At 69.6% G+C, this 402,214-nt stretch carries 379 protein-coding genes, 5 tRNA genes and 3 pseudogenes; 155 read left to right on the forward strand and 232 right to left on the reverse strand.

The features are described 5' to 3' along the window. The first annotated feature begins 289 nt into the window (after window positions 1–289). Both ACLBWX_RS02025 and ACLBWX_RS02030 read left to right on the forward strand, forming a co-directional pair. Window positions 290–565: a hypothetical protein gene (locus ACLBWX_RS02025; protein ID WP_447675439.1), complete on the forward strand. Its 276-nt coding sequence runs from the start codon at window positions 290–292 to the stop codon at window positions 563–565. A 54-nt stretch (window positions 566–619) separates the two neighbouring features. Continuing rightward, window positions 620–1,387 (forward strand): hypothetical protein, encoded by a 768-nt coding sequence (locus tag ACLBWX_RS02030; protein ID WP_447675440.1) that lies wholly within the window; start codon window positions 620–622, stop codon window positions 1,385–1,387. A gap of 58 nt (window positions 1,388–1,445) precedes the next feature. Here the strand turns inward: ACLBWX_RS02030 and ACLBWX_RS02035 are convergent, their stop codons facing one another. Beyond that, window positions 1,446–2,351, reverse strand: coding sequence for a ketopantoate reductase family protein (locus ACLBWX_RS02035; RefSeq protein ID WP_447675441.1), 906 nt, complete (start codon window positions 2,349–2,351; stop codon window positions 1,446–1,448). Window positions 2,352–2,748: 397 nt separating this feature from the next. Between ACLBWX_RS02035 and ACLBWX_RS02040 the strand changes: the two are divergent. After that, window positions 2,749–3,162: pseudogene (locus ACLBWX_RS02040) on the forward strand (hypothetical protein). A gap of 74 nt (window positions 3,163–3,236) precedes the next feature. Here the strand turns inward: ACLBWX_RS02040 and ACLBWX_RS02045 are convergent. Beyond that, complete coding sequence (locus ACLBWX_RS02045) at window positions 3,237–3,611, reverse strand: hypothetical protein (RefSeq protein WP_447675442.1); 375 nt, start codon at window positions 3,609–3,611, stop codon at window positions 3,237–3,239. Window positions 3,612–3,731: 120 nt separating this feature from the next. Then, entirely contained in the window at window positions 3,732–4,157 is a 426-nt protein-coding gene (locus ACLBWX_RS02050; RefSeq protein ID WP_447675443.1) for a DUF1236 domain-containing protein, read from the reverse strand. 255 nt (window positions 4,158–4,412) lie between these two features. Between ACLBWX_RS02050 and ACLBWX_RS02055 the strand changes: the two genes are divergently transcribed. Next, complete coding sequence (locus ACLBWX_RS02055) at window positions 4,413–5,033, forward strand: pyridoxamine 5'-phosphate oxidase family protein (protein WP_447675444.1); 621 nt, start codon at window positions 4,413–4,415, stop codon at window positions 5,031–5,033. A 204-nt stretch (window positions 5,034–5,237) separates the two neighbouring features. Next, on the forward strand, window positions 5,238–7,916 hold the full coding sequence (locus ACLBWX_RS02060; protein WP_447675445.1) for an MGH1-like glycoside hydrolase domain-containing protein: 2,679 nt from the start codon (window positions 5,238–5,240) through the stop codon (window positions 7,914–7,916). Here the strand turns inward: ACLBWX_RS02060 and ACLBWX_RS02065 are convergent. From ACLBWX_RS02065 to ACLBWX_RS02085, 5 genes are all read right to left on the reverse strand, one after another. Beyond that, the gene (locus ACLBWX_RS02065) at window positions 7,913–8,695 is read right to left on the reverse strand and encodes an ABC transporter ATP-binding protein (RefSeq protein WP_447675446.1); all 783 of its coding nucleotides are present in this window, start codon (window positions 8,693–8,695) and stop codon (window positions 7,913–7,915) included. The genes ACLBWX_RS02060 and ACLBWX_RS02065 overlap by 4 nt on opposite strands. Beyond that, a complete protein-coding gene (locus tag ACLBWX_RS02070; protein WP_447675447.1) occupies window positions 8,689–9,759 on the reverse strand; it encodes an ABC transporter permease in 1,071 nt (356 codons plus the stop codon). The genes ACLBWX_RS02065 and ACLBWX_RS02070 overlap by 7 nt, the downstream gene beginning before the upstream one ends. Window positions 9,760–9,770: 11 nt before the next feature. Then, the gene (locus ACLBWX_RS02075; protein WP_447675448.1) at window positions 9,771–10,844 is read right to left on the reverse strand and encodes an ABC transporter substrate-binding protein; all 1,074 of its coding nucleotides are present in this window, start codon (window positions 10,842–10,844) and stop codon (window positions 9,771–9,773) included. A gap of 84 nt (window positions 10,845–10,928) precedes the next feature. Beyond that, entirely contained in the window at window positions 10,929–11,198 is a 270-nt protein-coding gene (locus ACLBWX_RS02080) for a hypothetical protein (RefSeq protein WP_447675449.1), read from the reverse strand. Between the two features lie 237 nt (window positions 11,199–11,435). Beyond that, entirely contained in the window at window positions 11,436–12,821 is a 1,386-nt protein-coding gene (locus ACLBWX_RS02085; protein WP_447675450.1) for an FAD/NAD(P)-binding protein, read from the reverse strand. Window positions 12,822–13,151: 330 nt separating this feature from the next. Between ACLBWX_RS02085 and ACLBWX_RS02090 the strand changes: the two genes are divergently transcribed. Genes ACLBWX_RS02090 through ACLBWX_RS02110 form a run of 5 tightly spaced genes read left to right on the forward strand, consistent with a single transcriptional unit; the run spans window position 13,152 to window position 17,914 of the window. Then, the gene (locus ACLBWX_RS02090; protein WP_447675451.1) at window positions 13,152–14,294 is read left to right on the forward strand and encodes an acyl-CoA dehydrogenase family protein; all 1,143 of its coding nucleotides are present in this window, start codon (window positions 13,152–13,154) and stop codon (window positions 14,292–14,294) included. A 34-nt stretch (window positions 14,295–14,328) separates the two neighbouring features. After that, a complete protein-coding gene (locus ACLBWX_RS02095) occupies window positions 14,329–15,432 on the forward strand; it encodes an LLM class flavin-dependent oxidoreductase (protein ID WP_447675452.1) in 1,104 nt (367 codons plus the stop codon). Continuing rightward, complete coding sequence (locus ACLBWX_RS02100) at window positions 15,432–16,373, forward strand: ABC transporter substrate-binding protein (protein ID WP_447675453.1); 942 nt, start codon at window positions 15,432–15,434, stop codon at window positions 16,371–16,373. The genes ACLBWX_RS02095 and ACLBWX_RS02100 overlap by 1 nt, the downstream gene beginning before the upstream one ends. A gap of 29 nt (window positions 16,374–16,402) precedes the next feature. Then, window positions 16,403–16,942, forward strand: a complete 540-nt coding sequence (locus ACLBWX_RS02105; RefSeq protein WP_447675454.1) for a cupin domain-containing protein — start codon at window positions 16,403–16,405, stop codon at window positions 16,940–16,942. A gap of 9 nt (window positions 16,943–16,951) precedes the next feature. Then, window positions 16,952–17,914, forward strand: coding sequence for an aliphatic sulfonate ABC transporter substrate-binding protein (locus tag ACLBWX_RS02110; RefSeq protein ID WP_447675455.1), 963 nt, complete (start codon window positions 16,952–16,954; stop codon window positions 17,912–17,914). A 34-nt stretch (window positions 17,915–17,948) separates the two neighbouring features. Here ACLBWX_RS02110 and ACLBWX_RS02115 read toward each other — a convergent pair whose 3' ends face one another. Then, complete coding sequence (locus tag ACLBWX_RS02115; protein ID WP_447675456.1) at window positions 17,949–18,695, reverse strand: glucose 1-dehydrogenase; 747 nt, start codon at window positions 18,693–18,695, stop codon at window positions 17,949–17,951. A 106-nt stretch (window positions 18,696–18,801) separates the two neighbouring features. Here ACLBWX_RS02115 and ACLBWX_RS02120 point away from each other — a divergent pair, with 106 nt between their 5' ends. Further along, on the forward strand, window positions 18,802–19,203 hold the full coding sequence (locus ACLBWX_RS02120) for an ArsR/SmtB family transcription factor (protein WP_447675457.1): 402 nt from the start codon (window positions 18,802–18,804) through the stop codon (window positions 19,201–19,203). 212 nt (window positions 19,204–19,415) lie between these two features. Here the strand turns inward: ACLBWX_RS02120 and ACLBWX_RS02125 are convergent, their stop codons facing one another. Further along, window positions 19,416–20,678, reverse strand: a complete 1,263-nt coding sequence (locus tag ACLBWX_RS02125; protein WP_447675458.1) for a D-serine ammonia-lyase — start codon at window positions 20,676–20,678, stop codon at window positions 19,416–19,418. A 227-nt stretch (window positions 20,679–20,905) separates the two neighbouring features. Next, window positions 20,906–21,370, reverse strand: coding sequence for an Lrp/AsnC family transcriptional regulator (locus ACLBWX_RS02130; protein WP_447675459.1), 465 nt, complete (start codon window positions 21,368–21,370; stop codon window positions 20,906–20,908). A gap of 154 nt (window positions 21,371–21,524) precedes the next feature. Between ACLBWX_RS02130 and ACLBWX_RS02135 the strand changes: the two genes are divergently transcribed. Both ACLBWX_RS02135 and ACLBWX_RS02140 read left to right on the forward strand, forming a co-directional pair. Beyond that, complete coding sequence (locus ACLBWX_RS02135; protein WP_447675460.1) at window positions 21,525–22,535, forward strand: 1-aminocyclopropane-1-carboxylate deaminase; 1,011 nt, start codon at window positions 21,525–21,527, stop codon at window positions 22,533–22,535. Between the two features lie 143 nt (window positions 22,536–22,678). After that, on the forward strand, window positions 22,679–24,103 hold the full coding sequence (locus tag ACLBWX_RS02140; protein ID WP_447675461.1) for an FAD-binding oxidoreductase: 1,425 nt from the start codon (window positions 22,679–22,681) through the stop codon (window positions 24,101–24,103). A gap of 7 nt (window positions 24,104–24,110) precedes the next feature. Here the strand turns inward: ACLBWX_RS02140 and ACLBWX_RS02145 are convergent, their stop codons facing one another. The 3 genes from ACLBWX_RS02145 to ACLBWX_RS02155 are packed head-to-tail and all read right to left on the reverse strand — an operon-like array spanning window position 24,111 to window position 27,497. Further along, a complete protein-coding gene (locus ACLBWX_RS02145) occupies window positions 24,111–25,160 on the reverse strand; it encodes a sensor histidine kinase (protein ID WP_447675462.1) in 1,050 nt (349 codons plus the stop codon). Between the two features lie 13 nt (window positions 25,161–25,173). Continuing rightward, window positions 25,174–25,587: a response regulator gene (locus ACLBWX_RS02150; protein ID WP_447675762.1), complete on the reverse strand. Its 414-nt coding sequence runs from the start codon at window positions 25,585–25,587 to the stop codon at window positions 25,174–25,176. 35 nt (window positions 25,588–25,622) lie between these two features. Continuing rightward, on the reverse strand, window positions 25,623–27,497 hold the full coding sequence (locus ACLBWX_RS02155; protein ID WP_447675763.1) for an MHYT domain-containing protein: 1,875 nt from the start codon (window positions 27,495–27,497) through the stop codon (window positions 25,623–25,625). Between the two features lie 172 nt (window positions 27,498–27,669). On the opposite strand from ACLBWX_RS02155, the gene ACLBWX_RS02160 reads away from it, so the two are divergent. Together ACLBWX_RS02160 and ACLBWX_RS02165 are read left to right on the forward strand one after the other, a co-directional pair. Beyond that, window positions 27,670–29,292 carry an ABC-F family ATP-binding cassette domain-containing protein gene (locus ACLBWX_RS02160; RefSeq protein ID WP_447675463.1) on the forward strand — a complete coding sequence of 541 codons (1,623 nt, stop codon included), beginning with the start codon at window positions 27,670–27,672 and terminating at the stop codon, window positions 29,290–29,292. A gap of 274 nt (window positions 29,293–29,566) precedes the next feature. Then, window positions 29,567–29,899: a hypothetical protein gene (locus ACLBWX_RS02165; RefSeq protein WP_447675464.1), complete on the forward strand. Its 333-nt coding sequence runs from the start codon at window positions 29,567–29,569 to the stop codon at window positions 29,897–29,899. Window positions 29,900–30,151: 252 nt separating this feature from the next. Here ACLBWX_RS02165 and ACLBWX_RS02170 read toward each other — a convergent pair whose 3' ends face one another. The 4 genes from ACLBWX_RS02170 to ACLBWX_RS02185 all read right to left on the reverse strand — a co-directional run bounded on the left by ACLBWX_RS02170 (window position 30,152) and on the right by ACLBWX_RS02185 (window position 38,369). Then, window positions 30,152–33,328 carry an efflux RND transporter permease subunit gene (locus ACLBWX_RS02170; protein WP_447675465.1) on the reverse strand — a complete coding sequence of 1,059 codons (3,177 nt, stop codon included), beginning with the start codon at window positions 33,326–33,328 and terminating at the stop codon, window positions 30,152–30,154. A gap of 32 nt (window positions 33,329–33,360) precedes the next feature. After that, window positions 33,361–34,812 carry an efflux RND transporter periplasmic adaptor subunit gene (locus ACLBWX_RS02175; RefSeq protein ID WP_447675466.1) on the reverse strand — a complete coding sequence of 484 codons (1,452 nt, stop codon included), beginning with the start codon at window positions 34,810–34,812 and terminating at the stop codon, window positions 33,361–33,363. Window positions 34,813–35,045: 233 nt separating this feature from the next. Next, window positions 35,046–36,602 carry a glutamine-hydrolyzing GMP synthase gene (gene guaA, locus ACLBWX_RS02180; RefSeq protein WP_447675467.1) on the reverse strand — a complete coding sequence of 519 codons (1,557 nt, stop codon included), beginning with the start codon at window positions 36,600–36,602 and terminating at the stop codon, window positions 35,046–35,048. A 465-nt stretch (window positions 36,603–37,067) separates the two neighbouring features. Then, entirely contained in the window at window positions 37,068–38,369 is a 1,302-nt protein-coding gene (locus ACLBWX_RS02185; RefSeq protein ID WP_447675764.1) for an RsmB/NOP family class I SAM-dependent RNA methyltransferase, read from the reverse strand. Between the two features lie 152 nt (window positions 38,370–38,521). On the opposite strand from ACLBWX_RS02185, the gene ACLBWX_RS02190 reads away from it, so the two are divergent. Next, a complete protein-coding gene (locus ACLBWX_RS02190) occupies window positions 38,522–38,695 on the forward strand; it encodes a hypothetical protein (protein WP_447675468.1) in 174 nt (57 codons plus the stop codon). Here ACLBWX_RS02190 and panE read toward each other — a convergent pair. From panE to ACLBWX_RS02210, 4 genes are all read right to left on the reverse strand, one after another. After that, window positions 38,689–39,645, reverse strand: coding sequence for a 2-dehydropantoate 2-reductase (gene panE, locus ACLBWX_RS02195; RefSeq protein ID WP_447675469.1), 957 nt, complete (start codon window positions 39,643–39,645; stop codon window positions 38,689–38,691). The genes ACLBWX_RS02190 and panE overlap by 7 nt on opposite strands. A gap of 78 nt (window positions 39,646–39,723) precedes the next feature. Then, complete coding sequence (locus tag ACLBWX_RS02200; protein ID WP_447675470.1) at window positions 39,724–40,155, reverse strand: MAPEG family protein; 432 nt, start codon at window positions 40,153–40,155, stop codon at window positions 39,724–39,726. A 59-nt stretch (window positions 40,156–40,214) separates the two neighbouring features. Further along, window positions 40,215–41,708: an IMP dehydrogenase gene (gene guaB, locus ACLBWX_RS02205; protein WP_447675471.1), complete on the reverse strand. Its 1,494-nt coding sequence runs from the start codon at window positions 41,706–41,708 to the stop codon at window positions 40,215–40,217. 163 nt (window positions 41,709–41,871) lie between these two features. Next, window positions 41,872–42,774 carry a DUF3313 domain-containing protein gene (locus ACLBWX_RS02210; protein WP_056470443.1) on the reverse strand — a complete coding sequence of 301 codons (903 nt, stop codon included), beginning with the start codon at window positions 42,772–42,774 and terminating at the stop codon, window positions 41,872–41,874. A gap of 285 nt (window positions 42,775–43,059) precedes the next feature. Between ACLBWX_RS02210 and ACLBWX_RS02215 the strand changes: the two are divergent. Beyond that, a pseudogene (locus ACLBWX_RS02215) lies at window positions 43,060–44,559 on the forward strand (MDR family MFS transporter); the annotation flags it as partial. Here the strand turns inward: ACLBWX_RS02215 and ACLBWX_RS02220 are convergent. Both ACLBWX_RS02220 and ACLBWX_RS02225 read right to left on the reverse strand, forming a co-directional pair. Then, on the reverse strand, window positions 44,519–45,040 hold the full coding sequence (locus ACLBWX_RS02220; protein ID WP_447675472.1) for a DoxX family protein: 522 nt from the start codon (window positions 45,038–45,040) through the stop codon (window positions 44,519–44,521). The pseudogene ACLBWX_RS02215 and the gene ACLBWX_RS02220 overlap by 41 nt on opposite strands. A 79-nt stretch (window positions 45,041–45,119) precedes the next feature. Next, a complete protein-coding gene (locus tag ACLBWX_RS02225) occupies window positions 45,120–46,289 on the reverse strand; it encodes a multidrug effflux MFS transporter (protein WP_447675765.1) in 1,170 nt (389 codons plus the stop codon). A gap of 324 nt (window positions 46,290–46,613) precedes the next feature. Here ACLBWX_RS02225 and ACLBWX_RS02230 point away from each other — a divergent pair, with 324 nt between their 5' ends. The 3 genes from ACLBWX_RS02230 (at window position 46,614) to ACLBWX_RS02240 (ending at window position 50,286) form a co-directional block, all read left to right on the forward strand. After that, entirely contained in the window at window positions 46,614–48,044 is a 1,431-nt protein-coding gene (locus tag ACLBWX_RS02230; protein ID WP_447675473.1) for a serine hydrolase, read from the forward strand. A 185-nt stretch (window positions 48,045–48,229) separates the two neighbouring features. After that, window positions 48,230–49,750, forward strand: coding sequence for an aldehyde dehydrogenase (gene adh / locus ACLBWX_RS02235; protein ID WP_055953430.1), 1,521 nt, complete (start codon window positions 48,230–48,232; stop codon window positions 49,748–49,750). A gap of 113 nt (window positions 49,751–49,863) precedes the next feature. Then, on the forward strand, window positions 49,864–50,286 hold the full coding sequence (locus tag ACLBWX_RS02240) for a DUF779 domain-containing protein (RefSeq protein WP_447675474.1): 423 nt from the start codon (window positions 49,864–49,866) through the stop codon (window positions 50,284–50,286). A gap of 4 nt (window positions 50,287–50,290) precedes the next feature. Here the strand turns inward: ACLBWX_RS02240 and ACLBWX_RS02245 are convergent, their stop codons facing one another. From ACLBWX_RS02245 to ACLBWX_RS02270, 6 genes are all read right to left on the reverse strand, one after another. Further along, window positions 50,291–50,830 (reverse strand): hypothetical protein, encoded by a 540-nt coding sequence (locus ACLBWX_RS02245; protein ID WP_447675475.1) that lies wholly within the window; start codon window positions 50,828–50,830, stop codon window positions 50,291–50,293. A gap of 37 nt (window positions 50,831–50,867) precedes the next feature. Then, window positions 50,868–52,052 carry a hypothetical protein gene (locus tag ACLBWX_RS02250; protein WP_447675476.1) on the reverse strand — a complete coding sequence of 395 codons (1,185 nt, stop codon included), beginning with the start codon at window positions 52,050–52,052 and terminating at the stop codon, window positions 50,868–50,870. 434 nt (window positions 52,053–52,486) lie between these two features. After that, window positions 52,487–53,737 (reverse strand): alpha-hydroxy acid oxidase, encoded by a 1,251-nt coding sequence (locus ACLBWX_RS02255; protein ID WP_447675477.1) that lies wholly within the window; start codon window positions 53,735–53,737, stop codon window positions 52,487–52,489. A 310-nt stretch (window positions 53,738–54,047) separates the two neighbouring features. Beyond that, a complete protein-coding gene (locus tag ACLBWX_RS02260) occupies window positions 54,048–54,764 on the reverse strand; it encodes an RlmE family RNA methyltransferase (protein WP_447675478.1) in 717 nt (238 codons plus the stop codon). Further along, window positions 54,761–55,861 carry a Ppx/GppA phosphatase family protein gene (locus ACLBWX_RS02265; RefSeq protein ID WP_447675479.1) on the reverse strand — a complete coding sequence of 367 codons (1,101 nt, stop codon included), beginning with the start codon at window positions 55,859–55,861 and terminating at the stop codon, window positions 54,761–54,763. The genes ACLBWX_RS02260 and ACLBWX_RS02265 overlap by 4 nt, the downstream gene beginning before the upstream one ends. Before the next feature lie 157 nt (window positions 55,862–56,018). Beyond that, the gene (locus ACLBWX_RS02270) at window positions 56,019–56,489 is read right to left on the reverse strand and encodes a response regulator (RefSeq protein WP_056189093.1); all 471 of its coding nucleotides are present in this window, start codon (window positions 56,487–56,489) and stop codon (window positions 56,019–56,021) included. Between the two features lie 380 nt (window positions 56,490–56,869). Between ACLBWX_RS02270 and ACLBWX_RS02275 the strand changes: the two genes are divergently transcribed. Both ACLBWX_RS02275 and ACLBWX_RS02280 read left to right on the forward strand, forming a co-directional pair. Further along, window positions 56,870–57,634 carry a cold-shock protein gene (locus tag ACLBWX_RS02275; protein WP_447675480.1) on the forward strand — a complete coding sequence of 255 codons (765 nt, stop codon included), beginning with the start codon at window positions 56,870–56,872 and terminating at the stop codon, window positions 57,632–57,634. 112 nt (window positions 57,635–57,746) lie between these two features. After that, window positions 57,747–58,019: a hypothetical protein gene (locus ACLBWX_RS02280; RefSeq protein ID WP_447675481.1), complete on the forward strand. Its 273-nt coding sequence runs from the start codon at window positions 57,747–57,749 to the stop codon at window positions 58,017–58,019. A 117-nt stretch (window positions 58,020–58,136) separates the two neighbouring features. Here the strand turns inward: ACLBWX_RS02280 and rpsD are convergent, their stop codons facing one another. The 3 genes from rpsD to murI form a co-directional block, all read right to left on the reverse strand. Next, on the reverse strand, window positions 58,137–58,754 hold the full coding sequence (rpsD, locus tag ACLBWX_RS02285; RefSeq protein WP_055953400.1) for a 30S ribosomal protein S4: 618 nt from the start codon (window positions 58,752–58,754) through the stop codon (window positions 58,137–58,139). Window positions 58,755–58,957: 203 nt separating this feature from the next. Beyond that, window positions 58,958–59,395 carry a DUF3291 domain-containing protein gene (locus tag ACLBWX_RS02290; protein WP_447675482.1) on the reverse strand — a complete coding sequence of 146 codons (438 nt, stop codon included), beginning with the start codon at window positions 59,393–59,395 and terminating at the stop codon, window positions 58,958–58,960. An 89-nt stretch (window positions 59,396–59,484) separates the two neighbouring features. Further along, entirely contained in the window at window positions 59,485–60,360 is an 876-nt protein-coding gene (murI, locus tag ACLBWX_RS02295; protein WP_447675483.1) for a glutamate racemase, read from the reverse strand. A 212-nt stretch (window positions 60,361–60,572) separates the two neighbouring features. On the opposite strand from murI, the gene egtB reads away from it, so the two are divergent. Continuing rightward, window positions 60,573–61,844, forward strand: coding sequence for an ergothioneine biosynthesis protein EgtB (egtB, locus tag ACLBWX_RS02300; RefSeq protein ID WP_447675484.1), 1,272 nt, complete (start codon window positions 60,573–60,575; stop codon window positions 61,842–61,844). Between the two features lie 32 nt (window positions 61,845–61,876). Continuing rightward, a complete protein-coding gene (gene egtD / locus ACLBWX_RS02305; RefSeq protein WP_447675485.1) occupies window positions 61,877–62,851 on the forward strand; it encodes an L-histidine N(alpha)-methyltransferase in 975 nt (324 codons plus the stop codon). Between the two features lie 4 nt (window positions 62,852–62,855). Here egtD and ACLBWX_RS02310 read toward each other — a convergent pair whose 3' ends face one another. The 4 genes from ACLBWX_RS02310 to ACLBWX_RS02325 all read right to left on the reverse strand — a co-directional run bounded on the left by ACLBWX_RS02310 (window position 62,856) and on the right by ACLBWX_RS02325 (window position 67,011). Continuing rightward, window positions 62,856–63,119: a hypothetical protein gene (locus tag ACLBWX_RS02310; RefSeq protein ID WP_447675486.1), complete on the reverse strand. Its 264-nt coding sequence runs from the start codon at window positions 63,117–63,119 to the stop codon at window positions 62,856–62,858. Between the two features lie 196 nt (window positions 63,120–63,315). Further along, window positions 63,316–65,790 carry an ATP-dependent Clp protease ATP-binding subunit ClpA gene (gene clpA / locus ACLBWX_RS02315; protein WP_447675487.1) on the reverse strand — a complete coding sequence of 825 codons (2,475 nt, stop codon included), beginning with the start codon at window positions 65,788–65,790 and terminating at the stop codon, window positions 63,316–63,318. 23 nt (window positions 65,791–65,813) lie between these two features. Continuing rightward, the gene (gene clpS, locus ACLBWX_RS02320) at window positions 65,814–66,242 is read right to left on the reverse strand and encodes an ATP-dependent Clp protease adapter ClpS (RefSeq protein WP_447675488.1); all 429 of its coding nucleotides are present in this window, start codon (window positions 66,240–66,242) and stop codon (window positions 65,814–65,816) included. A gap of 301 nt (window positions 66,243–66,543) precedes the next feature. Then, entirely contained in the window at window positions 66,544–67,011 is a 468-nt protein-coding gene (locus ACLBWX_RS02325; protein WP_447675489.1) for a phasin family protein, read from the reverse strand. Window positions 67,012–67,312: 301 nt separating this feature from the next. Here ACLBWX_RS02325 and ACLBWX_RS02330 point away from each other — a divergent pair, with 301 nt between their 5' ends. Then, window positions 67,313–68,803: a serine hydrolase gene (locus tag ACLBWX_RS02330; protein ID WP_447675490.1), complete on the forward strand. Its 1,491-nt coding sequence runs from the start codon at window positions 67,313–67,315 to the stop codon at window positions 68,801–68,803. Window positions 68,804–68,933: 130 nt separating this feature from the next. Here the strand turns inward: ACLBWX_RS02330 and ACLBWX_RS02335 are convergent, their stop codons facing one another. The 3 genes from ACLBWX_RS02335 to ACLBWX_RS02345 all read right to left on the reverse strand — a co-directional run bounded on the left by ACLBWX_RS02335 (window position 68,934) and on the right by ACLBWX_RS02345 (window position 71,084). Beyond that, window positions 68,934–69,611: a J domain-containing protein gene (locus tag ACLBWX_RS02335; RefSeq protein ID WP_447675491.1), complete on the reverse strand. Its 678-nt coding sequence runs from the start codon at window positions 69,609–69,611 to the stop codon at window positions 68,934–68,936. After that, complete coding sequence (locus ACLBWX_RS02340) at window positions 69,608–69,862, reverse strand: hypothetical protein (RefSeq protein ID WP_447675492.1); 255 nt, start codon at window positions 69,860–69,862, stop codon at window positions 69,608–69,610. Before ACLBWX_RS02340 ends, ACLBWX_RS02335 begins: the two co-directional genes overlap by 4 nt. A 64-nt stretch (window positions 69,863–69,926) precedes the next feature. Further along, a complete protein-coding gene (locus ACLBWX_RS02345) occupies window positions 69,927–71,084 on the reverse strand; it encodes a S1C family serine protease (protein ID WP_447675493.1) in 1,158 nt (385 codons plus the stop codon). A 439-nt stretch (window positions 71,085–71,523) separates the two neighbouring features. On the opposite strand from ACLBWX_RS02345, the gene ACLBWX_RS02350 reads away from it, so the two are divergent. Continuing rightward, window positions 71,524–71,739 carry a hypothetical protein gene (locus tag ACLBWX_RS02350; protein WP_055953370.1) on the forward strand — a complete coding sequence of 72 codons (216 nt, stop codon included), beginning with the start codon at window positions 71,524–71,526 and terminating at the stop codon, window positions 71,737–71,739. Window positions 71,740–72,186: 447 nt separating this feature from the next. On the opposite strand, the gene galU is transcribed toward ACLBWX_RS02350, so the two are convergent. Next, complete coding sequence (galU, locus tag ACLBWX_RS02355; protein ID WP_447675494.1) at window positions 72,187–73,053, reverse strand: UTP--glucose-1-phosphate uridylyltransferase GalU; 867 nt, start codon at window positions 73,051–73,053, stop codon at window positions 72,187–72,189. Between the two features lie 168 nt (window positions 73,054–73,221). Between galU and galE the strand changes: the two genes are divergently transcribed. From galE to ACLBWX_RS02370, 3 genes are all read left to right on the forward strand, one after another. Then, window positions 73,222–74,211, forward strand: a complete 990-nt coding sequence (gene galE / locus ACLBWX_RS02360) for a UDP-glucose 4-epimerase GalE (RefSeq protein WP_447675495.1) — start codon at window positions 73,222–73,224, stop codon at window positions 74,209–74,211. Between the two features lie 89 nt (window positions 74,212–74,300). Next, window positions 74,301–75,425, forward strand: a complete 1,125-nt coding sequence (locus ACLBWX_RS02365; RefSeq protein WP_447675766.1) for a lytic murein transglycosylase — start codon at window positions 74,301–74,303, stop codon at window positions 75,423–75,425. 71 nt (window positions 75,426–75,496) lie between these two features. Beyond that, the gene (locus tag ACLBWX_RS02370) at window positions 75,497–76,903 is read left to right on the forward strand and encodes an SGNH/GDSL hydrolase family protein (protein WP_447675496.1); all 1,407 of its coding nucleotides are present in this window, start codon (window positions 75,497–75,499) and stop codon (window positions 76,901–76,903) included. 7 nt (window positions 76,904–76,910) lie between these two features. Here the strand turns inward: ACLBWX_RS02370 and ACLBWX_RS02375 are convergent, their stop codons facing one another. From ACLBWX_RS02375 to ACLBWX_RS02430, 12 genes are all read right to left on the reverse strand, one after another. Beyond that, window positions 76,911–77,234, reverse strand: coding sequence for a hypothetical protein (locus tag ACLBWX_RS02375; RefSeq protein WP_447675497.1), 324 nt, complete (start codon window positions 77,232–77,234; stop codon window positions 76,911–76,913). Window positions 77,235–77,241: 7 nt separating this feature from the next. Beyond that, window positions 77,242–78,639 (reverse strand): glutathione-disulfide reductase, encoded by a 1,398-nt coding sequence (gene gor, locus ACLBWX_RS02380; RefSeq protein WP_447675498.1) that lies wholly within the window; start codon window positions 78,637–78,639, stop codon window positions 77,242–77,244. Window positions 78,640–78,792: 153 nt separating this feature from the next. After that, complete coding sequence (gene rpmG / locus ACLBWX_RS02385) at window positions 78,793–78,960, reverse strand: 50S ribosomal protein L33 (protein WP_018044575.1); 168 nt, start codon at window positions 78,958–78,960, stop codon at window positions 78,793–78,795. 107 nt (window positions 78,961–79,067) lie between these two features. Beyond that, window positions 79,068–80,249: an MFS transporter gene (locus ACLBWX_RS02390; protein ID WP_447675499.1), complete on the reverse strand. Its 1,182-nt coding sequence runs from the start codon at window positions 80,247–80,249 to the stop codon at window positions 79,068–79,070. A 155-nt stretch (window positions 80,250–80,404) separates the two neighbouring features. Further along, window positions 80,405–81,133, reverse strand: a complete 729-nt coding sequence (locus tag ACLBWX_RS02395; protein ID WP_447675500.1) for a hypothetical protein — start codon at window positions 81,131–81,133, stop codon at window positions 80,405–80,407. Window positions 81,134–81,979: 846 nt separating this feature from the next. After that, window positions 81,980–83,254 (reverse strand): efflux RND transporter periplasmic adaptor subunit, encoded by a 1,275-nt coding sequence (locus ACLBWX_RS02400; RefSeq protein WP_447675501.1) that lies wholly within the window; start codon window positions 83,252–83,254, stop codon window positions 81,980–81,982. Between the two features lie 64 nt (window positions 83,255–83,318). Further along, window positions 83,319–86,543: an efflux RND transporter permease subunit gene (locus ACLBWX_RS02405; RefSeq protein ID WP_447675502.1), complete on the reverse strand. Its 3,225-nt coding sequence runs from the start codon at window positions 86,541–86,543 to the stop codon at window positions 83,319–83,321. 440 nt (window positions 86,544–86,983) lie between these two features. Beyond that, window positions 86,984–87,208, reverse strand: a complete 225-nt coding sequence (locus tag ACLBWX_RS02410) for a YbdD/YjiX family protein (RefSeq protein ID WP_447675503.1) — start codon at window positions 87,206–87,208, stop codon at window positions 86,984–86,986. Window positions 87,209–87,213: 5 nt separating this feature from the next. Next, the gene (locus tag ACLBWX_RS02415; protein ID WP_447675504.1) at window positions 87,214–89,280 is read right to left on the reverse strand and encodes a carbon starvation CstA family protein; all 2,067 of its coding nucleotides are present in this window, start codon (window positions 89,278–89,280) and stop codon (window positions 87,214–87,216) included. Between the two features lie 156 nt (window positions 89,281–89,436). Then, window positions 89,437–90,069: a TPM domain-containing protein gene (locus tag ACLBWX_RS02420; RefSeq protein WP_447675505.1), complete on the reverse strand. Its 633-nt coding sequence runs from the start codon at window positions 90,067–90,069 to the stop codon at window positions 89,437–89,439. Further along, window positions 90,059–90,874 (reverse strand): TPM domain-containing protein, encoded by an 816-nt coding sequence (locus tag ACLBWX_RS02425; RefSeq protein WP_447675506.1) that lies wholly within the window; start codon window positions 90,872–90,874, stop codon window positions 90,059–90,061. Before ACLBWX_RS02425 ends, ACLBWX_RS02420 begins: the two co-directional genes overlap by 11 nt. 6 nt (window positions 90,875–90,880) lie before the next feature. Further along, window positions 90,881–91,516, reverse strand: coding sequence for a LemA family protein (locus ACLBWX_RS02430; RefSeq protein ID WP_447675507.1), 636 nt, complete (start codon window positions 91,514–91,516; stop codon window positions 90,881–90,883). A gap of 247 nt (window positions 91,517–91,763) precedes the next feature. Between ACLBWX_RS02430 and ACLBWX_RS02435 the strand changes: the two genes are divergently transcribed. From ACLBWX_RS02435 to ACLBWX_RS02470, 8 genes are all read left to right on the forward strand, one after another. Beyond that, on the forward strand, window positions 91,764–92,081 hold the full coding sequence (locus tag ACLBWX_RS02435) for a SelT/SelW/SelH family protein (protein WP_447675508.1): 318 nt from the start codon (window positions 91,764–91,766) through the stop codon (window positions 92,079–92,081). Further along, window positions 92,078–94,303 carry an HWE histidine kinase domain-containing protein gene (locus ACLBWX_RS02440; RefSeq protein WP_447675509.1) on the forward strand — a complete coding sequence of 742 codons (2,226 nt, stop codon included), beginning with the start codon at window positions 92,078–92,080 and terminating at the stop codon, window positions 94,301–94,303. Before ACLBWX_RS02435 ends, ACLBWX_RS02440 begins: the two co-directional genes overlap by 4 nt. A 519-nt stretch (window positions 94,304–94,822) precedes the next feature. Then, window positions 94,823–96,196: a methyl-accepting chemotaxis protein gene (locus ACLBWX_RS02445; RefSeq protein WP_447675510.1), complete on the forward strand. Its 1,374-nt coding sequence runs from the start codon at window positions 94,823–94,825 to the stop codon at window positions 96,194–96,196. Between the two features lie 103 nt (window positions 96,197–96,299). Beyond that, on the forward strand, window positions 96,300–97,865 hold the full coding sequence (locus ACLBWX_RS02450) for an acyl-CoA synthetase (protein ID WP_447675511.1): 1,566 nt from the start codon (window positions 96,300–96,302) through the stop codon (window positions 97,863–97,865). Window positions 97,866–97,995: 130 nt separating this feature from the next. Beyond that, a tRNA-Ser gene (locus ACLBWX_RS02455) sits at window positions 97,996–98,087 on the forward strand. Window positions 98,088–98,938: 851 nt separating this feature from the next. After that, window positions 98,939–99,214 (forward strand): hypothetical protein, encoded by a 276-nt coding sequence (locus tag ACLBWX_RS02460; protein WP_447675512.1) that lies wholly within the window; start codon window positions 98,939–98,941, stop codon window positions 99,212–99,214. Window positions 99,215–99,421: 207 nt separating this feature from the next. Beyond that, window positions 99,422–99,709 carry a hypothetical protein gene (locus ACLBWX_RS02465; RefSeq protein WP_447675513.1) on the forward strand — a complete coding sequence of 96 codons (288 nt, stop codon included), beginning with the start codon at window positions 99,422–99,424 and terminating at the stop codon, window positions 99,707–99,709. A 236-nt stretch (window positions 99,710–99,945) separates the two neighbouring features. Next, a complete protein-coding gene (locus ACLBWX_RS02470; protein WP_447675514.1) occupies window positions 99,946–101,379 on the forward strand; it encodes a mannose-1-phosphate guanylyltransferase/mannose-6-phosphate isomerase in 1,434 nt (477 codons plus the stop codon). 333 nt (window positions 101,380–101,712) lie between these two features. Here the strand turns inward: ACLBWX_RS02470 and ACLBWX_RS02475 are convergent, their stop codons facing one another. After that, window positions 101,713–101,979 carry a DUF6894 family protein gene (locus ACLBWX_RS02475; RefSeq protein WP_447675515.1) on the reverse strand — a complete coding sequence of 89 codons (267 nt, stop codon included), beginning with the start codon at window positions 101,977–101,979 and terminating at the stop codon, window positions 101,713–101,715. Window positions 101,980–102,239: 260 nt separating this feature from the next. Here ACLBWX_RS02475 and ACLBWX_RS02480 point away from each other — a divergent pair, with 260 nt between their 5' ends. Further along, window positions 102,240–103,073 (forward strand): YdcF family protein, encoded by an 834-nt coding sequence (locus ACLBWX_RS02480; RefSeq protein WP_447675516.1) that lies wholly within the window; start codon window positions 102,240–102,242, stop codon window positions 103,071–103,073. Here ACLBWX_RS02480 and ACLBWX_RS02485 read toward each other — a convergent pair. The 8 genes from ACLBWX_RS02485 to ACLBWX_RS02520 form a co-directional block, all read right to left on the reverse strand. Next, entirely contained in the window at window positions 103,031–103,297 is a 267-nt protein-coding gene (locus ACLBWX_RS02485) for a DUF3253 domain-containing protein (RefSeq protein ID WP_447675517.1), read from the reverse strand. The genes ACLBWX_RS02480 and ACLBWX_RS02485 overlap by 43 nt on opposite strands. Window positions 103,298–103,446: 149 nt before the next feature. Continuing rightward, on the reverse strand, window positions 103,447–104,169 hold the full coding sequence (locus tag ACLBWX_RS02490) for a DUF599 domain-containing protein (protein WP_447675518.1): 723 nt from the start codon (window positions 104,167–104,169) through the stop codon (window positions 103,447–103,449). Between the two features lie 113 nt (window positions 104,170–104,282). After that, complete coding sequence (locus tag ACLBWX_RS02495) at window positions 104,283–104,564, reverse strand: acylphosphatase (RefSeq protein ID WP_447675519.1); 282 nt, start codon at window positions 104,562–104,564, stop codon at window positions 104,283–104,285. A 163-nt stretch (window positions 104,565–104,727) separates the two neighbouring features. Continuing rightward, window positions 104,728–105,159, reverse strand: coding sequence for a gamma-glutamylcyclotransferase family protein (locus ACLBWX_RS02500; protein ID WP_447675520.1), 432 nt, complete (start codon window positions 105,157–105,159; stop codon window positions 104,728–104,730). A gap of 70 nt (window positions 105,160–105,229) precedes the next feature. Further along, complete coding sequence (locus ACLBWX_RS02505; protein WP_447675521.1) at window positions 105,230–107,233, reverse strand: acetyl-CoA carboxylase biotin carboxylase subunit; 2,004 nt, start codon at window positions 107,231–107,233, stop codon at window positions 105,230–105,232. A gap of 197 nt (window positions 107,234–107,430) precedes the next feature. Next, window positions 107,431–107,865, reverse strand: a complete 435-nt coding sequence (locus tag ACLBWX_RS02510; protein ID WP_447675522.1) for a hypothetical protein — start codon at window positions 107,863–107,865, stop codon at window positions 107,431–107,433. Between the two features lie 176 nt (window positions 107,866–108,041). Next, window positions 108,042–108,464: an aspartate 1-decarboxylase gene (locus ACLBWX_RS02515; protein ID WP_447675523.1), complete on the reverse strand. Its 423-nt coding sequence runs from the start codon at window positions 108,462–108,464 to the stop codon at window positions 108,042–108,044. A gap of 348 nt (window positions 108,465–108,812) precedes the next feature. Continuing rightward, window positions 108,813–109,469 carry a L,D-transpeptidase gene (locus tag ACLBWX_RS02520; protein ID WP_447675524.1) on the reverse strand — a complete coding sequence of 219 codons (657 nt, stop codon included), beginning with the start codon at window positions 109,467–109,469 and terminating at the stop codon, window positions 108,813–108,815. Window positions 109,470–109,648: 179 nt separating this feature from the next. Between ACLBWX_RS02520 and ACLBWX_RS02525 the strand changes: the two genes are divergently transcribed. Beyond that, the gene (locus tag ACLBWX_RS02525) at window positions 109,649–110,578 is read left to right on the forward strand and encodes a histone deacetylase family protein (RefSeq protein ID WP_447675525.1); all 930 of its coding nucleotides are present in this window, start codon (window positions 109,649–109,651) and stop codon (window positions 110,576–110,578) included. 13 nt (window positions 110,579–110,591) lie between these two features. Here ACLBWX_RS02525 and ACLBWX_RS02530 read toward each other — a convergent pair whose 3' ends face one another. The 4 genes from ACLBWX_RS02530 to ACLBWX_RS02545 form a co-directional block, all read right to left on the reverse strand. Next, entirely contained in the window at window positions 110,592–110,789 is a 198-nt protein-coding gene (locus ACLBWX_RS02530) for a hypothetical protein (protein ID WP_447675526.1), read from the reverse strand. 27 nt (window positions 110,790–110,816) lie between these two features. Next, window positions 110,817–111,440 carry an acyl-homoserine-lactone synthase gene (locus ACLBWX_RS02535; RefSeq protein ID WP_447675527.1) on the reverse strand — a complete coding sequence of 208 codons (624 nt, stop codon included), beginning with the start codon at window positions 111,438–111,440 and terminating at the stop codon, window positions 110,817–110,819. Between the two features lie 127 nt (window positions 111,441–111,567). Then, window positions 111,568–112,302, reverse strand: a complete 735-nt coding sequence (locus ACLBWX_RS02540; protein WP_447675528.1) for an autoinducer binding domain-containing protein — start codon at window positions 112,300–112,302, stop codon at window positions 111,568–111,570. 105 nt (window positions 112,303–112,407) lie between these two features. After that, the gene (locus ACLBWX_RS02545) at window positions 112,408–112,839 is read right to left on the reverse strand and encodes a DUF488 domain-containing protein (protein ID WP_447675767.1); all 432 of its coding nucleotides are present in this window, start codon (window positions 112,837–112,839) and stop codon (window positions 112,408–112,410) included. A 215-nt stretch (window positions 112,840–113,054) separates the two neighbouring features. Here ACLBWX_RS02545 and ACLBWX_RS02550 point away from each other — a divergent pair, with 215 nt between their 5' ends. Next, window positions 113,055–113,924, forward strand: a complete 870-nt coding sequence (locus ACLBWX_RS02550; protein ID WP_447675529.1) for a glycoside hydrolase family 25 protein — start codon at window positions 113,055–113,057, stop codon at window positions 113,922–113,924. Window positions 113,925–114,042: 118 nt separating this feature from the next. On the opposite strand, the gene trhA is transcribed toward ACLBWX_RS02550, so the two are convergent. From trhA to ACLBWX_RS02580, 6 genes are all read right to left on the reverse strand, one after another. Beyond that, complete coding sequence (gene trhA / locus ACLBWX_RS02555) at window positions 114,043–114,723, reverse strand: PAQR family membrane homeostasis protein TrhA (protein WP_447675530.1); 681 nt, start codon at window positions 114,721–114,723, stop codon at window positions 114,043–114,045. 107 nt (window positions 114,724–114,830) lie between these two features. After that, window positions 114,831–115,037, reverse strand: coding sequence for a hypothetical protein (locus tag ACLBWX_RS02560; protein WP_447675531.1), 207 nt, complete (start codon window positions 115,035–115,037; stop codon window positions 114,831–114,833). A gap of 160 nt (window positions 115,038–115,197) precedes the next feature. Continuing rightward, the gene (locus ACLBWX_RS02565; RefSeq protein ID WP_447675532.1) at window positions 115,198–116,322 is read right to left on the reverse strand and encodes a COX15/CtaA family protein; all 1,125 of its coding nucleotides are present in this window, start codon (window positions 116,320–116,322) and stop codon (window positions 115,198–115,200) included. 58 nt (window positions 116,323–116,380) lie between these two features. Next, a complete protein-coding gene (locus tag ACLBWX_RS02570) occupies window positions 116,381–116,530 on the reverse strand; it encodes a hypothetical protein (protein WP_447675533.1) in 150 nt (49 codons plus the stop codon). 357 nt (window positions 116,531–116,887) lie between these two features. Next, window positions 116,888–117,073: a hypothetical protein gene (locus tag ACLBWX_RS02575; RefSeq protein WP_447675534.1), complete on the reverse strand. Its 186-nt coding sequence runs from the start codon at window positions 117,071–117,073 to the stop codon at window positions 116,888–116,890. 214 nt (window positions 117,074–117,287) lie between these two features. Continuing rightward, window positions 117,288–119,096, reverse strand: coding sequence for an adenine deaminase C-terminal domain-containing protein (locus ACLBWX_RS02580; protein ID WP_447675535.1), 1,809 nt, complete (start codon window positions 119,094–119,096; stop codon window positions 117,288–117,290). A gap of 291 nt (window positions 119,097–119,387) precedes the next feature. On the opposite strand from ACLBWX_RS02580, the gene ACLBWX_RS02585 reads away from it, so the two are divergent. Next, window positions 119,388–119,642: a hypothetical protein gene (locus tag ACLBWX_RS02585; RefSeq protein WP_056211374.1), complete on the forward strand. Its 255-nt coding sequence runs from the start codon at window positions 119,388–119,390 to the stop codon at window positions 119,640–119,642. A 51-nt stretch (window positions 119,643–119,693) separates the two neighbouring features. Here ACLBWX_RS02585 and ACLBWX_RS02590 read toward each other — a convergent pair whose 3' ends face one another. The 8 genes from ACLBWX_RS02590 to ACLBWX_RS02625 form a co-directional block, all read right to left on the reverse strand. After that, on the reverse strand, window positions 119,694–119,909 hold the full coding sequence (locus ACLBWX_RS02590) for an alkylphosphonate utilization protein (protein WP_447675536.1): 216 nt from the start codon (window positions 119,907–119,909) through the stop codon (window positions 119,694–119,696). A gap of 10 nt (window positions 119,910–119,919) precedes the next feature. Continuing rightward, window positions 119,920–120,123 (reverse strand): hypothetical protein, encoded by a 204-nt coding sequence (locus tag ACLBWX_RS02595; RefSeq protein WP_056474615.1) that lies wholly within the window; start codon window positions 120,121–120,123, stop codon window positions 119,920–119,922. 97 nt (window positions 120,124–120,220) lie between these two features. After that, window positions 120,221–120,985: an SOS response-associated peptidase gene (locus ACLBWX_RS02600; RefSeq protein ID WP_447675537.1), complete on the reverse strand. Its 765-nt coding sequence runs from the start codon at window positions 120,983–120,985 to the stop codon at window positions 120,221–120,223. Between the two features lie 154 nt (window positions 120,986–121,139). Next, entirely contained in the window at window positions 121,140–122,144 is a 1,005-nt protein-coding gene (locus ACLBWX_RS02605) for a magnesium transporter CorA family protein (RefSeq protein ID WP_447675538.1), read from the reverse strand. Between the two features lie 10 nt (window positions 122,145–122,154). Continuing rightward, window positions 122,155–123,015, reverse strand: a complete 861-nt coding sequence (locus tag ACLBWX_RS02610) for an SDR family oxidoreductase (protein WP_447675539.1) — start codon at window positions 123,013–123,015, stop codon at window positions 122,155–122,157. A gap of 3 nt (window positions 123,016–123,018) precedes the next feature. Further along, window positions 123,019–123,894, reverse strand: coding sequence for an SDR family NAD(P)-dependent oxidoreductase (locus ACLBWX_RS02615; protein WP_447675540.1), 876 nt, complete (start codon window positions 123,892–123,894; stop codon window positions 123,019–123,021). Beyond that, a complete protein-coding gene (locus ACLBWX_RS02620; protein WP_447675541.1) occupies window positions 123,891–124,649 on the reverse strand; it encodes an enoyl-CoA hydratase-related protein in 759 nt (252 codons plus the stop codon). The genes ACLBWX_RS02615 and ACLBWX_RS02620 overlap by 4 nt, the downstream gene beginning before the upstream one ends. A gap of 60 nt (window positions 124,650–124,709) precedes the next feature. Further along, window positions 124,710–126,473, reverse strand: coding sequence for an acyl-CoA dehydrogenase (locus ACLBWX_RS02625; protein ID WP_447675542.1), 1,764 nt, complete (start codon window positions 126,471–126,473; stop codon window positions 124,710–124,712). Between the two features lie 122 nt (window positions 126,474–126,595). Between ACLBWX_RS02625 and ACLBWX_RS02630 the strand changes: the two genes are divergently transcribed. Next, window positions 126,596–127,609: an L-threonylcarbamoyladenylate synthase gene (locus ACLBWX_RS02630; protein ID WP_447675543.1), complete on the forward strand. Its 1,014-nt coding sequence runs from the start codon at window positions 126,596–126,598 to the stop codon at window positions 127,607–127,609. 170 nt (window positions 127,610–127,779) lie between these two features. On the opposite strand, the gene greA is transcribed toward ACLBWX_RS02630, so the two are convergent. The 8 genes from greA to ACLBWX_RS02670 form a co-directional block, all read right to left on the reverse strand. Next, complete coding sequence (greA, locus tag ACLBWX_RS02635) at window positions 127,780–128,241, reverse strand: transcription elongation factor GreA (RefSeq protein ID WP_447675544.1); 462 nt, start codon at window positions 128,239–128,241, stop codon at window positions 127,780–127,782. A gap of 42 nt (window positions 128,242–128,283) precedes the next feature. Then, window positions 128,284–129,270: an acrylyl-CoA reductase (NADPH) gene (acuI, locus tag ACLBWX_RS02640; RefSeq protein ID WP_447675545.1), complete on the reverse strand. Its 987-nt coding sequence runs from the start codon at window positions 129,268–129,270 to the stop codon at window positions 128,284–128,286. Between the two features lie 105 nt (window positions 129,271–129,375). Then, window positions 129,376–129,978 (reverse strand): hypothetical protein, encoded by a 603-nt coding sequence (locus ACLBWX_RS02645; RefSeq protein WP_447675546.1) that lies wholly within the window; start codon window positions 129,976–129,978, stop codon window positions 129,376–129,378. A 193-nt stretch (window positions 129,979–130,171) separates the two neighbouring features. Further along, on the reverse strand, window positions 130,172–131,233 hold the full coding sequence (locus ACLBWX_RS02650; protein WP_447675547.1) for a cell wall hydrolase: 1,062 nt from the start codon (window positions 131,231–131,233) through the stop codon (window positions 130,172–130,174). Between the two features lie 117 nt (window positions 131,234–131,350). After that, entirely contained in the window at window positions 131,351–131,614 is a 264-nt protein-coding gene (locus ACLBWX_RS02655) for a hypothetical protein (RefSeq protein ID WP_447675548.1), read from the reverse strand. A gap of 197 nt (window positions 131,615–131,811) precedes the next feature. After that, the gene (ppdK, locus tag ACLBWX_RS02660; protein WP_447675549.1) at window positions 131,812–134,484 is read right to left on the reverse strand and encodes a pyruvate, phosphate dikinase; all 2,673 of its coding nucleotides are present in this window, start codon (window positions 134,482–134,484) and stop codon (window positions 131,812–131,814) included. Between the two features lie 147 nt (window positions 134,485–134,631). Next, window positions 134,632–134,784, reverse strand: coding sequence for a DUF3096 domain-containing protein (locus ACLBWX_RS02665; RefSeq protein ID WP_082487738.1), 153 nt, complete (start codon window positions 134,782–134,784; stop codon window positions 134,632–134,634). Between the two features lie 50 nt (window positions 134,785–134,834). Next, the gene (locus tag ACLBWX_RS02670) at window positions 134,835–135,476 is read right to left on the reverse strand and encodes a L,D-transpeptidase (RefSeq protein WP_447675550.1); all 642 of its coding nucleotides are present in this window, start codon (window positions 135,474–135,476) and stop codon (window positions 134,835–134,837) included. A gap of 245 nt (window positions 135,477–135,721) precedes the next feature. On the opposite strand from ACLBWX_RS02670, the gene ACLBWX_RS02675 reads away from it, so the two are divergent. Beyond that, window positions 135,722–136,165: a VOC family protein gene (locus ACLBWX_RS02675; protein ID WP_447675551.1), complete on the forward strand. Its 444-nt coding sequence runs from the start codon at window positions 135,722–135,724 to the stop codon at window positions 136,163–136,165. 26 nt (window positions 136,166–136,191) lie between these two features. On the opposite strand, the gene ACLBWX_RS02680 is transcribed toward ACLBWX_RS02675, so the two are convergent. After that, the gene (locus tag ACLBWX_RS02680) at window positions 136,192–136,635 is read right to left on the reverse strand and encodes a cyclic nucleotide-binding domain-containing protein (RefSeq protein ID WP_447675552.1); all 444 of its coding nucleotides are present in this window, start codon (window positions 136,633–136,635) and stop codon (window positions 136,192–136,194) included. A 291-nt stretch (window positions 136,636–136,926) separates the two neighbouring features. Here ACLBWX_RS02680 and ACLBWX_RS02685 point away from each other — a divergent pair, with 291 nt between their 5' ends. After that, complete coding sequence (locus ACLBWX_RS02685; RefSeq protein ID WP_313899297.1) at window positions 136,927–137,121, forward strand: con-10 family general stress protein; 195 nt, start codon at window positions 136,927–136,929, stop codon at window positions 137,119–137,121. Between the two features lie 964 nt (window positions 137,122–138,085). On the opposite strand, the gene ACLBWX_RS02690 is transcribed toward ACLBWX_RS02685, so the two are convergent. Continuing rightward, window positions 138,086–138,889, reverse strand: a complete 804-nt coding sequence (locus tag ACLBWX_RS02690; RefSeq protein WP_055953119.1) for a response regulator — start codon at window positions 138,887–138,889, stop codon at window positions 138,086–138,088. Window positions 138,890–139,069: 180 nt separating this feature from the next. Here ACLBWX_RS02690 and ACLBWX_RS02695 point away from each other — a divergent pair, with 180 nt between their 5' ends. After that, a complete protein-coding gene (locus ACLBWX_RS02695) occupies window positions 139,070–139,294 on the forward strand; it encodes a NepR family anti-sigma factor (protein ID WP_447675553.1) in 225 nt (74 codons plus the stop codon). Window positions 139,295–139,436: 142 nt separating this feature from the next. On the opposite strand, the gene ACLBWX_RS02700 is transcribed toward ACLBWX_RS02695, so the two are convergent. The 9 genes from ACLBWX_RS02700 to ACLBWX_RS02740 all read right to left on the reverse strand — a co-directional run bounded on the left by ACLBWX_RS02700 (window position 139,437) and on the right by ACLBWX_RS02740 (window position 145,050). After that, on the reverse strand, window positions 139,437–139,613 hold the full coding sequence (locus tag ACLBWX_RS02700) for a DUF1328 domain-containing protein (protein WP_003599466.1): 177 nt from the start codon (window positions 139,611–139,613) through the stop codon (window positions 139,437–139,439). Between the two features lie 169 nt (window positions 139,614–139,782). Then, complete coding sequence (locus ACLBWX_RS02705; RefSeq protein WP_447675554.1) at window positions 139,783–139,983, reverse strand: hypothetical protein; 201 nt, start codon at window positions 139,981–139,983, stop codon at window positions 139,783–139,785. A gap of 118 nt (window positions 139,984–140,101) precedes the next feature. Further along, window positions 140,102–141,295: an alpha/beta hydrolase gene (locus ACLBWX_RS02710; protein ID WP_447675555.1), complete on the reverse strand. Its 1,194-nt coding sequence runs from the start codon at window positions 141,293–141,295 to the stop codon at window positions 140,102–140,104. A gap of 138 nt (window positions 141,296–141,433) precedes the next feature. Further along, a complete protein-coding gene (locus tag ACLBWX_RS02715) occupies window positions 141,434–141,559 on the reverse strand; it encodes a hypothetical protein (RefSeq protein ID WP_447675556.1) in 126 nt (41 codons plus the stop codon). A 168-nt stretch (window positions 141,560–141,727) separates the two neighbouring features. After that, on the reverse strand, window positions 141,728–142,168 hold the full coding sequence (locus ACLBWX_RS02720; protein ID WP_447675557.1) for a response regulator: 441 nt from the start codon (window positions 142,166–142,168) through the stop codon (window positions 141,728–141,730). Between the two features lie 154 nt (window positions 142,169–142,322). Then, window positions 142,323–143,219 carry a dienelactone hydrolase family protein gene (locus ACLBWX_RS02725; protein WP_447675558.1) on the reverse strand — a complete coding sequence of 299 codons (897 nt, stop codon included), beginning with the start codon at window positions 143,217–143,219 and terminating at the stop codon, window positions 142,323–142,325. A gap of 79 nt (window positions 143,220–143,298) precedes the next feature. Beyond that, window positions 143,299–143,784: a hypothetical protein gene (locus tag ACLBWX_RS02730; RefSeq protein ID WP_447675559.1), complete on the reverse strand. Its 486-nt coding sequence runs from the start codon at window positions 143,782–143,784 to the stop codon at window positions 143,299–143,301. Between the two features lie 139 nt (window positions 143,785–143,923). Continuing rightward, the gene (locus tag ACLBWX_RS02735) at window positions 143,924–144,421 is read right to left on the reverse strand and encodes a DUF192 domain-containing protein (protein WP_447675560.1); all 498 of its coding nucleotides are present in this window, start codon (window positions 144,419–144,421) and stop codon (window positions 143,924–143,926) included. Between the two features lie 11 nt (window positions 144,422–144,432). Further along, window positions 144,433–145,050 carry a cold-shock protein gene (locus tag ACLBWX_RS02740; protein WP_447675561.1) on the reverse strand — a complete coding sequence of 206 codons (618 nt, stop codon included), beginning with the start codon at window positions 145,048–145,050 and terminating at the stop codon, window positions 144,433–144,435. A 305-nt stretch (window positions 145,051–145,355) separates the two neighbouring features. On the opposite strand from ACLBWX_RS02740, the gene ACLBWX_RS02745 reads away from it, so the two are divergent. Continuing rightward, complete coding sequence (locus tag ACLBWX_RS02745) at window positions 145,356–146,342, forward strand: DUF1624 domain-containing protein (RefSeq protein WP_447675768.1); 987 nt, start codon at window positions 145,356–145,358, stop codon at window positions 146,340–146,342. A gap of 131 nt (window positions 146,343–146,473) precedes the next feature. Here ACLBWX_RS02745 and efp read toward each other — a convergent pair whose 3' ends face one another. After that, window positions 146,474–147,040 carry an elongation factor P gene (gene efp, locus ACLBWX_RS02750; RefSeq protein WP_055953091.1) on the reverse strand — a complete coding sequence of 189 codons (567 nt, stop codon included), beginning with the start codon at window positions 147,038–147,040 and terminating at the stop codon, window positions 146,474–146,476. A gap of 184 nt (window positions 147,041–147,224) precedes the next feature. On the opposite strand from efp, the gene epmA reads away from it, so the two are divergent. The 3 genes from epmA (at window position 147,225) to ACLBWX_RS02765 (ending at window position 149,906) form a co-directional block, all read left to right on the forward strand. After that, the gene (epmA, locus tag ACLBWX_RS02755) at window positions 147,225–148,277 is read left to right on the forward strand and encodes an EF-P lysine aminoacylase EpmA (protein WP_447675562.1); all 1,053 of its coding nucleotides are present in this window, start codon (window positions 147,225–147,227) and stop codon (window positions 148,275–148,277) included. Next, complete coding sequence (locus ACLBWX_RS02760) at window positions 148,274–149,341, forward strand: lysine-2,3-aminomutase-like protein (RefSeq protein ID WP_447675563.1); 1,068 nt, start codon at window positions 148,274–148,276, stop codon at window positions 149,339–149,341. The genes epmA and ACLBWX_RS02760 overlap by 4 nt, the downstream gene beginning before the upstream one ends. 115 nt (window positions 149,342–149,456) lie before the next feature. Then, entirely contained in the window at window positions 149,457–149,906 is a 450-nt protein-coding gene (locus ACLBWX_RS02765) for a Tellurite resistance protein TerB (protein WP_447675564.1), read from the forward strand. Window positions 149,907–149,909: 3 nt separating this feature from the next. Here the strand turns inward: ACLBWX_RS02765 and ACLBWX_RS02770 are convergent, their stop codons facing one another. Continuing rightward, window positions 149,910–150,302 carry a phage holin family protein gene (locus ACLBWX_RS02770; RefSeq protein WP_447675565.1) on the reverse strand — a complete coding sequence of 131 codons (393 nt, stop codon included), beginning with the start codon at window positions 150,300–150,302 and terminating at the stop codon, window positions 149,910–149,912. 132 nt (window positions 150,303–150,434) lie between these two features. Continuing rightward, window positions 150,435–151,859, reverse strand: a complete 1,425-nt coding sequence (locus tag ACLBWX_RS02775; protein WP_447675566.1) for a DEAD/DEAH box helicase family protein — start codon at window positions 151,857–151,859, stop codon at window positions 150,435–150,437. Between the two features lie 182 nt (window positions 151,860–152,041). On the opposite strand from ACLBWX_RS02775, the gene ACLBWX_RS02780 reads away from it, so the two are divergent. Further along, window positions 152,042–152,680, forward strand: a complete 639-nt coding sequence (locus ACLBWX_RS02780; RefSeq protein ID WP_447675567.1) for a hypothetical protein — start codon at window positions 152,042–152,044, stop codon at window positions 152,678–152,680. 6 nt (window positions 152,681–152,686) lie between these two features. Here the strand turns inward: ACLBWX_RS02780 and ACLBWX_RS02785 are convergent, their stop codons facing one another. Continuing rightward, on the reverse strand, window positions 152,687–154,741 hold the full coding sequence (locus tag ACLBWX_RS02785; protein WP_447675568.1) for a methyl-accepting chemotaxis protein: 2,055 nt from the start codon (window positions 154,739–154,741) through the stop codon (window positions 152,687–152,689). Between the two features lie 484 nt (window positions 154,742–155,225). Here ACLBWX_RS02785 and uvrA point away from each other — a divergent pair, with 484 nt between their 5' ends. From uvrA to ACLBWX_RS02800, 3 genes are all read left to right on the forward strand, one after another. Then, the gene (gene uvrA / locus ACLBWX_RS02790; RefSeq protein ID WP_447675569.1) at window positions 155,226–158,201 is read left to right on the forward strand and encodes an excinuclease ABC subunit UvrA; all 2,976 of its coding nucleotides are present in this window, start codon (window positions 155,226–155,228) and stop codon (window positions 158,199–158,201) included. 500 nt (window positions 158,202–158,701) lie between these two features. Further along, window positions 158,702–159,703, forward strand: coding sequence for a hypothetical protein (locus ACLBWX_RS02795; RefSeq protein WP_056474713.1), 1,002 nt, complete (start codon window positions 158,702–158,704; stop codon window positions 159,701–159,703). Between the two features lie 258 nt (window positions 159,704–159,961). Further along, window positions 159,962–160,540 (forward strand): fasciclin domain-containing protein, encoded by a 579-nt coding sequence (locus ACLBWX_RS02800; protein ID WP_447675570.1) that lies wholly within the window; start codon window positions 159,962–159,964, stop codon window positions 160,538–160,540. A gap of 94 nt (window positions 160,541–160,634) precedes the next feature. Here ACLBWX_RS02800 and hflX read toward each other — a convergent pair whose 3' ends face one another. From hflX to ACLBWX_RS02820, 4 genes are all read right to left on the reverse strand, one after another. Next, complete coding sequence (gene hflX, locus ACLBWX_RS02805; protein ID WP_447675571.1) at window positions 160,635–162,050, reverse strand: GTPase HflX; 1,416 nt, start codon at window positions 162,048–162,050, stop codon at window positions 160,635–160,637. A 113-nt stretch (window positions 162,051–162,163) separates the two neighbouring features. Beyond that, on the reverse strand, window positions 162,164–162,418 hold the full coding sequence (hfq, locus tag ACLBWX_RS02810) for an RNA chaperone Hfq (protein ID WP_003600267.1): 255 nt from the start codon (window positions 162,416–162,418) through the stop codon (window positions 162,164–162,166). A gap of 154 nt (window positions 162,419–162,572) precedes the next feature. Continuing rightward, the gene (gene ntrX, locus ACLBWX_RS02815) at window positions 162,573–163,943 is read right to left on the reverse strand and encodes a nitrogen assimilation response regulator NtrX (protein WP_056474719.1); all 1,371 of its coding nucleotides are present in this window, start codon (window positions 163,941–163,943) and stop codon (window positions 162,573–162,575) included. Then, entirely contained in the window at window positions 163,940–166,309 is a 2,370-nt protein-coding gene (locus tag ACLBWX_RS02820; protein WP_447675572.1) for an ATP-binding protein, read from the reverse strand. The genes ntrX and ACLBWX_RS02820 overlap by 4 nt, the downstream gene beginning before the upstream one ends. A gap of 193 nt (window positions 166,310–166,502) precedes the next feature. Between ACLBWX_RS02820 and ACLBWX_RS02825 the strand changes: the two genes are divergently transcribed. Continuing rightward, window positions 166,503–168,101: a gamma-glutamyltransferase family protein gene (locus ACLBWX_RS02825; protein WP_447675573.1), complete on the forward strand. Its 1,599-nt coding sequence runs from the start codon at window positions 166,503–166,505 to the stop codon at window positions 168,099–168,101. 115 nt (window positions 168,102–168,216) lie between these two features. Next, the gene (oxlT, locus tag ACLBWX_RS02830; RefSeq protein WP_447675574.1) at window positions 168,217–169,491 is read left to right on the forward strand and encodes an oxalate/formate MFS antiporter; all 1,275 of its coding nucleotides are present in this window, start codon (window positions 168,217–168,219) and stop codon (window positions 169,489–169,491) included. A 75-nt stretch (window positions 169,492–169,566) separates the two neighbouring features. Here the strand turns inward: oxlT and ACLBWX_RS02835 are convergent, their stop codons facing one another. From ACLBWX_RS02835 to dusB, 4 genes are read right to left on the reverse strand one after another with little or no spacing between them, the layout of a single operon-like run. Further along, window positions 169,567–170,172 (reverse strand): DUF6886 family protein, encoded by a 606-nt coding sequence (locus ACLBWX_RS02835; RefSeq protein WP_447675575.1) that lies wholly within the window; start codon window positions 170,170–170,172, stop codon window positions 169,567–169,569. After that, window positions 170,169–171,632: a nitrogen regulation protein NR(I) gene (ntrC, locus tag ACLBWX_RS02840; RefSeq protein ID WP_447675576.1), complete on the reverse strand. Its 1,464-nt coding sequence runs from the start codon at window positions 171,630–171,632 to the stop codon at window positions 170,169–170,171. Before ntrC ends, ACLBWX_RS02835 begins: the two co-directional genes overlap by 4 nt. Window positions 171,633–171,641: 9 nt before the next feature. Further along, window positions 171,642–172,796 carry a two-component system sensor histidine kinase NtrB gene (locus tag ACLBWX_RS02845; RefSeq protein ID WP_447675577.1) on the reverse strand — a complete coding sequence of 385 codons (1,155 nt, stop codon included), beginning with the start codon at window positions 172,794–172,796 and terminating at the stop codon, window positions 171,642–171,644. After that, on the reverse strand, window positions 172,793–173,845 hold the full coding sequence (dusB, locus tag ACLBWX_RS02850; protein ID WP_447675578.1) for a tRNA dihydrouridine synthase DusB: 1,053 nt from the start codon (window positions 173,843–173,845) through the stop codon (window positions 172,793–172,795). Before dusB ends, ACLBWX_RS02845 begins: the two co-directional genes overlap by 4 nt. A 183-nt stretch (window positions 173,846–174,028) precedes the next feature. Between dusB and ACLBWX_RS02855 the strand changes: the two genes are divergently transcribed. The 3 genes from ACLBWX_RS02855 to ACLBWX_RS02865 all read left to right on the forward strand — a co-directional run bounded on the left by ACLBWX_RS02855 (window position 174,029) and on the right by ACLBWX_RS02865 (window position 177,876). Next, complete coding sequence (locus ACLBWX_RS02855) at window positions 174,029–175,324, forward strand: bifunctional 2-C-methyl-D-erythritol 4-phosphate cytidylyltransferase/2-C-methyl-D-erythritol 2,4-cyclodiphosphate synthase (RefSeq protein ID WP_447675579.1); 1,296 nt, start codon at window positions 174,029–174,031, stop codon at window positions 175,322–175,324. Beyond that, window positions 175,321–175,824, forward strand: coding sequence for a CinA family protein (locus ACLBWX_RS02860; protein ID WP_447675580.1), 504 nt, complete (start codon window positions 175,321–175,323; stop codon window positions 175,822–175,824). The genes ACLBWX_RS02855 and ACLBWX_RS02860 overlap by 4 nt, the downstream gene beginning before the upstream one ends. Window positions 175,825–176,088: 264 nt before the next feature. Then, window positions 176,089–177,876: an ABC transporter ATP-binding protein gene (locus ACLBWX_RS02865; protein WP_447675581.1), complete on the forward strand. Its 1,788-nt coding sequence runs from the start codon at window positions 176,089–176,091 to the stop codon at window positions 177,874–177,876. Window positions 177,877–178,105: 229 nt separating this feature from the next. Here the strand turns inward: ACLBWX_RS02865 and ACLBWX_RS02870 are convergent, their stop codons facing one another. The 9 genes from ACLBWX_RS02870 to ACLBWX_RS02910 form a co-directional block, all read right to left on the reverse strand. Continuing rightward, a complete protein-coding gene (locus ACLBWX_RS02870) occupies window positions 178,106–178,561 on the reverse strand; it encodes a type II toxin-antitoxin system RatA family toxin (RefSeq protein ID WP_447675582.1) in 456 nt (151 codons plus the stop codon). Window positions 178,562–178,568: 7 nt separating this feature from the next. After that, window positions 178,569–179,531: a lipoyl synthase gene (gene lipA, locus ACLBWX_RS02875; protein ID WP_447675583.1), complete on the reverse strand. Its 963-nt coding sequence runs from the start codon at window positions 179,529–179,531 to the stop codon at window positions 178,569–178,571. Between the two features lie 128 nt (window positions 179,532–179,659). Next, on the reverse strand, window positions 179,660–179,944 hold the full coding sequence (locus ACLBWX_RS02880) for a GlsB/YeaQ/YmgE family stress response membrane protein (RefSeq protein WP_447675584.1): 285 nt from the start codon (window positions 179,942–179,944) through the stop codon (window positions 179,660–179,662). Window positions 179,945–180,056: 112 nt separating this feature from the next. Then, the gene (lpdA, locus tag ACLBWX_RS02885) at window positions 180,057–181,496 is read right to left on the reverse strand and encodes a dihydrolipoyl dehydrogenase (protein WP_447675585.1); all 1,440 of its coding nucleotides are present in this window, start codon (window positions 181,494–181,496) and stop codon (window positions 180,057–180,059) included. Between the two features lie 84 nt (window positions 181,497–181,580). Next, complete coding sequence (locus ACLBWX_RS02890; RefSeq protein ID WP_447675586.1) at window positions 181,581–182,981, reverse strand: pyruvate dehydrogenase complex dihydrolipoamide acetyltransferase; 1,401 nt, start codon at window positions 182,979–182,981, stop codon at window positions 181,581–181,583. A gap of 45 nt (window positions 182,982–183,026) precedes the next feature. After that, entirely contained in the window at window positions 183,027–183,308 is a 282-nt protein-coding gene (locus ACLBWX_RS02895; RefSeq protein WP_447675769.1) for a DUF5076 domain-containing protein, read from the reverse strand. A gap of 59 nt (window positions 183,309–183,367) precedes the next feature. Further along, window positions 183,368–184,810: a pyruvate dehydrogenase complex E1 component subunit beta gene (locus ACLBWX_RS02900; RefSeq protein ID WP_447675587.1), complete on the reverse strand. Its 1,443-nt coding sequence runs from the start codon at window positions 184,808–184,810 to the stop codon at window positions 183,368–183,370. Between the two features lie 99 nt (window positions 184,811–184,909). Next, window positions 184,910–186,004 carry a pyruvate dehydrogenase (acetyl-transferring) E1 component subunit alpha gene (pdhA, locus tag ACLBWX_RS02905; protein WP_447675588.1) on the reverse strand — a complete coding sequence of 365 codons (1,095 nt, stop codon included), beginning with the start codon at window positions 186,002–186,004 and terminating at the stop codon, window positions 184,910–184,912. Between the two features lie 142 nt (window positions 186,005–186,146). Beyond that, window positions 186,147–186,458 carry an FtsB family cell division protein gene (locus tag ACLBWX_RS02910; RefSeq protein WP_056474790.1) on the reverse strand — a complete coding sequence of 104 codons (312 nt, stop codon included), beginning with the start codon at window positions 186,456–186,458 and terminating at the stop codon, window positions 186,147–186,149. A gap of 78 nt (window positions 186,459–186,536) precedes the next feature. Here ACLBWX_RS02910 and ACLBWX_RS02915 point away from each other — a divergent pair, with 78 nt between their 5' ends. Together ACLBWX_RS02915 and mntR are read left to right on the forward strand one after the other, a co-directional pair. Further along, window positions 186,537–187,424: a LysR substrate-binding domain-containing protein gene (locus tag ACLBWX_RS02915; RefSeq protein WP_447675589.1), complete on the forward strand. Its 888-nt coding sequence runs from the start codon at window positions 186,537–186,539 to the stop codon at window positions 187,422–187,424. Window positions 187,425–187,529: 105 nt separating this feature from the next. Continuing rightward, window positions 187,530–187,982, forward strand: coding sequence for a manganese-binding transcriptional regulator MntR (gene mntR / locus ACLBWX_RS02920; protein ID WP_447675590.1), 453 nt, complete (start codon window positions 187,530–187,532; stop codon window positions 187,980–187,982). Between the two features lie 27 nt (window positions 187,983–188,009). On the opposite strand, the gene ACLBWX_RS02925 is transcribed toward mntR, so the two are convergent. From ACLBWX_RS02925 to ACLBWX_RS02935, 3 genes are read right to left on the reverse strand one after another with little or no spacing between them, the layout of a single operon-like run. Beyond that, window positions 188,010–188,927 carry a transglutaminase family protein gene (locus ACLBWX_RS02925; protein ID WP_447675591.1) on the reverse strand — a complete coding sequence of 306 codons (918 nt, stop codon included), beginning with the start codon at window positions 188,925–188,927 and terminating at the stop codon, window positions 188,010–188,012. Beyond that, on the reverse strand, window positions 188,924–191,443 hold the full coding sequence (locus ACLBWX_RS02930) for a circularly permuted type 2 ATP-grasp protein (RefSeq protein ID WP_447675592.1): 2,520 nt from the start codon (window positions 191,441–191,443) through the stop codon (window positions 188,924–188,926). The genes ACLBWX_RS02925 and ACLBWX_RS02930 overlap by 4 nt, the downstream gene beginning before the upstream one ends. Further along, window positions 191,440–194,724 carry a transglutaminase family protein gene (locus tag ACLBWX_RS02935; protein ID WP_447675593.1) on the reverse strand — a complete coding sequence of 1,095 codons (3,285 nt, stop codon included), beginning with the start codon at window positions 194,722–194,724 and terminating at the stop codon, window positions 191,440–191,442. The genes ACLBWX_RS02930 and ACLBWX_RS02935 overlap by 4 nt, the downstream gene beginning before the upstream one ends. Window positions 194,725–195,166: 442 nt before the next feature. Between ACLBWX_RS02935 and ACLBWX_RS02940 the strand changes: the two genes are divergently transcribed. Continuing rightward, complete coding sequence (locus ACLBWX_RS02940) at window positions 195,167–196,315, forward strand: zinc-binding metallopeptidase family protein (protein ID WP_447675594.1); 1,149 nt, start codon at window positions 195,167–195,169, stop codon at window positions 196,313–196,315. A gap of 31 nt (window positions 196,316–196,346) precedes the next feature. On the opposite strand, the gene ACLBWX_RS02945 is transcribed toward ACLBWX_RS02940, so the two are convergent. The 5 genes from ACLBWX_RS02945 to ACLBWX_RS02965 form a co-directional block, all read right to left on the reverse strand. Continuing rightward, the gene (locus ACLBWX_RS02945; RefSeq protein ID WP_447675595.1) at window positions 196,347–196,742 is read right to left on the reverse strand and encodes an acyl-CoA thioesterase; all 396 of its coding nucleotides are present in this window, start codon (window positions 196,740–196,742) and stop codon (window positions 196,347–196,349) included. A gap of 78 nt (window positions 196,743–196,820) precedes the next feature. Next, window positions 196,821–196,949 carry a hypothetical protein gene (locus tag ACLBWX_RS02950; protein WP_447675596.1) on the reverse strand — a complete coding sequence of 43 codons (129 nt, stop codon included), beginning with the start codon at window positions 196,947–196,949 and terminating at the stop codon, window positions 196,821–196,823. A gap of 188 nt (window positions 196,950–197,137) precedes the next feature. Then, window positions 197,138–197,431, reverse strand: coding sequence for a hypothetical protein (locus ACLBWX_RS02955; RefSeq protein WP_447675597.1), 294 nt, complete (start codon window positions 197,429–197,431; stop codon window positions 197,138–197,140). 149 nt (window positions 197,432–197,580) lie between these two features. After that, window positions 197,581–197,766, reverse strand: coding sequence for a YegP family protein (locus tag ACLBWX_RS02960; RefSeq protein ID WP_447675598.1), 186 nt, complete (start codon window positions 197,764–197,766; stop codon window positions 197,581–197,583). Window positions 197,767–197,926: 160 nt separating this feature from the next. Continuing rightward, window positions 197,927–199,417, reverse strand: a complete 1,491-nt coding sequence (locus tag ACLBWX_RS02965) for a DEAD/DEAH box helicase (protein WP_447675599.1) — start codon at window positions 199,415–199,417, stop codon at window positions 197,927–197,929. A 424-nt stretch (window positions 199,418–199,841) separates the two neighbouring features. Between ACLBWX_RS02965 and ACLBWX_RS02970 the strand changes: the two genes are divergently transcribed. Both ACLBWX_RS02970 and ACLBWX_RS02975 read left to right on the forward strand, forming a co-directional pair. After that, on the forward strand, window positions 199,842–201,260 hold the full coding sequence (locus tag ACLBWX_RS02970; RefSeq protein WP_447675600.1) for a lipopolysaccharide biosynthesis protein: 1,419 nt from the start codon (window positions 199,842–199,844) through the stop codon (window positions 201,258–201,260). Further along, on the forward strand, window positions 201,257–202,480 hold the full coding sequence (locus ACLBWX_RS02975; protein WP_447675601.1) for a GNAT family N-acetyltransferase: 1,224 nt from the start codon (window positions 201,257–201,259) through the stop codon (window positions 202,478–202,480). The genes ACLBWX_RS02970 and ACLBWX_RS02975 overlap by 4 nt, the downstream gene beginning before the upstream one ends. A 232-nt stretch (window positions 202,481–202,712) precedes the next feature. Here ACLBWX_RS02975 and ACLBWX_RS02980 read toward each other — a convergent pair. The 5 genes and pseudogenes from ACLBWX_RS02980 to ACLBWX_RS03000 form a co-directional block, all read right to left on the reverse strand. Then, window positions 202,713–203,456: pseudogene (locus ACLBWX_RS02980) on the reverse strand (prephenate dehydrogenase/arogenate dehydrogenase family protein); the annotation flags it as partial. A gap of 199 nt (window positions 203,457–203,655) precedes the next feature. Next, the gene (locus ACLBWX_RS02985; protein WP_447675602.1) at window positions 203,656–204,045 is read right to left on the reverse strand and encodes a tautomerase family protein; all 390 of its coding nucleotides are present in this window, start codon (window positions 204,043–204,045) and stop codon (window positions 203,656–203,658) included. A gap of 38 nt (window positions 204,046–204,083) precedes the next feature. After that, entirely contained in the window at window positions 204,084–204,437 is a 354-nt protein-coding gene (locus ACLBWX_RS02990) for a hypothetical protein (RefSeq protein WP_447675603.1), read from the reverse strand. A gap of 15 nt (window positions 204,438–204,452) precedes the next feature. Then, on the reverse strand, window positions 204,453–204,707 hold the full coding sequence (locus ACLBWX_RS02995) for a hypothetical protein (protein ID WP_447675604.1): 255 nt from the start codon (window positions 204,705–204,707) through the stop codon (window positions 204,453–204,455). A gap of 134 nt (window positions 204,708–204,841) precedes the next feature. Next, window positions 204,842–205,126 (reverse strand): hypothetical protein, encoded by a 285-nt coding sequence (locus ACLBWX_RS03000; protein ID WP_447675605.1) that lies wholly within the window; start codon window positions 205,124–205,126, stop codon window positions 204,842–204,844. Window positions 205,127–205,323: 197 nt separating this feature from the next. Here ACLBWX_RS03000 and sseA point away from each other — a divergent pair, with 197 nt between their 5' ends. The 9 genes from sseA to ACLBWX_RS03045 all read left to right on the forward strand — a co-directional run bounded on the left by sseA (window position 205,324) and on the right by ACLBWX_RS03045 (window position 216,536). Further along, window positions 205,324–206,172, forward strand: coding sequence for a 3-mercaptopyruvate sulfurtransferase (gene sseA, locus ACLBWX_RS03005; RefSeq protein ID WP_447675606.1), 849 nt, complete (start codon window positions 205,324–205,326; stop codon window positions 206,170–206,172). A 9-nt stretch (window positions 206,173–206,181) separates the two neighbouring features. After that, window positions 206,182–207,036, forward strand: a complete 855-nt coding sequence (locus ACLBWX_RS03010) for an urease accessory protein UreD (RefSeq protein WP_447675607.1) — start codon at window positions 206,182–206,184, stop codon at window positions 207,034–207,036. Between the two features lie 221 nt (window positions 207,037–207,257). Beyond that, window positions 207,258–209,063, forward strand: coding sequence for an allophanate hydrolase (atzF, locus tag ACLBWX_RS03015; RefSeq protein ID WP_447675608.1), 1,806 nt, complete (start codon window positions 207,258–207,260; stop codon window positions 209,061–209,063). Between the two features lie 116 nt (window positions 209,064–209,179). Further along, window positions 209,180–211,405: a glycosyltransferase family 2 protein gene (locus tag ACLBWX_RS03020; RefSeq protein WP_447675609.1), complete on the forward strand. Its 2,226-nt coding sequence runs from the start codon at window positions 209,180–209,182 to the stop codon at window positions 211,403–211,405. A gap of 100 nt (window positions 211,406–211,505) precedes the next feature. Beyond that, window positions 211,506–212,828, forward strand: coding sequence for an SLC13 family permease (locus ACLBWX_RS03025; protein WP_447675610.1), 1,323 nt, complete (start codon window positions 211,506–211,508; stop codon window positions 212,826–212,828). A 164-nt stretch (window positions 212,829–212,992) separates the two neighbouring features. Continuing rightward, a complete protein-coding gene (gene sdhC / locus ACLBWX_RS03030; protein ID WP_447675611.1) occupies window positions 212,993–213,394 on the forward strand; it encodes a succinate dehydrogenase, cytochrome b556 subunit in 402 nt (133 codons plus the stop codon). Window positions 213,395–213,406: 12 nt separating this feature from the next. Beyond that, window positions 213,407–213,820 (forward strand): succinate dehydrogenase, hydrophobic membrane anchor protein, encoded by a 414-nt coding sequence (sdhD, locus tag ACLBWX_RS03035; protein WP_447675612.1) that lies wholly within the window; start codon window positions 213,407–213,409, stop codon window positions 213,818–213,820. 29 nt (window positions 213,821–213,849) lie between these two features. Beyond that, window positions 213,850–215,670, forward strand: a complete 1,821-nt coding sequence (gene sdhA, locus ACLBWX_RS03040) for a succinate dehydrogenase flavoprotein subunit (RefSeq protein WP_447675613.1) — start codon at window positions 213,850–213,852, stop codon at window positions 215,668–215,670. 62 nt (window positions 215,671–215,732) lie between these two features. After that, a complete protein-coding gene (locus ACLBWX_RS03045) occupies window positions 215,733–216,536 on the forward strand; it encodes a succinate dehydrogenase iron-sulfur subunit (protein ID WP_447675614.1) in 804 nt (267 codons plus the stop codon). A gap of 86 nt (window positions 216,537–216,622) precedes the next feature. On the opposite strand, the gene ACLBWX_RS03050 is transcribed toward ACLBWX_RS03045, so the two are convergent. The 5 genes from ACLBWX_RS03050 to ACLBWX_RS03070 all read right to left on the reverse strand — a co-directional run bounded on the left by ACLBWX_RS03050 (window position 216,623) and on the right by ACLBWX_RS03070 (window position 223,585). After that, window positions 216,623–217,597 (reverse strand): alpha/beta fold hydrolase, encoded by a 975-nt coding sequence (locus tag ACLBWX_RS03050; protein WP_447675615.1) that lies wholly within the window; start codon window positions 217,595–217,597, stop codon window positions 216,623–216,625. Between the two features lie 34 nt (window positions 217,598–217,631). Then, window positions 217,632–218,192, reverse strand: coding sequence for a hypothetical protein (locus tag ACLBWX_RS03055; RefSeq protein WP_447675616.1), 561 nt, complete (start codon window positions 218,190–218,192; stop codon window positions 217,632–217,634). Window positions 218,193–218,318: 126 nt separating this feature from the next. Beyond that, window positions 218,319–221,489, reverse strand: a complete 3,171-nt coding sequence (locus ACLBWX_RS03060; protein ID WP_447675617.1) for a multidrug efflux RND transporter permease subunit — start codon at window positions 221,487–221,489, stop codon at window positions 218,319–218,321. 3 nt (window positions 221,490–221,492) lie between these two features. Further along, a complete protein-coding gene (locus ACLBWX_RS03065) occupies window positions 221,493–222,803 on the reverse strand; it encodes an efflux RND transporter periplasmic adaptor subunit (protein WP_447675770.1) in 1,311 nt (436 codons plus the stop codon). 350 nt (window positions 222,804–223,153) lie between these two features. Then, window positions 223,154–223,585: a hypothetical protein gene (locus ACLBWX_RS03070; RefSeq protein ID WP_447675618.1), complete on the reverse strand. Its 432-nt coding sequence runs from the start codon at window positions 223,583–223,585 to the stop codon at window positions 223,154–223,156. Between the two features lie 247 nt (window positions 223,586–223,832). Between ACLBWX_RS03070 and ACLBWX_RS03075 the strand changes: the two genes are divergently transcribed. Then, window positions 223,833–224,405, forward strand: a complete 573-nt coding sequence (locus ACLBWX_RS03075) for a L,D-transpeptidase (protein ID WP_447675619.1) — start codon at window positions 223,833–223,835, stop codon at window positions 224,403–224,405. Between the two features lie 73 nt (window positions 224,406–224,478). Next, window positions 224,479–225,279: a TSUP family transporter gene (locus ACLBWX_RS03080; protein WP_447675620.1), complete on the forward strand. Its 801-nt coding sequence runs from the start codon at window positions 224,479–224,481 to the stop codon at window positions 225,277–225,279. Between the two features lie 159 nt (window positions 225,280–225,438). Here ACLBWX_RS03080 and ACLBWX_RS03085 read toward each other — a convergent pair whose 3' ends face one another. Next, window positions 225,439–226,485 carry a MaoC family dehydratase gene (locus ACLBWX_RS03085; RefSeq protein ID WP_447675621.1) on the reverse strand — a complete coding sequence of 349 codons (1,047 nt, stop codon included), beginning with the start codon at window positions 226,483–226,485 and terminating at the stop codon, window positions 225,439–225,441. 94 nt (window positions 226,486–226,579) lie between these two features. Beyond that, window positions 226,580–226,882 (reverse strand): YggT family protein, encoded by a 303-nt coding sequence (locus tag ACLBWX_RS03090; protein ID WP_447675622.1) that lies wholly within the window; start codon window positions 226,880–226,882, stop codon window positions 226,580–226,582. Between the two features lie 121 nt (window positions 226,883–227,003). Between ACLBWX_RS03090 and ACLBWX_RS03095 the strand changes: the two genes are divergently transcribed. Further along, a tRNA-Ala gene (locus tag ACLBWX_RS03095) sits at window positions 227,004–227,079 on the forward strand. A gap of 76 nt (window positions 227,080–227,155) precedes the next feature. Here ACLBWX_RS03095 and ACLBWX_RS03100 read toward each other — a convergent pair. Then, on the reverse strand, window positions 227,156–227,509 hold the full coding sequence (locus tag ACLBWX_RS03100) for a DUF3140 domain-containing protein (protein WP_447675623.1): 354 nt from the start codon (window positions 227,507–227,509) through the stop codon (window positions 227,156–227,158). 329 nt (window positions 227,510–227,838) lie between these two features. After that, on the reverse strand, window positions 227,839–228,252 hold the full coding sequence (locus ACLBWX_RS03105) for a hypothetical protein (RefSeq protein ID WP_447675624.1): 414 nt from the start codon (window positions 228,250–228,252) through the stop codon (window positions 227,839–227,841). A gap of 228 nt (window positions 228,253–228,480) precedes the next feature. On the opposite strand from ACLBWX_RS03105, the gene ACLBWX_RS03110 reads away from it, so the two are divergent. Next, a complete protein-coding gene (locus ACLBWX_RS03110) occupies window positions 228,481–228,975 on the forward strand; it encodes an HD domain-containing protein (RefSeq protein ID WP_447675625.1) in 495 nt (164 codons plus the stop codon). Between the two features lie 131 nt (window positions 228,976–229,106). On the opposite strand, the gene ACLBWX_RS03115 is transcribed toward ACLBWX_RS03110, so the two are convergent. The 4 genes from ACLBWX_RS03115 to ACLBWX_RS03130 all read right to left on the reverse strand — a co-directional run bounded on the left by ACLBWX_RS03115 (window position 229,107) and on the right by ACLBWX_RS03130 (window position 231,327). After that, entirely contained in the window at window positions 229,107–229,403 is a 297-nt protein-coding gene (locus ACLBWX_RS03115) for a hypothetical protein (protein WP_447675626.1), read from the reverse strand. 181 nt (window positions 229,404–229,584) lie between these two features. After that, window positions 229,585–229,758, reverse strand: coding sequence for a hypothetical protein (locus ACLBWX_RS03120; RefSeq protein WP_447675627.1), 174 nt, complete (start codon window positions 229,756–229,758; stop codon window positions 229,585–229,587). Window positions 229,759–229,915: 157 nt separating this feature from the next. After that, on the reverse strand, window positions 229,916–230,575 hold the full coding sequence (locus tag ACLBWX_RS03125) for a 3-oxoacid CoA-transferase subunit B (protein WP_447675628.1): 660 nt from the start codon (window positions 230,573–230,575) through the stop codon (window positions 229,916–229,918). Window positions 230,576–230,598: 23 nt separating this feature from the next. After that, the gene (locus ACLBWX_RS03130) at window positions 230,599–231,327 is read right to left on the reverse strand and encodes a CoA transferase subunit A (protein ID WP_447675629.1); all 729 of its coding nucleotides are present in this window, start codon (window positions 231,325–231,327) and stop codon (window positions 230,599–230,601) included. Between the two features lie 348 nt (window positions 231,328–231,675). Here ACLBWX_RS03130 and ACLBWX_RS03135 point away from each other — a divergent pair, with 348 nt between their 5' ends. Then, complete coding sequence (locus tag ACLBWX_RS03135) at window positions 231,676–233,550, forward strand: AsmA family protein (protein ID WP_447675630.1); 1,875 nt, start codon at window positions 231,676–231,678, stop codon at window positions 233,548–233,550. 9 nt (window positions 233,551–233,559) lie between these two features. Here ACLBWX_RS03135 and ACLBWX_RS03140 read toward each other — a convergent pair whose 3' ends face one another. The 4 genes from ACLBWX_RS03140 to ACLBWX_RS03155 are packed head-to-tail and all read right to left on the reverse strand — an operon-like array spanning window position 233,560 to window position 237,005. Beyond that, a complete protein-coding gene (locus tag ACLBWX_RS03140) occupies window positions 233,560–234,333 on the reverse strand; it encodes an ABC transporter permease subunit (protein WP_447675631.1) in 774 nt (257 codons plus the stop codon). Beyond that, entirely contained in the window at window positions 234,330–235,217 is an 888-nt protein-coding gene (locus ACLBWX_RS03145) for an ABC transporter permease (protein WP_447675632.1), read from the reverse strand. Before ACLBWX_RS03145 ends, ACLBWX_RS03140 begins: the two co-directional genes overlap by 4 nt. Further along, window positions 235,214–236,296 (reverse strand): ABC transporter ATP-binding protein, encoded by a 1,083-nt coding sequence (locus ACLBWX_RS03150; protein ID WP_447675633.1) that lies wholly within the window; start codon window positions 236,294–236,296, stop codon window positions 235,214–235,216. The genes ACLBWX_RS03145 and ACLBWX_RS03150 overlap by 4 nt, the downstream gene beginning before the upstream one ends. A 16-nt stretch (window positions 236,297–236,312) precedes the next feature. Next, on the reverse strand, window positions 236,313–237,005 hold the full coding sequence (locus tag ACLBWX_RS03155) for a Crp/Fnr family transcriptional regulator (protein WP_055952878.1): 693 nt from the start codon (window positions 237,003–237,005) through the stop codon (window positions 236,313–236,315). 183 nt (window positions 237,006–237,188) lie between these two features. Here ACLBWX_RS03155 and abc-f point away from each other — a divergent pair, with 183 nt between their 5' ends. The 6 genes from abc-f to ACLBWX_RS03185 all read left to right on the forward strand — a co-directional run bounded on the left by abc-f (window position 237,189) and on the right by ACLBWX_RS03185 (window position 244,528). Continuing rightward, on the forward strand, window positions 237,189–239,063 hold the full coding sequence (gene abc-f / locus ACLBWX_RS03160; protein WP_447675634.1) for a ribosomal protection-like ABC-F family protein: 1,875 nt from the start codon (window positions 237,189–237,191) through the stop codon (window positions 239,061–239,063). A 374-nt stretch (window positions 239,064–239,437) separates the two neighbouring features. After that, window positions 239,438–240,418 (forward strand): alpha/beta fold hydrolase, encoded by a 981-nt coding sequence (locus tag ACLBWX_RS03165; protein ID WP_447675635.1) that lies wholly within the window; start codon window positions 239,438–239,440, stop codon window positions 240,416–240,418. 70 nt (window positions 240,419–240,488) lie between these two features. Then, window positions 240,489–240,923 carry a GlcG/HbpS family heme-binding protein gene (locus tag ACLBWX_RS03170; RefSeq protein WP_447675636.1) on the forward strand — a complete coding sequence of 145 codons (435 nt, stop codon included), beginning with the start codon at window positions 240,489–240,491 and terminating at the stop codon, window positions 240,921–240,923. Between the two features lie 4 nt (window positions 240,924–240,927). Continuing rightward, window positions 240,928–242,529: a peptide ABC transporter substrate-binding protein gene (locus tag ACLBWX_RS03175; protein ID WP_447675637.1), complete on the forward strand. Its 1,602-nt coding sequence runs from the start codon at window positions 240,928–240,930 to the stop codon at window positions 242,527–242,529. Continuing rightward, a complete protein-coding gene (locus ACLBWX_RS03180; RefSeq protein WP_447675638.1) occupies window positions 242,526–243,449 on the forward strand; it encodes an ABC transporter permease in 924 nt (307 codons plus the stop codon). The genes ACLBWX_RS03175 and ACLBWX_RS03180 overlap by 4 nt, the downstream gene beginning before the upstream one ends. Before the next feature lie 38 nt (window positions 243,450–243,487). Then, window positions 243,488–244,528, forward strand: a complete 1,041-nt coding sequence (locus tag ACLBWX_RS03185) for an ABC transporter permease (protein ID WP_447675771.1) — start codon at window positions 243,488–243,490, stop codon at window positions 244,526–244,528. Here the strand turns inward: ACLBWX_RS03185 and ACLBWX_RS03190 are convergent. Continuing rightward, window positions 244,512–244,769: a hypothetical protein gene (locus ACLBWX_RS03190; RefSeq protein WP_447675639.1), complete on the reverse strand. Its 258-nt coding sequence runs from the start codon at window positions 244,767–244,769 to the stop codon at window positions 244,512–244,514. The genes ACLBWX_RS03185 and ACLBWX_RS03190 overlap by 17 nt on opposite strands. Window positions 244,770–244,899: 130 nt before the next feature. Here ACLBWX_RS03190 and ACLBWX_RS03195 point away from each other — a divergent pair, with 130 nt between their 5' ends. Beyond that, window positions 244,900–246,390 carry an MFS transporter gene (locus tag ACLBWX_RS03195; RefSeq protein WP_447675640.1) on the forward strand — a complete coding sequence of 497 codons (1,491 nt, stop codon included), beginning with the start codon at window positions 244,900–244,902 and terminating at the stop codon, window positions 246,388–246,390. A 160-nt stretch (window positions 246,391–246,550) separates the two neighbouring features. Here the strand turns inward: ACLBWX_RS03195 and ACLBWX_RS03200 are convergent, their stop codons facing one another. After that, window positions 246,551–246,985 (reverse strand): nucleoside deaminase, encoded by a 435-nt coding sequence (locus ACLBWX_RS03200; protein WP_447675772.1) that lies wholly within the window; start codon window positions 246,983–246,985, stop codon window positions 246,551–246,553. 421 nt (window positions 246,986–247,406) lie between these two features. On the opposite strand from ACLBWX_RS03200, the gene ACLBWX_RS03205 reads away from it, so the two are divergent. From ACLBWX_RS03205 to ACLBWX_RS03220, 4 genes are all read left to right on the forward strand, one after another. Then, entirely contained in the window at window positions 247,407–247,610 is a 204-nt protein-coding gene (locus ACLBWX_RS03205) for a CsbD family protein (protein ID WP_056211453.1), read from the forward strand. 1,039 nt (window positions 247,611–248,649) lie between these two features. Beyond that, complete coding sequence (locus ACLBWX_RS03210) at window positions 248,650–250,587, forward strand: pseudouridine synthase (RefSeq protein ID WP_447675773.1); 1,938 nt, start codon at window positions 248,650–248,652, stop codon at window positions 250,585–250,587. Further along, entirely contained in the window at window positions 250,584–251,141 is a 558-nt protein-coding gene (gene rsmD / locus ACLBWX_RS03215; protein ID WP_447675641.1) for a 16S rRNA (guanine(966)-N(2))-methyltransferase RsmD, read from the forward strand. The genes ACLBWX_RS03210 and rsmD overlap by 4 nt, the downstream gene beginning before the upstream one ends. Before the next feature lie 90 nt (window positions 251,142–251,231). Continuing rightward, entirely contained in the window at window positions 251,232–252,344 is a 1,113-nt protein-coding gene (locus tag ACLBWX_RS03220; protein ID WP_447675774.1) for a spore photoproduct lyase family protein, read from the forward strand. On the opposite strand, the gene ACLBWX_RS03225 is transcribed toward ACLBWX_RS03220, so the two are convergent. Beyond that, window positions 252,312–252,755, reverse strand: a complete 444-nt coding sequence (locus tag ACLBWX_RS03225; RefSeq protein WP_447675642.1) for a winged helix-turn-helix transcriptional regulator — start codon at window positions 252,753–252,755, stop codon at window positions 252,312–252,314. The two genes, ACLBWX_RS03220 and ACLBWX_RS03225, sit on opposite strands and share 33 nt — an antisense overlap. Window positions 252,756–252,831: 76 nt before the next feature. Between ACLBWX_RS03225 and ACLBWX_RS03230 the strand changes: the two genes are divergently transcribed. Next, window positions 252,832–253,443 (forward strand): FMN-dependent NADH-azoreductase, encoded by a 612-nt coding sequence (locus ACLBWX_RS03230; protein ID WP_447675643.1) that lies wholly within the window; start codon window positions 252,832–252,834, stop codon window positions 253,441–253,443. Here ACLBWX_RS03230 and mutL read toward each other — a convergent pair. After that, entirely contained in the window at window positions 253,440–255,341 is a 1,902-nt protein-coding gene (mutL, locus tag ACLBWX_RS03235; RefSeq protein ID WP_447675644.1) for a DNA mismatch repair endonuclease MutL, read from the reverse strand. The two genes, ACLBWX_RS03230 and mutL, sit on opposite strands and share 4 nt — an antisense overlap. A gap of 173 nt (window positions 255,342–255,514) precedes the next feature. Between mutL and ACLBWX_RS03240 the strand changes: the two genes are divergently transcribed. After that, on the forward strand, window positions 255,515–256,603 hold the full coding sequence (locus ACLBWX_RS03240) for a glycosyltransferase family 61 protein (RefSeq protein ID WP_447675645.1): 1,089 nt from the start codon (window positions 255,515–255,517) through the stop codon (window positions 256,601–256,603). A 4-nt stretch (window positions 256,604–256,607) separates the two neighbouring features. On the opposite strand, the gene ACLBWX_RS03245 is transcribed toward ACLBWX_RS03240, so the two are convergent. Beyond that, complete coding sequence (locus ACLBWX_RS03245) at window positions 256,608–257,636, reverse strand: KpsF/GutQ family sugar-phosphate isomerase (protein WP_447675646.1); 1,029 nt, start codon at window positions 257,634–257,636, stop codon at window positions 256,608–256,610. Between the two features lie 282 nt (window positions 257,637–257,918). On the opposite strand from ACLBWX_RS03245, the gene ACLBWX_RS03250 reads away from it, so the two are divergent. Next, window positions 257,919–259,628 (forward strand): outer membrane beta-barrel protein, encoded by a 1,710-nt coding sequence (locus ACLBWX_RS03250; RefSeq protein ID WP_447675647.1) that lies wholly within the window; start codon window positions 257,919–257,921, stop codon window positions 259,626–259,628. Window positions 259,629–259,689: 61 nt separating this feature from the next. Here the strand turns inward: ACLBWX_RS03250 and ACLBWX_RS03255 are convergent, their stop codons facing one another. The 4 genes from ACLBWX_RS03255 to ACLBWX_RS03270 all read right to left on the reverse strand — a co-directional run bounded on the left by ACLBWX_RS03255 (window position 259,690) and on the right by ACLBWX_RS03270 (window position 263,332). Further along, the gene (locus tag ACLBWX_RS03255; protein WP_447675648.1) at window positions 259,690–260,286 is read right to left on the reverse strand and encodes an AprI/Inh family metalloprotease inhibitor; all 597 of its coding nucleotides are present in this window, start codon (window positions 260,284–260,286) and stop codon (window positions 259,690–259,692) included. Window positions 260,287–260,535: 249 nt separating this feature from the next. Beyond that, complete coding sequence (locus ACLBWX_RS03260) at window positions 260,536–261,780, reverse strand: cytochrome P450 (protein WP_447675649.1); 1,245 nt, start codon at window positions 261,778–261,780, stop codon at window positions 260,536–260,538. After that, window positions 261,777–263,069, reverse strand: coding sequence for an NAD(P)/FAD-dependent oxidoreductase (locus ACLBWX_RS03265; protein WP_447675650.1), 1,293 nt, complete (start codon window positions 263,067–263,069; stop codon window positions 261,777–261,779). The genes ACLBWX_RS03260 and ACLBWX_RS03265 overlap by 4 nt, the downstream gene beginning before the upstream one ends. Beyond that, window positions 263,066–263,332: a ferredoxin gene (locus ACLBWX_RS03270; protein ID WP_447675651.1), complete on the reverse strand. Its 267-nt coding sequence runs from the start codon at window positions 263,330–263,332 to the stop codon at window positions 263,066–263,068. Before ACLBWX_RS03270 ends, ACLBWX_RS03265 begins: the two co-directional genes overlap by 4 nt. Before the next feature lie 292 nt (window positions 263,333–263,624). On the opposite strand from ACLBWX_RS03270, the gene ACLBWX_RS03275 reads away from it, so the two are divergent. Together ACLBWX_RS03275 and ACLBWX_RS03280 are read left to right on the forward strand one after the other, a co-directional pair. After that, window positions 263,625–265,742 (forward strand): TonB-dependent receptor, encoded by a 2,118-nt coding sequence (locus ACLBWX_RS03275; protein WP_447675652.1) that lies wholly within the window; start codon window positions 263,625–263,627, stop codon window positions 265,740–265,742. Window positions 265,743–265,870: 128 nt separating this feature from the next. Next, window positions 265,871–266,149: a hypothetical protein gene (locus tag ACLBWX_RS03280; RefSeq protein WP_447675653.1), complete on the forward strand. Its 279-nt coding sequence runs from the start codon at window positions 265,871–265,873 to the stop codon at window positions 266,147–266,149. 161 nt (window positions 266,150–266,310) lie between these two features. Here ACLBWX_RS03280 and ACLBWX_RS03285 read toward each other — a convergent pair whose 3' ends face one another. Together ACLBWX_RS03285 and ACLBWX_RS03290 are read right to left on the reverse strand one after the other, a co-directional pair. Next, window positions 266,311–266,685, reverse strand: a complete 375-nt coding sequence (locus ACLBWX_RS03285; RefSeq protein ID WP_447675654.1) for a DUF6481 family protein — start codon at window positions 266,683–266,685, stop codon at window positions 266,311–266,313. Between the two features lie 221 nt (window positions 266,686–266,906). Beyond that, window positions 266,907–267,116 carry a cold-shock protein gene (locus ACLBWX_RS03290; RefSeq protein WP_056180426.1) on the reverse strand — a complete coding sequence of 70 codons (210 nt, stop codon included), beginning with the start codon at window positions 267,114–267,116 and terminating at the stop codon, window positions 266,907–266,909. Window positions 267,117–267,723: 607 nt separating this feature from the next. Between ACLBWX_RS03290 and ACLBWX_RS03295 the strand changes: the two genes are divergently transcribed. Beyond that, entirely contained in the window at window positions 267,724–269,643 is a 1,920-nt protein-coding gene (locus ACLBWX_RS03295; protein WP_447675775.1) for an autotransporter assembly complex protein TamA, read from the forward strand. A gap of 248 nt (window positions 269,644–269,891) precedes the next feature. Further along, window positions 269,892–274,229, forward strand: coding sequence for a translocation/assembly module TamB domain-containing protein (locus ACLBWX_RS03300; protein ID WP_447675776.1), 4,338 nt, complete (start codon window positions 269,892–269,894; stop codon window positions 274,227–274,229). Window positions 274,230–274,232: 3 nt separating this feature from the next. Here ACLBWX_RS03300 and ACLBWX_RS03305 read toward each other — a convergent pair whose 3' ends face one another. After that, the gene (locus tag ACLBWX_RS03305) at window positions 274,233–274,421 is read right to left on the reverse strand and encodes a hypothetical protein (protein WP_447675655.1); all 189 of its coding nucleotides are present in this window, start codon (window positions 274,419–274,421) and stop codon (window positions 274,233–274,235) included. A 118-nt stretch (window positions 274,422–274,539) separates the two neighbouring features. Between ACLBWX_RS03305 and ACLBWX_RS03310 the strand changes: the two genes are divergently transcribed. The 3 genes from ACLBWX_RS03310 (at window position 274,540) to ACLBWX_RS03320 (ending at window position 275,861) form a co-directional block, all read left to right on the forward strand. Beyond that, the gene (locus tag ACLBWX_RS03310; RefSeq protein ID WP_447675656.1) at window positions 274,540–275,043 is read left to right on the forward strand and encodes a peptide deformylase; all 504 of its coding nucleotides are present in this window, start codon (window positions 274,540–274,542) and stop codon (window positions 275,041–275,043) included. Between the two features lie 93 nt (window positions 275,044–275,136). Further along, window positions 275,137–275,559: a hypothetical protein gene (locus ACLBWX_RS03315; protein WP_447675657.1), complete on the forward strand. Its 423-nt coding sequence runs from the start codon at window positions 275,137–275,139 to the stop codon at window positions 275,557–275,559. Then, complete coding sequence (locus tag ACLBWX_RS03320) at window positions 275,556–275,861, forward strand: hypothetical protein (RefSeq protein WP_447675658.1); 306 nt, start codon at window positions 275,556–275,558, stop codon at window positions 275,859–275,861. Before ACLBWX_RS03315 ends, ACLBWX_RS03320 begins: the two co-directional genes overlap by 4 nt. A 254-nt stretch (window positions 275,862–276,115) precedes the next feature. Here the strand turns inward: ACLBWX_RS03320 and ACLBWX_RS03325 are convergent, their stop codons facing one another. From ACLBWX_RS03325 to ACLBWX_RS03370, 10 genes are all read right to left on the reverse strand, one after another. Then, window positions 276,116–276,325 carry a hypothetical protein gene (locus tag ACLBWX_RS03325; RefSeq protein ID WP_447675659.1) on the reverse strand — a complete coding sequence of 70 codons (210 nt, stop codon included), beginning with the start codon at window positions 276,323–276,325 and terminating at the stop codon, window positions 276,116–276,118. A gap of 216 nt (window positions 276,326–276,541) precedes the next feature. After that, complete coding sequence (locus ACLBWX_RS03330) at window positions 276,542–277,216, reverse strand: HAD family hydrolase (protein ID WP_447675660.1); 675 nt, start codon at window positions 277,214–277,216, stop codon at window positions 276,542–276,544. Window positions 277,217–277,323: 107 nt separating this feature from the next. Continuing rightward, entirely contained in the window at window positions 277,324–277,611 is a 288-nt protein-coding gene (locus tag ACLBWX_RS03335; protein ID WP_447675661.1) for a hypothetical protein, read from the reverse strand. Between the two features lie 204 nt (window positions 277,612–277,815). Beyond that, entirely contained in the window at window positions 277,816–278,313 is a 498-nt protein-coding gene (locus ACLBWX_RS03340) for a DUF2934 domain-containing protein (protein WP_447675662.1), read from the reverse strand. Between the two features lie 79 nt (window positions 278,314–278,392). After that, window positions 278,393–278,653, reverse strand: coding sequence for a hypothetical protein (locus tag ACLBWX_RS03345; protein ID WP_056475034.1), 261 nt, complete (start codon window positions 278,651–278,653; stop codon window positions 278,393–278,395). A 100-nt stretch (window positions 278,654–278,753) separates the two neighbouring features. After that, window positions 278,754–279,155, reverse strand: coding sequence for a hypothetical protein (locus ACLBWX_RS03350; RefSeq protein ID WP_447675663.1), 402 nt, complete (start codon window positions 279,153–279,155; stop codon window positions 278,754–278,756). Then, window positions 279,152–279,610 (reverse strand): hypothetical protein, encoded by a 459-nt coding sequence (locus ACLBWX_RS03355; protein WP_447675664.1) that lies wholly within the window; start codon window positions 279,608–279,610, stop codon window positions 279,152–279,154. The genes ACLBWX_RS03350 and ACLBWX_RS03355 overlap by 4 nt, the downstream gene beginning before the upstream one ends. 332 nt (window positions 279,611–279,942) lie before the next feature. Next, window positions 279,943–280,398, reverse strand: a complete 456-nt coding sequence (locus tag ACLBWX_RS03360; protein ID WP_447675665.1) for a hypothetical protein — start codon at window positions 280,396–280,398, stop codon at window positions 279,943–279,945. 42 nt (window positions 280,399–280,440) lie between these two features. Then, window positions 280,441–281,703, reverse strand: a complete 1,263-nt coding sequence (locus ACLBWX_RS03365) for a class I SAM-dependent RNA methyltransferase (RefSeq protein WP_447675666.1) — start codon at window positions 281,701–281,703, stop codon at window positions 280,441–280,443. Then, window positions 281,700–282,446, reverse strand: a complete 747-nt coding sequence (locus ACLBWX_RS03370; protein WP_447675777.1) for a TlyA family RNA methyltransferase — start codon at window positions 282,444–282,446, stop codon at window positions 281,700–281,702. Before ACLBWX_RS03370 ends, ACLBWX_RS03365 begins: the two co-directional genes overlap by 4 nt. Before the next feature lie 252 nt (window positions 282,447–282,698). On the opposite strand from ACLBWX_RS03370, the gene ACLBWX_RS03375 reads away from it, so the two are divergent. After that, the gene (locus tag ACLBWX_RS03375; RefSeq protein WP_447675667.1) at window positions 282,699–284,246 is read left to right on the forward strand and encodes a CYTH and CHAD domain-containing protein; all 1,548 of its coding nucleotides are present in this window, start codon (window positions 282,699–282,701) and stop codon (window positions 284,244–284,246) included. Between the two features lie 18 nt (window positions 284,247–284,264). Here ACLBWX_RS03375 and rlmB read toward each other — a convergent pair whose 3' ends face one another. Beyond that, window positions 284,265–285,092, reverse strand: a complete 828-nt coding sequence (gene rlmB / locus ACLBWX_RS03380) for a 23S rRNA (guanosine(2251)-2'-O)-methyltransferase RlmB (protein ID WP_447675668.1) — start codon at window positions 285,090–285,092, stop codon at window positions 284,265–284,267. A 155-nt stretch (window positions 285,093–285,247) separates the two neighbouring features. Between rlmB and ACLBWX_RS03385 the strand changes: the two genes are divergently transcribed. Further along, window positions 285,248–285,323 (forward strand) — tRNA-Glu (locus ACLBWX_RS03385). A 113-nt stretch (window positions 285,324–285,436) separates the two neighbouring features. Here the strand turns inward: ACLBWX_RS03385 and ACLBWX_RS03390 are convergent. Then, window positions 285,437–285,676: a hypothetical protein gene (locus ACLBWX_RS03390; RefSeq protein ID WP_447675669.1), complete on the reverse strand. Its 240-nt coding sequence runs from the start codon at window positions 285,674–285,676 to the stop codon at window positions 285,437–285,439. 437 nt (window positions 285,677–286,113) lie between these two features. Between ACLBWX_RS03390 and ACLBWX_RS03395 the strand changes: the two genes are divergently transcribed. From ACLBWX_RS03395 to ACLBWX_RS03405, 3 genes are all read left to right on the forward strand, one after another. After that, entirely contained in the window at window positions 286,114–286,386 is a 273-nt protein-coding gene (locus ACLBWX_RS03395) for a hypothetical protein (RefSeq protein ID WP_447675670.1), read from the forward strand. A gap of 759 nt (window positions 286,387–287,145) precedes the next feature. After that, window positions 287,146–287,364: a DUF6894 family protein gene (locus ACLBWX_RS03400; protein ID WP_447675671.1), complete on the forward strand. Its 219-nt coding sequence runs from the start codon at window positions 287,146–287,148 to the stop codon at window positions 287,362–287,364. Window positions 287,365–287,720: 356 nt separating this feature from the next. Then, a complete protein-coding gene (locus ACLBWX_RS03405; protein ID WP_447675672.1) occupies window positions 287,721–287,987 on the forward strand; it encodes a hypothetical protein in 267 nt (88 codons plus the stop codon). 122 nt (window positions 287,988–288,109) lie between these two features. On the opposite strand, the gene ACLBWX_RS03410 is transcribed toward ACLBWX_RS03405, so the two are convergent. The 3 genes from ACLBWX_RS03410 to queA all read right to left on the reverse strand — a co-directional run bounded on the left by ACLBWX_RS03410 (window position 288,110) and on the right by queA (window position 290,635). Next, window positions 288,110–288,185, reverse strand: a tRNA-Lys gene (locus ACLBWX_RS03410). A gap of 118 nt (window positions 288,186–288,303) precedes the next feature. Then, window positions 288,304–289,458 (reverse strand): tRNA guanosine(34) transglycosylase Tgt, encoded by a 1,155-nt coding sequence (gene tgt, locus ACLBWX_RS03415; RefSeq protein WP_447675778.1) that lies wholly within the window; start codon window positions 289,456–289,458, stop codon window positions 288,304–288,306. 91 nt (window positions 289,459–289,549) lie between these two features. Then, the gene (gene queA, locus ACLBWX_RS03420; RefSeq protein ID WP_447675673.1) at window positions 289,550–290,635 is read right to left on the reverse strand and encodes a tRNA preQ1(34) S-adenosylmethionine ribosyltransferase-isomerase QueA; all 1,086 of its coding nucleotides are present in this window, start codon (window positions 290,633–290,635) and stop codon (window positions 289,550–289,552) included. 169 nt (window positions 290,636–290,804) lie between these two features. Here queA and ACLBWX_RS03425 point away from each other — a divergent pair, with 169 nt between their 5' ends. The 5 genes from ACLBWX_RS03425 to ACLBWX_RS03445 all read left to right on the forward strand — a co-directional run bounded on the left by ACLBWX_RS03425 (window position 290,805) and on the right by ACLBWX_RS03445 (window position 293,922). Then, on the forward strand, window positions 290,805–291,071 hold the full coding sequence (locus tag ACLBWX_RS03425) for a hypothetical protein (protein ID WP_447675674.1): 267 nt from the start codon (window positions 290,805–290,807) through the stop codon (window positions 291,069–291,071). Between the two features lie 119 nt (window positions 291,072–291,190). Continuing rightward, the gene (locus ACLBWX_RS03430; RefSeq protein ID WP_447675675.1) at window positions 291,191–292,078 is read left to right on the forward strand and encodes a cation diffusion facilitator family transporter; all 888 of its coding nucleotides are present in this window, start codon (window positions 291,191–291,193) and stop codon (window positions 292,076–292,078) included. A 141-nt stretch (window positions 292,079–292,219) separates the two neighbouring features. Continuing rightward, window positions 292,220–292,822: a TetR/AcrR family transcriptional regulator gene (locus tag ACLBWX_RS03435; RefSeq protein ID WP_447675676.1), complete on the forward strand. Its 603-nt coding sequence runs from the start codon at window positions 292,220–292,222 to the stop codon at window positions 292,820–292,822. 89 nt (window positions 292,823–292,911) lie between these two features. Next, complete coding sequence (locus tag ACLBWX_RS03440) at window positions 292,912–293,181, forward strand: hypothetical protein (protein ID WP_447675677.1); 270 nt, start codon at window positions 292,912–292,914, stop codon at window positions 293,179–293,181. A 57-nt stretch (window positions 293,182–293,238) separates the two neighbouring features. Continuing rightward, window positions 293,239–293,922 (forward strand): type 1 glutamine amidotransferase domain-containing protein, encoded by a 684-nt coding sequence (locus ACLBWX_RS03445; RefSeq protein ID WP_447675678.1) that lies wholly within the window; start codon window positions 293,239–293,241, stop codon window positions 293,920–293,922. 53 nt (window positions 293,923–293,975) lie between these two features. Here the strand turns inward: ACLBWX_RS03445 and lipB are convergent, their stop codons facing one another. Continuing rightward, entirely contained in the window at window positions 293,976–294,701 is a 726-nt protein-coding gene (gene lipB, locus ACLBWX_RS03450) for a lipoyl(octanoyl) transferase LipB (protein WP_447675679.1), read from the reverse strand. A gap of 80 nt (window positions 294,702–294,781) precedes the next feature. Between lipB and ACLBWX_RS03455 the strand changes: the two genes are divergently transcribed. Further along, complete coding sequence (locus ACLBWX_RS03455; RefSeq protein ID WP_056475087.1) at window positions 294,782–295,087, forward strand: FliM/FliN family flagellar motor switch protein; 306 nt, start codon at window positions 294,782–294,784, stop codon at window positions 295,085–295,087. Window positions 295,088–295,222: 135 nt separating this feature from the next. Beyond that, window positions 295,223–295,307, forward strand: a tRNA-Leu gene (locus ACLBWX_RS03460). Window positions 295,308–295,431: 124 nt separating this feature from the next. On the opposite strand, the gene ACLBWX_RS03465 is transcribed toward ACLBWX_RS03460, so the two are convergent. Then, window positions 295,432–296,565 carry an FAD-dependent monooxygenase gene (locus ACLBWX_RS03465; RefSeq protein ID WP_447675680.1) on the reverse strand — a complete coding sequence of 378 codons (1,134 nt, stop codon included), beginning with the start codon at window positions 296,563–296,565 and terminating at the stop codon, window positions 295,432–295,434. A gap of 293 nt (window positions 296,566–296,858) precedes the next feature. On the opposite strand from ACLBWX_RS03465, the gene ACLBWX_RS03470 reads away from it, so the two are divergent. Continuing rightward, complete coding sequence (locus ACLBWX_RS03470; RefSeq protein WP_447675681.1) at window positions 296,859–297,038, forward strand: hypothetical protein; 180 nt, start codon at window positions 296,859–296,861, stop codon at window positions 297,036–297,038. Between the two features lie 145 nt (window positions 297,039–297,183). Here ACLBWX_RS03470 and ribB read toward each other — a convergent pair whose 3' ends face one another. The 3 genes from ribB to ACLBWX_RS03485 form a co-directional block, all read right to left on the reverse strand. Continuing rightward, a complete protein-coding gene (gene ribB / locus ACLBWX_RS03475; protein ID WP_447675682.1) occupies window positions 297,184–298,260 on the reverse strand; it encodes a 3,4-dihydroxy-2-butanone-4-phosphate synthase in 1,077 nt (358 codons plus the stop codon). Window positions 298,261–298,311: 51 nt separating this feature from the next. Continuing rightward, window positions 298,312–299,415, reverse strand: coding sequence for a chorismate synthase (aroC, locus tag ACLBWX_RS03480; RefSeq protein ID WP_447675683.1), 1,104 nt, complete (start codon window positions 299,413–299,415; stop codon window positions 298,312–298,314). A 94-nt stretch (window positions 299,416–299,509) separates the two neighbouring features. Next, window positions 299,510–300,649, reverse strand: coding sequence for an anhydro-N-acetylmuramic acid kinase (locus ACLBWX_RS03485; protein WP_447675684.1), 1,140 nt, complete (start codon window positions 300,647–300,649; stop codon window positions 299,510–299,512). A 135-nt stretch (window positions 300,650–300,784) separates the two neighbouring features. Between ACLBWX_RS03485 and tyrS the strand changes: the two genes are divergently transcribed. After that, on the forward strand, window positions 300,785–302,089 hold the full coding sequence (gene tyrS, locus ACLBWX_RS03490; protein WP_447675685.1) for a tyrosine--tRNA ligase: 1,305 nt from the start codon (window positions 300,785–300,787) through the stop codon (window positions 302,087–302,089). A gap of 24 nt (window positions 302,090–302,113) precedes the next feature. On the opposite strand, the gene ACLBWX_RS03495 is transcribed toward tyrS, so the two are convergent. Next, entirely contained in the window at window positions 302,114–303,022 is a 909-nt protein-coding gene (locus ACLBWX_RS03495) for a LysR family transcriptional regulator (protein WP_447675686.1), read from the reverse strand. A gap of 94 nt (window positions 303,023–303,116) precedes the next feature. On the opposite strand from ACLBWX_RS03495, the gene ACLBWX_RS03500 reads away from it, so the two are divergent. Continuing rightward, on the forward strand, window positions 303,117–303,989 hold the full coding sequence (locus ACLBWX_RS03500) for an aldo/keto reductase family oxidoreductase (protein ID WP_447675687.1): 873 nt from the start codon (window positions 303,117–303,119) through the stop codon (window positions 303,987–303,989). Between the two features lie 169 nt (window positions 303,990–304,158). On the opposite strand, the gene ACLBWX_RS03505 is transcribed toward ACLBWX_RS03500, so the two are convergent. Next, window positions 304,159–304,491, reverse strand: a complete 333-nt coding sequence (locus ACLBWX_RS03505; protein ID WP_447675688.1) for a hypothetical protein — start codon at window positions 304,489–304,491, stop codon at window positions 304,159–304,161. Between the two features lie 205 nt (window positions 304,492–304,696). Then, window positions 304,697–308,143: a YhdP family protein gene (locus tag ACLBWX_RS03510; protein ID WP_447675689.1), complete on the reverse strand. Its 3,447-nt coding sequence runs from the start codon at window positions 308,141–308,143 to the stop codon at window positions 304,697–304,699. A 171-nt stretch (window positions 308,144–308,314) separates the two neighbouring features. Here ACLBWX_RS03510 and ACLBWX_RS03515 point away from each other — a divergent pair, with 171 nt between their 5' ends. After that, window positions 308,315–308,782 carry a peroxiredoxin gene (locus ACLBWX_RS03515; protein WP_447675779.1) on the forward strand — a complete coding sequence of 156 codons (468 nt, stop codon included), beginning with the start codon at window positions 308,315–308,317 and terminating at the stop codon, window positions 308,780–308,782. Between the two features lie 115 nt (window positions 308,783–308,897). Then, a complete protein-coding gene (locus ACLBWX_RS03520) occupies window positions 308,898–310,091 on the forward strand; it encodes a M23 family metallopeptidase (RefSeq protein WP_447675690.1) in 1,194 nt (397 codons plus the stop codon). 102 nt (window positions 310,092–310,193) lie between these two features. On the opposite strand, the gene prfB is transcribed toward ACLBWX_RS03520, so the two are convergent. After that, window positions 310,194–311,322, reverse strand: a protein-coding gene (gene prfB / locus ACLBWX_RS03525) for a peptide chain release factor 2 (RefSeq protein ID WP_447675691.1) whose coding sequence is annotated in 2 segments (ribosomal slippage) — window positions 310,194–311,252 and window positions 311,254–311,322 — 1,128 coding nt in all. Because the reading frame shifts where the segments join, the coding sequence is not laid out codon by codon here. Between the two features lie 105 nt (window positions 311,323–311,427). Between prfB and ACLBWX_RS03530 the strand changes: the two genes are divergently transcribed. After that, on the forward strand, window positions 311,428–311,802 hold the full coding sequence (locus ACLBWX_RS03530; protein ID WP_447675692.1) for a ribosomal maturation YjgA family protein: 375 nt from the start codon (window positions 311,428–311,430) through the stop codon (window positions 311,800–311,802). Here the strand turns inward: ACLBWX_RS03530 and ACLBWX_RS03535 are convergent. The 4 genes from ACLBWX_RS03535 to ACLBWX_RS03550 all read right to left on the reverse strand — a co-directional run bounded on the left by ACLBWX_RS03535 (window position 311,799) and on the right by ACLBWX_RS03550 (window position 314,524). Then, a complete protein-coding gene (locus ACLBWX_RS03535) occupies window positions 311,799–312,119 on the reverse strand; it encodes a hypothetical protein (protein WP_447675780.1) in 321 nt (106 codons plus the stop codon). The two genes, ACLBWX_RS03530 and ACLBWX_RS03535, sit on opposite strands and share 4 nt — an antisense overlap. Window positions 312,120–312,338: 219 nt before the next feature. Next, window positions 312,339–312,551, reverse strand: a complete 213-nt coding sequence (locus ACLBWX_RS03540) for a hypothetical protein (RefSeq protein WP_447675693.1) — start codon at window positions 312,549–312,551, stop codon at window positions 312,339–312,341. 163 nt (window positions 312,552–312,714) lie between these two features. Beyond that, the gene (locus ACLBWX_RS03545; RefSeq protein ID WP_056475575.1) at window positions 312,715–313,947 is read right to left on the reverse strand and encodes an LL-diaminopimelate aminotransferase; all 1,233 of its coding nucleotides are present in this window, start codon (window positions 313,945–313,947) and stop codon (window positions 312,715–312,717) included. A 250-nt stretch (window positions 313,948–314,197) separates the two neighbouring features. Beyond that, on the reverse strand, window positions 314,198–314,524 hold the full coding sequence (locus ACLBWX_RS03550) for a hypothetical protein (RefSeq protein WP_447675694.1): 327 nt from the start codon (window positions 314,522–314,524) through the stop codon (window positions 314,198–314,200). Window positions 314,525–314,667: 143 nt separating this feature from the next. On the opposite strand from ACLBWX_RS03550, the gene phaC reads away from it, so the two are divergent. Both phaC and ACLBWX_RS03560 read left to right on the forward strand, forming a co-directional pair. Then, window positions 314,668–316,473 carry a class I poly(R)-hydroxyalkanoic acid synthase gene (gene phaC, locus ACLBWX_RS03555; RefSeq protein WP_447675695.1) on the forward strand — a complete coding sequence of 602 codons (1,806 nt, stop codon included), beginning with the start codon at window positions 314,668–314,670 and terminating at the stop codon, window positions 316,471–316,473. Window positions 316,474–316,578: 105 nt separating this feature from the next. Further along, window positions 316,579–316,938 (forward strand): GNAT family N-acetyltransferase, encoded by a 360-nt coding sequence (locus ACLBWX_RS03560; protein WP_447675696.1) that lies wholly within the window; start codon window positions 316,579–316,581, stop codon window positions 316,936–316,938. 13 nt (window positions 316,939–316,951) lie between these two features. On the opposite strand, the gene ACLBWX_RS03565 is transcribed toward ACLBWX_RS03560, so the two are convergent. Next, entirely contained in the window at window positions 316,952–318,277 is a 1,326-nt protein-coding gene (locus ACLBWX_RS03565; protein WP_447675781.1) for an OmpP1/FadL family transporter, read from the reverse strand. A gap of 446 nt (window positions 318,278–318,723) precedes the next feature. Between ACLBWX_RS03565 and ACLBWX_RS03570 the strand changes: the two genes are divergently transcribed. Then, a complete protein-coding gene (locus ACLBWX_RS03570; protein WP_447675697.1) occupies window positions 318,724–319,608 on the forward strand; it encodes a fumarylacetoacetate hydrolase family protein in 885 nt (294 codons plus the stop codon). Window positions 319,609–319,657: 49 nt separating this feature from the next. Then, window positions 319,658–320,677 (forward strand): biotin synthase BioB, encoded by a 1,020-nt coding sequence (gene bioB, locus ACLBWX_RS03575; RefSeq protein WP_447675782.1) that lies wholly within the window; start codon window positions 319,658–319,660, stop codon window positions 320,675–320,677. A gap of 27 nt (window positions 320,678–320,704) precedes the next feature. Here the strand turns inward: bioB and ACLBWX_RS03580 are convergent, their stop codons facing one another. The 4 genes from ACLBWX_RS03580 to mnmA all read right to left on the reverse strand — a co-directional run bounded on the left by ACLBWX_RS03580 (window position 320,705) and on the right by mnmA (window position 325,081). After that, window positions 320,705–322,189 carry a sensor histidine kinase gene (locus tag ACLBWX_RS03580; protein ID WP_447675698.1) on the reverse strand — a complete coding sequence of 495 codons (1,485 nt, stop codon included), beginning with the start codon at window positions 322,187–322,189 and terminating at the stop codon, window positions 320,705–320,707. Window positions 322,190–322,381: 192 nt separating this feature from the next. Next, on the reverse strand, window positions 322,382–323,185 hold the full coding sequence (locus tag ACLBWX_RS03585; protein ID WP_447675699.1) for a TVP38/TMEM64 family protein: 804 nt from the start codon (window positions 323,183–323,185) through the stop codon (window positions 322,382–322,384). Further along, the gene (locus tag ACLBWX_RS03590) at window positions 323,182–323,835 is read right to left on the reverse strand and encodes a methyltransferase domain-containing protein (RefSeq protein ID WP_447675700.1); all 654 of its coding nucleotides are present in this window, start codon (window positions 323,833–323,835) and stop codon (window positions 323,182–323,184) included. Before ACLBWX_RS03590 ends, ACLBWX_RS03585 begins: the two co-directional genes overlap by 4 nt. A gap of 94 nt (window positions 323,836–323,929) precedes the next feature. After that, a complete protein-coding gene (mnmA, locus tag ACLBWX_RS03595) occupies window positions 323,930–325,081 on the reverse strand; it encodes a tRNA 2-thiouridine(34) synthase MnmA (protein WP_447675701.1) in 1,152 nt (383 codons plus the stop codon). Window positions 325,082–325,355: 274 nt separating this feature from the next. Here mnmA and ACLBWX_RS03600 point away from each other — a divergent pair, with 274 nt between their 5' ends. The 8 genes from ACLBWX_RS03600 (at window position 325,356) to flbD (ending at window position 333,175) form a co-directional block, all read left to right on the forward strand. Further along, a complete protein-coding gene (locus tag ACLBWX_RS03600) occupies window positions 325,356–326,741 on the forward strand; it encodes a flagellar hook-length control protein FliK (RefSeq protein ID WP_447675702.1) in 1,386 nt (461 codons plus the stop codon). An 11-nt stretch (window positions 326,742–326,752) separates the two neighbouring features. Then, window positions 326,753–327,427, forward strand: coding sequence for a flagellar hook assembly protein FlgD (locus tag ACLBWX_RS03605; protein WP_447675703.1), 675 nt, complete (start codon window positions 326,753–326,755; stop codon window positions 327,425–327,427). 101 nt (window positions 327,428–327,528) lie between these two features. Next, complete coding sequence (gene sciP / locus ACLBWX_RS03610; RefSeq protein ID WP_163641852.1) at window positions 327,529–327,804, forward strand: CtrA inhibitor SciP; 276 nt, start codon at window positions 327,529–327,531, stop codon at window positions 327,802–327,804. Window positions 327,805–328,028: 224 nt separating this feature from the next. Further along, window positions 328,029–329,642 (forward strand): flagellar basal-body MS-ring/collar protein FliF, encoded by a 1,614-nt coding sequence (gene fliF / locus ACLBWX_RS03615; protein WP_447675704.1) that lies wholly within the window; start codon window positions 328,029–328,031, stop codon window positions 329,640–329,642. A 42-nt stretch (window positions 329,643–329,684) separates the two neighbouring features. Continuing rightward, window positions 329,685–330,737: a flagellar motor switch protein FliG gene (gene fliG / locus ACLBWX_RS03620; protein WP_447675705.1), complete on the forward strand. Its 1,053-nt coding sequence runs from the start codon at window positions 329,685–329,687 to the stop codon at window positions 330,735–330,737. After that, on the forward strand, window positions 330,734–331,333 hold the full coding sequence (locus ACLBWX_RS03625) for a FliH/SctL family protein (RefSeq protein ID WP_447675706.1): 600 nt from the start codon (window positions 330,734–330,736) through the stop codon (window positions 331,331–331,333). Before fliG ends, ACLBWX_RS03625 begins: the two co-directional genes overlap by 4 nt. Window positions 331,334–331,397: 64 nt before the next feature. Further along, window positions 331,398–331,742: a flagellar motor switch protein FliN gene (gene fliN, locus ACLBWX_RS03630; protein WP_055958008.1), complete on the forward strand. Its 345-nt coding sequence runs from the start codon at window positions 331,398–331,400 to the stop codon at window positions 331,740–331,742. 65 nt (window positions 331,743–331,807) lie between these two features. Next, window positions 331,808–333,175 carry a sigma-54-dependent transcriptional regulator FlbD gene (gene flbD / locus ACLBWX_RS03635; protein ID WP_447675707.1) on the forward strand — a complete coding sequence of 456 codons (1,368 nt, stop codon included), beginning with the start codon at window positions 331,808–331,810 and terminating at the stop codon, window positions 333,173–333,175. Window positions 333,176–333,209: 34 nt separating this feature from the next. On the opposite strand, the gene ACLBWX_RS03640 is transcribed toward flbD, so the two are convergent. Both ACLBWX_RS03640 and ACLBWX_RS03645 read right to left on the reverse strand, forming a co-directional pair. Continuing rightward, complete coding sequence (locus ACLBWX_RS03640) at window positions 333,210–333,488, reverse strand: hypothetical protein (protein ID WP_447675708.1); 279 nt, start codon at window positions 333,486–333,488, stop codon at window positions 333,210–333,212. A gap of 35 nt (window positions 333,489–333,523) precedes the next feature. Then, on the reverse strand, window positions 333,524–334,837 hold the full coding sequence (locus ACLBWX_RS03645; RefSeq protein WP_447675709.1) for a capsule biosynthesis protein: 1,314 nt from the start codon (window positions 334,835–334,837) through the stop codon (window positions 333,524–333,526). 224 nt (window positions 334,838–335,061) lie between these two features. Between ACLBWX_RS03645 and ACLBWX_RS03650 the strand changes: the two genes are divergently transcribed. From ACLBWX_RS03650 to ACLBWX_RS03660, 3 genes are all read left to right on the forward strand, one after another. After that, window positions 335,062–335,445 (forward strand): (2Fe-2S) ferredoxin domain-containing protein, encoded by a 384-nt coding sequence (locus ACLBWX_RS03650; protein ID WP_447675710.1) that lies wholly within the window; start codon window positions 335,062–335,064, stop codon window positions 335,443–335,445. Window positions 335,446–335,566: 121 nt separating this feature from the next. Then, window positions 335,567–336,673: a lysylphosphatidylglycerol synthase domain-containing protein gene (locus ACLBWX_RS03655; RefSeq protein WP_447675711.1), complete on the forward strand. Its 1,107-nt coding sequence runs from the start codon at window positions 335,567–335,569 to the stop codon at window positions 336,671–336,673. 10 nt (window positions 336,674–336,683) lie between these two features. Further along, on the forward strand, window positions 336,684–337,604 hold the full coding sequence (locus tag ACLBWX_RS03660) for an EamA family transporter (protein ID WP_447675712.1): 921 nt from the start codon (window positions 336,684–336,686) through the stop codon (window positions 337,602–337,604). Between the two features lie 60 nt (window positions 337,605–337,664). Here the strand turns inward: ACLBWX_RS03660 and ACLBWX_RS03665 are convergent, their stop codons facing one another. The 10 genes from ACLBWX_RS03665 to fabD all read right to left on the reverse strand — a co-directional run bounded on the left by ACLBWX_RS03665 (window position 337,665) and on the right by fabD (window position 349,563). Next, window positions 337,665–339,350, reverse strand: coding sequence for a methyl-accepting chemotaxis protein (locus ACLBWX_RS03665; protein ID WP_447675713.1), 1,686 nt, complete (start codon window positions 339,348–339,350; stop codon window positions 337,665–337,667). A gap of 457 nt (window positions 339,351–339,807) precedes the next feature. Beyond that, a complete protein-coding gene (locus tag ACLBWX_RS03670; protein ID WP_447675714.1) occupies window positions 339,808–341,211 on the reverse strand; it encodes a dihydrolipoyl dehydrogenase in 1,404 nt (467 codons plus the stop codon). 100 nt (window positions 341,212–341,311) lie between these two features. Beyond that, on the reverse strand, window positions 341,312–341,974 hold the full coding sequence (gene gmk / locus ACLBWX_RS03675; protein WP_447675715.1) for a guanylate kinase: 663 nt from the start codon (window positions 341,972–341,974) through the stop codon (window positions 341,312–341,314). 12 nt (window positions 341,975–341,986) lie between these two features. Continuing rightward, window positions 341,987–342,865: a YicC/YloC family endoribonuclease gene (locus tag ACLBWX_RS03680; protein ID WP_447675716.1), complete on the reverse strand. Its 879-nt coding sequence runs from the start codon at window positions 342,863–342,865 to the stop codon at window positions 341,987–341,989. Window positions 342,866–343,182: 317 nt separating this feature from the next. Next, window positions 343,183–344,547 carry an endolytic transglycosylase MltG gene (gene mltG / locus ACLBWX_RS03685; protein WP_447675783.1) on the reverse strand — a complete coding sequence of 455 codons (1,365 nt, stop codon included), beginning with the start codon at window positions 344,545–344,547 and terminating at the stop codon, window positions 343,183–343,185. Window positions 344,548–344,724: 177 nt separating this feature from the next. Next, window positions 344,725–345,879, reverse strand: coding sequence for a hypothetical protein (locus ACLBWX_RS03690; protein WP_447675717.1), 1,155 nt, complete (start codon window positions 345,877–345,879; stop codon window positions 344,725–344,727). 26 nt (window positions 345,880–345,905) lie between these two features. Continuing rightward, window positions 345,906–347,168 carry a beta-ketoacyl-ACP synthase II gene (fabF, locus tag ACLBWX_RS03695; protein WP_447675718.1) on the reverse strand — a complete coding sequence of 421 codons (1,263 nt, stop codon included), beginning with the start codon at window positions 347,166–347,168 and terminating at the stop codon, window positions 345,906–345,908. 85 nt (window positions 347,169–347,253) lie between these two features. Continuing rightward, entirely contained in the window at window positions 347,254–347,490 is a 237-nt protein-coding gene (locus ACLBWX_RS03700; RefSeq protein WP_018044468.1) for an acyl carrier protein, read from the reverse strand. A 374-nt stretch (window positions 347,491–347,864) separates the two neighbouring features. Beyond that, the gene (fabG, locus tag ACLBWX_RS03705) at window positions 347,865–348,605 is read right to left on the reverse strand and encodes a 3-oxoacyl-[acyl-carrier-protein] reductase (RefSeq protein ID WP_447675719.1); all 741 of its coding nucleotides are present in this window, start codon (window positions 348,603–348,605) and stop codon (window positions 347,865–347,867) included. 16 nt (window positions 348,606–348,621) lie between these two features. Continuing rightward, window positions 348,622–349,563, reverse strand: coding sequence for an ACP S-malonyltransferase (fabD, locus tag ACLBWX_RS03710; protein WP_447675720.1), 942 nt, complete (start codon window positions 349,561–349,563; stop codon window positions 348,622–348,624). Between the two features lie 581 nt (window positions 349,564–350,144). Between fabD and rpoZ the strand changes: the two genes are divergently transcribed. The 3 genes from rpoZ (at window position 350,145) to ACLBWX_RS03725 (ending at window position 354,073) form a co-directional block, all read left to right on the forward strand. Next, entirely contained in the window at window positions 350,145–350,555 is a 411-nt protein-coding gene (rpoZ, locus tag ACLBWX_RS03715) for a DNA-directed RNA polymerase subunit omega (RefSeq protein WP_055957968.1), read from the forward strand. A gap of 183 nt (window positions 350,556–350,738) precedes the next feature. After that, on the forward strand, window positions 350,739–352,982 hold the full coding sequence (locus ACLBWX_RS03720) for a RelA/SpoT family protein (RefSeq protein WP_447675721.1): 2,244 nt from the start codon (window positions 350,739–350,741) through the stop codon (window positions 352,980–352,982). A 416-nt stretch (window positions 352,983–353,398) separates the two neighbouring features. Continuing rightward, window positions 353,399–354,073 carry a LabA-like NYN domain-containing protein gene (locus tag ACLBWX_RS03725; RefSeq protein ID WP_447675722.1) on the forward strand — a complete coding sequence of 225 codons (675 nt, stop codon included), beginning with the start codon at window positions 353,399–353,401 and terminating at the stop codon, window positions 354,071–354,073. A gap of 18 nt (window positions 354,074–354,091) precedes the next feature. Here the strand turns inward: ACLBWX_RS03725 and smpB are convergent, their stop codons facing one another. Next, window positions 354,092–354,565 carry an SsrA-binding protein SmpB gene (gene smpB, locus ACLBWX_RS03730; RefSeq protein WP_055957959.1) on the reverse strand — a complete coding sequence of 158 codons (474 nt, stop codon included), beginning with the start codon at window positions 354,563–354,565 and terminating at the stop codon, window positions 354,092–354,094. Between the two features lie 82 nt (window positions 354,566–354,647). After that, on the reverse strand, window positions 354,648–355,547 hold the full coding sequence (dapA, locus tag ACLBWX_RS03735; protein WP_447675723.1) for a 4-hydroxy-tetrahydrodipicolinate synthase: 900 nt from the start codon (window positions 355,545–355,547) through the stop codon (window positions 354,648–354,650). 187 nt (window positions 355,548–355,734) lie between these two features. Between dapA and ACLBWX_RS03740 the strand changes: the two genes are divergently transcribed. The 3 genes from ACLBWX_RS03740 to ACLBWX_RS03750 all read left to right on the forward strand — a co-directional run bounded on the left by ACLBWX_RS03740 (window position 355,735) and on the right by ACLBWX_RS03750 (window position 359,749). Then, window positions 355,735–358,005 carry a transglycosylase SLT domain-containing protein gene (locus ACLBWX_RS03740; RefSeq protein WP_447675724.1) on the forward strand — a complete coding sequence of 757 codons (2,271 nt, stop codon included), beginning with the start codon at window positions 355,735–355,737 and terminating at the stop codon, window positions 358,003–358,005. Window positions 358,006–358,073: 68 nt separating this feature from the next. After that, complete coding sequence (locus ACLBWX_RS03745) at window positions 358,074–358,832, forward strand: competence/damage-inducible protein A (protein ID WP_447675725.1); 759 nt, start codon at window positions 358,074–358,076, stop codon at window positions 358,830–358,832. Window positions 358,833–358,903: 71 nt separating this feature from the next. Continuing rightward, window positions 358,904–359,749: a formate/nitrite transporter family protein gene (locus ACLBWX_RS03750; RefSeq protein WP_447675726.1), complete on the forward strand. Its 846-nt coding sequence runs from the start codon at window positions 358,904–358,906 to the stop codon at window positions 359,747–359,749. 7 nt (window positions 359,750–359,756) lie between these two features. On the opposite strand, the gene ACLBWX_RS03755 is transcribed toward ACLBWX_RS03750, so the two are convergent. Together ACLBWX_RS03755 and ACLBWX_RS03760 are read right to left on the reverse strand one after the other, a co-directional pair. After that, on the reverse strand, window positions 359,757–359,975 hold the full coding sequence (locus ACLBWX_RS03755) for a hypothetical protein (RefSeq protein ID WP_447675727.1): 219 nt from the start codon (window positions 359,973–359,975) through the stop codon (window positions 359,757–359,759). A gap of 131 nt (window positions 359,976–360,106) precedes the next feature. Further along, window positions 360,107–360,286 carry a hypothetical protein gene (locus ACLBWX_RS03760; protein WP_056189372.1) on the reverse strand — a complete coding sequence of 60 codons (180 nt, stop codon included), beginning with the start codon at window positions 360,284–360,286 and terminating at the stop codon, window positions 360,107–360,109. Between the two features lie 231 nt (window positions 360,287–360,517). On the opposite strand from ACLBWX_RS03760, the gene ACLBWX_RS03765 reads away from it, so the two are divergent. Beyond that, a complete protein-coding gene (locus ACLBWX_RS03765) occupies window positions 360,518–361,402 on the forward strand; it encodes an outer membrane protein (protein ID WP_447675728.1) in 885 nt (294 codons plus the stop codon). Window positions 361,403–361,512: 110 nt separating this feature from the next. On the opposite strand, the gene ACLBWX_RS03770 is transcribed toward ACLBWX_RS03765, so the two are convergent. From ACLBWX_RS03770 to ACLBWX_RS03810, 9 genes are all read right to left on the reverse strand, one after another. Beyond that, on the reverse strand, window positions 361,513–361,947 hold the full coding sequence (locus ACLBWX_RS03770) for a GlcG/HbpS family heme-binding protein (protein WP_056189378.1): 435 nt from the start codon (window positions 361,945–361,947) through the stop codon (window positions 361,513–361,515). A 212-nt stretch (window positions 361,948–362,159) separates the two neighbouring features. Then, a complete protein-coding gene (locus ACLBWX_RS03775; protein WP_238279725.1) occupies window positions 362,160–363,134 on the reverse strand; it encodes an HpcH/HpaI aldolase/citrate lyase family protein in 975 nt (324 codons plus the stop codon). Window positions 363,135–363,264: 130 nt separating this feature from the next. After that, the gene (locus ACLBWX_RS03780; RefSeq protein ID WP_447675729.1) at window positions 363,265–366,024 is read right to left on the reverse strand and encodes a phosphoenolpyruvate carboxylase; all 2,760 of its coding nucleotides are present in this window, start codon (window positions 366,022–366,024) and stop codon (window positions 363,265–363,267) included. Window positions 366,025–366,259: 235 nt separating this feature from the next. After that, window positions 366,260–367,153, reverse strand: a complete 894-nt coding sequence (sucD, locus tag ACLBWX_RS03785; RefSeq protein ID WP_447675730.1) for a succinate--CoA ligase subunit alpha — start codon at window positions 367,151–367,153, stop codon at window positions 366,260–366,262. A 20-nt stretch (window positions 367,154–367,173) separates the two neighbouring features. Further along, window positions 367,174–368,352, reverse strand: a complete 1,179-nt coding sequence (locus tag ACLBWX_RS03790) for a malate--CoA ligase subunit beta (protein ID WP_447675731.1) — start codon at window positions 368,350–368,352, stop codon at window positions 367,174–367,176. A 230-nt stretch (window positions 368,353–368,582) separates the two neighbouring features. Then, window positions 368,583–369,224 (reverse strand): methenyltetrahydrofolate cyclohydrolase, encoded by a 642-nt coding sequence (fchA, locus tag ACLBWX_RS03795; RefSeq protein ID WP_447675732.1) that lies wholly within the window; start codon window positions 369,222–369,224, stop codon window positions 368,583–368,585. Window positions 369,225–369,229: 5 nt separating this feature from the next. Beyond that, window positions 369,230–370,090: an NADP-dependent methylenetetrahydromethanopterin/methylenetetrahydrofolate dehydrogenase gene (locus ACLBWX_RS03800; protein ID WP_447675733.1), complete on the reverse strand. Its 861-nt coding sequence runs from the start codon at window positions 370,088–370,090 to the stop codon at window positions 369,230–369,232. A gap of 115 nt (window positions 370,091–370,205) precedes the next feature. After that, window positions 370,206–371,144: a D-2-hydroxyacid dehydrogenase gene (locus ACLBWX_RS03805; RefSeq protein ID WP_447675734.1), complete on the reverse strand. Its 939-nt coding sequence runs from the start codon at window positions 371,142–371,144 to the stop codon at window positions 370,206–370,208. Window positions 371,145–371,243: 99 nt separating this feature from the next. After that, window positions 371,244–372,452, reverse strand: a complete 1,209-nt coding sequence (locus ACLBWX_RS03810) for an aminotransferase class V-fold PLP-dependent enzyme (RefSeq protein ID WP_447675735.1) — start codon at window positions 372,450–372,452, stop codon at window positions 371,244–371,246. A gap of 587 nt (window positions 372,453–373,039) precedes the next feature. Here ACLBWX_RS03810 and ACLBWX_RS03815 point away from each other — a divergent pair. The 3 genes from ACLBWX_RS03815 to ACLBWX_RS03825 all read left to right on the forward strand — a co-directional run bounded on the left by ACLBWX_RS03815 (window position 373,040) and on the right by ACLBWX_RS03825 (window position 375,647). After that, window positions 373,040–373,861: a UDP-2,3-diacylglucosamine diphosphatase gene (locus tag ACLBWX_RS03815; protein ID WP_447675736.1), complete on the forward strand. Its 822-nt coding sequence runs from the start codon at window positions 373,040–373,042 to the stop codon at window positions 373,859–373,861. Continuing rightward, a complete protein-coding gene (locus tag ACLBWX_RS03820) occupies window positions 373,858–374,937 on the forward strand; it encodes a glycosyltransferase family 4 protein (RefSeq protein WP_447675737.1) in 1,080 nt (359 codons plus the stop codon). The genes ACLBWX_RS03815 and ACLBWX_RS03820 overlap by 4 nt, the downstream gene beginning before the upstream one ends. A gap of 80 nt (window positions 374,938–375,017) precedes the next feature. Next, complete coding sequence (locus ACLBWX_RS03825; RefSeq protein WP_447675738.1) at window positions 375,018–375,647, forward strand: ribonuclease HII; 630 nt, start codon at window positions 375,018–375,020, stop codon at window positions 375,645–375,647. Here the strand turns inward: ACLBWX_RS03825 and ACLBWX_RS03830 are convergent. Continuing rightward, window positions 375,613–376,737 (reverse strand): PA0069 family radical SAM protein, encoded by a 1,125-nt coding sequence (locus ACLBWX_RS03830; protein WP_447675739.1) that lies wholly within the window; start codon window positions 376,735–376,737, stop codon window positions 375,613–375,615. The two genes, ACLBWX_RS03825 and ACLBWX_RS03830, sit on opposite strands and share 35 nt — an antisense overlap. A 168-nt stretch (window positions 376,738–376,905) precedes the next feature. On the opposite strand from ACLBWX_RS03830, the gene ACLBWX_RS03835 reads away from it, so the two are divergent. After that, window positions 376,906–377,427 carry a hypothetical protein gene (locus ACLBWX_RS03835; protein WP_447675740.1) on the forward strand — a complete coding sequence of 174 codons (522 nt, stop codon included), beginning with the start codon at window positions 376,906–376,908 and terminating at the stop codon, window positions 377,425–377,427. Window positions 377,428–377,494: 67 nt separating this feature from the next. Here the strand turns inward: ACLBWX_RS03835 and ACLBWX_RS03840 are convergent, their stop codons facing one another. From ACLBWX_RS03840 to ACLBWX_RS03855, 4 genes are all read right to left on the reverse strand, one after another. Further along, window positions 377,495–378,535 carry a phosphatase PAP2 family protein gene (locus tag ACLBWX_RS03840; protein ID WP_447675741.1) on the reverse strand — a complete coding sequence of 347 codons (1,041 nt, stop codon included), beginning with the start codon at window positions 378,533–378,535 and terminating at the stop codon, window positions 377,495–377,497. Window positions 378,536–378,879: 344 nt separating this feature from the next. Continuing rightward, window positions 378,880–379,437, reverse strand: coding sequence for a molybdenum cofactor biosynthesis protein B (moaB, locus tag ACLBWX_RS03845; RefSeq protein WP_447675784.1), 558 nt, complete (start codon window positions 379,435–379,437; stop codon window positions 378,880–378,882). A gap of 85 nt (window positions 379,438–379,522) precedes the next feature. Continuing rightward, entirely contained in the window at window positions 379,523–380,434 is a 912-nt protein-coding gene (gene ypfJ / locus ACLBWX_RS03850) for a KPN_02809 family neutral zinc metallopeptidase (RefSeq protein ID WP_447675742.1), read from the reverse strand. 103 nt (window positions 380,435–380,537) lie between these two features. Further along, on the reverse strand, window positions 380,538–381,425 hold the full coding sequence (locus ACLBWX_RS03855; protein WP_447675743.1) for a uracil-DNA glycosylase: 888 nt from the start codon (window positions 381,423–381,425) through the stop codon (window positions 380,538–380,540). Window positions 381,426–381,639: 214 nt separating this feature from the next. On the opposite strand from ACLBWX_RS03855, the gene ACLBWX_RS03860 reads away from it, so the two are divergent. From ACLBWX_RS03860 to ACLBWX_RS03870, 3 genes are all read left to right on the forward strand, one after another. Then, a complete protein-coding gene (locus ACLBWX_RS03860) occupies window positions 381,640–383,301 on the forward strand; it encodes an electron transfer flavoprotein-ubiquinone oxidoreductase (protein WP_447675744.1) in 1,662 nt (553 codons plus the stop codon). Window positions 383,302–383,466: 165 nt separating this feature from the next. Further along, entirely contained in the window at window positions 383,467–385,320 is a 1,854-nt protein-coding gene (locus ACLBWX_RS03865; RefSeq protein ID WP_447675785.1) for a tetratricopeptide repeat protein, read from the forward strand. Window positions 385,321–385,401: 81 nt separating this feature from the next. Continuing rightward, on the forward strand, window positions 385,402–386,277 hold the full coding sequence (locus ACLBWX_RS03870) for a 4-(cytidine 5'-diphospho)-2-C-methyl-D-erythritol kinase (protein WP_447675745.1): 876 nt from the start codon (window positions 385,402–385,404) through the stop codon (window positions 386,275–386,277). A gap of 359 nt (window positions 386,278–386,636) precedes the next feature. On the opposite strand, the gene ACLBWX_RS03875 is transcribed toward ACLBWX_RS03870, so the two are convergent. Next, window positions 386,637–387,656, reverse strand: coding sequence for a polyprenyl synthetase family protein (locus ACLBWX_RS03875; RefSeq protein ID WP_447675746.1), 1,020 nt, complete (start codon window positions 387,654–387,656; stop codon window positions 386,637–386,639). A gap of 157 nt (window positions 387,657–387,813) precedes the next feature. On the opposite strand from ACLBWX_RS03875, the gene ACLBWX_RS03880 reads away from it, so the two are divergent. Continuing rightward, entirely contained in the window at window positions 387,814–388,038 is a 225-nt protein-coding gene (locus tag ACLBWX_RS03880) for a putative signal transducing protein (protein ID WP_447675747.1), read from the forward strand. Further along, window positions 388,031–388,801: a tRNA1(Val) (adenine(37)-N6)-methyltransferase gene (locus ACLBWX_RS03885; protein WP_447675748.1), complete on the forward strand. Its 771-nt coding sequence runs from the start codon at window positions 388,031–388,033 to the stop codon at window positions 388,799–388,801. The genes ACLBWX_RS03880 and ACLBWX_RS03885 overlap by 8 nt, the downstream gene beginning before the upstream one ends. A gap of 10 nt (window positions 388,802–388,811) precedes the next feature. Here ACLBWX_RS03885 and ACLBWX_RS03890 read toward each other — a convergent pair whose 3' ends face one another. Further along, the gene (locus ACLBWX_RS03890; RefSeq protein ID WP_447675749.1) at window positions 388,812–389,102 is read right to left on the reverse strand and encodes a hypothetical protein; all 291 of its coding nucleotides are present in this window, start codon (window positions 389,100–389,102) and stop codon (window positions 388,812–388,814) included. Window positions 389,103–389,294: 192 nt separating this feature from the next. Here ACLBWX_RS03890 and ACLBWX_RS03895 point away from each other — a divergent pair, with 192 nt between their 5' ends. Beyond that, the gene (locus ACLBWX_RS03895) at window positions 389,295–390,149 is read left to right on the forward strand and encodes a S49 family peptidase (RefSeq protein ID WP_447675750.1); all 855 of its coding nucleotides are present in this window, start codon (window positions 389,295–389,297) and stop codon (window positions 390,147–390,149) included. A gap of 4 nt (window positions 390,150–390,153) precedes the next feature. Here the strand turns inward: ACLBWX_RS03895 and ACLBWX_RS03900 are convergent, their stop codons facing one another. Next, complete coding sequence (locus ACLBWX_RS03900) at window positions 390,154–390,393, reverse strand: hypothetical protein (RefSeq protein WP_447675751.1); 240 nt, start codon at window positions 390,391–390,393, stop codon at window positions 390,154–390,156. A gap of 212 nt (window positions 390,394–390,605) precedes the next feature. On the opposite strand from ACLBWX_RS03900, the gene ACLBWX_RS03905 reads away from it, so the two are divergent. Beyond that, window positions 390,606–391,535 carry a glycine--tRNA ligase subunit alpha gene (locus ACLBWX_RS03905; RefSeq protein WP_447675752.1) on the forward strand — a complete coding sequence of 310 codons (930 nt, stop codon included), beginning with the start codon at window positions 390,606–390,608 and terminating at the stop codon, window positions 391,533–391,535. A gap of 61 nt (window positions 391,536–391,596) precedes the next feature. Next, a complete protein-coding gene (glyS, locus tag ACLBWX_RS03910; protein ID WP_447675753.1) occupies window positions 391,597–393,729 on the forward strand; it encodes a glycine--tRNA ligase subunit beta in 2,133 nt (710 codons plus the stop codon). 18 nt (window positions 393,730–393,747) lie between these two features. On the opposite strand, the gene ACLBWX_RS03915 is transcribed toward glyS, so the two are convergent. After that, window positions 393,748–394,179, reverse strand: a complete 432-nt coding sequence (locus tag ACLBWX_RS03915; protein WP_447675754.1) for a winged helix-turn-helix transcriptional regulator — start codon at window positions 394,177–394,179, stop codon at window positions 393,748–393,750. A gap of 107 nt (window positions 394,180–394,286) precedes the next feature. On the opposite strand from ACLBWX_RS03915, the gene ACLBWX_RS03920 reads away from it, so the two are divergent. Beyond that, complete coding sequence (locus ACLBWX_RS03920; protein ID WP_447675755.1) at window positions 394,287–395,165, forward strand: SDR family oxidoreductase; 879 nt, start codon at window positions 394,287–394,289, stop codon at window positions 395,163–395,165. 141 nt (window positions 395,166–395,306) lie between these two features. Further along, window positions 395,307–395,546: a hypothetical protein gene (locus tag ACLBWX_RS03925; RefSeq protein WP_056475593.1), complete on the forward strand. Its 240-nt coding sequence runs from the start codon at window positions 395,307–395,309 to the stop codon at window positions 395,544–395,546. A 67-nt stretch (window positions 395,547–395,613) separates the two neighbouring features. Here ACLBWX_RS03925 and ACLBWX_RS03930 read toward each other — a convergent pair whose 3' ends face one another. Both ACLBWX_RS03930 and ACLBWX_RS03935 read right to left on the reverse strand, forming a co-directional pair. Then, a complete protein-coding gene (locus ACLBWX_RS03930) occupies window positions 395,614–396,108 on the reverse strand; it encodes an N-acetyltransferase family protein (protein WP_447675756.1) in 495 nt (164 codons plus the stop codon). Next, window positions 396,105–397,679, reverse strand: coding sequence for a glucan biosynthesis protein G (locus ACLBWX_RS03935; protein WP_447675757.1), 1,575 nt, complete (start codon window positions 397,677–397,679; stop codon window positions 396,105–396,107). Before ACLBWX_RS03935 ends, ACLBWX_RS03930 begins: the two co-directional genes overlap by 4 nt. A 674-nt stretch (window positions 397,680–398,353) precedes the next feature. On the opposite strand from ACLBWX_RS03935, the gene ACLBWX_RS03940 reads away from it, so the two are divergent. Together ACLBWX_RS03940 and ACLBWX_RS03945 are read left to right on the forward strand one after the other, a co-directional pair. Continuing rightward, window positions 398,354–399,520 (forward strand): type III PLP-dependent enzyme, encoded by a 1,167-nt coding sequence (locus ACLBWX_RS03940; RefSeq protein ID WP_447675758.1) that lies wholly within the window; start codon window positions 398,354–398,356, stop codon window positions 399,518–399,520. A 150-nt stretch (window positions 399,521–399,670) separates the two neighbouring features. Then, entirely contained in the window at window positions 399,671–400,243 is a 573-nt protein-coding gene (locus ACLBWX_RS03945) for a GNAT family N-acetyltransferase (protein ID WP_447675759.1), read from the forward strand. 24 nt (window positions 400,244–400,267) lie between these two features. Here the strand turns inward: ACLBWX_RS03945 and ACLBWX_RS03950 are convergent, their stop codons facing one another. Continuing rightward, entirely contained in the window at window positions 400,268–400,444 is a 177-nt protein-coding gene (locus ACLBWX_RS03950) for a hypothetical protein (RefSeq protein WP_447675760.1), read from the reverse strand. A 332-nt stretch (window positions 400,445–400,776) separates the two neighbouring features. Between ACLBWX_RS03950 and ACLBWX_RS03955 the strand changes: the two genes are divergently transcribed. Beyond that, the coding region (locus tag ACLBWX_RS03955; protein WP_447675761.1) for a homospermidine synthase at window positions 400,777–402,214 on the forward strand (1,438 nt) is incomplete at its 3' end.

Consider the following 402,214-nt stretch of genomic DNA (forward strand, 5'->3'; position numbering starts at 1 on the left):
TGGCGCTTCCATGAAGAATTTGGCCCATAGCGCTTCCCTCGCAACATGGTGCTCGACCGTATCACCACACCGCGGGATCAAACAGCTAGGCGAGATTCGCGCCCGGTGTCGGGTTCCCGCTAGGCGGCCGACACCATGAGGTTGTTGTCTCGGTTGCTTCTGTCCTGGCGATCGTCGCGGGTCTTCGGTATTCCGACCCGTGTCGGGGTGCGATGGGCTTTCGGAGATCGGCTCCCTGGACCGGGCGGTTCGGTTTCGTGGTCGTCGCCTCTCAGTTCATGGACGTCGAATGAAAGCAATCTACACGGCGCGCGGCGATGGCCTCGGCACCCGGATGCTCTCGGCGCTGTATGCCCGCATCCTGGCGCAACATCTCCGCCTACCCGTGAAGGTGATCTGGTCGCCGCTGGGCGGCGCGAGCCTCTATACCGTTTACGAGCTGATGCACCCTCGTTTTCTGCACGAGATCTTTGCCGATCGGTCGATGTTCACAGGCCCCGATCCCGGTCTTCGCGGAGCAATCCTCACGGGTGAAGAGGCCACGCAAGTCAGGCTTCGAAGCTAGTATCATTCCATGAACGAGCTCTCCGGGCTGAGCCGCGATGAGCTACGCAGTGCCTTGGATGAGTCCGAAGACCTGCTCTACGATTTCCCTGGGCCACTGCTCGGCTTCATGGCTACGGAGATCGACATGGGCAGCGCTCTCGCCGCTGCATGGTCGACGGTGAACTGGAGCGTGCCCGTCCGCGACGCCATCGCAAACGTCGGCAGGCGCATCGACCTCCCGACCTGCACCGCGGTTCATGTCCGGCGGGGCGACATTCTAGATGTCGTCAATCGCGGCGACTTGGAGCATCTCGTCAACGACGGGATGACGCAGATCCTGCAGCGCTACACCCCCCTGAGTGCGTTCTTCCGACAGATCGACACGTCGATGCAGGGAGGCGACATCCTGGTCTGCACGGAGGACGAGGAGGTGGTACGTCGATTCAGTGATCGGTATGGACGGGCGCGCGTCGCCTCGAGCGTCGGGCTCGATCTGACTGAGAATCAGCGGGCGGCCACCGTTCTGCTGCTGCTCTCGAAGGCTCGGCAGATCTTCGCGCCGGCCGTCACCTACTTCTCGCATTGCGCCGCCGCCGTCAGCGGAGCCAGCCTCACGAACACGGCCTGGGAGCTTGGGGCCAGCATCGACGAGATCCTGGCCTTCGTCGATCGCGGCGACGCCACGCGGGTGCGGCAGATCTCCGCCATCGCCTATGCCGCCGCGAGCCGCCTGGTCGCCGCGCAGGACCCGAGCCTCGCGGGACGCTTCCGGGTCCAGGCTCTGAGCTTCGACGAGGGACTGTCCCGCCGCGTGCTGGGCGAGCACTACCCGGCGGCTTGAGCCGGTCCGCCCTGCCCTCGTCCGCGCCGGCGACCGGTCCGATGGGTTCGGGTGCGGCTCACGGTCCTCCGGGCGCGCCCCGCGCCTCGGCCGCCTGAACCAGCGCGGTCAGCGCCTGATTGACCGGCGTGGCGAGGCCGGCCGCGTGGCCTCTTCGCAGGATGAACCCGTTGAGATAGGCGATCTCGCTGGGCCTGCCCCGTGCCAGATCCTGGGCGGTGGAGGAGATCTGGTCCGGCATGGTCGCCGCGAGGGCGAGGACCTGGGCCAGGATGTCCGGCGCGACCGCGATGCCCGAGGCTTGTGCGACGGCGACGCATTCGGCCACGAGATCGGACATCACGGCATCGATGCCGGGTACGGCGAGCAGGCGGCCGTAGGGAAGTTGCGTGATCGCCGAGAGGGCGTTGTAGGCGCATTTGACGATCAGCTTGCCCCAGAGGGCGTCGAGCGCGCGATCGGAGACCTCCGTCGGGATGCCGGCGGCGGCGAACAGGGCGGCCACCGCCTCGCTGCGTGGGAACGGCCCCATCACCACGTCGCCGCGGCCATAATGCCGGACGTGGCCGGGTCCCAGCATCCCGGTGGCGACGTAGACGGCCACCGGGACCACCGGCCGGCCCAGCACCGCCTGCAGCCGCTCCGGGTTGTCGACCCCGTTCTGGAAGCTCAGAACCGTCGCGTCCGGCGCCAGGAACGGGGCGATCGCCCGCCCGACCGTCTCGGTGTCGCCGGACTTGACGCAGAACAGGACCAGATCGGCGCCGGCCACCCCCGCTGCCTCGGTGGTGGCTCGCAGGGACACGGTTTGCCGACCGGTCGCGGTCTCCAGGAGAAGGCCGCGCGCTTGGATCGCGTCCACATGGACCGCCCGTCCAATAAGGGTGACGGTCGCCCCGGCGCGCGCCAGCAGCCCGCCGTAATAGCACCCGACCGACCCCGCCCCCATCACGGCGACCTTCATTCCGTCGTCTCCCTGCATCCGATCCGGCCGCGAAGGCTTAAGGGAGAGCGACGCCCGCAGCCAGTTCCCCCCTGCCCCGTCTCACGCGTGCCGGCGCCAGGGGGGCGTGGCGGCGCGACGCTCGGCCATGGTGGCGATGCGGATGCTGCCGGCTGGCGTCGACGATCTCCAGCGGCGTGCCGCTCCGGCCGGAGACCGGTCGATCCTGGGTTCGGGATGTTCGCGCGACGTCTTCGTTCCGCGGCGGCGCGGCGGCTGGTCCCGCGGCAAATCGAATGCGCTGAACGATCCCGCCGGGTCGGATGGTGCCCGGACCCCTCTGGTGCCGGGCGCTAAACACGGACCCATCCCGGTGCCCTGCCGCAGGGAGTGGGCTGATCAGGACGGCGGGTCGAAGATGGGGCGGAGCGACGAGGCGGCGTTCGGCATCCGGTTCGTCGCCGGAATGCGCAGCTTGACAGCCTGCGCCGCCCTGAGTTGGGCCGCTGCGGCGGAGCGGCCATTCCGTCAAGGGCGGACCCTGGCAAATGCCGCAGCGCTGGCCGGGATGGCCGGGGACAAGATGCCTTTGCCCCCGGCCACCGGATTCCGCCCTTCTTCGCGGCTCGGCTCGCGATCGACGCCGTGGGCGGGGGGCGCTCTCCGGCCGGAAGGCGGCGCCGTGGCCAGTACCCTCCTTGGCCGCGCCGCCCGCGGACCGGACGCGCGTAGGCCGGACGGCCTCATGCGCGGGATCGCCGAGGATGCGGTCGCGGTCGGTCTCGCCGTGCTGATCGTCCGCACGGCCGAGCGCCAGCCCCGCGAGACCTGAACCCAGTGCCGGATCCGTGTTCGGCAGAGGTTCCAGCATCCTGTCCGCCGGAGCGAGGCCGGCGGCGCGGCGGGTCAGTCGTAAGGATCGTAGGCCGGTCCGTAGCCGTAGCCGACCGGGCGCGGGCCGAAGCGGCGGGGGCCGTAGACGCCCTCGCGCTCCACCACCACGTCGCGGACCACGGGCCGAGGCCGATAGACCACCGGCGGCTCCTCGATCACCTCGCGCACGATGCGGCGCGGCGCCGGCCGCTCCACGACGACCTCCCGGACGATCTCGCGGGGCGGGAGGAGGACGTGCCGTTCCACCACCGTGCGGCGGGTCACCACCGTCTCGGGCGCATCGTCGGCGTCATAGCCATAATCGGCGGCCCGGGCGGCCGCGGAGCCCAGGAGCGCTCCGGAGAGGAGTCCGGCGGCGGTGAGCCCAGCCAGTGCGATCTGTCTCATGCTCTCGCATCCTTGTCGTCATCGAACAGGGCCGCGCGGGGGGGGCGGCCATGCCCGATAACGCGAAGGGGCGGCGTTTGGCCGACTCCCGGCTCGAACCTGGCTTCGAATCCGGCGCGATCAGTCGATGACCTCGACCACGCGGCGGGTTCCCGGCTCGACCAGCACCGGATGGTCGTTGACGATGGTGTAGTTGTAGCCCTTGAGCGCGAATTCCGCGGGGACGTCGTAGTAGACCACCCCGTCCTCCGGCAGCACCGCGCCGACCCGGACGGTGCCCGGATAGGCGTAGGATGGGCGCCGCTCGGCGCTGGCATAGATCCGGAAGCGCTCGCGCCGGTCGATACCGAGAATGCCGTTGGCCGTGCCGACGGCGGCGCCGATCGCGCCGCCCACCACCGCCCCGAGAGGCCCGGCCGCTATCTCGCCACGGGCGGCGCCCTCCTGCGCGCCCTGGACGAGACCCTGCGCCTGGGCCGTGGAGAGACTGGCCGAGAAACCGGCCACGACGAGAGCCGAGGCGGCGGCGAGAATCTTGAGGGTCATGGGAACGGCTCTCCGGTCGAAGGTTCGCGCAGGTCGGTTTTGGTTCAGGCAGTGTTTGGGTGCAGGCAGGGATTGCGCATGCCTGCGAGCGGGCAACGCGGGGCACCGCCTCCGGTGCCGGCGCCGAGGCCGACAAAGGCGGCCCGTGGCGCGGCGGACACAGGGGCGTCACGGGCTTCCGTCATGGCTGAATCCAAACGGGTTCGGCAGCGGCGTCCGCATCTGCCGAGCACCCGATCGACAGGGAGAAGGACCATGGCGGCCGTCGCGACGATCGAAGAGCTGGAGCGCCTCTACGGAGCCTTCGGCGCCGTCGGCGAGGCCTCGACGGCCAAGGTCGCCGATCACATCACCCCCGATTACCGGCGCTTCATCGCAGTCGCCCCCTTCGTCGCCCTGGCGACCGTCGGCCCGGAGGGGCTGGACTGCTCGCCGCGCGGCGATGTCCCGGGGTTCGTCCGCGTCGCCGACCCCCGCACCCTCGTCCTGCCGGACCGGCGCGGCAACAACCGGATCGACAGCCTACGCAACGTGGTGCGCGATCCGCGGGTCGGCCTGATGTTCCTCATCCCCGGCATCGGCAATGCGCTGCGCGTCAACGGCTGGGCCGTGATCGAGGACGATCCGGCCCTGCTCGAATCGTTCGCGGTCGACGGCAAGGCGCCGCGCACCGCGATGGTGATCTCGGTGGGCGAGGTCTATTTCCAATGCGCCCGCGCGCTGATCCGCTCGGGCCTGTGGCGCCCGGACAGCCAGGTCGATCCCAGATCCCTGCCGAGCCCCGGCCGGATTCTCGCCGGGCTCAGCGACGGGCGCCTCGGCGGCGAGGCCTACGACGCGGCCTGGGCCGAGCGGGCGCGGCAGACGCTGTGGTGACGGCCGCGGCGTGATCCGCGCGGCGCGAGAATGCGAATTCGCGCCGCGCCTGGTCGGCTTGGCGCTGATGATGCATCACAGGCGTCTCCCAGCCCGAAGTTGCCCGGACCCGATGATCGCCCTCCTCTCACGTTCCCCCGCCGATCCGGTCGACCGCCCTGCCCTGCCCGCGACCGGGACGGCGCGCGGGGCGGGGCGACCGGCATGAGCGAGCTCGACGGCTGGGCCGAGCGCCGCCGCATCGCCGAGCAGGGGCGCGGCGAGCGGCCCTGGTCCCTCTGGGGGCCGTATCTCAGCGAGCGCCAATGGGGCACGGTGCGGGAGGATTACAGCCGGGACGGCAATGCCTGGCGCTCGCTGCCGCACGACGAGGCGCGCTCGCGGGCCTATCGCTGGGGGGAGGACGGGCTCGCCGGCCTCTGCGACGAGCGCGGGCAGATGTGCCTCGCCCTCGCCCTGTGGAACGGGCGCGACCACATCCTCAAGGAGCGCCTGTTCGGCCTCGCCAACGAGGAGGGCAACCACGGCGAGGACGTGAAGGAGGTCTACCACTACCTCGACGCGACCCCGAGCCACGCCTACCTCAAGTTCCTCTACCGCTATCCTCAGGGGGCCTACCCCTACGACGAGCTCGTGCGCGAGGGCCTGCGGCGCGGCCGCGACCAGCCGGAATACGAGATCGAGGAGACCGGGCTCTTCGCCGAGAACCGCTTCTTCGACGTCACCGTGGAATACGCCAAGGAGGATGTCGACGACATCCACGTGGTCATCACGGCGGTGAACCGCGGCCCCGACACGGCGGACCTGCACATCGTCCCGCAGCTCTGGTTCCGCAACACCTGGTCCTGGTCCGAGGAGGCTGCGCATCGCCGGCCCGCCCTCACCCTGCGCGCCGACGGCGGCATCGCCTGCGACCATCCCCGCCTCGGGCTCTACCGCCTCAGCTTCGACGGCTATCCCGACCCGCTGTTCTGCGAGAACGACACCAACCTGCGCCTGCACGGCTGGGAGCCCGAGGCCCCCGGCCCGTTCAAGGACGGCCTGCACGCCGCGATCGTGGACGGCGACGACGGCGCCGTGCGGCGCGACGGCGGGACCAAGCTCGGCCTGCACTACTTCCGCCAGCTGGAGCCGGGCGAGACCACCCGGGTCTCCCTGCGTCTCGCAGCCGGTCCGCGCCTGCGCCCTGTGGATCGCGAGGGCACCATCGTCCATCGCCGCATCGCGGAGGCCGACGCCTTCTACGAGTCGCTGCAGGACGGCATCGGGGATGCCGATTCCCGCGCCATCTACCGGCAGGCCGCCGCCGGCCTGATCTGGTCCAAGCAGCTCTATGCCTACGACGTGCGCCAGTGGCTCAAGGGCGACCCGCTCCAGCCGGTGCCGCCCAAGGAGCGCGACGGCGGCCGCAACGTGCATTGGCGCCACTTCGCGGCGGCCGACGTGCTCTCGATGCCGGACAAGTGGGAATATCCCTGGTTCGCTGCCTGGGACCTCGCCTTCCACTGCCTGCCGCTGGCACTGCTCGACCCGGACTTCGCCAAGAAGCAGCTCCTGCTCCTCACCCGCGAATGGTACATGCACCCGAACGGCCAGCTCCCGGCCTACGAATGGGAATTCGGCGACGCCAACCCGCCGGTGCATGCCTGGGCGACCTACCGGGTCTTCGAGATCGACCGCGACCGGCGCGGCGGGCGCGGCGACCTCGCCTTCCTGGAGGGCGTGTTCCACAAGCTCCTCATCAACTTCACCTGGTGGGTGAACCGCAAGGACGCGGACGGCCGCAACGTCTTCCAGGGCGGCTTCCTCGGCCTCGACAATGTCGGGGTGTTCGACCGCTCGCGCCCGCCGCCGGGCTTCGGCCGCATCCACCAGGCCGACGGCACCGCCTGGATGGCGATGTACGCCCTCAACATGATGCGCATCGCCCTGGAGCTGGCGCTCCACAACGACGTCTACGAGAGCACCGCCTCGAAGTTCTTCGAGCACTTCCTCCTCATCGCCGAGGCGATGACCGACATGGGCGGCGAGGGCTTCGGCCTCTGGGACGAGGAGGACGAGTTCTACTACGACGAGGTCGACATTCCCGGCGGCGGCATGCTGCCCCTGCGGGTCCGCTCGGTGGTCGGCCTGGTGCCGCTCTTCGCCGTCGAGGTGATCGAGCCCTGGGTGCTCCAGCGCCTGCCAGATTTCGCCCGGCGCCTGAACTGGATCCTGGAGAACCGCCCCCACCTCGCCCGCCTGGTCTCGCGCTGGGACGAGGGCGGCGTGCAGGACCGCAAGCTGCTGTCGCTGCTGCGCGGCCACCGGATGAAGGCGCTGCTGCGCCGGATGCTCGACGAGGCCGAGTTTCTCTCGGCCCACGGCATCCGCTCCCTCTCGAAGGCGCACCGGGACCAGCCCTATGCGCTGAACGAGTTCGGGGCCTCCTTCACCGTGCGCTACGACCCGGCCGATTCCACCTCGAACATGTTCGGCGGCAACTCGAACTGGCGCGGACCGGTCTGGATGCCGATGAACTACCTCATCATCGAGGCCCTGCGCCGCTTCCACACCTATTACGGCGACGACTTCCTGGTGGAATATCCCACCGGCTCCGGCGAGCACCTGACGCTGTCCGCCATCGCGGACGCCCTGGAGGACCGGCTGATTGCCCTCTTCGCCAAGGACGCGGAAGGCCGCCGGCCGATCTTCGGCGACCGCCCGCCGATCCCGCCGGCGCCCGGCGCCGAGGAGGCGTTGCTCTTCCACGAGTTCTTCGACGGCGACACCGGCCGCGGCCTCGGCGCCTCGCACCAGACGGGCTGGACGGCGCTGATCCTGAACCTGCTGCACACCCGTGCCCGCAGGCCCGCCCCGCCTGAGCCCGGCGACCCGTCCTAGGCGTCGTGCCCGAGGATCGCCAGGATCTCCCGGCGTCGGCGGATCAGGTCCGGGTCGTCCCGGTGGCGCGGATAGGGGGCGTCGTTGGCGATGTCGGCGCGGATGCGCGCCGGGCGGTCGCTGAGGACGATGACCCGCTCGGCGAGCACCAGCGCCTCCTCCACGTCGTGGGTGACGAGGATGGCGGTCAGGCCCGTCTCCTGCCAGAGCCGGACGAGTTCGCCCTGCAGGGTCAGGCGGGTCAGGGCGTCGAGCTTGCCCAGGGGCTCGTCGAGGAGGAGCAGGCGCGGATCGTTGACGAGCGCCCGGGCCAGCGCGGTGCGCTGGGCCATCCCGCCGGAGAGCTGGTGCGGATAGGCTTCGGCGAAGCCCGAGAGGCCGACGCGGTCCAGCGCGGCGTCGACCCGGTGGCGGTTGTGGCGCAGGAGGCCGCGCGCCTCGAGGCCGAGCGACACGTTCCCGCGCACCGTCCGCCAGGGATAGAGCGTCGGGTCCTGGAACACGAGGAGCCGGCTCGGATCGGGGCCGGCGATGGCCGCGCCGTCGAGGTCGAGGCGCCCGGCATCGGGCGGTTCGAGGCCGGCCGCGAGGCGCAGCAGGGTCGACTTCCCGCAGCCCGAGGGTCCCAGCAGCGCGACGAACGCGCCGGGTTCGATCGTGAGGTCGATCCGGTCGAGGACGGGCAGCGGCGCGCCCTTGATCCGGAAGGCGTGGGAGACGGTGCGGATGTCGAGCGCCGCGCCGCGGGGCGTGGCGGGCGCGAGTGGGGCGGCTACCATTGGACGAGGCCTTTCTGCCAGGACAGCACCCGGTCGCGCAGGCGGAACAGCAGGGTGATCAGGCTGGAGCACATCAGCGCCATGGCGATGAGCGCGGCGTACATGTTGGCGTAGGCCGCCCAGCCCTGCGCCCATTGCAGGTACCAGCCGAGGCCGGACTTCACGCCGAGCATCTCGGCCACCACCAGCACGGCGAAGGAGGCGCCGAGCCCCATGAACAGCCCGACGAAGACGTGCGGCAGGGCCGCCGGGATCGCCACCTTGCGGATGAGGAAGCTCTGCGAGGCCCCGAGGGTGCGGGCGACGTCGTAGTAGGATCTGTTGGCCGCCGCGATCCCCGACCAGGTCAGCACCGTGACGGGAAAGCCCGTGGCGAGCGCCACCAGGAAGGTCGAGGCCGACCAGGACGAGGAAAACACGAAGAAGGCCAGGGGCAGCCAGGCGGTGGCCGGCAGAGGGCCGACGAAGCGCAGGACGGGATGCACCCAGTAGCCGGCCTTGCGCGACCATCCCACGGCGACGCCGAGGCCGAAGCCCGCCAGCGCCCCGAGCACGTAGCCCCCCGCCAGGAGCTTCAGGGAAGCCAGGATGCTCCCGCCGAGCTTCGGCCAATCCTCAAGGAAGACTTCGAGGATGGCCTGGGGCGGCGGGAAGAACGGCATCGGCAGGAGGGCGTATTTCGCGGTGACGAGTTCCCAGGCGATCAAGCCGAGGCCGAGCACGAGGAGCCAGGGCCCCCAATGCCCGAGGCGTGCGCCGGGGCGCCCGAGCCGGGTCCGGGCGAGACCGGCCAGGAGCAGGACGCCGCCGAAGGCCGCGGCGCCCTGGGCGAAGACCGCCGTGTAGGGGAAATCCCCGTCCTCGGGCAGCCCGACGCTGACCGCCGCGACGCTCAGCCAGGCGGCTCCCGCGGCGACCAGGCTCCAGCCGATCGCGCCGGTGCGGCGCAGGCCCGCGGCCGCATCGCCGATGCGCGGCCGGGGCGGATTCGTCGCGGCGGCCCGGCCGGCGGCCGGCCCGGCGCGGTCGCGTCGCGGCAGGGCGTTCGAGAGGGCGCTCGTCATGGTCGCGCCCCTCAGCTCAGCACGTCGGCATAGACGCGATCGGCGAACTTCGCCGTGTCCGTGCTGCGGCGCAGGACGTTCACGCGCTTCAGCTCGTCGCCGTAGAGGGCGATCTCCTGCTTCAGCGTGGCGCCCACCGGGGCATGGCCGTGGGTGTGGCTGCGCAGCATCGCCGCCAGGTCGTCCACGGAGCCCTTGCCGCCGTAGTTCGAGAAGACGCGGGCGGCCTCCTCCGGATCGCCGTGGACCCGATGGCCGCCGGCCAGCACCGCGCGGGTGAGCGCAGTGGCGACGGCCCGGTCGTTGCGGATCAGGCTGCCGCGCAGGGCGACGACGCAGCAGGAGCGGTTGGCGTAGATCCCGGTCAGGTTGGTCGCGACCTCCGTCAGGCGGGAATCCTTGAGCCAGATCCAGGTGCGCGGGTCGGAATCGGCCAGCGCCTGGGCCTCGCCCTTCTCCACCGCGAGGTTGAGGAGATCGGAGGGGTAGGGCCGCCACTCGACCTCGCGCTCCGGGTCGATCCCGGCATCGGCCAGCAGCAGCGCGAAGAAGTTCTTGGCCGGGCTCGCGTGATCGCTGATCGCGATGGTCTTGCCCTTCAGGGAGGCGATGTCGCTGATGCCGGCGGATTTGGCGCCGAGCAGGCGCAGGCAGCCGCCATGCAGGCCGGCGGTGATCTTCACGTCGAAGCCCTGCTCCAGGGGCTTGAGCCAGCGCAGGGCCATGCCGATGCCGGCATCGGCCTTCCCCGTGGCGATGGCCTCCAGCAGCGCCTCGGTCGAGCCGCCGAAATTGATGAATTCCACGTCGAGGCCGTGCGCGGCGAAGATCCCGCTCTCCTTGGCGACCGGCGCGGAGGCCGTGCAGATCGCGTTGGCGTTCCAGGCCAGCTTGACCGGCCGCAGCGGCCCGGTCGCGGCGCCGGTCTCGGCCGCGGCCCGGCAGAGCGGCCCCGCATCGAAGGGCAGGCCGGGGCCGGGTCCCCAGGCGCGCCCCGCGCCGGAGGCGAGGCCCAAGGGAAGGGCCGCCGCGACCGAAGCGCCGGCGCGCAGGAGGCGGCGCCGGGACAGGAGGGCATACGTCATCGTCGTCTCCGAGGCTCGCGGGAGCCCGATCCGTCAGGTTGGTCGGCAGGTCGGTCGGTCAGGTCGGTCCGGGGGTGGGAGGCGTCAGCCGATGGGCTGGCTCAGGTAGGCCACCATCATCTCGGCGACGGCCCGCTCGGCGTAGTCCGATTCGCTCTCGCGCCAGGCGACCGGAAAGGCCTCGACGACCCGGCGCCCGGCCAGGAGCTCGGAGAGTTCGTCCGGCAGGAGCCCGTTCTCGATCGCCGCGGCGACGGCGGCCCGGCCGTAGCTGCGCCGGGCTTCGCGCGATCCGAGCAGGAGCGCGGGGCTTACCGGCCCGGCCGGCTCAAAGGTTGTGGTGTGAAAGCTCATGGTGATCGTCCCTGCCGAGATGTCTGTCTCTCCCCGTCGCGTCGGCGTCTTTGCAGCGGCAACAGAGGGCGGGGCGGCGGGACTGGTGAATCGGCTGGGTCATCGGATCGTCTCTGGTCGGCGGCGTGTTTGGAGCGCCGATCGTCTTGAGAATAGCCGCGCGAAACGGGAATGTGCTTCCAAAGATCTGCCGGAACGGAGAGCCGCATCGCGCCGTCGGGCGATTCGACGAAAGGCTCAGGCGGCCAGGCGTTCGCCGAGGCGCTCGGCCACCGCCCGGGCGAGGGGGCGGGCCGCATCGCGGATGTCCGGCACGGCGATGCATTCCCAGACCACGCCGCGCAGCATCGGCCCGAAGGCCCAGACCGGGGCGTCGACCGGCTGGCCGGCGACCTTGCCGTCGGGGCCGGCCGCGATCCCGAGGCCGAACGGACCGGGCCGGACGAGGCCGCGGGCCAGCAGGTTGCGGATCAGTGGGTCGTCGGTCTCGGCGAGCCGGCTGAAGCCGGTGGCGTCGAGGATGCCCTGGACCTCGATCCGCTCGCGGCCGTCGGTGCCGCGCGGGCGGATCGTCACCAGCGCCCGGTCCGGCGCGTCGTCGACGGCGAGGATGCGCGCCGCCCGGACGACGAGGCTTCCGCGCCGGATCTCGGCCGCGATGGCCTCCGCCGCCGGGGGCGCCGTGCGGTGGCGGTGCACGTCCCAGTAGGGGCGGACGTGGCGCAGGATCCGGGCCTGCTCGGCCGGCGGCAGCCCGGCCCAGAGAGAGTCGGTGATCGGGCGCAGGGCGTCGATGACCCCGCGCCAGTCGGCGCCGGCCTCCCGGGCCGCCGCGACCTCGCGCCGGACGGCGGCGAAGAGCTGTCGCGCCGAGGCGCGGATCTCGGGGGTAAGGTCGGCGCGCCGGCCCACCGGGACGGCGGCGTGGGGCTTCGGCAGCAGCCCCCGGCGGGACACCGCCACGACCCGGCCGGCGAAGCCCTCGCGACGCAGGGCCGCCACCGAATCCATCATGGTCAGGCCGGTGCCGGCCACCAGCACGTCGCGCCCCGGATCCAGGGCGCCGAACGCCTCCGGGCGCCACGGATCGAGCCGGTGCCGGCTCGGTGCGATCGCGGGCCCGGGCAGGTTGCCCATGGCCAGGACCAGGCCGGCGACCCGCCGGGGCGGAACGCCCTCCCCGTGCAGGACGAAGCCCTCCGGCACCGGCTCCACGTCGACGATCGCGGTCCTGTCCGCGACGAGCCGGTCGCCGGCCGCGTCCGCCAGCCGCGCCCAGCGCTCGGAGAGATAGCGGCCGTACAGGCCCCGCGACGCGAAGGTGCCGGCCTCGGTCTCGCGCAGGCCTCTCCGCTCGGTGGGATCGAGTTCGGCCCGCATGAGCCAGTCCGAGAAGGCCCCGGGATGCTCGGGGTCGGCGCTCATCTGCGTCGCCCGCAGGTTGAGGAGATGGTCCGGGTTGAGGGTCGAATAGGCCAGCCCGAGCCCGAAGGCATGGCCCCGCTCGCAGAGCACCACGGCGCGGTCGGGCGGCAGGGTGCGCAGCAGCTGCTCCGCCGCCATCATGCCGCTGAAGCCGCCGCCGATGACCGCGACGGGCAGCGTCCGGGAGGTCGAAATCATGGTCATGGCTCCCGCAGCGTCGCGTCCCTGCCCGGCTCATACGAACGTTCTTTTTAGAGAACAAGCGGCGAAATCGGCACGGGGCTGCGCAAGCTGTCGCGGCGCTAGACGGACTATTCATCGGCGAAACAGCCTCGATGAATGCGATCTTCTCGCTCATTCCGGTTTCTTGAATAGCTCTCCTCCGAATGCGTGTTCTGAAAAACGAACGTTCTCGTTGACTCACGGCGGCGGGACCGGGACGATGGCGCGGTCGCACGGCCCGTCGAACGGGTCGCCGAGATCCCGCTGCCGGCGGCCCCCGAAACGTCGAGAGCACAAGCCCGCCCGATGCCGTCCGTTTCCACTCCGCCCGCGTTCGTCGCCGGCCTCGCCGCGCGCTTCGCCGCGCGGGCCGGAGACTTCGACCGCACCGGGCGTTTCGCGCACGGGAACATCGCCGACCTGCGGACGGCCGGGCTCCTCGGCCTGACCGTGCCGGAGCGGCTGGGCGGCGCCGGGGCCGGCCTCGAACGGGCCGCGGCGACGATCGGTGCCCTCGCGCAGGGCGATCCGTCGACGGCCCTGGTGCTGGCGATGCACCTCATCCAGCAGGCGCTGATCGCCCGCGCCCGATCGTGGCCCACCGGCCTCGCGGACCGGGTCGGGCGGGCCGCCGTCGCGGAAGGCGCCCTGATCAACGCCCTGCGGGTCGAGCCGGATCTCGGAACGCCGGCGCGCGGCGGCATCCCCGCGACGGTGGCGCGGGCGACCGCCGACGGCTGGCGGGTGACGGGCCGCAAGATCTACTCCACCGGCAGCCCCGCCCTCGCCTACGGGCTCGTCTTCGCCCGCACCGAGGACGCCGCCCCGCGCATCGGCAACATCCTGGTGCCCATGGACGCGCCGGGCGTCCGCGTGGTCGAGAGCTGGGACCATCTCGGCCTGCGCGCCAGCGGCAGCCACGACGTGATCCTCGAGGATGTCCGGGTGCCGCACGACCACGCGGTGGACCTGCGTGCGCCGGAGGGCTGGCGGGCGCCCGATCCGGATCAGCAGGCCTGGAACGCGGTCCTGATCGCCGCCCTCTACGATGGCGTCGCGCGGGCGGCGCAGGACTGGCTCGTCGCCTTCGCCACCGCGCGCCGTCCGGCGAGCCTCGGCGACAGCCTCGCCGCCCTCCCCCGCTTCCAGGAGGCGGTCGGCGAGAACGCGCGGCTCCTGGCGGTCAACGCCCGCCTGATCTGCGCGGTCGCGCAAGAGGCGGATCGCGGTCCCACGCCCGCGCCGCAGGAATCCGGCTTCCTCAAGCTCACCGTGACCGAGAACGCCATCGCGGTGGTGCAGCGGGCGGTGGAACTCTCCGGCAATCCCGGCCTGTCTCGCGCCAACCCGCTGGAGCGCCACCTGCGCGACGTCCTGTGCGGGCGCATCCACTGGCCCCAGGGCGATGCCGTGCGCACGGCCGCCGGCCGGGCCGCGCTCTCTGTCTGACCCTCGCCTCCGCTCAACGCCGCAAGGAGATTCCATGAGCTTCCTCGATCCTGACGCCGTCGAGTTCATCGGCTTCGCCGCCCCGCGCCACCAATCCGAGATCCACGCGCCCGATGGCCCGGCCATCGACCGGGACTACCTGCGTCTCCTCGCCCAGGCGCATGAATGGGGCGGGTTCGACCGCATCCTGGTGGCGTTCTACGCCACCGCGCCCGACGCGATCCTGCTTTCGGCGCAGATCGCGGCGGTGACCGAGCGCATCGGCCTGATGATCGCCCACCGCACGGGCTTCACCGCCCCGACCGTGGCCGCGCGCCAGTTCGCGACCCTCGACCAGCTCACCGGCGGGCGCGTCGCCATCCACGCGATCAGCGGCGGCGACGACCGCGAACTGGCCCAGGACGGCGACCACCTGACCAAGGACCAGCGCTACGCCCGCACCGACGAGTTCCTCACCATCGCCCGCCAGGCCTGGACCGCCGCGAGACCCTTCGACTTCGCGGGCGCGCATTACCGGGTCGAGCGCGGCTTCTCCGAGGTGAAGCCGGTCGATCCGCGCGGCATCCCGGTCTATTTCGGCGGCGCCTCACCGGCCGCCATCGCGGTGGCGGGCCGCCATGCCGACACCTACGCCCTCTGGGGCGAGAGCCTGGACCAGGTGCGCGAGGCCGTCGCGAAGGTCCGCGCCGCCGCCGCTCCGCACGGGCGCTCTCCGCGCTTCAGCCTGTCGTTCCGACCGATCCTGGCGGCGACCGAGGAAGCCGCCTGGGCGCGGGCGGAGGACATCCTGGCCCGGACCCGCGCCACCCGCGCCGCGCAGGGGCTCGGCCCGGCGGCAGCCCCGCAGAACGAGGGCTCGCGCCGGCTGCTGGCGGCGGCGGCGCAGGGCAACCGCCTCGACACCCGGCTCTACACCGCCATCGCGCGGGAGACCGGCGCGTCGGGCAATTCCACCGCCCTCGTGGGCACGCCCGAGCAGGTCGCCGAGGCGCTGCTCGCCTATCACGACCTCGGGGTGCGCACCTTCCTGATCCGCGGCTTCGACCCGCTCGAGGACGCCCTCGCGTATGGCCGCGACCTGATCCCGGCCTTCCGCGCGCTGCTCGCCCGGCGCGGCGCCCGGGCGGAGGCGGCGTGATGCGGCGCGTCCTCGCGGCCCTCGCGCTCCTCGCCCTGACGGGGCTCGCCCGCGCCGACGACGCGGTCCTGCGCGTCGGCGACCAGCGCGGCAACGCCCGCGCGCTGATGGAGGCGGCCGGCGTGCTGGCCGACCTGCCCTACCGCCTCGACTGGAGCGAGTTTCCCGCCGCGGCGCCGCTGCTGGAGGCGCTGAATGCCGGGGCGATCGATGCCGGCGGGGTGGGCGACGCACCCTTCACCTTCGCGGCCGCGGCCGGGGTGCCGGTGAAGGCGTTCCTGGCCTTCCGCAACCGACAGGACGGACTCGCCATCCTGGTGGCGAAGGAGTCGCCGATCCGGTCCGTGGCCGAGCTGAAGGGGAAAAGCATCGCCACCAACCGCGGCTCCATCGGCCATCAGGTCGTGCTCGCGGCTCTCGAAGAGGCGGGCCTGCCGGCGAGCGCCGTGACCCTGCGCTTCCTGCCGCCGGCGGATGCCAAGATCGCGCTCGCCAGCGGCAGCGTCGATGCCTGGGCGACCTGGGAGCCCTACACCTCCACCGCCGAGCTCGCCGGCCTCGCCCGGGTGGTCCGGGACGGCAACGGCATCACCCCGGGCCTGAGCTTCGCGGTGGCGAGCGACGCCGCCCTGAGGACCAAGCGGGCGCAGCTCGCCGATTTCGGCCGGCGCCTCGTCGCCGCCCGCGACTGGGCCCTGAAGGACCCCGCCCCCTACGCCGCCGTCTGGTCGAGGCTCATCGGCCTGCCCGAGGCGGTGCCCCTGCGCTGGTTCTCCCGCGCCCAGTACCGGGCCGTGCCGATCGACGAGGCGGTCGTCGCCGACGAGCAGCGCAACATCGACCTCTACGTCCGCTCCGGGCTGATTCCGCAGGCCCGGGCGCCGAAGGCGGAGGCGATCCTCGATCGCAGCTTCGAACCGGCCGCCGCTGCGGTACGATGAGCCGCGACCCCCAGCGCGAGAGGCGAGCCATGCACGGCGACCACGACCATGACCACGATCACGGCGATCACCACCATCACGACGACCCGGCGCACGAATCGCCGGCCGAGCGCTGGAAGCACGACGGCGTGCGGGTGATCCCGGGCGACAGGCTCGACGCCAACACCGCCCAGACGCCGGGCATGTTCCGGCAGGCGGCGATCAACCATGCCCGGGTCGGCGCCCAGAAGATCTGGGCCGGCACCGTGGCGATCGCCCCCGACGCCAAGACCGGCGTCCACCACCACGGCGCCCTGGAGAGCGTGATCTACGTGGTCTCGGGCCGCGCCCGGATGCGCTGGGGCGTCAAGCTCGAATACGTCGCCGAGGCCGGCCCCGGCGATTTCATCTTCGTGCCGCCCTACGTGCCGCACCAGGAGATCAACGCCGACCCGGACCAGCCCCTGAACTGCGTCCTGGTGCGCTCCGACAACGAGGCGGTGGTGGTCAACATCACCGATGTCGAGCCCGTCGAGCGGCCCGAGACCGTCCACTGGGTCGATCCGATCCACAAGCATCCCGAAACCTGAAGAGACGCCATGATCCATCGCCGCCACGCGCTGCGCGCCGCCGCCGCGCTCAGCCTCCTCGCCCTCGCGCCCGGCGCCGGCCGCGCGGCCGATGCGGACAGGCTCCGCATCGGCTTCCAGAAATCCTCGACGCTGATCGCCCTCCTCAAAGAGGATGGCGCCCTGGAGAAGGCCCTGGCCCCGCTCGACGTCACCGTCTCGTGGCACGAGTTCACCAGCGGCCTGCCGATCATGGAAGCGCTCAATGCCGGCCAGATCGACGTCTCGGCGGATGTCGCCGATACCGTGCCGATCTTCGCCCAGGCGGCCCAGGCGCGGATCGCCTACATCGCGCAGGAGGCCCCCTCGCCGAGCGCGCAGGCGATCCTGGTCGCCGCCGATTCGCCGATCCGGTCGGTGGCCGACCTGAAGGGCCGCAAGGTCGCGGTCACCAAGGGAGCCGGCAGCCACTACCTGCTCCTGGCCGCCCTCGCGGCCGAGAAACTGCCGTTCAAGGCGATCAGCCCGGCCTACCTCACGCCGTCGGACGGGCGCGCGGCGCTCGCCAGCGGCAGCGTCGAGGCCTGGGTCGCCTGGGATCCGTTCCTGTCGGCGGCCGAGCAGCAGACCGGCGCCCGTACCTTGCGCGACGGCACCGGCCTGTCCCAGTACAAGCGCTATTACCTCGCCGGCGCCGACTACGCGACGCGGCGCGCCGACGTGCTCGCGCTCCTGTTCGGCAAGCTGCGCGAGACGGGGGCCTGGGTGAAGGCCGACCCGGAGGCCGCCGCCGCCCGCCTCGGCGCCCTGTGGAAGCTCGACCCCGCCATCGTCCGGCAGGCGAATGCCCGGCGCAGCTACCAGGTCGAGCCGGTGACGCGTGCCGCCCTCGCCGAGCAGCAGACCATCGCGGACGCCTTCCGCACCGAGGGCCTGCTGCCCCGCGCCGTCGACGCCGCCGCCCTGCCGATCTGGGTGCCGCCGGGTCTGTGACGGCGCCGGCCTCGCGCGAGGCCGGCGCGGCGCCTCAGCGGATGCCGCCGCTGGCCGTGATGTTCTCGCCGGTGAGCCAGCGGGCCTCGTCCGAGGCGAGGAAGGCGACGACGTCGGCGATGTCGCCCGGGAGGCCGGCGCGGCCGAGCGGCGTCTGGGCGATGAACCCGGCCTCCATCTCCGAGCCGGCGATGCCGGCGCTCTGCGTGCCCTCGGTCGTCACGTAGCCCGGGCTGACCGTGTTGACGCGGATGCGGCGCGGCGCGAGTTCGTTGGCGAGCACCCCCGCAATCGCGTTCACGGCGCCCTTGGTGCCGCTATAGACCGCGGCGGCCGGCGTGCTGACATGGGTTATGGCCGAGGAGATGTTGACGATGCTCCCGCCCTCACCGAGGTGCTTGGCCGCCGCCTGGGAGGCGAGCAGGACACCGAGCACGTTGACGTCGAAGAGCCGGTGGTAATGCGCCTCCGTGACCTCCTCGATCGCGGCGAATTCGTAGACGCCGGAATTGTTGACCAGCACGTCGAGGCGCCCGTACTGCGCGACCGCCGCCTCGATCAGGGCCTGCGCCTCCGCCGTCTTGGAGACGTCCGCCCGGACCGCGATCGCCCGGCCCCCTTCGGCGGTGATCGCCGAGACCACGGCGTCCGCCCCCGCCTGGCTCGAGGCGTAGTTGACCACCACCGCCGCGCCGTCCCGCGCCAGCGCCTTGGCGATTCCCGCGCCGATCCCCTTCGATGCGCCCGTCACGACCGCGACCTTGCCCTGAAGCTTCGACATCCGTGTACCCTTCCGACATGGGCGGGCGCCGATCGGCACCCTGCGTCCCATAGTTCGGAAGTTCGGAACTACCGAAGTGTGGGTCAAGGCCCCATATGTCGAAAACATGAGACCGCTGTTCCACCCCGCCCTCGATGACCTGCAGCCACGTGCGATCCTGCACGCGCTGGCCGACCCCGATCGGGCCGCGATCTTCGCCAACATCGTGCGCGCGGGCTGCGTGGAGGCCTGCTCCACGCTCTCGGCGGTCGGCGAGCGGGTGATTCCGAAATCCTCCCTCTCCAACCACTTCAAGGTGCTGCGCGAAGCCGGCCTGATCCGCAGCGAGCGCCGCGGCGTCGAGATGCGCAACCACGCGCGCTGGGCGGAGGTGGATTCCCGCTTCCCCGGCCTGCTCCTGGCGATCCTGAACGCCTATGCGGGCGAGTGTTCGCGGGCGGGCGGCGCGGGAGCGGTGGCGCCGCCTCTGCCGCCTCCCGATACGGTGCAGCCGGGTCGATCCCCGTAAGACCCACCCCGTGATTCCGGGGCGCCGCAGGCGAGCCCGGACCCGGGAGGCGCGCGCCAGCGGCGTGCCATCCGGAACCGCCGACGGCGTCGACTCCGGCATCACCGACGGATCCGGATCCCGGATTCCGCGGCGCGGCCCCGGGGATGACCCGGTGCTGCGAGCGGAGGGCGCGAGGACGGCGGAGCCCCCCACGCGGAATCCGAAACCCCTCACGCCGCGGCCGCGAGCGCCTTCTGGAATTCCGCCTCGGGCAGGAGCGCTCCGCCGGTGGTCCACACCACCTGGGTGGCCCCGCGCAGCACCGGCATGGCCGCCAGGGTCGGGCGGACGGCCGCGAAGGCGGCGGCGGCCGAGGGTTCGAGGCGCAGGGCCGCCCGCTCCCAGAGGTCGCGCATTCCGGCGAACAGCGCCTCGTCCGCCACCGTGACGACACCCGCGATGAGCGGGCCGACCGTGCCGGCGACGAGGAGCGAGGCGCTCGACACCGCGAGGCCGTCGGCGGCGGTGCGGTTGTCGAGGCCGATGTCGTAGACGCTGACCGGCCGGTCGAGCCCGGCGGCGAGCTGCACCAGCATGCACGGCGCGGCGACGGGCTCGACGAAGACGCAGTGAACGGCATCGCCGAACAGGTGCTTCAGCCCCAGGGTGACGCCCCCCGGCGCGCCGCCGACGCCGCAGGGCAGGTAGACCACCAGGGGATGCGCGGCATCGACCTGGATCCCGGCCGCCGCCAGCTGGCGCTGCAGGTCGAACGCCGCGGCGGCATAGCCGAGGAACAGGTCGACCGAGCTCTCGTCGTCGACGAAATGCGCATCCGCCCGGCCCGCGAAGGCGTCCCGCGCCGCCGCGACCGCGCTGCCGTAATCGCCGGCATGCTCCACCACCCGGGCGCCGAGGTCGCGCAGGCGCTGCTTCTTCCAGGCCTTGGCATCGTGGGACATGTGGACCTCGACCTGGAAGCCGAGGGCGCGCGCCATCACCCCGACGCTGAACCCGAGATTGCCGGTGCTGCCCACCGCGACGGTGTAGGCCCCGAAGGCCGACCGGATCTCCGCCTCGGCCAGACGCGCATAGGATTCGCCGTCCTGCAGCCAGCCCTGCGCGAGCGCCAGGCGCTCGGCGGTGACCAGCACCTCGTAGACGCCGCCGCGCGCCTTGATGCAGCCCGTCACCGGCAGGTCGTGGTCGGCCTTGACCCAGATCGCCGGACCGTCGCCGCCGCGGACATGGGATGCGACCTCCGGGGCCAGCGGCAGCAGCGGTGAATCGATCCGTCCGGTCTCCAGCTCGGGGAACAGGGCCGCCAGCAGCGGATCGAACCGGCGCCAGCGCGCCTCCGCGTCGCGAACCTCGGCGAGGCCATAGGCGAGGCCCGGCAGGACCTCGGCGGCCCGCCGCAGGTGCGGATTGCGCCAGACCGTGGGCCGGCCCGCGCACACGGCGTCGGGAATCCCCTGCGGTCGATCGGACATGGGCGTGACCCTTTGATGAAAGGCGGGATGCGGATGATCCCCGGCACCACATGTCATTCCGGGGCGCCGCAGGCGAGCCCGGAATCCAGAACCGCCGACGGCGTCAGGTTCGGCGCCCCCTGCGGATCTCGATCCCGGGCTCCGCTGCGCGGCTCCGGGATGACGGCGTACCGAGCGTGAGTTTCTGGCGCGACCCTCCGCCGAACGCCTCCCCCTCGCCGCCCCGCTCAGATGTCGAGCGGCGCATTGTCGACCACCTCCTTCATCACGAAGAAGGTCCGGGTCTGGCGGACCCCCGGCAGGGCGATCAGCGTCGCGCTGTGGAGGCGGTTGAAATCCGCCATATCGGAGACGCGGATCTTGAGGAAGTAGTCGAAATCGCCGGCCACGAGGTGGCAGTCGAGCACCATCGGCATGGCCCGGGCCGCGGCCTCGAAGGCGGCGAAGCTCTCCGGTGTCGAGCGGTCGAGCACCACGCCGACCATGACCAGGGAGCCGCGCCCGACCTTCTCCGGCGCGATCTGCGCCCGCACGCTCCGGACGTAGCCCTCGTCGAACAGGCGCTGGATGCGCCGGTGGCAGGTGGCCGCGCTGGTGTTCACCCGCTTGGCGATCTCGGCATTGCCCATGCGTCCGTCGGCCTGGAGCAGGCGCAGGATCTTCAGGTCCATGCGGTCCAGCGCAGCGTCCATGGAAGATCCTTTCGTACGAGGGATCGAAGACGCAATCGACGTGCACCGTCGCCGGCCTGAGGCCCGGTTCTGCAACATCACAGGCCTGATTTCGAGAGCACCTTTCGCCGACTCTTTGCTAGCTTTCCGGAGCTGACCACGAAGGACTCCGCCCATGCTGTCGAAATTCGAGCGCTACCCCCTCACCTTCGGCCCGACCCCGATCGAGCACCTGCCGCGCCTCACCGCGCATCTCGGCGGCGACGTGCTGATCTACGCCAAGCGCGAGGACTGCAATTCGGGCCTCGCCTATGGCGGCAACAAGCTGCGCAAGCTCGAATACATCGTGCCCGACGCCATCGCGAGCGGGGCCGACACCCTGGTGACCATCGGCGGCGTCCAGTCCAACCACACCCGCATGGTGGCGGCGGTGGCCGCCAAGATCGGCATGAAGTGCCGGCTGATCCAGGAAGCCTGGGTGCCGCACGAGGACGCCGTCTACGACCGCGTCGGCAACATCATGCTGTCGCGCATCATGGGCGCGGAGACGCAGCTCGTGGATGACGGCTTCGACATCGGCATCCGCGAAAGCTGGACGAAGGCCCTCGAAGACGTGAAGGCCAAGGGCGGCAAGCCCTACGCGATCCCCGCCGGAGCCTCGGTGCACAAGTTCGGCGGCCTCGGCTTCGTCGGCTTCGCCGAGGAGGTCCGCGCCCAGGAGGCCGAGATGGGCATCCACTTCGACTACATCGTGGTCTGCACCGTCACGGGCTCCACCCATGCCGGCATGGTGGTGGGCTTCGCCGCCGACGGGCGCGCCCGCAACGTCATCGGCATCGACGCTTCCTGCACCCCGGCCCAGACCAAGGCGCAGGTGCTGGAGATCGCCCGGAACACCGCCGAGCTCATCGGCGCCCCCGCCGTCACCGCCGACGACATCGTGCTCAACGAGGACTACGCCTACCCGGTCTACGGCGTGCCCTCGAAGGAGACCGTCGAGGCCATCCGGCTCTCGGCCCGGCTGGAGGGCATGATCACCGACCCCGTCTACGAGGGGAAGTCGATGCAGGGCATGATCGATCTCGTGCAGAAGGGCTTCTTTCCCAAGGGTTCGAAGGTGCTCTACGCCCATCTCGGCGGCGCCCCGGCGCTCAACGGCTACAGCTATACCTTCCGCAACGGGTGAGTTGCCGGCCCGGCCCGGGGGCCGATACGTCTCCTCCCGTCGGATGGCGGAGGCTTCCCTTCGGGGCGGCCGCGCGACATGGTTCGACCGCGAAGGCCGAACCTGCGCGGCCAGCCACGAAGCGCCCTGCCGAAGGAGCCCCCATGCCGGAATCCCTGTCGGACCGCGACGCCCTGGCCCCGTTCGAGGTGCTGCTCGGCACCGGCGGCGTCCTCACGGACCCGGCCCTGACGGCGCGCTACACCCGGGACCAGCGCGACCTGATGCAGGGCGAGACGCCCGCGGTGCTGCGCCCGCGCAGCGTCGCGGAGGTCCAGGGCATCGTCGGGCTCGCCCGGACCCACGGCTTCGGCCTCGTGCCCCAGGGCGGTAACACGGGCTATGTTGGCGGGGCGACGCCGGAGCCCGGCCGGCGCCAGCTCGTGGTCAGCCTGGAGCGGATGACCCGCATCCGCGGGGTCGACCCCCTGAACTTCACCCTGGCCTGCGATGCCGGGACCATCCTGGCCGATGCCCAGAAGGCGGCCGAGGCGGAGGGGCTGTTCCTGCCGCTGAGCCTCGGCTCCGAAGGCAGCTGCCGCCTCGGCGGCAACCTCGGCACCAATGCGGGCGGCCTCCAGGTCCTGCGCTACGGGATGGCCCGCGACCTCGTCCTCGGCCTGGAGGTGGTGCTGCCGGACGGCTCGCTGTTCTCCGACATGCGGACCCTGCGCAAGAACAACATCGGCTACGACCTGAAGCAGCTCTTCATCGGGGCCGAGGGCACCCTCGGCATCATCACCGGCGTGGTGCTCAAGCTCTGGCCGGCCCAGGGCCAGCGGGCGACCGCCTGGCTCGAACTCGCCGAAGGGGCGCCGATCCCCGAAATGGCCGCCCTGGTGCGCCGCGAAACCTCCGATCTCGCCTCGACGTTCGAGTTGATCTCGGCCTCCTCCCTCGGCCTCGTCACCGCGATGCGCGGCGCCGAGACCGGGCTGAAGGCCGGACCCGGCGGGGCCGTGCTCCTCGAGCTCACCGCCTCCTCGGACCGCATCCCCCTCGACGACGTGCTGATGGGCTGCCTCGAGGCCCTGATGGAACGAGGCTGGGTCGTCGACGCGGTGCTGGCCCAGTCCGAAACCCAGCGCCGCGCCTTCTGGACCGTGCGCGAAACGATTCCCGAGGGGGAGAAGCATGCCGGCGGATCGGTCAAGCACGATATCGCCGTGCCGATCTCCCGCCTGACCGATTTCCTGGCGCGCGGCGCCGCCCTGCTCGCCGAGCGCCTGCCGGACGTCCGCCTGTCGGTCTACGGCCATGTCGGCGACGGCAACCTGCACTACAATCTCGTCGTGCCGGCGGGCCGCGACCGGCTCGCCTTCACCCGCGAGATCGAGGCGGGTTTCGCCCACGACCTCTACGCGATCGCGCTGGAATACGGCGGTGGATACAGCGCGGAATACGGCATCGGCCGCTTCAAGCGCGACCTCCTGGAGCGCTATTCCGATCCCGCCCGCCTGCGCCTGATCGCGGCCGTCAAGCGCGGCCTCGATCCCGACGGGATCATGAATGCCGGCGCCCTGGTCTGAGGAATCCTCAGCCCTGGAACGAGAGGGTGGCGCGGGTTCCGATCGGGCCGCCGCCATAGACCAGGGCCGAGCGCAGGTTCGTCGCCATCGCCCGGATGATGCGCGAGCCGAGGCCGGTGCCCCGCGGCTGGCCCTCGCCGGTCCAGCCGATGCCGTCATCCTCGACCGTCAGGGTCAGTCCATCGGCGCCCTCGCGCGCGACGGAGACCCGGATTTCGCCCGGAACTTCAGGTGGATAGGCATACTTGTAGGCGTTGGTCACCAGCTCGGTGACGACGACGCCGATCGAGACCGCCTTGTCGGTGGCCAGCCGCACCGGCGCCGCGTCGAGGCGAATGGCGTGGTCGCGACCGGCCGCCTTCATAGCCGCCTGAAGCTCCTCCACGAGGCTCGCCAGATAGGCGTCGAGGTCCACCGCCTCGACGTCGTCGGAGGTGTAGAGCCGGCGGTGGATGCCCGCGATCGCCGAGATCCGGGCCTGCATCTCCCGGAGCGCGGCCTTCGCGGCCGGATCCGTGACCGCGTTGGTCTGCATGTGGGTCAGCGCCGCCACCAGCGCCAGCGAGTTGGCGACGCGGTGGTTGACCTCCCGCAGCATGATCTCGGCCCGGTCGCGCGCCTCCCGTACCGCCTGCTCGGCCCGCTCCTTGTCGCGCCGGAGCGCTTCTTGCCGGAGCGCCGTGTCGATGGCCTCGCCCAGGAGTTCGCGGAACTGGCCCTGGAGATCCTTCCAGACGTAGTCGACGGCGCCCGCCTTCAGGGCCGCCACAGCGACGCGGCTGTCCTCCGACCCGGTGACGTAGACCACCGGCGGCGCTTCCGGCAGCGCCCGGATCGTCGGCAGGATGTCGAGGCCGGTCTGACCCGGCATGTGATGATCGAGCGCGACGACGTCGATGCCACCCTGTGCGAGACGCACGAGGCCGGCATCGCCGTCGACGGCGATCTCCACGGCGTAGCCTCGCGCCGCGAGGGCGCGCTGGACGAGTCGCCCCAGACCGGGGTCGTCGTCGATGTAGAGGACGCGACCGCGGCCTGGAGGGGCTGGCTCGGTCATGAACGTGCGGACGTCATGGGTTTTCCGGCACCTGCATGACCGAGAAGAACAGCCCGAGCTGCCGGATGGCGTTGGCGAAGCCCTCGTAGTTCACGGGCTTGGTGATGTAGACGTTGGCGCCGAGATCGTAGCAGCGTTGAATCTCGCGCTGGTCATCCGTGGTGGTGAGGACGACGACGGGCGAGCGCTTGGTATGAGTGTTCGCCTTCACCTTCTCGAGGATGTCGATGCCCGTCATGTCCGGCAGGTTCAGGTCGAGGAGGATCAACATGTGACGCTTGGCGCTCGCCTCGCCGGTTCCATCGGCACCGAGAAGGTACTCGAGCGCCGTCGTCCCGTCCCGGAAGGGCAGGATCGTGTTGTTCACGCCGGCACGGCGGATGTTGCGCTCGATCAGGCGCGCATGGCCCTCGTCGTCTTCGATCATGACGATTTCGACGGCGTTCACGCTTCGCTCCGCATCTATTCCGCAGCGAGCCGCATCGGCGGCCCATCCTGTCCCCGACCTGTAGCGGTCTCGCGCGGCAGCGTCACGCTGAAGGTTGTACCGACCCCCAGTTCCGACGCGACCTCGATCCGACCCCCGAGTGAGCGCACCAGCGCCTTCACGTGGGCGAGCCCGATGCCCTCACCGGGCTTGTCCTGAGCGCCGGAGCGCCGGAACAACTCGAAGACCCGCGCATGATCGCGTTCGGCGATGCCGCGGCCATTGTCTGCAACGGTGTAGCGGATGCGACCGCCACCCAGCGTCTGCGCCTGGATCTCGATCCGCCCCGGCCGCGCCGGATCGAGATACTTCACCGCATTGTCGATGAGATTGCCGAAGACCTGCTCGATCGCCAGCCGGTCGGCAACGAGACGAGGTAGGTCCGGTGCGATCACGACGCGGGCATTTACCTGCTCGATCTGGTGCTGCTGCGCATCGGCGAGTCGGCGCAGGAGACCCGACATGTCGAGACGTTCCGGCGTGAAGCTGCGCCGGCCCTCCCGCGACAGCTTCAGGATGGCGGCGATCAGACGCTCCATGCGCGTCACCGCAGCCTTTATGAAGCCGAGAGCCTCCCCGAGATCCGCGTCGATCCGCTCCGCCTGCGGATTCCCCTGCAGGGCGGCGCGTACATCTTCCCGTGTCGTCTCCAGCTCGCTCGTGAACCCCATCACGTTGACGAGGGGCGCGCGCAGATCGTGGCTGACGATGTAGGCGTAGCGCTGAATCTCTTCGTTGGATTCGCGGAGTTCCGCCTCGGCTTGGCGCTGCTCGGTGATATCGGTGTGAACCCCGACCCACTCCCGAATCGACCCATCGGCATTCAGGACCGGCACGGCCCGGATGGCATAGTGCCGCCAGGCGCCGTCAACGGAGCGCACCCGATGCTCGTGTATGAAGGTCCGGCGCGCCCGGACGGTCTCGTTCCACTCCTCGATACTGGCCTGCTGGTCGTCGGGATGGACCGCATTTGCCCAGCCATAGCCCTCGTATTCAGTCCGGGTCTGGCCGGTGATGGCGCTCCAGCCGGGCTGCTCGCCAAGCATCCGGCCCTCCGCATCGTTGGTCCAGAGAACGCCGCGCACCGCCTGCACGGCGGCGCGGAAGCGCGCCTCGCTGGCCTGCAGCTCGCTCTGGACCCGCTGCTGGTCGAAGGAGGACGCGAGCATTGCCAGGAAAAGAATCAGGAAGGTTGCGCCGGCTACGGCCAAGGCGAGGTTCTGCTGCGCGGTGCCGAGGTCGGTCGCGTGACCGATAGCGCCCTCGGCGGTGAAGGTCGCTGCGGCCATGCCCGTATAGTGCATGCCCGCCACCGCAAGCCCCATCACGCTGGCAGCGATGAGTGTCTGCCACACGCTGTTCTGACGCAGGGTCAGCCAGAGTGCCGCAGTCGCTGCCGTGACCGCGATGACGACCGAGAGTCCGACCAGCGGCCAAGCATAGCTGAGGTGGCCCGGCATGCGCATCGCCGCCATGCCGGTGTAGTGCATGGCAGCCACCCCGAGGCCCATGGCCAGCCCGGCGACGAACAAGTCGCGACGCGTCGCTCCCCGGCGGCTGATCCAGCCAAAGGCCGCTCCGGTGCAGACGACGGCCAGCATCAGGGACAGGGCCGTGGTGCCGAGATCGTAGGCGATCGGCATGCTCATCTCGAAAGCCAGCATTCCGACGAAGTGCATCGACCAGATGCCGCCGCCCATCGCGCAGGCGGCAGCAGCGATCCAAGCCCAGCGACGCCCGCCCGCCGAGACCCGGCCGCGTCCCCCGAGATCGAGGGCGGTGAAGGAGGCGAAGGTCGCGATCGTGACGGACAGGGCGACGAGTGCAGGATTGTAGCCGGTGTGGACCATCGGAGGCGCGAAGGGACCGTTCTGACAGGGAAAAAACCAGCCTAGCCCGTCTTCGCCTCGAGGACCATCGGCGCCGATCCGGGAGAAGGCGCGGGTTCGGTGCCGGGCTGCACTACCCCTCGGCGTCCGCATGCCGTAAGGCCGCTGAACCTGCCCGAACCTCCGTGAAACCATGATCCGCCTCGAAAAAATCGGCAAGCAGAACGGTCGCCAGATCGTCTTCATCGAGGCCTCCGCCGCGCTGCAGCGGGGCGAGAAGGTCGGCCTCGTGGGGCCCAACGGTGCCGGCAAGACCACGCTGTTCCGGATGATCACCGGCGAGGAGCAACCCGACGAGGGCCAGGTCGCCGCCGATCGGGGCATCACCATCGGGTATTTCAGCCAGGATGTCGGCGAGATGTCCGGCCGCACCGTTGTCTCCGAGGTGATGAACGGCGCCGGCCCGGTCAGCGAGATCGGGGCCGAGCTGAAAGAGGTCGAGCAGGCCCTGGCCGATCCCGAACGGGCCGACGAAATGGAGGCGCTGATCGAGCGCTACGGTGAGGTCCAGGCCCGTTTCGAGGAACTCGACGGCTACGCTCTGGAAGGCCGTGCCTACGAGGTGCTGGCGGGCCTCAGCTTCTCCCAGGAGATGATGGACGGCGACGTCGGCAAACTCTCGGGCGGCTGGAAGATGCGCGTGGCGCTCGCCCGCATCCTCCTGATGAATCCGGACGTCATGCTCCTCGACGAACCGAGCAACCACCTGGACCTGGAGAGCCTGATCTGGCTCGAAGCCTTCCTCAAGGGTTACGAAGGCGCCCTCCTGATGACCTCGCACGACCGCGAGTTCATGAACCGCATCGTCACCAAGATCGTCGAGATCGATGGCGGGCAACTCACCACCTATTCGGGCGACTACGCCTTCTACGAGCAGCAGCGGGCACTGAACGAGACTCAGCAGCAGGCGCAGTTCGAGCGCCAGCAGGCGATGCTGGCCAAGGAGATCAAGTTCATCGAGCGCTTCAAGGCGCGCGCCTCCCACGCCGCACAGGTACAGAGCCGGGTGAAGAAACTCGACAAGATCGAGCGGGTGGAGCCCCCCAAGCGCCGCCAGAGCGTCGCCTTCGAGTTCCTGCCCGCCCCCCGCTCCGGCGACGACGTCGTGATGCTGAAGAACGTGCACAAGCGCTACGGCAGCCGCACGATCTACAAGGGCCTCGATTTTTCGATCCGGCGGCGCGAGCGCTGGTGCGTGATGGGCATCAACGGGGCCGGCAAGTCGACGCTCCTGAAGCTCGTGACCGGCACGGCGGAGCCCGACGACGGCAGCGTCGCTGTCGGCGGGAGCGTGAAGCTCGGCTACTTCGCCCAGCATGCCATGGATGTGCTGGACGGTGATCGCACGGTGTTCGGTTTCCTCGAGGATTCCTTCCCGCAAGCCGGCCAAGGCTCACTCCGGGCTTTGGCGGGCTGCTTCGGCTTCTCGGGCGACGATGTGGAGAAGCGCTGCCGGGTGCTCTCGGGTGGCGAGAAGGCCCGCCTCGTCATGGCTCGGATGCTCTACGACCCGCCGAACTTCCTCGTCCTCGACGAGCCCACCAACCATCTCGACATGGGCACGAAGGAGATGCTGATCGCCGCCTTGGCGAACTACGAAGGTACGATGCTGTTCGTGAGCCACGATCGGCACTTCCTCGCCGCCCTGTCGAACCGCGTCCTCGAACTCACTCCGGACGGGATCCATCAGTATGGCGGCGGCTACACCGAATACGTCGCCCGCACGGGCCAGGAAGCGCCTGGACTGCGAAGCTGACGTCGGGAAAACGGGCCGGCCGAGGCTCCGTCGAGCCGATGCCGGATCGGCGATGCCGGATCGACCGCGATCCATATCGTGAGCCTGTCGGCATCGCGCGGAGCAGAAACGACCGCCCGAAAGATACCTTGAGAGTGCCATCGGACACAAAGCCGACGGCCAACGAAACGCGCATTCCGACCCTGAACTTGAAATGAACAAAAAGTCAGATTAACTGAACATTAACGATCAGCCTTCCACACTCGGCTGCCACTCACCAACCAGGAGTTCGGATATGTCCAGCGGACTGTTCCAGAACCTGCCGGGCGCTCACGAAATGGGAGGGCTTCAGGCCCTTCCGAGTGAGCCGTGGCTTCTCCCGATCTCGGACCGGACGAACTCCGTGACGACGGATGCCGATCGACTGGAAGCGGCCGTTCGGTTGTCCGTTCGTCCTTTCCAGCGAGCTGCGAACGTTCTGGTGGCAGCGCTCCTGCTCCTGTTGTCCGTTCAGATCGGCGCCAACTGGATGAGTGCTGGAACTCCGCATCCGACCACGGGCCAGATCGCGGACGCGACCCCGCCGGAGATGCCGGTGACGAAGGCCGCGCTCACCATCAACAACTGAGTGCTTGCTGCGCCGTCCTCATGGCCGACCCGCTTTCGAGCGGGTCGTGGGATCCTCCGAGAGAACGTCGCGGCAGCCAAATCCACCGAACCGCCTGAGCGACTTAGCCATCGTGCCCTGTTCGTGAGCCGACCGGGTGGTTGCTTGAAGCGCGAGCCATCGGTCTCCCTCCGCTGCACCACTGAGTTCCCCCTGATCATTCGCGTGAGTCCGGTCCGCGGCTTCACGGCTGCTCGCGGTCCCGGATCGAGTTCAGGCGGTGACCGAAGCCGGCTGTGCAGTCGCGTTCGCCGGCACCTCCCCGTCCTCCTCCTCGGCCAATCCGGGCGTCCGCCGTGACAGCGTCAGGATGAGCACCGGCAGGATCAGCAGGATGAGGAGCGGCGCGAGGCTCATGCCGCCGACGACGACCAGCGCCAGCGGCTTCTGAACCTGCGAACCTACGCCGTTCGAGAAGGCGGCCGGCAGGAGGCCCACGCCGGCGACCACACAGGTCATCACCACCGGACGAAGTTGCGTCTGGCAGGTCCGCAGCATCGCCCGCACCCGTTCCTCGCCTTCGACGATGAGGCCATTGAAGTGCGAGAGCACGATGATGCCATCCATCACGGCGATACCGAGCAATGCGATGAAGCCGATGGCGGCGGATACACTGAATGGCGTGTCGGTGATCACCAGCGCGAGGACGCCGCCGGCTGCCGCCATCGGGATGACGCTGAGCGCCAACAGCATGTCGATCACCGAGCCGAAGTTCATGAAGAGCAGGATCGCGATGAGACCGATGGCGATCGGCACCGTGACCGACAGGCGCGCCAGGGCGCCCTGCATGTTGTTGAACTCTCCTACCAGTTCGAGGCGGTAGCCGCGCGGCAGGGTCACCTCGGTGTTCACCCGCTCGCGCGCCTCCAGGATCGCGCTGCCGAGATCGCGGTCGCGCACGCTGAACTTGACCGGCAGGTAACGTTCCTGACCTTCGCGGTAGATGTAGGCCGGGCCTGAAACGAGCGCGACTTGCGCGACTTCGCTCAAGGGCACCTGCATCAGCGTGCCGTTGGGCCCCTGCCCCGAAATGCGCAGGTTGCGGATCGAGGCCACACTCTGGCGGAATTGCTCGGCGAGGCGGATCACGATCGGATAGTGCCGGTCCGAGCCGCTGTCGTAGAGGTCTCCGGCGCTGTCGCCGCCGATGGCGGTACGCACCGTGGCATTGATATCGCCGGGGGTGAGGCCGTAGCGCGCCGCGCGGATGCGATCGACGTCGATCTGAACCGTCGGCTGGCCGAGCGACGTGAATACGCCGAGATCCGTGACACCGGAGACTTTGCGCAGCACCGCTTCGACCCGGTTGGCAACCTCCGTCAAGGTCTCGAGGTCGGGCCCGAACACCTTGAAAGAGTTCTCGCCCTTGATACCCGAGACCGCTTCGGCGACGTTATCCTGGAGGTATTGCGAGACGTTGAACTCGACGCCGGGGAAGTCGGTACGCAACCGGTCCAGGAGATCACCGATCATACGGTCCTTGGTCATGCCAGGGCGCCACTTCTCCGCCGGCTTGAGGGGCGCGAAGAACTCCCCGTTGAAGAAGCCAGCTGCGTCTGTCCCGTCATCCGGCCGGCCGTGCTGGGAGACCACGCTCTCGACCTCCGGCACTGCGGCGATGATGCGGCGGATGCGGTTGACGTAAAGGTTGCCCTCCTCCAGCGAGATCGTGGCCGGCATGGTGGCGCGAAGCCAGAGATTGCCCTCCTCGAGCTTGGGCAGGAACTCGAGGCCGAGTTGACGTCCCGCGACGCCGACACCGGCGGTGAGCAGCAACGCGAGGCCGATCGTGAGGATGCGGTTGCCGAGGGCGGCGCGGATGGCAGGCCGGTAGAACCGGTCGAGGGTCCGCACGAGGATCGTCTCGACCTCCTCGACATGGGCCGGCAGCAGGTAGGCGGAGAGGACCGGCGTCACCGTGAACGTGGCGATGAGACCACCGAGCAGCGCATAGGCGTAGGTCTGTGCCATCGGCCCGAAGATGTGGCCTTCCACTCCCGTGAGGGTAAAGAGCGGCAGGAAGCCGGTCACGATGATGATCGCCGCGAAGACGATCGAGCGACTGACATCGCCTGAAGCCTGACGGATGCGCAGGAGCTTGCCGGCGAGGCCCGGGCGGACGACCTCCCTGGTCGGGGCGCCGTGACCGGAGAGCCGCCGGAAGATCGCCTCGACCATGATCACCGTGCCGTCGACGATCAGCCCGAAATCCAGGGCGCCGACGGAGAGCAGGTTCGCCGACTCGCCTCGCACCACCAGAATGATCACGGCAAAGAACAGCGCAAATGGGATCGTCGCCACCACGATGAGGGCGCTACGCAAGTTGCCGAGGAACAGCCACTGGACGATCAGGATCAGAACGATGCCGACCAGCATGTTGTGCAGCACGGTGTGCGTGGTAACGGCGATGAGATCGGCTCGGTCGTAGATACGCTCGATCTTCACGCCGGGCGGCAGCAAGCCCATGGCCTCGATGCGTCCGACCTCCGCCTGGACGGCCTCGATGGTTGGCGTGCTTTCCTCGCCACGTCGCATCAGCACGATGCCCTGGACGATGTCGTCGTCGTCGTTCATGCCGGCGATGCCGAGGCGCGGCTGATGCCCGATGGTGACGGTGGCGACGTCCTTGACCAGCACCGGCGCGCCGCCCGACTGGGTCAGCACGGTCTCGCCGATGTCGTCCGTCGAGCGAATCAGGCCGACGCCACGCACCACCGCCGACTGCGTCCCGAGGTTGATCCGGTTGCCGCCGACGTTGAGGTTGCTGTCGTTCAGGGTCTTCACCACGCCCGATAGGGTCAGGCCGTAGGCAGTGAGCCGGTCGAGGTCTACCGCGATGTCGAAGGTCTTGGTCTTGCCGCCCCAGCCGATCACGTCGATGACGCCGGGCACGGCGCGGAAGCGGCGGCGCAGGACCCAGTCCTGAAGGGACTTCAGGTCGAGAACGCTGTAGCCCGCTGGAGCCGTAAGCTTGTAGCGGAAGATCTCGCCGATCGGGCTCACCGGAGAGATCGTGGGCTTGGCGCCGTTCGGCAGGGCATCGAGTTGGGCAAGCCGGTTGAGAACCTGCTGCTCGGCCTCGCGGTAGCTCAATTCGAAACCGAACTGCAGCTTCACGTCGGACAGGCCGTAGAGCGAGACCGAACGGACCTGCTTCAGATTCGGGAGGCCCGAGGTGATCACCTCGATGGGCACTGTGACGTAGCGCTCGATTTCTTCGCCCGAAAGGCCCGGCGCCTGCGTGATCACGTCGATCATCGGCGGGGTCGGATCCGGATAGGCCTCGATGTTCAGGGTTCGGAAGGCCACGAGCCCGCAGGCCAGCAACAGGACGAACGCGAGCACCACCAGGGCACGCTGGCGCAGCGCGAGATGGACGAGGCCGGTCATGCGTGGGTTTCCTGCTGCCGAGGGCCGACGGATCAGCCCCGGGTCACCATCCGGTCGATGAACAGGGAGCCACGCGAGATCACGCGCTCGCCCGTTGTCAGACCTTCGAGGATCTCGATCTTCGCTCCGTCGATGATGCCGGGCTTGACCCGGCGGTTCTCGACGGAATTGTCGGGCCTGAGCACCCAAACGCTCGCCTTGCTGCCCTCGAGGACCACGGCCGCGCGCGGAACCGACTGCGACAAGGTCTCCCGCTCGTTGATGACGCGCACGGTGGCGTACATCTCGGGCTTTAGCAGGTTCTGGCTGTTGTCGATGTCCGCCCGGACTGTGATCCGGCGGGTCGCGGGGTCGACCGATGAGCCGATGAAATTGATCCGCCCCTCGAAGGTCCTGTCGGGATAGGCCAGGACACGAAACTTGAGGCGGTCGCCGAGATCGACCTTGGCCGCATCCGGTTCGCGCAACTGCGCGATGAGCCAGACCTTGGACAGGTCGCCGATGATGTAGGAGGGGTCGCTGCCACCGGTGCCGACATACTGGCCCGGTCCGATCTTGCGCTGAATGATGGTTCCCTTCAGGGGCGCATTGATCGCCGTCTCCGGGTTGATCGAACCCTTTTGCAGATTCGCGACCTCGTCATCGCGCAGTCCGAGGATGCGCAGGCGGTTGCGCACCGCCTCGAGGCCGACCTCTGCCGTCCGGGCATCGTTGGTGGCCGTGTTCAGGTCGTTCTGCGCGGATTGGAGCTCACGCAGAGTGGTGACCCGCGAATCGTAGAGGTCGTGCAGTCGCTTCTCTGCCGCCTGGGCGTATCCGAGCTGCGAGCGTGTCTTGGCCAGGACATTGAGGGCCGCAAGATAGTCGTTCTGAGCCTGAACCATCTCGTTGGCCTGGATCGAGAACAGCCGCTCGCCCTTCTGCACCTGTTCGCCGGTGCGCGCGAAGATCGCGATGACACGGCCTGGATAAGGCGAAAACACCGGGGTCGCCTGATACTCGTCGACGCCGATCTTACCTTCGGTTGTGATTTCCTCGTAGAAGAGGCGCTGCTCAACCGTCGCTGTGTCTATGGCCGCGAGCTGGTCGGCGCTGAGGACGAAGTCGCTCGCGCTCGACGGCGCGACCGAGACGGCCGCCGGCGTCGGGGATGTCGAAGCACCCGCAAACGTGCCCGGAAGCCAGAGAAATCCAGCAGCGCAAAGAATTGAGGCGACTAACAGAATCGAGATCTGTGTGCGATGCTTCAGGCCGGCGAGTGGAGCGAACGAACCCTGAGGGTCAGTCATCTGATTAATCTCGCGCGTCTTCGCATTTGTGCACTCATCCGACCCGACCGGATGGCGCGTCGGTCTGTAGAGGGCCGTCGCCTCGGATACAAGCGCGGCCGATTCACGTTTTGGTCGCCCAGCGCAGCGCGCGAACGGTGTGGCTTCCTTGCCGCTCGGAGCCGGTCGTTCCGTCGCGCGAGACGATTTCCGCAACACAACCTAACCCCGGACCTCCAGCGCCGCGGGATACCGGGACGACAAAACCCCGCGGACCCTAAGGTCTGCGGGGTTAAAGTTGCGTCACATGAATCCCTGGGAGGGACTGTTGGTATACTACATGCCAAACGCTGGGCCGCAAGGGTCATCGAGCCCAAATGCGCTTTATTTTGCCAATGGCAATGTTACCTTCAGAAGAATTGTTCAGCTTCAATGGAGCTGGTTCAAGCTCACTCCCACTCGATCGTTCCGGGCGGTTTCGACGTGATGTCGTAGGTCACCCGATTGATCCCCTTGACCTCGTTGATGATCCGCGTGGCGACGCGGGCCAGGAAGGTCATGTCGAAGGGGAAGAAATCGGCGGTCATGCCGTCGACCGAGGTCACGGCGCGCAGGGCGCAGACGTGATCGTAGGTGCGACCGTCACCCATCACGCCAACGGTCTTCACGGGGAGGATGACTGCGAAGGCCTGCCAGATGGTGTCGTACAGACCGGCCTTGCGGATCTCGTCGAGGTAGATCGCATCCGCCTTGCGCAGGGCTTCGAGCTTTTCGGGGGTGATCGTGCCGGGGCAGCGGATCGCGAGACCCGGGCCCGGGAAGGGGTGACGCCCGACGAAGGCTTCAGGCAGACCCAGCTCCTTTCCCAGTACCCGGACCTCGTCCTTGAATAGTTCGCGCAGGGGCTCGACGAGCTGCATGTTCATGCGTTCGGGTAGCCCACCGACATTGTGGTGGGACTTGATGGTGACGGAGGGGCCTCCGGTGAACGACACGCTTTCGATCACGTCCGGGTAGAGTGTGCCCTGGGCGAGGAAGGCGGCACCGCCGATCTTCTTCGATTCGGCCTCGAACACGTCGATGAACAGGCGTCCGATCGTCTTGCGCTTCTGTTCCGGGTCACTGACGCCGGTCAGCTCGCCCAGGAACAGATCCTGGGCCTCCACGTGGACGAGGGGGATGTTGTAATGGTCGCGGAACAGGCGCACGACCTCCTCGGCCTCTCCCATTCGCAAGAGGCCGTGATCGACGAAGACGCAGGTGAGCTGCTCGCCGATCGCCTCGTGGATGAGCACCGCCGCCACGGCGGAATCGACCCCGCCGGAGAGGCCGCAGATCACCCGCTCCCGACCGACCTGCGTGCGGATCTTCTCGATCGCCTCTTCCCGGTAGGCGCCCATGGTCCAGTCGCCGGAGCAGCCGGCGATGTCGCGCACGAAGTTCCGGATCAGAAGGGCGCCGTGCGGCGTGTGTGCCACCTCGGGGTGGAACTGTACGGCGTAGTAACTGCGTGCCTCGTCGGCCACCGCCGCGAAGGGGGCGTTCTTCGACATGGCAACGGTGGTGAAGCCGTCCGGCAGCTTGGTGACGCGGTCACCATGGCTCATCCAGACAGGATAGTGCTCGCCCACGTGCCAGACGCCCTTGAACAGGGGACACTCCGACAGGATCTCGATTTCCGCCCGGCCGAACTCTGCGTGGTGTCCACCCTCGACCTCACCGCCGAGTTGGGCCGCCATGGTCTGCTGGCCGTAGCAGATCCCGAAGACTGGAACGCCGGAATCGAACACGATCTGGGGCGTCCGGGGCGAGGCCTCGGTGGTCACCGATTCGGGACCACCGGATAGGATCACGCCCTTGGGCTTCGTCTCGGCAAAGGCTTCGGCGGCCTTGGTGAAGGGAACGATCTCGCAATAGACCCCCTCCTCGCGCACGCGGCGCGCGATGAGCTGCGTCACCTGGCTGCCGAAATCCACGATGAGGATCTTGTCGTGTTCTGTCGTCATGGAACCGGAGTTAGACGAGGCCTCGATCCGGTGCAACGGATCGGCCCGCAGAGTCCTCCCGCGATCGGCATCGAGCTGGGGATGCGGAGCCCACGTGCGTTAACCGTCCGTTCACCGCCCAGCGACGACACCGAGCGCCCCCAGCAACGAGCAGGAGCCTCAGCCATAGAGCCACCATCTTCGGGATCGCCACCCTCGCCCTCGCCGGGTTCGGAGCCACCACGGCCTCCGCCCTGCCCGTCCCGGCCGGGATTGCACCCGCCAGCGGGGTCGAGCAGATCCGCATCGTCGAGCGCAGAGTGATCCGAGGCCCTCGTTGCAAGACCGTCGTCACCAAGCGCCGCGGGCCGCTGGGCCGGGTGGTCGTGATGCGCAAGCGCCGCTGCTTCTGAGACCTGCGCCGCGCCGGCCTATGGGCAGCGCCTTGAACTTCCGGAATGGCCCTTCGCGGGGCCATTCCCCGTTTCAGTCCTTGCGCTGGAGAGTGGCGACGTAGAAGCCGTCGGTGCCGGTCCGGGCCGGACTCATCTGAAGGCCGTGTTGAGTCAGGCGAATAGCCGGGCCGAGGTCGGGTGCGTATGCGGCGACGATCTGTGCGGCGGAGACCACTGCGAAGTCGGCCGAACGGCGCGCGAGGAGGCCGGCGACGGCTGCATCGTTCTCCTCGGGCAGCAGCGAGCAGGTGATATAGGTGATGCGACCACCGGGGCGCACCAGCCGCGCCGCCCGGTCGAGGACCATGGCCTGATCGGCGATGCGGGTGCTCAGGGCATTCGGGCGCATTCGCCACTTGGCATCGGGATTGCGCCGCCAGGTACCGGAACCGGTGCAGGGGGCATCCACCAGGACGCGGTCGGCGCTGCCGTCGAGGTCGGTTAGCACGTCGGTGCGGGCCTTGCCGGCGCGAGGCGTACGGATATCCGCGGTGGCGCCAGCCCGACGCAGGCGCTCGTGAATCGGGGCGAGCCGGCGCGGATCGTCGTCGCTTGCCACCAGACGGCCCGAATTCTCCATCATCGCGGCCAAGCTCAAGCTCTTGCCGCCACCGCCGGCGCAGAGGTCGATGACGGTCTCGCCGGGCCGTGCGCCGCTCAGGAGGCTCGCGAGTTGCGAGCCCTCGTCCTGGATCTCGTACCACCCGTCGATGAATTCCGGCTCGACATGGAGGGCGGGTCCCCGCCCGTCCTCGCCGATGGGAATGCGCAGCCCGTTTGGCGCGTGCTGAGTCGGCTCCGGGGTGAGGTGGGCGAGGCCTGCCAGGGCCTCCGCGCGGCTGCGCTTCAAGGAGTTGATCCGAATGTCGAGGGGCGCGCGCCGGCTCAAGGCACGCAGTTCATCGAGGGTCTCGGAGCCGAAAGTCGCTTCCAGTGAGGGCAGAACCCATTCGGGCACGTCTCCGGCGACATGCAGCGGTGCGTCGGCCAGCGTCCCCTCGGCCAGACGCCTCCGCTCGTGGTCGGACAGGGGCTCCGGGGCGAAGCGCTCGCCACTGAACATCTCTGCGATGGTTGGGGCGGCGCGGCCGTATTGCAGCCGCAGCATGCCGATGACGAGACTGCGCGGGCTCTCGTCCGCCATGATCCAGGCGGCGGAGGCGCGCCGGCGGAGGGCGTCGTAGACGAGGCTGGCGATGGCGGCCCGGTCGCCCGAGCCGGCGAAGCGGTGAGCGAGACCCCAGTCCTTCAGGGCGTCAGCGGCGGGGCGGCGGCGCGCCGCGATATCGGCGAGGACCTCGATGGCGGCGGAGAGGCGTGCGGGGGGCGTCAGGGCAAGATCCTCGGATTCATCGGCGGGCGCCGCGATACGGCCACGCTTCGGGCAGCGGCCGGACACAATACAGTCGAGCTTCCGGCGCGTTTACAGCTCAGCTTGAGCCTTGGAGCCGCGCGGAGCGGACGCCCGGAGCTTTAGAGAACCCCATGTCTCCCGTCATCCATTTCAGCCTCGCCGGCCTCGTCATGCTGGCGGTCGCCGCCTGTTCCACGGCACCGGACGCCCCCGACCTGTCGGCCCCGCCTCCGCGCCGGCCCGATGCCAAGACCCAGCTCGAATACGGTGCGCCCCCGCCCCCGCCGCGCGGCCCGCGCTACTGAGGCTTCTGTGCCGTCGCCTCACGGCCGCGGCGGTTCTCGTACGCCTTGAGATGCGTGTAGACGCGGTCGAGCATCGGGTGCCCGGCCGCGTCGGGTGCCCGCGCGATCAGGTCGCCGATGATGTGATCGGCCTCGATCCGGGCGCCGGCTTCGATGTCGCGCAGCATTGAGGCCGTGAAGGCCGAGCCTTCGGCGGTGAGGGTCTTGCGGGTGTTGTCCAGAGCGTTCGGCCGTGGCGCGTAGCCGGCGGCCTCGGCGATGGCGCGGCACTCCTCCATCAGCGCCTCGATGAAGGCGAGGCCGCCCGGTGCGGCGACGATGTCGCCGATGGTGGCGCGCATCAGGCAGGTGGAGCCGGCCAGCGTCGCGAGGAAGCTCCACTTCTCCCACATCTCCAGGACCATGCTCTCGCTGAGGCGCGGCTGGAAGTTCGCGCCGCGCATCAGGGCCTCGATGGCCTCGACCCGGGCGGAGCGGCCGCCGGCACGCTCGCCGTAGGTCAGGGTATGGAGCTGGTTCATCTGGCGGATCTCGCCCGCGGGTCCCAGGGTCGCCGCGATGGCGCAGGAGCCGCCGAGGACCCGCTCCGCGCCGTATACCACGTCGAACGCGTCGAGGTGGCGCATGCCGTTGAGCAGGGGCAGGATCGCGGTGTCGGATCCGACGGCCGGAGCGACGTCGGCGATGGCGCTGTCGAGGTCGTAGGCCTTGCACGAGAACAGCACGAGGTCGAAGGCACCGCCCTTTCCGTCGGCGAGCTCGGCGGCCGTGACGGTCCGAGGCGCCGGGATGTGCAGGTTCCCGGCCGGCCCCTCGACCTTCAGGCCATCGCGCGCGAGCTTCTCGGCCCGGGCCGGGCGCACCAGGAAGGTCACGTCGCGACCGGCCTCGGCGAGGCGCGCCCCAAAGTATCCGCCGGTGGCTCCGGCGCCGACAACGAGCACGCGCATGGTCCCATCCCTTTCGTCGTTCGTGGATCGAGCCCCGACGTGGCTCCGATCCCATCGATACCGCGTCTTCGTAGCGGGTCAGACGCCGATCGGCGCCAGGAATATCCGAACCGCGAAGAGGATCCACATCACCAGCAGCACCAGCGTACCGATGGCGTAGGCGCGGAAGCGGTAGGGGATGTGATTCGTAGTGAGGTAGACCCCGGCATGGACGAAGCGGGTCGCGACGAAGACCCAGGCCAGGATCACGAACAGCAGGTCGGCCTTGCGGGTCGCCAGGGCGAAGCCGACGAGGACGTAGAACAGGACCGGGATCTCGAACTGGTTCGAGAAGGTGTTGGCGGCCTGCTGGGCCGGGGCGGGCCAGTTGCGTTGCCCGAGGGACAGCTCACGGCCCTTCGCTGTGCCGCCGCGCACGGCGGAGAGGCGCTGGCGCCCCGTCCAGAACAGCAGCGCGAAGGTCAGGAAGACCTGCGCGAAGACGGGCGCCAGGATGGCTTGGACGGTCACGGCGGTTCCTTCGCGCGGTGACCCGGCCGGACGTCCGGCCCGGGCGCCCGCAGGTTTGTTCAGGCGCGACCGGGATAGTTCGGGCTCTCGCGGGTGATGGTCACGTCGTGGACGTGGCTCTCGCGCAGGCCCGCATTGGTGATGCGGATGAACTGCGCCTTCTCCTGGAAGTCGGGGATCGTCGGGGCGCCGACATAGCCCATCGCGGCCCGCAGGCCGCCGGCGAGCTGGTGCAGCACCGCCGCCACCGGACCCTTGTAGGGCACCTGTCCCTCGATTCCCTCGGGGACGAGCTTGTGCGTGTCGCTGACCTCGGCCTGGAAGTAGCGGTCGGCGGAGCCGCGGGCCATGGCGCCCACCGAGCCCATGCCGCGGTAGCTCTTGTAGGACCGGCCCTGGTGCAGGAACACCTCGCCGGGCGCCTCGTCGGTGCCGGCCAGGAGCGAGCCCAGCATGGCGACGGAGGCGCCGGCCGCGATCGCCTTGGCGAGGTCGCCCGAGTACTTGATGCCGCCGTCGGCGATGACCGGAACGTCGGCGCTCTGCGCCGCCTCGACGGCCTCCATCAGGGCGGTGAGCTGGGGCACGCCGACACCGGCGACGATCCGGGTGGTGCAGATCGAGCCGGGGCCGATGCCGACCTTGATCGCGTCCGCGCCGGCATCGATCAGGGCCTGGGCGCCGTCGCGCGTCGCGACGTTGCCGGCCACCACCTGCACGGCGTTGGAGAGCTGCTTCACCCGGCGCACGGCGTCGAGGACCTTGATCGAATGGCCGTGGGCGGTGTCGACCACGATGACGTCGCAGCCGGCATCGATGAGACGCTCGGCCCGCTCGAAGCCGCCGTCGCCCGTGGTGGTGGCGGCGGCGACCCGCAGGCGGCCCTGCTCGTCCTTGACCGCGCCCGGGTAGGCGACCTGCTTCTCGATGTCCTTGACGGTGATGAGACCGATGCAGCGGTAATGGTCGTCGACGACGAGCAGCTTCTCGATGCGGAACTGGTGCAGAAGGCGCTTGGCCTCGTCCTGGCTCACGCCCTCGCGCACGGTGATGAGCCGGTCGCGGGTCATCAGTTCGGCGACGGTCTCGGTCGCGTTGGTGGCGAAGCGGACGTCGCGGTTGGTGAGGATGCCGACGAGCTTGCCGCGCGAGCCGTTGGGGCCGCGCTCCACCACCGGGATACCCGAGATGCGGTTCTGCTTCATCAGCGAGAACGCGTCCGCCAGGGTCTCGTCGGGATGGATGGTGATCGGGTTCAGCACCATGCCCGACTCGTACTTCTTGACGAGGCGGACCTGCTCGGCCTGCTCGGCGGGCTCGAGGTTGCGGTGAATGACGCCCATGCCGCCGTTCTGCGCCATGGCGATGGCCATCGGCGCCTCGGTGACGGTGTCCATGGCCGAGGCCAGGATCGGCAGGTTGAGGTGGATCGAGCGGGTCAGCCGGCTCGCGATCTTCACATCCCCGGGCATGACCGAGGAGGCTGCGGGGCGCAGCAGGACGTCGTCGAAGGTCAGGCCCTCGATGATGGACTCAGCGGTGATGCGGGCCATGAACCAACTCCGGAACGGGTGCTGCGCCGGGCCCTCACGGGCGTTCCGACGTCACTGGGTTGGCACGGGCCAGTATCATGCACGGGGAACCGGCGCAAAGCGCCGGTGATCCCGTCCGACAGGAAAATTCGCCCGCGGCGCCGTTCTCCGATGGGGGTTGCGCCTAGCGCACGCCTCGCGGTGCACCCGGCAAGCCCTCGGCCGGTCCCTTGTCCGTCCATTCCGGGGGTGCGCCGACATAGTCGCCCAGGATGCCGTCGAGGCCGGGGGCGCGGCCGAAGGCTTCGCAATCCGGGTCGAGGGGCGCTTCGCCGAGGGTCGTGATGCGGACGCGGTCGTAGGTCGGCAGCGTGAGCGGCGCCTTGAACGGGTCCTGGCCGGTCGCGAGGTAGAAGCCGAAATCCTGACCGAATTCGCCGGCAAGGTCGTAGGCGTCGCTGGCCGGCGAGAACCGGGCCTGGTTGGTGAAGGCGTTGCTCGCTCCACCCCAGACCATGGCGGCCCGCTGCACGTTGCGGCTGTCGAGCGCCTCGGCCTCCACCGTGAGGCTGCCGAGCCCGATCGGGATGCGCGGGATCGGGATGCGGCCCACCGCCGTGGCGAAGCCGGCGCCGAGCTGGGACGCGATGGTGATGCCCGCCGAGGTCGCCACCGTGGCGCCGGCCGCCGGCACGTTGGTGAGGTCGATCCGGGTGACCGCCGAGCGCACGGTGAGGTCCGCCTTCCGGCCGGAGACCACGTCGTAGCGCAGGGAGAGTTCGTAGCAGAGCGCGCGGTCGGCCGCATTGGCGACGAGCTTGCGCTCGGCCGGGGTCAGGCCCGGTGCCACGACCTCGGAGAAGGTGGTGGGCACGATCCGCACGGTGCGGGTGGCCGCGAGGGCCGCCGGATCGACGAAGATCCGCGAGGAGCTGGCCGTTTCGTCGCTGGAGGCGAGGCGGTCGTACCGGGTCAGGGCGCCCGATTCGGTGAGCACGACCGTGCCGCACCCGGCGACCGCAGCCGCCAGGGCGAGGCAGGAGACGAAGCCTGCCAGCCTGCGGCGATGTTCGAACCTCGGAAGCATCGGTGACTTTCTTGGGGACGCGCGGGCGGGCGCTCGGCACGCCTCCCGGAGGAGACCCGCGGCGTCCGGATCATGCCGCCGAGCTTAGCGGCTCCAGCAACATTGTGGAAAGGTGAGCGAGGCCGGCGATCGTCCGAAGCTGGACTGATGTGGCCGCAGGGCCACGCCGTCGGAAGCCCCAGGCCCTGCACGTGCGACATGCCCCTTTCATCCCGCGTCCGTCGTCACCGGTCGCGCGCTTGCCGCGGCGCGACTTTTCGTCGGTAAGAGGCACCCGAACGCCCCGACCGGACCTATGTCTCGCCGATGCGCACGTCCCAGATCGTTCCCCTCGTCGTCGCCACCGCGCTGTTCATGGAGAACACGGATTCCACCGTGATCGCCACCGCGCTCCCGGCCATCGCCCGGAGCCTGAACGAGGACCCGATCGCCCTCAAGCTCGCGCTGACCGCCTATCTCGTCAGCCTCGCGATCTTCATCCCGATCAGCGGCTGGATGGCCGACCGCTTCGGCGCCCGCACGGTCTTCCGGGTCGCGCTCGGGGTGTTCATGGCCGGCTCGCTGGCCTGCGCGGCCTCGAACTCGCTCGCCGGCTTCGTCGCGGCGCGGTTCTTCCAGGGGCTCGGCGGCGCCATGATGGTGCCGGTGGGACGCCTGGTGATCCTGCGCAGCGTGCCCAAGAGCGAACTCGTCAGCGCCCTGGCCTACCTCACGATTCCCGCCCTCATCGGGCCGATCTGCGGCCCGCCGCTGGGCGGCTTCATCACGACCTATTTCGACTGGCGCTGGATCTTCTTCATCAACATCCCGATCGGGATCGCCGGCATCGTCCTGTCGACGATCTATTTCGAGAACGTCCGCGAAGCCGAGCGCCCGCCCCTCGACGTCCTCGGCTTCCTGCTCTCCGGACTGGGCCTCGCCACGCTGATGCTCGGGCTCGCCTCCACCGGCCGCCACCTCCTGCCGGACGGCGTTTCCTGGGGCTGCCTCGTGGCCGGTGCCGTCCTGCTGGCGCTGTACTTCCGGCATTCGCGCGGCATCGCCCATCCGGTGATCCGCCTCGACCTGCTGCGCTATCCGACCTTCCGCGCCGCGGTGACCGGCGGCAGCCTGTTCCGGATCGGCACCGGGGCGATTCCGTTCCTGCTGCCGCTGATGCTGCAGATCGGCTTCGGCCTCGATCCCCTTCGGTCCGGCCTGATCACCTTCGCGGCGGCGGCCGGGGCGCTCCTGATCAAGATCATCGGCCCGCGCATCCTGCGCACCTACGGCTTCCGGCGGGTGATGCTCGTCAACGCCCTCGTCGCCTCGGCCTTCCTGGCGGTGAACGGCCTCTTCACCGCGGAGACTCCGCATGCGGTCATCATCTGCATCCTGCTGATCGGCGGCTGCGTGCGCTCGCTGCAATTCACCTGCGTCAACGCCATCGCGTATGCCGAGCTGGACGGCCGCGAGATGAGCGCCGCCACAAGTCTCGCCAGCGTGGCGCAGCAGCTCTCGCTGAGCCTGGGGGTGTCCCTCGGGGCGCTGGCCCTGGAGGGCGCCGCCGCCGCGCATGGCCGCACCGAGATCGCGGCGCAGGATTTCGCCCCCGCCTTCCTCGCCGTGGCGTTGATCTCGGTGATGTCGTTCTTCGCCTTCCGGCGGCTCAGCCCGGATGCCGGCGCCGAGGTTTCGGGTCACCGGCTCGCCGCCGCCGCGCCGCGCAACGCGATGCCGTAGGACCCGAGGAGAGTTCGGGGGCTCAGGCCGCGGCCCGGGCCGGAGCCCGCCCGGGCGCGCGCTTCGGCTTCTGCCCGCCCCGTGCGGCGGCGGTCGACGGGACCGGTGCCCTGGCTAGGTTCGCCGCGGCGCGGGCGCCCTGGCGCCAGCCCTGCCAGCTCCAGCGGCCCGGACCCGTCATGGCGTACATGAGAAAGCCGCCGGCGAGACCGAAATCGGCCAGCAGCAGGGTCCGCTCGGCCACCGCGCTCGGCCCGGAGAACTGCCAGAAGGGATGGAGCAGGACCGCCATCGCCCCCGCGAAGGCGGCGAGCGCCAGGCCGCTCAGACGCGGCAGCACGCCGAGGACGAGAGCGACGGGACCGAACACCTGGACGATCACCGCCGCGGTGGCGACGGCGTTCGGAGACGGCAGGCCGGTGGCCGCCAGGGTGACGGCGAAGCCGGAGACGTTCAGGGCCCGGGCGATGCCGGTGGGCAGCAGCGCGGCGGCGAGGAGCAGCCGGGCGAGGAGGAGCAGTCCGTCTTGGGCTCGGCCGGTCACGTCTGGGGCTCCGTCTGGCATCCTGGGACGCCGAGCTTTGTCGCGACGGCCTGAAGACGGCGTTAAGGCCGCCGCGCCCTCAACCGGAGACGCCGCCGCGGAACAGGCGGCCCCGCTCGGTCCAGGCCACCACAGCCAGGGCGAGGCCACCGAGGAGCGCGTAGCCGATGCCGATGGGCAGCACCGAGCCGTCGAAGGCGTGCCCGATCAGGAACCCGCAGAAGGCACCCAGGATCGTGGTGTAGAAGCCGAGGAAGGAGGAGGCCGTGCCGGCGATCTCGCCGAGGGGCTGCAGGGCCAGGGCGTTGAAGTTCGGCATGGCGAAGCTGATCAGGAACTGGTTGGCGGCCAGGATCGCCAGGAACAGCCCCAGCGGCGGGTGGCCGTGATAGGCGAGCCCCGCCACCACCTGCCCCACCGCCACGACGACGAACAGGCTCAGGCCCGCATGGGAGAGCGGGCGCATGCCGAGGCGCCGGACGAGGCGGGCATTCACCAGGGTCGCCGCCCCCATGGCGCCGGCGACGAGGCCGAAGGCCAGGGGGAACAGGCCTCCGAGATGGTAGAGTCCGGTGTCGAAGACCTGCTGGGCCGAGCCGACATAGCCCATGATGCAGCCGGTGAGCAGGCCGAGCGCGGTCGCGTAGCCCACCGCGACGCGGTTGCGGAAGGTGATCGCCACCGCCTGGGCCACGGCCCCGAGGGAGAAGGGCCGCCGGTAGGCGGGATGCAGCGTCTCGGGCATCCGCCAGGCGAACCAGACCACCAGGATGCCGGCCAGCGCCAGCATCGAGACGAAGACCCAGACCCACGAGCCGAACAGCAGCATCGCGCCGCCGATGGCCGGCGCGATCATCGGCACGATGAGGAAGACCATCATGATGAGCGACATCACGCTCGCCATCTCGCGGCCGGCGAAGCGGTCGCGCACGATCGCCGTCGACAGCACGCGCCCGCTGGCCGCGCCGATGCCCTGGATGATCCGCGCAGCGAGGAGCCAGCCGAAGGTCGGCGCCACCATCGCGAGGCCGGTGCCGACGACGTAGATCGCCAGACCCGCGAGCAGCACGGAGCGCCGCCCGTAGGTGTCCGAGAGCGGCCCGTAGACGATCTGCGCCGTGCCGAAGCCGATCATGTAGACGTAGACGAGGAGCTGCAGGCTGTTGGGATCGGCCACGCCGAAGCGGGCCTGGATCGCCGGAAACGCCGGCAGCAGGTTGTCGATGGAGATCGCCGTCACCGCCATCATCAGCGCGACGATCCCGACGAACTCGCCGAAGCCCGGGCCCTTCCACGGCCGGGCGGCGGGTTCGGAAAGCCGCGCCGTCGGGGCGGGCGCGGTCGTGGCCGGGGTGGTGCTCACCTGGGACGGTCCTCGGGGGCTGGGGCGGCGCAGCGGGTCACCCGTCGAGCCAGAACGCTTCGTCCGGCTCTTGGTGCCTTCGGCGCGGCCGGGCCATCGGGGCCGCCGCATGGCAGCCGCGCGGGCCGCCCGGCGCGCTCGCGCCACAATTCCGGAGAACCGTGCCCGGGCGCCGGGATCGCGGCGGGTGAGGAGCGGAACAGCGGCAGCATGCACGAGACGCGTCGCCGCATCGTCCAGTTCGCGCTCCTCGGCGCCCTCCTCCCGGTCCGCTCGGCATCGGCCGAAGCCGAGGCCGTCGCGAGCGAGGCGCCGCTCCCTGCCGACCTCGCCGGTAGGGCCGACGCCCTGGTGCGGCCCTATGCCCGCGCCGGCATCTTCTCCGGCGCCGTCATCGTGGCCCGCGACGGCGCGGTGCTGTTCCGCCAAGCCTACGGGGCCGCGCAGCGCGAGTGGTCCGTGCCGAACACGCCCGAGACCCGCTTCCGCATCGCGTCCCTGACGAAGCAGTTCACGGCCGCCGCGATCCTGAAGCTGCAGGAGGCGGGGCGGCTCGGCCTCGCCGATCCGGCCGCGCGCCACATGCCCGGCCTGCCGGCGACCTGGGCGCCCATCACCCTGCGGATGCTCCTCGACCACACCGCCGGCCTGCCCAACGTGACGGCGCTGCCCGACTTCGCGCCTTCGATCGCCCGGGCCGCCCGGACGCCGATGGAGGTCGTGGGCCGGCTCTTCGACGAGGCGCTGCTGTTCCCCGCGGGGACGGCGCAGGAATACAGCAACACCGGCTACATCCTCCTGGCGGCGATCGTCGAGCGGATCACCGGCGCGCCCTTCGCGGACGCCCTGCGCAGCCTCGTCCTCGCACCGGCCGGCCTCGCGGAGACCGGCGACGCCGACCCCGACGCCGTCATCCCGCAGCGCGCCGCCGGCTATCACCGGGTCGCCGGGCAGTGGCGCAACGCGCCGCCCGTGGTGCCGCCGGCGGCCCTCGGGGCGGGCGGGCTCGTCTCCACCCTCGACGACCTCGTGGCCTGGGATGCCGCGCTGCTCTCGGGCCGGGTCCTGCGGCCGGCCTCGGTGGCCGAGATGGTCCGCGACGGCGGCCACGGCTACGGGCTCGGCCTCTATGTCGGCCGGGCCTACGGCGAGCGGCTCCTGTCCCATGGCGGGTTCCTGAACGGCTTCGCGGCGATCAAGGACACCTATCCGGATCTCGGCCTCAGCATCGTCGTCCTCGGCAACACCGAGACCGCGCCGGCCCAGACCCTGTCCCGCCGGCTCGGCGCCCTCGTCCTCGGTCGGCCGGAGGCCACCGAGATCGCGGTGCCGGCCGCCGTGCTCGACCGCTACGTCGGGGTCTACCGGACGGGACCCCGCGCCGTGGTCTCCCTCGCCCGGGAGGGCGACCGCCTCGTCGCCCGTGGGGCCGGGCCCGCCCGCCTCGGCCTGACCCCGGAGAGCGACCGCGTCTTCGTGGCCGAGGACGGCACCCGCCTCGCCCTCGACATCGAGCCGGACGGCCGGGCGACGGGCCTCCTCTTCGACCTGCCCGGCGGGGCGCGCGCGGGCCCCCGGATCGAGGCGCAGACGGCCCGTCGAATCGGCAACCGCCGCCTGGCGCGCCTCGGGCCGCGCTGAGGGCCCTCCGGGTCGCCAACCCGCCCGAACGGGTCTAACATCCGCGCCGCGTCACGACGCCATCGGGCGCGCCGATCATCCGAGCCACGCCCCTGCGCGACGATCCGTTGGCCAAAAGTCCACCTTGATTTGACGCCGCGTCTGGCCTTGGCTGCCGCCCATAAGAACAATCAGGAGGAACTGCGATGAACAAGCCGGAATTTCTCAACCAGGGTACCAAGGCGCCGTTCTCGGCGCGCTACGACAACTTCATCGGCGGCCAGTGGGTCGCCCCCGTTGCCGGCCGCTACTTCGAGAACACCTCCCCGATCACCGGCCGGGTGATCTGCGAAGTCGCCCGCTCGGACGCCGCCGACGTCGACAAGGCCCTCGACGCCGCCCACGCCGCGAAGGAGGCCTGGGGCCGCACCGCGCCGGGCGAGCGCGCCCGCATCCTGAACAAGATCGCCGACCGGATGGAGGAGAACCTCGACCTGATCGCGCTGGCCGAGACCTGGGACAACGGCAAGCCGATCCGCGAGACGACCCACGCCGACATCCCCCTGGCGATCGACCATTTCCGCTACTTCGCCGGCTGCGTCCGTGCGCAGGAGGGCTCGATCTCCGAGATCGACCACGACACCGTCGCCTACCACTTCCACGAGCCGCTGGGCGTCGTCGGCCAGATCATCCCGTGGAACTTCCCCATCCTGATGGCGGTGTGGAAGCTCGCCCCGGCGCTCGCCGCCGGCAACTGCATCGTGCTGAAGCCCGCCGAGCAGACCCCGGCCTCCATCCTCGTGGTGGCCGAGCTCATCGCCGACCTGCTGCCGGCGGGCGTGCTCAACATCGTCAACGGCTTCGGCCTCGAATGCGGCAAGCCGCTGGCCTCCTCGCCCCGCATCGCCAAGATCGCCTTTACGGGCGAGACGACGACGGGCCGCCTGATCATGCAGTACGCCTCGCAGAACCTCATCCCGGTGACGCTGGAGCTCGGCGGCAAGTCGCCGAACATCTTCTTCTCGGATGTGGCCAACGAGGATGACGACTTCTTCGACAAGGCGCTGGAGGGCTTCACGATGTTCGCCCTGAACCAGGGCGAGGTCTGCACCTGTCCGAGCCGCGCCCTGGTGCACGAGTCGATCTACGACCGCTTCATGGAGCGGGCGATCAAGCGCGTCGAGGCGATCACGCAAGGGTCGCCCCTCGATCCCGCCACGATGATCGGGGCCCAGGCCTCCTCGGAGCAGCTGGAGAAGATCCTCAGCTACGTCGACATCGGCAAGCAGGAAGGCGCCCAGTGCCTCACCGGCGGCGAGCGCAACGTGAAGGACGGCGAGTTCGCGGAGGGCTACTACATGAAGCCGACCGTGTTCCGCGGCCACAACAAGATGCGCATCTTCCAGGAGGAGATCTTCGGCCCCGTCCTCTCGGTCACGACCTTCAAGGACGACGCCGACGCCCTCAGCATCGCCAACGACACCCTCTACGGCCTCGGCGCCGGCGTCTGGACCCGCGACGGAACCCGCGCCTACCGCTTCGGACGCGCCATTCAGGCCGGCCGCGTCTGGACGAACTGCTACCATGCCTACCCGGCCCACGCGGCCTTCGGCGGCTACAAGCAGTCGGGCATCGGCCGCGAGAACCACAAGATGATGCTCGACCACTACCAGCAGACGAAGAACATGCTGGTCAGCTACTCGGCCAAGAAGCTCGGCTTCTTCTAGGACCCGTTCGAGGCACGCAGACCCGCGTGAGACTTGCCCCGGCCGGACGACGGCCGGGGCTTTTTCGTCTCCCGCCCTATCTCTCCCGACGAGTCCTTCCCGGAGACCGGCCCATGAGCGAGACCGCCCTCGACCCGACCACCGCCGATCAGGCCGGCGCCGACGGGACGCCCCTGCGCGTCACCGTGACTCCGGCCGCCATCGAACTCATCGAGGAATTGCGGGCCGATCACGGTCCCGTCATGTTCCACCAGTCCGGCGGCTGCTGCGACGGCTCGTCGCCGATGTGCTATCCCGTCGGCGAATTCCTGACCGGCGACAGCGACGTCCATCTCGGCACCGTGGCGGGGGCGGATTTCTGGATCAGCCGGCCGCAATTCGAGGTCTGGAAGCACACCCACCTCATCCTCGACGTGGTGCGCGGGCGCGGCGGCATGTTCTCCCTGGAGAACGGCCGCGACAAGCGCTTCCTGATCCGGTCCCGAATCTTCACCGAGGCCGAGAACACGGCCCTCGCCGGCGCCTGCCGGATCTGAGGCGTCAGGCGCGCGGCTTCGGCGCCTCGCCGGCGTTGCAGCGCTTCATCGCCGCGAAGGCCTCGGAGGCGCCGCTGAGGTCGAAGCCGGCCTTCCAGCCCTTGCCCTTGAGCAGGATCCCCTCGGATTCCGCGGCCTTCTCGACGAGGTTGGCCGGCAGGGTTCCGACGAGCCGCGTGCCGTTGCCGGTCCAGGTCGCCTTGGCGTTCACGGTCTTGCCGCCGAGCTCGGTGGCGGCCACGATCTTCTCGTCCTTGTCGTGCTGCCACTTGCTGTAGGTCAGCACCACGACGAGCGCCTTGTTCTCCAGCGCGAAGGTGACGGAATTGTCGGCGTCGTCATCGTCCTCGTCGACGTAGGACCGCACGATCACGCAGGAAGTGGTGCCGGTGATGCTGCCGGCCCGCTCGACCTGCCAGCCGTTCAGGCTCTCGAACAAGGGACGCTCCAGGAGACGGCTCTCCTGGGCTGCCGCGACCGCGGGGGAAACGAGACTGGCGAGGAGGCCGAACAGACAGGTCCGAGCCGGCGACGGGCGCTTCATGACGGGGTTCTCCGGTTGGGGCGGGGACGGTCGCGGCTCAGAGCTTGGCGCCGGGCACCGGCGTGTCCGCCGCCTTGGCGGCCGCCTTGGCGGCCTCGCGGGCATCCATGAAGCCGGCGAACTCCTCGGGCGTCTGGGTCGAGAACGCCACGATGGGCTGCGGATCCTCCGACAGGTCGCGGAAGGCGCCGCAGAGTTCGGCGACCGGCTTCGTCAGGGTCGGCCGCAGCTTGCCCTGAACCTCGTCCGTGACCGTGCTCATCTCGGGCGCCAGGGCCGCGAGCTTGGCATCGAAGGCGGCCCGCTGCCGCGCGGTGGTCGGGATCTCGCAGCTCCCGAGAAGCTTCTGGAAGATCAGGCCCATGCCGTAGACCTTGATCCGGGTCTCCGTGGGCCGCGCCGCCGCGTTCTTCCTCTCCTGGCGCCGCGCCGTCTCGGCCGCGAAGGCCTCCGGCGACAGCACGAGGTACTGGTCGAGGGCCGTCCCGAACGCCGCCGCGTCGGTCGCCTTCGGACAGAACGGCTCCTTCGGGTCGTTGAAGCGCTTGGCGAGTTCGATGTCGATCAGCGCCTGGATCGGGCTCATGTCCGGGCGCATGCCGGCCAGCTTGGCGTCGAGGTCGGCGCGCTGCTTGCCCGTGCTCGCCACCTCGCAATCCGTCAACGCCTTCTGGAAGTAGAGCCCGCTCGCGTAGTTGGCGATGCGGCCTTCCGACGGGATCTCCGTCGCGACGGCCGCCGGATCCCCGGTGCAGCGCTTCAGGGCCTCGAAGGCTTCGGCGAAGGCCGGGATCTTGAAGTCGGCGTCGCCGTCCTTGAAGCGCAGCACGATGGCGTCGGCGCCTTGGAGGTGCGGCAGGAGCGTGTCCGGGAACTCGCCGGTCAGCTGGGTCTCGTCCGCCTTCCATTTGGAGCGCGGAAGGACGACCCTGCCGCCGGCCAGGAGAACCACGGTCCGGTCCCCCTTGTCGTGCGACCAGCCCTGGTAGCCGAGGGAGAGGATCAGGAAGCCCGGATACGTGGCGACGACGACCGAGCTGGCATTCTCGTCGTCCGGGTCCTGGTAGCCGCGGGCCATGAGGCACTTGGCCTTGTCGCCCTCCCCGCTGCGGCTGATCTCCCAGTCCTTGACCTTCGCGAAGGGGACGTCCTTCGCCGACGCCGCGGTCGCGCCGAACCCGATCCCGGTCGCGAGCAGGGACACCAGAAACCGGGGGACCATGGGCAACTCCGCATCGCCTGTGCGTCCGGGGCCAAGTGCCCGGACCAGCTCTGATCGCTCTAGACGGTGGAGCGTGGACGATGTCTTGATTTCACCGAGACCATCGAACCTTCGTGCGGATCACGGCTAATGAAAGCGTAATGACGCGCGATCCGGCTGCCGGACATAGTCCGGTTCGAAAGAAGTCGGGACTGGTCCTGCGGCCGATGACTGATCAGGGCGGAGTTGTCGCGCCGAACGCGATCGGACCCGGAGGTCGAGGATCGACGACCATGAAGGGCAGGCAAGAGGAAGGGACGACCCCGCGCGATGTCCAGGACCATCGCGTTCGGTCCGCTTGGAAAGAGTCGGGGACGCCCGGCGCTCCCCGGGCGGTCCGGCCCGGAGAGCGACGTGGTGGTGGCGCGGTGAACGCCGCCGCGCGGCCCGCGGGATCAGGCGCGGCTGACGCTGGCGGGGGTGATCTCGGACAGCTTCGTGGCGCCGACCTGGCGCATGATCGTCTCGAACTCGCGCTGCATGATCGCCAGGACCGCCGTGACGCCCGGCTCGCCGAAGGCGGCCAGACCCCAGACGTAGGGACGTCCGATGCAGACCGCGTTGGCACCCAGCGCCAGGGCCTTGATCACGTCGGTGCCGCGGCGGAAGCCGCCGTCGATCAGGACGGGCACCTTGCCGTTGACGGCCTGGACAACCTCCGGCAGCGCGTCGATCGTCGCCTCGAGGCTCTCCTCGGCGCGGCCGCCGTGATTCGACACGATCAGGGCGTCGACGCCGTAATCGAGGGCCTTCTTGGCATCCTCGTGGGTGACGATGCCCTTGAGGACGAGCTTGCCCTTCACGATGCCGCGCAGGCGCTTCACGTAGTCCCAGGTCATGCCGGTGCCGTAGAGGTTCGTCACCTTCGACACGTCGATGTCGTCGAACATCGGCTTGCGGCTGACTTCGTTCTTGAAGCCGGGCGTATGGCAATCCGAGCAGTTGCGGGTGTCCATCCGGCGCTCGCGGAACAGCGTCTCGGTGTTGCGGCCGCCCTGCCGGTCGACGGTGAGCACGATCGCGGGGGCGCCGGCCTTCTCGGCCCGTTTCACCAGGGCTTCGGTCACGGCCCAGTCGTCGGTGGGGTACAGCATGTACCAGACCGGCGCGCCGCGCTCCTTGATGACGTCTTCGATCGAGGTGCTGCCCACCGTGGAGAGGATCATCTGGTGACCCTTGACCTTGGCGCCGCGCGCCACGGCCGACTCGGCCTCGGGGTGGAAGGCCGCCTGGCTGCTCACCGGGGCCAGGACGATCGGGCTCGCCCAGGTCTCGCCGAAGATCTTCACCGTGGTGTCGATCTTGCGCACGTCGATCAGGCGGCGGGCGCGGATGCGAATCTTCTCGAAGCCCTCGCGGTTGGCCTTCAGGGTCTCGTCGCCGTCGACGCCGCTGGCGAGGTAGCCGTAATGGGCCGGGGGCAAGGCCTTCTTCGCGGCCGGCTCGAAGTCGAAGACGTTGAGGGCCTGGGCCGGGGAGTCGATGATCTCGCCGACATTGCCGGGGGACTGACGCAGGACGTCGTAGCTCTGGGCCATGGCGGCATCGGTGCCGAGGACCGATAGGCCGGCGAGCGCGCTCACCATCGACGGCGCCACCACCGGGCTGGCCGACAGGAACTCCAGGAACTTGCGGCGATGGAACATTTTTTCAGTCTCAGAACCGGGCTGAGGTTGAAAAGTCTCGGACATGTACGGGCTCACACAGCAATCTCGCGAAGCTGCCGTCCTGCACCAGAAATGTTGCACTGCGCAAGATCACGACGCGGATCTATTATTCTACAGTCCGGGCCGCGCGTCACCCGATATAATTCCGTTTTCAAATTTATAACGAGAACAGGATGACGAAGTCCCGGCGTAGACAGATCTCCGCAATGGAGAGATCTGCGCGGGACTGCATGCTGCATTGCACCCCACGCATTATGGTCACGCTTCTTACGCGTCAGGGTGGCCCGGTTCAGCCGTCCCGCGGATCGACGGCGGCTCCGGCCGGACCGCGATATCCCGAGGCCAGGACGTAGAGTTCGCTCGAATCGGCGCGGCTTGCATTCGGCTTCACGTGGCGGACGCTGACGAAGTCGCGCTTCAGGTCGGCCAGCAGGGTCCCCTCGGTTCCGCCCTGGAACACCTTGGCGAGATAGGAGCCGCCCGGGGCCAGGATCTCGCGGGCGAACTCGGCCGCCGTCTCGGCCAGGCCGATGATGCGCAGGTGGTCGGTCTGCTTGTGGCCGGTGGTGTTGGCGGCCATGTCGGACAGGACGAGGTCGGCCGGCCCGCCGAGGAGGTCCGTGAGGAGCTTGGGCGCCTCCGGGGCGAGGAAGTCGAGGGTGATGAAGTCGACGCCGACCATGGGCTCGATCTCGAGAAGGTCGATGCCGACGATCTTGCCGCTCGTGCCGACGATCTTGGCCGCCACCTGGGACCAGCCGCCTGGGGCCGCACCGAGGTCGACGATGCGCTGGCCGGGCTTCAGGAGCTTGAAGCGCTCGTCGATCTCGATGAGCTTGAACGCCGCGCGCGAGCGATAGCCCTCGCGCTTGGCCCGGGCCACGTAAGGGTCGTTGAGCTGGCGTTCGAGCCAGCGCTTCTGGGAAGCGGTGCGTCCCCGCCCCGTCTTGACCCGCTGCTTGAGTTCGCCGCGCAGACCCGCGCCGGCACCACGCCTGTCACTCACCGGTAGCTCCCACGGCGCCAGACGCCGTCCTCACGCATCATGTTCATCAGCAGCCCCTCGCGCAGGCCACGATCGGCGATGCGCAGGCGGTCGGACGGAAACGCCCTGCGGATCGCCTCCAGGATGGCGCAGCCCGCGAGCACGAGGTCCGCGCGGTCGCGCCCGATGCACGGATTGTCCGCGCGCTGCTCGAGCCGGGTGTCGAGGAGGTCGTCGATGGCCTCGCCGACATTGGCGTCGCTCATCCACAGGCCGTCGACCCGGCGGCGTTCGTAGCGGGCGAGACGCAGGTGCATCGCCGCCAGCGTCGTCACCGTACCGGAGGTGCCGAGCAGGTGGAAGTGCCGGGCGTTCGCGGCCGGGGCCGCCCGGATGGCGAAGCGCGCCAGCAGATCGGCCACCTCCTCCACCATGCCCTCGAAGGTCAGGCGGGTGACGTCGGAGCCGCCGTGGCGCTCGGCCAGGGTGACGACGCCCACGGGCAGGGAATCCCAGGCCCGGATGCGCAGGGTCGGGTCGGCGGACGGATTCGTCGCCGCCCCGTCGAGCCAGGCGATCTCGGTGGAGCCGCCGCCGATGTCGAAGATCACCACCGATTCGGAATAGGGGTCGGCCAGGGCGGCGCAGCCCGTCACCGCGAGGTAGGCCTCGGTCTGCCGATCGACGATCTCGAGGTCGAGGTCGACCTCGTTGCGGACGCGCTCGACGAACTCGGCCCCGTTCACCGCGAGGCGGCAGGCCTCGGTGGCGATGATCTTGGCCCGCACGACGCCGCGGGCCTGCATCTTGGCCTTGCAGACCCGCAGGGCCTCGAGGGTCCGTTCGATCGCGGCCTCGCTGAGCCGGTCGGAACTGCCGAGGCCCTCGCCGAGGCGCACGATGCGCGAGAAGGCGTCGATCACCCGAAATCCGTGCGAGGCCGGCTCCGCCACGAGGAGGCGGCAATTGTTGGTTCCGAGGTCGAGGGCGGCGTAGGCGCTGCGCCGGTTGGCGCGCCCCGGGGTTCCCGGCGCCTCGGCGCGCGAGGCGGGGGCCGCTAACGGCGTCTTCCCACCGCTCGGGCGGGCCGGCATGGTCGCGGCGCTCTCTTCCCTCATCGGCCGAGCCGAAATCCCCGATCGTGGTCCCAGGCGGAGAGCCGGACCAACACGTCCCCGGGACGCTACAGGTCTCCCCGGCAAACTGCAAAGCCTCGATCACGAAGGCGCGGGAATCGGGGATGATTTCGGCGGCCCGAACGGAGCGGCCGGTGGATCAGCCGAGTTTGCCGGCAGCGGCCATGCGCGGAACGGGCCTGAGCAGGCTCTTGACCTGCGAGAACGGGCGCGGCCGATTGATCACTTCGTCGAGGCGCGACCAGAGGGTCTTGGGCGAGAACGGCTTGGCGATGATCTCGTTGACGCCGAGCGAGATCGCCCGGTCCACCACGTTCCGGCGGGGCTGCGCCAGCATGAGGATGATCGGGACGGTCGGCGACGGCGAGGTGGTGGGCGTGCGGGCGAGGCGGATGAACTCCTCGCCGGAGAGGATCGCCAGGTCCCAGTCGATGATCGTCAGGTCCGGCTTGCTCTCGGCCAGGACGCCAAGGGCCTCGGCCCCGTCCGGCGCCTCGAGCACGCGCTTGATGCCGACGCGCATCAGCATGTCGCGCACGATGCGGCGGATATAGAGGCTCTCGTCGACCACGAGTGCCGAGAGGTCCGGGAAACTCGGAGTGGCGATCATCGATGCGGCGTCGGGCCCGGCGAGTCGGGGCGAGCATGCCCCGCCGACACTCTGGCGCCCCGAGGCTTTGCGCTTTGCTAACGTCAGCCAGCAAATCGACTCGATCGCGCCCGGCGGAAACTGCTCAAACGGCAGGCAGGGAACGCGCCGCCAGCGTGGGTGCGCTAAAAAGCTACGCATTTTGCCGCAGGAAAGTTACGGAACTCTCGCCAAGCGGGACAGAAGCATCTTGCGATCAAGGCGGCTTTCAGTCAGGACTAAGGCGTTATTCTTGGTTACCGCTGCTGGGAGTAATGATAGAGCGGAGCGTGGGCTGTCTGGGATGGCGCGCACGCGGTTATCGAAACTGATGGTCGGCGGACGGTTTTTGCGAGCTTTCTATGGGACGTGGTCGTGATTTTCGGGGGCCGCAGAAGCGCGGCTTCGATGAGGGTGGAGCCGAGCCGCGTTGGCCGGATCAGGCTCCTCCGAGCGGCGGTGGCTTCGGTGGCGGTTACGGTGGCGGCGGCGGTTTCGACCGTGGCCCGTCGCGCGCCGCGGCAGCCCCTTCGGGACCGGAGCGCGATGCGACGGTCAAGTGGTTCAACAAGGAGAAGGGCTTCGGTTTCGTCGAGCTGGCTGACGGCTCGGGCGATGCCTTCCTCCACATCCGCGCCGTCGAAGCCGCAGGCCATGCCGACCTTCTCCCCGGCACGCGTCTGACGGTCCACACCGCGCAGGGCCAGAAGGGTCCGCAGGTGACGGACGTCACCAGCGTCGACACCTCCACGGCCGAGGCCGCTCCCATGCGCGACGCGCGTCCGCCCCGCACCGGCGGCTTCGGCGGCGGCGACCGCTTCGGCGGTGGCGGCAGTTACGGTGGCGGCGGCGGCGGTAGCTACGGCGACCGCGGCGGTGATCGTGGCGGCGGTGGCCGCTTCGCCAGCGGTCCCTCCACCGAGATGTCCGGCACCGTGAAGTGGTACGATCCGGCCAAGGGCTTCGGCTTCGTCTCCGTCAACGACGGCGGCAAGGACGTGTTCGTGCACCGCTCCGCCCTCTCCCGCGCCGGCCTCGACTCCCTGGCCGAAGGCCAGCAGGTCGTCCTCGGCGTCGTCGAGGGTCAGAAGGGCCGCGAGGCCCAGAGCATCAACGTCGACGATTGATCGCCCCGGGGCTGGCCGCGCCGCGGCCACCTTTCACGGCATGACTGAAGCGGCGGCCCCGACCGGGCCGCCGTTTCGCGTTTCAAGACCTGACTCACCCCCGGAGATTGCGATGCGGACCGCCCTCCTCGCGCTGATCGGCCTCGCCGGCCTGGCGTCGAATGTCCCGGCCGCGGCCGAGGACTTCACCGGCTTCTATGCCGGGGTGAATGCGGGCTACGGCTTCGACACCGGTGGACGAGACAAGCGCGGCTTCGTACCCGGCGTGCCGGGCGACGAGTCGGCCGCCGCCGAGACCGGACTGCCGCCGAGCGCACGGGATGCGTCCCGCGCGCTGCAGACGCGCAACCGGGCGTCCCAGGGAGCTGGCGCGGTCACACGCTGACATCCGCGCGCATCTGCCCGGGCCGCACGATCCCGCACCGAGCACGACGAACCCGCAACGAAAAAGGGCCACCCTCGCGGGCGGCCCTTTCGCATCTTCGCCGGTGATCCGGGGGGATCAGCGCGAATAGAACTCGATCACGAGGTTCGGTTCCATCTGGACCGGGTAGGGAACCTCGCCGAGGTTCGGCACGCGGGTCACGCGGGCGGTCATCTTGGAGTGATCCACCTCGATGTAGTCCGGCACGTCGCGCTCGGCGAGCTGCGCGGCCACGACCACGATCTCGAGCTGCTTCGAGGAATCCTTGACCTCGATCAGGTCGCCCGGCTTCACGAGGTAGCTGGCGATGTTCACGCGCTGGCCGTTGACCTTGACGTGGCCGTGATTGACGAACTGACGCGCCGCGAACGGGGTCGGAACGAACTTCGCGCGGTACACGACGGCGTCGAGGCGGCGCTCCAGCAGGCCGATCAGGTTCTCGCCGGAATCGCCGCGCAGGCGGATCGCCTCGGCGTAGTAGCGGCGGAACTGCTTCTCGGTGATGTTGGCGTAGTAGCCCTTGAGCTTCTGCTTGGCACGCAGCTGCGTGCCGAAGTCGGACATCTTGCCCTTCCGGCGCTGGCCGTGCTGGCCGGGGCCGTACTCGCGGCGATTGACGGGGCTCTTCGGGCGGCCCCAGATGTTCTGGCCCATGCGGCGATCGAGCTTGTGCTTCGCCTGAATGCGTTTTGACATCGCGGTTCCTCTCGCAATGGAGATCTATCGAGGAACGCGCCCTCCTCTCTTCGCCGCCGGCCTTGGCCGGGGACGGAGCGACAGGACGGACATTGCCGTCCACGGGTGCGCTGGAAAATGCTTCGGGGCCCCTCGTCGGAGCCCCGTCACCGGCGCCTCGTTAGAGCAGGCCGCCCTCCGCGTCAATGCCGAGCCGGCTCGGTTCAGGCCGATGCCGCCGGGCTGATCGGCCCCGAACGGGTCAGGCGGGGCTCGCGATAGCTCATCGCCGCGTGCCGCGCACTCGGGTGGCGGAGCTTGGAGGGCCGGCCCTCGGCGCGCATGCGCGCGTCCGCCGCCGTCCAGGACGGCAGGTCCGCCGCGTCCTGGACCCAGTGAACGACCGAGGCCTCGTCGCACCAGTGGATCAGGCGCGGCATGGCCCGCCGGTGCGCGCCCGCAAGGATGTAGGTGCGCATGCTCGCCTCGTCGGTCCAGGCCGTCATGGTCCAGAAGGTCCAGCTCCGGTCCGGCAGCAGCGCCCCGCCCCTGAAGCCCGGGGCCGCCCGAACCTGGTTGCGGGTCCGGACGGCGTGGAGCGCGAAGCCGGGCAGGAAGCGCAGGGCGCGGATGCGCAGGCGGGTGACGCTGATGAACGGCATGGCTGGTCGGTTCGCCTCGAAACTTCTGCGCCCGTGCAGATGCCCCGCACCTGCGCAGACCCGGCGCCCGGGCACCAGCGCGGCGGCGGCTATTGCAGGCCCAGCGGCATGGGCTCCACCGCGATTCCGTCGATGCCGCGTGCGGTCAGGGAGCGGCGCAGCGACGGAGTCAGGCCGGACCCGCTGGTGAAGGCCCCCTGTATTGGAGCGGAGGCCGGGGCGCTGCGATCGACGGGTCCGAGGAGCTGGATCACTCGCCGGGCGATGGCGGGGGCCGGATCGATCCAGGTGACGGGCCAGGGGGCGAGCGTCTGGAAGCGGGCGAGCAGCAGGGGATAGTGCGTACAGGCGAGGCAGATGACGTCGGTGCGCCGGCCGTCCTCGAGGCTGACGAAGCAGGGCGCGATTTCGCGGGCCAGGGCGTCGTCGTCGACGGGCAGGCCGGCCAGCTCGGCTTCCGCGAAGCCGGCGAGATTCGGGGCGCCCACCAGGGTGACGGCGCAGGCGCTCGCGTAGGACTCGATGAGTTCGTGAGTGTAGGCGCGCGCCACGGTGCCGGGCGTCGCCAGCAGACTGACCACCCGCGAGCGGGTCGCTTCGGCCGCCGGCTTGATCGGCGGTACGACGCCGACGAAGGGCGTGGCGAAGCGCTGGCGCAGGGCGGGAAGCACCAGGGTCGAGGCGGTGTTGCAGGCCACCACCACGAGATCCGGCGCATGCAGGCCGATCAGGCGCTCCATGACGCCGAGCACCCGGTCGACGAGCACCGGCTCCGACAGGCGGCCATAGGGAAAAGCCGCGTCGTCGGCGGCATAGACATAGGCAGCATCGGGCCGGGCGCGCCGGACCTGCTCCAGCACCGTCAGGCCGCCCAGCCCGGAATCGAACACCAGGATGGTCGGCGCCGGCGCGACGCTCCGTGCCACGGCCGCCGTGGTCGCTCCTGCCATCAGATCGATCCGCATCCGAGTCCGGCCCGATTGTCCCGCGTGAGCGGCGAAGTGTCGGCCCCGGAGGGTTAAGGGGAGGTCACCGTGGCCGGAAAAAGGCGACCGATCCGATGGTCCGAGCGCAGCCGCGACGAAGGACCCCGATGCGCCTCCGTTGCCGAATGCGCGCGCGGCCATATCTCATCCTGATGTTCGAGTCCGAACCTTCGAGTCTGGGAGTGGTCGCCATGGCAGCGACGGCAGCGTTTCGCGAGACCCCCGAGGCGGAGCCTGGCCGATCCGCGTTCCCGCCACCGCCCCTCTCGGTCAGACCCGTCGATCGCGCGGCCTGGATCGCGGCGTTCCATCATGTCCGCGACGAGACCGAGCGCCGCGCCGCGCCACTCTCCCCGGAGGACCAGCAGGTCCAGTCGATGGCGGATGCGAGCCCGACCAAGTGGCACCGCGCGCACACGACCTGGTTCTTCGAGCAGTTTCTTTTGCGCGAGCATCTGCCGGGCTACGCCATCTACGACGAGCGGCTGCACTACCTGTTCAATTCGTACTACGTCGCCGCTGGCCCGCGTCAGCCGCGGATCATGCGCGGCCTCATCACCCGCCCGACGGCGGACGAGGTCGCCGCCTATCGCGCGCATGTGGACCGGTCCGTCGACGCCCTGCTGAGCCAGGCTTCGGCGAGCGCCCTCGAAGCGGTCCTCCCGGTCCTCGAGATCGGTCTCTATCACGAGCAGCAGCACCAGGAATTGCTGGTGACCGACATCCTGCACGCCTTCGCGCAGAACCCGCTCGGTCCGGCCTATGACGGGGACTGGCGCTTTCCGCAGGCACAGGGTGCGACCGGCCGCACCGAACTGCGCCGCGGCATCGAGCCGATCGGCCACGACGGCGAGGGCTTCTCCTTCGACAACGAATCGCCGCGGCACGACGCCCTCATCCAGGGTGGGACCATCGACCGTTCCCTGGTGACCAATGCGCAGTGGCTCGAATTTATGGCCGATGGCGGCTATGCACGGCCCGAACTCTGGCTCTCGGACGGCTGGATCGCGGCCCAGGCCGAGGGCTGGCAGGCGCCGGGCTACTGGCGCGAGGCCGATGGCGGCTGGGCGAGCATGACGCTCGCCGGAATCCACCCGGTCGATCCGGCGCTTCCCGTCACCCACATCAGCTACTACGAGGCCGACGCCTATGCCCGCTGGGCCGGGCGCGACCTGCCCACGGAGTTCGAGTGGGAGGTGGCGGCGCGCGAGGGCGATCTCCCCGACGCCTTCGGACTGGTCTGGCAATGGACCCGAAGCGCCTACACGGCCTACCCGGGCTACCGTCCGGTGGACGGCGCACTCGGCGAGTACAACGGCAAGTTCATGTCCAACCAGTTCGTCCTGCGCGGCTCCTCGGTGGCGACGCCGCAGGGCCATGCGCGGGTCGGCTACCGCAACTTCTTCTACCCGCATCAGCGCTGGCAGTTCACGGGCCTGCGCCTGTCGGACGCCCGGTCCTGATCCACGAATCGTCGCGCACGCGGAGACGTCCCTTGACCATCAACCCCGTCTTCACGGATGCGACCCCGATCGCAGCCGTCGACGCCGAGCGTCAGTTCCTCGACGATGTGCTGGCCGGCCTCTCGGCGCCGCAGAAGTACCTTTCGGCGAAGTACTTCTACGACGCGGCGGGCTCGGATCTGTTCGAGGCGATCACCCGGCAGCCGGAATATTACCCGACGCGCACGGAGCTCGGCATCCTCGAGGCGCAGGGCGCGTCCATCGCCGCCACCCTGCCGGCGCGGGCCAATCTCGTCGAACTCGGCAGCGGCTCGACGGTCAAGGTTCGGCGCCTGATGGTGCACCGGCCGGATCTGGCCGCCTACGTTCCGGTGGACGTCTCGGAAAGCTTTCTCCGGAGCGAGGCCGAAGCCCTGGCCCGCGACTTCCCGAACCTGACGATCGCACCCGTGGCGGCCGATTTCACGCGCGCCTTCACCCTGCCCGACGGCCTCTCGAACGGCCCGGTGGCGGGTTTCTTCCCGGGCTCGACCATCGGCAATTTCGAGCCCCCACAGGCGACCCGGCTGCTGGCCCATTTCGGACATGTGCTCGGCGCCGGCGCCACCCTGATCATCGGCGTCGATCTCGTGAAGGAGAAGGCCGTGCTCGATGCGGCCTATGACGACGCGGCCGGCGTGACGGCGGCCTTCAACCGCAATCTCCTCGTGCGGATGCGCCGGGAGCTCGGCGCCGAGGTCGACCTCGACGCCTTCGCCCACCGTGCCTTCTTCAACGCCGAGGCTTCCCGCATCGAGATGCACCTCGTCAGTCTGAAGGCCCAGACGATCCGGATCGCCGATCGCGTGATCGCCTTCGACGAGGGCGAGACGATCCACACCGAGAACAGCTACAAGTACACGGTCGAAAGCTTCCGCGCCCTGGCACGCGAGGCCGGCTGGAGCGCGGAGGCGGTCTGGACCGATCCCGACCGGCTGTTCTCGATCCACGCCCTGCGGCGGGGCTGACGGATCAGCTCCGCTTCTCCATCATCGCCTTGACCTGCATCAGCTGGTCCCAGAGCTGGCCCGGCGACGTCCCGAGGAAGTCGAGGCCGGCGGTCACGCCCCAGTAGATTCCGAGGACGATCACCGGGACGAGGATCCAGCCCAGGATCTCTTCGCCGCGCCGGCGGCGCCTGCGCCGCAGACGGCGCTGCTCCCGGGCCGTCAGCTTCGGGGCCGGCGCCTGCTTGATCGCGATGGGCGTGAGGGGTCCCTCGTGCAGGTCGTTCATCGGGGACGCCTTTCCTCAACCGAACTCAGCGTTGGGAGGCGTATCCGGCCAGTCTCCCGCGGTGCCCGCTCTCCGTTCCCGCGCTTGCTAACCATCCGGCGACCTCGTGTCGACCGCCGGATTTCGTTTTCCAAACCCTCGAGACGTGAAGAACCGGCCCCTCCCGCTCGGGAGAGGCCGGTTCGACGGAGCCCGATCAGGCCTTGACCAGCGGAACCTTCGGAACGGTTCGGACGCCGCCGGAGCCGCCGCTCGGACCGCCCTTGTCGTCGCGCTTGTCGTTCGTCTTGCGCGCGGAGGCCTTGGCCTTCGTGCGCTTGTGCTTCTTGGCCGCGTTGGCCACGTCCTTCTCGGGCTTGGGCGTGACCGGGCCGGCCGGGAACTCGAAGCCGAGACCGTCCTTCTCCGCGCCCTCGCCCTTGCGCAGGACCACGCGCACCGCGCCGCCATCCTTGAGCCGCCCGAACAGGACCTCGTCGGCCAGCGGGGTCTTGATGGTCGACTGGATCAGGCGGGCCATCGGCCGGGCACCCATCGCGTCGTCGTAGCCGTTCTCGGTCAGCCACTCGCGCGCCTCGTCCGAGAGCTCGATGGTGACGTTGCGGTCGGCGAGCTGCGCCTCGAGCTGGAGGACGAACTTGTCGACCACCTTCGCCACCACGTCCTTCGGCAGGTGGCCGAAGGAGATGATCGCGTCGAGACGGTTGCGGAATTCCGGTGCGAACAGCTTGTTGATCGCCTCGACGTCGTCGCCCGTGCGCTTGGCCTGGGTGAAGCCGTAAGCCGAACGCGCGAGATCGGAGGCGCCCGCATTCGTGGTCATGATGATGATCACGTTGCGGAAATCGACCTGCTTGCCGTTGTGATCGGTCAGCTTGCCGTGGTCCATGACCTGCAACAGGATGTTGAACAGGTCCGGATGCGCCTTCTCGATCTCGTCGAGCAGCAGCACGCAATGCGGGTGCTGGTCGATGCCGTCGGTCAGCAGACCGCCCTGGTCGAACCCGACATAGCCGGGGGGCGCGCCGATGAGGCGGCTGACCGTGTGCCGCTCCATGTATTCCGACATGTCGAAGCGCAGCATCTCGACGCCGAGGGACGCGGCGAGCTGCTTGGCGGCCTCGGTCTTGCCCACGCCGGTCGGACCCGCGAACAGGTACGAGCCGATCGGCTTGTCCGGATCGCGCAGACCGGCCCGGGCCAGCTTGATCGCCGAGGTCAGCGCCTCGATGGCGTTGGGCTGGCCGTAGACCACCCGCTTGAGGTTCTCGGTCAGGTTCTTGAGAACCACCGCGTCGTCCTTCGAAACGGTCTTCGGGGGAATGCGGGCCATCGTGGCGATGGTCGCCTCGATCTCCTTGACGCCGATGACGCGCTTGCGGCGCGCCTCCGGCACCAGCATCTGCGAGGCGCCGGTCTCGTCGATGACGTCGATCGCCTTGTCCGGCAGCTTGCGGTCGTTGATGTAGCGCGCCGACAGCTCGACCGCGGCCTTCACCGCCTCGGTGGTGTACTTGAGCTTGTGGAACTCCTCGAAATACGGCTTCAGGCCCTTCACGATCTCGATCGCGTCGGGAATTGACGGCTCGTTGACGTCGATCTTCTGGAAGCGGCGCACCAGGGCGCGGTCCTTCTCGAAGTACTGGCGGTACTCCTTGTAGGTGGTCGAGCCGATGCAGCGCAGGGAGCCGTTGGCCAGCGCGGGCTTGAGCAGGTTCGAGGCGTCCATCGCCCCGCCCGAGGTGGCGCCGGCCCCGATCACCGTGTGGATCTCGTCGATGAAGAGCACCGCGTTGGGATGCGCCTCGATCTCCTTCATCACCTGCTTCAGGCGCTCCTCGAAATCGCCGCGGTAGCGGGTGCCCGCCAGCAGCGTGCCCATGTCGAGGGAGAACACCGTGGCCTCGATGAGGACCTCGGGAACCTCCTTGTTGATGATCTTGCGGGCCAGGCCCTCGGCGATGGCGGTCTTGCCCACGCCGGGCTCTCCCACGAGGAGCGGGTTGTTCTTCTGCCGGCGGCACAGGATCTGGATCGTGCGCTGCACCTCGGCCTCGCGGCCGATCAGCGGGTCGATCCGGCCGTCGCGGGCCTTCTTGTTCAGATTGACGCAGTAGGCGTCGAGGGCATCGCCCTTCTTCTTCGTGCGGCCCTCGCCCTCGTCGCCGCTCGGGCGCTCGGAGGCGGATTCCTCGTCGGACCCGCGCACGGGCTTGGCCTCGGAGGCGCCGGGGCGCTTGGCGATGCCGTGGCTGATGTAGTTGACCGCATCGTAGCGCGTCATGTCCTGCTCCTGCAGGAAGTACGCGGCATGGCTCTCGCGCTCGGCGAAGATCGCCACCAGCACGTTCGCGCCGGTGACCTCCTCGCGCCCGGAGGACTGCACGTGGATCACGGCGCGCTGGATGACGCGCTGGAAGCCGGCCGTCGGCTTGGCATCCTGGCGTCCGTCCCCGATGAGGTTCGACAGTTCGGTGTCGACGTACTCCACCAGCGCGCGCTTGAGGGTGTCGACCTCGACGTTGCAGGCCCGCATGACGGCCGCCGCGTCCTGATCGTCCACGAGGGCGAGCAGGAGATGCTCCAGCGTCGCATATTCGTGCCGGCGCTCGCCGGCGAGCGCCAGGGCGCGGTGGAGAGCTTGTTCTAGGCTGCGAGAGAAGCTGGGCAAAGCGTGGCCTCTGTGTGGGGTGCCTATTTCTTTTCCATAACGCACTGGAGAGGATGTTGGTGTTTGCGGGCGAAGTCCATGACCTGCGTCACCTTGGTCTCCGCAACTTCGTAAGTGAAGATGCCGCACTCGCCGACACCGTTGTGGTGCACGTGCATCATGATCTGAAACGCGACTTCCTGCGACTTGTTGAAGAACTTTTCGACGACATGAACGACGAATTCTTGCGGTGTGTAGTCGTCGTTCAGCAAGAGAACCCGGTAGAGGCTCGGTCGCTTGGTCTTCGGCTTGGTGCGGGTGATGATGGCGGTTCCGGAGCGTCCGTCATCCGTACCACCCGGCTCGCTCGGTTCGTCCACCGCCCGCACATCCGTGCGGTGACGGTGAAGCGTGAAGGTTTCGGGGCCGCCCGCGCGCGAGGATTCGCTGCCCCGTATCAGGACGTCGGTCATCTGGATTGCATCGACCCCTTGGTGCGGCATGCTGCTCGTTGGCTGCTCATCCGCGGGTCGCGCCGGCGAGGCGCGCTCGCATCGCTGGTAATCTATAGGGCGTTCGGCTGCTTCGCCAGTCGGCTGCGCGCACTTGTCCGAGACCGTCACGGTCCGAGCCCCCGAGGGTCGCCGCGCGCGCAGCCCCGTACGGTCGACAGGAAAACGGAAACGGCCCCGCGCGATGGCTCGCACGAGGCCGACTGGCAGGCTTCGAGGCCGGGTCCGGAAGCGGATCCCTCCGCTCCCGGAAATCCGGGTGTCAGGCGGCCTTCTGCTCGGCCGCGGGGACGCCCGGCAGCTTCGGGAAGGACTTCAGATCGAAGGCCTTGGGATCGAAGAACGTCTTGGGGTCGAAGAACGCCTTGGGGTCGAAGAACGCCTTCGAGTCGAAGAAGGTCTTCATGTCGAAGGGCGCCTTGGCCTGCAGCGGCGCGCCGATCTCCTGGGCGAGGCCCTGATACAGATCGGTCATCACCTTGGCCTGGCTCTGGAGGCGCTCGTAGGAGGCCTTGAGGTACTCGGCCTGGATCTGGAGGGCGGACTGGAGCGTACGGGCGGCGGCCAGCTTCTTCATCGCTTCGGCGCCGGCGCTGTAGGTTTCCTTGGCGAAATCGGCGATCTCGATGCCGGCGGTCTGGTTGGTCTTGGCGAGCGACGAGACGCTCTTCATCACGGTGGCGAGACCGGTCTTGTTCATCTCGGCGGCCTTCTCGTAAACTTGGCTCATCTGATGATCCTTTCGCCCCGATGGGGCTTACCCTGACGTGTCGGGCAGATGCCCGCGAGGCCGAGTGCGGCCCGTATCGCCTATGTGTGCGATGCACCATGGAACGTCAAGCGATATATTGCACTGCACTATGGCGATCGATTTCGAAAATCGGCTCCATGGCATTAACCGGGCCGTAACTGCGTCCACCTAGCCTGATTGACAGATGTTGCGGGGTTACGGCGGCAGGCCCGCTCCCCCCGCCGAGATGTTGCGGTGCAAGCCGGCCTGCGGGCCGCGCATGTCGAGGCAGTGAGTCGTGATGCGTAGCCATACTCCCCGCGTCGGCCGGGTGCCCGCCCTGTCGGCCGCGATCGCGGCGGCCGCCGTCCTGGCCGCCCTCGCCTCCCCGGCCGAGGCACGGCGCGGCCATCATCACCGCGGAGGCGGCGGTGGCGGCTACAACCCGCCCTACGCCGCCATGGTGGTCGACGTGAAGACCGGCAAGACGCTGCACGCGATCAACGAGGATTCGCTGCGCCACCCGGCCTCGATCACCAAGGTGATGACCCTGTACATGCTCTTCGAGCAGCTGGAGCGTGGGCGCTACACCCTCGAGTCGCCCCTCACCATCTCGTCCTTCGCGGCCTCCCAGGCCCCCTCGAAGCTCGGCCTGCGCCCGGGATCCACCATCGAGGTCGAGGACGCCATCAAGGCGATCGTGACCAAGTCGGCCAATGACGTGGCCTGCGCCATCGGCGAGAACATCGCCGGCTCGGAAGCGCGCTTCGCCGAGATGATGACGCAGAAGGCCAAGGCGCTCGGCATGAGCCGCACCCACTACGCCAATGCGTCCGGTCTGCCGGATGCCGACCAGATCACCACGGCGCGGGACCTGACGCTCCTCGCCCGGGCGATCCAGGACCGCTTCCCGCGCTACTACAAATATTTCCAGACCCGCTCCTTCGCCTTCCGCGGCCGGGTCATCGGCAATCACAACCGCCTCCTCGGCAACGTCCAGGGCGTGGATGGGATCAAGACCGGCTACACCCGGGATTCCGGCTTCAACCTGATGACGGCGGCGAGGCTCGACGACCGGCAGATCGTAGCGATCGTGCTCGGCGGCAAGTCCGGCGCCAGCCGCGACCGCATCATGGCCGACCTCGTCCGCCAGTCCCTGCCCCGCGCCTATGCCGGCGCTCGCCAGACACCCGCGACCACCGAGGTCGCCGAGCGCGCCCGTCCGGCCGTGGTCGCCGACGGCGCTTCGCGGACCCGGACCCAGGTCGCCTCCGCCGACGACGAGGAAGACGTGGAGACCACGGCCTCGACGATGCGGGCCGGCCAACCCCTGGACATCTCGCCCAACCGCTCCGCCACCACGACGCCCGGCAGCGCCGGCATGAAGTGGCGCTCCGGCGCCCTCCCGGCTTCGGCGCAGGCCTATGCGCCGTCGAACGGACAGGCCGCGTTCCCGGCCGGCGGCAAGACCGACGCCCGCCTCGCCTCCGTGGACGGCCCGCGCACCGAAGGTCCGAAGCCGGTGGCCGGCGCGCGGATCACGCCCACGGCCTGGGTCATTCAGCTCGGCGCCATGGACGACGAGGGCAAGGCGAAGTCGATGCTCTCCGAGGCCCGCAGCCGGGCCGGCGGCGCGCTGGCCAAGGCCTCGCCCTACACGGTGAAGGTCGAGCACGGCGGCGCCACGCTGTTCCGGGCCCGCTTCTCCGGCTTCGCGGAGCAGGACACCGCGCAGGATGCCTGCAACGCTCTGAAGCGCAACGGCTTCAACTGCTTCGCCACCCGCAGCTGAGTTCACGCTGACGGATTCGCAAGGGACCGGCGCCGCCCGCGGGCGGCCCGGCACAGCACAGGTACGCCCGGTTCGTATCGCCGGACGTCCGCACCCTCGACATTCCCTGTCTGGCAACGCGCGTGGAGTATCAGCGATGTCGGTTGTTAAGCCTGTCACGGGCCGCGTTGACGCGGGCCGCTTCCTCGGCCGTGCCCCCCTGGTCGGGGTGCAGCCGCTTCATCAACGTTCGATGAGCCGCGCGGACCTGCTCCAGGGACGCCCCGCGCTCAAGCCCCAGGATCTCATAGGCCTCCTGCTCCGTCATCGCCCCTGGATACGCCGCGCGTCGCGGCCCCGGGTCGGGATCTCCCTGAGCGTCTACACGCCAGCCGGGATGCCGGCGGTCGAGATACGCCTCTAGGCGTCGCGTCGTCTCCGCATCGCGCCCGAACAAGGCGACGAGGGCGGGCAGCGGGATCACCGAGAGGGGCTGACCCGCATAGGGTCCCACAAGGGCGATTCCCTCCCCGGCCGCGTCGAAGCGGATGGTCGCGCCCGTGAGGCGCCGCGGATCGAAGCGGGCGGCAAGGCCCCGGACCCGTATCCGAAGGCCGTCCGAGCCTTCGAGCAGCCAGACGGCGCCCGCGCCGAACAGGATCGCGAGTTCGACGCGGCCCCGCACCAGAAACAGGCCGGCCCCCGCGAGAGCGACGTAGCCTCCGACGCGGCGCAGGACGCGCGTGCTCAGGGCGGGATGCCGGAGCCGCAGGTTCCGCCCGAACCACCAGATCAGGAGAAGCGCGACCGCACCGGCGAGAAACGTCACCGGCCGGTGCCGTATTCGGCGCTCACCCGGCCTCCGACCCGCAGCTTCACCCCGTCGAGGTCGCGAAAGCCCTGCCTGTCCGGTGCCGCCGGTCCCGCGCGGGCTGTGCCGCAGCCGGGCTGCGGCGGCAGCCGGATGCCCTCCGGTGCGTTCTCCGGGCAGAGATGCGGCGGGGTCCGCTCGGCCACGCCGGCGGCGAGTGCGCCCGCGAACCAGAGCAGGACGACGAGGGGAGAGCGGTGCCGGACCATGGATCGCCTTCGCTGATCGATACGCCGCTTTAGCGAGCGCCGCGCGCCCTGACGAGGGGCGGGCTCAGAGGCGGCTCTCCGCCACGTCGGTGGTGGTCAGGCGGACCCGGCGCGTGCGCCCGTCTCGCTCCACGGTGAGTTCGATCGAGGCACCGAGGCCGGCCGCCTCCATGGCGCCGGTGAGATCGGCGAGGCGGTGCACCGGCCGGTCTCCCGCCCCCACGATGATGTCTCCGATGTCGCCCGTTTGCGGATCGACCCCGCGCAGGCCGGCTGCGGCCGCGGGCGAGCCCCGCAGGACGCGCAGGACGACGACACCGTCGATGCCGAGGCGAGCGGCGGTGGCCTCCTGCCCCGCGATGATGCCGATGCCGGGATTGCGCGTCCGGCCATTGCGGATCAACTCGGGCACCACGCGGTTCACGACGTCGACGGGGATCGCGAAGCCGATGCCGGCGCTGGCCCCGGAAGGCGAGAAGATCGCGGTGTTGACGCCGATGAGCCGCCCGGCGGAATCGAGAAGCGGTCCGCCGGAATTGCCCGGGTTGATCGCGGCATCCGTCTGGATCACCCCCGAGAGTTCGCGGCCCGCGCTGGTGGGCAGGCGCCGCTGCAGGGCGCTGATGACGCCGGTGGTCAGGGTGTGGTCGAGGCCGAACGGGTTGCCGATGGCGAAGGCCGACTGGCCGACCTTGAGGTCGGCGGAGGTGCCGACCGCCAGGGGCTGCAGCGGAACGGTCGTCCGCCCGAGGCGGATGACCGCGAGGTCATAGCTCGGCGCCGCGCCGACGAGGCTCGCCGAGACGACCTCGCCCGAGGACAGGCGCACCGCGATGGAGCCGCCGCCCTGGGCCGCCGCCGCGACCACGTGGTTGTTGGTGACGATGTGCCCGGCCGCGTCCCAGATGAAGCCCGTCCCGGTCTGCGAGCCACCACCCTGCTCGCCGTTCTCGCTGTCGACCCCCATCAGGGCCCGCCCCTGGGCCGCGGCCTGGACGAAGACGTGGACCACCGACGGACTGGCGCGGGCGAAGAGGTCGACGGTCGCCGTCTCGGCGGGCGCGAGGTCGCCCCGGGCCGTGACCGCCCGAGGGGTCTCCGCCGAGAACAGGAAGCCGGTCACATAGGGCTGTGCCACGAACAGCGCGAGCAGGACGAGGGCCGCCCCGGCGGCCCAGCGCAGGAAGCGATCCGCCGGCCGCGGCGGATACCGATCGGGCATGTGTCATCCTCTTCACCATGCTGCGAAAACCGCATCACGTCGCAGGTCCATTAACTGGGCGGTGACTCAATGCCCTTCAACTGGATGGGTGCCGTGATGGATCTGGGTGCGACAGCACACGGAACCCGGACGCAACCAAAGATAAACATCGGCCAGATAGTGTCGACCGAAGCGACAAAACAAAACGAGAGGGCGTCCAAAAGCAGCCATATTCTGCGCGCTGATCAGCAACGGCGTGCCTTATGTGAGGGAGGGAGCGTTCGGACCGGAATGTGAGTTTCATTCTTGCCTGAATTGACCTCAAAGCTGCCTTAGAGATGCTTCCATTCACCCGGATAGACGTCCCGCAGCAAATGTTCAGGTTCGAGATCGTACAGATCTCTTGCCGGACATCTGGCATCGCGGGGAACGACCCTCACGATTGAAGGAATCAAGACCTATGGAAACCCAAGCCCTGGAACGCCCCGCCGATCTCACGATCTGGCGTACCGCTCCGGTCCCGGCGCCCCTCGCTCAGCCCGCCCGCTACCGCACCCTGCGCGAGGCGATCGAGGCCGCGGCCGGCGCCCTGTCCGATCCGGCCAAGCAGCCCTGGATCATCACCGAGGATGGCGAGGTCCTCTCGCCGAACTGGATCCGCACCTACCTGAACTGAGTCCGTCGGCGCTTTCGCGCCCGTCGACCCGCGAGCCGACCGCTGCCCCGTGCACGGCCGGCCCGCGCGCCGCTCCGCGGCGCATGATCGATACCCTGCGGCACGACGCCGAGCCCCGCTCCGCGACCTCCGGATTCACGGTCGCGTGCAGATCCGTCCCCTCCCCTGCCCCCATTCTGACCGCGCCCTTGTCACGGCTGTGCCCGGGCGCCGGCCGGTCCGGCAGCCGCCGTGACGCAGCGGATACCAGACGAAAAAAAGGCCGCTCCGAAGAGCGGCCCTAAGTCTAGGGAGGAAACGCCCAAGAAGGGCTGCTGAACCGCGACGCCATCGCGGTCCCGCAATGCACAATCTAAAGTGCGCCGCACAAAATGCAAGGGCTTTGAACGTCGTTCAACGCAGATTCCCAGTGCGGAACGTCACGTCTCCCGGGTCGGCGCCTCGCCCCTAATGCTCGCTCAAGAGCTGCGCGATCTCGGCCTTGAGGGCGTCGGAAAGGTCCTTGCGCTCGAGGGCGTAGGCGATGTTGGCCGTCAGGAAGCCGAGCTTGGAGCCGGTGTCGTAGGTCCGGCCCTGGTAATGCATGCCGAAGAAGGCCTGGTCCTTGGCGAGCTTGATCATGGCGTCGGTGAGCTGGATCTCGCCGCCGGCACCGGTCTCGCCATGCGAGAGGATATCGAAGATCTCGGGCTGGAGGATGTAGCGTCCGGAGATTATGAAGTTGGACGGTGCCGTTCCGGCCTTCGGCTTCTCCACCATGCCGTTGATCTCGAAGGTCTGACCGAAGGTTTGGCCGACGCCGACGATGCCGTACTGGTGCGTCTCCTCGGGCTTGACCTCCTCGACCGCGATGACGTTGCCGCCGTGGCGCTCGTAGGCGGAGAGCATCTGCTGCATGCAGCCCCGGCTCAGCATGTCGGGCAGCAGGACCGCGAAGGGCTCGTCGCCGACGATCTCGCGGGCGCACCACACCGCGTGGCCGAGGCCGAGGGGCGCCTGCTGGCGGGTGAAGCTGGTCTGGCCGGCGGCCGGCAGGTCGCGCTTCAGGGCCTCGTAGGCCTCGGTCTTGCCCCGCTCCTGCAGCATCCGGTCGAGCTCGAAGGCGACGTCGAAGTGATCCTCGATCACCGCCTTGCCGCGTCCCGTCACGAAGATGAAATGCTCGATTCCCGCTTCACGCGCCTCGTCGACGACGTGCTGCACGACGGGGCGGTCCACGACGGTGAGCATCTCCTTCGGAACCGCCTTCGTGGCCGGAAGGAAACGGGTGCCCAATCCGGCAACGGGCAGGACGGCTTTGCGAATCGGTTTCATCAAGCGGGACCCGGTAGCGAGGATAAGGTGAGGAGAACCTCGAATGGATTGACGTCGCCCCGCTACAACCTCCACTGACAGAGCTGATCGAGGCGTCGACGTTACGGGCATAACCGACAAGCTCGATTTCCGATATATCGTCGGTGAGACGTTTGGGGAGAAGGTGTCATGGCGGTTCTTGTCACGGGCGGGGCGGGCTATATCGGCAGCCACATGGTCCTGGCACTTCTCGACGCCGGACACGAAGAGGTCGTCGTACTCGACGACCTCTCGACCGGGTTCGACTGGGCGCTCCCTCCCGAGGTCAAGCTCGTCGTCGGCGATGTCGCGGACCAGTCTCTGGTCACGGAAATCATCCTTCAGCACCGTATCGATGCGATCGCACACTTCGCCGCGCGGATCGTCGTGCCGGATTCGGTCGCGGATCCGCTGCATTACTACTTGGCCAATACCGTAAAGACGCGGGCATTGATCGAAACCGCGGTTCGCTGCGGGGTCAAGCACGTGATCTTCTCCTCGACGGCGGCTGTCTATGGCGAGCCGGAGGTCGTGCCGGTGCCGGAGAATCTGCTGCCCGCGCCGATCAATCCCTACGGACGCTCCAAGTTGATGAGCGAGTGGATGATCGCCGATGCGGCCAAGGCCCACGGCTTCTCCTACGTCGTCCTGCGCTACTTCAACGTGGCCGGCGCCGACCCGCGCGGCCGGACCGGGCAATCGACGCCGAACGCCACCCACCTGATCAAGGTCGCCACGCAGGCGGCGCTCGGTCAGCGGACCCATCTGGAGGTCTACGGGACCGACTATCCGACCCGCGACGGCTCGTGCCTGCGCGACTACATCCAGGTCTCCGACCTCGCCGAGGCCCATCGCGTGGCGCTCAACCACCTCCGGTCCGGCGGCGAGAGCCTGACCCTGAACTGCGGCTACGGCCGCGGCTACTCGGTTCTGGAGGTGATCGAGGTGGTCAAGCGCGTCTCGGGCCGCGATTTCGAGGTTCGCCTCTCGCCGCGGCGGCCGGGGGATCCCGCCCAGATCGTCGCCGAGGCGCAGCGCATCCGCGATCTCGGCTGGACCCCGCAGAACGACGACCTCGACCAGATCGTCGCCCAGGCCTTCGCCTGGGAAGAGGCCCTGACCCGGCGCAACCGCACGTGAGGCGCTGGACGCTCGTCGTCCTCGCCGGCTTGCTCGGAGCCTGTCCCGCCGAGGCCGCGGGCGCCGCATCGACCCCGGCCGCCGCGACGATGGAGGCGAAGCCGGGCTTCGCCGCCTTCGTCGCCGCGCTGCGTCCGGATGCCGAGGCCCGTGGCGTCACGCCCCACACTTTCTCGGCCGCCTTCGCGGGGATCTCCGGACCCGATCCCGACATCCTCGCCCGCACGCGTAAGCAGGGCGAGTTCGGGCGGCCCGTCTGGGACTATCTGGTGGGCGCCGTCTCGGCCGGGAGGATCGCCCGAGGCCAGGCTCAGGCCAGGCGGCTCGCGCCGCTCCTCGCGCGGATCGAGGCGCGCTACGGCGTGCCGCGGTGGATCGTGCTGGCCTTCTGGGGCGTCGAATCGGATTTCGGAACGAGCGCCGGCAGCGTTCCGACGATCCGGGCGCTCGCGACCCTGGCGGAGGCGCGGTTTCGCGGCACCCTGTTTCGCGACGAACTCCTCGCCGCCCTCACCATCCTGGAGCGCGGCGACGTCACGCCGGAGCGGATGAAGGGCTCCTGGGCCGGCGCCATGGGCCAGGTGCAGTTCCTGCCCTCCAGCTTCCTGGCCCATGCCGTGGACTTCGACGGGGATGGGCATCGGGACATCTGGGGGTCGGAGGCCGATGCCCTCGCCTCCATCGCTGCCTACCTCAAGGCCCTGGGCTGGAACACGGGCCCGTCCTGGGGCTACGAGGTGATCCTGCCGCCCGGGTTCGACCTCGCGCGCTATCGCGGGAACCTCGCGGACTTCGCCCAGCGCGGCGTCAGGCGTGCCGACGGCGAAGCCCTGCCCGGCGCAGGCCCGGGCAGCCTGTTCCTGCCCGGCGGTCTCGGCGGACCGGTCTTCCTGATCACCGACAATTTCGAGGTGGTCCGCGCCTACAACACATCGGATTCCTACGCCCTGGCGGTCGGACATCTGGCGGACCGTCTGGCCGGCGGACCCGCCCTGGCCGCGCCCTGGCCCGTGCGGGATGCCCGCCTCGACAAGGCCGGGCTGCAGGCGCTCCAGACCGGCCTCGCCGGGCGCGGGCTCTACGCGGGCGAGGCCGATGGGCGCGCCGGGCCGAAGCTGCGCGAGGCGGTGCGGCAGTACCAGATCGCCGAGGGTCTGCCGGCGGACGGCTACGCCACGCCGGCGCTGCTTGAGCACCTCCGGCGCCGCCCTTAGACCTCGGCCGCATCCTCCTCTAAGGTGACGGCACCCGACCGGTACTCCGGTCTGATCGATCGAGGCGTCCCATGACCTTGCCGGCATCGCGCGCGGCCTGGTGTTTCCTCTCCGGATTGTCCCTGCTCGTCGCGGGTGCCGCGCCGGCCCATGCGCAGTGGGGAGATTCCTACGATGCGCCGCGGGGCGGCGACTACTCGTCACCGCGCCGGCGGGCGCGAGACTATTACCGGAGCGACGACGGCTACGGAGCACGGCAGGCGAACCGGCGCTATGCGCCGCCGGCGCCGCCGCAGGAGGCGCCGCGTCAGTTCTACTGGCCCTGGGAGGACCGCCCGGCGCCGGCCCAGGTCGCCCCGGTGCCCAGTGTCCGGCCAGCGCCGCCGCGCAATCGCGGCTACGCCGATGATGGGCGCTCGGGTCACGATGACGGACGTGCCGTCCGCCGCCGCCCCCGCCCCGCTCCGGTCGTCGCCCAGCCGAAGCCCGCCATCCCGAAGGTCGAGCCGACGACCCGCATCGCGGTGTTCGGCGACACGCTCGCGGGCCACCTCGGCAGCGGCCTCTCGAACGTCTTCGAGGACAATACCGAGATCGGCGTCGTCGATCGCTCGAAGGCCGATAGCGGCCTCGTGCGCAAGGACGTGGTCGACTGGCCGAAGGCCGCCGAGGAGTTCCTGAAGGCGAACCCGAAGACCAGTTACGCCGTGGTCATGCTGGGTTCGAACGATCGTCAGCCTCTCCGCGAGGGCGACCAGACCCTCGACCCGTTGAGCGACCGCTGGCGCACCCTCTATGCCGAGCGGGTCGATGCCCTGATCCGGGTGTTCGGCGAGGCCAAGATCCCGCTGATCTGGGTCGGGGCGCCGCCCATGCGCAGCGAATCCCTGACGAAGGACATCGCAGCGATCAACGACATCTTCCGCGAGCGCGTTGCCAAGGCCGGCCAGACCTACGTCGATATCTGGCCGGGCTTCGTCGACGATCGTAATCGTTACACGGCGACCGGTCCCGATCTCGAAGGGCAGGAGGCGAAGCTGCGCACTGCGGACGGCGTGCACTTCACCAAGGCGGGCGCGCGCAAGATGGCGCATTTCGCCGACGTCGAACTGAAGCGGATGATGGGGGCCGGCACGCCCCCGGCCCAGCCGTCGCTCGCGGCCCCCGTGGCGGCGCCGCAGCCGTCACTGGAGGGCGAGACGGCCAAGCTCGACGATGCGGCCGCCATCGACCGGCAGATCACCGCGATGCTGCCGAGCCTGCCCGAGCCGCCGGGTATTCCGGCGCTTCCGGTCAAGCCCCTCGCCGGACCCGTCCTGCCCCTCGGGCGGGCCGAGGTCACGCCCGGTGGAGCCCTCATCAGCGGCCGCCCGCGCGATCCAGATCCGTCGGGCACCGTCGAGCGGACCCTCGTGCGAGGCGCCGCGCCCGTGTCCCAACCCGGCCGGGCCGACGACTTCAAGTGGCCGCCGGGCTGACCGGCGGTCAATCCTCCAGCTTGCCGAGATGCCCGATGGCGATCAAGTGCAGGGCAAAGCCTAGGGTGAGGGCACCGAGGCTCGCGACGCCGGGCTCGGTCTGGAAGTAATGCCAGATCACGTCCAGGGCCTCGTCCTGGGTCAGGCGATAGTCGTAGCGGTCGTAGAGCCGGATGCCGGGCAGGAAGAAGCCCAGCATCACCAGGGACGTGCCGATGGTGTTCAGGAACGTCGCGCGGTAGCGAATCCTGTCGTTGCGCGCGTTCTTGCCGATGACGCGCCGGCGGAAGATGTAGCGCCGAGACGTATCGGGCGCGGGAGCCTCGCTCACCGGGCCGTTAGCCGACGCCCACCGGGTGCTTCGTCACCACGGGGCTGCGCATCGTGACGAGTTCCTCGCCGGCGGTCGGATGCACCGCGATGGTGCGGTCGAAATCCGCCTTGGTGGCGCCCATGGTGACCGCGATGCCCACCGCCTGGATGATCTCGCCGGCATCGTGCCCGAGCACGTGCACGCCGACGACCCGGTCGCTCGCGCAATCGACCACCACCTTCATCAGCACGCGCTCCGCACGGCCGGATAGGGTCGCCTTCATCGGGCGGAAGCTCGACCGGTAGACGTCGACGGCGCCGTAGAGCTTGCGCGCGACGTCCTCGTTGTGGCCGACGACGCCGATCTCCGGCGTCGAGAAGACGGCGGTGGGGATGAGGCCGTGATCGACGCACCAGGGCTTGCCGCCGAACACGGTGTCGGCGAAGGCGTGCCCCTCGCGGATCGCGATCGGCGTCAGCGCGGCCCGGTCCGTGACGTCGCCCACCGCGTAGATCGACGGAACGCAGGTCTGCGAAAAAGCGTCGACGGGAATCGCGCCGCGCGCATCCGGCGTGATTCCGACTCGATCGAGGCCGAGGCCGGCGATGTTCGGCCGCCGCCCTGTCGCGGTCAGCACCTGATCGACTTCCAGATCGCTGCCGTTGTCGAGGGTGACGCGAATGCCGCCATCGGTCCGGTCGAGGCGTTCCACCGTCCGGCCGAGGCGCAGGTCCATGCGCTCGGCATAGGCCTCGCCCAGGGCGTCGCGGATCTCGTCGTCGAAGCCGCGCAGCAGCCGGTCGCCCCGGTGCAGCAGCGTCGTGCGGCTGCCGAGATGCGCGAAGACGCCGGCGAACTCCACCGCGATGTAGCCGCCGCCGACCACGAGGATGCGCTCGGGCAGGGTCTCGAGGTCGAAGACCTCGTTCGACGTGATGGCGAGCTCGGCGCCCGGGATCAGCGGCTCCTTGACCGGTTGGGCGCCGACCGCGACCAGGATGATGCGGGCCGTGACGCGGCGGTCCGACCCGACGAGGCGCACCGTGTGCGCATCCTCGATCACGGCCCGCTCGGGAACGACGGAGACGCCGGCCCGGCCGAGATTGGCATCGTAGATGCCCTCGAGCCGCGCCACCTCCGCATCGCGCCGGGCCTTCAGAATGCTCCAGTCGAAGCGCGGCTCGGGCACCGACCAGCCGAAGCCGGCGGCATCCGCGAAGTCGTCGGCGAAGCGCCCGGCATAGACCATGAGCTTCTTGGGCACGCAGCCGCGGATCACGCAGGTGCCGCCGACCCGGTATTCCTCGGCGAGTTGGACCCGGGCACCGTACCCGGCGGCGATGCGGGCCACGCGGACGCCGCCGGAGCCGCCGCCGATGACGAACAGATCGACGTCGAAGGTGCGGTCCGGATCGTCTGCCATGAACTCATCCTGCAGGTGGGGGCGCCGAAGGCTCTCCATCGCCCGAACGGGTCGGCACATCAACCGTCCCGTGGCCCAAACGAAAAGGCCGCTTCCCCTCCCGGAGAAACGGCCCTTCAGACACCTCTGCGGCGCGGGATCGCGCCGTCGGGCTTACTTGATCTTGGTTTCCTTGAAGTCGACGTGCTTGCGCACGACGGGGTCGTACTTCTTCATCGACAGCTTCTCGGTCTGCGTGCGTGAGTTCTTCTTCGTGACGTAGAAGTAACCCGTATCGGCGGTCGAGATCAGCTTGACTTTAACGGTGACGGCCTTGGCCATGGACGCGGCGCTCCTGTGATCGCGGCATTCCGCATCAGCGAAACGCAAAAGGGCCGGCGTGGGCCGGCTGAATACCGGCGGGTGATTGCCTCATCGGCCGGGATTCGTCAAGGCGCATCATGCTTGGGATGCTGGACGATGCGCAGGGCGACGACCGCCGCATAGCCGAGAAACAGCAGGCACAGGCTGTAGGCGAAGCCCTGGGGCGGGGCGAGGTCCATGCCGCCACCGATGATCGGCGGACCGAGCATCAGGCCGACATTGTAGAGCACCACGAAGGCGGCGTTGGCGCCTGCGAGCTCCGGTCCCCGCACCGTCGCCCCGAGGTGGGCGAGGCCGACCGTGTAGAGCGTGCCGGCGATCCCGCCCCACAGGAACAGCAGGACCAGCAATGCGGGGAACGAGGCGGAGGCAAGCGGGATCAGGCTCGACCCGAGCGCGCCGCCGAGGCCAGCCATGAGCAGCACGAGGCGGCGGTCCACCCGGTCGGCGAGCCAGCCGAAGGGGATCTGGAACATGACGTTGCCCAACGCCAGCGCGCTGACGAGCCCGGCCGCCGTCTCGGCGTCGTAGCCGAGGCGTAGGCCGTAGAGCGGCAGGATCGCGAAGCCACCGGTCTCCACCGCGCCGTAGACCAGCGCCGCGACGGTGGCGGCGGGAGCCAGGCGCAGATAGGCGAGGAAGGACCGTCCACGCCCATGACCGATCACGGGCGACAGGTCCCGGGCCAGCAGGAGCGGCACCAGGGCGACGAGGAACAGGCCGGCGCCGGCGACATAGGGGGCGTAGCCCTGCGTGCCGAAGACAGCGAGCAGGGCCGGTCCGACCGCGAAGCCGAGGGCCAGGACCGTCGCGTAGATGCCCATCACCAGCCCGCGGCGCTCCGGCGGGGCCGCCGCGTTGATCCAGAATTCGGAAAGCACGAACAGGGCACCGAGGCTCGTGGAGAACACGAAGCGCAGCACGAACCACCAGGCGATGCCTTGGAGGAGCTTGAAGGCGACGAGGCAGAGCGAACCGAGGACGATGGCGCCGACGAGCAGGCGCAGGACGCCGAGGCGGGCGGCGAGGCGCGGCACGAACGGCACCGTGAGAATGGCCGCGAGGCCGGCGACCGCGGTGTTCACCCCGATCAGGGTGCTCGAGGCCCCCATGCGCTCCATCTCGATGGAGAGCAGCGGGATCGTCAGGCTGAGGCCGATCCCGACCACCGCGACGCAGGTGATGGCAGCGGCAATCGAGGCGAAGCGCGCGCCATTCGCGATCTCGCTGGGAGCTTGAGCCGGCATGTGGGGTCCATCGCGGGTCGCCGGGGCAACGCCGGGACCGCCTTGTCCACGCCGGGTTCGCTTCACGCAACCACCTGCGGGCGCGCGGGCGATCATCCGATGGCGGCCCGCCCGGCTGCGCAGGGGCTCGTGAACCGCCGCGGAGCTTTCGTGAGTCAGGTCCGATCCGCGCCGGGGAGGTGGTGGAGCGGGCACGAGACTGCCCGCATACGCCACGCCGTCAGCAACTCCGCGAGGGCATCCGGATCCAATCCATACGTGTCCGGGAGGCCCATGCCACGTCCAGTGAGCTTGCGGTTCATCGCCGCGAGGCGTGTGTCCTCGGCACTGGCGTCGTCGAACATGACGATCCGCTGCGCTGCGCGGGACACCGCGACCGCAGTGAATCCGCTGGCATCGTGCCAGCCCACCCGCCGCACGCGGTCGGCCTGCACGATCGTCAGGCCCACCCCGTCCAGGTGGAGCGCCGAACCCCGGATCGCAATGACGATCATCAGGGGCGCACCACCGAGGAACAGTACCACGCCCGGCCAGACCAGCACCTGGGCGGCGATCGGGATCGCCTCGTACAGCAGCGTCCAGAGCATGACCCCGCCGAAGGCGGCCGACAGAGCGGCGAGGACGAGGAGCTTGCGCTTCGAGGCGCGCAGGACGACGGGACCCGGGTAGCGCGCGAGCAGCGCGTCGGCGGAGCGGGTCTCCGTCTCGAGCAGGGCCGGCCACAACTGCCAGGCAGCGATGGCTGCGCAGATTCCGAAGAACGCCGTCGCCGTGATGCCGCCATCCGCTCCGGTGACGATCATCCCGATTCCGGCCGCGACGAACACGAGACTGAGGACGAGCAGCAGGACGTGTCGGATACGAGGCCCGCTCGCTGACTTCATGAAGCCCAACCTGTCTTCTCCTCCTGCCCCAGTCTGCCGACGCGATCGACCTGCCCGCCTCGTGGTGTCCGACGAGGTGGCAGATTCCGACGATCGACACCACGGCGCGCAGACGTCCGACGCGAAGCCCGCGCGGATCGTTCGGTTTCGCCGAACTGTCGCGAAGCCTGAGACCGCGATGGGCAGGCCTCGTTGTTCGTCTACGCCGATGTCGCGCACGGTTACGCCGGCGGCGCGGCCCTCCGGCGTCCAGGCAAATCGATGGGTCGAAAAGAATGCGAGATCACCCGCCGGGCACCGGGCTACGAAGGCGAAGGGTCCGAATTCGAGCGAACCCCATCGATCCGCGTCGGCGGATGGGTGGACGACTTCGCCGGATCCATCCCGTCCCATGCCGCCGCCGTTCACGGCGAAGGGTCCACCGAAGGCAACGTCTCCGACGGGTCGGACATCGGTGAGGTCGCGACCGGCGGTGCACTTGTCCGCGGGAAGGGAGCGTTCGGAACCGAGCCCCGGAGGCGGGTCGGCCCCCCGGCACGGCGATGCCGCCGGTCTCGAAGAGGAGGGCGGCAAGGATCGAGCGGGTGGTGACGCGACGAAGAAGCAGGGCGCGCGCGGCGAGGTCCGGGTCGCGTGCCGCGAACACGCTGGCGTTGCCGTCCGACCGCCGAGCCCATGGCGCGGGTGAACGATCCCGGGATCGTCGCGGTCGATGCGCCCTTCGATGTGCAGGGCTACGCTTCTCCGGATTCCATCGATTCGAAACGGCCGGGGAAGCCGATGGCCCCGTGACACCGGCCCATTTCGGCCGAAGAAACGTGCGGCGCGGTGCGTGTGAAGGTGTTGCTACCGGGCGGCCGACTTCAGCGGCTTGCCGTCCCCCGCCGGCGGCTTGCGCTCGATCTTCTGGCCGTCGCGCAGGTCGGCGGGCGGGCTGAGCACGATCTCTTCGCCGCCCTCCAGCCCCTGGCCGAGCTCGACGGTCGTGCCGAGGTCGCGCCGGATCGTCACCGTGCGCCACTGCGCCGTACCGTCGTCGCGGGCCACCGCCACCTGCGTGCCGCGCTGGTTGAAGACGAGACTCTCGGCCGGCACGCGCACGTTGGGCTCGGTGCGCGGCACCTTCAGGGTGACGTAGACGTAGAGCCCCGCCCGCAGGGCGCCGTCCGTGTTCGGCACGTCGACCTGGGTCGTCAGGGTGCGCGACGATGTCAGCAGCGCCACGGAGCTGCGCTCGACCTTGCCGGAAAAGGTCCGGTCGGCGATCTGCGGCACCTTGATCGTGGCATCGACGCCGGGCTTCACGCCGACCGCGACGTTCTGGGGCACGTTGACCGAGACGCGCAGGATGTCGTCACGGTCCATAGAGAGCAGCGCCGTCCCCGTTCCGTCCGCGTGCACGAGGTCGCCGACATCGACCCCGCGCTGGGTGATGACGCCGTCGAAGGGCGCGATGATGTCCTTGAAGCCGGTGAGCGCGCGCAGGCGCTCCACCGTGGCCGCCTGCGCCTTGATGTTGGCCTGGGCCACCTTCACGCCGGCCTCCGCCGAGGCGAGGGTCGCGGCCTGGCTGAGCACGCTGGCCTGGGAGTTGTCCGCGTTCTGTTTCGAGGCCCAGCCCTGGCCCGCGAGCGTCGTGGTTCGGTTGTTGGTGACGTTGGCGAGGTTCACGTTGGCCTTGGCCTGGTCGACCATGGACTTGGCCTGCAGGAGCGCGGCTTCGAGCTGCCCGGTCTGCGCTTCCGCCTGGGCCAGCTGCTGGTCGAGATCCGGAGCGGCGATGCGCATCAGGATGTCGCCCTGGCGGACGCGGCTGCCGATGTCGACGCGGCGCTCGGCGATGTAGCCGGTGGCGCGCGCGTAGAGGGCCGCCTTGGCGAAGGCGTCGGTCTGGCCCGGCAGGGTGATGTCGATCGGCTTGTCCGCCCGCTCCGCGGAGGCGGTGCGCACCATCGGCACGAAGCTGTTCATCTTGCGCTGGGTCTCGGAGGCGGCGGCGCGCCGCTCCATCTGGCCGTACCCGCCCCAGGCGAGCAGGCCGATGGCGGCCACCGCGGCGATCAGGAACGGCGCCTTGCCGGGCGGCGGCGGGATGTCGGACGGGTCATGGGTCTGATGCATCACGGCTGTCCCATCCCCGAACCGGGCCTTACCCTGCCGGCAACGCCCAAGACCCGCCAACGGCTCACGCGTAATCCTCCAACGGCTTGACATCGCCCCGGCGCAGAAGCGCGTACAGGAACGGCACGAAGAGCAGCGTCGCCGGGGTGCCGACCGCGATGCCGCCCATCACCGCCCGGGCCAGCGCGGCGTTCTGCTCACCCCCCTCGCCCGTGCCGAGGGCCATCGGGATCAGGCCGAGGAACATCGCGCTCGCGGTCATCAGCACCGGCCGCAGGCGGGTCTCGCCCGCGAGCAGCGCCGCCTCGACCGCGCCGCATCCGGTCGCCTCGCGATGCTCCTTGGCGAAGGTGACCAGCAGGATGGAGTTGGCGGAAGCGATACCCACCGACATGATCGCGCCGAAGAGTGAGGGAATCGAGAACGTCGTTCCGGTGATGAACAGGCTCGCGACGATGCCGCAGAAGGCGAGCGGCAGGGCGGCCAGCACCACGAAGGGGTCGCCCCAGCTCTGGAAGTTCACCGCCATCAGGAGATAGACCGCCACGAGGGCGATCGCGAGGCCGACCTGGAGGCGGAAGAACGCCGATTCCATGTTCTCGATCTGCCCGCGGACCGTGATCTTGTCGGGCGCCGGCAGGGCCTTCTGCTCGTCGGCGATGATCTTGCGGATCTCCTTCGACACGGAGCCGAGGTCGCTGTCCTGCACCGCCGCGTAGACGTTGAAGGTCGGCTGGGTGTTGACGTGGTTGATCACCGTCTGCGAGCCCTCGCGGCGCATGGTGGAGACACTGGAGAGGAGCGTCAGCACGCCCGGCGCATCGGCACCGCCATTGACCAGGAGCGGCGTGTTCTGCAGCGCCGTGAGCGAGTCGTTTCGATATTCCGGGGTCTGCACCCACAACTGGTAAGGGATGCCGGTCTTCGGGTCGGTCCAGAAGTTCGGCGTGACCTGGAAGGAACCCGACAGCGAGACGTTCAGGCCCTGCGCGATCTGCTGCTGGGTCAGCCCGAGCTCGGAGGCGAGCCGCCGGTCGACGTCCACGAAGAATTGCGGCGTGCCGACGATCTGGTGCAGGTGCACGTCGACGGCGCCGCGCACGCTCTTCAGGCGACGGACGATGTTCTGCGCCACCGCCAGGTCCTTGGCGGTGTTGCGGCCGGAAACCTGGATGTCGATCTGCGCCAGGGTTCCGAAGTTCAGGATCTGGGTGATGATGTCCGAGGGCTGGAAGTAGAAGACCACATCGGGGAAGCGCTCGCGCAGCATTTCGCGCAGGCGCTTGGTGTAGTCGGCCACCGAGCCGTGCCCCTCCTTGAGGTTGATGAGCATCTGGCCGTCGTTGTAGGCGACGAACGAGCCGTCAGAGAACGCGAAGTTGTAGTTGTTCGCCGGCAGACCGATATTGTCGAGGATCTGGTCGATCTCACCCTGGGGGATCACTTCGCGGACGACGTTCTCGACCTGCGCGAAGACCTGCTCGGCGGTCTCGATGCGCATGCCGGGCCGGGTCCGCAGGTGCAGGGTCATCTGGCTCGAGGCGACCTGGGGGAAGTAGTCCTGCCCCACGAAGACGAAGAGCCCGGCCGTGGTGGCGAAGACGACGGCCACCAGGGTCAGGGTCGCGGCGCGGCGGGCGATGACGACGTGGAGCAGGCCGAGATAGCCGCGGTGGAAGCGTGCGAACCGCGCCTCGAAGCCGTGTCGGAACCAGCCGGCCAGGCGAAAGACCGGGCCGCCGATCCAGCCGAGGGCGCGGGCGACGCGTCCCCGCCGCGGCTCGGCGCCCTCCCCATGCTTGGCATCGTATTCCCGGGCCACCAGCACGTCGATCAGCACCGGGACGAGGGTGCGCGACAGGACGTAGGAGGTCAGCATCGCGAACACGACCGCCAGGGCCTGGGGCGTGAACAGGTATTTCGGCGTGTCGGTCAGCGCGAAGACCGAGACGAAGGCGGCGCAGATGGACAGGGTCGAAATCAGCGCCGGCTTGGCGATGCCGGCGGCGCCCTCCACCACCGATTTCCGGAAGGGCTCGCCCTCCTCGAACAGCCGGTAGGTGTTCTCGATCGCCACGGTGGCGTCGTCGACCAGGATTCCGACCGCCAGCGCCAGGCCGCCGAGGGTCATCACGTTGATGGTCTCGCCGAGCGCCGCCAGGATGGCGAGGGAGGTCAGGATCGAGAGCGGGATCGAGACCAGCACCACGATGGTGGAGCGCCAGGAGCCGAGGAACAGCAGGATGGTCAGGCCGGTGAGGCCCGCCGCGATGATCGCCTCGTGGATCACGCCCTCGATGGCGGCCGAGACGAAGACCGACTGGTCGAACAGCGGCTTGAGGCTCATGCCCTCGGGGGCGGCGGCCTGAATGTCAGGCAGAGCCTTCTTGACGTTGTTGACCACGTCGAGCGTCGAGGCGGTGCCGTTCTTGAAGATGCGCATCAGCACCGAGTGCACGCCGTCGGCACGCACGATGTTGACCTGCGGCGGTCCGCCATCGCGCACGTTGGCGACGTCGCGCACCAGGATCGGCTGACCGCCCACCACCTTGATGGGGATCTGGTTCAGGGCCTCGATCGCCTCGGGCGAAGCGTTGAGCTGCACCGGGTACTGCTGCTCACCGATCTTGGCGAGGCCGGAGGGAATCGTGAGATTCTGCGCCGTGACGGCGTTGGTGACGTCCAGCGCCGTGAGCCCGAGGGCTTGAAGGGCGTGCAGGTCGAGGTCGACCATGATCTGGCGCGGCGTGCCGCCGAAGGGCGACGGCAGGGTCGAACCGGGCACCTGCGTCAGGCGCTGGCGGATGCGGTACTGGGCGTAATCGAAGACCTTGGTCAGGCTCTCGCGGTCGGAGGAGAGCGCGAGCTGGATCACCGGCACCGAGGAGGCGGAGAAGCGCAGCACGATGGGCGGCTGCACGCCGGGCGGCATCGTCGCCCGGATCGAGTTCATCGCCGAGACGACCTGCGCGATGGCGAGATCGATGCTCACCGCGCCGTCGAAGTAGATCTTCTGGATCGCCGTGCCCTGGAGGGTCGTGGATTCCATCCGGGCGATGTTGTTGACGTTGTTTGAGAGCGAGAACTCCGCGTAGGTGGTGATGCGACGCTCCATCTCGGAGGTCGACAGGCCGTTATAGGTCCACACCACCACGACCACCGGGATATCCACGGTGGGCAGCACGTCCTTGGGCGCGACCACGACCGCCGCGGCGCCGCCGAGCATCATCAGCACGGCGAGGACGTAGATCGTGATGCGGAACTTCAGAGCATACTGAACGAGGCCCATGGGGCTCCCACGCGATCGCGCCGACGCTGGTGTACCACGGTGGTCGCATGCCACCGGCTCCTCTGTAGCCGTGACGACGCGACGCAATCGAGGTCTCGGCCCGAGTTTTTTGTTTCCGGGTGTAAACCGGCGGCCTGGACCCTGACGTCGCCGTCTGTTTCAGGGGCCGATGTGGCCGGGCCGTTCCCGCAGATACCCTTCAGCAACGCCCAGTCCGGACCCGTCAGGATGGGCCGGTCGGTGGTCGCGGAGCCAGTCAGGGTACAGATCCGCTGCACCCGTTCCCGGGTCATGGAATGGCTGCGCAGGAAGGTCGCGACGACGCCATGGTCGCCATCCCTGGCGATGCGCTCCAGGTGGATGCGGCGCGGCGCTGCCGGCGCCACGGGCGGGGGGCTGCGAGCTTGGATAACGCCCGCCAGGATGACGGACGGGAGCGGTCAGCAGCAGCGGAAGCCGTTGCGATTGCCGACGCCGAAGCGGGCGTTCTCCCGGTTCCGGAAGAACTCCCGCTCGCTCATGGGCTCCTGATCCGCATGGGTCCTGCGGATATGGGCGGCATAGGCCTCGTAGTCGCCCTGCCCCACCATCAGACGGGCGCCGTCGCAGACGCATTTCGAGAAGGTCTTGAGACGGTCCCGCAACTCGGTCGACGACAGCGCCATGAGGCTTACTCCGCGGGAACGACGGCCGGGCCGCCGCTCTCCAGGGCGGTCCAGCGATCGGCCCGGTAGGCCTTCACGCAGGCCATGATGCCGAACGTGGCGATGGCGAGCACGAGGCCGACGAACATCACCGCGAGGGCCGCATCGATCCGATCGTTGAAGACGATCTTGTGCATGTCGGCCATGTTCTTGGCCGGCGCCAGCACCTTGTTCTCGGCGATGGCGGCCGAGAAGCGGTCGGCATGGGAGAGGAAGCCGATCTTCGGGTCCGCCGAGAAGATCTTCTGCCAGCCCGCCGTCAGGGTGCAGACGCAGAGCCAGACGGTGGGGATGATCGTGACGAAGGCGTAGCGCTCGCGCTTCATCTTGAAGATCACCACGGTGGCGAGCGTCAGGGCCACGGCCGCCAGCATCTGGTTGGAGATGCCGAACAGCGGCCAGAGGGTGTAGATGCCGCCGAGCGGATCGGTGACGCCCTGGTAGAGGAAGTAGCCCCAGGCGCCGACGCACATGGCGGTGGCCAGGATGCTGGGCGCCCAGGCCGTCGTGTCCTTGAACCGCGGCGAGACGAGGCCGAGCAGATCCTGCAGCATGAAGCGCCCGGCGCGGGTGCCGGCGTCCACGGCCGTCAGGATGAACAGCGCCTCGAACAGGATGGCGAAGTGGTACCAGAACGCCATCATCGCCTTGCCGCCGATGGCCGAGGAGATGATGTGGGCCATGCCGACCGCGAGGGTCGGCGCGCCGCCGGCGCGGGAGATGATCGAGTGCTCGCCGACGTCCTTGGCCGTCTGGGCGATCTGCTCCGCCGTGATGGCGAAGGCAGGATCGAGCTTCGTGACCGCGGCGGCCGCGGATTCCGGCGTGGTGCCGACGAGGCCGGCCGGCGAGTTCATGGTGAAGTAGATGCCCGGCTCGATCACGCTGGCGGAGACCAGCGCCATCACGGCCACGAAGCTCTCCATGAGCATGCCGCCGTAGCCGATGAAGCGGGCGTCGGACTCACGGTCGATCAGCTTCGGCGTCGTGCCGGAGGAGATCAGAGCGTGGAAGCCCGAGACCGCGCCGCAGGCGATCGTGATGAACAGGAACGGGAACAGCGATCCGGCCCAGACCGGTCCGCTCCCGTCGACGAACTTGGTGACGGCCGGCATCTGCATGTGCGGGGCGACGTAGGCGATGCCGAGCGCGAGGCCGATGATGGTGCCGATCTTGAGGAAGGTCGAGAGGTAGTCGCGCGGGGCGAGCAGGAGCCAGACCGGCAGGATCGAGGCGACGAAGCCGTAGCCGATCAGCAGCCAGCAGAGCTGGGTGCCGGTGAAGGTGAAGAACGGACCCCAGTACGGATCGGCGGCGACGTTGCCGCCGTAGACGATCGCCAGCATCAGCAGCACGAAGCCGATGATCGAGACCTCGCCGACCTTTCCGGGCCGGATGTAGCGGGCGTAGAGGCCCATCAGCATCGCGATCGGGATCGTCGCCGCGACGGTGAAGGTGCCCCAGGGGCTCTCGGCCAGGGCCTTCACGACGATCATCGCCAGCACCGCCAGCAGGATGACCATGATCATGAACGTGCCGAACAGGGCGATGATGCCCGGGATGGTGCCGAGCTCGGCCCGGATCAACTCGCCCAGCGAGCGGCCGTCCCGGCGCATCGAGATGAAGAGGACCATGAAGTCCTGCACGGCGCCGGCCAGGACCACGCCTGCCAGGATCCAGAGGAGGCCCGGCAGGTAGCCCATCTGCGCGGCGAGCACGGGGCCGACGAGCGGCCCGGCACCGGCGATGGCGGCGAAGTGGTGGCCGAACAGCACGTTGCGGTTGGTCGGGACGTAGTCGAGGCCGTCGTTGTGCACGTGGGCCGGGGTCTGGCGGCTGTCGTCGAGCCGCATGACCTTCGAGGAGATGAAGAGCGAGTAGTAGCGGTAGGCGATCAGGTAGACGCACACCGCCGCAACGACGATCCAGAGGGCATTGACCGTCTCGCCGCGCGTCGTCGCGACGATGGCGAGGGCGGCAGCCCCCAGCGCTCCCACGAGGGCCCAGGGCCCGTGCTTCGATACCGCACTCATGACGTCTCGCTCCAGCGACCTGTCCTTGATGGCAGATCGTCAAGGGATCTTCTCGCGCAAATTTTGCGGAAGAGCCAGAGGCGGGGCGTTTCAATCGTTAGGGTTTGAATAACACAGTCCGGAGTTGTCACCGGAAGTTGCAGGGCCGGCCGATCGTCAGTCGAGTTCGATCACCCGGTTCGGCAGGACGTCCACGGGCCGCGCCTCCGGCGGAAGCGGTCCGGCCAGGATTGTGCCGACCTGGGCCACGACGGTGGTCAGTCCCGCCTCCGCCTCGCCGCGCCGCAGGGCCGCCAGCAGAGTCTCGATCGCGCCGGCCCAGGCGGCTGGCGGGACGCGCGCGGCGACGCCGTGGTCTGCGACGATCTCGGCATGGCCCTCGGCCCGGGCCACGTAGATCAGCACGCCGGTCCGCCCCTCCGTCCGGCTGAGTCCGCGGGTGGTGAACTCGCGCAGGGCCTGCTCGTGCGCCCGTTCGCGGCGGATCACCCGCGGCACCAGGGCCAATCGAATTCGGGGATGGAGACCCGCGAGCAGCGTCAGCAGGACCACGGCGACCTGCGCGAGCGCGATCGCGGCCGCGCTCCAGGGGGTCAGCGCGATGAGGGGCCACGGGACGGCGAGGCCGGCAGCGAGCGCCAGCAGCAGCGGCGCCGAGCGGTAGACCCCGGCGCGGGCGGCCACCAGCACCACGATCTCGCCCGCCGTCTCGGTCTCGGCCCGGCGAATCGCCTCTCCGATCCGCGTCCGCGCCGCCGCATCGAGAAAGGGACGCCGTTCACCAGTCACCGGATGCCCCTCCCCCACCCGACGAGCCGCCGCCGCCCGAGAACCCGCCGCCGTCGAAGCCGCCCGAGACGCCGCCGCTCCAGCCACCCGAGGACGGTCCCGGCAGGATGATGAACCCGCCTCCGCCGCCCCGTCGCCCACGGTTCATCCGATAGACGACGAAGAGGATGATGAAGAACAGGACGATGAAGACGATCACGTGCCCGGGATCGGCCTCGTCGCTGCGTATCTCGGCCTTGCGGTGCCATTCCTCGGCATCGCCGGCGAGGATCGACAGCATCGCGTCGACGCCCGCGTTGATGCCGCCGGCGAAGTCGCCCGTCTTGAAGCGCGGCGTGATCGCAGTGGTGATGATCACCTTCGTGAGGGCGTCGGTCAGGGCGCCCTCGAGTCCGTAGCCGACCTCGATCCGGACCTTGCGCTCCGTCGGGGCGACGAGGAGCAGGGCGCCGTTGTTGGTCTTGGCCTGTCCGAGCTTCCAGGCGCGGAACAGACGGTTGGCATAGTCCTCAACCGTGCGATCCTGCAGGCCCGGCACCGTCGCGACCACGACCTGGTCCGAGGTCCTGTCCTCGTAGGCCTTGAGCTTGGCCTCCAGCGCCGCCCGCTCGTCGGGCTTCAGAATGCCGGCGGCATCGACGACCCGACCCGTCAGGGTCGGGAAGGTGGGCTCGGCGGCGCGGGCCTGAACGAGGGTGAGGCCGAAGACCAGCCAGAGACCCAGCAGCAGGTGCGCCGCGGAAAGCCGGACGGCGGGAGGCCGCCCGGAGAACGCTCCGGCGCGTCCCGGGCGCGGACGGCCCATGGCGGGCTAGAACTTCACGTTCGGCGGGCGCTCGGAATTGGGCGTCGCCGTGAAGGTCTCCATCGGCTTCGCCTCCGGGTAGAACCAGGCCGCGATCCAGCGTCCGGGGATGGTGCGGACCTCGGTATTGTAGTCCTGGACGGCCGCGATGTAGTCCCGGCGCGCGACGGCGATCCGATTTTCGGTGCCTTCGAGCTGCGATTGCAGGGCGAGGAAGTTCTGGTTCGACTTGATGTCGGGGTAGCGTTCCACCGTGACGAGCAGGCGACCGAGGGCGCCGGAGAGCTGATTCTGGGCGTCCTGGAATTCCTTGAACTTCTGCGGATCGCTCACCGTGGAGGCATCGACCTTGACGCTGGAGGCCTTGGCCCGCGCCTCGGTGACGCCGATCAGCACGTCCTTTTCCTGCTGGGCGTAGCCCTTCACCGTCTCGACGAGGTTCGGGATCAGGTCGGCCCGGCGCTGGTACTGGTTCTGCACCTCGCTCCAGGAGGATTTGGCCCGCTCCTCCAGGGTCGGAACCCGGTTGATGGCCCCGCAGCCTGTCAGGGTGGTGCCCAGCGCGAGGGCGGCGACCGCGATCCGCGCCCGGCTCAGCCAAGTCCTGACCGGCCCCGCCGTGGTGACGACACCTGAACGCATGTTGAACTCCTGGGCAGCAGACCGGCACCCGCGAGCGATCCCCGGGCGACGCGTGATGACAGATAGGTGCACGCCCGCTGCGATAAAGGCGCGCGGCGAAAAACTTGGCCGGTAAGGAGGACTTCGCCAAAAACGAGGACTTGGCCGGAAGGCGAAGCTCGGCTTGAAGCGGGTCGCCCACGGTTTGCACCGGAGGCGTGCCGCGCGCTGGTTGACAAGCCGGGAACGATCGGTCGCTTTACCCGCCATGGACGAAACGCCCCGCCCATCGCCCGAGAAGCCGCGGGTTTCGATCACCTACTGCACGCAGTGCCAATGGCTGCTGCGAGCAGGATGGATGGCGCAGGAACTCCTCTCCACCTTCCGTGACGATCTCGGCGAGGTGGCCCTCGTTCCCGGGACCGGCGGCGTCTTCGTGATCCGATGCGGACCGCACCTGATCTGGGATCGGACGCGCGACGGCGGCTTTCCGGACGTGAAAATCTTGAAGCAGCGGGTACGGGACCAGCTCGCACCCGACCGCGACCTCGGCCATATCGATCGTTCGGGCGTCGACCGCCCATGAACGGCCCACCACCCGGAGAGTCCACGACCGAGCGTCGCACGGGGCGTCGGTGGTGGAGGCCAAGGTCGCTCGCCTCGGCCTACGCCCATGTCCGCCAGCGAGGATTCTCGACGCAGGTCTACCTCATCGCCCTGGTGGTGGCGCTGATCGGTCCGGGTCTGATCTTCACGGCCATCCTCCTGGTCCGATACGCCGGAACGGAGCGGGCCCGTTTCGAGCAGGATGCCCGCGAGAACGTGCGCGGCATCGCCCTGTCCGTCGATCGCGACACCGCCGGGCTGGTCTCGGTGCTGCAGACACTGGCGACGTCGCCGCGACTGAAGGATGGCGAGTTCGACAACTTCGACGCCCAGGCCCGCTTGGTGCGCGATGCCGTCGGCCTCGACATTCTGCTGCGGCGTCCTGACGGACAGCAGGTCGTGAACACGGCGGTTCCGCGCGGTGCCCCCCTGCCGCGCAGCGGCCTGCCGTTCGACCGCGAGATCGCATCGGGCAGCCAGCGCGCGGTGGTCTCCGGATACGTCAAGGGCATGAAGCCGACCGAGGCGACCTACGCCGTGGCCGTGCCGGTGCTCGGCGAGGGCGGCATCAGCCACATCCTCAGCTTCTCCGTGCCGATCAGCCGTCTCGAGAGTCTCGTCAACCGGGAAGCCGTCGAGGGTTGGATCACCGGGCTCTCCGACCGGGAGGGAATCATCCTGTCGCGGGTGCCCGATCCGGACACCCTCATCGGCGCGCAGCAACCCGCGACCCTGCGGCAGTATCAGACCGCGACGCCCAACGTCTGGGAGGGCAGGGATCGGCGGCTGAAGGCCGTGACCGTCGTCGAGGCGCGCTCGCGTCTGACCGGTTGGACGGCGGCCGCCATCATCCCTCAGGCCCTCGTGGAAGCGCGCCTGCGCAACTGGATCTGGGCCTTCGGCGGCTTCGGACTCCTCGTGCTGGCAACCTCGTCCATCCTCGCCGTGCACTTGTGGTCGCGGGTCTCGCAACCTCTGCGGCGGCTGGCGGCGACGGGTCCGGCGCTCGCCCGCGGCGAGGTCATTCCCCGGATCACCTCGCCCATCCACGAGATCCGCCGCCTCGGCGACGTGCTCGCGGATGCCTCGCAACGCCTGCGCCTGCGCAGCGACGAGCGCGACCGGGCCCTGGCCGAGACGCAGCGGGGCCTGAGCGCCCTGCGCGAGAGCGAAGCCCGGTTCCGGCACATGGCCGACTCGGCACCGGCCCTGATCTGGATGACGGACGAGACGGCACAGATCAGCTTCGCCAACATGCATTTCGACCACATGTTCGGCCTTCATACGGCGGCGGAACTCACGGGTGAGGATTGGCGCCGCGTCATCTTCGCGGAGGATTACGAGACCTTCGCGACGCGCTTCCGGGATGCCTTCGCGGCCCGGGTGCCGTTTCAGGCCGATGTCCGCGTGATCGACCGGGACGGCGTCGTCCGGTGGATTCGCTGCGAGGGCGTGCCGCGGACGGACGATACCGGCAATTTTCTCGGCTACACCGGGTGCAACGTCGACATCACCGATGCCAAGCGTGCCGCGGAGCACCAGCAACTGCTCATTCACGAGCTCAACCATCGCGTCAAGAACACGCTGGCGACGGTGCAGTCGATCGCCGGGCAGTCCTTGCGCCGCCTGGAGGGACCGGAGGCCGGTGCGGCGCGAGCCGCCTTCGAGGCCCGTCTTCTGGCCCTCGCCCGGGTTCACAACGTCCTCACTCGCGAAAGCTGGGACGGTGCTGAACTCGGAAACGTCGTGGCCGACGCGATCGCGCCGTTGGACGCGACGGAGGGGCAGCGCTCGCGCTTCCTCGTGTCCGGTCCTGCACTCCGCCTGCCGCCGCGTCTCGCCCTGTCAATCGCCATGGCGCTGCATGAGCTCGGCACCAACGCGGTGAAGTACGGGTCCCTCTCGCAGGAGGGGGGAACCGTGACGATCGCCTGGTCTGTGGAGCGCCAGGCGGAGACCCGCCTGATCCTGCGCTGGAGCGAGCATGGGGGCCCGCCGGTCGCCCCGCCGACCCGGACCGGTTTCGGGTCGCGCCTGATCGAGCGCAGCCTTGCCCGGGAACTCGATGGCGAGGTTCAACTGCTGTTCGCGGCGGCGGGAGTCGTCTGCACCATCGAGGCGCCGGTGCCTCCGCCGACCCTGCTGGAGCGGAAGGCCGATCTCATCGGTCCGCGCGAGGTCGCGCTGTCGCGCTCAGCCTGATCCGCGCCCCGCGATCCCCGAATACAACCTGAGGAGGTCGCTGTCCTGGGTCGGAAGGGCCGCTTTGGCTCGCGAAATGAGCGATTTCGGCTCAATTCCGTGGAAGGTCGGGTCCGATGAGACACCTGCCGGGTTGTTTCGAACCTGACGGGTCGGGAGCGGGATCGCCCGATCGGACGAGACCAGACACAGGCTTGAGACCAGGTCGCGGGCAGCGTTCACGGCTGGACGTCGAGAGTAGAGGCGAAAATTCGGATCCAATCACCCTGGGATCATGGATCGAAAGCTGAAATCTTCCGCTCCAACTTTTGAGCCGTAGCGGCTCTAATCGCGTCTGGTGGATCGTAAACGACAAGCACTGATTGCGTACTTGGAGCTACGAATTGTTTGCACTGCACCGAGTTTCAGGTCGCGCGATCTGATACGGCTTCTTTCTGGGTCGCGAGTCTGGGTACGAATAAGGATACTTTAATGGAAGTCCGGTAGATCACATCGCTACGTTCTACAGGATCAATCGCGATGCTCGGACTACCCTTCGCTCGTTCTGCCCCGAAGCAGCCCGCCGTCGACGCTGCACCCGGCGCCGCCCAGGCCGGCGACGAAGCACGGCTCGTTCGAGCGGTCGAGTCGCTGATGGCGAGCCAGTCCTTCGCTTCCGTCGAGTTGCCCGAGGGGCCCTTGCGGACTGCGATCGAACGGCTGCACGCGAACCGCGAAGCGGACCTGCTGCGCAGCCTCGGCAGCACCGCTTCCATTGCCCGCGAGGCTTCCGAGGCAGCCACCAATACCGGCTGGATGACCTACGATGTCGGCGAGGTGGCGAGCGCGACCCAGACGATCGCCGGCGCCACAGAGGAAATGGCGGCCTCCGTGGCGGAGGTGGCCCAGACCTCCGAGACCGTCGTAGCCGTGGCGCAGGGCGCCCTCGCGGAGACCCAGGCCTGCATTCAGGACGCGCAGAAGGCGCGCACGGCGATGCACGAGATCGACGCCCGGACCTCGCAGATCTCGGACCGCGTCGTCGTCCTCGAACGCGCCATCGCCCAGATCGAGGTGATGGCCACCACCATCGCGGCGATCTCGGCCCAGACCAATCTCCTCGCCCTCAACGCCACCATCGAGGCGGCCCGCGCCGGCGAGGCCGGCCGCGGTTTCTCCGTCGTGGCCGCCGAGGTGAAGTCGCTCTCCGCCCAGACCGCCAAGTCCACCGGTGAGATCCGCGGGCTCCTGAGCACCCTAACCACCGAGATGGGCGCGATTTCCGAAGCCGTCCACGACAGCCGGAGCGCCGTCACCACGGGCCGCACCATCGTCGATCACCTCGAGCACCGCATCGTCGAGACCAACGCCCGCATCGCGCAGGCGAGCGACCTCAACCAGGCCATCTCCCAGATGCTCGGCCAGCAGCGCGCGGCGACCTCGGAGATCTCCACCAGCGTCCAGAACATCGCCGCCAAGGCCTCCAAGACCCACGAGGAGATCGAGAAGATCACCAGCCGCCTCGTGCGCGCCGAGGCCACCGGCCAGACGGCCCTGAACGTCAATGCGCGTGACGTTCCGCTCTATGCCCTGGTGCGCCTGCCCGCCGACATCGGCGCCTGGAAGCGAAAGCTCGCGCGCGTCCTCGTCGGCATGGCGCAGCCCGATCCGGACCTGGCGAGCCTGTCGGGACTGCCCGGCCGCAGCCTCAGGGCCGACCTTGCCGGTACGGCCCCCGCCGCCCATCCCGCCTTCGCCCGCCTCGTGGCCGCGGAAACCAAGGCGGTCGCCGAGGCCAACCGGATGCTGGATGCCCTCAAGGCGAGCAACTGGGACGTCGGAACGCCGGCCTATCAGGCCGCCGCCGAGGCCATGAAGGAGATGCTGACCGCCGCCAAGGAGATCACCGGCTAGGGGCGCGCCGCGCGCCGCCGGCAAATCCGACGAAGGAAGGCGGGCGCCCTTGTCGGGGCGGCCGCTTTCGGCTTCCCTGAGCGGGTCGCTACGGAGACTCCGCTTGTCCGCATCCTATGCCGTTGCCCCCGACGCCTCCTTTTTCAACGGGGCGCGCCACTGCCTCGCCGAGAACGCTCGGCTGCGCGCCGACAAGACGGCGCTCATCATGGCGGGCGCCGGCGACGACGTGCGCACCCTGACGTTCGGCGAGGTCGACCGGGCGGTGCGTAGCATCGGCGCGGGACTTCGGTCCCTGGGTCTCGAGCCCGGAGCCCGGGTGATGATCCGCATGGGCAACGAGGCGGACTATGTCCTCGTCTATTTCGCGGCCCTGGCGGCCGGCTTCGTCGCTCTGCCCTCCTCGCCGCAACTGACCGAGTCCGAGGCGGTGTTCCTGATGGAGAATGCGGGCGCGTCGGTGGTCGTCGCCGGCGCGGGCCATTCCGTCGATCCGGCCGGGCTCGGCGGCCGGATCCTGCTCCGGTCCGAAGACGTCGCCGTCATGAAGGCCGGCCCTGCCCTGCCCGACTACGCCAACACCGGAGCCGACGATCCAGCGACCCTGGTCTACACCTCCGGCACGACCAGCCGCCCCAAGGGCGTCCTGCACGCTCACCGGGCCATCCGCGGCCGCCGGCCGATGCACGCGCACTGGCTCGGCCTGTCCGAGCACGACGTGATGCTCCATGCCGGCACGATGAACTGGACCTACACCCTCGGCGTCGGCATCACCGATCCATGGGCCTGCGGCGCCACCGCCGTGCTCTACGACGGCCCGCGCGACCCGGCGATCTGGCCCGCGCTCATCGCCCGCCACGGGGCGACGCTGTTCGCCGCCGTGCCGAGCCTCTACCGCCAGATCCTGAAATATGCCGACCTGGGTGCCGTCGATCTCGACACCCTGCGCCACGGCGTGACGGCGGGCGAGGCGCTGGCACCCGAACTGCTCGCGGCCTGGACGCAGGCGACCGGGAAACCCCTCTACGAGGCCCTTGGGATGAGCGAGTGCTCCACCTACGTGTCGAGCGGCCCGACCGTTCCGGTGCGTCCCGGCTCACCCGGTAAGCCGCAACCGGGGCGCCGCGTCGCGATCCTGCCGACGGAGGGCCAGGCCGAGCCGCTGCCTCCCGGGGAGATCGGTCTCCTCGCCATCCATCGTTCCGAGCCCGGCCTGATGCTGGGGTACTGGAATCGGCCCGAAGAGGAAGCGTCGGTGATGCGCGGCGAGTGGTTCGTCGGCGGCGATCTCGCGAGCCTCGACGCGGACGGTTACCTGACCTTCCACGGCCGCAACGACGACCTGATGAACGCATTCGGCTACCGGGTTTCGCCGAACGAGATCGAGGGTGTCCTGATCGAGCACCCGGACGTCGCCGAGGTCGGGGTGGCGGAGATGCCCGTCCGGGCCGACCTCAGCGTGATCACCGCCTTCGTGGTGGCCAAGCCAGGCACCGATCTCGACTCCGATGCCATCCAGGACTGGTGCCTCGATCGCCTCGCCGCCTACAAGTGCCCGCGCGAGGTGCGCTTCCTCGAAGCGCTCCCGCGTACCGCGAACGGCAAGGTTCAGCGCAAGCGCCTCGCCAGCGCCGAGGGTTTGGTTCAACGCGACCGTGTCGGTCCCTGATGCTGTCCCGGGTGATCGGCCAGTGCCTGTGCCTCCGCCGGCCCGGAGTTTCGGAACGCTTCGATTTCCCCGCGGCGTCGCCAATCGCAGCTTGACCCGCCGGATGCGAAATTCTAGATCGACGGCCTGCGGAGACGTGGCCGAGCGGCTGAAGGCACTCGTTTGCTAAATGAGCATACCCCGAAAGGGGTATCGAGGGTTCGAATCCCTCCGTCTCCGCCAGTCCAGCGTCCAGATCAAAAACTCGGTTGCCGAGCGCGGCGCGGTGCGCGACCGGTGCTCTCATGACGATCACGCGCAGAATGGCGTAAGCCGACATCGTCGCGTCGTCGCAACAGAGCCCTGACAACCGTTTCCGAGCGTGGACGATCTGCCATAGCTTGGCTCGCCATGCATCGAACAGGAGCTGCGCCGGGCCGTTTTGATGCTCCCTGAGTTCGCATGCCCGTTTGAGATCAGCCCGCGTCGATTCAATCTCGCTCCAGCGACGGAGCGGGCAACGAAGGACCGGTGGTCATTCAAGAACACCGCAGATTCGATCGGCCTGACGCCGGCCCTCCCCTGTCCGACCGGGACCGGCATCGCCGCACGTTGATCGCCGGTCTTCGCGGGTTGCGGTCACGGTGATGCGATCGACCGATCGGGTCGAGTGGTGCCGCGCATTGCGGTCGCCTGCCGAGAAGTTGGCAGACAAGGTGTCCGACGAAGGTGCCCCGACGAAGTATCCGCGCACTGGCTCGGGTCCGGTTTTTGACGATCCGGCCGCTGTACCGATGCGGCTGGCGCGTTCAAACAAGCGATCGGAATGGCGCCGTGCTAAGTTCGGCACCTGCCTGTCAGCCTGCGAAGATCGAGCCCCACAAGCGTCGCTTCCGGTTCGAGAAAGGCGCCACCCTTCCGACAACGACGTGCGCAGCCTCGCGCCCGGCCCGCGATCGTGTCCTCCCGGCGGTGGCACGGCGATATGGCCGAGCGCCACTGCGCCCGAACCGTTGACGGGGCGCGCCTTCGTCTCAGGAACAGGCGCTCGGAGCCGCGGGTTGATGCCACGGACTTGAACCTTGGGATTTCCGATGAAGATTTCTGCTTTCGTGGCGAGCGTTTGTGCGCTCGCGATCGTGCCGACGCAGCCTGTTCTGGCACAGGGTATCCTGGGGCCGGAAGGCCGCCCCGGCGTCATCATTCAGAACCAGCCGAACACGACCGGCAACAGCCGTGACGTGGTCATATCCTACGGCGCGACCGGCGCCGATACGGTGACAACCAATTCGGCCGCGGGCGGCAATGCGAGCCGGCCGGAGCAGGCATTCCCCAACGGCAGCGCCAACGGCGGTCCCGGCGGCCGCTAGGCTGGGTGCCTGCCAGCCCGACAACCCTGACGAAACGCTCGGGCGAGCCGGCCGTTGCGGGGCTGTGTCGCGATCTAACTTGTCGGGCGCGCCCGTTCGGCGGCCCTCCGGAACGCACCTGAACAGGCGGAACCGTCCAAGGGGTTCCCTGCGCGAGCCAAGTCGCCGACCCGTTGTCGGCGTCCGGTTGCACTGCCATGATGGGCCATGCCGCAAACATCCTATCCCCGCTGGTCGCCTGCCGAACTCATCGACGAACTACGCGAGGCCGCCGAGGAGATCGCGCCCGAGCTGAACGGAATTCGCGCCGAGGAAACCCTGGAGGGCGAATCGGCGCAGATGATCGAGGAAATGGCCGAGGCCTTGAAGAGGATCGCCAGCGGCGATCCGAGACCACAGGATATCGCCCGCGCGGCCTTGGCCGCTCAGACGCCCCGCAAGCCGATCGGACGGCCGCAACCGGCGGCGCGCAAGCCCCTCAAGACGCGGCGCTGACGTCGTCCTTCAAGAATGGCGTCACGCGGCGCGTCCACGATGTCCTGGTGGCCAGATCACGGCTCGGATGCGTGCGGTCCGCGGATTGGGGATACCGGTCCCTTGGTAAGTCCCTCCACGCCATTGCGCGGTGGCGTGGGCGGTGCTGAACTGGTAGAGCACGCAATTGTTGCACTGCAATCTGTATAGGGTTGGTCGGCTCTATGCGGCCTGCAATTTACGAGGTGAATGGTCGAATGTCTGAGCCTGCCGGCGCCTTGATCCATCCGATCATCCTGTGTGGTGGCTCGGGCACGCGGCTGTGGCCGGCCTCGCGCGAGAGCATGCCCAAGCAGTTCACGCCGCTCGTCAATCCGGACAGTTCGACCTTCCAGGACACGGCCCGGCGCCTGGCCGATACCCGCGTGTTCTCCCGCCCCACCGTGCTCACCAGCAGCGATGCGCGCTTCATCGTCGCTGAGCAGCTGCAGCACGCCGGCATCGCGGCCGACATCATCCTCGAGCCCGAGCGGCGCGACTCGGCGGCAGCGGTCGCCGTGGCCACCCTGCACGCCGCGCGGCGCGACCCCGAGGGCGTCGTGCTGATCATGGCCGCCGACCACGTCATCGGCGACACCCCCGCCTTCGTGGCCGCCGCCGAGGCCGCCGCCGCCGGTGCCCGGGCCGGGGCGATCATGACCCTCGGCATCACCCCGACCGCGCCCGCCACCGGCTACGGCTACATCCGCGTCGGCGCAGGCCTGGCGGGCGGCGCGGGCAACCACGCGGTCGAGCGCTTCGTCGAGAAGCCCGATCGCGACGGCGCCCTGCGGCTGATCGACGAAGGCGCCCTCTGGAACTCGGGCTACTTCCTGTTCCGCGCCGACGTGATGCTGGCCGAGCTCGAGGCCCATGCCCCGGAGATCCTGGCCGCCACCCGCGCCGCGCTCGACGCCGCCGTCATCGATCTCGACTTCGTCCGCCTCGACGCAGCCGCCTTCGGCCGGGCGCCCAAGACCTCGATCGACTACGCCGTGATGGAGCGGACCCGGCATGCCGGCGTCCGTCCGGTCTCCTTCCCCTGGTCGGATGTCGGGACCTGGGACGCGGTCTGGGACGTGCTGGCGCACGATGCCGACGGCAACGCCGTCCGGGGCCGGGTCGAGACGATCGACACCCGCGGCAGCCTGATCCACAGCGAGGGCGAGCACCTGACGACGGTGGTCGGCCTCGACGACGTCGTCGTGGTGACCACGCCCGACGCCGTGCTGGTGACCTCGAAGGCGCGTTCGGGTCAGGTCAAGGATCTCGTCAACCGCCTGCGCGAGAAGGCGCATCCGGAGGCGGACGCGCATCGGCGGATGTACCGGCCCTGGGGCTGGTACCAGCGCATCGACATCGGCGAGCGCTTCCAGGTCAAGCGGATCATGGTGACGCCGGGTGGCCGGCTGTCGCTGCAGAAGCACTTCCACCGGGCCGAGCACTGGGTGGTGGTGAAGGGCACGGCGGAGGTGACGCTCAACGAGTCGGTGGTGCTGGTGCACGAGAACGAGGCGATCTACCTGCCGATCGGCTCGATGCACCGCCTGACCAACCCGGGCAAGATCCCGCTGGAGCTCATCGAGGTGCAGGTCGGCTCCTACACCGGCGAGGACGACATCATCCGCGTCGAGGATATCTACGGACGCTGAGGCGTCCGCGCGGATCGCCTCGACACCGGCACGGTGAGATATTCTCAGACCCTCGCCCGTCGCGAGGGTCTGCTACCCGGCAGGCCTCGTTTCATCCGCTGTGATCGACAGGGTCGCTGCGGCGTGGGGCACGCTCTGGGTTTTTAGGTGAACTGCCGCCATTGCTGTCGGTGCAACGCCAAGTTCGACGTCGCGCTCGGGCCATCGAAGCACGGGTGGGTTGAACCTGCACATCCAATGACCTGGTGATCGACAAGGCCACGCTGGCCTTGCGCGTCGCGGCAACCGTCCAAGGCCCGCGCCCGATGCCGGAATGCAGGGCTTTCGGATCGCTCAGGATTCGTCGGGATTGATCTCGACTGCGCCGGTGACCCGTTCGATGTCGAGCGACAGGTGCGCCCGGAAGTGGACCTGCGCACCCTCGCCGCGAACGATCGCCAGATAATCCTGCCGCTCGGCATCGACGCTGAATTCCTGCGCGATCTTGGCCATGATGCGCACGAGTTTGGTTCGCACGGCGTCCTCGTCGGACAATTCGAATCCGACCTTGTCCTTGACGAAGTTCGCTCCGTCGTGGAGGTCGATGAAATAGCGCGGCATTGACAATGATACCCGTGGGAATTTATCCCACTCTATAACGTTAACCTAGGCCGTTCGAGAACCGAGTGCAATCGGTGGTTCCTGCTTAGGTCTGATAGGGAACAGATCTGTCAGTTCCGGACCCCGCGCAAGCGGACGACGATGTCGCGGCCCGGTCCCGGTCACGGCGAACGACAGGGTTGTGTCGAGCACGACGGGGACAAGGAGACGGGCGTTGCGCTATCACGCCCCACCTGCCCACCCGCTTCGGTCGCACGCACATGTTTTTTCCCCTCTCGAAGCTGCTCTACTTTCTCGTCACGCCTTCGAACGCCCTCATCCTCCTTGCGTTGGCGGGGACGTGCTTGGCGGCGGCAGGGTGGGCTCGATCGGGATTGTGGCTCAGCGGCCTAGCGGCACTGCTGCTCCTCCTGGCTGGTCTGTCCCCTATGTCGGCTCTCGTTACCCTGCCTTTGGAGGAGCGCTTTCCGGCCTTCGTCGAGGACGATCGGCCGGTGACCGGAATCATCGTCCTTGGAGGAGCGATCGAGACGCGGCTCTCGGCGAGTCGGGGGCAGTTTCTCCTCAACGACTCGGCCGAGCGTCAGATTGCCCTCGCGGACCTCGCCCGGCGCTACCAGCAAAGTCGCCTCGTCTTCAGCGGCGGGAGCGGCGCCCTCGGCGGGAGCAGAGCCTCGGAATCCGAGCTGGTCGGCCGCTACGCCGACACGATGGGTCTGCCGCGCACCCGGCTGATCTTGGAGGACCGCTCCCGTAACACCCGTGAGAATGCACTCTTCACCGCCGACATGGTGAAGCCGCAACCGGAAGAGCGCTGGCTCCTCGTCACTTCGGCCTGGCACATGCCGCGGGCCGTCGGCTGCTTCCGGCAGGCGGGCTTCACGGTCTCCGCCTACCCGGTGGACTACCGCACCGGCGGCTGGGACGATGTCTGGCGCATCAACGGGTTCGCTTCGGAAGGACTGTCACTTCTCGACGTCATCACGAAGGAATGGTTCGGCCTCGTCGCCTACCGGCTCGCCGGTTACACCGATGCCCTGGTGCCTTCGCCTCAGGTCTCGTCCGATGTCGTCGCGGCGGCGCCGAGCCGGTAGATGCCACGGAAGTCGTCCGGGTCCTCCACGGGCTTGCCCTTTCGAAGGATCGCGACCTCCCCGGCCTTGGTCATCCGCACGGCAATCCGGCGGATCGGTTGCATCAAAGGGCTCCATTCTTCCGGCTGCGGCCCGCCGAGTTCCCGGGCGACCTCGGACGGACACACCGTCTTGCCGGCACCACGCGCCGTGACGAGGCGCAGAATCGTCTCGGCGATCAGCACCTCGGAGGGACCCTTGCGTTCCGGCCGTCCACCGGGCTTCGCCGCGACCTTCGGGGCTGGTGCGGAGGCCGGTGTCGGCGGCGCCGGCGTCTTGGAACGCGGAGCCTTCGGAGAGGATGTGCGCTGGCGCGTCGGTTTCTTGGGAATCGTCATGGCTGCCATCCCTGCCCTGTCCCGTCGTCTTCCGCCAGCAGGGCGGCGCGGATTCGCGAAGCAAATTGCCGCCTCCACATCACCAGCACCACCGCCGTCGTCGTCAGCATGAGCAACAGGGGGCTCACGAACCAGCCGAGATAGGCCAGGGCGAAGAAGAAGGCCCGCTGGCCGCGGGCGAAGTGGCTGCCGGCGGCGATGTTCATCGCGGCCGCCTTGCGGGCGGCGCGGAGCATCTGCTCCGGCGTGGCGTCCGATCCCTTCGGCGGTACTGCGCCGAGGAGGATCGCGCCGTAGTTGAACAGCCGATAGGCCCAGGAGAACTTGAAGAACGCGTAGACGAAGACGACCGCGAGGCCGGCGACCTTGATCTCCCAGGTCACCCGGGTCGCGACGGCGCCGAAGGGGAGCGCGCCGAACAGGGTCAGTACGTCGTCGCCGGAGCGCGACAGGGTCAGTACGCCGCCCAGTGCGATCAATGAGGTCGAGGCGAAGAACGCGGTCCCGTTCTGCAGAGAGGCGTTGATGGTCGTGTCGACCACCCGGTTGTCCCGCCCGATCAGCTGGTGCGTCCACTCCGCGCGCTGCGCGTTCATGATCTGGCTGAGGCTGGTCCGGCGTCCGCGCATTCGCGCCACCGCGATGCCATAGCCGGCCCAGGCCGCCACGAAGTAGCAGAGAGCGGCGAGGTCGAGATAGGAGAAGTCGGCGGTCAGCATCGCGTCCGGTCTCTGGACGGCCGATCTGCGGGCGCCCCGCCTGGGCGCTAGCGCGGATGCCGATGCCCTGTCCAGCCGAAGCGGGGCCGGAACGTGTCACGAGGACCGGGGCGTCAGCGGATCGCGAAGCCGGGTTCCGGAGGCGCCACGTCGCCCTCGGCCACCTCGATCTCGATGACGCGGGCTCCAGGAGGCCCGTGGCGGCAGGCCTCCAGCATTCGCGCCACGGCGTCGGGCGACCCCGAAAACACGGCCTCGACGGCTCCGTCCGACCGATTGCGGACGTGGCCTGCGAGGCCCCGGTGGTCCGCCTCCCCGCGCACCCACATCCGGTAGCCGACGCCCTGGACGCGGCCGTGAATGACGACTGCGACGGTTCGGATCTCGGGCGTCACGGTGGCGTCCTTCCCAGGTTCAGCGGGCCGGTGGGGGTGTGCCGGACTGAAAGCCAGGACACTCAACCGGCGAGATGAAGTACATTACGCCGACGATGTTTCCGAGCGTCATGCCGACCGGGATCATGGGCCGGTCCACCACCGGATGTCTCGAGATCGCGCGTCAGCCGGCGCGTCCGCGCCGCCAGGTCTGCAGTTCCGCCCGATAGGCTGCCGGCAGCTGCGCGGCACCGGCCGCGGCCAGCACGGATTCGAGGTAGCCCGGACGTGGAGCGCCCGTGGCACTGGTTCCCCCGAGGTAGATCAGTGCCCGCTTCGATCCGCCCGGCACCGAGACCGGCTGCACCGCCTTGGTGTAGAGGCCCGAGGCGACGCCCTCGTAGCGGTCGAGGGCCGGCACGTCCCCCAGGGACAAATCCCACAATATACCGAACACGGTCGCGCGTGGGTCGCGCACGACCGAGGCGTAGCCCTCGCGCATGATGATGAAACGGTGCCGGTTGAGGCGGGCCTGCCCGATCAGGGTCGAGCGCGGGCAGCGCGCCGCCATGGCGCCGGCATCCATGTTTGCGCCGTAGGCGAAGTACAGGGGCATCGACGGGTCCCGGGCGTCCGGCCCGGATACGAGTCCCCCAGGGGGGACGCGCTCCGGAGCCGGGAGATCGTCAAGCGAATTCGAGGATGACCGCGTCGACCGCGAGACTGTCGCCTTCCTTGGCGGCGATCTTGGCGACGGTGGCGTCGCGCTCGGCGCGGAGCACGTTCTCCATCTTCATCGCCTCGACGATGGCCAGCGCCTCGCCGTTCTTCACCTCCTGGCCTTCCTTCACCAGGATCGCCTTGACGAGACCGGGCATCGGGCAGAGCACCTGCTTGCCGGAGCCGGCATCTTCCTTAACCGGCATCAGGGCGGCCAGGGCCGCCTCGCGCTGGGTGTAGACCCGGGCCTCGGCGGCGGCGCCGGCGTGCTGGAGGGCGACGCCGTTGAGGAGGCCGCGAACCTGCATCGCCACGCGGGTGCCGTCGATCTCGCCCTGCCAGACCGGCTCGCCCGGGCGCCAGTCGGAGGACACCGGCCAGGTGGCGCCGTCGGCGCCGGTGACGATGAGCGTTCCGCCGATTGCGTCGACGGTGACGGGATAGGACTCACCCGCCAGGACCACGACGCGGTCGCGCTCGAAATCCAGCAGCGCCGGATCGCGCATCTGGCCGGAGATGCCGCGCTTGCGCTGGTTCATCTTGTGGTCGATGGCCGCCGCCGCGGCCGCCATGCGCCGGGCGATCTCACCCTGCGGCTCCGGGGCGACGAACCCGTCCGGGAACTCCTCCGCGATGAAGCCGGTGGAGAGGTTGCCGGAACGCCAGCGCGGATGGGCCATCAGGGCCGACAGGAACGGAATGTTGTGGCGGATGCCTTCGATGGCGAAGGCGTCCAGCGCTTCGCCCTGCGATTCGATGGCCTCGGCCCGGGTCGGTGCCCAGGTGACGAGCTTGGCGATCATCGGATCGTAGTGGATCGCGATCTCGCCGCCCTCTTCCACGCCGGTGTCGTTGCGGACGATGGCGCCGCCAAACCGGCCCTCGGCCGGCGGCCGGTAGGTGGTGAGGCGCCCGATCGAGGGCAGGAAGTTGCGGGTCGGGTCCTCGGCGTAGACGCGGCTCTCGACCGCCCAGCCGTTGAGCTTCACGTCCGCCTGGCCCAGCGGCAGCGCTTCGCCGGCCGCGACGCGGATCATCAACTCGACGAGGTCGAGGCCGGTGATCATCTCGGTCACCGGATGTTCCACCTGCAGGCGGGTGTTCATTTCGAGGAAGTAGAAGGACTTGTCCTGGCCGGCGACGAATTCGACGGTGCCGGCCGAGTCGTAGTTCACGGCCTTGGCCAGGGCGACGGCCTGCTCGCCCATCTTCCGGCGGGTGGCCTCGTCGAGGAGCGGCGACGGCGCCTCCTCGATGACCTTCTGGTTGCGGCGCTGGATCGAGCACTCGCGCTCGCCGAGATAGATCACGTTGCCGTGCTTGTCGCCGATCACCTGGATCTCGATGTGGCGCGGGTCGGTGATGAACTTCTCCACGAAGACGCGGTCGTCGCCGAAGGACGAGGCGGCCTCGGACTTGGCGCGGGCGAAGCCCTCCGCCACTTCGCCGGACGAATGGGCGATGCGCATGCCCTTGCCGCCGCCGCCGGCGGAGGCCTTGATCATCACCGGATAACCGATCTCGTCCGCGATGGTGACCGCGTGCTCGGGGCTCTCGATGACGCCGAGGAAGCCCGGCACGGTCGAGACCTTCGCCGCCGAGGCGGCCTTCTTCGATTCGATCTTGTCGCCCATCGCGGCGATGGCGCCCGGGTTCGGGCCGATGAAGACGATGCCGGCGGCCTCCAGGGCGCGGGGAAACGACTCGCGCTCGGACAGGAAGCCGTAGCCCGGATGCACGGCCTGGGCGCCGGTCTGCTTGCAGGCATCGATGATCTTGTCGATCAGCAGGTAGGACTGCGCGGCCGGGGCCGGACCGATATGCACGGCCTCGTCGGCCATGGCGACGTGGACGGCATCGCGGTCGGCATCCGAGTAGACCGCCACGGTCTTGATGCCCATGCGACGGGCGGTCTTGATGATGCGACAGGCGATCTCGCCACGGTTCGCAATCAGGATCTTGTCGAACATCTTTCCGCGCACTCTGGTCAGTCAGGGAACAGGCGGCGTCTACAAACGCCCAAGCTCGTTCCCGTTAAAGCAGTTATGCGGCTTCGGGAAGCTGACTGATCCAGGGCGGCCGCCCGAATATGTGGGTGCGCTGCCGACATTTCGACGGTGCGATGCACCATCACATTTTGAATGCGAAATATCGGGGCCGGCGGCCCTCAGGCAGCCAGCAGGTCCCGGGTCCGGTCGCGATCGGCGGTGGCGCGATTGGCCGCCAGCGCGAAGGCGATGAGGGCCTCGTCGCTGGCCTGGGCCTCGCGGATCACCTCGCGGGCAAGGCGGGCGGCCAGCTGGGTCGGGCCGCAACCGGCGCGCAGGGAGCCGACGAGCCAGGTCGCGACGCCGGCGTCGACGTAGCCGGTGGGACGCTCGCCCCAGACCGCGAAGTCCACAACGGCAGCGACGAGGTAGTCCCCGAAGGCCGGGTCGGCGGTGGTGACGATGCGATCCAATGCGATCAGCATGTCGGCCTCGTCGCGGCAGACGAGGCCGTCGGGGAGGACGTCGCGGGCCAGGACCTGGACATCCTCGGCCGTGATGCGGTCGGCGGCGACGATACGGTTACAGAAAACCTGAATCGAAAGGTTGATCATGTCTTGATGCCTCCCCGGCTTTATCTTGGCCGGTCTGTGTCCCTGTCGATGGATCGACTATGCAGGACGGCATCGTTCAAGCGGTTAACGGGCAAATCTGAATCAATGTTCAGGTTAAAGCCTGCTCACGAATGAGCCTTTCGAAATCATGACGTTCGCGGCACCGGGTCGACCGCTCAGCCTGCGATCCCGGGACCGAGGATCCGCATGTCGAGGCGTCCCGCCGCGTCGCGGAAGACGTCGTAGGTCACGCGGTCGCTGACGGTATTGCCCTCGCCGAAGATGAGCACCCGTGGCTTCCGCGCGATCACGTCGTCGATGGAGCCGTAGGTCGCCGAGGCGATGATGACCTCGTCCCCGACCTGGCAGGTGCGGGCGGCGGCTCCGTTGAGGATGCAGCAGCGCGATCCGGCCTCGCCGTAGAGGACGTAGGTGCTGATCCGGGCGCCCGACATCTTGTTCCAGATTTCAACGAACTCGAGGGGATCGAGGCCCACCTCCCGGCAGAACTCCGCGTCGAGCGTGATCGAGCCGTGATAGTTCAGGTCGGCACCGGTCACCCTGAGGCCGTGCAATTTGGCGCGGACGAAACTCTGCATCGGTCTGGCCTCCCTTCGTGCGGTCGCGTTGTTAATCGCCGCCGGCAGACGACGCCAGTCCCGATCGGCGCGGTCGAACGCCTCGAGACACGCACGCCGCAGGAGGAAGCCGGGACCGGCCGCCTCGGACCTGAGGGCCGAGTTCGGGAGACCGATGGCGGACGTCTCAAGCCTGCGGGCCGCCCGCTCGGGCGACTGGGCTCGATCGCATGCCGGGCGCCTCCCCGCGCGGCCGGGATCCGGCGCGGAGTTGCCCCGGTGCCGGCGGAGGCAGACGATCGAGAGCCGGACGCCGTGATGCAGGCGAGCCCTCAGCCGCTCTCCTGCCGGCCCTTGGGCGAGGGGTCGCTAGCGCACCACCACCTTCGCGCCGATCGGAACCCGGTCGTAGAGGTCGACCACGTCGGCGTTGAGCATCCGGATGCAGCCGGAGGACACCGCCTGACCGATCTTCTCCGGCTCGTTGGTGCCGTGGATGCGGAACAGCGTGTCCTTCTTGCCTTCGGCAAGGTAGAGCGCCCGGGCGCCGATCGGGCTCGTCGGACCGCCTTCGAGGCGCTTCGGCAGGTCGGGCCGGCGGGCCAGCATCTCCGGCGGCGGGTTCCAGTCCGGCCACTCGCCCTTGCGGTCGACCTCGGCCGTCCCGGCCCAGGCCATGCCGGCATGACCGACGGCCACGGGGTAGCGCACGGCCTTGCCGTCGGGCAGCACGTAGTAGAGGCGCCGCTCCTTGGTGACCACGATGACGGTGCCGGGCGCCTCCTTCGTCGGATAGTCGACGGTGGCGCGGGCGATCTTCGGGTCGACGGGCGCGTCGGGCGCCAGCTTCATCCAGGCCTTGTCGCGCTCCGGTCCCGCCAGCGGTGCCTGGGCCGTCGCGGGCGAAGGCGTCGCCACGGCGACCGGCAGGGCGGCTGGGCCGGTGGCCTGGCTCGCCGTCCGGGTGTTGCAGGCGCCGAGCGGCAGCAACGTGCCGAGGAGCAGGAGGGTGGCGAGGGCGCGCATGGGTCAGGGCCTGTCTCGACCCGTCGCGGTTCCGACGCGGTCTGATCGATTCGTGTTCGGACAGGTCTTGCACAAGCCAAGCCGAGCGCGCATCCAGCATCGTGATCGCGCGCAAGATGTGATACATTGGCACCATCTGTTGCATGAAAGCGTCAGATTGGCGGCTCGGAGGGACGACCGTGACGACGCTGTACGTGAGCCATCCGTCCGCCCTCGATCATGCCATGCCGGAAGGACACCCGGAGCGGGCCGACCGCATCCGGGCGGTGGAGCGGGCCCTCGAGAACGAGCGCTTCGCCGGGCTGGTGCGGGGCCAGGCGCCGAGGGCCGAGTCCTCCGTGCCGAGTCTGGTGCATCCGGTGCCCTACGTTCAGGCGATCATCGAGGCGGCGCCGACGGACGGCTACGTCCAGATCGACGGCGACACCCTGCTCTCGCCGGGGACCATCGAGGCGGCCCTGCGCGGGGTCGGCGGTGCCGTACACGCGGTCGACGCCGTGATGCGGGGCGAGTGCGCCAATGCCTTCGTGGCCATGCGCCCCCCGGGTCACCATGCCGAGCGCATGACCGCGATGGGGTTCTGCGTGTTCAACAACGCCGCCATCGCGGCCCGCCACGCCCGCGAGACGCACGGCGCGAGCCGCGTCGCGATCGTCGACTGGGACGTCCATCACGGCAACGGCACCCAGGACATCTTCTGGGACGACCGAACGGTGATGTACGCCTCCACCCATGAGATGCCGCTGTTTCCCGGCACGGGCGCGGCCTCGGAGCGGGGCAACCACGACACCATCGTCAACGTGCCCCTGCGGGCGGGCGACGACGGCGAGACCTTCCGCGAGGCCTTCGAGGCGGGCATCCTGCGCCGCCTCGACGCCTTCGCTCCCGACCTCGTCATCATCTCGGCGGGCTTCGATGCCCATCACCTCGATCCCCTCGGCCATGTCGCGCTCACCGAGGGCGATTTCGGCTGGGCGACCCGGCGCCTGATGGACCTGGCCGAACGTCATGCGGGCGGTCGCGTCGTCTCGGTGCTGGAGGGGGGCTACAGCCTCAAGGGGCTCGGCCTCTCCGTCGCCGCGCATGTCGATGCGCTGATGGGGCGCTGACCCGACGACGCGCTCAGGCGACCGGCTCCAGGGCGCGGGACGGCTTGTCCGAGGGGTCCCCCATGGCGACCGCGATCTCGAACAGCAGCAGGTCGATGAGCCGCCGCATCACCGGTGTCCCGGCCTCCTCGATGACGCCGCGCGCCGCGATGCAGTGGGCGGCGAGGACGTCGAGGGCTTCGCCCTGCGGGGACGGGATCGCGATGAGCATGGTGATGGGGTCCTTTGCGGCCGCGCGTCAGGCGGCGAGGTAGGGGTAGGTCGGGGCGAGGACGGTGTCGGTGCGCCCGGTGAGGCTGCGCAGGCGTGCCAGCGTCCGTTCGTCGAACTCGGCCGTCGCCGCGATGATGTCCTCGCCGCCGATCGCCTGCGGCAGCCCGAGCGGACGGGCGCGGAAGTGGAGCTGCACCACGTGCAGCAGGTAGAGGGTCGGCATCTGCAGCACGAGCTGGCGCACGCCGTTGGCGAGGCCCCATTCGACGATGCCCGAGAGCAGGGCGAGCGAGACCGGATTGACCGCCTTGCCGCGACCGCGATGGGACCGCGCGACCGCCTGGCGGGTCCATTCCCAGGTGTCCGGGCCGCGGGGCAGCGTGCCCTCGCAGAGCTGGGGCAGCACGTCCGATAGGAGGTGCGGCCGGGTCGTCGGCAGAAGGCGGCTGTAGCCGATCACGCGCCCGGCCTCGATGGCGAGGAAGTGCATCGCGTGGGCCGTATCGAACTGGTCGATCTCGCGCCCGTCGGGTCGGGCGAGGTCGAGCCAGCGCTTCTCCTCGACGAAGATCTGGTGTCTCAGGCGCCAGACCTGTTCCATTTCCTCGCGAAAGCAGTATTCGTTCGCGGGTGTCACGATCTGGATCATGTCGAAACCTCCGTGTTCGAGGTGGTTTTGACATGACCGTGACCGTCACAAACCTACGGGTATCCGTAGGTCGGCGCGGCCGGACGTGCGGAATCGGGTCGCCTCGAAATCCCGGACGGGTGCCGCCTCAGGTGATCAGGCCGCGCCGCAGCGCCACCGCGACCGCCTGGGTCCGGTTCGTGGTGCCGAGCTTCGTCCGGGCGGAGCGCAGGTGGAAGTCGACCCCGTGGGTCGAGATGCCCATGACCTCGCCGATCTCCCAGTCGGTCTTGCCCTCCGCCGCCCATTGCAGGGCTTCGCGCTCGCGCGGCGCGAGCTTGGCCGTTCGCGCGGAGGCCGCCGGCCCGCGCAGGCGCAGGAGGTGGCCGAAGGCGTAGGTGGCGATGAGGTGCAGCATCGGGCGGTCGCCCGGGTTCATCGCCAAGCGCTCGCCCGAGAGGCTGAACCCCGCCATTTCGCCGTCGAGCGTCATGAGCGGGACGGTTACGCCGTCGCGCAGGCTGAAGTCGCCCGCCTCCTCCATGACGCGCCGGGCGCCGGCATCGTCGCCGAAGCGCTCGCGCAGGTCGCTCCAGGCGAACGGCACCGTGGTGTCCGCGAGGTGCCGGACGGTGGGGTCGTGAAAGGCGTAGCCGCGGGCGAGGTAGCGCCGGCTCCACGCTGCGGGGAAGGTGTTGACCAGGACGTGACCGTGCTGCTGCCGGGACGGCGTGCCCTTGCGCGGGACCATGCCCGCCATGGCGTGGGAGACGCCGAAGGCGGCGAATTCATCCACCAGCAGCCGGCCCACGTCGTCGGCGCTCGCGGTGCGGTCGAGGGCCCGCAGGAAGCCCAACGTCTGATCCAGCGCTCGGCGCGTCATTGCATATCCAGCATCGTCGCCCCACCGGAGTGAAAGCCGGTTAACTCTAGATTGTCAACGCGCGCGCGATTCCGGATCGGGTCGGGTCGTCCGGCTCACGCCGCGTCAGCCGAACAGGTCCACCGCAGTGAAGCCGCGCGCCGCCATCCGCTCGGCGAGCACCCGCCGGTGGCAGCGCTCCGGGTCCCGCTCGAAGCACAGGAGGCAGATCGGGGTGCGGTCGGCCAGGGCGCAGAGTTCGTCGAGGGCGAGGCCGCCATCGGCGGTGTCGAGCACTTCCTCGCAGTAGATCCGCCGCATCAGCGCGGCGTCGTCCGCGCGCGCCGCCTGCCGCCCGGCCTTCGGCGTGCCGAGGGAGCGGGCATGGGCATAGCCGAGGCCCGCCTCCTCCAGGCTGGCGCGCAGGGCGTTCTTCGAGAAACCCCGCTTGCGGGAATTCGCCACGGCGCGGACATCCGCGAGGGTCCCGACCTGGGCGTCCCGCAGGGCGGCGATCAGACGCTCGGAATCGAGCCCTTCGTACCCGATGGTGAACAGAACCTTCACGGCACCCTCCCCTGCCCCAAACGCCGAGGCACCACCTGCACTTAGGGAGTGGAGGCCATGGGGGCCAGCGTGGACGTCCACCGCTCATGTGGCTCGTTCGACACGGCTTCCGGAAATCCGCCGCATTGCCGTCAAAGGTCTGTTAACCGCGCCCGGGCCATCCCTTAGCCATTGGTAGCGCGTAAAAGCTGGTGGGTCGGGCAACGATGCGGCTGTGGAACGGGACTGCCCCGGCACGTCAGAACCTGCGTGCGCCGCTTGCGGCCCTCCGGACCGGTCTGCGCCGGAGCGCGGCCATCGCCGTGCTGTCGGCCCTGGCGGCCTGCTCGGGCACCACGGATTTCTATCCCACCAAGGGCGACGCCAAGCCCCATCCCGGCGTGGCGCGGGCCAAGCAGCACCCGGTGCAGGGCATCGACATCTCCAAGTGGCAGGGTCCCGTCGACTGGATGTCGGTGCGCGCGGCCGGCACCCAGTTCGCCTTCATCAAGGCGACCGAGGGCGGCGACCACGTCGACGAGCGCTTCCGGACGAACTGGGAGGGCGCGGCGCAGGCCGGCGTGCCCCGCGGCGCCTACCACTTCGTGTTCTGGTGCCGCTCGCCGCAGGACCAGATGGCCTGGTTCAAGAAGAACGTCCCCAACGACCCGACCGCCCTCCCGCCCGTCCTCGACGTGGAGTGGAACGGCCACTCGCAGCTCTGCCCGAAGAAGCTGCCGAAGGCCCAGGCCCTGTCAATGATCCGCTACATGCTCGACGAGATGGAGCGCTACACCGGCAAGCGCCCGATCATCTACACGGACATCACCTTCCACAAGGACGTGCTCGAGGACGAGTTGCCGGACTACCCGCACTGGGTCCGATCCACGGCGGCCGAGCCGGAGCAGCGCTACGCCAAGCGCAAGTGGATGCTGTGGCAGTTCACTTCGACCGGCCGGGTGCCGGGCGTGCGCGGCGATGTCGACCGCAACGCGTTCTACGGTACGCCGGCCGAATGGGCCTCGTTCCTGTCGACGGATTGCGACCCGCGCGAGCACCGCAACCTCGCCGATCGCGGCCTCTGCACCGGCAAGTGATCCCTATCGTGTGATCCCGAGTCCGTGATCCCGGACGAAGCGGTTCCGGGCCCCCATCGCCATCAGCGGCCAATCCATCCCGGCGCAGACGCACCGGGACGAGCGGCTGCGACCGGCCTCAGGCACCCGCGCCCATCACGGTCGCCAGCACGGTCCCGTAGTGGCAGGCGGTGGCGGCGAGCACGAAGGCGTGCCAGATCGCGTTCTGGTAGGGCAGGCTCCGCCAGACGTGGAAGATCACGCCCAACGAGTAGAGCACGCCGCCCAGGGCGAGCATCCAGAGGGCGTCGGCGCTGAGCCGTCCGATCACCGCGTCGTAGGCGACGACGCCGCTCCAGCCGAGGGTGAGATAGAGTCCGATCGAGGCCCGGTCGTAGCGGCCGGGCAGGAGAAGCTTCAGGGCGATCCCGATCGCCGCCACCAGCCAGACCGTGCCGAGGAGGCTCCAGGCCGGCAGGCCGTCGCCGACGAGGGCGACCAGGGGCGTATAGGTGCCGGCGATCATGAGATAGATCAGGGCGTGGTCGGCGCGCCGCAGCAGCCACTTGCGGCGCGAGACGGGCCACATGTTGTAGGTGGCCGAGACGCCGAGCATCGAGACGAGGCCGGCCGCGTAGATCGTGACCCCGGCGCGCTCCAGGAACGAGAGCGGCGAGAGGGCGGCGATCACCACGATGGCGATGGCACCGGCGACGCCGAGGGCGACGCCCACGACGTGCACGGCGCCATCGGCCAGGATTTCCTTCCGGGTGTAGTTCCAGTTCACTCCCGTTGGGCGTCCGTCGTCCGCTAAAAGCATCGCCGACCTCCGGTATTTCCGTAGAAGCTACGCTTCAAACTGTTGTCGCGTTCCCAGCGACAACTACCGAGTTGGAGCCATCAACAGGAATCTCTTCGGGGTAGAGACTAACCCGGAAGGATGTTCGGGTACCGGCTCGCGATGGCCATGGCCCAGACGGCCCCCAGAAGTCCCGTCAGGCCGAGAGCCAACCAGGCATGCCGGCCATGTCGGCGCTCGCCGGGAGGCCGGGTCGGACCCGCGGCGGGTGCCGTCCGGGTCTCGAGGCTGGTCGGCTCGGATGCGGGCGGGCGCCGGGTCTCGGTATCCTGCATGCAGGGATCGTCCTTTCGCGGTTCAGAGGCGTCGGGAAGCGGACATGGGACGCCCGGGCTTCGCTGTGACGGGGTTCGAACGTGCGGGGGCGATCGTGGTTCGTTGCAGTGCGGTCGCGATGTGGTGATCCGCACATGCCGGGGTCGGAGTGCCGGTCCCTCAGGCCGCCTTGCCGGTCAGGGCCTCGTAGCCGAACGGCGTCGACGGGCGTCCGAGGGGCGTCGCCACGACGGCTCGTCCGGTCCGGCGGGCATGCACCGTCGCCATGGTGAGGACCGCCATGGCGAAGACCTGATGGGAAAGCGCTGCCCAGAGCGGCACGGCCAGCAGCAGGGTGGTGATGCCGAGAACGGCCTGGGCGAGCACGAGCCCGGCGATGCCGGTCGCACGGCGGGCCATCCCGGTGCCCGGCCGGGAGAGACGGGCATCGAGGGCGTGGACCAGCGCGACGGCCAGGAGCAGGTAGGCGGTCAGGCGGTGATTGAACTGCACCAGGGCGAGGTTGTCGACGAAGTTCTCGATCCACGGCGTCCCGGCGAAGAGCTCCGCCACCGGCGGCACGAGGTACCCGTCCATGCTCGGCCACGTGTTGTACAGGAGCCCGGCCTTCGAACCGGCGACGAGACCGCCGAGAAAGATCTGGACGACGACGAGGGACATGACGACGAACGCCGTACGCTGCAGCCGCGGCGGTCCGGCCTCGGCGGCGGCGTCCGGCTCGCGCAGGCCGGCGGCGAGCCAGACGAGACCGGCCAGGATCAGGCTGGCGGTGGTGAGGTGAAGGGCGAGCTTGAGCGGTGCCACGGCCGTCATGCCGGGCTGGAGGCCGGAGGCGACCATGATCCAGCCGATCGCGCCCTGGAGGCCGCCGAGGATCCCGAGCCCGAGGAGGCCGAGGCCGAGGCTGCGGGTCAGGGCGCCGCGCCACCAGAACCAGAGCAGCGGCAGGAAGAAGACCAGGCCGACGATGCGCCCGAGGAGGCGATGGCCCCATTCCCAGGCATACAGCACCTTGAAGTCGGACAGGCCCATGCCCTGGTTCAGGATGCGGTATTGCGGCGTATCGCGATACTTCTCGAATTCCGCCGCCCAGGCTTCGGCCGAGACGGGCGGGATCGCCCCCGTGACGGGCCGCCACTCCGTGATCGAGAGACCGGAGCCGGTGAGCCGCGTGGCGCCGCCGACGGCCACCATGCCCACGACGAGGGCGGCCAGCAGGTAGAGCCAGATTCGCACGCCCCGCTGTCCGGGTTCCCTACCGGTCGCCTGATTGCCTGATCGCACCGCGTCGTTCCCCGCATCCCGCGCGGGCGCCGATCGGCGCGCCGCGGATGGATGCGGGTTATGCGAGGTAGGCGCTGTGGGCAACGCTCAGCGACGACGCACCGGGCTCCAGGCCCTCGGCATCCAGGTCGCGCTGGCGGCTGAGCGACAGCATTTCGAGCACGGCGATGACGATCCAGGGTCCCGCGATCCCGATGAAGAATGTCATGCCTGCAAATCCCCGAGCGCGCCGCGCGCGACGGCGAGAATAGGTGACCCACAGGGTTCGGCAAGCGGGAAACACGGTGTCAGAGGGCCGTGCGCGCCAACTTCAAGATCAGGAAGGCCAGGACGCCGGCGCCGAGGCACCGCCGCCAGGGATTCACGCCGCGCACGACCTCGTCGACGGCCCACCACGCGAGCGCCACCGCACCGAGGACACGGAGGTAGGGGCCGATTCGGCCGCCGGGTCCATCCAGCCAACCGACCGCTGCGCAGCCGATGAAGATCAGCAGCGGGGCGTTCGGCCATTGTCCGATGGTGATCGCACCCGTCTTCCGGTTGCGGAAGAACCAGTCGATCGCGTTCAGGTCGGAAGTCCGGTGTCGGCCTTGCGGGCCGGGGCGCAGATCTGCGGCGAGACCTTGTCGAGATGCTCGCAGGCATTGCGCAGGTACCAGGCCCGCAACTCGGGCTGGCCGGGGGCCACGTACATGCCGACGAGCACGAAGGCGACCGCGCCGACGATGATGAGGGTGAGAAGACTACGCATCGGGGCAAAACTCCCAGGACCGGTCGGACGCCCCTCCTTACCACCCGGATTTCCGGGAGGCACCGCGCCCGGGCGAGTCCCGGACAAAGAAACAGCCCGCGCGCCGATCACGGCATGCAGGCTGTATGAGCTTGGGAGGATCGAGAGGCTGTTGAGACCTGCCTGACAACGGTGCCGTGCGGCGACGGTTCCCGAGCCGGACCGGGAAATCGCCTCAGGCCGCTTCGAACAGGGGTACGATGCGCATGCCCGGCACCAGGACGAGGCCCTTGTCGGTGATGCGGATCTCGGGAATCACCGAGAGCGGGATCAGATTGAAGCCCATGTAGGGGATGGTGCAGCCGGCCCGCTCCCACGCCTCCTTGAGCACCCGCACCTCCGCGGCCACCGCCGTGACGCGCTTGTCCGACAGGAGCCCGGCCACCGGCAGCGGCACCAGGGCGACGACCGCTCCCTCCTCGACCACGCAGACGCCGCCCTGGATCACGCTCAGGGCGTCGAGGGCCACGCGCATGTCGGCCTCGTTCAGGCCCGCGACGATGACGTTGTGCGAATCATGGCCGACGCTGCTCGCCACCGCGCCACGCTTCAGCCCGAAGGCGCGCAGCAGGCCGTGAGCGAGGTTTCCGGCAAGGCCGTGTCGCTCGATCACGGTGACGAAGCAGAGGTCGTTGGCCGCCAGCGTCGCGGGCCAGTCCGGCCCGGGCACGAGGTCGACGACCTCGTGGACGAGCTCGATGCCCGGCAGCGTGGTGCGGATCGCATTGATCCGGCACGGTCCCGCCGGCAGGTCCGGGATCAGGGACGGCATCGGATCGGGCAGATGCATGGTGGCGTAGGCCGGCGCCGGGTAGCGGTAGGGACGCGACAGGGCCGCGTCGAGGACCGGCGTGATCCGCCGGTTCTCCACCACGAGCGCACCGCCGTACCAGGTCGAGAGGGGCACGAGGTCGTCGTCGAGGAGCACGAGATCCGCCCGGCGGCCGCCGCCGAAGCCGCCGATCTCGCCGTCGAGGCCGTAGCGGGTGGCGGGGTGCAGCGACCCCATCGACCAGGCCTGCACCTTCGGGATGCCCATGCGCACCGCCTCGCGCACCACCCAGTCGAGGCCGAAGGCGAGCAGGTCCTGCGCGTCGCGGTCGTCCGTGCAGACGCAGATCCGCTTGGCGGCGGCACCGTAATCCAGGATGGTGCCGATGGCTTTCGGCAGGCTGTGCCAGGGCGTGGTCGGCGGGCCGCCGCGCAGGTAGATCCAGACGCCCGCCTCCAGGAGGTCGTCGGCGATGTCGCGGTCGATGGCCTCGTGGGTGTCGGTGACGCCGCTGGCGGCATAGGCCGCCACGAATTCGCGCCCGTAGATGTGGCCCGAGACCGGGCGCCCGCGCTCCAGGGCGGCCCGGATGATGGCGTGGGCGCGGGGATCGCCCTCGCAGACCGCGACGAAGTCCATCTTCTCGCCGAGGCCGATCGCCTCCGGCCAGGCATCGAACAGGGCCGCGATCTTGGCCGCGTCGAGGTCGCCGCCCGCCGTCTCCAGTTCCGGCGAGGTCGCCGGCACCGTGCTGGGCACCGTGAGATAGATGTTCAGGGGCGCCGCGCGGGCGTCTTCCAGCATCCAGGCGATGCCGTCCGTATCGAGGACGTTGCCGATCTCGTGGCTGTCGCAGACGATGCTGGTGGTGCCGTTGAGGAGCGCGGCTTCGGCATAGGCGCAGGCCGTGACCATGCTGCTCTCGATGTGGAGATGCGGGTCGACGAGGCCCGGTGCGAGCAGCCCGCCGCCGAGGTCGTGGCGTGGCGCGGCGCCCCGATAGGTTCCCGCCGGCTTCACCGCGGCGATCCGCCCGCCGGCGATCCAGACCTCGCGGTGGGGCAGGATGCGCTCGGAATAGGTCGAGAGCAGGCGGGCGCCGGTGATGACGCGATCGGGCTCGGCCCGCCCCGAGGCCACGGCCGAGAGGTGCCGGGTCATCCGGCTCAAGGGTTCGACGGAAAAGCGCGTCAGCGGTCGCGTGTCGGTCATGCGGTCTCCCGATGCTCGAAGGGTCGGCATCGCCGCCCCGGCCGCCTCCGCGGCGCACGCATCGTGCCAGACGGCGGACCCGCGCGACAGGCGCGGCGACCCGGAAGCCGGGTTGCCAAGGCGGCGCCGCGGCACCATTTAAGCGCCATGCCGGTCGCGACCCAGCGTCGCTCGATCGGAGGCGGCCACGAGGCCGGGCCTGGGTGACGCCGGATGTACGCGCACCTGCCCCGGCCCATCCGTGGCCGTCGGCATTTCCCCCAGACCCTACAGTTCGAGCATCGTCCCGTCATGGCCAAGCGTACCAAGTCGAAACCGCAAGAGCGCGGCTCCGTCCTGTTCGACGTCGTCTACGACGACGAGTCCCGCGCCTCGAACCGCCGCGTGCCCATGGAAATCCTCGGCGGCCTCGACGGCGACGAGCCGGCCCGACAGCTCATCGAGGACCAGGACCGCGCCATCTCGGAGAAGTCCGGCCGCCCCCTGCGGGCGATCCGCAGCCTGACCCGCTCGCCCGCCCGCGTGTCCACGGCCTCCGACGAATAGGCCGCGCCCGTCCCCGCCGCCCGGTCCAGCCCCGGGACGGCGGTTCCGCACTCAGGCCTTCTTGAGGAACGCGGCCTTCAGGACGAGACCCTTCACCTTCTCGGCATTGCACTCGATCTCGGCCGGATCATCGGTCAGCCGGATGTTCCGGATCAGCGTGCCGCGCTTCAGGATCGTCGAGGTCCCCTTCACCTTCAGGTCCTTGATCAGGGTCACGGCGTCGCCTTCGACGAGCTTGGTGCCGTTCGCATCCCGGGTCTCTTCCATGGCCCCGGTCTCAGGCTTCGGGCCGCGTGTAGGGCCGGCCGGCATCGACGAGGGCGCGGTCGACCGCCTCGATGGCGAGCAGGATCCGGGTGAGGTCCTCGGCGGCCGAGGGGGCGGCGACTTCGCTGCTGCCGATGCGACGGGCGAGCGCGCCGCGCTGGCGGGCGAGGCTGTCCCGCGCGCGGTTCATCTGCTCGATCTCTTCCGACGTCATGCCATGCTCCCCTGAACCGGCCCGGCAGGGCCGCAGGAGCGATGCGGCCTTTGTCGGCCGAACGCAAGGCGGGCTCCACCGAGACTCGGGGCCTGTCTCAGAACAGGGCGCCCTGCTCGTCCTCGTCGCTGGAGCGCGGCAGCGCGGCGGGCGGCGTGCCCCGTCCGACTTCGCCGCGCTGCGGTTCGGTCAGGGGTTCGATGAGGTCCGGTTCGTCGATGCGGGCGTTGTTCACGCGGGCGCTGACGGGATCCAGGGTGAGCCAGTCGTTCGGACAGGGCCGGCACAAGGCCGCCGCCGCATCCGGTTCGGTGCCGCGGGTGTCGAGCCAGGACGCGATGGTCTCCGGCGCGAGGATCACCGGCATGCGGTCGTGGACGGCCGCCATCGCGCCGTTGGCGTCCGTGGTGACGATGGCCGCGGTGTCGACCTCCGAGCCGTCGGCCCCGAGCCAGTTCTCCCAGAGGCCGGCCAGGGCCATCGGCGCCCGGTCGGCGCGGCGGATCATGAACGGGCTCCTGGTCGCGGCCTTGCCCGAGCCTTCCCGGCGCCACTCGTAGAAACCGTCCGCCAGGAAGACGCAGCGACGATGGCGCAGGGCGCCGCGGAAGGTGGGTTTTTCCCGCAAGGTCTCGGACCGCGCGTTGATGACGAGGGGGAAGTCCTTCGGGTCCTTCACCCAGCTCGGCCACAGGCCCCAGCGCACCAGGCGGAACTGGCGCCGGCCGCCCTCCGACAGCACCACCGGCACCGGCTGGGTCGGCGCCACGTTGTACCGGGGCGGGAAGTTCGGCACTTCGGGATAGCCGTAGAAGGCCCGGAAGATTTCCGGGGCCTGAGCGATGAAGAAGCGTCCACACATGGGCGGACGATCCGCAAATCCGACGCGATGGGCAAGGCCCGATCGACTCGGGTCGGCATCATAGCCTGTGGCCGGGGAGCCGTTCTCCCCGGCGGCGCCGGCCAGGTCGGCGCCGGATACCCGGCAACCGACCGGGTCCGGTGGATCGGGGGTGCTACAGCCAGCGTTTCCAGCGGAAGAACACGTACGGGAGCACGGCCGCCACCACCATCATGACCACCGCCATCGGGTAGCCGAACCCCCAGTCCAGCTCCGGCATCGCCTTGAAGTTCATGCCGTAGATCGATGCGATCAGGGTCGGCGGCATGAAGACCACCGCCATGACCGAGAACAGCTTGATGATGTTGTTCTGTTCCAGGTTCACCAGCCCGAGGGTGGCGTCGAGGAGGAACTGGATCTTCGAGGACAGGAAGGTGGCGTGTTCCTCCAGGGATTGGAGGTCGCGCAGGGTCGAGCGCACGTCCTCGCGCAGCTCGCGCGGGGCCTTGGCGGTGCGGTAGGTCGCCGAGAGCGAGAGCAGGATGCGCTCCATCGAGACGAGGCTCTCGCGCTGCTTCGAGATGAGGTCGCCGTGGCGCCCCAGCGCCCGGAGCGTGTCCTGCAGGGCGGTGTTGCGGGCGCTCGGATCCTCCTTCTCCTCGAAGATCTTGCCCGAGAGCCGGTCGATGCGCTCGCCCTGGAGCTGGAGCACGTCCGCGGCCCGGTCGATCACCGTCTCGATCAACCCGGCCAGGATGGTCTCGCCCGAGGGAACCGCCGAGGGGCCGTTGCCCGTGGAGCGGCCGGCCCGCTGCGTATACATCCGGAAGGCCTGCGGCTCCTCGTAGCGCACCGTGACGAGCCGGTTGCCGCGCAGGATGAAGGTGATGCCCGCCAGACCGGGCTCCTCGGATTCGCTCACCTTGCTCAGCACCCGGCCTGTCATGTAGCGGGCGCCGTCCTCGACGTAGAGCAGTTCGGAGGGTTCGATGTCCTTCATCTCCTCGCGGGTCGGCACCGAGATGCCCATGAAGGCCTCGACCTTCAGGTCCTCCTCCCGGCTCGGCCGCACCATGTCGAGCCAGACGGTGTCGTCCGGGATCGCCTCCTGCAATTCGAGGGAACGGCGCTCGAGCAGGGTCTGCCCGGCGCCGGCGACCGGCTGGTGGATGAAGATCACGCGGGATGTCTCAGGCGAAGGCCCCGGGAGGCGGTGTGCTCGCATCCGGCACGAAGAAGTCCGGCGCAAGAGGGATGCCGGGTGTGACGCGGTATTTTGAAAAGTCCGTGACACCCTGCTCCGCCAGGAAGCTGTCGTCGATGAGGAAGCGGCCGGTCACCTCCCGGGCGGGCAGGCCGAACAGGGCGTGGGCGGCATCGGCCAGGATCTCGGGCGTGCGGCTCGCCTGCATCAGGGCCTCGCCGCCGAGCAGGTTCTTCACCGCCGCGGTGGCGATGGTGGTGCGTGGCCACAGGGCGTTGACCGCGATCCCCTGGCGGCGCAGCTCGCCGGCGAGACCGAGGACGCAGAGCGACATGCCGTACTTGGCGATGGAATAGGCCAGGTGCGGCGCGAACCACTTCTCGGACATGTCGAGGGGCGGCGACAGCATGACGATGTGCGGGTTCTCCGCTTCGGCGAGGTGCGGGATCGCGTATTTGCTGACCATGTAGGTGCCGCGCGTATTGATGCCGTGCATCAGGTCGAAGCGCTTCATCTCGGTCTCGGGCGTCCGGGTCAGCGAGATCGCGCTGGCGTTGTTGACCACGATGTCGATGCCGCCGAAGGTCTTCGCCGTGGTCTCGATGGCGGTCGCCACGCTGTCCTCGTCGCGGACGTCGACGAGGAGCGGCAGCGCCCGCCCGCCCGCCGCCTCGATGGCGGCGGCCGCGGTGTGGATCGTGCCCTCCAGCTTCGGGTGCGGCGTATCGGTCTTGGCCGCGATCGCGATGTTGGCGCCGTCGCGGGCCGCGCGCAGGGCGATGGCGAGGCCGATCCCGCGGGAGGCTCCGGTGATGAACAGGGTTTTGCCCCGAAGCGATCCGCTCATGTCTCAGGTGTCCTCGGCGTTGATCTGGAACCGGGACGGCTGGGTGCCGTCCGCATCGGTGAAGCCGTACTGGGCGGCGAGATCGCCGGCATGGAGGACCTGCCCGGCCCGGGCCGCGACGGCCGGGTCGGCCGCCAGGGCGGCGAGCGCCCGGCCCGCATAGAGCGGGCTCTCCGTCGCCCGGTCGGCGTGGCCGATGTCGACGGCGCGCTCGGTGCGCACGAAACCGGGCGAGAGCGCGAGGGCGGTGACCCCGTGCGGCGCCAGTTCCTGGGCACAGGCGAAGGCGAGCCGGTTCGTGGTCGCCTTGGTCAGGTCGTAGAAGACGTCGCCGAGGTAGCCCGGGGCGGTGTCGAACGAAACGAAGGCGAGAAGGCCGGATTTCGCCGAGACCATCGCGGGGGCGACCGCACGGGCGAGGAGGAGGGCCGGATAGGGCCCGCTCCCGAAGAAGTCCGAGAACGGCTCGGCCGAGCGGCGCCAGAACGGCGTGCCCCAGGCGGCGCCGTCGGCGTAGCGCTCGCCGTCATAGCCCTCGTTGCCGCCCCAGACGCTGGAAACGGCGAGATCGATGCGCCCGAACCGGCGCAAGCTCCAATGGACGAGGGTGTCGACGGCCCGCTCGCTGGTATGGTCGCAGAGGTAGTGGTGACCCTCGCCCCCGGCGGCATCGACGGCCCGGGCGGCGTCCTCGACGACCTCCGGCCGCCCTTCCGTGCGCGGCCCCGTCTCGCTGGAGCGGCCGGTGACGATGACGGTGGCGCCCGCCTCGCCGAGTCCCCGGGCGATGCCCCGGCCGACGCCGCGCGAGGCGCCGGCCACGAGGCAGATCTTTCCCCGCAGGTCGGGTGTCGGCCGCCTGTCGGCGCCGGCGCTCACGCCGGTCTGGCCCGGCCGAGGAAGCGCGCGAAGGCGGCTTGGGCTTCCGGCGCCCGCAGGCGCTCCTCGAAGGCGACGGCCTCGGCCTCCAGGGCGGCTTCCATGGCGGTCTGGTCGCCACGGATCAGCGCTCGCGTCGCCTGCACCGCGCCGCGGGGAAGCCCGGCGAGGCGCGTGCCCTGGGCCAGGGCATGCTCCAGCAGCAGGCCAGCCGGCATCACCGCGTTGACGAGACCGAGGCCGAGTGCCTCGTCCGCGTCGAAGCCCTGGCTCAGGAGCAGCATCTCGGTGGCCTTCAGGAGCCCGACCCGGCGCGGCAGCAGGTAGCTCGAGGCCGCCTCCGGCACGAGGCCGAGCTCCACGAAGGGCATGCGGAAACGCGCGGCGGGGCTGGCATAGACGAGGTCGCAATGCAGGGTCAGCGTCGTGCCGATCCCGACGGCGATCCCGTCCACGGCGGCGATCATCGGCGTGCGGGTGCGGGCGAGCTGGCGGATGAACTGCAGGGCCGGCGCCTCGCGGAACGGCTTGCCCGCGCCCGCCACGAAGTCGGCGAGATCGTTGCCGGCGCTGAACGCGCCCGGCGCCCCGGCGAACACCACGACGCCGATCGCGTCCCGCGCATCGGCGTCCGCCAGGGTAGTGCGCATGGCGTCGTACATGGCGCCGGTCAGCGCGTTCTTCTTCTCGGGCCGGTCGATGCTGATCAGGCGGACGCCGTCGGCCGTATCCTCGATCGCGATGTGCTCGCTCATGGTGCCCCTGCCCCTGAATGATCGTCGATTCTCGGACCGGCCCATTCCCGGCCAGGCGCGTCAGCTCGCCAGGGCGAGTTCCGCATCCTCGGTGAAGTGTCCGCCGGAGACGATGCTGGCCTCCAGCCCCTCGGCCGCAGTGAGGAGGTTGTCGGCGAAGAAGCGCGCGAGCGCGATTCGGCCGGCATGGGCTGGGTCGGTCTCGCCGGTCTTCAGGGCCGCGTCGGCAGCGAGCGCCTGGCGCCCGAGGCAGGCCCCGCCCTGGACGAGCCCGAACAGGCGCAGATACGGCGTCGCCCCGGCCAGAGCCGCCTCGGGCCCGTTCGAGGCCAGCGCCTTGAGCTGGAAGCTCGTCGCCCGGTCCAGGCTCGCGATGCCGGCGCGCAGCCGGGCGCCGATGTTGCCGAAGGCCGGGTCGGGGTCCTTCAGGAAGCCCTCGGCGGTCCGGCGCAGGCTGGCGATCTGCGCCCGCACGGTGGCGCCGCCGTTCAAGGGCAGCTTGCGGGCGACGAGGTCGATGGCCTGAATGCCGTTGGTGCCCTCGTAGATGCCGAGGATGCGGGCATCGCGCATGTGCTGGGCGGCGCCCGTCTCCTCGACGAAGCCCATGCCGCCATGGACCTGGACGCCGAGCGAGGTCACCTCGTTGGCGATGTCGGTGGAGAACGCCTTGGCGACGGGGGTCAGCAGGGAGGCCCGGTCGTGGGCCGCCTGTCCCTCCGGGCCTTCCGCCGCATCGAGGGCGGCGGCGGTGAGGTAGCAGATGCCGCGGGCGGCCTGGGTGAAGGCCTTCATGGTGAGCAGCATGCGCTGCACGTCGGCATGGGCGACGATCGGGCTCGCCTCGGCGGCGCCCGGCGCCTTGCCCTGGCGCCGGTCGCGGGCATAGCCGAGCGCCTGCTGGTAGGCCCGCTCGGCGATGCCGACGCCCTGCAGGCCGACATTGAGCCGGGCCGAGTTCATCATCGTGAACATGCAGGCGAGGCCGCGATTCTCCTCGCCGATGAGCCAGCCGACGGCCCCGCCATCGTCCCCGAAGGCCATCGAGCAGGTGGGCGAGCCGTGGATGCCGAGCTTGTGCTCGATGCCGGAGCAGCGCAGGTCGTTGCGGCTGCCGTCCGGCAGCACCTTCGGCACCAGGAACAGCGAGATGCCGCGGGTGCCGGCCGGCGCGTCCTTCAGCCGAGCCAGCACGAGATGGACGATGTTGTCGGTGAGGTCGTGCTCGCCGTAGGTGATGTAGATCTTGGCTCCGACGATGCCGTAGCGGCCGTCGCCCAGGGGCTCTGCCCGGCTGCGCAGCAGCGCGAGGTCCGAGCCCGCCTGCGGCTCGGTCAGGTTCATGGTCGCGGTCCATTCACCGGAGACCAGCTTATCGAGGTAACGGGTCTTGAGGTCGTCCGAGCCGTGTCGGGCCAGCGCCTCGATGCCGCCCGCCGTGAGGAGCGGACACAGGGCGAAGGCGATGCTCGCCGCGTTCCACATCTCGTTGCAGGCGGCGTTGAGGACGAGGGGCAGACCCTGCCCGCCATGGTCGGGATCGGCGCTGAGACCGTTCCAGCCGCCGGCGATCCAAGTCCGGTAGGCCTCGCGCCAGCCCGGCGGCGTGGTGATGACCCCGGCCTCGAGCGGCGTGCCGTGGCGGTCGCCCACCCGGTTGAGCGGGGCGATGACCGATTCGGCGACCTTTCCGGCCTCGACCAGGATCGCCTCGGCATCCTCCGCCGCGAAGTCGCCATGCAGCCCCGCGGCGAGGGCGGCGTCGAGCCCGGCCACGTGGCGCAGGGCGAACAGCATGTCGGCCACCGGTGCGCGATAGGTCATGATGCTTCCTCCCGCGCCTTGATTGAATCGACGCGTGTCGCCCCGTGTTTGACGCATGGCCCGGCCGGGCGCTAGGCCCGGGCTCTCCCCCAGGGCGGGGTGCCAACGAAGATAGTTTAGATATGAACGATCTTGGGTCAATCCCCGGCGATGCGAACCCGCCCGTGGCGACCCGGCGCTTCGCCGAAGACGAATCCGGGATCGAGGCGGCGGCGGCCCTTCTGCGTGACGCACAGCTCGTGGCCTTCGCCACCGAAACGGTCTACGGACTCGGCGCCGATGCCACCGATCCGTCCGCGGTCGCGCGGATCTTCGCGGCCAAGGCGCGCCCGCGCTTCAATCCGCTGATCGCGCATCTCGCCGACGCCCGAGCCGCCTTCGCCGAGGGCGTGTTCGACGGCGCGGCACGCAGCCTCGCCGAGGCCTTCTGGCCTGGTCCCCTCACCCTCGTGGTCCCGGCGGCACCGGGCTGCCGGGTCTGCGACCTCGCGCGGGCCGGCCTGCCGAGCGTCGCGCTGCGGGTTCCGGCACCTCCGGCCACCCGGGCGCTGCTGGCGCGGGTCGACAGACCCGTCGCCGCGCCGTCGGCCAACCGCTCGGGCCGCGTCAGCCCGACCAGCGCCGACCACGTCCTCGCCGATCTCGACGGCCGGATCGCCGCCGTGCTCGACGGCGGCGAGACGCCGGTCGGTGTGGAATCGACGGTGATCGCCTGTCTCGGCGGGCCGCCGCGCCTGCTGCGGCCGGGCGGTCTCACGCGGGAGGCCCTGGAGGCCCGGCTCGGCAACGCCCTCGCGGGCCCCGAGGGTGCCGATACGATCCATCCGGTCGGCCCGGGATTGCTCGCCTCGCACTACGCGCCGCGGGCGCAAGTCCGCCTCGACGCGACATCCGTCTCGATGGAGGAGGTCGTTCTGCTGTTCGGCCGCGATCCCCTGCCCGGAGCCGAGGCAGCGCGGGCACGCCTCAATCTCAGCCCGTCAGGAGATCTCACCGAGGCGGCGGCCCGTCTGTTCTCGGCTCTGCGCCAGCTCGACGGCGTCGGAGCTTCGGTGATCGCGGTCGTGCCGATCCCGGAACGGGGCCTCGGCGAGGCGATCAACGACCGGCTCCGGCGAGCCGCCGCACCGCGCTGAAATTTTTTTGGAAATCCGTCGGAACCCAGCGCGGGGAAGCACGTTCCAATCCTACGAAGGCCAGTTCAGCCCCCAATGGCCTTTTCCCTTCCAGGGCTCGGAGCAATCCGAGCCTTTTTTCTTGGCCGCGGTATTTCTCGGCCACCATCCTCGAAGCAGAAGCACAGAGATCAGCCGATCTCCGCGATCTCGCTCTCGTGCCCGTTCACCTCGACGACGTCGCCGACAACCTTGCCGGTGAGCGCACGCGCCATCGGGGAGACGTAGGAGATTGTGCCCTGCGCTGGATCGGCCTCGTCCTCGCCGACGATGCGGTAGGTACGGCGGCTGTCGTCCTCGGCCAGGATCGTCACGGTGGAGCCGAAGCGCACGACGTCGCCGGGCTCGGCCTCGACCATCTGCGCGGTGCTGCGCCGGGCCGTCCAGTAGGCGAGGTCGCGATTGACCCGGGTGACGTCCGCCTGCGCGTCCGGCGTCAGGGCCGAGAACTTGGCCTGCAGGCGTGCGACCTCCGCCTCGATCTGGGCCAGTCCCTCGGGGGTCACGAAGTTGGGGTGGGACGAGATCTGGCGTTCGGGAAGATCCTCGAACACCGCGTCCCCGTCACGTTCACGAACGAATGCTTGGCTCATGGAGCCCAAAACGCCCGGCCGGCGCCCGGCGTTCCATCGCCCTCACGCGACTTCGACCACCGTGCGTCCGCGGACCCGGCCCTCCAGGATCGCTTCCGCCACGGTGTCGACCCCCGGCAGCGGCACCGTCTGGGTCATCGCCGCGAGCTTGTCATGGTCGAGTTCCTCGGCGAGGCGTCCCCAGGCCGCCCGGCGCTTCGCCTGGGGCGTGGTCACGCTGTTGACGCCGAGAAGCGAGACCCCGCGCAGGATGAAGGGGGCGACGGAGGTCGGCAGGTCCATGCCTTGCGCCAGCCCGCAGGCCGCGACGGCGCCGTCCGCCTTGTTTCCGGCCAGGACGTTGGCGAGGGTGACCGAGCCGACGGCGTCGATGGCCGCCGCCCAGCGCTCCTTGGCCAAGGGTTTACCGGGCTGGCTCAGCTCCGCCCGGTCGAGGATTTCGGAAGCGCCGAGGCCGCGCAGATACGCGGCCTCGGAATCGCGGCCGGTGGAGGCGATGACGTGCCAGCCGGCCCGGGCCAGCAGGGCAACCGCCACCGAGCCCACGCCGCCGGAGGCGCCGGTGACGAGGACCGGCCCCTGAGACGGGTTCACGCCGTGATGGTCGAGGGCCATCAGGCAGAGCATCGCGGTGTAGCCGGCGGTGCCGATCGCCATGGCCTGGGCGGCGCTCAGGCCCTCCGGCAGCGGGACCAGCCAATCGCCCTTGACCCGGGCGCGCTGGGCGTAGGCCCCGAGATGGGTCTCGCCGACGCCCCAGCCGGTGAGGACGACCGCGTCGCCGGGCTTGTATTCCGCGTGGTCCGAGGTCTCGACGATGCCCGCGAAATCGATGCCGGGGATCATGGGGAAGCGGCGCACCACCGGCGACCTCCCGGTCATCGCCAGCCCGTCCTTGTAGTTCACCGTGGAATGGGTCACCCGGACGGTGACGTCCCCTTCCATCAGGTCGGCATCGTCGAAATCCCTGAAGGCGAGGGACTGCCCCGTCTCGGTCTTCTCGACGACCCAAGCCTTGAACCGACCCATGGCATCCCTCCCGCTCACGGGTCTGAGGTGTGGCACGGGCGGTCCGAATCAAGCGGCCCCAGACGCGGGTGCGTCCGAGGCGCGTGATCGATCGCGGCCGACGGCTCAGTATCCGTCGTAGATGCTGCCCGAAGAGAAGCCGAGGCCGACGCCGACATCGGCCGAGCTGGCGCCGGTGATGCCGAAGGCATCCGGGAGCGAGCCGACGGCGAGGCTGGGACCGAAGGCGCCCGGGTAGCCGCCCTGGCCGTAATTCGCCGGGACCCAGCCCGACCGGGCGGGCTGGACGAGGACGCGGCGGCGGACGCTGGCATATTCCGCCGGGATCGTCTCGGGGATCGCCTGCGCCGGCTGGACCAGGACGCGGCGACGGCGGACGGCGTATTGCGGCGGCACGTCGACCCAGCAGCCGATCAGCTCGCCATAGGCGTCGCGGCGGGTCTGCCAGACCCGACCGCCCGGCGCCACGAGCACCCGCTCCGAGACGGTCTCGTAGACGGGGGGAACCGTGCGGTAGACGGTCTCGGCCGGACGGACGAGGACGCGTTCCGACACGGCGCCGTAGACCGGGGGGGTGTTCACGTGGCGGTAGCACTCGGCGCCGCCGCAGCCGCCGGCCTGGGCCGAGGAGAACTGGGCCGAGGAGAAGGTGAGGACGGCGCCGGCGATGGCGGCGAGACTGATACGGGCTGCGACCGGCGTGGTCATGACGGGTTCCTCGGATCGAGACGCTGTACAGGACGGGATGGCGCGCGAAGCCCGCGCGCATCTCGACGTTCCAGAGGCCGCCAAGTTGCCGTTCGATCAAGCTGTATCGAGACTCAAGGTAAAATTAACCCAAGCTTAGGACTACCTAGAAGTTTCACTGCGTAGGTAGAAAGCCGCGGAACTGTCGCCAAAGTTAGGTTTGCCCACGCTTGAGCTGGTAAAAGATGTGCCGGCCGATGACATCCATCTTCTTAAGGCGGCGCGACCAGCCGGGTTTCACGTAGTCCGCATGGTAGTGCGTCGCCCCACCGACCTCACTGAGGTAGGTGCGTCCCGCGATCACCGCACTCGCGATGCGGGTGGCGCTCTGCCAGGACGGCCCATCCGTGACGCGCAGGGACTTGCCCTCGCAGGCGAAGGAGAACTGGCAGCCCATGTAGCGGTGCCGGTTCTGATAGACGACGCCGCAGACATTCCCGGGATAGAGGCCGCTCTTCACGCGGTTGAGGACGACCTGGGCCACCGCGGCCTGTCCCTCCTCGGATTCGCTGCGGGCCTCGAAGTACACCGCCTCGGCGAGGCAGCGCTGCTCGCGGTCCATGGCGTCCGGGCCGATCAGGTCGGCGTAGCGGTGGCGGGCGACGTCCGGGGGGGCGGCGGCGCCCGGTGTGGCACCATCCACCTGCGTTCCGCGCGGCGACAGGCCCGGGAAAGCGAGGCTCGCGGCGGCGATCTCGATCGGCGTCGCGTCGGCCGGGGCGGGCGTGGTCGAGGACAGGGCTTCGGCGCGCGGGATGGCGGGCGTCGCCCCGTCCTCCACGACGATCACCGCGCCTTCGCCCTCCCCACTTGAGTCGAGACCGAAATCGGGGGCCGGTACGAAGCCGGCGTCGAGCTCGGGATTCCAGGTCGCCGAGCGGGCCTCCAGCAACCCGCTCGCCGGATCGGCGAGGCTGGTCCTGACCACGAGGGCCTCGCCCCTGCCCTCGGCGACGGCGAGGCCGTCGGCGCCGTCGCGGGCGTAGACCCGGTGCGGCGCGTGCGAGCGGGTCTCCGTCTCGGCGAGACGTGCTCCCGGCGAGGCCGTCGCGAGGAGGCGGCCCTGCCCGGCGGCCCATCCCGCGGCGCCCGGCGCTTTGTCCGTGCCCGCTGTGGCGGTGAAGGAAACGAGAAGCCCGATACCGGCCGCCCAGGGGGTCATCGCGGCGCTGAGCCAGCGCAGATGCGACGCGCGTCGTAATCGTTTCGTACCCACGCTACCGACTCGCACCCGGATGCCAAACGCTCAGGCCGCCGGTCCCACGAGAGGAACGAGGCGGCCGTTGGGTTCAACTATCGTGCGGTATGGTTGCGGAGCGGTTAAGCGCAGCCGTCAGAGCGTGCCGGGACGACCATGCAGCGCGGCAAGGTTGCCGACCAGCGTCGCCAGGTTGGAGCGACCGCTTTCCTGCGCGCCGGCGATGCGCTCGGCATCGGCACCGCTCTGCGTCGCCACGGCGAAGACGAACAGCGCCACCGTTGCGAGGCCGCCGATGGCGGCCACCACCCAGAGGTAGGCCTGCTGCATCACACGGGGCAGCGGTACCGCGACGGGATTCTCGTTGAGAAACAGAGGAGGTGGGCTGGTATCGTTCATGCCGGCGATCCCACGCGTTGGCGGCCGCCCTCGTGAGCAGGGTTGCCTGCGCGCAACGGTCTGGCACTAGCACTGAACGTGCCCGCGCGGAATCGGTTCGCCGCGTTTTTGACAATTTGTTGAACGGTTCGTTTCACGCCCATCCGGGAGCGGCGCGGAGCCGCTCCCGGATGGGGCGAGACCGGGTCGTGAAGCGCCTACTTCGCGCCCTTCGCAGCCAGCGCCGCCTGGGCCGCCGCGAGGCGGGCGATCGGCACCCGGTAGGGCGAGCACGAGACGTAATCGAGGCCGACCTCCTGGCAGAAGGCCACCGAGGCCGGGTCGCCGCCATGCTCGCCGCAGATGCCGAGCTTGATGTCGGGCCGCACTGCGCGGCCGCGCTCGACGCCGATGCGCACGAGTTCGCCGACACCTTCCTGGTCGATGCTGATGAAGGGGTCCGCCGCCAGGATGCCCTTCTGCGTGTAGGCGCCGAGGAAGGTCGCGGCGTCGTCGCGGGAGATGCCGAGGGCGGTCTGGGTCAGGTCGTTCGTGCCGAAGGAGAAGAACTCCGCCGTCTCGGCGATGTCACCGGCCCGGAGCGCGGCCCGGGGCAGTTCGATCATCGTGCCCACTTGGTAGTCAAGCGTGCCGCCTGTTTCGGCAGCGACGGCCTTCGCCATGGCATCGATGCGCGCCTTGACGATGTCGAACTCCATCTTCGTGAAGACCAGCGGCACCATGACCTCGGACGTCACCGGAGCGCCGGTCTCCTTGGCGGCCTGGACGGCGGCCTCGAAGATGGCGCGGGCCTGCATCTCCGCGATCTCCGGGAACGCGATGGCGAGGCGGCAGCCGCGGAAGCCCAGCATCGGGTTGAACTCGTGCAGCTCCGTCATCCGGCGGCGCAGCTTGTCCTCCGACACACCCATGCTGGTGGCGACGTCCCGCACCTCCGCGTCGGTGTGCGGCAGGAACTCGTGCAGGGGCGGATCGAGCAGCCGGATCGTGACGGGCAGACCCGACATGATCGTGAACAGCTCGACGAAGTCCTGGCGCTGGTAGGGCAGGATCTTGGCCAGCGCCGCGCGGCGACCCTCGACGTCGTCGGCCAGGATCATCTCGCGCACGGCGACGATGCGGTCACCCTCGAAGAACATGTGCTCGGTGCGGCAGAGGCCGATGCCTTCGGCGCCGAAGTTGCGGGCGGCGCGGGCATCGGTCGGGGTGTCGGCGTTCGTGCGGACCTTCATGGTGCGCACCTTGTCGGCCCAGCCCATCAGGGTGGCGAACTCGCCGGACAGGGACGGCTCCAGCATGGCGACCTCGCCGAGCAGGACCTGCCCCGTCGAGCCATCGATGGTGATCTTGTCGCCGGCCTTCAGGGTGGTACCGGCCACCGAGAGGGTGCCGGCCTTGTAGTCGACGCGGATCGAGCCGACGCCGGAGACACAGGGCTTGCCCATGCCGCGGGCCACCACCGCCGCGTGGCTGGTCATGCCGCCGCGGGTGGTGAGGATGCCCTCGGAGGCGTGCATGCCGTGGATGTCCTCGGGCGAGGTCTCCACCCGCACGAGGATACATTTGCGCTCGGCCTTCCGGGCGGCCTCGGCATCCTCGGAGTTGAAGACGATCTCGCCGGTGGCCGCGCCCGGTGAGGCCGGCAGGCCGGAGGCGATGACCTTTCGCTCGGCCTTCGGGTCGATGGTCGGGTGCAGGAGCTGGTCGAGCGCGGCGGGCTCGACGCGGCCGATGGCCTCCTCCTCGGTGATCAGCCCTTCCGCCGCGAGGTCGACGGCGATCCGCAGGGCCGCCTTGGCGGTGCGCTTGCCGTTGCGGGTCTGGAGCATCCAGAGCTTTCCGCTCTCGATGGTGAATTCCATGTCCTGCATGTCGCGGTAGTGCGTCTCGAGAAGACCGTAGATCCGCACCAGCTCGGCGTAGGAGTCGGGCATGGCCAGCTCCATCGAGGGGCGGTCGGACTTGGCCTCGATGCGGGCCTTCTCGGTGATGTCCTGCGGGGTGCGGATGCCCGCCACCACGTCTTCGCCCTGCGCGTTGATCAGGAACTCGCCGTAGAGGGCGCGCTCGCCGGTGGACGGGTTGCGGGTGAAGGCGACGCCGGTGGCCGACGTGTCGCCCATGTTGCCGAACACCATGGCCTGGACGTTGACGGCCGTGCCCCAGCTCTCCGGGATGCTGTTGAGCTCGCGGTACTTCTTGGCGCGCGGGATCATCCAGGAATCGAACACCGCGCCGATGGCGCCCCAGAGCTGGTCCTCCGGCGCCTGCGGGAAGTCCGAGCCGTGCTCGGCCTTCACGATGGCCTTGTACTTGCCGACGAGGTGCTTCCAGTCCTCGGCCTTGAGCTCGGTGTCGAGGCTGACGCCCTTGCCTTCCTTGTAGTGCTCCAGCGCCTCCTCGAAGGCGTGGTGCTCCACGCCGAGGACGACGTTCGAGTACATGGTGATGAAGCGGCGGTAGGAATCGTAGGCGAAGCGCGGGTCGCCGGCGCCCTGGGCGAGCGCCTCGACGGTGAGGTCGTTGAGCCCGAGGTTGAGCACGGTGTCCATCATGCCCGGCATGGAGGCGCGGGCGCCCGAGCGGACGGAGACGAGGAGCGGATTGTCCGGGTCGCCGAAGCCGCGGCCGGTGAGTGCGCCGACGGCGTCGAGAGCGGCCTTGACCTGGCTCTTCAGCTCGTCCGGATATTGCTGCCCGTGATCGTAATAATAGGTGCAGACTTCGGTCGTGATGGTGAAACCGGGGGGAACCGGCAGACCGAGATTCGACATCTCGGCGAGGTTCGCGCCCTTCCCGCCCAGGAGGTTGCGCATGGACGACTGGCCCTCGGCCTTGCCGTCACCGAAGGAGTAGACCCACTTGCCCATCTGTATCCGTCCGCTTGCAGGAGTGAACACTGCCCCATGCCTAACACGGCGGGTTGGACCATCTTCTGCTGCAACGCAAGATGAACGTCTTCTCCAGGCCGGGACAGCGTGACGCTTCCGGTCCGCTGTAACGGAGCGCTCGCCCGATCAGCCGAGCGCGCGGAACACGCCGAGGCCGATCAGGCCCACCAGGATCAGGTAGATCGCCACGATGAAGTTCAGCAGGCGCGGGACGATGAGGATCAGCACGCCGGCGGCCAGGGCGATGACGGGCTGAAGGCTGGAGATCGTGATCGTCATGGGGCGCGCTCCGGCACGGCTTCAGGACTTGTCGTGAGCCGCGAGGCGGCTCAGACGCGGTATTTTCCGTTGCGCTTCACGAGGACCTGCGTGCCGACGGGGACGCGCTCGTAGAGATCGACGATGTCCTCGTTGAGCATGCGCACACAGCCAGACGACATCTGCTCGCCGATGCTCCACGGCTCGTTGGTGCCGTGGATGCGAAACAGCATGTCGCGGTTGCCCTGGTAGAGGTAGAGGGCGCGGGCTCCGAGGGGATTGTCCACGCCGCCCTTGCGGGTGCGCGGCAGCTCCGGGTTCAGGGAGACCATGGTGGTGGTGGGGCTCCAATCCGGCCAGACACCCTTGCGTCCGACCCGGGCCTGGCCTTTCCACGAGAAGCCGAGCTTGCCGACGCCGACGCCGTACTGCACGGCCGTCCCGTCCTCCTGCACCAGAGCGAGCTGCCGGTTGTCGATGTCGACCACGATCGTGCCCGGCTTTTCCGGGCCGGTGTAGCGGACCACCTGCCGGCGATATTTCGGATCGAGGCGCGACTTGTCGACCAGCGGCACGTCGTAGGGCTTGTCCGGCATCGTGCCGGTGTACCAGGCTGCCTCGTCGTCCTGCGCCAGGTTCACGGGGCCGCGCGATTGGCACGCCGCGAGGGGTGCGATCAGGATCAGGCCGAGGGCTAGGCGGCGGGACGTCATGGACAGCTCCACGTTTCGACGCGTCGGACGACGGCTTTGCCCCTGACTACCGCTCCCCGGCCGCGGACGTTGTGTCATTCCCGCCGCAGTCAGGATGTTGCGTGTCGGGCAAAGCCGATGGCGACAGGTCCCGGGACCGACGGAGGGCGGCCGCCGAACCCGGTTCGCGTGGCGCGGATTGCATCGCGCGGGCCGGGGTTCCATGATCGGTCCGGGCCGCTGACGGTGACGGAGCGCAGGCGAAGATGGTGGAGACGCAGGTGCTTTCCGAGATCGATGCCGGGACCGCCCTGGCGGAGCTCGCCCCGGCCGTCCATCTCGATCACTGCGTCATTCACGTCACCGACTGGGAACGCTCGAACGCCTTCTACCGCGATGTGATGGGCGCCGAGGTCATCCCGCGCGGCTCGTCCTTTGCCTACCGCTTCGGCGGCGTACAGCTGAACGTGCATGGGCCGGGCGTCGACGCGACGCCCCTGGCCCGGCATCCGGTGATGCCGGGCAACAGCGATCTCTGCTTCCGTTGGTCGGGGACGATCGAGCAGGTCGCCGACCATCTCGCATCCCAGGGCGTGGCCGTGGAGCTCGGTCCCGTCACGCGCCACGGTGCCGCCGGGGCCGGGTTGAGCGTCTATTTCCGCGATCCCGACGGCTCGCTGATGGAATTCATCACCTACCCTCAGCTCTGAGGCGGCGCGCGAGGCCTCGTTCGCCCTCAGGCCTGGCTCTGGGCGAGCTGCTGGTTGGTCTGCTCGAGGCGCAGCGCGAGTTCACGCATGACCGCGATGGCAATGGGCGGGAACTGCCCCAGCAATTCGAGGAACACGGTGCGGTCGATCCGCAGGGCTGTCGTCGGATCCAGGGCGGCGACCGTGGCCGAGCGCGGCTGATCGGCGAGGATGCCCATTTCGCCGACGAGGGCGTTCGCGCCGAGAAGGGCCAGGCGAAACGGTCCCTGAGGACTGTCGATGGAGACCTCCGCCGAGCCTTCGAGGAGCAGGTAGGCGGCGTCGGCCGCGTCACCGCGGGCGAAGAGCTGCTGGCCGGATTCGAAATGGACGCGCTCGCTGGTGAAGGCGAGGAGCTTCAGGCGCGACGGTTCGACGCCGCGAAACAGCGGGACTTGGCGAAGGGACGAAACCTCTGTCTCGAGGGTCATGGGTCGGGCTCCCGTGGCGCGACGTCCCTCCAGGCACGGCACGATCCTGGCGCATCCAATGCGGGTCGCGGCGGCTTTGTCCAGACCCTGCCCCCTCGGGCTCTGCCTCCGGCGTCGGGCCGGCGCGATGGAACGCAGCCGAACGGCCCAGATCAGCGCGAGATCTAACGGTTAAGCTTGGATTAATCGCCAATCGAGGGGGCCGCCACTGCTCGTCGAACGATCAGATGAGGAACCATCGATATTGGCAAAGGTTGTCTTGGCAGTGAACGCAAAGCTGAGGAGGCGCTGATGGCATCAGGAAATTCCACCTCGAAGCGAGGTTTCGCGTCGATGGACCTCGAACGGCAGCGGGAGATCGCTAGCAAGGGCGGTCGCAGCGTGCCTGCGGAGAAGCGCTCCTTCTCGCAGGATCGCGAACTCGCCTCGAATGCCGGCCGCAAGGGTGGCCAGTCGACCGGCTCCGGCCGGCCCGGCGACGAGTAAGAACGGGTCTGGCGCGTGGCCCTTCGGGCCTCGCGCCATTTTTTCGACCTGTCCCGTCCAACGAAAACGCCCCGTTCCATCAGGACGGGGCGTTTTCGTGCAGACAGGTCGTCGAGGTGGTGCGATCAGGTCATGCAGCGACCCGCGACCATGCGGCGGGCTTCGGGACCGGCCAGGGAACTGATCGAGCGCTCGCACCCCTCCTGCAGGGACTTGCGCAGGCGAGGCATGTCCTTCTCGCTGGCAGTACGTCCCATCTCGGGTGCCGTGGACTCGGACCGCGGCGCGGCGCTCGGAACGGAGGCCACATGAAGCGACCGCGATGTGGCGGGAACGCCACGGATCTCGGGAGACGCCTGATCGGTGACCAGCGCGAGGGGTGCTACTGGCGGGACCCACTGATCCGCAGCCTGACGGACGGTCGGGTGGATCAGCAACGTCAGAACGGCGGCCGGTCCACTCACGCTGAGAAAGAAGCGAGACCGAGACATCGTCGTAATCTCCGCGCAGAGCTTGACAGGTTGTCGGTTCAACGCGGACCGGAAACAACGGTTCCTTAACTATCGTGAACTGAAAAACCAGGCCTTAACGGGTTCGATCGCATTCTCCGGATTGGTCGCAGTTTGCGCCACCTTTCGTGAGGGGCGTGGCGAAAATGTACCGGGGCCAATAAAAATTTCTGGCTTCACGGGGCGGGTTCGGAACCGTCGCTGCCGCGCTTCGTTGTTGCAGCACCCGGCCGCCTGGTCCTCCCCCGCATTCCCCTTGTGCATTGGCCGGAACCTTCCAACGGGTCGGAGATCTTCCGGCCCGTTTTTTTGTGTCCGTTTTCCAATGCGGCCGGGCGCTCCGAACCAGGAATGCAGCCCAATTCGGCACGAAAAAACCCCGGTGTTCGGACCGGGGTTCTGATTTGTCGGGAAGCGATGTTCGGCGCGCTCGCTGTGCGCCGGACGTCGGCAGATCAGGCGGATTTCGCCTCGCGCCGGCGGGCGCTCTGCTGGAAGAACAGCGCCTGACTGATCACGGCCGAGACGTTGGCGGGCTGGAACGGCTTGGCGATGAGGAAGGCCGGCTCGGGCCGCTCGCCGGTAAGGAAGCGCTCCGGATAGGCGGTGATGAAGATCACCGGGACCTCGAAGGTCTTCAGCAGGTCGTTCACCGCGTCGAGGCCTGAGCTGCCGTCCGCGAGCTGGATATCGGCCAGGATCAGGCCCGGGCGCGTGCCCCCGGAAGCGATCTTGATCGCCTCGGTGCGGGTACGCGCGACGCCGATCACGTTGTGACCGAGTCCTTCCACGAGCGCCTCGAGGTCCATGGCGATCAGCGGCTCGTCCTCGATGATGAGGATTTCGGTCGCCATGTCGGCCGCGAGTTCGCGTCCGGCCTCGTCGACCAGATCGCGAACCTGGCTGACGTCAACGTCGAGGATGATCGCCGCGTCCTCCTCGGAAAAGCCTTCGAGGCAGGACAACAGGAAGGCCTGGCGCGGCAGCGGCGTGATCTGGCCAAGGCGGACCTCCGCCGGCAGGTCATGCTGAACCTGTTCGCTCTGACCGTTCACCGAAAGCGAATTCCAGATGCGGGTAAAGACGCGGAACAGGTCGGCCTTCACGTTGGAGCTTCGTCCGAGCGTCTCGGGCTCGTTCACGAGCGTCTCCAGCGTGGCCGCGACGTAGGCGTCGCCAGCAACCTGGCTGCCGGTCAGCGCCCGCGCATAACGGCGCAGGTACGGCAGATGCTGAACGACGAGTTGAGCTGTCGACATTATATCCCCTTGGCTTTGCCGTTCTCTCGGGCGCCTCCGCCACAACGCGGAATGCAGGGCTCCGTTCCGCCGGCCGGGAACCGATTGTTCACAGCAGCGTTGCAGGTGCAGCCATGGCCTATGTGAAGCCGCAAAACAATCGCGGCGATGTCGCTTGTCGACATCCAAGGGGACCGACGAATGGACGATACTGGACCGGGTTCCGGCTCCTCACCCGAGGAAGCCGACCCGAAGACGGGTGACGCTGTGCCTGGGCAGGGATTGAGCGATCATACGCAGAAGCGGATCGGACTTCATCTTCGGGCGATGTACGATACCATCGTGCAGCAACCGGTGCCCGATCGGTTTCGCGACCTGATCGCCAAACTCGATGCGGCGACGCCGGGTCCCGATCAGCAAGCCTGAACGTCCGATTGGGAGCTAGGTCGCCTAGCGCGGCGTGCCGCTCATCCGAATGCTGAATCAAAGGACTGGCAAGGAAAAAGGGCCGCTCATCGGAGCGGCCCTTTCCTGTGTAAGCTTGCCGGCGTACCGGCGCTGGTGCGTGTCAGAGCGTCGGCGAGCGGCCGCGCATCAGGCCAATCACGGCCGAGATGGCGAACAGCACGATGGCGACGAAGAACACGAGCTTCGCAGCTTCCATCGCCGTGCCGGCAATACCACCGAAGCCAAGCAGCGCCGCGACGAGGGCGACGACCAGGAACGTAACGGCCCATCCGAGCATGTGACTCAACCCTTCATCAAGTACGGTGCAGCATCGGCTGCGACCTCATGACAGCATAACGCCAAGTTAGCGGGACAGTTCCTGCGCTCGTCACAGGATCGCCACCTTTTCCTGTGGGCCGAGCCGGCGCTTTGACTCGGCTTGTCGGGCAAGCGACGGCAGGCCAGCTTCAGAGAGCTTTGCGCCGCGAAGCCCGACGCCGAACCAATGCCGCGAAGGCCAGGGCGAGACCGAACTGGCCAAAACCGTTTTCCGAGAGATCGCCGATGGGCCCGTTCATCTGAACCAGGAGCCGGGTCAGCCCGTTCAGCGCGACGAGCGCGGCGCAGAACAATACGGAGCGGGCGAGCAGAGCGACGAAATCCGGCATGGCGGCGTGTCCGGTTGACCCGAAACAGACCACGCAAGGCGTGCGCCAGCCTTGCGAAACGCGCGGAGAGCGATCGCCACTCTGCCCACGCCCTTGGGAACGCCGGCCGAAATCCGTCTCAGGGCCTGCGCGACGCGGCCGGCTTCGGACGAGCCGAATTGGCGGCGGGCGTCGGTGCGGGGGTCGCCTGCTGAGCGGCCGGCGGACGCACCGACTCGACGACGAGGCGCTTGACCGGCCAGCCGTCCGCCCAGCGCTCCATGTCGCTGAAGCGTGGATTGCCCTTGAGGCTGTTGGCATCCGCTCCCAAGAAGGCGGCCGCGGCGGCGAGGTCGAAGCTCTTCCAGTAGGCGAGGTAATCCAGGCTGTCGGCGCGGGCGTTGTTGATCTGCGAAACGAGCGTCGTCTGCTCGCCGGTCAGCGCCATGTCGGGCGACCACTTGAAGGGCGGGGCCGGCTGCTTGGGGTCCCGCGGCGCCTCCGGCGGCAGCTTGATGGCCGAGCCGTCATAGGCGGCATCCACGGCCGCGGGCGATGTCAAAGTGGCGGCCAGGGCCGGAAAGCCGTGGTCGTCCGAGAGGGCACGCACGAAGAGCTTGCGCTCGGTCGGCACGGAACTGGCCTCGCGCAGCAGGCGTCTGCCGGCGAGGTCGGCGGCGCGCGCATCGCGGTCGCCGATGACGGTGATCACCAGGGTTTCCGGGGCGATTCGTCCGAGATCGTGCAGGACGATTCCGCGGGAGCGCGCGTCGCTGGCGATGCCGCCCGGCATGATCGCGAAGACGAGGCGCGGTGCGGGGAGGCCCTGTTCGGCCGCGTCGGCCGCCAGATTGGCGGCAATGGGCGCACCGGCCAGATATCCGATCATCGCGACCCGCTTCAGATCCGGCTTAGCGTCGGCATCGCTCCCGAGATCGGACAGCGTGGATTTCAGGATGCGCGCAGCGATCGCGCTCGCCTCGGAGGGACGCGTCCGGTTCAGGTCCTGAAAACGCGGGAACACGACGAGCGCGCCGGTCCGGGCGAGGTGATCGATCCATGCACCATAGGCCTGCGGATTGGCGGCGCCCCAGGCGTGGAGGAAGACGACGACGGGACGGCCCTCGGCCGGTGCCGCCCCGGCCTTGTAGAACACGAAGCTACCGGCTCCGGCCTTGCCGAGACCACGCTTGACGATGGTCGCGGCGCGATCACCGATCCCGCCCGGGCCGTCGGCCGGCTGGGTCGGCGGAACGGCTGCGGCGGCCGGTCCGGCGACCAACAGGACGGCTAAGCCCAATGCGGCAACGCCGAAACTCAGGTTCAAACGCATGGAAAGCCCGAAAGCGTGGTCCGTGAGCTTCGAAGGCCAGTCCTCGCGAAGCCGGATCAACATTGCGCCGGACCATACGGTAAACCGGCGCGCCTGAGTGCGGTATTCCCGCCGCACTCTGTGTCCCGAATTCGCCGATCAGTGATCCGATTGGCCGAGGCGGGCGTCGATCATCGCGGCCAGCCGCATCAGGTCGCTGGGCTGAACTGCGTCCGCCATCGAATCATAGACATCGCGCAGGTTGCTCCCCAGGGTCTCAAGCATCCGATCCTCGGGGAGACCGGTCAGGGGCGCCCAGGATTCATCCGGATGCCGGGTGCGGAAAGGCGGGGCGAAGTTCATCGTCGGCTCTCGGGCCATCGGCGGCCTCTCGATCGTTGGACGCCGGTCAACGGGCTTGCTGCCCGATGTTTCCATTGATCTATGATAATTCTAGTTGCCCGGAACGGGCGTACCGATGATGTCCGGTCCCGAGGCGCCCCGATCGGCGCGGCCGGAAGCCTCCTCGACCCAGGCCAGGATGTCGGCGGCGCGCCAGGGCTTGGGGATGAATGTCGCCGAGACGCGCAGGTCGCTCGGCTGGTCGCCGGCATCCCCGGAGGTCAGCAGGACCCGGACGCGCGGCCACGTCACGCCGATGATGCGGGCGAGTTCGAAGCCGCCGATCGGACCCGGCGTCCGTACATCGGAGAAGACCACGCTGACCTCGTCGCCGCGATCGTTGAGGATCGCGAGGGCCCGCTCGGCCGTCTCGGCCTCGATGACCCGGAAGCCCGTCTCTTCGAGGAGTTCGGCCGCGAGGAAGCGCTCGTCCGGCTCGTCCTCGACGACCAGGATCACGGGACGTGCGTCAGACGGGATCACAGCACTCATGGGTCCGGTGCGCTCTTCGGGCCAGAACGGCGGGCCAAGTGCAATCTAGCGCCACGGAGGTGCGAAGCTGTCAATGTGGCGGAACCGACCAATAGGGCTGAAGCCGGCCCGAGCGGCTCGGTTGTGCTTTCAGTGCCACGCTTTCGCGAGTTTTTTAGCCAACGCCGTGTGATTTCAGAAAGGCTAGGGCGCGCGTCCAACCGTCCTCGGCATCCGCTTCGCGATAGCTCGGCCGATAATCCGCGTGAAAACCATGCGGCGCATCGGGATAGACGACGAGCTCCACCACCTTCCCGGCCGCCGTTGCCTTGTCCCGCGCCGCCTCCACGTCTCGGACCGGAATGCCGGTATCCGCACCGCCGTAGAGGCATAGGAGCGGTGCGTTGAGCTCGCCCGCCACGTCCGTTCCCGTGCGGGGTTGGATGTCGGAGCGCTCGCCGCCGACCGGGCCGTACCAGGCGACGCCCGCCTTGAGATCCTTGCGATGCGCGGCGTAGAGCCAGACGCCGCGTCCGCCCTGGCACCAGCCCATCGTCCCGATGCGCGCCGGATCCCCCTGCGATGCCGAGACCGCCCAGCTCGCGGCTGCATCGAGGTCGGCGATCCACTGGGCATCCGGGGTCTTCGAGATGACGTCGCGGATGATGACTTTGGCATCGGTCATGGTCGAGAGGTCGCCCTGTCGGGCGTAGAGCTCGGGTGCGACCGCACAATAGCCAGCCTTGGCCAGTCTGCGGCAGATGTCCTTGATGTACTCGTGGACGCCGAAGATCTCCTCGATGACGAGGATGACCGGAAACGGGCCCGCCCCTTTCGGCAGGGCGCGGTAGCCCGGCATCGGGCCGTCCGCGGCGGGGATCTTCACTTCTCCCGCCTCGATGCCCTCGGCATCGGTATGGATCACCTGGGCCTCGACGGCGCTCGTCGCGAGGGTCAAACCCGTCATCAGGCTCGTCATGACGAAGCCGCGCCGGGAGAAGGGCGGCGTCAGGAGCCCGTCGAGGCCGTCGAGCGGCGCGCTGTCGAGGCGGTGATCCGACGTGTTCGACATGAAGTCCCCGGTGCGGCCTATGGGAAGCAATGCTGATTCGCAGCCGGGAAGCTAGGGCGTTCTACCGCGGCGGACAGCCTCAGAGCGCCACGCGCTGGCGCACCGCCTCGCCCGTCCGCTGATCCGCCATCAGGCCCGGGCGCCGTGCCGCGAGGCGGGGCTCGCCGGCAGGATTGCGCTTCCGGCTCGCTCCGGCGCCGGCGGGTTTCGGCCGGACGAGATCGCCCAGGGCCACGAAGCCCGTATCCCCCCGGCGCGCTCCGGCACCGGCGACGAGGCCGAAGGCGACCGCGAAGGATTGGGAGAGGCTGGGATCCGCCGAGACCCCGAAGGCCGCGACCGCAGCGAGAAAGGCCTCACGAAAGCTGCGCGGCGTGCACCAGCTCTTCTCGGCGAGGTGCATCGGCCATTCCCAGAGGTCGCCCCGCCGCATGGCGATCACGTCGCGGGCGATGAAGTAGCCGGTCTCGCGATGCTCCAGGCCGTCGGTGGCGACACGCCAGTCCGCGTTCTCGAACAGGGCCGGGGTCGTCGGGCACGCGTCGTCCAGAGGCAGGTCGAACATGATGTCCCCTCGTGGCCAGGTTCGGTGCCACCGCGTGGCAGTCCCGAAATGGATCAGAACATTGAGGGAACAGTGGTGGGAAAGCGGGCGGGCGTCAAGCCTTTGTTCTCGATGTGTTCGAGAAGGTCGCAGCGGTTCCCTACCGAACCTTCCGATCGAACAGAGGATGCTCCACCCGATCGCCGGCATGGAGGCGCAGTCGGGCGGCAGTGCCGGCATTGAGTTCCAGGACCGAGAGAACGGGTTCGTTCGACGGGATCACCTTGGTGGAGAGCGGTTCGGTGTCGGCGGCGATCTTGGCGATGGTGCCGTCGGCGCGGATGAACAGCATGTCGAGGGGCAGGTAGGTGTTCTTCATCCACATGGCCACGGGGGCGGAGGCCTGGAAGTCGAACAGCATGCCGCGGTCGGGCGCCATCGAACGGCGGTACATCAGGCCGCGGGAGCGCTCCGCATCCGTCCGCATCACCTCGACGGCAAAGACGTACCGCCCTTCGCGGCCGACGATGCTGAGCGGTTCGGTCGTCCCGGAGGGCGCGTCCTGCGCCGCCGCGTGGCCGAGGATCAGCCCGAACAGGGCCAGAGCGAGGAGCGCGCGCAATCCATCGCGCCAGTCGATCAAACGTCGCGTAACCACCGGACCATCCGTCAGTGTGAGGCGGGCAGCGCACCGTCGAGCAACCGGACTTCGGCGGCCATCTTGCCCTTGGACCCATCGCCGTAGCGCACGAGAACGGTCTCGCCCGGCTTGAGTTCGGCGATTCCGTAGCGGCGGAGCGTCTCCATGTGAACGAAGATATCCGGCGTCCCGTCGCCGCGGCTCAGGAAGCCGAAGCCGCGCAGGCGGTTGAACCACTTCACCACGGCGGTTTCGAGTCCGCTGGTCGGGGTCACGGTGACGTGAGTGCGGGGCAGCGGGAGTTCGGAAGGATGAAGGGCGGTCGACTGGTCCAGGGAGATGACCCGGAAGGCCTGCCAGCCGCGGGGCCGCTCGGTGGCCTCAACGACCACGCGGGCGCCCTCGCTGGCACTTTGGTGCCCGTCGCGGCGCAGGCAGGTGATGTGAAGCAGCACGTCGGCCGAGCCGTCGTCCGGCACGATGAAGCCGAAGCCTTTCGCCACGTCGAACCACTTGATCCGGCCCGCAACCTCCGTGAGGTCGAGCGGCCGCAGGGCCTCGGCACCCTGCCCCTCGACGGCGCGGTTGTCGTCCTGCTCTCCCGACGAACGCTGCCCGAAGGGGCCTGAACCGAAATCGTCAGACATGTAAGCAACCCACACCGAATCACGTCTCGCGACCCGCACGACAGATTAACAAAGTCATGACTCCGCGGAAGCCTGTTTGGCGACCGCGGCCGGTCTTCGATGCCGCATTGTTCGGCAGGGCGGTTCGCGAGCAACAGCGGGATGCGTCGGTTCGGCGTGCAAGTGAAGGCCAAGCTTCAGTATTTTTGGGCGTTCCCAAACGGCGGTCAAAAATTGTTCAGCGTCTTCGGGGAAGACGCCCGGTTCTCTCGGAAAACGGTGCGGCGTCGCGAGGACACGCGAACGATGCTAGGGCCTGCGCGATGATGCGCCCGTCCACCTCCCCCGCCGCGCCACGGTTCCGATACGCCGCCCTCGACGCCGCGCGCGGCCTCGCCCTCGTGGCGATGGCGCTCTACCACGCGACCTGGGACTTCGGGGCCTTGAGGCTGACCCCCGAGAACTACGCCCTGACGCCGCCGGGCCGGCTCGCCGCGCACGGCATCGCCGGAAGCTTCCTTATCCTCGTCGGAATCGGCCTCGTCCTGATGAACGGTGCGCGCTTCGCGGCCCGCCCGTTCCTGCTGCGGCTGGCCCGGATCGCCGGTGCGGCGGCCCTCGTCACCGTCGCGACCCTGGTTGCCGATCCGTCGAGCTACATCTTCTTCGGCATCCTGCACTGCATCGCCGTGTCGAGCGTGCTGGCCCTGCCCTTCGTGCGGGTCCTACCGGGCTGGGCGGCCATCCTCGGCGCGGCCCTCGTGCTGGCCGGCCCGTACCTGATCTCGGGCGGCATCCTCGACGCGCCGATCCTGTCGTTCCTGGGATTGGGACGCGGCACGCCGCAGACCAACGACTACGTGCCGCTGTTCCCCTGGTTCGGGCTGGTGCTCATCGGCATGGCGGCGGCTCTCTACGGTCTGCCCGCCTTCCGGCGCACGCGCCTCGCGGGCTGGTCGCCCACCGGGCGGACGACCCGGGGCCTGGCCTGGGCGGGGCGCCACAGCCTGGCGATCTACCTCATCCATCAGCCGATCCTGATGGCACTGCTGACGGGAGTCGTCGGCGTGACCGGCCCGCATCCGCAAGCGGGGGTGGCCGAATTCCGAGCGCTCTACCGGCGCAACTGCGTTGCGACCGGCGGCGAAGCGGAGGCCTGCACCCGGGCGGCGGCCTGCGTCTCGGATGCGTTCCGTCGAGAAAATCTCTGGGCGGACAAACCGCGCAGCTTCACCGCCGAGGAGCGCCTGCGGGCCCAAGGGCTGTCGCAGGGCTGCTACGAGGCGGCGGAGGGAACGGCGCCGGCACCGTGAGCCGGCATCCGTTCCCGAAAACCCGTCATACGAACTCCGGTCGATCCCTCCGGGATGGCGGAGTTCGGTGATCCGCGAGCGCCGCGCGGGCTTGCCGAGACGGCGCCCGCTTCGATCGAGCGGACGTCGTATCAGTCCTTGGCGCGCTCCACGTAGGAACCGTCCTCGGTCATGATCACCACGCGGGTGCCGACGGCGATGTGGGGCGGCACCGCGGTGCGCACGCCGTTGGAGAGGATCGCGGGCTTGTAGGACGAAGAGGCCGTCTGGCCCTTCATCGCCGGCTCGGTCTCGGTGACTTCGAGGACGACGCGCTGCGGCAAATCGAGGGTCAGGGCCACGCCGTTATGGGTCGAGACCATCACGGCCATGCCTTCCTGCAGGTACGGCGCGGCGGAGCCGACGACGTCCTTGGGGATCGCGACCTGGTCGTAGTTCTCGGGGTTCATGAAGTGGAAGCCCTCGCCGTCCTCGTAGAGGAAGGTGTGCTCCCGGTCCTCGACGAAGGCGCGCTCGACCGACTCGGTGGTGCGGTAGCGCTCGGAGACCTTCACGCCGTCGGTGATGCGGCGCATGTCGAGCTGGGTCACCGGGGTGCCCTTGCCGGGGTGGATGTTCTCGACCGTCAGGATGACGTAGAGCTTGCCATCCTTGTCGACGACGTTGCCCTTGCGGAGCGTAGAGGCGATCACCTTCACGGGGTCTGGTCCTGCTGTGTTCGTTGAAGAAAAACGGACTCGGCGCCCCGACGCGGATCTCTCCGCGGGAGCGACATCTTGGCTCCGCCACTAACCTATCCGCGCCACCGTTGCCAGTCGCGCCGCGAGACGGCACTCCCGAGTCGTCGATTTCAGGTCCGAAGCCCAGCGCAAAGCTCGCCGCATGAACACCCCCTCCCCCTGGTGGGCGCCCCATCGCCACGCCGACCGCCGGCCGGCCCTGATGGCCCGGAACCGCATCGTCGCGGCGTTCCGCGCGCATTTCGCGGCGGCCGACTTCGTTGAGGTCGAAGCCGCCGCGCTGCAGGTGTCGCCGGGCAACGAGGCACATCTCTCCGCCTTCGCCACCGAGGCTCTGGGTCCGGACGGATCGCGGCGGCCGCTCTACCTGCACACCTCTCCGGAATTCGCCTGCAAGAAGCTCCTGGCCGCCGGCGAGCCGCGCCTCGTCAGCTTCGCCCGCGTGTATCGCAATCGCGAGCGCGGACCCCTTCACCACCCGGAATTCACCATGCTGGAATGGTACCGGGCCGGGGCCGACTACACCGCGCTGATGCGCGACGGTGCCGACCTCCTGGCGCTCGCCGCCGAGACGACCGGCGTGCCGACGCTGCGCTACCGCGGTCGCATGGCCGATCCGTTCGCGGAGTTCGAGCGCGTGACCCTGGCGGAGGCCTTCGCCGAGCGAGCCGGGATCGACCTTCTCGCCACCATCGACCGTGACGGCGCCACGAACCGCGACGCGCTCGCTGCGGCCGTCTCGGGGGCCGGGCTCAGGGTCGCGGACGACGACACCTGGGCCGACCTGTTCAGCCGTGTCCTGGTGGCGCGGATCGAGCCGCATCTCGGGCTCGGGCGACCGACGATCCTGTACGAGTACCCCGTCAGCGCGGCGGCCCTGGCCCGGCCGAGCCCCGGCGATCCGCGCGTCGCCGAGCGCTTCGAGCTCTATGCCTGCGGCGTCGAACTGGCCAACGCCTTCGGCGAACTCACCGATCCCGCGGAGCAACGCCGGCGCTTCACCCTCGAGATGGCCGAGAAGGCCCGCGTCTACGGCGAGAGCTACCCGATCGACGAGGACTTCCTCGATGCCCTGGCGGTCATGCCGGAGGCGAGCGGCATCGCCCTTGGCCTCGACCGCCTCGTCATGCTGGCGACCGATGCCCGCCACATCGAAGACGTGCTCTGGACGCCGGTGGCGGGGCTGGCGCGATGAGCGCCTCCCTGCGCCGGCCGGCCGACCTCCTCCGTGCCGGGCTCGTGGCCCCCGGCGCGCTGCCGGCCCTGCAGGCGGTGGCGGCGCGCTACGCCGTCTCGGTCACGGCCGACATGGCCGAGCTGATCGATCCGCACGACCCGGCGGACCCGATCGCCCGCCAGTTCCTGCCGCGGGCGGAGGAACTGGTGACCCGGCCTGAGGAAGAGGCCGATCCGATCGGCGACGCGGTCCACAGCCCCCTGCCCGGCCTCGTCCATCGCTACCCGGACCGGGTGCTCCTGAAGCCCCTCCACGTCTGCCCGGTCTATTGCCGCTTCTGCTTCCGGCGCGAGATGGTCGGACCGGAGGGGCTCGGCACCCTGAGCGAAGCCGAACTCGCCCGGGCGCTCGCCTACATCGCCGAGCGGCCCGAGATCTGGGAGGTCGTCGTGACGGGCGGCGATCCCTTCGTCCTGGCGCCGCGGCGGCTCGCCGAGATCGCGGCGGCCCTCGCGGCGATCCCGCACGTGCGGGTGCTGCGCTTTCATACCCGGGTTCCGGTGGTGGCGCCCGACATGGTCGGAGACGCACTCGTCGCAGCCCTGAAGCGCTTCGAGGGGGCGGTGTTCGTGGCCCTGCACGCCAATCATCCGCGCGAGTTCACGCCGGCGGCCCGCGCGGCGGTGGCGCGGCTCGTCGATGCCGGGATCCCGATGGTGAGCCAGACGGTGCTGCTCGCCGGGATCAACGACGACCCGGACACCCTGTCCCTGCTGATGCGGCGCTTCGTCGAGAACCGGATCAAACCGTACTACCTGCACCACGGCGACCTCGCGCCCGGAACCGGACACCTGCGCACGGATCTCGCCGCCGGCCGCGCGCTCGTCCGGTCCCTGCGCGGACGCCTCTCGGGACTGGCTCAGCCGCTCTACGTCCTCGACATCCCGGGCGGCCACGGCAAGGTTCCGGTGGGACCAGACTATCTCGCGGAAGCGGGCACCGGGTGGCGCGTGACGGACCCGCAGGGCTCTGTCCACGACTATCCGCCCAAGGCCGGTGAGCCCTGGGCCGGTGAGCCCTGAGGCAGCGGGTGCGTTGACACGCCTCCGGCGCCAAGCTTTTGATGCGAAAGCGCTGTCGCGGGGCGGTCCGGTCGGGTCCGGGTCCCGTCCTCCACAAGGATCTTCGGGGAACCGGATGGGTGTGTTTCAGGAGTTCGTCGGGCGCTTTTCCCAGACCATGGGGGCCTATCTCGGCGACCGGGTACTGATGGAGGCGGCGGTCTCGGCCTCGGCCAACGTGATCCTGGCCGATTACGAGATCGACGAGGAGGAGATCGAAGTGGCGCTGGCCGGCATGCGCGCCAACCCGATCCTCGAGCGGGGCTACGACACCCTGAAGCTGGAATCCGAGCTGTTCGAGGGCATCGCCCGCGCCCGCACACGCGCCGGCCGCGCCGAGAACCTGCATTTCGTCGCCGCCATCGCGGAGCGCGAGATCGTCCAGCGCACCAGCGTGTTCCTGATCGCCGCCGACGTCGCAGACCAGGCCGGGATCAGCGAGGCGGAGCACGCTGCCCTGGCCGAGATCGCCGCGGCGCTCGGCGTCGACAAGGACGCGCTTCTCGGCACGGTGCGGAAGGCCTGAGACTCAGTCGGCGACGCGGCCCGTCACCAGGGCGGCGTCCTTCTCCACCTGACGCTCGAAGCGGCGCGGCAGCAGGTTGGAGCGATCCATCCGGCGCAGCCCCAGCACCATCAGGACCAGAGCGATTCCTGCGAAGGGCGCCCCGACGATCAGCGCGGCCGCGATCTCCGACCCGATCAGGGCGGCAAGCCCCTTCACCAGCGCCACGAACAGCATCACCAGGGCGGCGACCACCAGGGTGAGCGCGGTGCCGAAGCGGGCGACGAGGCCGAGGATGGCGCGGATGTTTCCGTCCGTCTCCCGCCGCATCAGCTCGAGTTCCTGCCCGACGAGGTCGCCGCCGTGGCGCAGACCCTCGCTGATGAGGCGGGCAAGGCTCGGCGTCGGTCGTGCCATCGGATCGGGTCCTCTCGTCGCGTGCAGGTTCGTCGCGTGCGGATTCGTTTCAGGCATGCGCCCGCTGCGGACGGATCCCTGATGGCCACAACCGTGGCGGTTCGATCCCGTTCCAGCGGAACGCGATCGGCCTCAGGCCGCCTCGCTCGCCTGCACCGCGGCGATGGCCTTTGCGATGGCGTCGATGAGCGTGGTGTCCTCGCCCGCCATGGCGTCCATCGAGGCCATGCGGCCGACGACGGTGGCGGCGATGCTCTCCTCCACCGTGCCCTCCGCGAGGGCGTAGTGGATCGTCGCCCGCTGCCCGTCCCGGTGGCAGCGGCCCTCGATCTGCGCGAGCTGGATCGCGCTGTGGCGCAGGTCGTGGACGATCAGCGCGCGGGGTCTCTCGCCGCCCGGCAACTCGTGGGCGTGCAGGGAGATCGATTCCGTCACCGTGAAGACCACGGCGTCGAGCCCGCCTGTCTGGAAGGCGAGCCGCACCGCCTCGTTGGCGTCGCCCGACTGCGTGCCGGTGATCGCGTCGGCCCGCCAGCCCGCCGCGCGCAGGGCCTCCACCAGCGCGGCGGCCGTCTCCAGGAAGGCCACCGAGATCGCGACCGCGTGGCCGTCCTCCATCAGGAGATCGGCGAAGGCGGTGCTGCCGGAGACCCGAATCAGGCTGGCCTTCTGGCGGAAGCGCAGGTCCGCCGCCCAGCCCACCGGCCTGCGGGTGCTGCCGCCGAGGAGCCCCCATTCCCGGCGGAATTCCCGCCAGGTCGCGTCGTAGAGTCGGCGCTCCGACGGGCCGAGGGCGACTGCGCTCAGGGCGCGCTGCACCTCCGGCCAGCCCGCGATGTCGCCGGGGCGCCGGCGCAGGCCGATCGCGCGCGTCCCCGTGAACAGCAGGTCGGCCATCACCGTGCAGTCGCGCGGGTTCGCCTCCCAGGACCAGTTGGTCCAACGCCCCTTGGCGCGCCCGATCCCGAGCCGCTGCATCAGGCCCCGGAACTCAGCCAGGGTCTCGGTCGGCTGTCCCGCGGCTTCGCCGAGCAGGCGCCCGAGATAGGAAAGCTCGTGAGGAGCCTGTCCGGCGGTGGCGCTGAGGTAGATCGTGAAGGTCGCCGCGTCCGCGAACTGCCGGCAGACGAGGCTCTGCTGGGCGTAGGGATTCCGGAGGCGGTGGCTCTCGTCGAAGACCACCAGCGGCCAGGTCCGTTTCGGCGTGCCGTGCCGCGCGAGCGCGTTGTTCTTGGCCCGGGTCGAGCGCCGGTTGGCGGCCGGGGGGGCTGCCATCAGCGCCTTGGTGCGCTCGTAGTTGGTCAGCGTCACCGCCTTCTCGCCGAGCCCCGACAGGGCGATGGTGCGTCGCCATTGCGGCATCGCGCCCTTGGGGCAGACGATGAGGACCTCGCGCTCGGGCATGGCCGCGACCGCGCTCCAGACCGACAGGGTCTTGCCGAGCCCGGTCGTGTCGCCGAGCAGGAATCCCGTCCGGCCCGCCGCACGCGCGGCCAGGATCGCATCGCGGGCGGCGAGCTGGTGCGGGCGCGGCACGAGGCGGTCGCCGAAGACCATCAGGCCTGGTTTCCCGATGCACGGAGGCGAGGAGACTTGATCCTCGTCGCGGCCTTGCACGCATGCTCGCGAAGTCTTGGGCCGGCCCTCACCATCTTTTGAAAACCTTGGAACTGTTCAGGTTGTGCTTTTGTTAAGGGGTCATCTCGGCGCGCAGTCGGGCACCCCACTCGGAGACATCGATGCCGACGATTCCGCTCTCCGCCGCTTCGCGCGCCCTGATCGTCCCCGGTCTCGGACTGATGATGCTCACGCTGCCCGCGAGCGCCCAGAGCGCCGAGGGCGGCCTGTTCGACCTGCTCTTTGCCCCCGCCCGTCCGGTGCAGCAAGTGGCGCCCGCGCCCGCGCCGGATTTTGACTACCAGCAGGCCCGCCGCTCGATTCGTCGCGTTGCCAGCCGCCAGCGACCGAAGATCCGCTACGCGGCACTTCCCAAATCCGAACCGCTGCAGATCAAGGTCACCGACCGGCAGACGCCCCTCGACCTGAAGGCCGGTCCCGCGGCCGCCTTCATGAAGGACGAGACCCTTCGCCCGGGTGACATCGTGGTGATGAAGGAGGGCGCCAAGGTCTTCGTCGGCCGGCCCGACGACCGTCACAGCGCCCGGGATTTCGAGAGCATCGGCCGATCCGATTTCGTCGACCGCCGGACCCGCAACCAGCTAGCCGCGATGATGCTTCCGATCGGCGCCATGCCGGCCGACCAGGCGCGCAAGATGATGGCGCAGGCGCGCAAAGTCATGCCCGCCGGCGTCGATCCGACCATCAAGCCCGAGCTGACGGCGATGCGCATCATCAACCCTTGGACGACCAATCCCTAGCCAGGATCAGGCGGCCCGGACCGTTACCAGGAAGCCGTCGACTTCGCGCCTCAGGGCCGCGGCCTGACGGGCGAGGACGCTCGCAGCCGTGAGCACCTGTGCAGAGCCGCTGCGGGCCGAGTCCGCCGCCTCGCGGACGCCGGCGATGTGACCGGACACGGCCCGGGTCCCTTCGGACGTGAGGACGGTGTTGCGGGCAATCTCCCGGGTTGTCGATTCCTGCTGATCCACCGCCGCGGCGACGTCGCCCGAGATCCGGCCGAGACGCTGGATGACTTCCATGATCCCGCCGATCGCCGTCACGGACGCGTCCGTCGATTGTGAGATCTCGGACACCTTGGCGCCGATCTCCTCGGTGGCCTTGGCGGTCTGGGTCGCGAGGCTCTTCACCTCCGCTGCGACGACGGCGAAGCCCCGTCCGGCCTCGCCGGCCCGCGCCGCCTCGATGGTGGCATTGAGTGCGAGCAGGTTCGTCTGGGCCGCGATGCTGCTGATCAGGCCGACGATCTCGCCGATGCTGCTCGCTGCCTGCGCCAGGCGGTTCACGTCCTCGGCCATCCGGGCGGCATCGCGCTCGGCCTCGTTCGCGACCGCGCTCGAGGCCTCGACCCGGTTGCCGATCTCGCGCACCGAGGCGCTCAGCTCTTCGGTGGCGGCCGCCACCGTATCGGCCGTGGCCGCGGTCTCGCTCGAGGCGGCCGCCACGGAGCCGCTGAGGGATGCGGTGTCGCTCGCAGCCTGCGTCAGCGCATAGGCCGCGGTCTCCAGCTGGCTCGAAGCGGCCGAGACCGCCTCGACGATGCCGCTCGCCTGAGCCTCGAAGCGATCGGCCAGCGCCACCATCTCGGCGCGCCGGGCCGCCGCCGCATTGGCGGTGACGTGGTCCGCCTCGGCGGCGATGCGCCGGCGCTCGGCCACGCTGGCCTGGAAGTCGAGGGCCGCCGCCGCGATGGCGCGGACCTCGCGGGCGCCTTTCCGCGGGATCGTGCCGGCCTCCTCCCCGCGCCCGATCGCCGTGAGCGAAGCGGCGATCCGGGTGAGCGGACGGGCGATGGCGGTGCCGAAGGCGAAAGCGAGGCCGCAGGACAGGCCGAGGGTCGTGAGGCCGACGGCCATCCAGAGCATGACGCTCCGTTCGGCCGCGGCCCCGGCGGCTCCGGCGGCCGTGCCGAGATCGGCGGTGAGCCGGTCTTCGATGGATTTCAGGGCGTCGATGCGCTGGGTGGCGAGGCCGAACCAGGCGGGGGCGTCGGTGAAGGCGAGCGCGCTACCGGCGGGCGTATCGAGAACGAGGCGGCGCAGGCGGTCGACTTCCCGGGCCGCGGGCGTGGCCTTGCCGGCGTCGAGGAGCGCCGCCTGCGCCGGCTCGGCGCCGAGGCGGAACAGCGATTCGTAGATGGTCTGGCCGGCGTTGAGGCCGGCCAGCCGCTCGTGGCCGGAAAGATCGATGCGGCCGGCACCGAAGATCGCCGAAGCGGCGGCCCGCTCCTGTCCCGCGAGTTCCTTGAGCGCCATGAAGGACGAGTAGGAGGCGATGCGCGCGGAGAGGTCCGCACTGGCGGCGACCTGGGAAACCTCGCGCACGAGATCGAGCGCGTTGGCGATGACGCCCGAATACAGCGCCATGTTCTGCGCCGGCGTCCGCCCGAGCGCGTCCACCGCGATGCGATGGGGACCGATGCCGCCGAGCTGCTCGTTGAGCGCATCGTTGCGTCGAACGACGCCGGCTCCGACGGCGGCGAGATCGAGCTCGGCCTCACCTTCATCCAGTGCCTTGCGGGCGGCATCGGTGCGCAGGCGCTGGGCGTCGAGCTCGGCGCGGAACTGGGTGCCCTTGGCGCCGAGATACAGACTGGAGGCGCCGCGCTCGCGCTGAACCTCGTGCACCAGGGCGCTGATGCGCCCCGCCATGCCGACGAGCGCCTGTACGTTCGTCATCCGGGTTCGCATGTCCATTCGCTCGGTGACCGCAAGTCCGACGACCAGCGCGAAAGCGAGGCATGGCGCCAATGCAACCAGAAGTATGCGTGCGCGTAGCGACGAGAGCAGACCGGAAGACATGGAAGGAGACCTGCGTGAAACCGTTGCCTTCCTTCTCGATGTCGAGGGTAAAAGTTGCGTTTCGACACCGAGACATGTTCATTTTTTGATCAGATATCTTAGTTTTTGTGCAGATACTTTGACAGGATCTTTGGGGACATCCGATTGCTTGCCTGCGCTGGCCCGCGATGATCTCGGCAATCGCATCCCTTCCATCAGCCATCGCGGGCCGGTCGATGCGTCCCGGGCCGTCGACGATCGGGAGCCCCGCGAAGCGTCGCAGCGGGTGCGAAATCTGCACATGCCTTCGCATCCACCTCCCCGGCCGACGCTCTGCGCCATTCGAAAGCCTCGCGATGTTGTCCGCGTACGCATTTTGTTCTAGCTGAGGGACGGATATGCGCGGCGCGCGTCTTGCCCGACGTGGTGGCGCGCCCGACATGCCGCGGGGGCTCCGGTCGAGTCCTACCGAGTTCCGCGCCGCAGACGTTTCCGAAGAGACTCCATGGCCAAAGCCAAAGCCGCCGCCAAGAAATCGCAAGCCGAGGCCGAGCGGGTCGAAGCCAAGATCGAGGCCTTGTTCGACGGCGCCCGCGATGCGCGCGTCATCTCGGTGCGCGGCGCCCGAGAGCACAACCTGAAGAACATCGACCTGACGATTCCGCGGGATCGACTCGTCGTCTTCACTGGGTTGTCCGGCTCCGGCAAGTCGTCGCTCGCCTTCGACACGATCTATGCGGAGGGTCAGCGCCGCTACGTCGAATCCCTCTCGGCCTATGCGCGCCAGTTTCTGGAGATGATGTCGAAGCCCGACGTCGACCAGATCGACGGTCTGTCGCCGGCGATCTCCATCGAGCAGAAGACCACCTCGAAGAACCCTCGCTCGACGGTCGGCACGGTCACCGAAATCTACGACTACATGCGCCTGCTCTGGGCGCGGGTCGGAATTCCCTACTCGCCCGCCACGGGCCTGCCGATCGAGAGTCAGACGGTCAGCCAGATGGTGGACCGGGTCCTCGCCCTACCGGAGAAGAGCCGCCTCTACCTGCTCGCGCCGGTGATCCGCGGCCGGAAGGGCGAGTACCGCAAGGAGATCGCCGAATTCCAGAAGAAGGGCTTCCAGCGCCTGCGCGTCGACGGCGAGTATCATGCCATCGACGACGTGCCGAAGCTCGACAAGAAGCTCAAGCACGACATCGACGTGGTGGTGGACCGGATCGTGGTCCGGGCGGACATCGCCGCCCGTCTGGCTGATTCGTTCGAGACGGCGCTGGAGCTCGCCGACGGCATTGCGTTGATCGAGTTCGCCGACACGCCCCAGGGGGAAGCGCCGCGCGAGGCGATCACCTTCTCGTCGCGCTTCGCCTGTCCCGTCTCCGGCTTCACCATCGCGGAGATCGAGCCGCGGCTGTTCTCGTTCAACAATCCCTTCGGCGCCTGCCCGACCTGCGGCGGCATCGGCCACGAGATGCGGATCGACCCCGAGCTCGTGATCTCGGATGCCAAGCTCAGCCTGAAGCGCGGCGCTGTCGGCCCCTGGGCGAAGTCGACCTCGCCCTATTACGGCCAGACCCTCGACGCGCTGGCCCGCCATTACGGCTTCAAGACCACGGTGCCGTGGGGCGACCTGCCGGCGAAGGCCCGCGACGTGATCCTCTATGGCACGGGCGCTGAGTCGGTGCGCTTCGCCTATGATGACGGGATGCGGGCCTACGAGGTCAACAAGCCCTTCGAGGGCGTCGTCCCGAACCTGGAGCGGCGTTACAAGGAGACGGAGAGCGACACCTCGCGTGAGGAGATCGCGCGCTTCATGAGCGAGACGCCCTGCGCCAGCTGCGGCGGCAAGCGCCTGAAACTCGAAGCCCTGTCGGTCAAGATCGCCATGCAGGATGTGGGCGAGATCACCGCTCTCTCGGTGCGCGACGCCCACGCCTGGTTCTCGGACCTGCCGGACAAGCTCACCGACAAGCAGAACGAGATCGCCTTCCGGATCCTCAAGGAGATCCGCGACCGCCTGACCTTCCTGATCGATGTCGGGCTCGAATACCTGACCCTGGCGCGCGGCTCGGGCTCTCTTTCGGGCGGCGAGAGCCAGCGCATCCGCCTCGCCTCGCAGATCGGCTCCGGGCTCACCGGCGTTCTCTACGTCCTCGACGAGCCGTCCATCGGTCTGCACCAGCGCGACAACGAGCGCCTGCTCGGCACGCTGAAGCGCCTGCGCGACCTCGGCAACTCGGTGATCGTGGTCGAGCACGACGAGGACGCCATCCTGCAGGCCGATTACGTCGTCGATGTCGGCCCCGGTGCCGGCATCCATGGCGGCCAGATCATCGCCCAGGGGACCCCCGAGGAGGTCCTGAAGAATCCGGCATCGCTCACCGCCAAGTATCTCACCGGGGAGATGAGCGTCCGCGTTCCGACGGCGCGCCGTAAGGGCCGCAAGGGCAAGCTCAGCCTCGTCGGCGCCCGCGGAAACAACCTGAAGAACGTCTCGGTGGAGATCCCGCTCGGCACCTTCACCTGCATCTCCGGCGTCTCCGGCGGCGGGAAGTCGACCCTGATCATCGACACGCTCTACAAGGCGGTGGCGAAATCCCTGAATGGCGCTCTGGAGCATCCGGCACCCTTCGAGCGGCTGGACGGGCTGGAGCACCTCGACAAGGTCATCGACATCGACCAGTCGCCGATCGGCCGCACGCCGCGCTCCAACCCGGCCACCTACACGGGCGCCTTCACGCCGATCCGCGACTGGTTCGCGGGGCTGCCCGAGGCCAAGGCCCGCGGCTATCAGGCCGGGCGGTTCTCGTTCAACGTGAAGGGCGGTCGCTGCGAAGCCTGTTCGGGCGACGGCGTGATCAAGATCGAGATGCACTTCCTGCCGGACGTCTACGTCACCTGCGACGTCTGCAAGGGCCGTCGCTACGATCGCGAGACCCTGGAGGTGAAGTACCGCGACCATTCCATCGCCGACGTGCTCGACATGACCGTCGAGGAGGCCGCCGACCTGTTCAAGGCGGTGCCGACGATCCGCGAGAAGATGGAGACCCTGGCCCGGGTCGGCCTCGGCTACGTCAAGGTCGGTCAGCAGGCGACGACCCTGTCGGGCGGCGAGGCCCAGCGCGTGAAACTCTCCAAAGAACTGTCGAAGCGGGCCACCGGCCGTACGCTCTACATTCTGGACGAGCCGACGACGGGCCTGCACTTCCACGACGTCGCCAAGCTGATGGAGGTGCTTCACGAACTCGTCGACCAGGGCAACACGGTCGTGGTGATCGAGCACAACCTCGAAGTCATCAAGACCGCCGACTGGGTCATCGACATGGGTCCCGAAGGCGGCGACGGCGGCGGTGTCGTCGTGGCCGAAGGAACGCCCGAGCAGATCGCCAAGTCGCGGGCGAGCCATACGGGCCGATTCCTGCGCGACGTCCTGGCCCGGCGGCCGGCGGCTGCCTCCACGAAGGGCCGCGCCGCCGCCGAATAGCGCGCCCAGGCTCCGCAATACCGGGCGATTCGCCCGGTCGGATCCACCGCAAGGCGTTCCGCGGCGCATCAATCGGCCGAAACGGGTTCACCCGCAGGACCGGCCTGCGCAACGGCCCGGGCATCCTTGCCGGATGTTCCCGGCGCGGAACCGTAACCATAACAGCTTGAGGGTTCAGCGGTATTTTGCCGGGCTCGCCTCCGAAAGCAGCGTGTTCGCCTCCGCCAACCTGCTCAAAAGGTTAACAAATCCTTCCGCGGCACTGCACTGAAAATGCGGCTTTTGCGCAACGGTGTGGGTCGAACTGCCCCGTTTCCAAGCATTCCGCTGTCCTTCCGCGGCGTCCTGTAGAATAGTTCTCGACGTTGAGACTTGAGAACGGGCCGCAAGGGGGGCCGCCGAACCAACTGCAAACAAGCTGCGAACAAGCGGCGCATCGGCAGAATGGTTCGGATGGCTACGCGGCGGACGCCTGAAATCCTTGGGAAGGAAGAGTAAAAATGTCGAAGAACTGGCTCGTCGCCGGAGCGCTCGCGCTCACGGCCAGCATGACCGCCACCGCGTCCTACGCGCAGACCACCACGGTTCCGGGTGAGACGGTCGGCCTCGCGGTCGGCGCCCCGCTGCCCGAGGGCGTGTATGGCATCAACACGTTCACCTATCGCGGTCGGGACAACAGCCCGGTCGGCAGCGTCGATACGGCCGTCAACGTTCCGGCTCTCGTGTGGTCGACGCCGTTCGTCCCCTTCGGTGGCCGCGTCGAGCTCCTCGTCGCTCCTCCGACCGTCTTCGTGTTCGGTAAGGGCAACCGTGGTGGCGACGTCCGCGATCTCTCGATCAACGTCGGTACCTTCGTCGGCGGCATCTGGGCCTTCGATCTCGGCGGCAACTTCGGCGTCAGCGTTCTGTTCGGCGCCTACCTGAACGAGCTGAACGGCGACCGTGGCGTCATCCGAAACAACGCTGGTGCTACTCTTCCCACGCCTGTGCTCACGCAGCTCGCCTCGAACACCTACCGCGCCGGCCTCGCCGGCAGCTACACCGGCGACGGCTGGAACGCGACTGCCAACCTGACCCTCAACTTCTATGACGGCCCGGCAACCTTCAGCGGGAACAACGCTTTCGGAACCCGCGGTCCGTTCAACATCTCCGACTCTCTGAACCTCGAACTGACGGCGACGAAGAAGTTCGGCAAGTTCGAGATCGGTGCCATCGGCTACGGTACGGTCAACCTGCAGGGTGACAAGTTCCTCTATGCAGACGCTGCGACCATCCCGGTGGGCGTCACGAACAGCCGCATTGGTCGCGGCGGCCGCTTCCTCCTGGGTGGCCTCATCGGCTACGATTTCGGCCTGTTCACGACCCAGGCTTACGTGGCTCGCACGGTGGCGCGCACCTCTGATCAGATCGATACCACCGAGGGCTGGTTCCGCGTTGTCGTTCCGCTGTACTCGCCGACCCCGGCCGTGGCTTCGGCTGCTCCGATCATCCGCAAGTACTGATCTCGACGCCGGCGGCGAGGCTGGACCTCGCCGCCGCATAGACCAGGGAAGCCCGTCCGACCTCATGGTCAGGCGGGCTTTTGCGTTCGGGAACGCCGACTTCCCGCAACTGAAATGCCCGCCGGTGCTGCGCGGCGGCAAGGCATTCCAGCAAAGCCGGTCCAGCCCGCTCCTGCATCTGAAACTTTCTGCCACGGCGCTCCGTAACGGCCGCTGACCCCCCTCGAAGGGGCAACCGTTTCTCAGAGGATGCGCTTCATGATCAATCTTCACCCCCGTCGTCCGGTGGCGTCCCGGGTCGCCGCCGTCGTACTCGCCGTCTCGGTCGGCGCCGCCTTCCCGGTCGCGGCCTTCGCGAAGAACCCGATGGTCGGCGGCGCGCCGATGTACGCCTCGAAGACCATCGTCGAAAACGCGGTGAACTCGAAGGACCACACCACGCTGGTCGCCGCCGTGAAGGCCGCCGGCCTCGTCGACACCCTGGCCGGCCCCGGCCCCTTCACGGTGTTCGCGCCCACCAACGCCGCCTTCGCCAAGCTGCCGGCCGGCACCGTCGAGACCCTGGTCAAGCCCGAGAACAAGGTGACGCTCACCAAGATCCTGACCTACCACGTGGTCCCCGGCACCTACACGGCCAAGGACCTGATGAAGCTCGCGAAGGATGGCGGCGGCGAAGCGCAGCTGAAGACGGTCGAGGGCGCGCCGCTCATCGTCCAGACCAAGGGCAAGAAGGTCTACGTGACCGATGCCAAGGGCAGCACCGCCACCGTCACCACCGCCAACGTGATGCAGTCGAACGGCGTCATCCACGTCATCAACGGCGTGCTCCAGCCCTGATCCCTTCGGGACCCGGCGTCACCTGACGCGAACGCCCGCGATCCGACANTCGCGGGCGTTTCGTTATTCCAGGCCTCGGAGTGCGAATGCGGCCTCAGCTCACCCGGTTGAGGCGTCGTGCGCCCTCGAAGCGGTTGAGAAAGCGCGGCTCCTTCTCCGGCGCGATGCGGATGGCGAGGTGCATCGTGCCGCCCTCCTCCTCGCGCCGGTCCAGCACCTCGGCATTCTCGTAGAGCCAGTGCAGGGCGGCGCCGTCCTCCGGCGGCAGGATCACCGCGAAGGTGGAGCGCTGGCGGGCGATCCGCGCCTCGATGCGCGCGGTGAGCATTCCGAGCCCCTCCCCCGTCAGGGCGGAGACCAGGACGGGCGCATCGCTGTCACGGTCGCTGCGCCCGTGTCCGCTGAGATTGAGGAGCCGCGTGCGCTCGTCGACGTCGAGGAGATCGGCCTTGTTCCAGACCTCGATGATGCGCGAGGCGGACGTCTCGATTCCGAGTTCGCGCAGCACCGAACCGACATCCTCCGCCTGGGCGGCGCTGTCGACGTGGGAGACGTCGCGGACGTGCAACAGGATGTCGGCATGGATCACGTCCTCCAGGGTGGCCCGGAAGGCCGCGATCAGGGAGGTCGGGAGTTCCGAGATGAAGCCCACCGTGTCGGAGAGGATCACCGTCTCCCCGTGGGGCAGCTTCGTCGCCCGCGCCGTCGGATCGAGGGTGGCGAACAGCATGTCCTGCGCCATCACCTGGGCCTTGGTGAGGGTGTTGAACAGCGTTGACTTCCCGGCATTGGTGTAGCCGACGAGCGCGACGATCGGGTACGGCACCCGGGCGCGGCTCTGCCGGTGCAGGCCGCGGGTGCGGGTGACGCTGTCGAGCTCGCGCTCGATCTTGGTCATCCGCTCCTGGATCATGCGCCGGTCGGCCTCGATCTGCGTCTCGCCGGGGCCGCCGAGGAAGCCGAAGCCGCCGCGCTGGCGCTCCAAGTGGGTCCAGGACCGTACGAGGCGACTCTTCTGGTAGGCGAGGTGCGCGTGTTCGACCTGAAGCGTGCCCTCGCGCGTCGAGGCGCGGCGCCCGAAGATCTCGAGAATGAGGCCGGTCCGGTCGATGACCTTGCAGCCGAACGCCTTCTCGAGGTTGCGCTGCTGGACCGGCGAGAGGGCGCAGTCCATCACCACGAGACCGATTTCGCGGGCGCGGATCACACCGGCCAGTTCCTCGACCCGGCCCTTGCCGAGATAGGTGGAGGGGCGGATGCGCTGGACCGGCGCGACGATGGCTTCGACCACGTCGAGTTCGATCGCGGCCGCGAGGCCGGCGGCCTCGTCGAGGCGGGCCTCGGTGGAGCGCAGGGCCTCCGGGCTGCCGTTGGCATTACCCCGGGCCGCTGCGGCGGCGCGCCCGAGATAGGGGCCGACGACGAGGGTGTGGGTTGCTGCCGCGATATCGCCCTCCGGAGCGGCCATCGCCTGGAGCCGGGCTTCGCCGGGCGTCATCGTTTCCGTCATGAAGGTCTTCGTTTCACCCTGTCCTGCGTGTCTTCAGGACAATGGGCGCTTGCCGGCCCCAGACAAGGGCGCGGCAAGCCTTTCCGGACGCAGAGAGGCCGTTTCGCGCGATCTCAGGCCTTTTCCGGAGCCGTCTCGTCGGGTTCGAAGAGCTGGACCGGATGACCGGGCATGATCGTCGAGATCGCGTGCTTGTAGACGAGCTGAGAATGACCGTCCCGACGCAGAAGCACGCAGAAATTGTCGAACCACGTCACGACGCCCTGAAGCTTGACGCCGTTGACGAGAAAGATTGTCAGCGGAATTTTGTTCTTGCGAACATGGTTCAGGAACGTGTCCTGGAGGTTCTGAGCGCGCTCGCCCGCCATTTTTTCTTATCCTTGGTTCGCATCGCCGCCCGCCGTGATGACGGGTTCTCATCTGTTGGTCACGCGGGCACCGAAATGGCGAACAACGCCGCGTCGGTGCGGGAACATTACACGTGTAACGGGCCCACGATGCAAGTGCATCGCCGCCGCGATCTCAGGGCCCTATGCCGAGGGACTTGAGTTTCCGGTGGAGCGCGGAGCGCTCCATGCCGATGAATTCCGCGGTACGGGAAATGTTGCCCGAGAACCGGGCGATCTGCGCCACGAGATATTCGCGCTCGAAGATCTCGCGCGCCTCTCGCAACGCGAGGCTCATCAGCTTCTCGCCGCCCGAGCCGTTCGGGGTCGTCGGCACCAGGGCGCCGATCTCGGTCGGCAACATTTCCGAGGTCACCTCCTGATCCGGGTCGGTGTGGGTCAGGATCATCAGCCGCTCGACGTTGTTGCGCAACTGGCGGATGTTGCCGGGCCAGTCGTGCGACTGCAGGACGGCCATGGCGTCCTCGGCGATGCGCCGGCGCGGCAGGCCGGTGGCACCGGAGATCTGTTCCATGAAGAAGGCGATCAGTTCCGGCACGTCCTCCCGCCGCTCCGACAGGGACGGGACCCGGATCGGCACCACCGACAGGCGGTGGAACAGGTCTTCGCGGAAGCGCCCGGCGGCGATCTCCTCGGCGAGGTCCCGCGACGAGGACGAGATGATGCGCACGTCCACATGGACCCGGGTGGTACCGCCGACGCGCTGGAAGTTCTGGTCGACCAGCACCCGCAGGATGCGGTTCTGGGTCTCACGCGGCATGTCGGCGACTTCGTCGATGTAGAGCGAGCCGCCATGGGCCTCCTCGAGGGCGCCGACCCGGCGCGCCCGGCCCTCGCCCGCCTCGACGCCGAACAGCTCGGCCTCCATCGTGTCCGGGGTGATGGTGGCGGCGTTGATCACCACGAACGGCCCGCTGGCCCGGGACGACAGGGCGTGGAGCGTGCGCGCCGAGAGTTCCTTGCCCGAGCCCGGCGCCCCCAGGATCATCACGCGGGCATTGGTGGGCGCCACCCGCTCCACGGTCTGGCGCAGCTGGTTGACCACCACCGAGGCGCCGACGAGCCGGCTCGCCTGGCCCGACCGCGCCTTGAGGTCGCGGACCTCGCGCTTGAGGCGGGAGGCTTCGAGAGCCCGCTCGGCCACGAGGATCAGCCGGTCGGCCTTGAACGGCTTCTCGATGAAGTCGTAGGCCCCCGCCTTGATCGCGGCGACGGCGGTCTCGATGTTGCCGTGGCCCGAAATCATCACCACCGGCAGATCGGGATGGCCGGCCTTGATCTGGTCGAGCACCTGCAGGCCGTCGAGGCGCGAGCCCTGCAGCCAGATGTCCAGGAAGACGAGGTGGGGCCGGCGCGACTCGATGGCGGCCAGGGCCTCGTCGGAACCGCCGGCGGTGCGGGTGCGGTGGCCCTCGTCGTCGAGGATGCCGGCCACGAGGTCGCGGATGTCGGCTTCGTCGTCGACGATCAGGATATCGGCGCTCATGACTGGATCTCCGCGATTGGGGGGGCCGTCCGCGCGGCGCCCTTCTCATCCTGCGCGGAGGGTTTGCCCTCCGGCGGCGTGTGGGTGGCTGAGTCTCGGGCGGGGGCGACGGCGCCGTCGCGCGGGACGCGCAGGCGCACGCGCCCGCCCCGACCATCCGGATTGTCGTTCAATTCGATCCCGCCGCCATGCTCTTCGAGGACTTTGCTGACGATGGCCAGGCCCAGGCCGGTGCCACCCTCGCGGGTGGTCATATAGGGCTCCAGCAGCCGCTGGCGCCCCTCGGCGGGAAATCCCTTGCCGTTATCGGTGACCTCGATGACCACGAAGCCGTCCTCCAGGACGAGGCGGACATCGACCCGGCCCTGGCCGAGCTCGGCCTCCGGCACGGCCTGCACCGCCTCGACGGCGTTCTTCAGGATGTTCGTGATCGCCTGGGACAGGAGACGGATGTCGAAGGCCGCCAGGATCGGCTGGTCGCCGTCCTCGCCGAACGAGAACTCCATATCGGGATGCGCCACGCGCATCATGAACAGGTTCTGGCGGGTGATCTCGCTGAGATCGTTCCGGGCGATGGCGGGCTTGGGCATCCGCGCGAAGGACGAGAACTCGTCGACCATGCGCTTGATCTCGTCCACCTGCCGGACGATCGTCGCCGTGCACTGGTCGAACACCTCCTTGTCGGTGGTGATGACCTTGCCGTACTTGCGCCGGATGCGCTCGGCCGAGAGCTGGATCGGGGTCAGCGGGTTCTTGATCTCGTGGGCGATGCGCCGGGCCACGTCCGCCCAGGCCGAGGTGCGCTGGGCCGAGACGAGGTCGGTGATGTCGTCGAGGGTGACGACGAAGCCGCGGGCGCCTCCCTGCGCCTGCTCGCTGGTCACCCGCACGGTCACGGTGCGCTCGCGGCCGTCCCGCGTGAGCTGGATCTGCTGCTGCATGGTGCGCAGACGAGCCTCGCCGCCCTCGGGGAACAGCGCCTGCAACTCGGGCACGGCCTGGGTCAGCGGCTGGCCGACGATCGCGTCGGCGGGCAGGCCCAGGGTGCGCTCGACCGAGGGATTGGCGATGGTGACGTGGCCCGCCGCGTCGACGCCGAGGACGCCGGGCGAAACGCCGGCCAGCACCGCCTCGGTGAAGCGCCGGCGCCGGTCGATGAGGTCGCTCGCCGCCGTCAGCCCGTCGTGCTGGCGCCGCAGCTCCTGGGTCATCTTGTTGAAGCTCTCGGACAGGTGCGCGAGGTCGCCGTCGCTCTTCCGGGCCGGCACCTGTGCGTAGAAGTTGCCCGAGGCGACCTGGTCGGCCGCGTTGATCAGGCGCCGGATCGGTGCGACGAAGCGGTTGGCGAAGTTGAGGCCGAACCACACGGCCGAGAGCAGCGCGATCAGCGCGATCAGCGCGAAGACCGAGGCGAAGCTGATCTGGATCGAGCGCTTAAGGGAGTCGTAGGTCAGGTATTCGGCCGCTGCGGCGCGCGACACGCCGGGGAATTCGATGGCGAGCTGGCTCACCTCGCGCTGCACCAGCAGCACGGCGCCGTCATAGGCCGGCATGCGCAGGAGGGCGGCGAAGACCCGGCCCTCGCTCGGCACAAGGCAGATCGGATCGACCGATTTGGCCGCGTCGTCGAAGGCCGCCGCGGAGGGCAGGCGCCGCTCCTTGAGGGCATCGATCTTGGCGCGGGCCACCACCTCGGTGGGTCCGCGCATGATTTCGGCGACAGGCAGGCCGAGGGCGGTGGCGCGGGTGGTGAGGAAGCTCTCGAACCAGCCGCGATTCACGTCGAAGTTCGGCCGCGCCCGGGTCAGGTCGTCGGCGAGGATGCGGATCTCGCGCGCCAGACTCTGGCACTGGTTCTCCTGGTAGGCATCCGCCACCTCGACGGATTTGAGCACCACGTCGCGCACCCGGTCGGTGAAGCCCAGGGACAGGCCGCGATCGATGGTCACCGCCGCCACGACCGCCAGCAGGACCGTCGGCAGAATGGCGATCAGGCTGAAGAGGCCGACGATCCGCGTGTGCAGCCGCGCCACGGCGGCGTTGGTCCGGCGCGCATGGAGGAAGACCCGCGCCTCCCAGGCGATGATCACCACGAGGCCGAGAACGAGGAAGACGTTGATCCCGAGGAGCGTCAGTCCCACCGTCGGGGTCGGCGTGACCCGGATGACCCCGGCCAGGATCAGGAAGGTGGTAATGGCCGAGACCAGCGCGGTGATGACCACCAGGGCGCCGACGAGGCCGGGACCGCGCGGTGGCGCGCGCACCACCACGGGCGGCCGGTCGACGCCCTCGGCGTCCGCCTGATCGGCGGTGCCGGAATCCTCCCCGGAGGGGTTCGAGATGTGAGACGAACGGAGCGGCGGCATGGCTGATGCGTCGCCACAACAGTGTGGCGAAATTAATACGGATCGGGCCCGGAGCGGCGAAGGCGGGACGCGCAACGGCGGTCTAAAAGGGCGCCACCACACGTCACGGCGGACTGCTGGCGCCGGCGGCGGAACCGTTCGACGGCGCGAGAAAATACATTATCCTCCGTCTCATCCTCACCCAGAGATCAGAATGTCCAACACGCCCGTCTTCGCCTCGGCCGCCGTCGCGGCGCCCCATCGCCTCGCCGCCGAGGCCGGTCAGCACGTCCTGGCACAGGGTGGAAACGCGATCGAGGCGATGACCGCCATGGCCGCCGCCATCGCGGTGGTCTACCCGCACATGAACGGCATCGGCGGCGACGGCTTCTGGCTGGTGCGCGAGCGCGGCGGGCGGGTGCGCGGCATCGAGGCCTGCGGCCCGGCCGGCCGGAACGCCACCATCCGGCGCTACCGGGAGAAGGGCTACGAGGTTCTGCCGTCGCGTGGACCGGATGCGGCGCTCACCGTGGCGGGTGCCATCGGCGGTTGGCGCCTCGCCCTCGACCTGTCGAAGGCGCTCGGTGGCCGCCTCCCCCTGGGGACGTTGCTGGCGGACGCGATCCGCCACGCCCGCGACGGCGTCGCGGTCTCGCCCTCCGAGGCGCGCTACGTGCCGAAGGAACTCGATGCACTGCACGATCAGCCGCATTTCGCGGAGACCTTCCTCGACGGGGGAAAGCCCTTCGCGGCCGGCGCCATCCGCAAGCTGCCGGCACTGGCCGCTACCCTGGACCAGTTGGCCCATGCCGGCCTCGACGATTTCTACAAGGGTGACCTCGGGCGGGAGATCGCCGCCGATCTCGACGGGCTCGGGACGCCGGTGACCCGGGGCGACCTCGAAGCCTACGCCCCCCGCGAACGGGCGCCGCTTTCGGTCCGCCGCCGCGATGCCACGCTCTACAATTTCCCGCCGCCGACCCAGGGGATCGCCGCGCTGCTGATCCTCGGCATCTTCGACCGCCTGCAGATCGACCGGCCCGAAACCCCCGCGCATTACCATGGGCTGATCGAGGCGACGAAGCGCGCCTTCGCCATCCGCGATCGGATCGTCACCGACTACGATCGCCTGGCCGTCGATCCCGCCAGCTACCTCACCCCGGAACGGCTGGACCGCGAGGCGGCGCAGATCGACATGCGCCGGGCCGCGAGCGTCCCGCTGCGCAATCCCGGCGAGGGCGACACGGTCTGGATGGGGGCCATCGACCGCGACGGCCTCGCGGTGTCCTACATCCAGTCGATCTACTGGGAATACGGCTCCGGCATCGTCCTGCCGAAGACCGGCATCCATTGGCAGAACCGAGGCACGTCGTTCTCTCTCGACGCCAAGGCGGTGAACCCGCTGGAGCCCGGGCGGCGGCCCTTCCACACCCTGATTCCGGCGCTCGCCTGCTTCGACGACGGCCGCGTGATGTCCTACGGCAGCATGGGCGGCGACGGGCAACCGCAATTCCAGTCGCAGATCTTCGCGCGCTACGCCGATTACGGGATGGACCCGGCCGCCGCCGTCGACGCCCCGCGCCTCCTCTACGGCCGGACCTGGGGCGCCGAATCCCTCACCGTGAAGGTCGAGGACCGGTTCGATCCGGCCTGCATCGCCGCGTTGCGCAAGCTTGGCCACGAGATCGAAGAACTCGGCGGCGCCTATATCGACTCGCTCGGCCACGCTGGCATGCTGGTGCGCCACCGAAGTAACGGCTCGGTCATGGCGGTGCATGATCCCAGATCCGACGGCGGATCCGAGGGGCTGTAACTTCCGCTGGTCTTCGCCGCTGGGTTGCGGCGGAAAGACAGGCGGAGCGATGACTTGCTCTCGTCCGAATGCTGGCATCATCCTTGCGGAGGGCGACCGTCGCAAGGAGCGAATAATGGATACGACCCTCTCACGCCAACGCTGGCTGCAACTCGGCCTGGGGCTGGTCGCCATGATGGCGATCTCCAGCCCGCAATATGTCTGGACCCTCTTCACCAAACCGCTGATCGCGACGACCGGCTCGACGCTGCCGCAGATCCAATGGACCTTCACGATCCTGATCGTGCTGCAGACCTTCTTCTCGCCGGTGCAGGGCTACCTGATCGATCGCTTCAGCCCCAAGCTGATGATCGCGCTGGGCGCCGTCCTCTCCGGCCTCGGCTGGGTCCTGGCCGCGCGGGTCGACACGCTCTTGGGCGTCTACGCCACCTACGGATTGTTCTGCGGCCTCGGCACCGGCATCGTCTATGTCGGCATCATCGGCCTGATGGTGAAGTGGTTTCCCGACCGTCGCGGCTTCGCCGTCGGCGTGGTCGCCGCAGGCTACGGCATGGGCGCCATGCTGAGCACCTTCCCCATCAGCGACATGCTCGCGGCCGACGGCTATCGTCACACCCTGACGGTGTTCGGCGTCGTGCTCGGGGCGATCGGCGCCCTGGCGGCGCTGGGCCTGCGCGCGCCCCGCGCCGGCGAGGTGCTGCCGGCGCCCGCCGTCAACCTCTCGACCTGCGTACACGACACGGCCCCGAAGGCGATGCTGCGGACACCGCTGTTCTGGCTGATGTTCGCCATGATGACGATGATGTCGACGGGCGGCCTGATGGTGGTGGCGAATTTCGCATCCTTCGCCCGCGACTTCGGCGTCGCCGACGCGATCATCTTCGGCTTCGTCGCCCTGCCCTTCGCACTGACCTTCGACCGCATCACCAACGGCCTGACCCGGCCGTTCTTCGGCTGGGTCTCCGACCGGATCGGGCGCGAGAACACGATGGGGATCGCCTTCGCGGCCGAGGCGGCGGCGATCGCTCTGCTGCTCGTCTTCCGCGAAAATCCCTACGCCTTCGCGCTCCTCTCCGGCGTCGTGTTCTTTGCCTGGGGCGAGATCTTCTCGCTCTTCCCGTCGATCCTCACCGACACTTTCGGCACGAAGCACGCCACGACGAATTACGGCTTCCTCTACATGGCGCAGGGCATCGGCTCGCTGTTCGGCGGCCCGATCGCGGCCTGGATCTACGCCGTGCAGGGCTCGTGGCTGCCGGTCTTCGCGATCATCATCACCCTCGACGTGCTGACCGCGATCCTCGCCTACTTCGTGCTCAAGCCCATGCGTCGGCGCTGGCTCGGGGAAACCGAAGCCTCGGGGCTGGTGGGCAAGCCGGCCCTGGCCTGAACCTGCGAGCCTCGAGACGACCAATCGACACGCGGATGGGGAAACCCGTCCGCGTTCCGCTGTGCCGGTGCGGGATCAGGGCGGAAGGGGGATGGGCCGCGGCGGCCCACCTTCGGGCGTCACCCAATCCTGCGCGTTTCTGAGGCGGATGCCGCTCGCATGCAGGGTAGATCGCCAGACCCCCGCCAGCGGCGCCAGGCGCGGCACGAAGCGGAGCTCGACGCCTTCCGCGGCCAACGCCCCGGGCAGGTTCGGGATCGTCTCGCGGCCATCCGGAACGACCGTTTGGCGCGAGACCCAGGCGCCCGGATCGCCGGTCGGCGCGAAGGTGGCGGCTGGCATCCGGTAGCGTTCGATCGTCCGGGAGGTGACCCGGTCGGCCCAGGCTTCCTCGACATAGGCGACGGTGCGGGCCGACACGTCGCCGAACCACGTCCCACGGTCTTCCGGTGTCGTCCCGGCGTTCGGCCAGATCACGATCCGGGGGCAGTCACGCGGGAACAGGTAGAGCGGGCTGTGCGCGGCGTCGATCGCCCAGACCAGCGGACCGTTCAGCCAGGCCCGCTCCGGGCCGCGCGCGATGCCGACCCGCACGGGGCGCGGCACGAAGACCCGGATCTCCGGGTCCTCGCTGAAATGGAACAGGGGCGCCTCCGGTGCGTGCGCGTCGCGCGGGATCACCGCGCGTTGCGGAACACCTGCAGGTCGAGGTCGCGGACCTTCTTGCGCAGGGTGTTGCGGTTCACACCGAGCAGTTCGGCCGCGCGGATCTGGTTGCCGCGGGTTGCGGCCAGGGCCGCGCCGATCAGCGGTCCCTCGATCTCGCGCAGGATGCGGTGATAGAGGCCGGGCGGGGGCAGCGTGTCGCGGTAGCCACCGAAATACTCGGCGAGGTGGCGCTCCACCGCCCCCGACAGCGTCTCGGCCTCGCCGCTCGGCTTGCGCCCGCCCGACGTGCCGTTCGGCTGGCTCTGCGCCAGCGGCAGGGTGTCGAGTTCGGCCTCGATGACCGGGCCGGTGATGGTCTCCTGCGGATAGAGCGCCGCGAGGCGCCGCACGAGGTTCTCCAGCTCGCGGACGTTGCCGGGCCAGCGGTAGCGCTTCAGCCGCTCCATCGCCTCGCCGTCGAGCTGCTTGCGGCTCAAGCCCTCGCGCTCGACCAGAACGAAGAAGTGACGGATCAGGTCGGGCACGTCCTCGGAGCGTTCCCGCAGTGCCGGTAGCCGCAGCGGCACGACGTTCAGCCGGAAGAACAGGTCCTCGCGAAAGATGCCCTGCTGGATCGAGACCCGCAGGTCTTTGTTGGTGGCCGCGATGATGCGGACATTCGTCTTGATCGGCACGCGGCCGCCGACGGTGGTGTACTCGCCCTGCTGCAGCACGCGCAGGAGACGCGTCTGGGCCTCCATCGGCATGTCGCCGATCTCGTCGAGGAACAGCGTGCCCCCTTCCGCCTGCTCGAAGCGGCCGGCCGAGCGCGACAGCGCGCCGGTGAAGGCCCCCTTCTCGTGGCCGAACAGCTCGGACTCGATGAGGTCGCGCGGAATGGCGGCCATGTTCACAGGCACGAACGGGCCGGTGCGGCGGCGGCCGTAATCGTGCAGCGCCCGGGCGACCAGCTCCTTGCCGGTGCCGGATTCGCCGGTGATCATCACCGTGAGGTCGGTCGGCATCAGCCGGGCCAGGGCCCGGTAGATCTCCTGCATGGCCGGCGAGCGCCCGACGAGCGGGATGTCCTCGTTGCCCGGGTCGGCGCCGGCGGGGGCCGTGCCGCGCGGGCGGGACAGAGCGCGCCCGACGATGGCGATCAGCTCCTTCAGGTCGAAGGGCTTGGGCAGATACTCGTAGGCGCCCCGCTCGGAGGCGCGGATCGCCGTCATGAAGGTGTTCTGCGCACTCATGACGATGATCGGCAGTTCGGGGCGCACGCGCTTGATGCGCGGCAGCAGGTCGAAGACGTTCTCGTCGGGCATCACCACGTCGGTGATCACGAGGTCGCCGGCCCCCTCGGCGACCCATCGCCAGAGCGTCGCGCAGTTGCCGGTCGAGCGGACCTCGTACCCGGCCCGCGACAGCGCCTGGTTGAGGACGGTGCGGATGGCGGCGTCGTCGTCCGCGACGATGATGTGTCCGTTGGGCATGACGCGACTCTACAGCTCCGCGGACGATTCGCGCCCATCACGGGCGCTCGACATGGGGAGAAGAAGACGAAAGGTGGTCCGGCGCGGGACTGGATCGCACTCGACGATCCCACCGTGGTCGCCGATGATCTTGGCGACCAATGCAAGTCCGAGGCCGGAGCCCTGCGCCTTCGTGGTGACGAAGGGATCGAACAGGTCGGGCAGGAGGTCCGCCGAGACGCCGGGGCCGTTGTCGCGCACCGCCACCTCGATGGGCAGGCTCACCCGCTCGCGCGAGCCCGGTACCTGGAGGCGCAGACCGGTGCGGAAGGCCGTCGACAGGGTGATCTCGCCGTCGACCGCATCGGCCCCGATGGCCTCCGCGGCATTCTTCACGAGGTTCAGGATCACCTGCACGAGCTGGTCGCGATTTCCGAGCACCGGCGGCAGCGAGGGGTCGTAGGTCTCCACGAAGCGGATGTGGCGGGCAAAGCCCGACTGCGCCGAGCGCTTCACCTGGTCGAGCACCCCGTGCACGTTGACCGAGCCGCGCTCGACCGGGCGTTCGTCCCCGAACAGCTCCATGCGCTCGACGATGCGCACGATCCGGTCGGACTCGTCGCAGATCAGCCGGGTCAGGAGGCGGTCGTCCTCGTTGCCGGACTGCTCGAGGAGCTGCGCCGCCCCCCGGATCCCGGCGAGCGGGTTCTTGATCTCGTGCGCCAGCATGGCGCCGAGCGCCACCATGGAGCGGGCTGCCCCGCGGTGGGTGAGCTGGCGGTTCATCTTGTCGGCGATGGTGCGCTCCTGCAGCATCAGCACGACCGCGTCCTCGTCGTCGCCGAGCGGCGTCGCGAACACGTCGACGTTGCGCTCGAGCCCCGAGCGCGGCTGCACGAGCTCGACCCCGTACTCGCTGACGCTGGCGCGCCGCCGCCGTACCTCCGCCACCAGGGCGATGATCGGCGAGGCGAAGGGGATGATGTCCGAGAGGCGGCGCCGCTGCATCAGGCGCGCGGAATGATCGAAGAACGTCTCGCCCGCGTGGTTGACGTGCAGGATGCGATCGTCGGCGCCCACCGTCAGCACGGGCAGCGGCAGGGCGTTGATCACCGCCTCGTTGGTGGGGGCGGTGTCGGTTCGCGCGCCGCCGGTCCGGCCCGGTGTCGGCTTACCAGAACTCATGCGGCTTCCCCGATGGTCTGCGGCATCGCCCGGTCGCGCCGGTCCGTGAAGGCGCGCGCCAGGAGCGCGGTGGCGATCGCCGGGTCGGTGGTGGTCAGTAGCTGCATCCGTGCCTCCGGATCGAGGCCGCCGCCGGTCTCCGCATAGGCCGCGAGGTGCTTGCGGGCGTGGCGCACGCCCATGCGCAGGCCGTAGAGGGCGAGCAGCCCCTGGTAGTGCTCGACCGCCAGCGCCGCCATCTCGGCGCCTGTCAGCACGGACGCGGGCCGCCCGGCGAGGCCGGCCGCGAGGGCGCCGACGAGCCAGGGCCGGCCCACCGCGGCGCGCCCGACCATCAGGCCGGCGGCACCGGAGCGGGCGAGGCAGGCCCGCGCCTCCGCCAGGGTGGTGATGTCGCCGTTGGCGATCACCGGGATCGCCACCGCCTCGACCACCGCCCGGATCGCACCCCAGTCGGCCTGGTCCTTGTAGAATTGCTGCCGGGTCCGGCCGTGGACCGTCACGGCGTTCAGCCCGAGCCCCTCGGCCCGTCGGGCGAGGTCCGGTGCATTGAGGTTGGCGTGATCCCAGCCGAGGCGCATCTTCACCGTGACGGGGATGCGCACCGCGCCGCGCACGGCCGCCAGGATGCGGGTCGCTCCCTCGATGTCGCGCATCAGGGCCGAGCCCGAGGCGACGCCGGTGACGACCTTGGCCGGGCAGCCCATGTTGATGTCGACGACGTCGGCGCCGTTCGCTTCGGCGATCCGCGCCGCCTCGGCCATCGGCGCCGGCGCGCATCCGGCGAGCTGCACGATATGGGGATCGACGCCGCTCCCCTCGGCGCGCAGCTGCGCCTCCTGATCACCGCGCGCCAGCTCGGCGGCGGCCACCATCTCGGAGACGACCGCGCTCGCCCCGAGGCGGCGCGCGATGCGTCGAACGTGCAGGTCGGTGACGCCGGAGAGCGGCGCCAGGAGGACCGGCACCGGCCGGCGGCCATCGGTCGACGGCGAGTCTGCGACGGCCCCCGCCGCCCGGAGAAAGCTCAAATAATCATCAGCGCACATTGTGCTCAACAAATAGACAAAACGGCTCGCGGCGCAAGCGATTCCGTGGATTTGATTTCAGCTTCTCCCGCGCTTAAACGACAGGCCACCCCATCGGCGGGTTGCCATGGCCTTCGCATCGCGGACGCGCGGTGACGTGTCGGTGCGTGGATCCTCACACACCCGAAGCGCGGGAGCATACGCATGTCCGGCACCGCGTGGAATGCGGCAGCGGTGATTGTCGCGGCCGGCCGCGGCATTCGCATCGGCGGCGACACCCCGAAGCAGTACCGCCGTGTCGGCGGCCAGGCCGTGCTCACCCGGACCCTGACGGCGCTCGCCGCCCATCCGGGCATCGCCCGCATCCAGCCCGTGATCGCGCCGGACGCTGCCGACTTCTACCGCGCCTGCCTCGACGACCTCGACGCCGCCACCCGGGACAAGCTCGCCGAGCCGGTCCCCGGCGGGGCCACCCGCCAGCAATCGGTCCGCGCCGGGCTCGAGGCCCTCGACGGAGCCGCCGCGCCGGATCTCGTCCTCGTCCACGACGCCGCCCGCCCGCACGTGGACGTGGCCCTCATCGAGCGCGCGCTGGTCGCCGGGCGCGACCACGGCGCCGCCGTGCCGGGCATCGCCGTCACCGATACCATCAAGGTGGTGGAGGATCTCGGCGACGGTACCGGCCGGGTGCGCGAGACGCCGCAGCGCGAGGGCCTGCGCGCCGTGCAGACGCCCCAGTCCTTCGCCTACGCTCCGCTGCGCGACGCCCACCGCCGGGCGGCCGACGCCGACCTCCACGCCTTCACCGACGACGGCGCCCTGGCCGAATGGGCCGGCCTGCCCGTCGTCGTGTTCGAAGGCGACCCGCGCAACCGCAAGATCACCCAGCCGGCCGACCTGATCGAGGCCGATCGCGGCTTCTCCGGCCAAAACCCCACCGCCCTGAGCGAGGCCCATTCCATGACCACCTACATCACCCGCCTCGGCACCGGCTTCGACGTCCACGCCTTCACGGAAGGCGACCATGTCTGGCTCGGCGGCGTGAAGATCCCGGCCGACCGGGGCGTGCTCGCCCATTCGGACGGCGACGTCGCCCTTCACGCCCTGACAGACGCGCTGCTGGGGGCCATCGCCGACGGCGATATCGGGACGCATTTCCCACCGAGCGACGAGCAGTGGCGCGGCGCGGCCTCCGACCGCTTCCTGGCGCACGCGGTGGACCTGGTGCGGGCCAGGGGCGGCAAGATCGATCATCTCGACATCACGGTGCTGGCCGAGGCCCCGCGCATCGGCGCCCACCGCGAGGCGATCCGCGCCCGCATCGCCGAGATCGCCGGCGTGCCGCTGAGTTCGGTCTCGATCAAGGCCACCACCACGGAGAAGCTCGGCTTCGTCGGCCGCGCCGAAGGCCTCGCCGCGCAGGCCGCCGCCACGGTGCGGCTGCCCGAGGTGACGGCCGAGCTGAACGCCGCCGACGAGACGGCCGAGCGCCGCTCGTGATCGACGATCCCGCCCTGCTCGCCCGGGCGGAAGCGCTGGTCGCCGCCTATGCGGCGGCGGGGCTGACGCTCGCCACGGCGGAGTCCTGCACCGGCGGGCTCGTCGCCGGCCTGCTCACCGCAATTCCGGGCTCCTCCGCAGTGGTCGAGCGCGGCTTCGTCACCTACTCGAACGCAGCGAAGACCGAGAGCATCGGCGTGCCGGCCGATCTCCTCGCCGCGCACGGCGCGGTGAGCATGGCGGTGGCTCGGGCGATGGCCGAGGGCGCCCTGGCGCATGCCCGCGCCCGCGTCGCCGTTGCGATCACCGGCATCGCTGGTCCCGGCGGCGGCAGCGCGGACAAGCCGGTCGGCCTCGTCCATTTCGGACTCGCCGCGCGAGAGGCCCCCGTGCGCCACCTCGAGCGCCGGTACGGCGATCTCGGCCGCACCGAGATCCGGCGCCGAGCGGTGTGTGATGCCCTGGGCCTGCTCGAGTCGGTGCTCACGCCGACGTCTTGAAACTGACACGCTTGGCCGTCAGGTTGCGGGTCACGGCGCCGCGTTCCGCGCCGGGTTCGCCCTCGAACCGTTGGGGAGGCCGCATGACATTGGTATCGATCGCCTCTCCGGCCCGCCCGCGCGCCTCGCGCCTGCCGGCGTGACGCCGCCGCGCGCCTGAGCGCGCCGCGCTCGTCTTCTCTCCGTATCTCGTCCATCCCACCGGCAGACCGCGCGCGGCTGCCGCTCTCGGAGCCGGTGCTCGTTTCGCGCCGTGATCGCCCCATGATTCTCGACCGTCTGCACGGCGCGGAGGCCTATCGGGCCGTCCTCGCGTTCCTCGTTCGCCAATGGCGGACCCGCCTTTCGCTGCTCGCCGGCGTCGTGGCGGCGATCGTCGGCTCGACCCTGGCCGACGTGTTCCTGCCCCTGTTCGCCGGACGGCTGGTCGACGCGCTCTCGGCCGCCGACCGCGGCATGGCCCGGTGGGATGCGCTGATGGCGTTCGCGGCGATGGGCGGCCTCGGGCTCGTCACCCTGGGGCTGCGCCACGTCGCCTGGGCTCTGGTGGTGCCGCTGACCCTCTCGACCATGCAGGCCGTGGCGCAGGCGGGCTTCCACCGCGTCCAGCGCCTTTCCACGGACTGGCATGGCAACAGCTTCTCGGGCTCCACCGTGCGCAAGGTCTCGCGCGGGATGTGGGCGCTCGAAGGGTTGAACGACACGCTGCTGCTGGAACTGCTGCCGGCCTTCACGGTGCTGCTCGGCACCATGATCCTGCTCGGCCTGCAATGGCCCGTGATGGGGCTGGTGGTCGGTCTCGGCTCGCTGATTTACCTCGGCATCGTCGTGATGCTCGCCACCCGGGTCATCGCCCCTGCGGCGCAACTCTCCAACGTCTGGGATTCGCGCCTCGGCGGCGCACTCAGCGACGCCGTCGGCGCGAACGCCGTCGTGAAGGCCTTCGGCGCCGAAGCCCGCGAGGATGCGCGCCTTGCCCGCCTGCTGGGCAAGTGGAACCGGCGGACGCACCGGACCTGGATGCGGATCACCTGGAGCATCACGGCGCAGTTCGCGCTGCTCCTCGCGCTGCGCACCGCCATCGTCGGCACGGTGCTCTGGCTCTGGTGGACGGGGGCGGCGACCCCCGGCGACGTAGCCTACGTGCTCACCACCTACTTCGTGGTGCATGGCTACCTGCGGGACATCGGCGGTCATATCAACCGGGTGCAGCGGGGGGTGAACGAGATGGAGGAACTCGTCGCCCTCGAGGCCGAGCCCTACGGGGTCGCGGATCGGCCGGGCGCGACGGCGCTCGTCGCGCAAGGCGGCGACCTGCGGTTCGACCGCGTCACCTTCCACTATGCCGGGCACGCGACGCCGCTCTACCGTGATCTGTCGGTGCATATCCCGGCCGGGCAGCGGGTCGGGCTCGTCGGCCGGTCGGGCTCCGGCAAGACGACCTTCGTCAAGCTGGTGCAGCGCCTCTACGACGTGACCGGCGGCTGCGTCCGTATCGACGGGCAGGACGTCGCCGGGGTGACGCAGGCATCCCTGCGCGCGCACATCGCCATCGTTCCGCAGGAGCCGGTGCTGTTCCACCGCTCGCTGGCCGAGAACATCGCCTATGCTCGGCCCGGCGCCACGGCGGAGGAGATCGCGCATGCCGCCCGCCTCGCCAACGCGCACGACTTCATCGCCCGCCTGCCCGGGGGCTACGCCACCCTGGTGGGCGAGCGCGGCGTCAAGCTCTCGGGCGGCGAGCGCCAGCGGGTGGCGCTCGCCCGCGCCTTCCTGGCCGACGCGCCCCTCCTGATCCTCGACGAGGCCACCTCCAGCCTCGACTCGGAATCGGAGGCGCTGATCCAGGAGGCGATGGAGCGGCTGATGCGCGGGCGTACCGCCATCCTCATCGCGCACCGGCTCTCCACCGTGCGGGCCCTCGACCGGATCCTCGTCTTCGACGCTGGCCGCATCGTCGAGGACGGCACCCACGCGGACCTGGTCGCCCGGCCGGAGGGGCGTTACCGCGCCCTGTTCGAGCGCCAGGCCGGCGGGGTGGTCGAGGCGTGAGGCGCGGAGATGTGGTCGGAAGCGGTCGCGCCATGAGTGACCCGTTCGCGATCCATCGCCGCAACGGCGTTCGAGCTCGGCGCGGCTCTCGTTCCCCTTGCGGGGAGAGGGACGCGCCCCGACTCCGAGAGGGCAGATGGTTCGAAATCCGGAGCCCGGAGCAGAGCGGCCCGCCCCGTCACGCGCCCCGTGTCGGAAAGGAGGTCGCGCAGGTTGCGCGCCCCGCCCCTCAGGCCGCGCCGTAGACCCGGTTCGCCCGCGCCTCGAAGGCGTCGGTGAACTTGCGGAAGGCGCGGTCGAACATCGTGCCCATGAGCATCCCGAGCGTCCGGCTCTTGAACTCGTAGGTGATGAAGAAGTCGACCGTGCAGCCGCCGCCCTCGGCCTCCTTGAAGCCCCAGCGGTTCTCGAGGTGGCGGAACGGACCGTCGATGTACTCGGCGACGATGCGCAGGGTCTGCGGATCGAGGGTGACGCGGGTGGTGAAGCGCTCGCGGATCGCCTTGTACCCGACCCCCATCTCGGCCACGAGCACCTCCGTGTCGTCCGCCCCCGGCTGGCGCCGCAGCACGCGCAGGGATTCGCAGAGAGGCAGGAAGTCCGGGTAGCGCTCCACGTCGGCCACGAGGTCGTACATCTGGCGCGGTGAGTGCCGCACCGCGCGTGTGATCCGAAATGAGGGCATCGAGACTCTAAGCGTTGGCGATTCGGGCGAGACGAGCCGCCTTCAGCTTTGCGAAATCCTCACCGGCGTGGTGGGAGGAGCGGGTCAGGGGCGTCGCCGAGACGAGGAGGAAGCCCTTGGTGTAGGCGGTGGTCTCCAGACCCTTGAATTCGTCCGGCGGCACGAAGCGCACCACCTCGTGGTGCTTCTTCGTCGGCTGCAGGTACTGGCCGATGGTGAGGAAGTCGACATCGGCCGAACGCAGGTCGTCCATGAGCTGCACGACCTCGTTCCGCTCTTCGCCGAGGCCGACCATGATGCCGGACTTGGTGAAGACGGTCGGATCGAGTTCCTTCACGCGCTGGAGCAGGCGCACGGAGTGGAAGTAGCGCGCACCGGGGCGGACCGTGAGGTAATTGCCCGGCACGGTCTCCATGTTGTGGTTGAATACGTCGGGACGGGCCGCGACCACGACCTCGAGGGCGCCGGATTTGCGCAGGAAGTCGGGGGTCAGCACCTCGATGGTGGTGGCGGGGCTGCGCGCCCGGATCGCCCGGATGGTGCGGGCGAAGTGCTCGGCGCCGCCGTCGGCGAGGTCGTCCCGGTCCACCGAGGTGATGACCACGTGGTGCAGGCCGAGCTTGGCCACCGAATCCGCGACCTTGTCCGGCTCCGACGGATCAAGACCCTCCGGCAGGCCGGTGCGCACGTTGCAGAAGGCGCAGGCCCGCGTGCAGGTGTCGCCCATGATCATGAAGGTGGCGTGCTTCTTCTCCCAGCACTCGCCGATATTGGGGCAGCCGGCCTCCTCGCAGACCGTGACGAGGCCGTGCTCGTGGACGATCTTGCGGGTGTCCTCCCAGCCCTTCGATCCGGGTGCCTTCACGCGGATCCAGTCGGGCTTGCGCTGGATCGGCTTGTCGGGCCGGTGCGCCTTTTCGGGGTGGCGCGGGCGCTGATCGTTGCGAAGCAGGTCGAGGACGACGGCCATGACAATCCACGGGATTCGCCCGCGACAGGCCGGCGTATCCTCCGACTTAAGCCGTGACGCCCCCGACCGCAAACCCGCCGCGACGGGATGGCGCGACAGGGTCCCGGGTTCGTCAGGCGCCCTGCGGATCAGTACCGGCGCCCGGCAATCGCCCGATAGATCGTGATGATGATGACGGCCCCGACCGTCGCCGAGAGCAGATTGCGCCAGAACCCGAAGACCGGGATGTGCAGCTTCTGGGCGAGGTAGTTGCCGAGCAGGCCCCCGAGGATGCCCATCACGATGTTGGCGATGAGGCCCATGTTCGCCGCCGTGAACCGCTCGGCGAGCCATCCCGCCAGCGCCCCGATCACGATCGCCATGATCAGGCCGACGCCGGGCTGACCCAGGGCGCCGTAGACGTGTCCATCCATCCCGCGTGTTCCTCTCTACGGTGCTCGACCCGTGGTCGGGCGGCGCTCAGATGTCCCGAGCGGCGCGGGTTTCAAGCGGAGCGGTGTACGTCGCATCGGGGACGACACCGGATCAGGTGTGGATCACGCGTCCATACGCATCCAGCACGCTCTCGTGCATCATCTCGCTCAGCGTCGGGTGCGGGAAGACCGTGTGCATCAGGTCTTCCTCGGTGGTCTCCAGGTTCATGGCCACGACGTAGCCCTGGATCAGCTCGGTGACTTCGGCGCCGACCATGTGGGCGCCGAGCAACTGGCCGGTCTTGGCGTCGAAGACGGTCTTCACGAGGCCGTCCGGCTCGCCGAGCGCGATGGCCTTGCCGTTGCCCGCGAAGGGGAAGCGGCCGACCTTCACGGCGAAGCCCTGCTCCTTGGCCTTGGCTTCGGTCAGGCCCACGGAGGCGATCTGCGGCTGGCAATAGGTGCAGCCGGGGATCCTGGCCTTGTCCATGGCGTGGGTGTGCAGGCCCTTGATCGTCTCCACGCAGAGCACGCCCTCGTGCTCGGCCTTGTGGGCGAGCATGGGCGGGCCGGCGACGTCGCCGATGGCATAGATCCCCGGCACGTTGGTGCGGCCGAGGCCGTCCGTGACCACGGTCCCGCGTTCGATGGCGACGCCGAGCGACTCGAGGCCGATGCCCTCGATGTTGCCGACGACGCCCACCGCCGAGATCAGCTTCTCGGCACTCAGCTGCTGGGACTTGCCGTCCCCGGTCTCGATCGTCGCCGTGACGGCCGCGGCGGATTTCTCCACCTTCGTCACCTTGGCGCCGGTGAGGATCTTGATGCCCTGCTTCTCGAAGCGCTTGCGGGCGAGCCCCGCGATCTCGGCATCCTCGACGGGCAGGATCTGCGGCAGGAGCTCGATCACCGTCACCTCGGCGCCCATGGTGCGGTAGAACGAGGCGAACTCGATGCCGATGGCGCCCGAGCCCATGACGAGCAGGCTCTTGGGCATCGTCTCCGGCACCATGGCCTCGTAGTAGGTCCAGATCTGCCGTCTGTCGGGCTCGATGCCCGGGATCGCGCGGGGCCGCGCGCCGGTGGCGACGATGATGTGCTTGGCGGAATACGAGCCCGCCGCCAGGGCGCCCTTCGGAGCCGGCGCGCGGGTGCTCTCCTTCACCGTGACCTGACCCGGCTGGTTGCCCTTGGCCGCGGCCGTGACCGTGGCCTCCCCCCAGATCACGTCGACCTTGTTCTTCTTCAGGAGCATGCCGACGCCGCCGTTGAGCCGGGTCGAGACCCCGCGCGAGCGCTTGACGATGGCGGCCGTGTCGAACCCGACCTCTTTCGCCGACAGGCCGTAATCGGAGGCGTGCTGCATGTAGTGATAGATCTCGGCCGAGCGGAGCAGCGCCTTGGTGGGGATGCAGCCCCAGTTCAGGCAGATGCCGCCGAGATGCTCGCGGTCCACCACCGCTGTCTTGAAGCCGAGCTGCGCCGCCCGGATCGCCGCCACGTAGCCGCCCGGGCCGGCGCCGATGATGAGGATGTCATAGGTGTCGGCCATGTGAAGGCTCCTGCTCCCCTCTCCCCCATGGGAAGGGGCCGGGGTGGGTGATTGCCGGCTCGAGGACGGGTTAGTGGGCTCCGGTCACACCAGCATCCCCATCGGGTTCTCGATCAGCGCCTTGAACGCCGAAATCAGCTCGGCGCCGAGCGCCCCGTCGAGCACCCGGTGATCGCAGGAGAGGGTCGCGGTCATCACCTGGGCGACAGCCGGGGCGCCGTCGCGGACCACGATGCGCTTCTCGCCCGCGCCCACCGCCAGAATCGAGGATTGCGGCGGGTTGATCACCGCCGTGAAGTGCTTGATGCCGAACATGCCGAGGTTCGAGACCGAGGTTACGCCGCCCTGGTACTCCTCGGGCTTCAGCTTCTTGGCCCGCGCGCGGGCGGCGAAGTCCTTCATCTCGTTGGAGATGGTGGAGAGCGTCTTCTGGTCGGCCCGGCGGATCACCGGGGTGTACAGGCCGCCGTCGATGGCCACCGCGACGCCGACCTCGGCGTTGTTGAAGCGCAGGATCCGGTCCTCGGCCCAGACGGCGTTGGCGGTCGGCACCCGCATCAGGGCGAGGCCCATCGCCTTGATGACGAAGTCGTTCACCGAAAGCTTGAACAGCGGCTTGCCGTCCTTGGTCGTGCCGGCACTCTTGTTGAGCTGCTCGCGAAGGGACATGAGCGCGTCGAGTTCGCAATCCACCGTGAGGTAGAAGTGCGGGGCGACCTGCATCGCTTCGGTGAGGCGCTTGGCGATGGTCTTGCGCATGCCGTCGAGGGGCACCTCCTCGAAGCTGTCCTTCGCGTAGAAGCCGCGGACCTGATCCGTGGTCAGGCCAGCGGGGGCCGCCGCCTTGGCGGGCGCTGCCTGTGCGGGGGCCGCCTTCGGCGCCTCGGCGGGCTCCGGCGCGGCGGCCGGGGCCGCCTTGCCCGTGCCGGCGGCGAGCGCCGCGCGGATATCGCGCTCGATCACCCGGCCGCGAGGGCCGGAGCCCGTCACGGCGGCGAGGTCGACACCCTCCTGCTTGGCGATGCGGCGGGCCAGCGGCGAGGCGAAGACGCGCTCACCCTCGGCCGCGGGCGCGGGCGCACCCAGGTCACCGGCGGGCTTGGCGCCGTCCGGCGCCTCGTCGACCCGGGCATAGGACATCGTCCCGCCACCGGGGGTGGCGTTCTGGCTCGGAGCCTCGGCCTTGGCTTCCGCCTTCGGCGCCTCGGCGCCGCCGGGGACCTGCACACTGGCCGGATCCTCGCCGTCCGCCGCGATGATGGCGATGAGGTCGTTCACCGGCACGTCGGCGGTGCCCTCGGCCACCAGGATCTTGGCGAGCACGCCTTCGTCGATGGCCTCGACTTCCATCGTCGCCTTGTCGGTCTCGATCTCGGCGAGCACATCACCGGATTTCACCGCGTCCCCCTCCTTCTTCAACCACTTGGCGAGGTTGCCCTTCTCCATCGTGGGCGAGAGGGCGGGCATCAGGACGTTGATCGGCATGGGGGAAATCCTGATCGTCAGCGGGCGGTGTCGGGGGAGCGGCGGTCAGTTCAGAATCGGTGCGTCCGGGTCGAGGCTCTCGGCCTCGAAGCCGGCGCTGATGCGCGCGAAGGCTTCGTCCTCGGAGATCTCGGTCTCCAGCGCGTAGACCCGTGCCGCCTGGCGGGCCAAGTCCGCCAGCAGGCGGCCCCAGGTGGCCGGATCGTCGAAGGAGCGGCGCAGAGCGATGCTCACGGCGCCGTCGACCACGCTGGCGCGCAGCACCTCGATGCCACCGTTCTCGATGGCATCCGGCGGGGCGGAGAGTTCTTCGAATGTGTCGGTCATCATCTCGTCTCCGGTCTCTCCCCGGCACGGGGCGAGTAGGAGGTCAACGCGTGCGGCCCTCAGCGGTAGCAGACCGCCTTCACCGCCTCGATCACCTCGGCGACGTTGGGCAGGGCCAGCTTCTCCAGATTGGCGGCGTAGGGCATCGGCACGTCCTTGCCGGTGACGCGCAGGACGGGGGCGTCGAGGTAGTCGAAGGCATCGACCATCAAGCGGGCCGAGATCTCGGCGCCGATACCCGATTGCGGGAAACCCTCCTCGACAGTGACGCAGCGGCCGGTCTTCTTCACCGATTCGACCACCGTGTCGGTGTCCATCGGACGCAGGGTGCGCAGGTCGATCACCTCCGCCTCGATGCCCTCTTCCGCGAGCGCCTGTGCCGCCTTCAGGGCGTAGGTCATGCCGATGGAGAAGGACACGATCGTCACGTCCTTGCCCGGGCGATGGATCCGCGCCTTGCCGATGGGCAGCACGAAGTCGTCGAGCTTCGGGACCGGGAAGGTCTGGCCGTACAGGATCTCGTTCTCGAGGAAGATGATCGGGTTCGGGTCGCGGATCGCGGCCTTCAGGAGGCCCTTGGCGTCGGAGGCGGTGTAGGGCGCGATGACCTTGAGGCCGGGGACGTTGGAGTACCAGGCCGAGTAGTCGTGGCTGTGCTGCGCGCCGACGCGGGCGGCCGCGCCGTTGGGGCCGCGGAACACGATAGGGCAGCCGAGCTGGCCGCCGGACATGTACAGGGTCTTGGCGGCCGAGTTGATGATGTGGTCGATCGCCTGCATGGCGAAGTTGAAGGTCATGAACTCGACGATGGGGCGCAGGCCCGTGAAGGCGGCGCCGACGCCGATGCCGGCGAAGCCGTGCTCGGTGATCGGGGTATCGACCACCCGGCGGGCGCCGAATTCCTGCAGCAGCCCCTGCGTGATCTTGTAGGCGCCCTGATACTCGGCGACCTCCTCGCCCATCACGAAGACGTCCTCGCTCCGGCGCATCTCCTCCGCCATGGCGTCGCGCAGGGCCTCGCGCACCGTGGTCGAGACCATCTCGGTGCCCTCCGGGAACTCCTCCATCACGGGCGCGGGCGCCTTGCTGGTGATGGTGGCGGGGGCCGCCGGAGCCTTCGGCGCGTCGTCGCCGGACTTGGCGTTCGGGGCCGGTTTCTCGGCCTGGTTCTCGGCCTGCATGTCGGGGGCCGGAGCCGGCTGCGCGGAGGCGTCGGCCTTCGGCGCGCCGCTGCCGGCGGCGGCCGCCGAGACGTCCTCGCCCTCGGCGGCGATGATGGCGATGGGCGTGTTGACCTTCACGCCCTCGGTGCCCTCCTCGACGAGGATCTTGGCGAGCACGCCCTCGTCGATGGCCTCGACCTCCATCGTCGCCTTGTCGGTCTCGATCTCGGCCAGCACGTCGCCGGATTTGACCGGATCACCCGCCTTCTTCAGCCACTTCGAGAGCTTGCCCTCCTCCATGGTCGGGGAGAGAGCGGGCATCAGGATGTCGGTCGCCATGGAATACTCGTCGATCGAGGATGAGGCGGTCGGCCCGTCGAAGGCGGGGACGCGGCCGCGGGCGCGGCGCGCGGCCCCCGTCTCCGGCTCAAGAGGGGTTCAGGCGCGGGCTTCCAGCAGGATGTCGGTCCACAGCTCGGCCGGATCCGGCTCGGGATCGTGCGTGGCGAACTCGGCGGATTCGTTCACGGTCTCGCGTACCTTGGCGTCGGTGGCCTTGAGCTCGGCCTCGGGCACGCCGTGCATCTCGATCAGGCGCTTGCGCACCATCTCGATCGGGTCGTGCTCCTCGCGCATCTTCGAGACCTCGTCCTTGGTCCGGTACTTGGCCGGGTCGGACATCGAGTGGCCGCGGTAGCGGTAGGTCTGCATCTCGAGGATGTAGGGACCCTCGCCCGAGCGGGCATGGGCGATCGCCCGGGTCGCGGCCTCGCGCACGGTGCGGACATCCATGCCGTCCACCTGCTCGCCGGGGATTCCGAAGGAGATGCCGCGCTTCGAGAAGTCGGTCTGGGCCGAGGCCCGGGCCACCGAGGTGCCCATGGCGTAGCGGTTGTTCTCGATCACGTAGACCACGGGCAACTTCCACAGCTGCGCCATGTTGAAGCTCTCGTAGACCTGGCCCTGATTGGCCGCGCCGTCGCCCATGTAGGTTAGGCTGACGTTTCCGTTCTTCCTGTAGGCATCGGCGAAGGCGAGGCCGGTGCCCAGCGACACCTGGGCGCCGACGATGCCGTGGCCGCCGAAGAACTGCTTCTCGCGGGAGAACATGTGCATCGAGCCGCCCTTGCCGCGGCTGTAGCCGCCGCGCCGTCCGGTGAGCTCGGCCATCACGCCCTTGGGGTCCATGCCGCAGGCCAGCATGTGGCCGTGGTCGCGGTACCCGGTGATGACCTGGTCGCCGTCGACCGACGCCATCTGCATGCCGATGACGACGGCCTCCTGGCCGATGTAGAGGTGGCAGAATCCGCCGATCAGGCCCATTCCGTAGAGCTGCCCGGCCTTCTCCTCGAAGCGCCGGATCAGCAGCATCTCGTGGTAGGCGTGGAGGTCGTCCTCCCGGGTGAACTGAGGCGCGTTCGGGGCCGGCGCGTGGATTTCGGCCGCCCCTGCGGACTTGCCGCCGCCGGATCGCTTCGCCCCTGCCCGGCTAGTGTCGGAAGCGGCTTGGCCTGCATCCTTCGCGGCATCCATCGGCAACTCCCCGGGAACATCTGTTCACCCGGGGTTCTAGGGCACGCCTCAGGGGAAAGCGAGGCCGCCGACCCGACAGAACGGGCAAGTTGTCAGGTGCGAAGCGCTTGCGTGGACGAAGGGTTTTCGCCTTCGGATCGCCTCAGGGATCGATGATCACCACGTCGTTGGCATGGACGCGGCCGAGCATGACGCGGGCCCGTTCCTCCAGAAGATCTCTGTCGATCTGATCGCTGCGCAGCAGGGCGACCCGATGCTCCCAGATCGCTCGGTCGGCCTTGGCGGCGGCGAGGTCCTGGTTGAGCGCCCGGGCCTGGACCTTGAGGGCGCGCTTGGCCTCGAGCCCGCGGTTGCCGCTCTCGGCCTGATGCACGAAGAAGCCCACGACGAGGCCCGACACGGCGTAGAGGCCGAGGGGCATCAGGACAGCACGGACGCGACGACGAACCACCATGCCGGCACGATGCGCGCACAGGGTTAAGAAAGTGCTGACGGCGTGGGGCGAGGCGACCGTGCGGAAGGATTCGCGCCGATGATGCGCTTCGACCTCGTCGATCTCTCGCTGTTCCGGCACGTGGTGGAGGCGGGATCGATCACGCACGGCGCCGCGCGCGCCAACCTTGCCCTGGCCGCCGCCTCCGTGCGCATCCGCGCCATGGAGGAGACCCTCGGGGCGGCGCTGCTGACGCGCGGGCGCCAGGGTGTGGTGCCGACCCCGGCCGGGCGGTCGCTCCTGGCCCATGCGCGCGGGCTCCTCGACCGGATCGACCGGATGCAGGAGGATCTCGCCGCCTTCTCGGGCGGCACGGTGGGGCAGATCCGGCTCGTCTCGAACACCAATGCGCTCACCGAGTTTCTGCCCGAGGTGCTGAGCGCGTTCCTCGCCCGCCAGACCGGCGTGAGCGTCGACATCGAGGAGCGGACCTCGGACGAGATCGTCGGGTTGGTGGCCGAGGGCTCGGCCGATCTCGGCATCGTCGCCGGCACCGTCGATACCGGCGCCCTGGAGACCTATCCCTTCCGGCAGGACCGCTTCGTGATGGTGGCGGCGACCGGGCACGCCCTGGCGGTGCGGGAGTCGGTGGCCTTCGCGGAGGTGATCGAGCACCCGCTGGTCGGCCTCGACCGCACCAGCGCGCTGACCCGGTTTCTCGCCGACAAGGCCGCGCGCACGGGCCGGCCGCCGATGCGGCTGCGGGTGCAGCTGCGCAGCTTCGATGCGATCTGCCGGCTGGTGGCCTGCGACGTCGGCCTCGGCATCGTGCCCGAGACCACCGCGGCCCGGGCGGCCCGCACCATGCCGCTCGCCATCGTTCCGCTGGAGGATGCCTGGGCGCTGCGCGATCTGACGATCTGCCTGCGTTCGCTCGCCGATCTGCCGCGGTTCACACGGGATTTCGTGGCTCACCTGCGTGGCTGAGTCCGCTTTCGCGCCCCGGGGGCTCCCATCCGGGGCGCAGCTTCGGTACAAACCGGCTCGGGCTCCTGTTCGGGGCGCCATCGTTCGGGGGAGTTGGCCGGCCACATGCAGGATTCGACGTCCTCCGCGCCCGACACCTCCCTGGTCGATCCCGACGTCCATGTGGAGAGTTTCCGGCAGGCCCGCGAGGCGCGCCGGCTCGAACTCGTCGAGGACTACGTCGAGCTCATCGCCGACCTGATCGGCGATGGCGGCGAGGCGCGCCAGGTGGACATCGCGGCCCGTCTCGGGGTGGCTCAGCCCACGGTGGCCAAGATGCTCAAGCGCCTGGCCGAGGACGGGCTGGTGCAGCAACGGCCTTACCGTGGCGTGTTCCTGACCGAGGCCGGGCAGGCCCTGGCCGTGCAGAGTCGCGAGCGCCACCGCATCGTCGAGCAGTTCCTCTGCGCCCTCGGGGTCAGCCCCGAGATCGCCCGCCGCGACGCCGAGGGCATCGAGCACCACGTCAGTGCCGAGACCCTGGAGGCGTTCCGGCTGTTCACGGCCCGGTCCGGCTGACGCAGCGCTACGGCGAGCGCGCTCCGGTCAGGCGGAGGCCGTCTGGGGCGCTGCGGCGTGTTCGGGCATCGGCTCGCCGTCCGGCACCACGTCGACCTCGACCTTGAGCTTCTGCGGGCCTGAGGCCGAGACCATGCCGTCGATGGGCGAGACGTCGGTGTAGTCGCGCCCGCGCGCCACCACGATGTGGTCGTCGCACATGCCGATCCCGTTGGTCGGATCGAGGCCGATCCAGCGCTCGCCGCACCAGACCGAGACCCAGGCATGGCTCGCATCCGCGCCGCGCAGGCGCGGGCGTCCGGCGGGCGGGATCGTCCGCAGGTAGCCGCTGACATAGGCGGCCGGCATCCCCAGCCCCCGCAGGGCGGCGATCATGATGTGGGTGAAGTCCTGGCAGACCCCGGCCCGGAGGGCGAAGGCCTCGGCGAGCGGCGTGTGCACCGTGGTCGCCTTCGAATCGAATGTGAAGTCCGAGCGGATGCGCTGCATCAGGTCGAAGGCGCCGCCATAGGCGCTGCGGCCCGGCGGAAAGCTCGCCCGGGCATAGTCCGTCACCTCCGGCACCAGCGGTACGCGCAAACTCGGGAACTGGAAATGCACCGGCCAGTCCGGTCCGAGCCCGCGTCCGTTCACGGCCTCGTCGCGCACCTGCTCCCAGGGGAGACCCGATTCCGGCGCCGGCAGCGGGTCGCGCTCGACGCGCACGCGCGACAGGGCTTCCACCCGCAATTCGGTATGGGGCGTGTCGATCGTCACCACGGTGGCGTCGAGGCCGAAATAGTCGCGTCGGACGATGCGGGTGCGCGGATCGGGCGAGATCGTGAGGCCACTTTCCAGCACCGTCTGACCCTCGCCGTCCCGCGGATGCAGGCGCAGGGCGCAGCGGGCGAAGCGCACGGGGCGGGCGTAGCGATAGGTGGTGAGGTGGCGCAGCGTATAGATCACGCGAGCCCCACGAGCTTTTCCGGACGCAGGGCGTGCGGCCCGTTCGGGAAATAGCGGGTCGCGATGGCGTCGGCGAGGCCCTCGACCTCGTTTTCCAGGCGCGCCAGGACGGCCCCGTCGAATTCCGCCGCTTCGCCGACGGCGAATTCTGCCGAAAGCTTGGCGGCGATGCGCTGGTGCGGCTCGGGCAGTCCGTCGGCACGCAGCACCGGGAGCTGGCCGAGATGCCGCGTGACCGCCTCCAACTGGAAGGCCACCGAACGCGGATTGAACGGATCGAGGAGCACCATGTCGCGCACCGGATCGAGGGCCACCCCCTGAAGGTAGCGCGCGCCGAACGAGACGTGCGAATCGCACAGGGACAGCATCACCCCGAGGTCCTCCGCACTGGCGCCGTCGCCGGCGAAGCGCGTCGCGAAGGTCAGCGTGTTGATCGCGCGCTCGATCCGCCGGCCGAGGTCGACGAAGTGCCAGCCGGCCGTGCGGTTCATGTTCTCCTGGGCGAGACCCGACAGGGCCGCGATGTGGCTGAGCGCGCGCTCGGCGAGGCCGAGCAGCTGCGCTTCCGGCAACGCCTGCCCGGCATCGATCTCCAGGACCTCCTTCAGGTCGGCGAGCGCGCGCCACGCCTCGCCCGAGAGGCGTTCGCGCAGGGTCGCGGCGTTGATCCGCGCCGAAAGGCTGTGGCGCAGGGCCGATCCGTAGGCGTCGTGGCCGCCGAGGGCCTGCTGGGCCAGGGCGGCGGTGGGCAGGTCGGGGGCCTCGATGGCGCCCCACTCGTCGAGGAGCGCGCGGATGCGCAGGGCAGTGGGGGCCTTGGCGTCGCCCGCCATGTCGGCGATCACCGCGGAGCCGACGCTGCCGAGATGCGCGACCACGAGGCGGATCACCGCCTCGGCCCGCTCCACGTAGCGCCCGAACCAGAACAGGTTGTCGGCCGCCCGCGAGGGCAGATGCCCGGCGATGCGACGCACCCGCGCCGGCCCGGTCTGGATCAGCGAGACCGCCTCGACGGGATCGCGCGACAGGATCCAGACATCGGCCGACTTGATGCCCGCGCGCATCTCCAGGGGCTCGACGTCGGGCCGCTCCGAGATGCGGCAGAAGCCTCCCGGCATCACCCGCCAGCCCTGGGGTGTGGCCGCCGCGAAGACCCGAAGAACGAAGGGACGCGGCACGAGGCGCAGGGTGCCGCCGGTCCGGTCCCAGGCCGGCATGGTGGCGAGCGGCATCGCTTCCTGGGCGACGTAGTCGAAGGGGCGGTCGCGCAGGGCGGCGCGCAGGCGGTCGCGCTCGGCATCGAGGGCGTGGGGAGCCAGGATGGCGTCGCGCACCGCGCCCTTCGGTGGCGTCGCCACCGGGCGCAGGCTCAGGCCGTCGAGGCTGTGGCGGATCTCCGACAGGGCCTCCGGATCGCCGCACCACCAGGTCTTCGGGCCGGCGAGCCGGAGGTCGCGTCCGAGGAAGCGCCGGGCGATCCCGGGCAGGTAGGCGGCGAGCGCGCCCGATTCGAGGATTCCCGAGCCGGGCATGTTGCCGACGACGAGGCTGCCGTTGCGCAGGGCCTCCACGAGGCCGGGGACACCGAGGCGGGAGGCCGGGTTCAGTTCGAGGGGGTCGATGTAGTCGGAATCGATGCGGCGCCAGAGCACGTCGGCCCGCTTGAGGCCGGACACCGTGCGGATGTGCAGGGCGCCGTCCTGCATCACGAGGTCGTCGCCCTCCACCAGGAGCAGGCCGAGGTAGCGGGCGAGCGCGGCCTGCTCGACATAGGTTGAGCTGAAGACCCCCGACGTCAGCAGGCAGATGCGCGGGTCGCTGCGCTGGGCGCCGACCGCGAGGCCGTCCCGAAACGCCTGGAAGAACGCGGCCAGGCGCTCGACCTGAAGGTCGGCGTGGAGATCCGGAAAGGCACGCGTGAGGACGAGGCGGTTCTCGAGGGCGTAGCCCGGCCCCGAGGGCGACTGCGTCCGGTCGGCCAGGACCCGCCAGCGTCCGTCGGGCCCGCGGGTGACGTCGGCGGCGTAGAGCTTGAGGAAGCGTCCGCCGGGCGGCGTGACGCCCACGAGAGGGCGCATGAATTCCGGGCTGCCCGCCACGACGGCGGCCGGCAGCAGCCCCTCGGCCACGAGGCGGCCCGCGCCGTAGAGGTCGGCGAGGATCGTCTCCATCAGTTCGGCGCGCTCGACGATGCCGGCGCTCAGGGTCTCCCAATCCGCCTGTTCGAGGACGAGCGGCAGAGACCCGAGGGGCCAGGCATGCTCGCGCTTGTCGCCGTAGATCCGGTAGGAGATCCCGGTGTCGCGGATCCGGCGCACCGCCGAGACGAAGCGGGCGCCGATCTCGACCTCGTCCATCCCGCCGAGCTGGTCGAGGAAGCGGGGCCAGGCCCCCTTGGTCCGGCCGTCCGCGTCCATCAGCTCGTCGGGCACCCCCCGCTGCGGCCGGTATGCGGAGGTCCAGCGCGCGAGGCGCTCGGCCCGTCCCTGAACGTCCGCCGCGGCCGCATCGCTCATTGGGGCGTGAAGCCCGGGGGTGCTGGGGTGCGCAGGTCGAGCGTCATCGGGAACTCGCGGTTGGTCTCCTCGGGCGGCATCGCGATCCGACCCGGGGTGTGGCCATGGGCCTGGAAGCGGGCGAGGCGACGCCCCTCCGCCTCGTAGGTATTGACCGGGAAGGTCTCGTAGTTGCGCCCGCCCGGATGGCTGACATGGTAGCGGCACCCGCCCAGCGACCGGCCGCTCCAGGCATCGAGGATGTCGATGGTCAGCGGCGAGTGGGCGGGAATCGTCGGGTGCAGCGAGGAGGCGGGCTGCCACGCCTTGAAGCGCAGGCCCGCCACCGCCTCGCCCGAGGTTCCGGTGCCGGTCATGGGCAGGCGTCGCCCGTTGCAGGTGATGATGTGCCGGCCGGGGACGTAGCCCTCGACCTTCACCTGCAGCCGCTCCACCGACGAATCCACGTACCGCACGGTTCCCCCGATGGCGCCCTCCTCGCCCAGCACGTGCCAGGGTTCGAGGGCCTGGCGGAGCTCCAGCTTCACGCCGCCCTGCTCCACAGTCCCGAAGACCGGGAAGCGGAACTCGCGCTGCGCCACGAAGGCCGCCGGGTCGAAGTCGTAGCCGGCCGCCCGAAGGTCTTCCAGCACCCCGAGGAAGTCGGCCCACAGGAAGTGGGGCAGCATGAACCGATCGTGCAGGCCCGTGCCCCAGCGGACACAGCCGCCCTCCTGCGGCTCGCGCCAGAGCCAGGCGACGATGGCGCGCAGGAGCAGTTGCTGCGCGAGGCTCATGCGCGGGTCCGGCGGCATCTCGAACGAGCGGAACTCCAGCAGCCCGAGGCGGCCGGTGGGGCCGTCCGGCGAGTAGAGCTTGTCGATGCAGATCTCGGAGCGGTGGGTGTTGCCCGTCACGTCCACGAGGATGTTGCGGAAGATGCGGTCCACGAGCCAGCGCGGGATGTTGGGCTCGTCGGGCCTGGGCACCTGCGCCATCGCAATCTCGAGCTCGTAGAGCCCGTCGTGGCGCGCCTCGTCCATGCGCGGGGCCTGGCTCGTCGGGCCGATATAGAGGCCCGAGAAGAGGTAGGACATCGCCGGGTGGCGCTGCCAGTAGAGCACCAGGCTCTTGAGGAGGTCGGGCCGGCGCAGGAAGGGCGAATCGTTGGGGGTCGCGCCGCCGAGCACCACGTGGTTGCCGCCGCCGGTCCCGGTATGGCGGCCGTCGGTCATGAACTTCTGCGCGCCGAGGCGGATCTGCCGGGCATCCTCGTAGAGGTCGGATGTGATGCGGACCGCGTCGCGCCAGGTCGGGGCGGGATGCACGTTGACCTCGATCACGCCGGGATCGGGCGTGACCTTGATGACGTTGAGGCGCGGGTCGAAGGGCGGCTCGTAGCCCTCGATATGCAGCGTCTGCTTCAGCGCGGTGGCCGCTTCCTCGAGGTAGCCGAGAAGTTCGAGATACTCGTCCACCCGCTGCAGCGGCGGCATGAAGACATGGAGGATGCCGTCGCGCGGCTCCACCGCGAAGGCGGTGCGCACGGCGACGCCGGTCACGCCCGAGCCGTTGACGGTCTTGGTGCCGGGATGGTCCTCGGGCAGCGCGTCGCGCTCCTCAAGGGTGTCCTGCGGCTGGTAGTAGGGGTAGTGCTCCGGGGGCACGAAGGGCAGCGACGACAGCGGCAGGCGGTAGCCCACCGGCGAGTCCCCGGGCGTCAGGAAGGCGTGGCCGCGTCGGAACGCCCAGGGCTCCGAGATCCAGAGCCGATCGGAATCGCCGTCCTTGCCGACCGGCAGGCTCGCCAGCGGCAGCGCATAGCCCGCAGCCTCGCCGAGCCCGCGGGCGAACACCCGCGCCATCCGCGCATTCGCCTCCGGGTTGGGGTAGCGCGGCTCGGACGTCGTGACGTTGACGGGCAGCTCGTCGCGCTTCTCGGTCCAGAAGACCGGGTCCTCGAAGGCCGGGAACACGTAGGCCCCGAGGCCGATGCGCTGGGCGACGGCGTCGATCAGGTCCTTGGCCTTGTGGATGGTCGCATCGCGCGGACCGTCCTCGGCGGCGATGAGGTCCGCGTCCTTCCAGACCGGCACGCCGTCCCGGCGCCAGTACAGGGCGAAGGCCCAGCGCGGCAGGCTCTCGCCCGGGTACCACTTGCCCTGGCCGTAATGCAGCATGCCGCCGGGGGCGAAGCGGTCCCGCAGGCGTCGGATCAGCTTGTCGGCGAGGCCGCGCTTCGTCGGTCCGACGGCAGCGGCGTTCCACTCGGGCGATTCGAAGTCGTCGATGGACACGAAGGTCGGCTCGCCGCCCATGGTCAGGCGGACGTCCTGCTCGGCGAGGTCGGCGTCGATGCGGTCGCCGAGGGCGTCCATCGCGGCCCAGACCTCCTCGGAGAACGGCTTGGTGATACGCGGCGCCTCCGCCACGCGGGTCACCGTCATCTCGAAGCCGAACTCCACTTCCGCCGGCTCGGCGAGGCCCGAGATCGGCGCCGCGGAGGCGTAGTGCGGCGTCGCCGCCAGGGGAATGTGGCCCTCGCCGCAGAGGAGGCCGGAGGTGGCGTCGAGGCCGATCCAGCCGGCGCCCGGCAGATAGACCTCGGCCCAGGCGTGCAGGTCGGTGAAGTCGGTGGTGGTTCCGGCCGGTCCGTCGACGGCGGTGGTGTCGGGAATGAGCTGGATCAGGTAGCCGGAGACGAAGCGGGCGGCCATGCCGAGACGGCGCAGGATCTGCACCATGAGCCAGGCCGAATCGCGGCAGGACCCGCTCTTGAGGGTCAGGGTCTCGGCCGCGGTCTGGACGCCGGGTTCCATGCGCACGCCGTAGGCGATCTCACCGGCCACCTGGGCGTTGAGCGCCACGAGGAACAGCACGGTGTTCTGCTCGGCCGGCAGCCGCTCCAGGAACGCATCCACCTCCGGCGCCATGGCGTCGTCGAGGACGAGGTAGGGCTTCAGCTCGGCCGTGAGATCGTCCGCGTAGGCGAAGCCGCGCGCCTGGGCATAGTCCTCGACGAAGAAGTCGAACGGATTGATCACCGACATGTCTGCGGTGAGGTCGACCTCGATCTTCAACTCGGTGGTCTTCTCGGGAAACACCAGCCGGGCGAGCCAGTTGCCGTTCGGATCCTGCTGCCAGTTGATGAAGTGGTTCTCGGGCAGGATCTTCAGCGAGTAGGCCGGCACAGCGGTGCGGGTATGCGGGGCGGGACGCAGACGGATCACCTGCGGACCGAGCGTGATCGGCCGGTCGTAGGTGTAGTGCGTGACGTGGTGCAGGGCGGCTTTGATCGACACGGGGGCTCCCGCTGTAGGTGGACAGGGCGCCGGGCGCGCGGTTTCGCACGCGTCGGCGGCGGAGGGACGGGGCACCACCCTGCGGTGTCCCGGAGAAAGCTTCACCAGAGACATACGCCAACGGAGACCCGCAAGCGATGCCCTTGCGCGCGGCGGCCCGGAAGGCCGTCCGCCCGGTGCCGTCCGTCCTCGCGCCCGAAGGCAACCAGAACCTGAACGACGGGTCCGGACCTGCAAGTTTCGTGCTCCGTCCCGGATGTCGGGCCTCCGATGTGGGCGATGCGGGCGCCCGTCCCCCGCCCGACCGCGGTTCCGCGCCCGGAACTTCGTCGGCGTCCCGTGCTTTGCCACCTTATCCCGTGCGGATAGGCTATGACGGTTTCGTCATGGACGGCATGCGACGCACGGCCGACAGACAGGAAAGGCGTCCCGCGACGGCTCCATGAAGATCTTCCAGTGCCAGGCCTGCGACCAGCCGATCAGCTTCGAGAGCACCCATTGCGAGAGCTGCGAGCGCCGGCTGGGCTATGTCTGCGACCTTCACGAGATGTCGGCCGTCGAGCCGGTGGGCGGCCTTTGGCACGCCTATGCCGACCCGGGGCGCAAGTACCGATTCTGCGCCAATGCCGCGCATGACGCCTGCAACTGGCTGGTGCCCGAGGATTCGGCGGACCGCTACTGCGTCACCTGTCGGCACAACCGCGTGGTGCCCGACCTGTCGATCGCCTGGAACCTGACCCGCTGGCGCCAGATCGAAGGGGCCAAGCATCGGCTGTTCTATTCCTTGCTGCGCCTCGACCTGCCCTTGATGACCCGGCACGAGAACCCCGCCACGGGCCTCGCCTTCGACTTCCTGGTCGATCCGTCCGAGAGCTACCAGATCGGCCCGCCCGTGCTCACGGGCCACCGCAGCGGCCTGATCACCCTGAACATCGCCGAGGCCGACGACGTCGAGCGCGAGCGGCGGAGAATGCTGTTCGGCGAGTACTACCGCACGCTGCTCGGCCACTTCCGCCATGAGATCGGGCATTACTTCTGGAACGTTCTGGTGCGCTTCGACCAGAGCCTGTGGACCTTCCGGTCCCTGTTCGGTGACGAGCGGCTGAACTACTCGGGCGCCCTGCAGCGCCATTATGCGCAGGGCGCGCCGCCCGACTGGGAGGAGAGCTTCGTCAGCGCCTACGCCACCGCCCATCCCTGGGAGGATTTCGCGGAGACCTGGGCGCAGTACCTCCACATCGTCGACACGCTGGAGACCGCCAGCACCTTCGAGATGCATGTCCGCCCACGCCTGCGCCACGGCCCGGCGGAACCCGTGGTGATCGATTTCGACCCCTACCGGACGACCGACTTCAGCCGGATCGTGGAGGCGTGGCTCCCGCTCACCTACGCGGTGAACTCGCTCAGCCGCAGCATGGGCCAGCCGGCCCTGTTCCCGTTCAAGCTGACCCCGGCGGTGATCGCCAAGCTGTCCTTCGTGCACGAGCGGATCGAATCCGTCCGCTGCCTGGCCCGCCCGGACGCCGATGCGGACATCCTCAAGGCGGTCATCACAGGCCTGCGCCAGAAGGTGGCGGCCCCCAACGCCTGAGCGATCCCGGCCCCGCCGGGCGCCGGGACGCTCAGAGCGGCGCGATGGCGCGGGGTCGTCCCTCGTCGTCGATCGCCACGAAGGTGAAGGTCGCCTCGGTCACCTGCTCGCGCAACTGGGTGCGGAAGCGCCTCGCCCAGGCCTCGACCTCGATCTTCATCGAACTGCGTCCGACCTTGTCGATCCGGGTGTAGACGCAGAGCACGTCGCCGACGCGGACCGGACGGATGAAGGTCATGGCATCGACCGCGACGGTGACCGCCCGCCCCTGCGAGCGTTCGACCGCCGCGATTCCCCCGGCCTGGTCCATCTGCGACATCACCCAGCCGCCGAAGATGTCGCCGTTGGCGTTGGTGTCGGCCGGCATCGCGATGGTGCGCACCGTCAGTTCGCCGCTCGGGCGCCGTGCCTCGTCCGTCTCCGCCATGATCCCGCTCACGTTCCGTCCCCCATCGATTCCACATTAGGACGATACCGGGCGCGTTGCCGAGGTATCGCCGCGTCGTCAGGGCATCACGCCCACATAGCTGAGGGCGCCGGCGAGGATCACCGCGAAGGCGGACAGGAAGACCTCGAGGGGAATCGATTCCCAAAGCGCGGGCGGCGGCGCGTGGCGGGCTGCAAGAGCCTTCATGACGTGTCCTCCGAAGCGGACCGATCTGGCGCCGGCCGTCTCGCTCCTTGCAACTTATCGCATGGTGCCAGGGCTTCCCAGCCATCCGACAGAAATTTAGTGCCATGAACGCGAACGGCCCGGCCCTCGTCGCGACGAGGACCGGGCCGGGAGCGATGGCGCGTCCGTGGACGGACGCCGCCGAGATCTCAGTAGTAGAACCGACGCGGGCCGTAATAGCGGCGGCCGTAGAAGGGGCGCGGACCGTAGAACCGGCGCGGACCATAGTAGCGGCGGCCGTAGAAGGGGCGCGGGCCGTAGAACCGACGCGGGCCATAGTAGCGGCGGCGGTAGCCATAGTATTGGACCGTCTGCACGGCGGCCGGAGCAGCCTCGCTCTGAAGGGCAAGGGCGGGGCCGATGGGGGCGGCCGAAGCGCCCTGCGGCGCCGTGGCGGCGAAGCCTAGGGCCAGCAGCGCGGCCAGCACGAGTTTCCTCAGCACGTTCTCAACTCCCTGAATTCTGTCGAGTCTCGACACACCGGTATCCCTCGTCGCGAGGCCCGGATGCAGCAAACGCGCGAGGGCCGAAAGCGTTTCCCCGATCACGGCCAAGGTTGCGCGCATGGTCAACGAAGCCCTGCCCCGCCGTGTCAGGCGATCTTCAGGGTCATGTCGACGGTCGGCGCCGTGGCGCTGCCCTTCACGAGGGCGATGCCGTGCTCGCAATCCTCGCGGCGGACATAGGCCTCGGCGGAATCGGCGACGACGTTTCCGTTCTGGGACCGGAGGCGCCAGCGCCAGCCGCCGGCGGAATCCCGGAAGAGTTCAAACCGCATCGCCCTCGCCTCCGAAGCTGCCGGACCAGCCGTCCGCACCGCCTTGAGATGGCCCCGCGCGCCGGCTTGGCAATGCCCCGGCGCCGTCGCGGGGAGCCGGACACGAAAACGCCGCCCCGGGAACCCGGGACGGCGCGACATTCAGCGGAAGCGGCTGGGATCAGGAGCGCGGGCCGCGATCGAGCCAGCCGATGGCGCGACCCTCGCCGCTGCCCTGCGGACGCGGGCCGCGGGAACGCTGCTCGCTGCGGGGCTCGGCGCGGATCTCGCCCTGGCCGCCGGCGGGACGGCGGTCGCCGCGACCTTCCTGGGGACGGGCGGCGCCGTCGGGACGGCTCGGGCGACCGGAGCCGCGATTCTCACTGCCGCGACCCTCGAAGCCGCGGCCCTGGCCGGGACGGCCGCCGGGGCGGCTGCTCGGACGCTGGCCCTGGCGCTGGCCGGGCCGCTGGCCGTTCGGCGCCGGACGGCGCTCCTCGGCCTGGGCGTTGTCCGCCGCCTCCTGGCGGGAGGGCGGGCTGAAGCCCTCGGGGAAGCCCGCCACGGGGATCTTCTGGCGCGTGGTGCGCTCGATGTCCCGCAGGTAGGCCTTCTCCTCGTCGTTGCAGAACGAGATCGCGAGCCCGTTCGCGCCGGCGCGCGCGGTGCGGCCGATGCGGTGGACGTAGCTCTCCGGCACGTTCGGCAGGTCGTAGTTGATGACGTGGCTCACGGCCTCGACGTCGATGCCGCGGGCGGCGATGTCGGTGGCGACGAGCACGCGGCAGGAGCCGTCCTTGAAGGCGGCCAGCGCCCGCTCGCGCTGCGGCTGGGACTTGTTGCCGTGGATGGCCGAGGCGTTGATCGAGACCTTCTCCAGGCCGCGGACGACGCGGTCGGCGCCGTGCTTGGTCCGGGTGAAGACGAGGACGCGCTCGATCGCCGGATCGCGCAGGATGTGGTTCAGGAGGGCCTGCTTCGCGCCGGTATGGGCGAAGATGACCTCCTGCGTCACGCGCTCGGCGGTGGTGGCCACCGGGGTCACGGCGACCTGGACGGGATCGCGCAGATACTGGTCGGCGAGGCTGGCGATGTTCTTCGGCATGGTGGCCGAGAAGAACAGGCTCTGGCGCTCACGGGGCAGCATCTTCACGATGCGCTTCAGGGCATGGATGAAGCCGAGGTCGAGCATCTGGTCGGCCTCGTCGAGGACGAGGATCTCGACGGCCTCGAGGGTCAGCGAGCGGCGCTCGATGAGGTCCATCAGGCGGCCGGGGGTCGCGACCAGGATGTCGACGCCGTTGGCCAGCGCCTTCTCCTGGCGGGAGATGGTGACGCCGCCGAACACCACCGTGTTGGTGAAGGACAGGTGTTTTCCGTAATCCGAGAAGCTCTCGGCGATCTGGTTGGCGAGCTCGCGGGTGGGCGAGAGCACCAGCACGCGGCAGCCGCGGCGGATCGGCCGGCGCGGGTTCTCGGCGAGGCGATGCAGGATCGGCAGCGCGAAGGCCGCCGTCTTGCCGGTGCCCGTCTGGGCGATGCCGCAGAGGTCGCGGCCCTGCATGGCGGGGGCGATGGCCTGGGCCTGGATCGGGGTCGGGCTCTTGTAGCCGGCCTCTTCCAGGGCGCGCAGCACGGGCTGGGCGAGGCCGAAATCGGTGAACTGGGTCAAGGAATAACTTTCAGGCAGCGGGACCGCGCCGGACGCCCTCGTGGCGAGGGAAATCGTCGAGAAGTTGGTCGGTCCGTTGAGCTGGAGCCGCCCGCGTGCCGGGGCAGTCCGGGTGCATGCACGTTGAAGAGAGGGGCTCAGGTCGCGCGGGGCCCGCAGAAGCGATCCGGCAATCCGTCACGCAGCCCTCTCAAGCGGAACCATGACGGCCGCTGACGCTGCACCTGCGATATGCGCTTTCGCGCCTGCGAAGTCAATGGCTGCGGTCGGGGCTGCGGTCGGGGGCTGCGGTCGGGGCATGCGCGCAGCGCGGGTCGTCGTCGCCGAGACGCGGAGGGGGCTTCGCGAATGGATTGACGCCGCGGCGACACTGGCGTGTTACGTCGTGCCGGGAGCCGGGCCGCCCGGCGCTTCACGAGTCGGGATGATCGCGCGCCACACCTTCACCTATGTCGGCTCGCGGGGCGTCGCCGCCGGCCTGAACATGGGCGCCCTCGCGGTGTTCACCCGGCTCGCGCCCACGGACGTGTTCGGGCTCTACCTGCTCATCCTGTCCTGGGCGCTGGTGCTCTACAGCGCCACCTGCCAGTGGCCGAAATTCTCGTTCTTCGCTCTCTACGCCGAGGACCGGGCGATCCTGCAGGTCGGAACCGTGGTGCGCCTCCTCGGCGCCATGGTGGCCCTGGCGGCGTTGATCGCGGCCGGCGCGGCCGCCCTCGGGCTCCTCGAGCCGCTGGCGGCGTTCGCCATCTTCATCGCCGTCTTCGGCATGATGGCCTTCGAGGGAGCCGCCGAAATCGCACGGACGCGGCTGGAGGTCGGCGCGGTCGCCCTGTCGGTGGTGCTGCGCGCCAGCCTGGTCCTGGCTCTCGGCAGCACCGCCCTCCTCCTCGGCGGCGGTGCGATACCGCTGCTGTTGGCCACCGCGGGCGCCAACGTCGTCGCGGCCCTGCCCACGCTCCACGTCATCCGCGGCCTGCTGCGGGGCGGCGGCAGCTGGGCCGAGGCGCGCGGCCTCCTCGCCTATGGCTGGCCCCTCGTTCTGTCCTTCGGGGCCGCCGCCCTGGCGCAGACCGCCGACCGCCTCGTCATCGGCGCCAGCATCGGCGTCTCGGAACTCGGCGCCTACGGCGCCTTCGCCGACTTCCTGCGCCAGAGCTTCGTGGTCTTCGGCGACAGCGTCGCCCTGGCGCTGATCTCGATCGCCAAGCGGGATGCCCGCGACGGCGGCATCGCGGCGGCCCGCCCGGTGCTGGAGGATGCCATCCGTCTCCTCACGGTGATCGCGGCCTTCGGCGCGGTGTTCTTCCTGGCCTTCGACGGCATCCTGGTGACCCTGCTGCTCGGGCCGGACTACCGCGAGACCGCCCTGCGGGTGGCGCCGCTGCTGGTGGCGGCCAGCATCCTGCAGATGTTCCGGTCGTACTACTTCGGACAGGTCATCTACTTCACCCAGAAGAGCCACCTCGACGCGGTCGCCTCGGTGACGCTCCTCGTGGCGATCGGCGGCCTCTCGGCCGTGCTCATTCCCCGCTACGGCGTCGAGGGCGCGGCCATCGCCATGGCGACCGGCCAGGGCCTGGCCTGCCTGGTCTTCGTCCTCGGTTCCCGGGAACGCTTCCGCATGCCGGTCCCCCTGCGCGACCTCGCCGTGATCGCAGGCCTGGCCCTGACCTGCGCCGCCGCGATCGCCGGGCTCGACCGGCTTCCCCTCGATCCGGGCCTCACCCTCGGCCTGCGCCTCGCCTGCCTCGCCGCGGTCTCGGCCGGCACGGCCTGGGCGTTCAACATCCTCGGTGTCGCCGACCTCGCGGTCCGCCGCTTCAAGCGGGCCGCCTCGTGACCGGAACCGCCGGGCGCAGCATCACGACGCCCGACGGCCTCGTCGTCGCCCTGCGCCCCCTGCAGGCCGACGCCCCCTGGATCACAGCCTGGCACGATCTCGGCCGCCGGCCCTTCATCGACAACCTGTTCTATGATGCCGACTTCGCGCTGCCGGCCGCCGACGCCTTCGGCCGGGACCTGCAGGTCGCCCTGGTCGGCGACCGCCTCCCGGAGGAGCCGGGCCTGCGCCTCCTCGGCGTCTGGCCGGTCCAGGTGAGCCGTTGGCGCTGGGGCCTGCCCCTCCTGCTGACGATGGGCTGGATGCACGATTTCGGCATCTTCGGCGCGCCGCTCCTCGACGGGGCCGAGCCGGCGCGCACCCTCGACGCGCTGCTCGTCGGCCTGCGCCGCCTCGTCGGTCCGCGCCTGATGCTGACCCATGTGCCGACCGCCGGCCCCTTCGCCGAGCTGCTGTCGGACTGGCTCGACCGCCACGCCCTGCGCCACGCTCGCTTCTGGGCGCACGAGCGTGCCTTTCTCGACCTGACGGTCCGGGACGCGGACGGGCGCGCGACCTATCTCGGGCACCTGTCCTCCCGCAAGCAGCGCAAGCTGCGCCAGGCCTGGGATCGCCTGAGCGCGGATGGACCCGTCACCTTCGAGACGATCCGCGATCCGGCGGCCCTGCCGGCGGCCATCGACGACTACATCGCCCTGGAGGGCGCCGGCTGGAAGGGCGCCCGCGGCACCGCCATCGCGGGCGACGCGATCCAGACCCGCATGATGCGGGGCTTCGCGACCCGCTTCGGCGCGCGCGGCGCCGTCCGCATCGACCGCCTGCGCCGGGATGCCCGCACCCTGGCCGCCGTCGTCAGCTTCACCACGCGCGGTCAGCTCTGGAGCCTGAAGATTTCCTACGATCCCGAGGTCGCCCGGCACTCGCCCGGCGCCCTGGCCTTCCAGCGCCTGACCCAGGCCATCGTCTCCGACCCGGCCCTGACGCGGGCGGATTCCTGCGCGCCGCCGCATTATCCGCTGCCCGAGACCTTCTGGACGGAGCGCCTGGCCCTCGCCCATATCCTCGTCGAGACGCCGGGCGGCGACCGGCTGTTCCCCCTCGCGGCCCGCCTCGAAGGCTGGCGAGCCGAGGCTAGTCTGCGCCTCAAGGCCTGGCGCGACCGCCTGCGAGCCCGCCTCTCGGGCAAGGGCGCGGAGCGGGTCGGCGCCCCGGACGCCTGACGGCGCCCCACCCGCCTCAGGCCGCCCGCGTCGCCGAACTGTTCTCTTCCTCCGACAATTCCCGCTCTGACAATTCCCGCTCCGACAATTCCCGCTCCGACAATTCCCGCTCCGACAATTCCCGCTCCGACAATTCCCGCTCCGACAAATTCCGCTCCGACAATTCCCGCTCCGACAAATTCCGCTCCGACAATTCCCGCTCCGACAAATTCCGCTCCGACAAATTCCGCTTCGACAAGTCCCGGGCGAGCCGGGCCGCCTCGGTGACGAAGCGGCGGCGAACCGAGCCCGCATAGGGATTGGATCGCTCGATGGCGTCGAAGACCTCCGGCGCGTCGTGGCGCACCATCTCCACCGCCTGCATGAGGAGGTCGAAGCTGCGGGTGGTCATGCGCGTCGGCAGCGGCTCCATCCGCACCATCACCTTTGCGATGAGGTGCGTCAGGCCCTGGACCGCGGCCGCTTCCCGGTCATGGGCCTCCGGCGTCGTCAGGATGACGTCGAGGCCGAGCCATCGGCGCAGGAAGGCGGCGACGTCGCGGGTCCGGCCGCCGCGGACCTCGCAGAGCGCGATCTTCAGGCCCCGGATCCCATCACGGGCGCTCTGCGGTCCGAACAGCGGGTGGGTCGCGACGATGGCGACGTGTTCCGGCAGGCCGCCGCGCATCGCCTCCGCGGCGACCGCCTTCACCGAGCCGACATCGAGGACGAGGGCGCCCGGGCGGAGATGCGGACCGATCTCCGCGACGAGGCCGGACATCGCCGGGACGGGCACCGCCAGGATCACGACCGGGCAGCCGGCCGCGGCGCGCAGGGAGCCCGCGACCACGCCGGCTTCCACGTCCGGCGGCATCGCCGGATCATAGGCGTGAACGGTGAAGAACGGTGCGAGATGGCGGGCCACGAGGCGGCCGAAGGCGCCGTAGCCGATCAGGCCGAGGCAGGGACGGGAATTCACACAGGGATGGGACGGCACGGACGTGACCTCGGTGAAAGCCGGGCCGTCGACGTATGGTCCTGGAAGGAGATCAACCGCCGACGACGCAGCGGTTGAGACATGACGAGCCCCGTGCCGCTAAGGATGCGGCGCCGGATACGAGGCGGGGCGAAGGTCGGTCGTCATGGTGGCGCCTGTCTAGGGGCGCAGCGGGCGCGGCGTCAATGCGGATGGCCCGTCAGGCCGGCGCGTACTGCATCTCGCCGTTGCCGAAGGACCAGTTCTCCTTCACCACCTCGACGAGATTGACGAAGACGTCCTCGCGCCGGATGCCCGCCTTCTCGGAGATGCCGTCGGCGATCTGCCGGTAGAGGGCGCGCTTGACCTCTACCGAGCGCCCCGCGTTCCAGGTGATCTGAATGATCACGAGGTCGTCCGTGTGGGTCACGCCGAGGTAGCCCGCCTCCGGCGCGACGATCTCCCCCGCCTCGTGGTGCGTGACGATCTGAAACTTGTCGTTCTCGGGGACGTTCGCCACGGCCCGCATCGCGGCATACACGACGTCGCCCACGATCCGGGCACGGTCCTGCGGTGCCGAGCGGTTCAGGTCTATGCGAACGAGGGGCATCGCGGTCTCCAGGCTGGTGTGCGGCGGCCCATCCGGTCTCACCAGCCGAAGCGGGCGATCTCGCCGAGGCGCGCCTGCACGGCGGCCTCGTCGCGGCCGTGGGCGGCGGCGCGCTGCGAGAGGGAATAGCACGTCGGGCAGAAGCCGACCTGCATCAGCGGAATGCCGTCGGCCCGAGCCCGCGACACCGAGCCGATCAGGCAGGCGATCACCGAGTCGCCCGCCGGGAGGCCGATGCAGTCGGCCCGCGGGCTGCCGAAGACCGGCCGGTTCGGCCAGGCGAGCGACACCGTGGTGCCGCCACGCCGGTCCGGCGCCGGGGGCACCGTGTAGCTGCGCACGAACAGGGCCGCGAAGAGCAGGACGAGGCCGGGGAGGATGAGGGCGCGCACGGCGTGATCGTTCCGTCAGGCCGGCTCGTCGAACCGGCTCCAGCGGAACACCTCCGTGCCGGCGCCGTCGATGACCCGCACGGCCTCGGCCGGGGCGCCGCTGCGCTGCGGCGCCCGCGCCCGCGCGAACAGGGTCAGGGCGCGCTCCCTGGCCGCCTCCACGGTGTAGGTGCGCACGGAGATGCGCTGGCGCACCGGGTCCTCGCCGCGCGCGCCGGCCTCGTCCTCGGAGGCCAGGACTTCGATGTGGTAGGTCTCGCGCGGGTTCACGACGGCTCCATCACGCTGGCTCGGCACGCCCTTCCATAGCCGCAGGCGGCGCGCCTTGGCACCACGTCACGCGGGGTTGCGACGAAAAAGGCCGGGCATCGCGGCCCGGCCTCATGACTTGCGCGTACCGTGCCTCAGCGTGACGAGGCGCCGGAATGCGTCGCGTTCGGTGCGGCGGTCGTCCCGGGCGCGATGGCGCGGCCCGCGCTCGGCAGGGGGGCGGCGTTCGGGTTGCGCACGGCGCCGGCTCCCGGGGCCGTTCCGGTGGTGGCGGGCGAGCCCGAGGGGCCGCTGCCGATGCTGCTGCCGGCGCCGTTGATTGTGCCGGCGCCGGCCCCCGTCACGGAGGATTGGGCCTGGGCGGCGCCGGCCAGGGCGAGGCCGAGGGTGCTGGCGAGGATGAGGGTCGGAATACGCATGGCGCCGGTCTCCTGACGGAAAGGGATTGCGAACGGTCGTCTCCGGTGTCCAACGCGGCTCGGGAAGGGCCGGTTCAGATCGCAATCCCGCCCGGGCAGGGTGCAAGGCGCGGCGGGATGTGGTTTGGTGGCCGCACCGCACCGCCCGAACGCGACTCCCGGCCGGACGATCTCCGGCCCATCGAACAGAGAAATCCATGGCGACGACGCCCTTTGTCACGGCCGAATGGCTCCACGCTCGCCTCGGCGCGCCCGATATCGTGATCCTCGACGGGTCCTGGTACCTGCCGGCCCAGGGCCGCGACGCCCGGGCCGAATATCTCGGCGGGCACATCCCCGGCGCGATCCGGTTCGACATCGACACGATGAGCGACGAGACCTCGCCCCTCCCCCACATGCTGCCGCGCCCGGAGGTCTTCGCCTCCCGCATGCGGGCGCTGGGCGTCGGCGACGGGGCGCACATCGTGGTCTATGACGGCATGGGCCTGTTCTCGGCGCCGCGGGTGCGCTGGATGCTCAAGACCTACGGCGTTCGCGACGTCGAGATTCTGGAGGGTGGGCTCCCGGCCTGGGTCGCTGCCGGCTATCCCGTCGAGGAGGGCGAGGGACGCCCGCGCGCGCGCCGTCACTTCACCGCCCGCCTCGACCATGGCGCGGTGGCCGATGCCGGCGACGTCGCCCGTGCCCTCGAATCGGGCAATGCCCAGGTCGTCGATGCCCGCTCCGGGGCGCGCTTCCGCGGCGAGGAGGCGGAGCCCCGCCCCGGTGTCCGGCCCGGCCACATGCCGGGTGCCCGCAACGTGCACTACGCCGCGCTCCAGAGCCAGGGCCGCCTGAAGGACAAGGCGGCCTTGCGCGCGGCCTTCGCCGAGAACGGCGTCGACGTGAGCCGGCCCGTGGTCACCACCTGCGGCTCGGGCGTCACCGCCGCCATCGTCGGGCTGGCGCTGGAGACCCTGGGGCGGCCGCCCCGCGCGCTCTACGACGGCTCCTGGTCCGAATGGGGTTCCGACCCCGAGCGCCCGGTCGCCACCGGCCCGGCCTGACGCGCGGCCTTGCCGAACCCCGACCTTCCGGCGCTCCCCGTCGCCGCGCCGGAGCGCCAGCGCTCCCAGGGGCGGATCCACCTGCGCGTCGCCTGCGCGGACGGGCACGACACCCGCATCCTCGACATCGCCGAGGGCGGTCCGTTGCGCCTGCGCCTTCCGCGCCGTCCGAAGGGCCCCTGCGAGGCGGTGCTGCTCAACACCGCCGGCGGAATCGCCTGCGGCGACGCCTTCCACGTCACGGCCGATGTCGGCGCGGGCGCCGACCTCACCCTGACCACCACGGCGGCCGAGAAGGTCTACCGCTCGGACGGCCCGGTGAGCCGCGTCGCCACCGCGGTGACCGTCGGGGCCGGGGGCCGCCTCGCGCACCTGCCGCAGGAGACGATCCTGTTCGACCGGGCCGCCCTTTCCCGCCGGTTCGAGGCGGATCTGGCTCCGGGTGCCCATCTCCTCGCCTTCGAGGCGATCACCTTCGGGCGAACCGCCCGCAACGAGCCGATGACGCAGGGCCACCTCAGCGACACCTGGCGCATCCGCCGCGACGGACGCCTGGCCTACGCCGACACCCTGCGCCTCGACGGCGCCCTGTCGGACCAGCTCGCCCGCGCGGCGATCGGCAACGGCGCCCGCGCGATGGCGACGATGCTCGACGTCTCGCCCGAGGCGGAGGGGCGGCTGGAGGAAGTCCGGGCCATCCTCGACGCGATCGGCGCGGAGGGCGTCGCCGCCGCCGCCAGCGCCTGGAACGGCCACCTCGTCCTGCGCCTCCTCGGTCGCGATCCGGATGCCTTGCGGGCCGTCGCGCAGCGCGCCCTGATCGCCTATCGCGGACGGCCCCTGCCCCGCGTCTGGCAGACCTGAGGCTTCCGTTTCGGCAGAGTCCCCGGAGCGTCGGCCCGCAAGCCTGGCAAGGCGGCGGGATCGGGCACGGGGAGGACCGGGCGAGCGGTCATCCTGCGCGGCGTTCCCCGGCGGCACGGAGCATGCGAGCCCGGGGAGCTTCGCGCGAGGAGGCCGGGTCCGACCCGGCCGGACCCTGGGGCGACGGTGTGGCGTCGCGGCGATCGAGGAGACCTGAACCCATGCTGCCCACGATCCTGGACATCGCGAGCCTGCGCGCGGCCTTCGCCTCGGGCAGCCTCGATCCGGTCGGCCTCGCCGAGATCGTGGCCGAGCGGATGGAGACCTCGCCGGACCCGGCGATCTTCATCACGCCGGTCTCTCGGGCCGACCTCGTCGCATCGGCCCGCGCCCTGGTGGCGGCGCATCCGGAGCCGAACTCGCTGCCGCTCTGGGGCCTGCCCTTCGCCGTGAAGGACAATATCGACGTCGCGGGCCTGCCCACCACCGCCGCCTGCCCGGCCTTCGCCTACACGCCCGAGCGGGACGCCGAGGTGGTGGGGCGGCTGAAGGCGGCGGGCGCCCTGGTGACCGGCAAGACCAACCTCGACCAGTTCGCCACCGGCCTCAACGGCACCCGCTCGCCCTACGGCGCCCCGCGCAGCGTCTTCAACGCCGACTACGTCTCCGGCGGGTCGAGCTCCGGCTCGGCCGTGGCCGTCGCGGCCGGGCTCGCCTGCTTCAGCCTCGGCACCGACACCGCCGGCTCCGGCCGCGTGCCGGCGGCCTTCAACAACATCGTCGGGATCAAGCCGACGCCGGGGGCGCTGAGCACCATCGGCCTCGTCCCGGCCTGCCGCAGCCTCGACTGCATCACGGTCTTCGCCGCCACGGTCGGGGACGGCATCGCCGTGCGCCGGATCGCCGAGGGCTTCGACCCGGCCGATCCCTACTCGCGTCCGGCGGTCCCGCATCCCCTCCCGTCGGCGGGCCTGCGCTTTGGCGTGCTCGCGCCGGCCGAGCGCGAGTTCTACGGCGACACCGCGACGGCGGCCCTCTACGACGCCGCCATCGCCCGGCTCGAAGGCCTCGGCGGGGTCGCCGTGCCGTTCGATTACGCGCCCTTCCGCGCGATCGCCGCCCTCCTCTACGACGGCCCCTGGGTCGCCGAGCGGCTTGCGGCCATCGAGGCGTTCCATGCCGACCACGCCGCCGCGATGGACCCGAGCGTGCGCGCGATCACCGAATCGGCGCGCGGCTACAGCGCCGTCGACGCCTTCCGGGGCCGCTACGCGTTCGAGGCGTTGAAGCGCCGCACCGATACGATCCTGGCCGAGATCGACGTCCTGCTGCTGCCGACCTCCCCGACCACCTATGCGGTGGCCGAGATGGAGGCCGAACCCATCGTCCGGAACAGCCATTTCGGCCGCTACACCAATTTCGCCAACCTGCTCGGAATGGCCGCCATCGCGGTCCCGGCGGGATTCCGGCGGGACGGCCTGCCGGCGGGGGTGATGCTGGTCGGCCCCGGCTTCAGCGACGAGGCGCTCGCACCCTGGGCCGACGCCCTGCATCGCGCCCTCGGCGGCGGCATGGGCGTCGACCGGGCCCGCGCTTTGCCGGAGGCGAGCCGGGTGAGCCCCCTCGCCTCCGGGCGGATCCCCCTGGTGGTGGTCGGCGCCCATCTCACGGGCCTTGCCCTGAACCACCAGCTCCGAGAGCTCGGGGCGACCTTCCTGCGCACGACCCGGACGGCGTCCGACTACCGGCTCTATGCCCTGCCCGGCACGGTGCCGCCGAAGCCCGGCCTCGTGCGGGAGCCCGGGTTCGAGGGTCCGGGCCTGGAGGTCGAGGTCTGGAGCCTCGACCCGGCGGCCTTCGGGCGCTTCGCCGCCGCGATCCCCGCGCCCCTCGGGATCGGCAAGATCGCGCTCGTCGACGGCGAACCCGTCTCGGGTTTCCTCTGCGAGGCCCATGCCGTCGCGGGCGCGCCGGAGATCACCCGGCACGGGGGCTGGCGCGCCTACCTCGCCGCGGGCCCCGCCTGAGGCGGAGCCGCCTGCCCTTGCGAGGGCCGGCGGGCTTGCCCTAAACCCCGGGCGCGGCGGGTCCGGGGACCGGCCGGCTCGGCAGGCCCCGTGCCCGCATCGAAGAGGATCCGGGTTTGCCGCGCACCCTACGCTGTCGTCTCGACGCCTTCAGCCAGATCGAGGCGGACGGGACCCCGGACACGTGGCGCACGACCGGGTCCGATCCGCATTTCCGGCTGTGGCCGCCGGAGGGACGCAGGCGCCATCGCGGAGGCTGGGTCCGCCTGCGCGCCGACCTCACGGCCCTCGACCGCACGAAGCTCGTCCCGATCCTCTACGTCGACGACGGGAAGGGGTTTCGCGAGACGCTGACCATTCCCTTGGAGGCCGACGCCACCGGCATCGACAACCTCGTACACCTGCCCCGCCGGGTCCGTGGCCTGCGCCTCGACCCGATGAGCGGCGCGGGACGCTTCCGCCTCGGCGAGGTCTCGCTGACCTATCTCGGGCAAGTCGGCGCCGTGGCCGAGACCGCCCGCCGCCTCGTGCGCGCGCTGCCCGAGGCGGAACGCGCGCCCGGCCGGATCCTCGCGCGCATCCGCGCCGGCTGGCGCGCAAAGGGAGCCGCCGAACTGTGGCGGGACTTCCGTGCCAGCGCCCGTCCGCGCCCGGTCCCGGCCTCCTACACGGCCTGGATCGAGAAGGTGGAGACGCCCGGCCGGCTCGGCGTGCCGGCGATGCGCGCCGAGATCGAAGGCTTTCGCCTGCGCCCGCGCATCTCGATCGTCATGCCGGTCTACGATACCCCCCTTCGCTGGCTGAAGGCCGCCATCGCCTCGGTGCAGGCCCAGGCCTATTCCGATTGGGAACTCTGCCTCTGCGACGACAACTCGCCGGACCCGCAGATCTGGCCGCTGCTCCAGGCCTTCGCGGCGGATGATCCGCGGATCAAGCTCCACCGCCGCACCACGAACGGGCGCATCTCGGCCGCCTCGAACGACGCCATGGCGCTGGCGACCGGCCGCTACATGACCTTGATGGACCACGACGACGCGATTCCCGACAACGCGCTCTACGAGTTCGTCCGCGTCCTCAACGCCGACGCGACCGTCGACTTCATCTATTCCGACGAGGACAAGATCTCGATCGACGGGGTGCGCTACGATCCGTTCTTCAAGCCGGACTGGTCGCCCGAAGCCCTCGAAGCCTGCATGTACACGGCGCACCTGGCCCTCTACCGCATGGACATCGTGGCGCGGATCGGCGGCTTTCGCGACGCATGCAACGGCGCGCAGGATTACGACTTCGCCCTGCGCTACACCGAGCACGTCCGCAACGTCGTCCACGTGCCGAAGGTGCTCTATCACTGGCGCGCGATCCCGGGCTCCACCGCCCAGACCATGGACAACAAGGACTACGTCGTCGCCGCGGCGATCCGTGGCCTCGAGGACCGCGCCCGGCGCACCGGCGAACTCGACTTCGCCCGCCCCAGCCTCTTCAAGGGTTGCTTCGAGATGCGGCGCAAGCTGACCGAGCGCCCGCGCGTCTCCATCGTGATCCCCACTGCCGGGCGCGACAGCACCGTCGGCGGCCGCACGGTGGATCTCCTGGCCGCCTGCCTCGACAGCGTGGCCGCGCGCAGCACCTATTCCGACATCGAGTTCGTGGTGGTGGACAACGGCGACCTGCGCCCCGGCACGCAGGCGGCCCTGGCCCGCCACGGCGCCCGGCGCGTGACCTGGTCCGAGCCGGTCTTCAACGTGGCCGCCAAGATGAACCTCGGCGCGGCCGAAGCCAGCGGCGCGGTGCTGGTCTTCCTCAACGACGACATCGCCGTCATCACCCCCGACTGGATCGAGGCGATGCTGGCGCAGCTGCAGATCCCCGGCGTCGGCGCCGTCGGCCCCAAGCTCCTGTTCGAGACCGGCGAGATCCAGCATGCCGGCGTCTCGATCGTCGACGCCACTCCCGACCATGTCCGCCGCGGCTATCCCGGCGACGATCCAGGGCATTTCTTCTCGACGGTGGGCAGCCGGAACTACCTCGCGGTCACCGGCGCCTGCGTGATGGTGCGCCGGGCGGATTTCGACGCCATCGGCGGCTTCGATGCGGGCTTCGCGGTCAATTACAACGACGTCGACCTGTGTCTCCGGCTGCGCGAGCGCGGCCTGCGCAGCGTCTACTGCGCCCAGGCGAGCCTCTACCACTACGAGAGCCGCAACCGGGCCCGCACCGTCGACCCGGCCGAACACCAGCGCTTTCGCGATCGCTGGGCGGCGAAACTGCCGCGCGATCCCTTCTACGGCGAATGGTTCGAGGCCCTGCCCCCGACCTTCGAACTCGACCCGGCGCGCTTCTGAGCCTTCGCCGACCGCGAAGGATGGATCGGAAAACTCCGAATTGCGAATGGCTCCAAGGTAGGATCATTGTCCCGCCGGACGGGCGGATTGGAATCGGGCGATGCCGGCAGGGGCGTTCATGGGCGGGGAGGCGACGGTCGTGGTGACCGGGCTCCTGCTCGTGCTCTGCATGGGCCTCTGGGCCAGCGGCCTCATCGCCGAGATCGTCACCGCGATGCTGTTCTTCGCCGGGGCGATGCTGTTTCGCCTCGCGCCGCCCGCGACCGTGTTCTCGGGCTTCGCCTCCTCGGCGTTCTGGCTCGTCCTCAGCGGCATGGTGGTGGGTCTCGCCATGACGCGCTCCGGCCTCGGCGACCGCCTGGCGCGGAGCCTGTCGGGCCACCTCTCGGCCTCCTATCCGGCCTTCATCGCCGGCATCGTAGCCCTGTCCTTCGCCGTCGCCTTCGTGATGCCGTCGAATCTCGGGCGGATCGCCCTGCTGGTGCCCGTGGTGCTGGCCCTCTGCGACGCCTTCGGCCTCGAAGCCGGCCGCCCGGGCCGGCATGGCGCCGTCCTGGCGGTGGGCCTCGCCACCCCGCTTCTCTCGGCCGCGATCCTGCCCGCCAACGTGCCGAATCTCGTGATGGCCGGCACCGCCGAGACCCAGTACGGCCTCCACATCGCCTACCTGCCCTATCTCCTGCTGCACGCGCCGGTGCTGGCCCTGGTGAAGGGGGGCCTCCTCGTCCTGGCGATCGTCCGGCTGTTTCCCGACCGACTCGACCACGGGGAGAACGGTGCGGCCCTCGCGAAGGAGCCCTTGCGCCCGGAGGCGCGGCGGCTCGCCGTGATCCTGGCCGCCACCCTCGCCTTCTGGGTCACCGACAGCCTGCACCACATCGCCCCGGCCTGGGTCGGGCTCGTCGCCGCGATCCTCTGCCTGATGCCCCGCATCGGCGTGTTGCCGGCGGAGGCCTTCGGCGCGGTGAACCTGCGCACCTGCTTCTACGTCGCCGCCCTCCTCGGCCTCGTGGCCACCGTGAACGAGACCGGCCTCGGCGCCAGCCTGGGCCATGCCCTCCTCCACGTCGCGCCGCTGACGCCGGACGCGCCGGGCTACAATTTCGGCATTTTGACAGGACTGGCGGCGATCCTCACGATCGCGGTCACCGCCAACGGCGCCCCGGCGCTCTACACGGCGCTGGCCGGCGAGATGGCGCGGGCGAGCGGCCTCGACCTCATGGCCGTGGTGATGATCCAGGTGGTCGGCTACTCGACCCTGTTCCTGCCCTACCAGGCCCCGCCGATCGTGCTCGCGGTCGATCTCGGGAAGGTGCCGCTGCGGGCGGCGACCAGGCTGACCCTGGTGACCGGCCTTCTCTCCCTGCTCGTCGCCGCGCCGCTGGATTACCTCTGGTGGCGCGCCCTCGGGTGGCTGTCATGAGGCGGCAGGACCGAATGACGATTTGGCGCCTGTGTCGCATGTGCGCTGCGGCGAAGCGGGGTTGCGCATTGGCGCCTGCCCGCTAGCACTTTAGAGACGATCCAAATTTTTCTTGGTGCCCTGTCAAAAACCGGTGCACCGCCCAGTCGAGGACCTTCAGCACGATGGCTCCAACCGTCCGTCCCACGGTCGCCCAGCCGCTCTCGCCCCACCTCCAGATCTACCGCTGGACCTGGACCATGGCGATGTCGGTGTTCCACCGCATCACCGGCACGGCCCTCTACGGCGGCGCGGCCCTGGTGGCGATCTGGCTCGTGGCCCTCGCTTCGGGTCCGGCCGCCTACGGCACCGTCTCGTGGTTCTTCGGCTCGATCGTCGGACGTCTGGTGCTGTTCGTCTACACCTGGATCCTGATGCACCACATGCTGGGCGGTCTGCGCCACTTCATCTGGGATCTCGGCTACGGCTTCGACCGTGCCCAGCGCATGGGCCTCGCCCGCGCGACCCTGATCGGCTCCGTCATCCTGACCGTCCTGATCTGGGCGCTCGCCCTGACCCTGCGCTGAGGAGACCGAGCGATGGTCGACAACCGCCAGAACACCAACGTCACCATGCGCACGCCGCGCGCCCGGGTGAAGGGCCTCGGGGCCTCGGGCCACGGCGCGGGCCACTTCTGGATCCAGCGCCTGACCGCCGCCGCCAACGCGCCGCTGATGCTGGCCTTCGTGGTCATCGTCGCGCTGATGGCGAACCGGCCCTACCCGGAGGCCATCGCGCTGATGTCGCACCCGGTGGTGGCTCTGGTCCTGATCCTCGCCGTGATCTCGGTGACGGCCCATATGAGGATCGGGATGCAGGTCGTCATCGAGGACTACGTCCACGACAGGACGCTCAAGCTCCTGAGCCTGCTCGCCAACAATTTCTACGCGGTCGTCGTCGCCGTGGCCTGCCTGTACGCGATCCTGCGCGTCAGCCTCGGCAAGCTCGTCTGACCCGCACCCCGAACCCGAAGGATCAGCCCATGGCCACCAACGGAACCAACGGCAACGGCGCTCCCGCCTACACGATCAACGACCACACCTTCGACGTGGTGGTGGTGGGCGCCGGCGGCGCGGGCCTCCGCGCCACCGTGGGCTGCTCCCAGGCCGGCCTGCGCACCGCCTGCATCTCGAAGGTGTTTCCCACCCGGTCCCACACCGTGGCGGCGCAGGGCGGTATCTCGGCCTCGCTGGGCAACATGGGTCCGGACGACTGGCGCTGGCACATGTACGACACCGTGAAGGGGTCTGACTGGCTCGGCGACCAGGACGCCATCGAGTACCTCGTGCGCAACGCGCCGGCCGCGGTCTACGAGCTCGAGCATTGGGGCGTGCCCTTCTCCCGCACGGAAGAAGGCAAGATCTACCAGCGTCCGTTCGGCGGCATGACCACCGATTACGGCAAGGGCACCGCCCAGCGCACCTGCGCGGCGGCCGACCGCACCGGCCACGCCATGCTGCACACGCTCTACGGCCAGGCGGTGAAGAACCACACCAACTTCTTCATCGAGTACTTCGCCCTCGACCTCATCATGGACGAGGAGGGCCGCTGCCTCGGCGTCATCGCCATCGACCAGGCCTCCGGCGAGATCCATCGCTTCCGCGCCCAGATGACGATCCTGGCCACTGGCGGCTACGGCCGCTCCTACTTCTCGGCGACCTCCGCCCATACCTGCACCGGCGACGGCAACGCCATGGTGCTGCGCGCCGGCCTGCCCCTGCAGGACATGGAGTTCGTTCAGTTCCATCCGACCGGCATCTACGGCGCCGGCTGCCTCATCACCGAGGGCGCCCGTGGCGAGGGCGGCTACCTGACCAATTCCGAGGGCGAGCGCTTCATGGAGCGCTACGCCCCGTCCGCCAAGGATCTCGCCTCGCGCGACGTGGTCTCCCGCTCGATGACCATGGAGATCCGGGCCGGTCGCGGCGTCGGCAAGTCGAACGACCACATCTACCTGCACCTCGACCACCTCGACCCGGCGATCCTGCACCAGCGCCTGCCGGGCATCTCGGAATCGGCCAAGATCTTCGCCGGCGTCGACGTCACCAAGGAGCCGATCCCGGTGCTGCCGACGGTCCATTACAACATGGGCGGCATCCCGACGAACTATCACGGCGAGGTTCTGACCCTGAAGAACGGCAACCCGGACACGGTGGTGCCCGGCCTGATGGCCCTCGGCGAGGCCGCCTGCGTCTCGGTGCACGGGGCCAACCGCCTCGGTTCGAACTCGCTGATCGACCTCGTGGTGTTCGGCCGGGCCGCGGGTCTGCGCTGCGCCGAGATCGTCGAGGCCGGCGCGCGCCAGATGGAGCTGCCGAAGGACTCCGCCGACAAGGCGCTCGGTCGCCTCGACCGCTTCCGCTACGCCAGCGGCGGCACGCCGACGGCGCAGCTGCGTGCCGAGATGCAGAAGACGATGCAGAACAACTGCGCCGTGTTCCGCACCGGCGAGGTGCTGGAGGAGGGCAAGACCCTCATCCACAAGGTCGCCGCGGGCATTCCCGACATCCACGTCAACGACCGCTCGCTGATCTGGAACACCGATCTCCTCGAGACCCTGGAATTCGACAACCTGATCGGCCAGGCCGTCGTCACCATGGAATCGGCCGCCAACCGCAAGGAAAGCCGCGGCGCCCATGCCCGCGAGGACTTCCCGGACCGCGACGACAAGGAGTGGATGAAGCACACGCTGGCCTGGATGGACGACACCTCCAAGCAGGTCAGCATCGATTACCGTCCGGTCCACACCTACACGATGTCGAACGAGATCCAGTACATCGAGCCGAAGGCCCGCGTGTACTGAGGCGGCGACCCAGGTCGTTTCCCGGATTGGTTCTCACGAGACGGATTTAGGCACGCCAAACCATGGCTCAGTTCAATCTTCCCAAGAACTCCCAGGTCACCGAGGGCAAGACCTGGCCTCGGCCGACCGGCGCGAACAACCTGCAGGAATTCCGGATCTATCGCTGGAATCCCGATGACGGGAAGAATCCGCGCGTCGACGTCTATCAGGTCGACCGGGACGATTGCGGCCCGATGGTCCTCGACGCCCTGCTCTGGATCAAGAGCAAGGTCGATTCGACCCTGGTGTTCCGCCGCTCCTGCCGCGAGGGCATCTGCGGCTCCTGCGCCATGAACATCGAGGGCCAGAACGCGCTCGCCTGCACCATGGGCATCGACGAATGCCAGGAGCACGCCAAGGGCAAGAAGACCGGCGCGGTCCGGATCTACCCGCTGCCGCACATGCCGGTGCTGAAGGATCTCGTCCCCGACCTGACGAACTTCTTCGCCCAGCACGCCTCCATCGAGCCCTGGCTCCAGACCGAGACGCCGGCGCCCGAGGGCGAGTGGAAGCAGACGCCGGAGGATCGCGCCCAGCTCGACGGTCTCTACGAGTGCATCCTCTGCGCCTGCTGCACCACCTCCTGCCCGAGCTACTGGTGGAACGGCGACCGCTTCCTCGGCCCGGCGGCCCTGCTCCAGGCCTATCGCTGGCTGATCGACAGCCGCGACGAGAACACCGGCGAGCGTCTCGACGCCCTGCACGATCCCTTCCGGCTGTATCGCTGCCACACGATCATGAACTGCGCCAACACCTGCCCGAAGAGCCTGAACCCGGCCAAGGCCATCGCCGAGATCAAGAAGATGATGATCGCCCGCGAAGTCTGATTCGCGGAGGCGGAGCGAGCAAACGGAGAGGGCGTGCGGTCTCGGCCGCGCGCCCTCTCCGTTTGCCGCGGTCGGTTTCGGCGCGGTCAGGCGCCGGCCTGCTCGCGCCCGCGTTCGAAGGCCCGGTCGATGGCAGCGACGACGGCGTCGGGCGCCAGATGATGGATCATGTGGCCCATGCCCGGCACCGTGACGAACTCGCTTCCGGGCACGTCGCGGTGCAGGCGCGCCGATTGCCGCTCGACATCGGCGATCTGGTCGTCCGCGCCGGCGATGATGACCACCGGCAGCGTCAGCATGCGATAATGGTGCCGCAACTCGACCGTCACGGGCGTCATCAGCGCCGCGTCCTCGGCCGAGGCACGCAGCTGCAGCGGGCGCAGCATCATCGCGGCGGGAAACGTGCGCTCGAAGCGCTCCGGCACGGATGCCGGCGCGAACATGCCCCTGATCGCCGCGGGCAGGACCGCTTGCGCCACGAGCGGCGAGATCGTGTGGCGTAGGAGATCGCCGAGGAGCGGGATGGCCGGCGGAGCGGCCAGGATCACGTCGGCCCGCAGGGTCGGATAGTAATAGCCCGAGGCCAGGACGAGGCTGCCGACGAGGCCCGGCGCCTGCAAAGCCAGGGCGACGGCGACGAGGCTGCCCCAGGAATGCCCGAGCACCACGGCCCGCGAGACGCCGAGCCGTTCGAGCGCCTTGGCGTAGAGGGTGGCGTGGGCACGCGGCGTCCAGAGGCCGCGGGGCCGGTCGCTGTAGCCATAGCCGGGCCGGTCGAAGACGATGACCCGGTAGCGCCGGGCGAGCGCGTCCACGATGCCGCTGACGAGGAAGTCCTGGATCAGGGTGCCGTTGCCGTGGATCAGCACCAGCGCGGGGCCGTGGCCGCGCACGATGTAGTGCAGGCGCACGCCGTCGACCGTCATGAAGTCGCCGATCGGCGGCGTCCTTCGTTCGGCCTCCCGCGTCCGCGCGGCGGTGTAGAGGGCCGAGGCCCCGAGGGCCGCGGCGGTGCCGAGGAGCGTGGGCACGAGCCACGGCGCGGTCGATCGACGGGTCATGATGCGATCCAATCTGGTGAGGGAAGCCGGGGGCTCAGGGGCGCGCCGGGGCGCCGAGACGCTCCGGTGCCATCGCCGCCAGGGCGAGGAGCGGACCCGGCATGGCGATCCCGGCCCGGCGCATGCCCTGGGCGGCCTTCCGACAGCCGCGAAGGTCGTCGGCTTCGGCGAGGTTCCGGATTTCGGAGATCGTCTGCTCCGAGGCGGCCGGGGCGGCCGGTGCCTCCGCGACGGGTCCGGACGCGGTGGCGGTCGATCCGCCCGGGGCCGTCCGGTTCTGCGCGTCACCCTGCGGCCCGGCCGCTCCCGGACCCGACGCGGTGATCTGGCCGCTTTGGCCCGAGGCATTCTGAGGCGTCCCCGCCGCGCTGGGCTTCGCCGCCGTGCCGCTCCCGTCGCGGGCCGTCACCGCCGTGGCGAGCCGCGCCGGCGTCCCCTCGCCTCGCGCGGACTCTTTCGGCCGCTGAACGAAGGCGACGAGTTCCCGGCACAGGTTGGCCGGCTGACCGGACGGGGAACGCTCCCCCTGCCCCCAGGCGAGCCCGGGCAGGCAGAGGATCGCTGCGGAGAGCAGCCTTGTCGTGACGCGGCGCATGGCGGCTCCTGAACGCATATCCTCCGACAAGTGCCGGGCGGCCAGGAGTGTTCGGTCGTCCGGCCCGATCGGGCCGTGATGCGGGAGGCGACGGGACCCGATGTCCGCGGGTCCCGTCGCCTCCGCCTACTCGGCCGGGGCGTGGTGCCCGGCCGGCGCCGGAGCCGGCTCGGCCGGAGGCGTCGCGGGGATCCCCTCGGCGGCGTCCTTGCGGCGGAAGATCCGCATCACCACCACGAAGAACACCGGCACGAACAGCACCGCCAGGATGGTGGCCGAGATCATGCCGCCGAGCACGCCCGTGCCGATCGCCTGCTGGCTCTTCGAGGCGGCGCCCGTGGCGATGGCCAGCGGCACCACGCCGAAGATGAAGGCGAGCGAGGTCATCACGATCGGACGGAATCGCAGGGCCGAGGCCTCGATGGTGGCGTCGACCAGGGACTTGCCGGGCTTCCACAGGTCCTTGGCGAATTCCACGATCAGGATCGCGTTCTTGGCCGAGAGACCGATGATCGTGATGATGCCGATCTTGAAGTAGACGTCGTTGGGCAGGCCACGCAGATACACCGCCGCCACCGAGCCGATGATGCCGAGCGGGATCACCAGCAGCACCGAGAACGGGATCGACCAGCTCTCGTAGAGGGCGGCGAGACACAGGAACACGATCAGGATCGAGAGGCCGAGGAGCAGCGAGGCCTGGGAGCCCGCCTGCTTCTCCTGCAGCGACTGGCCCGTCCAGGCGTAGCCGAAGCCCTTCGGCAGCTGCTGGATCAGGCGTTCCATCTCCTCGATCGCGTCGCCCGAGGTGTAGCCGGCGGCCGGCTCGCCGGTGAAGCGGACCGACTGATAGCCGTTGAAGCCGACGATCTGCGACGGGCCGACGCCCCATTTGAGCTCGGCGAAGGACGACATCGGCACCATGGTGCCCGTCGCGTTCTTCACCCCGTAGTTCAGCAGGTCGGGCGCCTGCATGCGCTGGAGCTGCTCGGCCTGGACGTAGACGCGCTGCATCTTGCCCTGGTTGGGGAAGTCGTTGGTGTAGACCGAGCCGAGATTGACCTGGATCGTGCTGTTGATGTCCTCGAACTTGACCCCGAGGGCGGCGGCCTTCTCGCGGTCGATGATCAGCTCCGCCTGCGGGGCCGGAGACAGACCCTCGATCTTCATCTTCTGCAGGATGGGGCTCTTCTTCGCGAGCGTCAGCAGCTGCGACTCGGCCGCCGTCAGGGCCGAGTAGCCGCGCAGCGCCCGGTCCTGGAGGCGGAACGAGAAGCCCGCGGCGTTGCCGAGGTTGTCCACCGGCGGCGGCTCCTGCGCGTCGATGATCGCGTCGCGGTAGCCCGCCAGGGCCGCGTTGGTGTCGGCCACGAGGGCGCTGGCGGTATTGGCCGCGTCGCGCTCGCTCCAGGGCTTCAGGGTGACGAAGGCCTGGCTCAGGTTCGGGCCCTGGCCCGAGAACGAGAAGCCGTTCAGCATCGTGACGGTGGCCACGCCGGGCCGGGCGAGGAGATACTGCTCCACCTCGCGCACCGCCGTCTGGGTCCGGTTGAACGAGGCGCCGGGCGGCGTCTGGATGTCGACGGTGAAGAAGCCCTGGTCCTCCACGGGCAGGAAGCCCTCGGGCAGGCGCAGGAAGGCGAAGCCGACCCCGACCAGGAGGGCGAGGTAGACGATCATCACCTTGCCGGAGCGCTTGATCAGCCCGGCGACGCCGCGGCCGTAGCGGGCCGTCTCGCGGTCCACGATCCGATTGAACCAGCCGAAGAAGCCGCCCTTGGCGTGGCCGTGGCCCTTCTCGATCGGCTTGAGCAGAGTGGCGCAGAGCGCCGGGGTCAGCGACAGGGCGAGCAGGGCCGAGAAGCCGATCGAGGTCACCATCGCGATGGAGAACTGCCGGTAGATGATACCCACCGACCCGGGGAAGAATGCCATCGGGATGAACACCGCGACGAGCACCAGGGTGATGCCGATGATCGCGCCGGTGATCTGGCCCATCGCCTTGCGGGTGGCCTCCTTCGGCGGAAGACCCTCCTCGTTCATGATGCGCTCGACGTTCTCGACCACCACGATGGCGTCGTCGACGAGGATGCCGATCGCCAGCACCATGCCGAACATGGTCAGCACGTTGATCGAGAACCCCGCCAGCAGCATCACCGTGACCGTGCCGAGCAGCGCGATCGGGACGACGATGGTGGGGATCAGGGTGTAGCGGATGTTCTGCAGGAACAGGAACATGACCACGAACACAAGCACCACCGCCTCGACCAGGGTCATCAGGACCTTCGTGATCGAGGCCTTCACCGCCGGGGTGATGTCGTAGGGAATGTCCCACTTCAGGCCGGGCGGGAAGAACTGGGCCAGCTCCTCCATCTTGGCGCGGATGGACTGGGCGGTCTCGAGCGCGTTGCCGTCGGGCGCCAGCGTGACCGAGATGCCCGCCGCCTCGCCGCCGTTGAGGCGGGTCGAGAACTGGTAGGCGTCGCCGCCGAGTTCGATCCGGGAGACGTCGCGCAGGCGCACGTTCGAGCCGTCGGAATTCGCCCGCAGCACGATCGCGCCGAAATCCTCCACGGTGTTGAGCTGGCCCTTCACGACGATCGGGGCGAAGACCGGGTGGTTGCTCGGGCTCGGCTGGGCGCCGACCGCGCCCGACGCGATCTGGATGTTCTGGTTGCGGATCGCGTCGGTGACGTCCTCGGGCGTCAGCGACAGACCGCGCAGCTTGTCGGGATCGACCCAGACGCGCAGGGAGCGCTCCGTCGAGTACAGCGTCGCGCGGCCGACGCCGGGGACGCGCCGGATCTCGTTGATCACGTTGCGCATCAGGAAGTCGCCGAGGCCGATCTCGTCCATCTTCCCGTCGGTCGAGACCAGGGTGATGATGTTGAGGGTCGCGGCCGAGGCCTCCTCGACCAGGATGCCCTGCTGTCGGACCTCGGCGGGAAGCCGCGCCTCGACGCGCTTGAGGCGGTTCTGCACCTCGACCGAGGCGAGCGCCGGGTCGGTGCCGGGCAGGAAGGTCGCCGTGATGTTGATCGAGCCGAACGAGTCGGTGGTCGACTCGAAACTCATGATGTTGGCCGCACCGTTCAGCTCATCCTCGATGAGCCGGGTCGTGCCGGTATAGAGGCTCTCCACCGAGGCGCCCGGGAAGGCGGTGGAAAGGGCGATCGAGGGCGGCGCGATCACGGGGTACTGCGCCACCGGCAGCAGGGGCAGCGAGAGCACGCCGCCGAGGATGATGAAGAGGGCGACGACCCAGGCGAAGACCGGCCGGTCGATGAAGAAGCGAGCCATGGTTCAGCGCACCTGCGAGACGGGCTTGGCCGCGCCGCCCTTGCTCGGATCGACCTTGCCGGACTCGGCCTTGCTCGGATCGGCTTTCGGCTCGCCCGGCTTGGCGCCGGCATCGGCATCCGCCGTGTCGGTGTCGCGCGGCTTCGGCTCGTGGTCCTCGGTGGCCGATTTCAGCTCGACGGTCTTCACCTCCTGGCCGGCGACGATCTTCTGCACGCCCTCGACGACGACACGGTCGCCGGCCTTGAGGCCGGAGCGGATGATCCACTGGTTGCCGACCACGGAGCCGACCTCCACCGGCTGGAGCATCACCTTGCTGTCCTCCCGCACGACCCAGACCTCGGCCTTGCCGTCGCTGGTGCGCTGGATCGACTGCTGCGGCACCGCCAGGGCGTCGGTGTCGATGCCCTGCTTGATGCGGGCGCGGACATACATGCCCGGGAACAGCTCGTCGTGCGGGTTCGGGAACAGCACGCGGAGGGTCACCTGGCCGGTGCTGGGGTCGGCGGTGACGTCCGAGAACAGCAGCTTGCCGGCCGAACCGTAGAGCGAGCCGTCGTCCATGATCAGGTGCACGTTCGCGGTGTCGGCCGAGAGGCGCGAGAGCTCGCCGCTGGCGAGATCCCGGCGCAGCTTGTTCAGCTCGCCCACCGACTGGGTGATGTCGACGTAGATCGGATCGAGCTGCTGGATGGTGGCGAGGTTGGCGGCACCCCCCTGCTCCACCAGGGTGCCTTCGGTGAGGAGCGCCCGGCCGATGCGGCCCGAGATCGGCGCGCGGACGTCGGTCCAGCTGAGGTTGAGCTTGGCCCGCTCCCGGGTCGCCTTGGCGCCGGCGACTTCGGCCTCGGCCTGCTTCAGGCCCGCATAGGCGCTGTCGTACTGGGCCTGGCTCGCGGTCTGGCGCGAGAGCAGCTGCTCCAGGCGGTCCGCCTGCTGATTGGCGAGGACCTGGGCGGCCTCCGTCCGGGCCAGGGCCGCCTCGGCGCTCTGGAGTTCGACCTCGAAGGGCGCCGGGTCGATCTTGTAGAGGAGGTCGCCCTCCTTCACGAGGCTGCCCTGCTCGAAGGTGCGCTTCACCACGAGGCCGGAGACGCGCGAGCGCACCTCGGCGATGCGCAGGGGAGCGACCCGGCCCGGCAGGTCGCGGAGATAGGGGATCGGCTGCTCGCGGACGGTGACGATGCCGACCTCCGGGGCCGGCCCCGGCACCGGCGCCGACGCCTGCTGCTTCTGATTGCAGGCCGAGAGGGCGACGAGCACGAAGCCTGCCGCCAGCGCGGTCGGCCGGGTGCGGAACAGGCGGTGGTTCAAGGACGTCACGATCGTTTCGCTCCTGCGAAATTTCGGCAAACGGCGCTCGGCCCGGGGCCGGCATCGCCGCGTTCAGGGTCCAAGGCCCGCGTACCCCGCGAGGGGGCCGGGCCGTGGCAAGCGTCGGGCCATGTCGGACGGCCGTGACGGGATCTGGGTCTGCTGCAACTTCGGCGAGCACGGGAGCGGGCGGATCGAGGCGAGGCTAAATCAAGCCGAATCGCTCGGAGGTCGGATCGTCAGGGACGATCCCCGCCTAGCCTACGATCTGGGCGATCCGACGACACGCGCACCACCAGCACGCGAAGTGCTGTCCGGACGCACGGAAACGTGAAGTGCGGAACGCGCGCTCAGATCAGGGGCCCGCGCCGCGGCGGGCGCTCCAGGGGCGAGATCGCGCGGGTCTCGCGTTCCGTCACAGCGCGCGGCAGGCCGAGGCGCTTCGGCACGGGGCGGCTGACGGGGACGACCCGCTGCGGGGAAACGCTGCCGGCCGCCTCGTCGAGATCGACCATCCCGACGGAGATCCGCGCCAGAAGGTCGGGGGCGCTCGGAACCGTCGTCGCCGTGATCGCGGCGTGACGCTCGTACCCGCGCGGCGCGTCGCCCGAGCCCTGCAGGAGGGGCAGCAGCGCGCAGACGAGGAACAGCAGGGCGAGGAGACCAGACGCCGCCGCGCCGAGCGCGCGGTCGAGCAGAGGCCGACCGGCCCGCACCGACTCGGCACAGGCGGACAGACCCGCATCGGCGGCACTGGCCATATGGCTTGCTGGGCTGCTCACCACCACGAGTCTGGGGCCGGGCGGCCTTGGCCGCAAGTTCCTGCGGCATTGTGTCAGATGCCCGGGGCGTCCGCGGGACAGGTGGAATCGGACCGTTGCCGGGATCACACAGGGTCCGTCCGTTCGGCCCGGGCTCGGTTGACCACCCCATTCCATCCCGCCAAGGCTCTCGCCCCCGACCACATGCCTCCGGGAAAGCCGGGCCTACGTGCCCGCCCTTTGCCGGTTCACGGCTGGAGGACAGACCATGCAGACGCGCCGCGTTCTCGCCGCATCCGCCCTGGCGGCGGCCCTGACCGTATCGACCGGACCGGCCTTCGCCGGAAACCCGTTCGACAGCGGACCCATCGCCGACTTCATGAATATCTTCAAGGAGCAGGCGATTCCCCGCGAGACCGTCGCCTGGAAGGGCACGGAAAAGCCCGGCACGATCGTGGTCTCGACGAGCCAGCGCCGGCTGTACTACGTGCTCGGCGGCGGCCAAGCCGTCCGCTACGGCGTCGGCGTCGGTCGCCAGGGCTTCTCGTGGTCCGGCGAGAAGCACGTGACGATGAAGAAGGAATGGCCGGATTGGCGTCCGCCGTCGCAGATGCTGGCGCGCCGTCCCGACCTTCCGCGCTTCATGGCCGGCGGCCAGGACAACCCCCTCGGCGCGCGTGCGCTCTACCTCGGCTCGTCGCTCTACCGTATCCACGGTTCGAACGAGCCCGAGACCATGGGCGCCGCCGTCTCCTCGGGCTGCATCCGCATGACCAACAAGGACATCGTCGACCTCTACGATCGTGCCAAGGTCGGCACGAAGGTCGTCGTCCGCAACTGAGCCGCGCCTCCGGCGCTCCCGTCCTGCATCCCGCCTCCAGTCGGTCGTCACTGGACCATGACGTGAGGACGGGATGATCTTCGGGGTGGATATCGGCCTGATCGCGGGCCTGTTCGCGGTCGCGGTGGCGGCCGGCTGCGTCGACGCGATCGCGGGCGGCGGCGGCCTGCTCACCGTACCGGCCCTGCTGCTCGCCGGCCTCGATCCCGTCTCGGCGATCGCGACGAACAAGCTCCAGGGCAGCGCCGGTGCGGTCTCCTCGACCCTCGCCTTCGCGCGCCGCCGCCTGATCCACTGGCCCGATGCCTGGAAGATCGCGGTGAGCGCAGCCTGCGCCTCCGTCGCGGGTGCGCTCTGCGTCAGCCTGCTGCCGCGCACCGTGCTCGATGCCGCCGTGCCGATCCTGCTCGTGGCCATCGCGATCTACTTCGCCACCGCCAAGCGCATGAGCAACGAGGACGCCACCGCGCGGATCACGCCGAACTGGTTCGCCCTGACCTGGGCACCGGCCGTCGGCTTCTACGACGGCGTGTTCGGCCCCGGCGCAGGGGCCTTCTACATGATCGGCTTCGTGACCCTGCTCGGCCTCGGCGTGGTGAGGGGCACCGCCCACACCAAGCTCGCCAACGCGGCGAGCAATCTCGGCAGCCTCGCCCTGTTCGCGCTGAGCGGCCACGTGGTCTGGGCGATCGGCCTGACGATGGCGGTGGGCGCCTTCCTCGGCGCGCAGATCGGCTCGCGCCTCGCGATCCGCATGGGCGCACGGCTGATCCGTCCGCTCCTCGTCACCATCGCCTGCGTGATGGCCCTCCGGCTCCTGTCCGACCCCGCCAACCCGCTGCGGCGCGCCGTGGTCGGCCTGTTCGCGGGGTGACCGGCGTCGCGGCCCTCCCGAGACCTCGGGGCGGCCGCGTCGGACCGGCGATCGCTCGCTCGATCCGGCGATGCCGGAGTGGGCGGCGCGTCTCCTGGGCGGCCTGGCGCGGAGACGCGCGTGATCGCGATCGGCTCCGACGGAACCGGCCGAGACCCTTCAGCGCGGCATGAAGGCCCAGTAATCGAGGTCGAGGATCACGGCTGGGTCGTAGGCGTCGCCGACCTTGTCGGGGTGGTTGCCGCAGGGCTGGTTCTTGGTGGCGACCGTCCGCAGGCGCAGCGCCCCGATATCGGTGCGGCCGGGCAGCTCGGCGGTCTCCAGCACCTCGCTCCACGCATAGACCGTGTCGCCGGCGAATAGCGGGGCGACGTGGCGGCCGGCATTGATGCCCGCCAGCGCGAAGGCGTTGCCCAGCCCATTGAAGCTCAGCGCGCGCGCCAGCGAGATCACGACGCCGCCGTAGATGAGCCGGCGGCCGAAGCGCGTGTCCTTGGCCGCGTAGCCGTCGAAATGCACCTTGGCGGTGTTCTGGTAGAGGCGCGTGGCGATCTGGTGCTCGGCCTCCTCGACGGTCATGCCGTCGACGTGGTCGATCCGCTCGCCGACGACGTAGTCGCCGAAGCGGTGGGGCGAGCCGGCGAGCTCGCAATCGTAGGCACCGGCGTTCAGGGGCGGCAGGGCGCTGGCGAGGTCGGCCGGGTCCACCACCTTGGCGAAGGTCGGCACGTGCTCCTGGGCGATCGTCGCCGCCGGGTCGCGCTTCCTCACGAGCACCCAGCGGCAGTAGCTCAGCACGGTCTCGCCGTTGGCGTCCGAGCCGGTGGAGCGTACGTAGACCACGCCGGTCTGGCGGTTCGAGCTCTCCTTGAGGCCGATCACCTCGGAGACGGTCGAGAGGGTCTCGCCCGGATAGACCGGTCGGCGGAACCCGCCCTCGGCGTAGCCGAGATTGGCGAGCGCGTTGAGGGAGATGTCCGGCACGGTCTTGCCGAAGACCACGTGGAAGGTGAGCAGGTCGTCGAGCGGGCTCTGCGGATAGCCGATGGCGCGGGCGAAGGCGTCCGAGGACTGCACGGCGAAGCGCGGGCCGTAGAGCGCGGTGTAGAGCGCGACGTCGCCCAGGGTGACCGTGCGGGGCGTGGCATGGCGGATGGTCTCCCCGAGGCGATAATCCTCGAAGAAGCGGCCGGGATTGGTCTTCATGACGGTCTCGTTCCCAGGGCGGCGCGGTCGCGCATCGGTTTCTTGTCGTCGGGCGGGTCGTCGTTGCGTCCCGCCCCTCGGGAGCCCCGAGGGCTCAGCGCGTGGAGACGTAGGTCTGCGTCGGCACGAACTCGTGGAGCAGGCGGCTCGCGAAGAGCAGCAGCAGGACGAGCACGATCGGCGACAGGTCGACGCCGCCGAGGTTGGGCAGGATGTTGCGGATCGGCCGCAGCACCGGCTCGGTGAGGCGGTAGAGGACCTCGCCGATCTGGGACACGATCGGATTGCGGACATTCACCACGTTGAATGCCACAAGCCAGCTCAGGACGGCGCTGGCGATAAGGACGTAGATGTAGAGCTGCACGACGGTGTCGAAGAGCCAGATGAAGGCGTTCATGCGCGGAAACGATGTCCTCGTGGCCCGCACCCGCGAGGCGCATCACGCGCACGCAAAGCAGCAGGATTTCTGGAATTGACAGGTCGGCGTGCGCGAGCCTAAAAGGCCGCCACCCCGGAACGGGGCTGTAGCTCAGATGGGAGAGCGCCGCAATCGCACTGCGGAGGTCAGCGGTTCGATCCCGCTCAGCTCCACCAGGTTTCCCCAGCTTGCGGGAACGCCGGTGGTTTCATCCGGACGATGGACGGCATGCGGAGCCCGCGCGGGTTCCCCTCACGCGTCCTTCAGCGGATCGTGGCCCCAGTTCATCAGCGACAGGCGCCAGGGCGATTCCTTCACCTTGTCGGCCTCCTCTGGGCCGCCCTGCGTCAGGTGACGATGGACGTAGCCCACGACCTTGGCCATGTGAGCGTAGTCGTCGTCGCTGAGATCGGTCTTCCGGGTGCGCAGGAGTTCGACGATGCGGCGACCCTCGCGATGGCCCGTCGCCTCGCCGCCCTTCGTCTTCTGGCCGACCGACCGGCTCTCGTCGGTCTCCAGGAAGGCTTCCAGCTTGGCCGCCGTCATGTTCACGGCATTATGGAACGCCTTGTAGGTCTCGGCGTGGTCGTCGGCCTTGGCTGCCATGCGGTTCTCTCCCGGAAACTCGGGCGGAAAACCGAGCCGTCGGCCGCGGGGTTCCGGCCCCGCGACGGCGCGTCCGCTCAGGCGATCAACCAGGCCACGGCCATGACCCCGGCCAGGAATATCCCGTAGGTCGCAAGAACTGCGACGATCTCACGGTGCTGGATGACGATGTTTTCGGAAGCGGTCAGCATGGCGGTATGGCCGGGAGTGGAACGAGATCCTTCATCTCATGCCCGGCGTAAGAATTCGATGATCAGAACTACGGCCCGGACGAGGAAATTGCCGATGTCTCCCGCCGGCCACAGGCCGCCCTGCGACGGGTCGCCCGGTCAGGCCGGACGGTCGGCGGGCTGGTCGAACAGGAAGTCGTCGATGGCGGGGATGGTGACCGCCAGGCCGGCGCCCGCGCCGTAGCTCGCCTTCGAGAGGCGCCAGGGCGAGTCGGTCCGGGCGCGGATGGCCTCCGAGGGGCGCAGGCGTCGCGGCGTGCCGTCCGCGCCGATCTCCTCGATCCGCACGAAGCCGTAGACCTGAAGGCGGGCGGCGATCAGCTTGGTCTCCCGATCACCCGCGGCCACCGAGAGGCTGCCCGTGGCGTAGACCGAATCCATCAGCGCACGCTGCTCGCTGCGCCGGGCCGCCAGGCCGCCGCGCGGGACCGACGGAGCGGCGGCCGACGGCTGGGGGCGGAGGGTGCGTCGGAAGGGGACCACATTGTCCATCGTCGCCGGAACGCTGCCCATACGCCACTATCCTCACGCTACACGCGAACGGCCGGGCGAACGCCCCGGCACTTCCCCTGATTTCGACGGTTCCGCTTAACGGGCAGCTAACGTTACCGGCCGGCGCCGTCCCGTTTCCGGGCCGTCCCGCCCGGCTGCGTCGAAGCGGGTGGTGGCACCAAGGCTTGTGGAGCGCCGGTCGGAATGGTCTATCCGGCCGGCAGACCCGACCCGGGAGGAACGCGCGGCATGGCATCCATCTTCGAGGCCCACAGCTTCGCGATGATCGCGCATGCGGGCCAGATCGATAAGGGCGGTCAACCCTACATCCGCCACCTGGAGCGGGTCGCCAACGCGGCGGTCGGACGGGCCGGCCATGCCAAGTCGGTGGACCGCCTCGCCATCGAGCCGATGGAGGTGATGCAGGCCGCGATCCTGCACGACGTCCTCGAGGACACCCCGACCACGCCGATCGCCCTGCGGGCCGAGGGATTCTCCGAGGCGGTGATCGCCATGGTGATGATGCTGACGAAACCGGCGGAGCGCGGACCCTACGATGCGCGGATCTCGGCCTTGATCGCCAAGGATCATCTCGGGGCGCTGCTGATCAAGCTGTCCGATACCGAGGACAACCTCAGCCCGGATCGTACGCTGCCCGGCGGCGAGGCCCTGCGCGAGCGCTACGCCCTGGCCTTCGGCCGCCTTCGGGAGGCCGCCGGCCGCCTCGGCTATACCGGGGCATAGGCCCGGGCATGAAGAAGCCCCGCAGCATCGGCTGCGGGGCTCTGATCCTGAGAGCGGTCCCCCACTCGATCGGCCGACCCGCCGACGGCGCTCACGCCGGGAGGGTCACGTCGGGAGTCCACTCCGAAGGATCACTTGCCGCTGGGGGCCGCGCCGCTGCCGGTCACGCCGTTGCCGCCGGTGCTGCCGCCCGGCGCGCCGACCGTGGCCGTGCTCGGGCCGCCGGAGGTGCCGGCCGGCGCCATGGTGGAGCCCGTGGCGGCGGGGCCACCCATGCGGTCCATCGATTTCTCGCTGTTGCTCTTCACGCTGGCCGGATTGTTCATGTTGCGCTCGGCCGAACCGGCACCGGTGCCGGTCTGCGCGAAGGCGGAACCCGTGAGGGCCAGGGCGATGGAGCCGGCGAAAGCCACAATCTTGATCGACATGCTGCGTTGTCTCCCAGTTATTGATATCTGGTCGACCAACGCGGAGCCCCGATCGATTGTTCAAATTCTTCGGGGAATACGATCCGGCCGGCCGTGTCTCTCCGGTTCAGCCAAGCGTGACTGGCGATGACGTCGGCCGCATCCGTGCAGGGCCGGCCTCCCGACCGGCCCCGCGTGGCGCTCAGGCGTCGCTCTCGGCGCGGTCGGTGTTCTGCTCGTCCTCGTCGAAGGTGTAGCCCTCGAGCCAATCCGCGCTGTTCTGCGAACCGGCCGGATAGGGATTGGCGGAATCCGGCTCGCCGGCCTGCTTGGCCGCGCGGCCTTCCTCCATCACCTGCTTCGATGTCACTGCCATGTCGTTCGCTCCCGTGAGGACCCGCGCCTTACGGTAGGGCGGAGCCCGGCGGCGGGGACCCTCGCGGCTGTAAAAACCCGCCGCGGCCGGAGCCGGGCGGGTCTCAGCGTCGTCGAACGCGGGGCGCCGGAGGATAGGCTCCGCGCGGCGGCGATCCTCAGGCGAGCTGCGTGGTGAAGCGGGCCGTGGTCTTGGCGCGGATCTCGTCCTCGGTCACGCCCTCGGCGAGCTCGACCAGAATCATGCCGTCCTCGCCCTTCTTGTCGATGGTGAAGACGCCGAGGTCGGTGATGACCATGTCGACCACGTGGGTGCCGGTGAGCGGCAGGTCGCATTCGGCCAGCAGCTTGGGGCTCTCCGAGCCGTCCTTGCCCTTGGCGGTGTGCTCCATCACCACCACCACCTTCTTGACGCCGGCCACGAGGTCCATGGCGCCGCCCATGCCCTTCACCATCTTGCCCGGGATCATCCAGTTGGCGAGATCCCCGTTCTCGGCCACCTGCATGGCGCCGAGGATCGACAGGTTGATGTGCCCGCCGCGGATCATCCCGAAGGACTCGGCCGAGGAGAAGTAGGAGGTCGTGGGCAGCGCGGTGATCGTCTGCTTGCCGGCGTTGATCAGGTCGGCATCCTCCTCGCCCTCGTAGGGGAAGGGTCCCATGCCGAGCATGCCGTTCTCGGATTGCAGCTGCACCGACATCCCTTCCGGGATGAAATTCGAGACGAGGGTCGGGATGCCGATGCCGAGGTTCACGTAGAAGCCGTCCTGCAGCTCCTTCGCGGCGCGCTCGGCCATCTGTTCGCGGGTCCAGGCCATGATGGTTCTCCTTAGCTCGGCTCTCAGACGGCGGCAGCGGGCACGGCGGGCTCGCCGCGCTTGCGGGTGGTGCGCTGCTCGATGCGCTTCTCGCGCTCCGGCACGTGGACGATGCGCTTCACGAAGATGCCGGGGGTGATGATGGTGTCGGGATCGATCTCGCCGGGCTGCACGAGGTGCTCGACCTGCGCCACCGTGATCGCGGCGGCGGTGGCCATCATCGGATTGAAGTTCCGCGCCGTCTTCCGGTAGATCAGGTTGCCCTCGGTGTCGCCCTTCCAGGCATGGACGATGGCGAGGTCCGCGAAGAGGCCGCGCTCCATCACGTACGCCTCGCCGTCGAATTCCCGCACGTCCTTGCCTTCGGCGATCAGGGTGCCGACGCCGGTCTTGGTGTAGAAGGCGGGAATGCCGGCGCCGCCGGCGCGGATGCGCTCGGCCAGGGTGCCCTGCGGGTTGAACTCGATGGCCAGTTCGCCGCCGAGGTACTGCCGGGCGAATTCCTTGTTCTCGCCCACATAGGACGAGATCATCTTGGCGACCTGGCGGGTCTCGAGGAGCTTGCCGAGACCGACGCCGTCGATGCCGGCATTGTTCGACACCACGGTGAGGCCCTTCACGCCCGACGCGCGGATCGCCTCGATCAGGGCGTCGGGAATCCCGCAGAGGCCGAAGCCGCCGCACATGATCATCATGTCGTCCTTCAGCACGCCGGCCAGCGCCGCCGTGGCGTCGGGATAAACCTTCTTCATGGATGCCCTCCTGTCTGGTTCTGTTCTTGGTCGGCGCGACCGTCACGCGAAAGCGGCGTCCTGCCAAGCCCTTGTCGCGATGCGGCCGTTACATTTTGCACTGCGCGGCACAGCCAGCGCCCGGCGTCCGTGGACCGCACCCGCCGCGGCCGGCGCGAGCGATCCGCCGCGCTCGGCCGTGGATGGCTCGGGGTGCACGCAAGGGGCCGGGGAGACAAGCCGGGCGCCGAGGCCTATCAGGGATGGGTCGCCGGTTCTCCCGCGCGTCGCGGCCGCCGTGGCCCGACGCGCCCATCCCATCGTCGATCGCGCGCTCCGCCGCGTGTCCCTCCCGCCGAATGGAGTGGAATGCCGCTGCGCCGCCTCCTCTCGCTCCTGAGCCTCGGGGCCTTCGTCGCCGCCGTCTGGGCGGCCTGCCTGCCCTGGTCGGTCGCGACGCCGCGCCTGCGGAGCGCCGTCGCGCGCGAACTCGCCAGTGCCTACGGGCTGGCCATGACCGCCGAGGGAGCGACCGAGATCACGCTGCTGCCGCTGCCCCGCCTCGGCTTCCGCGCGGTCAGGCTGAATGCGGGAAGCAGGGACGGACCGATCCTGGCGGAGGGCGGCGCGCTCTCGCTCCAGCTCAGCCTGATCGCCCTGCTGACCGGACGCATCGACGTGAACGCGCTGGGCCTCGACGGCGCGACCCTGCATCTGCCTTCGGGCGAGGACGACACCCGCTGGGCCGAGCCGGTCCGGCTCCTCAACGCCCGGCTCGGCGCCGACGGCGCCTCGCATCCGCGCCGCATCACCCTGTCGCGGGCCACCGCCACGGGCCTCGACCCGCGCGACGGCTCGCCCCAGACCGCGCGCGACCTCGACCTGACCCTGTCCTGGCCGCTCTGGAGCGCCCAGGCCGAGATCTTCGGCAGCTTCCAGTGGAGCGCCATGCCGACGCGGTTCGCGGTCTCGGGGCTGCGGGTGGCCGATCTCCTCGACGGCGGCACCACGCCGTTCTCCCTCAGCGCGAGCTGGTCCGGCGGGACCCTGACCGCCGAGGGCAGCGGCCTGGTCCGGGCCGAGGGGCTGACGCTCACCGGGCTCGGCCAGTTCGATACCCGCTCCCTGCCCGAGACCCTGGCCTGGGCCGGGGGAAGCGTCGCCCTGTCGCCCTTCGTCGGTCCGTTCGGGATGACCGGCAATTTCGAGATGAACGGGCGCCAGCTCCTGCTGCCCAACGTCCGGGTGGCCTTCGGCGACAACCGGCTCGAGGGGGCGGGCGCCGTCTCGTTCGGGCAGGACCGCCCGGCCGTCCAGGCGACCCTGGCGGCCGAGACACTGAACCTCGCCCCCATGCTGGCGGACGTGCTGAAAAGCTTCGGGGTCACGCCCGCTCCGGCCGGCGCTCCGGACTGGCGCACGCGCGACATCGCCCTCGCCCCCTACACCGGCGGCGACCTCGACCTGCGGATCTCGGCGGGCGTGGTCCGGTTCGGCCCGATCCTGGCCGAGGATCTCGCCGCCAGCGTTCTCGTCCGGGACGGCAACATCGAGGCGTCCCTGAACCGCGCCGCCCTGGGCGGCGGCACCCTGAAGGGCCGCCTCGCCCTCGCCTCGTCGGCGCGGGACGCCTCCGTGACCGAGGCCAAGGTCCAGGGCGCCTTCGACCGGCTCGACCTCGCGGTGCTTCCCGCGGAACTGCGGCCGGAGACCTGGGTCCTCGGCGGCGCGCAGGGGCAGTTCCAGGCCGAGGGGACCGGGGCCGACCTGCACGGGTTCCTCCGGCACCTCGACGGACACGCGGTGATGACGGTCGATGGCGGGACTCTCCTCGGCATCGACCTCGCCGAGGCCGCCCTGCGCAGCCGCATGCCGGCCCCGCGGGTCGGACGCACCCCCTTCGAGCGCGCGACCCTGAGCCTGCGCTTCCGCGACGGCATCGGCGAGATCACCGAGGGTGCCATGGAGGGCACCATCCTCGCCGCCTCCCTGCGCGGGACCGTGTCGCTGCCGGACCGTCGCTGCGACACCCTCGCGGAGGTCGTCGCGCGGGGCTCGGCCTCGGACCGGCGGTTTCCGATGCGCTTCCTGATCGCAGGCCCGTTCGACGGCCTCGACGTGCGCAGCCTCGCCCCCGACGCCGCCCCGGACCTGCGCGGCGGCTGGGTCACGCCCGCCAATCCCTCGCGCCTGCCGGCCGCCGGGCTGGCCCTTCCCGCCGGGGTCCGCGCCTACGCGCCGTGACCCGGAGGTTCAGGCCACGCTTTTCCGCCCGGTCAGCCACGAGGCGGTGAGCACGAGGGCGGTGACGGTTCCGACGAGGAGCGTCGAGGCGGCGTTGATCTCCGGGTTCACCCCGAGCCGAACCTGGCTGTAGAGCCGCATGGGCAGGGTTGTGGCGCCCGGGCCGGAGACGAAGCTCGCGATGACGAGGTCGTCGAGGGACAGGGTGAAGGCGAGGAGGAAGGCCGCCGCCAGGGACGGGGCGATCAGCGGCAGCGTGACGGTGGCGAAGACCCGGCCCGGATGCGCGCCGAGATCGGCCGCCGCCTCCTCCAGCGACCGGTCGAGCCCGCGCAGGCGCGCCCCGACGATCACGGCGACGAATCCGAGCCCGAGGGTCGCGTGCGCGACGACGAGGGTGAGGAGGCCGCGATCGAGGCCGAAGCCGACGAAGAGCAGCAGCAGCGACAGGCCGGTGATCACCTCCGGCATCACCAGCGGCGCGTAGACCAGCCCGGTGAAGGCCCGTCGGCCGGCGAAGCGCCCGCCCCGGTCGAGGGCCAGGGCCGCGAGCGTCCCGAAGACCGTCGCGAGCGCGGCCGAGGCCAGCGCCACCACGAGGGAGATTCCGGCCGCCTCGCGCAAGGGGACGTCGGCGACGAGCACCCCGTACCAGCGGGTCGAGAACCCGCCCCACACCGTGACCAGGGCGGAGGCGTTGAAGGAATAGACAACCAGGATCACGATCGGCGCGTAGAGGAAGCCGAGCCCGAGGATCAGGGCGAGGCGGTCGAGCGCCCTCACCGGCCGGCCTCGCGCGCGCGCGGCTCGTCGTCGCGAAACAGGATCAGCGGGCCGACCACCAGGACGAGGACGAGGATCGCCACGGCCGAGGCGAGCGGCCAGTCGCGGTTGGAGAAGAACTCGCTCCACAGCACGCGCCCGAGCATCAGCGTGTCCGAGCCGCCGAGCAGGTCCGGGATGATGAACTCGCCCACCATCGGCACGAAGCAGAGCAGCGCCCCGGCGCTCAGCCCCGGCCGCGCCAGCGGCAGGGTCACGCTCCAGAATACCCGCACGGGCCCGGCGCCGAGATCGGCCGCCGCCTCGGGCAGGCGCGGGTCGAGCTTGGCCATCACCGCGTAGAGCGGCAGCACCATGAAGGGCAGGTAGGCGTAGGTCAGCCCGATCAGCACCGCCCCTTGGGTGTTCAAAATCTCCAGGGGCCGCGAAATCAGCCCGAGCTTGATCAGCCCGGCGCTGAGCAGGCCCTCGGGCTTCAGGATCGCGATCCAGGCGTAGATGCGGATCAGGAAGCTCGTCCAGAACGGCACGATCAGGAGCGCCACGAGGAGCGGCTGCCAGCGCTCCGGGGCGCGGGCCATCGCCAGGGCGATCGGGGTGCCGATCAGGGCCAGGATCGCGGTGGCGACGGCCGCGAGGGTCACGGAGGACAGGGCGGCGTCGCGGTAGAGGGCGTCGCCCGCCAGCGTCTCGAAATTCGTGAAGTCGAGGGCTTCGAGGAAGCTGCCCCAGCCCTCGATCCCCCCGCTCCAGTCGAGCACGGGCAGGTAGGGCGGCTGCGCGGTGGCCGGCGTCGACAGGCTGATCTTCAGGGTCAGGATCACCGGCAGCAGCACGAAGGCCGCGAGCCAGAGGGCGGGCGGGACCGGAAGCAGGCGCTTCATGCGCACGCCTCCGCCGGCATCAGCCAGGCCCGCTCCGGCGGATAGGACAGGTGCACCGTCTCTCCGACGGCGGGGCATTCCGGCTCCGTGGGCGCGCTCACCCGCCAGACCGTCCCGTCCGCGAGGCGGACCTGGATCCGGATCCGGTCGCCGAGAAAGGTCGTCTCGATCACCTGGCCGGCGAGATCGGGGCCGTCCCCGGAGGGAGCGCGGGCCAGCGCGATGCGCTCGGGCCGCAGGGCGATGATCCCCTCGCCCTCGGCGGCGCCGCCGGCGCGCAGGGGGCCGAGGGCGGTGTCGAGGCCGGCGAGGCCGCCCTGGCCGCGCGCCAGCACCCGGCCGGGGATCAGGTTCACGTCGCCGAGGAGCCCGGCGACGAAGCGGTTGGCCGGGCGCTCGTACAGGCTCGCCCCGTCGCCGATCTGCACGAGGCGGCCGCGATCCATCACCCCGATGCGGTCGGCCAGCGCCAGGGCCTCGGCCGGATCGTGGGTGACGACGACGAAGCCCGTGCCGAGGCGCCGCTGCAGGGCGCGCAACTCCCCCTGCGTCTCCTCGCGCAGGGCGCGGTCGAGGGCGCCGAGCGGCTCGTCGAGGAGAAGCACCTGCGGCGCGCGCGCGAGGGCCCGGGCCAGGGCGACCCGCTGCCGCTGCCCGCCCGACAGGGTGTCGGGCCTGCGCGGGCCGAATCCGTCGAGCCGCACCAGGCGCAGGAGTTCGTCCACCCGCGCCCGGCGCGCCGCCCGCCCGAGCCCGGAGAGGCCGTAGGCGATGTTGGCGGCCACGCTCATGTGCGGGAACAGGGCGTAGGACTGGAACATCATGTTGACCGGCCGGCGATGCGGCGGATCGGCGGTGATGTCCGCACCGTCGAGGCGGATCGTGCCGGCGCTCGGGGTCTCGAACCCGGCGATCAGGCGCAGCAGCGTGCTCTTGCCGCAGCCCGAAGGCCCGAGCAGGCAGACGAACTCGCCGGGCTGCAGGGTGAGGTCGAGGTCGGCCACCGCCTCATGCGCGCCGAAGCGTTTGCCGAGGCCGGCGCAGGTGAGCAGGCCGGCGGGGTCGGACGTCGACGCCATCGCGGGTGCCGGGATCTCAGCTGTCCTCGCGCAAGGCTTCCGCGACGCGGGCCTCGAGGAGGTCGGGCCGGCGGATCACCAGGGCGCCGCGGGTCCGGTCGATCAGGCCGTCGGCGGCCATCACGGTGAATTCCCGCGTCACCTGCTCGCGGCGGCAGCCGATGCGGGCGGCGAGCACGTGATGGTAGGGCGGCGGGGTCACCACCCGCTCGCCGTCGCCCCCGGCGCGGGGCACCGAGAGGCGCAGCAGCTCGGCGTAGAGGCGGTGGCGCAGGTCGAGGAGCGCGTGCTCCATCAGGCGGGTGTTCAGTTCGCGCACGCGCTTGGCGAGCAGCCGGAACAGCCGGTCGGCGATGGCCTCGGAGGCGAAGATGATCTGCCGGAACACGGGCGCGGGCACGACGCAGACCTCGCCGCGGGTCAGCGCGGTGACGTTCGCCGAGCGGCCGATGCCGTCGAGGGCCGCGAGTTCGCCGAAGAAGGCGCCGCCGCGCATCTCGCCCAGGATCACTTCCTTGCCCGATTGCGAGCGGTTGAGGATGCGCACCTCGCCGGATGCCAGGAAGTAGACGTCGGTGGAGACGTCGTCGTAATCGACCAGCACCTCGTTCTCGTCGAAGCGACGCCAGTGGCAGCGCGTCTCGTAGACGGACAGCTCGATTCCCGGTTCCTTGAAGAACGGGATGGTCGTCAGCCGTCCTGTGGTCACGCGTCCTGCCCCCTTCGCAAATCGATGCTGATCGATACGCCGTGCAATTCCTGGGTCAAGCGTTCCCGATCGCTCGCCCGCCGATAGGCGTGGATGCGAAGTCCACGCCAACGTCCCGCCCCGGTGGCGAGCCCGCGCCCGGGGCCGCTTGCCAGTGAGGCGCCGACCCCGCAAAAGCGCGCCATGCTCCGCGTCAACGATCTCACCTACCGCATCGGCGAGCGCCTGATCCTCGACGGCGCCACCTTCGTCATCCCGGACCGCGCCCGCGTCGGGCTCGTCGGGCGCAACGGCGCCGGCAAGACCACCCTGTTCAAGGCGATCCTCGGCGAGCTGCCCACCGAGGGCGGCACGGTGTCGATGCCCAAGGGCATGCGCATCGGCGCGGTGGCCCAGGAGGCACCGGCCGGACCCGAGACCCTGCACGCGGTGGTGCTGGCCGCCGACACCGAGCGCGCCCGGCTCATGGCGGAGGCGGAAGCCGCCGACGGCCTGCGCCGCGCCGAGATCGAGACCCGGCTCGTGGACATCGAGGCGCATTCCGCCCCGGCCCGCGCGGCGGCGATCCTGCACGGCCTCGGCTTCGACGCCGAGGCGCAGGGCCGCCCCTGCGCGGACTTCTCCGGCGGCTGGCGGATGCGCGTGGCGCTCGCAGCGGTGCTGTTCTCCGAGCCCGACCTGCTGCTGCTCGACGAGCCGACCAACTACCTCGACATTGAGGGGACGATCTGGCTCTACGACTACCTGGAGCGCTATCCCCGCACGGCCGTGATCATCAGCCATGACCGCGACCTCCTCGACGAGTGCGTCGATCACATCCTGCACCTCGATCGGGGCAAGCTCAGCATCTACAAGGGCGGCTACACGAGCTTCGCCCGGCAGGTGGCCGAGAAGCGCGTGCTCCAGGCCAAGGCGAAGCAGAAGCAGGATGCCGAGCGGGCGCATCTCCAGAGCTTCGTCGACCGCTTCAAGGCCAAGGCGACCAAGGCGCGCCAGGCCCAGTCCCGCGTCAAGCGCCTCGCCAAGATGGAGATCATCGCCTCGGTGATCGAGGACGACGTGCCGGCCTTCCGCCTGCCGAGCCCGGAGCGGCCGCTCTCGCCGCCCATCGTCGCCATGGAGCGGGTCCAGGCCGGCTACCCGGACCGGATCGTCCTCTCGGGCCTGAACCTCAGTCTCGCCCCCGACGACCGGGTCGCCCTGCTCGGCGCCAACGGCAACGGCAAGTCGACCTTCTGCAAGCTCATCGGCGGGCGCCTCGCGCCCTTGAGTGGCGAGATGCGGCGCTCGGGGAAAATGGAGGTGGCCTACTTCGCCCAGCACCAGCTCGACGAGCTGCGCCCGGCCGAGAGCGCCTACGCCCATGTCCGTGACCTGATGCCGGACGTCCCCGAATCGAAGGCCCGCGCGGCGGCCGCCCGCCTCGGCTTCTCCGGCACGAAGTCGGAGACGCCCGTGTCGCAGCTCTCCGGCGGCGAGAAGGCGCGCCTGCTGATGGGGCTCGCGGCCTTCCGCGGTCCACATCTGCTCATTCTCGACGAGCCGACCAACCACCTCGACATCGAGAGCCGCCAGGCTCTGGTGGAGGCGATCAACGACTACGAGGGCGCCGTCATCCTGGTGAGCCACGACCGCTTCCTGGTGGAGGCCTGCGCCGACCGGCTCTGGCTCGTCTCGAACGGCAGCGTGAAGGCCTTCGACGGCGACATGGACGATTACCGCCGCTACGTCCTGGCCGGGCCGGAGCGCGAGGCCGAGAAGGCCTCGCCCGAATCGACCGGCGGCGCCAAGGCGGTGGAGCGGCGCTCCAACGCCGACCGCCGCGTCGCCCTCGCCCCCCTGCGCAAGAAGCTCGAGGGCGTCGAGGCGCGGATGAAGAAGCTCACCGACGCCATGGCCAAGATCGACGCGGCGCTCGCCGACGGCACCGCCTTCCAGGCGAACCCGGCCAAGGCCGGCGAAATCGCCAAGATGCGGTCCGACGCCGCCGCGGCCCTGGAGGCGGCCGAAGAGGAGTGGCTCGAACTCAGCGGCGAGATCGAGGGCGCCACGGCCTGAGCGCGGTCGCGCCGCTCTTCGTGGTCGAGCGATGCTCCACCAGAAGGCCCCACCGTCGAAGATCAGCGCGCTGCACCACGTCATCCCGGGGGCGCGCAGCGGAACCCGGGATCCGGGAACGCAGGTGGTGCAAGGTCTCACACTGTCGGCGGCTCTGGATTCCGGGTCCGCCTGCGGCGCCCCGGAATGACGGTGCGGTGGCGGCTGCCTCTCCGGTGATCGGGCCTACGAACGCATCCCATCTCGCCTGGTCGAGGGGCACCCGACCACCCCCACACCCGACCTTTCCCCGCAAGGGGGCGCGGAACGGGTCCTGGAAACCTCCCCCGCCCCGGGGCGTTTCCGACCGCGCGCAACCCGAGGAAACCACGACGATGCCCCATCGATCCCGCCGGCTCGGAGCCCTGCTGGCGCTGCTGCCGCTCGGCGCCGCCGGGGCCTGGATCGCCTACAGCCGCCTCGGCATCGACCATCATCGCCGGATGCCGCCCGCCCTCCCCGGCCGGCAGGCCTGCCTGGGAAGCGAGGCCGGCGGGCTGTCCTACTACGCGAGCGGACCGGAGGCGGGCGTGCCGCTCCTGCTGATCCACTCCGTCAACGCGGCGGCCAACGCCTACGAGGTCCGGCCGCTCTATCTGCATTATGCGGCGCAGCGCCCGGTCTACGCCCTCGACCTGCCGGGCTTCGGCTTCTCCGAGCGCAGCGACCGGATCTACACGCCGGAGCTGATGACGGCGGCGATCCGCGCCATGACGGAGGAGATCCGGCACCGGCACGGGGGCGCTCCCATCGACGCGGTGGCGCTCTCCCTGTCGGCCGAATTCCTGGCCCGGGCCGCCCTGGAACGGCCGGGCGACTATCGCAGCCTCGGCCTGATCAGCCCGACCGGATTCGACAAGCGCTACGAGCGCCAGAACCCGTCGGGCAGCGACACGGCGCGCGCGGTGGCGGCCTATCCCCTCTGGGGACGGGCGCTGTTCGACCTTCTCGTCAGCCGTCCGAGCATGCGCTTCTTCCTGGAGAAGACCTGGGGCTCGCGCACCATCGACGAGGGACTTCTCGAATACGACCAGATCGCGGCCCACCAGCCCGGCGCGGAATTCGCGCCGTTCTCGTTCCTGGCCGGACACCTGTTCGCAACCGAGACGGGCCGTGTCTATCCCCGCCTCGACCGCCCGGTCTGGATGATCCACGGCACCCGGGGCGACTTCGTCGACTACCGCCACGCCGACCGCTTCCGCGGCGACCCGGGCTGGACCATCGACGTGCTCGAGAGCGGCGCCTTCCCGCACTTCGAGCGTCTGCCCGAGGTCGCCGCCCGGTACGACGCCTTCCTGGCGCGGCTGGTGCGCTGAGCCCCTGGTCGCCCGCACCGCGCCGGGTTAGTCGAGGGGCACGCCCGCTCGATGAAAACCCGGAGCTCCGATGTCCGACCTCACCCTCGCCGCCGCGCAGACCATCGTCGCCACCGCCCTGGAGACCGCCCGCGCCCACAAGCTCAAGCCCCTGGCGGTGGTGGTCTACGATGCGCGCGGCGCCCTGAAGGCCCTGGGCGCCGAGGACGGGACGTCCCTGCGCCGGGCGGAGGTGGCGATGGGCAAGGCCAATGGCTGCCTCGCCCTCGGCCTCGGCGGCCGGGCGCTCCACAAGCGCGCCGAGGAGCAGGCCTACTTCGTCGCCGCCGTCAGCCATCTCGTCGGCCCCGCCGCCCTGGTGCCGGTGCCGGGCGGGGTGCTCATCCGCCAGGGCGAGGCCGTGATCGGCGCGGTCGGCATCTCGGGCGACACCTCGGACAACGACGAGCTCTGCGCGGTGGCGGGCATCGAGGCGGCGGGGCTCACCGCGCAGACCGGCGCTTGAGGCGATGCTGCGACCGCATCGGCGGCATTGGCTCGTCGGCGGTGCGGCGCTCCTGGCCGCCGGCGGCGGCCGGGCCGCGGCGGCGCCGGGCGATCTCTACCGGCGCGGCAACGATGCGGACCCCGAGACCCTCGACCCGCACAAATCCTCGACGGTGGCCGAGGCGCATATCCTGCGCGATCTCTACGAGGGCCTGCTCACCTACGACAATCACGGCGCGATCATCCCGGGGGCGGCCACCGCCTGGACCCTGTCCGAGGACGGGCTGACCTACGATTTCTCGCTGCGTGCCGACGGGCGCTGGTCGAACGGCGACCCGGTCGTGGCCTCCGACTTCGTCTTCGCCCTCCGGCGCATCCTGGCGCCCGTCACGGCGGCGAAGTACGCCGAAGTCCTGTTTCCCCTGAGGAACGCCCGCGCGGTCAATCAGGGCGCGCTGCCGCCCGAGGCGCTGGGGGTCGCGGCCCCGGAGGAGCGGCGCCTGGTGCTGAGCCTGGAGCAGCCGACGCCGTACCTGCTCGAACTCCTGACGCACCAGACCTCCCTGCCCGTGCATCCGCCCTCCCTGGCCCGCCACGGCGACGCCTTCGCGCGCCCCGGCAACAGCGTGACCAACGGCCCCTACCGCTTGGCGGAGGTGGTGCCGAACGACCGCATCACCCTGGAGCGCAACCCGCATTTCCATGCCGCCGCCGAGGTGGCGATCCCGCGCGTCGCCTTCCTGCCGACGCCGGACCTGTCGAGCGCGGTCCGGCGCTACGCGGCCGGCGAGATCGATTCCCTCGCCGACCTGCCCGGCGACCAGATCGCCTCGCTCAAGGCGCGCTTCGGGACCCAGGTGGTGCTCGGCCCCGCCCTCGGCCTCTACGCGCTCGCGGTGAACACCCGCAAGGCGCCCTTCGACGACCTGCGGGTGCGGCGCGCGCTCTCCCTGGTCATCGACCGCGAGTTCCTGGCCCAGAAACTCTGGGGCGAGACCATGGTGCCGGCCTACGCGCTCTGCCCGCCCGGCCTCGACCATTACCGCGCCCCGCCCGAGACCGCCGGGCGCGACGCCCTGCCGATCGACCGCGAGGACGAGGCCCGGGCGCTGCTGGCCGCGGCTGGCTTCGGCGAGGGCCGGCGGCCCCTGCGGCTCGAATATCGCTTCAACGCCAGCGACAACAACCGCAACACCGCGCTCGCCATCGCCGACATGTGGCGCGGCCTCGGGGTCGAGACCCGCTTCGTCTATACGGATGCCAAGACCCACTTCGCCTACCTGCGCGACGGCGGCGACTTCGACCTGGCGCGCATGTCCTGGATCGCCGACTACTCGGACCCGCAGAACTTCCTGTTCCTGCTGGAGAGCAGCAACGAGGGTATGAACCCCGGCCGCTACGCCAACCCCGCCTACGACGCCCTGATGCGCCGGGCGGCGGCCGAGCGCGACATCGCCCGGCGGGCCGACCTCCTGCACGCGGCCGAGACCATCGTGGTCACCGAGCTGCCCTGGATTCCGGTGATGCACACCCGCTCGAAGGCCCTGATCGCGCCGCGCCTCTCCGGCTACCACCCGAACCTGCGCAACGCCGCCCCGACGCGCTTCCTGAGGCTGACCGCGTGATCGGCTTCGTCCTGCGCCGCCTTCTCCAGGCGATCCCGACCCTGTTCGCCGTGGTGACCCTGAGTTTCTTCCTGATCCGGCTCGCCCCCGGCGGCCCCTTCGATCTGGAGCGGCCCCTGCCGCCGGCCGCCATGGCGAACCTCGCCCGGGTCTACGGCCTCGACCAGCCGTTGGTCGTCCAGTACGGGCGCTACCTCGGCGCCCTCCTCACCGGCGATTTCGGGCCGTCCTTCTCCTTTCGCGACCTCACCGTCGGCGACCTGTTCGCCCGCGGCCTGCCGGTCTCGATGACGCTCGGCGCCCTCGCCCTGGCGCTCGCCCTCGGGCTCGGCATCGGCCTCGGCGCGCTGGCGGCCTACCGCCGGGGCGGTGCCGTCGACCGCCTCGTCAGCCTCACCGCGGGCCTGACGCTGGCGGTGCCGACCTTCGTGGTCGCGCCGCTGCTCCAGATCGTCTTCGGCCTGAGCTTGCGCTGGCTGCCGGTGGGCGGCTGGGAGAGCGGCGCGCCGGCGAACCTTGTGCTTCCGGTACTCACCCTGGCCCTGCCCCAGGTCGGGGCGCTGGCCCGGCTCACCCGCGCCTCCCTGGGCGAAGTGCTGGCCGCCCAGCCGGTCCGCACCCAGCGCGCCATGGGCCTGCCGCCCCGCCGCATCGCCCGCCACGCCCTGCGCGGGGCGCTGCTGCCCGTGGTGGCGATCCTCGGGCCGACGGCAGCCGGCCTGCTCACCGGATCGGTGGTGGTCGAGACCATCTTCGGCCTGCCCGGCATCGGCCGCTACTTCGTCGATGGGGCGCTGAACCGCGACTACACCCTGGTGATGGGCACCGTCGTGCTGGTGGCGCTCTTCGTGATCGCCCTCAACCTCGTGGCCGACCTCCTCTCGGGTCTCCTCGACCCGCGCCTGCGGGCGGCCCGGTGAGGCGTGCCCTCGGGCGGCTGACCCGCAACCGGGGCGCCATGGCGGCCCTGGTCGTCCTGTCCCTCGTCGCCCTCGCCTGCCTCGTCGGGCCGGGCCTCACCGGGCACGATCCGGGCCGGACCTACCCCGACCTCGTGCGCACCGCGCCCTCGCTCCAGGCCCATCCGCGGCCCGAGGCGATCGCCCCGGCGGTGGAGCGTCTCGCCTTCCGGATGCGGGTGACGGCCGAGGACGTCCGGGTCGCGGACGGGCGGCTGCACGTCACCCTATCGGCACCGGACCCGATCAACGAACGGGCGCTGAGCTACCTGCCGCGCTCGGACCTGTTCGGCCCCGCCACGATCGTCTCGCGGGCGGAGGACGGGCGCCGCCTCGTCGTCGCGGCGCCGGTGCGGCGGCTGTATTTTCCCCTCGGCACCGACGTGCTCGGGCGCGACCTCCTCAGCCGCAGCCTCGTCGCCGGCCGGATCTCCCTCCTGATCGGCCTCGTCGCCACCGGCGTCGCGATGCTCATCGGGGTCACCTACGGAGCGGTCGCGGGCTATGCCGGCGGCCGGGTCGACGCGGCGATGATGCGTCTCGTCGACGTGCTCTACGCCCTGCCCTTCGTGTTCTTCGTCATCATGCTGCTGGTGTTCTTCCGCGCCGGGCTCGGGCTGATCCTCATCGCCATCGGGGCGGTCGAATGGCTCGACATGGCCCGGATCACCCGGGCGCAGACCCTGTCCCTGCGCAACCGCGACTTCGTGCGGGCCGCCGAGGCGCTGGGCCTCTCCGCCGCCGCGATCCTGCGCCGTCACATCGTGCCCAACACCCTGGGGCCGGTCACGGTGGCGGCGACCCTGCTGGTGCCGCGGGTGATCCTCCTGGAGAGCTTCCTCTCCTTCCTGGGCCTCGGCGTGCAGGAGCCGTCCACGAGCTGGGGCGCCCTGATCGCGGAGGGCTCGCGCGCCATCGAATCCGCGCCCTGGATGCTCGCCGCTCCGGCCGGGTTCCTCGTCGCCGCCCTGGTGGCGTTGAACGTGCTGGGCGACGGCCTCGCCGATGCCCTCGACCCGCGCCTCAGCGCGGACCGGTGAGGCCCGGATAGACCACGCGGACCACGCGCCGCTCCTCCGGGATCTCCGAGACCGGCCGGCCCTTCGCGTCGCGCGCGGGCATGGCCTCCGCCGCCGCCACGTCGCTCGGGCGCAGGCGCCAGGGATCGAGGGTGTGGGCGGCCGCGCCGCGCCCGGCCTCGGACGCCGCGGCGGGCAGGAGTCCGAGGGCCGTGAGGACGAGGAGAAGGGCGGAGGGAACGGGAAAGTGAAGGCGTGGCATCGCTGAGGCGTCCGGCAGAGCCCGCCGAGATCAGCCGAGATCGCTTACCTTTGCGCCAAGCTTGGCGGAACCGCCGGGCATCGCGCCGGATTGCCAACAACTGTCCGAGAGCACGGTTAACGAGGATTCGATGGCAACCAGGACCGTGGCGGAACGAGGCGGCGCGAGCGCGGAGGCGACGCCAGAGCGCGTTCCGATGGGCACCGTGATCGACACGGACATCTCCGCGCGGCTCGACCGCCTGCCCTGGGGGCGCTTCCACGTCCTCGTCATCGTCGCGCTCGGCATCACCTGGGTGCTCGACGGACTCGAGGTGACCCTCGCCGGCTCCCTCGTCGGAGCGCTGCGGGCCGAGCCCATGAGCTTCACCGAGTTCGACATCGGGTTGGCGGCGAGTTCCTACCTCGTCGGCGCCGTCACCGGGGCGCTGGGCTTCGGCTGGCTCACAGACCGCATCGGCCGCAAGAAGCTCTTCTTCATCACCCTGGCGCTCTACCTCGCCGCCACCGCCGCCACCGGCCTGTCCTGGAACATCTACAGCTTCTGCCTGTTCCGCTTCCTCACGGGCGCCGGCATCGGCGGCGAGTACACCGCCATCAACTCGACGATCCAGGAACTCGTGCCCGCCCGCGTGCGCGGCTGGACCGACCTCGTCATCAACGGCTCGTTCTGGATCGGCGCCGCGATGGGCTCGTTCCTGTCCATCGTCGTGCTGCGCCCGGGCATGATCGACCCGGCCTGGGGCTGGCGCATCGCCTTCTTCGTCGGCGGCGGCATCGGCCTCGTCATTCTGCTCCTGCGCACCTGGATTCCGGAAAGCCCGCGCTGGCTCGCGACCCACGGCTACGTGGCGGAAGCCGACCGCGTCGTCACCGGCATCGAGAAGCGCTTCACCGACGAGGGCCACACGCTGCCGCCCATCGACGACGCCAAGCGCATGAAGCTCAGGACCCGCAGCCACACGCCCCTCAAGGAGGTGTTCGGCACCATGCTGGTCGGCCACCGCAAGCAGACCATGGTCGGCCTCGCCCTGATGGTGGCGCAGGCCTTCTTCTACAACGCCCTGTTCTTCACCTACGCCCTGGTGCTGCAGCGGTTCTACAACGTGCCGGGCGATCATGTCGGCTGGTATCTGCTGCCCTTCGCGCTGGGCTCGTTCCTCGGCCCGCTGCTGCTGGGGCGCCTGTTCGACACGGTCGGCCGCCGCCCGATGATCGCCTTCACCTACGGGATCTCGGCGATCCTGCTGGCGATCACCGGCTACCTGTTCAAGATCGACGTGTTCGGCCCGGTGGGCCAGACCGCGGCCTGGATGGTGGTGTTCTTCTTCGCCTCCGCCGCCGCGAGCGCGGCCTATCTCACCGTGGCGGAGACCTTCCCGCTGGAGATCCGGGCGCTGGCCATCGCGGTGTTCTACGCGCTGGGCACCGGCATCGGCGGCGTCTCCGGGCCGCTCCTGTTCGGCGCCCTGGTGGAGACGGGTTCGCGCGACAACGTGCTGATCGGCTATCTCATCGGCGCCGCCCTGATGGCGGTGGCGGCGGTGGTCGGCGGCCTCTTCGGCACCGCGGCCGAAGGCAAGTCCCTGGAGGACGTCTCGAAGCCTCTCGCGGCGGCCTGAAGACTCGCGGTTCCGCGCGGACGAACTAAGAGAGCCCCGGGGATGGTCTGTGTCGGTCGCGGATCGATCGTGTGACGCCCATCCCCGGAGGGAGCCGATGCGGATCACTGCGCCGCGCTCGCGCTCGGTCTGTCGGGCGGCGCCGGCGGGAGCCGAGCCCTCAGGTCACCCGGCGCTCGGCGAAGAAAGCCCGCAGCAGATCGGCGGCCTCGCGCTCGCGAAGGCCGCCATAGACCTCCGGGCTGTGGTGACAGGTCGGTTGGTTGAAGAAGCGCGGACCGTGCTCCACGGCGCCGCCCTTCGGGTCCGGGGCCGCGAAGTAGAGGCGCCGGATGCGCGCGAACGCGATCGCTCCCGCGCACATCGCGCAGGGTTCCAGGGTGACGTAGAGGTCGCAGCCGCTCAGGCGTTCGTCGTCCAGCGCCCGGCAGGCGGCCCGGATCGCCAGGATTTCCGCGTGGGCGGTCGGGTCGCGTAGGGCACGCGGGCGGTTATGCGCCACCGCGACCACCGCCCCGTCCTTCACCACCACGGCGCCCACCGGAACCTCGCCCTCCCCCGCTGCCAGGCGCGCTTGCGCGAAGGCGCGGCTCATCGGGTCGCCGCCAGAGGTGGGGTCGCCGACAGATGCGGGGTCGCTGGCGGAAGGGGCGGCATCGGGCATGGGCGCTGTCCTGGATCGGCGCCCGATCCTTGGCCGCCCGGGCGACGATCCGCAATGGGTCGCATCCGAGGCGCTGCGGGACCGGTCTCGTGCATGGGAGCGGGGCCGTCGAAGTCCTGCCAGGGACCACGTGGAAGCGCGTCGCGCCGGAGACGACAGCGTCCGGACCTCCCAAGAGGCGATACGGACGCTGCGTCCGCCGATCGCTCCACCGTGGGCCGAGGCCTCGAGGCCGAACCGGTTCACGAGGATGTTAAGGCGCGGAACATCGTCCGGGCGTGACCGTTGGACAGGGCAATGCGGCTCGGCTGACACATCGCCCGGCCGCCAACCCGAAGACGAGGAGCGCACGATGAGCAGCACCACCGACAAGATCAAGGGTCTGGCCAACGAGGCCGTCGGCAACGTCAAGCAGGGCATCGGCAACGTGACCGACAACGACAAGCTCAAGGCCGAGGGCAAGGCCCAGGAGCTGAAGGGCGAGACCCAGAAGACCGTCGGCGATGCCAAGGACGGCGTGAAGAACGCCGCCGACGCGGTCAAGAGCAAGCTCTAAGCCTTCCTGCCCGGGGCTCGGCTTCGGGCAAGAGGAACTGGAAAAGGCGGCGCGAGCCGCCTTTTCGCTTGTTTGGGGGCCGTATTCGGCGAAGCCGCGGCCCATGAGCGCGGGATCACTCGCAACGGCGCGTCCGCTCTGTTATGGGGCAGGCATGACCGACAAGACTGACGATACGATGGGCGGGTCCGTGGACGCGCCTGCCAAGACCTCCCGTTCGAAGGCCAAGGCCTCGACGAAGACCGCCGCACCGAAGGCCGAGGCCGTCGAGGCACCGGCGGGCAAGCCCGCGAAGGCGGCCAAGGCTGCGAAGGCCGAGCCCGTGACGCTGAAGGTCGAGAAGTCCGCGACCGGCGCGGCCAAGTCTTCGGGTGCGCCTGCGTCCGCAGCGGACGCGTCGGCTGGGAAGTCGTCGGACGCAAAGGCGCCGAAAGCGAAAGCTTCGAAGCCGGCCGCCATCGAGGACGATGCGGCGCAGGCGGAACCCGTGACAGCCCTGGCACCGAAAGCGGCCGCGCCGAAAGCCGCCACGCCGAAGGCTGCGACGGGCAAATCCACCGCAGTCGAGCCCGCTGCGGGCAAGTCCAGCGCAGACAAGTCCAGCGCAGGCAAGTCCAGCGTGGGCAAGTCCGCGGCAGCGAAGGCCGAGACGGTCGCGCCCGCCGATCCGAAGCCGGCCAAGGCCGTGGCCCCCAAGAAGGCGGCCGCGACTGCGCCTGCGGTGACGGAAGCGTCCGAGACCAAACCCAAGAAGGCGAAAGCCGCGAAGGCGGCGCCCGTAGCGGAGGCAACCGGAGCCGAGGCGCCCGAAGTACCCGAGGCGTCCGTTGCCGAGCCAGCAGCCGAGCCTGCGCCCAAGCGCGCCAAGGCGGCCGAAGCGTCCCAGGCCCCCGAGCCGAAATCTTCCGAGCCGAAATCTTCTGAGCCGAAATCTTCCGAGCCGAAGTCGGCGGCCTCGGCGGAGCCCTGGGCTCCGGCGACCGATGCCGGCATTCCCGGCCCCTCGGCGGAGGAGAAGCCGAAGGTCCGCCATGCCGCCATGCCCCGCGGCGGCGATGCGCCCCTGCGCCGCAAGACGCCGCTGGCGAAGCCCGCTCCCGCGCCGCGGCCCGAGGCGGCCGCCTCCGGTGGTCCGGCCCGCGACGACGTCACCCCCGAGGGCGACCGCATCGCCAAGGCCATCGCCCGCGCGGGCATCGCCTCGCGCCGCGACGCCGAGGCGATGATCGAGCAGGGCCGCGTCACCCTCAACGGCAAGGTCCTGACCTCGCCGGCGATCAACGTCACCCCCGACGACCGGATCACCGTCGACGGCGAGCCGCTGCCGGCCCGCGAGCGCACCCGCCTGTGGATCTACCACAAGCCCCGCGGCCTCGTGACCACGGCGCGCGACCCCGAGGGTCGTCAGACCGTCTTCGACAACCTGCCCGAGGACCTGCCCCGGGTCGTCGCCATCGGCCGCCTCGACATCAACACCGAGGGGCTGCTGCTCCTCACCAACGACGGCGGCCTCGCCAAGGTCGTCGCCCACCCCGACACCGGCTGGCTGCGCCGCTACCGGGTGCGCGCCCACGGCGACACCACGCAGGCCGAACTCGACAAGCTGCGCCGGGGCGTCACCATCGACGGCATGGATTACGGCCCGGTGGATGCGAGCCTCGACCGGGCATCCGGCGACAACCTCTGGCTGACGCTCGGCCTCCGCGAGGGCAAGAACCGCGAGGTCAAGCGCATCCTCGAGCATCTCGGACTCGCGGTGAACCGCCTGATCCGGCTCTCGTTCGGGCCGTTCCAGCTCGGCGACCTCGAGGCCGGTCTCGTCGAGGAGATCCGCACCAAGGTTCTCAAGGAACAGCTCGGCCCGGGCCTCTCGGAGCAGGCCGGCGTCGATTTCGAGAGCCCGGTGCGCGAGCCGATCGCGCCCTTCGGCTCCCCGAAGCAGCAGGCCAAGCAGCCCGCCCGCAGCGCCTCGGCCGCCCAGCGCCGCGAGCCGCGCGCCTATGACGACGAGGCGCCGCGCGGCGGCGGCCGTCCGATGGCACCCGCCAAGCCCGCCCGGGTTCCCACTGGCGGCAACAGCGCCGGGCCTCGCCGCTCCGTCTGGCGCGCCGAGGACGAGGCGAGCGCGGAGGATGCGCCGCGCCGGGTGAAGATCCCGCGCCGGGGCGCCGACCCGAAGGTCGAGCGCGAGGCCGCCGCCGCCCGCGGCCGCGAGCGCGTCGGCGCCATCAGCACCGGCGAGCGCCGGGTGCTGGTGGAACGCCTGAAGTCGAGCCCGCAGGAGCCCGCCGCCGAGCCGCATCGCCGCGACAGCGCCGCGCGCCGTCGCGACGACGAGGCGGCGCCCCGCGAGGGCCGCTTCCCCCGCGCCGAGGCGCAGGGCCGCCCCTTCCGGCAATCCGACGATCGCGCCGCGGCCCGTTCCAGCGGCGACCGTCCCGCCCGCGGCTTCGGCGGCGAGGGCCGGCCGCCGCGCCGGGACGACGACCGCCCGCGCGGAAACTTCAGGCCCCAGGACGGCGCCGAGCGCCGCGGGCCGCCGCGCGGCGGCGAGGACCGTCCGCGCGGTCCCTTCCGCGGCAACGCCAACCGTTCGGAGGGCGGCGACGAGCGCGGCGCCCGTCCGGCCTCCCGCGGCGCGCCCGCCCGCGACGGCTTCCGCGGCGACAAGCCCAGCGGCTTTCGCGGCAACGACCGGCCGGGCGCCGATCGGGGCGGCTTCAAGGGCGGTGCTCCCCGCCAGGACGGGGAACGCGGCGGCTTCAAGGGCGGCGCTCCTCGCCAGGACGGAGAGCGCGGCGGCTTCAAGGGCGCAGCCAGGTCGGGCGGCGGCAAACCAGGGGGCGGCTTCAAGCCCGGCGGCAAACCCGGCGGGTTCGGCGGCAAACCCGGTGGGTTCAATCGCGGTGGTTCCGGCGGCGGCAAGCCGGGCGGCGGCGGCGGTGGTGGCCGTCCGCCTCGAGGTGGCAGCCGGTGAGGATCGTCGGCGGCGATCATCGCGGTCGCCGCCTCGCCACCCCGAAGACGGACGCGATCCGGCCGACCTCGGACCGCCTGCGCGAGGCGATCTTCAACGTCCTCGCCCACGCCTATGACGACGCCGTCGCCGGGGCTCGGGTCCTCGACCTGTTCGCCGGCACCGGCGCCCTCAGCTTCGAGGCCCTGTCCCGCGGGGCGGCCTATGCCCTCCTGGTCGACGAGGGTGCCGAGGCCCGGGCGCTGATTCGCGAGAACATCGAATCTTTCGGCGCCGAAGGATCGACCCGCCTGTTCCGGCGCGACGCCACCCGGCTGGGACCGGTCGGGACCAGCGGCACGTTCACCCTGGTGTTCTGCGATCCGCCCTACAATCGCGACCTCGCGCCGGCGGCCCTGCTCAGCGCGGCGGCCGGTGGCTGGCTCGCCCCCGGCGCCCTCGCGGTCATCGAGGAATCCGCCAGCGTCCAGGTCGCCCTGCCCCCCGGTTTCACCGCGCTGGAGCGCCGGGTCTACGGCGATACGGCCCTCGCCTACGCGCGCTACGCCGCCTGAGGCACGACCTCGACACGACCCTCCTGGTATACGGGCGCGACCCTCGCGCGCGCCGGGGACCTCCGACGACGCCCGTCGCGTTCCCTCATGATGGCTCTCGCCGAACCCCGAACCGATGCCGCAGAGATCGATCCCGATCCGCGCCCCGCTCGACCCTGGCGCCCGCGCCGGGTGCTCGTCACGCCCGCCGCCCTGGACTACGCCCACGGCCGGGCGATGGTGGCCCGCGCCGAGGCGCTCGGCCTACCGGTCGAGCGCCTGCCCGCCAACCGACTGATGGGCCTACGAAATCCGGATCCGCGCGTCGCGTACCGCGAAGCCAAGGCGACCCTCGCCATCGTCGTGGCGCCGCCGACGAAGCTGAAGCTTCAGCCGATCCCTCCGAGCGCCGATTGGCGCTTCGACCTCGCCGAGGGCTGCCCGGCCCATTGCCAGTACTGCTACCTCGCCGGGTCGCTCTCGGGGCCCCCGGTCACCCGGGCCTACGCTAACCTCGATCCGATCCTCGGCAACCTCACAGCCTATCTCGGCCAGGGCGCCATCACCTCCGCACAGGCCGATCGCGCCCACGAAGGTACCACCTTCGAGGCCTCCTGCTACACCGACCCCCTCGGTATCGAACATCTCACCGGATCGCTCTCGTCCGCCATCACCCATTTCGGCGCCTGGGACGCGCCGGTGCAACTGCGCTTCACAACGAAGTTCGCCGCTGTCGAACCCCTGCTTGGCCTCGCCCATCGTGGGCGCACCCGCATCAGGTTCTCGGTGAACGCGCGCGCCGCCGCCCGCTACGAGGGCGGCACGGCGAGCCTCGATGCCCGTTTGAGCGCTCTTCGGGCCGTCGCGGAGGTCGGCTATCCCGTTGGGCTGACCATCGCACCGATCCTGCCGGTACCGGATTGGCAGGGCGCCTATGCCGCCCTGATCCGCGATGCCGGCACGGCACTGGCCGGTGTGCGGGACCTCGACCTCACGGTCGAACTCATCACTCACCGGTTCACACCCGGCTCGAAGGACGTGCTCAAGGGATGGTATCCCGGCTCGGATCTGCCGATGCAGGAGAGCGACCGTAGCCGGAAACTGACGAAGTTCGGTTCGGTTAAGTATGTCCTTCAGCGCGATCTCATGCAGGCAATGCGTCTCACGATCACGAAAGACCTTGCCGACGTGCTACCGACTGCGCGGGTTCTCTATTGGACCTGAAGTATCATCGCCGTCCGATCGCGATAACTCTCCGTCGAAACGGCTGCGCGCATTCTGGATTGTGGGAAGATTCGCGAACGCCCAGGCCCCGAGCGCCTGGACCGGTTTCTGCAGAGACCGACCGAGCTCCGTGAGCTCGTACTCCACCCGCGGAGGGATGGTCGGGTAAACGGTGCGCGAGACGAGCCCGTCGCGCTCGAGCCCCCGCAGGGTGAACGTCAGCATACGCTGCGAAACGCCCCCGATCATCCGCTTCAATTCGTTGAAGCGCCGCGGACCGTCCGTCAGCATCATGACCACGAGGATCGTCCATTTGTCGCCGATCCGAGAGAGGACCGTCCCGACGGCGCGGCAGTCACCTAGGTGGTGCGGCGGCTGTGCCTCGGTTCCTTCGCTGTGCCCCGGTACCACGAATGTGCCTCCTTGCGCCGGCGCCCTTCCGGTTCTCTATAACGCCTCGGTACACTTCTGATACCGGGAACCTACGATGAAGCTCCTCCACGTCGACGGAAGCATCCTTGGCGATCACTCCGTAAGCCGCGCCGTTTCGGCCGCGATCGTCGCGCATCTCACCGCGGAGACACCAAATCTTGACGTCACTTATCGCGATCTCGCCGCGACTCCCATTCCGCATTTGTCGGGGGCCTTTCTCGCGGGTCAGCAACCGAACGCGACGAACACGCCGGACATCCAGCACGATGTTGAACTCGGCCGAACGGTCCTTGCCGAATTCTTGGCCGCCGACATCGTCGTGATCGGCGCGCCCCTCTACAATTTTACGATCTCGTCCCAGCTTAAGGCCTGGATCGACCGCATCCTCGTGGCGGGCCAGACCTTCAGATATACCGAGGGCGGAGCCGTCGGCCTCGTCCCGCAGAAGCGAGCCATCGTCGCCGTCGCCCGCGGTGGGCACTACGGAGACGGCTCGCCGTATGCCGCCGCGGAGCATGCCGAAACTTACCTTCGCGTCGCGCTCGGCTTCATCGGGATCACGAACCCGGAGGTCATCGTCGCCGAGGGAATCTCGCTCGGCCCGGAAGCTCGGCAGAAAGCCCTCGACGAAGCCCTGAAGGCCGCCGCCAGCTTACCGGCGGCCTAGCGCCGACCGAACAACCGCTCGATGTCATGGAGTTTCAGCTCCACGAAGGTCGGGCGGCCATGATTGCAGGTGCCGGCGAGCGGTGTCGTCTCCATCTCGCGCAGCAGCGCGTTCATCTCTTCCGGACGTAGGCGCCGTCCTGCCCGGATCGAGCCATGGCAGCTCATCCTCGACAGGACGGCGTCCAGACGCCGGCCGAGGGGGCCCCCGCCCTCGTCCGTACCATCCGGACTTTCGTCCTCCAGCCCGCTCTCGCTCAGCGCATCGAGAATGTCGATCAAAAGGCTTCGGATCGAGGCCGTTGCAAGAGCTGCGGGAACCTCACGCACGAGGATCGCGCCGGTGCCGAACGCCTCCAGTGTAAGCCCGAGCCGATCGAGATCGGGCGCGGCGGCCAAGAGCCGCTCGGCGTCGCCCGGTGCCATCTCGACGACGTCGGGGATCAGCAGTCCCTGGCGGGCGATGCCGCCGGACGACCGTTCCTGCTTCAGACGTTCGTAGACCAGGCGCTCGTGAGCTGCATGCTGATCGACGAGCACAAGCCCGTCGGCGGTCTGGGCGACGATGTAAGTCTCGTGCAGTTGTGCCCGGGCCGTACCGAGCGGAAATCCATCGGCTTCCCGAAGGTCGAGGTCTGGCCGAACGTCCGCCGACGGAACCACGAACTCATCGTCGAAGCGCGTCTGAGGAGGCTCGGCCATCCCCCCCCAAAGCCGAGCGCGCGGGTTCGCCTGTCGGTACTGGCTGGGCGCTGCAACGGACGCGAACGAGGGCGGCAGGCTAGGCACTGGTATCGGGTAGGTGTTCGCACCAGAATGTATTGAGAGATCGGTCGTGCGCAGCACGTCGAGGGCCCGGGCAGCGCCGGTGCTAGAGCCGCGCAGACCGGCTCGGCGCAGGGTCTCGTGAATCGCGCTGACGACCAAGCTCCGGACCAAACCAGGATCGCGGAAGCGTACCTCCGTCTTGGCAGGATGTACGTTCACATCCACCAGAGACGGGTCGCACTGGATCGCCAGCGCGAGGACGGGGTGGCGGTCGGAACTCATGGTGTCGGCATAGGCGCCCCGGACCGCGCCGAGTAGAAGGCGATCACGCACCGGGCGACCATTCACCGTGAAGTGGATATGACTGGCGGCACCGCGGTGATAGCTCGGCAGGCCGATATGTCCGGATAGGGCGAAGCCTTCACGGGCCATAGCGAGGGCAAGCGCATTCGGTCCGAAATCGGGGCCGAATACCGCTGTCAGGCGGCGCAGTGTAGCAGAGGGTCCGATGTCGGCTTCGCCTGGCAGGACCAGCGGCGTCCCGCTCTCGGAGCGAAGCGCGAAACGGATGTGAGGCTGCGCCACTGCAAGGCGACGCAGGATATCGCTGATCGCCGCCGTTTCGGCTCGATCGGACTTCAAAAATTTCAACCGTGCCGGGGTAGTAGAGAAGAGGTCACAGACTTCGATGCGGGTGCCCTTCGCACTCGGCGCCGGCCGTACCTCGCCCTTGATGCCGGCGTCCACCGTGAGTGTGACGCCCATGCCCGCATCCGCCATACGACTGGTCACCGTCAGTCGCGCAACGGCACCGATCGAAGGCAGCGCCTCGCCGCGAAAACCCAAAGTTTCGATGCAGGTGAGATCGCCACCCGGCAGCTTCGACGTGGCGTGCCGTTCGACGGCAAGCGCGAGATCGGCCGCGCTCATGCCGGCACCGTCATCGACGACGCGGATCAGCCTCCGCCCGCCGCCTTCGATCGAGACCTCAATGCTTCTCGCACCCGCATCGATAGCGTTCTCCACAAGTTCCTTAACCGCCGAGGCGGGCCGCTCCACGACTTCGCCCGCTGCGATGCGGTCGATGAGGATCGAGTCGAGGCGTCGGACGGGGCGAGGTGGCGCGGACATGCGGGGAAACCTATAGCTGCGCCCCGATCCGGCCGAAAGGCAACGCAAAGGCCTATCATGTATACCGCGACCCCTGTCGCGTCGTTGCTGGCTCGCGTTCCGTCGGACCGCTCACGCGATCTCGGCGACTGCAGGGCGATTTCGAACACCATGGTCCAAGGATTCACTCGCACGTGAGACCCAAGCTACAGCGATGCCGCACAGTCTGGGGACGCACCGAGCGCCGCGATGCCCTTCCGGGCCTGCGCACCGTGACGAACGCCATTTATCAACCGGCGAGCCCGGACGGCAGCTGGGCCTTGTGCGACGCTGCAGGGACGATCATCGAGTTCGGCGCCAATCCGATGCTGACGGATGTCGTGGATCAGGTCGATGATCGCCCGACCCTCTTCGTCGGTCCGCTGATCACGCATTACGGCCACTTCCTCCTCGGTACCTTCGCACGCCTCTGGCCGCTGCTCAATTGGACGGGACCGAAACCGCGCCTCCTGTGCTATGCCGAAGGTCCCCTGGATGCGCTGCATGCGCAATGGGCTACACTTCCGTTCCTGGCCGACATCCTGGCTCGCTTCGATCTGAGTGTCGAAGACCTCGTCACCTATCAGAACGTGACGCAAATTCCCGAGCTCCTGCTGCCGGAGCCTTGCGTGAAGGAGCAGGACTTCACCTACGCGATTTACGGCACCCTCACGCGCTTCACTGGCCAGGCATTCTACAACTCCGACGCAATCGATCGCGACGCACGGCCCGTCTATCTGTCGAAGGCACGGCTGGGATCGGGCATTTCGCGGCTGACTAACGAAGATGCGTTGTGCGAGGCCCTGTCGCGGCAAGGCGTGGACATCGTCTTTCCTGAAGCTCTGCGCTTTCCCGAACTGGTTCGGCTTCTCTCCGAGCGAAGGATGGTGCTTGGAACAGCGGGCTCGGCCTTCCACACCGCGGTCTTCGCGGCTCCAAACCGTCGCATTCTAGCGCTGAACTGGACGCCGCCGGTCAACGCCAACTTCCTTCTGCTCGATGCGCTGAATGGCACGCGGGCGCGCTACTACTTCGTTCCCGGAAGCACAATCGGGGAGGAGCGAGGCTTCCACTTCGGCTGGTCGATTCCAGACCCCGAAGCGGTCGCCGCCGAAATGCTGGAGCGCGTGCGCGGCTTCGACGCCCTCGATGCCCGTGATGCGGCGGAGGATGCGGCCCGGTGGCGTGCCAAGTGGATTCCGGGTTGGAAGCCGGTCCAGCGCTGGCTCGATCGCCGTGGCTGATCGCTTAGGCGACGCCCGAGCGAAGCAGATCGTGGTAGTGAACGAGACCGACAGGCCGGTCCTCCTCGACGACGATCAGCGCGGTGATCTTCATCGATTCCTGGATCTCCAGAGCTTTGGCCAGCAATGTCTCGGGGGCCACCGTCCGGGGCTTGCCGCTCATCAGAGCGTCAACGGTAAGGCCGTCGAGATCGCTGCGGAAGACGTTGCGACGCAAATCGCCGTCGGTGAGGATTCCGGCGAGGCGCCCGTCGGCTTCCACCACGACCACCGAGCCGAAGCCCTTGGCATCGATCTCGGCGATCGCTGCGCGCATCGGCGTACCGCGCGCGACGACCGGCAGTTGTGCACCGGTATGCATGACCTCCCGGACTTGGCGCAGAGACGCGCCGAGCCGGCCACCCGGATGGTAAATGCTGAATTCTCGGGCCGAGAAGCCTCGGGCCTCGAGAAGGGCGATCGCCAGGGCGTCTCCGAGGGCAAGCTGCATCGCCGTGGAGGTCGTCGGGGCCAGGCCGTTCGGGCAGGCCTCGCGCGCCTTCGGCAAGGTCAGGCAGATGTCGGCCTCGCGCCCGAGAGTCGAAGATCCGTTGGACGTGATCGCGACGAGTCCGACACGGTAGCGTCTGGCGTAGCCGATGATATCGGCGAGTTCGGTGGTCTCACCGGACCATGACAACGCCACGACGACGTCTTCGGGCTGGATCATTCCGAGGTCGCCATGGCTTGCCTCCGCGGGATGAACATAAAGGGCTGGCGTGCCCGTCGAGGCGAGCGTCGCGGCGATCTTGCGCCCGATATGGCCGGATTTCCCCATACCGGTGAGGATGGCGCGGCCCTTCGCGCGGACAATCCGTGAGACCGCATCCGTGAACGCCGCCCCGAGACCGTTGCCGATGGCCTCCATGAGGCAGGCGAGCCCGTCCCGTTCGGTCTCGATGGTCCGCAGGGCGGAGGCGACGGCGGGCGAGAGCGTCGCCTCGGCGGGCGTCGGGGCGGGGCGCAAGGCCTGGGCGCTGTCTGTGGGAGCCATACCGGCCCTTGTCCTTCTCGTGAGTTCGCGAGCCCGTGAGCCGCCACTGCCGACCGCCTATGAACAGCGATTGTGGTCGGATGGCGACTCCGTGCAGCCGCCGACGGCGTCCCTCAGCCCGTTGACGCCCCATTAACCGTGGCGGTTGTAGGCCTGTTAACCATGACGTCGAAAGGTCCTTCACAAAGGACGATTTGGCGTCGTCCGCCATGCGCTTCCGCCGGCGGTTCCGATTTCGATGCGCCGGATCCGGCGCGAAGGTCAGCGGAAAGACATTGATCCGTGACACGCGCAGGGCCGATCGCAGGGGGGAACATTCGGAGCCTTGGTGGCTTCGCCCTAATCGGTGCCCTGACCCTTTCGTCGCCACCGGTATTGGCCCAGGCTCTGCCGTCGGGCGCGCCGGATGCTGCGTCCGGGACTGCGAGCGTCGGCGATGTCTTGCCCCTGGGTCCGAGCCTGCGCGGCAGCAATGTTTCGGGCAGCGGCGTCCTCAACAGCAACGGGAGTGCCACAGGCGGTGAGGCTACGGGCGGCAGCGGGCTGGCGACGCGCGCCCTGGCTGGGAGTCGCTCGGGCAGCGCTCTTGTTTCCGGTGGAACCAGCGGCGCCAACAATCGCGGCCTGACCAATATCCTGCGCCTTCGGGCGATGCCGCCGCGCCGCTTCGGGAGTGCCACGGTGCGGCCAGTGCGGTCGATCACACAGGTGCCGCCCTACGATCTGCGTCTGACGCCGGTGGTGCGCAGCGCGGTGAGCGGCGTGCCGTTGCCGACGATCCTGCCGCTTGCGGGTGTGCAGACGCCGGGATTCTTTCTATCGACTGCGCTGCGCCGGCCGATCACCATCGACGAAGCTTATGCGCCCCTGGGCATCAAGGTGGGGACCTTCACGATCCTGCCCGCGATCCAGCAGAGCATCGGGTACGACACGAACCCCGACCAGATCACCAACCGGCTTGCCAAGCCATCGTTGGCACTGCGGACCGACGGCGAATTGAGCTTCCGCAGTGACTGGTCGTCGAGCGAACTCACAGGCGACCTGCGCGGCGGCTACAGCGATTACCCGGACAATCAGGGGGCCAGCCGTCCGAACGGAGCCGGCGTGACCCGGCTGCGGATCGACGCCAACCGCGACACGCGGATCGATGTCGAAGGGCGATTTCTCCTGGAAACACAACGCACTGGCACGCCGGACCTCGCGGCCGCGACGGCGACCCGGCCGCTGATCGCGAGTTACGGGACGACGGTTGGCGTCACCGAGCGGTTCAACCGGGTGCAGGTGTCGCTGCGGGGCCTGCTCGACCGCTCGGAATTCGAGGATGCGCAGCTTTCCGACGGCACCATTCTACGCCAGAGCGACCGTAACCTGAACCAGTACGGCCTGCAGCTGCGGGCCGGTTACGAGATCTCGCCCGTCATCACGCCCTTCATCGACGTCCTCGCCGATACGCGCGTCTACGATCTACGGGTGGATTCGACGGGAATACGACGCGACTCGGACGGCATTACGCTCTCGGGCGGCGCGACCTTCGCGCTGACCCGTTTCGTCAGCGGCGAAATCTCCGCCGGTCTTCAGCATCGAAGCTATGTCGACCCGGCTCTGCGCGACCTGACGGCCCCGGTGATCAACGCGGCGCTGATCTGGACGGCGAGCCCGCTGACAACCCTTCGGCTCAATGCCGCGACCGGCGTCATCGAGACGTCGGTCCCGGGTTCGAGCGGTGTTCTGACACAGACCGCCACGCTGGAAGTCCAGCACGACCTCCTGCGCAATCTCTCGCTGACCGGCGGGATCAGCTACCTGTCGAACGACTACGATCGGGTGAACATCAACGAGCACGGTTTCTCGGCGACGGCGCGGATCGACTATCGATTCAATCGCTGGCTGGCGATGCGCGGGAGCTACATCTACCAGCGCCTCGACAGTACCTCGGCCGCGTCGAGCTTCCACGCGAACACGTTCCTGCTCGGCCTGCGCATCAATCCGTGATGCGCAGGCCCTCGGGGCGGCGGCCGTATACCAGGGAGGTCGTGTCGAGGTCGCGCGGTTTTCAGCGCACCATCGCCAGCGACGCGCCGGACTTCGACAAGGCGCCGTCGAGCGCCCCGCCGCCCTGGCGCAGGCGGGCCGCGACGGTGCCGCCGGGCTGGTAGAGATAGACCTCGCCGTCGCGGTAATCCCAGGCGGTCACCTTGGAGAGGTCCTTGTTCGGGCAGCCCGAGGCGCTGGCCTTGTAGAGGTCGAGGGCGGGGGCGCTCGACAGGGAGACCTTGCAGCTCGCGCCGGTGGCGTCCTTGGCATTCCAGGTGCCGACCACCGAGGACCGACCGCTGGCCACCACCGGCGGCGGGGGCGGTGCGACGGGCGCCGGATCCGGCGCGATCACCGGGGTCGAGGGGGCGACGGCGACGTTGGCGCCGACCGGAGGCGGCAGGTCGGGCGGGATGGCGGTGGCGCCCGGCGGCGGGGCCAGGGGCTCCGAGGTGACCGGGCCGGACGGCATCGCCGGCACGACGGGCTCGAGGGCCGCCTGGGGCCCCGGGGCGAGACGTCCGCGCGCAGGTCCCTCGAGGCGCTGGGAGGCGCAGGCGCCGAGGCCGGCGGCGAGGGCGAGGACGGCGAGTGTCGACAGGAGCGGACGCGGCATCGTTGGCGGATTCCGAAGCAGGAGCGGGATCGGGGCCTGCGACCCCGGTTCGGGCCTGCGTCACCGGCAATTGCGCTGGCGGCAAGGCACCGACTGCAGCCTGTGCGGGATTTGCCGGGACGGTCGGAGATTTGCCGTCCGGTGTGGCGTTCGTGCCTCACGGTGCGGGGCGACCGCCGGAGGGGCCGAACCGGGACGGCGGCAGGCGCCGCATGGCGGTCCCGTGAGGCTCGGCCTTCCGCCCGGCGCCTAGGGCGCGATCCCGTCGATGGCCAGCCGCAGGTGCTTCGGCCCGCGCAGGGCCGAGCCCGGGCGATAGGGCGGCGGGTCGACGGCGAGGCGCGGGTTCTTCAGGCGGCGGGCGAGGGCCACCAGGGCGGCCTCGACCTCGAAGCGCGCCAGGGGAGCGCCGACGCAGTAATGCAGGCTGCCGCCGAAGGCGAGGTGGCGGTTGTCGGTGCGGTCGGGGTCGAAGCGGTCGGGCTCGGCGTAGACCTCCGGGTCGCGATTGCCGGAGGCCAGCAGCAGCACCAGCGGTGCGCCCTCCGGGATCGTCACCCCGTTCTGCGTGATCGGGCACAGGGTCTTCCGCGTGCGGAACTGGACGGGGGGCTCGTAGCGCAGCAGCTCCTCCACCACGCGGGGCGCCCGGCTCGGGTCCTCGCGCAGGCGGCGCAGTTCCTCCGGGTGGCGCAGCAGGGTCAGCATGCCGTTGGTGATCAGGTTCACCGTGGTCTCGTGCCCGGCCACCAGCAGCAGGATGGCGGTGGCGACGAGGTCGAAGTCGCTCATCCGCGGGCGGCCGTCGACGCCCTGCGTCGCCAGCCCGGAGAGCATGTCGTCCTGCGGGTCCTTCCGCTTCTCCGCGATCAGGCCCTGCATGTAGGCGGAGATGGCATCGAAGGTGCGGCTGTTCTCGGCCCGCAGCTCCTCGTCCTGCAGGGTGTCGGGCTCCAGGGCGGTGGCGAGCTGCGTCGCCCAGCCATGGAACTGCGCCTCGTCCGCCGGCGGAATTCCCAGGAGCTCGCAGATCACCGTCACGGGGAGCGGGTAGGCGAGGTCGTCGACGATGTCGATGGATTTCGCGTCGCCGAGCTTGTCGAGGATCTCGTCGACGAGGATGTGCGAGCGCGCCCGCAGGGCCTGGACCCGCTGCGGCGTGAATTGCTGCATCACCGCCGCGCGCAGGCAATCGTGGTCGGGCGGATCGCGGAAGATGAAGGGCCGGTGGGTATCGGTGATGTGGTCGCGCACCGGCTTGACCAGCCAGTCCTTGAAGGGGTTGCCCGTCTTGGGCCGGTCGGCGGGCGGCAGGGTCTCCGAACTCACCCGCGGATCGTGCAGCAGGCTCGCGATCGCCGCGTGGGAGGCGGCCACGTAGGTGCCGTCCTCCTGGCGCGAGACGGGGCATTCGCGCAGGCGCGCGAAGAGCGGGTACGGGTCCGGCCGGGCGGCCTCGTCCTTGATCTGGGCGAACAGGGTGGGGTCGGTCATGCCTTGTCCTCGTCGGCCGGTTCGGGAAAGGCCGGCGGCAGCACGGTAAAGGGGCCGGCATCGACGCCGCCGGGCACCGGCGGGAACGGCGCCCCCGCCGCGACGTGCTCGGCATAGGTCGGGAGCCAGCGGGCGCAGTCGAGGGCCACGGCGGCGATGCAGCGTCCTTCCCGTCCGTAGACCGCCAGGAAGCGGCCCTCCTTCAGGCTGCCCCGGGCGATGACGACGCCGTCGGCCCCGTCCGTCAGGCCCGCCGACTTGATGGTGATGCCGCCCTGGCTCGACCAGAAGGCCGGCACCTCGGCATAGGGCTCGGGCGCGAGGCCGGCGAGCAGCCGTCCGGCATGCCGGCCTTGCGCGACGGCATGGCCCCAGTGCTCCAGGGCGATGCGGTGGCCGGGAAAGAGCGGGTGCGGAAAGCGCGCGACGTCGCCGGCCGCGGCGATCCGGGTGTCGGGCCGCTCGGAATCGTCGAGGACGTGGCCCCGCGCGTCGCAGTCGATGCCGCCTGAGTCGAAGGCGAGGCCCGAGCCGGCGAGCCAGCCGGTGTTGCGCACGGCGCCGAGGGCCACGACCACCACGTCGGCCGGCAGCCTGGTGCCATCGGCGAGCCGCACCCGGACGACGCGTCCGGTGCCGTCATCCTCCAGGGCCGCGACCTTCACGCCGCTGCGGATCGTGGTGCCGAGGCTGCCATGCAGGGCCTCGACCACGGAGCCGAGGTGCTGCCCGAGCACCTTCGCCAGCAGGGTCGGGCCGGTCTCGACCAGGGTCACGCAGAGGTCGAGGCTCCGGCAGGCGGCGGCGACCTCGCAGCCGATGAAGCCGCCGCCGATGATGACGACGTGGTCCGGGCGCGCCGCGAGGTCGCGCCGCAGAGCCTCGGCGTCGTCGCGCCCGCGAAGGGTGTGAACCCCCGACAGGCCGGCCTGCGACGCCTCCGGCCACGGGCGGGCGGAGGCCCCGGTGGCGATGAGGAGCCGGTCGTAGGGCACCGCCTCGCCGCTGGCGAGGGTCACGGTCCGCCGGCTCCGGTCCAGGGCCGTCGCCGGATCGCCGAAGCGCCAGTCGGCATCGAGGGTCACGAGGTTCGGCAGGGCCGTGGCATCGGCCGGCACCTCGCCGGTGAGCACCGCTTTCGAGAGCGGCGGCCGGTCGTAGGGCCTGTGCGGCTCGGCCCCGATGATCGTCAGCGGGCCGCCGAACCCCGACTGCCGCAGGCTCTCGGCGCCGCGCAGGCCGGCGAGGGAGGCCCCGACCACGACGATGCGCGTCTGCGCGTCGCTCATCGGCGCACCGCCCCGGCATCCTCGACGCGGATGGCCTGGACCGGGCAAGCGATCCGGGCGCGCTCGATGGCCTCGCGGGCGGTCGGCGACGGGGCGGGGTCGTAGTGCAGGGCCTCGCGGCCCTTCAAGACGAAGTGGTCGGGGGCCGCGTAGCAGCACTGCGCGTAGGCCTGACACAGGTTCAGGTCCACGGTGACCCGCAGGCCGCCGGCGGCGCGCCGGGCATCGGCGCTCGGCCGGTCGTGATGGGGAAGGTCGGACATGCTTGCGCAATCGGCCGGGGCGGTCGCGGGTTCCGCCGCGCGCGGCGCGGTGTCGGGACGCGGCCGATGGCGAGGGCCGTCGTCTCCTCGCGCGGTCGCCTCTCCTCGCGCGGTCGCCTTTCCTCGCGCGGTTGCGCGAGCGGAACGCCCTCGGGCGTAGCGGTGATGTGCGCGAGCCACACCCCACGGCGAAGCTCGTCCGCCTCCGTGTCCGCTCTTGTCATACTATAACATCTGCAACATGAAACATTATAACATTTTTTGACGAGGTGGGCGGGTGCGGCGATCGCGGATGGTATGGGCCGGGGCGGTCCTGGCGGGAACGGGGTTCGGCGCGAGCCCGGCGAGCGCCCAGCAGGCGCAGGCGACCCTGGAGGAACTCAGCGTGACCTCGCCGAGCCCGATCGTGTCGACGCGGGGCTTCGCGCCGGCCTCCGCGCCGGCCATCGGCGTGCTGCCGGTGGTGACCAACACCTTCTCGCCCGTGACGGTGGTGACGGCCGAGCAGATCGCCCGCGACCAGCCGCGCACCCTCGGGGACGCCCTTTCCGACCGGCCCGGCATCTCGGCTTCGACCTACGCGCCGGGCGCGGCGAGCCGGCCGATCATCCGCGGCCTCGACAACAATCGGGTCCGCATCCAGGAGAACGGCGTCGGTATCCAGGACGTCTCGGAACTCGGCGAGGACCATGGCGTCCCGATCAACCCGCTGGTGGCCAATCGCATCGAGGTGATCCGGGGGCCGGCCTCGCTCCGCTTCGGCTCGCAGGCGATCGGCGGCGTGGTCAGCGCCGAGAACAACCGGGTGCCGACCTTCATTCCCGCCAACGGGGTCTCCGGATCGGCGACCACCGGGTTCTCCTCGGTCGACAACGGCCGCCTCGCCGCCGTGACGGTGGATGGCGGCTCGGGCAACGTCGCGGTCCATGCCGACGGCTTCCGGACCGCGGCCGACAGCTATGCCGTTCCGGGCGGCATCCAGCGCAACTCCGCTAATGAGAGCCAGGGCGGCGCGGTCGGCATGTCGTTCATCGGCGACCGCGGCTTCGTCGGCCTGTCCTACAGCCACTACGACGCCCTCTACCAGATTCCCGGCGCCGCGGCCGCCGAGAGCCGGACCCGCCTCGATCCGCGCCAGGACCGGCTGCTGGCCCGGGGCGAGTACCGCCCCCTCGACGGGCCGATCGCGGCCGTGCGCTTCTGGCTCGGCGGCTCGGTCTACCGCCACGACGAGACCGGCCTCGGCGAGGACGGGGTCGACGGCATCCGCGCCACCTTCAAGAACCGCGAGGCGGAAGGGCGCATCGAACTCCAGCACGTTCCCGTCGCCCTCCCCTTCGGCACGCTCACCGGCGCCCTCGGCCTCCAGGCCGGGCGACGCACCCTCGGCACCGCCGGCGAGGCCGGCGGCCTGCTGGCACCGACGGATTCGCGCAGCAACGCCGTCTACCTCTTCGAGGAACTGGCCCTCGCCGGCGGTCTGCGCCTGCAGGCGGCCGGGCGGATCGAGGGCGACCGCTCCACCGGCACCGCCACGGCCTTTCCGGGCGACTTCCTGCCCGTGGAGGGCGAGGAGCCCCTGGCCTTCGGCCGCCGTCGCCGGTTCGCCCCGAAGAGCGCGAGCTTCGGCGCCCTGCAGGACCTGCCCTACGGTTTCGTCGCGAGCCTGAACGGCTCCTTCGTCGAGCGGGCGCCCACCGCCTTCGAGCTCTACTCGCGCGGCGCGCACGACGCGACGGAGACCTTCGAGATCGGCGATGCCCGGCTGAAGAAGGAGCGCGCCCGCACCGTCGAAGCCAGCATTCGGCGCGCGGAGGGGCCGCTGCGCCTCGACGCGACGGGCTATTACACCCGCTATACGGGGTTCATCTACAAGCGCGACACCGGCATCCGCTGCGGCGACGACTTCGCCTCCTGCGGCAGCGACGACGAATTGCAGCAGATCGTCTATTCCCAACGCAATGCGACCTTCTACGGAGCCGAGATCGGGGCGCAGCTCGACCTGATCCCGGTGGGCAACGGCTTCGCCGGGCTCGACGCGCAGTATGATTTCGTGCGCGCCCAGTTCGACGACGGCACCTTCGTGCCCCGCATCCCGCCCCACCGCCTGGGCGGCGGCGTCTTCGTGCGCGCCGACGGCTGGTACGCCCGGGTCAACCTGCTCCACGCCTTCGCGCATACCGAGGTCGCCCCGATCGAGACCGTGACGCCCGGCTTCGACGACCTGCGCGCGGAGGTGAGCTACACAAGGCCCCTCGATCCGACCGTCTACGGCATGAGCGAGGTCACCCTCGGCCTCCAGGGCCGCAACCTGCTCGACGACCGCATCCGCAACTCGGCCTCGTTCAAGAAGGACGAGATCCTGCTGCCCGGCCGGAACGTGCGGCTGTTCCTCACGGCGCGATTTTGAAGCGACGGGGCATCCTCCTGGCGTGCCGGGGCGGGTCCCGAAGATAAAAGCCGACGCGGAGCGCCGGGCATGCTAGAAGATCGCAACCCCGCACGACCCCGTGTCCTGGGCAACTCCATGAGGCCCAAGTGGCAAATGCGTTCAAGAGCGGTGCGTCCCAGTCGCGCTCGACCAATGACTTCAACGAGCGCGCGAAGCTCCTGTCCGAGCGCCTCGGTGCCATTGAGAAGCCGGTGCAGATGAAGCGCGCGAACGCGCCGCGTCGCACCTTCAAGGCCGGACCGCGCCCCGAGGGCGAGACCGCCGAGCCGGCCGAGGCCCAGACCGAGGCTCACGAGACCGCCGAGACCGAGACCGAGGACGGCGAGCAGGAGAACCACGAGTCCGAGGGCCGCACCGAGGCCTGAGGGCGCGTCCCGCCTCCTTCGACCGTCCGAAGTGAAAGGGCCGACGCAGCGCGTCGGCCCTTTGTTCATGTCCGGATTTGGCTCGAGACGTGGCGCCGCCGAGGGTCGGCGACGCATCGTGAAACCGAGCGGCGGGCCGAAACCGAGCGGCAGGCTGAAACCTAGCGGCGGGCCTTGGCCTTGCGCGCCGCGTAGCGAGCGTCGCGGGCCTCCTTCCTGGCGATAAGCTCGGCGGCCTTCGCCTCGGCCGCGGCCAGGGCCTCGGCCTCCTCGCGCGCGATCTGCGCGGCGAGCTCGGCCTCCTCGCGGGCGCGCTTCGCTTCCGCCGCGGCCTTCTCGGCGGCGATCCGGGCCGCCTCGCGCTCGCGGGTGCGCTCGTCGCGCGCGCGGGCGATCTCGGCGCGGGCCTGCGCCTTGGCGATCATCTCCGGATCATCGGCCGGAGGACGGGCCTTGAATTTTTCCAGCAGCATCTGCTTGGCGCTGAGGGAGTTCTTCCGGCGGTCGTCGAAATTCCTGTAGTCGAAGGCGCCCATCTGACCTTTCTCATGTGGTGTGTCGCCCGCATCCGGCGTCGAGCACGCGCGGCATGGGGCCGTGGGAGGAATCAGGTTTTCGGAGAGTCGTGCATCGCAGCGGCCAGATGCCTGACTGCCGGACGAGAATCAACAGAAGCCGCCTCTCGGCGAGCGGCTTCCGACAGGGTGTCGAAACGAAGCCTGAGCCTTCCGGCGATGCCGGTCGCCGGATGTCCGGATCAGGCGGCCTGGAGGTTGCCGGCCGACTGCTTGCCCGTGCGCCGATCGCTCTCGATCTCGTAGGAGACCTTCTGGCCCTCGATCAGGTTGCGCATGCCGGCGCGCTCGACGGCGGAGATGTGGACGAACACGTCCTTGCCGCCGTCATCCGGCTGGATGAAGCCGTAACCCTTGGTCTCGTTGAACCATTTCACGGTGCCCGTGCTCATGGTGCTGTTCTCCCGAAGCGTTGAATCGCCGTCCATCGGCTGCCCGGCGCCCGCATCTGGTCGCGCGGGCGCCCGACGCGCAGGGTCGTCGAATGGGATGAGATCGAAGCGGCACCCGCGGACAGGCCTGTCGGGCAGTCCTGACGCAATGGCGGGCGTGCGACCCGGTAAAATCCGGCCATGGAACGATGGTCACGAAATGAGGAAGCCTGCGACGCAGGGACAAGGCGCCAGGCAAAGCCGGGTTCCCGAGCCGGCCGACGAAAGCGCGCGCGACTGCCCGACCCTGCGGCGAAGCGCGCAACCGGCGTTGCGCCTGGGGGTGACGCAGCGCGCCGTGGTTGCTGCAACGGGGCCGGACCGGTACTCTCCCGTGCAAGAGACGGGGGTCCGAAGGACCCGGACACGTGATGGGGATACGGGACCGCCGGCGAGGCCGCGGCCCGGGAGGGGATCGGATGGCGGGGCCTGCGACGCAGCGACCAGGGCCGGCGGCGCAGCTGCGCCGGGCCTGCGGGATCGGCCATTCGTGACGCGAATTCGGGGGCGGATTCGTCGCGCGTCGGTCTGGAGGCGTGCGGGCGCCGCGTGGACGCTCGCGCTCGGCCTGGCCGCGGGCGGGCCGGCCACCGGGCCGGCTTCGGCCTTCGACCTGTTCGGCCTGTTCGGCTCCGAGGAGGAGCCGCCGGCCCCGAGCGCGGGCGCTCTGCCCTACACGGTCAAGTTCTCCGGCATCGATGACGACGACGTCCTGCGCGCGCTCCAGGACACCTCGACCCTGTATCGCCTGCGCCAGGAGGCGCCGCCGGATGGCGAGGGCCTGGTCCGCCGGGCGGAGGCCGACCAGCGCCGCCTCGCCGACGTGCTCTCGGGCTATGGCTACTACCAGGGCACGGTGACGATCCGCATCGACGGCGTCGTGCTGGCGGGTGAATCCACCGTGGTCCCGGCCGCCCGCGCGGCCGAGGGGTCGCGGTCCCGCGCCCTGGTCCCGGTCAAGGTCGTGGTCGATCCCGGCCCGCTCTACACCCTGCGCTCGGTCGCCGCCCGGGATACCCGGGGGAACCCCTTCCCCGAGGAGGTCCTGCCGGAGCGCTTCACCCGCACCGGCGACGACGTGCCGGCCCGCTCGGCCACGGTGCTGGCCCGCGAGGCCAAGATCGTCGACCGCTTCCGGGCGCTGGGCCATCCCTTCGCCAAGGCCGCGGCCCGCGATCCCGTGGTGGACGACGCCGCCCACGTCATGGACGTGACCTTCACCATCGAACCCGGGCCGATCGCCGGCCTCGGGGAGGTCGCGGTGCGCGGCACCAAGGACATCGACCCGGCGGTGGTGCGCTCGTTCATCTACGCCGAGCCGGGCGATCCGTATTCGCCCAAGGCCGTGTCCGACATCCGCCGCTCGGTGGCCAAGGTCGAGGGGCTGGGCTCGATCCGGGTGCGCGAGGGCGAGACCCTGGACCCCTCCGGCAACCTGCCGATCTTCGTCGACGTCACCGAGCGCGAGAAGAACCTGATCGGCGTCGCGGCCCGCTACTCCACCGTCGATGGGCCGGGCATCCGGGCCTATTACGCCAACCGCAACCTGTTCGGCGGCGGCGAGACCTTCCGGGTCGATGCCGACATCTATTACCTGGGCAACGACCTCTACGCCAAGCAGCGCAAGGCCGCCGGCATCGACTCGAACGGCCTCGGCGGCCGGCTCTCGGCCACCTTCGTCAAGCCGGCCCTCTGGGGCACTCGCAACGACTTCATCGCCAACGTCTTCGCGGGCCGGGAAGCGCAGCAATCCTATGTGAGCGACGCCGCCGGCGGCACGGTGGCCCTGCGCCACCGGTTCTCCGACAGCTTCTTCGCGCAGATCGGCGTCGACGGGCAGGCGGGTCGCTCGCAGGACGCGCTGGGCAAGGTCGATTACCGCCTCGTCGGCGTGCCGCTCTCGGTGAGCTACGATTCCACCGACAACCTGCTCGATCCGACCGAGGGCGTCCGCCTCACCGCGTCGGCGACGCCCTATGCAGGCTTTCTCGGTTCCGACCCGTCGATCTTCGTCGCCAAGGCGCAGGGCTCGACCTACTACGCCTTCGACGACGAGGCCCGCTACATCCTGGCCGGCCGCATCGGCTTCGGCTCGATCTCGGGCGCGAACCTCGAGGACATCCCGGCCAACATCCGGTTCTTCGCCGGCGGCGGCGGCTCGGTGCGCGGCTTCCCCTACCGGACGCTGGGACCGCGCGGACCCTTCAACCTGCCCATCGGCGGCCGCAGCCTGCTCGAGGCCTCCGTGGAGGCGCGCATCAAGGTCACGGACACCATCGGCGTGGTGCCGTTCATCGACGCCGGCACCGCCTTCGCCGGCAGCCTGCCCGATTTCGACGAGCGCATCCGCTACGCGGTCGGCCTGGGGCTGCGCTACTACACCGGCATCGGCCCGATCCGCGTCGACGTCGCCTTCCCGATGGACCGCATCAAGGGCAATCACGAGCGCCCGGTGGCCCTGTACATCAGCCTGGGGCAGTCCTTCTGATGGGCGTCTGGACCGCACTCACTTCTTGGGCTTCGACGCGGCCTTCCGCGAAGCACTCACCCGCAGACGTGACCGGGTCGTCATTCCGGGGCGCCGGAGGCGAGCCCGGAATCCAGAGCCGCCGACCGCGTCATGTTCGGCACGACCTACGTTTCCGGACCCCGGGCTCCGCGATGCGGCTCCGGGAGGACGTGGGGCTCCGGGAGGACTTGGGGCTCCGGGAGGACCTGCCCCGCTCCGGTCTTTCGATGGGTCCCTTCCTCACGCCCAGGAGCAGTGTGCGCCGCCTCGCCGCCGTCCTGTGCCTGTCCCTGTTCGCCGCGACACCCGCCACGCTCACCCGCGCCGACGACGGCGAGAAGACGGTGCTGGGCGGGCTTTTGTCGAAGGCGCTGTCGACGCCCGGTTCGCGGGTCGCCATCGGCGCGGTCGACGGCGCCCTGTCCTCGGATGCCACGATCCGGGATGTCGCGATCAGCGATGCCAACGGCGTCTGGCTGAAGCTCGACAAGGCGCGCCTGGTCTGGCGCCGCCTCGCCCTGCTCTCGGGCCGCCTGGAGGTGGAGAGCCTGGAGGTCGGGCGCCTGGAAGTCCTGCGCCGCCCCCTCCCCGCCCCCGTCTCGGCGACGCCGGAGCCGGACGGATCGCTGCTGCCCGACCTGCCGGTGAAGGTGGAGGTGAAGGCCTTCAAACTCGCCGAACTCGTCCTCGGCGAGGCGCTGGCCGGACAACCGGCCCGCCTCGGCGCCGAAGGCCGGGCCAAGCTCGGCGCGCCCTCCGAAGGCCTCGACCTCGATGTCGCGGTGCGCCGCCTCGACGCCGAGGGGCGCTTCGGCGCGCGGCTGCTCTTCGTGCCGAAGGGCGAGACCCTGGAACTCAAGACCACCCTGGTGGAACCCGCCGGCGGGCTCCTCTCGAAGGCCGCCAACCTACCCGGCACCCCGCCGATCAACCTCGACCTCGACGGGCGTGGAACGCTCGACGCCTGGAATGCCCGCCTCGACTTCGATGCCGGGCCGGATCTCGGCGCCCGCGGCACCGCGCGCATCTCCCGCATCGGCGCCGAGCGGCGCCTCGCCCTCGACCTCGCCTCGCGGATCGAGGGGCTGCTGCCCGGCCCGGCCGCGGCGATCTTCTCCGGCACGACCAAGCTCGACGGCGGGCTGCGCTTCGCCGACAGCGGCGCCTTCGGCATCGACCGCCTGGAACTGACCTCGCGCACGGCGCGCCTGGAAGCCAGGGGGACGCTCACCGCCGACCGGGTGGCCGACTTCCTCGTCTCCGCCCGCGCCGTGCCCACCGAGGGCGGCGTCACCAAGGCGGCGGATGCCGAACTCGACATCCTGGTCTTCGACGGCAGCCTGAAGGGTCCCGTGGCGCGGCCCACCGTCAACGGCGTGCTCAAGGCCGCGGGCCTGCGCGCCGGCGGCTCCGCCCTGGAGCGGGTCGACGCGACCCTGTCGATGCTGCCGGCCTGCTCCGACCCCTCCGTCGCCCGCTTCGCGCTCTCCGCCGACGCGAAGGTCGACGGCCTGCGCCTCGCCGACCCGGCCCTGCGGCGGGCGATCGGATCGCGGGCCGCGCTCACCTTCCGCGGCACCCTGCAGCCCGACGGCATCCTCGATGTCGGCCAGCTGACCCTCGATGGACCGACCGCGAAGGCCGCCTATGCGGGACGCATCGGCCAGAACACCCTCACGGGCACGGTCGATGCGGCGCTCTCCGACCTCGCGGCCTTCTCGGAAGTCGCCGGACGACCCCTCGCCGGCACCCTGACCGCGCGCGCGGCCCTGACCGGCGACCCGGCCCGCAAGGCGGTCAGCGCCGATGTCGACCTGCGCACCAGCGGCCTCGCCCTCTCGGCTCCGGTTCTCGACCGCACCCTCGGAGCCGCGCCGCGCTTCACCGGCCGGCTCTCGCAGGTCTATGACGGCTACGCCTTCGAGGGCGCCCGCTTCGAGGGGGCCGAGATCGTCGGGCGTCTCGAGGGCCGCGCCACCGCGCGCCTGGCCGACGCCAAGCTCGTGGTCGACCTGAAAGACCTGTCCACCCTCGACCCGAAGCTCGCCGGGCGCGCCCTCCTCGACGGACGGCTGACCGGCACCCTGGAGAAGCCCGACCTCACCGCCACACTGACGGCGGGCGAGGCGCGCGCCCTCGGCCGGCCGCTCCGGGACCTGCGGGTCGAAGCCGCCCTGAAGGATCTCACCGGGGCGCTGGACGGCACCCTGCGCCTGTCCGGCGACGTCGCCGGCAAGGCCCTCCAGGGCGACGCGCACCTGGCCCGCCGCACGCCCGACGACTGGACCCTCGACCGCCTGGCCTTCCGGCTCGGCTCCGTCGCCCTGAACGGCCGTGCCTCGGTGGATGCCCGCACCCTCCTCACGGAGGGCGCCCTCACCCTTTCGGCCGGCAATCTCGACGACCTCGCGCCGCTCGCTCTGACGCCGATGGCGGGCAACCTCGACGCCGCCGTCACCCTGTCGCGGGCCGGCGGACGCCAGGATGCCGCCATCAAGGGGAACGGGGCCTCGCTGCGCTTCGGCGAGATCGGTCTGTCGCGGCTGGAGGCCGATCTCACCGGGCGCGATCTGCTGGCCCGGCCGGTGGTCGACGGCCGGGTGAATGCCGACCGGATCGTCGCCGCGGGCCAGAGCCTCGACACCATCCGCCTCGTGGCGGTCGGGGCGCCGAGCGCGAGCGACATCACCCTGACCGCGAAGGCGCGCGGCTTCGACCTCGACGGCGCCGCACGCCTCGTGCCCGGCGAGCGCACCCGCATCGACCTGGCGCGGTTCTCCGCCGCCCGCGGCGGCGACCGGCTCGCTCTCGCCGGCCCCGCGAGCGTCACCCTCGACGGCGGCTCGGCCGTGATCGACAACCTCGTGGTGGCCGCCGGCAGCGGCCGGCTCAGCCTGTCCGGCCGGGTCGGCCAGGCCCTCGACCTCAAGCTCGGCATCCGCAGCCTGCCCCTGGCGCTGGCCCGGATCGCCTCGCCCGGTCTCGCCCTGACCGGCACCCTCGACGGCGAGACGGACCTGCGCGGCTCCGCCAGCCGCCCCGAGGGGCGCTACGCGCTCACGGTCGCGCGCCTCGTCACGCCCGAGACCCGCAAGGCCGGCCTGCCGCCCATCGACGCGCGGGCGAGCGGAACGGTGAGCGACGGCCGCGCCGGCATCGACGGGCGGGTCTCCGCCGGGCGGGGGGCCGAGATGACGATCACCGGCTCGCTGCCGGTGGCCCCCGGCGAGGCGCTCGCCGTGAAGCTGCGCGGCACCCTCGACGCGGCGCTCGCCAACAGCCTGCTCAGCGTCGGCGGCCAGCGCGTCGCCGGACGGATCGCCCTCGATGCCGGCGTGACCGGCACGCTGGCCGCCCCCCGCGCCGAGGGCGCCGCGACGCTGACGGGCGGCTCCTTCACCGATCCGCTCCAGGGTATCCGCCTCACCAACATCGAGGGCCGGGTCACCGGCCGCGGCGACGCCCTGGTGGTGGAGCGCCTGACGGCGCTGACCCGCAACGGCGGCACCCTGCGGGGCGAGGGCCGGGTGGCGCTGGAGCCCGCCGCCGGCTTTCCGGGCTCGCTCCGGGTCTCGGCCGAGCGTGCCGAACTCGTCTCCAGCCCGCTCATGACCGCGGTGGCGAGCCTCAACCTCGCCCTGACCGGGCCGCTCGCCCGGACCCCGAAGGTGGCCGGCCGGATCGACCTGATCTCGGTCGACGTCTCGGTGCCCGACCGCCTGCCCGCCACCGTGCAGCCCCTGCCCGAGATCCGCCGGGTGAACACGCCGCCGGAGGTGCGCGCCCGCCTCGCCGCCCGGGCCGACCGGCGCGCCAAGGTCGCGGCCCTGGGCAAGCGGGGCAAGGCCGCCCCGCCCTTCGACGCGACGCTCGACATCGCCGTGAACGCTCCGAACCGCATCTTCGTGCGCGGGCGCGGCATCGACGCCGAACTCGGCGGCGCCCTCCGGCTCACCGGCTCCTCGCGGGACCCCGTGGCCACCGGCGATTTCGAGATGCGCCGCGGCCGCCTCAGCGTCGTCGGCCAGCGCCTGGACTTCACCCGCGGCCGTCTCACCTTCGGCGGCGAGATCGCCACCCCCGATCTCGACTTCGTCGCCGAGACCAAGGCCGCCGAGGTCACCGCCCGGATCGCCGTGACCGGCCCGGCCAACCAGCCGAGCTTCCTCCTCACTTCCGACCCGAGCCTGCCCCAGGACGAGGTGCTGTCGCGCCTGCTGTTCAAGAAGGCGTCCGGCGGCCTGTCGCCGTTCCAGGCCCTGCAACTCGCGCAGGCCGTGGCGCAGTTCTCCGGCGGGGCCGGCGGCGTCGACGTGTTCGAGCAGGCGCGCAAGGGGCTGGGGCTCGACAGCCTCGACGTGTCGACCGGCGCCAGCGGCGGGCCGGCGCTCGGCGCCTCGCGCTATCTCAGCGATCGCCTCAGCGTCGGCGTGAAGGCGGGCGCCAAGCCCGCCGACACCGCGGCGACGGTGGATTACGACGTGACCCGCCGGGTCAAGATCCAGGGCGAGGCCGGCAGCGACGGCCGCACAGCGGTCGGCGTCGGCGCCGAGTGGGAATATTGAGCGTCAGCGCGTCAGCCAGAGCGACTGGCCGACGCCGCTCAGCGTCCCGTTGAAATGCGTGACGAGGACGATCGCCCAGAGCATGCCGAGAAGCGTGGTCAGGGCGACGAGGATGACCTCGCCGGAATCGCGCAGCCGCAGGAACCGGCTCGCCGACGCGGGGGATGGTTTCCCGGTGGGGGGTTCGGCCATTCCGTCTCCGGTTCGGCTGTGTCATTCGGCCCGGACGCCGCAAGCCACGGGCCAGGAGGCCGGCCCCGACGCCGCCTCGCGCAACCGTGACGCCCCTCCCCCACCGGAAACCGCTGCCTTGTCCGCCTCGTCCCTGCTGATCTATCCCGATCCCCGCCTGCGCCTGGTGGCCGAGCCCGTGGCGCGTTTCGACGAGGCCCTGCGCGCTTCGGCTCGCGAGCTCGAGGCGGTGATGCTGGCGGTCTCCGCCCTCGGGCTCACCCTGCCGCATATCGGCCGGGCGCAGCGCCTGGTGCTGCTGCGGATGGAGCCCGGCGAGCCGGTGACCGCCTACGTCAACCCGGAGGTCGTCTGGGCCTCGCCCGAGCGCGGTCCGCAGCAGGAGGGCAGCGTGTCGATGCCGGGCGTCATGGACGTGGTCGATCGGGCCGTGCGCGTCCGGGTGACGTATCGTGACCTCGACGGCGCCGAGCGCGAGGAAGCGGCGGAGGGATTCCGGGCCGCCTGCCTCCAGCACGAGATCGACCAGCTCGACGGCATCTTCTGGATCGAGCGCCTGTCCCGCCTGCGCCGCGACCGCGCGATCAAGCGCTTCGCCAAGCTGCGGCGCCCCGGCGGCTGAACACGCGATCGTCGTGGGACGCTTTCGGCGCCTGCGCGTTATGCTCGACTTTCCGTCCGAACAGCCGCCCCGCCAAGATTCGATCCGATGCCCATGCTCCGATCCGCCCTGCTCGCCCTGGTGCTCGCCGCGTCCGCGCCCGCCGCGGCGGCGCCGCCCGCCGCGGTTCCGGCGATCGGATGCCCTTCCCTGGCGAATCTCAGGCTCCTGCTGCGCGAGAGCAAGGACGATGCGGCCGTGGCCGCGGGCCTTCTCGCCGACGACAAGGCCGACCACCTCGGCTGCGCGACCATCCCGCGCGACGCGGTGGCGGGGATCGCCGAGCATCTGGCCTTGAACGGCAACGCCTACGATTGCCTCAACCTGCGGACCACGAGCATCTGCCACTGGGTCGTCGCCGGTACGGCGACGCCCGTCGCGGCGGGGCCGAAGCCGCGCGGGGCCGACAAGGCGCGGGCCTCCGACAAGGCCGCTCCACCCGAGAAAGCCCCGCAGCCCGAGAAAGCCCGCCGATGACCCGAACGCTCCGCCTCGGCCTCATGGCCGCCCTGCTCGGGTTCGCTCCCGGCTCCGCCGTCCGGGCGCAGGCCGCCGAACCGACCGACGTCGTCGCCTGCCAGACCCTGGTCGAGCTGCGGGTGCTGATGGCACGCGGCGACCGGGCCGCGGCCGAGGCGGCCCTCCCGCAGCATCCGGGCTGCCGCCGGATCGCGCGCGCGCGCATCGGCGCCGCCGAACATCGCGCCATGGTGGGCGGGGCGCCCTTCGAATGCCTGGCCGTCGCGGACGAGGGCGCCTGCGCCTGGGTGCTGCCCTGACGGGACTAGGACATCGTGATTCGAAGAGCGATGCGGTGAGCCGGGCCGGCGCTCGTGGCGATCCGGGTCGCGGCGGCCTCGGCGGCACTGGCACAGGGTGACTCGACGCCGTTCCGAAGCCGGTCGGATGCCTCCTGCCGGACCGAAGCGCGGCACCGGGTGATCCCGGCGTCCGACTTCGGGGGCTCGGCCTCTCCGCGATCGGCCGGCAGTGCTACGGCGCCTGTACGACGCGCGCGCGACCGGAGGGTCTCTCAGACGCTGAGGGGGGCGCCGATCCGGGCACGCAGGACGTGGCGGAGATTCTCGTTGTCGTTCGTGTCCGCGTCGAGGGCGGCCATCAGGCGGAGGAGCCGGCTGATCGGCGTGGTCCGGTCCTGGACAGCCGCATTGATGAGCGCCTGGAGGGGAGCGGGCTCGCTGACCGGATGCGATGTCGGGTACGTCTGGGCCGGCTGGGGCATGGTCCGCGGATCCGTGGCGTGATCGGGCGCGATCACGGCCGGGCTGCTACGCCATACCCGGACCCCGCGCCAGGTTTTTTTGCCATCTATCCATAGCCGGCATGCAATCCTGCCCTGCGCGGCGGAACAAAGCGGGATTAAACGGGAAATGTGTGGATCGGCCCGGATCCCGCGCCGCGCGTGGCCGATACGCCACCGCGCCCGCCCGAATCACCGTCACGTCGCCAGCGGGGAGGATGCATACCCGTCGAGGAGATCCTGTGGGTCCCGGTAGATCGCGAGGCAGCCGGCCGCCCTGAGACCGGCTTCCGGGAAGCCTCCGCAGAGGACGCCGATGGACCGGATGCCGGCCTTCCCGGCGGCCTCGGCATCGTAGGGGGTGTCGCCGACGACCACGGCCTGCGCGGCGGTGAGCGGCGCGAGCTTTTCCAGGGCGGCCTGGAAGATGTCGGGGAACGGCTTCGAACGCGCGACATCGTCGGAGGTGACGACGACGTCCGTCAGGTCCTCGACCTTCATCAGCGACTGGTAGTGCTCGACTTCCGCGGCCTTGCCGGAGGAGGCCAGCGCGACGGTCAGGCCCTGGCTCTTCAGGTGCTCGAACAGGGCGCGGACGCCCGGGAAGGGCTTCACCTGCGAAAGGTAGTCGCGCTTGAACAGGTCCGAGCGGTAGGCCTCGATGGTCTCGCCCTCGCGCGCGATGCGGGCCTCGTCGAGGAAGACGGGCAGAAGCTGGTCGCCGCCCTTGCCGATCTGGCTCCGAGCCTCGTCGTGGCCGACGGTGACTCCGAAATGCGCGAAGGCGTCGACCCAGGCCTGGGCGTGGAGGTCGACGCTGTCGAGCAGGGTGCCGTCGATATCGAAGATCACCGCCCGCACGGTCTTGGTCATCGCGTCATCCCGAACCCGTCGCGCGCCGGACGAACCGCCGGCGCTCCATGGGCGAACGGATGGCTATCGGGGCTGTTCCGTGCCGAACGCGCGAATCGTCCGGGGGATCAGCGCGGGAAGATGTGAAGCCCGTCGTCGGGCAGCAGGTTGCGGGCCGGCCCGCCGGTCTGCTGGCCCCGACCCTGCTGATAATAGGGCAGCTCCGGCCGGCGGTCATTGTCGCCGCCCGAATCGTACTCGTAGGACCGGCTCCAGGGGGCCCGTCCGCCCACGCCGCCGGTGGTGTCGACGTCGATGACGGCCGGGCCTCCGCGAAGGCCGGTCGGTGCCGCCACGGCGCCGATCGGCAGGCCGGCGAGGCTGAGGGCCAGGAGGGTGGAAACCGTCGTCTTCATGGGGGCCTCGGCGGGAACAGCGCGCGGTCCCGGGGACCACGCATGCAGGTCAGGATCTGGCCTGACAACGGTCAAGGTTCCCCTTCGTTCCGGCCCTCCCTGGCGGGACCCGCCGCCGCGGACAGCGGAAAGCCCGCCCCGCCGGTTCGGCGAAGCGGGCTTCGAATGGTGCGGTGCCGGGGCCGAACGCTCCGGCCCGCCGCCTCAATGAACGGTGGCGACGCTCTCGGCGGCGCGGCTGCGGGCCGGAGCCCGCGGGGCTTTCGCCGCGGCAGCCTTCGCGACGGCGGCCTTCGCGACGGTAGCCTTGGCGACAGTGGCCTTGGCAACCGCGACCTTGACGGCAGGAGCCTTGGTGACGGGGGCCTTGGCGACGGGGGCCTTGGCGACGGGGGCCTTGGTCACCGCGGCCTTGGCCGCCTTCGTGCCGACATCCGCCTTCGCCTTGGTCTCGACCTTGGCGCTGGCGCTGCGGCTGCGGCTCGGCTTGGTCTTCAGGGTCTCGGCGAGCACCACGGCCGGGCTGGCCGAGAGGGTGACGTCCGCGGTGGCGGCCTGGAGCACTTCGACGCCCGTCCGCGACGGGGTCAGGAGGTCGTTCTCCGCGCGCAGCCAATGCGCTTCGGCCTGGCCGATCACGCGGCCCTCGTCTTCCCAGATGTGATAGGCGCGCTCGCGCACCTGCTGCTCGAAGGCGTTCATCGTCTCTCCTCGTCCGTGCGGTCCGACGTCCCGGGCGAGGATGAAACCGGATGGTTAAGCGGGGGTTAACCGTGCCGGCTCAGCCCTTCGAGAGGCGGCGGGCATTGGCGCGGACCTTCCGGCGGTAGCCGGCCACGACCCGGGCGGTGGAGCCGCCGGTGGCGATCAGGAGGGCCGCCTCGTTCGCGGCCATGATCTTCTCGGTGATCATGCGCTGGGCCTCGGCCTGGGCGGCGGCCCCGCCGGTCGACAGTTTGGCGAGCCGCAGGCCGATGACCTGCTGCGATTCCATGGCGAGCAGGGTCGCGTCCATGCCGAGCTTCCACCAGGAACCGAACATCAATCGTCACTCTTCGAAGCGGTTGGGCCGAGCCATCGTCGCGGCCCGGCATCGAGGATGGGATCCCGCGCCCGGCGACGGGATGCGGGAGCGGGCCGGCTCAGTCGAACAGGCGGTTCTTCGCGCCGGATCCGCCGAGGCTGATCTTCTTCGTGCCCGATCCGCCGAGGCTGATCTTCTTGGGCGGCGCTGCGGCCGGGCTCGGCGTCGCCGGGCGCGACGGCTTCAGGCGCGACTGGCCGTAGACGACCGATCCGATCTCGTCGGCGACGCGCACCAGGTCCTCGCGCTCGCAGGCCCGCGCCACCCGCAGGCCGAGCTGGTGCATGTGGCTCTTGCCGTAGAGGTACACGGCGAGCCGCGCCCGCGTCGTCGTCGACATGGCGTCGAGGATCTCGGGCAGGTCGTCCTCGTCGGCCCGGTAGACCTGGCCGAGGAGTTCGAGGGAGACCGGGCAGTCCGGATCGGGAACGGCGCCGCTGGTCGGATGGGATTGCGTCATGGAGCGTCTGCCTGTGCGAGGGGCGGAAGGGGAGCGGCCGGAGGATCGGCCGCGACGGGGGTGGGGCCGCCCGCATCCGTGCGGACGGAAGGGGCCGGCGCGGACACTGGTACCGCCGGCACCGCCGGCGGGAGGGCCGTGAGGCATCCGGTGCAGACCGAGGCGATGGCGATGCGGGACCGTGCCTCCGCCCGTTGCCAGACGGCCTCGCTGCGGGCGCGCGCGGCCTGGGCCGCGGCCTCGTCGAAGGCGCCGCCCCCGCCGATCCCGAGGGCCGGCTCGCCGCCGGGACGGATGCGGATGAACAGCGGCTCCTGCGCCGCGGCCGCGCCGGCTGCCAGGACTCCGATGGCGAGGACACCCATAGCCGAGACTCCGATAGCAGGCGCGAGGGCGATGAGGCTACCGGCGATCGCGCAGGTGCGGCACAGGGCTGCGGGAATGAGACGGGGCATCGGCTCCTCGGTCGGTCGCCCGCGACGGGATCGGTCAGGTCCCATCGTACGGCCGAACAGGGTTAACACGGTCTGAAGCGAACCGGATGCCGCAGCGGCAGAGCGTCCGCTCGACCCTCGGTGGTCGGGCGGCCTAACAGGGCGCCATGGAACCGAACGTCTACCTCCTGATGGCGGCAGCCCTCCTGTATTCCGGCTACATGGTGATCGCCATGCGCTCCTGAGCGCGTTCTCGCCATGCGCTCCTGAGCGCGTTCTCGCCATGCGCTCCTGAGCGCGTTCTCGCCCTTCGCTCCTGAGCGCGTCTCTGCCCGCGCTCGTGACGGCGTCCTTCAGCGACGCGCGTCGCGTTCGATCACCGCGCAGGCGGTGACGGGCGCCTCGCGGGACCCGGAGAGCGAGCAGGTGACGAGGACCTTTCCGGCATCGACGTTGCTGTGCCGCGTCGTCGCGGCGGCGGTCAGCGCCGTCCGTCCCGCCTGCGCCAGCACGTCCGCCGCGATCCCCGTGACGGCGTGGCCGGCGCGTCCCAGCAGCTCGAAGTAGCCGGCGGGCAGCGGCGCGCCCCGGAACTGGGTGCCGGTGGCCGAGAGTTCGCCGCAGGCGAGCGTCATGCCGACCCCGTCGGCGGTCCTGAACTCCGCGAAATCCGCACTCCGCTTGACCAGCTCGCCCCCGGTCTCCGAGGTCACCCGGTCGATGAGTTCGCCGCAGACATCCGCCGAAGCGGGTCCGGCGAGGGCGAGAAGGCCGAGGGCCGCGGCGAGGGCGGGAATGAATGCGCGCATGCCCCTCACCTAAGGGCCCGCGGGGGGTTGTCGAGCGCCGGCCTACAGCCGCTTGCGCGGCGGCCTCGGGCGACGGAACACGCCGACCATCTCGAGATGGCCCGAATAGGCGAACTGGTCGACCGGAATCACCCGTTCCAGCGTGTAGCCGCCCGCCACGAGGGTGGCGGCGTCCCGCGAGAAGGTGCCGACGTCGCAGGCGACGCCGATCACCAGCGGCACCTTCGATTCGGCGATCCGGGCCGCCTGTGCGCCGGCGCCGGCCCGCGGCGGATCGAACACCACGGCATCGTAGGCGTCGAGTTCGAGGGGCAGCAGCGGGCGGCGGAACAGGTCGCGGCGCTCGGTGGTGACCCGGCGCAGGCCCGGAACCGCGCGCACCGCCCGGTCGAGGCTCTGCAGGGCGGCCGCCTCGCCCTCGACGGCATGGACGTCGCGGCTGCGCGCCATGGCGAGGCTGAACGGGCCGCTGCCGGAGAACAGGTCGACGACCCGCTTCGTCTTCTTGTCGAGGGCGCCGACCACCGCCTCGGCGAGCACGGCCTCTCCGGCGCCGGTGGCCTGGAGGAAGCCGCCGGCCGGCGGCACCAGCCGCAGACCCGAGGTCGTCACCGCCGGCGCCCGCCGCTCCACCAGCACCTCGCCGTGCAGCGACAGGCGCGCGAGGTCGAGTTCCCCCGCAAGACGCACCAGGGCGGCGCGCACGCCCTCGGCCGCGGGGCCGTGCCCGCGGATATCCACGTCGAGGCCCGCCTCCGTGGCGGTGAAGGCGACGTCGAGGGGTTTGCGGCCATGCCCCAGGGGCGCACTGAGGGCGACCGCGGCCTCGGGCGCCCGGTGCAGGGCCGGCACCGTGATCGGGCAATGGTCGATGGCGACGAGGTCGTGGCTGCGCGCCGCCATCAGGCCGGCCTGGGCCTGGCCCTCCACCGCGCGGACGTGCAGCGTGAGCCGCCGCCGCCCCTCCCCGCGGGCATCGACCACGGGTTCCGGCACCACGCCGAGCCCGGCATGGGAGAGCGCCTGGACGAGGTGGTCGCGCTTCCAGGCGGCGTAGGGCTCGGGCGCGAGGTGCTGGACGGCGCAGCCGCCGCAGGCCCCGAAATACGGGCAGAACGGCGCGATCCGGTCCGGCGAGGCCCGCTCCACCGCGACGAGGGTTCCCCGCGCGCCCGCTCGCTGGATCGTGACGCTCTCCCCCGGCAGCGCCAGGGCCACGGCGGTGCCGTCCGCGGTCAGCCCGTCCCCGCGCGCACCGAGGCGGCGGATCTCCAGGATCTCGGTCGGTGGCTGGGTTTCGGTCATGACGATGGGTCCAGGCGAGCCCCGATCAGGAACTCGCGGTTGCCGTCGCCGCCGGCGACGGGTGACGGGATCAGCCCGATGACCCGAAGGCCCGCGGCCTCGCAGGCGGCGCGGATCTCGGCGCAGACGGCGTCGTGGATCGCCGGATCGCGCACGATCCCGCCGCGCCCGACCCGGGCGCGCCCGGCCTCGAATTGCGGCTTGATCAGCGCGGCGAGGGCCGCGCCGGGCGCCAGCAGCGGCAGGATCGCCGGAAGGATCAGGCGGAGGGAGATGAAGCTGACGTCGACGGCGCAGATCTCCGGCGCCCGCGGGATCGCCGCGCGATCGAGGGCGCGGGCATCCGTGCCCTCCAGGCTCGTCACGCGGGGATCGTCCCGGAGCGAGGCGTGGAGCTGGTCGCGCCCGACATCGACGGCGTAGACATGGGCCGCGCCCCGGCCCAGCAGCGCGTCGGTGAAGCCGCCGGTCGAGGCGCCGACGTCGAGGCAGACGCGGCCGCGCGGATCGAAACCGAAGGCGTCGAGGGCGGCGACGAGCTTCAGCCCGCCGCGCGAGACGAAGGGGTGCGGGGCGGTGGCGTCGAGGCGCGCATCGCGGGCGACGAGGTCGGAGGCCCGCGCCACCGGCTGATCGTCGGCCCGGACGAGCCCCGCCGCGATGGCGGCCTGGGCGCGGGCGCGGCTCTCGAAGAGACCCCGCTCCACCAGCAGGCGGTCGGCCCTCAGCCGCTCCCGATTCATCACGACGTCCGACATGTCCCCGATCGACCGGCCCTGGGTCCGGTTTCCTCCCGCTACACCACTCGACGCGAGGGGCGAACCGAAATCGTGACGATTTCAGTCGCGCCGCCGGGCCGCCCTGCTCCATAAACATCGGCAGCGATGCCTGATTCCTCGCGGAACGGTTGCGCCGGCCGGGCCTTGACCCGATCGTGAAGGAGGCCGGAGGGTCCGTCGCGGATGACGGACCGGGGCCGAAACTTGGGACACATCATGGTCGCGCCGCGTGAGATCGAGTTGAAGCTGGAATGCGGGGGCGGCGACCTCGCCGAGCTCGGCCGGCACCCCTTCCTGCAGGCGGAAGCTCCCGAGACGTCCCACTTCCTCAGCTCGACCTACTACGACACCGCCGCCGGCGACCTGCGCGCGGCGGGGCTGACCCTGCGGGTCCGCCGCGACGGCGACACCACCCTCCAGACCGTGAAGGCCGCCGCGGCCGCGCCGGGGCTCTTCGACCGGGCGGAATGGGAAGGCCCCATCGCCGGCGACGCGCCCGACCTCGCGACGCTGTCCGAGACCCCGGTGCCGGGCGTGCTGGCGGCGGCCGAGGCGCCCAACCTCGCCCCGGCCTTCGCCACCCTGGTGCAGCGGCGCAGCCGCCAGGTGCGCTACGGCGCCTCCCAGATCGAGGTGGCCTTCGACGAGGGCCGGATCGAGACCCGCAACGGCGACGTCCCCCTGTGGGAGCTCGAACTCGAGCTCAAGGAAGGCCGGCCCGAGGACCTGTTCACCCTGGCCCAGGCGCTGGCCGAAACCGTGCCCCTGCGCCTGGGCGCCCTGAGCAAGTCGGCGCGCGGCTTCAGCCTCCTCGACGGGACCCTGCGCCGCCCGAGCAAGGCGCGGCCCGTGCGCCTCGCGCCCGAGGCGAGCGCCGGCGAGGCGTTCCGCGCCATCGCCTTCGCGTGCCTCGCGCACCTGCGCCTGAACGAGGACGTCTTCCTGCACAATCGCGACGTGGAGGCGCTTCACCAGCTCCGGGTCGCCCTGCGCCGGCTGCGTTCGGCCTTCACCCTGTTCAAGCCGGTGCTGGCGCAGGACGCGACGGCCGCGACCCTGCGCGACGAGGTCAAGCGCATCACCGAGCCCTTCGGCCATGCCCGGAACCTCGACGTGTTCCTGGCCGAGACGCTGCCGGCCGAGATGGCGAAGCGCCCCGACGAGGCCGGCCTCGACGACCTGCGCCGGCGCCTCGAAGCGGAGCGCGAGCGCGCCCATGACGGCGTGCTCGCCACCCTCGAATCGCAGGAATGGCGCGCCCTCATCCTCGACATCGCCGCCTGGCTCGAGACCGGCGCCTGGCGGACCGGGCCGGCCACGCCGGACCGGGACGGGCCGGCGAGCGATTTCGCCGCTCAGGTGCTCGACAAGGCGCTGCGCCGCATCCGCAAGCGCGGCCGCCATCTCGACCGCCTGGAGATCGAGGCGCGCCACCGCGTCCGGATCGAGGCGAAGAAGCTGCGCTACGGCGCCGAGTTCTTCGCCAGCCTCTACGCCGAGAAGAAGCTGCGCAAGCGCCACAAGGCCTTCGTCTCGGCCCTGTCGGACCTGCAGGACCACCTCGGCGCCCTCAACGACCAGGCGACGGCCCACACGGTCCTGGCCAGCCTCGTGGCGGTGCCCGACCCGCAGGAGATCCCCGGCGAGACGGCGTTCGCGGCCGGTCTCGCCGCCGGCGACACCGAGGCCGATGGCCGGAAGCTGCTGAAGGCCGCCGCCGAGGCCCATGCCGAACTCGTCGACGTCAAGCCGTTCTGGCGCTGAGGCCGGGCGGCGGCCGCCTCAGCCGCGGGGGCTGAGGGCGTAGAGGGTGATCGCGGCGGCGTTCGAGACGTTGATGCTCCGGATCTCGCCGCTGAACGGGATGCGGGCCAGCACGTCGCAATTGTCGCGGGTGCGCTGGCGCAGGCCCTTGCCCTCGGCGCCGAGCACGATCACCGCCGGGCGCTTCGGGCCGATGCTGTCCAGCGCGGTCTCGGCGTCGGAATCGAGCCCGATCCGGGTGAAGCCGCGCTTGCCGAGATCGACCAGGGCGTCGGACAGGTTGCGCACCACGATGAGCGGCACGTGCTCCAGTCCGCCGGACGCGGACTTGGCGAGCACGCCGGTGGCGCTGGGCGAGTGCCGCGCCGTGGTGATGATGCCCGCCACCCCGAAGGCGGCGGCGGTGCGCACGATCGCGCCGACATTGTGCGGGTCGGTGATCTGGTCGAGGGCGAGGAGCAGCACGTCGTCGGGCAGGTCGTCGAGGTCCGGCCCCGGCAGCGGGTCGGCCTCGAGATAGAGGCCCTGGTGCACGGCATCCGGCCCCAGCAGGGCGTTGATGGCGCTCGGCCGCACCAGTTCGGGATCGATCCGCAGCGTCCCGATCTCCTCGGTGAGCCGGATCATGGCGTTCTCGGTGGCGAGCAGCCGGTGCAGCCTGCGGCCCTCGTTGGCGAGCGCCTGCGCCACGGGATGCCAGCCGTAGAGCACGACGTGATCGCCGGAGGCCGCCGCGACGCTCGATGCGCCGCGCTGGTTCTGCGGCGGCCCGCGCCGGAAGGGGCCGCGGGAGAAACCGGGCTTGTTCGTCCTCGGCCCTGGCGGGCCGTCGCGTCGCGTCGTCATGCAGTCAGGTCCGCTCTCGGGCCGCCGATCCAGGGTGCGGGCCGCATCTCACGCCCGACAAACCGGCCGAAGCCCCGTTCGTCAAGCGGCAAACCCGCGGCGTTTCCCCGTTGCCCCCGCGCCCGAAGCCGCATATAGAACCGCTCACCGCAGCGGCGCCCTTCGTCTAGCGGTCCAGGACGTCGCCCTTTCACGGCGAAAACACGGGTTCGATTCCCGTAGGGCGCGCCACGCAACATCCCCGACATCGTTGATCCGCACTGCGCCCGCTTCCGGGCAGGGGGACGGCATGTCGCGCCGGCCCCGGCCGAAGTCGCAGCCTCGCTCCGGACGCGTCTGCGCGGCTAGACGTCGGGTCGATGCTCGCGGTCCTGGACCGTGTTCCGGAGCGCGATCTTCGCCAGCGTCTCCTTCATCGAAAGGGTGCTGTAGTTCAGGTCGATGAGGCTGCGCGCGATCAGGGCGAGGAGATGGATGGTCTTCTCCTTGTCGGACAGTTCCAGGCTGTTTTCGAGCTCGGTCAGTCCGTCCATGGCCTCCTGCCAGTCCTGGTACTCCGAACTCACGATATCGATCTTCGACATCCGGGGCTCCATACAAGTATTAATTTCGCAGTTTTTATCAATTGATATGCTCTGAACGTCTGACTGCCGGCAGGCTATGCGAATATCGTTCCAATATCCAGATTTCTGTTGGATCGTTAATGTTTCGACTTTGCCGATTTCTTGCCAGCTCAACGCGCCCTGTGTGGATAATACTCTGGACCGCTCCTGCGCTGGCCGGCGCGGACGGGACGGCTCTCGCGCGCCGTCCCTGATCCGTGTTTCGATCCGGCGCCGTTGTCGCTGCGGGTTCGGACGGAGCCTTTCGCTCTGGAATACCACCTGTCAGGGTAAGGCGTTCCACCCAGGAACACCGAGGAACACCTTTGCCCGCTGGGAGCGATCCCGGCGGGATTTTTCATGGGAACGACCACCCGGATCGGGCTGTTGCCCCGACAGTCGTTCAACTGGGAATCGCCATGATCAGAACCACCGTCCTCGCCCTCGGCGCCTCGCTCATCAGCCTCTCCGCCTGGGCGCAGCCCGCGACGGCGCCCGGGGCCGCGCCCGGTCAGCAGGGCGGCGCCGTGGTCCAGGGTCAGCCGAACACCACGGGCAACGATCCGAGCGTGTCCGTGTCGCGGGGCGCCACGGGCGCCGAGACGGCGACCACGGACTCGGCCGCCGGCGGCAATGCCAGCAAGCCGGAACAGGCCGTGCCCAATAGCAGCGCGGGCGGCAGCAGCCGCTGAGGCGATCCGCATCGACTGCGTCGGGAGACCCGTTCGGCCACGGCCGAACGGGTCTTCGCTTTCCTCACCGGCGGGCCTTCGACCGGTCGCGGCGGAGGGACGACACGGTCAGACTCGCCGCGCAGGTCTGGCGTAGCGTCTTCCGCGTCGAGGGCCGGAGAGGGTGGAGGCGAGACGGACTGCGGTGGACAGCGCGATATCGTCCCGCAGGTTCATCGTCGCGAAGGCGAATGAGGCCGATGCGCGGGACGCGGCGGGCTACATGAGTTCCGCGAAGTCGTTCGGGCCAGCGTCGCCCATGCCCGAACGTCAGCGGCCATTCGGCGCGCTCAGACGCAAACTTTCCCCATCTCTCCACCCTGAAAGGAGAGGAAAGGGAATATACTGCTAAGGACGTGTCTCGCTGTCCCTTTGGGTAGCTACCGGAATCGGCTCGCGGATAATAATCTTCGCCAGGATGCTTCGCATGTGGGCGCGGACCGTGGCCGTGTGTCCATCGCCGCCGCGTGCGTTCGATAAACTGCTGCGGTCCTGCTTAGACACCATGGCCATGACCCCTCATTGCTGATCAGCCAACGGACTGTTTCACGAAGAGTAGAGCTAGGACGATAGTCCAGACAGGACTTTCCGCTTCCGAACGTTTTAAATAAGTCCATTTTGACGCTGTGATCAAGAGGGATTTTGCGTCTTTGTGGGCTTGTAATTACTTAGTCTCCGGTGTTCGATCGGATATCAGGGAAGATGTCATAGGAGACTACATTGTCGCCGCGTTTCTTCTTCGATCTGACAGATGAACAGACTTTACTGCATGACAACGAGGGGGTTGAGGCCGATAGTCTTGATCAAGCCGTCGAGCAGGCGAAGGTCGTCGTCAATGAGATGCGTAAAGAAGGAAATCTGATCGGCGCGGGTGCAAGCTGGACCATGCATGTGAGAGACGAGGACGGCGTCGTCCGCCAGCGCATCACGATCACCTGAAGATCATCGCCGATGCAGACGTCATCCCCCGAAGTTGTCGTTCCGCCTCCGCGCGCTGCCATCTTCGGAACAACGCGGCTCCCATCGTCGGCTAAGCTTCGGCGGCGGCTTGGCCGCCGATCCCGAGATACTCGTATCTCAAACTCATCGAATGGCCGGACCGCCTGCGGCTGCATGGCGATGCAGGCCTCAGGCACGAACGGCCTGAGCGATGGGATCCGATCGAAAACCCCGACATCCTGGGCGGCGGCGGCGAGAGGTGCCGGCCCGCTCCCGGACCTGTGACGCCGCGCGGGGAAACGCGCCGCCCCCCCCGGCGGTTACCGTTCGGAATCGTCCCGAATTGCCGAGCGCCCATGACGCCAAGCCTGACACCTGTCGCTCTCGCCGGCGCCTTCGTGGTCGGTTGCGTCGCCATCCGGGCGCTCCAACGCTGGGCGGACCTCGTCCTGTTCGGACTCGCCTGGATCTTCGCCGCCGTCGTCCTCCTGCTCCTCGCCGAGATCGCGGTGAACCACCAGCCTCCTTCCGCAGGCCACACTGGCACCGGACCGATCCCGAGCGGCACGGCGGCGGCGCCGGTCGCGCCGGCCGAGCGAACCGCCCTGGAGTTCGGTGACTGAGCGGAGCCTCGCGACCTCGCCCTGGCTAAAAGGTGCGGGCGGGCACGGCCCTGGGGCCGGCGGGACCTGCGTCGTGTCGCGGATCCGCGTGGTGCCGGATCGTCGGGACTGCCGAAGGCAAATGGTGAGCGCGCTGGGGCTCGAACCCAGGACCTACAGATTAAAAGTCCGTTGCTCTACCAACTGAGCTACGCGCTCGCGTGCGATGGGGCCTCGTGCCTCTGGTGGCCGGCCTGCATCGTACGGCGTGGCTCGCAATAGGGGGTCGGCGGTATGGGGTCAACCGGCTTCCCGGTCGTCCCCGGGGGACGGAGCCTCAGGGCGCGGCGCGCTCGGCCTCGGCCCGCGCCCAGGCCGCGCGGGTCTCGTCGCAGAAGTCGGCGAGGCGGCCCTGCGCGATCGCGGCGCGCAGGCCCGCCATGAGGTCCTGGTAGTAGGACAGGTTGTTCCAGGTCAGCAGCATCATGCCCAGGATCTCGTCGCTGCGCACGAGATGGTGCAGGTAGGCCCGGGAATAGTCGCGGGCCGCCGGGCAGGCGGAGGCCTCGTCGAGGGGACGGGTGTCCTCGGCGTGGCGGGCATTGCGCAGGTTGATCCGGCCGTGCCGGGTGTAGGCGAGGCCGTGGCGGCCGGCGCGGGTCGGCATCACGCAGTCGAACATGTCGATGCCCCGGGCCACCGAGCGCATCAGGTCGTCCGGGGTGCCGACGCCCATGAGGTAGCGCGGCTTCGTCGCGGGCAGGTGCGGCTCCACGGTCTCGATCATCGCCAGCATCACGTCCTGCGGTTCGCCGACCGCGAGGCCGCCGATGGCGTAGCCCTTGAGGTCGAGATCGACGAGGGCGCGGGCGCTCTCCACCCGCAGGGCGGGCACGTCGCCGCCCTGGACGATGCCGAACATCGCCTTGCCGGCCTGGGTGCCGAAGGCCACCCGGCAGCGCTCGGCCCAGCGCAGGGACAGGTGCATCGCCTTCTCGATGGCGGCGTGGTCGGCCGGCAGGCGGACGCATTCGTCGAGCTGCATCTGGATGTCCGAGCCGAGCAGGCCCTGGATCTCGATGGAGCGTTCCGGGCTCATGTGATGGGTCGAGCCGTCCACGTGGGAGCGGAAGGTGACGCCCTGCTCGTCGAGCTTGCGCAGCGCGGAGAGCGACATGACCTGGAACCCGCCGGAATCGGTGAGGATCGGGTGCGGCCAGTTCATGAATCGATGCAGGCCGCCGAGCCGCGCCATGCGCTCGGGGCCGGGCCGCAGCATGAGGTGGTAGGTGTTGCCCAGGACCACGTCGGCCCCGAGCTCGCGCACCTGCCCCGGATACATCGCCTTGACGGTGGCCGCGGTGCCGACCGGCATGAAGGCCGGCGTCCGGATGGTCCCGCGGGGCATCGTGATCGCGCCGGTGCGCGCCGCCCCGTCGGTGGCGTCGACGCGGAAGCCGAATTCGGCGGGCGGCGGAGCGGGCTCGGACATGACGGTGCGCTCGGACATCACGGTGTGCTCGGACATGGGCGTCGTCTTAGGACCTGCGGCCGTTTCGAGGCAAACCCTCAGGGGGCGGGCCTCAGCCGCGCTCCGGGAACAGCAGGCTGGAATCGCCGTAGGAGTAGAAGCGGTAGCCCGCCGCGATGGCGTGCGCATAGGCCGCTCGCATGGTCTCCAGGCCCGAGAAGGCCGAGACCAGCATGAACAGGGTCGAGCGCGGCAGGTGGAAATTGGTCATCAGGGCGTCGACCGCGCGGATGCGGGTGCCCGGGGTGATGAAGATCTCGGTCCGCCCGGCGAAGGGATGAAGCCGCCCCGCGGCATCGGCCGCGCTCTCCAGGAGGCGTAGGGCCGTGGTGCCGACGGCGACGATGCGCCCGCCCCGCGCCCGCACGGCGTTGAGGGCCTCGGCGGTCCCGGCGTCGAGACGGCCGATCTCGGCATGCATGCGGTGGTCGGCGGTGTCGTCGGCCTTCACCGGCAGGAAGGTGCCGGCGCCCACGTGCAGGGTCACGGTGTGGCGTGCGATCCCGGCGGCATCGAGCTCGGCCAGCATCGCCTCGGAGAAGTGCAGGCCGGCGGTGGGCGCCGCGACTGCGCCGGGCTCGCGGGCATAGACGGTCTGATAGTCGGTGGCGTCCTGCGCGTCGGTGGCGCGCTTGGCCGCGATGTAGGGCGGCAGCGGCAGGTCGCCGATGGCGGCGACGGCCTCGTCCAGGGCGGGCCCCGCGAGATCGAAGCGCAGGGTGATCTCGCCCCCCTCCCCCTTCGCGGCGATGGTGGCGTCGAGGCCGCCGAGCGCGCAGGGTTCGCTGGCGCCGTGACGGCCGAAGCTGACCCGGTCGCCGGGCGCCAGGCGCTTGCCCGGCCGGGCGAAGGCGCGCCAGGTATCCGCCGCCTCCCGCAGGTGCAGCATCGCTTCCATGCGCAGGCCCGGCGAGCCCGTGCGGTGGCGCAGGCCGGCGAGGCGGGCCGGGATCACCCGGGTGTCGTTGAAGACCAGGGCGTCGCCCCGGCGCAGGAGCTGCGCGAGGTCGCGCACCCGCCGGTCCTCCAGGCCCTCGCCGGGCCGGACCACGAGAAGACGCCCGGCGTCGCGGGGCACCGGGGGCCGCAGGGCGATACTGGTTTCGGGCAGTTCGAAATCGAAGAGATCGACGCGCATGCCGCGCCAACTGCATGGTTTGCCGGCGCGGATCAATGGTCCGGAACCTGCAGGCCACCGGGCGGTTCGAACATCCGGCCCGGCCATCGCGCGCGCCGACTAGATTCGGCGACCTCAGGTTGCGATAGTCGGACCGGAGCAGCGAGCGTTCGAGGCAGGAGAGCGAGGCATGAGCGACGGGATCACCCGGCCGGTGCGGCCGGGCCGCGTCACCCTGGATGGACAGCTGGTGTCGTACTGGGAGCGCGAGGCGAAGCGCCTGGAAGCCCTGGCCGGCGCCGCGCGCTGGAACTGGAGCGCCCGGAGCCTCCGGCGCAAGGCCGAGCGCGCCCGGGCGGAGGGCGCGCGCTTCGCCGCCCGCGAGGCGGGGCGCCGATCCCCGGCGGCGGATGCGTCCCCTGCGCCGGATGGACCGGAGACGGCCGGGCCGGCATAGCCCCGGCTCAATCGTTCAGCGACGGGTTCAACCTTTGCCGTGGCCTTGGCGTGGGCGCGGGCGCTATGGCCCGGCCACCGGGCGGCACCGCTCCGTCCGGGTCGAGACCGGACGTCGTGATGGACCGCACCCAGAAAGCCGCCCTCCTGAGCGCCGGCCTCGGCGCCCTGGTGATGGGGCTCAAATTCGCCGCCTACTGGGTCACCGGCAGCCTCGCGCTGTACTCGGACGCCCTGGAGAGCATCATCAACGTGGTGGCGGCGGTGTTCGCCCTCGTCGCCCTGCGGGTCGCCGCCCGCCCGGCCGATGCCGACCACCCCTACGGCCATCACAAGGCCGAGTACTTCTCCGCCGTGATCGAGGGCGCGCTGATCATCGTGGCGGCGATCCTGATCTTGCGGGAATCCTTCCACGGCCTCCTCGATCCCAAGGCCCTCGACGCCCCGCTGACCGGCCTCCTCGTCAACCTCGTCGCCACGGCGATCAACGGCGCCTGGGCGATGATCCTCCTGCGGCGGGGCCGGGCGTGGCGTTCCCCCGCCCTCGTGGCGGATGCGCGCCACGTCATGGCCGACGTCGTCACCTCCGGCGGCGTCCTCGTCGGCGTCGCCCTGGTGGCGGTCACCGGCTACGCGATCCTCGATCCGCTCATCGCCGGGCTGGTCGCCCTCAACATCCTGTGGTCCGGCTGGGGCATGATCCGCGATTCGGTGAGCGGGCTGATGGACAAGGCGGCGCCGAGCGAGATGGTGGCGCAGATCCGCGAACTCATCTCGACCCACAGCACCGGCGCCCTCGAAGCCCACGACGTCCGCACCCGCCACGCGGGCCAGGCCACCTTCATCGACTTCCACCTCGTGGTGCCGGGCACGATGACGGTGCAGGATTCGCACGCGATCTGCGACCGGCTCGAACAGGCGATCGAGACCGCCATCGAAGGCTCGGTGGTGGTCATCCACGTCGAGCCGGGCGAGCATGCCAAGGGTCGGGGCGTCCCGGTGATCTAGCGGACGAAGCGTCGGTCCGGTCGTGGCCGATCCCACGGGGCTCCTTTACGTCCACCGCGCCGGATCACCCCGAGAAGCAGCCGGTGAGAAGGTTTCCCTCCGCCACTAGACGACCGGTCTAATTCAGATTATATCGGCGTCATGGCACAGGCGAACGGCAACACCGATGTTCGGCAAGGCATTCTCGAGACGGCCCACCGCATCGTGGGCGCGAAGGGATTTTCCGGCGTCGGCCTCAACGAGATCCTGGCCGCCGCGCGAGTCCCGAAGGGATCGTTCTACCATTATTTCGGCTCGAAGGAGGCCTTCGGCGAAGCGTTGCTGGCGGACTACTTCGAGGCGTACCTCGCCGATATCGACGCCACCCTGGCGGAGCCGGGCCGCACCCATGCCGAGCGCCTGATGACCTACTGGCGCAAGTGGCAGGCGACCCAGGGCAGCATCGATCATCAACGCAAGTGCCTGGCCGTGAAGCTGGCCGCCGAGGTGTCGGACCTGTCCGAGCCGATGCGCCTGGCGCTCAAGGCCGGGACGGCGGGAATTCTCGAGCGGGTGACCCGAGCCATCGAGGCCGGGGTGACGGACGGGTCTCTGCAGGTCGAGGGCCGCGCCCGGGATGTTGCCGAGACGCTCTATCATCTCTGGCTCGGTGCGAGCCTCATGGCGAAGATCGAGCGTTCCGACGCGCCGTTCGAGGCCGCGATGGTCACGACCCGACGGATCCTCAATCCGCATCCGGCCTGATCGCCTGGGCCGGGATGAACATCGGCACTTCGGCCCGCCGGTCTTTAAGACGACCGGTCTACTCAATTGCTGCGACCCAGGACAATCGAATGCGTATTCAACCCACCCACGCCGTCGCGCCCTACTTTCTGCTCGCCGAACTCGGAGCCGCCCTGTTCGGGGGCTTGACCGCTGTGGCCGGGGGCTTGGCCGCCGTGGCCGGCGAGCGCATCACCCTGGAGGTGATCGGCGCCGTCCGCATGGTGGCGCCGGACGCGGACCGCCGGTCCGCCGCCTCATCGCAACGACCGGAAGTCCGGCCCCTTCGTGGGACGATGGCGGAGCGCACCGACGCCGCGGTCTGGTCCGTCCGGCACTGACGCGCGGCCGAACCGACCCTTCCCGGCACCCGATTTTTTCACGGACGGAGAACACCCATGAAGATCCTGATGGTCCTGACCTCGCACGACACTCTCGGTGACACCGGCCGGAAGACCGGCTTCTGGCTGGAGGAACTCGCCGCCCCCTACTACGTGTTCAAGGATGCGGGCGCCGAGGTGGTGCTGGCCTCGCCCAGGGGCGGCCGCCCGCCCCTCGACCCCAAGAGCAACGAATCGGGCTTCCAGACGGACCTGACCCGGCGCTTCGAGGCCGACGCCGAGGCCAACGCGGTCCTGTCGGACACGACCCGGCTCGACGGCGTGAGCCATGACGGCTTCGATGCCGTGTTCTATCCCGGCGGCCATGGTCCGCTCTGGGACCTGGCCGAGGATCCGACGTCGGTGCGCCTGATCGAGAGCACGCTCCGGGCCGGCAAGCCCGTGACCCTCGTCTGCCACGCCCCCGGTGTGCTGCGCCACGCGAAGACTCCCGACGGGGCGGCGCTCGTTTCGGGCAAGTCCGTCACCGGCTTCACCAACACGGAGGAAGAGGCCGTCGGCCTGACCGAAATCGTTCCCTTCCTCGTCGAGGACGAGCTCAAGCGGAACGGCGGTACCTTCTCCAAGGCGGGCGACTGGGAGCCGTACGTGGTCGCGGACGGTCTGCTGATCACTGGGCAGAACCCGGCGTCCTCCGGCCCTGCGGCCGAGCGCCTGCTCGCGCTGCTCGCGAGCGCCTGACCCGCCCGGAAAGCGCGAGCGGCGAAGAGGTCGGCGGGGCGCCGGCGGTCGGATCAGTCGACCGACACCGTCGCGCCGAAGATCTCCTCGAAGGCGGAGCGCAGCTGCATGTCGACCTCGGCCATCGAGACGAGGTGGCCGAGGTCGACGAGGCTCGTGACGCCGTGGCCGGCGATGCCGCAGGGCACGATGCCGGAGAAGTGCGCCAGGTCGGGTTCCACGTTGAGGCTGATGCCGTGGAAGCTGACCCAGCGCCGGACGCGGATGCCGATGGCGGCGATCTTGTCCTCGACGCCGACGCCCCGCTCCGGCCGCCGGACCCAGACTCCGACCCGGTCCTCCCGCCGCTCGCCGCGGACGTTGAAGGCCTCCAGGGTCGCGATGATCCAGGCTTCCAGGGCGGCCACGTAGGCGCGCAGGTCCCGGCGCCGCCGGTCGAGGTCGAGCATCACGTAGGCCACGCGCTGTCCCGGGCCGTGATAGGTGTATTGCCCGCCGCGCCCGGTCCGATGTACGGGAAAGCGCTCCGGCTCGACGAGGTCGGCCGCCTGCGCCGAGGTCCCGGCCGTGTAGAGCGGCGGATGCTCCAGGAGCCAGACGAGTTCCGGCGCCTCGCCCGCCGCGATGGCCTCGGCCCGCGCCTCCATGGCGGCCACGGCCTCCGCGTAGGGAACGGGCGCGTCGCTGATCCGCCACGCGACCGGCGCCGAGCCGGCCTCGGCTCGAAAGTCCCCCGACGGGAGCGCCAGCCGGGCGGCGGTTATGGTTTCGTTTACCAAGACTTCACCATCGCGCGTGGAAGGTGGACGGAAGGGCGGGCGCCGCGTCGCGCGTCGCCCCGGAACGAGGGACGGGTCGCGTGGCGGTTTTCGAAGACCTGAAGGTCGATCTCAAGGTGGTGCTCGGACGCAGTCACATGCCCCTGCACATGCTGCTGCGCATGGGCCGCGGCGCCGTGATCGAACTCGAATCCACCGAATCCGATATGGTCGAGATTCTCGCCAACGACCACCCGATCGCCCGCGGCCAGATCGTGGTGACCGGCAACCGCATCTCCGTGGAGATCACCGAGTTGATCCGGAAGGCCGAAGTGGTGCGCCTCGCGGGCGTGACCATCGGCGAGGGCGCGGTGCCGGTCCTCGAAGGCGGCGTCGATTTCCTCTGATCCCGCCCTCGCGACGCTTGTCGGACGGAAATCCGTCTGTTATTGGCTGCGCCGCGCCCCGAGAGATCGGCCGCCGCAGCCGAGGGAGACAGCATCTCCGGGCTCGGTGACCGACGCGAACGGTGTGTTGACGATGCGGCCATGGCGGAATTGGTAGACGCGCTAGCTTGAGGTGCTAGTCCTGCAAGGGGTGGAGGTTCGAGTCCTCTTGGCCGCACCAACTCAACGGAGTTGGTGTTCCCCTCTGAACTGACGAGGCCGCTACCAGGCCTCCCGAACGTCCCCCGATATTTCCGGCGAGACCGCCCCGCGGAGGGCCGGCGAACACGCCATCCGGCGTTCGCTCAGGCCTGGACCGCCAGACGAAGCGGTTCGTAGGTGGCGCGGTAGTTGCGCGGACCGATCACCGGCAGCAGCAGGTTGCGCGCCCAGTCCGGCATCGTCGCCGTGCGCGACAGGCGATCGGTCATGGCCTGGACATGGGCGACCCGGGGCCGGCGCAGGGCCTCGTAGGCGGGGCCGATGCCGTTCCGGTCCCCTCCCCCCGACAACAAGCCGGCCAGCACCAGCGCGTCCTCGAGGGCCAGCGCCGCGCCCTGGGCCCAGACCGGCGCGGTGGCATGGGCGGCGTCGCCGATCAGGAGGACGCGGCCCCGGGTCCAGTGCGCGCCCCGAACTTCCTCGAGCGGAGAGTGATGGATCGCGTCGGGACGCGACAGGACCCGGTCCAGGGTGGCCTGGACAGGCTGCGGAAACCGATCGAACACCCGGCGCACCGCTGCGAGATCGCGGCCGGCGGCATCTGCCGCACCCACCGAAACCCAGCCGTAGACCTCGTCCCGGTCCACCGGGATGAGCAGGAAGAGGGCGCCGGCGCCGGCCCAGAGCGTCCAGGCGTCGAGCCCCGGATTCGGTGCCATGAAGCGCCAGCTCGCCTGACCCAGGAGCGCAGGGCTGGGCGCGGTCGCGCCGAACACGGACCGCCTGACCGCCGAGTGCACGCCGTCGGCGCCGACGAGCCAGCCGCCCCGCTCGGCCCTGCCATCGGCGAGCTCCACGCTCACGTCTCCGGCACTCTGGTGGACGGCGGCGATCGCGCGCCCCCGGCGCACGGCGTCCGCGGGCAGTCCATCCGCCAGGAGACGCAGGAGATCGCCGCGGCGCACGCAGCGCGGCTGCGCGGGAGCGCCCCAGAACGCTTCCTCGTCGACGGCGAACAGCCGACGGCCACGCTCCGTGCGATACTCCCGGCGCCGGATGGGAGATCCGATCTGTCCGAGCGCGTCGGCCAGACCGAGCTGTCGCAGGGCCTGCACCGCATTGCCCGGCAGATTGATGGCGAGGCCGGCTTCGGTCGTGTCCACCCGCCGCTCCAGGATCAGCGCGGGTACGCCGCGCCGGTGCAGCGCCCGCGCCATCGCCAGCCCGGCGATGCCGCCGCCGGCAATGAGAACGCGGTTCGTCGCCTCGTCCGCCATGAAGTCTCCCAAGATAGGTCGGCCTGGATCACGTCGACGGTGAAAGTGTCACGAAGGCATCCCGGTCGGGCCCGTCACAATGTTGCCGGGTCAGGGAACCGGATGCGGTGGCGGACCTTCAGAAACCGCGGCCTTGTTCGGCCCGCTGCTTGCTACGTCCCGGGGCACGCGGCGCCGGGCGCGGAACGCTCCGCGCGCGCTTCTCGGCCTCATGGTGAACGAAAGTGGGTTCCATCCCGGGCATTTCTACGTAGGACTGACGTGGAAGCTCGTCGAGCGGTGAGGGAAACGGGATGCGGTTGATCGACGACGTGGATGCGACGGGAGCCCGGAGAATCCGCCGGAACGCCTACATCTGGTACCGCTTCACCATCCTGGCGGTACGCGAGATCCTGACCCGTCGCGACACCCTGCACGAGCGCCCCAGACCGCAGCCGCGCCGCCTGTCCTGGTCGAGCGGTCCCAAGGCGTGAGCCGTCTCTTGGCCAAGGCGTGAGCCCTCTCTTGGCCAGGGCGTAAACAGTCCCGTGGCCAAAGCGGCTGGGAGGCCCCGGGCCTCGCAGCCGTCCGACGTCGCGGGCACAGCGCGCCGCGTTCCCCCGGGCGTCGAAGGGCGGCTCAGCCTTCCAGCCGCTCGTCGCCGAGAAACTCGATTCCGAAGCCGGACAGGCCGACATAGGCCCGCGAGGACGTCGCGAGGTTACGGATCGACGAGATGCCGAGGTCGCGCAGAATCTGCGCCCCGAGGCCGACCTCGCGCCATTGCGCGACGCGCTGGGCTTCCGAGCCCTCCTCCGCGACCGGCTTCACGGGCACCCCCGCCGTGCCGTCGCGCAGGTAGACCAGAACGCCGCGGCCTTCCTGCGCGAACCGCCGCATCACCGCTTCGATCTGGCGTCCGCCCTCGATGACGTCGGCCACCACGTTGGAGCGGTGCAGGCGCACCAGCACGTTCGTGCCGTCGCCGATGCGGCCATGGACGAAGGCGAATTGCTGCACGGTCTCGAAGGGCGTCGTGTAGGCGTAGCCCGTCATCTCGCCGAACTCGGTCTTGACCGGGAAGCTGGAGACCCGCTCCACCAGGGTCTCGCGCGCCTGCCGATAGGCGATGAGATCGGCGACCGAGACGCGCCTGAGGTTGTGCAAATCCGAAAAGGCCGTGATCTGCGGCCCCTTCATCACGGTGCCGTCGTCGTTGGCGAGTTCGCAGATCACGCCCACCGGCGGCAGGCCCGCGAGCTTGCACAGGTCGACGGCCGCCTCGGTGTGGCCGGAGCGCATGAGCACGCCGCCGTCCTTGGCGATGAGCGGGAAGACGTGCCCGGGGCGGACGAAGTCGTCCTCGCCCATGTTGCCGTTGGCCAGCGCCCGCACCGTGTTGCAGCGCTGCTCGGCCGAGATTCCGGTGGTGAGCCCGTGCTTGACGTCCACCGTCACCGTGAAGGCGGTGCCCAGCGGCGCGTCGTTCGAGGCCACCATCGGGTCGAGGCGCAGGCGCCGGGCCTCGGCCCGGGTCAGGGGCGCGCAGACGATGCCGCAGGTGTTGCGGACGATGAAGGCCATCTTCTCCGGCGTGCAGAGGGAGGCCGCGACGACGAGATCGCCCTCGTTCTCGCGGTCGTCGTCATCGGTGACGACGACGATCTCGCCGCGGGCATAGGCCTCGATGGCCTGCGTGACATGGGTGTGGGGCACGGGCTGTCTCTTGGCGTTTCGCGGATCGGATGACGGCGGGCGCTGGCGGGATCAGTCCCGCGCGCCGACCTGTCCCCGATGGCGCAGATAGTGATCGGCGAGGACGCACGCCATCATGGCCTCGGCCACCGGCACGGCGCGGATGCCGACGCAGGGGTCGTGGCGGCCCTTGGTGACGAGGTCGACGTCGCGGTTGTCCCGCGTCACGCTCATGCGCGGGGTGAGGATCGACGAGGTCGGCTTCACGGCGAAGCGGCAGACCACCGGCTGGCCGGTGGAGATGCCGCCGAGCACGCCGCCGGCATGGTTGGCGAGGAAGGTCGGTGCGCCGGCATTGCCCGAGCGCATCTCGTCGGCGTTCTCCTCGCCCCGGAGGGCGGCGGAGGCGAATCCGTCGCCGATCTCGACGCCCTTCACGGCGTTGATCGACATCATCGCGGCGGCGAGATCGGCGTCGAGCTTGCCGTAGATCGGCGCGCCGAGGCCGGGGGGCACCCCTTCGGCCACGACCTCGATCACCGCGCCCACCGAAGAGCCGTCCTTGCGGATGCCGTCGAGGTATTCCTCGTAAAAGCGCGCCGTCTCGGGGTCCGGGCAGAAGAACGGGTTGGCGTTCACCGCCTCCCAGTCCCAGCGGGAACGGTCGATGGCGTGCGGACCCATCTGGACCAGGGCGGCGCGAATGGTGACGCCGGCCGGCAGGACCTTGCGGGCGACGGCGCCGGCCGCCACCCGCGCGGCGGTCTCGCGGGCCGAGGAACGGCCGCCGCCGCGGTAGTCCCGGATGCCGTACTTGGCGTCGTAGGCGTAATCGGCGTGTCCCGGCCGGTAGCTGTCTCGGATCTCGGAATAATCCTTCGAGCGCTGGTCGGTGTTCTCGATCTCCAGGGCGATCGGGGTGCCGGTGGTCAGCTGGACGCCGCCGGTGCGGTCGTCGGCGAACACGCCCGAGAGGATGCGGACCCGGTCGGGCTCGCGCCGCTGGGTGGTGAAGCGCGACTGGCCCGGCTTGCGCCGGTCGAGTTCCGCCTGGATGTCCTCCGCCGACAGGGGCAGGCCGGGCGGGCAGCCGTCGACGACGCAGCCGAGGGCGACCCCGTGGCTCTCGCCGAAGGTGGTGACGCGAAACAGGTGTCCGAACGTATTGTGCGACATGGCGCCCCCGCTCTAGCGCGGGTTTGGTCCGAGGGCCAGCGCGCGGCCATGCGCCGGGCCGGGAGCGACCGTGCGCCAGGACACGCGCCGCGTCTCAGGCATCGGGCCGCGCCAGAACGCCGCCCGTCGTCGGCTCGCGCACGCCCGTGGTCGACGGGAAGGTGATCGGCAGGCCTTTCAGCGAGCGCACCGCGAGATGCGCGAAGGCCTGCGCCTCCAGGTAGGCCGAGGACCAGCCGATGGCATCCGCCGTCGTGATCTCGGCGCGCAGGTGGTAGTTCAGCAGCCGGACGAGCTCGCCGTTGCGGGCGCCGCCGCCGGCCACGATCCAGCGCGCCGGGATCTCCGGGGCGTGGTCGAGGGCGCGGGCCACCGCCCGGGCGGTGAAGGCGGTCAGCGTCGCGGCGCCGTCCTCGGTGGAGAGCTGGCCCGCCAGCTTGTGGGAGAACCAGTTCCGGTCCAGCGATTTCGGCGGGCGCCGGGCGAAGAACGGGTGGATCAGCAGCCAGGCCAGCAGCGGCTCGTCGGGGCGCCCGCGGGCGGCGGTGCGGCCGCCGTCGTCGAGGGGGCGTCCGGTGCGCTCGCGCATCCAGTCGTCGATCAACGCGTTGCCCGGCCCCGTGTCGAAGGCGATGACGTCGCCGTTCGCGGACAGGAGGGTGGCGTTGGCGACGCCGCCGATGTTGAGGATGCCGAGAGCGCCCTCGAAGCCGGAGGCGCGGGCGAGCGCCTGGTGGAACACCGGCACCAGGGGCGCCCCCTGCCCGCCCGCCACCACGTCGGCATGGCGCAGGTCCGACACCACCGCGATCCCGAGGCGCCGGCTGAGCGCCGCGCCGTCGCCGATCTGCACGCTCATGCGCTGGTCCGGGCGGTGCACCACGGTCTGGCCGTGGAAGCCGATCACATCGATATCGGCCGGCGAGAGGCCGTTGGCGGCGAGGAAACTCTCCACCGCCTCGGCATGGGCGGCGGTGACGAAGGCCTCGGCCTCGGCGAGGCAGCCCGGCCGGTCCTCGCGGGCGGTGACCCCCTCCGAATCCACCAGCGCCTGGCGCAGCAGCGCCCGGTCCTCCTCGGTGTAGCCCCGGTAACCCGTCGGCCCGAGGGGTTCGAGGTAGCCGTTGTGGCTCTGGACCACGCGCACCGTCTCGCCGTCGGTCTCGATCAGGGCGACGTCGACACCGTCGAGGGAGGTGCCGCTCATCAGTCCGATCGCGCGCATCATCGTCATGGTGCCCTCTCCGGGCCTCGATGCCCGTGCCTTCCGTCCGCAGCCCTGCTAAGAGCCGGCCCAACATCCCGTGCGGTGCTATCACGCGGCCTTCGGCCCTGTCCCGCGCCACGATCCAGCAGACCGGAACCTCGCATGTCCCCCGACGCCACCCAGGTCGCCCCCGCCAAGCCCGTCGACGCGTTCGTGCCGCAATCCGATTTCCTGACGGTGCTGACCGAGCGCGGCTACATCCACCAGGGCTCGGACCTCGCGGGCATCGACGCGGCCGCGCGCGAGGGCCGGCTGACGGCCTATGTCGGATACGACTGCACGGCGGCCTCCCTGCATGTCGGCCACCTCCTCTCGATCATGATGCTGCACTGGCTGCAGGCCACGGGCGGCACGCCCATCACCCTGATGGGCGGCGGCACCACCCGGGTCGGCGACCCCTCGGGCCGGGACGAATCGCGAAAGATCCTCACCCTCGAGCAGATCGAGGAGAACAAGGCCGGCATCCAGAAGACGTTCGCGCGCTTTCTCGGCTTCGAGGGCGGCGGCAATGCCGCGACCATGGTCGACAACGCCGAGTGGCTGACGAAGCTGAACTACATCGAGATGCTGCGCGACATCGGGCGCCACTTCTCGGTCAACCGCATGATGTCGATGGACAGCGTGCGCATGCGCCTGGAGCGCGACCAGGAACTCTCGTTCCTGGAATTCAACTACATGATCCTGCAATCCTACGACTTCGTCGAGCTGAACCGCCGCTACGGCTGCGTGCTGCAGATGGGCGGCTCGGACCAGTGGGGCAACATCGTCAACGGCATCGATCTCGGCCGCCGCATGGGCACGCCGCAGCTCTACGGCCTGACCTGCCCGCTCCTCACCACGTCCTCGGGCGCCAAGATGGGCAAGACCGCCGCCGGTGCGGTCTGGCTCGATGCCGGGATGCTGAGCCCGTACGATTACTGGCAGTTCTGGCGCAACACCGAGGATGCCGATGTCGGCCGCTTCCTCAAACTGTTCACCCTGCTGCCGATGGACGAGATCGCGCGTCTCGAAGCCCTGCCGGGCGCCGGCATCAACGAGGCCAAGAAGGTGCTGGCGACGGAGGCCACCGCCCTGATGCATGGCCGCGAGGTGGCTGACGCTGCCGCCGAGACCGCCCGGAAGACCTTCGTCGAGGGCACGGTGGCGCAGGACCTGCCGAGCATCACCGTGTCGCCCGACCTGCTGGAGGCGGGCCTCGGCGTGCTCTCGGCCTTCGGTCCGGACTATGCCAAGCTCCTGCCCTCCACCAGCGAGGGACGCCGCCAGATCAAGAGCGGCGGCCTGCGCGTCAACGACGTTCCGGTGACGGACGAGCGCGCCGTGCTGCGGACCGGGGACCTCACCGCGGATGGCGTGATCAAGCTCTCGTTCGGCCGCAAGAAGCACGTGCTCGTCCGGGTCGGCTGAGCGGGCGGTGGGATCTCGGCGGCTTCAGCCCGCGCGTCGCTGCCGGCCGATGAAATCGACGAAGGCCCGGAGCGGCGCCGGCAGGTAGCGCCGCCCGGGATAGTACAGGAACGGCCCGGAGAAGCGGGGCCACCAGGGTTCGAGCACGGGCTCCAATGCGCCGCTGTCGAGGTGCGGCTGGAGCCAGTCCTCGAACAGGGTGAGGATCCCGATGCCGGCGACGGCGGCCTCGACCGCGAGGTCGGTGGCCGCGCCCACGCGCACGATCAAGGGTCCCGACGGGTCGACCCGGATGGTCTCGCCGTCGCGCTCGAATTCCCAGGCCGTCATCGCGCCGCTGGCGAAGCGCCCACCGATGCAGGCGTGGTCGAGCAGATCGCGCGGATGCTCCGGGCGGCCCCGCCGGTCGAGATAGGCGGGCGCGGCGACCGTGGCGAAGCGCTGCTCGCGCGGGCCGATCGGCACCGCGACCATGTCCTGCTCCAGCCGCTCGTCGTAGCGGATGCCGGCATCGCAGCCCGCCGCCAGCACGTCGACGAAGCTGTCATCGGCGATCACCTCCAGGCGGATCTCCGGATAGGCCGCCAGGAAGGGCGGCACGATCCGGGGCAGGACGAGCCGGGCGGCGCTGACCGGCACGTTGAGCTTGAGGGTGCCGGCCGGACGATCGCGGAACCCGTTGACGACGTCGACGGCCGCCGCGACCTCGCCGAGGGCCGGCTTCAGCCGCTCCAGCAGGCGCGAACCGGCCTCCGTCGGGACGACGCTGCGCGTCGTGCGGTTGAGGAGCCGGACGCCGAGGCGGGTTTCCAGCCGGCGCACCGCCTCGCTCAATCCGGAGGCGCTCGAACCGTTGGCACGGGCGCCGTCACGAAAACCGCCGGCCTCGGCCACGGCGACGAAGGCCACGAGGTCGCTCAGATCCGTCATCACTGTTCGTCCGTTCGCACGACCCGTGCGGACTGTACCGGATTATCGCGGCCTGTCGCGGGGCCTAGCTTCGGGTGACCCAATCCGGAGACACCCGATGAACGCTCTCGAACAGGCCGGCACCTACAAGCTCGGCGACCGCACGGTGAACAGGCTCGGCTACGGCGCCATGCAGCTGGCCGGGCCGCACGTCTTCGGACCGCCGAAGGATCGCGCCCGGGCGGTCGCCGTCCTGCGCGCGGCGGTCGCCGGCGGCGTCAACCACATCGACACCAGCGACTTCTACGGGCCGCACGTCACGAACCAGATCATCCGCGAGGCGCTGCACCCCTATCCGGCCGACCTCGTCATCGTCACCAAGATCGGCGCGCGCCGCGGCGCGGACGCCTCCTGGAACCCGGCCTTCTCCGCCGGAGCGCTGACGGAAGCGGTCCACGACAACCTGCGGAATCTCGGAGTGGACGCCCTCGAGATCGTCAACCTGCGCAGCATGCTCGACGTGCACGGTCCCGCCGAGGGGTCCATCGCGGAGCCCCTGAGCGTCCTGGCGGACCTTCGGCGCCAAGGCCTCGTCCGCCATATCGGGCTCAGCAACGTGACACTGCGGCAGGTCGCCGAGGGACGGGCGATCGTGCCGATCGCCTGCGTGCAGAACGCCTACAATCTCGCGCACCGGACCGACGATGCCCTGATCGACGATCTCGCCGCTTCCGGCATCGCCTACGTGCCGTTCTTTCCTCTGGGCGGCTTCAGCCCGCTGCAATCGACGACGCTGTCGGAGGTGGCCGCGCGCCTGGGCGCGACGCCGATGCAAGTCGCGCTCGCCTGGCTCCTCGCCCGGTCACCCAACATCCTGCTCATCCCCGGCACGTCCTCGCCCAAGCACCTGCGCGAGAACCTGGCCGCCGCCCGTCTGACGCTGCCGGCCTCGGTCCTGTTGGAACTCGACCGCATCGGTGCAGCGCCCTGAGGCCCCCTTGGGCGCACCGACGGCGAAGGCCGCCGGAAGCGGCCGCTTCCCCGCCCTCGACGCGGTTGCGTCCCGCGCTTGGCCCGGTAGAGGGCGGCATCGGCCGTACGGATCAGTTCGTCCTCGGTCCGCGCATGGGCGCGCGAGGCGGCAAAGCCGATGCTCACCGTCATCCTGCGACCGTGGTCGAGGCAGCGATCGGCCTCGACGGTCCGTCGGATCGCCTCGCCGGGGCGGGCGGCCTCTCTCTCTCTCTCTCGAACCCGCCCGGGATCAGGCGGACGAACGCCTCGCCGCGCAAGCGCGCGAGCACCGGTTCGCACGCTGCCCGCGGCCGCGTCCTCGACCGGCCATCGGTGGCCTTGCGCAGCAGGGCGGCGAAGCGGACCCGGGCCGCATCGCCGGGGGCTTGACCGCCGGCGTCGATGATCCGCTCGAAGGGATCGATGTCGAGCATCGGCACGGCCTGGATCAGGACCGTGTCGATCGCGAGAAACAGCATCGGCAGAGGGCGGTCCGGGTCCGGGCGTGGTCCAGGGGCACGACGACGTGCGGCGTGACGGCCGATTAGGCGTCGAGCGCCATCGGGGCGGTCAGCAAGGTGGCGAGGTCGAGGGTCGACGCGGCGGTCCATCGTTCGTGCGCCGATCGGTCCAGCGCGGCCGGGTCGCGGACACGCCGACCGGGTCGGAGGCGGGCGTTTTCCCTCAGCGCTCGATCTCGTTCATCGGCGTGCCGGCCGCGAGCCCGTCATTGCCGCCGCCCGCGCTGAACAGCTTGCGCAGGATACCGGGCGCGAGGGCCGAGAGCGGGTTCACGCTGACGTCGGGTTTGGCGAGGCGGCCCGAGACGCGGAAGTTCAGGGCGAACAGGCCCTCGTTGCGGCCGCCGCCGAGGAGCTGGCCGAGGATCGGCAATTGCGAGACGACGTTGTTCAGACCGTAGAGGGGCACGAAGGTCCCGTTGATGTCGGTGCGTTCCTTGGCGGTGTCGAGGAATCCCGTCATCGTGAAGCCCATGGCGGGGTTCGAGATCGCGGCGTCGCTGATGTCGATGCGGCTGCCGGTGCGCGTGAAGATCGCCCGCAGGCGGTCGAACTCCACGTCGTTGCCGGCATTCTGGACCACGTATTTCCGGCCGCGCGCGTCCGTGACCTCGCTGGTGGCCGGCCCTTGCGCCATGATGCTCGACAGAGCGGGCTCGTTGCGCAGGACGAAGTTGCGGATCTGGACCGAGCCCGGCTGCGGCCCGTCGTTCAGGGCGCTCGTCATGATCAGCTTGCCGCCGTACATGCGCTTGTAGATGTCCGCGAAGCGCAGGGTCGAGCCGGCATCGAGGGTTTCGATGCTGATGCCCGAGCCGCCCCGATCGCTGTGGGTGATCTGCGCGGAGAACGGCGCACTGGTGAACTTGCCCTGGATGCGCCCGCTGCGGATGTCGCGCCCGCGCAGGGCGACCTTGACGGTCGCGTTCGTGAGGGATTCTCCGTTGAAGCCCGTGAGGATGCCGAGGCTGAGATCGGCGTCGATGTCCTTCGGGGCGCCATCGCGGCCGCCCTTGGCGTCGGGTCCGCCGAGGTTGCGCAGGAAGGGGCGCGCATCGGCCACGGCGCCCTTCACGCCGATGCGGTAGCCGTTGCCGTTGCGCTCGGCCTGCAGGCGCATGTCGTCCCCGGGCGAGAGCTTGAAGCTCGACAGGTCGGCCCGCTCGAAACCGCCCTCGCCGTTCAGCGTGGCGCTGCCCCGCGCCAGCAGGGGCGAAGCTTCGACGGAAAGGTCGCGCAGCTCCATGCCGCCACCGGCGGTCTCCTGCATGGTGAAGCTTGCCCGGCCGGGCTTGCCGACCGCCTTCGTGAAGCCCGGCAGCAACCCGTCGCTGCCGGCCCGGGCGAGGTCGGCCTCGACCCGGATCGGCGCCTTGCCGGATGTCGGCCGCCCGATCGGAACGTTGATCCGCACCGGGATCGTGCCGGACAGGAGCGGCGCCACCGGCAGGCCCTTGCGGGCGCGCAACGCTTCGTCGAGGGCGAGGGCCACGTTGATCTCGCCGGGCGCGCCGGCCTTCGGCTGGCGCAGGTCGACCGTCAGCGCCGAACCCAGCACCCGTCCATCGCCCTTCAGCGCGAAGGCGCCCCGGTCGTAGGAGACCGAGAAGCGGCCGGCTTCCAGGCGCTCCTTACCGAAGGCCCTGTCGACGGCGATGTCGGCCAGCGTCCCCGTCATCGTCACCGGAAGGTCCGGCAGGTCGGGCATGTGCTTGAGGTTGAGCGGGAAATCGATCCGCAGGTCGGCGCTGCCCTTGACGGTGGCCGGGTCGAGATCGACCCCGGTCAGGCTCTTGAACATCTTGGTCTGCAGCAGGGAGACCAGCGCATCGGCGCCGCCACCGAGGCGCAGGCCGATCTGCGCCACCACCGTGTCGGGGGTGATCTTCGGGATGACGAAGGAGCCGTCGGAGATCGACAGGGTGCGACTGTCCTGCATGCGCAGATCGGCGGTGACGTTGCGGATCGTCGTCGTCAGGCCCGTGATGGTGCCGGTGACGCGCCCGCGCGTCAGGGGCGGGGCGTCGGCGGAGACCACCAGGCTCGCGTCTGAGACCGAAAAGTCGATGTGGACCGCGTTGTCGGGCATCGGCTCGCCGCGGGTGGCGGCGGCGAGTTCGGGACCGCTCATGTCCATGGTGATGTCGACGGCGTTCACCCGGCCGCCGCGCAGGTTGTCGACCAGGTAGTTGCGCGCGGGCGGCGCCACGTGTTCCGGCCAGAGGCGAAGGGCCGTGCGCCCGTCGGTGTCGGCGGCCACGATGTGCAGGGTCAGCCCGTCGTCGTCGGCGGCGGTCCCGATGGTTCCGGTGATCCGGCCGCTGGCGGCGCCGGCCCGGACCGCGACCTCGTCGATGACGACGCCCCCGGCCTTGCCGGTGAGGTGGGTCGAGATCGTGTCCAGGGTCACCGGCTTGTCGCCGGCATTGGCCCCGCGCAGGACCGCATCCTTGCCCGACAGTTCGAGGGTCCAGGCGGAATCGGCGCCCGGCGGGGCGGCGGTCCAGGCGCCGGAGAGACGCACGGCATTGCCGGCACCGCGATAGTCGAGGGAATCGAGCTTCATCGCCCGGCCGGCCTCGTCCCAGCTCACCGCGGCGGCGAGGCTGTCGATGGTGACCGGGTTGAAATCCTTCTGCTCGATGAGAACGCTGCCGCCGCCGGTGCGGATCTCGGCCGTCATCGTCTCGATGCGCCCGGCATCGATGGCCACGTCGGCCTTGGCCGAGACCTTGAGGTCGGTCTCCACGGGCAGCTTCGACTGGCCGGACAGGAGGAGGAGGTCGTTGATCGGCAGGTCGTCGAGGGTGATGATGCCGGTGCGCTTGGTGCCGCCGGCCTCGTGCAGGTCGCCGCCGAAGCGCCACTCCCCGTGCGGTCCGTCGATGCGCAGCTCGAAGACCCGGGCGTCGCGCACGGCATCCCGCCGGAACAGGCCGTTGACGTGCTCGAAGACGGCGCGCTGGCGGGCATCGTCGTCGATCAGCGTCAGCCGCCCGTTCGTGATCCGCGCCCGGTCGAGGGCGCCGATGACGCCGGCGGAATCGAGCACCACGCCGAAGATCGAGGCGACGCCGGCGGAGATCGGCGAGACGTGCCCGGCGGCGGCATCGACGCTCGGCAGGGTGTGGGGCACCACCGTCCCCGCCTGGCTGCTGTCGGAGGCCGCGAAGGCGATGCTGCCGTTGCGGTGGACCAGGGCGGTCATCTGCAGGTCGCGGAACTCGATGGCGCGCGGCTGGACCGCGAGGCGCAGCAGGCTCCAGGTGTCGAGGCTGACCACCGCCAGGGGTGCCCGGACCACGAGGGCGCCCTCGGGATTGCGGACGTCGAGACCGGCCACCCGCAGGGCGAGAGAGTTCTCCGGGTCGATCTCCAGGGCGCTGTCGGTGAGGTGGACCCGCCAGCCGGGACCGATGCTGCCGGCGATGGCGGAGGCCACCCGCTCGGACATGCCGTCGATCCGCAGCGGACCCATGGCGAGGCGCCCGATCAGCCCCCCGACGGCGATCACCAGGCCGATCGCCAGGGCGGCCACGATCCAGAGCAGCGGCCGCCGCCGGGCGGCGGGCCGCGCGGGTCGCAAACCTTTGGCCGTTTCCTGGTCCATCAATCCTTGTGCCGCTGGATCGGAACGTCCCCTCGGGCTATCGAGCGGCTGTCCTACGGGTTTCAGCTTTCGCGGGTCTTTCGCCTTGTCGGTCCCGACAGTCCGGGGCGTGACGCCCCGTCGCGATGCAACTCCAGTGGCACACCATCAATCGGCCGAAAGGAAGGCATGATGTCCCTCGCTACCGGAGATCAGGCACCCGATTTCACCCTGGCGGGCGCCGGCGACGAGACGATCAGCCTCGGAGCACTGAAGGACCGCAAGGCGGTCCTGTACTTCTACCCCAAGGACGACACGAGCGGTTGTACCTTGGAGGCGCAGGGCTTCAACGCCCTCGGCCCCGACTTCGCCGCGGCTGACACCATCGTGATCGGGGTGTCGCCGGACTCGGTCAAGAGCCACGACAAGTTCCGCGCCAAGTACGCCCTCACCTTTCCGCTCGCCTCCGACGAGAGCAAGGCGATGCTCGAGGCCTACGGCGTCTGGGTCGAGAAGAGCATGTACGGCCGCAAGTACATGGGCGTCGAGCGGACCACGATGCTCCTCGACAGGACCGGCCGCATCGCGCGGATCTGGCCGAAGGTGAAGGTGCCGGGTCACGCCGAGGAGGTTCTGGCCGCCGCCCGCGAGTTGGCCTGAAACGGCGAGTCGGCATGGCGAGGCGACCGGCATGGTGAATCGTCGGACCGGCGTCTTGGCGGTTCGTTAACTCTGATCCGGGCAAGGTGACGCCGTGGATCAGGTCACGCGTCCCATGCCATCGTCCTCTCGGAACACCTCCTCGAAGGCGACCCGCGTCGTCTCCGCCGCGCCCGGCCCGAAGCTTCGGTCACGCCTCCTCGCCGGGGCGCTGGCCCTCGCGGTCGCCTGGGCCGGCGGGGCGACGTACTACCTCGTCTTCCACGACGAGGTGCTCGCCCGCTTCGTCTCGCAGCAGAGCGCGATCCAGTACGGCTACGAGGAACGGATCGGTGCGCTCCGCCTCCAGCTCGACCGGGTGACGATGGAGCAGGCGTCGGCGCGCGACGGGATCGCCCAGCGCGTGGCGGAGCTGGCCCGACGCCAGGCCGCCATGGAGGCACGCCAGGCCGTGCTGGCGAATCTCGCCGGCGATACCGGCGCCGCGGCGCTTCCCCCTCCGGCGGCCGAGGTCCCCGAGCCCGCGCCGAGACCGCTTCCGGGCGGCAAGCCCTTCCCGACCCCCGACGGCCTGCGACTGCGGACCGACGTCGAAGCCATGCCCGGCCGGCAATCCGCCCGCGCGGCGGAGAGCCGGCTCGCGGCCCTGGAGCAGCGCCTCGACGGCCTCGCCGAGGCCCAGTCGCGCGTGCTCGCCAATCTCGGCCTGCGCGCCGGCAAGGGCGCCCAGCGCCTGCGCCAGATGGTGGTCCGCCTCGGCCTCGACCCGGCCCGCTTCGAGCCGGAGCGCCCCGCCGGCATCGGCGGCCCCCTGGTGCCCCTGAGCGACGCGTTCGGCGCGTCGCTGGCGGACGTGCAGCGCTCCATCGCCGAGGAGGCGCACCTGCGCCGGATCACCGCCGGCCTGCCGGTGCGCCGTCCCCTCGCCGGCGAGCTCAGCCTGTCGAGCAATTTCGGTGCGCGCCTCGATCCCTTCACCCGAGGTTACGCCATGCATACCGGCATGGACATGCGCGCGGAGACCGGCGAGCCGGCCCGCGCCACGGCGGCCGGCCGGGTCACGGTGGCGGATTACAACGGAGGCTACGGCAACATGGTCGAGGTCGACCACGGCCACGGCCTGGTGACCCGCTACGCCCACCTTTCGGCCTTCGACGTGGTGCCCGGCCAATGGGTCGCGCCCGGCACGGTGGTCGGCCGCGTCGGCTCCACCGGGCGCTCCACCGGCAGCCACCTGCATTACGAGACCCGGATCGACGGCGAGCCCGTCGATCCGGTGCGCTTCCTCAGGGCCGCCGACGCGCTCTGATCGGGATACGGCGGGACCGCACCGGGCCTCATGGCCTCACCCGAGGCCTGCCGCCGGCAGTGCCCGCCGTGCGCGGTCCCGATGGGATCCGTGCCCGGGCGCCTACTCGATGTCCTCGACCACGTCGGCGCCGCCATAGACGCGCTGGGCCAGGGACGCTTCCATGAAGGGGTCGAGGGAGCCGTCGAGCACCGCGTCCGGATCGGTGGACTGGGTGCCGGTGCGCAGGTCCTTCACGAGCTGATAGGGCTGCAGCACGTAGCTTCGGATCTGATGGCCCCAGCCGATATCGGTCTTGGCGGCGGCCTCGGCGCTGGCCTTCTCCTCCCGCTTCTTCAGCTCGGCCTCGTACATGCGGGCGCGCAGCATGTTCCAGGCGGTGGCCCGGTTCTTGTGCTGCGAGCGCTCCTGCTGGCACGCCACCACGATGCCCGTCGGGATGTGGGTGATGCGCACCGCCGAATCGGTGGTGTTCACGTGCTGGCCGCCCGCACCCGACGACCGGTAGGTGTCGATGCGGCAGTCGGATTCCTTGATCTCGATCTCGATCCGGTCGTCGATCACCGGATAGACCCAGACGCTGGCGAAGCTGGTGTGGCGGCGCGCACTCGAATCGTAGGGCGAGATGCGGACCAGCCGGTGCACGCCCGATTCGGTCTTGAGCCAGCCATAGGCGTTGTGACCCTTGATCAGGAGCGTGGCGCCCTTGATCCCGGCCTCGTCGCCGTCCGACCACTCGACGATCTCGACCTTGTACTTCCGGCGCTCGGCCCAGCGGGCATACATGCGCTGAAGCATGTTGGCCCAGTCCTGGCTCTCGGTGCCGCCCGCACCCGAATGGACTTCGAGATAGGTGTCGAAACCGTCCGCCTCGCCGGAGAGAAGCGTCTCGATCTGGCGGCGCGCGGCCTCCTTCTCGACGGCCCGCACGCCGGCCTCGCCCTCCAGGATGGTGGCCTCGTCGCCCTCCATCTCGCCGAGTTCGATCAGCGTATGGGAATCCTCGAGGTCCTGGCTCAGCTTCTTGATCGCGGTCAGCGCGTCATCGAGCTGGGTGCGCTCGCGCATGACCTTCTGGGCCGCCTCGGCGTCGTTCCAGAGTTCGGGGTTCTCGGAAGCCGCATTCAGCTCCGCGAGGCGTTTCTCGACGGTATCCCAGTCAAAGATGCCTCCTCAGCAGTCCGATCGACTGCTTGGCGGCATCCGAGAGTTGTTCGATCTCGGCGCGCATCTGGTGTTTCGGGCTCGTGGTTCGGGGGTGTGGGACGGGGTGATACCGGGCCGGCCGGATGGTGTAAACGGCGCGCACCCGTCGCCGCCCCAGGATCGTCGAACGATGCAGGCCGAGACCACCCGGCGGCTCCGGCTTCTCGCGCTGACCATCCTCGTCGTCGCGGCCGGCCTCGTCCTGCGCCTCGCGCCCCTCGGCCTCCCGGCCACGGTGACGAAGTGGAGCGGCTCGGTGCTCTGGGGCGCGATGGTCTACGGGCTCGTCGGCCTCGTTCTGCCGCGATCGCGCGGGCGGATCCTCGCGATGGCGGCCGCCATCGCCGTCGCGGTCGAGCTCTTCCGGCTGGTCCACACCCCGGAGCTCGACGCCTTCCGGCTGACGCTGGCCGGCAAGCTCCTGATCGGCCGGGTGTTCTCGCCCTGGAATCTCGGCGCCTACGCGGCCGGCATCCTGGCCGCGCGCCTGGCCGACCGGCGCTAGCGCAGGGCCGGACGGACGTAGTCGGGCGGGCCGATGCGGGCCGGCGCCAGGATGTACTCGCGCGGGCGATGGCGCTGGTTCAGCGGGCCTTCGCTGAGGCCGTCGCTGAAGTAATCCGTGCCGGTCAGGCCGAAGCCGCCGCCGTTCATCACGCTCGGCACCGGAACGGCGTAGGGCACGTCCGGGATCGGGCGACCGGTGTCGGGGCTGGTGGGCAGGACGATCGGGCCCTGGGTCCCGAGGAAGAGGGTCTGCGCGGATGCAGGGACGGTGAACCCGAGACCGAGCAGGCCGGCGGCAATCAGGGTTCGCATCATCAGCACCACGAGATCACTCCTGCGGGCGGCCCGAGACCGGGAGGAGAGGCGCCCGCGCCCATCATGCTCCATTCCGAAGGCGCTGTCCGTGTCCGTTCGGTCGCGCCGCCACGACATTCGTCAAAGTCCTGTGGGCAAGAGCCCCGTGCAGGGGTGCCCGGACCGCGCGAGGCCGGGCGATCGGCCCGGCCCTGAAAAGCGATGGGGCCGAGCGTCGTCTCAGCCCTTGGAGCGGAGCACCACGGAGCGCTCCTGGAGCACCGGCTCGCAGGTCGAGTAGAAGCCGTTCAGGACGGTCGGGCGCGAGTTGCACTCGTAGCCGAGACTCGGCTCGGGCGCCGGCACCGGGTCGCGGGCGACGATCGGCTTCGGGGCGCAGGCACCCGCGGAGGCGCTCAGCACCAGGGCGACGGCAAGGGTCAGGCGACGCATACGATCCTCGGGCCTCGGCGAACGGGCCGCGCGCATCCATCGGGCGCGGCACAGCATCGTCCGACCCTGCGGACCTCGCACCGCCGTGACAAGCGCATCGCGCCGTTTCGCCAAGCTTTGCGGGCGCCTGTCTCCCGGCCGCAACAACCGGCCGGGCGCCTGCTCAGCCGGCCTTCGACAGCGGCGCCTCGGGGAGCGGCACCACGTTGTGCAGCGTCTTGTCCGAGGTCTCGAAGAAGCGCCGGACGTTGCGCGCCGCCTGCCGGATGCGCTGCTCGTTCTCGACGAGGGCGATGCGGACGTAGTTGTCGCCGTGCTCGCCGAAGCCGATGCCGGGGGCCACGGCCACGTCCGACTTCTCGAGGAGGAGCTTCGAGAACTCGAGGCTGCCCAGCGCCTGATACTTCTCCGGGATCGGCACCCAGGCGAACATCGAGGCGGACGGGGTCGGGATCTTCCAGCCCGTCTTGCCGAAGGACTCGATCAGCGCGTCGCGGCGCTTCCTGTAGATGGAGCGCATCTCGACGATGCAATCCTCCGGCCCGTTGAGGGCGGCGGTGGCGGCGACCTGGATCGGCGTGAAGGCGCCGTAATCGAGGTAGGACTTCACCCGGGTGAGCGCGGCGAGCAGGCGCTCGTTGCCGACCGCGAAGCCCATGCGCCAGCCGGCCATGGAGAAGGTCTTGGACAGGGACGAGAACTCCACCGTGCAGTCGATGGCACCGGGGATTTCCAGGACGGAGGGCGGCGGATCGCCGTCGAAGTAGACCTCGGCATAGGCGAGATCCGACAGGATGATGATCTCGTGGCGCTTCGCGAAGGCGACGAGGTCCCGGTAGAAGTCGAGGCTCGCCACGTAGGCGGTGGGGTTCGAGGGGTAGCAGACCACGATGGCCACCGGCTTCGGAATCGAGTGCTGCATCGCCTTCTCGACCGCGGGGAAGAAGGCGGGCGTCGGTTCGGCCGGAACGGAGCGGATGACCCCGCCGGCCATGAGGAAGCCGAAGGCGTGGATGGGATAGCTCGGGTTCGGCACCAGCACCACGTCGCCCGGCGCGGTGATCGCCTGCGCCATGTTGGCGAAGCCCTCCTTCGAGCCGAGCGTCGCCACCACCTGGGTGTCGGGGTTCAGGCTCACGCCGAAGCGGCGCTTGTAGTAGCTCGCCTGGGCGCGGCGCAGGCCGGCGATGCCCTTGGAGGCGGAGTACCGGTCCGTGCGCGGACGGCCGGCGGTCTCCACCAGCTTGGCGATGACGTGCTTCGGGGCGTCGAGGTCCGGGTTGCCCATGCCGAGATCGATGATGTCGGCGCCGTTGGCGCGGGCCTGGGCCTTGATCCGGTTCACCTGCTCGAAGACGTAGGGGGGCAGGCGCTTGATGCGGTGGAAGTCGGTCATGGCCTTCACGATGTCCGAAATGGAATTGAGGCGCGGAGAGACGGGCGTCACCGCCGCGCGAAGCTGTCATCATCCCGAGACGGGAGCGTGGTCTAGTCCGAAGGTCCCTCGGGCGGCTTCCGGACGTCCTTTGACGGCTCCGCCTTGCGCAGGGCCGTCGCGGAATTCGCACGCTCGGGCGAGCTCTAGCAGTTCTGTGGCCCGACGCCGAACGTTATCTGGCGGCCCCGACGGCCCGATCCGGCGGACCTTACGGCTTGGCGCCCTGGGCGGCGCTCGCGGCGGATCGGCCGCGCGCCTCGTTCCGGCCCCGGGCCGCGACGAGCTCGTCCTCCAGCGCCCGCGTGCCCTCGGGCGTCTTGGCGCGGATGGGCCGGGCCGGGGCGGAGACGCCGACGGGCATGAACGCGTCGTCGCCGCGGCGCGACTGCGCGACGAAATCGGGCGCCTTGGCCGGCGGACCCGCCTCGCCGGTGCCGTAGGCGATCCGCATCGGATTCAGGTCGCCGGAACAGCCGGCGAGCAGGATCGCGAACACCAAGCTCGCGACAAACTGAGGGTTGTGAAGCCGGGACATGGGAGAAGTCGGCCGTTTCGGAGTCATGCGCACTGGCGGAACTCCGCGATGGCGCGTTAATTTGTCGGAAACGAGGCCCCCTCGGCCCCGCGGCAGGCGTCGCGCGGTGAAAGGCCGGGCCACACTCGGGGAGAGACGCACGCGTGACGACCGAACGGACGACACCGCTGCCCGACATCGAGGCTCTGTCCCGCAACGCGAGCCTGCTGGTCGAGGAATTCGGCCGGGCCGCATCGCGCTACATGAAGCCCGTCGGCGCGCCGGACGCCCTGCCGGTCGAGGCCGTCGAACCCCCCGAGGAGGTCAAGGACGTGGTGCGCACCCTCGGCAGCGTCGCCGAGACCTGGCTCGCCGACCCGAAGCGGACCGTCGAGGCGCAGACGAAGCTGAGCGAGGCCTTCATCACCCTCTGGGGCTCGACCTGGCAGCGCCTTCAGGGCGAGAACGCTGCGCCCGTGGCGCAGCCCGAGCCGAAGGACAACCGCTTCGCTCACGCCGAATGGTCCACCAACCCGATCTTCGACTTCATCAAGCAGAGCTACCTCATCACCTCGCGCTGGGCCGAGGAACTCGTCGAAGAGGCCGAGGGCATCGACGAGCACACCCGGCACAAGGCGCATTTCTACCTGCGCCAGATCACCGGGGCCTTGTCGCCCTCGAACTTCGTGATGACCAATCCGGAGCTGATCCGGCACACCCTGAAGGAGAACGGCGCCAACCTCGTGCGCGGCATGAAGATGCTCGCCGAGGACATCGAGGCCGGCAAGGGCCAGCTCCGGGTGCGCCAGACCGATCCGGCCGCCGGCTTCGAGGTGGGCGTCAACGTCGCGGTGACGCCCGGCGAGGTGGTCTTCCGCAACGACCTGATGGAGCTGATCCAGTACGCGCCGACGACCGACACCGTGCTGAAGCGGCCGTTCCTGATCGTGCCGCCCTGGATCAACAAGTTCTACATCCTCGACCTGAACCCGTCGAAGAGCCTGATCGCCTGGATGGTCAGCCAGGGCCTGACGGTGTTCTGCATCTCCTGGGTCAATCCCGATGCGCGGCACGCCGACAAGGATTTCGAGAGTTACATGCGGGAGGGCATCGAGACCGCGATCGATGCCATCGGGGTCGCCACCGGCGAGAGCGAGGTCTCGGCGGCGGGCTACTGCGTCGGCGGCACCCTGCTGGCCGTCACCCTGGCGATGCAGGCCGCCACCGGCAACAAGCGCATCAAGAGCGCCACCTTCCTGACCACCCAGGTCGATTTCACCCATGCGGGCGACCTGAAGGTGTTCGCCGACGAGGATCAGATCCGCCTGATCGAAACGCGGATGCAGAAGCGCGGCTATCTCGAGGGCACCGGCATGGCCACCGCCTTCAACATGCTGCGCCCCAACGACCTGATCTGGTCCTACGTGGTCAACAACTACGTCAAGGGCCAGACGCCGATGCCCTTCGACCTCCTGTACTGGAACGCCGATTCGACCCGGATGCCGGCGGCCAACCACTCGTTCTACCTGCGCAACTGCTACCTCGACAACACGCTCGCGCAGGGCAAGATGATCCTCGGCAACGTGCGCCTCGACCTGAAGAAGGTGAAGATCCCGATCTTCAACCTGGCCACCAAGGAAGATCACATCGCCCCCGCCCTGTCGGTGTTCGAGGGCTCCGCGAAGTTCGGCGGGCCGGTCGATTACGTGCTCGCCGGGTCGGGCCACATCGCGGGGGTCGTCAATCCGCCGGCCAAGCCGAAATACGGCTTCTGGACCGGCGGCCCGGCCGCGGGGCGGTTCGAGGACTGGGTGGCGGCCGCCACGGAGACCAAGGGTTCCTGGTGGCCCTACTGGTTCCAGTGGCTGGAGCATCAGGCCCCGACCCGCGTGCCGGCGCGGGTTCCCGGCGAAGGCGGCCTGGCCTCCCTCGGGCCGGCTCCCGGCACCTATGTGCGCATGAAGGCGTGAGCGCCGAATCGGACGCGCCGGGCTGGACGATCCGCCTGGAGGCGCCTCTGGACCCGGCCCTTCGAGCCGAGCCTGGTACCCCTCGTCGCGTACAACGAAGCCCAGGTGCCGAACGGCGACTGGGGATCGCTGGCGCTGACCGTCAGGGACGCGGACGGCGCCGTCGTCGGCGGCCTCTGGGGCCGCACCGGCTATGGCATGCTGTTCGTGGAATTGCTGGCGCTGGGCCCCGCCCGGGGGCGTGGCCTCGGCCGGCGCCTGATGCAGGACGCGGAGGCCGAGGCGCGCCGGCGCGGCCTGTCCGGGATCTGGCTCGACACCTGGACTTTCCAAGCGCCCGGATTCTACGAGCGCCTCGGCTTTGTCGAGTGCGGGCGGATCACCGACTATCCGCCCGGCCATGACCGGATCTTCTACGTGAAGCGCTTCGAGGGCGGCGGATCCGCACCGACCCCGCCGCCCTGAGGTTTTCGCTGGTTCAGAACTTGCGCACCAGCGGGGCCGGCGCGGCGACGGCCGGATCGCCGAAGACGTAGCGGAAGCCCACCGAGACGATGTCGGCGCTGCTGTCGGCCACGCCGGCGAAGACGACGTTCTGAACGTTGTAGTCACGTCCGGGACCGGCGAGGATGCGACCCTTGTCGACGAAGAAGTGCGAGTAGGCGACGTTGAGGGTCAGCTTCTCGCTCCAGCGGTAGCTGCCGCCGACCGAGACGTTCACCCGGTCGCCGTCGGGCAGGCGCACGGAGCGGTTCGAGAAGTCGATCGGCGAGGATTCGTAGGCGACGCCGGCGCGGACCGTGAGGGCCGGCGACCAGTCGTACTCGCCGCCGATCGAGTAGGTGTAGCCGTCCTTGTAGTTGAGGGTCAGCGGCGGCGCCGCGGCCCGTGCCCCGGCCGAGACGATGTTGATCAGTCCGACGCGGCTCCAGTTGTCCCATTCGAAGCCGAGATTGATGCGCGCCACCGGGGTGATCGCCTGCGTGAGGCCGACGCTCAGCTTCTCGGGCGTGTTGAGCTTGGCCTTGATGTCGCCTCCGAGCGCCGAGAAGGCGCCCGGCAGGATGAGCTGGCCGCCGATGTCGTGGTGCACCGAGGAGCGGTAGCCGACGCCGATGGCCGTGCCGTCGAAAGGCGTGATCAGTGCGCCGGCGGTGAAGCCGACCCCCCAGGAATCACCCTTCAGGCCCGAGCTCGGCAGAGCGGCCGGATTGAAGACGGCGCCCGGGATGAAGGCCTGGCGCAGGACGAGCTTGAAGTACTCGATGTTCGGGCCGGCGGCGACCGAGAGCCACTCGTTGACCTTGAAACCGATGACCGGGTTGAAGGCCAGCGAGAAGATGCGGCTGGAGCGGCCGTAGAGCTCGCCCGACCAGGTCTGGCGCGGCTTCGTCACGAGGCCGAAGGGCGCGCCCGTGGTGATGCCGACCCAGAGGCGGTCGTTGAGCTGGTAGGAGGTGGCGCCCGCCGGGACGATGGCGCCCTGGCCGAGTTCGCCGCTGTCGCCGAGACGGGCGAAGGCCGGGTTCGTGCCGACATCGGGCGTGATCTTCGCCGACAGGTTGATGAAGCTCAGGTTCTGTTCGGTGACCCAGCCCGGACGCATGGTCACGGTGGCGGGGTTCCAGAACATCGAGGAGACGCCGCCGGAGCCGGAGGCAGCGCCCGCCCAGGCGAGCCCCTGGGTCTGGGCGCTCTGCTCGCGGATGCCGAAGGCGCCGGCCGAGGCGCCAGCCACGCTGGCGCAGAGGATGGCCGCGGAAACTCCCGATCGCGCGAAGCTCCGGATGGAACGGCCCCGAATCGTGCCCATCATGACGTAAGACCCACCCTTGTTGTTGGCGCTCGCTAGTCCCGTCCCGATCGGATCGGTCTCGCACCTTGGGTGAGACAATGACGCGACTGGCGCAACTTCGCAATCCGAACATAATCAAGTAAAAATATAGTATAAGTTCTAAGCTGAACTTCTGCGAGCGCGATATTGCAGCCTCGGAATCGCCGGCGCCAGGAAGCCGGCAGAATGGTTCACATCTAAACTCTCGTTGTCGTGAGTAAGCGCCGAACCGGAAAAAACGCGGGACTCGCATCTCCGGGAAGCGGTGTGACCTTTCGGCGACAAAACCGGCCGGATCCGGCCCGGACGCGGCTTCGGCGGGTCGCTTCGCGCGGCATCCGTCGCGGATCGCCCCTTGCCGGGTGTCCCCGCGCGATCGATGTCAGGCATCGCAACGTCATGCGGAGGCACGAGCGATGAAACTGGTACGGCACGGCGCGAGCGGAGACGAGAAGCCGGGTCTCATCGATTCGCAGGGGGTCCTGCGCGACCTCTCGGCCCATGTGCGCGACATCGCCGGCCCGGCCCTCTCGCGTGAGACGCTGGAGCGCCTGCGCCGGATCGACACCGCGAGCCTGCCCGCCCTTGCGGCCGACACCCGGCTCGGACCCTGCGTCGGCGGCACCCGCAACTTCGTCGCCATCGGGCTGAACTTCACCGATCACGCCGCCGAGATCGGCGCCGACATCCCGCCCGAGCCGATCATCTTCAACAAGGCGCCCTCGTGCCTCGCGGGCGCCAACGACCGGGTGATCCTGCCCAAGGGCTCGGCCAAGACCGACTGGGAGGTGGAGCTCGCCCTCGTCATCGGCGCGCGCGCCTCCTACGTGCACGCCAACGAGGCCCTGTCCTACGTGGCCGGCGCCTGCATCTGCAACGACGTGTCCGAGCGCGCGTACCAGATGGAGCGCGGCGGCACCTGGACGAAGGGCAAGGGCTGCCCGACCTTCGGCCCGCTCGGTCCCTGGCTCGTCACCCTCGACGAGATCCCCGACCTGAAGAACCTCGCCATGTGGCTCGACGTGAACGGCACCCGGATGCAGACCGGCTCCACGGCGACGATGATCTTCGATGCCGCGCAGCTCGTCGCCTACGTCTCGCACTTCATGATGCTGGAGCCCGGCGACGTCATCACCACCGGCACGCCCCCCGGCGTCGGCATGGCGCGCAAGCCGCCGCGTTTCCTGCGCAGCGGCGACGTGATGACCCTCGGCATCGCGGGCCTGGGCGAGCAGCGGCAGGAGATCGTCGCCTTCGACGGCTGGACCGCCAAGGTGGCGGCGGGCGAGCCCACGCATTGAAGGCACCGGCCGGCTTGATTTTCCGGCCGGGATTCGCCTCATGGGGACCATGACCGATACCCTGGCCCCCCTCGCCTTCCGCCCGGCCCCCGCGACAGCCGCGATCCGTCACGACTGGAGCGTGGCCGAGATCCAGGCGATCCACGATCTGCCGCTCCTCGACCTCGTGTTCCGTGCGGCCGAGGTCCATCGCGCGCACAACGATCCGTCCGACATCCAGCGGGCCAGCCTGCTGTCGATCAAGACCGGCGGATGCCCTGAGGATTGCGCCTATTGCCCGCAATCGGCGCATCACAAGGGCACCGGCATGGCCCGCGAGCGCCTGATGCCGGTGGATGCCGTGCTGCGCGAGGCGGCCGAGGCGAAGGCGGCCGGCGCCCACCGCTTCTGCATGGGCGCGGCCTGGCGCCAGCCCAAGGACGGACCGGAATTCGACGCCGTGCTGGCGATGGTGCGCGGCGTGCGCGGTCTCGGCATGGAAGCCTGCGTGACCCTCGGGATGCTGTCGCCCTCGCAGGCCGAGCGCCTCGCGGAGGCCGGGCTCACCTCCTACAATCACAACCTCGACACCGGGCCGGACTTCTACGGCGACATCATCTCCACGCGGACCTACGCGGATCGCCTGACCACCCTGCAGAACGTGCGCGACGCCGGCATCGGCGTGTGCTGCGGCGGCATCGTCGGCATGGGCGAGGGCGTGAAGGACCGCGCCAGCATGCTCCAGGTGCTGGCGAACCATGCGCCGCATCCGGAGAGCGTGCCGATCAACGCCCTGGTGGCGGTGGAGGGGACGCCCCTGGAGGATCGCTCGGCGGTCGATCCCCTCGATCTGGTGCGGATGTGCGCCACGGCCCGCATCGTGATGCCGCGCGCCCGGGTGCGTCTGAGCGCCGGCCGCAAGGGCCTGACCCGCGAGGCGCAGATCCTGTGCTTCCTCGCCGGCGCCAACTCGATCTTCTACGGCGAGCGCCTGCTGACCACCGCCAACAACGAGACCGATTCCGACGCCGAGCTCCTGCGCGACATCGGCATCACCGTCCCGGGCCTGACCCTGGCGGCGGCGGAGTAGCGCCCGACCCCGGCCCCGACCGCCGGTTCAGGCGCCGGCGGCGTCCGGGATGGTGATGCGGAAGCAGGTCCCGATGGCGGTGTCGTCGAGGCTGAGGCGACCGCCGTTGAGCTCGATCAGCTCGGAGGCGATGGCGAGGCCGAGGCCCGTGCCGCCGGCGCGCGACGAGCCCTTGAACGGCGAGAACAGGTGCTCGCGGGCGCGGGGCGGGAGGCCCGGGCCGTTGTCCGCGACGAGGATCTGCGTCTCGCCGGACCCGGGCTGACCCCGCCGGCGCGCCTCGATTGTGATCTCGGGATTCTCCTGGGTCGGGGGCTCGTAGCCGGCGCCCTGGGGACTCAGCGCCTGCACCGCGTTCCGGACGATGTTGGCGAGCGCCCGCGAGAACTGGTCGGGATCGACGAAGATCCGCAATTCACCGGGGCAGATCTCGCGGATGACGATCTTCGAATCGCGCCCACGCCCGGCCAGGTCGGCCTGTTCGGCGAAGATCGGGGCGAGCGGCACGAGGCGCCGGTCCGGGTTGCGCTCCGTCGCCCGGCCATAGGCCAGGGACTCCTCGCAGAAACGGATCGCGCGATCGAGGGTCGCGACGAGGCGCGGCGCCACCCGCTGGGCCACGGGGTCGGCGATGCCGTCGAGGCGGTCGCTGAGGAGCTGCGCCGTGGTCAGCAGGTTGCGCAGTTCGTGGTTGATCTTGCTCACCGACAGGCCGAGCCCGGCCAGCCGGCGCTTCTCGCGCAGCTCCTGCGCCAGCGCGGTCTCCATACGGGCCAGGGCGATCTCGGCATGGCCGATCTCGTCGGTGCGGCGCGACGGCACGATCACGCCGTCGATCGCTTCCGGATTGTCGGCGAATTCCGTGATGTTCTCGACGAGGCGCCGGACCGGCCTCACGATCGCCCGCTGCAGGACGAGGAAGATCAGGCCGGCCACCGCGGCCGCGAGGGCCATGGACGACAGGGCCAGCCGGATCGAGAAATCCGCCACCGCCTCCCGGAAGGGACCCGGGTCCATCAGGATCTCGACGAGGTCGAAGCCGTCGCGCCCGTGTCCGATCACGCGGATCGGGTCGGGCGACTCCAGGAAGAGCGTGCGGGCGACGCCGCGGACCGAGCGGATCCAATGCTCCGAGCGCAGGTCGATGATCTCCGAGACCCTGTCGGGCACGGTCTCGTTGGCCAGAAGCCGGCGGGTCCCGTTGCCGCGCACCGCGATGGCGCGGGCTCCGGCACCGGCGAGCAGGCGCTGGGACAGGCCTTCCGAGACCTGCTGGTCGGGCGCGGCATCGAGGACGAGGGCGGCGACCTGGGCGGCCGCGATCCGGTCCGAGAGCCACATCCGGCGGTAGTTCGCCACCGTGGGCACGTAGATCAGTACCTCGATGAGGGCGACGAAGGCCACGGTCAGCAGGAACAGCCGGCCGGACAGGCCAAGATGTCGGCCGAGCCCACGCTCGGCCACGGGGGACGTCGCGGCCACCTTCTGGTCGAATTCGACGTGCGACGTCACACCCATCTCGGTACTTAGCGGTTCCGGTGTTCCAAGGGCGCGGCGGCGGACGGCGAAAACCTGATCTGGAGAGCGGTCCGGTGGCGTTTTCAGGGCGACGGCTCGACGCGCGATTGCCCACCAACGCTCCGGACGGCATTAGGCTGCGTCCAGAGATACAACTTTTTAGATCAGGTGTATGGCTAAATTCGATCAGGATTCTAGACGGCGCCGCCCCTGTGCGCGACGTCGGACGAATACCGAGATCAGGGCGAGGGCGGCCAATGCGCCGAGGCCGAGCACCATCTTGGGCGTGATCAGGGCGCGCAGCGTCAGGGCGTTCTCGCAATCGAGGCCGGCCGCGGCGAGGCAGGCCGCCTTGGCGCTCTCGTGCGCCAGGACCACGTCCTCGATCGCCGCCCCCGTCGAGGCGTAGATGAAGGCGCCCGGAAGGAGGCCGACCAGGGTCGCCAGCACGAAGGTGCTGCGCTTCACTCCGAAGGCGGCCGGCGCCAGGTTCGTCATCCAGAAGGGGAAGACCGGCAGCAGGCGCAGGAACGCGATGTAGCCGAAGGCGTCCTCGCGGAATCCGGCCGCGAGGCCGGCGAGGCGCGGGCCGGCGCGCCGCAGGAGCAGGTCGGAGGCCGGCCCGCGGCCGATGGTGAAGACGATGGCGGCGCCCGTCGTGGCGGAGGCAACGGCCACGAGGGCGCCGGGCACGATCCCGAACAGGAATCCGCACAGCATCGTCAGGAAGAGCGAGGCCGGGACGGACACCACCACGGCCCCGACATAGACGAGGTAGGCCACCACCATCGCGCGGAAGCGGTCCTCGGCGACCCAGGCGTTGAGCCAGGCCCGCGAGGCGAGCAGCCGGTCGAGGCTGAGGAGGTGCGAGGCCCCCGAGGCGAGCACCGCCAGCGAGGCGCAGACGAGGAGCAGGAGCGGCCCCCAGCGCAGGAGGCGCTTCAGCCGCGTCGGCGTTCCGGGGCTCGCCGGCGGCGTCGGCTCGCTCACCCGCGCTTGCGCATCCGCAGGATCTTGAAGAACCCGCCCGGGAAGGTCGGCGACACGCCGATGAAGTCGACGCCGTTGGCGCGGGCCCAGGCCTCGATCCGGGTCGACTTGAAGGCCGAGGACCAGCCGATCTTGGTGCAGAGCGGCGCCACGATCTCCTCGACCTTGGCCACCGGACCGGCGGTCTGGCCGAAATGGTTGGCGAGCACGATCTCGCCGCCCGGGCGGACCACCCGGAGGAACTCCGAGAGGGCGGCCTCCGGATCCGGCACCAGGGTGATGAGGAACTGCGCCACCACGGCGTCGAAGCTGGCATCGGCGTAGCCGAGGCGGCAGACATCCATGACCTGGAGGCCGCGCACGTGATGGAGGCCGCGCCGCAGCACCTTGGCCCGCGCGCGCTTCAGCATGTCCTCGGAGAGGTCGACGCCGCAGACGAAGCTCGTCGGCGGATAGTAGCCCAGCGACAAGCCGGTGCCGACGCCGGCCTCGAGGATGCGCGGCCCGCAGGCCACGGCGGCCTCGACGGCGTCCCGCGCAGCCGGCTCCGTCAGCTTGTCGTAGACGACGTCGTAGACCGGCGCCCAGCGCGCATAGGCCTTGCGCATCAGGGCGGTGCTCGGACCGGCCTCCCGCGGCTCGCTCAGCATGTCGATCTCGTCGTCCTGTGGAGGGATGGGATGCGTGGGGGCGGTTCGTCGGTCGGGCGGCTTCGGTCAGGCGGCTTCGGTCAGGCGGCTTCGGTCAGGCGGCTTCGGCCGCGCCGGTCGCCAACGCGTCGACGCGCCGAATGGTGCCCCCGCCGAGAACGCGGGCGCGCGGGCCGTCATCGGCGTAGATGACGCAAGCCTGTCCGGGCGAGACACCGTCCTCCGGCGTGGCGAGGACGATCTCGGCCGCGTCGCCCGCGGCGTCCCGGTTCAGGAGGGCCGGCCGGGGCTCCCGGGTCGAGCGCACGCGCACCGCCACGGGCAGGTTCTCGCAGGTCCCGGCGCCGCCCAGCCAGTTCAGGTCGGTGATCCGGATGCGGCTGGTGGCGAGCGCCGCGCGCGGTCCGACCACGACGCGGGCCGTGTCGGGCTCGAGGCGGATGACGTAGAGCGGCTCGCCCACCGCGAGGCGCAGGCCCCGGCGCTGGCCGACCGTGTAGTGGATGATGCCCTCGTGCCGGCCGAGCACCTGCCCGCCGAGATCGACGATCTCGCCGGCCCGCGCCGCGTCGGGCCGCAGCCGCGCGATCACGTCGGCGTAGCGCCCCTGGGGCACGAAGCAGATGTCCTGGCTGTCGGCCTTCTCGGCCACGGCGAGGCCGAGGTCGCGCGCGAGGCGGCGGGTCTCGTCCTTGGGCAATTCGCCCAGGGGGAAGCGCAGGAAGTCGAGCTGCTCGGCCGTGGTCGCGTAGAGGAAGTAGCTCTGGTCGCGGGCCGGATCGAGGGCGCGGTAGAGTCCGCGTCCCCCGGAGGCTTCGGGCCGGCTCGCCACGTAGTGGCCGGTGGCGAGGCAATCGGCCTCCAGGTCGCGGGCCGTGCGCAGGAGGTCGCGGAACTTGATCGAGCGGTTGCACTCGACGCAGGGGATCGGCGTCTCCCCGGCCAGATAGCTCTCGGCGAAGCGGTCGATCACGGATTCGCGGAAGCGGTCCTCGTAGTCGAGGACGTAGTGCGGGATGGCGAGGGCCTCGGCGACGCGCCGGGCATCGTGAATGTCCTGGCCGGCGCAGCAGGCACCCTTCCGATGCGTGGCGGCGCCGTGATCGTAGAGCTGGAGCGTGATGCCGACGACGTCGTAGCCCTGGCGCTTCAGCAGCCCGGCCACGACGGAGGAATCGACGCCGCCCGACATGGCGACGACGACGCGCGTCTCGTGCGGAGCCTTGGGAAGATCGAGGGAATTCATCGCGCCAGGGTTTGCCGGAAGGGACCGGTCCGGCCCCGCGCGTGAGTCTATAGCGATCCTGGCCCGGGAGTTCCAGGGAGGCCGCGGCGGTGGGTGCGTTCCCGCGCAGGGCGACGTCACCGGGCGGAAGCTGCCGGTCCCCCGGCAGGATTTGCCCGGCCGTGCCGGAGCAGGACAGCGCCTCTGGAAAAAATGCACGTCCTGTCAAGAACTTGCGCTTGGAGACGGCTGGCCTGCGCCTTGCTCGGGCAAGGTCCGTAGAGGATTGTCGCCCATGGCCGTGTCGTCGATCGATTGGAACTCCCCGGCCCGGCGCCCGGTCTCGCCCGGCGTGCTTCCGTCGCGTGGGACGGTGGCCTTCAGTCTCGACGCGCCCATGCCCGATCCCCGCCCGCCCGTGTCCGAGGCCCGCGCCCGGGACGACCGCGCGGCGGCCGCGGATCGGAACGAGCGGATCGCGTCCGACCGTGCCGCCGACGCGGCGGCGAACCGCGAGGCCGCGCAGGCCCGCGACACCGCGAAGGCCGCCGCGAAGGCCGAAGCGGCGGCACGCACCGCCAAGGCCGGGGATTCCCGCCCTGCGATGCCGCCCCGCCCCCGCCCCGCCGGCGCGCAGGGCGGAAGCGACAGGGGCCCGCCGCGTCCGGCCGCCCCGAACGACGCGCCGACGGCGCAGGCCGACGCGAAGGTCCCGCCCGGAGCGCCCGCGACCCGCGGCCCGGCCGCGCCCGCCCGGGACGCCGCATCCTCCCCGGAGGCGGCGGCGGGCGAGACCGCCGCGGCCGACACCTCCGAGGACACGCAACCGGCCGCGCAGACCAATCTCGGGGCGCCGATCGTCCCCTTGCCGGTCGCCCCGCCGCCGAGTGCTGCGGTTCTGGCCGCGCAATCGGCCGCTTCCGCCGGATCGGGCGAGGCGGTCCCGGCGGAGGATCCGGCCGGTCCCGCCGCCCCGGTCGTGGCCGCGGGCGCCGATGCGGGCGGCACGGCGGCCCCGGTCCCGCACGGACTAAAGATTCACGCGCCGGCCGGCCGCGGCGAGGGCTCCGAGGGCGCCGATGCGGGCAACGGCAAGCCGCAGGGCGACTTCGCCGCCAGCCTCGCGCCGGCCGCGGAGGGCGCCGCCCGGACCGATCTCGCGCCCGCCGCCACGGCGGCGCCGGCGCCGACGCACGTGAAGGCCGCCGAGGCGGTCGCGCCCGGCGCGCCGGCGGCCCCGGCCCAGCCGCCGGTGCCCCTCGGCGCCGTGCCGATGACCATCGGCCTGCGCTCCCTCTCGGGCAGCAACCAGTTCGAGATCCGTCTCGATCCGAAGGATCTCGGGCGCATCGACGTCAATCTCGACATCGACAAGGAGACCGGTGCCGTCCAGGCCCGGCTCGTCGTCGACCGGCCCGAGACCCTGGCCCTGCTCCAGCGCGATGCCGGCAACCTGCAGCAGGCCCTGGCGCAGGCCGGGCTGAATCCCGGCGAGGGCAGCATCGAACTGTCCCTGCGCGGAGACGGCCAGTCCGACGGCCGCTCCAGCGGCTCCGGGGGCGACGGGCAGCGGTCCGACACGGGCCGGAGCGCGCGCGCCGACAGCCCCGACCCGAATCCCATCGCCGCCGTTCCGATGCGCCGCTACGGCGCCCTTTCCGGCATCGACATCCGCATCTGAGGAATCCGAACATGGCTTCAGGCATCACCGGCGCCGCGAGTTCGACCGGGTCGAGCGGCACGACCAAAACCTCGCAGCAGGAACTCGCCGGGAACTTCACCCAGTTCCTGACCCTGCTGACGACGCAGCTCAAGAATCAGAACCCCCTCGATCCGATGGACACCAACCAGTTCACCCAGCAGCTGGTGCAGTATGCCGGCGTCGAGCAGCAGCTGAAGTCGAACGACCGGCTCGATTCGATCCTGAGCAACGCCAAGTCGTCCAGCGCCGCCTCGGCCACGGGTTTCATCGGTCAGACGATCACCGCGGACGGCAAGACGACCGCGCTCAAGGACGGGGCCGCGTCCTGGACGCTGACGCCGTCGCGGGCGGCCAAGCAGGCGACGATGACGATCAGCGACGCCAAGGGCAACGTGGTGGCGACGCAGACGAAGGCGCTCGCCGCGGGCGCGCAGACCTTCACCTGGGACGGCCGTTCGTCGAGCGGCTTCACCGCGCCGAACGGCACCTACGCCATCAAGGTCGACGCGGTGGACGCCACGGGGACCAAGATCACCGTCGACACCAAGGTGAGCGGAACGGTCGACAGCGTCGACCTGAGCGGCTCGGAGCCGGTGCTGCTGGTGGGTACGTCGCGGGTTCCGGTCTCGACCGTCCAGGACATCGGCGCAAGGTTGTCCACATGACCAACCGGGCGAATCCAATGCGATCGATCCGCTTCAAGATATCTTAAGTGGGCTCAAGTAGCTTCCAACATCGACAGGTCAGTCGAGTTGTAGAGCGTATCATGACCGAACCAAGCCGCCCGAGAGTGAAGTATGTCATCGGGCCTGATGGAAGTCCGTTAACCATTGCGGATCTTCCACCGATCACCACCCGTCGATGGGTCATCCGCCGCAAGGCCGAGGTGGTCGCCGCCGTCAGGGGCGGTCTCCTCAGCCTCGAGGAGGCCTGCCAGCGCTACACCCTCACCACCGAGGAGTTCCTGAGCTGGCAGTTCTCCATCGATCAGCACGGTCTGGCCGGCCTGCGCACCACGCGCATCCAGCACTACCGCCACTGAGCCGGAAAACGGCCGGGGACCTTGCCCGACCCCGTCCCAGCCCCCCGATCCCGGAAGCCGCGTCCCCTCACCCGGGCGCGGCTTTCGCGTTTCCGGAGGCCGTGCATGGCTCCCGGCCGCACTTCGTTCACGATTGTTAACCCGGCGCTAACCACGACCCAGGCAAATTTTGCCGAGCGGGTGCCGGCAGTCCGGCGCCGCGTCTCGGGTGGGTGCGTCGCGTCGTGAAACCGGTCCTCGACCTCGTGACAAAGTTGGGCCCGGCGCGCCTCGCCGCCATGGCCGCCGTCACGATGACGCTGATCGGCTTCTTCGCCTTCGTCATCCTGCGCGTCTCGAAGCCCGACATGGGCGTCCTCTTCGCCGACCTGTCGATGTCCGATTCCTCGGCGGTGATCCGCGATCTCGACGCGCGCGGAATCATATACGAGACCAAGGGCGACGCGGGCCAGACCATCCTCGCGCCGCGGGCCGACCTGCCGCGCCTGCGCATGGATCTCGCCGGCAAGGGCCTGCCGAGCGCGGCGGGCGTCGGCTACGAGATCTTCGACAAGGGCGACGCCTTCTCGTCGACCAACTTCGTCCAGAACGTGAATCACCTGCGGGCGCTGGAGGGCGAACTCTCCCGCTCGATCCGCGCCATCGGCCGGGTCCAGGCGGCCCGGATCCACCTCGTGATCCCCGAGCGGCGCCTGTTCGAGCGCGACCGCGAGACGCCGAGCGCCGCCATCGTCCTGAAGCTGATGGGCGACCTCGATCCCTCCCAGGTCCGGGCCATCCGCCACCTCGCGGCCTCCGCCGTCGAGGGCCTGAAGCCGGAGCGGGTCTCCATCGTCGACGAGCGCGGCCGCCTGCTGGCCGATGGCGCCCGCGGCGCCGAATCCGAGACCGGGGCCGGGATGGAGGAGAAGCAGGTCGGCATCGAGCGCCGCCTGCGCGCGCAGATCGAGGAGATCGTCGCCGGCATCGTCGGCGCCGGGCGCGCCCGCATCCAGGTCAGTGCCGAGCTCGACCTCAACCGGATCGAGAGCAAGTCGGAGAGCTTCGACCCCGAGAGCCGGGTGGTGCGCTCGACCCAGACCCGCAGCGAGAACTCCCTCACCGGCGGCGCCGAGGGCGCGGTCAGCGTCGGCAACGAGCTTCCGGGCGCCAATCAGCCCGGCCAGGCGCCGGCGCAGAAGGACTCCACGAACAAGAACGAGGAGACCACGAACTACGAGATCTCCCGGGTGACGAAGACCGAGATCGCCGAGAGCGGTCGCGTCAAGCGGCTCTCGGTGGCGGTGGTGGTCGACGGCGCCTACGTGCCCGGTCCGGACGGCAAGCCGGTCTACCAGCCGCGCCCGGCGGCCGAGGTCGACCGCATCGCCGCCCTGGTGCGCTCGGCCATCGGCTTCGACAAGGCGCGCGGCGATCAGGTCGAGGTGGTGAACCTGCGCTTTGCCGAGACGCCGGTCCCGGCCGAGTTCTTGGAGCCGTCGCTGGTCCAGTCGCTGCTGGCCCCCTCGAAGGAGGAGATCATGCGGATCGTCGAGCTCGGCGTCCTGACGATGCTGACCCTGATCGTCCTGATGGCGGTGGTGCGCCCGCTCCTGAAGAAGGTCCTGGCCTCGGAGCCGATCCAGATCGCCCTCCTCTCCGAGGGCGGCGCCGGGGCTCTGGCAGGGGGCGGCGAGGCCCTGATGGTCCCCCCCGACAACCCGACCGCGCGCCTCGTCGATTTTGCCCAGCTCAACGGCAAGGTCCAGGCCGAGACCGTTCAGCGGGTGGTCGACATGGTCCGCGCCAGCCCGAGCGAGACCGTGGAAGTGCTCCGCAACTGGATTCACGAGAACTGATGCGCGCCCTGTTCCCCGCTTTGACCGTGAGGCGTTGAGACCATGTCCTCGGGTTTGAACATCCAGGCGGAACTCGCCAAGGGCAGCAACGGTGCCTTCGGCGCCATGACGGGCGCCCAGCGCGCCGCCGCGCTGCTTCTGCTCCTCGGGGAGAGCGAGGGCGCGCCGATCTGGCAGATGCTCGACGAGGACGAGGTCAAGCTCGTCTCGCACGCCATGGTGCAGCTCGGCTCGCTGGAAGCCGAGACGGTCGAGAAGCTGATCGTCGATTTCGTCTCGCGCCTCTCCTCCGGCGGCGGCATCACCTCGAACTTCGAGCGGACGGAATCCCTGCTCCTCAAGATCTTCCCGACCGATCAGGTCTCCTCGATCATGGCCGAGATCAAGGGCGCCTCGGGCAAGCGCGTCTGGGCGAGCCTGACCCAGATCGATCCGGAGATCCTGGCCTCGTTCCTGCGCAACGAATACCCGCAGACCGTGGCGGTGGTGCTCTCGAAGGTGCGCTCCGACTACGCCGCCAAGGTGCTGACGATCCTGCCCGAGGAATTCGCCATCGACGTGCTGAACCGGATGCTCCGGATGGAGACGGTGCAGAAGGAGGCCCTGCGCCACATCGAGGAGACCCTGCGCGTCGAGTTCGTCTCCACCATCGCCCAGACCACCCGGCGCGACGCGCACGAGCTGATGGCGGACGTCTTCAATGCCTTCGACCGGCAGACGGAAGGCCGCTTCCTCACGGCCCTGGACCAGGCCAATCGCGGCTCGGCCAAGAAGATCCGCCAGCTGATGTTCACCTTCGAGGACCTGTTGAAGCTCGACGCCGGCAGCGTCCAGACCCTGCTGCGCAAGGTCGACAACGAGACCCTGTGCCGCGCCCTCAAGGGCGCCGACGATCGGGTGCGCAACTTCTTCCTGAAGAACATGTCCACCCGCGCGGCCAAGAACATCACCGACGAGATGGGCTCCCTCGGTCCGATCCGCCTCAAGGACGTCGACGAGGCTCAGGCCAAGATGACCGAGCTCGCCAAGGAGCTGGCCGAGAAGGGCGAGATCATGATCGCCAAGTCGAGCGGCGAGGAGGAGCTGGTCTATTGAACGCGCGCCGCTTCCTCTTCGACACCGACTTCCGGCCGCGGCCGGACAACCCCGCCACCGCCAAGGAGGCGGCGGCCCTCGCCGAGACCGTCGCGCGCGCCGAGGCCGAGGGCTACGCGCGCGGTCTGCGCGAGGGCCAGGCCATGGCCGAGCAGCAGATCCAGGCGCGCCTCTCGGACGCCCTCACCCGGCTCGGCCTCGCCGCGGCCGGCCTGATCGGACAGTCGGACGCGCGCGATCGGGCGCGGGAGGACGAGGCGCTCGACTTCGCCATCCTGCTTGCCCGCAAGGTCGCGGGCGAAGCCCTCGACGCGCAGCCCCTGGCCGCGATCGGCGACGCCGCCCGCGCCGCGCTCCAGCACCTGCGCGGCGTGCCCCATCTCGTCGTCCGGGTGCATGAGAGCCTCGTCGACGAATCCGAGGCCCTGGTGAAGCGTCTCGCCCGCGAGCGCGGCTTCGAGGGGCGGCTCGTGGTGCTCGGCGAACCCGATCTCGCGCCCGGCGACGCCCGCATGGAATGGGCCGATGGCGGCGTCGTCCGGGACCGCGCGCAGATCGAGGCCGCCGTGCTCGCCGCCCTTGGAATTCCCGCCTGACCCACCTGCCCGACTCGCCCGCCCGGCTCGCCGCCCGACCCGATCTCCGCCCTGGAAAACCCGCATGTCCGACGATTTCAGCCTGCCCCAGCTCAACGGCGGCGACGCCTCCTTCGACGGCCTCGGCACCGAGTCGATCCGGGAGACGCCGACCACGCCGAAGAGCGCCGCCGACCTGGAGCAGGTCTTCGACGTGCCGGTGGTCGTCTCGGCGGTGCTCGGCTCCTCGCGCATGCCGATCGGCGACCTGCTCCGGCTCCAGCCCGGCGCCGTGCTGGAACTCGACCGCAAGGTCGGCGAGGCCATCGACATCTTCGTGAACAACCGCCTCGTGGCGCGCGGCGAGGTGGTGCTGGTCGAGGACCGACTCGGAGTCACGATGACCGAGATCATCAAGAGCGACCACTGACACCCCACGCCCATCCGGCCGCCGCGCCCCCCGCGCGAAGCCACACCTGACGGAGATTCCGGGCCATGCGGCTACTCATCATCGGACGGCTCAACGGCGAGCTGATCACCGCCTCCAAGATCGCCATGAACCGGGGCGCGGCCGTCACCAACGCCGAGAGCCTCGCCCAGGGGCTCGCGGTGCTGCGCGCGAAGGGGGCCGACCTCATCATGATCGACGTCGCCCTGGCGATCCGCGATCTGGTGACGGCGCTCGCCGAGGAGCGCATCCGCACCCCCGTCATCGCCTGCGGCGTCGCCACCGACGCCCGGGCCGCCGTCGCCGCGATCCAGGCCGGTGCGCGGGAATACATCCCCCTGCCCCCCGATCCCGAGCTGATCGCCGCCGTCCTGCAGGCGGTCTCCGAGGACGGGCGCGCCTTCGTCTGGCGCGACGCCTCCATGGAGAAGGTGGTCAAGCTCGCCGAGCAGGTGGCGCGCTCGGAGGCCTCCGTGCTCATCACCGGCGAGAGCGGCACCGGCAAGGAGGTCCTGGCCCGCCACCTGCACGGCAAGTCGAACCGCGCCAACCGGCCCTTCGTCTCCGTCAATTGCGCGGCGATCCCCGAGGCGCTGCTCGAATCGGAGCTGTTCGGCCACGAGAAGGGCGCCTTCACAGGCGCCGTGGCGCGCCGCATCGGCCGCTTCGAGGAAGCGCACGGAGGCACGCTCCTCCTCGACGAGATCTCCGAGATGGACGTGCGCCTGCAGTCGAAGCTGCTGCGCGCCCTGCAGGAGCGGGTCATCGACCGGGTCGGCGGCACCGCGCCGGTGAAGGTCGACATCCGCGTCCTCGCCACCTCGAACCGCAACCTGGTGGAGGAGGTCCGCAAGGGCACCTTCCGCGAGGACCTGTATTACCGGCTGAACGTCGTGCACCTGCGCCTGCCGGCGCTCCGCGAGCGCCCGGCCGACATCCTCGAACTGGCGGCGCACTTCGCCAAGAAATACGCCGAGGTGAACGGCGTGCCGGTGCGGCCGCTGAGCGCCGAGGCGCAGGGACTGGTGCGCGCCAATCCCTGGCGCGGCAACGTCCGCGAACTGGAGAACACCCTGCACCGCGCGGTGCTGCTCGCCTCCGGCCCGGAGATCGGCCCCGACGCCATCCTCACCCCCGAGGGCGACAGCATCGCACCGGTCTCGGCCGGGCCGGCCGAGCGCGCCGCCCGGGTGGCGGAGGCCGCGACCCGCGGCCTCGTCGGGCAGACGGTGGCGCAGGTCGAGTGCGACCTCATCCTGGACACGCTCGACCATTGCCTCGGCAACCGGACGCATGCCGCCAAGATCCTCGGCATCTCCATCCGGACCCTGCGCAACAAGCTCAACGAGTATGTCGATGCCGGGCTGTCCGTGGCCGAGCCCGGAAGCGCGCGGGCGGTGGCGGCCTACGGCTGATCGCCGCCGGGCCGCCCGTCAGGGGGGCAAAGGTCTACCGCGAGCCGTGGACGTGCTCGCCGGCCATCTGGACCGCGTGCGCCCGCTCCAGCTTCTCCAGCGCGTGGAAGCGGGCGATGTCGGCCTCCACGTCCCGGATCGTCTCCTCCACGAGGTGCTGCTGCAAGGCGCTCCGCGGGTCGTCCGGCGCGAGGCCGTCCCGTGCCTGAAGCCGCTCCACCGCCTGCTTCACGACGCCATAGACCGCCTCCCGCTCCGCGCGGGACATGGAGGGATTGACGGCGCGGGCGATGAGATCGGTGAATTCGGACATGCGGACGTGCGGGGCGGATCTGTGCTCGGGAGGGGCTAGAGGCGCTGGTCGTTGACGCCGGCGATGATCAGGGCGATCGAACTCCAGACCACGAGGCATCCGAAGAACACGACCATGATGCTGTAGCCGCGCTGGGGGAAGACCGAATCGTCGGGCAGGGCCGGATCCACGAACGTCGCGAGGTAGATCTGCTGCTTGTTCGCCGCGATGCGGGCGCGGTCGACCATCAGGTTCGCCGACTCGTTGAGCTTCGTCGCGATGGTGCGCTCGACCTGGAGGCTTTCGTATTCCAGCAGCGCGCGGGTCATGTTCGTGGCGGATTCCGCCCCCGACAGGCCGTCGGTGGTCAGCTGGTCCGTGAGTTTCTGGATTTGCTGATCCAGGGCCGCGACGGTCGAGGCCAGGTTCTGGATGCTGCGCGACTTCTCGTCGAGATTCGATCCGCGCAGCACCGCGAGGTCGGATTCGGCCTTCAGGCGGTCCTTCCGCAATCCGGCGATCGTCGTGAGGGTGGATTCCGCGGCCTTGGCCGGGTCGATGATGCCCCAGCGGTTGCGGAAGACCTGCAGCGCCAGGTGGGCGTTGCGCAGGCGCTCCTGCGCCTTCGCCGCCTCGGCCTCGGCGTGCTTGACCATATCGGCCTGCGCCCGCCGCGAGATCTCGTTGATCAGCGCCTCGCTGCGCTCGACGATCGCGCGATTGATGGTCAGGGCGTCCTGGGGCGTGAAGGCGCGGACGCTGAGGGTGATGATGCCCGAGAGCACCTCGATCCGCGTCCCGACATGCTTGTTCCAGTACTTGACCAGTTCCTCGATGGGCTCGCCGACGCGGTAGCGCGTCCAGAAGTCCGCCTCCGGTCGCGAGAACATCTTCGAGATCTTCAGGCGGTCCTCCATCGTCGCGACGATCGCCCGGCTCTCGACGAAGTCGCGGATGATGAAGCTGTCCTGGCTGTTGTGCTTCATGATCAGGTCGGAGAACTGCCCGCCGGAGCTTTCCTCCATCGGTTCGACATTGCCGCGGACGGCGAACTGCGAGATCGCCACGTACTGATTGGCGGCGAAGGCGTAGAAGTAGATCCCCGCGAGCGCGGTCGGCAGCATCACGAAGAGGCCGAACTGGCGCACCAGGCTCTTGATGAGGTTCTTCGGCTGGCTCGAGGGCGGCCGGATCCCGGGCAGCTGGCGCCAGTCCAGCCGCTCCTGCGCCCGGCGCAGGAGCGCGGGGACGCGGCTCCGCGAGACCGGATCGACGGTCTCGGCGTTGCGGCGCAGATCGGGCAGCGAGCGCAGGGCGACGTCGATCACCCCCCGCACGCGATCCTTCTGCTTGACCTCCTCGGCACTCATGAATTCAGGTTCCCGAGACACGGCTCGATCAGGGCGGGCTTAAGGTATCACCGTCAGGGACGGCGAGTCTGCACGGGGTGGAGGACGATGCATATGGTCACGCCCGCGGAGCCCCCGCGCCGCCCTCGTGTTGAGCCGGGGAATCCTTCGTTTTTCGGCCCTTTTTAAGGCGCTTCGCCCGGGCACCGCGGCAGGCGCGGGCTTCAGGGGACATCGGTGACAGTATGGAAGACAGAAGTGGGACGGCGCGCCCGGTGCGGATCCGCTTGGCACGCGCCGGGTTCTCCGAACTCGTGCTCGTCTGCGGCAAGTGCGTCAAGCGTCAGGGATTGAAGAAGGGCTCGGTGCGCCGGCAGCTGCGGCGCGAGCTGAAGGCGCGCGTCACCGCGCGCAAGCTCCGGGTGGTCGAGGTCGGCTGCCTCGGCCCCTGTCCGAAGCGGGCGCTCGCGGTCGCCACGGCGGACAGTCTCGCCAAGCAGCGCATCCACCTGCTTGACCCGGCGGCCCCGGCGGCCCAATCGATCGATGCCCTGTTCCCCGATTTCGGCCCCAAAGGCGGCCTAACCCGGGCGGACGCCCCGGCCAAGGGCCGCTCGGTCGAACCCTAGCGCTCCGAGCGGGGATGCCGGGAGAGCCGCCCGGCGGGACCGGGCCGGGCGCGGACGTTCCACGGGACGGACGGAGCCCGGACCGACGTTTCTTGAAACCGGACGATGCTTGACCGATCGGATGCCTGACGAACTCCGCACCACCGCGACACGGACGATCGAGCGTCCGCCGGCCCGGCAGCCTTGGCCCGCCCGCCTCGGGCGCCAGGTCCTGCGCCGCCTGCCCCTGGCCGGAACCCTGCTCGGCCTCGCCCTCGGGATCTGGCTGATCGCCACCAACGATCTTGCCGCCGTCGCCGACGCCTTCGGCCGGGTCGGTCCCGGCGGCCTCGCCGCCATCGTGCTGGTGCGGGTGGCGGTGATCCTGCTGTGCGGGCTCGCCTGGGGCTGGGTGATCCAGGGCCTCCCCGGCCTGGGACGCGCCGGGACCGGCGCCTTCGTCCTGCTGCGCTTCGTCCGCGAGGGCATCAACGTGCTCCTGCCCGTCGCCTCCGTCGGCGGCGACGTGGTGGGAGGCCGTCTGCTGACCTTCTGGGGCACCGCCGGCACCCTCGCGGCGGCCTCGATCCTGGTCGACATGCTGTTCCAGGCCGGCACCCAGGCCGTGTTCGCGCTGGCGGGGGTCGGGCTCCTGCTGCAGGTCGGGGGCGAGGCGGCCCAGGCCCTGGCGACCTGGGTCCTGCGGGTGCTCGCGGTCACGGCCCTCCTGCTGGGGGCCTTCCTGGCGGTTCAGCGCAGCCCGGCCGCGCGGGCCTTCGGGCGACGGGTCTTCGGCCGGTTGCGCCGGGCCTTTCGCGGCGACGCCCCCGAAGCCTCGCCCGTGGGCGGTGGGGTCTACGACGCCCTCGACGCCGTCTGGGCGCGCGCCCGGTGGGGCCGGCTCGCCGGCTCGGTCCTGCTTCACCTGGCCGCCTGGGGGCTCGGCGCCCTGGAGATCTGGATCGCCCTCGCCTGCATCGGCGTCGAGTCGGTGAGCTTCACCGAGGTCGTGGTGATCGAAGCGCTGAGCCAGGCGATCAAGTCCGCGGCCTTTCCGGTGCCGAGCGGCCTCGGCGTGCAGGAGGGCGGCTTCGTCCTCCTCGGAAGCCTGTTCGGCATTGATGCGGGCACCGCCCTCGCCCTGTCGCTGATCAAGCGCGTGCCCGACGTCGTTCTGGGCCTGCCGGCCCTGCTGCTCTGGCAGGCCCTTGAGGCCCGGCGCGCCATGATCCTGCCTCCGGCGACCTGACGCGGCCGACATGGATTCCTCATCGCGCCACGGGCCGTCGGCCGTTCCCGCCGGGCTGGCCGCGACGCTCCTGCCGGTCGCGGCCCTTCTCGGCAGTATCGTCTCCCTCAGCGTCGGCACCTCCTTCGCCAAGCACCTGTTCCCCGTCCTCGGAGCGGAGGGCACCACCACGCTGCGGGTCGGCCTGTCGGCGCTGATGCTGGTGGCGATCTGGCGACCCTGGCGCCTGCGCCCGAGCGCCGCCGATCGCCGGTCTCTGCTGCTCTACGGTGCCGTGCTGGGCGCGATGAACCTGCTGTTCTACCTCTCGCTGCGCGCGATCCCGCTGGGGCTCGCCATCGCCATCGAGTTCTCCGGTCCGCTGACGCTCGCCCTCGCGATGTCGCGACGGGCCATCGACTTCGCCTGGATCGCCTGCGCCGTTCTAGGCCTGTCCCTCCTGCTGCCCCTCGGCGGCATCTCCACGGGGCTCGATCCGATCGGCGTCGGCTGCGCGCTCGGTGCGGCCCTGTGCTGGGCGCTGTACATCGTCTTCGGCCAGCGGGTCGGGCATCTCCACGGTGGGCGGGCGGTGGCCGTCGGCATGTCGGTGGCGGCTTTGGTGGTGATGCCCTTCGGGATCGCGAAGGCGGGCGCGCTGCTGCTGGAGCCGGCCATGCTCGGCTTCGGCCTCGCGGTGGCGGCCCTATCGAGCGCCCTGCCCTACACCCTGGAGATGGTCGCCCTGAAGCGGATGTCGAAGCAGAGCTTCGGCGTGCTCCTCAGCCTGGAGCCCGCGGTCGGCTCCCTCGCCGGTCTCGCGATTCTCGGCGAGCGTCTGAGCCCCACCGAATGGCTGGCGATCGCCCTGATCGTGGTGGCATCCCTCGGCAATACGGTGAGCGGCCACCGCGGGCGCGTCGCCGCGGCGACCGCGATGACACCGACCTGACCCTCTCCCGCGCCGCCGCGCGGGCGGACCTCGACGAGGTCGGCTCGTCGAGGTCCGGTCTCAGGCGGCGCGCACGGTCTGGAGGAAGCGCGCGACCTCGGTGTTCAGGTGCTCGGACTGGTGCGAGAGTTCGGAGGCCGCGGACAGCACCTGACCGGCTGCCGTGCCCGTCGCTTCCGAGGCCTGGGCCACGCGCGCGATGTTGCTCGTCACCTCGGTCGTTCCGGTCGAAGCCTGGGCGACGTTGCGGACGATCTCCTGGGTCGCCGCACCCTGCTCCTCGACCGCGGCGGCGATCGAGGTGGCGACCCCGTTGATCTCGCGGATGCGCGTCGTGATCGAGCCGATGGCGGCGACGGCCTGGCCGGTGACGCCCTGGATCTGGCCGATCTGCGTACCGATCTCCTCGGTCGCCCGCGCCGTCTGCGAAGCGAGTTCCTTCACCTCGGTGGCGACCACCGCGAAGCCGCGCCCGGCCTCGCCGGCCCGCGCCGCCTCGATGGTGGCGTTGAGCGCGAGGAGATTGGTCTGGCTCGCGATGTTCGAGATCAGCCCGACCATGTCGCCGATCCGGGCCGAGGCCTGGCTCAGGGCCTGGACCAGCTGCATCGTCTGGTCCGCCTCGCCGACGGCCGTCTGGGCGAGGTCCGACGAGCCCGAGACCTGCCGCCCGATCTCCTGGACCGAGGACCCGAGTTCTTCGGCCGCCGCGGCCACCGTCTGCACGTTGGCGGCCGCCTGCTCGGCCGCGGCGGCGACGCTGACCGACTGGTCCGCCGTCTCGGCCGCCGTCACCGTCATGGTCTGCGCGGTCGCCTGCAATTCCGTCGCCGCGGACGAGACCATGCCGACGATGCCGCCCACCGCCTGCTCGAAGGCGTCGGCCATCTGGCGCATGCCGGCCTTGCGCTGCTGCTCGGCATCGAGGCGCGCCTGCGCCGTCTCGGCCTCCAACTGGCGGGCCTGGATCATGTTCTCCCGGAAGATCAGGACGGCGGCCGACATGGCGCCGATCTCGTCGCGGCGACCGTTCGCCGGGATCTCCGCCGCGGTGTCGCCCGAAGCGAGCCGGCGCATGGCGTCCGTCATGTGCGACAGCGGCCGGCTGATCGCCAGGACCAGCATGGCGACGGCGCCGATGGCGACGAGTGCCGCGAAGAGGACGAAGGCGAGCATCTGGCTGCGCGCATTGTCGTAGGCGCCCTGTGCCTCGGCGCCGCTCGCGGCCGCCGCGGCGACCTCGATCTCCGAGAGCTTGGTCAGGCTGGCGATGACGGCCCGCATCGTCTCGGACAGCGTCGTGTTGTACTGCTCCTGCGCCGCCGGCAGGTCGCCGCGCTCCGCCGCGGCGAGGCCGTCCGTCTGCTGGGCGAGGTAGGTCGCCCACTGGCGCTCGAAGGTGGCGTAGATCTCCCGGGTCGACGCGGTCCGGATCTGCTGGGCGTAGCGCGCCTGCTGCGTGCCGAGCTCGGCGATCCGCTGCTGGATCAGCGCCATGGCCTCCGCCTTCTGCTGCGGGGTCTTGGCGGAGAGCACGCGACCGCCGTTGATGCGAACGCGCAGGGTCGCGGCCTGGATCGCCCCCAGAGCTTGCGTCGCGGGCAGCCTCGCCGTTCGCAGCTCGGTGGCCGCGCTGTTGATGGTCTCGATCTGTTGGTAGGCCAGAGCGGCCAGACCGAAGATCAAGATCAGCATCACCGAGAAGCAGGCGATGAGTTTGCCTTGAAGCGAGGTCGCGATACGCATTATTGTTACTCGATCTCGATATAAGTGAAATATTACTCTCCGTATTCCTTTCATGAAATTTCGAACAGGCCGTTAATGCGCATCCGACGCGGTGCTCAATAAGAGGATGACGCGATAGCTGCAGCTCAATATGCACAGATTGTTGATTTCCAACATTTTTTACATTTGTTCTGCTGTGTCGCGCCGTTTCATGCGTAATTCCCAAGTCTATCGGAGAATTCTGCGCGACGCCGGAACGTCCATCACGACGAACGAAGAAATCCCGATTGTATTCGTCGGCCGACCTGCCCGGTGATGAAACCCGTGGTTCAGTGGCGAGGTCGGGTTCGACCCGGCCGGCGGGTCGTCGCGCGCCTTCGGTCCGATGCGGGATCGGGCTCTGCGGGCTGGAGTCCCACCCGATACGCGCAGGCTTCGCCGGATCGTCCGCGCGCGCCGAAACGAGACCTGGCCCGGATCAGGCCTGCTCGTCCAGCGCCGCGACGATGGCCTGCAGGGCGGTCTTCAGCCCCTCCTCCACGGTCGGATGATAGAAGGGCCGATCGAGAAGGGTCTGCGCGGTCAGCCCCTCCGCGAGGGCGAGGGCGAGGAACTGGGCGAGGTGTTCGCAGGCCGGCCCCAGCATCTCCGCGCCCTTCAGCGTCCCGCCGCGGTCGGCATGCAGCCGCAGGGCGCCGGCATTCTCGGCCATGATCCGGGCCCGGCCCTGATCGCGGAAATCCACCGTGCCGAGGACCCGGTCCGTGGCCGCGGGATCGTAGGCCTCGCCGACGCTGGCCGCCTGGGGCTCGGTGAAGACCATGGTGAGCGGGGTCCAGGGCCGGGGCGACGCGACGGCCGCCCGGCCCGAGGCGACGAGGCGCGCGGCGTTGGCGCCCGCGATCCGGCCCTGGCGCGCGGCCTCGTGCAGCACCGGCCGGTCGGCATTGGCGTCGCCCGCGATGAAGATCGGAGCGCCGGCGCAGAGCAGGCTGCGGGAATCGAAGTCCGGCAGGCCGTGATCGTCGAGGCTCAGGGCCGCCTCCGCGAGGCCGAGATGCCGGACGTTGGGCGGGCGGCCCGCCGCCGCGAGGACCCGGGCGAAGGTGCCCGTCGCGCGGGTTCCGGCCTCGTCCGTCCAGGTCAGGCGCACGCCGTCTCCCGCGCGGACACCGGCCTCGACGGTGCCGCCGAGGTGGAGAACCATCTCCTCGCCGAAGAGCCGGCGCGCCTCGGCGGCGAGGCCGTCGTCGCGCAGGCCGGCGAGATGCGTGCCCGGGTCGAACAGGGTGACGGCGACCCCGAGGCGGGCCATGGCCTGCGCCAGTTCGAGGCCGACGGCGCCGCCGCCGAGCACCGCGAGGGACTCCGGCAGGTCTGCGATCTCGAACACCGTGTCGCTGGTGAGCAGCCGGTCGCCGAGGTCGCGCAGGGGCTCGGGCACGGCCGGGCTCGATCCGGTGGCGACGACCGCGGCGCGGAAGCGCAGGGTGGTGTGGTCGTCCACCGCCAGGGCGTCGGGTCCGGTGAAGCGGGCGCGCCCGGCGAGGCGGGCCTCGGCGGGAATGGCGTCGACGCCCGCGAGTACCCCGGCCACGAAGCGGTCGCGCTCGCACCGGACGCGGTCCAGCACGCGGCGGCCATCCACCCGCACCGGGCCGGCCTCGATGCCGAAGACGCCGGCGTGGCGCGCCGCATGCGCGGCGTTGGCGGCCGTGATCAGCAGCTTCGAGGGCATGCAGCCCACCCGGGCGCAGGTGGTGCCGCCGGGGCCGGCCTCGATCAGGACGGCGTCGGCGCCGCCGTCGCGGGCGGCGCGGAAGGCGGCGAGGCCGGCGGTGCCGGCGCCGATCACGGCGATGTCACTGGATCTCTCGCGCATCGCGACGGCTCTCGGGTTCGCGCCTCTCGACCCCGGCCACCGGAATCGCGGTCCAACCCGCAGGGTTCGGCGAACGTTCCTGTCCGCGGCAACCCGCCCCTCAGTCGGGCTCGGCGAGCAGGCCCTCGACGAAGGCGGTCAGGCCGGTGCGGCGGGCGCGCTTCTGCCGCTCGGCGATCAGGATGCCCTCCAGGGAGCGGAAGGCGTCGTCGAGGTCGTCGTTGACGATGACGTAGTCGTATTCGCTCCAGCGCTGGATCTCCAGCCGGGCGTTGGCGAGGCGCTTCTCGATGGTGTCCGGGGAATCCTCGGCCCGGCGCTCCAGGCGGTGGCGCAGTTCGGCCAGCGACGGCGGCAGGATGAACACCGTCACCACGTCCTCGGCGAGCTTGGCCCGCACCTGCCGGGTGCCCTGGTAGTCGATGTCGAAGATCATGTCCCGGCCGGCGCCCAGCACCTTCTCCACGGGCTTGCGCGGGGTGCCGTAGAAATTGCCGTGCACCTCGGCCCATTCGAGCAGGTTGTCGGCGCTGCGCAGGGCGTCGAAGGCCTCGCGGTCGATGAAGCTGTAGTGCTTCCCGTCGATCTCCGAGGGACGGCGCTGCCGGGTCGTCACCGAGATCGAGAGGTCGAGCCCCCATTTCGGATCGGCGGCGACCGCCCGGGTCAGGGTCGTCTTGCCCGCGCCCGAGGGCGAGGACAGGATGAGGATGAACCCGCGCCGCGCGATCGCCCCGGCATTCATCGTCAATGCGTCGCGCATCTCTGGAAAAACCTATTCGACGTTCTGAACCTGCTCCCGGAATTGCTCCACCACGGCCTTCAAGTCGAGTCCGATCCGCGACAGCGCGATGTCATTCGCCTTGGCGCACAGGGTATTGGCCTCGCGCCCGAGCTCCTGGGCCAGGAAATCGAGCTTGCGGCCGACGGCGCCGCCCGCGGCCAGCAGCTCGGCCGCGGCGGCGAGGTGGGCCTGGAGGCGGTCGAGCTCCTCGCGCACGTCCGCCTTGGCGGCCAGCAGCACCGCCTCCTGGTGCAGGCGGTCGGGATCGAGGGTGCCGGCCTCCAGCAGGGTCGCGACGGTGGCGGCGAGGCGCGCCCTCACCGCCTCCGGCCTGCGGGCCGGACAGGCCTCGGCGGCGGCGGTGAGGCGGGCCATCTCGGCGAGCTGGCCCTCGATCACCCCGCGGAGCGCCCGCCCCTCGGCCCGGCGCGCCTCCACGAGGTCGGCCACGAGGCGGACCACGCCCTCGGCGAGGTCGCGGGCCAGGGCCTCCGCGTCGGCGCCCGGCTCCTCGTCGGCTTCGATGACCCCGCGGATGCCGAGGAGCCCGTCGAGGGTGGCGGGCGCCAGCCCCTCGGGCCGGGGCACGCGGGCGACGGCGGCGGCGAGCTGGCCGAGCAGCGCCTCGTTGAGGCGCACGCGGGGCGCCGCCTCGGGCCGGGTCAGGCTCAGGGAGAGCTGGCACTGGCCGCGGGCCAGGGTCTTCTGCAGGGCGGTGCGGGCGACCTCGCCGAGGGCGTCGTAGCCGTTCGGCACCCGCAGGCGCACGTCGAGGCCGCGCCCGTTCACGCTGCGGACCTCCCAGGCCCATTGCACCGGCCCGGTGGTGCCCGCCGCCCGGGCGAAGCCCGTCATGCTGGAGAGGATCATGGCTGTCTTCGCGTTCGTTCCGGCCCCCGTGTGGGGAGGGGCTGGGAGTGGGGTGGTCGGACGACCCTGCCGGGTGTGGAGGCGAGCGGTGCCACCGTCATTCCGGATGGGAGAGCGGGCGTTCGCCTATGAAGGCACCCCGTCATTCCGGGGCGCCGCAGGCGAGCCCGGAATCCAGAGCTGCCGACGGAGTCACATTCTGCACCCCTTGCGGTTCTGGATCCCGGGCTCCGCTCCGCGGCCCCGGGATGACGGGGTGGTTCATCCGGCATCTCGGGCTGAAGCGCTTGTTGTTCAGCCCCCCAACCGGAAGCCCCTTACGGCTGCTTGAGCACCGGCACGGTCTTGGGCGAGTTCAGGTCGAAGGTCTTGTTGCGCAGGGGGTCGAGGCGGGTGCCCTCAGAGGCGTCGAAGGCCTTCGGCCGGTTGGCCCCGCCCTCCGGAGTCGCGGCCATGTTGGTGCCCTCGGGGGCGTAGGCCGAGGCGGTGCCGGGGACGGCGGCGGCGCCCGGCGGGTCGGCCTTGTCGACCACCGCGTCCGGCGTCGGCGTCTGGCGGGCGCGCTCGACCTGGCGCCAGCGGGCGACGTTGCGCGAATGGCCCTCCAGGGTCTCGGCGAAGGCGTGGCCGCCGGTGCCGTCGGCCACGAAGAACAGGTCCTTGGTGCGCGAGGGGTTGGCCACCGCCTCCAGGGCCGCGCGGCCCGGATTGGCGATGGGGCCGGGGGGCAGGCCCTCGATCACGTAGGTGTTGTAGGGCGTCGCGCGTTCGATCTCGGCCCGCTGGATGCCGCGCCCGAGGGTGCCGCGCCCGCCCACCAGCCCGTACACGATGGTCGGGTCCGATTGCAGCTTCATGCGCTTGTTGAGGCGGTTGACGAACACGCCCGCGACGCGGGGCCGCTCGTCGGCCCGGCCGGTCTCCTTCTCGACGATGGAGGCCAGCGTCACCATCTCGGCCGGCGTCTTCACCGGGATCTCGGCCGAGCGGCGCAGCCAGATCTGGTTGAGCACCTCGCGCTGCTTGGCGCGCATCAGGTTCACGATCTGCTGGCGGGTGGCGCCGCGCTCGAACTTGTAGGTGTCGGGCAGGAGCGAGCCCTCGGGCGGGATCTCGTTGATGTCGCCCGCGAGCACGTCGTTCTCGTTGAGCCGCATCACGATCTGCTCGGAGGTCAGGCCCTCGGGAAACGTGATGGCGTGCTGCACCTGCCGGCCGGAGGCCAGGGTGTCGATGGCCTCGCCGATGCTGGCATGGGCCTTGAACGTGTACTCGCCGGCCTTCAGGGCCTTGCCCGAGAAGCGGGCGGCCCATTCGAACAGGGCGGTGTGGGTGATGACGCCCTCGCGGGACAGCGCCTCGGCGATCTCGGAGGTGCCGCTGCGGGGCGGGATGACCACGACCTTGTCGGCGGAGAGCGGCCCCGGCTCCTTGGTCTGGCGCTCGAACAGGGTCACGCCGATCATCACCGCGATGGCGAGCACCACGGAGGCGGTGAGCAGGCCGGAGATGCGGGCGAGCAGCCCGCCGCGCTCACGGACCGGGCGGACGGGCGGCGGCGGCGCGGCGGTGGGCTTGATCGCCTCGCTGGGGCTGCGGGGCGACAGGCGATTGGGCAGGGCCGGCTCGTCGGAGGCGATCGGCGCGGGCGCCGGGGTTTTGTCGCGCTTGCGGAAGAACATGGACATCCTGTTCGGGCCTCAGGTCCCCGCCCCGGCCGCCGCCGGATGGTTTGGGGGATTTCGTGCGCCCGAGTCGAGTCGGTGGGCGCGCGGGGCCGGGAGTCTGGCGCGCGAACTTGGTGGGTTTTATGGCGAAAGGGGGGACTCGCCTAAGCCTGCTCGACGATGGACTAGCGACTAGAGAGACGTTTTATAATTGCCTTCAGTTCGGGAAAGAAGCTCTGCCTCTGAGCAGCAGATATTATCCGCATTCCGTACAAATTTCTCCAAAAGAAGCTTCGTGCGCTTATCGCAGCAGAAAATATCTACGTAGGGCTGATACATGCAATGCATTGCATCGCCGAAGTCACCTTGTTTCAGAGAAGCGATCTTCAGGAAATCAATTTTTTTGGCCGGGTTTGCATGAGCCTGTATTTTTTTTAAAGATAATTGAGCAATCATTCCGAGTAAATTTTTAGTTCCAAGAGCGGATCCAGGCTCAGAATTCGGGCTCGCACCAAGTTTCATAAGCGTATCTTGGAAGTATTCTTCTGAGATAAAATACCGCTCCATCGCGGAGCTAAAATCCTTAAACGACATTCCTGTTACTGATTGAACCTCAGCAGCATGTGATATCTGGCTATCGATTATCGAAATAAGTCTTTCCGACTGACGCCAGAAAAAATGGGATATTGGTTTAACGTCAAAATCAGGATGAAACGAGAGCTTCGCTAATACTGCCGGATGGAGAATTGTCTCGCGAAGGAGTATTTCAAAATTGGTCGGGTCAACTCTGCCTAAAATCGCATCGTATAATCCCCCAGCTTGAAAAATCGGAGCTATTTCGGGAAGCACTGCTTGAGCTTCTCGCAGCATCGCTTCTTGATTAAATTTAAGGAGTTCTACCGCAGTAGGCCGAAATTTTCCCCGAATTATATACTTAGCTCTCGCCTGCCTCCGCAGATTTCCTTCAGGAAAATTTTCTAACGCTTTCCTGATTGCTTCTTTAGTTTTCAACCGAATATTCGAGAAGGAAGACACATTATCATCAAGATAAATTATTTCATGCCATTTACAATATATATCTGCCTTGAAATCTTGATTGCGCGAGGAAATTTCAAGATCGATTATACTGGAGAATGGCAAGACAGGAATTGCATATTCGCGATCCATAATAATTCGCAGTCTATCGATGGATTGATCGATCGAACTTGCAGATTTAGGAAGAGCCTCGATAATATGACAAATAGAGGAGGCAAATTTAACGTTCTTTTCGTTCCTTAGCTGCTTAATTGTATCGGATCGCAGAGTTGTGAAATTAGTTATTGCAGATGAGTCTAAATACACGATCATTATCGTGACGAAATCTTTAACGCGACCTAATCCACCCGCCGCATCACCAAGCTCGCATTCGTCCCGCCAAACCCGAACGAATTCGACAGCACCGTATCCACCCGCTTGCGCTTGGCCTCGTGCGGCACGAGGTCGATCGCGGTCTCGACGGAGGGATTGTCGAGGTTGAGGGTCGGCGGCAGGATGCCGTCGCGGATGGTCAGGATCGAAAAGATCGCTTCCACGGAGCCGGCCGCACCCAGCAGGTGGCCGATCGAGGACTTGGTGGAGGACATCGAGGCGCGGGCTGCGTGGTCGCCGAGCAGGCGCTCCACGGCCTTCAGCTCCAGCTCGTCGCCCATGGGCGTCGAGGTGCCGTGGGCGTTGATGTAGTCGAGGTCCGACGCCTGGATGCCGGCGCGCTTCACGGCGGCGCTCATGCAGCGGAAGGCGCCGTCGCCGTCCGGGGCCGGCGAGGTGATGTGGTAGGCGTCGCCCGTGAGGCCGTAGCCGATCACCTCGGCGTAGATCTTGGCGCCGCGGGCCTTGGCGTGCTCGTATTCCTCGAGCACGACGACGCCGGCCCCCTCGCCCATCACGAAGCCGTCGCGGTCGCGGTCGTAGGGGCGCGAGGCCTTGGTGGGCGCGTCGTTGAAGCCGGTGGAGAGGGCGCGGCAGGCGGCGAAGCCCGCGAGCGCGAGGCGGTTCACCGGCGATTCGGCGCCGCCCGCCACCATGACGTCGGCATCGCCGAACTGGATCAGCCGGGCGGCGTCGCCGATGGCATGCGCCCCGGTGGAGCAGGCCGTCACCACCGCGTGGTTCGGCCCTTTCAGGCCGTGCGCGATCGAGATCTGGCCGGAGGCCAGATTGATGATGCGGCCGGGAATGAAGAAGGGGGAGATGCGGCGCGGACCCTTGTCGTGCAGGGTCACCGAGGCGTCGTAGATGCCGCCGATGCCGCCGATGCCGGAGCCGACCATGACGCCGGTGGCGCACTTGTCCTCGTAGGAGGTGGGGTGCCAGTCGGCGTCGTTCAGGGCCTCGCCGGCGGCCGCCATCGCGTAGACGATGAACGGATCGACCTTGCGCTGCTCCTTCACCTCCATGAAGGCGTCGGGATCGAAGCTGCCGTCGGAGCCGTCGCCGAAGGGCACGGAACACGCGATGCGGCAGGCCAGGTCGTCCACGGGAAACGCCGTCACGACCTTGGCGGCCGACTCGCCGGCGATCAACCGGCTCCAGGTGGCTTCGACCCCGCTGGCCAGCGGCGTCACCATCCCCAAGCCCGTCACCACTACCCGACGCATCGCGCTATCCCGAACCGGTCCTGTCATCACAACGAATGGCGCGCGGGGTCCGTTTCCAGACCCCGCTCACGCGCGACCCGTGGCCTTAAGCGGAGTTCTTCTCGAGGAACTTCACCGCATCGCCGACCGTCTGGATGGTCTCGGCGGCATCGTCGGGGATCTCGACGTTGAACTCTTCCTCGAACGCCATCACGAGCTCGACGGTGTCGAGGCTGTCGGCGCCGAGATCATCGATGAAGTTCGCGCCCTCGACCACCTTCTCCGGCTCAACGCCGAGGTGCTCGACAACGATCTTCTTCACGCGCTCAGCGATATCGCTCATCGGTCTTGGTCCTTAGCTCTTCAAGGTCGTGATGGTGCAAGGATCTTGTTGGTGAAGAGTCTTGCTGGTGGAAGGTCGGTGAAGGTGCCGTGGCCGCCGTCCCGTCCCCGGGACTGGCTGTTCGGATTGAGCGGCCGGTGTGTTCGATCGCGCGTTTCGGGCAAGTCACCGTACTTGTCCAGTCAGTGACCCACGTTTTTCAAACATCCGCAACACGCTGAATCGGCACCCCCCTCGCACGGCAGCCGGGGTGTTAACACAGGGTTCCGACGCTGGCGAGAGCCTGTTCACAACCCGTTCATCGCTGTGGCCTTTTCGAGCCAATCGCCTGATTTTCGGGCTGTGCGATGCAGCGAGACGGGGGCGCCGGCGCCTCAGTACATCGCCATGCCGCCGTTCACGTGCAGGGTCTGGCCGGTGACGTAGGCGGCCTCGTCGGAAGCGAGGTAGATCGCGGCCGCGGCGATGTCGGTGCCGGTGCCGAGCCGCCCCATCGGCACGCGCCCGAGGATGCCCTCGCGCTGCTTGTCGTTCAGCGCGTCGGTCATCGGCGAGGTGATGAAGCCCGGCGCGATGCAATTGACGGTGAGGTTGCGGGTGGCGACCTCGGCCGCCAGCGCCTTGGTCATGCCGACCAGGCCGGCCTTGGCGGCGGCGTAGTTCACCTGCCCCGGATTGCCGGTGGCGCCCACCACCGAGCCGATGTTCACGATGCGGCCGTGGCGGCGCTTCATCATGCCCTTCACGGCCGCCCGCGACAGCCGGAACGCCGCCGAGAGGTTGACGGCGATCACCGCGTCCCACTCGTCGTCCTTCATGCGCAGCACGAGGTTGTCGCGGGTGATGCCGGCATTGTTCACCAGGATGTCGAGGCCGCCGAGCGCCGCCTCCGCCGCCGGCACCAGGGCTTCCACCGAGGCCTTGTCGGAGAGGTCGCCCGGCACGACGTGGACGCGCTCCCCGCCGAGTTCCGCCGCGAAGGCCTCCAGGGCGGCCTGGCGGGTGCCCGAGATCGCGAGGGTCGCCCCTTGCGCGTGCAGGCCCCGCGCGATGGCGCCGCCGAGGCCGCCGGTGGCGCCGGTGACGAGGGCCTTGCGGCCGGTCAGGTCGAACATGGGAGAATCCTGTGGTTCAGCCGAAGCTGGGAAAAGCCGCGATGTCGTCGGGAGTGCCGACCGCGCTCGCGGCGGCGCCCGGCACAATTCGCTTGACGAGTCCGGTGAGCACCTTGCCGGTGCCGATCTCGCTGAACTGATCGATTCCGGTGGCGGCCATCGCGGCGACGCAGTCGCGCCAGCGCACCGTTCCGGTGACCTGCGCGACCAGCGCCTCGCGGATCGCGGCCGGATCGGTGACGGGCGCCGCCAGAACGTTGGCGTAGACCGGCACGACCGGGCTGTGCATCGCGACCTCGACAAGCGCTCTCTGCATACGAGCGGCGGCCGGCGCCATCAGCGAGCAGTGGAACGGGGCCGAGACGTTGAGCATGACGGCACGCTTGATCCCGCGCGACGGGGCCAGCGCCACCGCGCGCTCGACCGCGGCCCGGTCGCCCGAGAGCACGACCTGGCCGCCGCCATTGTCGTTGGCGACCTCGCAGACCGCGCCCTCGGCGGCGTCCGCGGCGATCGCCTGCGCAGCCTCGGCATCGGCCCCGATCAGCGCCGCCATGGCGCCGGCGCCGGGCGCCACCGCGTCCTGCATGGCGGTGCCGCGAATGCGCAGCAGCCGGGCGGCGTCCGCGATCGAGAAGGTGCCGGCGGCCGCGAGCGCGGTGTATTCGCCGAGCGAATGGCCGGCGACGCAGGCCACGTCGCGCTTCAAATCGAGGCCGCGCTCGGCCTCCAGCACCCGCAGGGTCGCGAGGCTCGCGGCCATCAGGGCCGGCTGGGCGTTGGCGGTGAGGGTCAGTTCCTCCACCGGGCCCTCGAACATCAGGCGCGCGAGCGGCTGGCCCAGGGCCTCGTCGACCTCCGCGAACACGTCGCGGGCTTGGTGGAAATGCTCGGCGAGCGCCCGCCCCATGCCGACGGCCTGGCTGCCTTGGCCCGGGAAGATGCAAGCGCGCGCCATCTGAAGTCCTCGTCGTGCCGGATCGCCCCGAGAGGCTCGGCCCGGGACAGGAAGGGCGGCGCAGTCGCACCGCCCGCCACCTGTGTCAACATGGCACTGCAGCGACCCGACGCGCCTTCACCCCCCGTTGAAGAAGTCGACCATGCCGGAATCGAGGCTTTCGGAAGTCCCGACGATCGGCAGCCTGCAGGCTTTGAGCCGATCCAGCGAGCAGTTCCCGACGTTCCTTTCGTTGAAGAACTCTCTGAGGCTACGCCTGAACAACCTGATCCTGCGGTCAGGACCGTCTCCTACGGCGACCGAGTCAATGTGTAGGCGAGGCTGGGACGGCAGGGGCCGCGAATCCCTGCCGTTGCCGAGCAGGTCGCGGCGGATGTTTGCCGCGGCAATTCCCGTCTACAGCCGACCGACGTGTCCCGTGCCGGATGCGGTGTGGAGGGAACAGGGGGGGGGCGGAATGCCGGAGGATCGTCGAACGTGCGCAACGGGATAGACCGGCCGTGGCGCTTGTTGCCCGACGTCAAGGGGTGTATGAGGCGGGCTCAGCCCAGAAATTCCGTCCGAGGAAGGAGCCGTCCGCCATGGCTCGCGTCACCGTTGAAGACTGCATCGATAAGGTCGAGAACCGCTTCGAGCTGGTTCTGCTGGCCAGCCACCGTGCCCGCCTGCTCGCCGCGGGCGCCCCGCTGACGATCGACCGCGACCGCGACAAGAATCCTGTCTGCGCCCTGCGCGAGATCGGTGACGAAACGATCACCGCGGACGACCTCAAGGAACAGCTCATCCACTCGATGCAGAAGTACGTCGAGGTCGACGAGCCCGAGGCCGAGACCGTGCCGCTCCTCTCGAGCTCGCCCGCTGCCGCTGCGGTCGCTCCGCCCTCTTCGAGCGACGACGGCGCGGTTCAGTTCGACCGCATGAGCGAGGAAGACCTCCTGCGTGGCCTCGAGAATCTTGCTCCGCCCACCGAGACGGACGACGAAGCCGAGTAAACCGCTTGCGCCCAGATCGATCATTCGAAGGACCCGGCCTCCAAGCCGGGTTTTTTCGTTTCCGGGGCTCGAATTGCGGCCGATGCGACGCCGTGGGGCTGGCGTGCCCGCGTGCGATGCGGGACACATCGAGGGAGTGGATCCGGTACCGGACCCACCGCGCGTGAAAGGGTCTTCCGGCGGATGATGCGCCAATACGAACTTGTCGAGCGGGTGAAGCGCTACAATCCCGCGGCGAACGAGGCCCTGCTGAACCGCGCCTACGTCTACGCCATGCGCGCCCACGGCACGCAGAAGCGCGCCTCGGGCGATCCATTCTTCGCCCATCCCCTCGAAGTCGCCGGAATCCTCACCGACCTTCGGCTCGACGATGCCACCATCGTCGCCGCGGTGCTGCACGACACCGTGGAGGATACGGCCGCCACCCTCGACGAGATCCGCGAGCTCTTCAGCCCGGAAATCGGTGCCTTGGTGGACGGCCTGACCAAGCTGAAGCGCCTCGACCTCGTCTCGAAGCGCGCAGCGCAGGGCGAGAACTTCCGCAAGCTGCTCCTGGCGGTGGCGGCCGATGTCCGCGTTCTCCTCGTCAAGCTCGCCGACCGCCTGCACAACATGCGCACCCTCCATCACATGCGTGCGGACAAGCGCGAGCGCATCGCCGAGGAAACCCTCGACATCTACGCGCCGCTCGCCGGCCGCATGGGCATGCAGGAACTGCGCGAGGAATTGGAAGACCTGGCCCTCCGCAACCTCAAGCCCGAAATCTACGCCACCATCGCGCAGCGCCTTGCCGACCTGTCAGCGAAGTCCGAGCGCCTCGTGGAGAGCATCGAGCACGACCTGGCCGCGAAGCTCGCAGCGCAAGGCATCAAGGCCGTCGTCACGGGACGCCAGAAGCGGCCCTACTCGATCTCGGCCAAGATGGAGCGCAAGTCCGTCGCCTTCGAGCAACTGTCGGACATCTTCGGCTTCCGGGTCGTGGTGGAGACCCTGGGCGACTGCTACGGCGCGCTCGGCGTCGTCCATACGAGCTGGCCGATGGTCCCGGGCCGGTACAAGGACTACATCTCGACGCCGAAGCAGAACGACTACCGCTCGATCCACACCACGGTGATCGGCCCGAAGAGCCAGCGCGTCGAGTTGCAGATCCGCACCGCCGCCATGGACGAGATCGCCGAGTACGGCATCGCGGCCCACGCCCACTACAAGGAGAGCGGCGGCAAGGACGAGATCGGCGCCGGACATCCGCGGCTCGCCACCGAGAGCGGCGCCTATCAGTGGCTGCGCCGAACCATCGAACTCCTGGCCGAGGGCGACAGCCCGGAGGAGTTTCTCGAGCACACCAAGCTCGAACTCTTTCAGGATCAGGTGTTCTGCTTCACGCCGAAGGGGCGCCTGATCGCCCTCCCCCGCGGCGCGACCCCGATCGATTTCGCCTACGCCGTCCATACCGACGTCGGGAACACGGCAGTGGGCGCCAAGATCAACGGCCGCATGGCGCCGCTGCTGCACGAACTCGTCAACGGCGACGAAGTCGAGATCGCCCGCTCAGACGGCGCCTCGCCACCCGCGGCATGGGAATCTCTGGTGGTCACCGGCAAGGCGCGCTCCGCGATCCGGCGGGCGACCCGCTCCGCGGTGCGGCGTCAATATGCCGGCCTCGGGCGCCAAATTCTCGATCGTGCCTTCGAGCGGGCGGCCAAGAGCTTTTCCGAGGACAAGCTGCGCGGTGCGCTTCCGCGCCTCGCCCGGCAGAGCACCGAGGACGTGTTCGCCGCGGTCGGGCGCGGCGAGATGTTCTCCGGCGACGTGGTACGGGCGGTTTATCCGGACCACAAGGACGAGCGCCGCAGTGCTCCGGCGCCCCTGCCGCAGCCGGCCTCTACGGACGGTGCCGGGCGCCTCAGCCTCGCCAAGGATCAGACCATGCGCCTGACCTTCCCGGAAGGGGCGGGTACGGACCATGGCCGCTCGGACGGCATCCCGATCCGCGGGCTCGACAGCGACCTGCCGGTGAGCTTCGCACCCAATGGTGGCGCTGTACCCGGCGACCGCATCGTGGGGATTCTCACTCCCGGGGTCGGCGTTACGATCTACCCGATCCAGTCGGCGGCCCTGGCCGCCTTCGACAACGAACCCGACCGCTGGCTCGACGTGCGCTGGGATGTCGAAGCCGGGACCAGCGAGCGCTTCCCGGCGCGCCTCGCCCTGCAATCGATCAACGAACCCGGCGTCCTCGCACAGATCGCTCAGGTCATCGCCGACCACGACGGCAACATCGACAACGTCTCGATGAAGCGAAAGACGCAGGACTTCACCCAGATCGTCATCGACCTCTCTGTTTGGGACTTGAAGCACCTGAACGCGATCGTATCCGAGCTTCGTGGCAAGCGGACGGTCAACAAGGTCGAGCGCGTGAACGGGTAGGCCCGACGGTTCTTGCGGAGGGACCAAGCATCGGCACGGCGCGTCGAGGCGGCGCGGCTGTCTGCCTTGTACGGCGGCTGCTCCACTTCCGCAGGATCACCGGAATACACATCCGTTGCGCGCAGATTCGGCGTACGAGACATCGTCGGTTCCGGATCGGGGACGAGCCGATGAATTCGACTCCCATTAATTTTCCTAAGTCAGCAAAATTTGACTTTCCGCGTCGCAGAGCCTTAATCAATCAGAAGGTATTGCAGTCGACATATCAGCGCTGCACGATCAGTCTCCAGTCCTCTATTATGCTCGTTTTTCCGGAACTTCTGGAGTGAGACTGGGTCTGAGATGCAAAACCCGGCCACGGCGCCATTGTAATTTTCAATATTTATTTCTTTGCCCTCCTGTTAAGTGGAATTTTTATGAGCGCACATCAGCGCAGCGCCCTGTTTATCGATGGTGCCAATCTCTACGCGGCAACGAAGGCACTCGGCTTCGACATCGATTACAGAAGACTCTTGAGAGAGTTTCAGTCGAAAGAGTCGCTGCTTAGGGCTTTTTACTATACGGCAATCGTCGAAGATCAGGAATATTCTTCGATTCGTCCGCTCATCGATTGGCTCGACTACAACGGCTTTCGGGTCGTCACCAAGCCCGCCAAGGAATTCGTCGACTCGATGGGTCGGCGGAAGGTGAAGGGGAATATGGATATCGAGTTGGCGATCGATGCGCTGGAACTCGCTCCTCATATCGACCACATGGTGTTGTTCTCGGGTGACGGAGACTTCCGCTCTCTGGTCGAGGCGATGCAGCGCCGCGGCGTCCGGGTGACCGTCGTCAGCACGATCCAGACGCAGCCAGCGATGATCGCGGACGATCTGCGGCGGCAGGCGGACGAGTTCGTCGATTTGGCGCATCTCATCTCGCGGATCGGCCGCGATCCCGGCGAGAGAGCGTCGCGCGGTCCGGACAACCGGACCAACGGCGACACCGGGACCCGTTCCCGCGGCGAGACGCCGGAACGTTCGGCGCGCCCGAGCCCGGCCCTCGAGAGCCGCTACGGCATCCGCCAGGACGACGAGCCGGTCGGCTCGTGAGGCCGTCGAACTTCGGCGTCAGCCCTTGTCGCGCATGATGCGGGCGCGGTCGCGCTGCCAGTCTCGCTCCTTCGAAGCCTCGCGCTTGTCGTGAAGCTTCTTGCCGCGGCCGAGGCCGAGCTCGATCTTGGCCCGGCCGCGTTCGTTGAAGTAGATCTTCAGCGGCACGACGGTGAAGCCTTCGCGTTGCGTGGCACCGATCAGCTTGTTGATCTGCTTGCGATGGAGCAGCAGCCGGCGCGGTCGCTTGGTCTCGTGGTTGAAGCGGTTGGCCTCGACGTATTCCGGGATGTAGGCGTTGAACAGCATCAGGTCGGTGCCGGACGGACCGGCATAAGCCTCCCCGATGGTCGCCTTGCCCTTGCGCAGGGATTTGACCTCGGTCCCCGTCAGGGCGAGCCCGGCCTCCAGCGTATCGGTAATCTCGTAGTGGTAGCGGGCGGCGCGGTTGTCGGCGACGACGCGGCGGTTCGATTCGGGTTTGGGAGCCATCACAACGTCGGGTCAGGCCGGTCGCGCCATCGCTGCCGGGCCGAGGGATATGGTTCTGCGCGGACCGCTTTGCCAGGCGGGCTCAGGCGTCGAGCAGGCCGGCGTGGCGCAGGGCGGCATCGACGAGCGCCTTCGTCTCCGCACTGACCGTCAGGAGCGGCAGCCGCACCTCGTCGGTCATCAAGCCGAGGCGCGCGAGGGCATACTTCGCTGGCGACGGATTTGGCTCCACGAACATACTGGCATGCAGCGGCATCAGCCGATCCTGGATCTGCAGCGCCTTGACGTAATCGCCGCCGAGGGTCGCCTCCTGCAGATCGGCGCAGAGCCGGGGAGCCACGTTCGACACGACCGAGATGCAGCCGCAGCCGCCATGGGCGTTGAAGCCCAGAGCGGTCGCGTCTTCGCCGGAAAGCTGGATGAAGTCTTCACCCATGGCCTGACGCTGAAGGCTGACCCGGTCGAGCTTGGCCGTCGCATCCTTCACGCCGGCGATGTTCTTGAGTTCGTAGAGGCGCGCCATCGTTTCGACGCTCATGTCGACGATGGAACGCCCGGGAATGTTGTACAGGATGATTGGAATGCCGACGGCGTCGTTGACGGCCTTGAAATGCGCGTAGAGCCCGGCTTGGGTCGGCTTGTTGTAGTACGGCGTCACCACGAGCACGGCATCGGCGCCGGCCTTCTCGGCGTGTCGGGCGCGCTCGACGGCCTCGGCGGTGGAGTTGGAGCCGGCACCGGCGATCACGGGCACGCGGCCGGCTGCCTCGTCGATGCAGATCTCGACCACGCGGTCGTGCTCGGTGTGGCTCAGGGTCGGGCTCTCTCCGGTGGTGCCGGTGGGAACGAGCCCGTGGATGCCTTCAGCGATCTGCCAATTCACGAATTTGCGGAAGGCCGCCTCGTCGAAGGCTCCGTCCTTGAACGGAGTCACGAGGGCGGACATCGCGCCCCTGAGGCGTCGTGTGGAGGTCTCGGTCATCCTGGCGTTCCCAGCCGTCGGTCTCGTCGTGCGCCGGTGTTCCGGCAGCGGCACCGCTTCACGCGGACGGGCAGACATAGGCCCTCGCCCGCACCGGCGCAAACGCTGCTTTTACGGGGTTAATGCCTTCTTAATGCCCTTTGGGTGAGCTTGAAGGCCTGTCCACGGTGATGGGACTGGAAGAACCATGGTGTTCTCGACGCAGCGCGCAGCCCTGATGCTGGCCTTCAGCCTGGTTTCGGCCGGAGCCATCGCGGCCTCCTCCGGCCCGGAGGCGGATGCCCCGAGCCTACGCCCGGCCAGCGATGCGGTGGCCCCCTCCTCCGCCCTCCCGGAGGCCAAGGTCGCCGACCCGACGACGGCCGATGCCCTGAAGATCGAGGCGAGATCGCCCGAGGCCGCGCCGAGCCAGGGCCTGCCCGCTGCCGCGAAGGCCTACGCCTCCGCCGATCCCGAAGCCGGAATTGCCTTTCCGATGCCGGACGCCGCCGTCTCCCCGGCGGCACCCGTCCCGGAAGTACCCGACTTGAGCCGCGCCGCCCAGGTGGCGCCCGATGTCGACCTGCCGGCCCTGCGCCAGGCGATCGACGCCTATCGCAAGGGGCGGGTCTCCGAGGGTGATCGCCTGCGGGACGGCTTCAAGGATCCGGCGGCGCGTGCCCTCCTCGAATGGGTGGCGATCCGGGCGGGTGCCGGCATCGGCTTCGAGCGCACGATCGCCTTCACCCGAAGCAATCCCGACTGGCCAGCAGGTCCACTCCTGCGCCGCCGGGCCGAAGAGGCCCTGCTCACCGAACGTCGCAATGCCGCCACCGTTAGAGCCTTCTTCGCCGCCTCGCGGCCCGCGAGTGCGCCGGGCAAATTCGCCCTGGCGCTGGCCTCCAAGGCGGATGGCCTCGACGAGGACGCCGCTGCCCTGATCCGCGACCTGTGGCGGTCCGAGACTTTCGGCCGAAACCTCGAGGCGAAGGTCCTCGACGCGTTTCCCACGACCCTGACGCGGATCGACCACCGTTACCGGATGGAGCGCGCGCTGCTGAAGGAGGATTACGACACCGCCGGTCGAGCCGCCACTTTGGCCGGCAGCAGCTACGCGACCCTGGTTCGCGCCCGCCGGGCCGTCGAGGACAAGAGTTCTGCAGCTCCCTCCGCCCTCAACGCGGTCCCCCCGTCCCTGCGGAGCGACTCCTCCTACATCCTGTCGCGGGCGCAATACCTGCGCCGGCACGACAAGTTCGCCGAGGCGGCCGCGATGCTCGCCACCGCACCCTCGAACCCCGACGTTCTGGTCGACGGCGACGAGTGGTGGGTCGAGCGCCGGATCGTCGCCCGCAAGCTCATCGACAGCAACGACCCGGGCGCCGCCTACGCGGTGGCCCGCGCTCCCTGCGCCCGCACCGTCGAGAAGCGGATCGAGGCCGAGTTCCACGCCGGCTGGATCGCGCTGCGCTTCCAGGACGACGCCGCCAAGGCGGCGCAGCACTTCGCCGAAGCGGCCCGAATCGCCGAGACGCCCATCTCCCTGGCCCGTACAGCCTACTGGCAGGGTCGCGCCGCCGAGGCCCTGGGCCAAGCCGAGGCCGCCAGGGCCTTCTACGAGCGCGCCGCCCTCCAGCCCATCGCGTATTACGGGCAGCTGGCGCGAACGAAGCTCGGACGCTCCAGCCTGTCGCTGCGCAGCATCCCCGCGCTCGACGCCACCCGACAGGCCGCCTTCGACCAGCGCCTCTACGTCCGGGCCTTGAAGATGCTGGAGGCCGCCGCGATCCGCGACCTGGCCCTGCCCCTCTACATCGATAGCGCCAACCGCCTCACGGATGCGGCCGAGCTCGAAGCGCTCGGCAACGTCGCCGCCGAGCAGCGCAACTCCCGCGCCCTGGTGGCCATCGGCAAGATCGCTGTCCAGCGCGGCCTGCCCCTCGATGCCCATGCCTACCCGACCATCGGCATCCCGAACTACGAGGCCTCCTCCGCCGTGCCCCTGGTGGAGAAGGCGATGGTCTACGCCATCGCCCGGCAGGAGAGCCAGTTCGACCCGCTGGCCCAGTCCAGCGTCGGCGCGCGCGGCCTGATGCAGATGATGCCGGCCACCGCCCAGCGCACCGCGCGCCGGGTCAGCGCGAGCTTCGACACCGATCGCCTGACCAGCGACCCTGCCTACAATGCCCGCCTGGGGCAAGCCCATCTCGGCGAGCTGATGGAGGATTGGCGCGGCTCGTACATCCTCGCCTTCGCCTCGTACAATGCCGGCGGCGGCAATGTGAAGAAGTGGATCGACGCCTACGGCGACCCGCGCAAGGGCGGAGTCGATCCCATCGACTGGGTCGAGCGCATCCCGTTCACCGAGACGCGCAACTACGTTCAGAGGGTGATGGAGAACCTGCAGGTCTACCGCAATCGCCTCGACGGCAAGAGCGCCCTCCTCATCGACGGCGACCTTCAGCGCGGAGCACGCTGAAGACGCGTGGTCAAGCGCGCACGGCCGCGCTAGTTGGCGGAGTCTCTCCCGCTTGCCCCGGATTCGCCGTGCCCGAACCTGTCGACCCCGCCGCCATCACCGCTGCCGTCCTGGTCATCGGTGACGAGATCCTGTCCGGGCGCACCAAGGACAAGAATATCGGCACCATCGCGGATTACTGCACCGCCATCGGTATCGATCTGAAGGAAGTGCGTATCGTGCCCGACGAGGCGGACCGCATCGTCGACGCCATCAATGCCTTGCGTGGCTCCTACACCTACCTCTTCACCACCGGCGGCATCGGCCCGACGCACGACGACATCACGGCCGACTGTGTAGCCGCCGCCTTCGGCGTGTCGATCGACGTCGACCCACGCGCGAAGGCGATGCTGCTGGAGCGCCACCGGCCCGAGGACTTGAACGAGGCACGCTTGCGCATGGCCCGCATCCCGGCCGGAGCCGACCTCATCGCCAATCCGGTTTCCAAGGCGCCGGGCTTCCGCCTTGGCAACGTCATCGTCATGGCCGGCGTGCCGGGGATCATGCAGGCCATGCTCGACAACGTCGGACCGACCCTGGCGACCGGTGCAAAGGTGCTGTCGGAGACGATCGATGCCGGCAACCTGCCCGAGGGCACCTATGCGGGCGGCCTCGCGGCCATCGCCAAGGCCCACGCGACGGTCTCGATCGGCTCCTATCCGTCGATGACGCCGAATGGTTTTGCCAACCGGATCGTCGTACGCGGCCGGGACGCTGCGGCTCTGACCGCGGCCCGAGCCGCGGTGGATGCACTCCTCGACGGATTGCGAAGCGGCTCACCCGCCTGAACATCCATGCACCCGATTCGCTTCCATCCGAACGAACCCTCGCCGTTCGAGCGAACCCAGGAGCAGATGTGATGGTCGACGAGCGCGAGGATGGGGTCGACGCGAAGGCCGAGACCGTCGCGGAGATCGGTCGACCCGACGCCTTCGTGCTGCACGAGGTCATCCGTCTCGAGGGCGACGAGGAGCTTCGACGCCAGGGGAGCGCCCTCTTGCTGTCTGCCATCGCTGCCGGCCTGACGATGGGGTTCTCCCTTATCGTGCCCGGCGTGCTGAAGGCGCACCTGCCCGAGGCGCCTTGGGCCGGCCTGATCACGAGCCTCGGCTACGCCACCGGCTTCCTCATCGTGGTCCTGGGGCGCCAACAGCTGTTCACCGAAAACACGCTGACCCCCATCCTGCCGCTGCTGCACGACCGGAGCCGGGCAACCCTGAGGCGTGTCCTCCGCCTCTGGGGAATCGTGCTGTCGGGCAACATCGTCGCGACGGCGATGATCGCGGCGGTACTTACCTATTCGGACGCCTTCGAACCGGGTGTCCACGCCGCGTTCTCGGCGCTGAGCCATCACGCCATCGGATCGGCCTTCGGCACCACGGTGATCAAGGCCGTCTTCGCCGGTTGGCTCATCGCCCTGATGGTATGGATGCTGCCGGCGACGGGCTCGGCCGCGCCGTTCGTCATCATCCTCATCACTTGGCTGGTCTCGATGTGCGGACTCAGCCACATCGTCGCCGGTTCGGTCGACGCATTCTACCTCGTCTTCGCCGGTCAGGCGACCATGGTCGACTACGTTTGGCGCTTCTTCCTGCCGACGCTCATCGGAAATGTCTTCGGTGGCACCGCCCTGGTGGCGGTGCTGAACTTCGGGCAGGTCGCCCCGGAGGTCGAAGAACAGAAGGCGTCCGCCGGTGAGGCATGATCCGCCATCAATCGTCCCGGTCGGGCCGCCCCCGGACGAAGCCGTGCGAGATCAGCCGATCGCGTCGAAGAGTTCGCCGCTCAGCCTCGCACAGATCGGTCAGGGCGTCGGCGACGGCGCGATGCAGGGCCACGATCGCATCGCCCCCGGCTTCCTCCAGATAGGCGTCGACGATCGTCTCCGCCGACGCGGTCCAGGCGGGCGCGGGGGTGGGCCGGGACTGCATCGACGATCCTGATTGAGAACATATCAGGAACATGCAGTGGAAGGACCGGAATGGTCAACAGGGTCGCCGAGCTTTTCTCCGGGCTCGATCCGTCGAGCGTGCCGACCCCCGAAGATGTGCCGGCACCGTCTTCACGCGCGAACCAGCCCCTTGCCCTTCACGGCGGCTGCCAGAGCTTTCAAGTTGCGGTTGAGGTCTGCGATCTCGTTCAGGGCGATCGTCTTATGGCCGTCCTTGACCGCGCGCTCGATGTCGCTGACCTGATCGGTCGCGATGCGCTTCAGTTCGGCGGCGAGCTGGTCCCGGGTCATCGTCGCTCCTGTCACGGCTGGAGGGCTGCAGATCCGGGATAGCGCAACGTGCTTAACCGGCCGTTGTCGACCGCCGCAACGCACCATCCGATCGCGACGGAACCCGCGACAGGGCGAAAATCGGTCCGTTACCTGACGCTTCCGAAGGGGGTGTGTCCTGTGGGGCATAGTGCGGCCGGACAACCCCGGGTAGCTTGACGGCAATTCTCCGACCCTGGGACAAACACCCCGATGATCGCAAAATTCCTTTTGGCCGGCACTGCTTCGCTCGTCGCCCTCGGCGCGGCCCATGCCGCTGACCTTCCGCGCCGTCAGGCGCCGCCGCCGGTCTTCGTACCGGTGCCGGTCTTCACCTGGACCGGCCTCTACATCGGCACCCACAGTTCGTACGCGTTCAGCGACAACCAGACCATTCGTACGGTGGGCAACAATGATGCAACGGGCGGCCTGACCGACACGCGCCTCAACGTCGCCCGCGAGCGTCGTCCCTCCAGCTTCAAGGCTGAGCAGGACGGCATCGGCAATATCGGTGGCGGCATCGGCTATAACTACCAGCTCACCCCGGGCTCCGGTTTCGTCATCGGTGCCGAGGCCGATGTGACCTGGACCGATATCGGCAAGCGTCGTGACTATTTCAGCGCTCCCAGCGTCTTCAACGCCGGTATTCCTGACCCGAGCAGCTTCCGGAACCGCCTGAACTACCTCGGCACCGTGCAGGGCCGTCTCGGCTACGCCTTCGACCGGTTCCTGGTCTACGGGACCGGCGGTTTTGCCTACGGCGAAGTCAAGTACCAGGCCGACTTCTTCAACGGCGCAAACCAGCTCGCCTATTTCGGTCGCTACAAGGGCATGGAGACGGGCTACGTCTACGGCGGTGGCGTCGAGTACGCGATCCCGACCGACAGCTTCCTGAACCGCTTCAACTTCATCGGCGGCCTCCTCGGTGCCAGCGCGATCACGCTGAAGGCCGAGTACCTCCGCTACGACCTCGGCAGCCGCAACGTTCTCGTGAACACGACCGGCCTCACCACTGCAACTGGCTCGTATACCTCGCGCTTCAACACCGAGGGCAACCTCATCAAGGCCGGCTTCAACTACAAGTTCGGCTCCATGTAAGCTCCGACCCGGCGGCGATCTCCGCTCGCCGGAACGTGAAGCACATACAAGAAAGCCCCGCTCGCGAGAGCGGGGCTTTCTGCCGTTCAGGACGCACTCAACCGCGCGGATCAGGTCCGCCAGGGATGCGCAGGCAGTTCGGTGGATCCGATGGAGCTGGCACCGGCCAGTGCCACGGCGTGATCGTTCTCCACCGTCGAGCCGCTGACGCCGATCGCGCCTGACATCTCACCGTCCTTGTCCACGATCGGGATACCGCCCGGGAAGGTGATGAGGCCATCGTTCGAGTGCTCGATGCCGTAGAGTGGCCCGCCCGGCTGGGAGAGTTGGCCAATCTGGCCGGTCATCATGCCGAAGAACACCGAGGTCTTGGCCTTCTTGTGGGAGATGTCGATGGAGCCGACCCAGGCGCCGTCCATCCGGTAGAAAGCCTTCAGGTTTCCGCCGGAATCCACGACGGCGATGCACATCTGTGTGCCGAGTTCCACGGCCTTCGCGCGGGCGGCCTCAATGGCCTTGTGTGCGTCTTCGATGGTCACATGCATGATGAGATCTCCCTGGATGCCTGGTGAGGGTCTTGTGTCATGCGGCCGCCGGAGAACCCGGCTGGGCATTGATCCGACAACGCTCGCCGTCGGCGGCCGCAGGCTAACGAATGGTCGCCGGGACTGGTGCCGGTACCCGGCTCCCGAAACAAAAGGGCCGCCCTCGAAGGGGCGGCCGAGTCATGGGTCTCTTCGGGCGTCGCGCCGAGCCTTCAGCTGGCGGACATCGCGTTGGCCTTCTCGATCAGCGCCTCGGCCATGCGGATGGAGGCGATGTCGATGAGGCGGCCGTCGAGGGAGACGGCGCCACGGCCGGCCTTGGCGGCCTCCTCCATGGCCTCGAGGATGCGGCGGGCCTTGGTGACCTCCGCCTCCGAGGGGGTAAAGACCTCGTTGGCGAGATCGATCTGCGAGGGGTGGATCGCCCACTTGCCCTCGAAGCCGAGCGCGGCGCAGCGGCGGGCCGCAGAGGTGTAGCCGTCCGGATCGGAGAAGTCGCCGAAGGGACCGTCGATGGGGCGCAGGCCGTAAGCGCGGCAGGCGATCAGCATGCGGTTCTGCGCGAACAGCCAGGGATCCTGCCAATGGGTCTCGCGGTTGCCTGCCTCGTCCTTGTCGGTGAGCACCGAGAAGTCCTTGTTCACGCCGCCGATGACAGTGGAGCGCGCGCGGGTCGAGGCGGCGTAATCGGCGACGCCGAACGACATAGCCTCCAGGCGCTTGGACGAGGTGGCGATGGCCTCGACGTTTGCCATGCCCAGCGCCGTCTCGATCAGCACCTCGAAGCCGATCTTCTTCTCGCGCTTTTTGGCCTGCTCGATCTGGGTCGTCAGCACGTCGATGGCGTAGACGTCGGCCGGCACGCCGACCTTCGGGATGAGGATCATGTCGAGGCGCGGACAGGCTTCGACGATGTCGACGACGTCGCGGTACATGTAGTGGGTGTCGAGACCGTTGATGCGGATCATCATGGTCTTGGTGCCCCAATCCAGGTCGTTGAGCGCCTGGATGATGTTCTTGCGGGCCTGCTCCTTGTCGTCCGGGGCCACCGCATCCTCGAGATCAAGGAAGATGACGTCGGCCTTCGAGCTCGCGGACTTCTCCATGAAGGTCGGGTTGGAGCCGGGAACGGCGAGTTCCGAGCGATGGAGACGCGGGGTCGCCTGCTGGATCAGGGTGAAGCTCATTGGGTATCCTTCCTGTTCGACGTATTCTGGACGTTCATGAGACCCGAAAGTCGGGCCACCATACCGATGGAGGTGGGCCCGCGCGCTAGCCCGCAGGCCGTGGAGCCCCTCCCGTACCCTTACAATTTCGTCAGCCCGTCGCGCCGAAGCCAACGGCGATACAGTTGATCGACAGCAACAGGGCAGATTTCACCGCCTCGCGCTGGTCTTCGTCCTCCTCCGACCGGAAGCGGCGCAGCAATTCGACCTGCTCTCGACTCACCTGGTTGATCGTCGGCAGGCGGCCGTTGAGGCGGTCGCGGAACAGGGGGAAACGCTCGGCGAGCTCGCTGCCGCCGCTGACCCGCAGTGCCATCTCTCGGGTCAGCGCGTACTCGGCCTCGATCAAGGGGAAGATGCTGTTGCGTGCGCCCTCGTCGGCGACGAGGCCTGCGTAATCGCGGGCGATTTCGAGATCGACCATCAGCAGCGTCTTCTCGACCTCGTCGAGGATGAGGCGGAACGGCTTCGATTCGGCGAAGAGCCGCTGCAGTTGCGCCTCCCCCTGCTGACCGCGCACGTCGAGGAAGCTCTTCAGTCCCGAGCCGACGCCGTACCAGCCGGTGATGACGTGGCGGTTCTGCGACCAAGCGAACACCCAGGGAATCGCGCGCAGATCGGACAGCGAGCGCGCGCCGAAGCGGCGGGCGGGCCGCGAGCCGATGTTCAGGAGCGCGATCTCGTCCAGCGGACTCGCGGAACCGAAATAGGTCACGAGGTCGGGGTGCTGGATCAGATTGACGTAGGCCGCGCGGGAGGCCCCCGACAGAGCTTCGAGGCAGTCGTCGAACTCGTTGCGCGGCGTCCGGGCCGCCTCGCGCTCCGATTTCAGGGCGTGCTGGAAGACCGAGGAGGCGAGAAGCTCCATCTGATAGGCCGCGGTGCCCCGATTGGCGTACTTGAACGACACGACCTCGCCCTGCTCCGTCGTGCGGAAGCGGCCGTTGATCGAGCCCGGTGGCTGGGCGGCGATGGCCCGCGCGGTCGGAGCGCCGCCGCGGCTCACCGAGCCGCCGCGGCCGTGGAAGAACGCGATCGGCACGCCCGAGGCCTTGCCGAGCTGGGTGAGCTTGTCCTGCGCCTTGTAGAGTTCCCAGTTCGAAGCGACGAAGCCGCCGTCCTTGTTCGAATCCGAGTAGCCGATCATGACCTCCTGCACGCCGCCCTGCCAGCGGGTGGACCGACGCACGAGGGGAATCGAGAAAAGCTCCTTCATGATCGTCGGCGCGGCGCGAAGATCGTCGATGGTCTCGAACAGCGGCACGATCGGCAGGCAGCAGATCTCGGTGCCGGCGGCATCGAGGAAGTTGCCGGCTTCCTTGGCGAGCAGGTAGGCGCCGAGGATGTCCTGCACCGAGCGGGTCATCGACAGGACGAACGAGCCGAACGCCTCACGGTCGAGCTGCTCGCGCATCTCTCCGACAAGCGCGAAGGTTTCCAGGGTCTCCCGGGCGTCGTCCGGCAGATTCTCGAAGCTCCGTTCGCCGCTGCGCGGCCGGGCCAGCTCGTCGATGATCCACTTCTTCCACTCGGGCGAGTCGACGTCCGGCGGCGTGCGGTTCTGACCGTTGGCCTGTGACCACAGAGCCTGCAGCGTCTTCGTCGTGCGGGTGGTGTTCTCGCGCAGATCCAGACGGACCGTGGAGAAGCGAAAGATCTCGACCATGCGCCGAACCGGCCGCACGAGATCGACGGCGAGCGACGGGCACTTCGCATCGGCGAGCCCCTGCTCGAGGGTGCGCAGGTCGTTGATCAGCCCGTCTGCGCTCGGATAGTCCGGCCCGGTCGAGCGCTGGCCCTTGTTGCGCAGGATGGTCGCCTCGAGCTTGCGCAGGACGCAGGTGAGGAATTGGCGATAGGCCTCGCCCGGGTTGCGGCTGGCGATGGCGCGGCCGTCGCCACTCTCGGTCAGCATCTGCGCCAGGGCCGTCTTGAACGTCCCCGGCACCGGCAGCGAGCGCTCGGTCAGGGAGAGCGTGCGGCCGAGCGCAGTGACGCCGTCCCGGTAACGCCGCAGGGAGGCGAGTGCGTTGCGCTGAAGCGTGGCGCGGGTGACGGAGGAGGTGACGTAGGGGTTGCCGTCGCGGTCACCGCCGATCCAGGAGCCGAACTGGAAGAACGGCGGCACCTCGAACTTCTCGTCCGGATAGTACTGCGCCAGGCTCTCCTCCAGAGAGTAGAGCACCTCGGGCAGCATCTCGAACAGCGTCTCGTCGAAGAAGTGCAGGCCCCAGGCGACCTCGCGCTCCACGGTCGCCTTCTCCAGATGGAGTTCGCCGGTCATCCAGACGAGTTCGATCTGGTCGCGCAACTCGTTCATCAGGCCGTTGCGCTCGCGCTCGGTCCAGCGCGGCAGCTCCAGCTCGCGCAGCACGAGGTAGATGCGGCGGAATTTCTCCAGCACGGTGACGCGCTTGCCCTCGGTGGGGTGCGCCGTGATCGTCGGCCGAATCCGCAGATCCTTGAGAAGCGCATGGATCTCGGGCGCCTTGATGCCGCTGGCCGCCGCATCGGCCAGAACGGCGCTGAAGCTGCCGCCCAGGGCTTCGCGGCCCTTGGTCCGCTCCATCTGCCGGCGCCGACGCATGGCAGCGTTCTGCTCGGCGATGGAGAGCAGCTGGAACCAGATCCCCTGCACCTGGAGGGCGCGGGCAAGGAGCTCGGGCGAGAAGTCGGAGATGTTGGCGCGCCCATGCAGCACGTCCTCGAGCTCGGGCTCGTGCCGGCGTGCCACGGCGAGGAGGGCATGGAACAGAATGTCGAGAGCTTCCTTCGACGAGGTACCCGTGATCACGGGCGGCGCGAAGGTGTGGTCGACGGCTCCGACGGGAGCATGAAGGGTATCCGTCATCGAAGGCCACCTTGAGAAAAGTTCTTCGCCGACTGACCGCGACGGAAGCGGGCGATGGGAAGGCGGTGACGTTGAGCGATCAGGTTCTATGGGCGGCGCCTGCCTGCTCCCCCGGGGGAGAAGGCGGCCCGGAAGCGGGCCGGGCAAGGAGGCTGCCTCTCCGGATGTGACCTTCCCCCGCTCCGGCCTGGTGCGCTGGCGCCCTCCCGCTGCAGGGGGAGGGAGATGTCTCGCCTCAGGCTGCGAGCTTGCGCATCACCTGCGCCACCGTGACGCCGAACTCGCCGGGGCTCGGCGCCACGGTGAGGCCGTAGGAGCGCATGATCTCGGCCTTCTCGGCGGCGGAATCGCCGGTGGCGGAGATGATCGCACCGGCATGGCCCATGCGTCGCCCCTTCGGAGCCGTGAGGCCGGCGACGAAGCCGACCACCGGCTTCGACATGTTCTCCTTGATCCAGGCCGAGGCCTCGGCCTCCTGAGGACCGCCGATCTCACCGATCATCAGCACGGCCCGGGTGTCCGGATCCTGCTCGAAAAGGGCGAGGTGGTCGAGGAAGGACGAACCGTTGATCGGGTCGCCACCGATGCCGACCGAGGTCGAGATGCCGATGCCCTCGGCCTTCATCTGCGCGGCGGCCTCGTAGCCGAGAGTGCCGGAGCGCGAGATCACCCCGACATTGCCCTTGAGGTAGATGTGGCCGGGCATGATGCCGAGCATGGACTTGCCGGGGGAGATGATGCCGGCACAGTTGGGGCCGACCACCATGGTGCGGCGCTCCTTGGGATAGCGGCGCAGGTAGCGCTTCACCCGCATCATGTCCTGCGCCGGGATGCCGTCGGTGATCGAGCAGATCAGCGCCAAGCCTGCATCCGCGCCCTCCATGATCGCGTCGGCCGCGAAGGGCGGTGCCACGAAGGTGATCGAGGTGGTGGCGCCGGTGGCCTCGACGGCCTCCTTGACGGTGTTGAACACCGGCACGCCGAGATGGGTCTTGCCACCCTTGCCGGGGGTGACGCCACCGACGACGTTGGAGCCGTACTCCATCATTTCCTTGGCGTGGAAGGTGCCCTTGTCGCCCGTGATGCCCTGGATCAGGATCGGGGTCTTCTCGTCGATCAGAATGCTCATGACGTATCCTCCCCTGCGTCTCAGTGGCTTTTCTTGGCGGCTTCGCAGGCCTGGACGGCCTTCGCCGCGGCGTCCGACAGGCTGTCGGCGGTGATGAGATCGAGCCCGCTCTCGGCCAGGATCTTCTGACCCGCCTCGACATTGGTGCCGGCGAGCCGCACCACGAGAGGCACGTCGATCTTCACCTCGCGCGCCGCCTGGATGACGCCCTGGGCGACCCAGTCGCAGCGGTTGATGCCGGCGAAGATGTTGACCAGGATCGCCTTGACGTTGCGGTCGGAGAGGACGAGGCGGAAGGCCGTGGCGACCCGGTCCGGCGACGCGCCCCCGCCAACGTCGAGGAAGTTGGCGGGCTCGCCTCCGGCGTGCTTGATCATGTCCATGGTCGCCATGGCGAGGCCGGCGCCGTTGACGATGCAGCCGATCTCGCCCTCGAGGCCGATATAGGAGAGGTTGTGCTCGGCGGCCTGGGCCTCGCGCGGGTCGCCCTGCGAGGGATCGTGCATATCGGCGATGTTGCGCCGGCGGAACATGGCGTTGTCGTCGAAGGACATCTTGGCGTCGAGAGCCAGCACCCGGTCGTCCTTGGTGACGACGAGGGGGTTGATCTCCAGCATGGTTCCGTCGCAGTCGCGGAACGCCCGGTAGGCGTTCATGATCGTCTTCACGGCGGCCGAGACCTGCTTGATGTTCAGGCCGAGCTGAAACGCGATCTCGCGGGCCTGGAACTGCTGGAGGCCGACCGCCGGCTCGACGACGACCTGGATCAGGGCCTCGGGCTCGTTGGCGGCGATCTCCTCGATGTCCATGCCGCCGCGCTGCGAGGCGATGACCCGGACGCGCTCGGCTTTCCGATCGAGGACGTATCCGAGGTAGAGTTCACGCTCGAAGGGGTCGGCGGTCTCGACGTAGACGCGCTGGACCGGCTTGCCCTCGGGTCCCGTCTGCAGGGTCACGAGTCGCTTGCCGAGGAGCTCCTTGGCGGCGTCGCGAACCTCGTTGTAGGTCCGGCACAGCTTGATGCCGCCGGCCTTGCCGCGGGCGCCTGCGTGGATCTGGGCCTTGACCGCCCAGAACGAGCCGCCGAGCTCGGTGGCTGCATAGACGGCCTGGTCGGCGCTGAAGGCGACGGCCCCCTTCGGAACGGCGACGCCGAAACCGGCAAGCAGTTCCTTGGCCTGGTATTCGTGCACGTCCATGAGCGTTCTCCTCGGCGTTTCTTCCTTGCCGCGACTGTCTCGTAAATTTCACTTCACGGAAAGTCCTTTGCGACTTATATTTTTTTACAGTCTCGTTCACTCTGCCTTGAGGCTAGCTGGACTGTATTCAGTTTGATCAAGAGCTGCCCCGATGGCGTCGGGAGCAGCTCTTGGAATATCAGATCGCGCGCTTTGACGTCGCGTCTTGCCTCGACACGCGCGAGGAAAGCTCAGTTCACTTTCGCCTTCACGACGTCGTAGATCGACTCGTTGAGGGGGCCTGCCGAATCCAGGAGTGTTTCGAGTTCGCGAAGGCGCTCGTCCGCGAAGCTGCGGTCCTCGAGGCCCTTGGCGTTCACGTAGACGTTGAGGGCGGCGCTGCGCAGGCCGGCATGGGCCGAGAGCACGGCGACGCCGGCATCGGAGATGACGTTGAGGTTGCCCTTGTCGGCCACGATCTGGGCCAAGTCGATGACCTTGCGGCAGGCGCGGCAGCAGGCGAGCGGCACGTCGGTGGCGACCTTGAGGGCGACCTGGATCTTCTCCTGGCGCGCCGCCTTGTCCTCGTCCGTGACCTTCGGAAGCCCGTAGGCCCCCATCACCGCATCGAAGGCCTCGACGTCGTCGGCGATCATGCCGGTGAGTTCGGTGCGAAGGACCTCGGACTGGCCGAGGATCTGCTTCAGCTCTTCTTCGACCTCGACGTACTTCTTCTTCCCGATGGTCAGATTACACACCATGCTGAGCAGGGCGGCGCCCATGGCGCCGGAGATGGCAGCGGCACCACCCCCGCCAGGGGTGGGCGCCGAGCTCGCCAGACCGTCCAGGAAGGTCTGGATGCTCTCGTTCGCGGCGTTCTCTTTCTCGGCCATGGCGATCAGGCCATCTTCTTGGCGAGGGCATAGATCGCCTCGGCGTCCAGCACCTGCTCGGTGTTGTCGAAGAGCTGGCCGACGCAGGCGCGGTGCAGCTTGAGCTTCAGGCCGCCGATGCCGAGCGCCCCGAAGACCTTCTTGCCGTGACGGTCCTTGCCCTTGTCCATGGCCTCGATACCGCCGAAGCCGAGTGGCGGCTGTGCGTTGTAGTCGGCCACGAACTCGATGCTGGCCTCGTCCTTCCAGGCGTCCTCGGGCAGGAGCTCGAGGCCGATCGCGCCGGCCGAGAACACGATGTTCTGGCCCTTGACGATCTGCGCGCGCGAGGCAGCGTCGGAAGTCTCGGCGGCCTTGATGCTGACCTTGAACCGCTTGTTGATCTGGTCGGCGGCGGCATGCGCCTTGTCGAGAGAGCGCCCGCAGAGCGTCACCTCGGCGCCCTCCTGGGCGAGCAGGGCGGCCGAGCGCATGCCGACCGGGCCGGTGCCGGCGAGGACGACGGCCTTCTTGCCATCGAGCGAGCCGGCGGACTTCTGCACTAGGGCGACACCGGCGGCGGCGGTGGTGTTCGAGCCGTTCGAATCCAGCATGATGGAAACGCGGAACGGACCGAAGAAGCGCTTCTTCACCGCCTCGAAGACGGCCTCGCCGGCCGCCATGCTGCCGCCGCCGACGAAGATCGCCGTCGACTTCTTCTCGGAGCCACCGCGGGTGTAGATCGTCCCGTCGACCAGGGCGCCGACGTTGTCGGGGGTGACGTTGCCGTAGCCGGTGATGTGGTCCGCGCCGCCATCGTAACCGACCACCACGTCGAACACGCTCGGAACCGCGTCGGTATCGAATTGGAACAACAGCTTCTTCATTGTCTCAGGATTCCTGTGGGTCCCGCGCTCGGCGCGGCTGGCATCTGGTCTCGATGGATCGACCGCATCGGCGGTCCCGCGGCGCTCCCCCGGCCTACCGGAGGGCACACCGCCGTCACACCACGTTCTGCGGCTTGCCGGCGACGTAGGCCTCGACGTTGTTGACGAGTTGGTCTGCGAGGATCTGCATGGCTTCCTTGCTCGCCCAGGCCACGTGCGGGGTGACGATGAGGTTCGGCAGGTCGAGCTCGCAGAGGATGTTGCCGTTCTTCGGCGGCTCGGTCATCACCACGTCGAAACCGGCACCGCCGATGGTGCCGGCCTTCAGCGCCTCGGCCAGGGCTTCCTCGTCCACGAGGCCGCCACGTGCGGTGTTGATCAGGAGCGCGTGCTTCTTCATCTTGGCGAGTTGCTCGCGGCCGATCATGTTGCGGGTCTCGGGCGTCAGCGGCGCGTGGAGCGTGATGACGTCGGATTCCGCGAGGATCGTCTCGAAGTCGACGAGTCCCTCCTGGGGGAACACGTCGTAGGCGATGACCTTCATGCCGAGGGCTTCGGCGCGCTTGGCGATCGACTTGCCCAGCGCACCGTAGCCGACGATGCCGAGGGTCGAGCCGGCGATATCGTGGATCGGGTAGTCGAAGTAGCAGAACTGGGTCGACTTTGCCCAATCACCCCGGCGGACCGAATTGGCATAGGGCACGATGGCCCGGCGCAGGGCGAACATCAGGCCGATCACGTGCTCGGGCACGGTGTTGAAGGCATAGTTCCGGATGTTGACGACCGTGATTCCCTGAGCCTTGGCGGCCTCCTTGTCGACCACGTCGGTCCCGGTGGCAGCCACGGCGATCAGCTTGAGATCGGGCAGCCGCTTGAGGGTGTCGGCCCGCATCGGGACCTTGTTGATCAGCGCGATCTCGGCGCCCGTCAGGCGCTCGACGATCTCCTCCGGCGTCCAGGTCGATTCGTACTCGACGTACTCGTGCGGGAAGTTGAACGCACGTACCTTGGCGTCCAGGGACTCGCGGTCGAGGAACACGATCTTCTTCGTCATGGAATCCTCTGGCCGATCCGGCCACGTCACGGATAGAGCAGGTCGCGGATGGGTCGTCGGGCATGCCGGAGCGGGCGGACCCGCCCCGGCATCTCGAACTCAGGACTTCGACAGCGGGTTCTCGCGCAGGTAGCTCGACGCGGCGGCGACGCCGGAGCCGGGCTGCACCTTCACGCCGTGGTCGAGCATCGCCATCTCGGCACCCGCGATGGCGCCCAGCAGCGACAGCTCGTTCATGTCACCGACGTGACCGATGCGGAAGACCTTGCCGGCGACCTTGCTCAAGCCCGCGCCGAGCGCGAGGTTGTAGCGCACATAGGCATGCTTGATGATCGCGGCAGCGTCGACGCCCTCCGGCACGAGGATCGCCGTGACGGTATCGGAGTTCCATTTGGGCTCCTTGGCGCAAGTCTTGAGGCCCCAAGCGGCCACGGCCTGACGGGTCGCCTCGCCCAGGACGTGATGGCGGTGATAGACGTTCTCGAGGCCTTCTTCGTTGAGGCAGGCGAGCGCTTCGCGCAGACCGTAGAGAAGCGGCAGAGACGGGGTGTAGGGGAAGTAGCCGGCTGGGTTCTGCTTCTGGTGGTCGGCCCAGTCGAAGTAGACGTGTGCCAGGCGGTCGTTCTGGCCCGACGAGGTCTCGGCGGCCTTGAGGGCCTTCTGGCTGACGCAGATCACACCGAGGCCGGCGGGGAGCATCAGGCCCTTCTGCGAACCGGCGATCGCGCAATCGACCTTCCACTCGTCCATCTTGAACGGCAGCGAGCCGATCGAGGAGACGCCATCCGCGAACAGCAGGGTCGGGTGGCCGGCCGCGTCGATGGCCTTGCGCACGGCACCGACATCGCTGGTGACGCCGGTCGCGGTCTCGTTATGGACCACCATCACGGCCTTGATCTCGTGGTTCTTGTCGGCGCGCAGGGCCTCGCCGATCCGCTCCGGGTTCGCACCCGTACCCCACTCCTCATCCTGCACGATCACTTCGAGGCCGAGGCGCTCGGCCATGTCGATCCAGAGATGGCTGAACTGCCCGAAGCGGGAGGCCAGCACCTTGTCGCCGCGCGACAGCGTATTCGACAGAGCGGATTCCCAGATGCCGGTGCCGGAAGCGGGGAACAGGAAGATGGTGCCGTCCTTCGAGCCGTAGACGGCCTTGGTGTCCTCGAAGAGGGGCTTCGTCAGCGTCGGGAAGTCCACCGAGCGGTGATCCTCGGACTGGACCATCATCGCGCGCATCACGCGATCCGGGATGTTCGTCGGGCCCGGGACGAACAAATGGTTCCGGCCGGGACGTCGCGTTGCCGCCATGATGTTTTCTCCGTTTCTCGAATTGTGGCCGCACGCGCTCCGCGTGCGGCGACATGGATGCGCCAAAGGGTGGAGCGGACCGCGCGGACCATTCCGGATTAATCCCGAACGTTCCTCGCGGCCGCTGGTCAGATGAATCGCGGGACGAACTCGTGCGCGCGCGACGCCTGGACGGATGCCGGACCGATGTCCGTCCGCGCCGAAGGCTGACCTTCGACGCCCGTCGCCGTACGCGCCACCGAATACCTCAAGCCTCTTCTCCATGGGCCGGGTCGCGCTCGATCCGCGCTGACCGCTGAGCCGTTTTCAGCGTCGTCGTCCCCGGGGACGGCACCCTTGGTTCGCCTCGATGGGCTCCGGTCATGCGTCCTCGGACGCGGCCCGGTGGGGCACCTTGAGCAGGACTATGCCCGGCTTCAGGCTGAAAGGAAAACCCGAAATACTTGGTCTGAAGTCAAAATTTTTTTTGTGGAAGAAGAGGTTACGTCGCGTCGCGGGACGAGCGCGGTGTCTGGGGGGCGACGTCATCAAACTGATACGGGAATCCGGTTTGGCTCCTCACATCGGAGGATGTCCGGGAGGCAATCGTGGGCGAAGAGACCGAGGCGACCCGCGTCCGGACGTTGTTCCTGTCGGACATGCATCTTGGGACCAAGGGCTGTCAGGCCGACCTGTTGCTGGAATTTCTGCGCGACTACGATGCGGACGAGATCTACCTCGTCGGCGACATCATCGATGGCTGGCAGCTCAAGTCGGGCTGGTACTGGCCGCAGAGCCACAACGACGTCGTGCAGAAGCTCATGCGCAAGGTGCGCAAGGGTTCGACGCTCGTCTACGTCCCGGGCAATCACGACGAGTTCCTGCGCGACTACATCGGCATGACCTTCGGCGGCATCGAGATCGCCGAACAGCGCCTGCACGAGGCCGCCGACGGAAAGCGCTACCTCGTCATCCACGGCGACCAGTTCGACATGGTGGTGCGCCACGCCAAGTGGCTCGCCTTCCTCGGCGACGGGGCCTACACCTTCGCGCTCTTCATCAACACCTACGTCAACACCGCGCGCCGCCGCCTCGGCCTCGCCTACTGGTCCCTCTCGGCCTGGGCCAAGCTGAAGGTGAAGAACGCCGTCAACTTCATCGGCAAGTTCGAGGAACTTCTCAGCGCCGAAGCCAAGCGGGTCGGCGCCGATGGTGTCATCTGCGGCCACATCCACCACGCGGCAAACCGGCAGATCAACGGGTTGACCTACCTCAATACCGGAGACTGGGTGGAATCCTGCACCGCCATCGTCGAGCATTACGACGGCACCATGGAGGTTCTCCACTATCCGAGCCTGCTGCGGGCGCGCACCGCCCGGTCCGACCTCGTCGGGCACGCGCGGCCCGACGGAGCCCGGGCCGTCGCGTGAGGCTTCTCATCGCCACGGATGCCTGGCACCCGCAGGTCAACGGCGTCGTCCGCTCGCTGGAGAACATGGCGGCGGCCGGGGCGGCCTACGGCTTCGACCCCGTGTTCCTCACCCACCAGGACTTCGCCTCCCTGCCGCTGCCGGGCTATCCCGAGATCCGGCTTGCCTACGCCACCAAGCGCCACGTGGCTCGCCTCTGGGACGACCTGCAGCCGACCCATGTCCACATCTCCACGGAAGGGACGGTCGGCTACGCCACCCGGCGTTACTGCCTCGCCCATCGCCGGCCCTTCACGACGAGCTACCACACCCGCTTCCCGGAATACCTCTCCGCCCGGGCGCCCGTCCCGGAGGCCTGGAGCTATGCCTGGCTGCGGCGCTTCCACGGCGCTGCGAACGGCACGATGGTCTCGACTCCGTCCCTGGAGCGCGATCTCGCCGCGCGTGGTTTCGCAAACCTGATGCGCTGGACGCGCGGCGTCGACACCGACCTGTTCCACCCCCGCGTCGAGGGAACACCGGAGCCGGCCGACCTCGCCGGACTGCCCCGCCCGATCTTCCTGTCGGTCGGCAGGCTGGCGGTCGAAAAGAACCTCGAGGCGTTCCTGCGCCTCGACCTGCCCGGCACCAAGGTCGTCGTCGGTGACGGTCCGGACAGGGCCCGCCTCGCGGCGCTCGCGCCCGAAGCGCGCTTTCTCGGGACCCGGACGGGCGCCAACCTCGCGGCCCTCTATGCCGGTGCCGATGCCTTCGTATTTCCGAGCCTGACCGACACCTTCGGCATCGTACTCCTCGAAGCCCTGGCCTGCGGCGTACCCGTTGCCGCCTTTCCGGTGACCGGTCCCCTCGACGTCATCGGGCGGACCGGTGCCGGCATCCTTGACCAGGACCTGAGAAGCGCTGCCCTCGCCGCCCTGGACATTCCACGGGCGCGCTGCCGCAGCGAGGCCCTGCGGTACACCTGGGCGGAGAGCGCACGCCAATTCTACGACAACATCGCCCGCGCGCATGGCACCGCGCCAGTGCGGCTCCGGACGAACGGCAAGACCCCGCGGGGCGTCGCCGAGCTCGGCTGAGGCGTGGTCAGCTAAAACGTGGACCGGACGCACGTCGCGCGCTAGGGGATCGGCTTGCCCCCTCCCCCGGATTCCGCCCGATGCCGCCGTTCGACCCGCGTTTGGCCGAGACCTACCCGGCGGTCATCGGCTGCGACGAGGTCGGGCGCGGCGCCCTCTGTGGCCCCGTGATGGTCGCGGCGGTGTGGTTTGAGCCCGCCGCGCTTCTACCCGGTCTGCTCGGCCGCCTCGACGATAGCAAGCGCCTCAAGGCGGCCGAGCGCGAGGCGCTGGCGCCGATGATCCGGGCACAGGCCCGCGTCGCCGTGGCGGCGGGCTCGCGCGCGCTGGTGGATCGGATCAACGTGCGCGCCGCCACCCTTGATGCGATGCGGCGGGCGGTCCTCGCACTCGGCCTCGACGCACCCGTCTGGGTCGACGGCCGCGACCCGGTACCGGGCCTCGCCCTCCCCGGCCTCGCGGTGATTGGCGGCGACCGACTGGTGCCGCAGATCGCGGCCGCCTCCATCGTCGCCAAGACCCTGCGCGACGCTCTGATGCGGCGCCTCGCCCGGCGCTACCCGGATTACGGTTGGGCCAGCAATGTCGGTTACGGCACGCGCACCCATCTCGCCGGCCTCGCGAGCCGGGGCCGGTCACCCCATCACCGCCTCAGCTTCACCCGCGCCTACGACCTCAGAACAGGCTCAGCTGGTCCGTCGGAACCCTGAACAGGTCGGTGCGCAGTCGCCTCCGCACCTCCGGATAGCCGAGGCGCTGCCGGGCCAGGCGCATGCGCTGGCGAATCAGGTCGGCATAGGCTCCGGTACCGGTCATCCGCGTGCCGAACGCGGCATCGTAGGCGCGCCCGCCCCTGGCGGCGCGGACCAACGACATGACGTGCCGCTGGCGCCCCGGGTAGTGCTCGGCAAACCAGTCGTTGACCAGGACATCGAGCTCGAGGGGCAAACGCAGGAGCACATGGCTCGCCTCCACGGCACCGAGGTCACGGGCCCGGGCGAGGATGGCCTCGACCTCGTGATCGTTCAGCGAGGGGATGATCGGCGCGGCGATGACCATCACGGGAATGCCTGCCGCGCTCAGGCGTCCGATCGCTTCGAGGCGTTTTTCCGGGTGCGGCGCCCGCGGTTCGAGCCGCCGTGCCAGCGCCGGGTCGAGCGTCGTCACGGAGACCGCCACCTTCACCAGTCCGTCCCGCGCCAGGTCTTTGAGAAGGTCGAGGTCGCGCACGACGAGGTTCGACTTCGTGACGATTCCCACCGGGTGGCGGAAGCGCGCAAGGACCTCCAGCACCGCGCGCGTGACGCGATGCTCCCGCTCGATCGGCTGATAGGGATCGGTGGCAGTGCCGAGGGCGATGGTCGCAGGGCTGTAGCCCGGCGCGGACAGCTCCCGTTCGAGCAAGGCGCCGGCATTCACCTTCCGAAACAGCTTGGTCTCGAAATCGAGACCGGGCGAGAGGCCCACATACGCATGGTTCGGCCGCGCGAAGCAGTAGACGCAACCATGCTCACAGCCGCGGTAGGGATTGATCGACCGATCGAAGGAGATGTCGGGCGAGGTGTTGCGGGTGATGAGCGTGCGAGCATGCTCCGTCGTCACCTCGGTCCGGGAAGGGGCTGCAGCCTCGATCCCGGACCACCCGTCGTCGAAGGCCTCCCGCTGCGCTGCTTCGTATCGCCCGCTCGGATTGGCCGTGGCACCCCGGCCTCGCCGCTCGGCCGGCCGCGGCGTCGTCTCGCCCAAGCGTCGCGCCGGTTCCAGGCCGGACGGGATCGTACGAGAGACGTCTGCAGGCATGACCCAAATTCATCGAAGCGGCGGCAAAAGAACATATCACGAACACGGAAGGCACGGGGTGCTAAAATTTCAGGCAGACCCCGCGTCTCTCAGCATTTCTACCCGCCTGCCCACGGCGCTTTGCCGTGAGATGGCTTTGCGCGACGCAAAAATGCGGTATGCGCGCGCATGCTTTCGGCTCTCATCTCAGTGACCCGGCCCGCCGACCCCGATGCCGTCGATCAACTCGCCGATACCCTCGGTGCTCTGGTGGCGGGTGTCGCGGCGGGGCTCGTCGGCGACGCGGTGATCATCGTGCCCGCGGCGAACCCGGCCATCGAGACGGTCGCCGAGGCGACCGGCGCCAAGGTCTTGCTGCGCGGACGCGGATCGTCGCCCTGGTCGACGGGTGCGAAGGCCGCCCGGCGGGACTGGGTCCTCTGTCTGGAGGCCGGCGACGTCCCGGCCGAGGGCTGGATCCGTCTTCTCGACCGCTTCATCGGCACCGCTCGGCCGGAGGTCTCTCTGGCCCGCCTGCGGCGGCCTCACACCGGCCTGCCCGCCCGGATCGCCGCACAGGGGGAAAGCGTGATCGGCGTGAACGCACCGCGGCCCGGCGATCTCGTCAGGCGCGATCGCCTTCTTGCCGGCCCGAAGTTCCCCCACCGCCTGAAGGCCCGTCGGCTATCCGCGCGCCTCGATCGGGCGTGAGATTAGGCGGTGAACCAAGGCGTCGGCTCGTATCGGCGTCGGGCGCGCCGCCGCTGGCCTCATACCGTCATGGAGTGGACGCGGTGCGACGCGCAACCATCCGACCCGAACCGCTTCGCAAGCGTAGCCGGACAGACGGAAAGAGTGCCGGCACTCTCTGCCGCGGGACCGCTCGCGGCGCCAGCAGGCACCCGGCCACCAGGAACGCCGTGGCGCCGAGAAGGGCTCCGACGATCGTATCCGCTAAGTAGTGACTGCCGTGAACCGGGGTTGCGGCGAGCATCGCCAGATTGAGCGCCACTGCGAACCATCGCACAACCGGTATCGACCAAGCCGACATCATGAACACCAGCGCTGCGGCGGCGTGCCAGGATGGGAAGGTAACGACACGCAGATCGGGAAAGTCCGGCAGGTTGGCAGGGAGCACCGCTTGGCGGAGCCATCGCACTGGGGCCGTCGCTCCATCGGTGAAGGCGACGGAGATACCGGCGTGCCGCTGCGGGTCCATATCGTGGAAATCATAGGCGCCGATTGCCGGCAGGAACGTCGCGACAAGACAGACGAAGGCAAACGAGAGCGGGAGTGCCACCTGGAGATTGCCGAAGCTCCAGAAATCCTTTCGCGCGATGTGAAGGACGGTGATGACCAGCGGCTGGAACCAGATCGACTCGTATGCCGCCCGAAGCAGTGCGTGCACCCAGGCATCGCCGACGACGAGGTGAAAGTAGAGCGTCCAGTCGAAACCCAGAGCTCGATCGATCGCCGCGAGGGTGTCGTCGACAAACGAGAAATCGCGCCCGACATGGAACAGGATGTATTGAGTGCGATAGTTGCCGACGCCCCCAAGGAAGAAGAAGGCGGAAAAGAACACCGACAGAGCGAGGTATGGCTCGTTCCGGACTTGTAGGTAGTAGAACCCGCCGGCGGCGAGGCACAAGGAGAACGCTATAAACGTGAGATCGGACTTCAGGCCCGTCCATCCACTCAAGACTTCAGGCGCAATCCAGCAGAATATCACCCGTGCCAAGCAAAGAACGGTTACACTTCCAAGCACAAAGGCCATGAGACGATTTTCGGCGCGTAACTGTATTTTATTGACGCCGTCCATACTACTCGCCCAAACATCGAAGAATGAAATTTCTGAACAGGGTAGGGTATTTAGCTGTATAAATAATTAATTAAATAAAGTTCGATATTTGTCGATAAGAACTAATTTATTTGTAACCGCAGAACAAGTTCGGCACATGGGCTTGATGTCGTGGCAAAGTCGACGAGCATCAATGCACAGGACTCTCACTTCGCATCAGTCGCAGACCGCATAATTGACCGAACAATTCGACAGGCTGGCACTCGTGACGTTACTCAGCGGGCACCAGAAATTGCTGCGAACGCCGGCGGTTCCTGGGTCCGGGATACGAACTTCTTGACGATGCTCACGATCTTGCTCGGCCTCTAAACTGAGATCGAGGCTCCACGCCGCAGGTGCTCGTCGAGGCGGGGCATGATCTCGACGAAGTTGCAGGGACGGTGGCGGTAGTCGAGCTGAGCCGACAGGATGCCGTCCCAGGCATCGCGGCAGGCGCCGGGCGAGCCGGGCAGCACGAAGATGTAGGTCGCGTTGGCGACACCCGCCGTGGCGCGCGATTGCAGCGTCGAGGTTCCGATCTTGTCGTAGGAGATACGATGGAAGACCGCCGAGAAGCCGTCCATGCGCTTCTCGAAGAGCGGCTCGATCGCCTCCGGGGTGACGTCGCGCCCCGTGAAACCGGTGCCCCCGGTGGTGACGATCACGTCGATGGCCGGGTCCCGGCTCCAGGCCTCGACCTGCCCGCGGATCGCCGCGACCTCGTCCGGCACGATGTTACGAGCCGCCAGGGTGTGGCCCGCCGCTGTCAGCCGCTCCACGAGGGTGTCGCCTGAGCGATCGTCCTCCTCGCTGCGGGTGTCCGAGACCGTGAGGATCGCGATCGTCAGGGGGATGAAGCTGCGGGTCTTGTCCGATGCAACCATCATCACTTCCCATCACCTCGAGCGTCGGCGGAACGAGGCGACGTTATCCGAAAGCCCCAGCACCCGACAGCGCGTCGGTTGCGTCTCAGTTACGCGCGGCCCGGAACGTGTCGCAGGACTTGGTCTGGCCGCTGCGGTAGCCGGTCATGAACCAGCGCATCCGCTGCTCGGACGAACCGTGCGTGAAGGAATCCGGCACGGCGTAGCCCTGCGACTGCTTCTGGAGCTTGTCGTCGCCGATGGCGCTCGCGGCTTGCATCGCCTCCTCGATGTCGCCCTGCTCCAACGAATTGTACTTGTCGTTGGAGTTCTTCGCCCAGACGCCGGCGAGGCAGTCGGCCATCAGTTCGATGCGAACCGAGAGTTGGTTCGCCTCCGTCTTGCTGCCAGCGGCCTGCTGGCGACCCTGGACCTTGCCGAGGATGCCGAGTTCGTCCTGTACGTGGTGGCCGACCTCGTGCGCGATGACGTAGGCATACGCGAAATCGCCCTTCACGCCGAACTTCTGCTCCATCTCCTTGAAGAACGATGTGTCGAGATAGACCTTCTTGTCGATCGGGCAGTAGAACGGTCCCATGGCGGCCTGTGCCGAACCGCAGCCGCTGCGGGTGCCCCCCGTGTAGAGCACCATCGCGGTCGGGCGGTACTGGCGCCCGGTCTGGTTCGGCAGGACCTCCTTCCACACGTCCTCGGTGTTGCCGAGGATCGCGGCGGCGAAGCGCCCGCTCTCGTCGGTGGGCTTGGTCTTGCGCTGCGACTGCGTCTGCGGGTCGACCTGCTCCTGGCTCGGGCGTCCGCCCCCGGACATCTGCTCGGCCCCACCGATCAGGATGGCGGGATTGATGCCGGTCACCCAGCCGATGATGCACAGGATGACGATGGTGCCGATGCCGAGACCGCCGGCACCGCCGCCGGGGAAACCGAAGCCGCCACCGCCGCCGCCCTCGCCGCGCCGATCCTCGACATTGTCCGAAGAGCGGAAATCTTCCCAGCGCATGATCTCGTTACACCCTGTCCGGACACGCGAACCCATACACGGCCGCGTGAAGTAAGTCGCTGGCGCGGGTTACGGTTCCGCTTGGCCGCAGGCCCTAGACCGCTTAGACCTTCCCGTCGAGGGCCGCGCGCAAGGTTCGGAAGTCCCGCCAGGCGAGGCGCTTCTGCAGAGGCTGGCGCAGAAGGTAGGCCGGATGGAGGGTCGCAAGGGCGCGGATCTGGCGGCTTCCCACGCGATAGGGATAGAAGCGGCCGCGCGCCTTCAGGATGCCGTCCTTGGTGCCGGTGATCGCCTGGGTCGCTGGGCTGCCGAGGCAGACGATCAGATCGGGATCGGCGAGTTCGATCTGGCGCTCGATGAACGGCTTGCAGATCGAGACCTCCTGGGGGGTCGGATTGCGGTTGCCCGGCGGTCGCCACGGCACGATGTTGGTGACGTAGGCTTGGCTGCGGTCCAGGCCGATCGCCGCCATCATCCGGTCGAGGAGCTTGCCCGAGCGGCCCATGAAGGGCTTTCCGACGCGGTCCTCGTCGGCCCCCGGCGCCTCCCCGATAAACATCAGCTTCGCAGCCGGATTGCCGTCGGCGAAGACGAGGTTCTTGGCTGTGAACTTGAGGGGGCAGCCGTCGAAGCCGGCGAGCAGCGCCTCCAGTTCCTCCAGGGTCTGGACGTCCTTCGCCCGCGCCCGGGCATCGCCTGCCGCCTCGCCTGGCTTGGCCGAGGCCGATTGCCCGAAGGTCCGTGCGGGCGCCGCCGATGGTTCGCGCGGGGGCAGTTCGGTGCGGAAGGTTTCGTCGCCGGGGGGACGGACCCGTTCCGGAGCCTGCCTCTCGAGAGCCGGACGGATCGGGGCGGGCCGCGCCGGCTCCGGCGCGTCGATCTCGGCGAAGCGATCGTGGGGCGCCTCGTCGAGGAACAGGTCGAGGCCGGCCTCCACGTGGAAGTCGAGGTTCGCGATCAGGTCCCGCTGTCGGTCGTCACCCTGGCTCATGTATTGTGATGTGGCGCCTTCGGGACCTGTGGACAACGGGGCATGCGACGTCACGCACCACCTTTTGCCCCGCGCGACATCGTCACCACCCGTGGTCCATGGCCGGTGCGACGCTTGCGTTTGCAGGTTGGAATGGGTTGAGAGTGATCCGCGAACATGGGATCGCACGACCGAGGCGCCCGCGGAAAGCGGATGCACCACAGGAGGATGACGGATGGCGCTGCCTGAACGCGAGGCGATGGAGTTCGACGTAGTGATCGTAGGCGCCGGTCCCGCCGGGCTCGCGACCGCCATCCGCCTCAAGCAATTGGCGCCCGAGGTCAGCATCGTGGTGGTGGAGAAGGGCTCGGAGGTCGGAGCCCACATCCTGTCCGGCGCGGTGATCGATCCGTCCGGCCTCGACGGCCTTCTCCCCGGCTGGCGACAGGACGCGGCGCGCCCGCTGAAGACGGCGGTCGAGCGCGACGAGTTCATGTTCCTGACCAAGAACAGCGGCGTGACCATGCCGAACCTGTTCTTCCCCAAGCTGATGTCGAACCACGGCAACTTCGTCGGTTCGCTCTCAAACGTCACCAAGTATCTCGGCGCCAAGGCCGAGGAGCTCGGCGTGGAGATCTATCCGGGCTTCCCGGCCTCCGAAGTGCTCTACGACGAGGCCTGCGCCGTGGTCGGAGTCGCCACGGGCGATCTCGGCATCGGCAGGTCCGGCGAGCCGCGCGACGACTACACCCGCGGAATGGAGCTTCGCGCGAAGTACACGGTCTTCGGCGAGGGCGCGCGGGGATCCCTGACGAAGACGCTGATCGACCGGTTCAAGCTCAACGCGCACAGCGACCACCAGAAGTACGGCCTCGGCGTCAAGGAACTTTGGCAACTCGCCCCCGACAGGTTCCAGGCCGGCCTCGTGCAGCACACCATGGGCTGGCCGCTGCCGAACAAGGCCGGCGGCGGCTCCTGGCTCTATCACTTCGACGACGGCCTGCTCTCGGTCGGCTTCGTCACGCACTTGAACTACGAGAACCCGACCCTGTCGCCGTTCGAGGAGTTCCAACGCTTCAAGACCCACCCGATGATCCGCGAGACCTTCGAGGGAGCCAAGCGCATCGGCTACGGCGCCCGCGCCATCATGGAGGGCGGCTGGCAGTCCGTCCCGAAGCTCGTCTTCCCGGGCGGCTGTCTCGTCGGCGATTCCGCCGGCTTCGTGAACGTCCCGCGCATCAAGGGCTCGCACAATGCGGTGCTCTCCGGCATGCAGGCGGCGGAGGCCCTGGCCCAGGCGCTCGAATCCGGTCGCCAGGGAGACGAGCTCGTCACCTACGAGACCGGCTGGCGCGACAGCGCCATCGGCCAGGACCTGAAGCGCGTCCGCAACGTCAAGCCGCTCTGGTCGAGGTACGGCACGCTGATCGGCGTCGGCCTCGGCGGCCTCGACATGTGGTCGAACACGATCCTGGAAGCCTCGCCCTTCGGCACCCTCAAGCATGGCAAGCCGGACCACGCCACGCTGAAGCCGCTCAAGGACGTCAAGCCGATCGTCTACCCGAAACCGGACGGCAAGCTGACCTTCGACCGGCTCTCCTCGGTCTACCTGTCGAACACCAACCACGAGGAGGACCAGCCGGCCCACCTCAAGGTTCGGAACCTGGAGCTGCAGAAGGCCTCCGAACACGACGTCTACGGCGGGCCGTCGGCGCGCTACTGCCCGGCGGGTGTCTATGAATGGGTCGAGGATGCCGGCGCCAGCGACAGCGTCCGCTACCAGATCAACGCGCAGAACTGCGTTCACTGCAAGACGTGCGACATCAAGGATCCGAACCAGAACATCAACTGGGAGACCCCGGAAGGCCCCGGCGGACCGAACTATCCCAACATGTGAAGCGGAGCAGAGACCGGCTCGTTCACGGATGGATGAGGCGGGATGGCGGGCGCGATGCGCCGCCATCCTTATGCCTTGCGAGGATGGCGGTTAGAGTCCAGTGTCCCGCCCCAATCGAGCCCGGCCGCCGAGACGGCCGGTGCGCAGGAGCCGCGATCGGTGCCCATGAACGGAAACGCCAAAACCAGCCGGACAGGCCGCCGGGTCCTCTCGGCCCTCGCCGTCTGCCTTGCGGCTTCGCCGGCGGCCTACGCGGCCCAGCCGCGGGAATCCGCTCCGATCTCCGAATACGAGCCGGCGGAATCGCTCGAAGGCAACTTCCTCTCCGCCTACATCGCCGGCGCCTCCAAGGACACGGCCGCCGCCGCGAGCTACTACCGCGAAGCGGTGAAGGCCGACCCACGCAATGCCGAGCTCCTGGAGCGCGCCTTCGTGTCGCTGCTCGCCGACGGCTCGCTCCCGGATGCCTTCCGGGCCGCCGAGCGCCTGACCTCCCGCGACGGCTCGAACGGCCTCGCGCAGCTCGCCCTCGGCGTGCGCCAGATCAAGGCCGGGCAATTCGCCCAGGCGCGCCAGAATTTCGCCCGCAGCGGTCGCGGTGCGGCCGCCGACCTCACCGGCACCCTGCTCACCGCCTGGGCCTTCGCCGGCGCCAACGACGGAAAGCGCGCGCTGGAAACCATCAACAAGCTCAAGGGCGAGCGCTACTACAACACCTTCCGCGACTTCCACGCCGGCCTGATCGCCAGCCTCGTGGGCGATCAGTCGGAAGCCGAGCGTCGCCTGAAGGCCGCCTACGACGCCGACCGCAACACCCTGCGCATCGTCGACGCCTATGCGCGCTTCGAGGCGCAGGCCGGGCGCACCGACCTCGCGATCCAGGCCTATACCGAATTCGACAAGCTGCTGCCGCGCCACCCCATCGTGCGCGACGCCTTGACGAAGCTGAAGGAAGGCAAGCCCCTCAGCCGGCTCGTGAACTCGGCCCAGGAGGGAGCCGGCGAGGTCCTGTACGGGCTCGGCTCGGCCGGGTCCACCCAGGGCGACGAGCTGCCGGCGGTGGTCTACCTGCGCCTTGCTCTCTACCTCGCGCCCGAGCACGCCCTCGCCCGCCTGACCCTGGCCGACATCCTCGATCGGATGAAGCAGACCGAGCGGGCCAACGAGGCTTATTCCCAGATTCCGACCACGTCGCCCCTGCGCCTCAACGCGGACGTCCAGGTCGGGCTGAACCTGGAGCAGATGGGCAAGGGTGACGAGGCCATCGCCCATCTCGATGCCGCCATGAAGGCGCACCCGGACGACATCGACATCATCACGGCCCTCGGCAACGTTCAGCGCTCGCGCAAGAAGTACGAGGAGGCGGCCGAGACCTACAGCCGCGCCATCGCGCTGATCGGCGACAAGCCTGCTTCGAACTACTGGACGACGTTCTACTTCCGCGGCACGGCCTACGAGCGCGCGAAGCAGTGGCCCAAGGCCGAGGCCGATCTGAAGAAGGCCCTGGAGCTGGTGCCCGCGAGCCAGCCCGGCGCCCGGGCCCAGGTGCTGAACTATCTGGCCTATTCCTGGGTCGACCAGAACATGAACATCGACGAGGCCTTCACGATGCTGAAGCAGGCCGTCGATGCCGCGCCGCGCGACGGCATGATCATCGACAGCCTGGGCTGGGCCTATTTCCGCCTGGGCCGCTGGGACGATGCCGTGCGCGAGCTGGAGAAGGCGATCGAGCTGAAGCCCGGCGATCCGACGATCAACGACCATCTCGGCGACGCCTATTGGCGGGCCGGGCGTCGCCTGGAGGGCAAGTTCCAGTGGCAGCACGCCAAGGATCTGAACCCTGAGCCGGACGACCTCGAGAAGATCAACGCCAAGCTCAAGGACGGCCTGCCCGAGCTCGACAAGCCCTCGGCCACCGCCGAGAATCCGCCCGAGAGCAAGGTGAACCCGGAACTGCCGAAGGGGGCACCGGCCCCGAACGAGCCGCCGGGCGCCGCGGACAAGAAGAGCGGCGGCTGACCGCGCCCGAGGCTTGACGGGACGCGCATCGCGGGGTCAGACCGGCTCCGCGATTGCCCGCCCACCCAGCTCCGAGTGTCCGTGTCCCTCCTCGTCACCCGCGCTCCGGCGAAGATCAACCTCACCCTCCACGTCCTGGGCCGCCGGCCCGGCGACGGCTACCACGAGCTCGAGAGCCTCGTGGTGTTCACCGGATCCGGCGACACGCTCACGCTGGAGCCGGGCTCGGATCTGGCGCTCACCGTGTCCGGCCCGACGGCCGGCCCTGCCGGCCCCCTCGACGACAACCTCGTCATTCGCGCCGCACGTCACCTCGCGCGCCTGCGGCCGGGCCTGAGGCACGGCGCCTTCCATCTGGTGAAGCGGCTTCCGGTGGCGGCGGGCATCGGGGGCGGCTCGTCCGATGCCGCCGCGGCCCTTCGGCTCCTCGGTCGCCTGAACGATCTCCCCCCCGACCATCCCGACCTCGTGGCGGCCGCCCGCGCCACCGGTGCCGACGTTCCGGTCTGCCTCGCACCGCGTGCGCGGATGATGTGCGGCGCCGGCGAGGCTGTCGGTCCCGCCCTGGACATGGCGCCGATCCCGGCCGTCCTCGTCAATCCCGGCGTCCCGGTCGAGACGGCGCCGGTCTTCCGAGCCCTCGCCCTTACCGTCGGCGAGCGCCACGGAACGGGCACGCACCCCGTCATCGCTCACGGGCTTTCTGCGAATCGCCTGCTGGAGGCGATCGCCCCTGCCCGCAACGACCTCGAAGCGCCGGCCCGCAGCATCGCCCCCGTGATCGACGTCGCCCTCGAAGCGTTGCGCACCGCCGCCGGGTGCCGGCTCGCACGGATGTCGGGCTCGGGCGCCACCGTGTTCGGACTGTTCGGGCATCGCTCGGAAGCGGCGCAGGCAGCGCACCGCCTCGCGCAAGATCATCCGGGCTGGTGGGTCAGAGCAGCCATGTTGCGTTAAGGTTTTCGCCCGAACGGTCGGACAGCCACTTCTCGGGCGTGGCAGCAGCGTCGACGCGCCGGCTTTACCCTACCTCGCCATTCGAGTCGGCACGGTCGCCCGGTATCTGGAGCGATGCAGGCCGGACCGGATGCTGACCCTCTGCATGTACCTCGACCCCGTCGCTGCCGATTTCGCCATGTTGGGAAAGCTCCGACGAGGCGACCACGAACGGGCTGCTGAGGCTCCGGGTCGACACAGCCGCCGGATCGGTAACGCTTCCTCGCAGGCGGAGGCGCCAGAGCTCGCTACAGGTGAACTGCTGATTCTCGCACCGCCGACGGTTGGTCTCCTGACGGCGACCGGAGGGGTATGGGCGTTCAGTGCGCGCGGGCGATGCAGAAATCGACGACCTGGAGCAACGCATTCTTCATCGGGCTCGCCGGAAACGCCTTCAGGGCATCCCGGGCCCGATCGCCGTAGAGCCGGGCGCGGGCCATCGTCTCTTCGAGGGCACCGTGCCGCCGCAGAATGGCGCGCGCGGTGTCGAGATCGGACTCGGCGACCTCGCCGAGTTCCAGGGTGCGCTTCCAGAATCCGCGCTCGCTGCCCGTAGCGCGCCGTACCGCCAGGACGATGGGGAGCGTGATCTTGCCCTCCCGGAAATCGTCGCCGACGTTCTTCCCAAGGGTGTCGCTGGTGCCGCCGTAATCGAGCACGTCGTCGATGAGCTGGAACGCGATGCCGAGGTTCATGCCGTAGGCCCGGCAGGCGGCCTGCTCGGCCTCGCCGCGCTCGGCGAGGACGGGACCGACTTCGCAGGCAGCGGCGAACAGCTCGGCGGTCTTGGCGCTGATCACCGCGAGGTACTCGTCTTCGCTCGTCTCGGTGTTCTTGGCCGCGGTGAGTTGCATCACCTCGCCCTCGGCGATGATCGTCGCGGCCGCGGACAGGATGTCGAGGGCCTTAAGGGACCCGACCTCGACCATCATGCGGAAGGCCTGACCGAGGAGAAAGTCGCCGACGAGGACGCTCGCCTCGTTACCCCACTTGATGCGGGCCGCGACCTTGCCGCGGCGCATGTCGCTGCCATCGACCACGTCGTCGTGCAGGAGCGTTGCGGTGTGCATGAACTCGACGCTGGCGGCGAGCTTCACCGCGCCATCGCCGGAATAGTGGCACAGGTCCGCAGTCGCCAGGGTCAGGATCGGCCGAAGGCGCTTCCCGCCCGAAGAAATGAGGTGATTGGCCACCTCCGGAATCATCTGGACGTCGGATCCGGTGCGAGACAGGATCGTCGCGTTGACGCGCTCCATCCCGCCGGACACCAAGGCAACGAGGTCGGCCAGGCTCGCCTCCGGATCGGGGCTGCTCTCATCGATCGGAACTACGACGCCCAAGACCTCGAGGCCTCCCGCTTCCCTACGCGAACCCGGAGCGGCCCGATCGGCCACGTCCGTGACACCCCATCGCATGCGCCCGGTGGCGCTGCAACACGCACCATGCCGCAAGGTATACCGCGCGGCGGCACCCAGCAGGATGTCGGGGAGAGGTTGTATGACCGAACTGATTCGTAGCAACGATGTCGTCCTCATCGGCTTCGCCCAGTCGATCCTCGAGGCCGCGGCCATTCCGGCTCTGGTCGCCGACCAGCATATGAGCTTGCTGGAAGGCTCCATCGGCGCCTTTGCACGACGACTGCTGGTGCCCCACGACCAAGCGATGCAGGCCCGCCGCCTCCTCACGGATGCCGGGCTCGCTCACGAGCTGCGCGATGCCTGAAGATCTCCCGGACCTCTGGCTCGGCGGACGGCTCCGCCTGCATCAGCCCCCGCGGGGTGCGCACCGGGCCGGAACGGACGCGGTGCTGCTGGCCGGCCTGATCGCGCCCGATGTCGGCGACGTCGTCTGCGACGTCGGCGCGGCGAGCGGGGCGGTCGGTCTCGCCGTCGCGCTCCGCAGTCCAGGCTGCCGCGCGGTGCTGGTGGAACGCGAACCGGAACTCGTCGAGCTTGCCCGCCGCAACGCCGAGGAGAATGGACTCGCCGCGCGCGCGACGATCATCGCGGCGGATGTGCTGGCGCCCGGGACGCGACGGCACGCCGCCGGACTGCTCCCCGGCCTCGCCGACCTGCTTCTCACCAATCCGCCATTCTTCGAGCCGGGGCGACACAGAGCCTCGCCCATCGCGGCGAAGGCCAGCGCCCATGATCTGGCGGAGGGCGGGCTCGATGCCTGGCTGCGGGCCTGTGTCGACCTGCTGCGCCCACAGGGGCGACTCGGTCTGATCCACCGGGCCGATCACCTGCCCGCCTGCCTCGACGCCCTGACCGGCCGGTTCGGTGCGGTGGCGGTCCGGCCCGTCCATGCCCGGCGCGACCAGCCGGCGATCCGCATCCTCGTCAGCGCGGTGAAGGGAAGCCGGGCGCCGTTCCGTATCCTTCCGCCCGTGATCCTGCACGACGAGACCGGTGAATTCACGCCCGACGTCGCGGCCCTCAACGAGGGCCGCGGCTGGATCGGCGCGGCGGCGGATCCAACGTGAAGGGCAGTCCTCAGTAGAAAGTCCGCACCCGATAGGGACGATGCCAGCCATGGTGACGATGGCCCCAGCCGTGGTGGCGGCGCCAGTGGTGACGATGGTGCCAATGGTGGCGATGATGCCAATGGCGCCGGTGATGCCAGTGGCGCCGATGACCGTGCCAGCGCGCCTGCGCCACCAGCGGCGCCTGCGCTCCGGCCTCGATCCCAGCCACAGGCAGCGGCGCAGCGTTCGCCGTCGCTCCGAAGCCAATCGCACCGGCCAGCGTCCCCAACGCGAGGACCATCCAATGCATCACGCGCATGGTCGTATCTCCCTTGCTGCTGCGTGGGCCGTCCGCGACGCCCATCCACCGCCGAGGTTCGGCGGCGTGAGGCGACAACGACGACGCTGGCAAAATGGTTCGTCCCGCCCCACCTGAGCGCTCGGAACGGCCGGTCCGGTCGCCTCCGGCCGGCGCGTGACGCCGTTCCTCTCCAGCCCGGGTCGCGACAGCATGCCATTTTCCCTGCCAGGTTCCCTGCGCGCGCTGCTGCCACGGCGCTGGCGCCGGGAAGTCCCGCGCGTCGCCGTCCTGCGCCTCAGCGGGGCGATCGGCGCGGTGTCGCCGTTCCGGGCGGGACTTTCGATCGGAGGCCTGGCAAGCAGCCTGGAGCGGGCCTTCTCGACTCCCGGCATCGTCGCGGTGGCGCTGGTCATCAACTCGCCCGGCGGCGCGCCTGCGCAATCGCACCTGATCCACCGGCGCATTCGCGCCCTGGCGGGCGAAAAGAATCTCCCGGTCCTCGCCTTCGTGGAGGATGTGGCGGCCTCGGGCGGATACATGATCGCCTGTGCGGCCGACGAGATCATCGCGGACCCGATGTCCCTCGTCGGCTCGATCGGGGTCGTATCGGCGGGATTCGGCTTCGATCGGCTGATCGAGCGCATCGGGATCGACCGCCGCGTCCATACCCAGGGCGAGGCGAAGGGAATGCTCGACCCGTTCCGGCCGGAAGACCCTGCCGACGTGGCGCGCCTCAAGGCGATCCAGGCCGACGTGCAGACCCTGTTCACGGCCCTCGTCGGCTCGCGTCGTCCGAAGCTCGCGGAGAACGGCGAAGATCTCTTCACCGGGGCTGTCTGGACCGGCCAGCAGGCGCTGCCGCTCGGGCTCGTCGACGCGCTGGGCGACGCGCGCTCGACCCTGCGCGCCCGCTACGGCGAGAAGGTCGACCTCGTCTTCATCGCGGAGAAGAAGGGCTCACTCGTCGCGCGCCTGTTGCGGCGCTCGGCGCCGGGCAGCAGCGTCGCGGGCGAAGTCATGGCGGCGATCGAGGATCGCGCCGCCTTCGCCCGCTACGGCTTGTAGGATCTCAGCGCTTGCAGGTCTCGGTGCCGTAGCCGGCATAGACCACTCGGACCTTGCGGGTGCAGGTCTCGGCCACAGGAGGCGCGGCCACCGCCGCGACCTCGATCGGCGTCACGGCGGCGGGCATCGTCACCGCGTCCGAATACTCCGCGGTGGCGAGAGCGTTCGACGCCGAGATCACCATCGGGGTGGCGACCAGCGATGCGGCGACGATGGCGGCGAAGACTGTGAAAGAGGAGCGCATGACGCAACGATCCAAATTGTCGATCGCCCTTGAGGGCGACGAGAACCCCTTGATTGCCTGATAAACTTGGCAGCAAGCGAGACCGTTCCACGGCGATGACGAATCGTGGCGGAATTGTGTGTCCCAGCGCACGTGCGTCGGGCCGCGCCCTCGCTTGACACGCGGGAGCCGCCTCTTAAACGCTGGCCGCCCACCCACGGACCGGAATTTCCATGTCGAGCGCCGTCGATCTCGCGCCCAAAACCTCGTTCCAGGGCCTGATCCTGACCCTGCAGCGCTTCTGGGCGGCGCAGGGCTGCGTGATCCTTCAGCCCTATGACATGGAGGTCGGCGCCGGCACCTTCCATCCGGCCACCACCCTGCGGGCGCTCGGCCCGAAGCCCTGGAAGGCCGCGTACGTCCAGCCCTCCAGACGCCCGAAGGACGGACGCTACGGCGAGAATCCGAACCGGCTCCAGCACTATTACCAGTTCCAGGTGATCCTGAAGCCGAACCCGCCCAACCTTCAGGAACTCTACCTCGCTTCGCTCGATGCCATCGGCGTCGACCTCAAGTTGCACGACATCCGATTCGTCGAGGACGACTGGGAAAGCCCGACCCTGGGCGCCTGGGGCCTCGGCTGGGAATGCTGGTGCGACGGCATGGAGGTCAGCCAGTTCACCTACTTTCAGCAGGTCGCCGGATTCGAGTGCGCCCCCGTCGCGGGCGAGCTCACCTATGGCCTGGAGCGGCTGGCCATGTACGTCCAGGGCGTCGAGAACGTCTACGACCTGAACTTCAACGGCGGCACCGGCGAGGAGCGTGTCTCCTACGGCAACGTCTTTCTGCAGTCCGAGCAGGAATATTCCCGCCACAACTTCGAGGCCGCCGACACCGCGATGCTGTTCCGCCAGTTCACCGACGCGGAAAAGGCCTGCCGGACCTATCTCGACGCCGGTGCGCCGGAGGACGAGACTGGCCGGCACCGGATGGCCCAGCCGGCCTACGACCAGTGCATCAAGGCGAGCCACGTCTTCAACCTGCTCGACGCCCGCGGCGTGATCTCGGTGACCGAGCGCCAGAGCTATATCCTGCGGGTGCGTGAACTCGCGAAGGCCTGCGGGGCGGCGTACCTGCGGACGGCGGGGGGCGGGGCGGCCTGATCCCTGCCGCCGACCGCGCCCCGCTACCCCGAACATCTTCATCTGGACGCCGCCTGATCCCATGCCCGACCTCCTCCTCGAACTTCGCTCCGAAGAGATCCCCGCCCGCATGCAGCGGCGCGCGGCCAACGATCTGAAGAAGCTCGTCACCGATGCCCTGGTGGAGCGCGGCTTCCTCTACGAGGGTGCCAAGGCCTTCGCGACGCCGCGCCGCCTGACCCTCCACGTGGCCGGGCTGCCGCCGCGCGGGAAGGACGTGCGCGAGGAGCGCAAGGGTCCCCGCGTCGGCGCGCCCGAAGGTGCGGTCCAGGGCTTCCTGAAGAGCGCCGGGCTCGCGAGCCTCGACGAGGCGACCATCGTGACGGACCCCAAAAAGGGTGCGTTCTACGTGGCGGTGATCGAGCGCCCTGGCCGCGAGACCCTCGACGTGCTCGCCGAGATCCTGCCGCAGATCATCCGCAGTTTCCCGTGGCCGAAATCGATGCGCTGGGGCAAGGCCTCGGCGCAGCCGGGCGCCTTGCGCTGGGTGCGCCCGCTGCAATCCATCGTCGCCACCTTCGGCCCTGAGACCGAGACGCCCGACGTGGTGCCCTTCGCGGTCGACGGCATCGCGGCCGGCACCACCACCTACGGGCACCGCTTCCTCGCGCCCGAGGCCATCGAGGTCCGCCGCTTCGACGATTACGTCCAGGCTCTGGAGCGGGCGAAGGTCGTGCTCGACGTGGAGCGGCGCAAGGACATCATCCTGCACGATGCCCGCGACCTCGCCTTCGCGCGGGGCCTCGAGCTCGTGGAGGATGAGGGCCTGCTGGAGGAGGTCGCCGGCCTCGTCGAGTGGCCGGTGGTGCTGATGGGCTCCTTCGACGAAACCTTCCTCGACATCCCGGCCGAGGCGATCCGCGCCACCATCCGGGCCAACCAGAAGTGCTTCGTCCTGCGTGCGCCCGGCACCGAAACCCTGGCGCCCGCCTTCATCCTGATCTCGAATCTCGTCGCCAGCGACGGGGGACTGGCGATCACCGCCGGCAACGAGCGCGTGGTGCGGGCACGCCTGTCGGACGCCAAGTTCTTCTGGGAGACCGACAAGGCGATCCGCCTGGAGGACCGGCTGCCGAAGCTCGACAGCATCGTGTTCCACGAGAAGCTGGGTACGCAGGGCGCGCGGGTGCTGCGCATCGCGGCCCTGGCCCGCGAGCTCGCGCCCCTCGTCGGTGCCGACCCGGACGAGGCCGAGCGGGCGGCGATGCTGGCCAAAACCGACCTTGTGACCGAGATGGTCGGCGAGTTTCCCGAACTCCAAGGCTTGATGGGGCGCAAATACGCAGCGCTGCAGGGCGAGACGCAGAGCGTCGCCGCGGCGGTCGAGGACCATTACAAGCCGGTCGGCCCCTCCGACCGGGTGCCCAACGATCCCGTCGCGGTAGCCGTGGCGCTCGCCGACAAGTTCGACACCCTCGTGGGGTTCTGGTCCATCGACGAGAAGCCGACGGGCAGCAAGGACCCTTACGCCCTGCGCCGCGCAGCGCTTGGGGTGATCCGCCTGCTGATCGAGAACACCGTCAAGCTGTCGCTGCTTCGCGACGGCTATCAGGCCGCCGCCGACGGCCATGCAAACTACGGCGGCACGGCGAACGCCGAGGGGAGCGCCAGGGACGCGGACGCTGCGAGCCTCCTCGCCTTCTTCGCCGACCGCCTGAAGGTCTACCTGCGCGACAAGGGCGCCCGCCACGACCTCATCGACGCCGTCTTCGCCCTACCCGGCCAGGACGATCTGCTGATGGCGGTCCGCCGCGTCGAGGCGCTGGGCACGTTCCTCGAGACCGACGACGGCAAGAATCTGCTTGCCGGCTACAAGCGTGCCGCCAACATCCTACGCATCGAGGAGAAGAAGGACGGCCGCGCCTACGATGCGGCGCCGGATGCGGCTCTGGCCGCGCGCGGCGAGCCCGAGGAGCGCGCCCTCGCCGAGGCTCTGGCGGCGGCGCGCCAGACCGCATCGGCGGCGGTGGCGGCGGAGGACTTCGCCGGTGCCATGCAGGCGCTTTCGACGCTGCGCGCGCCGGTGGACGCATTCTTCGAACGGGTGACGGTGAACGCCGACGACCCGGCATTGCGGCAGAACCGCCTCGCCCTGCTCAACGCCCTTCGGGCCGCGACCCGGGAGGTCGCCGACTTCTCCCGCATCGAGGGTTGACCGGCGGCGCATCGGGGCTCATGCCTCCGCCAGGAACCGCGTCCGGGCGGCGTGGATCGCCGGGTGGTTGCGTTCGGCCCAGGCGACCAGCGCCGCCAAGGGAACGAGCAACGACCCGCCCAGCGGCGTGAGGCTGTACTCCACGCTCGGTGGGCTCGTCGGGTAGACGCGGCGCGTCACCAGGCCATCGCGCTCCAGGTCTCGCAGGGATTGCGTCAGCATCCGCTTCGAGATGTCGGGGATCGCCCGATGGATCGCCCCGAACCGGCGGGTGCCGCCGGCCAGAACGGCGATGATCAGCGTGGTCCACTTGTCCCCGAGGTGAGCCAGCACGTCCCGGACCGGGCAACGGTGCGGATCGAGTCCGAGGCCCTGCCAAACCGCGAACCGCTCGGCGAGGCCGGTCTCGGCCGGGAGAGGCGCGGCGTCGGACACGACGGATTCGGGCATGGCGGGTTCCCTCCGGGTAACCTGGAATCGAAAAACTGCCGTCTTACCGGGCATTCCGGTCTCTTTTACAGACCTCGTGTCGATTCAGAACCACACGAGGCCGAGACATGTCCGAGACCACGTCCCCGACGCTCTTCGTCACCGGCGCGAGCGGGCGGCTCGGGCGCCTCGTCGTCACGGCGCTCCGTCGACGGGCGCCGGCAGTGCGGATCGTAGCCGGGGTTCGCAACACCGAGGCACCGGCGGCGCAGGGTCTGCGCGCTGAAGGGGTCGAGGTGCGCTCCACCGACTACGCGGGTCCCGAGATCCTGGCGAAGGCCTTCGCAGGCATCGACCGATTGCTGCTGATCTCCTCCAGCGAGGTCGGCCAGCGCGTGTCCCAGCATCGCAACGTCGTCGAGGCGGCCACCCGAGCCGGCGTCGCGTTCATCGCCTATACGAGCCTGCTGCATGCGGACACCTCGCCCCTCGGCCTCGCCGAGGAGCATCGCGCCACGGAGGCGATCCTGGCGCAATCCGGCATGCCGACAGTGATCCTGCGCAACGGCTGGTATACCGAGAACTACACGGCTTTCCTTCCGCAGGCCCTCGCCCACGGGGTCATGCTCGGTAGCGCCGGCGCGGGCCGAATCGCCAGTGCGGCGCGCGCCGATTATGCGGAGGCTGCAGCAGCCGTGCTGACCGCCGGCACGCCGGCCGGGCGCATCTACGAATTGGCGGGGGACGAGGCCTACACCCTCGCCGACCTCGTGAGCGAAGCCGCCCACATCTCCGGCCGGCCCGTTCGCTATCAGGACCTGCCGCCCGCGGAATACCGGGCGGCGCTCGTCGGCGCGGGACTTCCGGACGAAGTCGCGAGCCTCCTGGCGGATTCGGATGCAGGTGCCGCCCGCGGTGCCCTGTTCGATGACGGCCATGACCTTCGCACCCTGATCGGCCGGTCGACGACTCCCCTGGCGACCGTCATCGCCGATGCCCTCCAGTGAGGTCTTCGCGGAGCTGGTGCAGCATTTCGTGTAGCTGAAGGCTCGGGCGCAAAAGGATCCGGAAGTTTCGAACAGGACGACGCGGAACGGTTTCGCTCGGGTCGCCGTTGGGGCTGCAGATTTTCTCGAAGGGAGATGTTCATGCGCAACCCCATCATCGCCGCCTTGACCCTGGCAACGCTGTTCGGCGCCTCGGCCGTGCAGGCCGAGACCACGGTCATCCGCCGCGATGCGCCCGACACCGTCGTCGTCGACCGTCCGTCCACCGAGAGCCGCACGGTCGAGCGCCGCGAGTCCAGCGACGGTTGCTCCTCGAAGACGGTGACCAAGGAGAACGAGCTCGGCGACCGCAAGACGGTGACCAAGGAGAGCTGCGACTGAACCAGCCATCCGATTTCGGAGGCCTGCAACGCCCGCGCCGGTCCTGCCGGCGCGGGCTCTTCGTTTGTCAAAGGGTCTTCACGTAGCGCCATGCTTCCATCCCGTCCTCATAGTAGTCCGGGATGACGGCGAAGCGCGTGTAGCCCCGCCGTTCGTAAAGACGGATGCCGGCGCCGTTATCGGCACGGACCTCGAGCCGCAGGCGGATGCAGCCATGCGCCCGCGCGTCAGCTTCGGCCGCATCGAGGACCAGGCTGCCGAGGCCGAGCCCGGACCGGGCCGGCGACACGGCGATGGAGGAGAGACGCGCATTGCGACTGCCGCGTCGGCGCTCCAGGGTCGCCGAGCCGACGAGGGTCGCCTGCCCCACCTCGCCGGGGGTGATCGCCACGAGAAGCGACATGCTCGGGGAGCGGATCGCGTGGCGGATCGCCCGCCGCTCGGCCCGGTCGCCCACGAAGGCGGCGTGTTCGAGGGCCACGAGCGCGTCGAGATCGGCCGGGGTCGCGGGCCGTATTTCCACCAGTGGCGCGGAAGCCTGCTTGGCCGAGGGCGCGCTCACTGCGCGGTCCAGGGATAGACCCAGGTCTCGGAGAGGGCGCGCCCGGACGCACGTAGGAAGAGCCGCAGATCGGCCGACTGGCCCGACGCCTCCAGCGTCACGTCGAGGGCGGCGCGGATGCCCTTGATATGTGGGTTCGGCACCACCGACGTCGCGGTGATGCGGCCGGCCGAGCTGCTGGCCACGACCTCCACCCGGCTTGGGTCGCTGAGGTAGTAGTCGAGCTCGCCGCCGGTGAAATCCACGAGGAAGCGCCGGGTCAGGCCGCCCTTGGCCTCCTCGGACTTGGCGGTGCCGCTCGCCACCGGGGCGACGCTGAAGGTGTTGACCACGCGTCCGCCTGGATGCAGCGCAGCGGCGCCCACGGCGCGGACCCGATAGGACAGGGTCACGGGCGTGCCGGCCGGATAGGCGCTCGCCGGCCGCCAGCAGGCGACGATGTTGTCGTTGGTCTCCGTGTCGGTCGGAAGCTCCATCAGCATCACCGCGCCGTCGCCCCAGGCGCCGTCCGGCTCGACGAAATAGCCCGGGCGGCGGTCGTAGGACGCCTCGAGATCCTGGTAGGTCCCGAAATGCCGGTCGCGCTGCATGAGGCCGAAGCCTTTGGGGTCGCGATCGGCGAAGGACGAGATGCGGCGGTCGCGCGGGTTGTGCAGGGGCCGCCACAACCACTCGCCGCTACCCGCTGCCATCTGGAGCCCATCGGAATCGTGCAGCTCCGGCCTGTAGTCGTCGGCGTGCCGGCGGTCGTTCTCGCCGATGAAGAACATCGAGGTCAGGGGCGCGAGGCCCACCGTCGCGAGGTCGATCCGCGGGATCAGGGTCGCCCGCACCGCCACGCCGGTCTCGTCGCCCGGCGTCACCGTGAACTGGTAGGCGCCGGTGAGCGAGGGGCCGTCGAGAAGCGCGTGGATCACCAGGGCGCCGTCAGCCTTCTCCGGCACGCCGACCCAGAACTCGCGGAAGATCGGAAACTCTTCCGGTCCGCTCTGGCCCTCGACATTGACGGCGATGCCCCGGGCCGAGAGCCCGTAGAGCTGATCGCGTCCGAGGAAGCGATAGTAGCTGGCCCCGAGGAACACGATCAGTTCATCGAGCAGGTTCGGCTTGTTCAGCGGCGCGTGGACGCGCAGGCCGGCGAAGCCGAGATCGACCGGCAGCGCCTTGTCGAGCTTCGTGCGTCCCATGTCGTAGAGGCTCGACTGATAGGCGATCGGCGTCGCCACCCCGCCGCGCACGAGGTTCACCGTCACCGGGCGCGTGTAGAGGAAGCCGAGATGGAAGAGCTGGAGCCGGAACGGGCTCCCCTCCCCGAGGAAGGCCTTGTCCGGCTTGAAGCGGATATCGCGCCAGGCGTCGTAATCGAGTTTGGCGATCGGGGCGGGCAGCGCCGGAACGCGTGGGTCGTAGGCGACCTTCGCGAGATCCTGCGCCCGGCGCTCCACATCGGCGAAGCCGAAGGGCGTGTCCGGCCGGCCGTCGCGGCGCTGGGCACGGGCGTCGGCCGTGGCCGCCAGCAGTGTCGTGGCGGCGAGCCCCTGGACGATACGGCGCCGGTTGGGTTCTGACATCGTCCTGCGTTCCGGTGCGGCTGCGGGGAAAACCGTGCGCTTGATGACCCGTCCGCACCGGCTTGGGAAGGCCCCATCGCGGGCGCGGGCGCCGAGTCCGCGGCCTTTCTGCAACAGGCCGGGCTGCGCGCCGGAAATCGAACCGAAAATCGCGGTTTTCCCTTGTTGTTGGAACAGCCTGACCGTATATGCGCCTTGCCCAATTTCGCACGTGCCTGTGGCCGCGTGTCGGTTGGTGGGCATCCGGCCAACTGCCGGACAGCCGCCAGGGGTCTTAAAGGATCGATGGTCGACAGGGTGGATCCCCTCCGGCCGGCATCCAGGTGGCGACACCGGACCCCGACAACAACCGGCAGCCGGAGGCGAAACCGGCGAACCCCGCTCTCCACGGGGGACGCAGCTTAAAGCAACGACGAACGGGCTTTTTTGGTCTCGTCGGCCCTCCAAAGGCCGGCACCGAAGAGGCTTGTTTCTCTTTGCCCGGCGTGCGGTGGGGTCTCCCTTCCAATCCAAGGCAGCTTCCGGGTGATCTGCGCCCGCGTTCGACGTCGTGTCTCCAAAGCACGCCGCCCGACGCGTCGCAGCGTTCCCAGACGCCGGACGACATCCTGTCGTCCTGACATTCGACAGCGCGCCTCACGAGGGCGCTCGCGAACCTGTGGGTTGGAACGACCATGACCGATCGTATCCGCGATTTTCTGCGCGCACGCCGCGACATGGGCCAGGACGAGGGCCCGGTGATGGTGCTCGACCTCGAGGTCGTGCGCGACAATTACACGGCATTCAGTCGTGCGCTCCCCGACACCCGCGTGTTCTACGCCGTGAAGGCGAACCCGGCGCCGGAGGTGCTGCGCCTGCTCGCCGAGATGGGCTCCTGCTTCGACACGGCCTCGGTGGTCGAGGTCGAGATGGCCCTGGCCGCCGGCGCCACGGCCGACCGCGTCTCGTTCGGCAACACCATCAAGAAGGAGCGTTGCATCACCCGCGCGCTCAAGCTCGGCGTGCGCCTGTTCGCCGTCGACTGCGAGGCCGAGGTCGAGAAGATCGCCCGCGCCGCCGGGGCGGTCGGGGTCGAGGCGACCGACGTGCAGGTGTTCTGCCGCATCCTCTGCGACGGGGCCGGGGCGGAGTGGCCGCTCTCGCGCAAGTTCGGCTGCGTGCCGGAGATGGCCGTGGACGTGCTGGAGCATGCCTACCGCCAGGGCCTGACCGCCTACGGCGTCTCGTTCCACGTCGGCTCGCAACAGGGCAACACCGGCGCCTGGGACGGCGCGCTCGCCTCCGCCGCGATGATCTTCGAGGAGTGCGCCCTGCGCGGCATCAGCCTCCAGATGGTCAACCTCGGCGGTGGGTTCCCCACCAAGTACCTCAAGGCGGTGCCGGGCGTGGAATCCTACGGCGACGCAATCTTCCGCGCGCTCACCAAGCACTTCGGCAATCGCATGCCGGAAACCATCATCGAGCCGGGTCGCGGCATGGTCGGAAATGCCGGCATGATCGAGGCCGAGGTGGTGCTGGTGTCGAAGAAGTCCGACGCCGAGGACGAGGTGCGCTGGGTCTACCTCGACATCGGCAAGTTCGGTGGTCTCGCCGAGACGATGGACGAGTCGATCCGCTACGCGATCCGCACCGAGCACGACGAGGACCGGATGGCCCCCTGCGTGCTCGCCGGCCCGACTTGCGACTCGGCCGACGTGCTCTACGAGCGCGTGCCCTACCCGCTGCCCGTGTCGCTCTCGATCGGCGACAAGGTTCTGATCGAGGGTGCCGGCGCCTACACCACCACCTACGCGGCGGTTGCGTTCAACGGCTTCCCGCCCCTTCAGCAATACGTCATCTAAACCTCTTCAAGGTCATGACGCGAAGGCCGGGCGCTCTCGAGGAGGGCGCGCCCGGCGGTGGATCCTCCACATCCCCGCCCCGTGCGGTCCGGCTCGTGCCGGTCGCCGGATCGTCTCGTCGCCTGCCCAACGTTCGGGAAGGGTGCGGCCTTGGTCCAGATTCGTGATGAAGTCATCGGCGACGTCGTCGCCCGCGAGCACCTGCTCGACGCGTGCCTCGGCGAGGCCCGTCGACTGAAGACGTCCGAGCGCCTGCGCGAAGGCCGGCTCCCGGCCGAGGGACTGGCGCTCACCGCCGAGCAGGACGGCCAAGTGGTCGGCACCTGCCGCCTCTGGCACGTGGAGGCGGGTCCGCGCTGCCCGGCCCTGCTGCTCGGGCCGCTGGCCGTCGATCCGTCGATCCAGGGGCTCGGCCTCGGCTCGATCCTGATGCGGGCGGCCCTGCGCCGGGCGGAGGTTCTCGGACACGGCGCAGTGCTGCTGATGGGGGATGCGCCCTACTACGCGCGCTTCGGCTTCTTGGCGCGGCTCGCCGAGGGGCTTTTCATGCCCGGTCCGTTCGAGCGCGAGCGCTTCCTCGGCCTGGAACTGCGGCGGGGTGCCCTCGCCGGAGCGCGCGGCATCCTGCGGGCCGCGGGTGCCTGGGATCAGCCGACGCCCGTCCCGATGGTTCCCCTGGCGGCGTCCGAGGCCAGTGCGGCGTCCCGACGACGGGTCGCCTGACGGTTCGTCCGGCGCAGCCTTGAATCAGACGTTGGTATGATGGTCCGCCTTGGCGGCGAGATCGCAGCGGCGCTGGAAGGCTTCATCGTGGCGGCGGGTTACGACGCGGAACAACGATGCGGCCAAGGTGATGATGCCGGGATCGCGGTCGATAGGCTCGTCGACCGGGGCGGCGATGCGTGAGGTGATGAATGCGAGCATAGCAGAAGTCCGTGGCGTGAAGTGACGGACGCTTCCTCTCAGGGTCTCTCTTATCGTGTTCTGTTGCAGTGCAATATCGCCATCGCGGGCACGCCCTACAACGCACCCGAACGGGACGTTGCCCTGCGTGCAGGTCATGCAAAGCTTCAATCTTCCGTAAACCTTCGTCCGATGCGCAGAACGCCCGGCTCATGCCGGGAACGCCCGGCTGCGGTTGACCGATGGGGCCGCAAAGGTCACTGACCCCGTCGCTTGTTCGTCATTTCCGGCGCCTAAGGCATGCGGTCGCCGTGCGATGACCACGATACGCGTTTAAGAAGGATGTTACGCCCATGACCGAAGCCGCTCCCTCCTGGCCCGTCCACGGCCGCATCACCGGCCCCATCGTGATGATCGGCTTCGGCTCCATCGGGCGCGGCACGCTCCCGCTGATCGCGCGTCACTTCGACTACGACAAGGCCCGCTTCACGGTCGTCGAGCCCTCCGACGCGCACAGGTCCCTGGCCGACAAGCACGGCCTGCGCTTCGAGCAGGTGGCGCTGACCAAGGAGAACTATCGCGACGTGCTGACGCCGCTGCTCACGGAAGGCGGCGGCCAGGGCTTCTGCGTCAACCTCTCGGTCGACACCTCGTCTCGGGCGATCATGGAACTGTGCCGGGAACTCGGCGCCTTCTACATCGACACCGTCGCGGAGCCGTGGCCGGGCTTCTACTTCGACAAGGACAGGAGCCAGGGCGACCGCACCAACTACGCCCTGCGCCAGGACATCCTGGACGCGCGCACCGCCAGCCCCGGCGGCACCACCGCCGTGTCCTGCTGCGGCGCCAATCCCGGCATGGTCTCGTGGTTCGTCAAGCAGGCGCTCCTGAACGTCGCCGGCGATCTCGGCCTGAAGACCGCCGAGCCGAAGGATCGCGCCGGCTGGGCCGCGCTCATGCGCGCGGTCGGCGTCAAGGGCGTGCACATCGCCGAGCGCGACACCCAGCGCGCCAAGTCGGCCAAGCCGATGGGCGTGTTCGTCAACACCTGGTCGGTGGAAGGCTTCGTCTCCGAGGGCAATCAGCCGGCCGAGCTCGGTTGGGGCACCCACGAGACCTGGATGCCGGAGAACGGCCGCGAGCAGGAGAAGGGCTCGCGCTGCGCCATCTACCTGCTCCAGCCCGGCGCCGACACCCGCGTGCGCTCCTGGACCCCCACGGCCCAGTCGCAATACGCCTTCCTGGTGACCCACAACGAGGCCGTCTCGATCTCCGACTACTACACGGTGCGCGAGGGCGAGCGCGCCGCCTACCGGCCGACCTGCCACTACGCCTACCACCCCGCCAACGACGCCGTGCTCTCGCTGCACGAGATGTTCGGCAATGGCGGCAAGGTCCAGGAAAAGATCCACATCCTCGACGAGACCGAGATCGTGGACGGCATCGACGAACTCGGCGTGCTCCTCTACGGCCACGCCAAGAACGCCTACTGGTACGGCTCGCAGCTCTCCATCGAGGAGACCCGCCGCATCGCCCCCTACCAGAACGCCACCGGCCTGCAGGTGACCTCCGCCGTGCTCGCCGGCATGGTCTGGGCGCTGGAGAACCCGGAGGCCGGCATCGTCGAGGCCGACGAGATGGACTTCCGACGCTGCCTCGAAGTGCAGTCCCCGTATCTCGGCCCCGTCATCGGCGTCTACACCGACTGGACGCCGCTGACCGGCCGCCCGGGCCTGTTCCCCGAGGACATCGACACCAGCGACCCATGGCAGTTCCGCAACGTCCTCGTGC

The sequence above is a fragment of the Methylobacterium sp. M6A4_1b genome (assembly GCF_053345175.1).

Bases quoted from the DNA above. Each gene is read 5' to 3' on its own strand.
- ACLBWX_RS02065 (WP_447675446.1), bottom strand. From the start codon at position 8,695: ATGGTAGCCGCCCCACTCGCGCCCGCCACGCCCCGCGGCGCGGCGCTC.
- ACLBWX_RS03825 (WP_447675738.1), top strand. From the start codon at position 375,018: ATGCCGCCGTTCGACCCGCGTTTGGCCGAGACCTACCCGGCGGTCATC.
- ACLBWX_RS02970 (WP_447675600.1), top strand. From the start codon at position 199,842: ATGATCGCGCGCCACACCTTCACCTATGTCGGCTCGCGGGGCGTCGCC.
- ACLBWX_RS03885 (WP_447675748.1), top strand. From the start codon at position 388,031: ATGCCTGAAGATCTCCCGGACCTCTGGCTCGGCGGACGGCTCCGCCTG.
- fabG (WP_447675719.1), bottom strand. From the start codon at position 348,605: ATGTTCGACCTGACCGGCCGCAAGGCCCTCGTCACCGGCGCCACCGGC.
- ACLBWX_RS03805 (WP_447675734.1), bottom strand. From the start codon at position 371,144: ATGACGAAGAAGATCGTGTTCCTCGACCGCGAGTCCCTGGACGCCAAG.
- rpmG (WP_018044575.1), bottom strand. From the start codon at position 78,960: ATGGCCAAGGCCGTCACCGTTAAAGTCAAGCTGATCTCGACCGCCGAT.
- ACLBWX_RS02255 (WP_447675477.1), bottom strand. From the start codon at position 53,737: ATGTTCCATCGCCGCAAGTTCCTGGAGTTCCTGTCGGCCAGCCCGGTG.
- ACLBWX_RS02945 (WP_447675595.1), bottom strand. From the start codon at position 196,742: ATGGCGGAGACGGACGAGGCACGGCGCCCGAGCGGCGAACTGACGGTG.
- ACLBWX_RS02685 (WP_313899297.1), top strand. From the start codon at position 136,927: ATGGCATCAGGAAATTCCACCTCGAAGCGAGGTTTCGCGTCGATGGAC.
- ACLBWX_RS02225 (WP_447675765.1), bottom strand. From the start codon at position 46,289: ATGATGGCGGTGACGGCGATCTCCATCGACAACCTGCTGCCGGCGTTT.
- ACLBWX_RS02550 (WP_447675529.1), top strand. From the start codon at position 113,055: ATGCGGCTGTGGAACGGGACTGCCCCGGCACGTCAGAACCTGCGTGCG.
- ACLBWX_RS03055 (WP_447675616.1), bottom strand. From the start codon at position 218,192: ATGCGCCGCGTCACGACAAGGCTGCTCTCCGCAGCGATCCTCTGCCTG.
- ACLBWX_RS03350 (WP_447675663.1), bottom strand. From the start codon at position 279,155: ATGACGCAATCCCATCCGACCAGCGGCGCCGTTCCCGATCCGGACTGC.
- ACLBWX_RS03265 (WP_447675650.1), bottom strand. From the start codon at position 263,069: ATGAGCGACGCGCAGACGCGCATCGTCGTGGTCGGGGCCTCCCTCGCC.
- ACLBWX_RS02395 (WP_447675500.1), bottom strand. From the start codon at position 81,133: ATGAAGTCAGCGAGCGGGCCTCGTATCCGACACGTCCTGCTGCTCGTC.
- ACLBWX_RS03045 (WP_447675614.1), top strand. From the start codon at position 215,733: ATGGCTCAGTTCAATCTTCCCAAGAACTCCCAGGTCACCGAGGGCAAG.
- pdhA (WP_447675588.1), bottom strand. From the start codon at position 186,004: ATGGATGCCGCGAAGGATGCAGGCCAAGCCGCTTCCGACACTAGCCGG.
- ACLBWX_RS03145 (WP_447675632.1), bottom strand. From the start codon at position 235,217: ATGAAGCGCCTGCTTCCGGTCCCGCCCGCCCTCTGGCTCGCGGCCTTC.
- ACLBWX_RS02470 (WP_447675514.1), top strand. From the start codon at position 99,946: ATGTCTGAGCCTGCCGGCGCCTTGATCCATCCGATCATCCTGTGTGGT.
- ACLBWX_RS03830 (WP_447675739.1), bottom strand. From the start codon at position 376,737: ATGCCTGCAGACGTCTCTCGTACGATCCCGTCCGGCCTGGAACCGGCG.
- galE (WP_447675495.1), top strand. From the start codon at position 73,222: ATGGCGGTTCTTGTCACGGGCGGGGCGGGCTATATCGGCAGCCACATG.
- ACLBWX_RS03515 (WP_447675779.1), top strand. From the start codon at position 308,315: ATGTCCCTCGCTACCGGAGATCAGGCACCCGATTTCACCCTGGCGGGC.
- ACLBWX_RS02745 (WP_447675768.1), top strand. From the start codon at position 145,356: ATGCGCCCGTCCACCTCCCCCGCCGCGCCACGGTTCCGATACGCCGCC.
- ACLBWX_RS02630 (WP_447675543.1), top strand. From the start codon at position 126,596: ATGAACGATCTTGGGTCAATCCCCGGCGATGCGAACCCGCCCGTGGCG.
- ACLBWX_RS03185 (WP_447675771.1), top strand. From the start codon at position 243,488: ATGGCGGCCCTGGTCGTCCTGTCCCTCGTCGCCCTCGCCTGCCTCGTC.
- aroC (WP_447675683.1), bottom strand. From the start codon at position 299,415: ATGTCGCACAATACGTTCGGACACCTGTTTCGCGTCACCACCTTCGGC.
- ACLBWX_RS03590 (WP_447675700.1), bottom strand. From the start codon at position 323,835: ATGCTGAGCGAGCCGCGGGAGGCCGGTCCGAGCACCGCCCTGATGCGC.
- ACLBWX_RS03605 (WP_447675703.1), top strand. From the start codon at position 326,753: ATGGCTTCAGGCATCACCGGCGCCGCGAGTTCGACCGGGTCGAGCGGC.
- ACLBWX_RS03855 (WP_447675743.1), bottom strand. From the start codon at position 381,425: ATGAGCCAGGGTGACGACCGACAGCGGGACCTGATCGCGAACCTCGAC.
- ACLBWX_RS03800 (WP_447675733.1), bottom strand. From the start codon at position 370,090: ATGAAGAAGCTGTTGTTCCAATTCGATACCGACGCGGTTCCGAGCGTG.
- rlmB (WP_447675668.1), bottom strand. From the start codon at position 285,092: ATGACGACGCGACGCGACGGCCCGCCAGGGCCGAGGACGAACAAGCCC.
- ACLBWX_RS03100 (WP_447675623.1), bottom strand. From the start codon at position 227,509: ATGGCAGCCAAGGCCGACGACCACGCCGAGACCTACAAGGCGTTCCAT.
- ACLBWX_RS02950 (WP_447675596.1), bottom strand. From the start codon at position 196,949: ATGAAGGCTCTTGCAGCCCGCCACGCGCCGCCGCCCGCGCTTTGGGAA.
- ACLBWX_RS02580 (WP_447675535.1), bottom strand. From the start codon at position 119,096: ATGACCGACACGCGACCGCTGACGCGCTTTTCCGTCGAACCCTTGAGC.
- ACLBWX_RS02085 (WP_447675450.1), bottom strand. From the start codon at position 12,821: ATGATTTCGACCTCCCGGACGCTGCCCGTCGCGGTCATCGGCGGCGGC.
- flbD (WP_447675707.1), top strand. From the start codon at position 331,808: ATGCGGCTACTCATCATCGGACGGCTCAACGGCGAGCTGATCACCGCC.
- ACLBWX_RS02245 (WP_447675475.1), bottom strand. From the start codon at position 50,830: ATGAAGCGCCCGTCGCCGGCTCGGACCTGTCTGTTCGGCCTCCTCGCC.
- ACLBWX_RS03205 (WP_056211453.1), top strand. From the start codon at position 247,407: ATGAGCAGCACCACCGACAAGATCAAGGGTCTGGCCAACGAGGCCGTC.
- ACLBWX_RS03535 (WP_447675780.1), bottom strand. From the start codon at position 312,119: ATGATGCGAACCCTGATTGCCGCCGGCCTGCTCGGTCTCGGGTTCACC.
- murI (WP_447675483.1), bottom strand. From the start codon at position 60,360: ATGCGGATCGATCTGATGGCAGGAGCGACCACGGCGGCCGTGGCACGG.
- ACLBWX_RS03860 (WP_447675744.1), top strand. From the start codon at position 381,640: ATGGCGCTGCCTGAACGCGAGGCGATGGAGTTCGACGTAGTGATCGTA.
- ACLBWX_RS02480 (WP_447675516.1), top strand. From the start codon at position 102,240: ATGTTTTTTCCCCTCTCGAAGCTGCTCTACTTTCTCGTCACGCCTTCG.
- ACLBWX_RS02070 (WP_447675447.1), bottom strand. From the start codon at position 9,759: ATGACGAGCGCCCTCTCGAACGCCCTGCCGCGACGCGACCGCGCCGGG.
- ACLBWX_RS03365 (WP_447675666.1), bottom strand. From the start codon at position 281,703: ATGACCGAAACCCAGCCACCGACCGAGATCCTGGAGATCCGCCGCCTC.
- ACLBWX_RS03540 (WP_447675693.1), bottom strand. From the start codon at position 312,551: ATGCGTCGCCTGACCCTTGCCGTCGCCCTGGTGCTGAGCGCCTCCGCG.
- ACLBWX_RS03440 (WP_447675677.1), top strand. From the start codon at position 292,912: ATGCGTATTCAACCCACCCACGCCGTCGCGCCCTACTTTCTGCTCGCC.
- ACLBWX_RS02290 (WP_447675482.1), bottom strand. From the start codon at position 59,395: ATGCCGTTCATCAGCGTCACCCGCCTGCGCATCCGCGCCCTGCGCTTC.
- ACLBWX_RS02410 (WP_447675503.1), bottom strand. From the start codon at position 87,208: ATGGCGCTGTCGTCGACCGAGTTGCGGGACCGTCTCAAGACCTTCTCG.
- ACLBWX_RS03530 (WP_447675692.1), top strand. From the start codon at position 311,428: ATGCAGGCCGAGACCACCCGGCGGCTCCGGCTTCTCGCGCTGACCATC.
- ACLBWX_RS02785 (WP_447675568.1), bottom strand. From the start codon at position 154,741: ATGTCTTCCGGTCTGCTCTCGTCGCTACGCGCACGCATACTTCTGGTT.
- ACLBWX_RS03135 (WP_447675630.1), top strand. From the start codon at position 231,676: ATGCCGCTGCGCCGCCTCCTCTCGCTCCTGAGCCTCGGGGCCTTCGTC.
- ACLBWX_RS02425 (WP_447675506.1), bottom strand. From the start codon at position 90,874: ATGGGCCGTCCGCGCCCGGGACGCGCCGGAGCGTTCTCCGGGCGGCCT.
- ACLBWX_RS03485 (WP_447675684.1), bottom strand. From the start codon at position 300,649: ATGACGATGATGCGCGCGATCGGACTGATGAGCGGCACCTCCCTCGAC.
- ACLBWX_RS02270 (WP_056189093.1), bottom strand. From the start codon at position 56,489: ATGATCGCCACTCCGAGTTTCCCGGACCTCTCGGCACTCGTGGTCGAC.
- ACLBWX_RS03810 (WP_447675735.1), bottom strand. From the start codon at position 372,452: ATGGCGGCAACGCGACGTCCCGGCCGGAACCATTTGTTCGTCCCGGGC.
- ACLBWX_RS03130 (WP_447675629.1), bottom strand. From the start codon at position 231,327: ATGAAGAAGGTTTATCCCGACGCCACGGCGGCGCTGGCCGGCGTGCTG.
- ACLBWX_RS02510 (WP_447675522.1), bottom strand. From the start codon at position 107,865: ATGATCAACCTTTCGATTCAGGTTTTCTGTAACCGTATCGTCGCCGCC.
- ACLBWX_RS02400 (WP_447675501.1), bottom strand. From the start codon at position 83,254: ATGCATCAGACCCATGACCCGTCCGACATCCCGCCGCCGCCCGGCAAG.
- ACLBWX_RS03840 (WP_447675741.1), bottom strand. From the start codon at position 378,535: ATGGACGGCGTCAATAAAATACAGTTACGCGCCGAAAATCGTCTCATG.
- ACLBWX_RS02035 (WP_447675441.1), bottom strand. From the start codon at position 2,351: ATGAAGGTCGCCGTGATGGGGGCGGGGTCGGTCGGGTGCTATTACGGC.
- ACLBWX_RS03165 (WP_447675635.1), top strand. From the start codon at position 239,438: ATGCCCCATCGATCCCGCCGGCTCGGAGCCCTGCTGGCGCTGCTGCCG.
- ACLBWX_RS03330 (WP_447675660.1), bottom strand. From the start codon at position 277,216: ATGACCAAGACCGTGCGGGCGGTGATCTTCGATATCGACGGCACCCTG.
- ACLBWX_RS03835 (WP_447675740.1), top strand. From the start codon at position 376,906: ATGCTTTCGGCTCTCATCTCAGTGACCCGGCCCGCCGACCCCGATGCC.
- ACLBWX_RS03510 (WP_447675689.1), bottom strand. From the start codon at position 308,143: ATGGACCAGGAAACGGCCAAAGGTTTGCGACCCGCGCGGCCCGCCGCC.
- ACLBWX_RS02250 (WP_447675476.1), bottom strand. From the start codon at position 52,052: ATGGTCCCCCGGTTTCTGGTGTCCCTGCTCGCGACCGGGATCGGGTTC.
- rpoZ (WP_055957968.1), top strand. From the start codon at position 350,145: ATGGCTCGCGTCACCGTTGAAGACTGCATCGATAAGGTCGAGAACCGC.
- ACLBWX_RS03025 (WP_447675610.1), top strand. From the start codon at position 211,506: ATGCCGGCAGGGGCGTTCATGGGCGGGGAGGCGACGGTCGTGGTGACC.
- ACLBWX_RS02725 (WP_447675558.1), bottom strand. From the start codon at position 143,219: ATGTCGAACACGTCGGATCACCGCCTCGACAGCGCGCCGCTCGACGGC.
- ACLBWX_RS02115 (WP_447675456.1), bottom strand. From the start codon at position 18,695: ATGTCGAAGCTTCAGGGCAAGGTCGCGGTCGTGACGGGCGCATCGAAG.
- mutL (WP_447675644.1), bottom strand. From the start codon at position 255,341: ATGTCCGCGCCACCTCGCCCCGTCCGACGCCTCGACTCGATCCTCATC.
- ACLBWX_RS02045 (WP_447675442.1), bottom strand. From the start codon at position 3,611: ATGAGACAGATCGCACTGGCTGGGCTCACCGCCGCCGGACTCCTCTCC.
- tgt (WP_447675778.1), bottom strand. From the start codon at position 289,458: ATGTCCGAGCCCGCTCCGCCGCCCGCCGAATTCGGCTTCCGCGTCGAC.
- ACLBWX_RS02610 (WP_447675539.1), bottom strand. From the start codon at position 123,015: ATGAGCGGATCGCTTCGGGGCAAAACCCTGTTCATCACCGGAGCCTCC.
- ACLBWX_RS03890 (WP_447675749.1), bottom strand. From the start codon at position 389,102: ATGCGCGTGATGCATTGGATGGTCCTCGCGTTGGGGACGCTGGCCGGT.
- fabD (WP_447675720.1), bottom strand. From the start codon at position 349,563: ATGGCGCGCGCTTGCATCTTCCCGGGCCAAGGCAGCCAGGCCGTCGGC.
- ACLBWX_RS03090 (WP_447675622.1), bottom strand. From the start codon at position 226,882: ATGAACGCCTTCATCTGGCTCTTCGACACCGTCGTGCAGCTCTACATC.
- ACLBWX_RS02855 (WP_447675579.1), top strand. From the start codon at position 174,029: ATGTCCGGCACCGCGTGGAATGCGGCAGCGGTGATTGTCGCGGCCGGC.
- lpdA (WP_447675585.1), bottom strand. From the start codon at position 181,496: ATGGCCGACACCTATGACATCCTCATCATCGGCGCCGGCCCGGGCGGC.
- ACLBWX_RS02675 (WP_447675551.1), top strand. From the start codon at position 135,722: ATGGTGGAGACGCAGGTGCTTTCCGAGATCGATGCCGGGACCGCCCTG.
- ACLBWX_RS02280 (WP_447675481.1), top strand. From the start codon at position 57,747: ATGCGGACCGCCCTCCTCGCGCTGATCGGCCTCGCCGGCCTGGCGTCG.
- ACLBWX_RS02795 (WP_056474713.1), top strand. From the start codon at position 158,702: ATGTCGAAGAACTGGCTCGTCGCCGGAGCGCTCGCGCTCACGGCCAGC.
- ACLBWX_RS02915 (WP_447675589.1), top strand. From the start codon at position 186,537: ATGATGCGCTTCGACCTCGTCGATCTCTCGCTGTTCCGGCACGTGGTG.
- ACLBWX_RS03765 (WP_447675728.1), top strand. From the start codon at position 360,518: ATGATCGCAAAATTCCTTTTGGCCGGCACTGCTTCGCTCGTCGCCCTC.
- ACLBWX_RS02330 (WP_447675490.1), top strand. From the start codon at position 67,313: ATGCGTAGCCATACTCCCCGCGTCGGCCGGGTGCCCGCCCTGTCGGCC.
- ACLBWX_RS03000 (WP_447675605.1), bottom strand. From the start codon at position 205,126: ATGCGTATTCCGACCCTCATCCTCGCCAGCACCCTCGGCCTCGCCCTG.
- ACLBWX_RS03865 (WP_447675785.1), top strand. From the start codon at position 383,467: ATGAACGGAAACGCCAAAACCAGCCGGACAGGCCGCCGGGTCCTCTCG.
- ACLBWX_RS03550 (WP_447675694.1), bottom strand. From the start codon at position 314,524: ATGTCCCGGCTTCACAACCCTCAGTTTGTCGCGAGCTTGGTGTTCGCG.
- ACLBWX_RS02190 (WP_447675468.1), top strand. From the start codon at position 38,522: ATGTCTCCCGTCATCCATTTCAGCCTCGCCGGCCTCGTCATGCTGGCG.
- greA (WP_447675544.1), bottom strand. From the start codon at position 128,241: ATGAGCCAAGCATTCGTTCGTGAACGTGACGGGGACGCGGTGTTCGAG.
- ACLBWX_RS02880 (WP_447675584.1), bottom strand. From the start codon at position 179,944: ATGGATGGACACGTCTACGGCGCCCTGGGTCAGCCCGGCGTCGGCCTG.
- ACLBWX_RS03245 (WP_447675646.1), bottom strand. From the start codon at position 257,636: ATGGCTCCCACAGACAGCGCCCAGGCCTTGCGCCCCGCCCCGACGCCC.
- atzF (WP_447675608.1), top strand. From the start codon at position 207,258: ATGCTGCCCACGATCCTGGACATCGCGAGCCTGCGCGCGGCCTTCGCC.
- ACLBWX_RS03645 (WP_447675709.1), bottom strand. From the start codon at position 334,837: ATGAGTGCCGAGGAGGTCAAGCAGAAGGATCGCGTGCGGGGGGTGATC.
- gmk (WP_447675715.1), bottom strand. From the start codon at position 341,974: ATGCGCGACGCATTGACGATGAATGCCGGGGCGATCGCGCGGCGCGGG.
- dusB (WP_447675578.1), bottom strand. From the start codon at position 173,845: ATGTGCGCTGATGATTATTTGAGCTTTCTCCGGGCGGCGGGGGCCGTC.
- ACLBWX_RS02775 (WP_447675566.1), bottom strand. From the start codon at position 151,859: ATGGTCTTCGGCGACCGCCTCGTGCCGCGCCCGCACCAGCTCGCCGCC.
- ACLBWX_RS03115 (WP_447675626.1), bottom strand. From the start codon at position 229,403: ATGTCGATCAAGATTGTGGCTTTCGCCGGCTCCATCGCCCTGGCCCTC.
- ACLBWX_RS02100 (WP_447675453.1), top strand. From the start codon at position 15,432: ATGCGGCGCGTCCTCGCGGCCCTCGCGCTCCTCGCCCTGACGGGGCTC.
- epmA (WP_447675562.1), top strand. From the start codon at position 147,225: ATGAACACCCCCTCCCCCTGGTGGGCGCCCCATCGCCACGCCGACCGC.
- ACLBWX_RS03725 (WP_447675722.1), top strand. From the start codon at position 353,399: ATGAGCGCACATCAGCGCAGCGCCCTGTTTATCGATGGTGCCAATCTC.
- ACLBWX_RS02055 (WP_447675444.1), top strand. From the start codon at position 4,413: ATGGCGGCCGTCGCGACGATCGAAGAGCTGGAGCGCCTCTACGGAGCC.
- gor (WP_447675498.1), bottom strand. From the start codon at position 78,639: ATGGCAGACGATCCGGACCGCACCTTCGACGTCGATCTGTTCGTCATC.
- ACLBWX_RS03345 (WP_056475034.1), bottom strand. From the start codon at position 278,653: ATGTTCGGTTCCTGGTGGAAGCTCGGCATGGACGCGACCCTGCTCGCC.
- ACLBWX_RS02430 (WP_447675507.1), bottom strand. From the start codon at position 91,516: ATGCGTTCAGGTGTCGTCACCACGGCGGGGCCGGTCAGGACTTGGCTG.
- ACLBWX_RS02600 (WP_447675537.1), bottom strand. From the start codon at position 120,985: ATGTGTGGACGCTTCTTCATCGCTCAGGCCCCGGAAATCTTCCGGGCC.
- ACLBWX_RS02405 (WP_447675502.1), bottom strand. From the start codon at position 86,543: ATGGGCCTCGTTCAGTATGCTCTGAAGTTCCGCATCACGATCTACGTC.
- acuI (WP_447675545.1), bottom strand. From the start codon at position 129,270: ATGGGTCGGTTCAAGGCTTGGGTCGTCGAGAAGACCGAGACGGGGCAG.
- galU (WP_447675494.1), bottom strand. From the start codon at position 73,053: ATGAAACCGATTCGCAAAGCCGTCCTGCCCGTTGCCGGATTGGGCACC.
- ACLBWX_RS02275 (WP_447675480.1), top strand. From the start codon at position 56,870: ATGGGACGTGGTCGTGATTTTCGGGGGCCGCAGAAGCGCGGCTTCGAT.
- ACLBWX_RS03950 (WP_447675760.1), bottom strand. From the start codon at position 400,444: ATGCTCGCATTCATCACCTCACGCATCGCCGCCCCGGTCGACGAGCCT.
- ACLBWX_RS03105 (WP_447675624.1), bottom strand. From the start codon at position 228,252: ATGGGCAGCGTTCCGGCGACGATGGACAATGTGGTCCCCTTCCGACGC.
- ACLBWX_RS02310 (WP_447675486.1), bottom strand. From the start codon at position 63,119: ATGAACGACCTGCACGAGGGACCCCTCACGCCCATCGCGATCAAGCAG.
- hflX (WP_447675571.1), bottom strand. From the start codon at position 162,050: ATGACGGAAACGATGACGCCCGGCGAAGCCCGGCTCCAGGCGATGGCC.
- panE (WP_447675469.1), bottom strand. From the start codon at position 39,645: ATGCGCGTGCTCGTTGTCGGCGCCGGAGCCACCGGCGGATACTTTGGG.
- ACLBWX_RS02890 (WP_447675586.1), bottom strand. From the start codon at position 182,981: ATGCCGATCAACGTCCTGATGCCCGCCCTCTCGCCCACGATGGAGAAG.
- ACLBWX_RS03640 (WP_447675708.1), bottom strand. From the start codon at position 333,488: ATGTCCGAATTCACCGATCTCATCGCCCGCGCCGTCAATCCCTCCATG.
- ACLBWX_RS03355 (WP_447675664.1), bottom strand. From the start codon at position 279,610: ATGCCCCGTCTCATTCCCGCAGCCCTGTGCCGCACCTGCGCGATCGCC.
- ACLBWX_RS03370 (WP_447675777.1), bottom strand. From the start codon at position 282,446: ATGAATCGGGAGCGGCTGAGGGCCGACCGCCTGCTGGTGGAGCGGGGT.
- ACLBWX_RS02265 (WP_447675479.1), bottom strand. From the start codon at position 55,861: ATGAGGGAAGAGAGCGCCGCGACCATGCCGGCCCGCCCGAGCGGTGGG.
- ACLBWX_RS03430 (WP_447675675.1), top strand. From the start codon at position 291,191: ATGGACCGCACCCAGAAAGCCGCCCTCCTGAGCGCCGGCCTCGGCGCC.
- ACLBWX_RS02415 (WP_447675504.1), bottom strand. From the start codon at position 89,280: ATGAGTGCGGTATCGAAGCACGGGCCCTGGGCCCTCGTGGGAGCGCTG.
- ACLBWX_RS03360 (WP_447675665.1), bottom strand. From the start codon at position 280,398: ATGCGCGCATTCATTCCCGCCCTCGCCGCGGCCCTCGGCCTTCTCGCC.
- ACLBWX_RS02165 (WP_447675464.1), top strand. From the start codon at position 29,567: ATGTCCAGCGGACTGTTCCAGAACCTGCCGGGCGCTCACGAAATGGGA.
- ACLBWX_RS02515 (WP_447675523.1), bottom strand. From the start codon at position 108,464: ATGCAGAGTTTCGTCCGCGCCAAATTGCACGGCCTCAGGGTGACCGGT.
- ACLBWX_RS03195 (WP_447675640.1), top strand. From the start codon at position 244,900: ATGGCAACCAGGACCGTGGCGGAACGAGGCGGCGCGAGCGCGGAGGCG.
- ACLBWX_RS02800 (WP_447675570.1), top strand. From the start codon at position 159,962: ATGATCAATCTTCACCCCCGTCGTCCGGTGGCGTCCCGGGTCGCCGCC.
- ACLBWX_RS02770 (WP_447675565.1), bottom strand. From the start codon at position 150,302: ATGGCACGACCGACGCCGAGCCTTGCCCGCCTCATCAGCGAGGGTCTG.
- ACLBWX_RS03880 (WP_447675747.1), top strand. From the start codon at position 387,814: ATGACCGAACTGATTCGTAGCAACGATGTCGTCCTCATCGGCTTCGCC.
- ACLBWX_RS02670 (WP_447675550.1), bottom strand. From the start codon at position 135,476: ATGACGTCCCGCCGCCTAGCCCTCGGCCTGATCCTGATCGCACCCCTC.
- ACLBWX_RS03080 (WP_447675620.1), top strand. From the start codon at position 224,479: ATGATCTTCGGGGTGGATATCGGCCTGATCGCGGGCCTGTTCGCGGTC.
- ACLBWX_RS03190 (WP_447675639.1), bottom strand. From the start codon at position 244,769: ATGCCACGCCTTCACTTTCCCGTTCCCTCCGCCCTTCTCCTCGTCCTC.
- smpB (WP_055957959.1), bottom strand. From the start codon at position 354,565: ATGGCTCCCAAACCCGAATCGAACCGCCGCGTCGTCGCCGACAACCGC.
- ACLBWX_RS03445 (WP_447675678.1), top strand. From the start codon at position 293,239: ATGAAGATCCTGATGGTCCTGACCTCGCACGACACTCTCGGTGACACC.
- ACLBWX_RS03175 (WP_447675637.1), top strand. From the start codon at position 240,928: ATGCTGCGACCGCATCGGCGGCATTGGCTCGTCGGCGGTGCGGCGCTC.
- ACLBWX_RS02760 (WP_447675563.1), top strand. From the start codon at position 148,274: ATGAGCGCCTCCCTGCGCCGGCCGGCCGACCTCCTCCGTGCCGGGCTC.
- mntR (WP_447675590.1), top strand. From the start codon at position 187,530: ATGCAGGATTCGACGTCCTCCGCGCCCGACACCTCCCTGGTCGATCCC.
- ACLBWX_RS02475 (WP_447675515.1), bottom strand. From the start codon at position 101,979: ATGCCGCGCTATTTCATCGACCTCCACGACGGAGCGAACTTCGTCAAG.
- ACLBWX_RS03390 (WP_447675669.1), bottom strand. From the start codon at position 285,676: ATGTCGAAGATCGATATCGTGAGTTCGGAGTACCAGGACTGGCAGGAG.
- ACLBWX_RS03900 (WP_447675751.1), bottom strand. From the start codon at position 390,393: ATGCGCTCCTCTTTCACAGTCTTCGCCGCCATCGTCGCCGCATCGCTG.
- mnmA (WP_447675701.1), bottom strand. From the start codon at position 325,081: ATGAATTCCCTCGATCTTCCCAAGGCTCCGCACGAGACGCGCGTCGTC.
- hfq (WP_003600267.1), bottom strand. From the start codon at position 162,418: ATGGCGGGCGAGCGCGCTCAGAACCTCCAGGACACGTTCCTGAACCAT.
- guaA (WP_447675467.1), bottom strand. From the start codon at position 36,602: ATGACGACAGAACACGACAAGATCCTCATCGTGGATTTCGGCAGCCAG.
- ACLBWX_RS02620 (WP_447675541.1), bottom strand. From the start codon at position 124,649: ATGAGCGAGCACATCGCGATCGAGGATACGGCCGACGGCGTCCGCCTG.
- bioB (WP_447675782.1), top strand. From the start codon at position 319,658: ATGACCGATACCCTGGCCCCCCTCGCCTTCCGCCCGGCCCCCGCGACA.
- ACLBWX_RS02825 (WP_447675573.1), top strand. From the start codon at position 166,503: ATGTCCAACACGCCCGTCTTCGCCTCGGCCGCCGTCGCGGCGCCCCAT.
- ACLBWX_RS02560 (WP_447675531.1), bottom strand. From the start codon at position 115,037: ATGCAGGATACCGAGACCCGGCGCCCGCCCGCATCCGAGCCGACCAGC.
- fabF (WP_447675718.1), bottom strand. From the start codon at position 347,168: ATGCGTCGGGTAGTGGTGACGGGCTTGGGGATGGTGACGCCGCTGGCC.
- rpsD (WP_055953400.1), bottom strand. From the start codon at position 58,754: ATGTCAAAACGCATTCAGGCGAAGCACAAGCTCGATCGCCGCATGGGC.
- ACLBWX_RS02150 (WP_447675762.1), bottom strand. From the start codon at position 25,587: ATGATCGAAGACGACGAGGGCCATGCGCGCCTGATCGAGCGCAACATC.
- ACLBWX_RS03255 (WP_447675648.1), bottom strand. From the start codon at position 260,286: ATGCCGCGTCCGCTCCTGTCGACACTCGCCGTCCTCGCCCTCGCCGCC.
- adh (WP_055953430.1), top strand. From the start codon at position 48,230: ATGAACAAGCCGGAATTTCTCAACCAGGGTACCAAGGCGCCGTTCTCG.
- abc-f (WP_447675634.1), top strand. From the start codon at position 237,189: ATGCTCCGCGTCAACGATCTCACCTACCGCATCGGCGAGCGCCTGATC.
- ACLBWX_RS02365 (WP_447675766.1), top strand. From the start codon at position 74,301: ATGGAGGCGAAGCCGGGCTTCGCCGCCTTCGTCGCCGCGCTGCGTCCG.
- ACLBWX_RS02730 (WP_447675559.1), bottom strand. From the start codon at position 143,784: ATGTTCGACCTGCCTCTGGACGACGCGTGCCCGACGACCCCGGCCCTG.
- ACLBWX_RS02240 (WP_447675474.1), top strand. From the start codon at position 49,864: ATGAGCGAGACCGCCCTCGACCCGACCACCGCCGATCAGGCCGGCGCC.
- ACLBWX_RS02210 (WP_056470443.1), bottom strand. From the start codon at position 42,774: ATGCTTCCGAGGTTCGAACATCGCCGCAGGCTGGCAGGCTTCGTCTCC.
- egtB (WP_447675484.1), top strand. From the start codon at position 60,573: ATGGCAGCGACGGCAGCGTTTCGCGAGACCCCCGAGGCGGAGCCTGGC.
- uvrA (WP_447675569.1), top strand. From the start codon at position 155,226: ATGGCCAAAGCCAAAGCCGCCGCCAAGAAATCGCAAGCCGAGGCCGAG.
- mltG (WP_447675783.1), bottom strand. From the start codon at position 344,547: ATGTTCTTCCGCAAGCGCGACAAAACCCCGGCGCCCGCGCCGATCGCC.
- ACLBWX_RS03325 (WP_447675659.1), bottom strand. From the start codon at position 276,325: ATGCCCCAGCCGGCCCAGACGTACCCGACATCGCATCCGGTCAGCGAG.
- ACLBWX_RS02090 (WP_447675451.1), top strand. From the start codon at position 13,152: ATGCCGTCCGTTTCCACTCCGCCCGCGTTCGTCGCCGGCCTCGCCGCG.
- ACLBWX_RS03545 (WP_056475575.1), bottom strand. From the start codon at position 313,947: ATGACCGACTTCCACCGCATCAAGCGCCTGCCCCCCTACGTCTTCGAG.
- ACLBWX_RS02845 (WP_447675577.1), bottom strand. From the start codon at position 172,796: ATGAGTTCTGGTAAGCCGACACCGGGCCGGACCGGCGGCGCGCGAACC.
- moaB (WP_447675784.1), bottom strand. From the start codon at position 379,437: ATGGTTGCATCGGACAAGACCCGCAGCTTCATCCCCCTGACGATCGCG.
- ACLBWX_RS02120 (WP_447675457.1), top strand. From the start codon at position 18,802: ATGAGACCGCTGTTCCACCCCGCCCTCGATGACCTGCAGCCACGTGCG.
- ACLBWX_RS03665 (WP_447675713.1), bottom strand. From the start codon at position 339,350: ATGCGTATCGCGACCTCGCTTCAAGGCAAACTCATCGCCTGCTTCTCG.
- ACLBWX_RS02440 (WP_447675509.1), top strand. From the start codon at position 92,078: ATGAACGGCCCACCACCCGGAGAGTCCACGACCGAGCGTCGCACGGGG.
- ACLBWX_RS03790 (WP_447675731.1), bottom strand. From the start codon at position 368,352: ATGGACGTGCACGAATACCAGGCCAAGGAACTGCTTGCCGGTTTCGGC.
- sdhD (WP_447675612.1), top strand. From the start codon at position 213,407: ATGGTCGACAACCGCCAGAACACCAACGTCACCATGCGCACGCCGCGC.
- ACLBWX_RS02060 (WP_447675445.1), top strand. From the start codon at position 5,238: ATGAGCGAGCTCGACGGCTGGGCCGAGCGCCGCCGCATCGCCGAGCAG.
- ACLBWX_RS02910 (WP_056474790.1), bottom strand. From the start codon at position 186,458: ATGGTGGTTCGTCGTCGCGTCCGTGCTGTCCTGATGCCCCTCGGCCTC.
- ACLBWX_RS02160 (WP_447675463.1), top strand. From the start codon at position 27,670: ATGATCCGCCTCGAAAAAATCGGCAAGCAGAACGGTCGCCAGATCGTC.
- ACLBWX_RS02075 (WP_447675448.1), bottom strand. From the start codon at position 10,844: ATGACGTATGCCCTCCTGTCCCGGCGCCGCCTCCTGCGCGCCGGCGCT.
- ACLBWX_RS02720 (WP_447675557.1), bottom strand. From the start codon at position 142,168: ATGAGTGCTGTGATCCCGTCTGACGCACGTCCCGTGATCCTGGTCGTC.
- ACLBWX_RS02780 (WP_447675567.1), top strand. From the start codon at position 152,042: ATGCCGACGATTCCGCTCTCCGCCGCTTCGCGCGCCCTGATCGTCCCC.
- ACLBWX_RS03210 (WP_447675773.1), top strand. From the start codon at position 248,650: ATGCCCCGCGGCGGCGATGCGCCCCTGCGCCGCAAGACGCCGCTGGCG.
- ACLBWX_RS03760 (WP_056189372.1), bottom strand. From the start codon at position 360,286: ATGACCCGGGACCAGCTCGCCGCCGAACTGAAGCGCATCGCGACCGAT.
- ACLBWX_RS03320 (WP_447675658.1), top strand. From the start codon at position 275,556: ATGACCCGAACGCTCCGCCTCGGCCTCATGGCCGCCCTGCTCGGGTTC.
- ACLBWX_RS02230 (WP_447675473.1), top strand. From the start codon at position 46,614: ATGCACGAGACGCGTCGCCGCATCGTCCAGTTCGCGCTCCTCGGCGCC.
- ACLBWX_RS03780 (WP_447675729.1), bottom strand. From the start codon at position 366,024: ATGACGGATACCCTTCATGCTCCCGTCGGAGCCGTCGACCACACCTTC.
- ACLBWX_RS03075 (WP_447675619.1), top strand. From the start codon at position 223,833: ATGCAGACGCGCCGCGTTCTCGCCGCATCCGCCCTGGCGGCGGCCCTG.
- ACLBWX_RS02135 (WP_447675460.1), top strand. From the start codon at position 21,525: ATGCTGTCGAAATTCGAGCGCTACCCCCTCACCTTCGGCCCGACCCCG.
- sdhA (WP_447675613.1), top strand. From the start codon at position 213,850: ATGGCCACCAACGGAACCAACGGCAACGGCGCTCCCGCCTACACGATC.
- ACLBWX_RS02585 (WP_056211374.1), top strand. From the start codon at position 119,388: ATGGCCAAGCGTACCAAGTCGAAACCGCAAGAGCGCGGCTCCGTCCTG.
- ACLBWX_RS03925 (WP_056475593.1), top strand. From the start codon at position 395,307: ATGCGCAACCCCATCATCGCCGCCTTGACCCTGGCAACGCTGTTCGGC.
- ACLBWX_RS02125 (WP_447675458.1), bottom strand. From the start codon at position 20,678: ATGTCCGATCGACCGCAGGGGATTCCCGACGCCGTGTGCGCGGGCCGG.
- ACLBWX_RS02695 (WP_447675553.1), top strand. From the start codon at position 139,070: ATGGACGATACTGGACCGGGTTCCGGCTCCTCACCCGAGGAAGCCGAC.
- fchA (WP_447675732.1), bottom strand. From the start codon at position 369,224: ATGGCCGAGAAAGAGAACGCCGCGAACGAGAGCATCCAGACCTTCCTG.
- ACLBWX_RS03650 (WP_447675710.1), top strand. From the start codon at position 335,062: ATGGAAGACAGAAGTGGGACGGCGCGCCCGGTGCGGATCCGCTTGGCA.
- ACLBWX_RS03690 (WP_447675717.1), bottom strand. From the start codon at position 345,879: ATGATCGTGTATTTAGACTCATCTGCAATAACTAATTTCACAACTCTG.
- ACLBWX_RS03895 (WP_447675750.1), top strand. From the start codon at position 389,295: ATGCCATTTTCCCTGCCAGGTTCCCTGCGCGCGCTGCTGCCACGGCGC.
- ACLBWX_RS02535 (WP_447675527.1), bottom strand. From the start codon at position 111,440: ATGATCCAGATCGTGACACCCGCGAACGAATACTGCTTTCGCGAGGAA.
- ACLBWX_RS03315 (WP_447675657.1), top strand. From the start codon at position 275,137: ATGCTCCGATCCGCCCTGCTCGCCCTGGTGCTCGCCGCGTCCGCGCCC.
- ACLBWX_RS03340 (WP_447675662.1), bottom strand. From the start codon at position 278,313: ATGAACGCCTTCGAGCAGCAGGTGCGCGAGCGCGCCTATCACATCTGG.
- ppdK (WP_447675549.1), bottom strand. From the start codon at position 134,484: ATGGGCAAGTGGGTCTACTCCTTCGGTGACGGCAAGGCCGAGGGCCAG.
- ACLBWX_RS02740 (WP_447675561.1), bottom strand. From the start codon at position 145,050: ATGTCTGACGATTTCGGTTCAGGCCCCTTCGGGCAGCGTTCGTCGGGA.
- ACLBWX_RS02575 (WP_447675534.1), bottom strand. From the start codon at position 117,073: ATGCGTAGTCTTCTCACCCTCATCATCGTCGGCGCGGTCGCCTTCGTG.
- ACLBWX_RS03150 (WP_447675633.1), bottom strand. From the start codon at position 236,296: ATGGCGTCGACGTCCGACCCCGCCGGCCTGCTCACCTGCGCCGGCCTC.
- ACLBWX_RS03405 (WP_447675672.1), top strand. From the start codon at position 287,721: ATGACGCCAAGCCTGACACCTGTCGCTCTCGCCGGCGCCTTCGTGGTC.
- ACLBWX_RS03750 (WP_447675726.1), top strand. From the start codon at position 358,904: ATGGTCGACGAGCGCGAGGATGGGGTCGACGCGAAGGCCGAGACCGTC.
- fliG (WP_447675705.1), top strand. From the start codon at position 329,685: ATGTCCTCGGGTTTGAACATCCAGGCGGAACTCGCCAAGGGCAGCAAC.
- ACLBWX_RS02500 (WP_447675520.1), bottom strand. From the start codon at position 105,159: ATGCCCCTGTACTTCGCCTACGGCGCAAACATGGATGCCGGCGCCATG.
- guaB (WP_447675471.1), bottom strand. From the start codon at position 41,708: ATGGCCCGCATCACCGCTGAGTCCATCATCGAGGGCCTGACCTTCGAC.
- ACLBWX_RS02540 (WP_447675528.1), bottom strand. From the start codon at position 112,302: ATGACGCGCCGAGCGCTGGATCAGACGTTGGGCTTCCTGCGGGCCCTC.
- ACLBWX_RS03290 (WP_056180426.1), bottom strand. From the start codon at position 267,116: ATGAGCACGGGCACCGTGAAATGGTTCAACGAGACCAAGGGTTACGGC.
- ACLBWX_RS02025 (WP_447675439.1), top strand. From the start codon at position 290: ATGAAAGCAATCTACACGGCGCGCGGCGATGGCCTCGGCACCCGGATG.
- ACLBWX_RS03220 (WP_447675774.1), top strand. From the start codon at position 251,232: ATGGCTCTCGCCGAACCCCGAACCGATGCCGCAGAGATCGATCCCGAT.
- ACLBWX_RS03435 (WP_447675676.1), top strand. From the start codon at position 292,220: ATGGCACAGGCGAACGGCAACACCGATGTTCGGCAAGGCATTCTCGAG.
- ACLBWX_RS02625 (WP_447675542.1), bottom strand. From the start codon at position 126,473: ATGACCTATCGCGCACCGGTGGCCGACATGCTGTTCGCCCTGCGCCAC.
- ACLBWX_RS02895 (WP_447675769.1), bottom strand. From the start codon at position 183,308: ATGACCGACACATTCGAAGAACTCTCCGCCCCGCCGGATGCCATCGAG.
- ACLBWX_RS02435 (WP_447675508.1), top strand. From the start codon at position 91,764: ATGGACGAAACGCCCCGCCCATCGCCCGAGAAGCCGCGGGTTTCGATC.
- ACLBWX_RS03680 (WP_447675716.1), bottom strand. From the start codon at position 342,865: ATGATCCTCTCCAGCATGACGGGCTTCGCCCGGGCGGCGGGCACCACC.
- ACLBWX_RS03335 (WP_447675661.1), bottom strand. From the start codon at position 277,611: ATGAAGACGACGGTTTCCACCCTCCTGGCCCTCAGCCTCGCCGGCCTG.
- ACLBWX_RS03465 (WP_447675680.1), bottom strand. From the start codon at position 296,565: ATGGCGGACGAGGCGACGAACCGCGTTCTCATTGCCGGCGGCGGCATC.
- ACLBWX_RS02985 (WP_447675602.1), bottom strand. From the start codon at position 204,045: ATGCCCCTCGTTCGCATAGACCTGAACCGCTCGGCACCGCAGGACCGT.
- ACLBWX_RS03300 (WP_447675776.1), top strand. From the start codon at position 269,892: ATGGGTCCCTTCCTCACGCCCAGGAGCAGTGTGCGCCGCCTCGCCGCC.
- ACLBWX_RS03600 (WP_447675702.1), top strand. From the start codon at position 325,356: ATGGCCGTGTCGTCGATCGATTGGAACTCCCCGGCCCGGCGCCCGGTC.
- ACLBWX_RS02145 (WP_447675462.1), bottom strand. From the start codon at position 25,160: ATGACCGAGCCAGCCCCTCCAGGCCGCGGTCGCGTCCTCTACATCGAC.
- ACLBWX_RS03275 (WP_447675652.1), top strand. From the start codon at position 263,625: ATGGTATGGGCCGGGGCGGTCCTGGCGGGAACGGGGTTCGGCGCGAGC.
- ACLBWX_RS02930 (WP_447675592.1), bottom strand. From the start codon at position 191,443: ATGAGCGATGCGGCCGCGGCGGACGTTCAGGGACGGGCCGAGCGCCTC.
- ACLBWX_RS02900 (WP_447675587.1), bottom strand. From the start codon at position 184,810: ATGGCGACCGACATCCTGATGCCCGCTCTCTCCCCGACCATGGAGGAG.
- ACLBWX_RS02665 (WP_082487738.1), bottom strand. From the start codon at position 134,784: ATGACGATCACGATCTCCAGCCTTCAGCCCGTCATCGCCCTGGCCGCC.
- ACLBWX_RS03740 (WP_447675724.1), top strand. From the start codon at position 355,735: ATGGTGTTCTCGACGCAGCGCGCAGCCCTGATGCTGGCCTTCAGCCTG.
- ACLBWX_RS03500 (WP_447675687.1), top strand. From the start codon at position 303,117: ATGAACGCTCTCGAACAGGCCGGCACCTACAAGCTCGGCGACCGCACG.
- queA (WP_447675673.1), bottom strand. From the start codon at position 290,635: ATGCGCGTCGATCTCTTCGATTTCGAACTGCCCGAAACCAGTATCGCC.
- ACLBWX_RS02140 (WP_447675461.1), top strand. From the start codon at position 22,679: ATGCCGGAATCCCTGTCGGACCGCGACGCCCTGGCCCCGTTCGAGGTG.
- ACLBWX_RS02590 (WP_447675536.1), bottom strand. From the start codon at position 119,909: ATGGAAGAGACCCGGGATGCGAACGGCACCAAGCTCGTCGAAGGCGAC.
- ACLBWX_RS02705 (WP_447675554.1), bottom strand. From the start codon at position 139,983: ATGCCGGATTTCGTCGCTCTGCTCGCCCGCTCCGTATTGTTCTGCGCC.
- ACLBWX_RS02520 (WP_447675524.1), bottom strand. From the start codon at position 109,469: ATGCGCGCCCTCGCCACCCTCCTGCTCCTCGGCACGTTGCTGCCGCTC.
- ACLBWX_RS02170 (WP_447675465.1), bottom strand. From the start codon at position 33,328: ATGACCGGCCTCGTCCATCTCGCGCTGCGCCAGCGTGCCCTGGTGGTG.
- fliN (WP_055958008.1), top strand. From the start codon at position 331,398: ATGTCCGACGATTTCAGCCTGCCCCAGCTCAACGGCGGCGACGCCTCC.
- ACLBWX_RS02445 (WP_447675510.1), top strand. From the start codon at position 94,823: ATGCTCGGACTACCCTTCGCTCGTTCTGCCCCGAAGCAGCCCGCCGTC.
- ACLBWX_RS03670 (WP_447675714.1), bottom strand. From the start codon at position 341,211: ATGCGCGAGAGATCCAGTGACATCGCCGTGATCGGCGCCGGCACCGCC.
- ACLBWX_RS02940 (WP_447675594.1), top strand. From the start codon at position 195,167: ATGAAGATCTTCCAGTGCCAGGCCTGCGACCAGCCGATCAGCTTCGAG.
- dapA (WP_447675723.1), bottom strand. From the start codon at position 355,547: ATGACCGAGACCTCCACACGACGCCTCAGGGGCGCGATGTCCGCCCTC.
- ACLBWX_RS02680 (WP_447675552.1), bottom strand. From the start codon at position 136,635: ATGACCCTCGAGACAGAGGTTTCGTCCCTTCGCCAAGTCCCGCTGTTT.
- ACLBWX_RS03935 (WP_447675757.1), bottom strand. From the start codon at position 397,679: ATGTCAGAACCCAACCGGCGCCGTATCGTCCAGGGGCTCGCCGCCACG.
- ACLBWX_RS03915 (WP_447675754.1), bottom strand. From the start codon at position 394,179: ATGCCCGAATCCGTCGTGTCCGACGCCGCGCCTCTCCCGGCCGAGACC.
- ACLBWX_RS02340 (WP_447675492.1), bottom strand. From the start codon at position 69,862: ATGGTCCGGCACCGCTCTCCCCTCGTCGTCCTGCTCTGGTTCGCGGGC.
- ACLBWX_RS03770 (WP_056189378.1), bottom strand. From the start codon at position 361,947: ATGCATGTGACCATCGAAGACGCACACAAGGCCATTGAGGCCGCCCGC.
- oxlT (WP_447675574.1), top strand. From the start codon at position 168,217: ATGGATACGACCCTCTCACGCCAACGCTGGCTGCAACTCGGCCTGGGG.
- ACLBWX_RS02595 (WP_056474615.1), bottom strand. From the start codon at position 120,123: ATGACGTCGGAAGAGATCGAGCAGATGAACCGCGCGCGGGACAGCCTC.
- ACLBWX_RS03520 (WP_447675690.1), top strand. From the start codon at position 308,898: ATGCCATCGTCCTCTCGGAACACCTCCTCGAAGGCGACCCGCGTCGTC.
- ACLBWX_RS02080 (WP_447675449.1), bottom strand. From the start codon at position 11,198: ATGAGCTTTCACACCACAACCTTTGAGCCGGCCGGGCCGGTAAGCCCC.
- ACLBWX_RS03425 (WP_447675674.1), top strand. From the start codon at position 290,805: ATGAGCGACGGGATCACCCGGCCGGTGCGGCCGGGCCGCGTCACCCTG.
- ACLBWX_RS03060 (WP_447675617.1), bottom strand. From the start codon at position 221,489: ATGGCTCGCTTCTTCATCGACCGGCCGGTCTTCGCCTGGGTCGTCGCC.
- ACLBWX_RS03775 (WP_238279725.1), bottom strand. From the start codon at position 363,134: ATGAGCTTCACCCTGATCCAGCAGGCGACCCCGCGTCTCCATCGCTCG.
- ACLBWX_RS02345 (WP_447675493.1), bottom strand. From the start codon at position 71,084: ATGCCCGATCGGTATCCGCCGCGGCCGGCGGATCGCTTCCTGCGCTGG.
- sucD (WP_447675730.1), bottom strand. From the start codon at position 367,153: ATGAGCATTCTGATCGACGAGAAGACCCCGATCCTGATCCAGGGCATC.
- ACLBWX_RS03905 (WP_447675752.1), top strand. From the start codon at position 390,606: ATGTCGAGCGCCGTCGATCTCGCGCCCAAAACCTCGTTCCAGGGCCTG.
- sseA (WP_447675606.1), top strand. From the start codon at position 205,324: ATGGCGACGACGCCCTTTGTCACGGCCGAATGGCTCCACGCTCGCCTC.
- glyS (WP_447675753.1), top strand. From the start codon at position 391,597: ATGCCCGACCTCCTCCTCGAACTTCGCTCCGAAGAGATCCCCGCCCGC.
- lipA (WP_447675583.1), bottom strand. From the start codon at position 179,531: ATGGCCGTCGTCCTCGACCTGCTTCGCAACGATCAGCGCCCGCGCCAC.
- ACLBWX_RS02095 (WP_447675452.1), top strand. From the start codon at position 14,329: ATGAGCTTCCTCGATCCTGACGCCGTCGAGTTCATCGGCTTCGCCGCC.
- ACLBWX_RS02155 (WP_447675763.1), bottom strand. From the start codon at position 27,497: ATGGTCCACACCGGCTACAATCCTGCACTCGTCGCCCTGTCCGTCACG.
- ACLBWX_RS03655 (WP_447675711.1), top strand. From the start codon at position 335,567: ATGCCTGACGAACTCCGCACCACCGCGACACGGACGATCGAGCGTCCG.
- ACLBWX_RS02490 (WP_447675518.1), bottom strand. From the start codon at position 104,169: ATGCTGACCGCCGACTTCTCCTATCTCGACCTCGCCGCTCTCTGCTAC.
- ACLBWX_RS02865 (WP_447675581.1), top strand. From the start codon at position 176,089: ATGATTCTCGACCGTCTGCACGGCGCGGAGGCCTATCGGGCCGTCCTC.
- ACLBWX_RS03270 (WP_447675651.1), bottom strand. From the start codon at position 263,332: ATGTCCGACCTTCCCCATCACGACCGGCCGAGCGCCGATGCCCGGCGC.
- ACLBWX_RS03120 (WP_447675627.1), bottom strand. From the start codon at position 229,758: ATGGCAGTGACATCGAAGCAGGTGATGGAGGAAGGCCGCGCGGCCAAG.
- ACLBWX_RS02130 (WP_447675459.1), bottom strand. From the start codon at position 21,370: ATGGACGCTGCGCTGGACCGCATGGACCTGAAGATCCTGCGCCTGCTC.
- ACLBWX_RS02505 (WP_447675521.1), bottom strand. From the start codon at position 107,233: ATGTTCGACAAGATCCTGATTGCGAACCGTGGCGAGATCGCCTGTCGC.
- ACLBWX_RS02460 (WP_447675512.1), top strand. From the start codon at position 98,939: ATGAAGATTTCTGCTTTCGTGGCGAGCGTTTGTGCGCTCGCGATCGTG.
- ACLBWX_RS03505 (WP_447675688.1), bottom strand. From the start codon at position 304,491: ATGCTGTTTCTCGCGATCGACACGGTCCTGATCCAGGCCGTGCCGATG.
- ACLBWX_RS03170 (WP_447675636.1), top strand. From the start codon at position 240,489: ATGTCCGACCTCACCCTCGCCGCCGCGCAGACCATCGTCGCCACCGCC.
- ACLBWX_RS02700 (WP_003599466.1), bottom strand. From the start codon at position 139,613: ATGCTCGGATGGGCCGTTACGTTCCTGGTCGTCGCCCTCGTCGCGGCG.
- ACLBWX_RS03125 (WP_447675628.1), bottom strand. From the start codon at position 230,575: ATGGCCTGGACCCGCGAACAGATGGCCGAGCGCGCCGCGAAGGAGCTG.
- ACLBWX_RS03375 (WP_447675667.1), top strand. From the start codon at position 282,699: ATGGTCGCGCCGCGTGAGATCGAGTTGAAGCTGGAATGCGGGGGCGGC.
- ACLBWX_RS02960 (WP_447675598.1), bottom strand. From the start codon at position 197,766: ATGCGGTTTGAACTCTTCCGGGATTCCGCCGGCGGCTGGCGCTGGCGC.
- ACLBWX_RS03720 (WP_447675721.1), top strand. From the start codon at position 350,739: ATGATGCGCCAATACGAACTTGTCGAGCGGGTGAAGCGCTACAATCCC.
- ACLBWX_RS03570 (WP_447675697.1), top strand. From the start codon at position 318,724: ATGAAACTGGTACGGCACGGCGCGAGCGGAGACGAGAAGCCGGGTCTC.
- ACLBWX_RS03285 (WP_447675654.1), bottom strand. From the start codon at position 266,685: ATGGGCGCCTTCGACTACAGGAATTTCGACGACCGCCGGAAGAACTCC.
- ypfJ (WP_447675742.1), bottom strand. From the start codon at position 380,434: ATGCGCTGGGAAGATTTCCGCTCTTCGGACAATGTCGAGGATCGGCGC.
- sdhC (WP_447675611.1), top strand. From the start codon at position 212,993: ATGGCTCCAACCGTCCGTCCCACGGTCGCCCAGCCGCTCTCGCCCCAC.
- ACLBWX_RS02325 (WP_447675489.1), bottom strand. From the start codon at position 67,011: ATGAGCCAAGTTTACGAGAAGGCCGCCGAGATGAACAAGACCGGTCTC.
- ACLBWX_RS03660 (WP_447675712.1), top strand. From the start codon at position 336,684: ATGGATTCCTCATCGCGCCACGGGCCGTCGGCCGTTCCCGCCGGGCTG.
- ACLBWX_RS02390 (WP_447675499.1), bottom strand. From the start codon at position 80,249: ATGCCGGCTCAAGCTCCCAGCGAGATCGCGAATGGCGCGCGCTTCGCC.
- ACLBWX_RS02050 (WP_447675443.1), bottom strand. From the start codon at position 4,157: ATGACCCTCAAGATTCTCGCCGCCGCCTCGGCTCTCGTCGTGGCCGGT.
- ACLBWX_RS02530 (WP_447675526.1), bottom strand. From the start codon at position 110,789: ATGCTCATCGCGATCCCGTCCCCGCAGGGCGAAGCCCTCGACGTCCTC.
- ACLBWX_RS03700 (WP_018044468.1), bottom strand. From the start codon at position 347,490: ATGAGCGATATCGCTGAGCGCGTGAAGAAGATCGTTGTCGAGCACCTC.
- ACLBWX_RS02710 (WP_447675555.1), bottom strand. From the start codon at position 141,295: ATGCGTTTGAACCTGAGTTTCGGCGTTGCCGCATTGGGCTTAGCCGTC.
- ACLBWX_RS03920 (WP_447675755.1), top strand. From the start codon at position 394,287: ATGTCCGAGACCACGTCCCCGACGCTCTTCGTCACCGGCGCGAGCGGG.
- ACLBWX_RS02570 (WP_447675533.1), bottom strand. From the start codon at position 116,530: ATGACATTCTTCATCGGGATCGCGGGACCCTGGATCGTCATCGCCGTG.
- ACLBWX_RS02645 (WP_447675546.1), bottom strand. From the start codon at position 129,978: ATGACCACGCCGGTCGCAGCCCGTATCAGTCTCGCCGCCATCGCCGGC.
- ACLBWX_RS03940 (WP_447675758.1), top strand. From the start codon at position 398,354: ATGACCGATCGTATCCGCGATTTTCTGCGCGCACGCCGCGACATGGGC.
- ACLBWX_RS02765 (WP_447675564.1), top strand. From the start codon at position 149,457: ATGGGTGTGTTTCAGGAGTTCGTCGGGCGCTTTTCCCAGACCATGGGG.
- ntrX (WP_056474719.1), bottom strand. From the start codon at position 163,943: ATGAGCGCCGATATCCTGATCGTCGACGACGAAGCCGACATCCGCGAC.
- clpS (WP_447675488.1), bottom strand. From the start codon at position 66,242: ATGACCGACGTCCTGATACGGGGCAGCGAATCCTCGCGCGCGGGCGGC.
- ACLBWX_RS02820 (WP_447675572.1), bottom strand. From the start codon at position 166,309: ATGCCGCCGCTCCGTTCGTCTCACATCTCGAACCCCTCCGGGGAGGAT.
- ACLBWX_RS03085 (WP_447675621.1), bottom strand. From the start codon at position 226,485: ATGAAGACCAATCCCGGCCGCTTCTTCGAGGATTATCGCCTCGGGGAG.
- ACLBWX_RS02690 (WP_055953119.1), bottom strand. From the start codon at position 138,889: ATGTCGACAGCTCAACTCGTCGTTCAGCATCTGCCGTACCTGCGCCGT.
- ACLBWX_RS02370 (WP_447675496.1), top strand. From the start codon at position 75,497: ATGACCTTGCCGGCATCGCGCGCGGCCTGGTGTTTCCTCTCCGGATTG.
- ACLBWX_RS03305 (WP_447675655.1), bottom strand. From the start codon at position 274,421: ATGGCCGAACCCCCCACCGGGAAACCATCCCCCGCGTCGGCGAGCCGG.
- ACLBWX_RS03110 (WP_447675625.1), top strand. From the start codon at position 228,481: ATGGCATCCATCTTCGAGGCCCACAGCTTCGCGATGATCGCGCATGCG.
- ACLBWX_RS03050 (WP_447675615.1), bottom strand. From the start codon at position 217,597: ATGACCCGTCGATCGACCGCGCCGTGGCTCGTGCCCACGCTCCTCGGC.
- ACLBWX_RS02655 (WP_447675548.1), bottom strand. From the start codon at position 131,614: ATGAACGATACCAGCCCACCTCCTCTGTTTCTCAACGAGAATCCCGTC.
- ACLBWX_RS03260 (WP_447675649.1), bottom strand. From the start codon at position 261,780: ATGACCGACCCCACCCTGTTCGCCCAGATCAAGGACGAGGCCGCCCGG.
- trhA (WP_447675530.1), bottom strand. From the start codon at position 114,723: ATGCTTTTAGCGGACGACGGACGCCCAACGGGAGTGAACTGGAACTAC.
- ACLBWX_RS03470 (WP_447675681.1), top strand. From the start codon at position 296,859: ATGCGGTTGATCGACGACGTGGATGCGACGGGAGCCCGGAGAATCCGC.
- sciP (WP_163641852.1), top strand. From the start codon at position 327,529: ATGACCGAACCAAGCCGCCCGAGAGTGAAGTATGTCATCGGGCCTGAT.
- ACLBWX_RS02870 (WP_447675582.1), bottom strand. From the start codon at position 178,561: ATGCCCTCATTTCGGATCACACGCGCGGTGCGGCACTCACCGCGCCAG.
- ACLBWX_RS03200 (WP_447675772.1), bottom strand. From the start codon at position 246,985: ATGAGCCGCGCCTTCGCGCAAGCGCGCCTGGCAGCGGGGGAGGGCGAG.
- ntrC (WP_447675576.1), bottom strand. From the start codon at position 171,632: ATGCCCAACGGACACATCATCGTCGCGGACGACGACGCCGCCATCCGC.
- ACLBWX_RS02715 (WP_447675556.1), bottom strand. From the start codon at position 141,559: ATGCTTGAGACCCTGGGGAGCAACCTGCGCGATGTCTATGATTCGATG.
- ACLBWX_RS02465 (WP_447675513.1), top strand. From the start codon at position 99,422: ATGCCGCAAACATCCTATCCCCGCTGGTCGCCTGCCGAACTCATCGAC.
- tyrS (WP_447675685.1), top strand. From the start codon at position 300,785: ATGTCCCCCGACGCCACCCAGGTCGCCCCCGCCAAGCCCGTCGACGCG.
- ACLBWX_RS02110 (WP_447675455.1), top strand. From the start codon at position 16,952: ATGATCCATCGCCGCCACGCGCTGCGCGCCGCCGCCGCGCTCAGCCTC.
- ACLBWX_RS03230 (WP_447675643.1), top strand. From the start codon at position 252,832: ATGAAGCTCCTCCACGTCGACGGAAGCATCCTTGGCGATCACTCCGTA.
- ACLBWX_RS03395 (WP_447675670.1), top strand. From the start codon at position 286,114: ATGATCAGAACCACCGTCCTCGCCCTCGGCGCCTCGCTCATCAGCCTC.
- ACLBWX_RS03755 (WP_447675727.1), bottom strand. From the start codon at position 359,975: ATGCAGTCCCGGCCCACCCCCGCGCCCGCCTGGACCGCGTCGGCGGAG.
- ACLBWX_RS02105 (WP_447675454.1), top strand. From the start codon at position 16,403: ATGCACGGCGACCACGACCATGACCACGATCACGGCGATCACCACCAT.
- ACLBWX_RS02350 (WP_055953370.1), top strand. From the start codon at position 71,524: ATGGAAACCCAAGCCCTGGAACGCCCCGCCGATCTCACGATCTGGCGT.